316 protein-coding genes, 4 tRNA genes, 1 other RNA gene, 1 pseudogene and 2 riboswitches (1 of these 324 cut by a window edge) are annotated in these 339444 nt (G+C 62.4%); of the genes and pseudogenes, 126 read left to right on the top strand and 196 right to left on the bottom strand.

Annotation, left to right across the window (positions count from 1 at the left end; all coding sequences use genetic code 11):
• The first annotated feature begins 363 nt into the window (after positions 1-363).
• The 4 genes from CLV85_RS12115 to galK all read left to right on the top strand — a co-directional run bounded on the left by CLV85_RS12115 (position 364) and on the right by galK (position 4276).
• Positions 364-849 carry a GNAT family N-acetyltransferase gene (locus tag CLV85_RS12115; RefSeq protein WP_100389861.1) on the top strand — a complete coding sequence of 162 codons (486 nt, stop codon included), beginning with the start codon at positions 364-366 and terminating at the stop codon, positions 847-849.
• A 156-nt stretch (positions 850-1005) separates the two neighbouring features.
• Positions 1006-1983, top strand: a complete 978-nt coding sequence (galE, locus tag CLV85_RS12110) for a UDP-glucose 4-epimerase GalE (RefSeq protein ID WP_100389860.1) — start codon at positions 1006-1008, stop codon at positions 1981-1983.
• Complete coding sequence (gene galT, locus CLV85_RS12105) at positions 1980-3089, top strand: galactose-1-phosphate uridylyltransferase (RefSeq protein WP_100389859.1); 1110 nt, start codon at positions 1980-1982, stop codon at positions 3087-3089. Before galE ends, galT begins: the two co-directional genes overlap by 4 nt.
• On the top strand, positions 3086-4276 hold the full coding sequence (gene galK / locus CLV85_RS12100; RefSeq protein WP_100389858.1) for a galactokinase: 1191 nt from the start codon (positions 3086-3088) through the stop codon (positions 4274-4276). The genes galT and galK overlap by 4 nt, the downstream gene beginning before the upstream one ends.
• Positions 4277-4363: 87 nt before the next feature.
• Here the strand turns inward: galK and ssrA are convergent.
• Positions 4364-4738: a transfer-messenger RNA gene (gene ssrA, locus CLV85_RS12095) on the bottom strand.
• 205 nt (positions 4739-4943) lie between these two features.
• On the opposite strand from ssrA, the gene CLV85_RS12090 reads away from it, so the two are divergent.
• Together CLV85_RS12090 and CLV85_RS12085 are read left to right on the top strand one after the other, a co-directional pair.
• Entirely contained in the window at positions 4944-5216 is a 273-nt protein-coding gene (locus CLV85_RS12090; RefSeq protein ID WP_100389857.1) for a glutaredoxin family protein, read from the top strand.
• Between the two features lie 2 nt (positions 5217-5218).
• Complete coding sequence (locus CLV85_RS12085) at positions 5219-5890, top strand: SIMPL domain-containing protein (protein ID WP_100389856.1); 672 nt, start codon at positions 5219-5221, stop codon at positions 5888-5890.
• Positions 5891-5953: 63 nt separating this feature from the next.
• Here the strand turns inward: CLV85_RS12085 and smpB are convergent, their stop codons facing one another.
• From smpB to prfB, 4 genes are all read right to left on the bottom strand, one after another.
• Positions 5954-6433: an SsrA-binding protein SmpB gene (gene smpB, locus CLV85_RS12080; RefSeq protein ID WP_100389855.1), complete on the bottom strand. Its 480-nt coding sequence runs from the start codon at positions 6431-6433 to the stop codon at positions 5954-5956.
• A gap of 111 nt (positions 6434-6544) precedes the next feature.
• Positions 6545-7462: a permease-like cell division protein FtsX gene (gene ftsX, locus CLV85_RS12075; RefSeq protein WP_100389854.1), complete on the bottom strand. Its 918-nt coding sequence runs from the start codon at positions 7460-7462 to the stop codon at positions 6545-6547.
• Positions 7459-8271, bottom strand: coding sequence for a cell division ATP-binding protein FtsE (ftsE, locus tag CLV85_RS12070; protein WP_229820581.1), 813 nt, complete (start codon positions 8269-8271; stop codon positions 7459-7461). Before ftsE ends, ftsX begins: the two co-directional genes overlap by 4 nt.
• A 105-nt stretch (positions 8272-8376) precedes the next feature.
• Positions 8377-9483 carry a peptide chain release factor 2 gene (gene prfB, locus CLV85_RS12065; protein WP_100389853.1) on the bottom strand — a complete coding sequence of 369 codons (1107 nt, stop codon included), beginning with the start codon at positions 9481-9483 and terminating at the stop codon, positions 8377-8379.
• Between the two features lie 98 nt (positions 9484-9581).
• Between prfB and CLV85_RS12060 the strand changes: the two genes are divergently transcribed.
• Together CLV85_RS12060 and CLV85_RS12055 are read left to right on the top strand one after the other, a co-directional pair.
• Entirely contained in the window at positions 9582-10838 is a 1257-nt protein-coding gene (locus CLV85_RS12060; RefSeq protein ID WP_100389852.1) for an MFS transporter, read from the top strand.
• 5 nt (positions 10839-10843) lie between these two features.
• Entirely contained in the window at positions 10844-11491 is a 648-nt protein-coding gene (locus CLV85_RS12055) for a LysE family translocator (protein WP_229820583.1), read from the top strand.
• Here the strand turns inward: CLV85_RS12055 and CLV85_RS12050 are convergent.
• From CLV85_RS12050 to CLV85_RS12020, 7 genes are all read right to left on the bottom strand, one after another.
• Positions 11481-12134: an SDR family oxidoreductase gene (locus tag CLV85_RS12050; protein WP_100389851.1), complete on the bottom strand. Its 654-nt coding sequence runs from the start codon at positions 12132-12134 to the stop codon at positions 11481-11483. The genes CLV85_RS12055 and CLV85_RS12050 overlap by 11 nt on opposite strands.
• 162 nt (positions 12135-12296) lie before the next feature.
• Complete coding sequence (locus CLV85_RS12045; RefSeq protein WP_100389850.1) at positions 12297-12740, bottom strand: Tad domain-containing protein; 444 nt, start codon at positions 12738-12740, stop codon at positions 12297-12299.
• Complete coding sequence (locus CLV85_RS12040) at positions 12740-13192, bottom strand: hypothetical protein (protein ID WP_100389849.1); 453 nt, start codon at positions 13190-13192, stop codon at positions 12740-12742. Before CLV85_RS12040 ends, CLV85_RS12045 begins: the two co-directional genes overlap by 1 nt.
• Positions 13167-13580 carry a TadE/TadG family type IV pilus assembly protein gene (locus CLV85_RS12035; RefSeq protein ID WP_100389848.1) on the bottom strand — a complete coding sequence of 138 codons (414 nt, stop codon included), beginning with the start codon at positions 13578-13580 and terminating at the stop codon, positions 13167-13169. Before CLV85_RS12035 ends, CLV85_RS12040 begins: the two co-directional genes overlap by 26 nt.
• On the bottom strand, positions 13580-13762 hold the full coding sequence (locus tag CLV85_RS12030; RefSeq protein WP_205030391.1) for a hypothetical protein: 183 nt from the start codon (positions 13760-13762) through the stop codon (positions 13580-13582). The genes CLV85_RS12035 and CLV85_RS12030 overlap by 1 nt, the downstream gene beginning before the upstream one ends.
• Positions 13763-13870: 108 nt before the next feature.
• On the bottom strand, positions 13871-15733 hold the full coding sequence (locus tag CLV85_RS12025; RefSeq protein ID WP_100389846.1) for a BCCT family transporter: 1863 nt from the start codon (positions 15731-15733) through the stop codon (positions 13871-13873).
• 123 nt (positions 15734-15856) lie between these two features.
• Positions 15857-16903, bottom strand: a complete 1047-nt coding sequence (locus CLV85_RS12020) for a Gfo/Idh/MocA family protein (RefSeq protein ID WP_100389845.1) — start codon at positions 16901-16903, stop codon at positions 15857-15859.
• Positions 16904-17122: 219 nt separating this feature from the next.
• On the opposite strand from CLV85_RS12020, the gene CLV85_RS13610 reads away from it, so the two are divergent.
• The gene (locus CLV85_RS13610; RefSeq protein WP_100389844.1) at positions 17123-18646 is read left to right on the top strand and encodes an InlB B-repeat-containing protein; all 1524 of its coding nucleotides are present in this window, start codon (positions 17123-17125) and stop codon (positions 18644-18646) included.
• A gap of 238 nt (positions 18647-18884) precedes the next feature.
• Positions 18885-20213 (top strand): extracellular catalytic domain type 1 short-chain-length polyhydroxyalkanoate depolymerase, encoded by a 1329-nt coding sequence (locus CLV85_RS12010; RefSeq protein WP_229820587.1) that lies wholly within the window; start codon positions 18885-18887, stop codon positions 20211-20213.
• A 171-nt stretch (positions 20214-20384) separates the two neighbouring features.
• On the opposite strand, the gene CLV85_RS12005 is transcribed toward CLV85_RS12010, so the two are convergent.
• The gene (locus CLV85_RS12005) at positions 20385-21122 is read right to left on the bottom strand and encodes an Ltp family lipoprotein (protein ID WP_205030383.1); all 738 of its coding nucleotides are present in this window, start codon (positions 21120-21122) and stop codon (positions 20385-20387) included.
• Between the two features lie 148 nt (positions 21123-21270).
• On the opposite strand from CLV85_RS12005, the gene CLV85_RS12000 reads away from it, so the two are divergent.
• Together CLV85_RS12000 and CLV85_RS11995 are read left to right on the top strand one after the other, a co-directional pair.
• Positions 21271-23031 (top strand): dynamin family protein, encoded by a 1761-nt coding sequence (locus CLV85_RS12000; RefSeq protein ID WP_100389842.1) that lies wholly within the window; start codon positions 21271-21273, stop codon positions 23029-23031.
• Positions 23028-24632: a GTPase gene (locus CLV85_RS11995; protein WP_100389841.1), complete on the top strand. Its 1605-nt coding sequence runs from the start codon at positions 23028-23030 to the stop codon at positions 24630-24632. Before CLV85_RS12000 ends, CLV85_RS11995 begins: the two co-directional genes overlap by 4 nt.
• A gap of 57 nt (positions 24633-24689) precedes the next feature.
• On the opposite strand, the gene CLV85_RS13380 is transcribed toward CLV85_RS11995, so the two are convergent.
• The 6 genes from CLV85_RS13380 to CLV85_RS11965 all read right to left on the bottom strand — a co-directional run bounded on the left by CLV85_RS13380 (position 24690) and on the right by CLV85_RS11965 (position 29099).
• Positions 24690-24833, bottom strand: coding sequence for a hypothetical protein (locus CLV85_RS13380; RefSeq protein ID WP_157847496.1), 144 nt, complete (start codon positions 24831-24833; stop codon positions 24690-24692).
• 208 nt (positions 24834-25041) lie between these two features.
• The gene (locus tag CLV85_RS11985) at positions 25042-25488 is read right to left on the bottom strand and encodes a hypothetical protein (RefSeq protein WP_147433373.1); all 447 of its coding nucleotides are present in this window, start codon (positions 25486-25488) and stop codon (positions 25042-25044) included.
• 53 nt (positions 25489-25541) lie between these two features.
• Entirely contained in the window at positions 25542-26480 is a 939-nt protein-coding gene (locus tag CLV85_RS11980) for a type II secretion system F family protein (RefSeq protein ID WP_100389904.1), read from the bottom strand.
• Complete coding sequence (locus CLV85_RS11975; protein WP_100389838.1) at positions 26477-27343, bottom strand: type II secretion system F family protein; 867 nt, start codon at positions 27341-27343, stop codon at positions 26477-26479. The genes CLV85_RS11980 and CLV85_RS11975 overlap by 4 nt, the downstream gene beginning before the upstream one ends.
• Complete coding sequence (locus tag CLV85_RS11970; RefSeq protein WP_373296764.1) at positions 27340-28572, bottom strand: TadA family conjugal transfer-associated ATPase; 1233 nt, start codon at positions 28570-28572, stop codon at positions 27340-27342. Before CLV85_RS11970 ends, CLV85_RS11975 begins: the two co-directional genes overlap by 4 nt.
• 176 nt (positions 28573-28748) lie before the next feature.
• Positions 28749-29099 (bottom strand): hypothetical protein, encoded by a 351-nt coding sequence (locus tag CLV85_RS11965; RefSeq protein ID WP_100389836.1) that lies wholly within the window; start codon positions 29097-29099, stop codon positions 28749-28751.
• A 221-nt stretch (positions 29100-29320) separates the two neighbouring features.
• Here CLV85_RS11965 and CLV85_RS11960 point away from each other — a divergent pair, with 221 nt between their 5' ends.
• Both CLV85_RS11960 and CLV85_RS11955 read left to right on the top strand, forming a co-directional pair.
• On the top strand, positions 29321-29686 hold the full coding sequence (locus CLV85_RS11960) for an ArsR/SmtB family transcription factor (protein WP_100389835.1): 366 nt from the start codon (positions 29321-29323) through the stop codon (positions 29684-29686).
• A complete protein-coding gene (locus CLV85_RS11955; protein ID WP_100389834.1) occupies positions 29683-31317 on the top strand; it encodes a SulP family inorganic anion transporter in 1635 nt (544 codons plus the stop codon). Before CLV85_RS11960 ends, CLV85_RS11955 begins: the two co-directional genes overlap by 4 nt.
• A gap of 44 nt (positions 31318-31361) precedes the next feature.
• Here the strand turns inward: CLV85_RS11955 and CLV85_RS11950 are convergent, their stop codons facing one another.
• From CLV85_RS11950 to chvE, 5 genes are all read right to left on the bottom strand, one after another.
• Positions 31362-32771, bottom strand: coding sequence for a GH1 family beta-glucosidase (locus tag CLV85_RS11950; protein ID WP_100389833.1), 1410 nt, complete (start codon positions 32769-32771; stop codon positions 31362-31364).
• Between the two features lie 66 nt (positions 32772-32837).
• On the bottom strand, positions 32838-34040 hold the full coding sequence (locus tag CLV85_RS11945; protein ID WP_189621940.1) for an ROK family protein: 1203 nt from the start codon (positions 34038-34040) through the stop codon (positions 32838-32840).
• 42 nt (positions 34041-34082) lie between these two features.
• The gene (mmsB, locus tag CLV85_RS11940) at positions 34083-35282 is read right to left on the bottom strand and encodes a multiple monosaccharide ABC transporter permease (protein ID WP_100389832.1); all 1200 of its coding nucleotides are present in this window, start codon (positions 35280-35282) and stop codon (positions 34083-34085) included.
• Positions 35283-35286: 4 nt separating this feature from the next.
• The gene (gene mmsA, locus CLV85_RS11935; protein WP_100389831.1) at positions 35287-36816 is read right to left on the bottom strand and encodes a multiple monosaccharide ABC transporter ATP-binding protein; all 1530 of its coding nucleotides are present in this window, start codon (positions 36814-36816) and stop codon (positions 35287-35289) included.
• 88 nt (positions 36817-36904) lie between these two features.
• The gene (gene chvE / locus CLV85_RS11930; RefSeq protein ID WP_100389830.1) at positions 36905-38005 is read right to left on the bottom strand and encodes a multiple monosaccharide ABC transporter substrate-binding protein; all 1101 of its coding nucleotides are present in this window, start codon (positions 38003-38005) and stop codon (positions 36905-36907) included.
• Between the two features lie 362 nt (positions 38006-38367).
• Between chvE and xylA the strand changes: the two genes are divergently transcribed.
• Both xylA and xylB read left to right on the top strand, forming a co-directional pair.
• On the top strand, positions 38368-39558 hold the full coding sequence (xylA, locus tag CLV85_RS11925; protein ID WP_100389829.1) for a xylose isomerase: 1191 nt from the start codon (positions 38368-38370) through the stop codon (positions 39556-39558).
• On the top strand, positions 39559-40962 hold the full coding sequence (gene xylB / locus CLV85_RS11920; protein WP_100389828.1) for a xylulokinase: 1404 nt from the start codon (positions 39559-39561) through the stop codon (positions 40960-40962). It begins immediately after the preceding gene.
• On the opposite strand, the gene CLV85_RS11915 is transcribed toward xylB, so the two are convergent.
• Positions 40959-41459 (bottom strand): MarR family winged helix-turn-helix transcriptional regulator, encoded by a 501-nt coding sequence (locus tag CLV85_RS11915; protein ID WP_100389827.1) that lies wholly within the window; start codon positions 41457-41459, stop codon positions 40959-40961. The two genes, xylB and CLV85_RS11915, sit on opposite strands and share 4 nt — an antisense overlap.
• 94 nt (positions 41460-41553) lie before the next feature.
• Here CLV85_RS11915 and CLV85_RS11910 point away from each other — a divergent pair, with 94 nt between their 5' ends.
• The 5 genes from CLV85_RS11910 (at position 41554) to CLV85_RS11890 (ending at position 45725) form a co-directional block, all read left to right on the top strand.
• A complete protein-coding gene (locus CLV85_RS11910) occupies positions 41554-42450 on the top strand; it encodes an EamA family transporter (protein WP_100389826.1) in 897 nt (298 codons plus the stop codon).
• 202 nt (positions 42451-42652) lie between these two features.
• Positions 42653-43222 (top strand): GTP-binding protein, encoded by a 570-nt coding sequence (locus CLV85_RS11905; protein WP_100389825.1) that lies wholly within the window; start codon positions 42653-42655, stop codon positions 43220-43222.
• Positions 43219-43620: a roadblock/LC7 domain-containing protein gene (locus tag CLV85_RS11900; protein WP_100389824.1), complete on the top strand. Its 402-nt coding sequence runs from the start codon at positions 43219-43221 to the stop codon at positions 43618-43620. The genes CLV85_RS11905 and CLV85_RS11900 overlap by 4 nt, the downstream gene beginning before the upstream one ends.
• 200 nt (positions 43621-43820) lie before the next feature.
• Positions 43821-44771 (top strand): DUF2510 domain-containing protein, encoded by a 951-nt coding sequence (locus CLV85_RS11895; protein WP_100389823.1) that lies wholly within the window; start codon positions 43821-43823, stop codon positions 44769-44771.
• A 108-nt stretch (positions 44772-44879) separates the two neighbouring features.
• A complete protein-coding gene (locus tag CLV85_RS11890; protein ID WP_100389822.1) occupies positions 44880-45725 on the top strand; it encodes a hypothetical protein in 846 nt (281 codons plus the stop codon).
• A 19-nt stretch (positions 45726-45744) separates the two neighbouring features.
• On the opposite strand, the gene CLV85_RS11885 is transcribed toward CLV85_RS11890, so the two are convergent.
• On the bottom strand, positions 45745-46761 hold the full coding sequence (locus CLV85_RS11885) for a TauD/TfdA family dioxygenase (RefSeq protein WP_205030382.1): 1017 nt from the start codon (positions 46759-46761) through the stop codon (positions 45745-45747).
• A gap of 193 nt (positions 46762-46954) precedes the next feature.
• Here CLV85_RS11885 and CLV85_RS11880 point away from each other — a divergent pair.
• Positions 46955-47036, top strand: a tRNA-Leu gene (locus CLV85_RS11880).
• 109 nt (positions 47037-47145) lie between these two features.
• Here the strand turns inward: CLV85_RS11880 and CLV85_RS11875 are convergent.
• Complete coding sequence (locus CLV85_RS11875) at positions 47146-48207, bottom strand: zinc-binding alcohol dehydrogenase family protein (protein WP_100389821.1); 1062 nt, start codon at positions 48205-48207, stop codon at positions 47146-47148.
• 95 nt (positions 48208-48302) lie between these two features.
• Complete coding sequence (locus CLV85_RS11870) at positions 48303-48737, bottom strand: winged helix-turn-helix transcriptional regulator (RefSeq protein WP_100389820.1); 435 nt, start codon at positions 48735-48737, stop codon at positions 48303-48305.
• A gap of 166 nt (positions 48738-48903) precedes the next feature.
• Between CLV85_RS11870 and CLV85_RS11865 the strand changes: the two genes are divergently transcribed.
• Positions 48904-49641 (top strand): DedA family protein, encoded by a 738-nt coding sequence (locus tag CLV85_RS11865; RefSeq protein WP_100389819.1) that lies wholly within the window; start codon positions 48904-48906, stop codon positions 49639-49641.
• Between the two features lie 79 nt (positions 49642-49720).
• On the opposite strand, the gene CLV85_RS11860 is transcribed toward CLV85_RS11865, so the two are convergent.
• The 4 genes from CLV85_RS11860 to murI form a co-directional block, all read right to left on the bottom strand.
• Positions 49721-50266 (bottom strand): HEAT repeat domain-containing protein, encoded by a 546-nt coding sequence (locus tag CLV85_RS11860; protein ID WP_100389818.1) that lies wholly within the window; start codon positions 50264-50266, stop codon positions 49721-49723.
• 46 nt (positions 50267-50312) lie between these two features.
• On the bottom strand, positions 50313-50909 hold the full coding sequence (rdgB, locus tag CLV85_RS11855; protein WP_100389817.1) for an RdgB/HAM1 family non-canonical purine NTP pyrophosphatase: 597 nt from the start codon (positions 50907-50909) through the stop codon (positions 50313-50315).
• Positions 50910-50912: 3 nt separating this feature from the next.
• Positions 50913-51668 (bottom strand): ribonuclease PH, encoded by a 756-nt coding sequence (gene rph, locus CLV85_RS11850; protein WP_100389816.1) that lies wholly within the window; start codon positions 51666-51668, stop codon positions 50913-50915.
• Between the two features lie 87 nt (positions 51669-51755).
• Positions 51756-52592: a glutamate racemase gene (gene murI, locus CLV85_RS11845; protein WP_100389815.1), complete on the bottom strand. Its 837-nt coding sequence runs from the start codon at positions 52590-52592 to the stop codon at positions 51756-51758.
• Positions 52593-52703: 111 nt separating this feature from the next.
• Between murI and CLV85_RS11840 the strand changes: the two genes are divergently transcribed.
• On the top strand, positions 52704-53957 hold the full coding sequence (locus CLV85_RS11840; protein WP_100389814.1) for a nicotinate phosphoribosyltransferase: 1254 nt from the start codon (positions 52704-52706) through the stop codon (positions 53955-53957).
• Here CLV85_RS11840 and CLV85_RS11835 read toward each other — a convergent pair.
• From CLV85_RS11835 to CLV85_RS13630, 3 genes are all read right to left on the bottom strand, one after another.
• The gene (locus tag CLV85_RS11835; RefSeq protein ID WP_100389813.1) at positions 53954-54214 is read right to left on the bottom strand and encodes a DUF3039 domain-containing protein; all 261 of its coding nucleotides are present in this window, start codon (positions 54212-54214) and stop codon (positions 53954-53956) included. The two genes, CLV85_RS11840 and CLV85_RS11835, sit on opposite strands and share 4 nt — an antisense overlap.
• 68 nt (positions 54215-54282) lie before the next feature.
• The gene (locus CLV85_RS11830; RefSeq protein ID WP_100389812.1) at positions 54283-55854 is read right to left on the bottom strand and encodes a hypothetical protein; all 1572 of its coding nucleotides are present in this window, start codon (positions 55852-55854) and stop codon (positions 54283-54285) included.
• Positions 55830-58124 (bottom strand): ATP-binding cassette domain-containing protein, encoded by a 2295-nt coding sequence (locus tag CLV85_RS13630; protein WP_308430454.1) that lies wholly within the window; start codon positions 58122-58124, stop codon positions 55830-55832. The genes CLV85_RS11830 and CLV85_RS13630 overlap by 25 nt, the downstream gene beginning before the upstream one ends.
• Before the next feature lie 199 nt (positions 58125-58323).
• On the opposite strand from CLV85_RS13630, the gene CLV85_RS11820 reads away from it, so the two are divergent.
• The 4 genes from CLV85_RS11820 to CLV85_RS11805 all read left to right on the top strand — a co-directional run bounded on the left by CLV85_RS11820 (position 58324) and on the right by CLV85_RS11805 (position 61766).
• Positions 58324-59016 (top strand): phosphocholine cytidylyltransferase family protein, encoded by a 693-nt coding sequence (locus CLV85_RS11820; RefSeq protein WP_100389811.1) that lies wholly within the window; start codon positions 58324-58326, stop codon positions 59014-59016.
• A gap of 145 nt (positions 59017-59161) precedes the next feature.
• Entirely contained in the window at positions 59162-59962 is an 801-nt protein-coding gene (locus CLV85_RS11815) for an ABC transporter permease (protein ID WP_189621942.1), read from the top strand.
• Positions 59962-60705, top strand: coding sequence for an ABC transporter ATP-binding protein (locus CLV85_RS11810; RefSeq protein ID WP_100389810.1), 744 nt, complete (start codon positions 59962-59964; stop codon positions 60703-60705). Before CLV85_RS11815 ends, CLV85_RS11810 begins: the two co-directional genes overlap by 1 nt.
• 68 nt (positions 60706-60773) lie before the next feature.
• Positions 60774-61766, top strand: a complete 993-nt coding sequence (locus CLV85_RS11805; protein WP_205030381.1) for a hypothetical protein — start codon at positions 60774-60776, stop codon at positions 61764-61766.
• A 24-nt stretch (positions 61767-61790) separates the two neighbouring features.
• Here the strand turns inward: CLV85_RS11805 and CLV85_RS11800 are convergent, their stop codons facing one another.
• Positions 61791-63083 (bottom strand): CDP-glycerol glycerophosphotransferase family protein, encoded by a 1293-nt coding sequence (locus CLV85_RS11800; RefSeq protein WP_100389809.1) that lies wholly within the window; start codon positions 63081-63083, stop codon positions 61791-61793.
• 191 nt (positions 63084-63274) lie between these two features.
• On the opposite strand from CLV85_RS11800, the gene CLV85_RS11795 reads away from it, so the two are divergent.
• A complete protein-coding gene (locus CLV85_RS11795; RefSeq protein WP_100389808.1) occupies positions 63275-65194 on the top strand; it encodes a DEAD/DEAH box helicase in 1920 nt (639 codons plus the stop codon).
• A gap of 177 nt (positions 65195-65371) precedes the next feature.
• Here CLV85_RS11795 and CLV85_RS11790 read toward each other — a convergent pair whose 3' ends face one another.
• The 6 genes from CLV85_RS11790 to CLV85_RS11765 all read right to left on the bottom strand — a co-directional run bounded on the left by CLV85_RS11790 (position 65372) and on the right by CLV85_RS11765 (position 71327).
• Positions 65372-66238 carry a glycosyltransferase family 2 protein gene (locus CLV85_RS11790; protein ID WP_100389807.1) on the bottom strand — a complete coding sequence of 289 codons (867 nt, stop codon included), beginning with the start codon at positions 66236-66238 and terminating at the stop codon, positions 65372-65374.
• Entirely contained in the window at positions 66235-67053 is an 819-nt protein-coding gene (locus tag CLV85_RS11785; protein WP_100389806.1) for a CDP-alcohol phosphatidyltransferase family protein, read from the bottom strand. Before CLV85_RS11785 ends, CLV85_RS11790 begins: the two co-directional genes overlap by 4 nt.
• A gap of 4 nt (positions 67054-67057) precedes the next feature.
• Entirely contained in the window at positions 67058-68086 is a 1029-nt protein-coding gene (locus CLV85_RS11780; protein WP_100389805.1) for a glycosyltransferase family 2 protein, read from the bottom strand.
• Between the two features lie 130 nt (positions 68087-68216).
• A complete protein-coding gene (locus tag CLV85_RS11775; protein WP_205030380.1) occupies positions 68217-69839 on the bottom strand; it encodes a S1C family serine protease in 1623 nt (540 codons plus the stop codon).
• A 160-nt stretch (positions 69840-69999) separates the two neighbouring features.
• The gene (locus CLV85_RS13540; RefSeq protein ID WP_229820589.1) at positions 70000-70761 is read right to left on the bottom strand and encodes a PKD domain-containing protein; all 762 of its coding nucleotides are present in this window, start codon (positions 70759-70761) and stop codon (positions 70000-70002) included.
• A gap of 11 nt (positions 70762-70772) precedes the next feature.
• Positions 70773-71327, bottom strand: coding sequence for a hypothetical protein (locus tag CLV85_RS11765; RefSeq protein ID WP_100389804.1), 555 nt, complete (start codon positions 71325-71327; stop codon positions 70773-70775).
• 94 nt (positions 71328-71421) lie between these two features.
• Between CLV85_RS11765 and CLV85_RS11760 the strand changes: the two genes are divergently transcribed.
• On the top strand, positions 71422-72624 hold the full coding sequence (locus tag CLV85_RS11760; protein WP_100389803.1) for an aminotransferase class I/II-fold pyridoxal phosphate-dependent enzyme: 1203 nt from the start codon (positions 71422-71424) through the stop codon (positions 72622-72624).
• Here the strand turns inward: CLV85_RS11760 and map are convergent.
• Positions 72621-73391, bottom strand: a complete 771-nt coding sequence (map, locus tag CLV85_RS11755) for a type I methionyl aminopeptidase (RefSeq protein WP_100389802.1) — start codon at positions 73389-73391, stop codon at positions 72621-72623. The two genes, CLV85_RS11760 and map, sit on opposite strands and share 4 nt — an antisense overlap.
• Positions 73392-73459: 68 nt before the next feature.
• Between map and CLV85_RS11750 the strand changes: the two genes are divergently transcribed.
• Positions 73460-73723, top strand: a complete 264-nt coding sequence (locus tag CLV85_RS11750) for a helix-turn-helix domain-containing protein (protein ID WP_100389801.1) — start codon at positions 73460-73462, stop codon at positions 73721-73723.
• Here the strand turns inward: CLV85_RS11750 and CLV85_RS11745 are convergent.
• The 7 genes from CLV85_RS11745 to CLV85_RS11715 all read right to left on the bottom strand — a co-directional run bounded on the left by CLV85_RS11745 (position 73720) and on the right by CLV85_RS11715 (position 79875).
• Positions 73720-74535, bottom strand: a complete 816-nt coding sequence (locus CLV85_RS11745; protein ID WP_100389800.1) for a carbon-nitrogen hydrolase family protein — start codon at positions 74533-74535, stop codon at positions 73720-73722. The two genes, CLV85_RS11750 and CLV85_RS11745, sit on opposite strands and share 4 nt — an antisense overlap.
• Positions 74536-74591: 56 nt before the next feature.
• Complete coding sequence (locus CLV85_RS11740; RefSeq protein ID WP_100389799.1) at positions 74592-75818, bottom strand: NAD(P)/FAD-dependent oxidoreductase; 1227 nt, start codon at positions 75816-75818, stop codon at positions 74592-74594.
• Positions 75818-76009, bottom strand: coding sequence for a ferredoxin (locus CLV85_RS11735; protein WP_009774276.1), 192 nt, complete (start codon positions 76007-76009; stop codon positions 75818-75820). Before CLV85_RS11735 ends, CLV85_RS11740 begins: the two co-directional genes overlap by 1 nt.
• Positions 76006-76884 (bottom strand): fumarylacetoacetate hydrolase family protein, encoded by an 879-nt coding sequence (locus CLV85_RS11730; protein WP_100389798.1) that lies wholly within the window; start codon positions 76882-76884, stop codon positions 76006-76008. Before CLV85_RS11730 ends, CLV85_RS11735 begins: the two co-directional genes overlap by 4 nt.
• The gene (locus tag CLV85_RS11725) at positions 76877-77788 is read right to left on the bottom strand and encodes a DODA-type extradiol aromatic ring-opening family dioxygenase (protein ID WP_100389797.1); all 912 of its coding nucleotides are present in this window, start codon (positions 77786-77788) and stop codon (positions 76877-76879) included. The genes CLV85_RS11730 and CLV85_RS11725 overlap by 8 nt, the downstream gene beginning before the upstream one ends.
• 2 nt (positions 77789-77790) lie before the next feature.
• Positions 77791-79254, bottom strand: coding sequence for an aldehyde dehydrogenase (locus tag CLV85_RS11720; protein ID WP_100389796.1), 1464 nt, complete (start codon positions 79252-79254; stop codon positions 77791-77793).
• A gap of 120 nt (positions 79255-79374) precedes the next feature.
• Positions 79375-79875: a MarR family winged helix-turn-helix transcriptional regulator gene (locus CLV85_RS11715; protein WP_100389795.1), complete on the bottom strand. Its 501-nt coding sequence runs from the start codon at positions 79873-79875 to the stop codon at positions 79375-79377.
• A gap of 146 nt (positions 79876-80021) precedes the next feature.
• Here CLV85_RS11715 and CLV85_RS11710 point away from each other — a divergent pair, with 146 nt between their 5' ends.
• The 3 genes from CLV85_RS11710 (at position 80022) to CLV85_RS11700 (ending at position 83057) form a co-directional block, all read left to right on the top strand.
• Complete coding sequence (locus CLV85_RS11710; RefSeq protein WP_100389794.1) at positions 80022-81266, top strand: cytochrome P450; 1245 nt, start codon at positions 80022-80024, stop codon at positions 81264-81266.
• Between the two features lie 81 nt (positions 81267-81347).
• On the top strand, positions 81348-82658 hold the full coding sequence (locus tag CLV85_RS11705) for a pyridoxal phosphate-dependent decarboxylase family protein (RefSeq protein ID WP_229820590.1): 1311 nt from the start codon (positions 81348-81350) through the stop codon (positions 82656-82658).
• 63 nt (positions 82659-82721) lie between these two features.
• Positions 82722-83057: a cupin domain-containing protein gene (locus CLV85_RS11700; RefSeq protein WP_100389898.1), complete on the top strand. Its 336-nt coding sequence runs from the start codon at positions 82722-82724 to the stop codon at positions 83055-83057.
• A gap of 44 nt (positions 83058-83101) precedes the next feature.
• Here the strand turns inward: CLV85_RS11700 and CLV85_RS11695 are convergent, their stop codons facing one another.
• Positions 83102-83809, bottom strand: a complete 708-nt coding sequence (locus CLV85_RS11695; protein ID WP_100389793.1) for a type 1 glutamine amidotransferase — start codon at positions 83807-83809, stop codon at positions 83102-83104.
• 110 nt (positions 83810-83919) lie between these two features.
• On the opposite strand from CLV85_RS11695, the gene CLV85_RS11690 reads away from it, so the two are divergent.
• The gene (locus CLV85_RS11690) at positions 83920-85266 is read left to right on the top strand and encodes a glutamine synthetase family protein (RefSeq protein WP_100389792.1); all 1347 of its coding nucleotides are present in this window, start codon (positions 83920-83922) and stop codon (positions 85264-85266) included.
• 121 nt (positions 85267-85387) lie between these two features.
• Here CLV85_RS11690 and CLV85_RS11685 read toward each other — a convergent pair whose 3' ends face one another.
• Positions 85388-86197, bottom strand: coding sequence for an acetoacetate decarboxylase family protein (locus CLV85_RS11685; RefSeq protein WP_100389791.1), 810 nt, complete (start codon positions 86195-86197; stop codon positions 85388-85390).
• Between the two features lie 142 nt (positions 86198-86339).
• On the opposite strand from CLV85_RS11685, the gene CLV85_RS11680 reads away from it, so the two are divergent.
• Positions 86340-87836, top strand: coding sequence for an APC family permease (locus CLV85_RS11680; protein ID WP_100389790.1), 1497 nt, complete (start codon positions 86340-86342; stop codon positions 87834-87836).
• 91 nt (positions 87837-87927) lie between these two features.
• Here the strand turns inward: CLV85_RS11680 and CLV85_RS11675 are convergent, their stop codons facing one another.
• Entirely contained in the window at positions 87928-88788 is an 861-nt protein-coding gene (locus CLV85_RS11675; RefSeq protein WP_100389897.1) for a sulfurtransferase, read from the bottom strand.
• 172 nt (positions 88789-88960) lie between these two features.
• Here CLV85_RS11675 and CLV85_RS13450 point away from each other — a divergent pair, with 172 nt between their 5' ends.
• Together CLV85_RS13450 and CLV85_RS11670 are read left to right on the top strand one after the other, a co-directional pair.
• A complete protein-coding gene (locus CLV85_RS13450) occupies positions 88961-89125 on the top strand; it encodes a hypothetical protein (RefSeq protein WP_158592998.1) in 165 nt (54 codons plus the stop codon).
• A 70-nt stretch (positions 89126-89195) separates the two neighbouring features.
• Entirely contained in the window at positions 89196-91412 is a 2217-nt protein-coding gene (locus tag CLV85_RS11670; RefSeq protein ID WP_100389789.1) for a S9 family peptidase, read from the top strand.
• 30 nt (positions 91413-91442) lie between these two features.
• On the opposite strand, the gene nadE is transcribed toward CLV85_RS11670, so the two are convergent.
• Entirely contained in the window at positions 91443-92267 is an 825-nt protein-coding gene (nadE, locus tag CLV85_RS11665; RefSeq protein ID WP_100389788.1) for an ammonia-dependent NAD(+) synthetase, read from the bottom strand.
• A gap of 112 nt (positions 92268-92379) precedes the next feature.
• Here nadE and CLV85_RS11660 point away from each other — a divergent pair, with 112 nt between their 5' ends.
• Positions 92380-92652 carry a hypothetical protein gene (locus CLV85_RS11660; protein WP_100389787.1) on the top strand — a complete coding sequence of 91 codons (273 nt, stop codon included), beginning with the start codon at positions 92380-92382 and terminating at the stop codon, positions 92650-92652.
• On the opposite strand, the gene CLV85_RS11655 is transcribed toward CLV85_RS11660, so the two are convergent.
• Both CLV85_RS11655 and CLV85_RS11650 read right to left on the bottom strand, forming a co-directional pair.
• Positions 92649-93041 carry a VOC family protein gene (locus CLV85_RS11655; RefSeq protein WP_100389786.1) on the bottom strand — a complete coding sequence of 131 codons (393 nt, stop codon included), beginning with the start codon at positions 93039-93041 and terminating at the stop codon, positions 92649-92651. The genes CLV85_RS11660 and CLV85_RS11655 overlap by 4 nt on opposite strands.
• Positions 93042-93100: 59 nt before the next feature.
• A complete protein-coding gene (locus tag CLV85_RS11650) occupies positions 93101-94069 on the bottom strand; it encodes an SDR family NAD(P)-dependent oxidoreductase (protein WP_100389785.1) in 969 nt (322 codons plus the stop codon).
• Between the two features lie 101 nt (positions 94070-94170).
• Here CLV85_RS11650 and CLV85_RS11645 point away from each other — a divergent pair, with 101 nt between their 5' ends.
• A complete protein-coding gene (locus CLV85_RS11645; RefSeq protein ID WP_100389784.1) occupies positions 94171-94782 on the top strand; it encodes a TetR/AcrR family transcriptional regulator in 612 nt (203 codons plus the stop codon).
• A 72-nt stretch (positions 94783-94854) separates the two neighbouring features.
• On the opposite strand, the gene CLV85_RS11640 is transcribed toward CLV85_RS11645, so the two are convergent.
• The 4 genes from CLV85_RS11640 to CLV85_RS11625 all read right to left on the bottom strand — a co-directional run bounded on the left by CLV85_RS11640 (position 94855) and on the right by CLV85_RS11625 (position 101042).
• Positions 94855-96537 carry a DUF7507 domain-containing protein gene (locus CLV85_RS11640; protein ID WP_121626145.1) on the bottom strand — a complete coding sequence of 561 codons (1683 nt, stop codon included), beginning with the start codon at positions 96535-96537 and terminating at the stop codon, positions 94855-94857.
• A gap of 237 nt (positions 96538-96774) precedes the next feature.
• Positions 96775-96851: transfer RNA gene (locus CLV85_RS11635), tRNA-Met, on the bottom strand.
• A gap of 89 nt (positions 96852-96940) precedes the next feature.
• On the bottom strand, positions 96941-99829 hold the full coding sequence (locus CLV85_RS11630) for a UPF0182 family membrane protein (RefSeq protein WP_189621944.1): 2889 nt from the start codon (positions 99827-99829) through the stop codon (positions 96941-96943).
• Between the two features lie 100 nt (positions 99830-99929).
• Positions 99930-101042 (bottom strand): YlbL family protein, encoded by a 1113-nt coding sequence (locus tag CLV85_RS11625; RefSeq protein WP_100389782.1) that lies wholly within the window; start codon positions 101040-101042, stop codon positions 99930-99932.
• Positions 101043-101151: 109 nt separating this feature from the next.
• Between CLV85_RS11625 and CLV85_RS11620 the strand changes: the two genes are divergently transcribed.
• Both CLV85_RS11620 and CLV85_RS11615 read left to right on the top strand, forming a co-directional pair.
• Positions 101152-102495, top strand: coding sequence for a zinc-dependent metalloprotease (locus CLV85_RS11620; RefSeq protein WP_100389781.1), 1344 nt, complete (start codon positions 101152-101154; stop codon positions 102493-102495).
• A gap of 113 nt (positions 102496-102608) precedes the next feature.
• Positions 102609-103499, top strand: coding sequence for a hypothetical protein (locus tag CLV85_RS11615; RefSeq protein ID WP_100389895.1), 891 nt, complete (start codon positions 102609-102611; stop codon positions 103497-103499).
• Here CLV85_RS11615 and CLV85_RS11610 read toward each other — a convergent pair.
• Positions 103417-105111: an ATP-dependent helicase gene (locus tag CLV85_RS11610; RefSeq protein ID WP_100389780.1), complete on the bottom strand. Its 1695-nt coding sequence runs from the start codon at positions 105109-105111 to the stop codon at positions 103417-103419. The genes CLV85_RS11615 and CLV85_RS11610 overlap by 83 nt on opposite strands.
• Positions 105108-106034, bottom strand: a complete 927-nt coding sequence (nudC, locus tag CLV85_RS11605; RefSeq protein WP_100389779.1) for an NAD(+) diphosphatase — start codon at positions 106032-106034, stop codon at positions 105108-105110. Before nudC ends, CLV85_RS11610 begins: the two co-directional genes overlap by 4 nt.
• Before the next feature lie 67 nt (positions 106035-106101).
• Here nudC and CLV85_RS11600 point away from each other — a divergent pair, with 67 nt between their 5' ends.
• Positions 106102-107103 carry a phosphotransferase gene (locus CLV85_RS11600; RefSeq protein ID WP_100389778.1) on the top strand — a complete coding sequence of 334 codons (1002 nt, stop codon included), beginning with the start codon at positions 106102-106104 and terminating at the stop codon, positions 107101-107103.
• 62 nt (positions 107104-107165) lie between these two features.
• Here CLV85_RS11600 and CLV85_RS11595 read toward each other — a convergent pair whose 3' ends face one another.
• Positions 107166-108629, bottom strand: coding sequence for an MFS transporter (locus tag CLV85_RS11595; protein ID WP_229820607.1), 1464 nt, complete (start codon positions 108627-108629; stop codon positions 107166-107168).
• Positions 108630-108716: 87 nt separating this feature from the next.
• Here CLV85_RS11595 and CLV85_RS11590 point away from each other — a divergent pair, with 87 nt between their 5' ends.
• Positions 108717-109571: a LysR family transcriptional regulator gene (locus CLV85_RS11590; RefSeq protein WP_100389776.1), complete on the top strand. Its 855-nt coding sequence runs from the start codon at positions 108717-108719 to the stop codon at positions 109569-109571.
• On the opposite strand, the gene CLV85_RS11585 is transcribed toward CLV85_RS11590, so the two are convergent.
• Positions 109568-112819 (bottom strand): ATP-dependent helicase, encoded by a 3252-nt coding sequence (locus tag CLV85_RS11585; protein ID WP_100389775.1) that lies wholly within the window; start codon positions 112817-112819, stop codon positions 109568-109570. The two genes, CLV85_RS11590 and CLV85_RS11585, sit on opposite strands and share 4 nt — an antisense overlap.
• On the bottom strand, positions 112816-115917 hold the full coding sequence (locus CLV85_RS11580; protein ID WP_100389774.1) for an ATP-dependent helicase: 3102 nt from the start codon (positions 115915-115917) through the stop codon (positions 112816-112818). Before CLV85_RS11580 ends, CLV85_RS11585 begins: the two co-directional genes overlap by 4 nt.
• A gap of 74 nt (positions 115918-115991) precedes the next feature.
• Between CLV85_RS11580 and CLV85_RS11575 the strand changes: the two genes are divergently transcribed.
• Both CLV85_RS11575 and CLV85_RS11570 read left to right on the top strand, forming a co-directional pair.
• On the top strand, positions 115992-116216 hold the full coding sequence (locus CLV85_RS11575) for a DUF3107 domain-containing protein (protein WP_100389894.1): 225 nt from the start codon (positions 115992-115994) through the stop codon (positions 116214-116216).
• A gap of 2 nt (positions 116217-116218) precedes the next feature.
• Complete coding sequence (locus CLV85_RS11570; protein WP_100389773.1) at positions 116219-116512, top strand: hypothetical protein; 294 nt, start codon at positions 116219-116221, stop codon at positions 116510-116512.
• Between the two features lie 68 nt (positions 116513-116580).
• Here CLV85_RS11570 and CLV85_RS11565 read toward each other — a convergent pair whose 3' ends face one another.
• A complete protein-coding gene (locus tag CLV85_RS11565) occupies positions 116581-117297 on the bottom strand; it encodes a ferritin-like fold-containing protein (RefSeq protein ID WP_100389772.1) in 717 nt (238 codons plus the stop codon).
• Positions 117298-117472: 175 nt separating this feature from the next.
• On the opposite strand from CLV85_RS11565, the gene CLV85_RS11560 reads away from it, so the two are divergent.
• Positions 117473-118972 carry a DEAD/DEAH box helicase gene (locus tag CLV85_RS11560; RefSeq protein WP_100389771.1) on the top strand — a complete coding sequence of 500 codons (1500 nt, stop codon included), beginning with the start codon at positions 117473-117475 and terminating at the stop codon, positions 118970-118972.
• Positions 118973-119140: 168 nt separating this feature from the next.
• Here the strand turns inward: CLV85_RS11560 and CLV85_RS11555 are convergent, their stop codons facing one another.
• Positions 119141-120094, bottom strand: coding sequence for an L-lactate dehydrogenase (locus CLV85_RS11555; protein WP_100389770.1), 954 nt, complete (start codon positions 120092-120094; stop codon positions 119141-119143).
• Positions 120095-120650: 556 nt separating this feature from the next.
• Entirely contained in the window at positions 120651-121388 is a 738-nt protein-coding gene (locus CLV85_RS11545; RefSeq protein WP_100389768.1) for an NAD(P)-dependent oxidoreductase, read from the bottom strand.
• Between the two features lie 84 nt (positions 121389-121472).
• On the opposite strand from CLV85_RS11545, the gene CLV85_RS11540 reads away from it, so the two are divergent.
• Positions 121473-122177, top strand: a complete 705-nt coding sequence (locus tag CLV85_RS11540) for a TetR/AcrR family transcriptional regulator C-terminal domain-containing protein (protein ID WP_100389767.1) — start codon at positions 121473-121475, stop codon at positions 122175-122177.
• Here CLV85_RS11540 and CLV85_RS11535 read toward each other — a convergent pair.
• Both CLV85_RS11535 and CLV85_RS11530 read right to left on the bottom strand, forming a co-directional pair.
• Positions 122174-123346 carry a MalY/PatB family protein gene (locus CLV85_RS11535; protein ID WP_100389766.1) on the bottom strand — a complete coding sequence of 391 codons (1173 nt, stop codon included), beginning with the start codon at positions 123344-123346 and terminating at the stop codon, positions 122174-122176. The two genes, CLV85_RS11540 and CLV85_RS11535, sit on opposite strands and share 4 nt — an antisense overlap.
• On the bottom strand, positions 123343-124227 hold the full coding sequence (locus tag CLV85_RS11530; RefSeq protein WP_100389765.1) for a PHP domain-containing protein: 885 nt from the start codon (positions 124225-124227) through the stop codon (positions 123343-123345). The genes CLV85_RS11535 and CLV85_RS11530 overlap by 4 nt, the downstream gene beginning before the upstream one ends.
• Positions 124228-124260: 33 nt before the next feature.
• On the opposite strand from CLV85_RS11530, the gene CLV85_RS11525 reads away from it, so the two are divergent.
• Both CLV85_RS11525 and CLV85_RS11520 read left to right on the top strand, forming a co-directional pair.
• Positions 124261-125274: an endonuclease/exonuclease/phosphatase family protein gene (locus tag CLV85_RS11525; protein ID WP_100389764.1), complete on the top strand. Its 1014-nt coding sequence runs from the start codon at positions 124261-124263 to the stop codon at positions 125272-125274.
• 96 nt (positions 125275-125370) lie between these two features.
• Positions 125371-126849: an aminopeptidase P family protein gene (locus CLV85_RS11520; RefSeq protein WP_100389763.1), complete on the top strand. Its 1479-nt coding sequence runs from the start codon at positions 125371-125373 to the stop codon at positions 126847-126849.
• Positions 126850-126862: 13 nt separating this feature from the next.
• Here the strand turns inward: CLV85_RS11520 and CLV85_RS11515 are convergent, their stop codons facing one another.
• On the bottom strand, positions 126863-127459 hold the full coding sequence (locus CLV85_RS11515; protein ID WP_100389762.1) for a YflT domain-containing protein: 597 nt from the start codon (positions 127457-127459) through the stop codon (positions 126863-126865).
• A gap of 36 nt (positions 127460-127495) precedes the next feature.
• On the opposite strand from CLV85_RS11515, the gene CLV85_RS11510 reads away from it, so the two are divergent.
• From CLV85_RS11510 to CLV85_RS11500, 3 genes are read left to right on the top strand one after another with little or no spacing between them, the layout of a single operon-like run.
• Positions 127496-128827, top strand: a complete 1332-nt coding sequence (locus CLV85_RS11510) for a magnesium transporter MgtE N-terminal domain-containing protein (protein WP_121626143.1) — start codon at positions 127496-127498, stop codon at positions 128825-128827.
• The gene (locus CLV85_RS11505; RefSeq protein ID WP_100389760.1) at positions 128814-129353 is read left to right on the top strand and encodes a DUF1003 domain-containing protein; all 540 of its coding nucleotides are present in this window, start codon (positions 128814-128816) and stop codon (positions 129351-129353) included. The genes CLV85_RS11510 and CLV85_RS11505 overlap by 14 nt, the downstream gene beginning before the upstream one ends.
• On the top strand, positions 129343-130464 hold the full coding sequence (locus CLV85_RS11500) for a P-loop NTPase (RefSeq protein WP_100389759.1): 1122 nt from the start codon (positions 129343-129345) through the stop codon (positions 130462-130464). Before CLV85_RS11505 ends, CLV85_RS11500 begins: the two co-directional genes overlap by 11 nt.
• Positions 130465-130568: 104 nt before the next feature.
• Here the strand turns inward: CLV85_RS11500 and CLV85_RS13605 are convergent, their stop codons facing one another.
• The gene (locus tag CLV85_RS13605) at positions 130569-130691 is read right to left on the bottom strand and encodes a hypothetical protein (RefSeq protein ID WP_268249141.1); all 123 of its coding nucleotides are present in this window, start codon (positions 130689-130691) and stop codon (positions 130569-130571) included.
• A gap of 72 nt (positions 130692-130763) precedes the next feature.
• Between CLV85_RS13605 and CLV85_RS11495 the strand changes: the two genes are divergently transcribed.
• Positions 130764-131678: a LysR family transcriptional regulator gene (locus tag CLV85_RS11495; protein ID WP_100389758.1), complete on the top strand. Its 915-nt coding sequence runs from the start codon at positions 130764-130766 to the stop codon at positions 131676-131678.
• 44 nt (positions 131679-131722) lie between these two features.
• Complete coding sequence (locus tag CLV85_RS11490; protein WP_100389757.1) at positions 131723-132160, top strand: GNAT family N-acetyltransferase; 438 nt, start codon at positions 131723-131725, stop codon at positions 132158-132160.
• A gap of 66 nt (positions 132161-132226) precedes the next feature.
• Here the strand turns inward: CLV85_RS11490 and CLV85_RS11485 are convergent, their stop codons facing one another.
• Both CLV85_RS11485 and CLV85_RS11480 read right to left on the bottom strand, forming a co-directional pair.
• On the bottom strand, positions 132227-133717 hold the full coding sequence (locus CLV85_RS11485; RefSeq protein WP_100389756.1) for a pyridoxal phosphate-dependent decarboxylase family protein: 1491 nt from the start codon (positions 133715-133717) through the stop codon (positions 132227-132229).
• Positions 133714-135144, bottom strand: coding sequence for an MFS transporter (locus CLV85_RS11480; protein ID WP_100389755.1), 1431 nt, complete (start codon positions 135142-135144; stop codon positions 133714-133716). Before CLV85_RS11480 ends, CLV85_RS11485 begins: the two co-directional genes overlap by 4 nt.
• Positions 135145-135204: 60 nt before the next feature.
• Between CLV85_RS11480 and CLV85_RS11475 the strand changes: the two genes are divergently transcribed.
• Positions 135205-136767: a succinic semialdehyde dehydrogenase gene (locus CLV85_RS11475; protein ID WP_100389754.1), complete on the top strand. Its 1563-nt coding sequence runs from the start codon at positions 135205-135207 to the stop codon at positions 136765-136767.
• Between the two features lie 32 nt (positions 136768-136799).
• Here CLV85_RS11475 and CLV85_RS11470 read toward each other — a convergent pair whose 3' ends face one another.
• Positions 136800-137195 carry a sec-independent translocase gene (locus tag CLV85_RS11470; RefSeq protein ID WP_100389753.1) on the bottom strand — a complete coding sequence of 132 codons (396 nt, stop codon included), beginning with the start codon at positions 137193-137195 and terminating at the stop codon, positions 136800-136802.
• A 62-nt stretch (positions 137196-137257) separates the two neighbouring features.
• On the opposite strand from CLV85_RS11470, the gene CLV85_RS11465 reads away from it, so the two are divergent.
• Together CLV85_RS11465 and uvrA are read left to right on the top strand one after the other, a co-directional pair.
• Positions 137258-137890, top strand: a complete 633-nt coding sequence (locus CLV85_RS11465; RefSeq protein ID WP_100389752.1) for an O-methyltransferase — start codon at positions 137258-137260, stop codon at positions 137888-137890.
• Positions 137891-138025: 135 nt separating this feature from the next.
• A complete protein-coding gene (uvrA, locus tag CLV85_RS11460) occupies positions 138026-140515 on the top strand; it encodes an excinuclease ABC subunit UvrA (RefSeq protein WP_100389751.1) in 2490 nt (829 codons plus the stop codon).
• Positions 140516-140675: 160 nt separating this feature from the next.
• Here the strand turns inward: uvrA and CLV85_RS11455 are convergent, their stop codons facing one another.
• From CLV85_RS11455 to dapE, 3 genes are all read right to left on the bottom strand, one after another.
• Positions 140676-140849, bottom strand: coding sequence for a DUF3117 domain-containing protein (locus tag CLV85_RS11455; RefSeq protein ID WP_100389750.1), 174 nt, complete (start codon positions 140847-140849; stop codon positions 140676-140678).
• Between the two features lie 94 nt (positions 140850-140943).
• Positions 140944-142173, bottom strand: a complete 1230-nt coding sequence (locus CLV85_RS11450) for a hypothetical protein (protein ID WP_100389749.1) — start codon at positions 142171-142173, stop codon at positions 140944-140946.
• Entirely contained in the window at positions 142155-143252 is a 1098-nt protein-coding gene (dapE, locus tag CLV85_RS11445) for a succinyl-diaminopimelate desuccinylase (protein ID WP_100389748.1), read from the bottom strand. Before dapE ends, CLV85_RS11450 begins: the two co-directional genes overlap by 19 nt.
• A gap of 26 nt (positions 143253-143278) precedes the next feature.
• Here dapE and dapD point away from each other — a divergent pair, with 26 nt between their 5' ends.
• On the top strand, positions 143279-144220 hold the full coding sequence (gene dapD / locus CLV85_RS11440) for a 2,3,4,5-tetrahydropyridine-2,6-dicarboxylate N-succinyltransferase (protein ID WP_100389747.1): 942 nt from the start codon (positions 143279-143281) through the stop codon (positions 144218-144220).
• A gap of 112 nt (positions 144221-144332) precedes the next feature.
• On the opposite strand, the gene CLV85_RS11435 is transcribed toward dapD, so the two are convergent.
• The 4 genes from CLV85_RS11435 to CLV85_RS11420 form a co-directional block, all read right to left on the bottom strand.
• Positions 144333-145628, bottom strand: a complete 1296-nt coding sequence (locus tag CLV85_RS11435; RefSeq protein WP_100389746.1) for a citrate synthase — start codon at positions 145626-145628, stop codon at positions 144333-144335.
• Positions 145629-145727: 99 nt separating this feature from the next.
• Positions 145728-146834: a succinyldiaminopimelate transaminase gene (gene dapC, locus CLV85_RS11430; RefSeq protein ID WP_100389745.1), complete on the bottom strand. Its 1107-nt coding sequence runs from the start codon at positions 146832-146834 to the stop codon at positions 145728-145730.
• Positions 146834-147169 (bottom strand): ferredoxin, encoded by a 336-nt coding sequence (gene fdxA, locus CLV85_RS11425; protein ID WP_100389744.1) that lies wholly within the window; start codon positions 147167-147169, stop codon positions 146834-146836. Before fdxA ends, dapC begins: the two co-directional genes overlap by 1 nt.
• Positions 147166-148344, bottom strand: coding sequence for a PIG-L family deacetylase (locus tag CLV85_RS11420; protein ID WP_157847494.1), 1179 nt, complete (start codon positions 148342-148344; stop codon positions 147166-147168). Before CLV85_RS11420 ends, fdxA begins: the two co-directional genes overlap by 4 nt.
• A gap of 115 nt (positions 148345-148459) precedes the next feature.
• Here CLV85_RS11420 and efeU point away from each other — a divergent pair, with 115 nt between their 5' ends.
• From efeU to efeB, 3 genes are read left to right on the top strand one after another with little or no spacing between them, the layout of a single operon-like run.
• Positions 148460-149317 (top strand): iron uptake transporter permease EfeU, encoded by an 858-nt coding sequence (efeU, locus tag CLV85_RS11415; protein WP_100389743.1) that lies wholly within the window; start codon positions 148460-148462, stop codon positions 149315-149317.
• Complete coding sequence (efeO, locus tag CLV85_RS11410; RefSeq protein WP_100389742.1) at positions 149317-150492, top strand: iron uptake system protein EfeO; 1176 nt, start codon at positions 149317-149319, stop codon at positions 150490-150492. The genes efeU and efeO overlap by 1 nt, the downstream gene beginning before the upstream one ends.
• 42 nt (positions 150493-150534) lie before the next feature.
• Positions 150535-151803 carry an iron uptake transporter deferrochelatase/peroxidase subunit gene (gene efeB / locus CLV85_RS11405; protein WP_100389741.1) on the top strand — a complete coding sequence of 423 codons (1269 nt, stop codon included), beginning with the start codon at positions 150535-150537 and terminating at the stop codon, positions 151801-151803.
• A gap of 27 nt (positions 151804-151830) precedes the next feature.
• Here the strand turns inward: efeB and CLV85_RS11400 are convergent, their stop codons facing one another.
• From CLV85_RS11400 to CLV85_RS11370, 7 genes are all read right to left on the bottom strand, one after another.
• The gene (locus tag CLV85_RS11400) at positions 151831-152292 is read right to left on the bottom strand and encodes a hypothetical protein (RefSeq protein WP_100389740.1); all 462 of its coding nucleotides are present in this window, start codon (positions 152290-152292) and stop codon (positions 151831-151833) included.
• Between the two features lie 133 nt (positions 152293-152425).
• A complete protein-coding gene (gene typA, locus CLV85_RS11395) occupies positions 152426-154333 on the bottom strand; it encodes a translational GTPase TypA (RefSeq protein ID WP_100389739.1) in 1908 nt (635 codons plus the stop codon).
• Positions 154334-154553: 220 nt separating this feature from the next.
• Positions 154554-156356: an ABC transporter family substrate-binding protein gene (locus CLV85_RS11390; RefSeq protein WP_229820593.1), complete on the bottom strand. Its 1803-nt coding sequence runs from the start codon at positions 156354-156356 to the stop codon at positions 154554-154556.
• Positions 156357-156461: 105 nt separating this feature from the next.
• Entirely contained in the window at positions 156462-158213 is a 1752-nt protein-coding gene (locus CLV85_RS11385) for a dipeptide ABC transporter ATP-binding protein (RefSeq protein WP_100389737.1), read from the bottom strand.
• The gene (locus CLV85_RS11380; RefSeq protein ID WP_100389736.1) at positions 158210-159169 is read right to left on the bottom strand and encodes an ABC transporter permease; all 960 of its coding nucleotides are present in this window, start codon (positions 159167-159169) and stop codon (positions 158210-158212) included. The genes CLV85_RS11385 and CLV85_RS11380 overlap by 4 nt, the downstream gene beginning before the upstream one ends.
• Positions 159159-160088 (bottom strand): ABC transporter permease, encoded by a 930-nt coding sequence (locus CLV85_RS11375; RefSeq protein WP_100389735.1) that lies wholly within the window; start codon positions 160086-160088, stop codon positions 159159-159161. Before CLV85_RS11375 ends, CLV85_RS11380 begins: the two co-directional genes overlap by 11 nt.
• Before the next feature lie 139 nt (positions 160089-160227).
• A complete protein-coding gene (locus tag CLV85_RS11370; RefSeq protein WP_100389734.1) occupies positions 160228-161838 on the bottom strand; it encodes a peptide ABC transporter substrate-binding protein in 1611 nt (536 codons plus the stop codon).
• A 249-nt stretch (positions 161839-162087) separates the two neighbouring features.
• Here CLV85_RS11370 and CLV85_RS11365 point away from each other — a divergent pair, with 249 nt between their 5' ends.
• The 4 genes from CLV85_RS11365 (at position 162088) to CLV85_RS11350 (ending at position 164299) form a co-directional block, all read left to right on the top strand.
• Complete coding sequence (locus tag CLV85_RS11365) at positions 162088-162489, top strand: thiol-disulfide oxidoreductase DCC family protein (RefSeq protein WP_100389733.1); 402 nt, start codon at positions 162088-162090, stop codon at positions 162487-162489.
• Positions 162465-163277 carry a CPBP family intramembrane glutamic endopeptidase gene (locus CLV85_RS11360; RefSeq protein ID WP_100389732.1) on the top strand — a complete coding sequence of 271 codons (813 nt, stop codon included), beginning with the start codon at positions 162465-162467 and terminating at the stop codon, positions 163275-163277. Before CLV85_RS11365 ends, CLV85_RS11360 begins: the two co-directional genes overlap by 25 nt.
• A 74-nt stretch (positions 163278-163351) precedes the next feature.
• Entirely contained in the window at positions 163352-163843 is a 492-nt protein-coding gene (locus tag CLV85_RS11355; RefSeq protein WP_100389731.1) for a GyrI-like domain-containing protein, read from the top strand.
• Between the two features lie 33 nt (positions 163844-163876).
• The gene (locus tag CLV85_RS11350) at positions 163877-164299 is read left to right on the top strand and encodes a VOC family protein (protein WP_100389730.1); all 423 of its coding nucleotides are present in this window, start codon (positions 163877-163879) and stop codon (positions 164297-164299) included.
• 28 nt (positions 164300-164327) lie between these two features.
• Here the strand turns inward: CLV85_RS11350 and CLV85_RS11345 are convergent, their stop codons facing one another.
• The 5 genes from CLV85_RS11345 to CLV85_RS11325 all read right to left on the bottom strand — a co-directional run bounded on the left by CLV85_RS11345 (position 164328) and on the right by CLV85_RS11325 (position 171560).
• The gene (locus CLV85_RS11345) at positions 164328-166100 is read right to left on the bottom strand and encodes a VWA domain-containing protein (protein ID WP_158592997.1); all 1773 of its coding nucleotides are present in this window, start codon (positions 166098-166100) and stop codon (positions 164328-164330) included.
• A gap of 256 nt (positions 166101-166356) precedes the next feature.
• A complete protein-coding gene (gcvP, locus tag CLV85_RS11340; protein ID WP_100389728.1) occupies positions 166357-169281 on the bottom strand; it encodes an aminomethyl-transferring glycine dehydrogenase in 2925 nt (974 codons plus the stop codon).
• Positions 169281-169652 carry a glycine cleavage system protein GcvH gene (gcvH, locus tag CLV85_RS11335; RefSeq protein WP_100389727.1) on the bottom strand — a complete coding sequence of 124 codons (372 nt, stop codon included), beginning with the start codon at positions 169650-169652 and terminating at the stop codon, positions 169281-169283. Before gcvH ends, gcvP begins: the two co-directional genes overlap by 1 nt.
• A 2-nt stretch (positions 169653-169654) precedes the next feature.
• Positions 169655-170812 carry a glycine cleavage system aminomethyltransferase GcvT gene (gcvT, locus tag CLV85_RS11330; RefSeq protein WP_100389726.1) on the bottom strand — a complete coding sequence of 386 codons (1158 nt, stop codon included), beginning with the start codon at positions 170810-170812 and terminating at the stop codon, positions 169655-169657.
• A gap of 35 nt (positions 170813-170847) precedes the next feature.
• Positions 170848-170951: riboswitch (glycine riboswitch) on the bottom strand.
• Between the two features lies 1 nt (position 170952).
• A riboswitch (glycine riboswitch) is annotated at positions 170953-171074 on the bottom strand.
• A 54-nt stretch (positions 171075-171128) separates the two neighbouring features.
• Positions 171129-171560 carry an Lrp/AsnC family transcriptional regulator gene (locus CLV85_RS11325; RefSeq protein WP_100389725.1) on the bottom strand — a complete coding sequence of 144 codons (432 nt, stop codon included), beginning with the start codon at positions 171558-171560 and terminating at the stop codon, positions 171129-171131.
• A 131-nt stretch (positions 171561-171691) separates the two neighbouring features.
• Here CLV85_RS11325 and CLV85_RS11320 point away from each other — a divergent pair, with 131 nt between their 5' ends.
• Positions 171692-172723, top strand: a complete 1032-nt coding sequence (locus tag CLV85_RS11320) for an ornithine cyclodeaminase (RefSeq protein WP_100389724.1) — start codon at positions 171692-171694, stop codon at positions 172721-172723.
• Positions 172724-172729: 6 nt separating this feature from the next.
• Positions 172730-173722: a citrulline utilization hydrolase CtlX gene (gene ctlX, locus CLV85_RS11315; RefSeq protein ID WP_100389723.1), complete on the top strand. Its 993-nt coding sequence runs from the start codon at positions 172730-172732 to the stop codon at positions 173720-173722.
• Between the two features lie 93 nt (positions 173723-173815).
• Here the strand turns inward: ctlX and CLV85_RS11310 are convergent, their stop codons facing one another.
• From CLV85_RS11310 to CLV85_RS11295, 4 genes are all read right to left on the bottom strand, one after another.
• Positions 173816-175561, bottom strand: coding sequence for a VWA domain-containing protein (locus tag CLV85_RS11310; protein WP_244899828.1), 1746 nt, complete (start codon positions 175559-175561; stop codon positions 173816-173818).
• A 261-nt stretch (positions 175562-175822) separates the two neighbouring features.
• Positions 175823-176212 (bottom strand): PPOX class F420-dependent oxidoreductase, encoded by a 390-nt coding sequence (locus tag CLV85_RS11305; RefSeq protein ID WP_100389721.1) that lies wholly within the window; start codon positions 176210-176212, stop codon positions 175823-175825.
• Between the two features lie 20 nt (positions 176213-176232).
• Positions 176233-176439 (bottom strand): CDGSH iron-sulfur domain-containing protein, encoded by a 207-nt coding sequence (locus CLV85_RS11300; RefSeq protein WP_100389720.1) that lies wholly within the window; start codon positions 176437-176439, stop codon positions 176233-176235.
• On the bottom strand, positions 176436-177659 hold the full coding sequence (locus CLV85_RS11295; RefSeq protein WP_189621946.1) for an iron-containing redox enzyme family protein: 1224 nt from the start codon (positions 177657-177659) through the stop codon (positions 176436-176438). The genes CLV85_RS11300 and CLV85_RS11295 overlap by 4 nt, the downstream gene beginning before the upstream one ends.
• 291 nt (positions 177660-177950) lie before the next feature.
• Here CLV85_RS11295 and CLV85_RS11290 point away from each other — a divergent pair, with 291 nt between their 5' ends.
• Positions 177951-179303, top strand: a complete 1353-nt coding sequence (locus CLV85_RS11290) for an MFS transporter (RefSeq protein WP_100389719.1) — start codon at positions 177951-177953, stop codon at positions 179301-179303.
• Here CLV85_RS11290 and CLV85_RS11285 read toward each other — a convergent pair.
• From CLV85_RS11285 to CLV85_RS11270, 4 genes are all read right to left on the bottom strand, one after another.
• Positions 179288-180556 carry a Fic family protein gene (locus tag CLV85_RS11285; protein WP_100389718.1) on the bottom strand — a complete coding sequence of 423 codons (1269 nt, stop codon included), beginning with the start codon at positions 180554-180556 and terminating at the stop codon, positions 179288-179290. The genes CLV85_RS11290 and CLV85_RS11285 overlap by 16 nt on opposite strands.
• Positions 180557-180667: 111 nt before the next feature.
• Entirely contained in the window at positions 180668-181705 is a 1038-nt protein-coding gene (locus tag CLV85_RS11280; RefSeq protein WP_100389717.1) for an LLM class flavin-dependent oxidoreductase, read from the bottom strand.
• Positions 181702-182706 (bottom strand): Ppx/GppA phosphatase family protein, encoded by a 1005-nt coding sequence (locus tag CLV85_RS11275; RefSeq protein WP_100389716.1) that lies wholly within the window; start codon positions 182704-182706, stop codon positions 181702-181704. The genes CLV85_RS11280 and CLV85_RS11275 overlap by 4 nt, the downstream gene beginning before the upstream one ends.
• A gap of 21 nt (positions 182707-182727) precedes the next feature.
• Positions 182728-183087, bottom strand: coding sequence for a zinc ribbon domain-containing protein YjdM (locus tag CLV85_RS11270; RefSeq protein ID WP_100389715.1), 360 nt, complete (start codon positions 183085-183087; stop codon positions 182728-182730).
• A 182-nt stretch (positions 183088-183269) separates the two neighbouring features.
• On the opposite strand from CLV85_RS11270, the gene CLV85_RS11265 reads away from it, so the two are divergent.
• The gene (locus tag CLV85_RS11265; RefSeq protein ID WP_100389714.1) at positions 183270-183854 is read left to right on the top strand and encodes a nitroreductase family protein; all 585 of its coding nucleotides are present in this window, start codon (positions 183270-183272) and stop codon (positions 183852-183854) included.
• 56 nt (positions 183855-183910) lie between these two features.
• Here the strand turns inward: CLV85_RS11265 and CLV85_RS11260 are convergent, their stop codons facing one another.
• From CLV85_RS11260 to CLV85_RS11250, 3 genes are read right to left on the bottom strand one after another with little or no spacing between them, the layout of a single operon-like run.
• Positions 183911-184255, bottom strand: a complete 345-nt coding sequence (locus CLV85_RS11260) for a hypothetical protein (protein ID WP_169925815.1) — start codon at positions 184253-184255, stop codon at positions 183911-183913.
• Positions 184245-185264, bottom strand: coding sequence for a hypothetical protein (locus tag CLV85_RS11255; protein ID WP_100389712.1), 1020 nt, complete (start codon positions 185262-185264; stop codon positions 184245-184247). Before CLV85_RS11255 ends, CLV85_RS11260 begins: the two co-directional genes overlap by 11 nt.
• Positions 185265-185320: 56 nt before the next feature.
• The gene (locus tag CLV85_RS11250; RefSeq protein ID WP_100389891.1) at positions 185321-185995 is read right to left on the bottom strand and encodes an SDR family NAD(P)-dependent oxidoreductase; all 675 of its coding nucleotides are present in this window, start codon (positions 185993-185995) and stop codon (positions 185321-185323) included.
• 165 nt (positions 185996-186160) lie between these two features.
• On the opposite strand from CLV85_RS11250, the gene CLV85_RS13375 reads away from it, so the two are divergent.
• Complete coding sequence (locus tag CLV85_RS13375) at positions 186161-186544, top strand: hypothetical protein (RefSeq protein WP_147433372.1); 384 nt, start codon at positions 186161-186163, stop codon at positions 186542-186544.
• Positions 186545-186583: 39 nt separating this feature from the next.
• Here CLV85_RS13375 and CLV85_RS11245 read toward each other — a convergent pair whose 3' ends face one another.
• Together CLV85_RS11245 and CLV85_RS11240 are read right to left on the bottom strand one after the other, a co-directional pair.
• Complete coding sequence (locus CLV85_RS11245) at positions 186584-186970, bottom strand: hypothetical protein (RefSeq protein ID WP_100389711.1); 387 nt, start codon at positions 186968-186970, stop codon at positions 186584-186586.
• Positions 186971-186980: 10 nt separating this feature from the next.
• Positions 186981-187238: a DUF4190 domain-containing protein gene (locus CLV85_RS11240; RefSeq protein WP_100389710.1), complete on the bottom strand. Its 258-nt coding sequence runs from the start codon at positions 187236-187238 to the stop codon at positions 186981-186983.
• A 176-nt stretch (positions 187239-187414) separates the two neighbouring features.
• Here CLV85_RS11240 and CLV85_RS11235 point away from each other — a divergent pair, with 176 nt between their 5' ends.
• Complete coding sequence (locus tag CLV85_RS11235; protein WP_100389709.1) at positions 187415-188362, top strand: class II glutamine amidotransferase; 948 nt, start codon at positions 187415-187417, stop codon at positions 188360-188362.
• Positions 188363-188425: 63 nt separating this feature from the next.
• On the opposite strand, the gene ychF is transcribed toward CLV85_RS11235, so the two are convergent.
• The 3 genes from ychF to CLV85_RS11220 all read right to left on the bottom strand — a co-directional run bounded on the left by ychF (position 188426) and on the right by CLV85_RS11220 (position 192124).
• The gene (ychF, locus tag CLV85_RS11230) at positions 188426-189502 is read right to left on the bottom strand and encodes a redox-regulated ATPase YchF (protein WP_100389708.1); all 1077 of its coding nucleotides are present in this window, start codon (positions 189500-189502) and stop codon (positions 188426-188428) included.
• Positions 189503-189575: 73 nt separating this feature from the next.
• Positions 189576-191072, bottom strand: coding sequence for a CoA-acylating methylmalonate-semialdehyde dehydrogenase (locus CLV85_RS11225; RefSeq protein WP_100389707.1), 1497 nt, complete (start codon positions 191070-191072; stop codon positions 189576-189578).
• Between the two features lie 131 nt (positions 191073-191203).
• Positions 191204-192124: a LysR family transcriptional regulator gene (locus CLV85_RS11220; RefSeq protein WP_100389706.1), complete on the bottom strand. Its 921-nt coding sequence runs from the start codon at positions 192122-192124 to the stop codon at positions 191204-191206.
• Positions 192125-192219: 95 nt separating this feature from the next.
• Between CLV85_RS11220 and CLV85_RS11215 the strand changes: the two genes are divergently transcribed.
• Positions 192220-193506, top strand: a complete 1287-nt coding sequence (locus CLV85_RS11215) for a DNA recombination protein RmuC (protein WP_100389705.1) — start codon at positions 192220-192222, stop codon at positions 193504-193506.
• Here CLV85_RS11215 and glpX read toward each other — a convergent pair.
• Positions 193503-194492 carry a class II fructose-bisphosphatase gene (glpX, locus tag CLV85_RS11210; RefSeq protein ID WP_100389704.1) on the bottom strand — a complete coding sequence of 330 codons (990 nt, stop codon included), beginning with the start codon at positions 194490-194492 and terminating at the stop codon, positions 193503-193505. The two genes, CLV85_RS11215 and glpX, sit on opposite strands and share 4 nt — an antisense overlap.
• A 212-nt stretch (positions 194493-194704) precedes the next feature.
• On the opposite strand from glpX, the gene fbaA reads away from it, so the two are divergent.
• Complete coding sequence (fbaA, locus tag CLV85_RS11205) at positions 194705-195730, top strand: class II fructose-bisphosphate aldolase (protein WP_100389703.1); 1026 nt, start codon at positions 194705-194707, stop codon at positions 195728-195730.
• A 100-nt stretch (positions 195731-195830) separates the two neighbouring features.
• On the opposite strand, the gene CLV85_RS11200 is transcribed toward fbaA, so the two are convergent.
• Positions 195831-196376, bottom strand: a complete 546-nt coding sequence (locus CLV85_RS11200; RefSeq protein WP_147433371.1) for a DUF6264 family protein — start codon at positions 196374-196376, stop codon at positions 195831-195833.
• 5 nt (positions 196377-196381) lie between these two features.
• A complete protein-coding gene (locus CLV85_RS11195; protein ID WP_100389701.1) occupies positions 196382-197428 on the bottom strand; it encodes a 4-hydroxy-3-methylbut-2-enyl diphosphate reductase in 1047 nt (348 codons plus the stop codon).
• Between the two features lie 135 nt (positions 197429-197563).
• On the opposite strand from CLV85_RS11195, the gene xseA reads away from it, so the two are divergent.
• Genes xseA through CLV85_RS11170 form a run of 5 tightly spaced genes read left to right on the top strand, consistent with a single transcriptional unit; the run spans position 197564 to position 201786 of the window.
• Positions 197564-198784 carry an exodeoxyribonuclease VII large subunit gene (gene xseA, locus CLV85_RS11190; RefSeq protein WP_100389700.1) on the top strand — a complete coding sequence of 407 codons (1221 nt, stop codon included), beginning with the start codon at positions 197564-197566 and terminating at the stop codon, positions 198782-198784.
• A 19-nt stretch (positions 198785-198803) separates the two neighbouring features.
• Complete coding sequence (locus CLV85_RS11185) at positions 198804-199049, top strand: exodeoxyribonuclease VII small subunit (protein WP_100389699.1); 246 nt, start codon at positions 198804-198806, stop codon at positions 199047-199049.
• Positions 199049-199696 carry a DUF4245 domain-containing protein gene (locus tag CLV85_RS11180; protein ID WP_100389698.1) on the top strand — a complete coding sequence of 216 codons (648 nt, stop codon included), beginning with the start codon at positions 199049-199051 and terminating at the stop codon, positions 199694-199696. Before CLV85_RS11185 ends, CLV85_RS11180 begins: the two co-directional genes overlap by 1 nt.
• Positions 199693-200334, top strand: coding sequence for a carbonic anhydrase (locus tag CLV85_RS11175; protein ID WP_100389697.1), 642 nt, complete (start codon positions 199693-199695; stop codon positions 200332-200334). Before CLV85_RS11180 ends, CLV85_RS11175 begins: the two co-directional genes overlap by 4 nt.
• A gap of 54 nt (positions 200335-200388) precedes the next feature.
• Positions 200389-201786, top strand: coding sequence for a class II fumarate hydratase (locus tag CLV85_RS11170; RefSeq protein ID WP_100389696.1), 1398 nt, complete (start codon positions 200389-200391; stop codon positions 201784-201786).
• On the opposite strand, the gene CLV85_RS11165 is transcribed toward CLV85_RS11170, so the two are convergent.
• The 3 genes from CLV85_RS11165 to CLV85_RS11155 form a co-directional block, all read right to left on the bottom strand.
• Entirely contained in the window at positions 201783-202391 is a 609-nt protein-coding gene (locus CLV85_RS11165) for a hypothetical protein (RefSeq protein ID WP_205030379.1), read from the bottom strand. The genes CLV85_RS11170 and CLV85_RS11165 overlap by 4 nt on opposite strands.
• 233 nt (positions 202392-202624) lie before the next feature.
• On the bottom strand, positions 202625-203986 hold the full coding sequence (gene phoH2 / locus CLV85_RS11160; RefSeq protein WP_100389890.1) for an RNA 5'-3' helicase PhoH2: 1362 nt from the start codon (positions 203984-203986) through the stop codon (positions 202625-202627).
• 217 nt (positions 203987-204203) lie between these two features.
• Complete coding sequence (locus tag CLV85_RS11155; RefSeq protein WP_100389695.1) at positions 204204-204989, bottom strand: isoprenyl transferase; 786 nt, start codon at positions 204987-204989, stop codon at positions 204204-204206.
• 63 nt (positions 204990-205052) lie between these two features.
• Here CLV85_RS11155 and trhA point away from each other — a divergent pair, with 63 nt between their 5' ends.
• Positions 205053-205802, top strand: coding sequence for a PAQR family membrane homeostasis protein TrhA (trhA, locus tag CLV85_RS11150; RefSeq protein WP_100389694.1), 750 nt, complete (start codon positions 205053-205055; stop codon positions 205800-205802).
• Here trhA and CLV85_RS11145 read toward each other — a convergent pair.
• Complete coding sequence (locus CLV85_RS11145) at positions 205783-206151, bottom strand: hypothetical protein (RefSeq protein WP_205030378.1); 369 nt, start codon at positions 206149-206151, stop codon at positions 205783-205785. The genes trhA and CLV85_RS11145 overlap by 20 nt on opposite strands.
• Before the next feature lie 81 nt (positions 206152-206232).
• On the opposite strand from CLV85_RS11145, the gene CLV85_RS11140 reads away from it, so the two are divergent.
• Positions 206233-206703, top strand: coding sequence for a DUF4307 domain-containing protein (locus CLV85_RS11140; RefSeq protein WP_100389693.1), 471 nt, complete (start codon positions 206233-206235; stop codon positions 206701-206703).
• Positions 206704-206770: 67 nt separating this feature from the next.
• Positions 206771-207262 (top strand): transcription elongation factor GreA, encoded by a 492-nt coding sequence (gene greA / locus CLV85_RS11135; RefSeq protein ID WP_100389692.1) that lies wholly within the window; start codon positions 206771-206773, stop codon positions 207260-207262.
• A gap of 13 nt (positions 207263-207275) precedes the next feature.
• On the opposite strand, the gene ilvA is transcribed toward greA, so the two are convergent.
• From ilvA to CLV85_RS11105, 6 genes are all read right to left on the bottom strand, one after another.
• Positions 207276-208514, bottom strand: coding sequence for a threonine ammonia-lyase (gene ilvA, locus CLV85_RS11130; protein WP_100389691.1), 1239 nt, complete (start codon positions 208512-208514; stop codon positions 207276-207278).
• Positions 208504-209670, bottom strand: coding sequence for an AI-2E family transporter (locus tag CLV85_RS11125; RefSeq protein WP_100389690.1), 1167 nt, complete (start codon positions 209668-209670; stop codon positions 208504-208506). Before CLV85_RS11125 ends, ilvA begins: the two co-directional genes overlap by 11 nt.
• Before the next feature lie 64 nt (positions 209671-209734).
• The gene (locus tag CLV85_RS11120; RefSeq protein WP_189621948.1) at positions 209735-210838 is read right to left on the bottom strand and encodes an ABC transporter ATP-binding protein; all 1104 of its coding nucleotides are present in this window, start codon (positions 210836-210838) and stop codon (positions 209735-209737) included.
• Positions 210835-211656: an ABC transporter permease gene (locus tag CLV85_RS11115; RefSeq protein ID WP_229820600.1), complete on the bottom strand. Its 822-nt coding sequence runs from the start codon at positions 211654-211656 to the stop codon at positions 210835-210837. The genes CLV85_RS11120 and CLV85_RS11115 overlap by 4 nt, the downstream gene beginning before the upstream one ends.
• Positions 211653-212597, bottom strand: coding sequence for an ABC transporter permease (locus tag CLV85_RS11110; protein ID WP_100389689.1), 945 nt, complete (start codon positions 212595-212597; stop codon positions 211653-211655). Before CLV85_RS11110 ends, CLV85_RS11115 begins: the two co-directional genes overlap by 4 nt.
• A 35-nt stretch (positions 212598-212632) precedes the next feature.
• Complete coding sequence (locus tag CLV85_RS11105) at positions 212633-213745, bottom strand: ABC transporter substrate-binding protein (RefSeq protein ID WP_100389688.1); 1113 nt, start codon at positions 213743-213745, stop codon at positions 212633-212635.
• A 206-nt stretch (positions 213746-213951) separates the two neighbouring features.
• On the opposite strand from CLV85_RS11105, the gene CLV85_RS11100 reads away from it, so the two are divergent.
• Positions 213952-215184, top strand: a complete 1233-nt coding sequence (locus CLV85_RS11100; RefSeq protein ID WP_100389687.1) for a winged helix-turn-helix domain-containing protein — start codon at positions 213952-213954, stop codon at positions 215182-215184.
• Here the strand turns inward: CLV85_RS11100 and CLV85_RS11095 are convergent, their stop codons facing one another.
• From CLV85_RS11095 to CLV85_RS11075, 5 genes are all read right to left on the bottom strand, one after another.
• Positions 215185-216069: a M48 family metalloprotease gene (locus tag CLV85_RS11095; RefSeq protein WP_100389686.1), complete on the bottom strand. Its 885-nt coding sequence runs from the start codon at positions 216067-216069 to the stop codon at positions 215185-215187.
• Positions 216070-216106: 37 nt separating this feature from the next.
• Entirely contained in the window at positions 216107-216673 is a 567-nt protein-coding gene (locus CLV85_RS11090; protein WP_100389685.1) for a LemA family protein, read from the bottom strand.
• A 114-nt stretch (positions 216674-216787) separates the two neighbouring features.
• A complete protein-coding gene (locus CLV85_RS11085) occupies positions 216788-217933 on the bottom strand; it encodes an FAD-dependent monooxygenase (protein WP_100389684.1) in 1146 nt (381 codons plus the stop codon).
• A 62-nt stretch (positions 217934-217995) separates the two neighbouring features.
• Positions 217996-219345 carry a D-arabinono-1,4-lactone oxidase gene (locus CLV85_RS11080; protein WP_420852725.1) on the bottom strand — a complete coding sequence of 450 codons (1350 nt, stop codon included), beginning with the start codon at positions 219343-219345 and terminating at the stop codon, positions 217996-217998.
• Between the two features lie 14 nt (positions 219346-219359).
• Positions 219360-220586 carry an amino acid deaminase/aldolase gene (locus CLV85_RS11075; protein ID WP_100389682.1) on the bottom strand — a complete coding sequence of 409 codons (1227 nt, stop codon included), beginning with the start codon at positions 220584-220586 and terminating at the stop codon, positions 219360-219362.
• A 157-nt stretch (positions 220587-220743) separates the two neighbouring features.
• Between CLV85_RS11075 and CLV85_RS11070 the strand changes: the two genes are divergently transcribed.
• Complete coding sequence (locus CLV85_RS11070; RefSeq protein ID WP_100389681.1) at positions 220744-221046, top strand: putative quinol monooxygenase; 303 nt, start codon at positions 220744-220746, stop codon at positions 221044-221046.
• A gap of 13 nt (positions 221047-221059) precedes the next feature.
• Here the strand turns inward: CLV85_RS11070 and CLV85_RS11065 are convergent, their stop codons facing one another.
• Both CLV85_RS11065 and CLV85_RS11060 read right to left on the bottom strand, forming a co-directional pair.
• Positions 221060-221269 carry a hypothetical protein gene (locus CLV85_RS11065; RefSeq protein WP_100389680.1) on the bottom strand — a complete coding sequence of 70 codons (210 nt, stop codon included), beginning with the start codon at positions 221267-221269 and terminating at the stop codon, positions 221060-221062.
• Positions 221270-221311: 42 nt separating this feature from the next.
• Entirely contained in the window at positions 221312-221998 is a 687-nt protein-coding gene (locus CLV85_RS11060; protein WP_100389679.1) for an aquaporin, read from the bottom strand.
• Between the two features lie 66 nt (positions 221999-222064).
• Here CLV85_RS11060 and CLV85_RS11055 point away from each other — a divergent pair, with 66 nt between their 5' ends.
• Both CLV85_RS11055 and CLV85_RS11050 read left to right on the top strand, forming a co-directional pair.
• Entirely contained in the window at positions 222065-223009 is a 945-nt protein-coding gene (locus CLV85_RS11055; RefSeq protein WP_100389678.1) for a metalloregulator ArsR/SmtB family transcription factor, read from the top strand.
• A 62-nt stretch (positions 223010-223071) separates the two neighbouring features.
• Positions 223072-223503 carry an arsenate reductase ArsC gene (locus CLV85_RS11050; RefSeq protein ID WP_100389677.1) on the top strand — a complete coding sequence of 144 codons (432 nt, stop codon included), beginning with the start codon at positions 223072-223074 and terminating at the stop codon, positions 223501-223503.
• Between the two features lie 61 nt (positions 223504-223564).
• On the opposite strand, the gene CLV85_RS11045 is transcribed toward CLV85_RS11050, so the two are convergent.
• The 10 genes from CLV85_RS11045 to CLV85_RS11000 form a co-directional block, all read right to left on the bottom strand.
• A tRNA-Leu gene (locus CLV85_RS11045) sits at positions 223565-223638 on the bottom strand.
• 39 nt (positions 223639-223677) lie between these two features.
• Positions 223678-224994, bottom strand: a complete 1317-nt coding sequence (locus CLV85_RS11040) for an NAD(P)/FAD-dependent oxidoreductase (protein ID WP_100389676.1) — start codon at positions 224992-224994, stop codon at positions 223678-223680.
• Positions 224995-225033: 39 nt separating this feature from the next.
• A complete protein-coding gene (locus CLV85_RS11035; protein WP_169925814.1) occupies positions 225034-226284 on the bottom strand; it encodes a S8 family serine peptidase in 1251 nt (416 codons plus the stop codon).
• On the bottom strand, positions 226281-226835 hold the full coding sequence (locus tag CLV85_RS11030) for a DUF501 domain-containing protein (RefSeq protein ID WP_100389675.1): 555 nt from the start codon (positions 226833-226835) through the stop codon (positions 226281-226283). The genes CLV85_RS11035 and CLV85_RS11030 overlap by 4 nt, the downstream gene beginning before the upstream one ends.
• Positions 226832-227338: an FtsB family cell division protein gene (locus tag CLV85_RS11025; RefSeq protein ID WP_100389674.1), complete on the bottom strand. Its 507-nt coding sequence runs from the start codon at positions 227336-227338 to the stop codon at positions 226832-226834. The genes CLV85_RS11030 and CLV85_RS11025 overlap by 4 nt, the downstream gene beginning before the upstream one ends.
• A 30-nt stretch (positions 227339-227368) precedes the next feature.
• Positions 227369-228649 carry a phosphopyruvate hydratase gene (eno, locus tag CLV85_RS11020; protein ID WP_100389673.1) on the bottom strand — a complete coding sequence of 427 codons (1281 nt, stop codon included), beginning with the start codon at positions 228647-228649 and terminating at the stop codon, positions 227369-227371.
• Between the two features lie 60 nt (positions 228650-228709).
• Positions 228710-229666 carry a CPBP family intramembrane glutamic endopeptidase gene (locus tag CLV85_RS11015; RefSeq protein ID WP_100389672.1) on the bottom strand — a complete coding sequence of 319 codons (957 nt, stop codon included), beginning with the start codon at positions 229664-229666 and terminating at the stop codon, positions 228710-228712.
• Positions 229667-229694: 28 nt separating this feature from the next.
• On the bottom strand, positions 229695-230984 hold the full coding sequence (hisS, locus tag CLV85_RS11010; protein WP_100389671.1) for a histidine--tRNA ligase: 1290 nt from the start codon (positions 230982-230984) through the stop codon (positions 229695-229697).
• Positions 230985-231020: 36 nt separating this feature from the next.
• On the bottom strand, positions 231021-231620 hold the full coding sequence (locus CLV85_RS11005; RefSeq protein WP_229820602.1) for a TetR family transcriptional regulator: 600 nt from the start codon (positions 231618-231620) through the stop codon (positions 231021-231023).
• A gap of 299 nt (positions 231621-231919) precedes the next feature.
• Complete coding sequence (locus CLV85_RS11000; RefSeq protein ID WP_100389669.1) at positions 231920-232576, bottom strand: nucleoside triphosphate pyrophosphohydrolase; 657 nt, start codon at positions 232574-232576, stop codon at positions 231920-231922.
• Between the two features lie 99 nt (positions 232577-232675).
• Here CLV85_RS11000 and CLV85_RS10995 point away from each other — a divergent pair, with 99 nt between their 5' ends.
• The 3 genes from CLV85_RS10995 (at position 232676) to CLV85_RS10985 (ending at position 235173) form a co-directional block, all read left to right on the top strand.
• Positions 232676-233476: an SGNH/GDSL hydrolase family protein gene (locus tag CLV85_RS10995; protein WP_229820604.1), complete on the top strand. Its 801-nt coding sequence runs from the start codon at positions 232676-232678 to the stop codon at positions 233474-233476.
• An 81-nt stretch (positions 233477-233557) separates the two neighbouring features.
• A complete protein-coding gene (locus CLV85_RS10990; protein ID WP_205030376.1) occupies positions 233558-234211 on the top strand; it encodes a thermonuclease family protein in 654 nt (217 codons plus the stop codon).
• An 80-nt stretch (positions 234212-234291) separates the two neighbouring features.
• Positions 234292-235173: a CPBP family intramembrane glutamic endopeptidase gene (locus CLV85_RS10985; protein WP_100389667.1), complete on the top strand. Its 882-nt coding sequence runs from the start codon at positions 234292-234294 to the stop codon at positions 235171-235173.
• Positions 235174-235180: 7 nt separating this feature from the next.
• On the opposite strand, the gene mfd is transcribed toward CLV85_RS10985, so the two are convergent.
• The 3 genes from mfd to CLV85_RS10970 form a co-directional block, all read right to left on the bottom strand.
• Positions 235181-238870 carry a transcription-repair coupling factor gene (gene mfd / locus CLV85_RS10980; protein ID WP_100389666.1) on the bottom strand — a complete coding sequence of 1230 codons (3690 nt, stop codon included), beginning with the start codon at positions 238868-238870 and terminating at the stop codon, positions 235181-235183.
• 127 nt (positions 238871-238997) lie between these two features.
• Positions 238998-239579: an aminoacyl-tRNA hydrolase gene (gene pth, locus CLV85_RS10975; RefSeq protein WP_100389665.1), complete on the bottom strand. Its 582-nt coding sequence runs from the start codon at positions 239577-239579 to the stop codon at positions 238998-239000.
• A gap of 26 nt (positions 239580-239605) precedes the next feature.
• Positions 239606-240226: a 50S ribosomal protein L25/general stress protein Ctc gene (locus CLV85_RS10970; RefSeq protein ID WP_100389664.1), complete on the bottom strand. Its 621-nt coding sequence runs from the start codon at positions 240224-240226 to the stop codon at positions 239606-239608.
• A 314-nt stretch (positions 240227-240540) separates the two neighbouring features.
• Between CLV85_RS10970 and CLV85_RS10965 the strand changes: the two genes are divergently transcribed.
• Entirely contained in the window at positions 240541-241257 is a 717-nt protein-coding gene (locus tag CLV85_RS10965; protein WP_100389663.1) for a FadR/GntR family transcriptional regulator, read from the top strand.
• Between the two features lie 56 nt (positions 241258-241313).
• Here the strand turns inward: CLV85_RS10965 and CLV85_RS10960 are convergent, their stop codons facing one another.
• The 4 genes from CLV85_RS10960 to CLV85_RS10945 are packed head-to-tail and all read right to left on the bottom strand — an operon-like array spanning position 241314 to position 245151.
• The gene (locus CLV85_RS10960; RefSeq protein ID WP_100389662.1) at positions 241314-242357 is read right to left on the bottom strand and encodes an L-idonate 5-dehydrogenase; all 1044 of its coding nucleotides are present in this window, start codon (positions 242355-242357) and stop codon (positions 241314-241316) included.
• 56 nt (positions 242358-242413) lie between these two features.
• On the bottom strand, positions 242414-243187 hold the full coding sequence (locus CLV85_RS10955; protein WP_100389661.1) for an SDR family oxidoreductase: 774 nt from the start codon (positions 243185-243187) through the stop codon (positions 242414-242416).
• 9 nt (positions 243188-243196) lie between these two features.
• Positions 243197-244606, bottom strand: a complete 1410-nt coding sequence (locus tag CLV85_RS10950) for a GntP family permease (protein WP_100389660.1) — start codon at positions 244604-244606, stop codon at positions 243197-243199.
• A gap of 23 nt (positions 244607-244629) precedes the next feature.
• Entirely contained in the window at positions 244630-245151 is a 522-nt protein-coding gene (locus tag CLV85_RS10945; protein ID WP_205030375.1) for a gluconokinase, read from the bottom strand.
• Positions 245152-245330: 179 nt separating this feature from the next.
• Between CLV85_RS10945 and CLV85_RS10940 the strand changes: the two genes are divergently transcribed.
• A complete protein-coding gene (locus CLV85_RS10940) occupies positions 245331-245756 on the top strand; it encodes a pyridoxamine 5'-phosphate oxidase family protein (RefSeq protein ID WP_100389658.1) in 426 nt (141 codons plus the stop codon).
• Between the two features lie 49 nt (positions 245757-245805).
• On the opposite strand, the gene CLV85_RS10935 is transcribed toward CLV85_RS10940, so the two are convergent.
• Positions 245806-246123: a putative quinol monooxygenase gene (locus CLV85_RS10935; RefSeq protein WP_100389657.1), complete on the bottom strand. Its 318-nt coding sequence runs from the start codon at positions 246121-246123 to the stop codon at positions 245806-245808.
• Between the two features lie 160 nt (positions 246124-246283).
• On the opposite strand from CLV85_RS10935, the gene gndA reads away from it, so the two are divergent.
• Together gndA and CLV85_RS10925 are read left to right on the top strand one after the other, a co-directional pair.
• The gene (gndA, locus tag CLV85_RS10930) at positions 246284-247741 is read left to right on the top strand and encodes an NADP-dependent phosphogluconate dehydrogenase (protein ID WP_100389656.1); all 1458 of its coding nucleotides are present in this window, start codon (positions 246284-246286) and stop codon (positions 247739-247741) included.
• A 107-nt stretch (positions 247742-247848) separates the two neighbouring features.
• A complete protein-coding gene (locus CLV85_RS10925) occupies positions 247849-248220 on the top strand; it encodes a hypothetical protein (RefSeq protein WP_100389655.1) in 372 nt (123 codons plus the stop codon).
• Here the strand turns inward: CLV85_RS10925 and CLV85_RS10920 are convergent.
• The 5 genes from CLV85_RS10920 to CLV85_RS10900 form a co-directional block, all read right to left on the bottom strand.
• Positions 248217-249920 (bottom strand): long-chain-fatty-acid--CoA ligase, encoded by a 1704-nt coding sequence (locus CLV85_RS10920; RefSeq protein WP_100389654.1) that lies wholly within the window; start codon positions 249918-249920, stop codon positions 248217-248219. The two genes, CLV85_RS10925 and CLV85_RS10920, sit on opposite strands and share 4 nt — an antisense overlap.
• A gap of 64 nt (positions 249921-249984) precedes the next feature.
• Entirely contained in the window at positions 249985-250962 is a 978-nt protein-coding gene (locus CLV85_RS10915; RefSeq protein ID WP_100389653.1) for a ribose-phosphate diphosphokinase, read from the bottom strand.
• 41 nt (positions 250963-251003) lie between these two features.
• Positions 251004-252440, bottom strand: coding sequence for a bifunctional UDP-N-acetylglucosamine diphosphorylase/glucosamine-1-phosphate N-acetyltransferase GlmU (glmU, locus tag CLV85_RS10910; protein WP_100389652.1), 1437 nt, complete (start codon positions 252438-252440; stop codon positions 251004-251006).
• Between the two features lie 94 nt (positions 252441-252534).
• Positions 252535-252870, bottom strand: a complete 336-nt coding sequence (locus tag CLV85_RS10905; protein WP_100389651.1) for a hypothetical protein — start codon at positions 252868-252870, stop codon at positions 252535-252537.
• Positions 252871-253055: 185 nt separating this feature from the next.
• A tRNA-Gln gene (locus tag CLV85_RS10900) sits at positions 253056-253127 on the bottom strand.
• A 149-nt stretch (positions 253128-253276) separates the two neighbouring features.
• On the opposite strand from CLV85_RS10900, the gene CLV85_RS10895 reads away from it, so the two are divergent.
• Both CLV85_RS10895 and CLV85_RS10890 read left to right on the top strand, forming a co-directional pair.
• Complete coding sequence (locus tag CLV85_RS10895; RefSeq protein ID WP_100389650.1) at positions 253277-253768, top strand: MarR family winged helix-turn-helix transcriptional regulator; 492 nt, start codon at positions 253277-253279, stop codon at positions 253766-253768.
• Positions 253761-254837 carry a YeiH family protein gene (locus CLV85_RS10890; protein WP_100389649.1) on the top strand — a complete coding sequence of 359 codons (1077 nt, stop codon included), beginning with the start codon at positions 253761-253763 and terminating at the stop codon, positions 254835-254837. Before CLV85_RS10895 ends, CLV85_RS10890 begins: the two co-directional genes overlap by 8 nt.
• A 51-nt stretch (positions 254838-254888) precedes the next feature.
• On the opposite strand, the gene CLV85_RS10885 is transcribed toward CLV85_RS10890, so the two are convergent.
• Positions 254889-255392, bottom strand: a complete 504-nt coding sequence (locus CLV85_RS10885) for a DoxX family protein (protein WP_100389648.1) — start codon at positions 255390-255392, stop codon at positions 254889-254891.
• A complete protein-coding gene (locus CLV85_RS10880; protein ID WP_100389647.1) occupies positions 255389-255838 on the bottom strand; it encodes a DM13 domain-containing protein in 450 nt (149 codons plus the stop codon). The genes CLV85_RS10885 and CLV85_RS10880 overlap by 4 nt, the downstream gene beginning before the upstream one ends.
• A 162-nt stretch (positions 255839-256000) precedes the next feature.
• Here CLV85_RS10880 and CLV85_RS10875 point away from each other — a divergent pair, with 162 nt between their 5' ends.
• Together CLV85_RS10875 and CLV85_RS10870 are read left to right on the top strand one after the other, a co-directional pair.
• Positions 256001-256699, top strand: coding sequence for a response regulator transcription factor (locus CLV85_RS10875; protein WP_100389646.1), 699 nt, complete (start codon positions 256001-256003; stop codon positions 256697-256699).
• Complete coding sequence (locus CLV85_RS10870) at positions 256696-257838, top strand: sensor histidine kinase (RefSeq protein ID WP_189621919.1); 1143 nt, start codon at positions 256696-256698, stop codon at positions 257836-257838. The genes CLV85_RS10875 and CLV85_RS10870 overlap by 4 nt, the downstream gene beginning before the upstream one ends.
• A gap of 16 nt (positions 257839-257854) precedes the next feature.
• On the opposite strand, the gene CLV85_RS10865 is transcribed toward CLV85_RS10870, so the two are convergent.
• The 6 genes from CLV85_RS10865 to metG form a co-directional block, all read right to left on the bottom strand.
• A complete protein-coding gene (locus tag CLV85_RS10865) occupies positions 257855-259690 on the bottom strand; it encodes an ABC-F family ATP-binding cassette domain-containing protein (protein ID WP_100389645.1) in 1836 nt (611 codons plus the stop codon).
• 19 nt (positions 259691-259709) lie between these two features.
• Positions 259710-260648, bottom strand: a complete 939-nt coding sequence (locus CLV85_RS10860) for a 4-(cytidine 5'-diphospho)-2-C-methyl-D-erythritol kinase (protein WP_100389644.1) — start codon at positions 260646-260648, stop codon at positions 259710-259712.
• Positions 260649-260745: 97 nt separating this feature from the next.
• Positions 260746-260973, bottom strand: a complete 228-nt coding sequence (locus CLV85_RS10855) for a 4-diphosphocytidyl-2C-methyl-D-erythritol kinase (RefSeq protein WP_100389643.1) — start codon at positions 260971-260973, stop codon at positions 260746-260748.
• An 80-nt stretch (positions 260974-261053) separates the two neighbouring features.
• Positions 261054-261884, bottom strand: coding sequence for a 16S rRNA (adenine(1518)-N(6)/adenine(1519)-N(6))-dimethyltransferase RsmA (rsmA, locus tag CLV85_RS10850; RefSeq protein WP_100389642.1), 831 nt, complete (start codon positions 261882-261884; stop codon positions 261054-261056).
• Complete coding sequence (locus CLV85_RS10845) at positions 261881-262864, bottom strand: TatD family hydrolase (protein WP_100389641.1); 984 nt, start codon at positions 262862-262864, stop codon at positions 261881-261883. Before CLV85_RS10845 ends, rsmA begins: the two co-directional genes overlap by 4 nt.
• Positions 262861-264441: a methionine--tRNA ligase gene (metG, locus tag CLV85_RS10840; protein ID WP_100389640.1), complete on the bottom strand. Its 1581-nt coding sequence runs from the start codon at positions 264439-264441 to the stop codon at positions 262861-262863. The genes CLV85_RS10845 and metG overlap by 4 nt, the downstream gene beginning before the upstream one ends.
• A 189-nt stretch (positions 264442-264630) precedes the next feature.
• Here metG and CLV85_RS10835 point away from each other — a divergent pair, with 189 nt between their 5' ends.
• The 4 genes from CLV85_RS10835 (at position 264631) to CLV85_RS10820 (ending at position 269004) form a co-directional block, all read left to right on the top strand.
• Entirely contained in the window at positions 264631-265419 is a 789-nt protein-coding gene (locus CLV85_RS10835; RefSeq protein ID WP_100389639.1) for a DeoR/GlpR family DNA-binding transcription regulator, read from the top strand.
• Positions 265416-266378 (top strand): 1-phosphofructokinase family hexose kinase, encoded by a 963-nt coding sequence (locus CLV85_RS10830; protein WP_100389638.1) that lies wholly within the window; start codon positions 265416-265418, stop codon positions 266376-266378. Before CLV85_RS10835 ends, CLV85_RS10830 begins: the two co-directional genes overlap by 4 nt.
• Before the next feature lie 38 nt (positions 266379-266416).
• Entirely contained in the window at positions 266417-268474 is a 2058-nt protein-coding gene (locus CLV85_RS10825; protein ID WP_100389637.1) for a PTS fructose transporter subunit IIABC, read from the top strand.
• A gap of 80 nt (positions 268475-268554) precedes the next feature.
• Positions 268555-269004: an SRPBCC family protein gene (locus CLV85_RS10820; RefSeq protein ID WP_100389636.1), complete on the top strand. Its 450-nt coding sequence runs from the start codon at positions 268555-268557 to the stop codon at positions 269002-269004.
• 18 nt (positions 269005-269022) lie between these two features.
• Here the strand turns inward: CLV85_RS10820 and rsmI are convergent, their stop codons facing one another.
• Complete coding sequence (rsmI, locus tag CLV85_RS10815) at positions 269023-269838, bottom strand: 16S rRNA (cytidine(1402)-2'-O)-methyltransferase (protein WP_100389635.1); 816 nt, start codon at positions 269836-269838, stop codon at positions 269023-269025.
• 146 nt (positions 269839-269984) lie between these two features.
• Between rsmI and CLV85_RS10810 the strand changes: the two genes are divergently transcribed.
• A complete protein-coding gene (locus tag CLV85_RS10810; RefSeq protein WP_100389634.1) occupies positions 269985-270854 on the top strand; it encodes an EamA family transporter in 870 nt (289 codons plus the stop codon).
• 58 nt (positions 270855-270912) lie between these two features.
• On the opposite strand, the gene CLV85_RS10805 is transcribed toward CLV85_RS10810, so the two are convergent.
• Entirely contained in the window at positions 270913-273450 is a 2538-nt protein-coding gene (locus tag CLV85_RS10805) for an MMPL family transporter (RefSeq protein ID WP_100389633.1), read from the bottom strand.
• Positions 273451-273589: 139 nt separating this feature from the next.
• Between CLV85_RS10805 and CLV85_RS10800 the strand changes: the two genes are divergently transcribed.
• From CLV85_RS10800 to CLV85_RS10780, 5 genes are all read left to right on the top strand, one after another.
• The gene (locus CLV85_RS10800) at positions 273590-274165 is read left to right on the top strand and encodes a TetR/AcrR family transcriptional regulator (RefSeq protein ID WP_100389632.1); all 576 of its coding nucleotides are present in this window, start codon (positions 273590-273592) and stop codon (positions 274163-274165) included.
• 88 nt (positions 274166-274253) lie between these two features.
• Complete coding sequence (locus CLV85_RS10795) at positions 274254-275939, top strand: dolichyl-phosphate-mannose--protein mannosyltransferase (RefSeq protein ID WP_100389631.1); 1686 nt, start codon at positions 274254-274256, stop codon at positions 275937-275939.
• 70 nt (positions 275940-276009) lie between these two features.
• Complete coding sequence (locus CLV85_RS10790) at positions 276010-277329, top strand: O-acetylhomoserine aminocarboxypropyltransferase/cysteine synthase family protein (RefSeq protein WP_100389630.1); 1320 nt, start codon at positions 276010-276012, stop codon at positions 277327-277329.
• Between the two features lie 2 nt (positions 277330-277331).
• Positions 277332-277904: a CoA-binding protein gene (locus CLV85_RS10785; protein ID WP_100389629.1), complete on the top strand. Its 573-nt coding sequence runs from the start codon at positions 277332-277334 to the stop codon at positions 277902-277904.
• Between the two features lie 99 nt (positions 277905-278003).
• Positions 278004-278348 (top strand): HNH endonuclease, encoded by a 345-nt coding sequence (locus CLV85_RS10780; protein WP_100389628.1) that lies wholly within the window; start codon positions 278004-278006, stop codon positions 278346-278348.
• A 25-nt stretch (positions 278349-278373) separates the two neighbouring features.
• On the opposite strand, the gene CLV85_RS10775 is transcribed toward CLV85_RS10780, so the two are convergent.
• A complete protein-coding gene (locus tag CLV85_RS10775; protein WP_100389627.1) occupies positions 278374-280326 on the bottom strand; it encodes a thioredoxin domain-containing protein in 1953 nt (650 codons plus the stop codon).
• 11 nt (positions 280327-280337) lie between these two features.
• On the opposite strand from CLV85_RS10775, the gene CLV85_RS10770 reads away from it, so the two are divergent.
• Positions 280338-281105 carry an MBL fold metallo-hydrolase gene (locus tag CLV85_RS10770; protein ID WP_100389626.1) on the top strand — a complete coding sequence of 256 codons (768 nt, stop codon included), beginning with the start codon at positions 280338-280340 and terminating at the stop codon, positions 281103-281105.
• A gap of 410 nt (positions 281106-281515) precedes the next feature.
• Here CLV85_RS10770 and CLV85_RS10760 read toward each other — a convergent pair whose 3' ends face one another.
• Positions 281516-281800 (bottom strand): hypothetical protein, encoded by a 285-nt coding sequence (locus CLV85_RS10760; RefSeq protein WP_147433370.1) that lies wholly within the window; start codon positions 281798-281800, stop codon positions 281516-281518.
• Positions 281801-281987: 187 nt separating this feature from the next.
• Here CLV85_RS10760 and CLV85_RS10755 point away from each other — a divergent pair, with 187 nt between their 5' ends.
• Entirely contained in the window at positions 281988-282563 is a 576-nt protein-coding gene (locus CLV85_RS10755) for a helix-turn-helix domain-containing protein (protein ID WP_157847493.1), read from the top strand.
• Positions 282564-282565: 2 nt separating this feature from the next.
• On the top strand, positions 282566-283147 hold the full coding sequence (locus tag CLV85_RS10750) for a hypothetical protein (RefSeq protein WP_100389622.1): 582 nt from the start codon (positions 282566-282568) through the stop codon (positions 283145-283147).
• Positions 283148-283231: 84 nt separating this feature from the next.
• Here CLV85_RS10750 and CLV85_RS13495 read toward each other — a convergent pair whose 3' ends face one another.
• The 11 genes from CLV85_RS13495 to CLV85_RS10695 form a co-directional block, all read right to left on the bottom strand.
• On the bottom strand, positions 283232-284023 hold the full coding sequence (locus CLV85_RS13495; protein ID WP_205030374.1) for a DUF6984 family protein: 792 nt from the start codon (positions 284021-284023) through the stop codon (positions 283232-283234).
• A 76-nt stretch (positions 284024-284099) separates the two neighbouring features.
• Positions 284100-284969, bottom strand: coding sequence for a hypothetical protein (locus CLV85_RS10740; RefSeq protein ID WP_100389621.1), 870 nt, complete (start codon positions 284967-284969; stop codon positions 284100-284102).
• A 21-nt stretch (positions 284970-284990) separates the two neighbouring features.
• Complete coding sequence (locus CLV85_RS10735; protein WP_100389620.1) at positions 284991-285434, bottom strand: hypothetical protein; 444 nt, start codon at positions 285432-285434, stop codon at positions 284991-284993.
• Between the two features lie 164 nt (positions 285435-285598).
• Positions 285599-286429, bottom strand: a complete 831-nt coding sequence (locus CLV85_RS10730) for an aldo/keto reductase (protein ID WP_100389619.1) — start codon at positions 286427-286429, stop codon at positions 285599-285601.
• A gap of 71 nt (positions 286430-286500) precedes the next feature.
• Entirely contained in the window at positions 286501-287643 is a 1143-nt protein-coding gene (locus tag CLV85_RS10725) for a bifunctional 2-methylcitrate synthase/citrate synthase (protein WP_100389618.1), read from the bottom strand.
• A gap of 49 nt (positions 287644-287692) precedes the next feature.
• Positions 287693-288598, bottom strand: coding sequence for a methylisocitrate lyase (gene prpB / locus CLV85_RS10720; RefSeq protein WP_100389617.1), 906 nt, complete (start codon positions 288596-288598; stop codon positions 287693-287695).
• Positions 288598-290091, bottom strand: a complete 1494-nt coding sequence (locus CLV85_RS10715; protein ID WP_100389616.1) for an MmgE/PrpD family protein — start codon at positions 290089-290091, stop codon at positions 288598-288600. The genes prpB and CLV85_RS10715 overlap by 1 nt, the downstream gene beginning before the upstream one ends.
• Positions 290092-290102: 11 nt before the next feature.
• Entirely contained in the window at positions 290103-290774 is a 672-nt protein-coding gene (locus CLV85_RS10710; protein WP_100389615.1) for a GntR family transcriptional regulator, read from the bottom strand.
• A gap of 130 nt (positions 290775-290904) precedes the next feature.
• Positions 290905-291861, bottom strand: coding sequence for an NAD-dependent epimerase/dehydratase family protein (locus CLV85_RS10705; protein WP_100389614.1), 957 nt, complete (start codon positions 291859-291861; stop codon positions 290905-290907).
• The gene (locus CLV85_RS10700; protein ID WP_100389613.1) at positions 291858-292817 is read right to left on the bottom strand and encodes a bile acid:sodium symporter family protein; all 960 of its coding nucleotides are present in this window, start codon (positions 292815-292817) and stop codon (positions 291858-291860) included. Before CLV85_RS10700 ends, CLV85_RS10705 begins: the two co-directional genes overlap by 4 nt.
• Positions 292814-294133: a flavin-containing monooxygenase gene (locus CLV85_RS10695; protein WP_100389612.1), complete on the bottom strand. Its 1320-nt coding sequence runs from the start codon at positions 294131-294133 to the stop codon at positions 292814-292816. Before CLV85_RS10695 ends, CLV85_RS10700 begins: the two co-directional genes overlap by 4 nt.
• 196 nt (positions 294134-294329) lie before the next feature.
• Here CLV85_RS10695 and CLV85_RS10690 point away from each other — a divergent pair, with 196 nt between their 5' ends.
• Both CLV85_RS10690 and CLV85_RS10685 read left to right on the top strand, forming a co-directional pair.
• The gene (locus CLV85_RS10690) at positions 294330-296648 is read left to right on the top strand and encodes a glycosyltransferase family 2 protein (protein ID WP_100389611.1); all 2319 of its coding nucleotides are present in this window, start codon (positions 294330-294332) and stop codon (positions 296646-296648) included.
• Positions 296645-298240, top strand: a complete 1596-nt coding sequence (locus CLV85_RS10685) for a chitinase (protein WP_100389610.1) — start codon at positions 296645-296647, stop codon at positions 298238-298240. Before CLV85_RS10690 ends, CLV85_RS10685 begins: the two co-directional genes overlap by 4 nt.
• Before the next feature lie 78 nt (positions 298241-298318).
• On the opposite strand, the gene CLV85_RS10680 is transcribed toward CLV85_RS10685, so the two are convergent.
• On the bottom strand, positions 298319-299992 hold the full coding sequence (locus CLV85_RS10680) for an ABC transporter ATP-binding protein (protein ID WP_100389609.1): 1674 nt from the start codon (positions 299990-299992) through the stop codon (positions 298319-298321).
• Positions 299993-300210: 218 nt separating this feature from the next.
• On the opposite strand from CLV85_RS10680, the pseudogene CLV85_RS13645 reads away from it, so the two are divergent.
• Both CLV85_RS13645 and CLV85_RS13535 read left to right on the top strand, forming a co-directional pair.
• Positions 300211-300270 (top strand): annotated as a pseudogene (locus tag CLV85_RS13645) (hypothetical protein); the annotation flags it as partial.
• A gap of 17 nt (positions 300271-300287) precedes the next feature.
• Complete coding sequence (locus tag CLV85_RS13535) at positions 300288-300656, top strand: hypothetical protein (RefSeq protein WP_229820542.1); 369 nt, start codon at positions 300288-300290, stop codon at positions 300654-300656.
• An 11-nt stretch (positions 300657-300667) separates the two neighbouring features.
• Here the strand turns inward: CLV85_RS13535 and CLV85_RS10670 are convergent, their stop codons facing one another.
• From CLV85_RS10670 to CLV85_RS10660, 3 genes are all read right to left on the bottom strand, one after another.
• The gene (locus tag CLV85_RS10670) at positions 300668-301786 is read right to left on the bottom strand and encodes an ABC transporter permease (RefSeq protein WP_100389607.1); all 1119 of its coding nucleotides are present in this window, start codon (positions 301784-301786) and stop codon (positions 300668-300670) included.
• A gap of 2 nt (positions 301787-301788) precedes the next feature.
• Positions 301789-303306: an ABC transporter permease gene (locus tag CLV85_RS10665; protein ID WP_373296761.1), complete on the bottom strand. Its 1518-nt coding sequence runs from the start codon at positions 303304-303306 to the stop codon at positions 301789-301791.
• Between the two features lie 150 nt (positions 303307-303456).
• Entirely contained in the window at positions 303457-305226 is a 1770-nt protein-coding gene (locus CLV85_RS10660) for an ABC transporter family substrate-binding protein (protein WP_100389605.1), read from the bottom strand.
• A 342-nt stretch (positions 305227-305568) separates the two neighbouring features.
• Between CLV85_RS10660 and CLV85_RS10655 the strand changes: the two genes are divergently transcribed.
• From CLV85_RS10655 to CLV85_RS10635, 5 genes are all read left to right on the top strand, one after another.
• Complete coding sequence (locus CLV85_RS10655; protein ID WP_100389604.1) at positions 305569-306156, top strand: antibiotic biosynthesis monooxygenase; 588 nt, start codon at positions 305569-305571, stop codon at positions 306154-306156.
• A 54-nt stretch (positions 306157-306210) separates the two neighbouring features.
• Positions 306211-310140, top strand: coding sequence for an ATP-dependent RNA helicase HrpA (gene hrpA, locus CLV85_RS10650; RefSeq protein WP_189621921.1), 3930 nt, complete (start codon positions 306211-306213; stop codon positions 310138-310140).
• Between the two features lie 98 nt (positions 310141-310238).
• Complete coding sequence (locus CLV85_RS10645) at positions 310239-311093, top strand: HpcH/HpaI aldolase/citrate lyase family protein (RefSeq protein ID WP_100389603.1); 855 nt, start codon at positions 310239-310241, stop codon at positions 311091-311093.
• 55 nt (positions 311094-311148) lie between these two features.
• Positions 311149-312303: a thiolase family protein gene (locus CLV85_RS10640; protein WP_100389602.1), complete on the top strand. Its 1155-nt coding sequence runs from the start codon at positions 311149-311151 to the stop codon at positions 312301-312303.
• Positions 312303-313058, top strand: a complete 756-nt coding sequence (locus CLV85_RS10635; RefSeq protein WP_100389601.1) for a 3-hydroxyacyl-CoA dehydrogenase — start codon at positions 312303-312305, stop codon at positions 313056-313058. Before CLV85_RS10640 ends, CLV85_RS10635 begins: the two co-directional genes overlap by 1 nt.
• A 69-nt stretch (positions 313059-313127) precedes the next feature.
• On the opposite strand, the gene CLV85_RS10630 is transcribed toward CLV85_RS10635, so the two are convergent.
• From CLV85_RS10630 to CLV85_RS10595, 7 genes are all read right to left on the bottom strand, one after another.
• Positions 313128-313907, bottom strand: a complete 780-nt coding sequence (locus tag CLV85_RS10630) for an amino acid ABC transporter ATP-binding protein (RefSeq protein ID WP_147433374.1) — start codon at positions 313905-313907, stop codon at positions 313128-313130.
• Positions 313907-314944 carry an amino acid ABC transporter permease gene (locus CLV85_RS10625; RefSeq protein ID WP_100389599.1) on the bottom strand — a complete coding sequence of 346 codons (1038 nt, stop codon included), beginning with the start codon at positions 314942-314944 and terminating at the stop codon, positions 313907-313909. Before CLV85_RS10625 ends, CLV85_RS10630 begins: the two co-directional genes overlap by 1 nt.
• Positions 314945-314948: 4 nt before the next feature.
• On the bottom strand, positions 314949-315842 hold the full coding sequence (locus CLV85_RS10620; protein WP_100389598.1) for an ABC transporter substrate-binding protein: 894 nt from the start codon (positions 315840-315842) through the stop codon (positions 314949-314951).
• Between the two features lie 243 nt (positions 315843-316085).
• Positions 316086-316613, bottom strand: coding sequence for a hypothetical protein (locus tag CLV85_RS10615; protein ID WP_229820544.1), 528 nt, complete (start codon positions 316611-316613; stop codon positions 316086-316088).
• A gap of 75 nt (positions 316614-316688) precedes the next feature.
• Entirely contained in the window at positions 316689-317168 is a 480-nt protein-coding gene (locus CLV85_RS10610) for a GNAT family N-acetyltransferase (RefSeq protein ID WP_100389597.1), read from the bottom strand.
• Entirely contained in the window at positions 317165-318163 is a 999-nt protein-coding gene (locus tag CLV85_RS10605) for a ribonucleotide-diphosphate reductase subunit beta (RefSeq protein ID WP_100389596.1), read from the bottom strand. Before CLV85_RS10605 ends, CLV85_RS10610 begins: the two co-directional genes overlap by 4 nt.
• Positions 318164-318347: 184 nt before the next feature.
• On the bottom strand, positions 318348-320786 hold the full coding sequence (locus CLV85_RS10595; RefSeq protein WP_100389594.1) for a ribonucleoside-diphosphate reductase subunit alpha: 2439 nt from the start codon (positions 320784-320786) through the stop codon (positions 318348-318350).
• 248 nt (positions 320787-321034) lie between these two features.
• Between CLV85_RS10595 and CLV85_RS10590 the strand changes: the two genes are divergently transcribed.
• Positions 321035-322243: an MFS transporter gene (locus tag CLV85_RS10590; protein WP_100389593.1), complete on the top strand. Its 1209-nt coding sequence runs from the start codon at positions 321035-321037 to the stop codon at positions 322241-322243.
• 139 nt (positions 322244-322382) lie between these two features.
• Here the strand turns inward: CLV85_RS10590 and CLV85_RS10585 are convergent, their stop codons facing one another.
• The 3 genes from CLV85_RS10585 to CLV85_RS10575 all read right to left on the bottom strand — a co-directional run bounded on the left by CLV85_RS10585 (position 322383) and on the right by CLV85_RS10575 (position 324915).
• Positions 322383-323381, bottom strand: a complete 999-nt coding sequence (locus CLV85_RS10585) for an aldo/keto reductase (protein ID WP_100389592.1) — start codon at positions 323379-323381, stop codon at positions 322383-322385.
• Between the two features lie 98 nt (positions 323382-323479).
• Entirely contained in the window at positions 323480-324256 is a 777-nt protein-coding gene (locus CLV85_RS10580; RefSeq protein ID WP_100389591.1) for a VTC domain-containing protein, read from the bottom strand.
• Complete coding sequence (locus tag CLV85_RS10575) at positions 324253-324915, bottom strand: DUF4956 domain-containing protein (RefSeq protein ID WP_100389590.1); 663 nt, start codon at positions 324913-324915, stop codon at positions 324253-324255. Before CLV85_RS10575 ends, CLV85_RS10580 begins: the two co-directional genes overlap by 4 nt.
• Positions 324916-325070: 155 nt before the next feature.
• Here CLV85_RS10575 and CLV85_RS10570 point away from each other — a divergent pair, with 155 nt between their 5' ends.
• Entirely contained in the window at positions 325071-325778 is a 708-nt protein-coding gene (locus tag CLV85_RS10570; RefSeq protein WP_100389589.1) for a M50 family metallopeptidase, read from the top strand.
• Between the two features lie 66 nt (positions 325779-325844).
• On the opposite strand, the gene CLV85_RS10565 is transcribed toward CLV85_RS10570, so the two are convergent.
• The 3 genes from CLV85_RS10565 to CLV85_RS10555 are packed head-to-tail and all read right to left on the bottom strand — an operon-like array spanning position 325845 to position 328244.
• On the bottom strand, positions 325845-327092 hold the full coding sequence (locus CLV85_RS10565) for an FAD-dependent oxidoreductase (protein WP_100389588.1): 1248 nt from the start codon (positions 327090-327092) through the stop codon (positions 325845-325847).
• A 60-nt stretch (positions 327093-327152) separates the two neighbouring features.
• On the bottom strand, positions 327153-327980 hold the full coding sequence (locus tag CLV85_RS10560) for an alpha/beta fold hydrolase (protein ID WP_100389587.1): 828 nt from the start codon (positions 327978-327980) through the stop codon (positions 327153-327155).
• A gap of 51 nt (positions 327981-328031) precedes the next feature.
• The gene (locus CLV85_RS10555) at positions 328032-328244 is read right to left on the bottom strand and encodes a hypothetical protein (RefSeq protein WP_100389586.1); all 213 of its coding nucleotides are present in this window, start codon (positions 328242-328244) and stop codon (positions 328032-328034) included.
• Between the two features lie 242 nt (positions 328245-328486).
• Here CLV85_RS10555 and CLV85_RS10550 point away from each other — a divergent pair, with 242 nt between their 5' ends.
• The gene (locus CLV85_RS10550) at positions 328487-329482 is read left to right on the top strand and encodes a DUF4349 domain-containing protein (RefSeq protein ID WP_229820546.1); all 996 of its coding nucleotides are present in this window, start codon (positions 328487-328489) and stop codon (positions 329480-329482) included.
• Here the strand turns inward: CLV85_RS10550 and CLV85_RS10545 are convergent.
• Positions 329479-330519, bottom strand: a complete 1041-nt coding sequence (locus CLV85_RS10545) for an LLM class flavin-dependent oxidoreductase (protein ID WP_100389880.1) — start codon at positions 330517-330519, stop codon at positions 329479-329481. The two genes, CLV85_RS10550 and CLV85_RS10545, sit on opposite strands and share 4 nt — an antisense overlap.
• A 132-nt stretch (positions 330520-330651) precedes the next feature.
• The gene (locus CLV85_RS10540) at positions 330652-331653 is read right to left on the bottom strand and encodes a LacI family DNA-binding transcriptional regulator (protein WP_100389585.1); all 1002 of its coding nucleotides are present in this window, start codon (positions 331651-331653) and stop codon (positions 330652-330654) included.
• Between the two features lie 217 nt (positions 331654-331870).
• Here CLV85_RS10540 and CLV85_RS10535 point away from each other — a divergent pair, with 217 nt between their 5' ends.
• From CLV85_RS10535 to CLV85_RS10520, 4 genes are all read left to right on the top strand, one after another.
• Entirely contained in the window at positions 331871-333139 is a 1269-nt protein-coding gene (locus CLV85_RS10535) for an ABC transporter substrate-binding protein (protein WP_100389584.1), read from the top strand.
• Between the two features lie 62 nt (positions 333140-333201).
• Positions 333202-334188 carry a carbohydrate ABC transporter permease gene (locus CLV85_RS10530; RefSeq protein ID WP_100389583.1) on the top strand — a complete coding sequence of 329 codons (987 nt, stop codon included), beginning with the start codon at positions 333202-333204 and terminating at the stop codon, positions 334186-334188.
• Positions 334189-334198: 10 nt separating this feature from the next.
• Positions 334199-335086, top strand: coding sequence for a carbohydrate ABC transporter permease (locus tag CLV85_RS10525; protein ID WP_100389582.1), 888 nt, complete (start codon positions 334199-334201; stop codon positions 335084-335086).
• 47 nt (positions 335087-335133) lie between these two features.
• Positions 335134-337449: a beta-xylosidase/alpha-l-arabinosidase gene (locus CLV85_RS10520; protein WP_100389581.1), complete on the top strand. Its 2316-nt coding sequence runs from the start codon at positions 335134-335136 to the stop codon at positions 337447-337449.
• 166 nt (positions 337450-337615) lie between these two features.
• Here CLV85_RS10520 and CLV85_RS10515 read toward each other — a convergent pair whose 3' ends face one another.
• A protein-coding gene (locus tag CLV85_RS10515; protein ID WP_100389580.1) for an alpha/beta hydrolase family protein crosses the window boundary here: on the bottom strand, positions 337616-339444 show its 3' portion. Its footprint extends 22 nt past the window's final position; 1829 of the gene's 1851 nt are visible here — the last part of the coding sequence; its start codon lies off the right edge, out of view; it ends in the stop codon at positions 337616-337618.

Below are 339444 nucleotides of genomic sequence, written 5' to 3'. Positions count from 1 at the left end.
TTCAGCCTGCTTGTCAAACCAGCAATCCCGGACCGAAACAGCCCGAAACAACCAACCGACACACGCATGAAGCGGATACTCATCCTAAGATCTGATACCGCAACCCACAAGGGGTAAACCAGCATTTGACTCGACCAGAACCATAAAAGAATCTGGAGGATGTTCGCCCCCACTTGAGGCCGGAAACTCAGCAGCAAAAGCTGACTTCGTTTTCCGCACCTTTGGGGTGACTAGAAAGAACAATACGTGCATTTTCAGCACCCCACCAACACGGTGCACATCCCGGGCGTGTCGCTCAAATAGGGGCCGGTATCGGGCTGTGTTTTTGCCGGCGACTCCCCCGCTGTGCACCAAGATAGTTGGGTGCCCAGTTTCACCACCAGAGCCGCGCGACTCGACGACGCCACCGAGCTCGCCGCCGTGCATACACAGTCATGGCAAGAGACCTATGCCGGCTTGTTCCCGGCTCAAGCGTGGAGCGCCGAGTCTCGCGCCCGCCGCGAGGCGATGTGGAATGTATTGCTCACCGACCACGACACCACCTCCGTCGTCGCTGAGGTTGACGGTGTGATCGTGGGCCTGGCGCACGCAGAACACAATCGCGACGAGCCGGATCTCCCTGCCGAAGAACTCAAGATGATTTACGTCTTGGCCAGCGCTCACGGCACTGGTGCCGGCCAAGCCCTCATCGACGCGGCGCTCGGCGGCGCCCCCGCTAGCGTGTGGGTACTCGAGCAAAACCCTCGCGCGCGTGCCTTCTATGCCAAGAACCGCTTCATGCGCGACGGCATGGTGCGGGAGATGGACTTCAATCCGAACATCCGGGAACTTCGACTTATTCGTCGTTAGCAATCCTGGGAGCATGGCAACCCGGCGCCCCGACACCTAACCTGTGGTTCAGGCGCCCAGAGTAGACGCCTGCACTCAATAATCATATTATTGGACAATCACAGGGTGTAGAGCTGCAATCGCCGCTCCACCGCTGCTTCAACACAAGGGACAACGATGACTTGGATGGTGACCGGCGGTGCCGGCTATATCGGCGCACACGTGGTGCGCGCCCTGATCAGCGCGGGATTAGACACCGTAATCGTGGACGACCTTTCAAGCGGATTCGAGAAGTTCGTTCCCGAGGGCGTGCCGCTCGTGCGGGCGAGCATCCTCGACAAGGCCGCCCTCGTGGATGCGATGAAGACGCACCGCGTCACGGGAGTCATCCACGTAGCGGGCTTCAAATACGCCGGCGTCTCCGTGAACCGCCCCCTTCACACCTACGCCCAGAACGTGACCGGAACTCTCGCGCTGCTCGAGGCGATGGCCGAGTGCGACGTCGAACAGATCGTCTTCTCGTCGAGCGCCGCTGTATTCGGAACCCCGGATGTCGACCAGGTCACCGAGGCGACCGCGAAGGCGCCCCTCTCCCCCTACGGAGAATCGAAGCTCATCGGCGAGTGGCTGCTGCGCGACCAGGAAGTCGCCACCGGTCTTCGCCACGCCTCACTTCGCTACTTCAACGTTGTCGGTTCCGGAGATGCCGCGGTCTACGACACGAGCCCCCACAACCTGTTCCCGCTCGTGTTCGAAGCGCTCGTTGCGGGCAAGACGCCACGGATCAACGGCAACGATTACCCCACCCCGGATGGCACCAACGTGCGCGACTACGTTCACGTTGCTGACATCGCTGCAGCCCACGTGGCTGCAGCACAGCGCCTCGAAGCGCACGACAGCATCGAACCGGCCTACAACTTGGGAAGTGGAGACGGACTCTCCGTTGCCGAAATCATGACGGCCGTGGCATCCGTGACCGGCATCCCCTTCACCCCAGAAATCGCCGATCGCCGTGCCGGAGATCCACCGCGGATCGTGGCGAACGGTGACCTTGCCGCCCGCGACCTGGACTGGAAGATGCGTCACACCGCCGAAGAGATGGTCCGCAGCGCCTGGGAAGCCCGCCTGCGCGCAGAAGAAGGAAGTGCAGAATGACCGCAAAGATCGCCAAGCGCCCGACGACCTTGAACGACGGTCGCGAACTCATTTACTTCGATGATGCGGACACGACGCTCGGCGACGAGCGCTCGGTCGACAGCCGCACGCTCGACCCTCGCCCCGCCACAGCCACTATGCGCCAAGACATCCTCACCGGCGAATGGGTATCGATCGCGGCAGCGCGCCAGAACCGTGTGTTCTTGCCGCCCGCCGATCAGGACCCACTCGCGCCACAAACGGCGAGCAACCCCTCCGAGGTTCCGGCTCTCTATGACGTAGCGGTGTTCGAGAACCGTTCGCCCTCATTTGGACCCGCCCTTGCCGGGAGCGAGAACGCTCCCGCCGGGCTTGACGATCTGGCAGAGCTCGGGTTGGGTCGCACACGCAGCTCCATCGGACGCTGCGAGGTCGTATGTTTCAGCCCCGACCACGAAGGATCATTCGGCACACAAACCGAAAGCCGCGCCCGCACGGTGATCGAAGCATGGGCCGACCGCACTGAAGCGCTCTCCGCGCTCGACGGCGTGCAGCAGGTCTTCCCCTTTGAAAACCGAGGTGAAGCGATCGGCGTGACCCTGCATCATCCCCACGGCCAGATCTACTCGTACCCCTACATCACGCCGAAAACTCAGCGGACCCTCGACTCCATCGAGCGCACCTCGCCCACTATGTTTCAGGACATCCTCGACTTCGAACGGGCCGGTGATCGTGTTGTCTCGAGCGGAGAGCACTGGACCGCATTCGTGCCCTTCGCCGCGCGCTGGCCCATCGAGATTCACATGATGCCGCACCGCCACGTGCCCGACTTCGCTTCGACATCCGAAGCGGAACGCGATGAACTCGCGGGTCTTTACTTGAAACTGCTGCGCGGAGTCGATGCCATCTATGACACCCCCACTCCATACATCGCGGCCTGGCATCAAGCCCCCGTCAATCGAGCACGCGATACCTTCCGCCTGCACTTGCAACTGACGTCGCCGCGACGGTCGGCAGACAAGCTGAAGTACCTCGCCGGCTCCGAGTCAGCAATGGGCGCCTGGATTGGCGACGTCACCCCCGAAGCCGCAGCCGCCACCATCCGAGAGGCTATCGAACGAGCATGAGCACCACCGAACACGACCTCATCACGAACTTCACCGAACTGACCGGCCACGCACCGGAAGGCATCTGGTCGGCGCCGGGCCGCGTGAACCTCATCGGAGAACACACCGACTACAACGAAGGCTTCGTGCTGCCGTTCGCGATCGATCGGCGCACCCGCGCCGCTGTCGGACTGCGCGCTGACGGAACTATTCGAGTGACGAGCACCTTCGACGACACCTCGGTTCAATTCGAGCTCGCCGCTCTCGATGCTGCCCGCGCTGCGGGTGAGATCACCGGTTGGAGCGCCTACCCGCTCGGAGTCGCCTGGGCGCTCGGCCAGCACGGCGCCGACCTGAGCCGCGTCAGCGGCGTGGACATTCTTATCGACTCGACCGTTCCAGTGGGGGCAGGGCTGTCGTCATCCGCCGCCATCGAAAGTTCGGTTGCGCTAGCGCTCAACGATCTCTGGAGCCTCGGATTTACACGCGAAAAACTCGCCAAGGTCGGGCAGCTTGCCGAAAATGAGGTTGTTGGTGCCCCCACCGGCATCATGGATCAATCGGCGTCACTCCTCGGCGCCACCGATTCAGCGGTCTTTCTCGACTGCCGCTCGCTCGACGCCGAAGTAGTGCCACTTGGCCTGGCGAAAGCCGAGCTGAGCATCCTTGTCATGGACACGCGCGTATCGCACTCGCATGCCACCGGCGGATACTCCGAACGTCGCGCCGCGTGCGAAGCAGGAGCTGCCGCAATGGGTGCTTCCTCGCTGCGCGACGTGAACGTCACCGACCTCGATCGCGCGAAGGAGCTGCTTGACGACGTCTCCTATCGCCGGGTGCGCCACGTCGTCACCGAAAACCAGCGAGTGCTCGACACCGTTCGGGCTCTGAACGACGAAGGCCCGCTCGCCATCGGGGCGCTGCTCGATGCCTCGCACGTCTCGATGCGCGATGACTTCGAGATCTCGATTCCCGAACTCGACCTCGCCGTGGAAACGGCACGCGACAACGGAGCCATCGGCGCCCGGATGACCGGCGGTGGCTTTGGCGGAGCAGCAATCGCCCTCGTGCCGCACGCTCTCGTTACGACCGTGGAAACTGCGGTTCACGCAGCATTCGCCGCGGCTGGCTTTACGGCACCCGTCACCTTCACGGTGACTCCGTCGCGCGGTGCCGAGCGCACCAGCGGAACAGCCACGAAAAAGTAGCGGCCACAGAACGATTCGTGGGAAAGAACTTTCGCCAGCAGAGTTGCTCTGCTGGCGAAAGAACTCTCACAACGCGACAACGACCGGTGGTGGAGATGGGGGGAATTGAACCCCCGTCCACTGCTGTAATTCCATGCCTTCTACGGGTGTAGCTTGTGCAGACGTTCTACTCGGCTCTGACCTTTGCCACAAGCACCTAGGTCAACGAGCCCAGCCAGAGTGCAAGTCCCACGTAGCCCTCAGGCGTAACTACGCAGCAATCTCTCTAAATTGCGCCAGAATCCGAGTAGAGAGCATTCCCGGTCTGACGGACTTCTTTAGTGCGCTCGCTTAGGCAGCGAGGGCGAAGTCAGTGCGCTTTGAATTGGCACTTATAGTTTGCAGTCATCGTTAACGAGATAAGGCTGCATTCTCGACCCGCTTCTCACAGTTTTGCAGGCAATGTCGAAACCGATCATCCCCCTGTGTGGGTCGTTGTCGCGCTGTGGAGTTATCAATACTGCTCACGAATGGGCAGCCCTCAATGATAGGTCACAATCCTGAGACAAACCAGCCCGTTGAGCAAGCACCCAGCGGAGAGCGCGGGTGGAACGTGCCGCACCGGCTCAGCGCACGCTGCCAGCGAACGCACCACCCACATCCAGTCGACGAGAAGTAAGTTGGGGTTATGAGTGAAACAACTACCGCTAACCCCGCAAAAGTAACCATGTACGGAGCAGACTGGTGCCGCGACTGCCGCCGCTCCGAAGCACTGCTCAACTCGCTCGACATTGAGTGGGAGAAGATCGACGTTGAGAAGGACCCGACGGCTGCCGATCGTGCACACGCCATCAGCGGTCGCCTCAACATCCCCGTTGTTCACTTCACTGACGGAACCTTCCAGGTCGAGCCCAGCGATAACGACCTCAAGACGAAGCTGGCAGAGCTCGGCGCTATCTAGCAATGCCTCTTGTCATCACCGTTCGAGGTGAGCACGAGTCGTGGCACGCTGCCGAACGCGGAATTGTGCACCTATCGGTGGCCATTGATGGCCCCGATCGGAGTGAAGTCTTCGATGCTGCCATGCAGTCGTCGGGCCGGGTTCATGCCCTCCTCACTCAGCTCGCCTCGAACGATGGTGCGATTACGCGCTGGTCATCTGACACCGTTCGTGTGACATCACAACGGCCGTGGAACAACGCCGGGGAGCAACTCCCCTTGGTCTACTCCGCCGCCATCGGGTACATCGCTCGCTTTCGAGATTTTGACGCTCTGGCGCTATTCATTGAATACGTGAGCGCCGTTGACCATACGACCGTGACGCTTGTCGAATGGGAACTCACCGAGGAAGCCACTCGGGCGGCCCTCGCTGACGCTCGGCACCTCGCCGTTATCGATGCCTATACCAAGGCTCGCGAATATGCCGAAAGCGTCGGGCTCTCTGAAGTCACCACAACAGCAATCGCCGATCCGGGAATGCTCGCTGACGTCGGCCCCGGTTCTGACTCTGCCGGCAGCGGAGCACGGGCATCCCTGCGGATGATGGGCGCCCCCGGTGACGGAGGCCAGCTGGCACTCAAGCCAGAGAAGATTTCCGTCGCCGCAAGCGTCGAGGCTCGCTTTCACGCCAGCTAGACGAGAACGCGTTGTCGTGAGACAGCGCGACAGAAAGGCAGCGAGCCAGCGAGAGAGACCCCGCTACTCGCCCATGTTCTTGCGAGCCGCCATGGCACGATCTGACTCGCGCTTATCTTGGCGCTCACGCAGCGTCTGGCGCTTGTCGTACTCTCGCTTGCCCTTCGCAACAGCAAGCTCAACCTTGGCCCGGCCATCCAAGAAGTAGATGGATAGCGGCACGAGCGTGTAACCACCCTGCTTGATCTTGTTGTGGATCTTTAGGATCTGCTCTTTGTGCAGCAACATTTTGCGCTTGCGACGTGGAGGATGGTTGGTCCACGATGCTTGGAAGAATTCCGGAATGTGCACGGCATCCAGCCACGCTTCGGAGTGATCATCGATAAAGCCATAGCCATCGATGAGACTGGCGCGCCCTAGCCGAAGAGACTTGACCTCCGTGCCCGACAGCACAAGACCAGCCTCATAGGTGTCTTCGATGCTGTAATCGTGGCGGGCCTTGCGGTTGCTGGCAACAACCTTCCGCTCACTTTCCTTGGGCATGGTTCACTTCTCTCTCAAATACGGATGCCACGCGACTGCGGCGAGTGCCGACAGTGCAGCAGACCAGTTTAGCGCGAGAGTGCCCCCGCGGCTACACCTAGAGGTAGCGACCTATACCTTCAAGTACCGGCTGATGGCGACGCCCGCCGAGATGGCGGCAAGCCCGGCACCCACCGCGATGAGAATCGGAACAACGAGGAGCGCTTCTTCCATTCCCAACAAGCTCGTATTGACGGGCAATGTCGAGGCCAAGTAGCCGCGAACGAAGAACTGAACGATCGCGACGATCGCACCACCGGCGAGCACTGAACCGATCAACGACGCGAACACTCCCTCGAGAATGAACGGCGTTTGAATGAACCGGTTTGATGCCCCCACCAGCCTCATGATGCCGAGCTCTCGCCTTCGCGAGAAGGCACTGAGTCGAATTGTGGTCGCAATGAGAAGTACCGCAGCGACGAGCATGAGCCCGGCGACACCGATCGCGGTGTAACTGGCCGCGTTCAAAATCGCGAAGATGGGCTCAAGGTAGGCGCGTTGATCTTCCACGCTCTCGACCCCAGCCAAGCCTGACAAGCTCTCGATGAGCACATCCGCCTGTTCCGGATCGACAAGGTTCACCCGGAAGCTCTCGTTCAAAGACTCCGGCGTGATGATGCCCTCGAAGGTCGTATCCGCGAACTGTTCCTTGAAGTTTTCGTACGCTTGCTCGTGCGTCTCGAACTGCACTTCGTTGATGTACGGCGCGAGCGTTGGCGAATCGAGCTGCTGCTGAACCGCCGCAATCTGGTCTTCCGTAGCTTCGGCCAGGGTGCAGTTGCCGGTGGTGTCGATTTCGGTACACATGTACACCGCGACCTGGGCCCGGTCGTACCAGTAGCCCTTCATCTGGCCGATCTGCATCTGCAAAAGAATGGATGCGCCGACAAACGTCAGCGAAATGAAGGTCACCAGAACGACGGAGACCACCATCGAGAGGTTGCGACGGAGCCCGCTGCCGACCTCTCCGAGAATCAGACCGAGCCTCATGCGTCGAGCCCCTCACCCTGCGAAGACGACTGCACGGTAGGACGCTGCGGCGGGGCCTGCGTGGTCGTGGCGGAAGCCGGCTTGCTCGCGGCGGGATGCGGAACTCGCCCCTGAGTAGGAACCGCCTGCGTTTGGTACCCACCCTGCAGCTCGTCACGCACAATCTGGCCGCCGATGAGCTCGATAACGCGGCGCTTCATTTGGTCGACGATGCCAGCATCGTGGGTTGCCATCAAGACGGTAGTGCCGCCGAGGTTGATTCGCTCGAGAAGAGTCATGATGCCCGCAGCAGTAGCCGGGTCAAGGTTTCCTGTCGGCTCATCGGCGAGCATGATGGCGGGCTTGTTTACGACAGCGCGGGCGATCGCGACGCGCTGCTGCTCACCACCCGAAAGTTCGTGAGGGAAGCGGTTTGACTTGCCAGCAAGACCAACCATTTTGAGAGCATCCGGAACAGCCTCTTGGATGAAACCACGGCTCTTACCGATGACCTGCAGCGTGAAGGCAACATTGTCGAAGACCGTCTTGTTCGGCAGCAGACGGAAGTCCTGAAAAACAACTCCCAAATTGCGACGGAAATACGGCACCTTGCGGCTCGACAGAGTGTTCAGGTGCTGACCGAGCACATGGATGGAACCCTTCGAGGGGTTCTCCTCCTTGAGGATCAAACGCAAAAAGCTCGACTTACCCGAGCCGGATGCGCCAACAAGGAACACGAACTCGCCCTTGAGGATTTCAAGGTCAACAGAGTTCAGCGCCGGTCGTGTCGTGCCCGGATACGACTTCGAAACAGAATCAAAACGAATCATTTGGAGCCAGCCTAAGGAGCAGTGCTCCAGAACGCGGCAGCGACGCACCGCAGGCCCGGACTCACAGGGTGGCCCAGTTCAGGGCACAGTCAGCCCACAGAGGTCTTAGTCGATGACGCGTTTGCGCCACTTGATTCCTGCCGAGATGAAGCCGTCGAGATCGCCGTCAAACACGTTCGAAGGATTGTTGACCTCGTACTCGGTGCGGAGGTCTTTCACCATTTGGTACGGCGCCAAAACGTAGCTGCGCATCTGGTCGCCCCAGCTCGCGGTGATGACACCCGCGATTTCCTTTTTCGTGGCGGCCTCTTGCTCACGCTGCAAGAGGAGCAAACGCGACTGCAGCACGCGCATAGCGGCCGCACGGTTCTGAATCTGGCTCTTCTCGTTCTGACAACTCACCACGATGCCGGTCGGCAAGTGAGTGATGCGCACCGCGGAGTCTGTCGTGTTCACCGACTGGCCACCGGGGCCGGAAGAACGGAAGACATCGACGCGGATGTCGTTCTCGGGAACTTCGACAACATCCGTCGTCTCAATAAGTGGAACAACTTCAACCGCAGCAAAGCTGGTCTGGCGCTTGCCCGCCGAGTTGAAGGGGCTCATGCGCACGAGGCGATGCGTGCCAGCTTCGACACTGAGCGTTCCGAACGCGAACGGGGCGTCAACCTCGAAGGTTGCCGACTTGATGCCCGCTTCTTCGGCGTAGCTCGTGTCGAGCACGCGCGTGGGGTACGAGTGCTGCTCGGCGTAGCGCAGGTACATGCGGAACAGCATGTCGGCAAAGTCGGCGGCGTCGACGCCTCCGGCCCCGGCGCGAATAGTGATGACGGCAGGCCGCTGGTCAAACTCGCCGTTCAAGAGAGTTTGCACCTCGAGGTCGCCGAGAGTCTTACGGATGCCAGCGAGCTCGGTACGAGCATCCGCTGCAGCCTGTTCGTCATTTTCTTCATTCGCGAGTTCGACCATGATCTCGAGGTCGTCAAGGCGGTTGGAGATGGAGTTGATCTTGGCGAGCTCGGCCTGACGGTGGCTGAGGTCGCTCGTAACCTTCTGCGCCTTGTCGGTGTCGTCCCACAGATCGGGGGCACCGGCTGCTTCGCTGAGGCGTGCGATCTCCGACTCGAGGCGGTCAGGGTCGACTACCTGGCTAATGTCCGCAAAAGTGGAACGCAGAGCCGCGATGTCGTCAGAAAAGTCCAGTTCATCCATGTCGCTCACCAGACTACCCGCGAAGGCTGACCGGCACGTGGTTCTGCACCAGCGAGCGATGCTCGGAGATGCACGCTCACGCCCTACGATTGAGGGCGATGAGCACAACAGAACAACCCTTTAGCTGGCGTTCGATCGGACTGCCCGTTCTTTTGCCGACGCTGCTGTTTTCTATCGGTGAGGGCGCGATTATCCCGCTGATTCCGATTGCCGCAGACAGCTTGGGAGCGACGCTCGCGATTGCTGGTCTGGTGGCGGCGGTGCTGACCATTGGCGAACTCTTCGGCAACATCCCGAGCGGATGGCTCATCTCCCGCATTGGCGAACGACCGGCCATGATCGGCGCGAGCGCACTCTCGATCATCGGAGTCGTGATTGCGATTCTTGCGCCCAACCCCGTGGCGCTCGGCTTCGGCGTGCTGCTGCTCGGCCTTGCCGCCGCCGTGTTCGCCCTCGCGCGGCATGCCTTCCTGACGAGCTTCGTTCCGGTCTCGTATCGCGCCCGTGCGCTCTCGACGCTGGGCGGAACTTTCCGCCTCGGCGTCTTCATCGGTCCGTTCATTTCGGCCGGCGTCATCCATCTGACCGGCACAGTGTTTGCTGCATTCTGGATTCACGTGGTGGCCGCTATCGCTGCCGCCGCAGTACTGCTCCTCTTGCCCGACCCCGCAACAACCTTTGGCGCCGTGCACACCACGCGCGTCAATAACCGTGTGCTGCGGGATGGCGAGGCGCTCGTTGAGAAGGAATCACACGGTCTCTTCGCAACAGTTCGCCGTAACCGCGCCCTGCTCTCGCGCCTCGGCCTCGGTGCCGCTGTGATCGGCGCGATGCGCGCGAGCCGCCAAGTGATCTTGCCGCTCTGGGCCGTGAGCATCGGCCTCGCCGACACCAACACGGCGATCATCATCGGTATCGCCGGCGCCGTGGACTTCGCACTCTTCTATACCGGTGGCCAAATCATGGACCGCTTCGGCCGCCTCTGGACAGCAGTGCCCTCGCTCGTTGGCCTCGGACTCGGGCACCTCGTGCTCTCGGTCACTCACGATGTGAGCGCGAACACCGCGTGGTTCATTTTCGCCGCGATGTTCCTCTCGCTCGCGAACGGCCTCGGCAGCGGAATTCTCATGACGCTCGGCGCAGACCTCGCTCCCCCGGCCAACCCCGCTCCATTCCTTGGCGCGTGGCGCTTCACGGGTGGCGTTGGGCAGGCAGCATCACCGCTGCTTATTGCGGGGATTACCGCAGTCGCGTCAATCTCAGTCGCGGCCGGAGCGATTGGAATTCTTGGCCTCGTCGGCGCCGGGATCATGCTGCGCTACGTGCCCCGCTACATCCAGAAACCTCAGCGGTAGCCACCGTGACCGCTATCCCCACCAGCAACCTCATCGCGTTCGTGCTGGTGGCACTCCCAATCATTCTGATCCCCGGCCCAAGTGTGCTCTTTCTCATCGGCCGGTCGCTTTCGCTCGGCAAGATGGGCGGCATCATCAGTTCGCTCGGCAACGCCACCGGTGGCGTCGTTCTGGTGTTCGCTGTCGCCTTCGGTGTCGGAACCGTTATTGCTCAGTCGGTGGTCGCCTTCACGATCGTCAAATACCTAGGCGCCGCCTATCTGATCTATTTGGGAGTACAGGCGATTCGACACCGTAACGACCACACCGCGACGGATGCCGCGGCTCCCCGCGTGCGATCACGCTGGCGAATCTTCCGCCAGGGTTTTGTCGTGGGCATCACGAACCCGAAAGCCACCGTGTTCTTCGTGGCGGTGCTGCCGCAGTTCGTGAGCTTCGGAGCCGGCGGGGTGCAAGTTCAACTGCTTGTGCTCGGCCTGCTGTTCATGGCTATTGCTGTCGTGTCGGACACCTCATGGGCAGTTGCCGCGGGGTTTGCGCGCGATTGGTTCGCTCGCTCCCCTCAGCGAATCACCACCCTCAGCGCGATCGGCGGCATAGCCCTGATCGCGCTGGGAGTGGGATCACTGTTCATTCCGCACGCTAGCGAATAGCGGCGATCGCATCCGAAATCTGCGTTGAGCCATCGGTGAACTCGATCGTCTGACCGATGGTGTTGTCGGCGTCAATCACTTCGGCAAGAACGCGAGCAACGTTGTCGCGGCTCGTGTGCTCATCGTTGGCTTCGTCTCCGAGGCCAATCGATCCCGAAGCGGGTTCGCTCGAGAGGGAACCCGGGCCAACGATTGTGTAGTGCAGCGGACCCTTGCGGAGGTGATCGTCGGCCGCCGCCTTAGCCTCGGCATACGCGAAGAAATCGTTGTCTTCAGGAACACCGTGGTCGAAACCAGCGCCCTTGTAGGAAACCATGACGTAACGCATGACACCGGCGTGAGCCGCGGCATCCATGGTTCGGATGGCCGCATCGCGGTCGACAGAATAGGTGCGTTCGGCACTGCCGCCGCCAGCACCCGCAGAGAAGACAACCGCGTCATGGCCGGTGAAAATCTCGGACAACTCTTCGGCACTCAACTGCTCGACGTCGGCAATGACCGGCATTGCACCGGTAGCGCTGATGTCAGCTTCCTGCTCCGGTTTGCGGATGAGCGAGTGCACGTGGTGCCCGCGTGAGGTGAGAAGTTGGGCCAGGCTCAGGGCGATCTTGCCGTGACCTCCGACGATAGCGATACGTTTCATGGCTAACTCCTTTGCTTCGGTGGCGCACCCGCGAGGGGTGCATCTTCAACGCTACGGAGCCAAGCTCACTGTTGGCTGGACAGAACTCGACCGCCACTCTTGCGGTTACCGCACGCCACCCTCACGCAACCCCTACGTTGGCCGAGCGCGCGCTGAGTAGAGCTACGAAAAAATTGAGCGGGCGCTCGCCGTCACTTCAATGCGCACGCCCTCCGGAACGAGCAGCGATACGAAGGGAGGCCGCCAATAGGCCGACAACGACACCGTCGCGCTCGAGGCGTCGAGACTCGTCGCCTGCTCCACACTGAGTCCTTCGAACTCGGCAGTGGGCGCTGCGGCCAAATACTCCCCCACCGCACTCGCTACCTTCGCTGGCTCGAGCTGAGGCCGAAAGCCCTGCGGTGTGCGCACGACATCGTCGAGATCGTAGGATTCTGCGCCCACGAGAGCCGCGCCATCCGCGAGGCTGAACAGCCGTTTGCGTTCGAGATACAGCGACGTTGCCGCGACAACGAGAAAGATGAGAACAAGGGAAAGGAAGCCGTAGAAGATCGTGAGAACGAGCGCCGAGCCGTCGTCGTCGCGTATTCGTGGCGACGTGTTCATTACCGAGACCCCGCGAATTGAGAGACCTGCTGAGTCGCGGCGGCATCCAGCGGAACCTGAAGCGGGAAGTTGCCGGTGAGCACGGGCGGGGCCAGCGGGAGATCAACCGCGATCGCGACCTGCACGGTGACGAAGCCCTTACGCGCGAGGCAGTCGCCGGGGTCGGGTGCGCACGTGATAGTGACCGCAGCATCGGAGGCATCAACACCGTGATTGTCGAGGGCGAACTGCACCGCGCTCGACGCCGCCGCATTCGCTTGCTCGAGAGTCTGCGCCTGCACGAAGACTCGGGCAGCTTGCCGGGCGGCCCCCTCTGCCGCCAGAGCTCCCGCCTGAATCGAAGACATGGTGAGCACGAGATAGACGAGCGGCACCAGCATCACGAGACCCACCGTGATGAACTCGAGCGATGCCGAGCCGCGCTCGCTAGCGAACCTGTTCGATAGCTGCATGAGCTGACACCTCCAACCCATTTTCGATACCGACTAAACCAATGAGCGGCAGTGGAGTGTTGACGGTGATGATGACCGCGGGCTGCCCGAGGTGAGTTGTGGTGGCGGCGCTGACATCCGACGCATAGCCGGGAGACAGCGCCGTAGAGATGAGGTCACGAGTGCGAGTCACGCCATCACCCAACGATGTGTCGGCCAGGGAGGCATAACGCGCACCCTCTGCCGCGGCATCCAGAACTGTATTGCGGATGTGGAGGGCCAGCGCCAGTTGAATAACACTGAGCGTCAACACCGTCAGCAACGCTGAGACGAGAACGAACTCGACGACCGCCGAACCGGACTGATCAGCGTGCAGCCGGCGCACCCTCTGGCGCCACCGCGCTCGCATTAGAAGCCGGTGACGCGATCAATAGCCTGTTGGAAAACCGAGCTGAGCGCTGGGCCCGCGAGGCCCCAAATGATGATGACCAAACCTGCGGTCATCAACGTAATCAGCACCCAGCCCGGCACGTCTCCTCGCTCTGAGGTGAGCGATCGGGTGCCTCGGGTAAGCCCGCTCTTCAGAAGCAATTGAGATGATTTCACTCTGCAATCATTGAGCGAAACACAAATGTGCGTGAAGACTTTCCACAGCGAGAAAGCGAGCGGCCAGGATCGGCTCCGGCCGCTCGCCACCCACTATTCGGAAGAGGTGTCGCGCGGGAGTTTGGACCGCAGCTCCGATTGCAAAGCCTGGAGCCTCGCCACTTCGTCTTCGACAATCGCATCGGCCTGGGCGATGTTGTCGGGCGAGACCAAGCCGGTGTCAGCCAGAATCGCATCTTCTGTGACCTGCGAGATTCCGCCGCCCGACTTCGCGGCCTTCTTGCGAAGACGATCGAGCGCAGCGCGAAGCGGGTGCACAGTGTCTCGTAACAGCGGCTCTTCGACCTCAAGGCCGTAGAACGTTCCGATGTGATCCACGAACTGAGCCCGCTGGGCCCGGTCGTACGCTCGCCGCTCTCGACTGAACGCCGTTACGGTCGCCGCACACATCATTAGCATCACCACACTGAAGGGCAGCGCCGAGAGAATTGCTGCAGTCTGCAGGGTTTGAAGCCCACCCGTGACCAACAGCGCGATAGCCAAGAACGACGCCAATAGTGCGAAGAAAACGCGGATGCGCTTGAGCGGTTCTGCAGAGCCACCGGTGGCGATCATCGACATCACGAGCGCGCCGGAATCGGCTGAGGTGACGAAGAAGATTCCGATCAGCAGGATGGCTCCGAACGTGAGAGCGGTGCCTGCCGGGAGACCGGCGAGCAGATCGAAGAGAGCGGAATCAGCATCCACCGATCCATCGGCAGCAACAAGCCCGCCCTGACCGTAGAGCTCACGGTAGATCGCGTTGCCGCCAAGAACACTGAACCAGAGGAACGTGAGCACGGTGGGAACAAGCATGACGCCGCCCACGAACTCGCGCACAGTGCGGCCCTTGGACACACGCGCAATGAAGACACCGACGAACGGGGCCCACGACATCCACCAACCCCAGTAGAAGGTTGTCCAACCGGCCTGCCACTTCTCGCCGGCTTCGCCCGCATAGGCGCTGACGTTGAAGCTCAGTCCGATGAAGTTCTGTAGGTAGTTACCCATCGACTGCACGAACTCACGGAACAGGAATGCGGTCGGACCCACGATGAGAAGAAACACAAGGAGCACAGCGGCCAACAGAAGGTTGGTGGTCGAGAGCCACTTCATCCCGCGACCGATGCCGGACACCAACGACAGAATCGTGAAGGCAACGATAACGACGATCACGGCAATCTGAGTCGTGAGATTCGACTCGGCAATCCCCGTCTTTTCGAGACCGGCAGAAATCTGAAGAACTCCAAGACCGAGCGAAGTCGCAACACCGAATACCGTACCGACGAGCGCGATGACGTCGATGAGGTTGCCCCAACCACCGCGAACGCGCTTGCCGAGCAGCGGCTCCAGAGTCCAGCGGATCGAGATGGGGCGCCCGCGACGATGGATGGCGTAGGCGAGCGCGAGACCAACAACGACGTAGATAGCCCAAGCGTGCACTCCCCAGTGCAGGAAGGTTTGGCTCATCGCCTGCTGCGCAAGCTGGATCTCGGTGCCGCTCACCCCGGGGCGCGGGTTGGCGAAATGGCTGAGGGGCTCGGCGACGCCGTAGAAGACGAGACCGATTCCCATGCCCGCGGCAAACAGGAAGGAGATCCAGGCGATCATCGAAAATTCGGGCTCATCGTCATCTTTGCCGAGCTTGATGTCGCCGTAACGGCTGAAGCCCAGCCACAGTGCGAACGCAACGAAGAACGCTGCAATGAGCACGTAGTACCAGCTGAATGAGTTGATGACGCTGGACTGCAGCGTGTTAAACACTGAATTCGCGAGGTTCGGAGCAATGATCGAGAACGCGGTAATCGCGATAATGAGCCCCGCTGCGGGCCAGAAGACCCACGGTGCGAGCATGCGTGTAGCGGTCGGACGGTCCGGAACCTCGGGCTCTGCGGGGATGGTCGATTCTGCGGTCATGAGATCTCCGATCGCGTGGGGTCACTGCTCGACGGGCTACAAGCGTAGACATCGAGTTCTAGTAGCGTAATCGCAGTCTGCGATACATGGTTAGCGGGCGCAGCGTCGGCCGCGCCCATCGCTTTACTGTTCGGAGCCGAAGCGGTAACCGAGTTGCCAGCGAGCCGAATCAATCGTGTCGAGGATGGCGACGGTTTCGTCAAGCGAGTGCACCAGCGACTCGGTGAGACCCTGCGCCACAAATCCGGCGAGCGCCGTGGCTTGGTAGCTGAGACCGCGGTGGCCAACCACACCCGTCTCGTCTTTCCAGTGAATTGATTCGCCGTTGAAGCCGGGCTTCGAGAGGGTCAGCGAGGTGGGCGTGAAGAAGCCATTGCCGACCTCCAGCAGGGCGTCGGTGCCCGCGACGGATGCCGTGATGGGTGTACGCGCGAGCAACGTGGTGTTGAGCTGGGCCTGAGCCGCGCTCTTGTAACTGAGAGTAAGAAGGGATTGAGCATCCACCCCGCTCTCGATGAGCGAGCCGACATTGTGCACGGCAGAAGGCGCGCCCAGAATCTGTGACGCGAAGGCGATCGGATAAATGCCGAGGTCGAGCAGGGCTCCTCCCCCGCTGTCAAGCGAGCGAACCCGGTGCCCCTCAGGAATGCGCTGGCCGTGATCGGCGGTGACGAGGTGGATATCGCCCAAGGTTCCATCGGCAACAAGTTGGTTGATGATTGAGGTTTGGGGCAGGTAGCGAGTCCACATCGCTTCCATCGCGAACACCCCGGCGGCCCGGGCAGCGGCCACAATCTCACGCGCTTCGGCACCGGTCATGGCGAACGGCTTCTCCACCAGAATGTGCTTGCCCGCAGCGATCGACTGCAGCGCTAGATCGCGGTGAACGTGCTGCTGCGCGGCGATGTAAATCACGTCGATGTCGGGGTTGGCCAGCAGCTCGGCATAGTCACCGTAGGCCTTCTCGATACCCCAGGTGTTCGCAAAGTCTTGGGCACGGCCGAGGCTGCGGGATGCCACGGCCACGAGCTTCTGCTCAGTGTGCGCTTGCACCGCCTCCGCGAACGTCGCGGCGATTCCACCGGGAGCCATGATGCCCCAGCGCAGTGCTGGAACGGAGTCTGCTGCAGGAATGATCGGGGCCGGGAACGTGGTGGGGAACACAAGCATCCTTCTCGTTGGGGAGGACTGCGGCGGTGCAGGCCTCGACCAGTCTAGGACTCGAACAGATGTAGGCCCAGGTGCGCAGCTTGCCTCCGAAGTGGGCGCCCAGAAGAGCGATCTCCGCCTAAACGGCTCGGGGGTGGGACTGCGCCTGATAGCGTCAGCCTTTCGTGCTTGGGATTACATCTCGTGCAGCTCCTCGACTCAACCAACCGGAGAACTACCGTGATTCCTCGCCCCAAAGTCCTGCCTAGCGTTACCGCTGTCGCCCTTGCGCTTGCCTTGACTGTCGCGGGCGCGCTTCCGGCGACAGCCGCAACGCTCCCCGTCACCAGTTGGAGCGAGTTGTCAAACGCGTTCGCTGTTGTTCTAGACGGCGACACCGTCAACCTCGACGCCGATATCGTTGCTCCGACAGGCGGATCACTAGCGGTCAAAGCGAATGAGTCGATCACGCTTGATCTCAACGGGCATGACCTCACCATCAACAGCGACGTCCCTGACTCTCTGGCGGCGATCGAGGTTCCCAGCACCTCCACCCTCACCATCGTTGCCACCGGCGGCGGAACGCTCACAGTAACCGGAGGCCGGTACAGTGCGGGCATCGGTGGCAATGAAGGCAACGCTGGCGGCTCCGTCATTGTTAACAGTGGCACCATCACCGCAGAAGGCGGCCGCTCCGGCGCGGGCATCGGCGGCGGAGACGGAGGCGACGGCGGCACCACCACCGTCAACGGCGGCACCATCACCGCAACCGGCGGCTACCACGGCGCAGGCATCGGCGGCGGCCAGGAAGGCGACGGCGGCACCACCACCGTCAACAGCGGCACCATCACCGCAACCGGCGGCTACCACGGCGCAGGCATCGGCGGCGGATACGACGGCGGCGGCGGCACCACCACCAACGGCGGCACCATCACCGCGACCGGAGGCAACAGAGGCGCAGGCATCGGCGGCGGCCTTTACGGCAACGGCGGCACCACCTCTCAGAGCGGCGGCACCATCAGCGCGATCGGAGGCTTCGCGGCCGCAGGCATCGGCGGCGGAGACGGAGGCGACGGCGGCACCACGACCGTTAGCGGTGGCACGCTAGACGCAACCGGAGGCGGCAGTGGCGCGGGCATCGGCGGCGGATATCAGGGCAACGGCGGCACCACCATTCTCACCGGAGGCACCACCACCGCTACCGGCGACAACTCAGGCGCAGGCATCGGCGGCGGCCAGGGTAGCTCTTCCTCTGGAGTACTCGACATTCACGGCATCGGCGCACCAGGGGCAGCTACTAATGGTGGAGACCCGAATGGTGCTCTCATCACCAATTCCACGACTCCGGCAGGGATCGGCTATACGGCCGCTACCGCCACTGTTGGCACCGGCGGTCAGATCAGTGTCGAATTCGTGCGCATCGCGACCTTTGACGCGGTCGGCGGAACGGCAACCGACACCGCGTTCGTTGCCATCGGCGACACCCTCACCGCACCCGCCGACCCCACCCGCGCCGGCTACACGTTCGCCGGCTGGACAGTCAGCGGCGCCGCCTACGACTTCACCAATCCGGTGACCGCATCGCTGACGCTGATCGCGACGTGGACAGAGGTGCCCGCGACAGTTGATGCCCCAGCAACTGACGCCACGCTCGCCGCTACGGGTTCTGCGATAACGCCCCACCTCTCAGTGGGCGCAATACTGCTCATGGCCGGCTTCGCTCTCCTCGTGCTTCGCCGACGCGTCACCGCCCGGCAGCGATAGCGGCAACAGCAACAGCAACACGAGTCCCCCGCGAACCCGCGCTGCGTTCCCCATCACGCGACTTGTGGAAAACCTGAGACATGATTCAGGTTTCACTGTACGGTGATTCTGACGGTGCGTCGCTCGACGGCGGCTGCCGTCAGCGTCGCGGTTTTGTCGCGGCGCGCAATGCGGCCGGGACATCCGCGCAATGACGCACGGAGCGAAGACCGCGTTGCGACGTGCGGAGGTATTCCGAATGTCCACTGTTAAACGCCGGCTCACCATCCCGGCAGCACTCGCCTCTCTCGCCCTCGTTAGCGCCACGCTGGCGGGAGCCCCATTCGCGGCCCAAGCGATCACGTGTCCACCCGGTTTCGAGATGCTTCCGGGGTGCAGCAACTCGTCCGACCCCGGCGGCTCCGACACCGTTCCGGGCACGTGGAGCACCGAAACGGTTGCCGGGATGAGCACTCGCATCTACACGCCATCCACTGCCGCTGAACTGCCGGCCGGACGCGCCCTCATGATCAGCCTCCACGGCTGCGCCCAGAAAGCGAGTGACTTCCAAGCGAACGCCAACTGGGTAGCCGCCGCTGAAGACTACGGAATGATCGTCGCCCTCCCCGATGCGCCCAACGGCGGCGTCGTGTTCGGCTGCTGGGATTACTACGACTCCAACCACTCCCGCAGCAACCCTGCACGGCATGACGACAATCTGCTGAACCTCGCCACAACGTTGAGCGCGCGGGCTTCTCTCGGAATCGATGCCGACCAGGTCTATATTTCTGGGTTGTCATCCGGTGGCGGAGAAACCATGGTGATGGGATGCCTCGCCCCCGACGTCTTTGCGGGAATGGGCATCAACGCCGGCCCCACGGTGGGCACCACTTCTGGCCAAATCTCGAGTGTCGCCGTATCGAAGGCGCAGGGTACGAACACGTGCACCAGTTTCGGTAGCGCGAATTCAGCTGCATTCTCGACCCAACTCACCTCGGTGATCTACGGCAGCAACGACTCCACCGTCTCCACTGGCTACAACACCTTGAATGGCCAGATCATGGCCGGCATCTACGGGGCATCCAGCACGTCGACGTTTAGTTTGAGCGGTTTGGCAGGCAACAACACTGCCGGCTTGGGCACCCTCTATTCGGATGCCGCGGGGCCACGGGTTTCGGTGATTCAGAATTCGAATCTCGGCCACAACTGGCCGGCGGGCGCAGGCACGGGAGGAACGTACATCAACGCGAACAGCCTTGACTACCCGGCGTACGTGACCGAGTTCTTCTTCGACAACAACCGTCGCGTTGACCGGACCGGCACGCCGGGGCCGACGCCCACCCCCACGCCGACTCCCACCTCGACGCCAACGCCAACGCCCACGCCGGATCCTGAACCTGTGACGTGCTTCACTGCGACCAATGCCCAACATGCGGCGGCGGGGCGAGCCTTCGCCTACGGGGTCAATCCTTACAACCCGTATTACGCAAAGGGATCGCTGAGCTACCTCGGCCAGGGCGATGCGACGATCACGAGCCTCTCGCAAGTCTCCGCTAATAGCTGGATTAAAACCGGCAGCTGCGGCTAACGAGCTCTCCATTTACACGAGTTTTAGCGGCGGCCGATGCGCACAAGTCGCCGCTAAAACGCGACCTCGAGCGCACCGATCTCCACATCTGGAGGAAAACGAGTGCCGCGTCTGAGCGGAACGCTCACACGATCGATCGTTTCATCGTTCGAGTGTGGCAGACCGACGTGCTCAATAACCGGCTTCGGAGACGCCGTACTCAGCCTGAGCTTGCGAAAACCCTTCGTAGATCAGTTGATCGATAAGCCCTTGACGCGAGAACGATGAGTAATCGAGATATGCCTCTGCTGTGACAGCTGCCTGGTGGTTCCAATCCGGAGCAATGAAGTCAACCGCGAACGTGGCATCTGCAGTGCTATACCCCTCGTATTCCAGCTGATCGATTAAACCTGAGCGGGAGAAACCTGTGTAGTCCAGATACGACTCGCCTGACTGCACCGCGTTAGATTGCGAAGTCGTGAGTGTTGGCTTATCAGGCTCCGCAACGGGCTCTGGCGTCTGCGTCGGCTCGACTTCTGCAGTTGGCGTCGAAGTAGGCGACGCCGAAGGCGAAGCAACGGGCTCCAGCTCAGAATCGAAGCTCTGCGAACTTGGAGTCGAAGCTAACCCTACGATCAACAAAATTGTCGTGATGGACGAGGTCAGAGCGGCGAGGCCTCCAAGCCCCATTCCAATAATCGACAGCGCCTTATTCTGTTGCTTCTTCAATGCGAATATGGAAACTACTATCGCTGCCGCGCCCAAAAGGAAGCCCATAAATGGGACCCAACCTGAGAAAAATGCGACGAGTCCGACTACGAATCCTGTGATCGCTAGCCCAGCGGGCGGTTTCTGCGGTGCCTGTTGCGCCTGCGGCCCCACTGGTGGAGGTGGTGGCGGCGTCGAGTCAGGCATCGAAGTATTCGTCATGAAATCAGTATGGCGCGAACCCCAAGCGCTGTCGCCCCCACGAACGGGGCCGCCAAACGGACCATGCCCGGTGCCGGTCGCCCACGACATGCACCCATCGATGCAACAAAAGTTAGCGAACTGGCCCGGCACCCGGCATGCTTAAGCAGTGACCGACAACAGTGCGCCCGCGATCCTCTCGCTTGAGCGCCTGCGGGCGTCTCTTGCGGATGCTGGATTAACCCTTGATCTCGACGGTGTTGTAACGCAGCGCGAAGCCGCCGCAGCCGCCGTCCGCCAGATTGACGACTACATCCGCCCCCGCTTGGCTGACCTCGATGCACCGCTGCTGGCGGTGGTGGGTGGTTCCACTGGCTCGGGTAAGTCGACAATCGTGAATGCGCTTCTGGGCGTCGCGACAACTCGGGCCGGCGTCATCCGCCCCACAACGCGTCAGCCGATTCTGGTACACGCTCCCGTGGATGCGGGATGGTTCGCGAGCGACCGCATTCTTCCCGGGCTGGCGCGCGTGCGCGGCCACATCAGCGCTCCCGGAACGCCCGCTTCGAGCGCGGGAGATGCGCCCGAAGAGTCACGCATCGGCGAGCTCATGCTGCTCGAACACGAGAGTGTTCCCCGTTCGCTCGCGATCATCGACGCTCCGGATATCGACTCGGTTGCCGACGAAAACCGCGCCCTCGCCACCCAACTTCTCGCGGCTGCCGACCTGTGGTTGTTCGTCACGACCGCCAACCGTTACGCCGACGCCGTGCCGTGGCGCCTTCTCGAAAGCGCCGCCGCCCGGTCAATTACCGTCGGCATCGTGCTCAACCGAGTGCCCCCCGGCGCGCTCGCTGAGATTCTTCCTGACCTGCAGTCGATGCTGACCGACCGCGGCCTCAGCGACGCTCCCATCTTCTCCATCGAAGAACAGCGCCTCGACGAACTGGGCATGCTGCCTGCCAGCGCCGTCGAACGCCCGCGCGAATGGCTGAGTTCCATCGCCGGCGACCGTGCCGAACGGTCCCGCATTGCAGCGCGCACTCTTAGCGGCGCGATTAGCGAGCTCGACCGCCAAGTGGTCGTGATTGCGGATGCCCGTCAGCAGCAACTCGACTGGCTCGACGCTGCGCGCGCTGCCGCCGCTGCGCACTACGAAGCCGCGCTCGAAGCCGTGGATGCCGCAACCCAGAACGGTGCCCTCATGCGCGGCGAAGTGCTCGCCCGCTGGCAAGACTTTGTGGGCACCTCCGACTTCTTCAGAAAAGTTGACTCGTGGTTCTCGGCGGCCCGCGACCGCGCTACTGCCTGGATCACCGGCAAACCCAGCCCCGTGGTGGAAGTCGAAACCCAAATCGAAACCGGGCTGCAGACCGTGATCGTCGACCAAGCGGGGCGCGCTGCTGCGGCAGCGTGGGCCGGACTCGAACGAAGCGCGGCCGGCAAGGCCATCGCTGAACGGCATCCGGAACTCGCCAGCGAAAGCCCAGAACTGCCCGAGGCGACGACCGCGATGATTCGCGAATGGCAGGGTGCGCTCATGCAGCTCATTCACGACAATGCGGGAGATAAGCGCATCCGGGCTCGCGTTCTGTCGCTCGGCCTGAACGTTGTGACGGTCGCCCTCATGATCGTGGTGTTCGCCTCGACCGGTGGTCTCACCGGGGGCGAGATTGCCATTGCGGGCGGTTCGGCGGTGCTCGGCCAGAAGCTGCTCGAAACAATCTTTGGTGAGGATGCCGTGCGCCGGCTCGCGAGCGAGGCCCGCGAGGACCTGCATGCGCGCGTTCGTGTTCTGTTCGATGCGGAGATCGCCCGGTTGACTGTCGCGTTGGAGCCGCTGCGTTTCGGTGCGACTCCCGATTCGCTGCGACGGGAATCGCAAGCCCTGCTCGATGATGTCGCGCGTGCGGCGGGAGACAACTCGTGAGCGCCGCCAAGCCCAGCCTCGACGAGAGGATTGCCGCGCTGCGCACGGTCACTGAGGCGGGCGCCGGTCGCATCCCATCCGAGGTGCTCGACGATGCCCGTGCCCTGCTGACGCAGACCGAAGCGCGCCGTTCCCGCTCCCCCGAACACACCGTGGTTGGCGTCTTTGGCGCTACCGGATCGGGCAAGTCGAGCCTGGTCAACGCTCTTGTGGGCGACGAGGTTGCGGTGGCGCACGTTCGCCGCCCGACTACCTCGCAGGCTCTCGCTGTGACGTGGGAGGCCGCCGGCGCAAGCGAACTACTCGACTGGCTTGAGGTTCGCGAACGGGTTGAGCGATCGACACCCTTTGATTCTCGCGCCAGCAAGCTCGTACTTGTCGATCTGCCCGACGTCGATTCTGTGGAGGCCAGCAATCGTGCTGTCGCCGAACGTCTTGCGGGTCAAGTGGATGCTCTGATCTGGGTTGTGGACCCGCAAAAGTATGCCGACGATGTGTTGCACGCGCAGTTCATCGCGCCTCACGCCAAGCACGCCGCCGTGACTCTGGTCGTGCTCAACCAGGTCGATCTGCTGAGCGCGGATGATCGTGCCGCCGTCGTGACGTCGCTGCAGACCATTGTGGAACGCGACGGTCTTCCGCGCGCCCGCGTGCTGCCCGTGAGCGCCCGCACTGGCGAAGGTGTTGATGCGTTGCGTCAGGCCATTGGCGACCTTGCCGCGTCGAAGGCGGTGCGGGATGCGCGGCTCAGCGCTGACGTGCAGACCATCGCTGCGCGCATCGACGATCCGGGTTCCCCACAGAAGGTCAGCGCGAAGAGCACCGCTCGACTGCGCGATGAGGTCGGCACGGCCGCGGGCGTTGACATCGTGGCATCCGCTGTTGCCCGCTCGTATCGCAAACGTTCCGGGCAAGCCACCGGGTGGCCGCTCGTCTCCTGGATCGGTCGTCTGCGCGCCGACCCCCTCACCCGCTTGGGCCTCGGGCCGAAGCGTCGTGGCGACGACCCCGACGTGCATCGCACGAGCATGCCGCTGCTGAGCGCCGGCGCCCAGGCTCGGATGTCGATGGCCGTTCGCACGTTCACCGACGAAGCCGGCGCGGGAGTTTCTGCACCGTGGCGGGCTGCCGCGCGCACCACCGCGGAGCACGCTCTCGGCACTCTGCCAGCCACGCTCGATCTCGCCATCGCCCGCACGCCTCTGCCCGCGAAGGGTTCGTGGTGGTGGGTGCTCGTGGGCATCGTGCAGTGGATCGCCACGATCGCCGGATTGGGCGGAGCGCTGTGGTTGGTGGGTGCAGCACTGCTGCCGACGTTCGGATTGCCGGCGTTCCCGCTCCCCGCTGTCGATGAAGGTCCGCTCACCGGGTGGGCGATACCGACACTGCTGCTGATTGCGGCCGTGCTCGTCGGCATCGTGCTTGGTCTGCTGTCGGCCGCGCTGAGCGCTGTGGCCGCTGCCGGCCGCCGCCGCCGTGCTCGCCGCCGACTTCTCACCGCGGTGACTGAGGTTGTGCAGCGGGACGTCGTGACTCCCGTCGCGACGGCGCTCGAGCAGGCGCGGGCGGTGTCGGCCGCGCTGCAGATCGCGCAGCGCTAGAACGCTCCTCGGGTCGCTACTTCGCTAACGGCGGCGGGTATGGAGAGACGTCACGCCCTAGTAATCCGGGCAGTGCCAGCCGTAGCCACCGACACCCATCACGACTCCGAACAGCGCGAGGAACGGCGAGGAAATTACTGCAACGATTCCCATAGCAATGCCGTGGCTGTTCTTGGCGATCACAGAGACTACGAGGGCCACTAGCGATCCTCCGATGAGAATCGCGTAGGAGATCAGCGCCGGAAACACGAAGGGATTATCGACGCTTGTCGCGCAGGGATCGACTTCTAACGCCAGCTGAGTAGCTCTCATCCCACCTAACGAGAACAGCAGTCCGAGGCACGCAGCAACAATTGGGATCGCCCACAGGAGACCCCAGTTGATCCGCATTCGGCGGCCCGTGGCGTCCCTAGCGCGCACTGTCTTCGTCGAGTTCACAATGCTCCACATCTACGGTGCCGATGAAGATGGCCGTTTGATTCCACACCCAGTCACCTGACGCGAGCTCGCTTGCGGCGAAGTGACCTGCGATATTTCCCTCGTTGGCAAGACCTTCGCTGCGTACGGAAACGAACTCCCACTCTGCCGTGGGTGTTCGGGCATCGAGGTGAAACACATCGCCGGTCGCAACGTCTCCTACGACAGAGGTGCTCGTGGGGTCTGCGACAGTTTCACCATCGGGGCCAATCCATTCAACGTCGAAGGAATCGGTGTTGCGGTCATCACAGGTGGCGAAATCAAGACGGCCATCGGCATTAAGCCGTGCGGCGACACGATTCACGTAGGAACAACCCGCAAGCAGCACTGCAATCGCCAACACGGAGACAACGGCGGCTGGTCGTTGAAAACGCCTCATGTCTACACCCTAGGGCAACGCTGCTGGCGACCCGATCGCGATCTGGTTACTGCCTAGAACCCCACCTGCAGCACGAAGATGCCGGGGAAGATCGCGAAGGCGATGGTGATGGGCAGGATCAGGAACACGAGCGGGAACAGCATCGCGACCTCTTTCTTGCCCGCTAGTTCAAGCAGTTCGCGCTTGGACTCTTCACGAGCATCCTGAGCTTGGGCTTGCAGCACTTCAGAGAGTGGGGTTCCCCGATCGAGCGCACCGAGGATCTGATCGACGCAGCGGGTGAACGGCGGCAGCTCGAGTTCTCGGGCGAGCACCCCCAGCGTCTCACCAAACGGCAGCCCCGTGTTGACCGAGGAGACGACGCGAGCGAGTTCGCGGGAAAGCTCACCACCACTGACCTGCGAGACGCGGCGCACCGCATCCAAGATTCCTTCGCCCGCGGAGAGACTCAGCGCTAGAAACTCCAACACGACGGGTAGCTCGGCGGTGAGCCGACGGATGCGGGCCTTCGCTGCGCGCTGCAGCAGGTAGTCGCGCGCGGTAATTCCCACCACGCCACCGACGACGACGAGAACGGCCTGGGCGATCAGCGGCACCTGTTGTTGGTTAGCGACCGAGATGTCGAAGACCACGCCGAGCATGGCACCGGCCAGGACTGCCAGCAGTTGTTGTGAACGATAAGCCTCGATGGTGAGCTCGGAGCCCGCCTGCCGAAGTCGGCGCGCGATGAGGTCTCCCCCACCAACCACTGACGCGAGGGTCTCGCGCAACCAGCGCGCAGCAGGGACCAGCAACACTCCCAGCACGGGAAGCGGGCCGACTGAGCGCGGAGCAAGATGCTCCCGAGCACCCGATGAGACATCGATCACATACGGGGCAACGCGAGTCGCCAGGGTGGGGCGGCTGAGACGCGGGATGAGACTGAGAATCGACCAGAGCCCAAGACCACCAGCAATGCCGGCGACAATCGCCAACGCGAGCGCATCACTCATGCGAACCACCTCGGCTGTTCGGGAAGGCGGCCGATGCCCGCCATGATGCGGTACGCGATAACCGAGAGAACGAGCCCAGCAACGATGAGCGCGACGCCACCCGCCGAGTTGTAGGCGAGCGCTGCTTCGGGGCGAGTTGTTAAGAGGAACAGCACGACCCACGGCGCCGCCAATCCGAGCCGGGCGGCATTCATGACCCACCCCTGCCGAGCCTCTATCTCCGAACGGATGGCTGCCTCTTGGCGCAGGTAGACGCTGAGACTGCGAAGCACGTTGGTGAGTTCACTTCCACCGACTTCGCGTGACATCCGCAAGGTTTCAAGGATGCGGTCGGCAACCGGATCGGCGAGCGCGACTTTCAATTCATCGACGGCGATAGCGAAGTTGCCCGTGGCCCGATACCGGGCAGCGAACGCGGCAAAAGCGCTCCTCGTGACGAGCGGGCCGGTGTGCGCGACCGTCATGAGGCTATCGGGAAGGGCGAGCCCGGAGCGTACGGCAGACACGAGCTGGTCAACGACGTCGGGCCAGACAACCTGCGTTGCCTTGCGGCGAGCGCGAGCCCGCCAGCTGATCGCGAGGGCCGGAAGCACGAGTGCAGCGGCAGCAGCACAGATGACCACAGCAATCACCGAGGTGAGGACGAACGTGATGGCGGCGACGGCGATGCTGAAAACCAGAGACACGATCACGACAATGGATGGGCTGGTCGTCGGGAGCCCTGCTTGCACAAGACGCTCCCGCAGGCGGAGTGACCACGCTGAGCGGCCGCGCACGTGACGTTCGCTCTGCATCGGCCACAGGAACGGCGCGCTGATAAGGGTGACGCCCACCGCAAGGATGATGCCCAGGATCAGACTCATGCGACAGCCTTGAGCAAGTGCGACACCGGGTCGATGCCCGCTGCCTGAAACTTGGCGAGCCGCGCAGGCACGGCGCCGGTGTGGAGGAGTGTGCCCTCCGACAGCCGGAAGAGAACACTGCTGTCGATCACCCCGTCCCTAACCCCACCGGTGAGCGACAGGATCTCGACCACGCGCCTCGTGCCGTTCGCTGTCAACTCGCAGTGGACGACGACATCCACAGAACTGGCAACGGTCGGCACGACAAAACTGGAGTCGATGTTGCGACCGGCGAGCAGCGGAAGGGTGCACAGTTTCACGAGCGCTTCGCGGGCGCTATTGGCGTGGATGCTCGACATTCCCGGCAGCCCAGAGTTGAGAGCAATAAGGAGGTCGAGGGATTCGGCATCGCGCACTTCGCCGACCACGAGGCGGTCGGGGCGCATTCGGAGTGCTTCTTTGATGAGGCGGCGGAGGCTGATTTCGCCGGTGCCCTCGAGGCTGGGTTGGCGGCACTGCATACCGACGTGGTCGTGACCAGCAACGCTCAGCTCAAACGTCTCTTCGACGGTGACGACGCGCTCGGTCGGTTTGCCCGCCGCGAGCAGGGCGTTGAGCATCGTTGTCTTGCCACTCTGGGTCGCGCCCGACACCACAATGTTCTGGCCGGAGAGCACACACAATCGCAGATAGTCGGCCGCGTGCTGCGGCAGGCTGCCCAGCTCGACCAGACGATCCAGATCGCGGATGCGCTGGCTGAACTTGCGCACGTTCACCGCCCAGTGGCGCCGCGTGACATCCGGAATCACGACGTGCAGTCGCGAACCGTCCGGCAGGGACGCGTCAACAAACGGGGAACTCAAATCGACGCGGCGACCCGAGGTTTGCAGCATCCGCTCGACCAGATCGCGAACCTGACCATCAGTGAGGCGGATGCCCGTGAACTCGGGCACCCCGTTGCGAGCGACGAACACGTGCTCGGGTCCGTTGATCCAGAGCTCCTCGACGGTGTCGTCATCGAAGAACGGTTGGAGCGGACCGTACCCGGTCAACGCCGCCACCACCTCGCGGGCGGCCTGGGCTTCATCCGTGAGAAGCGGAACCGAACCACCCAGCGCACGTTCGCTATAGCGACGCACCTCGTCGCGCACGTACCGCGACGCAAGTTCACTGTCTCTCGAAAGATCAACCCCGTCGCGGCGAACCCTCTGGCGAACCTGATCGGCAATGGTCGTCACAGCGTTAGGCATGCTCATATTGTGCGGAGTGGGCGCCCAGCGCTGCGGTTGTTGTCCACAGGAATCGCTCACGGCTCCATAAATCCCGCGCCGCGCGAGACGAGTAGGGAATTCTGCGGCTTCAGCGAGCGAGCGAATTCTTGTGGGCTCAGCAGCCCCGATCAGCAACTCAGCCTAAGCAATCAGGATCAGCGGTTCACCGCGAACCAGAGCGCGGACAGCGCGGCGCTGACGCCGAGTGCAAAGTAGAGATTCCTGCGGACCATTTTCATACGCGCGAGCACGACGATGGCGGCAATGATCAGGGCGCTACCGACGGTGGATGTCACCCGCGCGACGACAAGCTTCCAGTGCTGGGCGCTAATCTCCTCGGGGGATGGCAGTTCGCCAAAGAATGCGATCAGCGAGTACTCATTCCAGAGCAGGAATGCGAGCGGCACCATGAGATTGAGTAGCGGAATGACACCCGCCCAAGCGAGAACCGCCCCGATCGTGGCGAGATCAGTGTGGCTGTGTGATGCATTGTTGGTCGCTGCCAAGTGGGCCCACCTTTGTAACCTGTCGATTCGATCAGAGCTTCCACAAACGAAAATTCTGTGAGTAATATTCTGTTCAGAATGGGAGCTTGGGTCGAGTTCCCGATGTGGTCACCCCTGAACTTGATGCACCCCCGTTAGGTGATGGTCACCTTGAAAATTGATATGATGATTCCATCAATTCAGCAAGTATGCAGTATCGGGCAAGGACGGGGAGCACAGCAATGGTCGTTCTCGATGAGCGCAGGCCGCTCTACGAAATCAAGGCGAACCTCTTCAAGGGGCTCGCGCATCCGTACCGCATCCGGGTGCTCGAGATTTTGTCGGCCGCGGACGAAGCATCCGTCGCCGACATGCTCGCCGAGACCGGGCTCGAAGCATCCCACCTCTCCCAACATCTCTCGGTACTGCGCCGCTACGGCCTCGTCGTCTCCGAACGCCGCGCTAGCGTCGTCTACTACCGCCTCGCCCTCCCCCAGATCGCCGAACTGCTGCGGGTAGCCCGGGTGCTGCTCGGCGAGATACTCACCGACGCCGACAGCCAGCGTGAGCTCGTGAACAGCCTTCCCACGATTCCGGATGCTCGATGAAACGCTCCTGGCGCACCCTGCTCCCCAGCCTGAGTGACTACCGCGAACTGCGCACCAGCTGGCGCGGAGACCTGCTCGCCGGCGTCACCGTCGGCATCGTCGCTCTCCCCCTCGCGCTCGCCTTTGGCGTGAGCTCCGGAGTCGGCGCTGAAGCCGGGCTCATCACCGCCATCGTTGCCGGGCTCGTCGCTGCCGTATTCGGCGGCTCAAACATCCAAGTCTCCGGCCCCACCGGTGCCATGGTCGTCGTGCTCGCCCCCATCGTCGTCAGCCAAGGCGTTGAAGCCGTCGCGATTGTCACCCTGCTCGCCGGCATCATCGTCGCGATCGCGGGTGCCCTGCGCCTCGGCCGCACCGTCAGCTACATCCCGTGGCCTGTGATCGAAGGCTTCACCGTCGGCATCGGCATCATCATCTTTCTGCAACAAGTGCCGTCAGCGCTTGGCACCGAAGGCACCGAACACCCCACTAACGCTGTGCTCGCCGCCGGCGCCTTCATCGGCGCTGCCGAGTGGCCCGCCGCCCTGCTCCCCCTCGGCGTTGCCGCCGGCGTGATCGCGATCATGCTGCTGCTCACCCGCATCAGCGGCCGCCTGCCCGCCTCCTTCATCGCCATCGTCGTTGTCACGATTGCCGCTCAAGCCCTCAACTTGCCGCTGGCGACCATTGGCGAACTCCCCGCTTCCTTGCCCGCGCCCGCCGTTCCCTCGTTCGACTTCGACCTCACCGCGCTCATCGGACCGGCGTTCGCCGTTGCCGCCCTCGCCGCCATCGAATCCCTGCTCTCCGCCCGCGTCGCCGCTGGCATGTCAGACACCGGCCCCTACAACGCCGATCGCGAACTTGTGGGCCAGGGATTAGCATCCGTCGCCTCCAGCTTCTTTGGCGGGATGCCGGCCACCGGTGCGATCGCCCGCACCGCCGTGAACGTGCGCTCCGGGGCCCGCACTCGCGCCTCCGCCATCGTGCACGCCCTCGCACTGCTCATCGTCGTTTACCTCGCCGCTCAAGTCGTGGCTGTGATCCCTCTCGCCGCACTCTCGGGCGTGCTCATGGCGACCGCCGCCCGCATGGTCTCCCCCACCCTCATCAAGACCATGCTGCGCACCGGCAAGGCCGAAGCCGCTGTGTTCGTGATCACGGGCATCATCACCGTGAGTTTCGACCTCATCATCGCCGTCGGCATCGGAATCGCGGTCGCCGCCTTCTTCGCCCTGCGCGCGATGAGCAAAGCCAGCGGCGTGCACCGCGAAGAACTCCCCGGCTCCCCCGAGGCGGGCGACGAACGCATCGCACTCTTCCGCATCGACGGGTCCCTGTTCTTCGGAGCAGCCGAACGCCTCATCGACCGCATCAACGAACATCAGGGCATCGAAGTCGTGATCGTGCGCCTCTCGCAACTGCACGTGATCGACGCGACGGGCGCGCACACCCTCACCGAGCTCATCACCGCCCTCGAACGCCGCGGCGTGACGGTGATCATCAAGGGCATCCGCCCCGAACACCGGGATGTGCTGCAGCGGCTCGGCGTGATCCGCTCGCTGCGGCATCCGAACCACCTGTTCGAAGAACTCGGGCCAGCAATCGAGCATGCCCGCTCGCACATCAGGCGCGCAGAGCTGGCGCGCTAACTCGGCCTCTCGCTAGGCCGCTAAGCCGCTAGCCAGTTCGCGCGCTAGTTCAGCGCCGGCGTCGCCTTGTTCTTAGCGACCTCAGAAACCCACAGCCCACTGTCTTTCACGATGCGTTCTTGAGTGTCGTAGTCGACGCGAACAATGCCGAAGCGCTTGGAGTAGCCGTAGCCCCACTCGAAGTTGTCGAGCAGCGACCACACGAGATACCCCTGCAGGTTCACCCCGCGCTGCATCGCTCGGTGCGCGGCCGTGAAATGCCGGTTGAGATAGTCGACCCGGTCGGCATCGTGCACCCGACCATCCGTTACCTCGTCGTCAAACGCGGCACCGTTCTCGGTGATCATCAACGGCAGGTCAGGGAATCGCTCGCTCAGATCAACCAGCAGATCCTCAAGACCGTCGGGCGCGATGTTCCAGTTCATGGCCGTATACGGGCCCGCCTGCGGCAAGAACTCGACATTACGGCTGCCCGGCCACGCGGAACCGCCCATGTCTTTGTGACCGTCGTTCATCGCCCGCTCGCTCACGCCATCCCACATCTTCACCGTGACCGTCGAGTAGTAGTTGACGCCCAAGAAATCGAGGGGCTGATGGATGGTCGCCAGATCGCCCGCGTGAACGAACGACCAATCGGTCACCTCGCTCGTGTCGGCAATGAAGTCATCGTCGTAACGACCGAGCAGCATCGGGCTCGTGAAAGCGCGATTCGCGAGCGCATCAATGCGACGCTTGGCCTCGGCATCCTCACCGCGAATCACGTGAAAGTTGAGCGTCGCCGACACCTGAGGCGAATTCGTGGCGGCCTCACGGATGCGCGGCACGGCCATTCCGTGGGCCAGATTGAGGTGGTGCACCGCGGCCAGCGCGTCGGCATCACTTGTGCGACCGGGCGCGTGCGAGGCCGAACCGTACCCCAAGTAGGCCGAGCACCAGGGCTCGTTGAGGGTCGTCCACGTGTGCACGCGATCGCCCAGGGCAGTGGCGGCGAGCTCGGCATATTCGGCGAACCACATGGCAGTATCGCGCTCAGGCCAGCCGCCCTCATCCTCAAGTTCTTGCGGCAAATCCCAGTGATACAGAGTAGCGATGGGGCGGATGCCGCGGCTCAGCAATCCGTCGACAAGACGCGAGTAGAACGACACTCCCTCCGGGTTGATCGGCCCTTGCCCGCCCGGCTGAAAGCGCGGCCACGAAATGGAGAAACGGTAGGCGTCCAAGCCAAGCTCGGCCATGAGATCGAGGTCGGATTCGAGCCGGTAGTAGTGGTCGTCGGCAACATCGCCGGTGTCGCCGTTCCAGGTCTTGCCCGGGGTGTGGCTGAAGGTATCCCAGATAGATTCGGTGCGCCCGCCATCACGCGCAGCGCCCTCCACTTGATACGCCGCCGTCGCGGAGCCGACGATGAAGTTCGGCGGAAAAACGAGACCAGAATCGCGGTAATCGGAGTTCATCTTGCAACCCTAAGACCGGGAGCTTCGATTTGGCCGAAACTATCCCGAGGTTACGTCAAGAAAAAACTAGAGCGCCGCGGGGTCTTCGAGGAGCGCAGCGAAAGCGAGCTCGGCCGCGCCGATCATGAGCAGGTCTGCACCAAGTTGAGCCGGCACAATCTGCACGCCCTCGAACGATGCTTCGAGCGACTGGCTGCGCACGCGCTCAATCAAAAACTCGGGATCAAACGCGAAGATGGACGCCAAGAAACCGCCGAGCACAATCACTTCAGGATTCAATACATTCACTGCGTTGCGCAGCGACGTGCCGAGCGACAGCAGCTGTCGGTGCACGAGCGCGCTCACCGCAGGATCCGTGGATTCGCGCAGTGCAGCATCCAGAGTTTCGGAATCGACGTTGGTGAGGCCAAGAGCGTGCAGCAGGTCGGCGCGGTTCACTTCGGTCTCGAGGCTGCCCTCTTCGCGCGTGCCTTTCTCGGCAGCCCCGTTCTCGACGCGAACGTGGCCAAACTCTCCCGCATAGCCGGCACGACCGGTGAGGGGCCGCCCGCCGCTGATGATGCCGCCACCGATACCGCTGGCACCACCATTGAGGTAGATGAGGTCATCGATGTTGCGGCCGGCGCCGTAGATGTGCTCGCCGAGCGCACCCACACTCGCGTCGTTGGCCGTGGAGACGGGGTAACCGGTTGCTTCAGCAAGCAGTTCGCTCACGGGTTCATCGCGCCAGTGAAGGTGAGGCGCCCAGCGCACGAGGCCGTCTTCGACGCGCACCAGACCAGGAGCAGCAACGCCGATCCCCACGATGCGCCCCGTCGTTTCGTACTCGCCCCGCAAGCTTTCGATGATCACGCTGGAGATCTTGACGAACTGCGAAACAGTCGGCGGCTCCTCCGTCTCATAGCGGATGCGCTTCAAGAGCGAACCGTCGAGCCCTACGACCCCGACGGTGATGGCGTCGATCTCGGGGTTGACCGCAATGGCCACCGTGCGAGCATCCGCGTTCACCATCGGCGACGGGCGACCGACCTGCCGAGTGGGATCTGGCTCACTTTCGTACGCCAAACCCAACTCGGTAAGTTCGGCCACGAGCGCCGCAATAGTCGAGCGGTTGAGCCCCGTCTGCGAGGTCAACTGTGAGCGGCGCTGCGCCCCACGATGAAGCAGGGTCAGCACGCGCGACAGATTGTGCCGCCGAGTGCGATCGCCGCGCCCTCCCGTGCCGGTCGGCGACGGCAGCGACGACGAGGGCGGGGTGTTCTGGTTCACGGGCGGTTCCACTCGGTTGGCAATAAAACGTTGATGCTAAGACTAGCGACGTCCGGCGCGACGCTTGCTCATGACATCGAATGCCACGGCAAGAAGCAGCACGAGTCCCTTGATCGTTTGCTGCCAGGCGGCATCCACCGACAGGATCGACAAGCCCATGTTGAGCACACCCATAATGAGCGCGCCGATCACAGCACCGATGACCGTACCGACACCGCCGGTGACAGCCGCGCCACCAATGAAGACGGCAGCAATGGCATCCAGCTCGAAGCTCTGACCGGCGGATGCCACAGCACCACCAGCACGCGCCGTCGTGACGACCCCGGCGAGACCCGCGAGCACACCCATGTTGACGAAGACGAAGAAGTTGATCCACGAGGTCTTCACACCACTCATCTGCGCGGCGAAGAGGTTGCCACCGATCGCATAGACGTGACGACCGAAGACGGTCTGGTTCAGCACGAACGTGAAGAGCAGAATCAATACGGCCAAGATAATCAGGATGATCGGGGTTCCGCGGTAGGCGGAGAGCTGGAAGGTGAGCGCCAAGATCACGATCGCCGCAACACCGTTCTTGATCCAGAACGATGCACTGCGCTCTACGGGAAGGTCGAGCTTGCGCTGCTTGGCGCGAGTACGGATCTGCTGAGTGATCAGCATTGCCACCGCTAGAACCCCCAACACGATTGTGAGGATGTCGCGGCTGCCGCGACCTTCACCAATCGTGCCGAACAGCTCGGGCAGCCACCCGCCACCGATCGCGTTGAACTCACCAGGAAGAGCGTTGATCGTGCCGCCCGTGAGGAACACGAGCGTGAGACCGCGGAACAACAGCATGCCCGCGAGCGTGACGATGAAGGCCGGGATGCCGACGAAGGCCACCCAGAACCCCTGCCATGCTCCGACCGCTGCGCCGAGCAGAATCGAGATGATGACGGCGGCCCACCAGGGCAGCCCCCACTGGCTCATCGATATTGCGGCCACCGCGCCCACCATGGCCACGACAGAACCCACCGAGAGGTCGATGTGTCCCGCGATAATCACGATGACCATGCCCACGGCGAGAATCAGCACATAGGCGTTCTGCTGGATGAGGTTGTTGAGGTTTCCGGGCAGCAGGAGCCGACCATCCGTCAACACTTGGAACAGGATGACGATGACGGCGAGCGCAGCGAGGATGCCGTACTGACGCAGGTCAACCTGCATCTTGGGCAGTTTACGAGTGGGGGTTGTGGTGCTCATCGGGTTAGTCCTTTCCCGCGGTCATCAAGTGCATGAGTCGTTCTTGGGTAGCGTCGGCGCGATCGACCTCGCCGGTGATGGTGCCTTCGGAGATCGCATAGATGCGGTCGCAGAGTCCGAGAAGCTCCGGTAGTTCTGAGGAGATCACGACGACCGCTTTACCCTGGCGGGCGAGGTCGTTGATGATTCCGTAGATTTCGTACTTGGCACCGACATCGATGCCGCGCGTGGGTTCGTCGAGAATCAGGATGTCGGGGCCCGAGAACATCCACTTGCTCAAGACAACCTTTTGCTGGTTGCCGCCCGAGAGGTTGCCCGCGAGCACCGATACGTTCGGAGTTTTGATGTTCATTTGGCCGCGGTAGCCCTCGGCGACTTTGTTCTCCGCGAAACGATCGACGATGCCGAAGCGCGAGAGCTTCGAGAGCGCTGCCGCTGAAATGTTGACGGCGATGCTGCCGATCAGGTTGAGGCCGAAGTGTTTACGGTCTTCGGTGGCGTAGGCGATGCCGTGGCCGATCGCCTCGCTGACAGTCTTGACCGAGATTTCTTTGCCCGCTTTGAAGGCGGTGCCGCTGATGTGGCTGCCATAGGAGCGACCGAAGATGCTCATCGCGAGCTCGGTGCGCCCCGCGCCCATCAGCCCGGCGAACCCGACGATCTCGCCTGCCCGCACTGAGAACGACGCGTTCTCAACAACCTTGCGGGTCGTGTCGACCGGATGATGCACCGTCCAGTTCTCTACCCGGAACAGTTCATCGCCAATCTCGGGCGTGTGCGGCGGGAACATGCTGTCGAGGTCGCGGCCGACCATCGCGCGAATGATGCGCGCTTCCGTGGCATCCGCTTCCTTCATCTCGAAGGTTTCGATGGTTTGGCCATCGCGAATGATGGTGACGGTATCCGCAATGCGGCGAATCTCTTTGAGCTTGTGCGAAATGATGATGCACGTGATGCCCTGACCGCGAAGACTGTTGATGAGGTCGAGCAAGTGTGCCGAGTCTTCATCATTGAGGGCCGCGGTGGGCTCATCCAGAATCAGCAGCTTCACTTGCTTAGAGAGAGCCTTGGCGATCTCTACAAGCTGTTGCTTGCCGACACCGAGTTCGAGCACGGGCGTGCTGGGTAGTTCGTCGAGACCGACGCGCGCGAGCAACATCGTTGCTTCGCGATTGGTCTTGGGCCAGTCGACAACACCGCGCGTGGCGATCTCGTTGCCGAGAAAGATGTTCTCTGCAATAGAGAGGTAGGGGCTCAACGCGAGCTCCTGGTGAATGATGACGATACCGTCGGCCTCAGAATCATTGATCGACCGGTAGGCGGTCTCGTGATTCTCAAAGGTGATGCTGCCGCCATAGCTGCCGACGGGATAGACCCCGCTCAGCACCTTCATGAGGGTTGATTTGCCGGCGCCGTTTTCGCCGCAAATGGCGTGCACGTGTCCGCGCTCGACCTCGAGGCTTACGCCGTCGAGGGCACGAACACCGCCGCTGAAGTCTTTTGTGATCTGGTTCATGCTGAGGATGGCAGTCATGAGTGTGCTCCGCTCGCAGTGACTTTCGGGGGACGGCTACTGTGCCGTCCCCCGAAAGTCGAATCGTATTACTGGGATCTAGCCGGGGCTAGAGTCCTACGTCTGAGGCCTTCAGGAATTCGGAGTCGATGAGCTTCGACTGCACGTCATCCTTCACCACAACCTCCGGCGCGATGAGGAACGCGGGAACAACCTTTTCACCGTTGTCGTACGTCTCGGTGTCGTTGATCTCCGGCTCCTCGCCGTTCATGATTGCCTCTATGAAGCCGAAGACGACGTTGCCCAGCTCGCGGGTGTCCTTCCAGACCGTCATCGACTGTTCCCCAGCGAGGATGTTGACGACGCTAGCCTTGTCGGCATCCTGACCGGTCAAGAGAGGCCAGTCGGTGCCTGCGGTGTAACCAGCGCTGCGAAGCGAAGCGGCAATACCCTGAGCGAGGCTGTCGTTGGGAGAAAGAACGACGTCGATCTTCTCGCCGCCGGTGTAGAACGAACCTAGGCGGTTGTCGAGTTCGGACTGAGCCGAGTCAGACTTCCAGCCGAGAATTCCGATGCTTGCCCAGTCATCGTTGCTCGCCGGAGCCTTGCCCGAGGGAACAACCAGCTGGCCGTTCTCTACATAAGGAAGCAAGACATCCCACGCGCCGGAGAAGAAGAACTTGGCGTTGTTGTCGTCGGGGCTACCGGCGAAAGGCTCAAGGTTGAACGGGCCTGCACCATCGGCTAGTCCGAGCTGTTCTTCAATGAACTCACCCTGAAGCTGACCAACCTTGTAGTTGTCGAACGTCGCGTAGTAGTCGACGTCGGGGGTGCCGTTGATCAGGCGGTCGTAAGCAATGACCGTGATGTCCTGTGCTTTCGCGTCGGCGAGCACGGGAGCAAGGAGCTCTCCGTCGATTGCCGCGATGACGATAACGTCGACGCCGGAAGCGATCTGGTTCTGAATCTGGCTGATCTGAGTGTCGGCCTTGTCATCCGCGTACTGCAGGTCGGCCGAGTAACCGGCGTCTTCGAGCTGAGCTTTGAGGCCTTCGCCGTCGTTGATCCAGCGTTCAAGGCTGCGGGTAGGCATCGAGATACCGACGCTACCGAGGCTGTCTCCTCCGCCTGCTGCTCCACTGCTGCAGGCGGCGAGCCCGAGGGTCATCACGGTCGCTGCTGCGGCCGCAATTATCTTCTTCATTGACATCGTGTTGTCCCTTTCAAATGTGATTGCCGGGCAACAAGCCGGCCACACGGGGGTTTGACCGGCCGAGGCTTGGCTGCGGTCCTCACGAGAGAGACGAAGAGCACGGGCCGGATTACCAGCGCCGTGGAGCGCTACTTCGTTGTATCGCGAGGGGCAGCGGTAAGCGCCCCGTTTTGTTGATAGAGCGAACTTATATTGCTTCATACGTTGAATGCAACAACTTTCGGAAAGTTTCGCCAAATTGATGCCTCAAGTCAGTAAATACGTGGATTTTGTTTTGCTCTCGGAGATTGACGTCTCAGCGTTATCGAAGTATGTTGTTCTCAATAACTTATTGCCAATGCTGTCAACGGAGAGCCTCAATGCCTACACAACCCACCCCCGCCGACAAGTTCTCCTTCGGGCTCTGGACTATCGGCTACAACGGAGCCGACCCCTTCGGAGGCCCAACCCGCGCCCCTCTCGATGTCGTTCACGGCGTTGAAAAGCTCGCCGAGCTGGGCGCCTACGGTCTCACCTTCCACGACGACGACCTCTTCGCTTTTGGATCCACGGATGCCGAACGCCAGAAGCAGATCGACCGCCTGAAGCAAGTTCTCAGCGATACCGGGCTCATCGTGCCGATGGTCACCACCAACCTCTTCAGCGCTCCCGTCTTCAAAGACGGCGGCTTCACCTCCAACGACCGCGGCGTACGTCGCTTTGCTATGCGCAAGGCAATGCGTCAGCTCGAACTCGGTGTTGAGCTTGGCGCCAAGACCTTCGTCATGTGGGGCGGCCGCGAGGGCGCGGAGTACGACTCCGCCAAAGACGTGCGTTCCGCCCTGGAGCGCTACCGCGAAGCTCTCAACCTGTTTGGTGACTATGTCACCGAAAAGGGCTACGACATCCGCTTCGCTATTGAGCCCAAGCCCAACGAGCCCCGCGGCGATATCTTGCTGCCGACTGTTGGACACGCCATTGCGTTCATCGAGACCCTTGAACGCCCTGAACTGTTCGGCGTGAACCCCGAAGTTGGCCACGAGCAGATGGCTGGCTTGAACTTCACTTCGGGCATCGCTCAGGCGCTGTACCAAGACAAGCTGTTCCACATTGACCTCAACGGCCAGCGCGGAATCAAGTACGACCAGGACCTCGTCTTCGGTCACGGCGACCTGCACAACGCGTTCTCGCTCGTCGACCTGCTCGAAAATGGCGGGCCCGACGGCGGCCAGAGCTACACGGGCCCGCGTCACTTCGATTACAAGCCGAGCCGCACCGAAGACGAGTCCGGCGTGTGGGATTCGGCTGCCGCCAACATGCGCACCTACCTGCTCCTCAAGGAGCGCGCGGCAGCCTTCCGCGCCGACCCCGATGTGCAAGAAGCCCTCGAAGCAGCGCGCGTCTTCGAACTGGCCGAGAACACTCTCGGCGAGAATGAAAGCTATGACGACCTGCTGGCAGACCGCGCCTCGTACGAAGACTTCGACTACGAGGCCTACTTCAACGGCAAGGGCTTCGGCTTCGTTCGTCTGCAGCAGCTCGCAACCGAGCACCTCATGGGCGCCCGCTAAATGACCCTCGTCGCGGGGATCGACTCCTCAACCCAGTCCTGCAAGATCGTGATCGTGGATGCCGCGACTGGTGCGCTCGTGCGTACCGGCCGCGCCTCCCATCCGGCCGGCACCGAGGTTGATCCGAACGCCTGGTGGGTGGCCCTCAACGAGGCCATCACCGAAGCGGGTGGATTGGATGACGTCTCCGCGATCTCGGTCGGTGGCCAACAACACGGCATGGTCGTGTTGGATGCCGCCGGCCGGGTCATCCGCCCAGCTCTGCTGTGGAACGACACCCGCTCCGCTGCCGCGGCCGATGCCCTCAGCACGGAGTTTCCCGACCTCGCGGAGCGCACCGGCTCGAAGCCGGTTGCCTCGTTCACGTCGACGAAGCTGCGCTGGTTGCGCGATGCCGAACCCGAGAACGCTGCGCTTGTTGCCGCCGTGTGCCTGCCGCACGACTGGCTGACGTGGCGTTTGCGCGGCTTCGGCCCCGAGAATCCTGAACTGACGGAGCTGGTCACCGACCGTTCCGATGCGAGCGGCACCGGCTACTTCAACTCGGTCACCAACGAGTACGATCTCGACGTTCTCGGTGCAGCCCTGGGCCGTGACGCCTCGGCGATCACCCTCCCCCGCATTGTTGCGCCCGGCGAATCTGCGGGAACGGTTGTCGCCCCGCTCGCGGCGACGACCGCCATTTCAGTAGCATGCGGCGCTGGTGATAACGCCGGAGCCGCACTGGGCCTCGGAGCCCGCGCTGGCGACGTCGTGGTGTCGATCGGCACGAGCGGCACCGTTTTCGCTGTCGCAACCACGCAGATCCCCGACTCCAAGGGCACCGTGGCCGGCTTTGCGGACGCCAGCGGCAACTTTCTCCCGCTCGTCGCCACCATGAACGCCGCGCGCGTGCTCGACAGCACTGCCGCTCTCCTCGACGTGGACCACAACGAACTTGGCGCCCTCGCGCTCGAGTCCGAACCCGGCGCCCACGGCCTCGTTCTTCAGCCCTACTTCGAAGGCGAACGAACCCCCAACCTGCCGGATGCCACAGCAACCCTGTTCGGCATGACACTGGCCTCCACGACCCGGCCGTCACTCGCGCGCGCCGCCATCGAGGGACTGCTGTGCGGTCTCGCGGATGGCCTCGACGCTCTCGTGCGCCAGGGAGTCACCGCCGAGCGCATCCTCCTCATCGGTGGAGCGGCGCAGAATCCGGCCGTCTCAACGATCGCGTCGCAGGTCTTCGCCGTGCCGGTTGTGGTCCCCGAGCCCGGAGAGTACGTCGCCCTCGGTGCCGCAGCTCAGGCGGCGTGGGTGCTCGACGGCACGCGCCCCGACTGGACAATCGCCACTGTCGCGGAGCCCGCATCCGACCACCGTCCCGTCATTCGCGAACAGTACGCGCGCTACGCCGACTAGCCAGCGTCGCCTTCGTGCGCACTCAGCAACCCCCTGAGTAGCATCGCGAGTTGGTCGCGCTCATCGCCACCGAGCGACTCCAGTAGCCGTTCTTCGTTCTCGATGTGGGCGGCGAGCGCGCCTTCAATTACCTCGGCGCCGTGAGGCGTGAGAGCAACGCGAACAGTGCGACGGTTCTCCGGGTCAGTTTCGCGCGAGATGAGCCCCTTGGCCACGAGACGGTCGAGTCGATTGGTGATCGCACCCGAGGTGACCATCGCGCTGTCGGTGAGCGCGCCTGCGGTGAGCCCACGTGGTCCGGCATCCGTTCGCAGCAGAGTGGCGAGGATGTCGAACTCCCCCGGTTGCAGACCGTGCGCTTCGAAGACATCGCTTTGCGCCCGCTCGAGCAGCCGCGTGAGGCGCGAGAGCCGACCGAGCACGCCCATGGCGCTCACGTCGAGCCCGGGGCGCACGGTGGCCCACTGGGCAAGGATGCGGTCGACGCTGTCTGTCATGGCTTCTCGATCTTTCAACGTTGAACTATTTGACGGTTCCAGCATAACCCTCTAGATTGTTTAACGTTAAACTATTGAACATTGAGGACTCCAAATGCACTTGCGCGACACCCTCATCACCGCGATCGCACCCATCGCGTGGGGCACGACCTACATCGTCACGACCGAACTACTGCCCGACGGGCATCCACTGTTCGCCTCCCTCGTGCGCGCCCTCCCCGCCGGCCTGATCGCCCTCGCCCTCACGCGACAACTCCCGCAGGGTGCGTGGTGGTGGAAGTCACTCGTCCTTGGCGTGCTCAACATCGGGGCGTTCTTTCCCCTGCTCTTTATCGCCGCGTATCGACTGCCGGGCGGGGTGGCCGCCACCCTCGGCGCCGCCCAACCCCTCATCGTTGCGGTACTGATCGTCGTCATCCTGCACCAAAGCGCGCCCTGGCGGCTAGTCGCGTGGGGCCTCGTCGGAGCCCTCGGCGTAGCCCTCGTGGTGCTGCGCGCGAGTGCCCAGCTCGACACCATCGGCTTGATCGCCGGACTCGGCGGCACCGCATCCATGGCTCTCGGCGTAATCCTCTCTAAGCACTGGGGCAAGCCGCCCGCCGCCTCCGCACTCAGCTACGCAGGCTGGCTTCTCACCGCGGGCGGACTCTTCTTGCTGCCGATCACCCTGCTCGCCGAAGGCACTCCCGGCGGCGTCACCAGCCCCGCGATTGCCGGCTACACCTGGCTCGGAATCGTCGGCGGCATCGTGGCGTACACGCTCTGGTTCCGCGGTATTCGCATCGTGCCGATCACGTCGCTCGCCGTGCTCGGACTGCTCTCACCACTCACCGCCGCGCTGCTCGGTGCCCTGCTTCTCGGTGAACGTTTCAGCCCGCTTCAACTGCTCGGATTTGGGCTCGCTCTTACCGCCATTGTCGGGGCACAAATCCCACCCCGAAAGCCGTCTGTGGCACCTGCTGGCGAACGCCGCGACCGTCGAGACCAGTAAGTAATTGGTCTAGCAAAACGCCCAAAACCCCAGAAAACACCCCACGTCTTGAGGGGACAGACAGAACGTTCTGGTCAGCATTTATGCGGACTATTTCGAACGACACCCAAATGGGGGTCTACTACCCCGCTTCGGGGGCTTGCATGCTTCAGTAAGCAAGAACCGTAGAGAACCGTGGAACGAACTCCTGGGGGAGGATCAGATGTCAGAGCACGTCATACTGTTTGCTGGCCCCATGGGCGCCGGAAAGACAACTGCCATCCGCGCCCTCAGCGAGATCGAAGTCGTGAGTACCGAGGCCACGAATAGCGACCAAGCGGCCGCCGCCAAAGCCACCACGACCGTCGCTCTCGACTACGGAGAGATCAGCGTCAACGAGGCTGAAAAAGTTCGCCTCTACGGCGTTCCCGGCCAGAAGCGTTTCGACTTCATGTGGACGATCCTTGCCGAACGTGCTGAAGGCGTCATCCTGCTCGTCAATGCGGATGCCGAAAACCCGGTCGAGACCGCCATCGAGTACGTCAAAGAGTTCTTCGCTCTCTACGAGCGTGGCGGAATCGTCATCGGGCTCACCCGCGCCGACCTCGTGCCCACCGCCCTCATTGAGGAATACGCGAACGCACTGGCCGACGAAATGCCCGACGTCATGATTCCCGTCTTCACGGTAGATGGCCGCTCCAACGCCGACATGACCGTGCTACTGATGACTCTCGTTGCCAACGTTGAGCTCAAGCAGGCGATCGCGCCAACACTTTCTAGGAGGGCACGATGAGCATCGTCACCCACCTTGACCCCAAGTACATCTCCCGAGGCGAACTCGCTCTCGGTGGACTCCGCAGTCTTGCCCCGTCTCTTCGCTATGCCTCGCTCCTCACGGAGGATGGATTCAGCGTCGTGAACGTGGAGGGAAAAGAATTCGATAGCAATCGTTTCGCGAGCATGGCCAGTTCGACCCAGGCTCTCGCCGATGCTGTCGCTCGAGAATTGCGACTCGGAGACAACGAGTTCGTTATCGTCGCGGCCGAACAGGGCCACGTCGTTCAGGTGCGAGTCGAAGATCACCCGCTGGTACTCGCAGCCCTGTTCACCGACAAAGCCACCATCGGCACGTCACTGACCGCCGCGCGGCGCACCGCGCGAAGGCTCAACACCCTGCTGATGGCAAAGTAAAACCAAACCCGTTACCCGCACCACCCGAATAACCAGAGCACGCACCACCCGAATAACCCGCAGTAGGACCAGGAACTACGAACAGGTGTGATCACCGTCTAACCCGCAGATCATTTCCTGACTCGAGGATTTTTACCCGAAAAAGCTTGACCGCAATGCACCCTCGGCATTGCATCAGAATTCACGCAGGAGGCGTGAAGATGACTACTTACACAACAAATATCCCCGCCGGCTGGTACCCCGACCCGCTTGGCCTCCCTCAGCTGCGCTGGTGGGACAACCACACGTGGACCGACGAGATCTCTGGAGCACGCGCACCGCTCGTGCACCAGCTGGTCGACGTCGAATTTGCCGACCCGACCGAGGTCGAGTTCGACGAAGAACCTCAACGCGTCGCCGCCTCCACGCCGACCGCCCGCGAGACGACACCCGAGCCCAACCTTGCCAGTACGCTCCGCGAGCTTGAGGCACCGTTGGCCGAGACCGCCGTCGATTCCGCGAGCGCTGGAGACCCCACCGTGGGCTACCGCGACAGCGACGACGACTCTGACCTCACCGCCATCACCTCGGAGTGGGCCCAGGTTGCTGAAGCCATCAAGATGGCCGCAAGTAGCGCTCAGCCGACCGTTCTTGCCATCACCTCGCCCAGCTTCCCGATGCTCGTTATCGACGTTTCGGAGCGCGCGTACTGGTGGAAGGCCGAACTGGCTGACTTTCCGATGTTCCCCACCGACATCAGCATCCGCACCCACGTTCGCGAAGAAGTCATCATGCCCACCGGCGCTGGCTTCGACCTGAACCCGTTGCTGTGGATGATCGGCACCACCGGCTACGCTCACGCTGCCGCTCCGTGGCTCACCGACGGCGCTCGTTACCGTCTGCGCCGCTGGCCCAACATGACGAGCCTCCCGCACGATGCAGACCAGCTGCGGATGACATCCATCCTCAGCCACGCTCCGTTGTCGGCAAAGGAACTCTCCGCCATCGCCGAAACCGAGCAAGTCGCAGCGAACTCACTGCTCGCCGCGCTCAGCCTCATGAACATCCTGCGGGTACTCCCGGGCGCTACCAGCGACGAAATGGGCGCTCCGGCACCCGCACCCGCCCCGCGCGGTTTCTTCGCTCGCTTGCGCGGCCGCCACACCAAGTAGTTCGCACCGTCTTTACGATTTCCAGCCGAGCGGGCGGGTGAGTTACCCGACTCGCCCTCTCGGCTGAATAATCCTTGCCTTCGGATGCATCGCGCTTAGGCTGTACGAATGATCGCGTTGCCGTTGACCTCCGCCCAGTTCGCACGCTGGGCCATCGCTGCCTTTCTGAGCTCCGCCCTCCTCGGAGCCAACCAGTACCTATTTGGCAGCTACGGCGCAATCGGCACACCTCCGGCAGAGTTTCCAGTCTTAGTCACCGTCGTTGGTGCCGCTGTCGGAGTTTTTGCGATCGTGCTTCTCGCGTTCGCCGCTGTCATGACAGGGTTCGCGATCTTAGCCGCATGGAGCACTCGTTCACAGCTGGCGCGAGAGGCCACCGCAGAGACGGTCGAGGACCGCCGCTACACGCTCGATCCGTCGGCGACCGCGCCGCTCTCGCGTCGAACGCGATTGCTGATTAGCGCCGGTGCCGTCCTGGCAATGATGGCCGTAGTCACGATCGGAATCCTGAATATTTACATCTGGAACCCGCTTGCCAAGGCACCCGGGCTCACGCTCGACGAAATCTACGCCGCCATGACCGCAGCGGGAGAACTCGGGCCCGACCCATTGCCGTGGATTTGGGCTATCTTCTGGGCCCTCGTCGCACTCGCTTTCGCAGGCCTCACGGCGTTGCCCACTTTCGCGAACATCATCACCATTCGCGGGATGCTCATCATCAATTTTGTAATTCTGAGCGTTGCGATCTTCTTCCACTGGTTTGCCGGCTTCTCCATGGGCATGGGACTCGCCGACACCTTCTTCGTGAGCGGTGCGGATGCGGCAGGCCCCGGCATGCTTCTCAGCATCGCCGGGCAACTCTTTGCGGTCGCCGCGCTCTTCCTTGCTATCGCCCCGAAACGCACAAACGCGGGCCGCCTGCCGGAGCAGACGACCCGCGTCGTAACGAACTAGCTAGCTTTCGCTGAGCCTCTTAGCTGTGAACCGCAGCAAGGGTGCGGCGGTCGTCGAGCAGCTGAGGCCAGAGCTTGCGGCGGTCGCGCACAACGAAGCCACGAGCGATGAAGCGGTCCTTGCCGTCAAAGCGGGGCTCGTACATTGAACGACCGTGCATGGCGCGCAGGTTGTCGAGCATGAGCAGGTCGCCCGGCTGAAGAACGTGAGCGTCGCGGTGCTCGATGTAGGTTTCGACAACCTTGGCGAGCAGTCGCTGAGCTTCTGCCGTGATGCCGTGCATGAGGTCCTGGTCAACCAGAATGTACGGGTCGTCTTCTGGCCCACGCAAGATGGGGAACGGCCCGCGTACGTCATCCGGGTTCGGAATGTACGGCTGGAACGACTCGTCGATCGTGGTGGCCCACAGCGGCTGGCGCAGCTTGGCCACCTCTTCAGGAGTCATGTTTGCCACCAGCTTGCGACCCGAGAAAGCGTAGGTCTTGGCGTTCTCGTCGCCGCGAAGGGCACCGAGGATGACGTAGTCAGGCTTGAAGTCAGAGAAGCACTGCTCGGTGTGAGCTTCGAGCTCCACCTTCGAGCCCTGCGACTGCTGAGTTACAGCAAGCTTGGGGTTGGGGACCATGTCTTGGATGAGGTGGCCGTTGCCCTCTGCCTCGTAAGCAACCATGCTTCCGAGAAGGTGGGCAAGCATTCCCATTTCTTTTGCAAAAACGGTGCCAGCGCCGAGGCCGCTCTTGTTGTTCAGCGGGGTGTCTGTGAGGTCTTCATCGACGTACAGGCCACGCACAACCATGATGCCGGCTTCAGAGCCAACCTCAGCAAAATTCAGAACAGCGGCACGGACCTCTTCAGGCAGGCTGAAAGCCGCAGCGAGAGCCTGGCGACCGAAGTCATCCGGGTTCTCGTTAGGGTGCGCGGTAATGCGCTCAGCAGCGGTACGAATCTCAGCAGCCATGGCGGCGTCGACAGTGAAAAGGCTCGATTGGAGCTCGTGAACGGTAATGTCGCTCTCCTTGCTTCGTGCGCTGCGCAAGCTGTTGCTCTTGGTGGCCCTGGGAAGGCGCAGTCGCGGACGTTGTCTCCATAGGGAAGACACTTCATAAATTACACCCTCCGCCCCCTAAAACACGAGGATTGCGGGGTCGGCGGGGCCGTGCACAGCAAAAATGTAGCTACGTCATAGGTGATTCGCGGTTGCCCAATCTCGCGCTAAGATTGACCGGCCAGCGGGAGTGGTGAAATTGGTATACACGCAGGATTTAGGTTCCTGTGCTTTCGAGCGTGCGGGTTCAAGTCCCGCCTTCCGCACAACACACAACACACAGCACACGGCGTTCAACGCCCGGCAGCGAGCGCACAGAAAAGGCGCACGCCAAGCTTTCGCTCCTCGTGCGCCTCTTCCAGACCTGATTCCCGGCTAGTGAGCTGTTGCCACTTCTGCGGCGACTTCCGACGTCACCACCGTCTTACCGATCGCGCTCCCGGTTTCCACTAGTGCGTGGGCGGCCCGCAGTTGCTCGGCGTTCAGCGGACTAAACGTGCGGGTGAGCGTGGTGCGAATCTCGCCAGCATCCACCAGATCAGCCACTTCGTCCAGCAGCTCGTGCTGAAGCACCATGTCGGCGGTGTGCTGAGCGGAGCGAGTGAACATGAGCTCCCAGTGCCAGCTGAGAGCCTTGCCCTTGAGCGACAGCAGGTCGAGACCAGCCTCGTCGTCAATGGCCACGATCTCACCAAAGGGCTTGATCAGCTCGACGATCGCGGGCAGGTTCTTGCCGGTCTGCGACGTGAATACCCAGTCCACACCCTCGGGAGCGACCGCGGCGACGTTAGCCGCAAGGTCACCCCGGTGAATGACGACGACATCCGCGCCGAGGTCCGTTACCCAAGCACTGGTTTCTTCGCGCGACGCGGTGGCGATTACCCGCACACCCGTGAGCTTCTTGGCGAGCTGAATGAGCACCGAGCCCACTCCCCCAGCGGCCCCCAGAACCAACAAGGTTCCTGTGCTGTCCTTACTGAGCTTCAGCTTGTGAAAGAGCGCTTCGTAGGCCGTGATGGTCGTAAGCGGCATCGCTGCGGCTTCGGCATGGCTCAGGCTCGACGGCTTGCGACCCACAATGCGCTCATCAACGTGGTGCATACGCGAGTAGGTGCCGGGGCGCGTAATGTCTCCGGCGTACCACACCTCGTCGCCCGGCTGAAAAAGAGTGACGTCGGGGCCGACTGCGGCGACAACGCCAGAGGCGTCCCAGCCAAGAACCCGATCAGCGACTTCTCCACCAGCGCGCACCTTCACATCAACGGGGTTTACCGAAACAGCAACGACTTCTACCAGGATGTCGTGGCCGGTCGGGGCGTCAACGGTCAGTTCGGTGTCGACCAGACTTCCTTCGGTCTCAATCGATCCGCCGGTGCGAGTGACGACGGCGGGGGCTTTCGAGCCGATGCTGAAGTGGGAGGGGGCTGACGAGTTCACTGGGGGTCCTTTGCATGGTCGCTAACGTGTAGCCCTCACGCTAAACCCGCCCTAGTGGTGACCCGCAAGGGAGGCAAGTTACCCCGAGGTAAGTGCTAGACGAGCGCTTGCGCTGACTCAGCGTGCGCTTTCTTGGTGCGCGCGTTCTCGGTGCGCGCCGACTCAGTTCGCTGAGCGTGCTCGAGTTGCGATTCGGCCCACACACGCAGCGCTTCGAGGGGCACGCCTGCTTCGCGCCCGAGTGGCGTGAGCGAGTATTCAACGCGCAAGGGAACTTCGGCAAAGACCGTGCGGTCAACGATTCCGTAGTCTTCGAGCTTGCGCAGGGTGCTCGTGAGCACCTTAGGCGAGATGCCATCGAGGTGACGCTGCAGCTCGCCGAAACGCAACTCGCCGCCCAGCAACGCTCCGATTGCGAGCGCGGACCACTTACTGGCGACGACATCCAGCAGATCGCGGCAGGGGCAGGTGGCGGAGAAAACGTTGCCGACATGAACGTGGTCGTGATCGTGACTCTGGTCGAGACTCATGGTGCCCTTTCGATAGTTACTATCTCTAGGATAGCAATGGAGCCCGAGTTCGGCGAGATCCGGGGGTATTCCCCACAGCGAAGCCCCCTCAGCACCCGTTACTCTGTGAGATACATAGCTACTGTCGCCGACTACGCGCACCTAGCCGACGATTCTGGAGAACCTCTTGGTAGGCACAGCCCTCATACCGTGGCTCGATCCCCAAAACCTGATCACCGGGTTCGGGGCATTCGCGCTGCTCGGCGTTGCCCTCATTGTGTTCTCCGAGACCGGGCTTCTCGTGGGATTCTTCCTCCCCGGCGACACCCTCTTACTCATCACAGGTGTTCTCACCTTTGCCGGCGTCATCGAGTTCGACATCTGGTGGGTCTGTTTGGCCATCAGCCTTGCGGCGTTCCTCGGCGGAGAAGTCGGCTACCTCATCGGACATAAACTCGGCCCTAAAGTGTTCGAACGCAAAGAAACCGGGCTCTTCAGCGTGGAAAATGTGCGCCGCACCAACGCCTTCTTCGCCCGCTTCGGCGGCGCAGCGGTCATCCTCGCTCGCTTCGTTCCCATCGTGCGAACCTTCGCCCCCGTCGCCGCTGGCGTCGGCCACATGGACTACCGCAAGTACTCGCTGTACAACGCGATCGGTGCTCTCACGTGGGGCTCCGGGCTCACCTTCGGCGGGTACCTTCTGGGCTACATCCCGTGGCTCAGCGATTTCATCGTTGAGTACATCGACCTCATTCTGCTCGCCGCCGTCACCCTCACGGTGCTGCCGACCGCGTTCCACTACTTCCGCTCGTCACACCAAGCGAAGAAGGCACGCGAAGCCGGCCAGCCGGATACGCTCAACGATGACGAGGCCGAGGCGCTCGCCCTCAAGCCCAAAGACTTCGACCAAAACCTCAACGACTAACTACGCCGCCGGATGCTCGGCACGAGCTAGCACTGAAAAGTTGGTTACTGCTCAGCGCAGGCTGCGAATGAAGCGCAGGTTACGGCTTCGGCGAACGCTTGCGAATAGCGGTAACGGCCTGCTGAGCTGCGCGACGCACCTCAATATCTTCATCCTTGACAAGGGCCGAAATTACTTCGACGTCGTCGAGAGATCCGACCGTGCCGAGGGCGCGAGCCGCGGAGGCGCGAACACGAGCAGTGTCGTCCTCGAGGAGCGCCACGAGTTCGTCGTGAGCATCGACGCGACGAGTAGCAACAACACGCGTGGCCATCTCGCGAACACGCCACGCTTGGTTAGTGAGAGCGGCGCGTACGGCATCCGCAGCACTGTCGTTCCAGGCGTGCAAGAGCGCACGCGTGCCCCACAGCTCGGGCCAGTACAGCACAGGAGCACCATCGAGGATGCCCTGAGCGTGCTCGCCACCGACGACGAGCAAGAACTCTTTACCCTCGTTGTTGCCCTCGATGAGGGAGACGGCGCGCTCGACTACGGTGTCTTCGCCGTGCCGCTCGCTGGCAGCCGTAATGCGGGCTGCAATAGGGAGAGCAAGGTCAACGGCGTGGGGATCATCATGTTCAGACACGCCTCAACCCTACGTTGTTGTGTCGCTCCGCTCGACCGCTGGCCTTTTACTGCTTGTCGCCGAGCAGTTGCGTGCGCACTACCGGCATGATCACCGCGAATGCTTGCGCTCGGTGACTGAGAGCATCCTTCTGGTCAGAAGTGAGATCTGCCGAGGTACCGGGCTGGCCGTCGGGGCAGAAAATCGGGTCGTAACCGAAGCCTTCCGAGCCACTGCGTTCGCGCGCCACGGTTCCCGGCCAGAGCGCGAGTTCCACGAACTCGTGCGGCTCGTCGCCGGGCACCACAAAGGCGGCAGCGCACGCGAACTGGGCGGCGCGGTGTTCCACACCCTCCATGTTCGTCAGCAGCAGTTCGAGGTTGTCGACGTCGTTGCGCGTTCCTGCATACCGAGCCGAGTGGATGCCGGGGGCACCGCCCAGCGCATCAACGCAGATTCCGGAGTCGTCTGCCAGCGCGGGCAACCCGGTGTGGGCAGCCGCGGCCCGCGCTTTGATGAGCGCATTGGCTTGGAAGGTGTCGCCGTCTTCGACAGGCTCGGGGCCGTCGTAGGCAACGAGTTCGAGCCCGTCGAGAGCGGGGCCGAGGATTCGGCGCAGCTCGGCGACCTTGTGAGCGTTGTGGGTGGCGAGAACAATGCGCATTGGCTAGTTGCCTGCTGCAGCGGAGCCGGGAGCGCCCTCGGCGAGTGAGGCAACCTGGAGGGCGGTGAGGTCGGCGGCTCCCCCGACGGCGAGGTCGAGCAGCGAGTCGAGTTCGCGGCGGTCGAAGGGTGCGCCTTCGGCGGTGCCCTGAACCTCCACGAAGAGACCACGGCCCGTGACGACAACATTCATGTCGGTCTCGGCACGAACGTCTTCGACATAGGCGAGGTCGAGCATGGGCTCACCATCGATGATTCCGACGCTCACGGCAGCCAACGAGTCAAAGAGAGCCCTCGAATTCTTTCCGATGAACTTCTTTTCACGGCCCCATTCGATGGCGTCGGCGAGAGCTACGTACGCACCCGTGATCGCTGCCGTGCGGGTTCCGCCGTCGGCCTGCAGTACGTCACAGTCGATCACGATGGTGTTTTCGCCCAGAGCCTTCATGTCGACGACAGCGCGCAGGCTGCGACCGATGAGGCGCGAGATTTCGTGGGTGCGACCGCCGACCTTGCCCTTGACGGCTTCACGGTCCATGCGGCTGTTCGTGCTGCGGGGAAGCATCGAGTACTCGGCGGTAACCCAGCCTTTACCCTTGCCCGCCATCCAGCGCGGAACGCCATTCGTGAAGGATGCCGTGCACAGCACCTTGGTCTTACCGAACGAGATCAGTGCGGAGCCTTCAGCCTGGTCGCTCCATCCGCGCTCGATCGTGACCTTGCGCAGTTCGTTATTTTCGCGGCCGTCGTGACGTGACATCTGTCTTCTCTCTCTCGGTGAAAACTGGGGTGGGGGTGGGCGCGAAAGCGGATTACTCGCCACCGGGGCGGCGGAGCATCCGAATCGCTAATCGAAGGTGGGGAGGCTAATCACGCCAGTGTCAAAAGTTTCGACGCGCACAATGTTGGGCCCCATGAACCGCGAGGCGAGGCGCGTGAAGCCGAGCTTGTCGGGCCCCGTGGCTTCGAAAGTGTGGCGGGCAGGTTCAGTGGAATTGCGCAGCAGGTTGTGGGCCACGAGCGTGCCGTACACGTCGTAGGCGGTCTCTTCGGCGCTCGAGACGAGTGTTACTTCGCGCCCCATGACGTACTGAATCGCCGCAGAAATGTGCGGGTAGTGCGTGCAACCGAGCACCAAAGTGTCGATTTCGGCGGCCTTGAGCGGTGCGAGATATTCCTCCGCCACGGCGAGCACTTCTGGCCCGGTCGTGACTCCCGCTTCAACGAACTCGACAAAGCGGGGGCAGGCCTGGGTGAATAATTCGATGTCGGATGCCGCAGCAAAGGCATCCTCATAGGCACGCGACTTAATCGTTCCCTCGGTGCCGATCACGCCGACGCGACGATTGCGGGTCTGACGTACTGCCGCCCTCGTCGCGGGCTGGATCACTTCGACCACCTCGATGCCGTAGGCCTCGGTGTAGCGCTCCCGGGCATCCCGCAGCATCGCTGCCGAGGCGGTATTGCACGCGATCACGAGCAGCTTCACGCCGTCGTCAACCAAGCGGTCCATGACTTCGAGGGCGTAGCGGCGAACATCCGCTATCGGCTTGGGTCCGTACGGTGAGTGAAGGGTGTCACCGACATAAACGATGGACTCGTGCGGCAACTGGTCGATGATGGCGCGGGCTACGGTGAGGCCGCCGACTCCGGAATCGAAAACGCCAATGGGTGCATCAGTCACGCCTTCAATCGTAGTGGTGGATGCCCGAAGACTCCCCGCCAACCGTGAGGGACTGTCGCGTACGCTGGTCGGGTGAGTACCGCTCTGCTAACAGACCAATACGAGCTGACCATGCTCGACGCCGCAATCGGCAGTGGCCGCCACGAACGCCAGTGCGTGTTCGAAGTGTTCGCCCGCCGCCTACCTGACAGCCGCCGTTATGGCATCGTGGCTGGCACCGGCCGCCTGCTCGAGCTGATCGAAGAGTTCCGCTTCGGTGACGAAGAGCTCGGCTTTCTGGCGCGCAATTCGATCGTGAGCCCCACGACCATCGACTGGCTTGCCAACTACCGCTTCACGGGAGACATCAGCGGGTATCGCGAGGGCGACGCCTACTTCCCCGGCTCCCCCGTGCTCACCGTCGAAGGCACCTTCGCCGAGGCAGTGCTGCTCGAAACTCTCGCGCTCAGCGTGCTGAACTACGACTCGGCCGTGGCATCCGCTGCGGCGCGCATGGTGTCTGCCGCCGGCGCGCGGCCCATCGCGGAGATGGGATCGCGGCGCACGGGCGAACGGTCGGCCGTGGCATCCGCTCGCGCTGCGTATATCGCGGGCTTCAGCGCGACCAGCAATCTCGAAGCAGGACGCAGTTGGGGCGTGCCGACGATGGGTACTGCCGCCCACTCGTTCACGCTGCTGCACGACTCCGAAGAAGAAGCTTTTCAGGCCCAGGTGGATGCGCTCGGTCCCTCGACCACGCTGCTCGTCGACACCTACGATGTCGAGAACGCCGTCGAGCTCGCAGTGAAGGTTGCCGGCACCGGGCTTGGCGCGGTGCGCATCGACTCCGGTGACCTCGCCACTCAGGTTGCGTCGGTTCGCGCTCAGCTCGATTCACTCGGCGCCACAAAAACTCGCATCACCGTCACGAACGATCTCGATGAGCACGCGATTGCTGCGTTGCGCGCCGCGCCCGTTGACTCGTTCGGCGTTGGCACCTCGGTCGTCACCGGTTCGGGATACCCGGCCGCCGGCATGGTCTACAAACTCGTCGCTCACCACAACGAAGCGGGCGAATGGGTGTCGGTTGCCAAGAAGTCCACCGCCAAGGCGACGGTAGGCGGCCACAAGGCGGCGATTCGCACGATGGAGAACGGTGTTGCGTCATCCGAACTGATCTATCAAACCGTGGATGCCCGGCCCGAGGTCGAGGGCCGCGAACTAATCGTGCCGCTCATGACCGCAGGAACGGCGGATGCTCAGTGGCTCGGTGATGGCGGAACGCTTGCTGCGCGTGATCACCGCGAGGATGCCATGGCCGAGCTGCCGCAGACTGCCTTCCGGCTTTCTCGCGGCGAGCCCGTGCTGCCCACGCTGTATCGCTAGGGCTTCATCTTTTCGTAAACGTCTTTGCAGGTTGGGCAGACCGGGAACTTCTCGGGGTCGCGACCGGGCGTCCACAGCTTGCCGCAGAGCGCACGGATCGGCTTGCCCGATAGCGCCGATTCCATGATCTTGTTCTTGGGGGCGTAGTGCGAGAAGCGCTCGTGGTCGCCCTCTTCAACCTGCTCTTGGTTGAGCAGTTCTTCGAGTTCGCGGTCGAGAGTGTCGGTTCCGCCGCCTGTGATATCGGTGTCAGCCATGGGCCAATTCTACTTCCGTCGCGGTGAGCTGGTGTCTGTGATTCTGCTGACACGGCTCAGGGGGTTGGTCAGTTTTGTGAGGAGAGCGCCAGCAGCTCTGGGCCGCGGCGCACCATGATGCGTCCACCCCAGTACACGCCGATGACGAGCACGAGCAGACCGAGCGGTACCCCGACGATGAACGCGGCCCAGTGTGGCTGCAGTTCGGTGAAGGGGTTGAAGAACACTACGGCGAGCACGGGAAGCGCGAACAGGATCGAGAGCGCGAACGTGAAAGACTGCACGGTGGCCGCGTTCGAGACGAGGGCCTGGGGCTGGATAAAGGCACCGTGCCCGGGCAGCGGCGCTGCGTAGGGGAAGGCGGCGGAGCTGACGCTCGAGATGCCAAGCCCGGCGAAGAGCACACAGAGGCTGAGCCCGATCAAACCCGGAAGTGCTTCGTCGTTGCCGACGATCACGACCGTAATGATGCTTCCGACCACGGCGAGCGGGATGCCGACCAGGAGGTTAGGGACGATGCGCCCCCAGCGGTCGTCAGCACCACGCGTGTGGGCCGAGACGTGAGTCCAGAGTGCCGTGTTGTCGTGGGCGACGTCGTTGTGTGCGCTCCAGCCGAGGAACAAACACATGACGGGCACGGGAATCCAGGCGATAACGTCGGCGCCGATACCGCCGACGAGAAGCGCTGCCACCATTCCGATGGGGATGATGGGGATTGCAGCGAGAGCAACGAAGTAGCGTGCATCCCGAGCCCAGTAGCTGAGGCTGCGGGCGGCGATTGCGCCGAGGGGCGTTGCCGGCATGAGACGGAACCAGCCCAAGCCGGAACGGTATGTTTCGACGGCGCTGCGTTCGGGTCGAGCCAGAACGTACCCCATGAGGAAGTACCAGCAGGCCGCGAGAATCGCGAGGAACCCGAGGGCGATCGCGAGCTTGGCGACGACGTCACTGCTGTCGCCGGTTGCTGCCGATGCTGGCGCACTGAAGGCGACGCCGAGGGGCGTCCATTCCAGAACCGCGGCGACTCGTCGAATCACGGGCAGCACTTGCGATTGGTAGTCGGCGAGCGCCAGCATCACGGCGATCGGTAGCGAGGCCACCACGAGGGTGATCGCTACGATGCCGAAGCCTTCGCGCAGGCGGCGGGTGCTCAGGTAGCGGGCGGCGATGAGGCTCGCGAGGCGAGCTCCGACTACCGCCGTGGCGATCACGATGAGCCCTGAAAGCACCGAGACGAGGGCGGATGCCACGGTTCCCGACCAGGCGACGATTTGCGCGATAGTGAGCCCCACCAGCATGACGGTGGGGATGCTGATAGCGCCGACGAGCAGCAGCAGCGCTGCGAGCTTGATGCGCGTCAGCGGCAGGTACGAGAAGCGGCGCGGGTCGAGCGGGTCATCCGCGTTCCAGCCGAGTGGCATCACTAGGAACCCGATGAGTACCGCTGAGCCGAAGACCACGAGGGTCGCTCCTGCTACTTCTACGGTGGTGCTGCGCAGGTTTGCTACGGCAGAAATGGCGATCAGGAAGAGTACGGCGCTGTAGATCAGCACCAATCCCATGGCGGATGCTACGAGCGGCCCCCGGCGAAAAGCGTTCGCAAGGAGGGTGAGTTTCAGTCGGAGAAACTGCTTAACCACTCGAGCCCTCCCCCGCTGGAATTCTTACCGGTCAGCTGTACGAAGCGGTCTTCGAGCGACATTCCGTTGCGCACTTCGTCGATGGTGCCGTCGGCAAGCAGCTTGCCTTCAACAATGACGGCGACGTGGCTGCAGACGCGCTGCACGAGTTCCATGCGGTGGCTCGAGAGCAGTACGGTGCCGCCGGCGTTGACGTATTGCTTGAGGATGCGCGTGACAGTAGCGGCCGACACCGGGTCGACGGATTCGAACGGTTCGTCGAGCACGAGCAGTCGCGGCGAGTGAATCATGGCGGCGGCGAGCGCAACCTTCTTGAGCATTCCCGACGAGTAGTCGCTGACGAGTCGCCCCATGACGTCATCGAGCCCGAAGGCCGTCGCGAGGTCGGCGGACCGTTTGCGCACCTCGGTCGAGTTGAGACCGCGCAGCACTCCCGAGTAGTAGAGCAGTTGCGAGCCCGTAAGGCGGTCGAAGATGCGCAGACGGTCGGGCAGCACGCCGATGGAGCGCTTGGCTACCTCTGGCGATTCCCACACGTCGACGCCGTTGACGGTCGCGTTGCCCGAGTCGGGGCGCAGCAAACCGGTGATCATTGAGAGGGTCGTGGTCTTACCGGCGCCGTTGGGGCCAACGATTCCGTAGAACACTCCCGCGCGCACGCTGAGGCGAATGTCGTCAACAGCAACCGTGTCGCCGAAGTCCTTCGAGAGTCCGTTCACCTGTAAGACGACGTCTTCGGATGTCGCTTCGAGTCCATGAGAAACGGTGGCGTCCACGGCAACCAGAGCTGCGCTCGCGTCATCCGTTTCGGGAGCTGCGACGTCATCGCTCTCGAGCTCGACAACAATCGTCGGAGCGTCCGAACTGAGTTGCTCGTCCTCGGGCGCAGCAGTCTCGGGCTTTGCCTCTACAGGCGCGGCCGTCGTTGACTTCGCGGCGTCCGTTTGGGTGACGTCCTCTTCCGCGGCTGGTACCTCGTCTGCTGGCCGCTCGACTGAGTTGGCCTCGATCGAGCTCGCGTCAGCCTTGATTTCGGTTACATCAGCATCAGCATCAGCATCAGCCGTCTCAGCCGCAAGACGCTCAGCCTCAACGCGCTCTGCTTCTGCTTCGGCTTCTGCCTTTTCAGCTTCGGCTTCGGCTTCTGCCTTTTCGGCTTCAGCTCGTTCCGCTTCAAACTTGTCGGTCTCGGCTTTTTCAGCGGCGGCCTTTTCGTCTGCGAGCTTCTGCGCGGCAGCCTTCTGGGCGGCAGCTTCGGCGGCCGGAGCGGCAAACTGCGAGGCGAGGGCGCGCAAACGCGCCAGGCCGGCAAGTACAGCATCCGGCTTCTCTACGGCAGCAGGCGCCTCGTCGGTGTCTTTCGCGTCTGCGGTGGCATCCGCGGTGTCGTCGGCAGAACTTTCCGTGTCGTCTGCGTTATCGGCATCGATGCCGACCTTTGAGGCATCAGTGTCTGTGTCAGGCGCATCGACGTGCGCGGTCTCGGCCTCAGCCTCGGGCACCCCGTCAGTGGTGATTTCGACGGCGGCGGTTTCGACGACTTCAGCGTCATCAGTGGCGCTGCCGGCGACGGCAGCGTCCACAGCGGGGGCAGTCGGCTTCGGCGACTCAGAGCGGGGGCTCGTGGGCTTCGGGGCGCTCGGCTTGGGAGCCTGCGGCTTCGGGGCTCCGGGCTTGGGCGCGGCAACGCCAGCAACCGCAGCACCGGCAGTAGCGCCAGCCTCACTGGGCGACTCAACTACGACATCCACCGACTCGCTCGTGCTGTTGTCGCTGCTGGTGAGGGTGCGCTCGGCATCCTCGGCTGCGGTAACAACGGTCTCCGGCTTCGCGCCAGCAGCGCGCGAGGCGGGCTTCTTGGCTGCGGCAGGCTTGGAGGTTCTGGAGTTCTTCGTGGCCGACGTCTTTGCGCCAGCGCTGGCAGCAGTCGATGACTTCGACGCGGGGCGCTTTGCCGCAGCACTCGGCTTGGCGGCGCCCGGCTTCGCGGTAGCGCTTTTCGCCGCTACGGATGACGGCTTCGGAACCGTCGACTCTTCGGGAGCGGGCGTCGCGTTGGTCGCGGCGGCGCTCGTCGAGCGGGCAGGCGTCTTACGGGCTGCAGGCTTCTTGGCGGCAGGCTTACGAGTAGCAGAAGCTGAGGGCTTGGCGGCAGACGATTTCGCTTGAGAACCACGGGCCGTTGCCGGCTTTCGGGTGCTGCTCGCGGGCTTCGTTACCGGCGTTTCAACAGTCTTCTTGCCCTCGTCGGGTGTCTGGGCATTTTCCACTGTCCAAACCTACCAAGCAGTTGCCGTGAGAATGAGCGTGTATCACAAATAGGCAACAACCCAGTTAAATCTATGGAGTTCTCGGGCAGCACCGTTAGCCTGACTATCGCACAAAGGTGTGTCGATTTTGCCAATCTCGGGTTAACAGCAGGTTAACCATGCGCTGTTCCCGAGCCCCAGAACTACTGAGGAGACCACCATGACTACACAGGTCGTAATTTTAGCTGCCGGTATGGGCAGCCGTTTGGGCCGCTCGCTTCCGAAGCCCCTGACTGAACTCAGTGATGGCCGCACCATCATGAAGCAGCAGTTCGACAACATCCACCACGCCTTCGGCAACAACGTCAAGGTCACGATCGTTGTCGGCTACAAGCTTGAGCACATCATCGAGGCATTCCCCGAGGCATCGTTCGTTTACAACGAGCAGTACGACCAGACCAACACGTCGAAGAGCCTCATGCGTGCACTTCAGGCATCCGCTCCTGGTGGAGTGCTCTGGATGAACGGCGACGTCGTCTTCGACCCCACCGCTCTCGAGCGTGCCGCAGCCATGGTTGCGCGCGATCAGTCATTCGTCAGCGTCAACACCGCGAAGGTATCTGACGAAGAGGTCAAGTACACGACCGACGCTGAGGGCTTCATCAAGGAACTCTCCAAGACCGTCAAGGGCGGACTGGGCGAGGCCGTGGGAATCAACTACATCTCGCGCGATGCCAAGGCAACCCTGCTGCGCCACCTCAAGAAGGTCGGCGACCAGGACTACTTCGAACGCGGCATCGAGCTCGCTATCGAAGAAGACAACCTCCTCATCGAGCCCATCGACATCTCAGACCTCTACGCCATTGAGGTTGACTTCGCCGAAGACCTCGAGCGCGCCAACCTCTTCGTCTAAGCACGCTTTTCGGCTCTCAGAGCCACACAGTTTCGTCCGTCCGGCACCGAGTGCCGGGCGGACGTTGCTGGTTAAACCCAAGAATCGCTCACTCTGCTGCGAATGAGTGCGGCAGTTTGTCGAATTGCCCGTTTACTATAGGGGCGTGGCGAACACAGCACTGGGCCGATCTGCATGGTCTCCCCTCACCCGATACCGCCGCACCCTCTGGTTGCTCACAATGCGCGACCTCCGCGTGCGGTATTCCACCTCAGCCCTCGGCTATGTGTGGTCCATCCTCGACCCCTTGGTCATGGCCGGCATTTACTGGTTCGTCTTCACTCAAGTTTTTGACCGCACCGTCGGCGAACAGCCCTATATTGTCTTTCTGCTCACGGCCCTGCTGCCCTGGATGTGGTTCAACGGCGCCGTTTCGGATGCCACGCGCGCCTATTTGCGTGAAGCCAAGCTCATCCGGTCCACCAAGATCCCCCGCACCATCTGGGTGGCGCGACTCGTGCTCTCGAAGGGGATCGAGTTCATCGCGAGCCTTCCCGTGCTCGCCATCTTCGCCATCGCCACCGGCGCTGTGTTGCACTGGGAAGCCGTCTACTTCGTGCTCGGCGTGCTGCTGCAGGCGATCCTGACCATCGGAGTGGGCCTCATCGTGGCGCCGCTTGTCGTGTTCTTCCGCGACCTTGAGCGGGCAACGAAGCTTGCGCTTCGCTTTCTGTTCTATGCCTCGCCGATCATTTATGGCATCCCCGACCTTGCGAAGCTCGGCCTTGACGGTCTCGCCGCCTTCAATCCGCTCGCCGGAATCTTCTCGCTCTACCGCGCCGCATTCTTTCCCGAACAACTCGATTGGTACGCGGTACTCATTGGTGGCTTGATGAGCCTGATTCTTGTGGGTGTCGGAGTCCTCGTCTTCACGCGCACCGAGCGTGCCGTGCTGAAGGAGATCTAATGACTGACGACTGTGTCATTCGGGTAGAGGATGCTGGCATCCGTTTCCGCCTCAACCGCCGCTCGCGCCGCAGCTTCAAAGACCTTTTTGCTGGCCGCAAACGCCGCGCGCGTGCCGATGAGTTTTGGGCTCTGCGTAACGTGAGCTTCGATGTGACCGCTGGTGAGGCCATCGGAGTGGTTGGCCGCAACGGTCAAGGCAAGTCCACGCTGCTCAAACTCGTGGCCGAGGTCATGCTCGCCGACGAAGGCACTGTTCACGTGGGCCAGGGCGTTGCCCCGCTCATCGAGATCACGGGTGGATTCGTTGACGACCTGAGCGTGCGCGACAACGTCTATCTCACGGCTGGTCTGCACGGTATGACCAAGAGCGAGATCAACGAGCGCTTTGACGAGATCATCGACTTTGCTGAGATCAAGCGCTTTATCGATACTCCCTACAAGCATCTTTCGAGCGGAATGCGCGTGCGCATCGCCTTCGCCGTGATCTCGCGCCTCGAAGAGCCCATCATTCTGGTGGATGAGGTTCTCGCTGTGGGCGATAAGGCCTTCCGAGAGAAGTGCTACCGCCGCATCGAGGAGCTGCTCAAGGGTGGCCGCACGCTGTTCTTCGTCTCGCACAACGAGCGAGACCTGCGGCGCTTCTGCACGCGCGGTCTCTACCTCGACAAGGGTGAACTCGTACTCGACGGACCGATCAACGATGTGCTCGCGCGCTACAACGAGGACTACGGCTCCCAGTAACGTCACGGTTGGCCAACGGCTGGCTAACTCCCGGGGTGCCGTCAGACACCTCCGCTACGGTTTAACCCATGGCATCCAGCGATATGAGCACTTCACACCCGATGGTGGTGCGCGGCATCGACCGCGTGCTCACGGTGCAGCGTCCCGTTGTGTTGGCGCACATCCGTAGCATCCGTCGCAGCAAACCTCAGGCCACTCCGGATGAGATCATCGCCGTTCTTGAGCGTCGGTATCTGGCTGCGGTCACGACCGGTGGCGCCCTCGTGGGCGCGAGCGCTGCGATCCCCGCCGTAGGCACAGGGGCATCCCTCGCCCTCTCCGGAGTGGAGACGGCAGGCTTTCTCGAGGCGAGTGCGCTCTTTGCTCAGTCCGTCACCGAGGTACACGGCATCGTCGTTGACGACCCCGACCGCGCCCGCGCTCTCGTCATGACAATGGTGCTGGGAGGTGCCGGCAGCGACCTCGTGAAGCAGCTTGCAGCCCAAGCCACGGGTACCGGCGCCGCTCGCTCCGCGTTCTGGGGCGAGACGCTGGCCAAGAACTTGCCCAGCACGCTGGTGGGTCCCATTGCCGACCGCCTCAAGCGCACCTTCCTCAAGCGATACGCTGCCGCGCAGGGCACCAACGTCGTTGGTCGTCTCATGCCGTTCGGCATCGGCGCGGTCATCGGTGGTGGCGGTAACAACATTCTCGGCCGTCAGATCATCCGCACTGCTCGTCAAGGGTTCGGCCCCGCCCCCGCGACGCTGCCGTCGTGGCTCGAGCCGGTCATCGCACTGCCCAAGGCAGCCAAAACGCCTCGGGTACGAGGCGAACGTAAGCGCCTCCCCGCGTTGCCCGCACTGCCGGCGCTACCCCACCGCCGCAAGAGCCGCGGCTGGGTTGAGCTCGAAACCCTCGCCGACCTCGAACAGCATTTGGATGCCGATCAATTGACGGCGATAGAGTCCGGAGGCGCTAGCGCAGCCGAGTCCACGCCCGAGCACGAGCAGGAGCACGAGCACGAGCACGAGCACGAGCCGACTCTGGACTCGGCGCCGGAGACCGAAGCTCCCCGCTAAGCAGGGCGCTTCGTCTTCGACGAACTACTCCGCGTTGGGGGACTCGTCGTCGTCATCCTCGAACGGGTCGACTTCGGTGACTTGACGGTCGCCGATGTGGATCTGCGCGTGACGGTGCCAGAGCGCCACGAGCGACTCCACGGCCTCGTGGAAGCGAGCGGTAGCCGCGCCTGGCGTCGTGTCACCGAAGTGACGCTCTGCCCAATAGCCCAAACGTTCGCGTGCTTCGGTGTCGAACTGCACTCGCTCAGCAATAGCAAGAATGTCTCCGGCCTGATCGGCGCGCAGCCATTCGCATGCACCAAGGTAGCCACCCTCATCGATCTCCGCATGCTCCGAAATCGGGCGCGTAACGATGAGAGGTTTACCGGTGGCGAGACGGTCGTAGACCATTGCCGAAACGTCAGTGATCGCGACATCCGCTGCCACTAACTGCCAGCCCATTTCTTTGCCGTCGTCGTAAATGTGCTGTACCGACGGGTCGGACTCATTTGCCTCGGCGATCGCCGCAATGATGTCGATGTTGGCGCGCTTGTACTCGGCGTTGACCACCCCGCTGCGCGGGTGCGGCCGGTAAATGAGACGGTGCTTGTCGCTGGCGAGAACGGCCTTGGCCAGAGCAACACCGTGACTCTCGACGGAACCGTAGGCAGCCGCATCCCGATCACCCTCCCAGGTGGGCGCATAGAGCACGACCGTGCGGTCATCCGGAGTGTAAGGAAGTTCGCCGGCGAAGTGATCGGCCTGGGGGCGCCCGATGGGGATCGCCTTCTTCTTGAGGTCGAAATCCCAGAGCTTGTAGCTCAGGCGGTCGAGCGCAGCATCCCCGGCCACGAAGCTGTAGTCATAGGCCTTGAACTGGTTGGTCGTCATGTACATCTTGTCGCTCTCACCGTGGTTGATGAAAACGTGCCACATGCGGCCGTAGCGGAACATCTGAAAGTTCTTGGCGTTCTGGTTGACGTAGAAAATGATCTTCAACGGCTGCTCAGCAACGAACTGCTCGAGCTCAGAAACGCGACGCAGGTAGACAGTGGGTACGGGCGCTTCGTCCCAGAGGGCAAGCACCGAGCTGGGCGAGCGCGCAATGATCGCCACCGGAAAGCGCTTCGACAGCTCGGCGAGGGGCGCGTACCACTGACGCATTTGGTACAGATTCACCTTTGTATCGGCGAAATAGACGGCGATACTCACCGAGCCGGGAACGGGCAGTGGATGCTCATCCATCAGCCCGGCAACGCGTCGCCGATTACGGCGGGAGCGCAACATCGTGCGCACCACCTTGCGTGCGGTCTTGATGTCCTTCAGTAGAGCCATGGTCACAATCAAATCACTGGAAGTATGGTGCGCTAGCTCCCCCGCCACACCGTTATCGAGCCGATGCTGATCCTTGAGCAGGAGTCTGAGCAGCGCTTTCGATAGTACTCGCCCCACATTCGCGGCAGATTACTGGGTAAGAGCCCTTAAAACCGCATGTTACTAGGGGTTAAGCAGGTACTGTTGACACAATGACCGATTCTGATTCAACCGCACCGTCTGAACCCACCGAGACCGCGATCACTTTCTCCGACCTCGCTCTCAGCGATGCGGTATTGAAAGCGGTCCGCGACATTGGCTACGAGACGCCTTCGGCTATCCAAGCAGCCACTATTCCTACTCTTCTGGAAGGGCGCGACGTAGTCGGCCTGGCCCAGACCGGCACGGGAAAGACCGCAGCCTTCGCGCTGCCGATTCTCTCGCGCCTCGATGTATCCCAGAGCAAGCCTCAAGCGCTCGTGCTCTCCCCCACCCGCGAACTCGCCCTGCAGGTGTGTGAGGCTTTCGAGAAGTACGCCACCCACATGCGTGGAGTGCACGTGCTCCCCGTCTATGGCGGACAAGCCTATGGCGTTCAGCTGTCGGCACTGCGCCGCGGCGTTCACGTTGTTGTCGGTACCCCCGGCCGCATCATGGACCACCTCGCCAAGGGCACCCTCGACCTCTCTGAGCTCAAGTACCTCGTTCTCGATGAGGCCGACGAAATGCTCAAGATGGGCTTCGCCGAAGACGTTGAAACGATCCTCGCCGACACCCCCGATGACAAGCAGGTTGCTCTCTTCTCCGCGACGATGCCGGCACAGATTCGCCGCATCTCCAAGAAGTACCTGAACAACGCTGAAGAGATCACGGTCAAGGCCAAGACGACTACGTCGGCCAACACCACTCAGCGCTACCTGATCGTTTCCTACCCGCAAAAGGTGGATGCCCTCACGCGCATCCTCGAAGTGGAAAACTTCGAAGGCATGATCATCTTCGTTCGCACGAAGAGCGAAACCGAGAACCTCGCCGAGAAGTTGCGTGCCCGCGGTTACTCCGCAGCCGCCATCAGCGGTGACGTGGCTCAGGCTCAGCGCGAGCGCACCGTCAACCAACTCAAGTCGGGCAAGCTCGACATCCTGGTAGCAACAGACGTTGCTGCTCGTGGACTCGACGTTGACCGCATCAGCCACGTCGTTAACTTCGATATCCCCGTTGACACCGAGTCGTACGTGCACCGCATTGGTCGCACGGGTCGCGCCGGTCGCAGCGGTTCGGCAATCAGCTTCGTCACTCCTCGCGAGCGTCGTCTGCTGACCGCCATCGAGAAGGCCACGCGCCAGCCGCTCACGCAAATGCAGCTTCCCTCGGTTGAAGACGTCAACTCCACGCGCCTCACGCGCTTCGACGACGCCATCACCGAAGCCCTCAACCAGCAGGCGCGCATCACTGCGTTCCGCGAGATCATCGGTCACTACGTCGAACACCACGACGTACCCGAGATGGATGTTGCTGCCGCTCTTGCCGTCGTGGCTCAGGGCGAGACTCCCCTGCTGCTCTCGGCTGAAGAAGAGCGCGCCCAGCGTTTCGCTGAGCGTGACGAGCGCAAGGCACGCACCGATCGCCCTGAGCGTGGTGGCGACCGCGGAGATCGTGGCGACCGCCCCGAGCGCCGCCCGCGTTCCACCAAGCCCATGGCGGCGTACCGTATCGAGGTTGGCAAGCGCCAACGCGTTGAGCCCCGCCAGATCGTTGGCGCACTCGCCAACGAGGGTGGTCTCAGCCGTGACGACTTCGGTCACATTCAGATTCGTCCAGACTTTTCGCTCGTCGAGTTGCCTGCCGACATGTCGAAAGACGTTCTCGAGCGCCTGCGCGACACTCGCATCAGCGGCAAGCTGATTGAGATCGCGCCGGACCGCAAGGCAAACGGCGGCGGCGCACGTTCCGCTGGCGACAAGTACCCGAGCCGTGACCGCTCGTTCGAGGGCGGCGCCCGCGCTAACCGCGAACGTGAAGCCTCACGCGGTTACAACAACCGTGACGGCGACCGCAGTGGCGGCGGTTACGCCGGTGGTCGCGAAGGCGGCGGCAGCTACGACGATCGCCCCAAGCGCAAACCTCGCTCCTAGAGCACGAACTAACGAAAGCGCGGTACTTCACTTCGGTGAGGTGCCGCGCTTTTGCGTGGGCGGTGCGGTGCGGTGGGCGGTGCGTCCTCGTAGGCGGAACCGTGCGTGGGCGGGCGGTGCGACGGACATGCCGATTGACGGATGCCGCGAGCGAAGCCTGTGTGGTGGTGGTGGTGGTTAGATCACGGGAGGGCGACCGGCACGCGCCATCCGCCCCACTGTTGCCCAGCCGATGCTGCGACGACCGCCGGGATTTTCGCGCCAGCCGGCGAACCAGCCGCCCCACCAGGCACGCATGCCCACGGGGTTCCTTGCCGAGCGCAGCACTTGGATGGCCGTCCAGCTGGCCACGTAGATGGGCACCAGTAGCACGGGCAGGTTGCGCTTAGCCAACCAGATGCGATTGCGTGCGTTGAGGCGGTAGTAGTAGCTGTGACGAGCGGGATCGATGGCGGGATGATTCGCCACGAGGTTTCCGGCGTACCAGGCCCTTTTACCGGCGCCCCATACGCGCCAAGCGAGCTCTATGCCCTCGTGAGCATAGAAGTACGGGTCGCCCCAGCCGCCGATGTCGTCGAAAAGCGGGCGCGGCATGAGAACGGCACCCTCCCAGACGGAGAAGACGTCGCTGGGGTGCGCGGAGTCGCCTTTGCGGATGCGTGGGATCCAGCGGCGCGGGTTCTCTTTACCCTCGGCGTCTTCGACGCGCGGCTGCAGGAGTCCGATGCTGGGGTCGGCCTGCATGATCGCGATCGCATCGCTGAGAAATGTCGGTGACGGGATGCTGGCATCGTCGTCGAGAAAGAAGATCCAGTCCCCTTGCACATGCTCCACTCCGCGATTGCGGCCCGCTGGAATGCCCAGGTTGGATTCGAGGTGAAGCCCGCGGACGCCATCCGGAAGCCCACTGGGCTGCCAGCCGTTGCCGACGACAATCACATCGAGTTCTACGCCTTGCTGTGCCTGCAGCGAGGCGAGGCCGCGCGCCAGATCGTCGGGGCGCTTGCCCTGGCTGAGCGAGACAACGCCAACGCGGTGGGTCATGAGCGAACGCGCTTGGAGGCCATGATGGCGACGAAGTGCCCGCCGAGTGCGAGGAGTGCCAGCGGAAGCAGAATGAGCAGCACCGTGCGTTCTGCCGCCATTGCGGGCACAAAGAGCGCAATGATGGCGGTGGCGAAGGCGATCATCGTGAGTTCAACCGAGTGGTACAGGCGGTGGAACGGCACGAAGCGGGCAAAGCGGCGTAGCTTGGCGACGAGGCTGTGGCTCGGCTCGGCCTCGCCCTTGCGGTCGCTGAGTTTCTCGAGGCCAGCGTTAGCGCGCGCGACGTGGACCATGTCGTTGAGCGCTTTGTTGAGCACGATGATGAGCGCGAGCGCGAACCCGGCCGTTGTCCAGGCGAAGTCTGCCGGGAAGTCGAGGGGCCAACCAGCGGCTCGGATGCCCAAGGCGATCGGGATGAGGGCTTCGGTGCTGTAGTGCCCCACTTTGTCGAGGAAGACACCGGCGGGTGAGCGAGTGTTGCGCCAGCGCGCGACTTCGCCATCGCTGCAGTCGACGAGCATCTGCATTTGGCCGAGGATCAGCGCGAGCGCAGCGCCGGTGAAACCGGGGATGAGGAGTGCTGCGGCGGTGAGCCAACCGGTGAGGATCATGAGCCCGGTGACGCCGTTGGCGCTGATGGACGTCTTGAGGAGCATCCAAGTCAGGTACGGAGAGAGGTCGCGCAGGTACAGCGACGCCGTCCAGTGCTCGGCGTTGGCGCGGAGTCGAACCTCGGGAGGTTGCGTTACTTCGCGCAGCTGAGCGATGGAGGTGGGGCGCGCAGCGGGCTGCGAGGGTGTGTGGGGGGACACGGTGTTACCTTCCCGTTTGCGCAGTTATATTTTTCGTGAGCTTCAGGAATCCGAGAATGAACCCACTGCCCCATCCGAAGTGGATGCACGGCAACACGATCAGATACCAAAGACCTGATCGTAACCCCTCCTGTGCAGTAGCAACAGCGGTTGCTGCAACGACGAAGAGGCCATAGACGGCGGGGGCCGCGTAGGCGATAGCTAGCCAGTTGATGCCGGTGACGCTACCGATAATGCCGAGGATGAGCCCGACGGCGGTTCCGAGCACTGCGAGTGGAGGCACGAAGTAGCGCAACGAGTTGGCGGTGCCGAAGCGTCGTGCGAGTTCACCGCGCCAAATTCCCGTAGCGACGAACTGACGGATGAGCTTGCGCAGGTTTGAGCGCGGGCGATAAACAACTTCGAGCTCGGGGGTGAACCACACGGTGCCGCCGGTGGCGCGAAGTCGCCGGTTGAGTTCCCAGTCTTGGCCGCGCTTGATGTCTTCGTCAAAGAGCCCAACCTCAACGAGTCGGTCGCGTTGAAAGACACCGAGGTAGGCGGTGTCGGCGGGGCCTTCGTCGCCTCCGGTGTGGTGTTGCGTGCCACCGAGGCCCTCGGGTGATCCGTAGGCATGGGCGACGGCGCGCTCAAACGGCGTGCGACCTTGCGCCTTCATGACGCCACCGACGTTGTCAGCTCCGGTGCGTTCGAGCGTTTCGACGGCGATGCGCGTGTAGTTGGTGGGCAGCACGGAGTGGGCGTCTACTCGAACCACGATGGGGTGAGTGGAGGCGCGGATGGCGGCATTGAGCCCGCCGGGAGTTGAGCCTAGTTCGTTGGGGATGTGACGGATGCGCGGGTCGAGTCGCGCCATTTCATCGATGATGGCGTTGGTGCCGTCAACGCTTGGCCCGAGCGCGAGCACGATTTCGAAGGGTCCTTCGTAGTCCTGCGCTGTGAGGCTGTCGACGGCTGCCTCGATGTGTTCAACTTCGTTGAGTACGGGCATCACGTACGACACACCAGTGAGGGCTTGAGCCTTCTTTGCCATGGGTTCCAATACGTAGGACTGGGTTGTCCGGTAGAGCTTATCGCGTTGCTTGCGATCAGCGGCGGTTACACACGTATGCGGCGTGCACGAGCTTTGAGGCCCGCGCACGCCGCATGCGTGGTTGGTTCGGTTACTGGAGTGAACCGAGGGTCACGTCGACGGTGTATCCCTTACCGTCTCGGACGTAGGTCAGGGGAACGCTTTCACCGGCCGAGTATGCCCGCACCTGGGCGGTGAGGTCGGTCTTGTTGGTGATGGGTAGTCCGTCGAAGCCGGTGACGATGTCGCCGATCTGGAGTCCGGCATCCGCTGCTGCTCCACCGTCGGAGATGCCGACGATGCTCGCGCCAACTACTTCGGCGTCGCTCTGGGCGGGGTCGTCGGTGACGTCAGCGACGGATGCTCCGAGGAGGCCGTGCGTTGCCGTTCCGGTTTCGAGGATCTCGTTAGCGACGCGGCTGGCCACGTTGGACGGGATTGCGAAGCCAACACCGATGCTGCCTTCGTTACCGCCCGAGGAAGCGATGGCCACGTTGATGCCGATAAGTTCTCCATCGGAGTTCAACAGTGCACCACCGGAGTTGCCGGGGTTGATAGCGGCGTCGGTTTGGATGACCGCGAGAGCAACGCTGGCTTGAGTGGCGGAGCTTTGGCCGTTGCCTTGACCGTTCTCTCCGAAGAGGTCGAAGTTCCACAGGTCGGGCGCTTCGCTGTCGTCGGGTGCGTCGGGGCTAATTTCGGGGTCTTCGGGGAGAGCCGACGATGCGATCGTGATGCTGCGGTTGAGTGCGCTCACGATTCCGCTGGTGACGGTGCCGGAGAGGCCGAGGGGCGCGCCGATTGCGACAGTGCTGTCACCGACGTTGAGCTCGCTGGAGTCCGCGATGTTGATGAACGGCATGTCGCTTGCGTCGTCGATGTTGATGACGGCAATGTCGGAGATCGGGTCGAACCCGACGACGGTTGCGGAGAGCAGTCGTCCGTCGGCGGTGGTGACGGTGACCTTGGGGTCGGCCACTTCACCGTCGAGGGTTACGACGTGGGCGTTGGTGATGACGTTGCCGTCTTCGCTGATGATGACGCCTGAGCCACTGCCGCCGCTGTTCTGGCCGGTCACGTTGATGGTGACGATGGCGGGGGCTGCTTTGGCTACGACGGAGGTGACGAGGGTGGCGTTACCGGGGTCGTTGACGGTGATGGATGCGGGGCTCGCGGTTCCGCTCACTGCTGACGTGGCTTGGTTGCCGACAGCCCAAAGCGCGACGCCGGCGCCGGAGGCTCCGCCGAGGAGAGCGACGATCGCGAAGCCAGCGACGAGACCGAGGGTGAGGCGAGGCTTTTTGGCCGGCGCGGCAGGTTCAGCGGGTGCTGCTGTTGCGGCGGCTCCGAAGGCTGCTCCGGGAGCGCTGGGAGCAGCGGTGGCGTGGTCGTGAGTTACCGCTTCGGCGTGCACCGTGGGGTTGGCGGCGTCGACGGGGGTGACTGCTGCCGCGACGGGCGCTTCGGCCGGTGCTTCAGCCGAGGCTGGCGGAGTTTCTGGGGTGATGGCGGTGTCTGCGGCGGGCGGGGTCTCGACCGGGGCAGCGTCTGTTGCGTCGGTGGAGGAAACGTGTGGGGGCGCGTCGTTGGCGCCGGTGGCAGTTTCTGCCGTGTTTGCTGCGGTGGGTGTGGCAGCGGGGGTTTCGGGGGTGCTGGGTGCGGTGCTGTTGTCGGGTGTGTTGTTGGCGGTGGGTTCTTCGGGGACCTCGGTCATGGTGTGCTCCTTTCAGCGGTGCTAGCCTCCACCGCGAACCTGTGCATTCTATTTAGTTCGCCTGTGGGCTGGCTGCGCGCTTGACCTGAGGATTTGGGGTGTTTGGGGCGGGACTCCCGGCTTTGTGCGGTTTTTGTGTTGGGCGGCGTTCAGGTTGGGTTTAGCAGCCGATGCCGGTGGGGTTTGCGTTGCAGTCTTGGTCGACGAGCACGGTGGTGGCGTGGCCTGCTGTGGCGGTGAGTGGCGGGGCGACGATGGTGAGGGTTCCGACGACGTTTTGCCAACTGCTTCCGGCTACCCGGAACTCGGCGGCGTAGGTGACGGCGAGGGTGATGGTGTATTCGCCGGGCTGATCGTAGATGTGGCTCGTGGGTGTCGCATCGAATTCTGCGATCTTGTATTTAGCCCAGGTGGTGCCAGCGTTGCCGAGGTTTGCGGTGGTGCCGTCGCCATAGTCCCAGTTGTAGCCAACGGGCGTGAATCGCACTTGGGCGGTGCCGCCGAAGAGGGTGCCGTCAACCACATGGGTGGATGCGTTGGCATAGAAGTTGGTGTCGAGGCCGACGATCATCCACTGGTTCGGTTGCATCGCTGCGGTCGGCGGTTGTGGGCGGAATGTGGCGATGTCTGAAATTGAGATGGGCCCCGCGGCGGCCACCTCAGCGGGCTCCGGCATCAAGCACGGAACACGCGGAATGATGCACCAGTTCTCGTCTTCGGTCTGCGCCTCGCCGCCGCTGACAGGGAGCGCTAGGCCGCCGCCGGATCCGCTATTACCTCCGGAAATGTCGCGCGAGCCACTCACCGAGACCGTGTCCGTATGAGGAGTCGCTGTTGTTCCTTCTCCAGTGCTGAGCCCGCCTTCGCCGCCACTCGCCGATACCACGCTAGCCGCCAAGAGGAGCACGAAAGCAGCGTGCATGCTGAGCGCCCCTAGCACTCCCGCTGCTCCCAGGGCTCACGACTCGAAAGCTTGAGCTGGCTATCTGCAGGGTCATAATCGAACGTCACGACCATAAAGATCCGCTCCAGTCTGTCGGCGAGTACAACTGAAGCACCGTTCGCGTCGAGCACATCGACGCCACTAACGTCATGGCAAACGTAGATCGACACAAGCTCGATATAGCCGCCGCCAGATGAATAACGTTGCAATTCAACGCCATCGAACGTTGCTTGGCCGGTACTACGTCGCTCTCCATCACGAAATGCGGCAAAGTCCGCGAGGTTCGTCTCGGTAAATTCACCCGTGACAATTGGCAGAATGCGTTCAGGTTCCCTACCGCCGTCTCGCAGAATTTCCGCAGACAACTGCACATACTCCGCATAGGCCGCTTCGGCCGCGGCGAGCGCCTCTTCGTCGGTCGCGTAGGGGGCAACGAAGGTTGCGGTGGGTTCGGGTGAGGTGATGGCATCGGAGGGCGTGCATCCGCTCAGTACAACTAAGAGGAGCACGCCAACCGAGGCGCGTACGAGGTTCGGTAGCCGCATACAACGACGCTAAACACCCGACACGGTTCAGGCCCTCAACTTTCCACAACCAGACGCGGCATCCGGCACCGCAAGTAGTTAGGCTTGGCGCACGATGACAGTCACCGGATCTTGGGAACGCGCCGCCAATGGCGCCATGCTGCTCGGCGCCGATGGGCAGCTGAGCCAAACAATCTTTGCCGAAATGTCGGCCCTCGCCGTCACCAGCGGCGCTATCAACCTGGGCCAGGGCTTTCCCGATGAAGACGGCCCCATTGAAGTGTTGGATGCCGCCCGCAAGGCCATCAGCGACGGCACCAACCAGTACCCGCCCGGCAACGGGCTCCCCGTGTTGCGCAACGCGATCGCCGAGCACCAGCAGCGGTTCTACGGCATCTACGTTGATCCCGACACCGAAGTGCTCGCGACCGCCGGAGCTACCGAAGCCCTCGCCGCGACGATTCTCGCCCTCACGAGCGAAGGCGACGAGGTCATCACCCTTGAGCCGTTCTACGACGCTTACGGGGCCATGATCAACTACGCGCGCGCCACCCATGTCACGGTGCCGCTGCGCTCCCCCAGCTTCCAGCCCGACCATGACGACATCCGGGCCGCCTTCAGCGGGCGCACTCGCCTCATCATCCTCAACAGTCCGCACAACCCCACCGGCAGTGTGCTCGATCGGGCGACGCTCGAACTAATCGTCGAGCTCGCCCACAAACACGACGCGCTCATCGTGACCGACGAAGTGTACGAACACATCACCTTTGGCCACGAACACATTCCTGTCGCGAGCCTTCCCGGGGCATTCGAGCGAACGATCAGCATCTCCAGCGGCGGCAAGACGTTCAACACCACCGGGTGGAAGATCGGCTGGATCACCGCACCCCAGCCCATCCTGCAGGCCATTATGGCCGTGAAGCAGTACCTCACCTACGTGAATGGTGCACCGCTACAAGTAGGCATTGCGACCGGACTCGGGCTGCCCGATAGCTACTTCACCGACCTTGCCAGCGGCCTCGCCCGCAAACGCGACACCCTCGGCGCCGGGCTGCGCAGTGCAGGTTTCGACGTCACCACGCCTCAGGCCGGCTACTTCATCATTGCGGATGCCGCACCACTGGGAGTCACGGACGCTGCAGATTTCTGCCGCATCCTTCCCGAGATCAGCGGAGTCGTCGGAATCCCCGTAACTGCATTCGTGCATCCGGCAAACCACGGCGACTACAACACGCTCATCCGCTTCGCCTACTGCAAGAAGCCCGACGTACTCGATCGTGCCGCAGCTCAGCTTTCGGGGATGAAGCTGCGCAACTAGCGAGCGACGGTCAAGATTTCTGCACCATCGTCGGTGATCGCGATCGTGTGCTCGCTGTGGGCAGTGCGGCAACCGGTAGCGCTACGCAAAGTCCAACCATCGGCATCCGTCACGAGTTCGTCAGTGTCGGCCATCACCCATGGCTCGAGCGCCAGGAGCATTCCTGCGCGAAGCGGGAAGCCCCGACCTGGTCGCCCATCGTTGGCAACGTGAGGATCCTGATGCATCGTGGAGCCGATGCCGTGACCGCCGAACTCCATGTTGATGGGATACCCGGCCTCGCTCAGTACCGCACCGATAGCGTGTGAAATATCGCCGATGCGATTGCCCGGTCGCGCAACGGCAATGCCCTCAACTAGAGCCCGCTGCGTGACATCGATCAATGCGAAGCTCTCGGCGGCCTGCGACTCCCCGACCACGAAACTGATCGCCGAGTCTGCCGCGACGCCGTCGAGAATGACCGCAAGGTCAAGAGTGAGAAGGTCACCCTCCGCGAGCGCATAGTCGTGGGGCAGCCCATGAAGTACTGCGTCGTTCACGGCCGTGCAGATGTAGTGCCCGAACGGACCGCGCCCAAACGACGGGGCGTAGTCGACGTAGCACGAGGTGGCCCCGACCTCCAGGATCATCGACTGAGCCCAACGGTCAATTTCGAGCAGATTGGTGCCGACCTTCGCTCGACCTTTCAACGTCTGCAAGATCTGGGCGACCAGAGCCCCTGTCTCCCGCGCACGAAGCAATTCTCCGGGGCTAAGAATTTCGATCATTGAAGCCTCCACACCAGAACATTTCGAATAACTATACCGGCCATATTATCCCGGTATAGAATCGGCGCATGGTCCGATTGCCGCTCTCCCCCTCTGAAGTCGACCGCGGAAAACGCCTCGGTATGGCGCTCAGGCGCGGTCGAGGCGCACGATCGATCCTCGACACCGCTCTTGCCGCCGGCATCTCACCGGAAACACTGCGCAAGATCGAGACGGGACGCATCGCGACCCCAGCATTCCCCACCATCGCGGCCGTCGCCGACGCTATTGGGCTTTCTCTGGATGAGGTCTGGGCCGAAGTTCGGGAGCCGGAACAGCGGCGCTCGGCCTAACGCTCCTCGAGCGGGTGCACTCCATAGCGACGTAACGATAGCGCCGGGTTGGTCGCCCGCACCTCGTCAAGGCGAGCGTGCTCGATGTGAGCGACAGCGACATCCGTGCGCTCCCCAATCGTCACGAGCTCCACCCCCATCGGGTCGACGACCATGCTGTTGCCGACACCGATCGGCGGGGCGTGGTCAGCCGCCGCCACAAAGACGGTGTTCTCGATCGCCCGCGCCGTGAGCAGCGTGCGCCAGTGGTACTCCTTGAGCGGACCACGCACCCACTCGGCTGGCACCACAATGAGGTTGGCCCCGGCATCCACCAACCGGCGTGACACCTCCGGAAAACGGATGTCGTAGCAAGTCTGCAAACCGACGGTGAAGCCCTCCCACGCGAAGGTCTGCGGCGCCGCAATCGACCCGGGAATGACCCAGTCGGATTCACGCTGACCGAACGCGTCGTAGAGGTGCTGTTTGCTGTAAGTCGCGACGATCGCACCGGTGGGAGCAATCGCGACGAGGGTGTTCCAGAAGCGGTTATCTTCCTCACTCGACTGCAACATTCCCGCAGCGACATGAATCCGCAAGCGCTGGGCGAGCGAGGTCAACGCCTGCACGAAAGGGCCGTCGAGGGGCTCGGCGGCGGTGACCCAGTCTTCGCCCATCGTGGCGGTGAAGTACGACGAGTACTCCGGAAAGATCACAAAACTCGCGCCACGCTCAACGGCGCGCTCAGCGAGCTCGGTGATCTGCGCGATGTTCTCATCGCGATCATGGCCAGGAACGAACTGGGCAACGGCGATAGTCGAAGCGGGAGTCATAAGGCCAGCCTACGACCCCGCTTCTCCACTGCCCAGAGACAACGGTGTGAATACGGCTACGCGCCGCCCTCCGCAATCTGCTTGCGATACGGCAGCAGCGCGGCCTTCATGCCAATTCCGAGTACGCCTACGAGACGGCCCTCGCGGTAGTAACCCACGGCAGCCTGGTCGCTGAGGTCTCCCTCAAGCACGCGGATGTCGTCATCCGACACCAAGCCCAACAGACCGTAGGCCTGCAGTTTGATCTCGAACTGGTTCGACCAGAACGACGGCATCGGAGCGAAAGGCTTCGCCACCACATCGGCGAAGGATCCGTCGTCGGCGAGGTGCGCTGCGAGCACGGCGCCCGCACGCTTGCCGGTGTCGGTGGGGATGTTCCAGTGCTCGATTCGACGGGCAACGTTATCGAACATGGGGTTCGGGAAGCGAGCGATATCGCCCACAACGTAGACGTCATCGAGAGCACGACCGTCGGTCGTGACAGCGCGCATCGCGTTGTCAGCGAGCACTCCGTCCGCGACGTCGAGGTTCGTTCCCTCAAGCCACTCGATGTTGCAGTGCGAGCCAACAGACTCAATCACGACATCGGCCTCAATAACGCGGCCATCGCTCAGCTCAACAGACTCGACCGCAGCCTCGCCGTTGATCGCCGCAACAGTCACACCGGAGAAAATCTCTACGCCCTCATCGGTGAGTCGACGACGCATTTCCTTCGCGACGAGGTCACCCAACGGACGCATCATGGGCTCGGCACTCGGCGTCACAATGGTGACTTCGCAGCCGAGCTTGCGAGCGGTGGCGCTCAGTTCACAGCCTAAGAAGCCTGAGCCGACGACCACAACGCGCGCACCCTCGGTGAGTTCGGCGCGCAGAGCCATCGCGTCATCCAGCGAACGGACAACGTGACGCCCGGCAATCGGGGCAAAATCCAAGCGGCGAGCGCGCAGGCCCGTCGCGATAACCAGGGCACGCCACTCCTGCACAGACCCATCGTCGGTGGTGAGAGTGTGCGCATCGAGATCGACCGCAGTTGCCCGCACCCCGAGCATCCATTCGACGTCGCCCATTTCGGCACGCGACGGGAACGCCACAGCCTCGTGGGTTACATCGCTGGCCAACACCTCTTTAGAGAGGGGTGGACGGTTATAAGGCGCGTGAAGTTCTTCACCAACCACGCGGATAGCGCCGGTGTAGCCCGAACGGCGAAGAGACTCCGCCGCGCGCAGCCCACCCATCGCCGCACCGACAATAACGACCGGTGCGGCGGGGTTAGCCTCAGACACTATTCGACGATTCGGATGGCCTGCATCGGGCATACATCAACAGCGGCTTCGATGTTGTCGCGCTCCGAGTCGGGCGCTTCGGCCACGTACTCGAGCTTGTCGTCATCGTTGAGCTTGAAGTTGTCGGGTGCCTCAAACACACACTGGCCATAGTGCTGGCACTGGTTCATGTCGACTTCGATTTTGATCATCGCTTTTCCTCAATCTTCGATGGGTAGAGATCCTTCGACGGGGTCCGAATTCCTCGGAACTCCCAGTCGCCACCCATTGCCGTCGACATTACCTCTTCAGACTCTGTGGGCTGTGCCCCCACGTCGGTGCGGATCGCAGTCGGACCCGTAACGATACGGTTCGTCAGCTTGCCCAGACCTTCAACTTCGACCTCAACAACGTCGCCAGGCTGAACCGGACGCGAGAACGCGGGCGTTCCCGAGAACAGCATGTCGCCGGGGCTCAACGTGATCGTGCGAGCAATATCGGCCACGAGGTAGTTCATGTCCCACTCCATGTTGTCGGTGTTGTCGTCTTGCTTGACTTCACCGTTGACGATGGTGCGCAACTGCTTGCCGCGGAAATCCCAATCCGTCACGAGGCCGGGGCCAACAGGAGCGAGCGTGTCGCTGCCCTTGACGCGAAGCATGGAACCGGCATCCGTGTCGCGGAAATCGTGCAGACCGTAGTCGTTACCGATCGAGTAGCCGGCGATGTAGTCGCTGGCCTGGTCGGGCGAAACATTGCGGCACGTGCGGCCGATCACGATGACGATCTCACCCTCGAAGTTCAACCACTTGCAGCCCTCGGGCCGCACAACATCCCCCTTGTGAGTGTTGAGCGCGGTGACCGGCTTCTGAAAGTAAGTCGGCGCAGCGGGCAGCTTTGTCATGAACTCTTCGGTGCGGCTGGCGTAGTTCAAGTGCACGGCGATGATCTTGCTCGGCTCGGTCGGCGGCAGGTGAATTGCCTCGTCGACTCCCACCTCTCGGCCATCACCGGCGACGAGAACGTCACCGTGACGCGTTACCTGCGTCGGGTATCCATCAAGAAGTACTCTGCGGAACTCAGTCACGAGAAAGGACCACATCCTTTGCTGCCGGGAAGCCACCTTCGGGCTTCGGGAACCATACGTGCACCTGACCGGTGCCGATCGAATTTTCGTACTCGCTGTACATCACGCCGGGGGCGGTGCAGGCTTCTTCGCCGATCGCACCCGCGGTCATGAGCCAGTGGCCAAACATGGCCTCGGGGCGCACCTTCTGGAACGCGGGCATGGTCTCCAGCACCTGAGCGTGGTCGCCGGCCTTGAACCAGTCGAGACGTTCGTAGTCTGCCTCGCGGGCAGCATCCGAGAAAATGTGGGCCGGATCAGCCATCTCGTGCTTGCGCAGATCGCGCAGCTTGTAGAACGTGTGCGAGAGCGCACCAGAAGCGAGGAGGATGACGCGGCGATCACTCTTGGCAATCGCTTCGCCAATGGCACGACCCGCCCGAAGGAAGTCCTCATCGGTCGCGGTCTGGCAGATGGAAACGCTGACCCACTTCTTGTCAGGAAGACCCTTGCCGAGGTACTCCCACAGGTTGATCGTGGCGTACATGATCGGCAGGTACTCGTCGTCGATCGGGGTGATCCAGGTACCGTTCTTTTCGGCCTGCTCCCCCATGAGTTTCGCGAGCTCGGGGTCGCCGATGAAGTCGTACGGCACCCCGCTCATTCCGCGGGGCAGTTCTTCTGACGTGAACTTGCCGTGGCGACGCTCGTGCGCCGTGACGACGAATTCAACCGTGGTCGCCCAGTGGCTGTCGAGCACGACAACAGTGTCGTAGTCGTCATTCTCGAAGTAGTCCTTGCGGAGTCGTTCGAGGCCTTCAACGAGCGTTGAGTCCTTGCCCTCATTGAGCTCCATACGGATCTCTTTGGGCAACATGATTGTAGGTACGTGGGCGATCAGCCCAGCGCCAACTACTTCTCCCATGACTATTCCTTCCATCCGTTCGGTGAAACCACCGTGTTCTTTACATCTGCGTAGAAATCAAACGACCACGTGCCACCCTCGCGACCAACACCCGACTTCTTGGAACCGCCGAAAGGTGCCCGCAAGTCACGCACGAAGAAGCAGTTGACCCAGATCGTGCCGGCGACGAGCTGCTTGGCGATAACGTCAGCGTGCTCGCGGTTGCCCGAGACGAGAATGGCGGCGAGGCCAAACTCGGTGCCGTTCGCCATGGCGACGAGTTCGTCATCCGTTGTGAAGGTCTGCATCGTGAGCACCGGCCCGAAGACCTCCTGGGTGACGATTTCGCTGTCGACCTCGGGGTTCTTGACGAGAGTCGGCGAGAAGTAGAGCCCACCAAGCTCTGCGTTCGGCTCGCCACCGAAAACGATGTTGGCTCCGCCGTCTTTCGCGCGATCAACAAATCCCTTGATGCGTTCGAAGTGCACGCGGTGAACCTGCGGCCCGATGTCGGTCTCGATGTCGCGAGGGTCGCCTTGGCGCAGGGTCGCAACCTTGGCTTTGAAGGCTTCGGCAAAGGCATCCGCAATGTTCTCGTGAACGAGGATGCGGGTACCGGAGAGGCAGACCTGGCCAGCGTTGTCGTACTGCTCGACCGCGAGAGTTGCGGCGAGCTCGAGGTCGGCGTCTTCCATGACGATGCACGGGCTCTTGCCCCCGAGTTCGAAGCTGCAGGGGGTGAGGTTGTCGGCGGCGGCACGAGCGATCGACTTGGCCGTCGGCACCGAACCGGTGAACGAGATGCGGCTGAGGTCGGGGTGAGCAACGAGCGAAGCGCCCGCTTCTTTGCCGTAACCCTGCACAACGTTGAAGACACCGGCAGGAAGGCCCGCTTCAGCGGTGATGTCGGCGAAGAGGGATGCCGTGAGCGGCGTCCACTCGGCCGGCTTGAGCACGACCGTGTCGCCCGCGGCGAGCGCCGGAGCGATCTTCCAGGTGGCGAGCATGAGCGGCGCGTTCCACGGCGTGATGAGAGCGGCGACTCCCGAGGGGTCCCACGAGACGTGGTTGTTGTGGCCGCGAGTTTCGAAGTCCGGATGCCCGAGGTCGTTCACGAGATAGTCGGCGAAGAACCGGAAGTTGTGGGCCACTCGCGGCATCACGCCGCGCAGGTGGCTGCGCAGGAGCGCGCCGTTGTCCATCGTCTCAACGTTGGCGAGCTCGGAGACGCGCTCTTCAACGAGGTCGGCGATCTTGTGCATGATGGCTGCACGGTCTTTCGGGCTCGTGGCAGCCCATCCGGGGAATGCTGCACGAGCGGCAGCGACAGCCATGTCGACTTCGCGCTGACCGCCGCGGGAGATTTCTCCGAGGGGGCTGGCGTCGATCGGTGACGTGTTGGTGAACGTCTCGTCTGAGGCGACGCGTTCTCCATTGATGAAGTGCCGCGTATCGACGGTCACTCCGGCTACTTTAACGTTGGTCATAGTTGTCCCGTCTCGAATCGCTCGCCGTTAAGTCATTCGGATGCTAATGACTTACCTTAGCGAGTGATTAGACCCCAAACAAGCATTGAGGACAACAGACCACTAAAAAATGTGAATTACCTAGGGCTTGGGCTCAACGCCGGCCGTGATGAGGCGCAGCATCTCAGCCAGCTCCTCGCGGCGTTCGGGATCAACCGGGCCCGTCACTGCCTGCTCTTGCAGGTTGAAGGCCGGGAACAACTCGGTCATGAGTTCGCGACCACGATCGGTGAGCTTCACAACAACAAGACGACCATCAGTATCGCTGCGCTCGCGCGTCAACCAACCGCGGCGTTCGAGCGTCGTGAGCACTCCCGTGAGAGTGGCTTTAGAGAATCCGCCCTCGAGTGCAATTTGACGAGTTTCGATGGGCTCCCAGATCCACGTAACCCACAACACCACGAATGCCGTCCACGACAGGTTGTGCTCTGAGAGCACGGTGCGCTCGAAATGGTTACGCACGGCGTTAGCGGCACGAAACAGATTCGACGCAACAGCCATCGCGGAGTAGTCGAGCGGCAGGCCGCCGACTCTCGCCTGCACCTGGCGCTCGGTTTCAGTCAGTGTGTGTGGTCCGGCCACGGAGGGTCCCCTCGCTCGCATTTAGCTGCGGTTACTCTATCTAACCCCTGCCACCCAGAAAGATTTGACGCGAATACTCGCGGAAACTTGTTCGGGTACCGTATTGTTTGTATCCAAACAACCCACGGAGGATTGAGTTGACTTCAATGGCGAACGTCACCCTGGCAGACCTAGATCTGTTCGAAAATGGCACACCCTGGAACGTGTTCGACAAGCTTCGGGCAGAGGCTCCGGTGCACTGGTCAGAGGAACCAGCGCCCAACCACGGCTTTTGGTCGCTCACCCGCTACCACGACATCGTGTCCGTACTCCGGGACACCGAAACCTTCTCCAGCGAGCGCGGTACGGTCAACCTCGAAGAGCTCGATGACGAGCAAATTGAAGCCCGCAAGTCGATGCTCGAAACCGACGGTGTTCGTCACCGCGCGCTTCGCCGCCTCATGCAGGGCGAGTTCACTCCCCGCGCAGTCGCCGGCTACGAAACCTTCCTCCGCGGCCTCACCGCCAGCACCCTCGATGCCGCCTTTGCGAACCCTGAGTTCGAGTTCGTCGATCAAGTGGCTGCCGACTTCCCGATCCGTGTTCTCGCCAAGATGCTCGACGTGCCTGACACCGACATTTACAAACTGATCGACTGGGGCAACCGGATGATCGGAAACGACGATCCGGAACACGCTGACGTACTGGCAAGCTCCGCCGAGAGTGAAGAGTTTCGCCTTCTGCCCTTCCGCTCACCTGCTGCGAGAGAGGTTTTCGAGTACGGCAACGACCTCGCCAACCAGCGTCGCGGCAAGGATGGCAACGACCTCGTGTCTCGCCTCGTCAACCAGACGCCGATGGACGGCCAAGAGCTCAGCGAGCGCGACTTCAACAGTTACTTCCTGCTACTCGTCGTTGCCGGCAACGAAACCACGCGCCACACCATTACGCACTCCATGAACTACCTCATGGACAACCCCGACCAGATGGCACTCCTGCAGGAGAAGCCTGAGCTCATCCCGTGGGCTGTTGAAGAGTTCCTACGCATGGCCAGCCCGGTTTACCACTTCCGTCGCACCGCGACGAAGGACACCGAGATCAATGGTCAGGCCATCAAGGAAGGCCAGAAGGTTGTCACGTGGTTCGCCGCCGGAAACCGTGACCCCGAGATCTTCGACAACCCCTACCAGATGGATGTCACCCGCAACCCGAACGAGCACATGGCGTTCGGTCGCGGTGGCCCGCACATGTGTCTTGGAAACTCACTGGCCCGTCTCGAAATCCGTATCATGTTCGAGAACCTGTTGCCCCGAATCTCGGGAATGACGAAGCTCAGTGAACCTGACCGTCTGCGCAGCAATTTCGTCAACGGAATCAAACGACTCCCGGTACGCGTCGAATTAGCAAAGTAGGCACATGAGCGAGGTAGTTGCATGAGCGAAGTGCGGCCACAAGGCAGACCCCACGCAGTCTGGGGCGACGAGACTGAAGTAGTGCAGCTCGCCCTCGACTGGACCTCCAAAAGAATGGTCCGCGAAACCGACCCATTTTCGACAGCACGGCCTGCGGCCGATCTGGCGGCAGCGGTGGGTCACGCGATCCGTCCGGAGGGAATCGGCGGCGCAGAAGCGCTCCGGATTTTCGACGAGATTCTCGAGCCGGCAACGCGGGCTCAAGATGACCCGCTGAACCTCGCTTACATCGCCGCCGCGCCCACACGGGCGGCAGTTGCCTTCGATCTCGTCACCAGTTCTGCCAACATTTTTGGTGGGCTCTGGGAGTCCGGTGCTGGCGCCATCTTTGCCGAGAACCAAGCACTGCAGTGGATCATCGGTCTGCTCGATTGGCCCGAGACCGCTGGCGGAACGTTCGTCTCCGGGGGCACCTCGGGCAACCTCTCGGCGCTCATGACGGCCCGCGAAACCGCCAAGACGCGTCGCGGCGGTCGCCCTGCTGGCGGCTGGCAACTCGCTTATACGTCCAACGCTCACTCTTCGATCAACTCGGCCGCGAAAGCGCTCGACGTTGATCGGGTCGATGTGCCCATCGATGACCGCGGACACATGACCGGGGCAGCCCTGCGGGCCGTTCTCGAACAGTCACCGAACGTGTTTGCCGTGGTGGCATCCGCCGGAACGACCAACGAAGGCCTCGTCGACGACCTTGCCGACATTGCCGACGTCTGCGAAGAGTTCGGTGTCTGGATGCACGTCGATGGCGCCTATGGCGGTGCGGGGCTCGCCGCCCCGAGCATCCGCCCCATCTTCGACGGCATTGAACGGGCCGACAGCTTTATCGTCGACCCGCACAAGTGGCTCTTTGCGCCGTACGACTGCTGTGCGCTGATTTATCGCGAACCCGAGCTTGCCCGGGCCGTGCACTCTCAGCACGCCAGCTATTTGGATGCCATCGACCGCAACGAATGGAACCCCAGCGAGCTCGCCCTGCACCTCTCGCGGCGCGTGCGCGGACTCCCCCTGTGGTTCAGTCTCGCCACGCACGGTACCGACAAGTATCGGGACGCGATCGAAGCCTCGGTATCGACCGCGCGTGCTGTCACCCAGGCTATCGACGAGAGCGACTACCTCGAACTCGTGCGCGAGCCCGAGCTCTCGGTACTGCTGTTTGTGCGAACCGGGTGGACGGCAGAACAGTATTCCGCCTGGTCGAAGCAAGTCGCACACGACGGCGTTATCCTCTGCGTGCCAACGAAATGGCGCGGCCAGACTGTGCTGCGGCTAGCATTCGTGAACCCTGACACCGAGGCATCCAAAGTGATGGCGGCGTTGGAGACTCTGCGCTAGGGCACGCTGCGGTAGCTTTGCTGCACGGCGATGACGCCGACCGTGCACGAAGGGCGTGACGAGATGAACACCACTGTTTCTTTGACCGAGCTTGCCGCAATGGAACTGGCGAGCGCTCTCGCTTCGAACAACGGCCGTAGCGCCGTGACGGTATGTGGTGGGCGCGATGCCCAGCTCAGACAGACAGTGATGGCTTTGCGGGCCGGTGAAGGCCTCTCGGAGCACTCAAGCCCCGGCGAAGCGACCCTTCAAGTTCTTACGGGCAGCATCACCCTGCGCACCAGCGATCAGTCGTGGCATGGAAAGGTCGGCGACCTCATGCCGATTCCCGCTGAAGTTCATGCGGTGGATGCGCTCGAAGACTGCGCATTTCTGTTGACGGTGGTGAAAGCTCAATAGGCTGCACGGCTCGCCTCCTCGCCTGCTCGGCTGCACGTAGCTCGCTAGCCGAGCTTGGCTACGCGGTCGAGGAAGGCATCCACGAGAGCCGCCGTGCGTTCTCCGGCCACGCCCTCTTCTGCCCGGGTCTGCGCGAGCATGATTTCTGGGTCTTGACCGCTCTCGATCACTTCGTTGATGCCACCCTGATCGAGCCAGCCCTCGAGAATCGCGGTGTTGAGCTCAGGATGAAATTGCACGGCGAGACTGCGGCCATACGTGAAGGCTTGCGGTGCCACCGGGTTGCGGGCGATCTCGACGGCGCCTTCGGGCATCGTCCACTGGTCGTAGTGAAACTGGAACCACGGACCGTTGGAGACCAGCGAGGTGTCATCGCTATGAATGGCGGTCCAACCGATCTCCGACTTCGCACCGCGGGCAACCGTGCCGCCGAGCGCTCGTGCGATGAGCTGGCCGCCAAAACAGATGCCCAACACCGGGATGTCCGCCTCGATGGTGGAGCGCACCCACTCCAGCTCTGGAGTCAACCAGTTGCCAATGCAGCCGTCATCCCAGGCGCCCCACGGGGCTCCCATCGGAACGACGAGGTCGTAGCCCGTGACATCCGGGAATTCAAAGTCAACGTTCGGGTTCTCGAAATTCTCTTCGGTTACAACCATGATCTCGTCGATTTCGAAGCCGCGTTCCCGCAGGCGATCCCCCACTGGGCCACTGGCGGTGACGTGATCGTGTTGCACCAAGAGGGCTCTCATCTGTGTACCTTTCAGGTAAATTTCTCGCGATGAGTGGACAGCCACACCGCTATGTGGCTTAGTATCTCACTAATCGTTCAGTGCCGAACGATTTATTTTTCGGAGGAAGAATGACTCTCGACATAGCAGCACTCCAGACAGACCTGCAGGCCAAAGGGATTGATGTTCTGCGCCTGATCTTTCCGGATGTGCTGGGCATTACCCGCTCCAAAGATCTCCTCGTCAGCCAATTGCACCGCGCGAAGTCGCCCCTGTTCTGCCAGGGCGTCTGGGTAACCACCACCGGCGGCGACGTGCTCGACGGAAACGACATCATGTCGTCTGGATTGCCCGACCTTCTCACTCAGATCGACCCGAACACCCTCACGATGATGCCGTGGGAACCCGGAGTTGCCCTCGTCGTCGGCGACGCCTTCAACCCCGACCACAGCGTCAGCGAAATTGCACCCCGTTCAGTACTGCAGAAGGTCATCGCCGAATACGCTGCCCTCGGACTCACCCCGACAGTGGGCCCCGAGCTCGAGTTCTACATCGCCAACTACGACGACGAGAACGGCTGGAGTCGCAGCCTCAGTCGCACGGGTCGCGTCTACACGACGGGCGAAAGCGTCGATCCCGGCGGCGAGTTTCTGAACCTCATGCGCATGCTCGACGGCATGGACATCGGCGTCTTCGCCGGCAACCACGAATTCAGCCCATCGCAGTACGAGATCAATCTCTGGCACAGCGAGGCACTGGATGCCGCTGACCGCACCTTCCTCTTCAAGACCGCAGTGCGCGACATCGTCGCTCGCACCGGCAAGCACGCCCTCTTCGTGGGCAAACCCTGGGACGACGAGGGTGGCAGCGGATTCCACCTGCACTTCTCGGTCGTCGACAAAGACGGCAACAACATCATGTCGGATGGCGGCTCTGGGCTCTCAGAGATGGCCAACCACATGATCGGCGGCATCCTCGAACATGCTGGCTCACTCGCAGCGCTCTCGAACCCCACCGTCAATGCCTACAAGCGCCTCGGCCCCGACACTTTGGCTCCGTACCGCGCCAACTGGGGCCACGATAACCGCAGCGCGATGCTGCGGGTACCGCCCGAGCGCGGCGCGGGCACGCGACTGGAAGTTCGCCTCGGCGACCCGGCGGCGAACCCGTATCTGCTGATCGCATCCACTCTGGCTGCTGGCCTCGATGGCATCAAGCGCAAGCTCACGGCCCCCTCAGCGGTCGAGGGTTGGGCTTACGAAGACGAATCGGCACCGATCTTGCCGATGACCCTCAACGCCGCCCTCGACGCTCTTGACGCCGACACCGTCATGCGCGAGACCATGGGCAGCACCGTCATCGACGTTTTCAGCGTACTGAAGCGTGACGAAGTGATGCGCTACGAAGATACTGTCGCCGACAAGACGACCCGCGACGTGAGCCAGTGGGAGATCGACGAGTACTTCGCCGACTACTAAGCCGGTAACGGTCGACGACACAGAAAAGCCCCGCCGAACGAATAGGCGGGGCTTTTCTGTATGCCGCCATGAGCGGCGGTGTCGGCTGCGGCAGCGAGCGGATGCCGCCGCCGCCGGGCGCTTAGATCGCCTGTGAGCGGTCTTCTACGAGTTCGCCACCGTTGAAGGTGACTCCGATCTCGCGGTAGTAGCCGCCGAGAATCTCTTGCACGGGCAGGATCGAGTGCAACTCATCCCACTGCGAGTCACCGAGGTGAAGCTCAGCATCGCCCTTCCAGGTCTCGCCGATCTCGACGTCGGTGCCGCCCATCGTGATGAGCTGGTCGAGGGACATTCCTGCATCCTTGCTGATGGAGGGCATGAAGCGGCTGTGCAGCATTTTGTGGCCGTTGACGAAACCGTTGCTTTCAGCAGGCTCGCGCAGCGTGACGACTGCCGAAGCGAGGCGGTGGTCGTAAGCCGCGATAGAGGCGCCGAACTGGCCGCCGTTCTCGAGCTTGGGGGTGGCCTTTCCCTTGTTGAAGACTCGCGTAACGGCGATGTTGCCGAGCTTCTTGGGGTAGCCCTGGAACCAACCGCGGCCGATGGCGAAGTCTTTGTTGACCCAGATCGCGACGCAGCGGCTGTAGACGATGCCCTTGTGAGAGCAGCGCACGACCATGAACGCTTCGAGGTACTGCGCGCGTACGGGGTCGAGCAGTTCGAGGCCGCCCGTGCTGCAGGACTGCCAGTCGGCCCAGACAATGGCAACGGCGCCAGGTTGTTCGGGAGCGAGGTCAATATCGTCAGGAAGGATCGCACGTACGTTGGCTGGATCGGTCAAGTACTCGACAGTGAGTAGCGTTCCCGAGTAGTACCAGGGCATCTTCGGCACGAGCGAACTTGACCCTTGCGGAGTGAGTGGAGGAAGGAATCCATTGAGTTCGGTCATGCGCCAGAGTGTAGCCCAAAACGGTTCGTATCCGAATGAATTTCTCAAAACGCTTGACTAAGACACCCTGTCTTCGCCATTGTTGAACGCAACTCGTTCGGATACGGACGAATTGATTCAGAACTCAACGAGGAGTTTCACTATGGCGCTTGACCAAAAATCCCAGGAAAGCCCCGATCGAACCCTGCGCAAAGGGCGACTCGGCGTAATCGGAATCGTCTTCTTTGTTGTGGCTGCCGCCGCACCGCTGGTCGGAATGACTGGCGCGGTGCCCGTGGCCATCGTTCTCGGTAACGGTGCAGCAGCCCCCGGCGCGTACTTGTTCGCCGGCATCGTGCTTCTCCTGTTCAGCGTCGGCTACGCTGCGATGAGCCAACGCGTCACCAATACCGGCGCCTTCTTCGCCTACGTCGGCCGTGGGCTCGGGCGCAACGCCGGCATCGCCTCGTCGTTCGTGTCGATCCTCGCTTACCTCACCATCCAGCTCGCCATCTATGGCTTCTTCGGTGGCGTCATGGCCGGCCAGGTCGGACTTCTCCCGTGGTGGGCTTGGACGCTTCTCGCGTGGCTCGTCGTCACCGGCCTCTCGCTTGCTCGCGTTGACGTCGGCGCCAAGCTGCTCGGTGTACTCATGCTCGCCGAAGTCACCGTGCTTGTCATCGCAGCCGTGGCGATCCTCGCCGATGGTGGCCCCGAGGGCCTCAACTGGGGCGCTTCCTTCTCCCCTGACCTGATTCTCGCTGGTGGCCTCGCAGGCTCCGCCGGTATCGCGTTCGCGTTCGCCTTCGCCTCCTTCATCGGCTTCGAAGCAACCGCCATCTACGGCGAAGAGAGCGTCAACCCGAAGCGTGCCGTACCGCGCGCTACCTACCTTGCTGTTGGCCTCATCACCGTGCTGTTCGCCTTCACCGCTTTCGCCCTCGTCACCGGCATGGGCGCCTCGAACGTGATCGACCAGACGCTCGAACGCTCAGGCGGTCTCGAAGACCCGGCCGCTGTGCTCTTCACCCTGGCCAGCGAATACGTCGGACCGTGGCTCGCCACGCTCATGAGCATCCTCGTGCTCTCGAGCCTGTTCGCCGGACTGCTCGCGTTCCAGAACGCCGCAAGCCGCTACCTCTTCGCCCTCGGCCGCGGTGGCGTGCTGGCGAGCTCGGTGGGAACCGTGAACGGTCGCGGAGCCCCCGGTCGTGCATCCATCATCGTGTCGATCATTAGCGGTGTTGTGATTGTGCTGTTCGCTGCGTTCCAGCTCGACCCCATCGGCAACATGTTCTTCTGGTTCAGTGGCCTCGCCGTGGTGGCAATCGTGCTGATCGAAGCGCTCGTCTGCGTGGCGATCATCCGCTTCTTCCTTCAGAACAAGGGAACCGAGAACATCTTTGTCACCATGATTGCGCCGATCCTGGCCTTCATTGGTCTCGTTCTCGCCGAGTACCTGCTGATGTCACGCTTCGGCCTGCTCGCCGGCGACCTCACGCTCGCCGCTGGAGTCGATCCGACGGTGACCGCCTTCGGCCTCAACGCCTTCGGCTGGTTCCTCGTGCTGTCGCCGTTCATCGCTTTCGTGATCGGCTACGTCGTCTCGCTCGTTCGCAAGAACCTCAACGAAGAACTGCTGCAAGACGTCATCTCCTAAATAACCAAGCGAAGGGCCCCAACACTGTGATGGTGTTGGGGCCCTTCGTGGTTAAGAGGTGTAAAGCCGGTGCTTCGAGTGGATGCCGCGGCTACGGAGTTGCGCCGGTAGCAACTGGGCGCTCCGGCTGGTTCGACCAGGCCGACCACGAACCGGGGAAGAGTGCGGGACGGAAACCGGCGACGGTGAGCGCTAGCGCGTTGTGCGCAGCAGTCACGCCTGAACCGCAGTACACGCCGACGGCACGATCGACACTCACCCCGAGCGCTTCGTAGCGCTCCCGCAGCGTCTCGGCGTCCAAGAACTGGCCATCGCCAGTGAGGTTGCCCGAAGTCGGTGCGCTAATTGCCCCGGGAATGTGACCGGCTCGCGGATCGATCGGTTCAACCTCGCCGCGGTAGCGTTCGCCTGCCCGCGCATCGAGAAGCACGCCGGTTTCGGCTAGAGCGGCAGCGTCATCCGCATCGAGAACGGGCTCGTTACCCGCGCTGAGGGTTGCGGTGCCGGGAACAACTGCGGCCAAGTCGTCGGTGCCGGTGGCGAGTGGATGCCCGGCCGCCACCCACGCGGAAAGCGCGCCATCAAGCACCTGCACGTTCTCAATGCCCATGTAGCGCAGCAGCCACCAGGCGCGGCAGGCGGCGAGGCTGTTCCAGTCGTCATAGACGACGACAGCGTCACCGTCGTTGATTCCCCAGCGGCGCACGGCGGCCTGAAACTCCTCGACCGCGGGCAGTGGATGACGCCCCTCGTGCGGTTCACCGTGACGCGCAAGCTCGGTATCGAGGTCAACGTAGACAGCACCGCGGATGTGTCCGGCTTCGTAGAGCGGCAGGCCGGCGGGCCCGCCAAGGCTCCAGCGCACGTCGAGAACGCGCACGGGGGTTCCGCCCGACTCGGCTGCGGTGAGCAGTGCGTCTAGTTCGTTCGCGGTGACGAGGGGGTGAGGCATCCGAGCTCCGATCGTGGGGAACTTCAATGATGACATTCGCAGCCGCACACGCGGGAGCAGTCTCGACCGGTACCGCCCACAACAAGGGGATGCTTAATTCCGAAATATGCTCAATAATGTGAGAGCACCGTCGCTACTGAGCGACTCCACGACCGGGGATCGAGGCCCAACCATGACGAGCACTACGGACGAATGCCCGCTGTGCACGATCTATGGTGCCCACGCGCGCTCGGGCACCAACTGGTTCCGCTGCGCGCACTGCGCCACCTCCTGGGGCACGCGGCAAGCCAGCGAAGACGATTCGCCTCCGCAGGCGCGTCACCGCTCAGTCGCGTAATCGCCCTCGCCACTCCCGCTCCTTCTCGTTTTCCCTCCTGCTCTGCAGAAATCGGGCATACGCTGAAGGCATGCTCACCCCACCTGAAGCCGCGAAGATTCCCACGGAACGCCTCCAGCATGGCGACCACTACGTCGACAATTACGAGTGGATGCGCGACAAAGAGAGCCCCGAGACCCTCGCGCACCTCCATGCCGAGAATGCCTTCACCGCTGCGCGCACGAGTCACCTCAGCGTGCTGCAAGAGCAGATCTTCGAAGAGATCAAGGGCCGCACGAAGGAGACCGACTTGAGCGTTCCGGTTCGCCGCGGCCAGTGGTGGTACTTCAGCCGCACCGAAGAGGGCAAGCAGTACCCGATCCATTGCCGCGCGCCAATTGCGGGCGACGATGACTGGACTCCCCCGACGATTGCCGAGCCTGTTGCCGGTGACGCTGGTGCTGATGCTGCCGCGGTTCCCACCACCCTTCCCGGCGAGCAGATCCTCCTCGACGACAACGTTGAAGCCGAGGGTCACGACTTCTTCAGCCTGGGCTCGTTCTCGCTGAGCGACGACGGAACGCTGCTGCTCTACGGTGTCGACATCGAGGGCGATGAACGTTACACGTTGCGCGTGCGCCAGCTTGGCGATGCGCCTGTGGCGAGCGCTGGTTCGGCTGATGCTTCCGACGCTGATGCTGTCATCCGCTTCAGCTCCGCCGATGACCTTCCGGACGAGATTCCGGGCACCGCGGGCGGCGCGCTCTTGGATGCCACGGGCAAGTACGTCTTCTATACAACGGTGGATGATGCGTGGCGCCCCGATACCGTCTGGCGCTACGAGTTGGGCACGGCTGCGGCATCCGCGGTTCAGGTGTTTCATGAGCCGGACGAAAGTTTCTGGGTGGGAGTTGGCCGTTCGCGCAGTGGCAAATATCTGGCAATCGAAGCGGGCTCGCGCCTGACGAGTGAGACGCGGCTGCTCGACACGAGCGATCCGACCGGTGAGTTCGAGGTTGTGTGGCCGCGCGAAGTCGGCGTCGAGTACGACGTTGAGCATGTGGTGGTGGGCACGCAAGATCGACTGCTGATTGTGCACAACAAGGATGCGATCAACTTCGAGCTCGTGAGCGTTGCCGCCGCCGATCCCCTCGGCGAGCGCCGCGTGATCCTCCCCCACAATGAAGCCGTGCGCCTCGAGGGTGTCGATGCCTTCAAGGACTTTGTGGCCATCGAGTACCGCCGCGAGGGTCTCACCCGCGTGGCGATTGCGATCGTTCCGAAGCATGGCGGACGCTACGAAGACATCCCGCACGAACTGAAATTCGACGACGAACTCTTCACCGTGGGCCTCAGTTCCAACCCCGAATGGAATCAGCCGAGCATCCGTCTCAGCTATGGCAGTTTCGTCACCCCGACGATCGTGTACGACTACCTCGTGGATGACAACGAACTGGTCGTGCGTAAACAGCAGCCGGTGCTTGGTCACTTCGAACCCGCACTATACACGCAGCGTCGGGAGTGGGCCACCGCGTCCGACGGCACTCGGGTGCCGATCTCGCTCGTCTACCGCAACGACCTCGTGGTGCCTGGAACGCCGGCGCCGACCGTGCTCTACGGCTATGGCTCGTACGAGATCAGCATCGACCCGGGCTTCACAGTCGGCCGCCTGAGCCTGCTCGACCGCGGCATGGTGTTCGCTGTCGCGCACGTGCGCGGTGGTGGTGAGCTGGGTCGCACGTGGTACGAGGGCGGCAAGAAACTCCATAAGCGCAACACGTTCACCGACTTTGTCGCGTGCGCCCGTCACCTCATCGACATCGATGTCACGTCGAGCGATCGTCTCGTTGCGGAGGGCGGTAGCGCGGGTGGCCTGCTCATGGGTGCCGTCGCGAACCTTGCCCCGCAACTCTTCTCGGGCATCCTCGCGGTTGTTCCGTTTGTTGACCCGCTCACGTCGATCCTCGACCCCTCACTGCCACTGACGGTCATCGAGTGGGATGAGTGGGGCGACCCCCTCCACAACGAGGAGGTGTATCACTACATGAAGTCGTACTCCCCCATTGAGAACGTGCACGACACGCACTACCCCCGCATCCTCGCGGTGACCTCGCTCAACGACACCCGCGTGCTCTACGTCGAGCCCGCCAAATGGGTTGCTCGACTGCGTGAGGTGGGCGCGGATGCTCTGCTCAAGACCGAGATGGCGGCGGGCCACGGCGGCGTCTCCGGCCGCTACGACGCCTGGCGCGAGCGTGCCTTCAACTACGCCTGGATGGTGGACGTGACGCGCTCGTCAGCGCACTGATCGGTCGGGCCCAGCTCGTGAACTAGCGAGCTAGGCAGACCACCACTCGTCGTACATCGAAACGGGCACCGTGCGCTTGTGACGAGTGTTGAGGTACTTCTGCTCGATGTCGGCAGCGGCCTCGGCGGGCACGTCGAGGCCCTCGAGGTAGTCGTCGATGTGCTCGTAGGTGACACCGAGGTTGGCTTCGTCGGCTTGGCCTGGTGTGTGGTCGAGTAGGTCTGCGGTCGGCACCTTTTCGTACAGTCGCTCGGGAGCCTCGAGGTGGATGAGGAGCTGCTTGCCTTGACGCTTGGTGAGGCCGGTGAGGGGCAGCACGTCAGCGCCACCATCGCCGAACTTGGTGAAGAAGCCCGTGACTGCTTCGGCCGCGTGGTCGGTGCCGACCACAAGGTAGCCGAGCTGCCCGGCGATGGCGTATTGCGCCACCATGCGCTCGCGTGCCTTCACGTTGCCCTTGTTGAAGTCGGTAATCGGCTCGCCCATCGCATCCGCAAACTCGGCGGCAATGCCGTCGACGGCACGCTGGATGTTGAAGGTCACTTCGCGGTCTGCCTCGATGAAGTCGAGCGCCAGTTGCGCATCGTCTTCGTCGCGCTGCACTCCGTGCGGCAGTCGCACCGCCACGAACTGCGCTTCGACACCGTCCGCGCGCAATTCGGTCACCGCGAGTTGGCAGAGTCGCCCGGCAAGTGATGAGTCTTGACCGCCGCTAATGCCCAGCACGAGCCCCTTGGCGTGGGATGCCTTGAGGTATTCCTTGAGGAACTCGATGCGCCGACGAATTTGCCCAGCGGGGTCAATTGTGGGCTGAGTGTTCAACTCGGAAATGATGCGGGCCTGCAACGATGTCATGCATTAAACCTAACCCCGCCCGGTGTCATTAGGATTGTTCATTTATGCCGCGCCGCAGACTCTCGGCGGGTTAGCCTGAAACTGTTACGCCCACGAAACACAGGAGCCCCGGATGATCGATCAACTACTTCGCCCCAAGATTGCGTTTTGGACCGGAGCGGCCCTCACCCTCGCGAGCTTCATCGTGTTCAACTTCTTTCTTCCCACGCTGTATCTCGTCATCGAGGGAATCAACTTTCCCATGACTCAGCAGTTCGTCGGGATCCTCACTTCAGGGCTCGACACGATTGGCCAGCTTGCCCGCATGTTCGGTCCGCTACTGATCGTGGGCGCACTCGTCATGCTGAAGATCGAGCGCTCGTCAGGAGCATCTCACCCGAGCTAGCTCAGCTCTTGCGCAATCTCCCACGGCAGCCCCGACGGGTCGAGAAACACGGCAGTACGACGACCCCAAGGGCGATCCATGGGGCCATTGACGAGCTCGACGCCGCGTTCGCGGGCAGCAGCGCACGCGGCATCCACGTCGGGCACATTCACGGTGAGCATGACGGATGCCGCAGCGCCCGGCTGCGCCACAGCGGCGGGCCCGATCATGTCGTCGGCCTCGCTGCGCGCCAACAGGTTCACGATGAGCGCCCCGATCTGGAACATGCACGAGCCACCTTCTTCGAAGATGATCGTCGCCGAGAATACGGTCGAGTAGAACTCGCGCCCCGCCGCGACGTCATCCACGAAGACGGTGATTGCTTCGACGTTATCGAGGGCAGATTCCATCGCAGTGCTCCTTCTGCGACCGCTACCCCACCCGCTGTGGAGCGCGGCGGCGCTAGAAGCTAATTCTTACTCGCGTTACTCACCCCGGCAACCCTGTTAATCACATTCCAGAGCGCGCGCTGACCTTCCACATTCGTGAAGTGGCTCATCGTCATGGAGGTGACGGGGCCGGTCATCTTGGTGGCGGGCGATGCGAAGAATTGGCCAGTCACGCCATCCGGCATCTCGATCACGGTGAGGTAGCGGGCGGCGGCCGTGGGCACACTGTGCCACATGCTCGGCATGAGCTTCATGATCGGCAGCATGACGCGGCGCATGATGGCCGGCATCTCGCGCGATGCTTTCGTGTCGGGGGTGTTGCCCGGTGAGACGGCATTGACGGTCATGCCGGCGGGCAGCCGGGTGGCGAGCTCCTTAGCCCACCAGACCGCAAAGGTCTTCGCCGTCGCGTACTGGGTTCCGTTGGCGAACTTCACTGGCTTGTCGACGCGAAGAATGGCCTCAATGGCGCGTTCGAGATCGCCGTCGAAGGATGCCGCAGCCAGCGCCTGAACATCAATATTCGAGAAGGTGGGAACATCTCCTCGCGCGGCTTCCGATCCGGCAATGATGATGCGCGCGCTGGGGCTCAACAGCTCAGCGCGGAGCAAGTGCGAAGTCAGGGCGTGGTGCCCGGTAATGGTTGCCGACATGATCTGCTCGATGCCGCGTGCGGTGCGCCGCAGCGCACTGGTCGCGGCGACTCCCGCGTTAAGGATGAGTGCGTCAATCGGGTTTCCTGCGGCGACGAGTGCCTGCGCGGCGTTATCGATGGAGGTGAAGTCATCGAGGTCGAGCGCGAGTGGCACGAATTGTGCCCCGGGCACGCGAGCCAGAAGGGCGTCACGGGCTTCGTCTGCTTTCGCGAGAGTGCGGGCGGCAACGACGATGCGGCCATAGCCTGCCTCGGCGAGCTGAGCGGAGGCTTCCCAGCCGACTCCGGAGCTCGCACCCGTGACGAGAGCGGTTTTTGCGGCGTTGGCGTTCATCGATCGTCCTTTTGCGTATGTTTGAAACCAAACAGTACCATTGCATCTCCTTTTGGTACCACTGGGTTTCAAATGGGAAGGCTCGCGCGTATAGTGAAGGCATGAGCACCCACACCGGCACCACAGCGGGTCGCCCGCGCGCCTTCGATGCCGACGCCGTGCTCGGCCAACTCACCGACCTGTTCTGGCAGCAAGGGTACCGACACACCTCGCTCAGCGACATCGTCGAAGCCAGCGGCGTGCACAAGCCCAGCCTCTACCGCACCTTTGGCGACAAAGAGCAGCTCTTCGCGACCGTGCTGCGCCGCTACCTCGCCGAGCGCGAGCAACACCTCTCCAGCATGCGCGCGATGGCCGGGCCAGGAATCGCCGGCATCCACACGTTCTTCGATCTCTTCGAAGAGTTCGCGCTCTCCGAAAGCGGCAGTCGAGGCTGCCTCGCTGTCACCGCGAGCGACGAACTGCGGGGCACCGCTCCGGGCTTTGAAGACTTCTCGCTCAAGTACCGCGAGCTCATGACCTCTCAGATGACAGCTCTTGCCGCTCTTGCTCTTCCCGAGAATGCTCCGGATGCTGCGCTCACGAGCCAGCGCGCCGAACTACTCTCGACGCTCATCCTCGGTCTTCAAGTCACGATTCGCTCGCAGGCTGACGCCGCGCAACTGCGCTCTGTGTTTGCCGCCATTCACGCGCTCGTCGACACTTGGAAGTAGCGCGCGCTCACACACGAGCCATGCGCCGCACCCACGGAGCGACGAGGACCGCACCGGCGCTCAGACGCCGCCTTAGCGACGCTGAGCGCTGAGACGAGCCGACCCCAGCAGGAGCGCTCCGGCCGCGAGCAGTAGCCCGCCGACGGAGATGCCAGCCACGGGGCTTGACCCCGTGTTCGCCAAGCTAGCGGTCGTCGAGCCGAGAACAGCCGCGGGCGCGACGTAGCGAACGGTTGCCACGTTCGATTCGACCGTCAGCTGGTCGGTGGCTACGGTAGCGACGTTCGAGATGTCACTCCCGACAGCCGCCACAATCGCGGTAGCTGTGCAGGTTGCTTCAGTTCCGGGCGCAAGTTGCGCCGGCACGGTGCTGCAGTCGATCGAGATCCCCGGAACAGTTCCGGCAACAGCTACTCCGCTGAGCGTGACGTTTCCGTCGTTGAGCAGCCCGATGTCGAACGTCAGAGTCTCCCCCAGTTCTGAGAACGTGGAGGTCGCGGCGGTCTGCGTCGCCGTCAGCACTACGTTCTGGTTCACCGCGGTCGTCGCACTTGCAGGCTCCGAGGTCACGGTCTCGCCCCACGCGATTCCCGAGACTGTGGCCGTGTTCACAAACGAGCCGGCGTTGATATCGAGTTGCGTCACTGCGTGTTCGCCCGTGCACGTCATCGTTGTGGTGAGCGAGGTCGAGGGGCACGACACGTTCTGCGCACCTGCGTCAACAATCGCGACGCTGCTCAGAGGCAGTGAACCGTCATTGGTCAACCCAAATTGATACTGGATGAGGTCGCCCACTTCAGACGGACCCGCCGGCAGCGGCGTCGAGGTCTTTACGACGCTCAGTGCTGCAGTGCCGTCAACAATCGAGGGGCCCACAAAACTGGTGCCCTCATTCGAAGCATCGCCCGTGGCATCTTCGTCGCCCACGATGACAACCATTCGCGTGACCGGAGTGTTGAGGTCAGCGACGAAACCGATCCACCGGGTGCTGCGGTTGCCGCATCCAGTGCTGGAGTTAGAGCACGTCGATTGGTCGCCTGCCGGCTCAATCTCTGCTTCAGAAAGCAGGGAGCCGTCGCCGTCATAGAGTCGCAGCAGCGCTGGAACGCCCAGGCCGTCCGTGCGCGTTTCGAGGTCGCCGAACCAAGCACCAAAGGCGAGCGCCCCAGTGCCACCGAACGTGAACTCGATACCGTCCCGCGTGTTCGCCTCTTGAGAGTTGCCACCCGATTCGCCGTAGGTGAAGCCGTTCGCGTCGTCGCAGTCAGTGTTTCCCAGAATCACATCGGGGCGCGGTGCACTGCTCTGCAGGGTACGGCCGCTGCCGGTGCACTGCGCAATCCCCTGCGACGGGCTGACACCCACGTAGGTCGGCGCGAGGCCGAGCGTGTACATCGAACGTTCGACCGAGATGGTGGTGCCCGCAACACTCGTCGCGATCACTCCGGAAAGTTCTGAATTCTCTACTCCCGCGATAGCCAGTGGTGCAGGCACGGTTGCGCCGCGTGCTGTGATCGCGGCACCCCAGGCGTCACGCAGCAGCGACGCACTCGCGCGGCCCGCAATATTGTTGCCGCTCACTTCATCCGAAATGTGAACATACGTAGCGGCGGATGCCGGGGTTGCGATCAGAGTGACCGCAGCCAGAGAGGCTACCGCCGCCATCATTGCCGCGCGCAAGCCGCGCGAACGAAGCGCTGTGCTGCGCTCGGGAGCGCGACGCGTCGCCACAGAGTTCTGGAATAGGTAAAACACTCGGGTAAGCCTTAAAAACTGGTCTGACGCTGAACGGGATTTCGCGCCATCGGGTGTGCAGAACGGGATTTATTTCTGCGTTTTCAGGCTACTAGTCTGGTGAATCGAGCGCACCACCCCAGTCTGCGTGGGGCTTCGCACGTAGTGACAACTCTCGCTGCCAGCAAGGCACAGGCCTTCACGCGAACACCGTTAACGCAAAAGTCCCGGTCTCTTTCGAGACCGGGACTTTTTACGTGGTTGCGGGGACAGGATTTGAACCTGCGACCTCTGGGTTATGAGCCCAGCGAGCTACCGAACTGCTCCACCCCGCGGCGTGCTTAAAGACTAACACAGGGTGAACGGCTCAAAAACCGAACTCAGCGGGCTCACAGTCTGCTGCGGCCCGCTGAGTCAGAATTTGCTATTCGGTTGCGGCGATTGCCCGCTCGATGGCGTCGACCATTGCCTGGTCAGCCTCGGCTGCAGCAACGAGATCGTTCGCTGCATACGCGGCGTTACGATCAGCGAGCGCTGCCTTGTAGTCAGCAAGGGCGCTGTCGAGCGCAGCGTTGTCGCTAGGCGTTCCGGGGTCAACCGGAGCGTCAGGGTCGACGGGCTCGTCGGGGTCCACGACAGGAGCGTCAGGATCGACTTCTACGTCACCGTCGCCGGCCTCGGCACCTGAGTCACCGCCGAAGAGGGAATCCAGCGCCTCATCGAGAGTGTCCTCGAAAGCGATTTCGTCACCGAACGATACGAGCACCTTGCGCAGCAGCGGGTACTGAGTTCCGCTGGTCGACTGCACATAGACGGGCTGCACGTAGAGCAGTCCTCCACCAACGGGCAGTGTCAGCAGGTTACCGAGTCTGACCTCGGTGTCACCACGCTGCAAGAGCGCCAGCTGGTTGGCCACGATCGTGTCGGTGTTGAAGCTGTTCTGCACCTGACCGGGGCCGGGAACCGTGTCTTGCTTCGGCAGGTTCAACAGCGTGAGCTTGCCGTAGTCAGGGCCGGCATCCGAGTTGGCCGTCAGATAGCCGGTAAGAACGCTTCGACTCGCGTCAGCAGTTCCCTTCGGAATGAAGGTGGAATACAGCGTGAATGCGGGGTCATCCGTTCCCGGAACCTGCATCGTCAGGTAGTACGGCGGCTGAGTCGAACCCGTAGTCGATACCGGGTCTTCTGGGCTTACCCACTGGTCGTCGCTCGAGTAGAACGAGCCAGCATCCGTGACGTGGTACGAACCAAGAATCTCGCGCTGAACCTTGAACAGGTCAGCGGGGTAGCGAACGTGATCCAGCAGCTCGACGCTCATCTCGTCTTGCGCAAGAAGCGTGTTCGGGAAGATCTTGTTCCAGGTCTGCAGAACAGGGTCTTCGTCATCCCACGCATACAGCTTCACCGAACCGTCATAGGCATCAACGGTCGCCTTGACCGAGTTGCGGATGTAGTTGATGTCGTCGAGCGCAAACTGCGGCGCCGGCGTGTAGGTGTCAGCAATCGCGCTGGAGAGCTGCTCAACCTGCGAGTACGGGTAGTTAGCGCCCGTGGTGTAGCCGTCGACGATCCAGACGATACGACCATCCACGATGGCCGGGTACACGTCACTGTCGATCGTGAGGTACGGCGCAACCTTCTGCACACGCTCGCTGGGCTCACGGTCGTACAGAATCTGCGACTCGCTCGTCACGTCAGACGACAAGAAGATCTGCTCCGACTGGAACTTCACGGCGTAAACGAGCTTCTTGAAGATGTTGTCGAGCAACGGTCCACCGTCACCGCTGAAGGTGGTGGTGGCGTTCTGGTTGCTGTCTTCTCCACCTGAGGGGAAGTCGAGCTCGATGTCATCTGCACCCTCTGGGGCGCCCACGATCGAGTAGTCCGGTGAATTCTCACCGAAGTACACGCGAGGCTCGAATTCGCCAAGCTCTCCGGTGCTCGGGATGCCCGACTGCAAGAAGACCGGCTGACCATCAGCAGCACGCTGGTTACCGAATGCTGCAACCACGCCATAGCCGTGGGTGTAGACGACAGCGTTGTTGTACCAGGACTGCGACTCACCAAGACCGGACTGGTTGAGCTCACGAACGGCAATCACCGTGTCTTGAGTTTCGCCATCGATCTCGTAGCGGTCGACGTCCAAGTGGCTACCGAATTGGTAGTACTGCTTGAACTGCTCGAGCTGCGCGAAGGCCTGAGGCGCAATGGCAGGGTCGAGAATACGAATGTTCGCCGTGGTCGTGGCGTCTTCGCGGAGTGCACCCGACTCAGCGTCGGTCGTGGCGCTATAGGGAATTTCTGCGACATCCGCGACGCCATAGGCATCACGCGTCGCTTCAATACTTCGATCAATATACTCGGACTCGTAGGTACGCGCGTTGGGGTCTACCTGGAAGCGCTGAACGATCCACGGGTAGAGGTTTCCGACGACGAGACCGCTGATGAGTAGCAGTGCCGTACCGATCATCGGCAAACGCCAGCGGCCGATGATGGCCGTGACGATGAAGAGGATGGCAACGATGGCGGCAATGCCGGCGAGAATCGCCCGGCCAGGAATCGTTGCGTTCGCTTCGGTGTAGCTCGCACCGGTCTGCAGGAAGCCCTGGCTGGTGGAGTACAGCGTCGTGTACTGGTCAAGCCAAATGCTCAGAGCCTGCAGTGCGAAGAAGAGCCCCGCAGTGATCGCGAGCTGAATACGTGCGGAACGCGAAATACGAACTTCGCGGCCGTGGACGCTCAGAGCGCCGTAGAGGTAACTCGTGGCGAGCGCGCCGAGGAACGAGATGATCAGCACTGCCGAAGCAAAGCCGACAACAGCGTGGTACATCGGCAGCTCATAGAAGTAGAACGAGATGTCCAAGCCGAACTGCGGGTCGGTTGTGCCGAACGAGCTGCGGTTCAACCACTGCAGCGCAACGGGCCAGGCGCTTGCCGACGAAACACCGCCGAACACGCCGAGCAGAACCGGGATGCCAACCATAGCGAGCTTGCGCAGTGGTTCAACGACCTGCTGGTAGCCCTCCAATTGCGCATTGAGTTTCGCGTAGATGGGGCGGGCGCGGAATGCGACCAGAAGGCTGACGCCTACGGGAACCGCCATGGCGACAAAGCCGATGGCGAACATTACGGCGGTTGCAATCCACTGAGTGGTGAGAACCTCCAGATAGCCGGTCTGGCTAAACCAGAGAACATCGGCGTAGAGGCTCGAGAACATGAAGAAGGCGATCACGATAACGGCGAGAATTATCGCCGTAATCGTAAATGCAGACCTCGTCTTGCTCGTCGGGGCTTGTTGGGTTTGGCTCGACACAGTACTTCGCTCCTGAAATTGGGGGCCTAGCGGTATCTTAAAGGTCTTTCATGGGCGTAGGGCTGATGATCGCTCTCAGCGTGACTACCTCAGCGAGCGGTTACTGGTCGGTGCACGACGGCAGCCCGGCGCCACCGAGGCCACCGCGGATGCTCGCGAGCGCAACCAATGCGTCGTTGAGGTCGTCAATTGCGTACACCGTGAGCCCCTTGGGGGTGTTTCCTGCGACTTCGTCGCAGTTCTCAACCGGTGCAAAGAAGAAGTCGGCTCCGGCCGCACTTGCTCCATACATTTTTTGTTGGATGCCACCGATCGGGCCGACATCGCCCGTTGCGGTGATCGTTCCGGTGCCCGCAACTTCGTGGCCACCGTTGATGGCGCCGGGAGTGAGCTTGTCGATGATTCCAAGCGCGAACATCATGCCGGCGCTGGGGCCGCCCACGTTTTCGAGCTGAATCTTGACGTCGACCGGGAAGTTGTATTCGCTACCGACAATCACACCGATGATGGCGATGGGATCTTCGCCCTCGCTCAATTCGGGGGTGATCTCTACCGTGAGTTCTTCGCCCTCGCGTTCGAAAACAACGTCGGCGGGAGTGCTCGTGCCGTTGGCGGCGATAGTGTCGCGCAAGCCCGCAACGTCAGCGAAGGACTCGCCGTTGACGGTGCGGATGATGTCGCCCGCCTGCAGCACGCCATCCGAAGGACCACCATCGGAGGTCTCGGCGACGGTGAGAGTGGCATCAAACTCGTAGTCCAGATTGGCGAGAGCGGCCGCGATCGCTTCTTGCTGCGACGTCTCCATCTGAACTTGACCGGCCTCGGTCGATTCTTCGACCGTGACGCCCACCGGGTACACGGCTTCAACCGGCACGATGGCGCGGCTGCGGTCGAAGTAGGCAGCGCCGATCTCGAACCAGCTCAAGGGAGAATCGGGGTTACCGCGCACATTGACGGTCAACATATCGAGCGCGCCCTCAGTGGGATACGTCGTTTCGACCGGAATCTGGATGAGCGGCACGAGGGCACCCTCGATCTCAACGTCACCCAAGGTGTCGTAGACCGGGCCCGGCTGCTCGATGATGTAGGGCGAAGGAACCAGAGTCGCCAGTAACGTTCCAACGAGTGCGACGCTCAGAATCAGCCATCCCAGCCACCCGCTTCGGGCGCGACGTGATGACGGTTCGGGTCGATTATCAATAAACAGGGCCACCTAGATCCTTACGGGGTGGGGAGCGGTGTTCGCCACAGGCGCACGGTAAGAGTCACTAGCCTAGGTCAAAACTCAGCCGCGCACGGCATCGAGCGGCTAGCGTTAATACATGGCTGACAATGCTGAGAACAATTCCGAAGACGAGTTCCGCGACATGATGCGGGACTTCCTCTCGGGCGATGGCGAAATCGATCCCGCGAAGCTGGCGGGTGCGGCAGGTTTGCCCAATGATCCCGCGATGATCCAACAGCTGCTGAGCCAACTGCAGAACGCCCTCGGCAAATCGGGCGATGGCATCAACTGGGATATTGCCCTTGAGCAGGCCAAGAACTTGGCATCTCAGAGCACCGTCGTCTCTCTCCCCGCCGAACGCAGCAAGCTTGAGCAGGCCATGCACGTCGCTGCCCTCTGGCTCAATGAGGTCACCGACATCTCCGAGCTCACGGTGGAACCCAAGCTGCTCAGCCGCAGCGAATGGGTCACGATCACGATGCCCATCTGGACCCAGCTTGCGGAGCCCGTCGCCAACTCCATCGCAAACTCATTCACCGACGTTCTCAAGCAGAACGCTCCCGAAGAGATGACCGACATGCTCTCCGGAGCGAGCAAGATGATGCGCAATATTGGCGGCACTCTCTTCGCTATGCAACTCGGCCAGGTCGTTGGCCAACTGTCGAGCGAAGTCGTTTCTGGCGGCGACATCGGCATCCCCCTCTTCGACGAGCAGCAAGCCGTGCTCGTTCCGCAAAGTGTCTTCGCTTTCGGCAACGGTCTCGACCTTCCCGACAGCGAGATTCACCTGTACTTGTCGGTGCGCGAGCTCGCGCACGCTCGGTTGTTCCGCCACGCGAAGTGGCTGCGCCTGCAGTTCATGACGTCGGTGACGGCGTATGCCCACGACATCCACATTGATTCGGATGCCATTGCCGAGCTCGCGAGCGACTTTGACCCCAACAACCCTGAAGAGTTGCGCGATGCCATGACGAATGGTTCGCTCATCCCGCCGAAGAGTGAAGAACAGCGTGAGGCTCTTGAGCGTCTCGAAACCGTTCTCGCGCTCGTGGAGGGGTGGGTGGATGTCGTGACCGCGGCCGCCACATCTCGCCTCCCTGCCCGCGAAGCTATCGCCGAGACGGTGCGACGCCGTCGTGCTTCCGGTGGTCCAGCAGAGTCGGCGTTCGCGACCCTCGTTGGTCTCGAACTGCGCCCTCGCCGTCTGCGGGAAGCCGCGGCGATGTGGCAGCACGTTACGGATGAGCTTGGCGCGGAGCAGCGGGATTCGCTGTGGTCACACCCCGACCTCATGCCCACTGCCGCCGACATAGATGACCCCGCTGCTCTCGTAGCGCGCTTGCGTGACGGTGGCAGCACTCCGGATGACATCGACCAGGCCATCAGCGACCTCTTGAACGATGAATCAGGTGACCGCCCGCACGAGGGCGACAACTCCTAGAACGGTTTCTCCCATCGTGGCCCGCGAGCGATCGGGGGTTCTTTGCTGACCGTTCATATTCATGCTGTGGAATCTTCACACTGACCAATCGGACAGTTGTGCACAATGGGCACATGATCCTGCGCGTAGACCCCCGACTACCGCTTGTGTGGCGGTCCCCCACCAGTGCCCAATTTGGCATCGACCCACCCGTTGTCGTGCTGCCCAACGTGACCGAAGCGCAGGAGAAAATTCTCTCGGCGCTGGTAGCCGGCATCAGCCGCAGTGGCCTCGAGATGCTGGCCAGCACTCACCCGCATGAGTGCAATGACCTCATCGATGCTCTGTCGAAAGTTCTCGTGGCGACTCCCCCGCAACCGCCGAGTGCCCAAGTTGCCGTTCTGGGCTCGGGTGCCCTCGTCGATTCGATTGCCGAGATCCTTTCCGTGAGCGGAGTGACCGTCGAAGTCGCCGCCACCCCTCACGGCCTCAGCCAGCCCGACCCTGACCTCGCAATCCTGGTGGGTCACTTTGTGATCCCGCCGTCGGTGCACTCGCACTGGTTGCGCCGCGACATCCCGCACCTGCCGGTTGTGATCTCAGACTCCGCTGCCGAAGTGGGGCCCGTCGTCACTCCCGGGATCACCGGATGCCTGCTCTGCATCGACATGCACCGCCGCGATGCCGACCCGTCGTGGCCCGCCATCGCCACTCAACTAATGGGGCGCACCTCGCTTGCCGAAACCCCAACGCTCGTGGCGGAGGCTGCGGCTGAAACAAGTCGCATGGCCCTGCACCGTCTCGGGCGCATCGGGTACACCGTCTTCGACCAGACCCCGGCCGATGCCACGTCGTCCGTGCGGATCGATCACGCCACGGGCCGCCGTGATGAAAGCTTGCGCTTTCGGCATCCGGACTGCGGCTGCCAGCACGTCTCGAACGTTACGAGCGCTGAGTCCGATCCCGAACGTCGTCGAGGAAGCGACTGGGGGCGCGACGCCCACCCCGGCCTGTTTGTGCACTAGCCGACCACGACATCCCGAGCGAACGACGAGCACGAGTGATGCCGACGTACAGCAGTCGTCGCTCTTCGTCGATCGCTTCCGGCGTGCGCGCGTAGCTGATCGGCAGCAATCCTTCGTTGAGCCCGATGAGGTGAACGCAGTCCCACTCGAGGCCCTTGGCAGAGTGCAGGGTCGCGAGGTTCACGGCTGAACGCAGCGGTTCGTTGTTGCTGCTCTGGCGGTCGACCAGATCGGCCACAAACTCCCGCAGGGTGACTTCGGGCGCAGCATCCTCGGCCAGCCGCATGATCACATTGAGCGATTCCCAGCGTTCGCGAACCGCACCGGCGGTCTCTGGCGGATCCTGCGACCAACCAATCGAACGCAGGATGTCGCTGACCGACTTGAAAAGCGGCTCGGTAGCCGTGCTGATCGACGCTCCGCGCAGCAGCATGATCGCCTCTTTGACTTCGCGCTGATCGAAGAAGCGCGTAGCTCCGCGCACCAAGAATGGAACTCCCGCGGCCGAGAGCGCCGCCTCAATCGGTTGAGATTGGGCGTTGATGCGGTACAGCACGGCGATCTCTTCCGGGCTCGTGCCTGCCGCAATCTGCGCCGAGATAGCGTCGGCGATCGCCGTCGCTTCAGCGTTGTCATCGTCATAGCCGGTTACCTGAGGCGTCGACGAATGTTCCGTCGTAGCGGCCTGCAGGGTGAGCGCGCCCTTCTGATTCGTCATCAGTCGGTTCGCGGTGTGAACGATTTCGGGCGTGGAGCGGTAGTTGCGCTCAAGACGCAGCACCGCCGCATTGTCGTGCTGCGAGGCGAAGCGCAACAAGAACTCCGGGCTTGCTCCAGCGAAGGAATAGATGGTTTGGCTCACATCGCCCACAACGCAGAGGTCGTCGCGGTCACCAACCCACAGTCGCAACAGTTCGTGCTGCAGGGGCGAAACGTCCTGGTACTCGTCGACCACGAAGAAGCGATACTGCTCGCGCACCTGCTGCGCAATGCGCGGCTCGGCTTCGATCATTCCGGCGGCAGCCAACAACACATCTTCGAAGTCGATCTGGCGGCGGGCATCCTTGATCGCCTCGTACGCCGTCTGAAGCTCGACGAGGCGGTCGATAGTGAGAGCGGCGGGAGGCGTACGACCGGCGTTGCCGTATTGCTCTACCGACATCCGCGAGGTCTTTCGCCACTCGATCTCGGCGGCAACATCGCGCAACGTTGCGGTATCCAGCTTGAGCTTGAGCGAGTCGGCAGCGTGGGCGATCATGCGTGCTTTGCCTTCGAGCAAGCGCGGCATGGTTCCGCCGATCGTCTGGGGCCAGAATGCGTTCAGTTGCGACAGCGCCGAGGCGTGGAACGTGCGAGCCGCGACGCCATCGGCACCGAGGGAACGGAGCCGCCCGCGCAGCTCGCCAGCAGCCCGATTGGTGAAGGTGAGGGCCATGACTCGACCGGGAGGGTACACACCCGTCGCGACGCCGTACGCAATGCGATGAGTAATGGCGCGGGTCTTACCCGTGCCGGCACCAGCCAGCAGGCACACGGGACCGAGCAGCGTTTCTGCGGCTTGGCGCTGGCCTTCATCTAGAGCGTCGAGTAATGCGTTGGCGTCAAGCGTCACGGTTGTTCGTCAATCGGTTGGCCGTACCAGTGCTCGATGATTGCACGTGCAATCGACGAGTGCCCTGGCAGACGGATGTCGTTCAAGGAGTGTGCAAGTTCATCCCGGCTGAACCAGCGCAGGTCGAGAATTTCGGTGCCATCCGGAGCGCCGGACCCGGTGAACCCGGGAGCGACCGAGGCGGTGAAACCGAGCATGAGCGACGCCGGAAAAGGCCACGGCTGGCTACCCAGGTAGACCGGGTCGACAACGGGCACACCCGATTCTTCGAAAATTTCGCGCTGCACGGCTGATTCCAAAGACTCCCCTGGCTCCACGAAACCCGCGAGCAGCGAGTAGCGGTTGGATTCCCAGAGCGCGTTGGAACCGAGCAAAAGACGGTCGTCGTTGTCTGTGACACCGACAATGATCGCGGGGTCGGTGCGAGGGTAGATTTCCAGCTTGGAGGCCACATCGCGGCGCACCCAGCCCGCCTTCTCTACGACAGTCGGCTCCCCCGTGCGCGGCGAGAACAAGTGCGAAGAGTGCCAGTTCAAGATCGCCAACGCCTCGGTGAAGAGCCCCGCATCCCGATCGCTCAATTGCGTGGCAATGCTGCGCAGATTGCCCCAGTTTGCCTCGGCAAAGTGCCCGGCATCCTCAAGCTCAACGGTCACGATGGGAGTGCCATGGGGCTCGGGACTTGTCTCAGATGTCGACCGCCCCAAGTAGACACTCGTGTGGCCGCGCTCGATCGCATCCGGGTGCAGCAAGGCGAGAGAACCATCGGCCGCCAGCAGCGCCGACCCATCAAAAATAGGCAGCACGCGCGTCGCCGAGTCACGCCACAAACGATCAAGAAGACGTGGATCTTCTCGAGCTAAGTGGTCACGATCAATCTCATATCGCGACAGCGGCAGCCGCGAAAGAAAAGATTGTGACATGTATCGACCCCGTCCCAAGTGCGTGGCGTACGGCAAATGCACGCCAGAGCGACCTACCCTGAGTGTTATGGCCAGATCACATCTCACTCTAGCCGCGCTGGCGACCTCCGCTGTCGAGGGACTCGAAGTCGCCGCAGCTGCCCCGTTCGGCACCGGTAACGGCAACGACTTTGACTCGGCGCTCATCACCGACCGCGCCGGCAAGCACTGGATTATTCGAGTGCCCCGAAACGCTGCGGCCGAGAATGTGCAATCGGCCGACCTCGTTGCGTTGCGCGCCCTCAGCGCCGGAGTACGCACCCGCCTCCCCTTCGCGGTCACGAGCTACGCCGGCCAGGTTGCCGTCGGTCAGACCCGTGGCATCGTCTACGAATTCGTTTATGGCAACAAAGTTCCCATGCGCTCGTACACGACCGGGCCCAACTCGCTTGCGGCATCGATCGGTACCGCAATCGCCGCGATTCACGCTCTGCCGACGAGCTTTGTAGCGGATGCCGGACTCCCCGTTCAGACGGCGGGCGAAGCATTGCGCTCGTGCATTTCCATCATCGACCGCGCTGCCGCCACCAAGCTCGTGCCGGCCGCGCTGCTCGCACGCTGGCGCGAAGCGACCGAAGACTCCAAGCTGTGGCAGTTTCAGCCGACCGTCGTGAACGGTTCGCTTGTTTCTGATTCCTTCTTGAGCGCCGACAACGCCGTTACCGGTGTACTCGGCTGGCAAGACATCAAGGTGGGCGACCCGGCAACAGACCTGCAGTGGTTGCTCGGACCGCGCAACGACGCGATTATCGACACTGCCTTTGGGGCGTACGCGGATGCTCGGGGAGCTGGTGACCGCCAGCTCAAGCAGCGCGCCACTTTCTACGCCGAGCTCTCGGTCGCGAAGTGGCTGTTGCACGGCACCGAAGTACGCAGCACCGAAATCGTGGACGACGCCGGCGAGATGCTGACGACGCTGCTCGACGACATCCGTGATGACGTGATGAACCCCATCAGCGCCAACACCATGCCGACCATGGCGGTTGACGAAGTTGAAGCCATGCTGCGCAAGGACAACCGCGCGGTCTAAGGCTGTGGCCCTGCTCTGCGGGGCGGCGCTGTCTCGCTGGTGAAACGAGCATCGCACCTTCGCTACTTTTCGGAGCGCCGTTTCGATGCCGACCGGCGAAGCAGTGACGAGCGCAGCGTGCGAAGCCGATTGCGCTTGGGGGCTGGATGCGCGGCAACCGCTGCAGCGTCGGCATCCACGATCGTGATGGGCTCCGTAATCGCCCGCGACTGATGCTGCGGCACAATCGCGACCCAGCGTCCGTTGCGGCGCGGAGCAACCTTCACGGTCAATCGACCGGAGCGAGCAAGTACGATCGCGATACCGATAGCGACCGCGGCGGGAACGCCACCGGCAATCACGAAGGCGAGCTTGGCGCCCCACAGCTCGGCGATTGTTCCCATGAGCGGGCCGCCAACGGCTTGGCCACCCAGGATCACAATGACCCAGAAGGCCATGACACGACCGCGAATCACGAGGTTCGACGAGAGTTGCACCATTGTTTCGGCCGCGGTCATGAGCAGCAGACGGCTCAGCCCGATACCGATGAGCACGCCGAGGAACAGTCCGTAGACGGGCACTATGCCGGCGAGCATCATCATGAGGCCGTAGAGCACTGCACCGAAGATGATCGTGCGCAGGCGGAGGCTGGCGCGGCGAGCCGAGGCGAGTGCTCCGAGAAGCGCGCCGATGGCGGCCAGCGAGTTGTAGAGGCCATAACCACTAGCCCCGGTGTCGTAAACGGTGTTGGCCATCGCGGCGAGAAGCGTCGGCATCGGCATCCCGAACACAGCGACGACGAACACCATGATCATGGTCCAGAAAAGCGTTGGCTTGGCTTTGATGTAGCGGATAGCTTCGCGGATCTGCCCCTTGGCTTCGGGAGCCCGCGGGGCGATCAGTAGCTCGTTCTTGCGCATCGAGGCGAGGATGATGACGCCGATCACCACAGCGACGGCGTTGATGCCGATGGCCCATCCTGAGCCCGCAGCCACAATGAGGACACCGCTGAGGGCGGGGCCTAGGAAGGCACCCGAGTGGAAGATCGACGCGTTGAGGCTGATCGCGTTGCGCAAGTGGCGTGGGCCAACAAGTTCGTTGACGAAGACCGCGCGCGCCGGGTTGTCGAAGACTTGGATGATGCCCATGAGCAGCACGAGAAGGTAGACCAGCCACAGCTGGGCGACTCCCATGATCGTGACGATCGCGAGAGCGAGACTGAGCAGGCCGATGATCGACTGCGCGACCATGAGGGTGGCACGCTTGTCGAAGCGGTCAGCGATCACGCCCGCGTAGGCGCCGAGCACAATCGTGGGCGTGAACTGAATAGCGATCGTCAGCCCCACGAGGGCAACGTTGCCGGTGAGCTCAAGAACAAGCCAGTCCACGGCGATGCGCTGAACCCACGCCGCGGTATAGGCGATGAACTGAGCGATCACGTAGAGGCGGTAATTGTGCAGCCGCAGCGAGCTGAAGGTGTCGCGCCAGAGTGGGCGCTGCATGACCGCCGAGATGGGAACTGTCGCGGGGGACGTCTCAGATGGCATACTCACGCCCTCAACCGTATTGTCTCCCCGCTCATTCCACGGCATAATCGAGCCTATAAATTCAATTACGTTTCGTAATGGAGCATTGTGTTCGACCCCGTACTTCTCAAATCTTTTGTCGCTGTCGCTGAGAACCGCAGCTTCACGGATGCCGCTCGCACGCTAGAGCTCAGCCAGCCGACGATCAGTCAACACATTCGCAAGCTCGAAGCTGCCGCGGGGCGCATCCTCGTGATGCGCGACACCCGCGCCGTCTCGCTCACCGACAACGGCGAGGCAATGCTCGGCTTTGCCCGTGCGATCTTGGCTGCTGAAGATCAGGCAGTAAAGTACTTCACCGGTTCCGCCATGCGCGGTCGACTTCGTTTCGGTTCCGCCGACGACCTGGCACTCACGCAGTTGCCGCGCATCCTGCGAGACTTTCGGCAGTTGTATCCGCACATCAACCTCGAACTCACGGTGAGCCAAAGCGGAAACCTCGTTCGCCGCTTGCAAGCGGGCCAGCTCGACCTCATCTTCGTGAAGCAGGATGCTGGCGCCGAGGGCGGGCGCCTTGTGCGCCGCGACCGGATGGTGTGGCTCGGGCACAAGAGCATGACGCTCGAAGCGGGCTCCCCCGTTCCCCTCATCGCCTACCAAGCCCCCAGCCTCGGTCGCGCCTATGCCATGCGGGCGCTCGAGGCGGATGGCCGCACTTGGCGCATTACGTGCAACGTGAAGGAAGTGAACGGCGCGCTTGCCGCGGTTCGGGCCGGAATTGGCATTGCGGTGTTTCCGCAGTCGCTCATCCCTGCCGACCTAGCGCAAGTGCCGGCGTCGTTCGAACTGCCCGAGCTGGGAGACGTGGACTTCGTGCTGCTCGATAACCCGATGGCCGCTCGCGAACCCGTGGAGGCGCTGAGCACGGCCATCCTGAGCCGCCCGGTTCAGCGCCGGGCCTAGCCGCCGAAGCTTGGCGCGGTGCCGACCGATCCGGCCCACGCCTGCCGCAGTTCGTTCTCGCTCGAGATGTGCGTGGGGCGAATGACGGTGTCGTCGGCCACGAAATAGAACGCGGCATCGATCTTGTCGGGAGCGATGCCCTTCCACTGCGCGTAGGCGAGGCGATACAGCGCGAGCTGCAGTTGCTTCGCTTCGAGATCGGCCGCATCGCGCGGCGCGCGGCCGGTCTTCCAGTCGACGATTTCGTAGCGGTCGCCGTCGGCGTACACGGCGTCAATCTTGCAGATGACGACGCGGTCGCCGAAGGGAACGTGAATCTCGATTTCGACGTCGACCGGTTGCCGCGTGGCCCACGCTGAGCGCTCGAACGTTGCTTGCAACTCGGCGAGCTTCGCAGCATCCGCAGCACTGTCGTCGTCGGTGCCGTCGAGTTCAAGCGCGAAGGCGTCGAGCGTTTCGGTGGATGCCGAAGAACCGAACCGTGATTCGACCCATTCGTGAAATTGGGTTCCGAGTCGCGTTGCCCGGTAGGGCTTCTCGGGCATGGGACGACGAAGCGAGAGCGCGACGGCTTCGGGATCAGCGATGTAGTCCTTGAAGCGCGACGCGGGGATGCGCTGCGGCAGCGGGGTGCGTCGGGCTTCGCTCGCGGCACGGGCGCGCTCGGCGAGTAGCAGGTCGATCTCGTGCGCCCAGAGGCCGTCGGCGCCAGGGTCAGCGGTCGTGACGAGCTGCGCGGCAGCTTCGACGGTGGCTCGACGGTTGCCGAGAGGGTCGAAGGGCCAGAGCGGATCAACGACGTCGTTGAGCGTGGGGTTTTCGTCGTTCACGGGGTCGCTCGGCAGTTCGCCGATCAGTTCATGTTCCTGAAGTTCTTGCAGGAAGGTGCTCGGGGCTTGCGGTTTGCTGCGGCTCGACCAGAACGATCCGGTGAGCAGCAGGTTGTCGCGGGCGCGGGTGATCGCCACATAGCCGAGTCGTCGCTCTTCGGCTTGGTGGCGGTCGGCCAGTGCCGCTTTGAACTCTTTGAGGGAGCCGTCGAAGTCTGACTGGTACTGAGCGTTTTCCCACTCAAGTTCGGGGAGTTCGGCAGCGTCGCCGCGGAAAGCAAACGGCAACTTGCCGAACGAGACCCAGCCCTTGCCCTCTCTCGACGTCGCGGGAACTTCGCCATCAACGAGGCGCGGCACGGCCACGAGATCCCATTCCAAACCCTTAGACGCGTGAATGGTGAGCAGTTGCACGGTGCCGGCTTCGGCATCGTCGCTGCGTGGCCCCATCATGTCTTGCTGGGCAGCACGCCGCAGCCACGACAAGAAGCTGCCGAGGTTCGCTTGGTCGTCGCTCGCGAGAAACCCAGCGAGTTCATCGTGGAAGGCATACAGGTTGGCCATGCCCTGCGCTTGAGGACGGCTTGCGACGACCTCAATGTCGAGCAGCAGCTCTTGTTCGAGCAACCGAACGAGGTCGCCGAGCTCGAGCCCGGCCCGCGAACGGAAGAACGCCAGTTGTTTGGCGGCATCTTTGAGCCGCGAGAGCCCCTCGGGGCTGAATTTCTCGAGCTGCGAGTGGGAGGCGGGGGCTTCGCCGACGAAGTCGAGAGCATCGACAATGGATGCCGAATCATCGACGGCAACGGAGTCCTTCATCCGCTGCTTTACTTCGTCACTCAACTCGTGTTGGGAGACGGAGCGGCTCAGCAGCCAGCGCGACAGGTCGGCCAGAGCTTGCAAGTCGCGCGTGCCGATCGACCAGCGCGCACCCGAGAGCAGGCGTATGAGCTCGGAGCCCGCACTGGGGTCGTGAATGACGGTGAGCGCGCTGACGAGGTCAACGATTTCGGGGGTCGACAGGAGGCCGCCGATTCCGAGCACGTGGTAGGGAACGTCTTGGGCACCGAGCGCCGTGGCAAAGCGATCCATGTCACTGCGGCGCCGGAACAGGATGGCAGCGGTCGGCGGTTCGGGGGCGGCGGCATCCGGGTCGGGGTTGTAGTGGTTCCACGCTTGCGGGGCGAGAGCGCGCGCGAACCACGTGGCGACGCCTGTCGCTTCTTCATCGATGTGTTCGTAGTAATACGCGTCGACAGAGCCAGCGGGTGCGGTGGGGCGAGCACCGAGAGATTCCACCCGCACGGGCGAACGCGCGCTGAGCGGCTCTACGATCACGTTGGCAGCGTCGAGCACCGACGTCGCATTGCGCCAGCTCGTGGAAAGCGCAAAGTACTGGGCATCCGCGTTCTCGGTGAAGTCGCGGCTGAAGCGGGCCAGGTTGGCGGCACTCGCTCCGCGCCAGCCATAGATCGACTGGTGCGGGTCGCCGACGGCCATCACGGAGTGGTTGCCGAAGAGACGTGCGAGCAGCCGGGTTTGCACAACGCTCGTGTCTTGATATTCGTCGAGCAGCACGACGCGGTAGCGGTCTTGGTAGTGGTCAACAACATCCTGTGAACGTTGAGCGACCTCAAGCGCGAGCGCCACCTGGTCGCTGAACTCGAGCAGGCCCTGCGCGCGTTTCTGCTGGGCATACTGCACGGCCAAGTCGAGCAGGGGCGCGAGGGACCCGATCTCAGCGACGGCATCGGTCACCGAGGCATACGGGGTTTTCTTGCGCGCGGTGTCGGCGTACGGAAGTTCTGAGATCTGGGTGAAGCGCTGCGCGTAGGCGGCCACATCATCCGCATTCGCCACGTTGTCGCTGAGGGCATGGCTGAGGTCGAGCACCGCTTCGGTGAGCGCGTTGATCGACTTCTCAAGACCCACGAGTCGCTCATCCGTGCTCGCCACAACGAGCTTGCGAGCAAGCTGCCATGACGAAGGATCATTGAGCAGCGTCGACTCCGGCTCGCGCCCGATGAGCAGTGCGTTCTCGGTGAAGAGTGCACTCGCAAACGAGTTGTAGGTCGAGATCGTCGGCTGGTCGAATTCGATCGATGCGGTCTCGGGCGTTGCTTCAAAACGCTCGGGATGCCGGTTCTGCACCTCGCGCAAGATGGCGATGCGCTCGCTCACACGCTTACTCAGCGAGCCCGCTGCCTTGCGCGTGAAGGTGAGGCCCAGAATCTGGTCGGGGCTCACAAAGTTGTTAGCGACGAGCCACACCACCCGGCTGGCCATGGTGTCGGTCTTGCCGCTGCCGGCACCCGCCACCACGAGCGCGGGCGACAGAGGCGCTTCAATCACTACTTGCTGTTGTGGGGTGGGCGCATGGATGCCCATGAGACCGGCGAGGTCAACGGACGAGATCATCGGGCACTCACCGCCGGCACGACGTGGATGCGGCAATTGCCAAAGCTCCACGGGTCGGTGCAGTGGCTGCTGACTCGAGCCACAAATACGCTGCCGGCCATTCCGCGGGCATCGTCGATCACGCGCTGTCGGAACAGTTCGAGCTCCTCGTCGTTCATGGGTTGCTGCTTGGGGTCGACGTAGTCGCGGGTCTTGGCCGAGGGCGAGAGCACAACGAGCTTGGCGCCGCCGTTCTCAAGCCCCTCGGGTACTCCCTCGATCGCCCCCGACGCGAAGGCCAGTTGGTAGGCCGCGAGCTGCGGATGATCGGCCACAGCCTTATCGGTCGATGGTTCGTTCTTGCCGGTCTTGAGGTCGACGATCACCGCGGTGGTGCCGCCGTACACCTCAACGCGGTCAATCTTTCCGCTCAACAGAGCCTGATCGAGGGGCAGCTTGAATTGCATCTCGTTGCTGATGAGTTCTCCCCCATCGGCCGCGAAGTCGCGCAGGTAGGTGGCGAGATGCTGCGTGAGTTTCTTGGCGCGCAGCTTTTCGGCCTCCGACTGCCAACTGGCTTCGAAGCTCATTTGGCTCCAGCGTTCTTCGACACCCTTGAAAAGAGCGTCGGCGCTAAAGTCTGTAGCCTTCTCCGCAACGTCGTGGATGAGCGTGCCAAGGTTCGAGGCGGTGTTCGACGTCGAGCCGCCCAGCTGGTCGATAGCCCAGTGCAAGGGGCAGGTCTCGAAGGACTCCATGCGCGAGGGCGAGACGCGCACTTCGGCATCCGGTTCGGTGAGGTCAACAAGGGGTTCGGTAGTGCTGGGAGTTCGCAGGCCGTACCAGGAGCGCGGATCGGCCCCGGGAACGCCTTCAGCGGCGAGCCGGGCCAGGGAGGATGCCGCGGCATCCGGATTCGCGCCGCTCGTCAGCTCGCGGCGAAGCACTCCCACGAGGCCACGCAAACTGAGGGGCGGGCGCGAGCGCACGGGTTCGTCCGGTTCGGGAATGAGGGCCAGGAACGGGGACGGCATGTTGTCGTCGCCGGCGACGGCAGTCACGATCACTTCGCTCGTTGCCCGCGACACCGCCTGCGCAAACATGCGCAGCTCGTCGTGCAACACTTCGCGGCGGCGGTCGGTAACGGCGAGCTGCTCCCCCGCGAGTACTCGAGGAAGGTCGTGCGCGCCCAGGAGGGAGCCACGCACGCGAAGGTTGGGCCACACGTTCTCTTGAAGTCCGGCAACGACCACGACATCGAACTCTTGACCGATGACGGATGCCGGGGTTCCGACGGTGACGGAATCCATGATCGAGCGAGCAGCGAGCGTGTCTTCGGCAACATCGGCCGAGAGCCATTCGTTGAGAAAGACGTTGGCGGGAGCATCCGGTCGACGTTCCACAAAACGCTTCGCTGAAGAGAACAGGGCGACGACGGCATCGAGGTGGCGGTTGGCTTCTTCAGCCACGACACCGGCGCCGAGCGCTTGCTCAAACCACCGATCGGCGAGCCCACTGCGCTGCCAGGCACCCCAGAGAAGCTCTTCAATAGTGTCGCCCGCGGCACCGGCCGCTGCGGTTTCTCGCAGATTCTTGGCCACTGCGGCAGCCTGGCGAGCAACGCGATTGTCGATCGTGACGAACCCAGCAGGCGCCGCCATCGCTTGCGCGATCAACTCGTCGGCCGAGTCGAAAATCTCTGCGCCCAATGCCTCGTGCCGCAACGCAGCCTTGAGGCGGCGCAGCGAGACGGCATCGAAACCGCCCACTGCACTGCACAGCAACTCGATGGCCGCCGCGGCATCCAGCGGGCGACGTTCCAAGGCCAGTTCAAGCAGCACGATGAGGCCGTTCACGCTGAACTCGTCGCGCACCGCACTGCGCGCGCTCGACACGCTCGTGACAACTTCGAGCGTGCGCAGCTGACGGGCGAGCGAGGGAATCAAGGACCCCGTGCGCACGATTACCGCCATGCGCGACCACGGCACCGACTCCAGCACATGCTTCTCGCGCAAGTGCCGCGCGATGAACGCCACCTCTTCGGCCGGGGTCGACAGCTGAAAACTGTGGATGCTCGAGGCCGCCGTAGCGACCGCCGGCGACTTGCGCTGCTCAATGAGCCCAGCCACGCCGATGCGTTGAGTGAGCGCCGTGACGGTCTGGCGCAATTCGGCGCTGTGCCGATGTACCGACGACAAGAACAGCGACTCGCAATTCTCCAGCGCCAAACGTGCTGCCCACTGCGAGAGCACTGCAGGCTGAGCGCCGCGGAATGACCCCGTCGTGAGGTCGGGGTCACCCAAGCCAATGATCGTGATGCCGCGAGACGCAAGCGCCCGCACGAGCGAAATCGTGGCTTCGGTGAGCTCGTGGGCGTCATCCACCACCACGAGCCGCAGGCGATCAATCGCGGCATAGTGACCGCCCTCAATGAGAGCCGCGGCTTCGGCAAGCAACTCGCTCGCATCGAAGTGCCGGTCACGATAGCTCGCCTTTACCGCATCGTAGACCGAAATGAAGGCGGATGCCGCCACCCATTCCGGCCGTTCGGTGCGTTCGCCCAGCGCCGCCAACTGTTCGGGAGTGACCCCGAACTCGACACAGCGCATCATCAGATCTCGCAACTCGGTGCGGAACCCGCGAAGGCGGCGAACCTCGGGATCGAGGTGCGCCGGCCAGGGCGCTCCCGCGCCATCGGCAATCTCCCCGGCGAGAAGGTCAGCAATAATCTGGTCTTGCTCGGCGCCGGTCAAGAGCGTGGGTGCGCCGTCACCGGCCACCGCCGCCGCTTCACGAATGACTTCGAATGCCAAGGAATTGGCCGTGCGCGCCAGCGGGCCAAGAGTGGGCGCATCAATGCGTGCGGCGAGACGATCACGCAAAGCCGTTGCGCTCTGACGAGTGGCCGAGAGCACCACGATCTGCTCGGGAGACCAGTCGCGCTCATGAACACGCTCAGCAACGAGCTCCACCAGAGTGGCGGTCTTACCCGACCCTGCCGCACCGACCACCACGGCGCTCACACCGTCAGCGAGATCGACAACTGCACGCTGCGAATCGTCGAGATTCAGCGGTGCGGGAGCCGAGACATCCGCTGGCTCTGGGGGCAAAGTGACCATGAATCAACGTTATCGGGATGCGCTGACAGTGAACGGGACATTCATCGCCCCGCGTTGTGTCGTAATCTGTGTTCGTGGACATAAGCATCGGTATCAACAACAGCCCCCGTGAGATCAACTTCGAGTCGGCACAGTCGGCCAGCGAGGTTGAGACCATCATTGCCGAGGCATTGAACTCGGATGCCAAGTACGTGAGCCTGCGCGACGCCAAGGGCAAGCTGTACATCGTTCCGACCACGGCACTCGCCTACGTCGAACTTGGCGAAGAAGAGTCGCGCCGCATCGGATTCGTGGCCTAACAGTGGAACTGCTGTTCGTCACCGTGATCGGTGCATCACTCGCGACCATCGTGCGCTACCTGCTGCCCTCGCGTGGCATGTACGGCATGGCCCTGTTGCCTGCCGTGGGCGCCGCTGTAACCGCAACGGTGTGGGTTGCTCTCGTGTGGGTCGGTTTGACCTTCGATGGCACCTGGATCTGGGTTGCGAGCCTTCTCGCCGGCGTTGGTGCTGCTGTAGCCACCGCGATCATGCTTCCGCGGTACCGCGAAGCTGCCGACGTGCGCGCCTTCGAAACGCTCTCGCGCGGCAACTAGAGCAGCCAGCTGCTAAGCCGTCGAGACCGAGCGGCTACCAGTAGACGGTCGCCACTAGACGGGCGCAACTAGGCGGTCAGGCCGAGCGCATCCATTCGGCGGGTGTGCGAAGCAACGAGCTCGGTGAAGACCGGCTCAACCTGAGCTTCGGTGTTGCGCGTGTGGTCGGGGAATACCAGCGCGGAACGCGCCAGCAGCATCATGTCGCCCATGAGGCGGCGGCCCCACATTGCCAGTCGCGAGTCGAGACGAGGGTTTTCGTCGATCGCGGCTTGCAGGAACTCGGCCAACACCTCCTCGCCCGATTCCCCGCGAAAGATTTCGACAAGACGAGTGTGGGATTCCGTCGGGAGTCCCGCAGCAAGGCGTGCGTAGAAGTCGTCAAAGAATCCCGCACTCAAGTAGGCCGAGATCAAGGATTCGTACCAGTCGGCGCCGCGAGCGATGCGATCGAACTCGTCGACCTCATCCGTAAAGCTGTCCATGACTTCAGCGGGCGAACCGCCGGCCTTGGTGATCTCGTCAACCAACTTGCGGTGCTTCGCCATCGACAGCTCGGCAGCTTTGCCGATTGCCGTCTTGGCGGCCGTCGTTGGCGCCGTCGAGATCACTCGCGAGAGGTTCTCGAAGATCATGAGTTGCACATACGCTGCACGCCCGAGGAACGCGAGGATGTCGGGAGCGAACTCCGCTAGGGCTATTTTTTCGGTCGCGGAGACGTCAGACCGTGACCGAAGGCGAGGCACTTCGATGCGACCTGGCTTGCGCGAAAACCACTTAACCACGCAGCCAGCTTAGAGCGTCTGGGTGCCCTACGTCTCTGCAACAACCCGCCTCGCCGCCGCAATTCACGGCCTCAGCCCAGCGCAACCCGCTAAACTGCGGGCATCCCCCCGACTCAGGAGGGGGTCCGGCGCCCCAGGTCAAAAAGGGCGCATCGCACCTAGACGGGCTTCATACGTGACTTTCTCAGAACTCAATATCGATCAGGACATGGTCGATGCACTTGCAACCAAGGGCATCCTCGAACCGTTCCCGATCCAAACCCAAACAATCCCTATGGGCCTCGCAGGCCAGGACATCATCGGCCAGGCCAAGACAGGTACCGGTAAGACGCTCGGCTTCGGGCTCCCTGTACTGCAGTCGCTCGGCACCGATCCTGAGCCCGGCGTGAAGGCCCTCATCGTGGTACCGACCCGCGAGCTGTGTGTTCAGGTAGCTGAAGACCTCGTGCTCGCAGCATCCAACCGCTCCACCAAGATCGCCGCTATTTACGGCGGCAAGGCGTACGAGGGTCAGGTCGAACAGATCAAGGCCGGCGCTCAAGTAATCGTCGGTACACCGGGTCGTTTGCTCGACCTCGCCAGCCAGCGCATGCTCTCACTCAAGGACATCAAGGTGATGGTTCTGGATGAGGCTGACAAGATGCTCGACCTCGGCTTCCTTGCCGACATCGAGAAGCTGTTCGCGCAGACGCCTCCCACTCGTCACACGATGTTGTTCTCGGCAACGATGCCCGGCCCGATCGTGGCTCTCGCTCGTCGCTTCATGAACAAGCCGATCCACATCCGCGCCACCGACCCCGACGAGGGCCTGACGCAGAAGAACATCAAGCACGTCGTGTACCGCGCTCACAACCTCGACAAAGACGAGGTCATCGCCCGCATCCTGCAGTCTGAGGGTCGCGGCAAGACCGTCATCTTCACGCGCACCAAGCGTGCTGCCGCCAAGCTCGTTGAAGAACTGAACGACCGTGGCTTCAACGCCGCCGCCGTGCACGGTGACCTCAACCAAGAGCAGCGCGAGCGCGCCATGGCCGCGTTCAAGGCGGGCAAGAAAGACATTCTCATCGCGACGGATGTTGCGGCACGAGGCATCGACGTCAACGACGTCACGCACGTGATCAACCACACCATCCCGGATGACCACGACACCTACCTGCACCGTGCTGGCCGTACCGGCCGCGCCGGCAAGACCGGTGTTGCTGTCACGTTCGTGGACTGGGCAGACATGCTCAAGTGGACGCACATCAACAAAGCGCTCGAAATGGGCATCCCCGAGCCCGTCGAAACTTACTCGTCGAGCCCGCACCTCTTCACCGACCTCGACATTCCTGAGGGAACCAAGGGCCGCCTGCCCGGATCGCACGCTCCGGCAGTGCGCGCTAGTGGTGCCGCTTCGGGTTCCGGAACGGGATCGGGCGGCGGTCGTGGATCGCAACGTGGTGGCGACTCCTCGCGTCCGCCCCGCAACCGCACCCGTTCAGGGTCGGGTTCGGCATCCGGTTCAGGATCACGATCGAGCGATGGCGGATCAGTAGCAAGCGCTCGCGCCGCTGACGACAACACGCGCCCCGAAGGCGGCGGAACGCACGACGGCGGAGCACCCGCTCGTCGCAAGCGCACTCGTCGTCGTCGCGGCGGCAGCGAGGGTGCACCGAGCACGCCTCCCACTGCCTAAGCAGCAGCAGCAGCAGCAGCAGCAGCACACTTCACACGAAAGCCCCGCACACTGTGCGGGGCTTTCGCCGTTAAGGCGGAGGCACGGCTGGAGAATCGGTGGTCCGAACCGGCGCGGCCGGAGAAACGGTTGCCGCTGGCCCCGGGCCGGCGGGCTCGTGCCGTTGGGCTAAGAACGCAGCGAATCGGCCGCGGCGCGCAGCGTGGTCGCAGATTCGGTTAGCTGTCGCAGTTCTTTCTCGCTGAACGTTGTCTCCTTGATGGGAGTTGCCCCCGAAGCGCTCACGATGCACGGCACGGAAAGCGCGACGCCGTCGATCCCGTGAAAGTCGGAGAGCACGGGAGCTACCGGCATGATGGAGCGCTTGTCACCGAGAATCGCTTCCACAATGTGGGCCGTCGAGAGACCGACCGCGTAGTTCGTCGCACCCTTGCCCTCGATCACCTTGTAGGCGGCGTCGCGCACGCTGATGGCGATCTCGTCGAGCTCTGCCTCGGTCATACGCGGATGCCCGTCACGCTGCCATTCGAGAACCGGAACGCCACCGATCGTGGCGCGCGACCACAGCGGAAACTCGGAGTCGCCATGCTCGCCGATGATCGAAGCGTGGACGCTCGAGGGCGAAACTCCGGCGCGCTCGGCCAACTTCCAGCGCAGTCGGGAGGTATCGAGAACGGTGCCCGAGGCGAAGAGGCGCTCGGGCGGCAGACCGGACTGCTCCTGCGCGAGCGCGGTGAGTACATCGCACGGGTTCGTGACGATGATGTAGATGGCGTTCGGCGCGACCTCCATCAGCTGCGGAATGAGCGAGCCGAGCATCCGCGCATTCACATCAGCAAGCTCCAGCCGCGTCTGACCCGGGTTCTGCTTGGCGCCCGCCGTGATCACGACCACGTGCGATCCGGCCGCAACGGAGATGTCGCTGCCGCCGATGATCTGGCTCGACCCCGTGAACTGGGTGCCGTGGGCGAGGTCGAGCACCTCGGCATCCACTTTCTTGGTCGCGATGTCGTACAGCGCGATCTGGCGGGCAGAGCCGCGAATCAGGGCAGCATAGGCGGCACTGGCGCCGACACTGCCGGCACCCACGATGGTCAGTTTGGAGTTCTCGACAACGCTCATGCGATTAGTGTGCCACGAGTGCCGCGAGAGAGTCGCAGGGTCGCCCTCACAACTCTAGGTAATAGCTGACCACACCGAGGAGCGGGACCATACCCGCCGCGAGAGCGTACAAGCCGGCGACGATTCGTAGCTGCCGCACGCGTCTCGTCATGTCCCCCACCGGGTCATAATCCCGGTCAGGCACGGTGCGGATCGCTCCTGTGCTTCCGGCGCTGTCCGAAGAAAGCGGTGATTCCACTCCGGATTCCTCAGCGTACGCCCCACTGCTCTCACTCGTCCGAGACAGTGGCGTGTACAAAGTGAGATTGCTTGCCTCTAGCAGCGCCGACGCCGCTGCGCGGCGCGACAACCTTGCAGCGTTCCAGACCCCTGGTAGCCGCACGAGAGCGAAGACGGGCGCGTATACCTGAAACGCAAAAAAGAATACGACGATCGGAATGATCGCTACTACAACCATGGTGGGCGTCGAAAGCGGAGATTTCCGGGCGGTCCTCATGTACTGATAGTGACAGATAATCACTCCTCCCACATGCAGTTCTTTCGAACGAGAGCTCGGCTAGGCGCGGGCTGTCGAAGCATGCGCGACGGCGGACTCGCTGCGGCATCCGACGATCGCGGGTGCTTGATGAATGAGAGCGTCGTTCGTGATCGCCTCCACCATGAAGAGGGCGAAGTCGGTACGCCGGGTGAGATTGCTCTCGAGAATGGGCGAGCCGACCGCCGAGCTCCAGACGGGCAGCCCTTCGCTTTCGCCCTCTTCGAGGTCGCTGCCGCGAACGAGAGTCCAGCGAGTATCGCTTGCAAAAATGCGCTCGGCAGCGCGGGTTTGGTCGGCAATGTCGACGGCACGTACGGCTTTGGCGAGCCAGGATGCGACTGCCACCGTCGCGAGAAAGCGTCGCGAATAGTGGTCAGCCGCGCTCGCCCGCACGTGCCAGCCGCACGAGAAAATCAGGCGGGCCCCGGTCGGAGCGAAGTCCATCACGGCTTGCGCAGTGCGCGAAGAGTATTCGCGCACACCCCACGGCGCGAGAACCGTCAGCACCGCTGCGCAGCCAGCGACGGCCCGCTCGATGACGGTGCGATCGGAGGTGTCGCCCGGGATAACCGTGATGCGGTCCCCGAAATGTTCGAGCTTCGCCACGCTCTGCGGTCGGCATACTCCCACCACTTCGTAGCCACGCTCGAGGGCGTGGGCTGCTAAATACTGGCCGAGCTTGCCGGAGATGCCGACGATGCAGACGCGCTGGCGGGACGGCTCGACGGCGGAACTACTCGTTTCAGGGGCAATCATGGTTTCCTCTCTCATAGACCTTACGCCGTAAGATTACCTTACGCAGTAAGATAGTCAATACCCCCCACGAGAAGGAGAACCCGAGTGGCAGAGCACAGCCGAGCGCGCAGTACGACAAAGCGCGCGCCGATCACCCGCGAAACCGTACTCGCCGCGGCGCTCGAGCTCGCCGATGCAGAAGGCGCTACCGCGCTCACGATGCGTAAACTCGCCGATCGCCTCGGGGTAGAAGCAATGTCGATTTACTACCACGTGCCCAATAAAGAGGCGATCCTCACGGGCCTTGTCGACCTCGTCTTCGCTGAAATTGAACTCCCGACGGCCGAACACGGCTGGCGACCGGCCATGCGCGATCGCGCTGTCTCCACTCGCACTGTGCTCGTGCGCCACCGCTGGGCGATCGGCCTCATGGACTCACGCCGAGACCCGGGCCTCGCAACGCTCCGACACCACGACGCCGTCATCGGCGCCTTCCGGGCCGGCGGTTTCTCGATCGCCGGCGCCGCCCATGCTTTCTCGGCGCTCGACAGCTACATCTACGGCTTCGTCCTGCAAGAACTCAGCCTGCCCTTCGAATCGTCCGAAGAACTCACCGAAGTCGCCGAGGGAATCGTCACCGAGATGCCGACCGGCGAGTTTCCCCACCTCACCGAAATGGCCGTCGGCCACGCATTACTGCCCGGCTATAGCTATGCCAACGAATTCGAGATCGGTCTCGATCTCATCCTCGACTCTCTCGAACAGCGACTGCCGCTCCCCGGCTGGGGCGAGAAAGCTATCAGCCGCTAGGAGGTCATCGCCGCGGCGAGCTGCGCGATGATGCGTTCGAGAATGGGGCGCGAGGTCGCCAGGTTCACGCGAATGTGGCCGGCACCAACAGCGCCATAGCCCACGCCACCATTGACCCGGATGCCCGCCTTCTCAGCCAACATCTCGGAAAGTTCTGGCTCGTCAGAGTAGGCACGCAAGTCAAGCCACGCCAAGTAGGTGCCCTGCATGGGAGCCATGCGAGCCTTGGGCAGGTGCTCGGCGAGCGCTGCCCGGGCGAACTCGATATTGCCCTCGATGTACTCGCGCACCTCGAGCAGCCACGGCTCACCGCGAAGGTACGCGGCCGTGTTGAGCTTCATGCCGGGTGTGCTGGCTCCGTGCGTGGCAAGCCAGCTCAGCGACTCCCACTGTGCGCGGTCGGCGTCGTTGCTGAGGATGATCTGCGCACACTTGAGCCCGGGCAGGTTGAAAGCCTTTGACGTGCTGGTGGCGGTGATCGCGGCACGCGCACCGGCATCCGAGACACTCGCCAGAGGCACGTGCTTGTTGCCAAAGAGGGCGAGGGGCGAGTGAATCTCGTCGCTAAAAATGCGCGCACCGTGAGCGTCAGCCACGTCGGCGAGCGCCACGAGTTCGTCACGCGAGTAGACCTTGCCGGTGGGGTTGCCGGGGTTGGCGAGAATCAGCAGGTTGGCGCCGTCAGCGAAGTGGCGGGCAATGTCGTCGAGATCGAGCGCGAAGCTGCCGTCATCGCCACGCAGCATCGGCGACTCGATGACTTCACGGCCGAAGTCCTTCGGCACAGCCAAGAAGGGCATGTACGCCGGAGTCGGCACGATGACCGCAGCGCCCGGCTTGCTGAACTTAGTGATCGCCAGTTCGAGACCCTTGAGCACGTCGGGCAGCGGGTGCACGTCGGTGGCGTCCAGCTCCCAGCCGTACTGCTCGCGGTGCCACTTCGCCGTTGCCGCGTTCATTTCGAGCGCGACCGACTCGTCGGGGTAGCCGAAGCCGAAGCGCTCAGCAATCGCAGCCCACTCCTCGAGCACGGCGGGCGCGGTGCCGTAATCCATTTCAGCAACGCCGGCACACAGCAGTTCGCCTTCGGGCGCGGTCCACTTGTTGCTTCCCCGACTGCGAAGCAGTTCGGGAGTCAGGGCGTTCCACTGTTCGGCGTTGGTAGTCATGAGGTCTCCTCCTGGGCGGGGTTAGCGCCGGCAATAAAAGGTTGTGATCCGGTGGCGCGCGCGATGAGCTTCTCGAGCACATCGGGAGCCGTAGTGTTTTCGGCGAGCCGGTTGGGCTTTCCTTCGCCGTGGTAGTCGCTTGAACCAGTGATTTCGAGCCCGAACTTCTTGACGACCGTCATCAGCCAGGCTTTGCCCTCGTCGGTGTTGTCGCGGTGGTGAACCTCAAGCCCGAAAAGGCCGTGGTCCACGAGCTCACGGATCACCGCGTCATCCATCGATCGATACTTTCCGTGAGCGGCCGGATGCGCGAGCACGGGCACTCCCCCGGCAGCGACGATCATCTTCACGCCTTCGAGCGGACTCGGAGCGTAGTACTTCTCGTAGTACCCACCCTGCCAGTGCAGGATGCTCTCGAACGCAGCGCTGCGGTTGGCGACGTGCCCTTTGCGCACAAGCGCGTCAGCGATATGCGGGCGACCGAGAGTCGTGCCGTCTGACGATTCGGCGAGCACGTCATCCCACGTCAGGTCGTAGTCGAGGGCAATCTTCTCAACGATGCGTTCAGCCCGCCGCAGACGGCCATCGCGGATGCGCGCCGTCTCGGTGACGATCGTGCGGTCGAGCGGGTCGAAGAGGTACGCCAGCACGTGAACGCTCGCGGGGCCAAAGTTGGTGCTCAGCTCCATACCCGGAATGACATTGATACCAGCCACGGATGCCGCAGAAATGGCCTCCTGCCAGCCAGCGGTGGAGTCGTGGTCGGTGAGCGCTACCGTCGCGAGCCCCGCCCGAGCAGCGGAACGAATCAGCTGGGTGGGGGTTTCGGTACCGTCAGACACGGCACTGTGAGTGTGCAGGTCGATCGGGGTGTTGAGCATTATGCAAGCCTATTGCTCTAGGCTCAGGTCGCTATGATTCAACGCTTTCTCGCGGCGATCTTTATACTCGCCACCGCTGCCGCCCTTATTGTCGCGGCGTGGCCTCAGCTGTTCTCTCTCGAACAGACGGTGGGTATTGCTCAGGTGGTCTCGCTGCGCGGGTTGAGTGCCGCCGCAGCCTTTGTTGCCGTGTTGGCGTTGACGCTCATTGCTCTCTTGTCGGCACGGATGCACCGCTTTGCGGCATCCCTCGCGGTGATCGGTCTCGCGTTCAGTGCGCTCTCTCTCGTGGTGCTGTCGACGCGTGGTTTCGGTAGCCCCGGTTTCGAGACAAAGGCCGACGGCGATGTGACGGTGCTGTCGTGGAACACTCTCGGTGATGCTCCCGGAGCGTCCGCGATCGCTGATCTCGCACTGGAGAACGACGCCGATATTGTTACGCTGCCCGAAACAACTCGCGAGATGGGCTTCGAGGTGGCGCAGCTAATGGCCGCCGCCGACCACCCCATGTGGGTGCACACGCTTGCCTATGATCAGGTCTCCAAGTCGCGTTCGACGACCGTGTTGATCAGTGTCGACCTCGGCGAATACGACGTCGATGTGCAGACACGCACAACCTCCACTCTGCCCAGCCTCGTCGCGACCCCTCAAGACCCCTCGATGCCCACGATCGTCGCCGTGCACGCGGTTGCACCCGTGCGCGGCGAGATGACGAACTGGCGAACCGACCTCGACTGGCTTGCCGAACAGTGCCGCGGCACCAACGTCATCCTCGCCGGCGACTTCAACTCGACCCTCGATCACTACGCATCGCTTACCGATGGGGCTGACTTTGCTCTCGGCAGTTGCACGGATGCCGCCTCCGTCACCGACAACGCCGCAATCGGTACCTGGCCGACCCAGTTGCCCTCGCTGCTGGGCGCCCCGATCGACCACGTCATGAGCACGAGCGAGTGGACGACCACGGGGATGCGCGTCATCGAGTCTCACGATGGTTTCGGCAGCGACCACCGACCGGTGCTCGCCATGCTCTCCCCTGCACAGTAAGCATCCAGCCTCGCGCCCCGCATCCGCAGCATTATGCGAACAGTGAGGGTCCCTCTCGATAGTGCGTTTTACCGCGCGAAGGGAGACACTAGAGGTATGGCAGATTCTTCGGCACCCAGCCCCCGCGCGACCTCTAACCGTTCCACGACGCCCCAGTCTTCGGGCTTCTCTGATTACATCTCTACGGGATGGGCTGAGCGGGTTGACGCTGAGGTTGTTCCCCGCGAGCAGGCCGCCTTCGCTGCTGCCCGCCGCGAGCGCCTCTCGCAGCTTCACCAGGGCCAGCGACTAATCATTCCGGCCGGTTCAGCCAAGGTGCGCTCGAACGACACCGACTACCCGTTCCGCGCGCACTCCACGTTCGCGCACGTGACCGGGTGGGGTTCGGATGTTGTTGCCGGCAGCGTTCTCGTAATGGAGCCCACGGCTGATGGCCACGACGCCACCCTGTACTTCCGTCCGGCCGCTGGCCGCGACACGAGCGAGTTCTACGCGAACCCGGATGTCGGAGAATTCTGGACCGGCCCGCGCCCGTCGCTCGCCAATGTCGCCACCGATCTCGGCGTTGCGACTCTGCCGCTGGCGGAGTTCGACGCTGTGCTCGACCGCGTTGATGCCACCACGCTGATCGTGCGCGACGCCGACCGCGATGTCACCGACCAGGTCGATGGCCGCCGCCTACTTGCCGCTGACTCCGAAGCTCTCGAGCACGATGGCGACGACGAGCTCAGCCGCGACCTGAGCGAGCTGCGTCTCGTCAAGGACTCCTACGAGGTCACCGAGATGCGTGCCGCCGTTGACGCCACCCAGATGGGCTTCAACGATGTTGTCTCTGATCTGCCCAACATCATCGAGCACAGCCGCGGTGAGCGCCTCGTGGAGGGCACGTTCAACCGTCGTGCTCGCGCCGAGGGAAACACTGTCGGCTACGACACGATCGCTGCCTCCGGCCCTCACGCGTGCGTGCTGCACTGGACTCGCAACGACGGTCCCGTGAAGCCGGGCGACCTCATCCTCATCGATGCTGGCATTGAGCTCGACAGCTACTACACCGCCGACATCACCCGCACCCTGCCCATTAGTGGCACGTTCACCGAGGTGCAGCGTCGCGTCTACGACGCCGTGCTCGAAGCGGCGGATGCTGCCTTTGCCATCGTGCGCCCCGGAATCAAGTTCCGCGACATCCACGCTGAAGCAATGCGCGTCATCGCCGAGAAGACCGCCGAGTGGGGCCTGCTGCCCGTGTCAGCCGAGGAGTCGCTGGAGGCGGACAAGCAGTTCCACCGCCGCTACATGGTGCACGGCACCAGCCACCACCTGGGCATCGACGTTCACGACTGCGCCGCCGCCCGCCGCGACATGTACCTCGACGGAATTCTAGAGCCCGGCATGGTCTTCACGATCGAGCCCGGCCTGTACTTCCAGCCCGACGACATCACCGTGCCCGAGGAATACCGCGGCATCGGCGTGCGCATCGAAGACGACATCCTTGTCACCGAAGACGGCGCTGAGAACCTGTCGGTCAACATCCCGCGCACGGCGGATGCCGTAGAAGCGTGGATCGCCCGCTCCTAGCTGTGTAGGCGCGTTAGGCCTTAGGCGCTTCGCCGCCCTCGACCGGCGCTTCCGGTGCTTCCGGTGCGTCCGGCGTGGGCGTCGGCACGTGCGGGGCAGCGTGTACTCCGGGCATCCCGGCCGCTGATGTTCCGAGAACAGAGTGAGCCTTGGCCGTGAGGTTGGGCGAGATGATCACGTCGTAGCGCTCGGCCAGCAATTGCGAAGTTGCAGCGTAGTCGCGGCGTTTGCGCATGATCGAGTAGTTCACGACACCGAAGATCATGCCGATTCCGGCGCCGGCCACGATCGCCGAGAAGAAGATCGCCACCTGCTGCGTGGTGATCGGAGCAATGATCGTGGAGATCAGACCGAAGAAGAGTCCGAGCCAGGCACCGGTGCTGGCGCCGGCGAGAGCGGCGCGGCCGTAGCTCAACCGCGCGGTCACCATTTCGACTGTTGTGAGGTTGCGACCGACGATCGCGATGCCTTTGACATCGAACTCGGCCTTCGCCAGCTTGTTGATGGCGTCTTGGGCATCGGTGTAGCTCTCGAAGCTTGCGAGCACGTCACCACGCGGCACACTCGACTGCAGAGGGGCACGGCGGGAGAATCCACTGAAATTACTCATCAGTTCATTGTCCCATGCAGGGGTAGGGTTTTAGTTGTGAGCACCTCAAGAGTATTCGTCGCCCGATTGGTGGGCTGCTCTGTCTTCGACCCCAATGGCGACCGCGTGGGTAAAGTGCGCGATGTGCTCGTTGTTGAGCGGGCCGACGCCAGCCCTCGTGTTGTCGGAATGATCGCTGAAGTCCCCGGTAAACGGCATGTTTTCCTGTCGATCGGCCGCGTTACGAGCATCGGCTCCGGGCAGATCATCACGACGGGTGTACTCAACCTGCGCCGCTTCGAGCAGCGCGGTGGAGAGATCCGCGTGATGGCCGAGCTTCTGGGTCGTCGCGTCGATATGCGTGACGGTTCGGGCGAAGCTCAAATCGAAGACGTTTCGATTGAAGAAGTTGACCTCGGAGAGTGGGAGATCAGCCAGCTGTTCGTGCGTCGTCCCAAGGCCTCGGGAGCGCCACTCTTCGCCAAGGGCCCTACCGATTTCGCCAGCTGGGATGAGATCAAGCACAACCAGCACAAGGGTGAAGCGCAATCGGCAACTCAACTTGTCGCCAGCTTCTCCGATCTGCTCCCGGCCGACCTCGCCAACGCGATGCTCGAACTTCCCGAACAGCGCATGATGGAGGTCGCCGGAGAGCTCTCTGACGATCGCCTGGCCGACGTTCTCGAAGAAATGCCGGAGAACGAGCAGGTTGCGCTGCTCAACAAGCTCGACGATGACCGGGCCGCTGACGTGCTTGACGAGATGCAGCCGGATGACGCGGCCGACCTCATCGCCCACCTCTCCGACGAGCGCGGTGAGACACTGCTCGACCTCATGGAGCCCGAAGAAGCCGAAGATGTGCGCTTCTTGCTCAGCTACGCCCCCGATACGGCGGGTGGACTCATGACCACCGAGCCGATCATTGTGTCGGCCGACGCCACCGTTGCTGAGGGTCTCGCCCTCATCCGTCGCCACGACCTCGCGCCCGCACTGGGGGCCGCAATCTGTGTGACGTTGCCGCCGTACGAACCACCGACCGGGCGACTGCTCGGCATGGTTCACTTCCAACGGATGCTGCGCTACCCGCCCAACGAACGTCTCGGCGCCCTGATCGATCAGTCGCTTGAGCCGGTACGCTCGTCCACGACGGCAGCCGAAGTCTCGCGCATTCTGGCGAGCTACGACCTCGTCTCAGTACCGGTTGTTGATGACAACCATCGATTGCTCGGGGTGGTGACCATTGACGACGTGCTCGACCATCTTCTTCCCGACGACTGGCGAAGCACCACAGATGAATCGGCCAGCTTTGACGACACATCCACAAGACCGCTGACTATCGTTCAGCAGCAAGACATTCGCGCAGGGAGGTCAGCACGTGGCATTCGCTAAACGACGCACTCCACGGTCTCAGCGCAATGAGGCGCGCCTCGACAGCCCGAAGGGGCTGCGTACCGGTTTCGGCATGTTCGAGAGCCGCGACCGCATGGGCCGCTACTCCGAAGCGTTCGCCCGCGGCATGGGAACCCCCTGGTTTCTCGTCGGGCTCTCCGCTTTCGTGGGTGTCTGGCTGATTTACAACACGAGCGCTCCCTTCGACGCGCAGTTTGACCCGCGCGCCACCAACTTCACCCTGCTGACGCTCATCCTCTCGCTGCAGGCCTCCTATGCGGCCCCGATGATCCTGCTGGCGCAGAACCGTCAGGATGACCGCGACCGCGTACAGATCGAGCAAGATCGTCAGCGTGCCGAGCGCAACCTCAATGACACCGAGTACTTGGCGCGCGAAGTCGTTGCGCTTCGCCTCGCGATGACAGACCTGGCGAGCAAAGACTTCATTCGTTCCGAACTGCGCTCGCTGCTCGAAGAACTCGAGAAAGACGACGAGACCAAAGACGCGGAGAAGCGTGAACGCTGAGCTCGAAGCCGCGGTTCTCACCTCCCTCGCCTCGGTGATCGACCCCGAGATTCGTCGTCCCGTCACAGAGCTGGACATGATCTCTGGGGTTACCGTCGACGACGCGGGTGCGGCATCCGTGGGCTTGACTTTGACGATTGTCGGATGCCCGGCCGCGACCTCCATCGAACGTGATGTGCGTGAGGCTACCGAGCGTGTGGCCGGCATCACGGCGGTGACCGTTGACGTATCGGTGATGACGCGCGCGCAACGCGAGGCGCTCACCGAGAAGCTGCGCAAGGGCAAGCCGAAGACGATGCAGTTCGGGCCCGATTCACTGACTCAGATTGTGGCCGTGACGAGCGGCAAGGGCGGGGTCGGCAAATCGACCCTCACCGCAAACTTGGCTGTTTCGCTCGCTCAGAGCGGGCTGCGCGTCGGAGTGATTGACGCCGATGTGTTCGGTTTCTCGATCCCCGGGTTGCTGGGGCTGCACGGCGCGAAGCCCACGCAGGTGGGCGAAATGATTCTGCCGCCGGTTGCCTATGACGTGAAGGTCATTTCGATCGGCATGTTCGTCGAAGACAACACGGCGGTCTCCTGGCGCGGGCCCATGCTGCACCGCACGATTCAGCAATTCTTAACCGATGTGTTTTTCGGCGACCTCGATGTGCTGCTGCTTGACCTTCCGCCGGGCACCGGCGATGTCGCAATCTCGCTCGGCCAGTTGCTCCCGCACTCCGATGTGGTGGTCGTCACGACCCCGCAGTCTGCCGCCGCTGACGTTGCTGAACGCAGCGGCCTTGTTGCGCGCCAAACCGGTCAGCGCGTGATCGGCGTCATCGAAAACATGGCGGGTCTCCCCCAGCCTGACGGCAGCGTGCTCGAACTCTTTGGTTCCGGTGGTGGGGCGGATGCCGCAGCCAAGCTCTCCACGCCAGACGAGCCCGTCTCGGTGCTCGCCTCGATTCCGCTCAGCATTGCTCTGCGCGAGGGCGGCGACGCCGGGGTTCCCGTCGTGATCGCGGCCCCCGCGGATCCTGCCGCGCAGGCCATCACGGCTCTTGCCGCAACTCTCCGTTCACACAAGCGCAGCGTTGCCGGCCGCAAGCTCGGCCTCAGCCCGCGCTAGACGCCGACCCACTATGCCCGGAGCGCGCGCTAGTTGCGCACCCGTTAACGCAAAAACACCACAGCAGAAATGCTGTGGTGTTGCGTAAACCGGCTGGCGGTTGGCTACGGCATGGTGTTGTAGCGACGGGTGGGGATGCGACGGTATCCGTCGGTTGCTACGGCGCGCAGGGTAGCGATGATGCCGAATGCGGACAGTGCCCCAATGATGATCAGTTCGAAGTTCATGTCTATATTCTGACCTTCGGCAACCTTTTAGAACAAGATGATCTTTCTTATCTAACCTTGTAGGCTAGCTACATGGAGATACGGCGCCTCGAACTGCTGCGCGAATTGGCTGACCGCGGCAGCATCACGGCTGTCGCCAAGGCCACGATGCGTACACCATCCGCGGTTTCTCAGCAGCTCAAAATCTTGGAACGCGAAGCCGGCATCCCCCTCACTGAGCGGGTCGGCCGTGGCATCGTGTTGACCTCTGCTGGGCGCGCACTCGCCCAGACAGCGGCTGATGTCGCCACGGCAATTGAGAAGGCCGAAGCGCTCTGGAACGATTTTCGCGAGTCGCCGCGCGGTGAGGTCACGATGACGATCTTTCCCACGGGCGGCGAGATGTTGCTGCCCGGTCTTTTCCATTCGATCAATCGTCTCGCGGGCCTCAAGCTGCACTGCAACGACCAAGACTCCGTGCTTGAGGATGTTGCCAACCTCACCGCTGATTTCGACATTGTGGTCTCCGACTCTCCGCACGTGCTGCCCTCCTGGACCGAGCGCGGGCTCGCCGTCGTACCTCTCATGCGCGAGTCTCTCGATGTCGCGCTGCCCGAAGATCATCCCCTTGGCCGCAAAGCCGCCCTCACTCCGGCTGACCTCATCGACGAGACGTGGATCGGCGTGCCGCCCGGGTTGCCGTTCGACCGCATCCTGCGCCGCATCGAAGCCGCCAACGGTGCCCCCGCCAACGTCGCCCAGCGCCTCACGGACAACAGCATCGTCGAAGCGGTGGTGGCGGCTGGCCACGGCATCGCCATCCTGCCGCGCTTCACGGCGCGTGACCGCGAGAACGGCCTCATCACTCGCCCGCTCAAAGGCGTGCCCTCGTCGCGCCTTATCTCGGCGCTGCTGCGCCCCGACCGCGCCGAACGCCCCTCGGTTCGCGCAGTCGTCAAAGCGCTCGTGGATGAAGCCCAGCGCTTCGAACGCGAGCACACCGCGTAAGCGCAGCATCCGCTCGCCGCCTTCGACCGGCTTAGAATTCCGACGTGGACTTCTCCCTACGCCCCAGCACCGACGCCGACCTCGACTGGTTGCTTGAGCTGCGCGCCGTCGTACTGCGTGATGATCTCGAACGTCATGGGCTGTTCGACCCCGTGCGCGTGCGCCAGTGGATGAGTAAGGCGTTTGTCGCGAGCAACACCCAGATCATCCGCGTAGACGGCACGGATGTCGGCTCCATCACCGTGCGCCACGAACCCGATGCGCGCTGGATCGAGCACTTCTATTTACCCGCCCACCTGCACGGTCACGGCATTGGCACGCGCGTGCTCGCCGACGCTCTCAGCCGACCGGATGCGCGCCCGTTCCGCCTCATGGTGCTGCAGGGCAGCCCCGCCATCCGTCTCTACGAACGTCACGGCTTCGTGCCCTACGACAGCGACGACCACGACGTGTGGATGACGCGGCCCGCCGTTCTTGGCTAGTCGCGGGTCGCCGCTAGGTCAGTCGCATTCGACCACCCAGTGCCGCTACTCCGCCATCAGCCTTCTCTACGCCTCCGGCTCGATCAGGCGCGCCAGCAGTTCGATGAGCAAACGTTCCGTAAGCGGGGCCGGCATCGCGGCGATGAGAGCCAGCAGCGGAGCCATGCGCTCGGGGAGCCCCTCGGTGGCGGCACCGAGGCCCAGCGCACCCAGGAGGCCCGCAGCGGTCGCGGAATCGAGCGGAGCGGCATCCGGGTTCCCTAAGGCGGCAAGAGCCTCAGCGGGCAACGTAGCGAGCAGAGCCTCGGCCGAGATGGGAGCGACGCCACGCACCTCGTCGGCTGCCGCCACGAGTGCGGCGCTGAGCTCGTCGATCACGTTGGCGGTCACCGGCGTGATGGTGAGGTGGGTGGTTGCGGGCAGCACGCTGCCATCGCTCTGAACGAGAGACGGTTGTAGCTGCAACAGGAAGCCATGCTCGCGCACCTGGTCGGCCCAGTGATGCGCGTCGACGCGGCGCTCGGGAGCGACTGACTCATCCGTCGCGATTGCGAGCAGAGGGCCAACGGGGTTGCCGACAACGCGTAAGCCCTCGATGCCACCAATGACATCGCGCAGCGACCGCGTGGAGCGGGCGCACGACTGCGAGAGCTCAGCGAGCCCGTTTGTTCCGAGCGCGTGGATGATCGCCCACGCTGCCGCCAAAGGACCCGCCGACTTCGAGCCCAGAATTGTTGGGTTCACAATCGGGTAGCCCGGCCACTGCGTCGTCGCGAAATACTGCGTGCGCTGACGGTCGCGACCGCGTTGCAAAATCACCGACGCGCCCTTGGGTGAGTAGCCGAACTTGTGCAGGTCGGCGCTGATGCTCGTGACGCCCGGCACCTCGAAGTTCCACGGCTCGACGTCCTCCCAGAAGGGAAGCACCCAGCCGCCGATGCAGGCGTCAACGTGACAGGCGATTCCGCGCTCGGCTGCCGCCGCCGCGACCTCCACGACAGGGTCCATCGCGGCGTGCGCATAGCTCGGAGCCGAGACCACCACGAGAGCGACATCGTCGCCCATGCGTGCAATGAGATCGCTCGCGGCGACATCGCCGCCGGGGCCGACCGGCACGAGATCCAGTTCGAGTCCGAAGTAGTGCACAGCCTTCTGGAACGCCGCATGAACAGTCACCGGCGCCAAGAGTCGCGGCGTGCCCGTGCGCGCCGACGAGCCAGAACCGCGCCACACGTCGCGCGCCGTTTTGACGGCCAGCAGGCAGCTTTCGGTGCCGCCGGTCGTGACGGTGCCGACGACATCCTCATCGCCGCCCAGCAGGTCGCGAGCGAAACCGAGAACTTCGCGTTCCATGACAGCAACCGAGGTGAACGTCGTGGGGTCGAGCCCATTCACGGGCTGCACGGCACGGATGGCGCTGGCGGCGAGCTCATCAAGTTCGGCAAGGCCGGAGTCGTAGACATACGAGAGCACGCGCCCACCGTGAGTGGGAGCATCCGCTTCGCGCAGTGCAGAAAGGCGTTCGAGAATATCGGCGGGCTGATGGTCGAACTTCATCGGGTCTCCTGATCGTTCGCAGTGGTGGTGAGGCCACTGGCGGGGTGCGGGTTGGTGGCGGGTGTAGCGGCAGAGTCGGTCTCGTCGCTGTCAGCCTCATCAATGTGGTGGCGACGCAGCGGGTAGCGTCTGAAACTCAGCAACGAGAGACCGATGATCACGGCGGGCACGATGCTGAAGCTGATGATGATTCCGGCGATGGCCGAATCGGGCTGGGTCACCGTCTGGTTGGCCACTGATTCGAGATAGCCGGATGCCGCAAGCACGGTCGTGAGCACCGTGGCACCGAGAGCCATTCCGGTAGTTTCACCCGCGGTCCACACTCCGCCGAAGGTGCCTGCCGAGGCAATCTTGTGGCGGCGCGAGTCGTGGGAGATCACGTCGGGCAGCATCGACATCGGCAGGGCTTGCATACCGGCGTAGCCCGCTCCGGCGAGCGCGACGGGCGCATATATCCAGACACCGGGTGCCCACAGTTGCGGAACGATCAGCAACGCACCCACGCCGTAGCAGGCCGAGGCCCACACGAAGGCGCGCTCTTTACCGATGCGGCGTGAGATCGCAGCCCACACGGGAGCAAAGAGCAGAGCGGGGCCGATGAGCGAGACAAACAGAATCGCGACTCCGGTGCCGAGCACCCACGTCGCGACATACTGTGCGCCCGCGAGCATTACGCCCGTGGCGAGCCCCTGCAGCAGGAAGGTCAACAGCAGCGCCCGGAAGGGTTGGCTGCGCTTGAGCGCCGCGATACCAGCGCGGTAGGTCTGCGCAATCGACACGGCCGGGGCAACCGCGCTGATTCCTCGAGGCGCTGAGAACGAGGAGATCACGAGCGAGATGCCCATAAGCGCTGCCGCGGAGAGTGCCATCACGAGATAGCCGAGCCGTTCATCCGCAAAGGCATCACGAATCTCGGGGGCACCGGCACCGAACAGCAGAATTGCCACTGTGAGCACGACCACGCGAACGGCCAAGAGGCGCGTGCGTTCGTCGTAACTGCGAGTCAGTTCGGCGGGCAGCGCGATGTACGGCACTTGAAACAGGCTGAACGCCGTCGCCGTGGCCACGAATGCGATGAACACCCAGATACCTGACGCGAGCGGACCGATGCCGGCGGGCACCGCAAAGGTCACCACGAACAGAATCGGGAGAAGAATGGCGCCCAGCAACATCACCGGGCGTCGGGTGCCACGGTGGGCCAGGCTGCGGTCGCTGCGAGCGCCGATCACGGGGTCAATGATCACGTCCCACACCTTGGCGGCGGTCACCAAAATTCCGGCCGCGAGGGCGGCAATGCCCAGGGTGTCGGTGAGGTAATAGACGAGCACGAGACCCGGCAGGGCACCAAAGCCTCCCGTGCCAAGAGAACCAATGGCGTAGGTGGCGATCGTGGATCGGGTCAGAGCTCGCGGCGCTGCGGTCGTCATCTTTGTGAGCCTAGTGCTTTGCACAGCCGAAATTGTGGTGCTCAGCCGTAGTGTTGAGACATGTCGCCTCACACAGTTGCCTCACTGATCGGGTCGCGTCGCCGCGACACTCTCGTCGCCCAGTTGCGGTGCACCACCTCCGACACCGCCACCGTGATTGCGCCGTTCAGCGGCCAACCCCTGCACGAGTTGCCGCAGAGTTCGACCCGCGATGTTCGGGATGCCGCGGCATCGGCTCGCACCGCTCAGCGCGCCTGGCGCAACGCCGGCTTCGCCTACCGCCGCCGCGTTCTGCTGCGTGCCCACGACCTGTTGTTGGAGCGCCAAGAAGAGCTACTCGACCTGCTGCAGACGGAGTCGGGTAAGACTCGCGGGCAGGCCTTCGAGGAGATCTTTCAAGCGGCCTCGATCACGCGGTACTACGCCGTCTCGGCCGAGCGCGTGTTGGCGACAAAGCGTCGCCGCGCGGGCATTCCGCTGCTCATGTCGACGCGGGTGAGCTACTCCCCCAAGCAACTCATCGGCGTTGTCACGCCGTGGAACTACCCGATTGCCCTCGGGGCCATGGATATCGTTCCTGCGTTGGCCGCCGGCAGTGCCGTCATCCAAAAGATCGACAATCAGGGCGCGCTCTCGATGCTCGCCACCCGCGAGGCCTACATTGATGCCGGAGTTCCCGCCGCTGTCTGGCCGATTCTGGCAGGCCCCGGCAACCAGGTCGGCAACGCCGTTGTTGATGCCGCCGACTACATCTGCTTCACCGGATCGACGCCCACGGGCACCAAGGTCGGCAAGCGTGCCGCCGGGCGCCTCATCGGTGCATCGCTCGAGCTCGGAGGCAAGAACCCGCTGCTCGTTTTGGGCGATGCCGATCCCATCCAAGCCGCAGAGGATGCCGTCTACGCCTGCTTCGCCTCCATGGGTCAGTTGTGCGTTTCGATCGAGCGCATCTACGTGCACAAGTCGATCGAGGCCGAATTCACTCGCGCCTTCGCAGAGCGTGTGAAAGCTCTTTCGCAGACTTCTGCGCTCGACTACTCGGGTGATGTGGGTTCACTGACGTCGCAGGCTCAACTTGAGCGCGTTCAGGCCCACGTGGAAGATGCCGTCACAAAGGGCGCGACCGTGGTCGCCGGCGGAATCCCCCGGCCCGATCTCGGCCCCTACTTTTACGCGCCCACCGGTCTCACGGGAGTCACCGCTGAAATGGAGTGCTTCGCCAACGAAACGTTCGGCCCCGTGGTGGCAATCACCTCAGTCGACAGCGACACGGATGCCATCAACCGTGCCAACGACACGGAGTTCGGCCTGAACGCCTCGATCTTCAGTGGCTCCATCGCCCACGCTCGCCGTCTCGCCGATCGCTTGGATGCCGGCAGCGTCAACATCAACGAGGGCTACCGCAGCAGCTTCTCGAGCGTCGATGCGCCGATGGGTGGCATGAAGCACTCCGGGCTAGGACGCCGCAACGGGCCCGAAGGCATCCTGCGCTTCGTACAATCGCGCACGGTTTCGCAGTCGAACGGCATTCTGCAGTTGCCACGCTCCGGTGCTGAGTTCGCCGCGATGGCGGGCCTCATGGTCACACTGTTGACCGTGTTGAAGGTCCTGCGCCGCCGCTAGGACGGTGGTGTGCGAGGGCTGGCGCGAGCGCGCTACGTCGCTTCGTTATCGAAGGGGGCGCGTTCGCCCGCCTTCAGTTCTGCTTTGAGCTGCGATTGCCGTTCGGCGAGCGCCGCCTGACGTTCCGCATACGCGGCAGACCGCGGAGGACGCACCTTCACGGGAGGCGTTTCATCTTCGAGCAGAGCGTCGCGGATGATGCGACGCGGGTCGTACTGGCGCGGGTCAAGCTGCTTCCAGTCGATGTCGTCGAAGTCGGGGCCCATCTCTTCGCGCATGCGATCTTTGGCGCCGTTGGCCATGTCGCGCAGCGAGCGGACGAGGCGGGCGAGCTGCGACGCGTAGTAGGGCAAACGGTCGGGGCCCAGCAAAAAGACAGCGATGATCCCAATGATCAGCAGTTTGTCGAATGTGAGACCGAAGGACACCCGTTTAGCTTACCTGCGCTAGCGGCTACGCCGTCTACAGTTGACACAGCGATAGGAGCAATGTGTCAGACAAGCAGTTGAGTTGGAAGTACGCCGAGGAGTTCGTTGTCGAACGCCCAGAGATCGCTGCGGCGCGCGTGCATTCCAGCGAGTTGGGAATCGAAGCGGTCAGCCCCGCTGTCGGCGCTCAGCTGGCCTTGCTCGCTGCGGCCACGGGCGCCAAGAGCATCATCGAGGTCGGCACCGGTGTCGGCATCAGTGGGCTCTGGATGCTCGCCGGCAGCCCCGGCGCACTGCTCACCACGATCGACTCCGAGATTGACCACCAGCAGGTTGCTCGCGCCGTGTTCGCGGATGCCGGCATCCAGTCGAATCGCGTACGTCAGATCGGTGGCAAGGCTGCCGAAGTTCTGCCGCGCATGAACGAGTCGAGCTACGACCTCGTCTTTATCGATGCCGACCCTCAGTCGGTCATCGAGTACGTCGAACACGGCCTTCGCCTCGTTCGCCCCGGCGGTGTCGTAGCGGTTGCTCATGCTCTGTGGCGCGACCGCGTCGCCGACCCCGCTCAGCGCGACTCGACGGTCAGCAATTTCCGCACGCTCTTGAAAGAGATCGCGCAGTCGGAGGCCGTGATCAGCTCGCTGATTCCCGTCGGCGATGGGCTTCTGCAGCTCACCAAGCTCAGCGACTAACGCGCTCAGCGAACGCTCACCGAGCGTTCAGCGTTCTGTCCGTAGGGTGGATGAACCGCCATCCCTCGACGAACACGACTGAGCGCGCGCTGCTGAGGAATCTGGATCTCCGCAGGCCGTGAGAACGGAGCATCCATGACTAGCGACGATCGTGACGGCTGGGTTCGTGTTCGAGGGGCCCGCGAGAATAACCTCGCGAACATCGATCTCGATGTGCCCCGGGATTGCATGGTCGCGTTCACGGGCATCTCCGGTTCGGGAAAGTCGTCGCTCGCTTTCGGCACCCTGTACGCCGAGGCTCAGCGCCGCTACTTCGAGTCGGTTGCACCTTACGCTCGCCGTCTGCTCAACCAGGTTGGCGCTCCGGATGTCACCGACATTACGGGTCTTCCCCCTGCGGTTGCGCTTCAGCAGCGCCGCGGAGCGCCCAGTTCGCGCTCAAGCGTCGGCACGATCACGACGCTCTCGAATCTGCTGCGCATGCTGTATTCCCGTGCCGGCACATATCCCGCCGGTGTTACTCACCTCTCGGCGGAAGCCTTCTCGCCCAACACGGCGACCGGGGCGTGCCCGCGCTGTCACGGCCTCGGCGTTGTTCACGACGTGACCGAAGACCTTCTTGTGCCCGACGCGTCGCTCTCGATTCGCGATGGCGCTATCGCCGCGTGGCCGGGAGCGTGGCAGGGCGCGAACCTCAAGAGCATCGTCAACGGTCTCGGCATCGACACCCGCGCGCCCTGGCACACCCTCAGTCGAAAAGATCGCGACTGGCTTCTGTACACCGAAGAGCAGCCCTCGGTCTTCATTCAGCCCGAAGAGGGCCGCGTCGACCATGGCTACAACGGCAAGTTCTGGAGTGCCCGCAAGCACATCATGAACGTGCTCTCGCAGTCTCAGAGCGAGCGGATGCGCGAGCGCGCGCTGCGCTTCGTGCAGAGCATGACGTGCCCCGAGTGTGGCGGTAGCGGCCTGCAGGCGAATGCCCTCTCGGTCACCTTCGCGGGTCTCAGCATCGCGGAGCTCAACGCGGTTCCACTGACCGATCTCGCAGATCGGCTTCGCGAGGGAATGGAGCGTGCCGACTCCGAAAGTGAAGGCTCAGAAGGCAACGAAGTCGCCCACCGTATCGGCGACGATGTGATTGCGCGCGTTGACGTTTTGCTCGACCTCGGTCTCGGCTATCTCAGCCTCGGCCGCAACTCCACCACGCTCTCCCCCGGCGAAGCGCAGCGCCTGCGCATCGCCACCCAACTGCGCTCCGGCCTCTTCGGGGTCGTCTACGTTCTCGACGAGCCCTCGGCGGGATTGCACCCGGCGGATGCCGCACCACTGTTGAAGGTTCTTGACCGTTTGACGGCATCCGGCAACTCTCTCTTCGTGGTGGAACACGACCTCGACGTTATTCGTCGTGCTGACTGGATCGTCGACATCGGTCCCGGTGCGGGCGAGGGCGGCGGGCAGCTCGTGTACTCGGGCCCCGTCGACGGCCTCAAGGATGTTCCCGAATCGGTCACCGGCCGCTACCTCTTTCCGCAGGAGTCGCGACCGACGCGCGAGGTGCGCTCCCCGGAATCGTGGGTGCGGCTGAAGAAAGCCTCGCTGCACAACATCCGCGATCTCACGGTCGACTTCCCGCTCGGCGTCATGACCGCGGTCACGGGCGTCTCAGGCTCGGGCAAGTCAACCCTCGTCACCCACGTGCTCGCAGAAGCCGTGCGCGCTCAGCTCGGTGCCGCTGCGGATGACGCAGGCGACGCCGCAGACGCGGATGACCCGCGCCACGACCTCACGCTCGAAGACACCGCCGGCCTCGACTCTTTCGACCGGATGGTGCTCGTCGATCAGCGCCCTATCGGACGCACCCCGCGCTCGAACCTTGCCACCTACACGGGCATGTTCGATGTCGTACGCAAGCTCTTTGCCGCCACCGACGAAGCCCACCAACGCGGCTACACGGCCAGCCGGTTCTCGTTCAACGTGGCCGGTGGTCGCTGCGAGACCTGCCAGGGCGAGGGATTCGTTTCGGTCGAGCTTCTGTTCCTGCCGGGAACATATGCGCCCTGCCACACGTGCCACGGTGCGCGCTACAACGACGAAACACTCGAGATCACCTACTTGGGCAAGACCATCGCCGACGTCTTGGGCATGACCGTCGACACCGCCGCCGACTTCTTCGCCGAATCCACCTCGGCGCTGCGCAGCCTCGACACGCTGCGGGATGTCGGCCTTGGCTACTTGCGACTCGGCCAGCCCGCAACAGAACTGAGTGGCGGCGAAGCCCAGCGCATCAAACTCGCGACCGAACTGCAGCGCGCGCGTCGCGGCCATGCACTATATCTGCTCGATGAACCCACGGCGGGGCTGCATCCCTCGGACACCGAGCTGTTGCTCGCCCAATTGCAGCGCCTCGTGGATGCCGGAAACACTGTCGTGCTTGTCGAACACGATTTGGCCACCATTGCCGCCAGCGACTGGGTCATTGACCTCGGTCCGAGCGGCGGCGACCAGGGAGGCACAATCGTAGCCACGGGCACTCCCCGCGAAGTGGCTGCCGGCCCCGGCGCAACGGCGAAGTATCTCAGCGAGTGGCTCGCGACCAGCGCCGCTCGAGACCAGACCCGCTAACTAGTCACGCCAAACGCGCTGCCTCCGAAACGGCGGGTTAAACACAAGCACCGAACACGAGTGATCGTGTTCGGTGCTTTGTTTCGACAAGCTCTGTCCAGTGTTGCGAACTGAGAAGAGTGCGCAGTGGCGTGAGTTGCCGATTAAGGCTGAGAAGGCTCTAGGCGGAAGCGACTACACCCGCGAGAGCGTCGTGCAGTTCTTTTGCTTCCTCATCGTTTACAGATACGACGAGACGACCGCCACCTTCGAGAGGCACGCGGACGACGATGAGTCGACCCTCTTTGACAGCCTCCATTGGTCCGTCACCGGTCCTCGGCTTCATTGCTGCCATCGATAGTCCCCTTTCATCGGTACTGGTTTCTATTATCCAGCAAAAACCGCCGATACTGAAACTCTGTCGAATCATTCACCCCGTGTGCACCTCTTTAGGGCGGAGTCCAGTCGTAGCCGTCAACCCACCATGCCAGATGGATCCATGCCCACTGCCCGGCGATACAAGCCGCGAGCAGGGCAGCGCGGTACCACCGCGACTGCGGTAGCGCGAGCACTCCGGCCAGCGGGAACAACGGCATGAGCAGGCGGAAGGTACTCGATTGGGGAAAGAACACCGCCAAGAGGTAGAGCGCGTAGCTCGCCACCCACAGCCGGAGATCAACGCCAATACGCTGTGCGGGCTTCGTGATCAGAAATCTGAAGAAGGCAAGAACGGCGGCGATGAGCATGACGGTCAGCAGCCACTGCGGCAGCTGCCACCACCCGGCCCAAAAGGCTGCCCCTTGGAACCACGCCGCGAACGGGATCAGCTCGCCGTACCCGACGTAACCGGCCCGCCACGCGAGCTCGGTGTCGGTGTAGGCCGTGAGCGATCCGGTGACGGCGGCCGCGATCAGCAGCCACGCGAAGCCCATGACAAGACTGAAGAGAGTCGCGGTGACGGCCGCCACTCTCTCGTGCATCGGGAACTCCTCGCGCCGGCGAATCCACCAGCGATAGACAACGTGCAGTCCGAGCGCGAGCGCGAAGGCGAGCCCGCTTGGCCGGGTGACAGACATGATCGCGATCACCGGCAAGAGCATCCAATACTGACGCTTCATAAGCCAGAACAGCGCGAGTATCAGCAAGAACAGGTACATGGATTCGGCGTACGAGACCTGCAGGATGGCGGAGAGCGGCGCGAAACAGAAGATGGCCACCGCAAAGAGCGCCGTGCCCGCGGGCAGCACGAGATGCATCACTCGGTAGAGCATGAGGGCAGCGCCGAGCGAGAAGGCGACCGAAACAAACACACTCGCCACCGCGAAGTCGAGAGTCGTCAGCGTCATCACGACGCGCACCAGCGCCGGATACGCCGGCATGAAGGCCCAGGCGTTCTCACCGACGTGGCCGGACTCCGTCACCGGCAGTTCACTCGGATATCCCGCGAGCGAGATGATGAAATACCAGTGGCCATCCCAGATCTTGGCGAACGAGAAGTAGTCGGGGTGCGGGCCCGTCCACGCGTTCTGGCCTTGAATCGAGGCGAACCACAGCAACAGTGACGTCGTTACGACGCGCGACGCCACGAAGATAGCGATGACCGCAAGCCACCAGCGCTCGGGAGCGAGAATGGCCGCAGTCGCGCGGCGCACTCCGAAAACTAGCGAGCTGTCAGCCACGCCCGCAGCCCCTGCTCACAGGCCACAATCTCGCTCGTCGCAACACGCTCATCGTCGGCGTGAGCCCGTAGCGGGTTGCCGGGGCCGTAGTTCACGGCGGGCACTCCGAGCTCGGCGAAGCGAGCAACGTCGGTCCAGCCATATTTGGGGGCCGCGGTGCCGCCCACGGCATCGAGGAAGTTTTTGGCGAGCGGCGCATCGAGGCCGGGGCGTGCACCACCGGCGAGGTCGGTCACCTCAAAGTCGAAGCCAGCGAAGACCTCACGCAGATGCTGGATGGCCTGCTCGGTACTGCGATCCGGAGCGAACCTAAAGTTCACGGTCACGGTCGCGGCATCCGGAATCACGTTGCCGGCAACTCCACCCGTGATGCCCACGGCGTTGAGACCCTCGCGGTAGACGAGGCCATCGACCTCGTGCTGCTCGGGCTCGTACGCTGCCAGAATCGCGAGCACGGGCGCTGCAGCGTGAATCGCGTTCTGCCCCATCCAGGCGCGCGCGGAGTGAGCGCGCAGTCCCGTGAGCGAGATGTCGATGCGAGCGGTGCCATTGCAGCCGCCCTCCACCGTGGCGTTCGACGGTTCGCCAATGATGGCGAAGTCTCCCGCCATCAGGTCGGGACGATTGCGCGCGATGCGGCCAAGGCCATTGAGCTCGGCAGCAACCTCTTCGTGGTCGTAGAAAATCCAGGTCACATCGACGGCGGGGTCAGTGAGTTCTGCGGCGAGCTTGAGAGCGATCGCGACGCCGCTCTTCATGTCAACGGTGCCTCGGCCCACAAGGTGCTCTTCGCCATCGATCATCTCGAGCGTCGTCGGCAAATTGTTGTTCACGGGAACCGTGTCGAGATGCCCCGCGATCACGACGCGCTGCGCCTTGCCGCCGTTCGTGCGGGCAACAACGGCATCCGCATCGCGAATCACCTCAAGGTGGCTGAACGCGCTGAGAGCGGTTTCTACGGCATCCGCGATGCGCTTCTCGTTGCCGGAGACCGACTCGATATCGCAGATCTGGCGGGTGAGATCGGGGCTCGAGGCCGTCAAATCAAGCACAGGAAGAGTGGGATCGGTCGCAGGCATGCACCCAGTGTAAGTAACCTTGATGCATGACTTCGCGCACAGCATGGGGATACGGACTCGCAACAATCGCCAGCGACGGAACAACACTTGACGTGTGGTTCCCCGCTCCGCACCTGGGATCTATCCCAGAGGGCACCGACCCGCACTACACACCCGCCGACCTCGAAGAGCACTTGGGGGCTGACGAACGCCGCCGTGTGCGCACCGAATTCGTGACCGTTGAGATCGATTTGGATGCCGCACCGCAGAACGTCGCCGACGCTTACCTGCGCCTGCACCTGCTCAGCCACTTGCTCGTGAAGCCCAACAGCATCAACCTCGACGGCCTCTTCGGCGCGCTGCCGATCGTCGTCTGGACCAACGCCGGAGCGGTGCACCCCAACGATTACCGTGAGCTGCGCATCTCGCTCAAGCGTCACGGCATCATCGTGACCGGCATCGACAAGTTCCCGCGGATGCTCGACTACGTCGTGCCCGAACGCGTCCGCATCGCCGACGCCTCGCGCGTTCGCCTCGGCGCTTATCTCTCCCCCGGAACCACCGTCATGCACGAGGGCTTCGTCAACTTCAACGCCGGCACGCTCGGCAGCTCGATGGTCGAGGGCCGCATCTCTCAGGGTGTCGTCGTGGGCGACGGCGCCGATATCGGTGGCGGAGCATCCATCATGGGAACGCTCAGCGGTGGTGGCACCGAACGCGTCTCCATCGGTGAGCGCGCGTTGCTCGGAGCCAACTCGGGAATCGGCATCGCGATCGGTGACGACACGGTTGTTGAAGCCGGGCTCTACGTCACGGCAGGCACCAAGGTCACCATCATTGATGGTTCGGCTACCCCGCGCAGCGTCAAGGCTGTGGAGCTCAGTGGCGTGAACGGCCTGCTGTTCCGCCGCAACTCCGTCACGGGCGCTGTCGAGGTTCTGCCTCGCAGCGGCACCGGCGTCGAACTCAACGCGGCGCTGCACGCCTAAGCACACAACTCTCACGGTGCTCGTGGGGTCGACAACAGGCCCCACGAGCGCAAAGCGAAACGGCCGGCTTCCCCGAGGGGATACCGGCCGTTCGTCGTAAGGATGGTGCGGTCTAGCGCTGAGGCCAGTCCCGAGCCGCAGGGCCCGTGTACAGCTGCTGCGGGCGACCGATCTTGGTCTTGGGGTCTTCGTTCATCTCGCGCCAGTTGGCGATCCAGCCCGGCAGTCGACCGATAGCGAAGAGCACCGTGAACATGCGTGGCGGGAAGCCCATTGCCTTGTAGATGACGCCGGTGTAGAAGTCGACGTTGGGGTACAGCTTGCGTTCGATGAAGTAGTCATCGGCCAAAGCGACCTCTTCGAGCTCACGAGCGATATCGAGCAGCGGGTCGCTGATGCCGAGATCGGCGAGCACCTCATCCGCACTCTCTTTCACCAGACGTGCACGCGGGTCGAAGCTCTTGTACACGCGGTGGCCAAAGCCCATCAGGCGCACGCCGTCTTCTTTGCGCTTCACGCGGTCAACAAACTTCTGAACGCCGTCGCCCGATTCCTGGATCTCGCCCAGCATCTTGAGTACGGCTTCGTTCGCGCCACCGTGCAACGGGCCGTAGAGAGCGTTGATTCCGGCAGAAATCGAGGCGAAGATGTTCGCTTCGGTCGAACCAACGAGGCGCACCGTGGAGGTGGAGGCATTCTGCTCGTGGTCTTCGTGCAGGATGAGGAGGCGGTCGAGTGCCTTACTCAGCACAGGGTTGACCTGGTACTCCTCGGCCATGTTGCCGAAGTTGAGCTTCAAGAAGTTGTCGACGAAACTCATCGAGTTGTCGGGGTAAAGCAGGGCCTGCCCGAGCGACTTCTTGTGAGCGTACGCCGCGATAACCGGCAGCTTTGCCAGCAAGCGGATGGTCGAGATCTCGACCTGCTCGGGGTCGCGCACGTCGTGCGAGTCTTCGTAGTAAGTGGAGAGCGCCGATACTGCGCTCGAGAGCACCGACATCGGGTGCGCGCTGTGCGGGAGAGCGTCGAAGAAACGACGGAGGTCTTCGTGCAGCAGAGTGTGGCGACGAATTTTTTCGTCGAACTCTTCCAACTGCGACTTCGACGGCAGCTCACCGTAGATCAGCAACCAGGCAACCTCGAGGTACGTCGAGTTTGCCGCAACGTCTTCGATCGCATAGCCGCGATAGCGCAGGATGCCGCGGTCTCCATCGATATAGGTGATCTCACTGCGCGTGGAGGCAGTGTTCACAAATCCTTGATCAAGCGCCGTGTAGCCGGTCTGCTTCATAAAGGTGGAGATATCGATGCTGTTGTGACCATCGACCCCACGGATAATGGGAAATTCAGCAGCACCGCCCGGAAAGTGGAGGGTGGCCTTCTCTGGGTCTTGAGGGGCTTCATTCACCGCTACAGCCTACAAGGCTTGGATAGCCACTGTCACACCCACTAATCGAATGCCCTCACTTTTGGAGGTCAAACACAAGGCCTCGGCCCGTTAGTGCACTTAAGCGAGTAAATCGAGGCGGGCTACGGCATCCGCAATCGTTGCGTCGCTCGCCGTGAGCGCAATACGCACGTGGCGGGCCGGCGATTCACCGTAAAACGAGCCCGGAACAACGAGGATGCCGGCCTGAGCCAGATCACCAACCGTCTGCCAGGAGTCTTCGTTCTTTGTCGCCCAGAGATAGAGCCCGGCGACGCTGTCGTCTATGCGGAATCCTGCGCGCTCCAAAGCCGGAAGTAGCTTCGCTCGGCGGGCGCGGTACAGCTCGCGCTGTTCGGCGACGTGCGCGTCATCCTGCAGAGCTGTAGCCATTGCTGCCTGCACCGGGCCGGGAACAATGAGCCCGACATGCTTGCGCACAGCGAGAAGCTCGGAGATCAGTTGCGAGCATCCCGCCACAAACGCAGCGCGGTATCCGGCAAGGTTGGATTGCTTGCTGAGGGAGTACACCGCGAGCACCGAAGAGCGATCGTCGCCGATCACCTCGGGGTCGAGAATTGAGGGGGTGGGGTCGACGCCGTTCCAGTTGAGCTCGGCGTAGCACTCGTCTGAAGCGATCACGGCACCCAGTTCGCGGGCGCGAGCCACAGCGGCACGCAACTGGTCAGTGTCGAGCACGCGGCCATCGGGGTTGCCCGGGCTGTTGAGCCACACAAGCGCAGTGTTCTCGGGCCACTCAGCAGGGTTGTCAGAAGCAACAGCCGTTGCGCCCACCAGGGCAGCGCCGATGGCGTAGGTCGGGTAAGCGACCGTGGGAAACACGACCACGTCGCCTTTACCGAGGCCGAGCATCTGCGGCAGCAGCGCCACCAATTCTTTGGAGCCGACAGTCGGCAGAACGTGGTCGACGGTGAGCCCCGAAACGCCTCGACGGCGCTCAAACCACTCGACGATGGCCTCACGCAGCTGAACGGTGCCCGTGACTGTGGGGTAGGCGTGAGCATCCGTCGCCGTCGCCAGACTCTGGCGAATGATGGCAGGAGTCGGATCTACGGGTGACCCCACGGAAAGGTCGACCATCCCATCGGGATGCGTACGCGCAATGGCGCCAAAGGGCACAAGGGAATCCCAGGGAAAGTCAGGGAGAGCCAGCGGCGTGCGCGCCATTAGTCGGAGGACCCGCCACCCTCGGGCAAAGCCGAGATGAGCGCGTGGTCCTTGTGAATCACACCAACCTTCGCGGCGCCACCGGGTGATGTGTCGTCAAGAAGGTCAAAGAATTCGACGTTGGCCTTGTAGTAGTCGGCCCACTTGTCGGGCAGATCGTCTTCGTAGTAGATGGCCTCGACAGGACACACCGGTTCGCACGCACCGCAGTCAACGCACTCATCCGGGTGGATGTAGAGCATGCGGTCGCCCTCATAGATGCAGTCGACTGGGCATTCGTCTACACACGCGCGATCCTTCAGATCGACACAGGGCTGAGCGATGACATACGTCACGAGATATCCGCACCTTTCACGGGAGAGTTCAATTCAATGTTAGCGCGGCTCGCCGACGAAACCTGACGATTCACCCGCGGCCACCCCACAATGATGAGCACCACGAGCACGGGCGCAAAAGTCCATACATACCCCGCCGTATTCGCCGGAATCAGAATCGTTCCTCCGGGCATCACGTTGGCCAGCAGCGCCGACATCAAGAGAACACCGAGCGACGCAAAGCCGGCAGCGACGCGTGTGTCGTAGATGAGCCGCAAGCCGAGGATCAACGCGGTCACGAGAGTGACCGACGCCACGATCCCCCACGGGATTCGTGCGTCGCCAATTGTGAACGACGACTGGTGTACCGCCGTGAGCACAACGCCCACGAGCGCACCGAGCACGAGGGAAAGGAAAGCCAGGGCCACACGCTCGGCGCGGCTACGTTCACCGATCACGAGCTCGCGACGACGCAAACGGCGCAAATACTCCACCGGGGTCGACACGCTCTCGCCCACCGGAATCTCATTGCGATAAATCTCGGTTGCCCGACGCTTGAAGGCAAGCGCTGTGGCAGACGACACCGCAACGCCACGATCAACAGGAACAGCGGATGCCGTATAAAAGGGCACGCCAGCGAGTTCAGTAGCGAGGGCGGTGGCTTCGTGCACGAGCAGCGCCTCGGAGCCGCGCGCCGTGCCGCTGTGCTCTTTGGCGTAGCTGACGACGACATCCGGCTTCAGCGCAGTGATAGCAGCCGCAATGTCAGAGGCGAGATCACGAGCGTTGAGCTTGGTGAACTGGCGCCCGTTGTCTTCGCGAAGAATGTGGTGGGCAGTAATGCCGAGAATTTCGCGCACGACCTCGTCGACGGATTCGGGCGAGGCAGCCGCTGGCAATTCCTCGCTCTCGCTCACCGCGGTGGCGTTGGTCGCGGAGGCGCTTGCCGTGCCAGCCATGCCGGGCGCGCCAGGGGCGCCAGCCGCGGCAGGGGCAAAAGCAGTCTCGGCGGCAACCAGGGGAACATCGCCCGTCGCCGGGCTTGCCCCGATTGCGGCGGTGGCGTTGTTGCTGCAGCTGAGCACGATGAGTTCAGTGCCGCGCTGAACGAGAGTGGCGATGGTGGCCCCGAATACGTAGGCCTCATCTTCTGGGCGCGCGGCGATAACCAGCACGCGCTGTGCGCGATCCTTCACGACGGTACCTCCACCCTTGTTGTGCAGTAGACAGAATAAGCACAGGTAGTCCAATTACGGTTGCTTAGGTTAGGCTTACCAATCCACCGACAAACACGAGTGACAAGAGAGTTCAGTGCTCGCAAACTTCCTAATTGGCCTGCGCGAAGGCCTTGAAGCCGCGCTCGTTGTTGGCATCCTGATTGCGTACGTTCACAAGATCGATCGTCGCGACGTTCTACCCCGCATCTGGCTCGGCGTCGGCATTGCCGTTGCACTCTCCCTCGGCCTCGGCGCGAGTCTGACCTTTGGCGCCTACGGCCTCTCCTTTCAGGCGCAAGAGCTGATCGGCGGCATCCTCTCGATCATCGCAACGGCCTTTGTCACATGGATGATCTTCTGGATGCTGCGCGCCGCCCGCGGCCTTGGTCGCGAACTGCGCAGCGAAGTTGACTCGCATCTCACCGGCGCCGGCTGGGGCCTCGTGCTCGTCGCGTTCCTCGCCGTGGGGCGCGAAGGAATCGAAACCGCTCTCTTTATCTGGGCCGCCGTTCAGGCCAGCGGCTCCACGACTCTCCCCCTTACCGGGGCAGCGCTCGGCATCGCCGCGGCAATTGTTCTTGGCTACCTCATCTATCGCGGTGTGGTCAGCATCAACCTCACTCGCTTCTTCACCTGGACCGGTGCCATCCTGATCATCGTGGCCGCTGGCGTGCTCTCGTATGGAGTTCACGATCTGCAAGAGGCCGGCGTGCTGCCGGGGCTTCACGCCCTCGCCTTCGACGTGAGCGCGGTCATCCCACCCGATAGCTGGTACGGAACGCTGCTCAAGGGCGTCTTCAACTTCTCCCCCGCCACCACGTGGTTCGAGGCGGGTGTCTGGTCGGCTTACGTCGGCATCGTTATGACGATCTTCATCCGCACTGTTCGCGGCAACGCCCGTGCAGATAAGTCCTTCGTTCCCGCTTCACCTCTCAGCACTCAAGGAGCCTAATGACCGCCCTTTCGCCCCGCTTTGGCTACGCCGCAGCCGCTACCGTTGCGGCACTCGCGCTCACCGGTTGCGTGCCCAACAACGTCGGAACCACCGCGGCCAGCAACACAATCACCGTCGACAGCAGTGCGACCGATTGTGCAGTGAGCTCGACCGAAGCACCCAGCGGCAACCTCGTGTTCTCGGTCACCAACTCGGGCGACCAGGTCACCGAGTTCTATTTGCTCGCGGATGACGGCCTGCGCATCGTAGGTGAGGTCGAGAATATCGGCCCCGGCATCACTCGCGACCTCGTCGTTCTCGCGCAGCCCGGCGAATACTTCACGGTCTGCAAGCCCGGGATGGTCGGCGAAGGCATTGGTTCAACGCCGTTCACCGTGACCGACTCCGGCGCCGATCTTTCTTTCAGCGGAGACATCGCCGCTCAGGTCGAGGCGGCCAATGCCAACTACAAGAGCTACGTGAAAGACCAGATCGAGAACCTCGTGGTCGGCACCGAAGACTTCGCTGCCGCCTACATTGCGGGCGACGATGACACTGCTCGTGCGCTTTACGCCCCCACTCGCGTCTTCTGGGAGCGCGTTGAAACTGTCGCCGAGTCGTTCGGTGACCTCGACCCCCGTATGGATCTGCGTGAAGCGGACCTCGAAGACGGCCAGGAGTGGACCGGCTGGCACGCCATCGAAAAGGACCTGTGGCCCGAGGATGCCGAAGCCGGCTTCGAAGCCTACGACCAGTCCAAGCGTGAAGCGCTCGCGTCGCAGCTCGTCGCCGACACCAACACGCTCTACGCCAACGTGCAGGATCTCGAGTTCACTCTCGACCAGCAGACCAACGGCGCTATTGGCCTCCTCGATGAGGTCGCCAGCGGCAAGGTCACCGGCGAAGAAGAATTCTGGTCGCACACCGACCTCTGGGACTTCCAAGCCAACATCGATGGTGCACGCGTGCTCTATGACGGTGTTCGCGACATCCTGGTGGAGAAGGACGCCGACCTCGCCGCCACTCTCGATGAGGAATTCGAGCAGCTGCAGGTCTTGCTCGACGCCCAGCGGGAAGGCGACGGGTTCCGCCTTTACACTGAACTATCCACGAGTGAAATTCGCGCGTTCTCCGATCAAGTGAATGCTCTTGCGGAACCACTCTCGCGACTGACCGCAGTTCTCGTTCTTTAACCGCAGTCGCGACCACGCACTAATCACCCCGAAAGCACCGCCATGCCTCACGATGACACCAAGGGACTCTCCCGCCGCGGCCTGCTCGGCCTCGCCGGAGCGGGAGTCGTGGGTGCCGGTCTCGGCGTCGGCGGTGCTTTCGCGGTCAACGGTGGCGGCTCGACATCCACCAGCAATGATGTGGCGTCGACCTACCCGTTCTTCGGCGAGCACCAGTCGGGCATTATTACGCCGGCGCAAGATCGATTGCACTTCGCCGCGTTCGACGTCAACGACATCAGCCGCGACGAACTCATCGAGTTGCTGCGCGACTGGAGCTACGCTGCAGCACGGATGACGGCAGGCCAGGCCGCCGGCGAATACGGGCCTGCAGGTGGCCCCTACGACGCTCCACCGGACGACACCGGTGAGGCCCTCGACCTTCCGCCGGGCGGACTCACGATCACCTTTGGCTTCGGCCCCAGCCTGTTCGACGACCGTTTCGGCCTCGCCAGCAAGCGACCAACCGCCCTCATCGACCTCCCCAAGTTCCCCAGCGACGCTCTGCTGCCCGAACTCGTCGGCGGCGACATCTGCATCCAAGCGTGCAGCGACGACCCTCAGGTCGCCGTTCACGCCATCCGCAACCTGTCCCGCATCGCCTTCGGGCGGGCAACGCTCCGCTGGTCCCAGCTCGGCTTTGGCCGCACGTCGTCCACCACGCAGGCGCAAACGACACCGCGCAATCTCTTCGGCTTCAAAGACGGCACCGCCAACCTGCGCGCCGAAGACACCGAGGGCGTCAACGAACACGTCTGGGCAGCATCCGGAGACGGAACAGCGTGGATGGCCGGCGGCTCGTACCTCGTAAGCCGCAAGATTCGCATGACGATCGAAACCTGGGACCGCACGTCCCTGCGTGAACAAGAGACAATCTTCGGCCGTACGAAGGGCGAGGGCGCTCCGCTCAGCGGCGGCGGCGAGTTTACCGATCCCGACTTCGAGCAGACCGGTCGCGATGACGCTCCCCTGATCGACGACGCATCGCACGTGAAGCTCGCCCACCCCGACACTCATGGCGGCGCCCAGATTCTGCGTCGCGGGTACAACTTCGTCGACGGCAACGACGAGCTTGGCCGGCTCAATGCCGGGCTGTTCTTCATCAGCTTCCAACGCGATCCTGAGACACAGTTCGTGCCTATTCAGCTCGCGCTCTCTCGCAACGACCTCATGAACGAGTATGTGCGCTACGTCGGTTCAGCGATTTTCGCGGTTCCTCCCGGGGCATCATCGTCGAGCTTCATCGGCGCCGGGATGTTCGACCTCGCCTAAGCGACGGCGCTAGTTCGTGCGACAGCCCTAGTTCGTGGCGCTCACTGGCGCAACGGTGTAGTTGGCGGTGTACCCGTCGTCGGTGCTCGCAACGATAACGGCGACATTCCAAGCGTCGCTCGAGAAAATGACGGTACCTGCGCCGTCTGCCCCGCTCGCTTGCACCTGTGACTCAAAGCCGGCATCCGCAAAGGCTGCCTCAATGGCGTCGAGCGGCGACTGCGCCCCCGTCATGATCGTGACGTTATAGCCACGGCTATCGCCCTCACCTGCCGCGATACCGAACTGCACCTCACCGTCGTGCAGCGGCACGGCGCTAGGAAAGCCTTCGGGAATCTCAGTGCCACCCAAGCTCACATTGCCGCCAGTCGCCTGCTCCACGATGCCGCCAATGGGGTTCTCCCCCGAGCAGCCGGCAAGCGCCGGTGTGGCCGCGAGAGCCAGAACGAGGGCTACGGATGCGCTAACACTGTGGCGTGCGCTCAACATGACAACTCCAGAAGACGAGGGGCTACGGCTGGACGGGTCGTTAACCAACGATGCAGCCACGATCAAATGACCGTGGCTGCATCGTACTCTCTGCAGATTGCTGGCTCATGTGAGCCCGCTGCGAGATTAAGGGTTAGGCGTTCTGCTTCTTCAAGCGCGAGGTGAGACGTGCCCGCGCGTTGCTGTCGAGCTCTACCTTGCGGATACGCACGAACTCAGGAGTAACCTCAACACACTCGTCTTCACGAGCGAATTCGAGGCACTCTTCCAACGTGAGCTTGCGCGACGGAGTCATACGCTCGAACGAGTCCGAGGTCGACTGGCGCATGTTGGTGAGCTGCTTTTCCTTGGTGATGTTGACGTCCATGTCGTCAGCGCGCGAGTTCTCGCCAACAACCATGCCTTCGTACACCTCCTGCGTGGGCTCTACGAAGAACGACATGCGCTCCTGCAATGCAACCATGGCGAACGGAGTAGCAACACCGGAACGGTCGGCAACGATAGAACCGTTGACGCGCGTAACGATCTCGCCAGCCCACGGCTCGTAACCGTGCGACACCGCGTTAGCGATACCGGCACCACGAGTGATGGTCATGAACTCGGTACGGAAACCGATGAGTCCACGCGACGGAACAACGAACTCCATGCGAACCCAGCCGGTGCCGTGGTTGCTCATGCCGTCCATGCGTCCCTTACGAGAAGCGAGAAGCTGAGTGATGGCGCCGAGGTATTCCTCAGGAGCATCGATCGTGAGGTGCTCGTAGGGCTCGTGTACCTTGCCGTCGATCTTCTTGATAACCACCTGCGGCTTGCCGACAGTCAGTTCGAAGCCTTCACGACGCATCTGCTCAACGAGGATGGCAAGAGCGAGCTCTCCACGACCCTGAACTTCCCAGGCATCCGGGCGTCCGATGTCGACGAGCTTGAGCGAAACGTTACCGACGAGCTCACGGTCGAGACGGTCCTTGACCATACGAGCGGTGAGCTTGTGGCCCTTGACCTTGCCGATGATCGGCGAAGTGTTGGTTCCGATGGTCATCGAGATCGCGGGGTCATCAACCGTGATGGTCGGCAACGGGCGAACGTCGTTGGGGTCACAGAGAGTTTCACCGATGAAGATGTCTTCGAATCCAGCAACGGCGACGATGTCACCAGGGCCAGCGCTTTCGGCCGGGTAACGGTCGAGAGCCTTCGTGATCATGAGCTCGGTCACGCGAACGTTAGCCTGCGTGCCATCGTGCTTGACCCAAGCAACGGTCTGGCCCTTCTTGATCGTGCCGTTGAAGACGCGAAGAAGAGCAAGGCGGCCGAGGAACGGCGAGGAGTCAAGGTTGGTGACCCACGCCTGAAGGGGGTGCTCGTCGTCGTACGAGGGAGCAGGAACGTGCTTAAGGATCGCGTCGAACAGCGGCTCGAGGTCGTCGTTATCCGGAAGCGAACCGTTTTCGGGCTTGTTCCAGCTTGCGGCGCCGGCACGGCCCGAAGCGAAGACGACAGGAACGTCAAGAATGGCGTCCAAGTCGAGGTCAGGAACGTCATCCGCCATGTCGCTCGCAAGACCCAAGAGAAGGTCTTGGCTCTCGGCAACAACCTCGTCGATGCGAGCATCGGGGCGGTCGGTCTTGTTGACCAAGAGGATGACGGGCAGCTTGGCCTCGAGTGCCTTACGGAGCACGAAGCGAGTCTGCGGAAGCGGGCCCTCACTGGCGTCAACGAGCAGTACAACGCCGTCAACCATGCTGAGTCCACGCTCAACCTCGCCACCGAAGTCGGCGTGGCCAGGGGTGTCAATCACGTTGATCGTGATGGGACCTTCAGTGGCGTACTTGCCGTTGTAGGAAATCGCGGTGTTCTTCGCGAGAATCGTAATTCCCTTTTCGCGCTCGAGTTCGTTCGAGTCCATTGCGCGCTCTTCGAGGTGCGCGTGCGCTTCGAAGGAGTTCGTCTGGCGAAGCATCGCGTCAACGAGCGTCGTCTTTCCGTGGTCAACGTGGGCAACGATTGCTACGTTGCGCAAGTCGCTGCGAGTGGCCATAGCCATAGCAATATTCCTTAATTCATTGGAGGCTGTGCGGACTTTCACCGCAGTCGCTGCACAGAAAGTCTCGGCAGCAGATCGGCGGCCGAATGCCACCGGGTTAAGATCTTGGGAGGGTGCAGAAGATCATTCAGAGTATCCTGCTCCACCAGTTTACCCTGTTTGACAAGAAATATCGCAGCCGCCCATTCAGGGGCCCGTACTTATGGGGCTGAATGCCGGATTACGGCTTCCACTCCCACACGTTCCACCACACACCGGGGCTCAGCGACGAGAGCGAAACGTTCTCGACTTCGTCTTGATCAAAGGCGATGGTGGTCGGATGCTGAAAGAGCGGCATTCCATACGCCGACGCCCAGAGTGCGGCATCCGCTTCTTTCAACAACTCGATCTGTTCGTCACTCTCGACCGTCACGGAACTCGCGTCAGCCAGCAGCGAATCGACCGTGGCGTTAGAGAAGTAGTTGAGATTGGCGTAGCCGTCGGTGCCGAACACAGCCGGCGCAACCCCCACGCCGGGTCGCGCGCTCTGCCAGCTGAACAGCGCGGCATCATAGGCCTCGGGAGTGCCGAGAGTCTCTTGCCAGTCTTCGCTCGAGCAATCGCTGACAACAAAACCCGCTGATCCAGCGGACTCCGCAATGAGCGCGTATTCGGCCGCGCGCATGGCGTCATCGGCGTCGAACAGGATGCAGACGCTGGGCTTCGAGACGCCAGCCTCGACCAGCAATTCTTTCGCGCCGGCGATGTCAGGATCGGCGTAGTCAGCGGAACCGTTCACCGAACGGGCACCGGTGTAGCCCGGGTCACCAGGGGCAAAGAGGAACGAATCACGCGTACTGGCTCGAGGTTGCACGTCGACAAGAGCGGTTCGCACAATCTCCGCCCGCGGCACGCTCTTCAAAAATGCTTGGCGCACGAGAACATCGTCAAAGACGCCGCTCTTCGACTGAGCGACTTGCAGGTCGAGGTGTTCAAAGCTGTCGGTGAAACCATCCCGGATGGTGGCATCCATTGTGGCAAGCGCGTCACGAACATCGCTATCCATCGAAGGCACCGCGATCTGCACAGCCCCCACGAGAAGGGCTTGAGCCTGAGCGAGCGGATCGCTCATAAAGCGCACGCGAATCTCTTGGAACGTTGCTTCCCGCATGCCGCTGTAGTTTTCGTTGGCGCGCAGCGTGACGTACTGATTCGCCACGAACTCGGAGACCACATAGGGACCGCTCGAGACCAGCAGGCTCTTGTTTGCTGGCATGCCGTCGAAGTTGAAAACGGTGCTCCACGTTCGAGCGATTGCCGCGAGGTCGGCCTCGTTGTCCCCGCTGATGGCGGAGTACACGCGCTCCTTCGCGGTGATCGCATTGTCGCTCGCAAACGCCATCATTCCCACGACGTGGGCGGGCTTGGCGAACGAGCCAAGCCCAAAGAATGCCGTCTGCCAGTCTGGCGTGGGCTCATCGAAAACTAGTGTGAGCGACATCCGGTCGTCGCTCATCTGGGGAATTTCTGTGACCAGTGAGATTCCCGTGTCACCACCGGCAGTCGCATCAAAGACGACGCGCGGGTCGGAACGGTCGAGCGGTGCACCTGTCTCCGGGTCGATCGTGCTCGCGGCATCCGCATCATCAGCGTTGAGAGCACCGGATGTCGCCGCCCACTCGAGCAGCAAGTCCACGGCGTCGACAGCCGAACCATCCGACCAGCGCACACCGTCAGCCACGGTGTAGGTCACGGCTAGCGGGTCGTCAGACACTTTCTCGAAGCGCCCGAAGGACTCGTCGCGCACGAGCTCTGAATCGGAGTTGAAGTACGTAAAGCCGGTGCCCGTGGCGTAGGCGATGCTCGTGTTGGTCTCGCCAGCACCGAACGCCGTCACGGGGTTGCCCGAGGTGTACGGCTCGGTAACGGCAACCGTGAGTTCAGAACCCTCGATCGTCGGCGACGCCTGCGGAATACAACCGGCAAGCGCGATCGCGGTGGCCGCGGCCATAGCCAGGGTCGCCATGATTCTTGTGGCGCTCACTGAACCTCCTGCACACGGACTCGCAGCGCACGGTGGCACGCTAGAAACGAGTCTAAGTCAGAAGGGCCGCTCCCCGAGGGGGAACGGCCCTTCTGACTCAATAAACTAAGCGCCGAGTTGGATGTTGGCGCCGGGAATAGCTTCGAGCAGTTCCCGCGTGTACGGGTTGCTCGAGTTCTCGAACACCTCGTCTGTCGATGCGGCTTCCACGATGCGTCCACCCTGCATTACGCACACATTGTCAGCGACAAGGCGTACAACCGCGAGGTCGTGGGTAATGAACAGGTACGTCAGGTCAAGCTCCGTCTGAAGCTCCGTGAGCAAGTTGAGAACCTGCCCCTGCACGAGCACGTCGAGCGCAGAAACTGCTTCGTCGAGCACGAGAACTTCGGGCTTGAGCGCCAAAGCACGAGCAATTGCTACACGCTGACGCTGACCACCAGAGAGCTCACCGGGGTAACGGTGGCGTGCAGCCTGCGGAAGCGACACCTGATCGAGCAGTTCGCTCACTCGGTTGTAGCGTTCCTTCGTGGTGCCGAGCTTGTGAGCAAGCAGCGGTTCCGCGATCGTGTTGCCCACGCTGTACTGCGGGTCGAGTGAACCGTAAGGGTCCTGGAAGACGGGCTGAACCCGGCGACGGAACTCCAAGAGTTCCTGGCCCTTGATTCCGGCCAGGTTCTTGCCATCGAACTCGATGGTTCCGCTCGTGAGCGACTCCAGCTGCAGGATGAGCTTGGCCACAGTCGACTTGCCCGATCCGGACTCCCCCACCAGAGCGGTAGTGGTGCCCTTCTTGACGCCAAACGAGATGTCGTTGACGGCAAGGAGCTTGTCTTTACGGAAACCCTGCTTGCGAATTTCGTAGACCTTGGTGATGTTGCTCACCTTGATCAGATCTTCGTTGGCTCCAGCTCCCCGACTTTCCGCGCGAGCGATGAGAGCGTCATCGAGTGAGCCCTCACCGAAGATGCGCACGCTGTCATCCGACGGCTTCGACGACTTGATCGACTGAATACGACGCGAGGCAAGGCTCGGTGCCGCGGCGACAAGACGCTGAGTGTACGGGTGCTGCGGGTTTTCGAGGATCGCACGAGACGGTCCCGACTCCACGACCTTGCCCTTGTACATCACAACGAGCTGCTCAGCACGCTCCGCAGCAAGGCCGAGGTCGTGAGTGATGAAGAGCACCGAGGTGCCGTAATCACGCGTGAGTGTCTGCAAGTGATCAAGAATCTGGCGTTGCACCGTGACGTCGAGTGCCGAGGTGGGCTCGTCGGCGATCAGCAGCTTCGGGCGAGCCGAGAGACCGATACCGATGAGCACGCGCTGGCGCATTCCGCCCGAGAACTGGTGAGGGAACTGCTTGAGGCGCTCGCTCGCGTCACTCAGGCCTGCTTCTTGCAGAACCTCAATGGTGCGCTGACGTGCTTCCTTGCCCTGAGCGATTCCGTTCGCCTTGATCGCTTCTTCAACCTGGAAACCAATGCTCCATACCGGGTTGAGGTTCGACATTGGGTCCTGCGGAACGTAACCGATCTGGCTGCCGCGGACCTCAGCGAACTGAGAGTCGGAGAACTTGGTCAGGTCATGACCTTCGAACTCGATCGATCCACCCGAGACCTTGCCGGCACCCGGCAGGAGGCCAATTACTGCCTGGGCAGTAGTGGACTTACCCGATCCGGATTCACCCACGATGGCGAGCGACTGGCCCTGGTACAGAGTCAGATCGACACCACGGACGGCGGGAACGAGACCTCGCTGCGTCTCGAAGCCAACTTCGAGGTTGCGAATCTTGAGTAGCGGCGTTTCCTCATTCGAGGAGTCGGATGCCACGGGAACTGTTTCTGGGTTAGTCATCGGCGTGCTCTCGCTTCCGGGTCAAGGGCATCGCGAACTACGTCGCCGAACATCAAGAAGGCAAGAACCGTGATCGACAGCGCGGCCGAAGGCAGCAGCAGCGTTTGCGGGTTCGTGCGGATCGATACTCGAGCCTGGTTGATGTCATTTCCCCACGACATAACTGTCGGCGGGAGGCCAATTCCGAGGAAGCCCAGCGTGGCCTCAGCCACGATGAAGATTCCGAGCGAAACCGTGGCGATGACGATTACCGGAGCGATCGCGTTGGGGACAACGTGACGCACGAGGGTCTTGAAGCGCGAGACGCCCAGCGCGGCCGAGGCCGTTACGTAGTCAGAGTTGCGCGCCGAGAGCACGGCACCGCGCATGATGCGGGCGATCTGTGGCCAGGCGAACAACGCGAGGATCAGCGATACCGAGAGCGGGTCGCGAACAGGAACAACCGAGATGACGACGATCGCACCGAGAACGGTGGGGATCGCGAAGAAGATGTCACCGATACGCGAAACGAACGCATCGAGGAGTCCACCGTAGAAGCCCGCGAGGGCACCGACGATACCGCCGAACAGGGTGACCATGATCGTAGTCAGGAGGCCGATAGTGACCGAAGCCTGAGTTCCGAAGATGATTCGCGAGTAGACGTCGCAACCCTGGCGAGTGAAGCCGAGCGGATGCCCAGCTTCAGGGCCACCGTCGCTGAACTTGAGGTAGCACTCGGTGGGGCTGTAGGTAGCGAAGAGACTCGGGAACATGGCAACAACCACGATCACGAAAATCAATACCGACGAGATCCAGAACATCGGACGACGACGCATAGCTTCCCACGCGTCAGTCCAGGTGCTGCGGGCCTTACCCGTCTCATCCACCTGGTCGACTTCAGCCACAGGGGTTTCAGCAAGCGAAGCGATGAAGTGTTCTTGGCCGGGCCGTTCACGGCCAGTGTTGTTACTTGGCATAACGAATCCTTGGGTCGAGCGCGGCGTACAGAAGGTCGACAAGCAAGTTGGCGAGCACGAAGATGATGACCATCACCGCGACAAACGAGACGACCGTGGGGCCTTCTCCCAACGTGATTGCTCGGTAGACAGTTCCACCGACACCGTTGATGTTGAAGATTCCCTCGGTCACGATTGCACCGACCATGAGTGAACCGATGTCGACACCGAGGTAGGTAACGACGGGAACGAGTGAGTTGCGCAGCACGTGCACAGTAACGACTCGACGTCGCGAGAGTCCCTTAGCCGTGGCAGTACGCACGAAGTCAGCACCGAGATTGTCTGCGACGCTGGCTCGCGTCAAACGCACAATGTACGCGAACGAGACCGAGGCGAGCACGATGGCCGGCATGATCAGTTCGCCCCACGGCGCGTCTCCGCTGACCGTTGTTCGAGCCCAGCCCAGCTGGATGCCGAAGATGAATTGAAGTACGAAACCGACCACAAAGGTGGGAACCGAGATCAGGAGCAGGCTGATCACGAGAGCAGAAGCGTCGAAGAGCTTTCCCTTGCGAAGACCGGCGATGAGTCCGACGATGATGCCGAAGACAGCTTCAAACGCGAGAGCCAGGATGGCAAGGCGAGCGGTGATGGGGAAGGCCTGAGCCATTACATCGGAAACCGCGCGGCCCGAGAACGTCGTGCCGAAGTCACCCTGGAACAGCCCACCGATGTACAGCAAGTACTGAACGATGAATGGCTTGTCGAGGTTGTACTCGGCCCGGATGAGTTCAATGACTCCGGGAGCTGGGGGTCGATCGCCATACAGAGCAGCGATCGGATCACCGGGTACCGCGAACACCATGAAATAGATCAAGAATGTCGCGCCGAAAAACACGGGGATCATCTGGAGGAAACGCTTGCCTGCGTACCAGAACATCAGATGGTTCCCTCGAAGGAACGGATAAGCATAAGAGTCACAATCACTGAATGAGGGTACTCAGTGTAATGCCCGGGACCTAAAGCAAGCCCCGGGCACTACACGTTGAGAGTGGAAACTGGGTAAAACTAAGAGCTAATTAGCCCTTGGTTACCTCGTTGTACAGCGGGACAGAGTCCCAACCGAATACAACGTTGTCAACGCTGTCTGAGTAGACACCGGTGACGTTCGAGTACCAAAGCGGGATCGAAGGCAGGTCGACCAGGAGTACTTCCTGAGCTTCCTGGTACTTCGCCGTTGCCTCTTCTACCGACGATGCGCTAGCGCCGTCAGCAAGGATCTGCTCGAACTCAGGGCTCGAGTAGCCTTCCTTGTTCGAGCCAGCACCATCAACGTAGAGCGGGCCGAGGAAGTTGTACAGCGACGGGTAGTCAGCCTGCCATCCAGCACGCGTTGCACCGGTGAGCGCGTTAGCGTCACGGTCGTTGAGCGCGTCCTTGAAGGTGGGGTATGCCTTACCAACAGCTTCGATTCCGAGCGTGTTGCTGATGCTGTTTACAACAGCGTCAACCCATGCCTGGTGTCCGCCATCTGCGTTGTACGCGAGGTCGAAGACGGTGTCTCCGTACGGTGCGATTGCGTCAGCTTCTGCCCACAGCTTCTTAGCCTCATCCGGGTTGAAGTCAAGAACTTCAGCACCAGCAAGGTTGTCAGAGTGACCAGCGATTACCGGCGACGTGAAGTCGGTTGCCGGCGTACGAGTTCCCTGGAAAATGATTTCCGTGATCTCAGCGCGGTCGATCGACATCGAGATAGCTGCACGACGCAGCTTGCCCTCTTCGCCCGACCAGTGCTCGAGGTAGTACGGCATGTTGAACGCCTGGAAAATTGCTGCAGGCTGGTTCACCGAACGACCCGGGAAGTCCGACTCGTAGGTTGCGAATGCCGAGTCCGGGACAGCGTCGAGGATGTCGAGGTTGCCACCGAGAGCGTCAGCATATGCTGCGTCCTGGCTGGTGTAGAAGATGATCGAAACGCCGCCGTTGACAGCCTTACGAACACCGTCGTAGTCAGGGTTTGCTACGAGGTCGATCTGTACGTCGTGCGACCAAGCGTCTTCGCCATCGAGCATGTACGGACCGTTACCGATCGGGTTCTCACCGAAAGCGTCCAGGTCTTCCCAAGCAACCTCGGGCAGCGGCATGAATGCCGAGTAGCCGAGACGCAGCGGGAAGTCAGCCTCAGGGTTGATCAGGGCAACGGTGAACTCGGTGTCGCTAATGACCTCGAGGCCGGTGAGCTCTGAGTTCTCGTCGTAGCTGAAGCCCTCGATGTTGTCGAAGAAGTACGAGGAGCTCTGCGCGTTGTCGAGAAGAGCGCCGTACTGCCATGCCTTGACGAACGAGTCCGACGTGACAGCTTCACCGTTGGTGAAGGTCCAGCCATCGTTCAGCGTGACGGTCCAGTTCTGGCCGTCTTCTGATTCGATCGACTGCGCTACTTCATTTACTACATCGCCGTCAGCGGTGTAGGAAACGAGGCCAGCGAAGATGGACGTGATTACCTTGCCGCCACCGGTTTCGGTGGTGTTGGTCGGAATGAGCGACTGCTGTGGCTCGCTACCGTTTGTGGTGATGATCGCGGCGCTGTCACCTTCGGCAGGCGCCTCGCTGGCCGAGCAACCCGCAAGTGCGAGTGCTGAGGCTGACAGCAGTGCGACTGCACTGATGCCTATGCGTGATCTCTTCAATGTTTCCTCCTGTGCAGAATTGCGCTAACGGCACGGAATTTTTGACGCCGCGCCGCGCTTGATAGTTCACACCCTAAAACGGGGGGATACCCCAATCAAAACTGTAAAGCCAAACGTTACACAACGGTAACGCTCGTGAAGATTATGTGCAGACTTTGCAGATTACCCGCGCACATCGAGTGTCTTTCACAGAAATAATGCGCAATCTCGTCGAGACTCGCGCTCAGCATGGTGAGTTAACATCGAGGCATGTCGCAATCGAGCTCGACTTTAAGCCCCCCAGACACTGTTCTCATCTTCGATGGTGATTGTGCTTTTTGCACGCTCTGGGTCAATCGCCTTGAGGCACTGCTCCCCACATTTCCCGCCACAACCCCGTGGCAGTGGATCGATCTTGACGACTACGCACTCACTCAAGACGACGTCGATAAAGCGGCGTGGTTCGTGACTCCCACTCGACAATTTGCGGGCCACCTCGCCTTCTCGTTGCTCTTGAGAAGCCAACCGAACTTCGGATGGCGCTTCCTCGGGCACCTGATTGCGACCGAGCCGTTCAACACCATCGCCGCACTCGGCTACCGCTTCGTTTCGCGATTCCGTCACCGCCTCCCCGGCGGCACTCCGGCATGCGCCATGCGCCCGACCGCGTGAGCTCAGCACCAGCGGTTCTGCCCTCACGAGGCAGAATCTGGGCCGAAATTTCGATCGTTCTTGCGCTCTCGCTCGGAGCATCCGCGATTTATTCGATCGTGTCGATCACCAATCGACTCACTCGCACCGAGTCTCTTTCGCAGCAAACAGCGACGCTGAATTCCTCTCTGAGCACTCGCCCCAACTTTGACCTGATCTACCAGGTGCTCGGAATCACCTTCGACTTGGCCCCGGTCGCTCTCGTGGCATTTCTGCTGTGGAACGCCCAAAAGCCACGGCTATCTCGCTTGGGAATCGACTTCACTCGACCCGGGCGTGACGGGCTGAGCGGTCTCGCGCTCGCCCTGATCATCGGCGTCCCCGGCATCGCCGTCTACCTCGGCGGCCGGGCACTCGGGGTCACTGTGAACGTTGTTCCCGCCGCTCTCGATCAGTACTGGTGGACGGTACCGGTGTTGCTACTTTCCGCGTTGCGTGCGGGCATCACCGAAGAAGTGATCGTGATCGGGTATCTCTATGCCAGACTCGGCGATCTCGGCTGGGGGCGCTGGCAGATCATCGTGTCAACTGCGATCCTTCGCGGCACCTATCACCTGTACCAGGGCATCGGGGCGTTTATCGGCAATGTCGCCATGGGGCTCCTCTTCGGCTGGCTTTACACCCGCTACCGTCGCGTACTGCCCCTCGTGATCGCGCACACGATCATCGATGCCGCGATCTTTGTCGGTTATGGGTGGGCAGTGGGCGCGTTTCCTGCCGTGTTTGGCGTGAGCGGCGAGAGCAACTAGAACGGCGGAAACCGTGAGCGGGGAGTTTCCACACCCCCTACCTTCGGCCGTGCGCCAGGCGTAAAGTGTGTCGCATGGCTCCGGAAATCACAGTCGAAACGGTCGCATCGAAGCTCGTAGCCGGTGTGAACTTCTCCACCACGTTCGCAAGCTTGCCGCAGGACATGAGCGAAGCGATTGGCACCCTCCAGAGCGAGACGGCCAAGGCGGCGATGCAGATTTCGGGGCCCGTGATGGCTGTTTACACCGACGAGATGCATCCTGATCGACCGTGGAACTGCGAAGTGTGCGTTGGTATCGCCGAGGCGTTCACCGAGCATCCTGTTCTACGGTCTCACGAACTGCCAGGCGGCACGGTGGCCACCCTCACCCACCACGGCGCTTACAGCGGGCTCAAGGGCTCGTACGACGCCATGTTTGAGTGGTTCTCAGCGAACGGCCACACCTACGCTGGACCGCCCCGTGAGGTTTACCTCAACAGCCCCGAAGAGGTTGCGCCAGACGAGCTGCTCACCAGACTTGAATTTCCCGTCGTGCTCGCCAGCACGGAACGCCGCGCGGACTGACTCGCCCGCGCTCCCCCATCCTAAGGAAAGACGATGAAGTCCAATCCGTATCTCAGCTTCAGAGACAATGCGCGGGAAGCGCTTGGCTACTACCAATCGGTGTTTGGCGGCACCACCGCAATCAACACCTTTGCGGAGTTCAACGCTAGCGAAGATCCTGACGAACAGGACCTCGTGATGCACGGGCAGCTAGACTCCCCCGCCGGCATTACCCTCATGCTGTCGGACACCCCAAAGTCGATGGAGTACACGCCCGGCGGATCGATGTCGATTTCCATCGGGGGCTATCTCAGCGAGAAAGCCGAGATGGAAGGCTTCTGGCAGAAGCTGTGCGACGGCGGCACCGCCATCATGCCGCTAGAGACCGCCGAGTGGGGCGGCCTTTTCGGCATGGTCGTCGACCGCTATTCCGTGACCTGGATGGTCAGCATCAGCGACGACAACGAAACGCGGTGACGCCGCTCTCCCCCACCAGCCGCCAGCACTAAGTGCAGTTCGGGCGGCAGGAACGCTGACTCAGAGCATCCACGAGCACCTTGCCCAGGTCTTCGGGAACGGTTGCCGAGTAGGCAGCCCCACCTGTCGACTGGGCAATCTCCGTCATTGACTTGAGGTCGGTGTCAGGACCGAACCCGATGAGAATGACAGGAACGGGCTGCGTCGGATCTTCGAGAGCCTTCAGGTTCTTCAAGAGCGCGTTGAGGCTAATACCGTTGTCGTCTTCGTTATAGCCATCGGTGATCAGAAGCACCGAGTTGATCTTCGACGGGTCGTAGTCTTCCTTGACGCGCTTTACCGCGGCCAAAATCGTGTCGTAGAGGCCGGTGTAGCCATAAATCCGATCGGGCAATGACGCCACAACACCGTTGATCTGAGCGACGTGTGCCGGGTCAGAGAGCGGAGCGATGGGCGAAAGGTCTTCCCAGTCTTGGGTCCCCACGCGGTTTTGCGAGAAAGCCCAGACGCCGAGCTCGGCTTCACCCGAGAACTTCGACAACGCCTCGCTCGCAGCGAGCTGGAACACATCGATACGGCGCAAGCCATTGTTGGCGGGCTCGAGCATCGATCCCGACACGTCGATCACGACGAGGAGGCGCGAGCGAAGCGTGAGCACACTCCATGACCGCAGTATCTCGATCTGCACGGCGGCATCCGCCGTAGGCTTCGCTTCTGTTGCGGTCTCGGGAACGCCGGCGACGCGCAAGGCGCCACCGCCATCGGCATCGCGGAAGCCTTCACCGGCGAGCACCTCACCCGACGAACGGGTAGCGGCGGCAAGCGCTGCCAGCACCGAACTCGGGGCATCGGCCGCGGTGTTATCGCTTGCGGTTGCTGCTGCGGCACCGGTGCTGCTGGCGCCCGTTGCGTCAGCATCGGTCTCGCTGTCACTGTCACTGCCACTGTCGCTGCCACCAACTTCGACAAATGGGTAGGTCAGTTCGACCGTTCCATCAGACGGGTAGATGGCAATCACGGGCGAGGACGGCGTTGACGTGTTGTAGGCGGCCACCTCGCGCTCGGTAGTAATCACAACAGTCGGAAGCGTTGCCTCCGAGGCGAGCGTGAAGGCCTCCTCTGTCGACTGCGGAATCGTCTTACCGATCGCGATCATCGCGCCAGCAAATTGACGCGGGTCTTCCGTCGACGACACCGATTGAATTTGAGCCAGACCGGCGAGGCTTGCCGTTGACGCTTCCGGGTCGGGCAGCAGCGTCGACACTGAGCCGGAGAGCAGCGACGACCACGACAGCGGTTCGTCACCGAGCTTGGATACTTGCGACGCAGTGGTAGCAAGAACCACAGGAGTGCTGGCGACGTAGTCAGTGATTTCTAGCTGCGGCGCGGTGCGGCCGAGCGAGGAAGCCATCGATTCCACGCGGTCGAGCCAAGCGGCGGAATCAGGAACCCAGGCATCGACATCTCCTGAGGCACCCGAGGCAAAGAGAGCTGCGGTGTCGGCCGAGAGCAACGAACGTACCTCGGTATTGGTGCAGTTGCCGTCGGCTTCATCGAACTCTGCGGCGACAGCGGTGAGGGTAGGAGCGATCGACGGGTCAGCGGCAATAACGACGGGGCGGATGTCGGAACAGCCCCCAGCGAGCGGCGTGACCGCATTCGTGATCCAACCAATGGCGCCAAATTGAATACCGGCGAGGGCGAGCGATGCGATTGAAACGAGGGCAATGGGCACAAGCCACCACCGCTTCTTCCACCGTTGCCAGAAGGACTTACGGTGTCGATGCCGTCGAGTCGTCACGAAGGTCTCCAGTCGGTGCACTAGCGATTTGGGGTCGTCGGGTCGACCACTCGCCACACACCAAACGCACATTACAACAACTGGCACAACAATATCCAGCGATAGGAGTGAAAAGTTGAGCAATCCAACATAGAACTCAACAGAACACTGGTGTCCCACTTTCGGGGGACAGAGAAATGGCGCGTGCAGAGTCGAACTGGATCGACTCCGCACGCGCCGTTTTCCGCTAAAAAACTAGCGGGCTCGACATCCTGCGTTACTGAGCAAAAGCTTCAATAGGCGGGCACGAGCAGACCAAGTTGCGGTCGCCATACGCGTTGTCTACGCGGCGAACCGGTGGCCAGTACTTGCCTGAAACGAGCGTCGACAACGGGTACACCGCCTGCTCGCGAGAGTAGGCGTGCTCCCACTCGCCCGCGATCACCGAATGCGCCGTGTGCGGAGCATTGATGAGCGGGTTGTCGTCTGCAGGCCACGTTCCGGCGGCCACGGCATCCGCCTCTTGCTTGATAGCAATCATCGCGTCGATGAAGCGATCAAGTTCAGCCAAGTCTTCGCTCTCCGTGGGCTCGACCATGAGTGTGCCCGAGACCGGGAACGACATCGTGGGCGCGTGGAAACCGTAGTCGATAAGGCGCTTGGCGACATCGTTGTTGTCGATGCCGGTCGACTCCTTGAGCGGACGCAGGTCGAGGATGCACTCGTGAGCCACCAGACCGTTGTCTCCGGCGTAAAGCACCGGGAAGTGCTCGCGCAGTCGCACCGCGATGTAGTTAGCCGAGAGCACAGCGGCACCGGTTGCCGCCTTGAGGCCGGCCGATCCCATCATGCGCACGTACGCCCACGTGATGGGCAGAATGCTCGGGCTTCCGTAGGGTGCAGCACTGACCGCTCCCCCAGCGTGAACATACGGACCGGCGGCACCGGTCTGCATGTCGAATGCGGGATGGTGCTGGCTCTGAGCCATGGGATGCCCGGGCAAGAACTTGGCCAAGTGCGCTTTCGCCACAACCGGACCAACACCGGGGCCGCCACCACCGTGAGGGATGCAGAAGGTCTTGTGCAGATTGAGGTGGCTGACGTCGCCGCCGAAGTCACCGAACCGCGCGTAACCGAGCAGGGCGTTGAGGTTGGCACCATCAACGTAAACCTGACCGCCCGCATCGTGCACGGCCTGCGTGATTTCACGCACTTCGTGCTCGTAGACGCCGTGGGTCGAGGGGTAGGTGATCATCAGGGCAGCGATTTCGCTCGCGTGCTCGGCGATTTTGGCGCGCAAGTCATCGAGATCAACGTTGCCGAGATCATCACAGGCGACCACAACAACGCGCATTCCGGCGAGCATGGCGCTGGCGGCGTTCGTGCCGTGCGCGCTCGACGGGATGAGGCAGATAGTGCGTTCCGGGTTGCCATTGGCGCGGTGGTAGCTGCGAATAGCGAGCAGCCCGGCAAGTTCGCCCTGGCTGCCAGCATTCGGCTGCAACGATGCGGTGTCGTATCCGGTGACCTCGGTGAGCCACGATTCGAGGTGCGAAATCATGACGAGGTAACCCGCAACGTCTTCGGCAGGAGCGAACGGGTGGATGCCCGCAAATTCCGGCCAACTCACCGCTTCCATCTCGGTCGCTGCGTTCAACTTCATCGTGCACGAGCCCAGCGGGATCATGCCGCGGTCGAGCGCATAGTCCTTGTCGGCGAGGTACTTGAGGTACCGCATCATGCTCGTCTCCGAGCGGTGCGTGTTGAAGACCGGGTGCGTGAGGTACTCACTCGTGCGGTTGAGCGCCTCCGGAATGCTGGAGTCGCCGAGCGGCGTCGTGTAGTCGCCCTCAAGTCCAAAGGCCTCGGCGAGATCGTTTTCTTGCGCGGCGAGCATTCCGCCATAGGGCTGCGTCGATACTTCGTCGAAGCTCAAACGCACGGTGTCAGCATCCACTACATAGAGCAGGATGTCGCTCTCGAGCGCCTTAGCGGCAATCGCCTGAGCCTGGCCCTTTTTGGTCACCGACAGGGTGTCGAAGAAGGTCTCGTTCTCGACCGTAAAGCCGGCGGCGGTCAAGCGCGCAGCGAACTTAGCGGTGTCGTGGTGGATGCGCTGGGCGATCCGCTTGAGCCCCTGCGGTCCGTGATACACGGCGTACATGGATGCCATGACAGCCAACAGCACCTGAGCGGTACAGATGTTGGAGGTCGCCTTCTCGCGGCGGATGTGCTGCTCACGTGCCTGCAGCGACAGACGATAGGCGGGGTCGCCAGCGGCATCCTGAGATACACCAACGAGACGACCAGGCAACTGGCGTTCGAGCCCCTTGCGCACCGACATGTAGCCGGCGTGCGGTCCGCCGAAGCCCATCGGAACTCCGAAGCGCTGCGTTGTGCCCACCGCAACGTCTGCGCCGAGCTCGCCCGGAGACTTGAGAATCGTTAGGGCAAGCAGGTCGGCGGCGACAACGGCGAGTCCGCCATGTGCCTTCACCGCAGCAATAACCTCGCTGGAATCCCACACGCGACCGGTTGCACCCGGGTACTGGATGAGCGCGCCGAAGCACTCCGGCAATTCAGGGTTCGCCCCCAACGTGGCCAGGTCGAGCTCGACAAGCTCAATCCCGAGAGCCTCCGCGCGGTTCGCCAGCAGAGCCTTGGTCTGCGGAAGAGTGTCGGCATCCACGATGAAGACGGGCGACTCGACGCGAGCTGCGCGGCGAGCAAGGAGCATGCCCTCAACGGCCGCGGTGCCCTCATCGAGCATCGACGCGTTCGTCGTGGTCATACCCGCAAGGTCGGCCACCATCGTCTGGAAGTTAATGAGCGCCTCAAGGCGACCCTGCGAGATCTCCGGCTGGTACGGCGTGTACGCCGTGTACCAGCTCGGGTTCTCGAGCACGTTGCGCTTGATGACCGCGGGAGTGATGGTGTCGTAGTAACCGAGACCGATCATGCTGCGACGAACCTTGTTCGCGCCGGCGAGAGCGCGCAGTTCGGCGAGCGCTTCACGCTCTGAAGCGGGAGCCGGAATCGTGGAATTCTCGACGGGAGTCTGGTGGATAGCCGGCGGGACCGCGGCATCCACGAGCGCTTCGAGGCTGTCGTAGCCGACCGCAGCGAGCATGCTGGCCTGGGCGGCGTCATCCGTACCGATGTGACGGTCGGCGAATGTGCCGCTGATGAAAGGGTTGGGCATTATTCGCCTGTCAGTGCGGTGTACTCGTCGAGGCTGAGCATCGACGGGAGTTCGGAGAATTCGATCTTCACGAGCCAGCCTTCACCGAAGGGGTCGCTGTTGACGAGTTCGGGGCTGTCGGCAACGGCGTCGTTGGACTCGACGACGGTTCCGGCAACGGGAGCGAAGAGTTCGCCCACGGACTTGGTCGACTCGATCTCGCCGACAATCTTGCCCTCGGTGACAGTGTCGCCCACCTTGGGAAGGTCAACGAAGACGATGTCACCGAGCTTGCCTGCGGCGAAATCGGTGATTCCCACGGTCGCGACGTTTCCGTCGACCAGCACCCACTCGTGCTCGGCGGTGTACTGCAGTTCGCTCTTCTCAGCCATGATCAGGCCTCTCTCTTGTAAAAGGGTAGGGAAACAACGGATGCAGCAATGCGACTGCCCCGCACATCAATGTGAAGCTCGGTGCCGACCTGACTCACGTCGGGGTCGACGTAAGCCATAGCGATCGGGTGGCCCAGGGTCGGCGAAAGCGCGCCCGAGGTAATGACGCCGACTTCTTTGTCACCGTGGAAGAGCAGGTAGTCGGCGCGACCGGCGCGACGGCCTTCAGCAGCAAGGCCGACGAGCACGCGGGCACCGGCATCCGGGCCTTCTTCGATTGCAGTGCGGCCAACGAAGTCGCCCTCTTTGCTGAGCGCGACGACGCGGCCAAGACCGGCCTGCACGGGGAAAGTTGTGAGGCTGAGCTCGTGACCGTACAGGGGCATGCCCGCCTCAAGGCGGAGAGTGTCGCGGCAGGCGAGACCGGCGGGGACGAGACCGAGCGGGGAGCCGGCAACCGTGAGCGCTGCCCAGAGGGCGGCGGCGGCATCCACGTGAATGTACAGCTCGAAACCGTCTTCGCCGGTGTAGCCGGTGCGACCGATGATGAGGTCGGTGCCGTTGAAGGTTGCCGCGGTTTCGCGGTAGTACTTGAGTTCGTCGAGCGGCGTTGCGAAGTCGCTGAGCCCGACAGTTGCTTCGAGGATGGCGCGGGAAACGGGGCCCTGAACGGCGATGAGCGCGTAGTCGTCGCTCTCGTCGGTGACGGCAACGTCGAAGCCTTCGGCGCGTTCGGCGAGCGCCGTCGCTGCGGCGAAACGGTTACCGGCATTAGCGACGACCAAGAAATGATCGTCGGCGAGGCGGTAGGTGACGAGGTCATCAATGATGCCACCGGCCTCGTTGAGCAGCAGGCTGTATTTGGCCTGCGCGAGAGCGATGCCCGAGAGCTTTCCGGCCAGAGCGAAGTCGAGGTACGCGCCGGCGTCAGCGCCGCGAACGTGAATCTCGGCCATGTGCGAGATGTCGAAGATCCCAGCAGCGGTGCGCACGGCATGGTGCTCGGCGAGGTCAGAGCTGTACCGTACCGGCATCATCCAACCGGCAAAGTCGGTGAAGGCGGCACCCAGTTGTTCGTGGATGCTGTGCAGCGGCGAGTACTTCACCGGGGCAGGCGAAGAGTCAGCGGGTGACGCTGACGAAGGTGATTCATCGGACACGGAGTTCTCCTGGCGCGTGGGCTAGTGAATAGAACTCCCCCTCTGTGATGAGCCTGAGAGCTTCACACACTAAAGAATCTAGTGAGCTTTCACCGTCGGCGGAACCTCAGGGTGATGCGAGGTTCTCTTTCCAGAGTGGCCAGTGCGGTGCGGTACGTGAACCTGAGAGATTGGCGGGGAGGCTTGCTCCTTCGGTGCCGGTCTCGCGCCTGCCAACTTCTGTTGACGAACGCGGGGTGTCCGGCTCTCCCGCATCGTGTTGCGGCCCGATGTTCAGTTGTTAGCTCAGCATAGCAATGCGAGGCGGATGCGCGCGTTACAAGAGCGCCGAGCTCAGCAGCAAACTCGTCTCGCTGTTCACCACGCCTTCGACATTGCGCATGCGGGCGAGCACGCGGTCAAAGTTGCTGAGGCTGTCAGTACGGATGTCGGCGACGAGATCCCAAGCGCCATTGGTGGTGTGGAGTTCATGGATCTCGGGCAGGCCACGCAACTGGCTGATGACGGCATCCGTGGATCGCCCTTCCACCTCGACAAATGCGATTGCACGGATGAAGGAAGGGTCGCGATCTTCTCGAATTCGTACGGAAAACCCGAGCACAGTGCCGTTGCTCACGAGGCGATCGATACGGCTCGTGACGGTCGCGCGCGTGACGTTGAGGCGACGCGACAGACTCGCTACGGACTCGCGCGCATCGGCACGAAGGGCGGCAAGGAGGCGGCGATCGAGGTCATCGAGATCAGACATAAGCAAAGTGTATATTTTCGCAGAGCATTGTGCGCATTTATTAGCCGAAAATAGCGTTGACTGGGAGTTGTAGCTACATAGTGGGCATTCGTAACGTGGGGACTAGCAATACTGCAACGAAAGGAGTGGACATGGTTCACTACGTAGACGTCCCGAACATGCGCCGCTGGATCGCCGATACCGGCATCGAGCCGATCATTATGGGCATCGTCAGCTATCTCGAGCAGGACTACGCCAAGTGGCCGCAGTTCGACAAGAGCCCGCGCGTTGCCGCCCACTCCACCGAGGGCGTTATCGAGCTCATGCCCACGAGTGACGGCGCAACGTACGCCTTCAAATACGTGAATGGCCACCCGTCGAACCCCGCGCTCGGCTTCCAGACCGTTACCGCGCTCGGCATGCTTGCCCGCGTCGACAACGGCTACCCCACCTTCCTCTCTGAGATGACACTGCTCACGGCGCTGCGCACCTCGGCCACCTCCGTCTTGGCCGCCCGCGCCCTCGCCCGCCCCGACTCCAGCGTTCTCGCCCTCATCGGCACGGGTACACAGTCTGAGTTCCAGGCGCTCGGCTTCCGTGCCGGGCTCGGCATTACGAGCCTGCGCGTGTGGGACACCGACCCCGCCGCGCTCGACAAGTTCATTCGTAACGTTGAGCCGCTCGGCTTTGACATCGTGCGCGCGACGTCTGCGGCGCATGCTGCGGCCGGCGCTGACATCGTCACCACCTGCACCGCAGACAAGAAGAACGCGACGATCCTCACCGCCGACATGATCGAACCCGGCATGCACCTCAATGCCATCGGCGGCGACTGCCCCGGCAAGACCGAACTCGAAGCGGCAATCGTGCGCAACGCGACGGTGTTCGTGGAGTTCCCCGAACAGACTCGCATCGAAGGCGAAATCCAGCAGCTCGAAGCCGACTCCCCCATCACCGAACTGTGGGAAGTTCTCGCGGGCACGGCGGCAGGCCGCACCGCGAATGACGAGGTCACGCTCTTCGACTCGGTCGGTTTCGCGATCGAAGACTTCTCCGCCCTGCGCTACGTTTTCGACGCTGTCCGCGGCACCGAATACGCAACGGACCTCGATCTAATCGCAGACCCGGCTGACCCCAAGGACCTGTTCTCGCTCGTCTCGCGCGCTCCCGCGCTCACCGCGTAACCGTCAATGAGCGTTCAGGCGCCTTCGGCCGCAGTACTGATTCGCCCGCACCTGTTCACCCCGAACAGCCAGACCGCGGGAGACAACGCATTTCAGTCCACGGACCCCACGCGAACACCGGATGAGATTGCTCGCGCTGCGTACGACGAGTCCACCCAGGTGGCCGAGACTCTGCGCAACGCGGGCGTGAACATCCACGTCTTTGAGGACACGGAGAGCGCACGCCCCGACAGCGTGTTCCCGAATAACTGGTTTTCGACTCACAGCGGCGGCCGCGTAGCGGTGTATCCGATGTATGCGCCGAATCGTCGCACGGAGCGTCGCCCCGACGTGATCGAGATGCTGAAGCATGACTTTCGAGTGCAGGATGTCGTCGACTACTCCGGACTGGAGCGCGACGGCATCTACCTCGAGGGCACGGGGGCGATGGTCATTGACCACACCAACCGCGTTGCCTATGCGGCTGAGTCACACCGCGCGAACCCGCTCGCGCTTGAGCGTTTCTGTGCATCGTTCGGCTACGAGCCGATGATGTTCGAAGCGCGCGATAGCCACGGGGTGCCGATTTATCACACCAACGTCATGATGTGCATCGCCACGGATTTCGCCATGATCGGGCTCGACCTCATCGCGTCGGGCGACCGCCGCATGGAGATGGCTGAACGCCTTACAGCCCCGGGACGCACTCTCATCGATCTCACGGCGGATCAGATTGCGAACTTCGCCGGCAACGCGCTCGAACTCAAGGGCGCTAACGGTCGCATTCTCGCTCTGTCGAGCCGTGCGCTGAAGAGCCTGACGCTCGCCCAGCGCTCGGTCATCGAGGCGAGCTGCGAGATTGTGCCGCTCGACATTCCCACGATCGAGTTGGCTGGTGGCTCTGTGCGGTGCATGGTGGCGGGCATCCACTTGGATCGTCGCTCACGCATGGCGGCGGATGTCGCCGCAGGCGTTCCTGCTGCCGATTCTGCCGAAACAGCTCCGACAGCAGGCGCCTGACCGGTCTGCTCTACAGGCGGGTCCCGCCGCCATGAGAGCAGACCGCAGCGCCCTGAGTCGCCACCGGTGACGACTCAGGTGCTGGGCGTTTCGCTAACTGCAGTTCGGGCGGCAGTCGCGCTGGGACAACGCCTCGAGCATCACATTGCTGAGCTCGGTGGGGTTGTTTGCTTGGTAGGCCGTTCCACCGGTCGCTTGGGCGATCTTGCGCATCGCTTCCACGTCGGTGTCGGGGCCGATTCCGACGAGCACCACGGGCACGGGCTCGTCACGGTTGGCCTCGACCATGGCCGTGAGCTCGTCAAGCAGCTTCTCAAGAGAGATACCGTTGTCGTCTTCGTTACGACCATCAGTGATGAGCATCACTGAGTTGACCTTGTCGGGGTTGTAGTCCTCGCGAACGTGAGTCACCGCGGCGAGCACCGAGTCGTTGAGACCCGTGTAGCCGTTGATGCGTGAAGGGAGCGAGTCAATGATCGCCTGCAGGTTCTTGACATGCTCGGGGTCATTCATTGAACGGATGCCGGCGACGTCTTCCCAGTCCTCGGCGCCAACGCGCTCCTTAGAGAACAGCCACATGCCGAGTTCGTCATCCTCAGAGAGAGTGCTGAACGCGTCTTCAGCCGAGTTCTGGAACATCTCGATACGACGCTGACCATCCCAGGCTCGCTCAAGCATCGAGCCAGAAACGTCAACGACGGTGAGGATGCGCGAACGCAGGTTGAGAGCGTTCCAGTTGCGCAGAATGCCCACGAGTTCGTCGGTGTCTCCGACGCTCCGCGTCTCGACCGGAGCCGCGATAACACCGGAGGCAAGGATCTCTCCCCCGCCCGCATTGTCACGGAAGCCCTCGGCGTTAAGCACCTGCGAAGAGCCACGAATGAGGTCTGCAAACTCTTCGAGCAGCGACAGGCGTGCGGTTTCGGTATCCGCCAGTTCGGTGCGCTCTTCTTCCGTCATTCGCGAGGCTTCGAGCTCGGAGACTGTGGAGTTGTCGACGACCACAAACGGGTACGTGAGCGCGACCGTTCCCTCGGCGGGGTAGAGCGCAACGAGCGGCTCATCGGGGTTCGACGCGTTGTGTTCAACAATTTCGCGTTCCGTGGCCAAGGCGACCATGCGGGAATCCGAAATCTGAAGCTCGGTGAACGCCGCTTTAGTGGAGTCGGGAATGGAACGGCCAAGGTTCGTGAGCACCTGGTCGAAATCTGACGGGTCTCCCTCTGCAGAGAGATCGTTGAGGGTCGCTAGCGCGATCATGCTCGACGCAGACGACTCAGGGTCGGGAAGCAATGTGCGGTAGCGGCCAGCAAGGATCGCACCCCAACCGACTTCGGCCGCTTCGAACTCAGCGACCTTGACCGCGGGTGTTGCGAGCACGAGGGGGCTGGACGCGATTGAATCCCACTCTTGCGTCGCCGGAACTTCTCGACCCAACGCGGTTGCCGTACTTTCTACGCGGTTGAGCCAGACGGGCGAATCAGGGATCCACGCATCTGCGCCGGTCGATGTGCCGGAGGCCAGCAAAGCCGCGGTATCGGCAGAGCGCTGGGTAACGATCTTGGCCGAGAGGCACTGGCCGACGTGCTCAGCATTAAAGGCATTAGCGACAGTTTGAACGGTTGACGCGATGGTCGGGTCGGTGACAACGGTGAGCTCCGTTGAGTTGGGACAACCGAAAGTTTGCGCGACAAAGTCGTCGAGTTTGTTTTGAGCTGCGAGCGCCACGAGCGCTCCACCGCCCGCGAGGGACAGCGTTAACAGGGTTGCTAGGACGGGGGTACTTGCGCGGATGAGCCAGGATTTAAGCGTTCTGGAACGGTGGCGAGGTCGGGACACGGGGACTCCATCGATCACGGGTGCTCTCAGTTTCGGGGGAACCAAGAGTTGACCCCCTTTCGGGGGCATACACAATAGTGACACAATTTCGCATCAACGAAACGGTTGTGCACAGGTATTTCTCACTTTTGCGATCGAAATTTGCCGATGTCACCAAAATCGCGCTCACAATCCACCGCGTACGCAATAATCTTCCGTCGCTTTGCGACGCTCATGGTGTGTTTGCGGATGCCGCCGGCAGAGCGTGCGTCGCTTCCGTCGTTAGAGTCGGATCTCCAGCGCCACGGATTGCCCCGCAGTGCCCCGGACCTTTTGCGCGAGCCGAATGGCCGTGTATTTGGCACCGTACTTTTTCTTCAGAGCGGCATCCATCGCATCCAGCGTCGCTTCGTCGTCGCGGATGGCGGCAGTCGCAGGCAGCGCAACGGCACCGTCGGAAATATTGCCGCGCATATCGCACGGCGTTACCTCCACGCGCGGGGTGTGACGCACTCGCTTCACCTTGCCCGACGAGGGCGCAGTGGTGACGAGCAAACGATCGCCCTCGGCCACCACCCACACCGGAGTCGACACCGGCTCCCCTGACTTGCGGAAGGTAGTGACGGAGACATAAGTCTCGGTGGCGAGCGTGGAAAAGTCGGCGGTGGTCATGAGCCCATTATCCCGTGGCGCTAGGCCTTGAAGTTGATGAGCTTGTGGGTGCCATCGCAGAACGGTTTGATCGCCGATACTCCGCACCGACAGAGAGCCACTGTTTTTCGAGACTGCTCGATCGGTTGGCCATCAGCGGAGCGCAGGTCGATCTGACCCCGCACGAGAAGAGGTCCGTTGGTGCACGCCATCACCTCGACGTCATCCTGGTTCTCTGAACTTGTCATCGTCCTGCCCCCACCTCAGCATCAGCCGGGCTCGCCGTGCCCCCGTCGCGGTCGGCCAGAACCGCCTCGAAGGGAAACGGCTTACGCAGGGATGACTTCTCGGCCACCCACGATTCGAGGATGTGGTCGCCCACCCATTCGTCGATCAGCAGGCAGGCACGTGCTCCAAAGAAGATCTCGCTGAGCAGGGCGGGCTCGCTTTCGGCAAGCCCACCGGCGAGGTCGCGGGCGGCGATTTGTTCATGCACGGCATCCGCCTCAACATGCTCGTCAAAGTATTCAGTGACGCTCTCGTCGAAACCGAGGCGGCGGAAACCGCGCGCGTAGAGGCCGTTAGGGATCGATGACGTCATCTCAAACGCAGCTAGGTGCCCCGCGATCGCTCCGCGCAGTCGGCGGTTCATTCCGAAGAGCGAAATCATGTTGAACGAGGCAAGTGTGATGGCCGGCGCAAAGTTGACGTAGGTGCCGTACCGAGAGTCCAGCCCGATGCCGCGCATCGAGCGCGCAAACAGTTCGGAGTGCATCCGCTCCCGCCGACCATTGCCGTACTCGTCAGCTTGGATCTCGACGAGCGCCGCTTTAGCGCGTCCCGTCAGCCGCGGGATCGCCCACGAGTGTGGGTCTGCTTCTTTCAGGGTATAGATGGAACGCTGCACCATGAACTCGATCGCTTGCTCGTGAGTGAGACTCTTTGCGACGTGGCGCGAGAGGCTTGGCCCGGCATCCGGATCAGGAGCAGTAAGAGCGAAGAGCGCTTGTGCGACATCTTCTGCCGCTGCGTTGGGAAGCTCAGTGGTCGGAACCAACTCGCGCAGCTGAGCCTCGAAAGCGCGCTCGAGATCGAGTCGAGCGGCAACGGTGTCAGGGTGCCACTCCCACTGGTCGCCGTTGTCGACGACGCGACCATAAGACAGACCGTAGAGGAGATAGAGCGCGAGTTGTACATCGTCATCACGGACCAGGTCGCGCCCGCTCGCAATAGCGCTGGCCACCTCATCAGCGAGGCCGTCAATCGTGGGCGGCGCGGCTTGATTCGCGAAGGCAGCGAGCAGGAGTTCGCTGATGGGACCGCGGGGTTCGATCTCTTCGTCGTGCCAGTTTTCGCACAGTCGTGAGCCGTCACCGGGCTTCGCGGTAACCGTGGTGGTGTTTGCCTCGGCAACTGAGCCGTTGTGGGGCGTCGTTTCGAGGGCAGGAGAGTTCTCCGTGGGGTTCATTATGACCTCTCCGATCGTGACGAAGACCTCAGACAGGGCACCCGAATTGCCCCGCCAGCTTCGTTAGTGAACTTATGTTGCCAACCGGGTCGAGCGCGGTCAACGCAATTGCCGTGCTCCCAAGTTTTTCTCAGTAAGCTCACTGACAACGCCCAAGAGGGGCAGCTACACGACTCGGGTGCTATGTTGTTGCTCGTCCCCACGGGAGCCCGAAAGCACGGGCTGAGAGGAAGCTGACGCCGCTTCGACCGTTGAACCTACCGGGTAATGCCGGCGAAGGAAGAACGGCCTATGTCTCGATCTCGCTCCCTCACTGCTGCGTCGAACTCCGCCGCCGAATCCAGGCCACCACTCGGCACACGACGCGCTGTACGCGGCGGCATCTTCGGCAACTATGTTGACCAGTTCGACATCTTTTTGCCGGTTATTGCGCTGGCTCCGGCATCCGCTCAGCTATTTGGCTCGGATAACCTCGTCGGCAACGCCGGGCTGATCTTCGTGGCCACCCTGCTGGGGCGCCCGATCGGGGCTGCGATCTTCGGATCGATCTCTGATCGCATTGGGCGAACGGCCACCACAAAAGTCGCGCTGCTGGGCGTTGCCCTCACGACGCTGCTGATCGCGCTCGTTCCCGATCACACAGTGCTGGGCGGTGGAACTCTGGCCGCAATTCTGCTGCTGCGGTTTGTCGGCGGCATTTTCCTGGGCGGCGAATACACCTCCGCCATCCCACTCGCGATGGAATGGTCGCGGCCCGAACGGCGCGGCCTCGTCAGCGGCCTCATCATGTGGATGTCGCCCTGGGCCAACGCTTCGATCGCGGGCATGGTGTTCGTGCTACAGAGCGTGCTCGATGCCGCCGCCTATAACCAGTGGGGGTGGCGAACTCTCTTCGTTCTGGGCTCGCTGCTCGCGTTCACGATGCTGTTCTACTACCGTGCGCGCGTCGAAGAATCGCCGCAGTGGCAACGACCGGGGCAGCGCGCGCACCCGTTGAAAGAGATCCTCGTCGGCCGCCACCGCCGCGCCCTCTGGCAAGTGTTCATCATGATGAGCGGCCTGTGGCTTCTGACCAACATGGCGATTCCGGTGCTCGCCGGGCAGCTGGGTTCCGGAGCCGGGGCGCTGGGTGCGACAGGGACTTTGGATGGTCGAACCCTGTCATGCGCGATGATGATCGGCACCGCGGCATCCGCTCTCACTATGGCAGCCTGCGGCCACCTCTCGACCTTCACCGGACGGCGGCGCTTCTTTATGGGGTTCGGAGTGCTGACGGCGGCTGCCGGGCCACTCGCCTTTCTCGCGGTGTTCACAGCGCCCAACCTCGCGCAGCTCGTGCTCACCGTAGTCGTGCTGCAAGTCGTGACGGTCTCGGCCTATGGACCCGTCGGAGCGTACCTGGTCGAGCGTTTCCCGACCTCCGTGCGCGCGAGCGGGTACGGGGTCGGATACAGCCTGTCGATCGTGATTCCGGCGCTCTACCCGTACTACCTGCCGGCGCTACAGAGTGTGCTCGGGCAGCAGGGTGCGGTGGCTTCGTTGCTCGCGCTCGGCGGGGTGCTGATTGCAGTGGGTGCGTTTCTGGGGCCGGAGGCGGCGCGGGTTGACCTCGACGGTGAGTCGCAGCCTCAGTTGCGCAACTGACCCACCGCATCGATGTCGGGCGCGGCCGGCGCATGGCGGGGCTTACCGTCGGAGGTGTCCCCTCCTCCGATTCGATTGCTGCGTTCGGTGAGCGCAACGAGTCCGAGGTGTCGGTCCGAGGTCCAGCACACCAGCCGCCCTTTGTGATCCTTGGTGCGAGAAAGGATGCCCGCCTCACCGAGTTGGTTGAGCGCGCCCTGTGCCGCGACCGTCGAGACTCCATAGGTTGCTGCGACCCGCTCTGCTGTCAGGACAGGTTCAGATGCGAGATTCTTGAGCACACCCACAATGACGGCTCCCCGCCGTGGTTGCGCTGGCGACAGCCCGCTCTCGGTTCGATAGGCGAGGAGCTGATCGAGCAGTACGCCGTCGAGCTGCGTGATGTCTTGAGCGAGTTCGACAGCGTTAGAAGCAGCCTGCTCGGCCGCGCGGGAGAATCCGACAATCCAGTCATCGACACGATCTGCCCGGAAATCGGTGAGGCCGTCGATGTAGGAGTCTCTGTTGCCGGCGAAAACAGTTGAGATCGGCACGAGAATGTTGCGCAGGGCATCCGACCGCTTCAGCACCGTGTGGATGAGCGCTCGACCCGTACGACCGTTGCCATCGATGAAAGGGTGAATGGTTTCGAACTGAGCATGGGCGAGTGCAGCCCGAACGACGGGATTGCCTTCGGTGGCACTAACAAACTGGGCAAGGTTATCGAGCAGTCGACGTACCTCAGTTTCGGGAGGCGGCACGAAATCTGCCCTCAGCGGCGACCAGCCATTTCCGCCGACCCAGTTTTGCTCGCGACGGATCCCCGCCGGGAGCGACGGCTCGATAACGTGTTGCAGGTGTTCGATGTCAGAGACGCTGACCGGCCTCGTGCGGTCAGCCAGCACATCGATCGATTCTTCCGTTGCTCTGACGTTTGCAATCACGTCGAGGGCAACGCTCTTGCCTTGATGCAACACTTCGGCGATCGCAAGTTTTTTGGGAGTAACCCGGTTTCCTTCGATCCACGATGACGAAATACTTTCGGACCGGATCAGGAGATGGTTGAGGTATCCACTTTTCGTGCCGATGCGCTCGTCTGCCCGCGCGAGAACGGCGAGGGCATCCGTTGCCGCCTGGTTTGCTTCATCGGAAATTCGTGGGAGCGCTAAATCGAGCTCGTCGGGAACGAACGCACGGAAAGTGCCAGCTGCGCGGTCTTTGCGGCTCAACCCAGCGCCATCTTGTGGATTCCACAGCAGATCGACGTAGTACATAGTGGCCACCTAAGGTTCGCGAATGCGGCGATAAAATAAGTTTAGTGCATCTAACCTTATTTTAGGCGCTGTCGCGGCTCATCGGGCCGCACCGTCGAGCAGATCGAGCACTTAGGCGATCGAGGGTGCAACCTCGGCGTCGACTACGGGCATCACGTGCTTCACGAGCGCCTCGAGAATACGAGTATTGAACTCGACCCCGAGCTGGTTGGGCACGGTTACCAGCAGGGTGTCGGCCGCCTGAACCGCTGCGTCGCGCGCGAGCTCGGCGGCGATAACGTCGGGGGCCCCGATGTAGGAGCGACCGAAACGGGAGCGCGAACCGTCGAGCATGCCGACCTGGTCGCGCTGCTCCACTTGCCCTTGGATTCCAAAGTAATATTCGGTCTCGTCATCAATGATGGGCAGGATGCTGCGGCTCACGGATACCCGTGGCGAATGGTCGTGGCCGGCACTCGCCCACGCCTCGCGGAACATCAGAATCTGTTCGGCCTGCAGCTCATCGAAGGGCACTCCGGTGTCCTCAGTGAGGAGTGTTGAGCTCATCAAGTTCATCCCCTGCTCAGCAGTCCAGATGGCCGTGGCACGAGTGCCGGCGCCCCACCAGATACGTTCGCTGAGCCCGGGCGCTTGCGGCTGAATCGGCTGAAGAGCGCTCGTGCCGATCATCTGCGGGTTGCCGGGAGCGAATCCCTCGCCCGCGATCGCACGGCGAAACTTGTCGGTGTGAGCGCGCGCCATGTCGGCATCGCTCTCGCCCGCTGTCGGCTCATGACCGAACGCGCGCCATCCGTCAATCACTGTTTCGGGTGAGCCTCGGCTAATGCCCAGCTGCAAACGCCCCGCGGAAATAAGATCCGTTTGCGCCGCGAGTTCTGCCATCGCGAGAGGGTTCTCGTACCGCATATCGATGACACCAGTACCGAGCTCGATGGTGCTCGTGCGGGCAGCAGCAGCGGCGAGCAACGGCCACGGCGATGCATGCTGGCGCGCGAAATGGTGCACGCGAAAGAAAGCACCATCGACGCCAACTTCTTCAGCCGCTACCGCAAGTTCCACTGCTTGGAGCAACACGTCAGCCCCGGTGCGAGTGCGCGAGCCTTCGACGTCTTGCCAGTGTCCGAAGGAGAGGAACCCAAGTTTTGTCATACTGGCGAAACCGGTAGCTCAGGCGGGCTATTCCCGAGCGAAAGGGCGACGCCGTCGAGGATGTCGTGCTCGCTCGTCGTGACCCACTCGAGCGGATGACCGGCTGCAGCCGTGGCATCCGCCACCCGGTGCAGCACTGTCGCCCAGATGATAGCGCCCGAGGCAATCACGTCGACGCGACCGGGGTGCATGTAGGGCAGCGCTTCGCGTTCGACGCGCGGCATGAGAGTGAGCGCTTCGCACGAACGGAGCACGTCGGCGAGCGGCAGTCGGCTGCCGTTGATCGCGACCGGGTCGTAGCTGGTGAGGCCGAGGGCATGCGCGGTGATGGTGGTGACTGTCCCGGCAACACCGATGACTTCGGTGGCCTGCGAGAGATTCACCATCGCCGTAGCGATATCGAGGGCCGCGCTGACGTCGCTACGGATGGCGTCGAGCTCGGATTCGGAAGGTGGGTCGCTCGTGATGTTGCGCTCCGCCAGACGCACGCAGCCGACATCCATCGAATATGCCGCTTCGGGGATGTTGCCACCGATCACGAGCTCGGTGGAGCCGCCGCCGAGGTCAACGACGAGGTTTTTCGGCGCTGGCGTGCTGTTGACGGCGTCGTTGGGCTCGGCTGCAGGCAACGCCGTGAGCGCTCCGCGGAACGACAGCGCGGCTTCTTCGGTTCCGGGAATCACTTCGACCGGCACGCCAAGAATCGCGACGACAGCGTCGGTGAACTCGGCACGGTTGGCGGCATCCCGAGTCGCAGACGTAGCTACGAAACGGATGCGCTCGGCACCGTGCTCGCGGCACAGATCGGCGTAGCGGCGCACGGCCGCGAGGGTGCGATCGAGGGCGCCCTGACTGAACCGACCGGTGCGGTCGACACCCTCCCCCAGACGCACGACTTCGAGAGTGCGCAGCACATCGGTGAGGCCGCCGTGCCCGTCGAGGTCGGCGATGAGCAGGCGGATCGAGTTGGTTCCGCAATCGATAGCGGCGACGCGAGTCATGGGGTCTCCTTGGTGCTGCCGCTAAACCTTCTTGACGACGCTCGACTTGAGTTGCATCTGGCCGAAACCGTCGACCTTGCAGTCGATGTCGTGGTCACCAACGCCGTCAACGAGGCGGATGTTGCGCACCTTCGTACCGACCTTGATCGACGTGGGGCTGCCCTTTACCTTGAGGTCCTTGACGATGCTCACCGTGTCGCCATCGGCGAGCGGCGTGCCGAACGCATCCTTGATCACTGCGGCGTTCTGCTCGGCTTCGGCAGCGGCATCCGCCTCGCTTGGCGACCACTCGTGCGCGCACATCGGGCACACCAACAGCGAGCCCATTTCGTAGGCGAGATCGCTTGAGCAGTTCGGGCAGAGAGGCAGGGAGTCAGACATAAGGCACTTTCGGCTGGGCGCCGATTGGGCTGGCGCAGCGCTGAACTAGTCGCTAATCGTCAATTTTACCTGATCGTGCGGTTGCAGATTGGTGCACTGATCTGGAATACGACCGGCAACGCACACGTTGCACCCCACGACATCACTGTTCGACTCTGTTCAACCCCTGAAAGGCCCGCTTCATGACCATGCTTCACGACCGTCTAGCCGCGACCGACTCCCCCATCCTTGATGTGCTTGCCGAACGGTGGAGCCCCCGCCACTTCGACGCCACGGCACCTCTTGATGAGAGGGCACTGCAGAACGCTCTCGAAGCTGCCCGTTGGGCACCCTCGGCTTACAACAGCCAGCCCTGGCGAGTCGTTATCGCTCGTCGCGGAACCCCGCAGCACGACGCCATCGTCTCCACTCTCAGTGGCTTCAACCAGTCGTGGGCTCCGTCCGCCTCTGCGCTGATTCTGTTCGTTGCCGAGCATCACAACGAAGAGGGACGGGCGCAGGCCATGGCGACGTATGACCTCGGCCAGGCCGTTGCCTACTTCACCATTCAGGCCCAGAGCCACGGACTGTTCAGCCACCAGATGTCAGGCTTCGATCCGGATGCCGCAGCAGCAGCCCTCGAGATCGACGACCGCTTCACCCCCACCACGGTCATGGCCGTTGGCTCACTGGGCGACCCCGCCGAGATGACCGACGTTATTCGCGAGCGCGAAACTGCACCCCGCGCACGTCGCGCCGCCGCCGAGTCGGTGCTCCTTAACGCGTAACGCTTGATGGCTCGTGGAGTCCGGCTGTTTGTTAAGCGCGACTCCACGCCGCCTGGCTATTTATCGCGGGTTGGCGGGGTTGATCGTCCATCTCGCGGATTCATGACGATATGGATCAGGCTCCCGAACATCCCGATCACCGAGAGCAGCAGAATCGATCCCACGGGAACGAAGAAGTGCCACGCTTGTGCGAAGTCCCAATCAAAAGTGCGGGTGTCGACTTTGAGAGGGCCAGTCCAATCGCCCGAGAACTCAAAAAGCCCACCGATGAACACGCCTAGGGAAAAGTAAGCCCCCATCGCTGCGAAAACAGCCAGCACGATGACCCTGGCTCTACTTCGACTTGGCTTGGAAGCCAGCCAGAAATCTACCGGGCGATGCGGATCGTCTTTATGCCACAACGTCGCCCGCAATCAGTTCGCGCATCGCGGTCAGGATGCCATCCTTCACGTCGGCCGATAGGTGCGAGACGAGAACGTGCGCGACGCCCGGCTCGGCAATGATCGCCTTCGCCTTCTCATCCAGCTTGATGGATGCCGGGTCGATTGCACTGCGGAGAGATACGACTGGTTCTTCCATCAGGTCACACGAGCGAACCGCGACATCGGTGACGACGATGCCGTACACGCCTGCGAAAGTTTTATCGAGGGATGCGAACGCGATCGTCTCGCCGTCGCCCAAGCCAATCTTTGGGCCAAATTTCTTGAGCATCTTCGCGAGGCGCGGGTCGTCGGCCAGCATTACGTCACTACGGATGCCGAGTTCTGCCAGCCGGGGAACTAACTCAGAAGCAGTCGAGTTCTCAGTCTCTTCCTCGCCCGGTTCACCCGCGACGGCGAGACCGAGCGCCTGCGAGAGCTGCACGACGCTGGTCACCGCGTCCACGAGAAGTTGGGTGAGCCGGAACTCTGGAGAGTGGCCTTCAGCCGAATCGGCGCCGATGAGCTTCACCATGTCTGACCAGTCGAACGCACTGCCAACGGAACTGATCAGGGCATGGCTGGAGGCGACCGGATCTACCGAGGTGACGGGCAGCATCCGATAGTTGGGAAGCTCTCGCCCGAATACTCCCGCAAACTTGTCTTGAATAACGATGCGCTGATCGGTCACGAGAAAACCCAGAGTCTGGCGCTTTCGTGTGAAGCGATTCATGGCATGGTAGCCGACGAACAGCAGCGGCACCTCGTTCGGTCGCGGAGCATCCGCAAGCAACAGCTGCTCTGCGGCATCCTCGAAGACTCGTGCAGCATCGTCGAAAACGGGGTGATCCGTTTGACCGGGGAGGAAGACCACAGGCTGCAGTTCAGCGGCAAGGTTCTTGGCCCAGCCCGCGAGCTTCGCCACGATTGTGTCTGTCGCCGCACGATGCGCGGCGGGGATGTCGCGAAGGTAGTCTTCCGCTGCTGTCATGAACTGGTTCCTTTTCGAAGGGCTACGGGGGGTGCGTTTAGCGGAGGAATGGCGCGCTACTCGCGGCCGTCTTCGAGCGGGATGAGCATCGTGCGGAACTCGCCTGCTGCGGCGTGAATGTCCCAGATGCGTGACGCGACATCGTCGATGCCATTGGGCAGTTGAAGCTTGGGAATGCCGCCCGGGATGACGAGCTGACGAATGCGGATCCCCTCCCCTTCGAGCGTCTCGTGCAGCATCTCGCCGTACGCACTCTCGGCGGGGAACGCGAGTGACGTTCCCGCGAAGCCAGCACGCGCCTTCACCGAGGTTCCGCCGTTGATCAGGATGATGCTGCCGTGGCCAGCCTCGCGCATCGCAGGCAGTACCGCACGCACCGTGTGGATGAGCCCAAGGGCAGAAAACTGGAGTGCTTCGAGCGCGAGTTCGGGAGTCAGATCGAGCACCGGCTTCAGGTAATCGCGCGAAGGAAGCGGGCTGTACTGCACCGTCGTGATCGGCCCAAGTTCGGCAGCCGCACGAGCGAGTGCGCCTTCGAGCTGCGCAGGCTCGCGCACGTCCGCAGCAAAACCGCGGGCTGTCACCCCAGCCGTTTCGAGCTCAGCGGCGAGCGCATCGAGCTTCGACTGATCCCGAGAGATGAGGGCAACCGCGAAGCCCTCGCGTCCGAACCGGCGGGCTACTGCAGCGCCGAGTCCGGGGCCTGCTCCGATGATGGCGATAACGGGCATGAGCATCCTTTGATCAAAGCGTTCGGCGGGCCGTGCTGCTCGAAAAAGCTTACCGGCGTTTCGGCAGGGAACGCAGTGGCGGGTCCAGCCGCTATCCTGCGTTTTATGGAAGAGCGATATTCCCTCAGTGACCGGCAGATATATGGAGCAGAGGATGACGCAGACATGGACGCGATCCTGAACGCGATCGATCGACAATTGAACCGCGCTGAAACCGCTCCGGCCACGAAAACGAAGGCAACACGCCCGCTAAATGCCAAGTCGACGCCACCACCATCCCCGGTGGCGAAAGCATCATCCTGCACCAAGAACGCCTTCCGCACTCAGGCGGAAGCTCGCGAGGCACTTAGCCGCTGGCAGAAAGCGGAAAAGGCAGACGTGAATTTGCCACATCGCGTCTATCCCTGTGATCGTTGCGATGCGTGGCACCTCACGCGGAAACAAAGTGGCAAACGAAAGCCAGCCTGGGACAAAAACCCGGATTGGACGCGGTCGCCCGCGCAGCTCGCGAAGCTTGAGAAGAGATTCGCGGAGCCTAATTCACGCTAAGAATAGAGCGTCGACGCAGTCACGTCACACTCAGCGCCACTAAAACTCTTCGTCCGTGATGCCTAGTTTCTCTTTAGTAGCGGCCGCTTCGTCCGCTTCGAGCCAAGCGAATTCGTAGCGACCGTGGTGCGGCGATTTGTGGCCAATGAAATCGAAATATCCCGCTTGCAGCTCCCGCACGGTGATCCACGGTGGATAGTCCTCCTGGGATAGCTCGTGAGTGCCGTCGGCCCAGACGACGATGTACCAGACCCACCATGTCTGCTGGAAGAGGCTCAATGGCGATACGAAGTGCCCTACGACTGACGCGATGTGGCCGGCTACGACGCCATCTTTCGTTAGAACACCAACGCCTCCCCTGAACGGATCCAAGGTTTCGTCCGGGAGCGGAGGCTTGACGTGCTTCTTCCAGAAGGACCGAATCATGGTCGAGGCCCTAGCCCAGAATGCCGCCCTGTGACATGGCCGTAGTCACGAAGAAAAGCCAGACAGCGAAGAAAACGACTTGGAACAACGTGCCTGCGATGCCGATGATGATCGCGGCACGAGCTAGCCCGCGACCCGATTCCCCACTCGACGTGATTTGCTTGCGACCCATTGCGCCCAACACCACTCCCACGATCGGAATCATGAATGCGGCGATGAAGCCGATGAGTGCGAGCGTGTTCGTGCGCGGAACAGGATTTGTTGTCATACGTCATAGTGGCACGCCCGCGGAAAGCCGTCGTGCGACACTGCGAGCCGCGGCTTGTTATTGAAGCGGAACTCCACCGCATTCCGTTGCCGATTAACCTCGGTGTGCTGTTCAGATGGCCAGCACCGGCTCCATGTACCGACGGTAGGATGACAGGAGCCCAACGAAGGAGACTTATGTGCCGCGTGCTCGCCTACCTCGGCCCTGAGACACCACTGGAAAATCTCCTGCTCAAGCCAGAGAACAGCCTGATCAATCAGGCACTCGATCCCGAACGGCACCCCGAGCTCCAGTTGGCCGGATGGGGATTCGGGATCTGGGGCGAGCACCTGCTGAAGCCCGAAGAACCCTTCATCTACCGCCGTCCCATGGCGGCCTTTTACGACGACAACGCCAGCCGGATGATCCCCAGCCTCCAGGCCAGTACCATGTTGGCGCATGTGCGAGCCGCGGCGTACGACTCGAAGGTCGTGATGGTCGACGAGAACTGCCACCCGTTCTCCTTCGAGGAGACCCCGTGGATCGTCGCCCAAAATGGCTACCTGCCCAACTGGCAGCTCCTGCAGCGCGAGCTGCTGGAGCACTGCGAGGATCGGTATCTCAAACAGATGCGCGGAAACACGGACACCGAGTTCATCTACGTGCTACTCCTCTCGCTGCTCGAGGGTGACAGCAACGAGGACGTGCAACGAGCGATCGAGAAGCTCATCGAACTGATCGCCCAGGCGATGAAGGACCTCGACCTTGGCGCTCTGACAAAGCTGAAAATGGCCCTCGTGTCAGCCGACCGCATCATCGGTGTCAACGTCGGCCTCGGTCACCACGGTGAGACCAACCCCGCTGGTGACTGGAAGAAGCTGCGGAAGTCGGCCCCCGACAGCGACGACTTCGCGCTCTCGATGCTCCTCGAACCGATGTACCTACTGATGGGGTGCAACTTCGAGGACGATGCTACGACCTACGATTTCGAGGAGAGCAGCGAGGATGACGCGACCGGTGTGATATTCGCCTCCGAGCCCTTGACCGAGGGTGACGACTGGTCACAGCTCAAGTTCGGCGAGATCGTCTTCCTCGAGAATGACGGCGAGCGCATCACCAAAACAATCAACACGCTGAAGGTCTGAGCGCGCTAGGTGTTCTTCTCACAGACGTGGTGATCAGCGTGGCGTCACGGAAGACGAAAACCCCTAGTTGTTGAAACGGAACTCCACGACGTCGCCATCGCTCATGACGTATTCCTTGCCCTCAACGCGGGCCTTGCCTTTGGCGCGAGCCTCAGCGATGGAGCCGGTCTCGACGAGGTCGTCGAAGCCGATGACCTCAGCCTTGATGAAGCCCTTTTCGAAGTCGGTGTGGATGACGCCGGCAGCCTGAGGCGCCTTGGCGCCCTTCGGGATCGTCCAAGCGCGAGTCTCTTTCGGACCAGCCGTGAGGTACGTCTGAAGGCCGAGAGTGTCGAAGCCGATACGAGCGAGCTGGTCGAGACCGCTCTCTTCTTGGCCGGTGCTCGCGAGAAGTTCTGCGGCATCCTCTTCGTCGAGGTCGATGAGTTCGGCCTCCAACTTGGCGTCGAGGAAGATGGCCTTCGCGGGGGCAACCAGGGCAGCCAATTCGGCGAGCTTGTCTGAGTCACCGAGCACCGCTTCATCCACGTTGAAAACGTAAATGAACGGCTTGGAGGTGAGCAGACCCAGTTCGCGGATCAGCTCAAGTTCAATCTTTGTGGCCTCGGAGAGCGGCTTGCCCTCGTTGAGGAAGGCCTGCGCAGCAAGCGCGGCCTCAAGAACGGCGGGCTCAACACGCTTGGTCTTGAGTTCCTTCTCGTACCGAGCGACAGCCTTTTCGAGCGTCTGCAGGTCAGCGAGAATCAGCTCAGTGTTGATGGTCTCCATGTCGGATGCCGCATCAACCTTGCCGTCGACGTGAACAACATCCGGGTCGCTGAAGCCGCGCACGACCTGAGCGATTGCGTCAGCCTCGCGAATGTTCGCCAAGAACTTGTTGCCCAGACCTTCGCCCTCGCTGGCGCCCTGCACAATGCCGGCGATGTCAACGAAAGAGACGGGAGCGGGCAGGATGCGCTCGCTGCCGAAGATTTCCGCCAGCACCTTGAGGCGCGGGTCGGGCAGGTTAACGATGCCCACGTTTGGTTCGATGGTCGCGAACGGGTAGTTCGCGGCGAGCACCGAGTTCTTGGTCAGAGCGTTAAAGAGGGTGGACTTGCCGACATTCGGGAGTCCAACGATTGCAATAGTGAGAGCCACGAGGGTCAATCCTACCGGCGATAGCGGCCCCGAGGTGCGGGACCGCTATCGCGACGGTAAAGCAGGCTAGTTATTAGCCGTTGTTTTGCGGGAAGCCGAGGTTGATTCCACCGTGGCTGGGGTCGAGCCAGCGGCTGGTGACAGCCTTCTGACGTGTGAAGAAACGGATGGCGTCAGGGCCATAAGCCTTCGTGTCACCAAACGCGGAGTCCTTCCAGCCACCGAAGGAGAAGTACGCCACCGGAACGGGGATCGGAACGTTGATGCCGACCATGCCGACCTCAACTTCGCGCTGGAAGCGACGAGCCGCTCCACCATCGTTCGTGAAGATCGCGGTGCCGTTTCCGTACTGCGAGGAGTTGATCAGTTCGAGACCCTCTTCGTAGGTGGCGACGCGAATGACGCTGAGCACCGGTCCGAAGATCTCGTGCTTGTAGACATCGGAGTCGGTGGAGACGTTGTCGATCAGTGTCGGGCCGAGCCAGAAGCCGTTGGCGTCGCCATCGATCTCAATGCCGCGACCGTCAACAACAACGGAAGCGCCATCGGTCTCAGCGAGCTCGATGTAGCTGGCGACCTTGTCACGGTGCTGCTCGGTGATGAGCGGCCCCATGTCGCACCCGCGGGTTCCATCACCGGTGCGCAGCGTCGCCATGCGCTCGCTGACCTTGGCGATGAGTTCGTCAGCAACGGGCTCAACAGCAACGACGACCGAGACAGCCATGCAGCGTTCGCCCGCGGAACCGAAACCGGCGTTGACGGCAGAGTCGGCAACGAGGTCGAGGTCAGCGTCCGGAAGAACCAGCATGTGGTTCTTGGCACCACCGAGAGCCTGAACGCGCTTGCCGTGGTGGGCAGCGGTTTCGTAGATGTACTTAGCAATCGGGGTGGAGCCAACGAAGGAGACGCTGGCGACATCCGGATGCTCAAGAAGAGTGTCGACGGCGAGCTTGTCTCCGTGAACGACGTTGAATACACCGTCGGGGAGGCCGGCCTCGGTGAAGAGTTCTGCCATCCACACGGCGGACGACGGGTCCTTCTCGCTGGGCTTCAACACAACAGTGTTACCCGCAGCGACAGCCATCGGGAAGAACCACATCGGCACCATGGCCGGGAAGTTGAAGGGGCTGATGATCGAGACAACACCAAGCGGCTGCTGCAACGAGTACACGTCAACACCGGTCGAAACGTTTTCGCTGTACTCACCCTTGCTGAGCTGAGCGATGCCACAGGCGAAGTCGAGAACTTCGAGGCCACGAGCGATCTCGCCAGCAGCATCCGAAAGAACCTTGCCGTGCTCGGCGGTGATGATGGCGGCAAGCTCATCCTTGCGAGCATTGAAAAGCTCACGGAAAGCGAACATCACGGCGGTGCGCTTGGCAAGCGACGTGTTACCCCACTCGGGGAACGCAGCCTTTGCAGCGGCAACACCAGCGTTGACATCAGCGACGGATGCGAGAGGAACGGTGCGTGCGACGGCGCCGGTTGCGGGGTTGAAGACATCGCCACGGTTGGGCGAGTCGCCCTCGGTAGCGGCGCCGTTGATCCAGTGCGGAATCGTGGAGTACATGGGCCTACTTTCGTCGGAAGTAGCCCCAGTCTGCGACCTTTGCGATCTGCGATCAAGACCTATTAGCGCACGGGCAATCTGCAAAAACGCACAGCCAGTGCACGGGCGTCAGCGGCCGACGCCTAGCGGGACTAATTGAGGGGCAAAAGCTCAGAACTGCGACGGGCAACTTCGCGGTGCAAAGCGGCCCGGACCAGCTGAACTGCCTCGACATCCGCGGCCTCTTTTCGCACCGAAAGAGCGAACTCGAGGCGGAAACTGACCTCGTCGGGCAGCACCGCAACGAGCCCTGGTTCGGGCTCGGCCATGAACGCGTGCAGCAGCCCAATGCCGGCTCCCTGACGGGTGGCCTCGAGCTGCGCAAACACACTCGTAGAACCGAAGCCCACGCGCATACCGCCGAGCACCGGGGCGAGGTCGAGCTCGCGAACCGTGAGCAGGGCATCCACGTAGAAGACCAGCGGATGGGCGTCAAGATCGGCCACCGAACGGATCGGCGGATGCGAAGCCACGTAACCGGGCGAGGCGTAGAGGCGCAGCGCGTACGCGGCGAGCGGTTCGGAGGCGAGGCGAGAGGTCGCCGTCGTACCGATTGTGATCGCCAAGTCGAAGCCAGCTCCACGCAAGCTGAGGGGGCGTGTTGAGGTCACCAATTCGACCGTGATGGATGGATGCTCCGCCTGCACCGCCGCGAGCGCTGCGGTCACAAAGGTGGCCCCGAATCCATCGGGCGCCACGATGCGCACGGTGCCGCGCACTTCGTCGGCACTGCCGCTCGTGGCACCGACCACGTTTTCGACGATGTTCTCGAGACCTGCGGCACGCGTGGCGACTTCGCGGCCAATGGTGGTGAGTTCCCAGCCGTCGGCGCCGCGGTCGAGCAGACGCACGCCGAGGGCAGCCTCGAGGCGATCGATGCGGCGACGCACGGTGGTGTGGTCGACGCCGAGCAACGTGGCGGCAGATACCATCCGGCCGGCGCGCGCTACGGCAATGAGGTAGCGCAGATCGTCGGTGCTCACATCGAGCGGATGCACGGAGTCGCTGGCCATGCCCTTAACCCTAGGGGCGCGTCCAGAGGGGCGCGACCGGGCTCCTCCCCCGCATTGCTCCCGGGAATGTCCGTGCGGGCTGGCACACTGACGGCATGGATCCTGTTGTTGCTCTCGTTGTTGGCCTGCTCGTTGGCGCAGTGCTCGGTGTTGTTATTGGCCTGTTGATTGCGCGCGTGCGCTCGACCGCCCCCACCGGCCAGGTTCCGCCCGAGGTTCTCGAGGCACGCCATCAGGCCGCGATCGCCCAGGTCACCGCTCAGGAGCGGGAACAGCAGTCGCGTCTTGCCGCCCAGCTTGCGTCCACCACTGCCCGAGCGGATGCCCTGAACGAGCAAGTGGCGTCGCTGCAGTTGCAGTACCGCGAGACTCTCGATCGCCAGCGCGACGATGCTGCGGCTCTTGCCGAGCGCGAGCGCCGCGAGTCGAAGGTGCTGCAGGCTCTCACCCCGGTGCAGGAGACACTGCGCACGATGCAGAACAAGGTCACCGAACTGGAATCGCAGCGCAGCCAGCAGCACGGCGAACTAAGCCAGCAGCTCAAATCGGCCACGGAATCCGAAGAACGTTTGCGCAGCACCGCCGAGTCGTTGGCGTCAGCGTTGCGCAATAACTCCACCCGTGGCGTCTGGGGTGAAACCCAGTTGCGCAATGTTGTGCAGGCTGCCGGCCTCATCGAGCGGGTCGACTTCGACGTGCAATCGAGCATCACCTCGGATGCCGGTGCCGGCCGCCCTGACATGGTCGTGCACTTGCCCGGCGGCAAGAACATTGCCGTCGATGCCAAGGTGCCGTTCACCGCGTTCTTGGAGGCGAGCCAGATCTCGGTTACGGCAACCGGAGAGGAAGGTGCTCGTCGCGAAGCCCTCATCAAGCAACACGTGAAGGTGATGCGCGGCCACATCGACACCCTTGCGAGCAAGGCCTACTGGGCGGGGCTCGACGCCTCCCCCGAACTCGTGATCGCATTCATCCCCAGCGAGTCGCTCGTGTCGTCAGCGATGGAGGCTGACCCCTCGATCATGGATTACGCCTTCAACAAGCGCGTCGCCCTCGCTTCCCCCGTCACCCTGTGGTCAGTGCTCAAGACAGTCGCGTTCTCCTGGCAACAAGACGTGCTGACCGACCAGGCCAAAACCCTGTTCGACCTCAGCAAAGAGCTCTACCAGCGCCTCGCGACGCTCGCCGAGCACGCCGACAAGCTGCGCCGTTCGATCGACACCACCGTGAACAGTTACAACCAGTTCGCGAACTCACTCGAAAGTCGCGTACTCGTCACGGCCCGCAAACTCAACGCGCTCGACGAATCCAAAGTGATCGGCGACACCCAGCTGGTCGAGGGCACACCGAAACACATCACGGCCGCCGAGCTAGAGCTTTAGTGGTCGAGCCACTTCTCCGCGAGGTGGTCAGCCGAAATGCGTCGGATCGTCCCCGAGTGTGAACGCAAGACGATCGATTCGGTGCGGATGATGGGGCCGTAACGACGCACACCCTTCACGAGTCCACCATCGGTAACGCCAGTCGCGACGAAGAACGTGTTGTCGCTGGCGACCATCTCGTCGGCGGTGTAGACGTGATCAAACTTGAGGCCCGCATCCATACCGCGCTGGCGCTCGTCGTCAGACTGCGGGTACAGGATCGTTTGAATCTCGCCGCCGAGAGCCTTGATGGCACAGGCCGTGGCGACGCCCTCAGGGCTGCCGCCGATACCGACACACATATCGATGCGTGTGCCATAGAGTGCCGCATTGATACCGCCAGCGACATCACCATCGAGCATGAGGCGCGTTCCGGCACCCGTCTCGCGGATGTCTTCAATCAGTTGGGCGTGACGCGGACGGTCGAGCACCGCAACAACAATGTCTTCCGGGGCCTTGCCCTTGGCCTTAGCGAGCGCACGAATGTTCTCGCCAATGGGCTTGTGGATGTCGACGACACCAACACCCTCAGCACCGGTGACGATCTTGTCCATGTAGAACACGGTCGAAGCATCAAGCATCGTGCCACGGTCAGACACGGCAATCATCGAGATCGCGTTCTGGCGACCAGCAGCCGTCAATGACGTGCCATCGATCGGGTCAACAGCGATATCGCAGGCGGGGCCACGGCCCGTGCCGACGTGTTCACCGTTGAAGAGCATGGGGGCGTTGTCTTTCTCGCCCTCACCAATGACAACGAGACCGTCGAAGTCGACAGTGCCCAAGAACTTGCGCATGGCGTCAACCGCAGCGCCATCGGCGGCGAGCTTGTCGCCCTTACCGATGAAGGGAACGGCGCGAATCGCAGCCGCTTCGGTGGCCCGCACAAGCTCGAGAGCGAGGTTGCGATCGGGGTGGAGGAATAGCGTGCCGGTTTCTGTACTCACCTGAGAGCATCCTTCGTTGAGAGTTGGTCGACTGGGGACGCGCCGGTGGTGGTCAGCGCAGCCCCAGTCTATCCGGATCGGTGCACCGCCCCCGGTCGATACCGCAGAGATCGCACTAACGTGCAACAGTTCGCGCCCGTCCAGAGCAGGTGGATAGAATCGACCCGAGCCGGACCAGAGCGGTAGTCGGTACCGCATGAGGAGAGACAACAATGCCCGTCGCAACCCCAGACCAGTACGCAGAAATGCTCGACAAGGCGAAGAAGAACTCCTTCGCCTACCCCGCCATCAACGTTTCGTCGTCGTCCACCATCAACGGCGTGCTCCAGGGCCTCAGCGATGCTGGCTCTGACGGCATCATCCAGGTCACCACGGGTGGCGCAGACTACTTCGCTGGCCAGTCGGTCAAGGCACGCGCATCCGGAGCACTCGCTTTCGCTGCGTTCGTCACCGAAGCTGCCAAGAACTACCCCGTCACGGTTGCTCTGCACACCGACCACTGCCCCAAGAACGCCCTCGATGACTTTGTGTACCCGCTCATCGCGGCATCCGAAGCTGAGGTCAAGGCCGGTCGCAACCCCATCTTCCAGTCGCACATGTGGGATGGCTCGGCTGTTCCCCTCGACGAGAACCTCGCCATCGCGCGCGAGATCCTTCCCCGTATGAAGGCCATCAACTCGATTCTCGAAGTTGAAATCGGCGTCGTCGGCGGAGAAGAAGACGGTGTGAGCCACGACATCAACGACAGCCTGTACACGACGCTGGATGACGTTATCGCTACCGTCGAGGCGCTCGGCCTCGGCGAGCAGGGCCGCTACATCGCAGCCCTCACCTTCGGCAACGTGCACGGTGTGTACAAGCCCGGCAACGTGAAGCTGCGCCCCGAACTGCTCGGCGAAATTCAGGCAGGTATCGCCGCGAAGTACGGCACCGACGCCAACCCCCTCGACCTCGTGTTCCACGGTGGATCGGGATCGACCGATGAAGAAATCGCGACCGCCGTGGCTAACGGCGTCATCAAGATGAACATCGACACCGACACCCAGTACGCCTACAGCCGCTCGATCGCCGACAGCGTTCTGCGCAACTACGACGGCTTCCTCAAGGTTGACGGCGAAGTTGGCAACAAGAAAATTTACGACCCCCGCGCCTGGGGCAAGACAGCAGAGTCGGCTCTCGCCGCTCGCGTTGTTGAAGCCACCAAGCAGCTCGGTTCGGCTGGATTCTCCAGCAAGTAACGCTCCACACGGATGGGGGTTGGCCTTCGGGCCGGCCCCCATTTGTCGTCAAGGTGACGACCCGCTGCTGCCGCCGCTGCGGCGATGCCCGGAGGCTGCGCTACTGCTGCTGGATGCTGTCGACGTAGGTCATGAAGCCAGGGTCGCTCAGCACGGCAACGAAGATCGCGACGAGCATCGCGAGCGTGGCGATCGTGGCGCCCACGAGCGGAATCCAGAACGCGATCCGCTTACGCTGCACTTGAATGAGCGCAAACACGATCGTGAGCACGAGAGCGACAACGCGCACGATGTTGGCGACCGCTCCGGCTTCGGCGGCAGCCTCGTCCGCAGCAAAGCCGTCGAAGCCTTGAGCCGCGAGGCCTTCGCGCAAAATCGGCCCAAGGTTGGCGATCGTTCCGAAGCTGTTGATGACATCCACCACTCCAAAGAGCAGCAGCGTGGCCGTAAGGAAAACATCCCACATGCGCTGTTTGCGCTCGGGCGGAGCCGTCGGCGTAGACGCCGGGATCACATTCGGCACTGCGGTCTGCACCGTGGGGGCTGGGTACTGTGCTCCCGTGGTGGGCTCCGTTACCCCTTCGGGCGCAGCGGGTGGCAGCGGTGCGTATTCGCCATATTTCGGGCGAGGGCGGGGATCAGTCATTAATCCTATTGCCAATCAAGTTTGCGGTTGCGGCCACCGAGGCCGCGCTCGTCGGGGTTGCCGTCAGCGTCGGTGCGCAGTTCTTTTGGCAGCGAGAACATGAGGTCTTCCTCCGCCGTGATCACGGTCGAGACATCGCCGTAGCCTGCCTCGGCGAGGTCGGCGAGAACTTCTTGAACGAGAACTTCGGGAACGGATGCTCCGCTGGTTACGCCAATCGTCGCGACACCCTCAAGCCACTCCTGCTTGATTTCGCTCGCGTAGTCAACGCGGTAGGCGGCCTTGGCGCCGTTCTCGAGCGCGACATCCACGAGGCGCACGGTGTTGGAACTGTTGGCACTGCCGACCACGATCACGAGTTCTGCCTCTTCGGCAACCTTCTTGATGGCGACCTGGCGGTTCTGCGTGGCGTAACAAATGTCGTCACTCGGCGGGTCTTGCAGTGTGGGGAATCGTTCGCGCAGCAGGCGAACCGTCTCCATCGTTTCGTCGACGCTTAGCGTGGTTTGAGAGAGCCACACGAGGTTGTCAGTGTTTTCGACAACGATGTTGGGCACGTCGGCGGGGCTGTTGACGAGGATGGTGCGCTCGGGCGCGTGGCCCATCGTGCCCTCAACCTCTTCGTGGCCATCGTGGCCAATCAGCAAGATTTGGTAGTTATCGCGGGCGAAGCGCGTCGCTTCGCGGTGCACCTTCGTGACGAGCGGGCAAGTGGCGTCGATCGCGTGCAGCTCGCGGTCGGCGGCGCCCTTGACGACAGCGGGCGAGACGCCGTGGGCGGAGAAGACGACGGTTGATCCTTCGGGAACTTCTTCAACCTCATCCACAAAAATGGCACCCTGCGCTTCGAGCGTGGTGACGACGTGGATGTTGTGCACAATTTGCTTGCGCACATAGACGGGAGCACCGTAGTTGGCGAGCGCTTTCTCGACCGCGATGACGGCGCGATCAACGCCCGCGCAGTAGCCGCGCGGGGCTGCCAACACGACGCGCTTGGCTCCCGCAACCGGCAAATTCTTCAATTGCTCTCGGCGGGCGGGCATCGGGGGCATCGCTAGCGCTTGGGCGCTTCCGTTAGAAATGGTGCTCACAGAAAAGATTCTACCGAAGACTGCTGCACGAACGCCGAGCGGAGGGCAGTATCAGCGGCATCCTCTACCCTGTAATCACAAGCTTGAGGAGGCTAGGTGACGATCACAGAGGGCCCGCCCACCGTCGATACTCCGTGGCCGGTATCAGTTCTGTCGCAGAAGATTCGCGGCTGGATCGAACGACTCGGCACCGCGTGGGTCGAAGGCGAGATCACCCAGTGGGGTGGCTCGGGCGGCAACATCTACGGCAAGCTCAAAGACCTTGAAGTGGATGCCACCATCTCGTTCACGATTTGGTCGTCGGTGCGCACCAAGCTGCCCAAAGATCTCAAGCAGGGCGATCGCGTTGTTGCCCTCGTCAAACCCAACTACTGGGTCAAGGGCGGCACGCTCACGATGCAGGTGCTCGAAATGCGCCACGTCGGGCTGGGCGATCTGCTCGAGAAGCTCGAACTGCTGCGCCAAAAACTGCGCGCCGAGGGTCTCTTCGAGCACAAGAAGCCTCTCCCCTTCCTGCCCAACTGCATCGGGCTCGTTACCGCTAAAGACAGCGACGCCGAGAAAGACGTCATTCGCAACGCGCAGTTACGCTGGCCCGCGGTGAAGTTCCGCACCGCGCACGCTGCCGTGCAGGGCGCGCGTGCTGTCTCTGAGGTGTCGCAGGGCATCCGCGAATTGGATGCCGACCCCGAGGTCGATGTCATCATCGTCGCCCGCGGTGGTGGAGATTTTCAGAACCTGCTCGTGTTCAGCGATGAAGCGTTAGTGCGCACGGCCGCGGCCTGCGTTACTCCGCTCGTGTCGGCGATTGGGCATGAGAACGATCGACCGCTGCTCGACGAGGTTGCTGATTTGCGGGCATCCACCCCCACTGATGCGGCAAAACGTGTCGTGCCGGATGTCGCAGAGGAGTTGAGTCGCGTGCAGCAAGCGCGCGCCGGAATGCGGTTACGCATCACCCAGCGCTTGGGCTACGAGGGAGATCGCTTGGAGTCGCTGCGCACGCGGCCCGTGCTGGCGAACCCGCTATCACTCGTCGACGCGCACGCCGATGAACTCTCGCGCTACGTGTCGCGCAGCAACGAGCTCATGGAGCGGGCGATTGAGAAGGCGCACTCCGGCGTTACCGAACTCACCGGCCAGTTGCGAGCCCTCTCACCGCAGCGCACTCTGCAGCGCGGCTACGCGATCGCACAACTGCCCGATGGCACTGCGGTGCGCTCTACCGCGGACGCCCCCGATGGCACCGAGCTGCTGCTCACCGTTGCCGACGGCAAGATTTCCACCACCGTCTCCGGCCAGCCGGCAGACCACTAGAGAACAGTAGAATTACATCGTGGCTACCCCCAACGAAACCCCCGTCAGCGAGCTCAGCTATGAAGAGGCTCGGGATGAGCTCATCTCCGTGGTGAGTGAGCTTGAGCAGGGTTCGGCAACGCTCGAACAGTCGCTCGCGTTCTGGGAACGCGGCGAGGCTCTCGCTCAGCGCTGCGAAGAGTGGCTCGTTGGTGCCCGCGCTCGACTCGACGCCGCCCGCACGGCCGGTCTGGGCGACGACGCCAACTCGGGCGACAACCAGTAATGGCCAAGAGCAACGGGCCGCGCGAAGTCGCCGGTCTGGGCCGCCCCGAAACTCCCGAAGAGACCTTCGCGCGTAAAGCCGAGACCTCTCGTAAGCACCGCGCTAATCAGACGACGCTCAACCTCGTGGGCGCGACCCTTGCCTCCCTCGTCATCGTGTTGTTCTTGGTGCTCGTCGTCGTGCGCCCCAGCACCGAGACTCCCGTCACGGCCGACTATGAACAGATCGCCGCAGACGCCCAAACCAACGCGAGCGAACCGCTGCTCGCGCCTGCGACTCCCGACGACTGGTACGCGAACTCGGCCCGACTCGGCACCACGTCATCCGTTCAGACCTGGTACATCGGCTTCATCACGGGCGCTACTGACTCCGCTTCGGCTCAGTTCATTGCGCTCGAGCAGGGCATCGAGGCGAACCCGACCTGGCTCGGCATCGTGACGGATGGCGCCCTCGCCACCGAAACGACCACTATTGACGGCATCCAGTGGACAATTTACGACCGTCGCTCTTCCGCTGACACCGGAAACTACGCATACTCAATGTCGGCAGAGATTGGCGGCAGCACGGTCGTGCTTCACGGCACCGCCGCCGATGCAGAATTCGAACTACTCGCCGCAGCGATCGCTGCCGACTCGGAGGCGCAATGACGAACCCCACCAGAACACCAGCACAGGTCTGGAATGAAATGGCACGTGGCAACGATCGTTTCGTTGCTGGCGAGCCCGCTCACCCCCGTCAAGACGTAGAACGCCGCACCGAGCTGGCCAACGCTCAAGCGCCGCATGCGGCACTGTTCGGCTGCAGCGACTCGCGTCTCGCCGCCGAGATCATCTTCGACAAGGGCCTCGGTGACCTCTTCGTCGTGCGTAACGCCGGCCAGGTCATCTCAAGCTCCGTTGTCGGGTCGCTTGAATATGCCGTGAGCGTGCTCAACGTGCCGCTGATTCTTGTGCTCGGCCACGACGAGTGCGGCGCGGTTGCAGCGGCCATTGAATCGCAGACCGAAGATGCTCCGGCGCTGCCCCCACACATCCAAGAGCTCATCTCGAAAATCGTGCCCGCCGTTCGCCGGGTAGCCGGTAGCGACACTGGCACCGTAGAGGTGGAAAACATCAATGCTTACGACGTTGGTCGCATCCACTTGCGCGCCACCATCCTTGAGTTGATGAATGCGTCTGAACTCATCAGCGACGCGGTAGCCGCCGGTACGCTTGCAGTAGTAGGCGCCAACTACCGTTTGCTCGAGGGCCGAGCAGTTCCCGACCTCGTAATCGGAACGGTTTAACGCTTCCACCACGTTCACACACCACATCGCTCGCAAACAAAGGATTACAACGCTGTGACGAGTTCCACCGAATACCGCATCGAACACGACACCATGGGCGAGGTACGTGTGCCCAAGGATGCCCTCTACGGCGCTCAGACGCAGCGTGCTGTCGAGAACTTCCCCATCTCGGGCACTGGCCTCGAGCCGGCTCAGATCGTGGCTCTGGCTCGCGTTAAGCGCGCCGCTGCGATCGCCAACAGTGAACTCGGAAAACTCGATTCTGGAATTGCGGATGCCATCGTGGGCGCCGCCGACCAGATCATCGCCGGCCAGCACCACAACCACTTCCCCGTCGACACCTACCAGACCGGTAGCGGCACCTCGTCGAACATGAACATGAACGAAGTTCTTGCTCGACTGGCCACCGACTCGCTCGGAAGTGCCGTTCACCCCAACGACCACGTCAACGCTTCGCAGTCGTCGAACGACGTGTTCCCCACTTCGGTGCACCTCGCCGTCACGGGCGCCCTCATCGGCGACCTCATCCCCTCGCTTGAGCACCTCGCTGCAGCCCTCGACGTGAAGGCTGAACTGTGGAAGGGCGCTGTGAAGGCAGGCCGCACCCACCTCATGGATGCCACGCCCGTCACGCTCGGCCAGGAGTTCGCCGGCTACGCTCGCCAGATTCGTCTCGGCATCGCCCGCATTCAGTCGGCTATCCCCCGCGTTGCCGAGGTGCCTCTCGGCGGCACGGCCGTCGGTACCGGAATTAACACTCCGCTCGGCTTCCCGCAGCGCGTCATCGAGATCCTCGCCGAGAACTCCGGCCTGCCGATCACCGAAGCGGAAGATCACTTCGAAGCTCAGGGCGCTCGCGACTCCCTGGTCGAGGCATCCGGCGCTCTTCGTGTGATCGCCGTCTCTGTCACCAAGATTTGCAACGACCTCCGCTGGATGGGCTCAGGCCCCAACACCGGTCTCGGCGAACTGCAGATTCCCGACCTTCAGCCTGGCTCGTCGATCATGCCCGGCAAGGTCAACCCCGTCATTCCCGAGGCCGTGCTCATGGTCTGTGCTCGCGTTATCGGCAACGACGCGACGATCGCCTGGGGCGGAGCATCCGGAGCCTTCGAACTCAACGTAGCGATTCCCGTCATGGGAACCTCGCTGCTCGAGTCGAGCCGCCTGCTTTCGAACTCGCTGCGCGCCCTCGCCGACAAGACCGTTGACGGTCTCGAGGCAAACCTCGAGCGTGCGCTCGCTCTCGCCGAGTCGTCGCCCTCGATCGTGACACCGCTCAACAAGATCATCGGTTACGAAGCCGCCGCCAAGATTGCCAAGCACTCCGTCGCGCAGTCGATGACCGTGCGCGAAGCCGTGATTGACCTCGGCTTCGTCGAGCGTGGCGAAGTCACCCTCGAACAGCTGGATGCCGCCCTCGACGTTCTGTCGATGACGACGCCTGGCTAACCTTCCGAATCCGCCATCGCGAGTAGCGTTCCGTCGAGAGCTTCGACGGAACGCTCTCCGATCGGATCGTTGAGTCGAACCGGAATCAGAACTGACCCGGTCAGGTCCTCCCCGATGGGGCAGGCAGCGACATTGTCTGGCTTCGAGCCATCGCTCGGGTTGGGCAAACCGTATTGCACCGACAACTGCACGCGCTCGGGCGTCTCAATCGCCACGACACGACGCGGGACACAGAGCAGCGGTCCGCGCACATGGATCACGACATCCGCCCGGCTAATGATCGAATCTGTTTCGGCTGGCTCGCTGCCGATGTAGCCCGGAATGTTTGTTGTTCCGAGCCGCGAGAATGGTTCAAGATCGAGCAGGTAGAGCGGCGCTCGTTCTTCATCGTTGACCGGCAAGTAGCTCTCGATCGGAACATCGACGAGCGTGGCAGCGGGCTCGGTGGCCGCCTGGAACGTGCGATAAACGAGCAGAGGCGTGGGCGCCCCCCCACATGCTTTCGATATCGCCGACGAGCCGCGAATTTTGAGGCTCGCGCGCCGCCGTACCGACCATGGCGAAGACCACCATGACGAGGGCGAGAACGAGCGCGGCGGTGGCAATTATTTGGCGGTACGCATAAGCGGCGCCGCCTGGTTCAGAACTGTGAGCGTTCGCCACCGACCACGAAAAGAGGCTGCGCCACTGATTTCGGGGCGCGAAAATTGCCCACACGGCAGCAACCCCGAGGGGAACCGCAAGAAACCACCAAACCCAGCCCACGAGAAAACCTTACGTTGCCTGAGCGCACCGCGTTGACACTTTCGCGGCGCGCTCAGACTTTGAGAGCTAATTGTTAGGCGAGTTCGTTGCCCTCCAGCAGGTCGGTGACGAGAGCAGCAATGGCCGAACGCTCCGATCTCGTGAGTGTGATGTGTCCAAACAGGGAGTGTCCCTTGAGAGTTTCGATGACGGAGGCAACCCCGTCGTGACGCCCCACCCGAAGGTTGTCGCGTTGGGCCACATCGTGGGTCAAAACGACTCGTGAGTTCTGCCCGATGCGGCTGAGCACCGTCAACAGCACGTTGCGTTCGAGCGATTGGGCCTCATCCACGATCACGAACGCATCGTGCAGCGAACGCCCGCGAATGTGGGTGAGCGGCAAGACTTCGAGCAGGCCTCGCTCGAGCACCTCTTCGAGAACGTTCTCGGAGACGACCGAACCGAGAGTGTCGAACACAGCCTGAGCCCACGGGTTCATCTTCTCTGCGGCATCACCCGGCAGGTAGCCCAACTCTTGGCCGCCCACGGCGTAGAGCGGGCGGAACACCATGATCTTGCGGTGTTGTTGCTTCTCGAGAACAGCCTCGAGGCCGGCACACAGCGCGAGCGCCGATTTGCCGGTGCCCGCGCGCCCGCCGAGAGACACGATGCCCAGCTCCGGGTCGAGCAGCATCTCGATGGCGAGCCGCTGCTCAGCACTGCGGCCGTGCAATCCGAAGATGTCGCGATCTCCACGCACGAGAGCCATCTTGCCCCGCGCGGTTACCCGCGCCAGCGCAGAGCCACGTTCGGAGTGCACCACGAGACCGGTATTGACCGGCAGCTCGGCGATCGCTCGCGTGTGCAACTCCTCTTTGTCGTAGAGCGTCGCGACCTGATCGCCACTGAGTTCGATCTCGGCCTGGCCTGTCCAGCCAGAGTCCACGGCCAGTTCGGCTCGGTACTCCTCGGCGGCGAGACCGATGGATGCCGCCTTCACTCGAAGCGGAAGATCCTTGGAGACGACCGTGACATCCAGCCCCTCATTGGCCAGGTTGAGCGCAACGGCAAGGATTCGCGAGTCGTTATCGCCGAGCTGCAGCCCGGAGGGCAGAACCGACATATTGGAGTGGTTGAGCTCGACGCGCAGCGTGCCGCCAACATCCCCGACAGCAATCGGAAAGTCGAGGCGCTCATGTTTGACGCGCATCTCGTCGAGGCTGCGCAGCGCTTGCCTGGCGAAGTAGCCGATCTCCGGGTCGTTACGTTTAGCTTCGAGTTCGGTGATCACCACCACGGGCAGAACAACATTGTGTTCGGCGAACCGCTTGATCGAACTCGGGTCGGAGAGCAGAACTGACGTATCCAGAACGTAGGTACGTTCGGCTTGCCGCTGAGCCCGACCTCCCGCCTTCGACGTGGTGTTCGTGGTCTTGGGGGTTGCTAGGTCGGCCAACGTGCACTCCATCCCCGAGTGCGAGCACTCGGATCCAGTCTGCGAAGACGGCCAGTACTTTACGAAAACGAACTTACGTGGCCGTCTCGATCAGGCGCCATACCTGATGTCTTGAACGCTAAACCTGCGCTGCGTTCTGAGCGCAACGACACGCCACGAGACACCATTGCGTCACTTTCGCGACACAGTGGCGTGGAGGGTAAGCAGTGAGCGACTCTTAGGCGCCGAAGCGGCGATTACGACGCGAGAAATCGCGCAGGGCGCGCAAGAAGTCGACCTCGCGCAGATCGGGCCCGAGGGCTTCCATGAAATACAGCTCGCTGTGGGCCGACTGCCACAGCATGAAGTCGCTAATTCGCTGTTCACCCGACGTGCGGATAACCAGGTCGGGGTCGGGCTGACCCTTCGTGTAAAGGTGCTCGCCGATCAGTTCCGGCGTGAGAATCTCGGCTAGCGCGTCGAGGCTGTGACCCTCATCGCTGTGGTTGCGCACAATTCGGCGCATGGCCTCGGCAATTTCGTGGCGCCCACCGTAGCCAATCGCGAGATTGACGTGCAAGCCGGTGTTCGTGGCCGTGCGCTCGTGAGCCGCTTTGAGTTGGGCTTTGAGCTGATCCGGGAGTCCGGCATCCGACCCCACATGCTGAACGCGCCAATCTCGAAAGTGCGAGAGATCTTCGGCCAGATCGCCAATGATGGTGAACAGCTCTTTGAGCTCCTCGGGCGAACGCCCCGTGAGGTTGTCAGTCGAGAGTAAGTAGAGGGTCGCTACGGAGATGTCGAGATCGTCGCACCAGACGAGAAACTCGCGGTACTTGGCGGCACCGGCGCGGTGGCCGTGCGCTGCGGTCTCGAGGTCTTTCAGCTTGGCCCAACGCCTGTTGCCATCAATAATCATGGCCACGTGGCGCGGCAATTGCTGGCCCTCTAGCTGGCGACGCAGTTTCTTTTGGTAAAGACCGTAGAGAAAACCGCGACCTAATGGAGACTGTCGCTTACTCACGGGACTACGTTAGACCACTGCGGCGCTCAGCAAGTGAAACTCGCCCCGGCGTAAGCTGAGAGCATGAACCAGAATGCTGCCGATTCCGCTGCTGCAGCAGCCGTCGAACAGGAAGATGCGTCGCGTCTTCCCGAGATCCCGCTCGTCGATGATGTGATGCTTCACGCCCCGGCGGAGCCCAAGCCCACGTGGCGTGGGTGGATTCATGCGGGCACGTTCCCGCTCGCTATTGCGCTGGGCGTCATCCTGATCGTCATGGCCGACGGCACCGCCGCCAAGGTGAGCTCCGCGGTCTTTGTAGCCTCGTCGCTCATGCTGTTCGGCATCTCTGCGCTGTATCACCGCTTCAATTGGAGCGAGAAGACGCGGATGCTGCTGAAGCGCTTCGATCACTCCAACATTTTCTTGCTTATTGCCGGTTCCTATACGCCCATCACGGTGTTGGCGCTGCCGCCCGAGAAGGCAACCCTGTTGCTCTGGCTCGTGTGGAGCGGTGCCGCTCTCGGCATTGGCTTCCGCATTTTCTGGGTGGGTGCCCCGCGGTGGCTCTACGTACCGCTGTACGTACTACTCGGTTGGGCCGCAATGATGTTCGTCGTCGACTTCTTCCAAGCTAACTGGATCATGATGACGCTGATTCTGGCCGGCGGACTCTTCTACACAGTGGGCGCCGTGGTCTACGGCATGAAGCGCCCCAACCCCATCCCCGGTGTCTTTGGCTTCCACGAGATTTTTCACACGCTGACGCTGTTGGCATTCCTCTGCCACTGGGTCGGCATCTTCCTCGTGGCGACTAATCCGCCCGTTGTGTAGGAGCGTCGTCGTCGGGAGCGTCCGAGTTGAGATCAGCGTCGGCGTTAAGGTCGGGGTCGGCATCTACCGCTGCGCCGAGCTCGGCAGCGTTATCAGCCGCCGCAGCATCCTGCTCAGCACGGATCGTGTCTTGAGCAAGCTCGCGGTAGCGCACCCGGCGAACACGGCGGTTCATGTCGACAATGATCAACACGGTGACGATCGCAATGAAGGCGGTGGCCAAGAAGCCAATGACACCCGGCGTGACCAAGTTCGGGTCGCCCTCGTACGCCGGGTACAGCGTCGGTTCCGGGCTCGGAGTAGCCGTCCAGAGAATCGCGCTGGTGGCGAGCGAAGCGAAAGAAATCAACTGTTGTCCTCTGGGGTGTTCACTCGATGATTTCATCACGCGAGTTTGCGAATAGCCTTGTAACAACCAGAATACCGTCGCATGAAGGAGCCCCGCGTGCCCGAAGCATCCAGTAACCCCACTGGCACCGCTGACAGCGCCGCAACCGCCAGCGCCGCATCCACCCATTTGGATGCCCGTTACGGTCGCAGCCCGAAGGCCAAACGCAACAATCGCATCATCGTGATTGGCGCGGCAGTCGGCTTCGTCGTGGTCTTCACCGCGTGGCTCGTGTGGGGCGGGCTGCTTGAAGCCCCCGCCCAGTTCGAAGCAAAAGACACCGGCTACGACATCATCGACGAGACTGCGGTCGAAGTTCGGTGGCAGTTCAACGTGCCCGAGAACACGGATGCCCGCTGCGCCGTTCAAGCTCTCAACTCCACTTTCGCGATTATTGGCTGGAAGGTTGTCGATGTTCCGGCAAGCGATCAGCGCAACCGTGACTTGAGCACCACCGTTCGCACGACAGAACAAGCAGTGTCAGGCTTGATCTACCGGTGCTGGCTCACCTAGGCTGTAGCAAATCATCTCGAAACCGGTCGTCTTCGGCCGGTTTCTCTTTTGTGTAGGGAGAAACACAGTGGCTGCAGAAAACGACGTCACATGGTTGACCCAGGAGGCGTTCGATCGTCGCACCGCCGAACTGGAACAACTCACCGGCGAAGCGCGGTACGAAATTGCCAAGAAGATCGAAGCTGCGCGCGAAGAGGGCGACCTCAAGGAGAACGGTGGCTACCATGCTGCCAAAGAGGAACAGGGCAAAATTGAGGCCCGCATCCGTGTACTCACGCAGCTTCTGCGTCACGCCGTAGTCGGCGACGTTCAAGATGACGATGGTGTCGTTGAGCCGGGAATTTTGGTCACGGCCGAAATCATGGGCGAAGAGAGTGTCTTCTTGCTCGGCAGCCGCGAAATCGTTGATGAAGACAGCGATCTCGATGTGTACAGCGAGAAGAGCCCGCTCGGTCTCGCCATCAATGGCCTCAAGGTAGGTCAGTCGAAGACCTACACTGCCCCTAACGGCAAAGAAATCACCGTCAAGATCCTGAAGATTGCGACGTACTCCGGCTAACTATCTAGCCTGACTAGAAATCGACCTGAGGGTCAAACCCTTCGTCCCTGAGCCGCGCGAGCACTGACTCGGCGTGCTCGGGGCCTCGGGTCTCAATGTGCAGTTCGAGCTGAACCTGGCTGAACTGCACTTTGTTGTTGTGCCTACTGTGCAGCACTTCAACAACGTTCGCACTTGCCTCCGCCACGAGGGCCGAGATGCGGGCGAGCTGGCCGGGACGGTCAGGCAGCGGGATGCGCAGACGCAGGTAACGTTCGGATGCCGAAAGACCGTGACTGATGATGCGTTCCATCATCATGGGGTCGATGTTTCCTCCGCTGAGCAGCACGACGGTGTTGCCGCTCGGGGCAATCGCGCCCGCGAGGATCGCCGCAACGCCTACGGCACCGGCGGGCTCAACGACCTGCTTGGCACGCTCGAGAAGAACGAGCACGGCGTAGGCGATCTGGTCGTCGGAGACGGTGATCACTTCATCCACGAGATCGCGGACCATGCTGAAGTTGAGCACCCCCGGACGACTGACGGCGATACCGTCGGCAATCGTGGGCGAGGTGCGCACCTCGACGATTTCACCCTTGTCGAGCGAAGGGCGGTAGGCGGACGCGTTGGCCGCTTGCACGCCGATGACGCGCACGTTGCGGCCTTCGAGGCGGGCACGCTGCTTGATTGCGCCGGCGACGCCGGAGACGAGACCGCCACCACCGATGGGAACGATGATCGTGTCCACCTGCGGCACTTGGTCAAAGACTTCGAGAGCGAGAGTGCCTTGGCCTGCGACTACATCTTCGTGGTCGAAAGGGTGGATGAGCACGGCGCCGGTTTCTTCGGCGAAGCGGGCGGCCGCGCGCAAAGGCTCGTCCACCGTGTGACCACGCAACACGACTTCGGCGCCGTAGTCACGTGTGGCCTGCAGCTTGGGCAGGGGTACGCCTACGGGCATGAAGATAGTCGACTTGATGCCGAGCTCGCGAGCGGCAAAAGCGACGCCCTGTGCGTGGTTACCCGCCGAAGCGGCCACCACTCCCCGAGCTTTCTCTTCGTCGGTGAGCCCGGCCAGTCGGTTGTACGCACCGCGCAACTTGAACGAGCCCGTGCGCTGAAGGTTTTCGCACTTCAAGAAGACGGGCGAGCCCAAGATCTCGGCGAGAAAACGAGACGTTTGCATCGGGGTGACGTCGGCAACTTCTGCGACCCGAACGCGTGCTGCTTCGTACTCAGCAAGGGTGGGGCCGGGCGTGCGGTTATTTACCATTACCGAGAACATCCGTGATCGTAGGGCGGCCGTGGATTCGCCAATCGCCGCTGGCTATGTATTTGGTCATGACATTCACGACGGCGACGAGCGGCACCGCGAATAGCGCGCCCGGGATGCCAGCGACAAATGATCCCGCAGCTACGGCGAACACGACGGCGAGGGGGTGAACCTTGACTGCTGTGCCCATCACGAGCGGTTGCAGGATGTGGCCCTCGAGTTGCTGCACGAGCAAGACGATCCCGAGCATGATGACCGCGGGAATCGGCCCGAGGAAGACGAGGGCGATGAAGACAGCGAGCGCGCCTGTCACGAGCGCACCGATCACCGGGATGAACGAACCGAGGAACACCGCCACGGCGATCGGAATAACGAGCGGGAAGCCGCCATAGAAGAGCCCGAGGATCCACGCCCCCACACCGATACCAATAGCGTCGACGGCTGCTACGAAGATCTGCACCTTGACGAAGGTCGTGAGCGTAAGCCATCCGGCCACCCCAGCACCGTCGACTGCGTTGCGAGCCCGGCGCGGGAACAGTCGAACCGTCCACGACCAGATGCGCTTACCGTCGATGAGAACGAAGATCGTGGCGAACACGCTCAGGAGCGCGCCGGTGAGTACGTGACCGGCGGTAGACCCGACGGAGAGGATGCCGGAGACGAGTGCTTGAGAGTCACGCTGAATGACGTCAAAGATTTCGTTCAAGTAGCCATCGAGGTCAGCGTCACTGAGTTGTAGTGGCGAGTCCCGCAAGAATTCGCGCAGGTTCTCGTAGGCCGCCGCGGACTGAATTTGCAGCGCCGGCAGCCCCGAACGCACTTGAGTGACGACGACAACGATGAGTCCGCTGACGACAGCGAGAAAGCCCGCGAGCACGACGGTGACGGCCGCCCAACGCGGCCACTTCATCCGCACACAGAAGTTGACGACGGGCACGAGCAACGCCGCGATCAGAATGGCAATCAGGAACGGAATGACAATGTACTTGAGAGTAATCACCAAGTAGATGAGAACTGCGATCAGGCCCAAAACGACGAGCATGCGCCAGGAATAGGCAGCAGCTATCGAAAGCCCGGCGGGAACCTCAGCGGCGTCTGTAGTGCTGGCGCGTGACGGGACCCGACTGTCTGTTTTAGTTCGTCGACCGAATACCACGTGCCTATCTTAGTTGTGCTGGAGTGAGCGCTTGATGCGCTCGGAATGGCACGGCAACTCGCCCCTAATTCTTCGCCTTAGCCGGCAACGCGCTCACCGGCGCACCCTTGAGCCGCACTGTGACGGCTTCACCGGGCAGCGGATGCCGCTCTACTTCATGCTGGATCGCGACAACGGTGCCGTCGTCGAGTCGCACGCGCGTGCGGCGCAGCGACCCCAAGAAGCTCGACGAGATGACCGTGCCGGCGATGCCCTCGGTGGAGAGGGCGATGTCCTCCGGGCGAACGAGCGCGAGTACGGGACCGTCAGGCATCGGGTCGCCGAGGAGGTTGAGGGTGCAGCCGTGAAGGTGCACTTGGCCGTCAATCAGCTCGGCGGGCATCCGGTTGCTGAGGCCAACGAAGTCGGCAACGAAAGCGTTGGTGGGCGTCGCGTAAAGCTCTTCGGGAGTGCCGATCTGTTCGATACGACCGTCGCGCATGACGGCAACCCGGTCGGCGACGGCGAGCGCCTCTTCTTGGTCGTGCGTGACAAAGACGGTCGTGATGCCGAGCTCGGTTTGCAGGCGACGGATCTCTTCGCGCAGTTGCACGCGCACCTTGGCATCCAGGGCACTCAGGGGCTCATCGAGCAGAAGTACGCGAGGTCGCGTGACGAGGGCGCGGGCGAGAGCTACACGCTGCTGCTGGCCACCCGAGAGCTGGTGGGCGAAGCGTTCGCTGTGCTTGGTAAGGCCGACCATGTCCAAGGTTTCGAGAGCGCGTTCGCGACGACGAGCGGCGGCGACCTTGCGCATCTTGAGCCCGAACTCCACGTTCTCGAGCACCGTCATGTGCGGGAACAGCGAGTAGGCCTGAAAGACCATCCCGATGTCGCGCTTGTTCGTGGGAGTGTCGGCGACATCCACACCATCGATCACGATGCGCCCACTGTCGATGCTCTCGAGCCCAGAGATGCTGCGCAGCGCGGTGGTCTTGCCGCAGCCCGAGGGGCCAAGGAGTGCAACGAGTTCTCCCGGCGCCACTTCGAGGTCGATGCTGTTGAGCGCGGTGTGCCCGGCAAAGGCCTTGACTACGGCACTGAGCTGCACCGTGGCGCCCGTGGGCGGAGCGGCGCTGGCGCCGTCCGTGGTCGGGGTGGGGCCCGTCAGGGTGAACGTGGCGGTCATGATTTTCTCCTAGAGGGCGAAGCTGCGCCGAGGCGGCCGATAATCAGCAGCAAGACGAAAGCGAGAGCGAGGGCTGCGAGTGCGAAGATCACAGCGACCCACGGGTCGGACTGAGAGACCTGCAGCAGCGCGGTTTGCAGGTTACGGCGGTTGAGCAGGCTCGCAATGGTGAACTCCCCCAGCACAACCGCAATCGAGATGAAGGATGCCGCGAGCACTCCCCGGCGCAGGTTCGGCAGCAGAATCTTCCACAGCACGGTCATCCAGCCAGCACCGAGCGTGCTCGCTGCTTCGCTGAGGGTCTTGACGGGGATCGCGTCGAGATTGCTCTGAATAGCGCGGTAGGCATACGGCAGCACCGTGATGCCGTAGGCGAAGGCGAGAGTCCAGGTGGAGCCGCCGAGCACTTGCACGACCACCGAGTAGACCGGGGCAAGACCGACGACGAGCACGATGGCCGGCACCGTGATGGGGATGATGCAGATGAATTCGAGGGTGCGCTTGAGCCTTGGGAACTGCATGTGCACGAGCACCATGGTGGGCAGCAGGAGCACGAGCACGATGCCCACGGTCACGGCGGCGAGCACGAGCGAGTTTTCGATCGCTTGATAAAGCCCGCGGTAAGTGCGCGCGCTGTCTTCGCTGAAGAGGCCCGTCCAGTGACTCGTCGTGTAATCGCCCGCAAGACCGTTACGGAAGGTGAACTCGATCATCGCGATCACCGGGATCAGGAAGATCGCGCCAATGATGCCGAGGATGAGGCGGCGGGCCAGGGCGCTCGGTTCGGCCCCAATGCGCACGGCCTGGTTCGCGCTCACTTCTGCCACCGCGAGGTGCGGGACTGCAGTGCGGAGTACGCCCACATGACGACGACCATGACCACGATCATCCCGAGCGCAAGAGCGCCCGCCATGTTCTCGCGGCCGAGCACGGTTTCGCTGACGAGCGCCGCACGGATCTGGAGGGGCACAATTTGCGAGCCCTGGCTGATGAGCGCGGCGGCCGTGGCGAACGACGAGAAGGCGTTGGCAAAGAGCAGCAGTAGCGAGCCGAGGAACGCCGGGGCGAGCACGGGAGCCGCAATGTGGCGCCAGTACGCGAAGCGCGTGCCGCCAAGCGTTGCACTCGCTTCCGCCCATTGGGGCCGCAGCGCAGTGAGGGCGGGCAAGAAGGTAATCACCATGAGGGGAACCTGAAAGTAGACGTAGGGAAGGATGAGGCCCGGCACCTGATAGAGCCACACCCCATCCGCAAAAATGTCGACGCCGAAGGTGTCGCGCAGGATGACCGTGACGAGCCCCTGCACGCCGATCGTCGCAATAAACGCGAAGGCGAGCATCACGCCACCGAACTGGGCGAGCACGCTGGCCGCCGACTCGATGATCGTACGCAGTAGGCCACCGACCTTGGTGCCGAGCATCGCGTAGCAAATGAGGGCGCCCACAACGGCACCGATCACGGCAGTGACGCCCGAGAGCCAGAACGAGCTACCAAAGGTGGCAAGGATGGTCGGGGTAAACAGTCCCGTGATGTTGTCGAACGTCAGCGAACCGTCGTCGGAGAAGAAGCCCGTCACCACGGCAAGGATGGTGGGCAGGGCGAGAAAGATGAGAACGTAGGCCGCAAACGGCGTGAGCCCCGCATAGGCGAGGCGACGACGCCGATTCGACGGCTTCTTGGCCGGAGCCACGCGAGGATGGTGCCGAGCGGTGAGCTCGACACCATCCTGTGCGGGCGCTGGCGCAGTGGCTAGCGACACGATGTATTAGCTAAGAGTGCGTGAGGGAATCAGCGTTAGCCGATTGCCACAGTCCACTTTTCAGCCAAGATTTCTGCGTTCTTCTCGGCCTGCTCCGGGGTGGGCGTGACGAGTTCACCCTCGAGGGCGCCGAGGGCGTCGAGTGCTGCGGTGTCGACGGTTCCGGCATCCTGAAGCGCCTGAATCGTCACGGGGTAGGCGCCACCGACGATGAAGAGGTTTTGCGCTTCGGGGCTGTAGAGGAATTCCTGCCAGAGACGAGCAGCGGCCGGGTGCGGGGCATCCTTGTTGATGGCCTGGTTGTAGAAGCTCGTGTAGACAGCGCCGGGAAGAGTCGTGACCTTCCACCCGTCTACCGTTGCGGCGGCAGCGAGGTTGTTGTAGCTCCAGTCAAAGGCAACCTTGGTCTCACCGGCAGCAATGGTTGCTCCCGTGACGTTGACCGGGATGAAGTTGCCGGCGTCGTTGAGCTCTTCGAAGAACTCGATGCCGGGAGTGAAGTCATCGAGCGTTCCACCCTGGTGAACCGTGGCGAGACCGAGCGCAGCAAACGCGGCGCCAGCCTGCGTGGGGTCACCGTTCAGCGCAACAGCGCCGCGGTACTCAGGCTTGAGCAGGTCGTCAAGGCTCGTGGGCTCGGGAACCGAGTTGGAGTCATACCCAATCGACATGCTGCCGGTGTAGTCGTTGACCCACAGGCCGGTTGCTTCCTTGTTGCCCTCAGGAATTTCATCCCAGTTGGCGACCATGTAGGGAGCGAAGTAGTCGAGGCTGTCGAGCGTTACCGCGGTGCCGAGGTCGAAGACGTCGGGGGCGGTGTCTTGGCCCTTGAGGTTGTCAGCGGCGGCGATTTCTTCGGCGCTGGAAACGTCAGGGTCAGCCGAGTTGACGATGATGTCGTACTTCTCTTCAAAGAGAGCCTTGATCTCGCCGTAGTTTGCCCAGTTGTCGGGCAAGGCGATGACGTTGAGTTCGCCCTCAGCCTGCGCGGCTGCGATAAGAGCGTCCATTCCGCCAAAGTCTTCGGCGGTGGTTGCGGTCGATGCGTCAACATCGCCCGCTGCTGCCTCGGTGGTGCTGCAGCCACTGAGTGAGATCGCCGATGCTGCAACGAGTGCAACTGCGGCGAGGGTGCGCTTAGTGAACAAGACTTCCTCCAACGACCGCCACGGCCGCCCGCGCTGTGAGCGGGCAGAGGGTACCGAAACGATCCGAGGATGACCGTACGCAGCAGGATGCCTCGCTCCCTGTCATCCGGGTAAACGAACGATGAACGACACAAACACAATTGCCCGCTTGCTCTGCGCGCGACGATACAGAGTGGATGTCGCCGCCGCTCGGTAGAGTCAGTTCCGTGGCCGATTCCCTCTCTGCAGCGCAAGCACGCCGAGTGCTGCTCGCTGCCCAAGGCTTTGGGCGCGGGGTCGCGAGTGCGGCGAACCCCGCGGGAACGCGCCAGCTCAACCTGCTGTTCGACCGCATCCGACTGTTGCAACTCGACTCGGTCAACGTCTTCGAACGCAGCCACTACCAGCCGGTGTTTGCTCGGCTCGGCCACTACGACAAAGCGGCGCTCGATGCCCTGACGTTCCGCACGCCGACACCGCGCAGCCCTGGCCGCTACGTCGAATACTGGGCGCACGAAGCCGCCCTCATTCCACTCGAATCCTGGCCGCTGTGGCGCTGGAAGATGGAGTCGCTGCGCGAACGCGATGCCCAGCGCTACGAATGGGTGCGCGACAACCAGCCCATGCTGCAGTGGCTGCGCGAAGAACTTGCGACCACCGGCCCGGTTACCGCCCGCGAGATCGAACACGACGCCAACCGCCGCACCGGGCCGTGGTGGGGATGGTCCGATGTGAAGCAGGGTCTAGAGATGCTGTTCCGCTGGGGGGAAGTCGTCAGCGCCGGCCGCACCCGCTTCGAACGCACCTACGCGCTGACCGAGCACCTGATTCCGGCCGAGCTGCGCGAGCGTGAGGTGACTCGCGCCGACGCGCATCGAGCTCTGGTTGCTGAGTCAGCACGGGCGCTGGGCGTGGGCACGGCATCCGACCTCGCTGACTACTTTCGACTCAAAGGTGCCGATGTGCGCCCGGCCATTGCCGAACTAGCGGATGCCGGCGAGCTCGTTCCCGTGACCGTGCGCGGCTGGGATCAGCCCGCGTGGCTGCACCGGGAGGCGCGCATCCCCCGCCGCATCGAGCACGTTGCCCTACTCTCGCCCTTCGACCCCGTGGTGTGGGATCGCAAACGCGCCGAGCGTATGTTCGGGTTCCACTACCGCATCGAGATTTACACGCCCGAGCCGCAGCGCCAGTTCGGCTACTACTCGCTACCCGTGCTCGTGGATGATGCGCTCGTCGGCCGCATCGACCTCAAGACCGATCGCCAAGCGGGTGTGCTGCGCGTGCAATCCGCCTGGCACGAAGACGGTCTCGACGCCGCACCCGGCGGCACTGGAGCCCTCGCCGAACGCATCGTGCCCACCCTGCGCGAAATTGCGCACTGGCAAGGCATGGGCGAGATCAGCGTGACCGGCCGCGGCACCCTCTCCCCCGCTATCGAGGCAGAGTTGCTGCGCTAGTTAGAAACCGCCGCCGATTTTGCTCAACCGCTCAACGCGATCCGCAATCGGCGGGTGCGTGCTGAACAAGCGATCCATGATGCCCGGCTTCGTCGGGTCAGAGATCCACATGTGCGCCATCGTGGAGTTCTGCTTCACCATCGGGCGACCGTAGTCACCCAGCTTCTGCAAAGCACTGGCCAGAGCGTCCGGGTGACGCGTTGTCATCGCACCGGTTGCATCGGCAAGGTACTCACGCTGACGCGAGATCGACGACTGTACGGCTGCTGCAACCAGCGGCGAAATCAGCAGGGCAGCCAGACCGACGACGATCATGACCGGGTTGCTGTTCTGGTTGTTGCCACGGCCGCCAAAGAGCGTGAAGCGCAGCGCGATGTCCGAGATGAAACCAACCGCAACGACGAGACCGAACACGATCATCGACACGCGGATGTCGTAGTTGCGCACGTGACCCAGCTCGTGGGCCATCACGCCCTCAAGCTCGGCATCGGTCATGAGGTCGAGCAGACCGGTCGTTGCCGCCACAATGGCGTGCTCGGGGTCACGACCCGTTGCGAACGCATTCGGTGCGGGGTCGTGCACGATGTACACCTTCGGCATCGGCATACCCGTCGTGATCGACAGGTTTTCGACGATGCGATACAGGCGCGGGTTATCGGCCTTCTGAATCTCGACCGCACCGCTCAAGGCCACTGCTTGGCCGCTCGCCGCAAAGTACTGAATCAGTGTGTACGCACCGGCACCAATGATCGTGCCAATCGTGATCGTCATCGGATCGCCACCCATCAGGAAGCTCAGCGCAAAGCCGAGAAACCCGATAAGGATGACGAACAGAATGATGATCAGAACAGTGTTGCGCTTGTTTTTCGCTATCGCGCGATACATCTAGACATCCTGGTCACGCCGTTAGAAAGACGAAGAATTAGAACTGAACGCGAGGCGGCTCTGCGATAGACGCAGCATCCGCAACCTCGAAGAAGTCGCGCTCGGTGAAACCAAGGTTGCGCACGAACAGGGTGTTCGGGAAGACCTTGATCTTGGTGTTGAGCTCGCGCACACCGCCGTTGTAGAAGCGGCGGCTGGCCTGAATCTTGTCTTCGGTGTCGACAAGTTCGCCCTGAAGCTGGAGGAAGTTCTGGCTAGCCTGCAGCTGCGGGTATGCCTCAGCAACCGCAAAAATGCTCTTGAGGGCAGACTGCATGTGGTTCTCTGCCTCAGCAGCATCCACGGGGCCCTGCGCGCTCAGCGTCTCAGCGCGAGCCTTCGTAACTGCCTCAAAGACGCCCTTTTCGTGAGCGGCGTAGCCCTTGACGGCCTCGATGAGGTTCGGCAGCAAGTCAGCACGACGCTTGAGCTGCACCGTGATGTCGCTCCACGCTTCGTCAACGCGAACGTTGAGAGTCACTAGAGCGTTGTACGTGGTCCACAGGTAAATACCCACGATCACGACGAGCAGAACAATGACGCCAAGTACGATCAGGAATTCCATGCCTCAACTATAGAGCGCCCTGCTGTGCCTCCACCGAGAAAATGGGCCACTTGCGGCCCCCAATCGCGGGTCGACAACCGCCGCTAAGACAGCGGGCCCCACAGAGCAAACCGCTTACTGATTCAGAGCTTTTGTCCCCGTGACAGCCGAAGTCACGAACTTGCCGATCACGGGCGCTGTGAGCAACGCGAGCCCCACGCGACGCTTCCACAACTGGAACGTGGTGTGCGGCAGAAAGCCGTTCGCGGCACGACGACCAGCGGCCTGCTTGTCGGCGACCACCGGCATCCACTCTTCTTCGTACTCGGCGAAGGCGGCACTCGGCTCGAGATCGCCCGAGAGCTTTTCGGCCAGCAGCAAGCCGCCGGCGATCGCCAAGGATGCCCCTTGCCCGGCCAACAACGACACCGCTTGGCAAGCATCTCCGGCAAAGACCACCCGACCGCGGCTCCACACCGGCAGCTCGATCTGCGCAACCTGGTCGTAGTAAATCTTGGACGGTTCCGGGCACTTCTCCAGCGCTTCGGCCACGTCGTCGCCCATGCCCGCATAAGCGGCCTGAATGGCCTCGCGGGGGTTGGCGGGCAGCACGGTGTCATCGACGCGGTGCGCGGCGAACAGAGCCACCTGACCGTTGTGGAGGCCATACAGGCCGACCATGCGATCCAGTTCGTCGGTCGACACAAGAGTCTCTCCGAGCTTGGCGTGCAGCTTCGGCGAATCGAATGTGTAAGCGCACGTGTGCATACCGAGTTGACGATCGAACGCCGCCGAATCGCCAAAGATGCTGTGACGAACAGCCGAATGGATGCCGTCGGCCGCCACCACAATGTCGCCCGAAATGCGCGTGCCATCGGCCAACACCGCCGTGACGTAGTCCGTGCGATCTTCCACCGCGACGACAGCGCTGCCGAAGCGCACCTCCACGGATTCCGGCAACGCCTCAAAGAGCGTCAATTCAAGATCTTGGCGCATGAGACTCAGGAGCTTGCCGCCCTCATTGGCCGCTACCACGCCGTAGTCGAGCGACTGACTGCGACCATTCGGCCGCACAAACCGCGCCTCGGTAATCGAATAGCTCAGCTCGCGCAAGCGCCCCAGAATGCCCATCTTCTCGGCGGCGTCATAGCCGGGCCCGAAGAAGTCGATCATGTAGCCCTGCGTTCGACGTTCGGGCGCAGCCTCCAGCAGAGTGACCTCCCAGCCGCGCTCGGCCAACTGACCGGCGACCGTTAGCCCCGAAATTCCTGCTCCACACACAATGGCTTTAATAATCGTGCCCTCTCGCTACATGTATTGAGCCTGACTTCGGCCCCAGGCAGCTACTGCCCCAACACTCGGCGCAGATAATCGTTCGCGAACACGCGACCCGGATCGAGCCGGTCACGAATGCTCAAGAACTCATTGAAACCCGAATACGCCGCCGCGAGCGATTCGGCTGGCCGGTTATGCAACTTTCCCCAGTGAGGTCTCCCGTCATGCGCCATCATGATCGCCTCGACTTCACGAAAATACTCGGCCGGGTCTTCGCGCCAATACCGGTGCACCGCGACATATCCGGTGGCCCGCCCTGACGCGGTTGAGAGCAGCAATGAGTCCGCAGCCGCCGAACGCACCTCGATCGGGAACGAAACTCTCCACCCTCGATCGGCGATCAGCTTCTGGATGGCGCGTACGGCATCCGCCACGGCCTCGATGGGGAGGGCATATTCCATTTCGCGAAAACGTACGGTGCGATCGGTCACGAAGACGTTCGTGGAGGTGTCGGTGAACTCGCGATTGCCGGAGAGCTTCACTGCTAGACGATTGACCGGCGGGATGATCACTGGCGCGGCTGTGCCCGCCGCACAGATGGCTCGGTACACACCGTTGGCCATGAACTCGTCATCGAACCAGCGAGAAAACGTGGTGAGTGGATGCCGCGGCGCATCGCCCGGTAAGCGCGTGTTGCTCTTGGTGAGGGCTGTGGTGGTGTGCGGCCACACGTAGAACTCGAAGTGGTCGGTTTCGGCACTGCGCTGTAGCCACTCGTCGAGTACGGCGGCAGCGGGTTCGGGGCGCTCGACAGCGTGCAGCAGAAAGGTCGGTACGCACTCGATCGTCACGTCAACGAGGATGCCGAGGGCACCCAGGCTGAGCGCTGCAGCCGACAACAGGTGCGGGTTTTCGGTCGCGTTCACCCGCAGCAGCTCGCCCGCCGCCGTCACGAGGGTGACGCCGCGTACTTGGGTGGCGATGCCGCCGAAGCGCGCGCCGGTGCCGTGGGTGCCCGTGGAGATTGCGCCCGCGATTGTTTGGCGGTCGATGTCGCCCATGTTCGCGAGCGCGAGCCCGAGCGGTTCGAGCAGGGCGGGGAGTTCGTAGAGGTTCGTGCCTGCGCCGAGCGTGACCAGCGGGCCGTCGACGGCAATGACTCCCGCGAGCGCGCTCACGTCGAGGTGCAGACCGTCGGTTGCCGCGATCGAGGTGAAGCTGTGGCCTGCACCCCAGGCCTTGACCGTGACGCCAGTGTCGCGCGCGAAGTTCACCGCCGCGATAACCTCGTCGACGCTCTCGGGGCGAGCCGTGAATTCGGGATGCGCACTCTCAGAACGGCCCCAGTTGCGCCACAGGGCACCGGGGCGGAGGGATGCCGGGGCTGCGCTCGATGCGCGGTGCTCCGATCGCGGCATCCACTCCGGAGTCGTCATAGGAAGGCTTTGCCCTCGCCGCGATAGGTGGGCACGGTATCGACGATGCGACCGTCGGCCACGACCGCGAACTCGTTGAGGTGCTCGGAGAGCTCACCCGCCTTGGTGTGACGGAACCAGACGCGGTCGCCCACCTCAAGCTGCTCTGCAGCGGGGCCGGTGAGCGGTGACTGCACTTCGCCGGCGCCCTCGCGCGGCACATACTTTAGCCCTTCGGGCCACGTGGGCTGGGGCATCCGGTCGACGCCCGCTTCGCCCGAGGCGATCCAACCGCCACCGTGCACCGTCGCGATATCGAGCGAGTATTTGCGGTCGACGGCGAGCGCGAAGGCCGCCGCCGGGGCCGGGGTGAAGTGGCTGTAGTTGTCGAACAGGTGCGGGCCGAAGAGGCCGCTACCGGCGGCGATCTCGGTGACCGACGTGTCTTCGGCGGTGGATTCGAGCGACCCCGTTCCCCCGCCGTTCACAAATTCGAGTTCGGCGATCTCGCTCACCGAGGTGACAATCTCGCCGCGACGCTCGCGAAGTTCTTTGGCAGAGGCGGTCTGCATGACGTCGAGCAGGCGACCAAATGCGGCCTTGTTCGGCGGGCGGTTGCCTACCCCCGCGATCTGCGCTTCGTACGCCATGATCCCCACCAGAGTGAAGCCGGCGCGGTCCACCACGGTGCTGGCCAGGGTGCGTGCTTGCGCCGCCGAGCGCACGGGCGAGCGATGCGCGCCCACGTGACCGAGCAGCGGGGAGTGGAAGGAGGCATCCACATCGATGCAGACGCGAATAGTTTCGCGGTGCTGAGGCGAGAGCACCGAGTCGACGAAGTCGAGGTGTTCGACAGAGTCGATCATGAGCGTCACCCGTTCGGCGAGCGCCGGGCTCGTGCCGAGCGCTGCGATGGCCGCGCGATCGACGGAGGGGTACCCGACAACGACATCGTCAATAGTTTCGGCTAGCCAGAGCGCCTCGGTGAGGGTGTACGCCAGAACGCCCCGGAACTCATCGAGCTCAAGCACGGCATCCATGACCTCACGAACGCGAATCGACTTGCTCGCCACCCGAATCGGCACCCCGGATGCCCGGCGAATCATATCGGCGGCATTGTGCGACAGCGCCTCCAGCGAGAGCACCCCGTAAGGAGCGTCGAGGGCGTGCGTGGCATCGGCGAGCGCCTGCCAATAATCCTCGGGCGTGCGCCAAGGCGTTGCAGGGGTGCTGAGCAGCTTCACGGGTTCCTTCGGGCCACGGCGGCGAATGATCACGGTACGACGCGACCGGGTGAGGCATCGGCGCCGACGTTGCTCAACTTTCCCAGAACGCGCGCCGCAACACAACGGGCGTCCCCTGCCGCTTGACCGTCGCGCGCCAGTGGCGTTGAGTGGAGCCATGACTTTCGCAAACGTAGGCACCATCGGAGTGCAGCCCGGCCACCGCGATGAGGTTGTCGCTATTCTCACGCGTCGCAGCACAGACCTAGACAGCGCCGGATGCCTCAGCTACGAGGTCGGCGTGAGCGACGAGCATCCCGACACCGTGTTTGTCTCCGAGCTGTGGGAGTCGGCAGAAGCCCACCAGCTCTCGTTGCAACTGGCAAGCGTGCAGGCCGCGATCAAGGAAGCGATGCCCCTGCTGAGCGGCGAGATGGGCGGCAACCGCTTCGAGGTCGTCGGGTCACCGCTGCGCGACTAGGCGAGGGCCGCGCTCACAACCCTTTGCGCGTGTTCCACCAGTAACGCCACAGGGCGAATCCCCCGTACGGGATGACGATCAGCACGAGTGACCACAGCAAGACCGTGCGTACGCTCTGGTTGCCCTCGCGAATCATCGTCAGAATGGCCCATCCGTCGAAGGCTAACGCGATGAAAAGGACCGGCGCGAGCATCGGATACGAGAGGCCATAGGCGCCGAACATTGTTTTCCTGTCGTTGAAACGTGAGTATCTGTTCTCTCCAGATTACGCGACGCGGTGTTCGGCGAAGAGCCATCGCACGAGGCCGAAGCCAATCGCTGCGCCAAGGAGCTGGGCCGCGATGAAACCGGGGGCCGAGCCCGGGGCGATGCCCGCGAACGTGTCGCTGAACATCCGACCGATGGTGATGGCGGGGTTGGCGAAGCTCGTGGAGCTCGTGAAGAAATAGGCGCCACCGATGTAGGCCCCAACGGCGATCGGAGCGAGGTTGGCGCGCCCCGTACGCACGAGAGCGAAGATCACGACGATGAGTCCGGCGGTCGCGACGACCTCGCTGAGAAAGTGTGCCGGGGTCAGGCGCACAGTCGTACTGAAGGTGACAGCAGCCTGCGCGAACATGAGGTTGGCGAGGATCGCGCCGGCGACGCAGCCGACAATCTGGGTTGGGATGTAGAACGCCGTATCGCGCCACGACCGCAGCCCGCTGAGCGAATCCACGATCGAGACGACCGGGTTGAAGTGCGCGCCACTGACCGTCATGAACACGAGGATGAGCACGCCGAGCCCGAAGGCGGTCGCTAGCGCGTTCTCGAGAAGTTGCAGCCCGACATCGCCCGGCGAGAGTTGCTGCGCCGCAATGCCGGAGCCGATGACGACGGCGGACAGCCCCGCACTACCCACGAATTCGGCGGTCAAGCGACGGGTGAGAGCGAAGGTGCGAGGCGTGGTCATTCGGAGATCATACCCAAACATTGATAACTGTCTATGAATCGCGCCTCGTCGTTTAGACTGCTTGCTATGTCAGCGATCGAGTCACCCGCCTCCGAACGCGCCGTGGCTGAACGCATTGCCCAGAGCATGCGCGCGATCGCCGACCCCACGCGAGTGCAGATTCTGCGCTTGTTGATGGATGCCCCCGAAGGCCGCCGCGGAGTCACCGACCTTGCTGCTCGCCTCGGGCTCACCCAGCCCACCGTGAGCCACCACGTGCGCATCATGGCCGACGATGGCATCTTGCAGAGCGTTCAAGAGGGGCGCCAGGTCTGGTACTCCCTCGTTCCGTCACGCCTGGCCGATGTCTTCGGCTTCGTGCAGCACTCCCCCGCGGATGCCGCCACCGCTGTTGACCCCACAGTTCTCGACCGCATCACCGACGACCTCGCCCTCCGCTTTGCCGGCGTCTTCTCGCGCGAAACCGTCGCCGAGTACGTCGCCAGCAGCTACGACCTGTTGCGCGCGGGCGCCCCCAAGGACCGCCACTTGTCGTCTCACACGTCTCGCTTTGCCGCTGATCGATTGGGGGCACTCCCCGAGGCGGATGCCGCAGCCACCACGGCACCGACCGACGTGCTGTTCGTGTGCGTGCAGAATGCGGGCCGCTCGCAACTCGCCGCCGCCATCCTGCGATCCCTCGCGGGAGACCGCGTGCGCGTGCTGACCGCAGGCTCGCAGCCGACCGCGTCGATCAACCCCAAGATCGTGGCCGCCCTCGACGAGATCGGCGTTTCGGTCGATGGCGAGTACCCCAAGCCGCTCACCGACGAAGTCGTGCGCGGTGCGGATGTCGTAATTACGATGGGCTGCGGCGACGCCTGCCCGATTTACCCCGGCCGCCGCTACCTCGACTGGGAACTCCCCGACCCTGCCGACATGGCAATGGATGGCGTACGAGCCGTGCGCGATGACATCGACGCCCGCGTGCGAGAGCTGCTTCGCTCGCTGCCGCCGGTGAACGCTGAGTGATCTAGTCACGCCGCACCCCGCAACCCTCGCGCGACGTATAGACATTCATCTATGCTTTAGGCATGACCACCGAAACTACTGCCACTACCGAGGCCCGCAAGCCTGTCGTTCTTTTCGTCTGCATTCACAATGCTGGCCGCTCCCAGATGGCCGCCGGCTACATGACGGCACTCTCGAACGGCGCTGTCGAAGTGCGTTCGGGCGGCTCGGAGCCGGGCAACGAAATCAACCCCACCGCGATCGCAGCGATGGCCGAAGAGGGTATCGACATCTCGCAGGCAGTCCCCCAGCTGATGACCACCGATCAGGTGCAGGCATCGGATGTCGTCATCACGATGGGCTGCGGCGACGTCTGCCCGATCTTCCCCGGCAAGCGCTACGAAGACTGGGAGCTCGTCGACCCCAAGGGCAAGGGCATCGATGAGGTTCGCCCGATCCGCGACGACATCAAGGCGCGCATCCAGAAGCTACTCGCAGAGATTCTTCCGGCCTAAGCACCCCATTAAACGACTGAAGGCGGCCGCATTGCGACCGCCTTCAGCTAGTTAAACACAGTGCCCCGACAGGGACTCGAACCCTGACTTGGATGATTTTAAGTCATCTGCCTCTGCCAATTGGGCTATCGGGGCACGCATGCTCCACGCTGACGCGTGGAGCATGCAATCACACTACTTGGGGCGTGACGCGAACTCTTCGAATGCGCGGCGCGGTTCTACGCGAGCCTCGATCGAGATGGTGTCGCGACCCCAGAAGAAGTTCGTGATCCAGTTGCTGAAGACGCGAGCCTTGCGCTCGAACATCGGCATCGCCATGCCGTGGTATCCACGGTGCATAAACCAGGCCGGGAAGCCCTTGATCGCGATCTTGCCGGACTGGAAGACACCGTGGTACAGGCCGAGACCGGCAACTGCACCCTGGTTCTTGTGGAAGTAGTCCTTCGTCTCTTCGCCACGAAGCGAAGCCACAATGTTCTTGGCCATGAGCTTGGCCTGGCGAACAGCATGCTGAGCGTTCGGAACGCAGAAGCCGCCAACGCCACCACCGGTGAGGTCAGGAACAGCACACACGTCGCCGGCGCCCCAGGCACCCTCGACGACACCGTCATCGTTGATGACACGGAGGTCGGCCTGCACGCGGATGCGTCCACGCTCTTCGATCGGAAGGTCAGTGCTGCGAACAACAGGGTTCGCCATCACGCCAGCGGTCCACACGATGGTGTCGGACTCGAAGCTTTCACCGGTCGACAGCTCAACCACGCCATCCACAGCAGACTTCAGCTGGGTGTCGAGGTGGATCTGGGCGCCACGGTCAGCGAGGTTCTTGATAACCCACTTGCTCGTCTCGAGCGAAACCTCGGGCATGATGCGGCCCATGGCTTCGATGAGGTGGAAGTGCGTGTCTTCGAACTTGAGGTTCGGGTAGAGCGGCAGCAGCGATGAGGCCAGGCTGCGCATTTCGCCGAAGGCTTCGATACCAGCGAAGCCGCCACCGACAACAACGAACGTCAGGAGACGGTCGCGCTCGGGGCCAGCAGGCAGGTTGGATGCCTTGTCGAAGTTGGTGAGAAGACGGTCACGAACGGCAACAGCCTCTTCGATCGTCTTCATGCCGATAGCTTCATCAGCAACACCGGGGATGGGGAAGGTACGCGAAACGGCACCGGCGGTCACAACAACGAGGTCGTAATCCATCTCCCACGAGTCGCCCACCTCGGGCTGAATCGTCGCGGTCTTTGCCGCGTGGTTGATTCCGGTGACCTTCGCCGTGACGACCTTGGTGGTCTTCAAGTGACGACGGTGAGGAACGACCGCGTGACGAGGCTCAATCGAGCCCGCAGCAACCTCGGGCAGGAAAGGCTGGTACGTCATGTAGGGAAGAGGGTCAACCATGGTGACCTCAGCTTCGCCGCGGCGTAGCCACTTTTCGAGCTTACGAGCAGTGTAAAAACCGGCGTAACCGCCGCCGACAATCAAGATTTTTGGCACGAGTTAGAGTCTCCTAAAAGGGGAAGTTCGCCACCAAACTTACTCTCTCTCGCGCATACTCCTAAACCGACGCCATGCGAGAACGCCGGAACCGGCCAAAATGAGAAGAAAAATCCCGTAAATAGCGAGCGGAACGCCCACATTCCGAAGCATGCTCACTGTTGGCAGCAGCGTTCCGAGGGGGCTTATGGGCCCCGCGATGGTCGAGTTATCGCCCTCAGGCACCGGTTCAGGCGACGGGCTGAACGTCGGAACTGGGGCTGGAGTTGACTCCGCGCGACGGTAGATCGTGATCCACTCCGCGAGACTCCCCATGGGGTTTTCTTCGACCAGGGGCACGTTCGCGTTCACGGCATCCTCGGCGTCGATCAGCCCGAAACCGTAAATGGCGTCGGCGCCGGGAGCGCCCGTGTCATGCGCGGTCGCAACGATGCGGTTGATCACGTTGGCGGCATCCAGCTCTGGATGCGCGGCACGCACAAGCGCGACAATGCCTGCGACGATCGGCGTTGCGCCACTCGTACCGTTCCACAGCACGTGCGATCCGCCGGGAGCAACACCCACGAGGTCTTCGCTGGGAGCAGCGACACCAATCGTGATGCCCTGAGTAGAAGCGTTGAAGCTGGCAACACCGTTGACATCCACTCCGGCAACAGTGAGCACACCGGGCATCGTGGCGGGGGCGCCGACCGACGTCGTGCCACTCCCCCGGTTACCCGCGGCAGCAACGACGACCACGTCGTTATCCATGGCGTAGAGGAAGGCGCTGTCCCAGCTCACCGGCCAGTCGAGCGTTTCGCGAGTGAGCGAAAGGTTGATGACGTCGGCGCCCTGGTCGACGGCATAGCGCACTGCCTGAGCGATCTGGTCATCCGAGCTGATGGGGCCGCCCGTGAAGCCAATGGAGATCGCCAAAATGTTGGCGGCGGGGGCGGCGCCAATTACGCCAGCGCCCGTTCCCGTACCGCGACCGGCCGCGAGAGAAGCCACGAGCGTGCCGTGGGCTGGATTGTCGTCGCCAACAGGCGTCTGCCCGTTCGACGACCCCTGGCCTGAAAAGTCTGTTCCGCCGGTGACCGCACCGACGAGTTCTTTCACCGTGCCATCGACACCGGTATCGATCACAGCAATCGTGACGCCGGCGCCCTTTGTGGTCTTCCACGCCGCCTCGATGCCGTACTCCTGAAGCCAATACTCCTGATCGCGCACCGCGTCGGCGTGCGCCGGCGTTGCCACCAGCACGGAGGCGAGGCTCGCCATCAAGACGAGGCCAGCGGTCCAGCGCTTCACTGGCCGCTCTCCGCCGCCTTGCCTGCTGCGGCATCCTGTTCAGCGGCCTCCGAGTAATCGGGGCACTGGCACACGCTGGGGCTCCACGAGGCGCGCTCGAGAGCAATGTCGCCGATCGGGTTAACGCCGGGACCCGCGGCGAGCGAGTGCCCTACGAGAGCATGCAGGCACTTGACGCGCGTAGGCATGCCGCCGGCCGAAACACCGGCGAGCTCCGGAACAACCTCGATGCCATCGCGGTCGGCAATGTACGCCTCATGAGCGGCCTGATACTGCGCACCAATCTCACCCTCGAGCATTGCGGCGAGTTCGGGCATCTGGCCCTCAGCCTCAAGCGTCGACACGGATGCCGTAGCCGCCGGGTGGCAGAGGTAATAGATAGTGGGGAACGGCGTTCCATCGCTCAGACGCGGCTTGGTCGACACGACAGTCGGAGCCCCGCACACACAGCGCGCGGCGATACCAATCACATCGCGGGCGGGGCGCCCCAGTTGAAGCGACACAATGCGCACATCTTCATCGCTGACGGCGTCAAACGGTGGGGTGGTCATTGCTGAGGTCCTTCAATTACGGGGGCGGTGAGCTCGTCGGGGGCATCTTCCGTGAGACCAGCAGTGTAGATGGACGACACGAGAGTTTGCACCCAATCAATCTGGGTAGTTTGGATGCTCGCGCTGACCGGCACACCATCGTTCGTGGTGACATCGGCAGCATCACCCGTAACCAAGTAGCTCACTTCGCCCGGGTACACGTAGTACAGGCGGTCGCGAGCCTGCGACTCGATGTAAGCACGGTCATCCCAGCGGGCAACGTTCTCGTTGAGTTCGTCGACCGATTCTTGTGCTTCATCCACTTGCTGCTGCAATTGCGCGATCGTCTGTTGTTGATCAATCAGGATGCGCAAGTTGGGAGCAAGAACGATGACGGCGAGTATGAGCAAACCAAGCATGAGCACGGTGAAGCCCGAGAAGCGGATCGTGCGCAGCCAGTGTTCTGGCGCGCTCTCCTCGGGCAGCGTCACCGCTACCTTTTTTGCTCGTACTCGCCTAGCCATGCGTTCGATGCTAGACGACGCTAGTGAGTGCTAGCCGTTGAACCGCGGGAAGGCGGAACGGCCGGCGTAAACTGCGGCATCGCCGAGCTCTTCTTCGATGCGCAGCAGCTGGTTGTACTTAGCTACGCGCTCGGAGCGAGCCGGTGCACCGGTCTTGATCTGGCCGGTGTTGAGCGCTACCGCAAGGTCAGCGATCGTGGTGTCTTCGGTCTCACCGGAACGGTGCGACATGACGGCCGTGTAGCCGCTGCGCTGAGCCAGCGAAACAGCGTCGAGGGTCTCAGTGAGCGAACCGATCTGGTTGACCTTGACGAGGATCGAGTTCGCCGTTGCGAGCTCGATGCCCTTGGCGAGACGCTTGGGGTTGGTGACGAACAGGTCGTCTCCGACGATCTGAGTCTTCGAACCGATTTCGGCGGTGAGCTGAGCCCAGCCCTCCCAGTCGTCTTCGTCCAGCGGGTCTTCGATCGAGACAAGAGGGTACGCAGCAACGAGCTCGGCGTAGTACGCGCTCATGTCGCCAGCCGACTTCGAGGCGCCCTCGAACGTGTACGAACCGTCCTTGTAGAACTCGGTGGCGGCAACGTCAAGGCCAACGGCGATGTCCTTGCCCGGCGTGAAGCCTGCCTTCTCGATGGCTTCCATGAGGAGGTCGAGTGCTGCACGGTTGCTGGAGAGGTCGGGGGCGAAGCCACCCTCGTCGCCGAGGCCAGTGCTGAGGCCCTTGCTCTTGAGCAGTCCCTTGAGCACGTGGTAGGTCTCAACGCCCCAACGGAGGCCTTCGCTGAAGGTCTCTGCGCCGTGCGGGAGGATCATGAACTCTTGGATGTCGACGTTGCTGTCGGCGTGCGATCCACCGTTGATGACGTTCATCATCGGCACGGGAAGCACGTGAGCGTTCGGTCCGCCGAGGTAGCGGAAGAGGGGCAGGTCTGCCGAGTCAGCAGCAGCCTTTGCCACGGCAAGCGAAACACCGAGGATCGAGTTTGCGCCGAGGTTCTTCTTGTTCTCGGAACCGTCAACCGCGATGAGCTCAGCGTCAACGAGGCGCTGGTCGGAGGCGTCGAGGCCTTCGATTGCGGGGCCGAGGTCGTCGATAACCGCGTCAACGGCCTTCTGAACGCCCTTGCCGAGGTAACGGTCTTTGTCGCCATCGCGAAGCTCGTAAGCCTCGAATGCACCGGTGGATGCTCCCGAAGGAACTGCGGCGCGGGAAACTACGCCGTCGTCGAGCAAAACCTCAACCTCGACCGTGGGGTTTCCCCGGGAGTCAAGAATTTCGCGGGCGCCAACTGCTTCGATCAAAGCCACAGGGGGTCTCCTTAAAGAAAGTTTGTTTGGACTGGAAGTGGTGGATGTCCGTGGGAAAGCCTACTCCGAGCCAGCGACGGGCGCTGACTCGTTACGAGTAACCACCGGCTGCGGCGACGCCGGGCGGAACTGCCCGGTGGCCAGCAGCACGATCACGAGAACCAGCGGCACGAGCCATCCGGTCCACCCCAGAATGCTGGCCTGAAGCGGGTCGAAGCTCTCGCCGACCATGATGAAAATCAAGGAGAAACCGGCAGCCGCGTTGAACGAACCGTGCGCGAGAGCGGCTGGCCACACCGACGCTGAACGGATGCGCAGCCACGAGAACACGCCGCCGACCACGATGGTCATGCCCACCATTGCCGTGAGAGCGAGCCAGCCGGGAGCGCCGGGATAGTTGTAGCCGAGCAGGATCAGCGGAGCGTGCCAGAGGCCCCACATCACTCCGGAAATGAGAATGACGGGAACGATGCCGAGGGGCAGCAGTTTGGGCAGCAGCCAACCGCGCCAGCCCAGTTCTTCGCCGAGGGCCGGAATCGTGTTGATGAGCGCACCGATGGCCACGTTGAGGAACTGTGCGGCCACGAGTAGGCCAATCGGAATGGGCAGCGGCGCTTGACCGAGCGCCTCAAGCTGGCTGTCGAGCATCGCCTCGAAGCCCGAGAAATTTACGAAATCGGCCGGATAGACCCCCACGAGCGCTCCGACGACGAGCGCCGCCAGAATGAGGGCGGGCGGAATGACGAGCGCCAAAGCCAGGTAGCGCAGGAACCGGCCAACGGGGCGCACCGAACCGAGCCCGAGCGCCGCACGGCGGGAGCGAGCATCCGGATGCTTCTCAACAAAGAAGACGACGATCAGTGCCGCAATCGCCGGTGTGAACATCATCGCCAAAGCGAACACGGTGAAGAACGGATTCGTGAGCCCGCCTGTAAACCACAGAGGAAGAGCGAACAACCACGCGAGCCCGAAGCTCAGGGCCGTAAAAATAGGAACCGGCTTTGCTACGACGTTCACGCTTTCTCCCTCGAAAAGTGGGCGCTAGCTAACCACCCAGTGGCTTGAACTCAAGGTTATCAATGCTCACGTTTTCTGCACGGACCGTCGCGAAACTGGTGAAACCGGCATCCCGAAGCTGGTCGAGAAGCTGCGGCAGCTTCTTAGGCCGGGCCTCGAGCCGAACCCGCTTGCCGTCTTTGATCAGGGTGGCCTGCAAACGCACCAGAGTTGCCGCCTCAACATCGGCGTCATAGACGAGCGCAACTTGGTCGTCATCCGTTGCCGCACCGAGGTCAACGAGATCAACCAAGCGCTCAAAGCCGAGCGAGAAGCCGACAGCCGGAACATCACTGCCCAAGAAGCGACCGATCATTCCGTCGTAGCGACCGCCACCACCGAGCGAATAGCCGAGCGACGGATGCGCGATCTCAAAGATCGCGCCCGTGTAGTAGCCCATCCCCCGCACCAACCACGGGTCGAACTCGATGAGCGATCCGGAATCGCCGCGGCCCGCTTCGACCGCGTGACCGATCGCCGCGAGTTCAAGGATGACCTCTTCGGTGACGCCAGCGGGCAGAGCGGCACGGATGGCATCCGCACTGAATTCAGGAGTGGTTTCGGGCGCCGGGCGCTGAAGGAATTCAGCGAGCGCCGCCACGGGAGCGTCCGGGAAAGCACGTTCGCGCAACTCAGCGATGACTCCGTCGGCGCCGAGCTTGTCGAGCTTGTCGACAGTGATCAGCACGGCCTCGTGCTCTTTGGCCGGAAAACCAAGGATGCTGAGCGAACTCGTGAGCAAGCGACGGTCGTTCACGCGAATGGTGCAGCCCTGCACCCCGAGAGCATCGAGCGTGGCGGCCGTTGCGGTAATGAGTTCGATCTCAGCGCTCGGGCCAGCCTCACCCATGATGTCGATGTCGCACTGCACGAACTGGCGGTAACGGCCTTTTTGCGGGCGTTCGGCACGCCAGACGGGCGCCATCTGAATCGAACGGAAGACCTTGGGCAGTTCTGCACGGTGGGTTGCATAGAACCGCGCAAGCGGAACCGTGAGGTCGAACCGCATCCCCAGGTCAGCAAGATCGAGAGCATCGGATGCCGCCTGCAGCTTCTCTGGTGTGAGCCCGCGCTTCATCACCGCGAAGGCGAGCTTCTCGTTGTCGCCACCCAAGCCGGCATGGAGGCGTGAACTGTCTTCCATCACCGGAGTTTCGATCTCGTCGAAACCGTGCGCGCGATAGCTGCCCCGGATCACGCCGAGAACGCGCTCGCGCTGAGCTTTTTCTGCCGGAAGGAAATCCCGCATTCCGCGGGGAGGATTAACCGTTGACGCCATGCTTCCTATTCTCTCGCACGCGACAGGGTTTCGTTGTTACCGCGCGACCTCAGCGAGCAGTTGCTCGATCCGCTGGCGGTGGTGGCTCACGGCTGCGTTGAAGACGGCGGCGGAGGCTTCGCGGTTCTGGTTGAGCACGAGATCGAATTGCACGCCGTGGAACATGTTCACGAGCAGCCGCGCCTCGATCTGAGCTTGCTCCTCGGTAAGACCGAACGAGACGAGGGCTGCGGTGCCCATGGTGATCCACTGATTGAACAGCGGGCGAGTCACGCTGAGCTCGTCGCGCTCCACAGCTTCGAGCAGCCCCGCTTCGAGCTCGAGACGTTGGCGGTGCAGATTCTCGGGCAACTGCGTCCACTGCCAAGACAGGTACAAGCTGTCGAAGTAATCGTCGAGGGTAGTAATGGGCAAGTTAGCCGCTTCGTCGGGGCTTGCTCCGCGCGCATTGGCGTGCACGATCTCGCGGATGAGCTCGGCGCGCGTTCCGAAATGGTAGACGAGCGTGAAGGTACTGACGTCGAGCGCTTTCGCAAGCGAACGGAATGTGAGACTAGACAGCGGTTTATCAGCAAGATAGGCAATAGTTTGCTGAATAAGAGCTGGCTTGCGCGTTGGGTCGGGTCTGCGGGCCATAGTTATTAACATAACGGTTGTTTGCTAATGAACGAAGCAGCAGTTATGATTTCTCCTTGTGCCGGAAACTCGTTAACGGCGCCACAACTACTTGAAACCCCCTCACCAGGGGCTTCTCCAACGCTGGATCGGTAGGCCGGGTAATCCCACCGATCCATCAACGCGCGATGCCATTCTGTAAACGATCGACGTGCGATCACATGTCTCGTTTGCCGGCATTGCGCCGGTGCCCTCCTTATTCGGGTTAAGGGGGGCACCACCCACCCGGGTCTTCTGTCACGACCCGCCAGAGTTCGACGCTAGAGCGACGCCTCGTGTTCCTTGATTTCGTCGGTCAACTGCCGAAGTGCCGTGCGCAACGCTCGCTCCGAGTCCAAGCCATTGGCTTTCGCGGATGCCACAATCGCCAGCAAGAGCGGGCCCAGTTCATCCTCTTCCGTGACATTGATCGCACCGGGGGCCTTGGCATCCAGAAGCCCTACCTTGTGGGCGCGACCCAGCAGCTTGTCCGCTAGAGCGAGTGCGGGCATCTTCGCAGGGATGCCATCGGTAACGCTGGTGCGGTGCGGTTTCTCCGCCTTCTTGAGCTCGTCCCAGGCAGCGATCACGTCATCCGCCGTGTCAGCAGTGGTGTCGGCGAAGACGTGCGGGTGGCGACTAACCATTTTTGCCGTCATGTTTGCGGCAACATCTTCGAGCGTGAAGCGCCCGGCCTCGGTCGCGATATCAGCGTGAAAGAGCACTTGATAGAGCACGTCTCCCAGCTCTTCGACCATGTCGGCCGAGTCACCGCTCTCGATCGCATCCACCAACTCATAGGTCTCTTCAACCAGATGCTGCACGAGCGACTCGTGGGTCTGGTCACGATCCCAGGCGCAACCGCCCGGAGCCCGCAACCGTTCGAGGGTGGCGATCAGGGTGTCGAGTTCAGGATGGGGTGCAACAGGCTCGGTCATGAACCAATCCTCCCACTCCTAAAAGTAAGCCGAAGTCACGTCCAACAAAGCGGTATGTCGTGGGAGGCACCACGTCGAGAATCGTCCACTATATGAACCGTGGTCCCGAAGAATACGTCTCCTGAGTGCGCAGACGACGTCTCCTCCCACACTCCATTGACACGACGCCTCGTCGCTGGGCTCATCCACGCTTTTAGGCCGCTACTCAAGGTGAACCTTCTCGCTTTCCGCGTCGATGCAGCGAACACGCTCTTTCCGCCCGACAAGCCCGAGGGCGAAGTTGTCGCCCCCGATCCCGCACGATTGCTGTTCATCGGAGACGCTGCGGCATCCAGCTACGGCCTGCTCCATCATGGGCTTGGAGTCGTCTCGCAAACGTCGCGCTATGTGGCGCGTGAACTGGCATCCGGATGCTCGTGGACCAGCATCGCCGACGTCGAGCTAACCATGGCGCGCGCCGCCAAGGAGCTCGCGAACGTGGACCACGATCTCGATGCGGTCGTCATCGTGCTCGGACCGCCCGACGTGCTCTTCGGAACTACCGCGACCGAATGGACCACCAGCCTCCACCGAATCATCGACACCGTTCGCGGAGGATCCAACCCTCACTGCCCGGTAATTGTTGCAGCAGTGCCGCCGATGTACCGCTTTCGAGCAATGCCGCGCTTCGTTCAGCGCCTCCTCGCGTTGCAAATCACGAGGCTCAATCGGGCATCGCTCGCCGTCGCCGACACCGTTCCTGGCGTGAGCTACGTTGCCTTCCCTTCCTTAGACATGTGCAACACCTTCATCCAAGACAGCATCAACTGGAAGACGATCCACTCACTCTGGGGCAAGCAATTGGGGGCCGTGACGTCACGAACACTCGCCGCCCAGCGCAGTGCCCGCGACAGCATCTGAGGCGACGACAACTCGGTAACGTTACGCGGCTGAGCCTCCGCTACCCGCGATAGTGACGCGCGCGCATGCGAGAATCGTGGCGTGTCTGCTCCCCACAAACGTTCTCGCCTCGTCAGCGTCATCATCGTGCTCGCCCTCGTGGGCGGCGCCGCTATTGCCGCATACTCGAGTGCTACTTCGCCCGAATCACACAGCGATGGTGCGTCCCTGGTGGGCAGCACGGAAGGCTCACGTTCGGCATCCGAATCATCGTCGACAGACCCCGACATTGATGCCGAAAACGAGACCGAAAATGCCACTGGCAACGACATCCCGTCTGGCGCTTTTGCAGCGACCGTCACCTATGTGCATGATGGCGACACCCTCTACCTCGACAACGGGAGCGCCGAGGAACTGAAGGTACGTCTCATCGGACTCGACACCCCCGAACTCGCCAGCCAGCAGCGACCGGATGCTGAAGAATGCTACGGAGTCGAAGCTCGCGAACTGCTCCGCGACTTTCTACCCGAAGGAACCGACGTGTGGGCACTCGAAGATCGTGAACCCGAGGACCGGTACGGCCGCTCGCTGCTGTACGTCTACCTCCAGGATGGCACGCTCGTAAACCTAGCCATGGTCGAGCTGGGCGCCGCCGAGGCCCTCAAAGTGGGGCTCAACGACCGCTTCTGGCCCGAGCTGCGCAACGCCGAAGACGACGCGTACGCGGCGAAACTCGGCATGTGGGGTTCCTGCTAACCTCCGAGCAGTTTTCACCCCGCGAGACGGGGATCACGAACCAACTGGGGCATCCAGCCTGACCATGGCACGATTGGTGCATGCTCGACCCCGCCAACCCGCTCATGCTCGCCCTGCTGTGGGTCGTACTCGTCGGCGTGCTGACAGCACTAGCCCTGAGAACCTTCCGCCGCGACCAGCGCGAGTACCGCCGCTTCAAGCGTTTTCGTACCACTAAGCGACGCCAACTAATGCTGCGCCGCTGGCTGCTGATCTCGTTCTCACTCTTCGGCGGCCTCGCTCTGGCGACTCTCCTAGCCAGCGGAGCTTTCGCCGCTCCCCTGCTCACCGAGGTGCAGGCCTGGCCGTGGGTGGCGTGGCTACTCGGCGTCCTTGCCGCACGTCCCACCGTGACCGCTGGGGTTCTCGCAGGGCTCGCAATCGGATTCATCGCCGTCACTGTTCTCGCCATCATTTCCGTGCGCAAGGAGGGCGAAGAGGTGGTGAGCGTCGGCGACGTTCAAGCCATCCTCCCCCGCAACCGTCAGGAGCTCGTGCTGGGCGGGCTGCTCTCGATCAACGCCGGAGTCGTCGAAGAGCTGCTGTTCAGGCTCGCTTTGCCAGCGCTGCTATTCGCGACAACCGGCAACGCTGTAGTCGCTATCGTCGTCAGTCTTCTGCTGTTCGGCCTCATGCACTCATACCAAGGCCTGACCGGCATCATCGTCACAACAGTGCTCGGTGCCATTTTCATGGCCATCTACGTGCTCACCGGAAGCATTCTTGTGACGATCATCGCCCACGCACTGATCGACCTACGCTCGCTCGTGCTCATTCCCATGGCGATCGGAGGCGTCCACCGCATCGATGGTCGCCGCAACCCGCTCGCGTTCACACCGAAGCCGAAGCCCGTCCCCGTCGCTTCAGAGACGGCTGCTGAGACGGCTGCTGAGACGCCCGCGCCAGAAGCGACGCGGCCCTAAGCGTCAGCTACTTCGTGGCGGTGGATGCCGAGCCAGCGTCCTTGCCCGCTTTCGATCGTTCAGCCGCTTTCGCCGCTGCCTTGTCGACCGCGAGCTTCTCGGCAGCTTCCGCCGCGAGAGCAACTTCCTTGAGTTCGTCGACAGTGTCTTGAGCGCCAAACACCGACACGAGGAGGTCTTTCGTCCACTCGATGAGCGCGCCATCATCGACCCCGGTCGGCAGAGGAATGATCGCCGTGGACGCTGCCGAATGGTACTTCGAACCCGGGTACATGCGTTGCAATCGCACTTGCTTAGAGTCGAGAAGATCGGCGGGTGCGATGCGCAGCTTGTCGCCCATGACGACCACTTCGCTCAGCTTCAAGCGCTGAGACATCCGGCGCAAACGTGACACCGCGATGAGGTGTTTCACTTCCTCGGGCGGCTCGCCGTATCGGTCAGTGAGCTCTTCGAGCACGCGATCGATGCTGTCCGCGGCTGCCGATGGCGAGCTTGCCGTCGAGAGCTTCTGGTACGCCTCGAGCCGCAGGCGCTCGCTCTCGACGTAGTCTTCGGGGATGCTGGCATCCACTGGCAGTTCGAGGCGCAGCTCGGTCTGACCTTCGGCAACATCACCGCGGAAGGTGGAGACGGCCTCGCCGATCATCCGCAAGTACAAGTCGAAACCCACCCCGGCAATGTGGCCAGACTGTTCGCCACCGAGCAGGTTTCCGGCACCACGAATTTCGAGGTCCTTCATGGCGATCTGCATACCGGCGCCGAGCTCATTGTTGGCCGCGATGGTGTCGAGACGCTCGTGGGCAGTTTCGCTCAGCGGCTTCTCTTCGTCGTAGAGGAAATACGCGTAGGCGCGCTCACGACCACGACCCACTCGACCACGCAACTGGTGCAGTTGGCTGAGGCCGTACTTGTCAGCACGGTCGATGATGAGCGTGTTGGCGTTCGGGATGTCGAGCCCGGTTTCCACAATCGTGGTCGAGACGAGCACGTCAAACTTGCGATCCCAAAAGTCGACCATCACTTGCTCGAGTGCGGCTTCGGGCATCTGGCCGTGGGCGATCGCGATACGAGCATCCGGAACCAGCTCGGCAATCTTCGCCGCCACCCGGTTGATCGAGCTCACGCGGTTGTGCACGTAAAACACTTGGCCTTCGCGCAGCAGTTCGCGGCGAATTGCCGCACCAACCTGACGCTCAGAGTATGGACCGACGAAGCTGAGGATCGGATGCCGGTCTTCTGGCGGAGTCGCCAGCGTCGACATTTCGCGGATGCCGGTGACGGCCATCTCCAGCGTGCGCGGAATCGGGGTTGCCGTCATCGCCAGGATGTCGACGTTGGTCTTGAGCTTCTTGAGAGCATCCTTGTGCTCAACGCCGAAGCGCTGCTCTTCGTCGATGATGACGAGCCCGAGGTCTTTGAACGCGACGCTCTTGGAAAGGAGACGGTGGGTGCCGATGACGACATCCACGGTGCCGTCGGCGAGGCCCGCTACCGTTTCGCGGGACTCCTTCTCGGTCTGGAAGCGGCTGAGCGCGCGCAAGTGCACGGGGAAGCCGGCAAAGCGATCGGCGAAGGTCTCCATGTGCTGACGCACGAGCAAAGTGGTCGGCACGATCATGGCGACCTGCTTGCCATCCTGCACAGCCTTGAAGGCGGCGCGAACGGCAACCTCGGTCTTGCCGTAACCGACGTCTCCGCTGAGCAGGCGGTCCATCGGAACCGGGCTCTGCATGTCGGCTTTGACTTCGTCAATCGTCGTCAGCTGGTCGGGGGTTTCGGCGTAGGCGAAGGCTTCCTCAAGCTCGCGCTGCCACGGGGTATCCGGCCCGAAAGCGTGGCCCTTGCTGGCCATGCGCGCGCTGTACAGCTTGACGAGCTCCACAGCGATGTCGCGAACAGCCTTGCGCGCCTTGCTCTTGGCTGCCGACCAATCGGAGCCGCCCATCTTGTTGAGCGAGGGGGCTTCGCCGCCAACATAACGCGACAGCAGATCGAGCTGATCGGTAGGTACATAGAGCTTGTCGCCGGGGTAACCGCGCTTGTTGGGCGCGTACTCCAGCACTAGGAATTCGCGCTGCGTCTTGACCGCATTGCGGCCGCCCGTGCTGACCTGCCGCGTGACGAGTTCGATGAACTTGCCGATGCCGTGGGTCTGGTGCACCACGTGATCGCCACTCTTGAGCTGCAGCGGGTCGACGACATTCTTACGGCGGGTGGCGAGCTTGCGCGCCGGGCGCGAGGCGTAGCCGACAGAACGGCCAAAGAATTCGCCCTCGCTCAGCACCGCCAGCTTCGCTTCGGGCATGGCAAAACCATGATCGACGGATGCCCTCAGCAAGTAAGCAACCCCGGGTTCTGTGGTCTCGGGGAATGCGTCAACCGCGCGCCCGGAGAGTTCGCGCTCCCCCAGCAGATCGGCCGTGCGCTCCACGAGCCCGGCGCCTTCGGCGACGATCGCCACCGTCCAACCGTCGGCGAGTAACGTGCCGACGTGGTCGAGGGCGCCGTCGAGGGTTCCTGCGAACGAGGGCGTGGCGGTGGCATCGATGCGCACGTATTCAGATGCTTCTTCTGCGGCATCAATCAGGTTCGCGGCATCCGCTTCGCCCGAGTCGAAGGTGCTGAGGGTCCACCAGGGGCGATCCCCTGCAGACGCGCGAAGCTTGGTGAGCGTGACAAAGTCACCGGCATCCAAGTCGATGGGCGCTTCGGCGCCAGCAGTCGCGGCATTCCACGCAGCACTCAAGAATTCTTGGTTGGTTTCGGCGAGGTTCACAGCACGCGACGACACCTTCTCGGGCGAGAGAACCGCAATGGCGGCATCCGCGGGAAGGTAATGCGTCAGTGGCACGAGCTTGTCGACGAGAGCGGGCGCGAGCGACTCCATGCCATCGACGGGAATGCCCTCGGCAATCTTGGCCAGCATTGTGGAGAGGCTCGGAAACTCGTGCTGCATTTCGCGGGCACGTTGGCGCACCGAATCGCTGAGCAGAAGCTCACGGCTCGGCACAAGTTCGGCGTACTCGATGTCGCCATCAATTGACCGCTGGTCGGCGACCGAGAACTCGCGCATCTGCTCGAGCTCATCGCCGAAGAATTCAAGACGAAGCGGATGCTCGTGGTTGGGCGCAAAGACGTCGAGGATGCCGCCGCGCACCGCGAATTCACCACGGCGAGTCACCATGTCGACACGGGAATATGCCAGTGCCACGAGGCGCTCCGAGAGCGCGGAGAGGTCGTAGTTGCGACCGCCCTTCGTGAGCATGACCGGCTCGATCGTGATGAGGTTGTCGGCGATGGGCTGCAGCGCTGCCCGCACGGATGCCACCAGCACAAACTGGCCAACCGGGTTAGCTTGCCACTTAGCCAGGTCGCGCAGCGCCTGCATGCGCTTGCCGACCGTTTCGGCACTCGGGCTCAGTCGCTCGTGCGGCAGAGTCTCCCAAGCGGGGAACTCCACGATTTGAGCGTCGGGAAGATAGCTCGCGAGCGAGCGGCGCAGCGATTCAGATTCGCGACCGGTAGCGGTCACCGCGAGCATCGAGCGCGGAGCGTCAGAGGCCGTAAGCAGGCCGCCGATAAGGGGCGCCCGTAACCCTTCGACGAGGGAGAAGTCGGCGCTGCGCTGCGAGTAACGCAGGGCGCTCTCTACAGTTTGGGCGCGCGAAAGCGCTGAGATAATTCCGTCGAGAGTCACCGGATTACTCTACTCGCGGCCACCGACGCCGCGATGAGAGTTCACCCACAGCGCAGCAGGATTGCACGATTTGCGCGGCAACGCTCGAGGTCGGCGCAGCGCAGCGCAGCGCAGCGCAGCCGCAGAACTAGCGCGGGCTGTGGAAACGCTGTTGGGCTGCTTCGAGACCCTCTTTGGCGACCATAGCTACGGCATCCGCAGCGTCACCCAGGAGGTTCGGCAGCACCTTGCGCTCGTCGCCCGAGAAGTCTCGGAGAACGAAATCAGCGGCCGGCTGGCGGCCGGGAGGGCGGCCAATGCCGACGCGAACGCGCGTGAAGTCGGGAGAACCGACTGCAGCGGCAATATCGCGGATGCCGTTGTGGCCTCCGTGGCCGCCACCGGTCTTGAGCTTCACGGTGTCGAAGTCGATGTCGAGTTCATCGTGCACGACGATAAGACGCTCAACTGGAATCTTGTAGAACCGCATGAGTGCGGCGGTGGGCCCGCCCGACAGGTTCATGAAGGAATTGGGCTTAGCCAGAATCAGCTTGGGTCCATCCCCAAAGCTGCGGCCTTCGGCCACGGCAGCGTTCGCTTTGTGGTTCTTGAAAGTGGCCGACAGTTCGTCGGCCAAGTGAGCCAACACCATGTGGCCCACGTTGTGGCGATTACCAGCGTAGCCGGGCCCGGGGTTACCGAGCCCGACTACTAACCATTGGTCATCCACGATTTCTCGCTTGCGGAAGAATCTGATTATTCAGCAGCCTCAGTTGCGGCGTCTGCAGCAACAGCTGCGGCTTCTTCTTCAGCAGCTTCGGCTTCAACCGAGGCACGCGGCATGCTGACAGCGACAACGAGAAGCTCGGGGTCGGAGAGCAGGTTCGAGCCCTCGATGAGCTCGACGTCGGCAGCGTAGATGTGAGCGCCTTCTTCGCGGCCCTCGATGTCAACGGTGAAGTACTCAGGAATGTGAGTTGCTTCAGCTTCGACCGAGATGGTCGGTGCGTCGAGGTTGGCAAGGGTGCCAGGAGCCGATTCGCCGGTGACGTGGATCGGCACGTCAACGATGACCTTTTCACCCTTGCGGATGACAACGAGGTCAATGTGCTCGATGATCTGGCGAACGGGGTCCTTCTGAACGTCCTTCACGAGGGCGAGCTGGCTCTTGCCGTTGATGTCGAGGTCCAAGATCTGGTTCGACTTACGCAGGATCAGAGCGATCTCGTGGCCCGGAAGGGCAACGTGGATGGGGTCGGTGCCGTGACCGTAAATGACGGCAGGAATCTTGCCGAGGGCACGGAGCTTACGAGCAGCACCCTTACCGAAGGATTCACGAGCATCTGTAACAACGTGGTTTACGCCTGGCTTAGCCATAGTTTTCTCCTGTGAGACCGAAGTCTGTTGTGGGCTCCGCGCCTGCGACGAACGGAGTGCTCGTGGCGGGCTCAGTGCCCAGATCATTGTCTGTAGTTCAACTCGAACGCCGGCAGACCATAGATCTGCCGCGTGAGGAAAAGCCCTGTGAGGAAATAGTCCTGAGACTTGCCCGCCGCGTCGATAACGGAACCCAATGGTTCCCTCGCCGAAGTTCAACTGCTGAGTTTACACGGTTAATCGCTGCTGTCAGCCACGAATCCCGGACACTGGGGACCACTCAATGAGCGCTACAGAACCACTACTCTTGATGCATGCCCGGAAGTCTTCACGCACGCGTGCTCAACGATCTCGGGCTCAGCATCGTTTCAGGCGAGATCTCCCCTGAATCCACGATCCTCGCCGAGCAGCTCGAAGAGCGTTACAGCGTCTCGCGTTCGGTCGTTCGTGAAGCCGTGCGTGTGCTGCAATCGCTCGGCATGGTGGCCTCCGTCAAGCGGGTCGGGATGCGCGTGCTGCCGATGTCAGAGTGGAGCCTCTACGACCCACTCGTGATCCGGTGGCGCCTCGAGCAGGCCGAGAACGGACGCCAACTGCGCTCCCTCACCGAGCTGCGCAGCGCCATCGAACCGCAGGCCGCGAAACTCGCAGCCCTGCACGCCTCCGACGAAGCAGCCGGCGAGCTACTGGCGTTGGCCGCGCGAATGCGGGCCGTGGGGCGCTCCGGCGACCTGGAGCTGTTTCTTGAGCTCGACATCCGCTTTCATTCACTGGTTCTTGCCGCGAGCGGCAACGAGATGTTCGCACGTCTCGACCGCGTGATCGCCGAAGTGCTGACGGGCCGCACCCACCGTGGGCTCATGCCGTCGACCCCGCACGAAGAAGCGCTGCAACTCCACGTGGATGTTGCGGATGCCATCCAGGGCAAGCGCCCGGCCGACGCGTTCGCCTCCATGGAACGCATCATGAGCCGCACGATTGAAGAAGTCGAACCCATCTGGGCCGGCGAACCGCGTATCTTCCTCGACTAAACGTCGCGCAAGAAACCCAGCGCGCTATAAACGCAGCACGCCGCAAGCCCAGCGCCCTAGAAGCGCAGCAGAACCTTTCCACTGTTCTCCGAGTCCTTAGCAACGGCAAAGGCTTCATGAGCGTCGGATGCCGCGAACTCGTGCGTCACGATCGGCGCGACAACGAGGCTGCCGTCCGCGAGCGCCGCAATCACTTCGTCGATCTCGTCGCTGAAGCGGAATGACCCGACGAGTTCGAGCTCACGCGTGATGGCAAGAGAGATGAGTGCGGGCTGCTGGCCGGAGGGCAAGAGCCCCACCATGACCACGCGGCCGCCACGAGTTGCTCCGCGCACGGCCGACTCGAGGCCGCGGTAGCTGCCCGATGATTCGAAGACGATGTCGGCGTCGACGGCGGCGATGGCATCCACGTCGGTGGCGTGAAGAGTTTCTGTTGCTCCGACCTGGCGGGCGATGGCGAGGGGGCCAGCGAACATGTCGACGGCCACGATCTCGCTAGCGCCGGCACGCTTGAGCACGGCGACGATGAGGGCACCGATGGGGCCAGCGCCAATGACGAGAGCCCGTTTTCCGCGAACGTCACCGGCACGCGAGACGGCATGCCAGGCCACGCTGGCGGGTTCGACGAGGGCGGCATCGCGCAGGGTCAACGAGCTGGGGAGTGCTCGCAGCATCCGGCTGGGCAAAGTAACGAACTCGGCGAAGGCACCTTCCGTGTGCGGGAAGCGTGCCGCGCTGCCGAGGTAGGTGCAGCCGGGCGAAAGGTTGGGGCGGTCTTCGGGCCAGCGAGGCTCGGTGCCGCCGGGGGTTGCCGGATGCACGGCCACGGCCGTTCCCGCGACAGGGCCGGTGCCATCAGCAGCCTGCTGGATGACGGTGCCGACAACCTCATGGCCGAGGATCATCGGCGCCTTGAGAATCGACTCCCCCGCCGCACCGTGCGACCAGTAGTGCAGGTCAGACCCGCAGACCCCGCCGAACGCAATCTGGATCACGGCTTCGTCGGCGGCCGGAGCGGCCAACGGAATGCTCTCCACGCGCAAGTCATCTTGAGCGTGAATCGTGACCGCGAGAGTTTCGGCGGGGGCTGCACTTGTCATGACAATCTTTTCTGTAGAACGGTGCCGGCAGCGACGCTCGGCGGTAAAGCAGGAAGTTAGACGACGACCGTCATGCCGCCATCGATGAAGATGACTTGGCCGTTGACGTAGTCGGAACCACTTGAGGCGAGCCACACTGCGGGGCCGCCCAGGTCGGCGGGAGTTCCCCAGCGACCGGCAGGCGTGCGCCCGAGAATCCAGCTGTTGAAGGTGTCGTCGTCGACGAGCGCCTGCGTCATCTCGGTGTGGATGTAGCCCGGAGCGATCGCATTGATCTGCAGCCCGCCGTTGGCCCACTCCGCCGTCATGGCACGAGTGAGATTGCGGATGCCGCCCTTCGAGACCGTGTACGGCCCGATAGTCGGTCGCGCAAGCTCGGTCTGCACCGACGCGATGTTGATGATCTTGCCCTCACCGCGGGCCAGCATGTGCCGGGCAACTTCGCGCCCGACGAGGAACGCGCTGGTGAGGTTGGTAGAGATGACTCGGTTCCAGTCCTCCACGTCGAGGTCGAGCATCGGTTCGCGATGCTGAATTCCCGCGTTGTTCACGAGCACCCCGATCGCGCCGATGGATGCCTCGATCTCGGCGATTGCGGTCGCGACAGCCGTGGCATCCGCTACATCAAACGCACGAGCGTAGACGCGTTCGGCCCCAAACTCGGCGCTGAAGTCGGCATGAGTTGCGGCGAGGCGCTCCTCATCGCGACCGTTCAGCACGATCGTTGCACCGGCTTCGGCGAGGGCTTGCGCAATGACGCGCCCGATTCCTCGGCTCGATCCGGTGATGAGGGCGATGCGCCCAGTGAGGTCAAACAGAGTGGATGCCACGGCTATCTCCTAGAACAATCCGGCGATGATGAAAATGACGAACGCGATCGCGAAGCCCATGACACCGATGAGTGCCTGGCCGACTGTCCACGTGCGCAGGGTGGTCTGGGTGTCCATGCCGAAGAAGCGGCTGACCAGCCAGAAGCCCGAGTCGTTGACGTGACCCGCGAACACTGAACCGGCGGCGAGCGCGAGAACGATGGCGGCGAGTTCGACGGGGTTGAGCGAGGCGTCAGCGAGAACGACGGGCTGGATGAGTGCTGCCGCAGTGGTGAGCGCGACAGTAGCCGAACCTTGAGCAACACGGATGATTGCAGCAATCACGAAGCCAGCAACGATGAGCGGCATGCCGATCGACTCGAGCGAGGTTGCGATGCTGGCGCCGATTCCGCTGGCACGCAGTACGCCACCGAACATTCCACCGGCACCGGTGATGAGGATGATCGAGCTAACCGGGCCGAGCGCGCTGTCGACGATGGTCTCGATGAGCGTGCGCTCCTTGTTGCGCTTCCATCCGAGCAGCCACATTCCGAAGACGACGGTGATGAGCAACGCGATGGGGGTCTCGCCGAGAAGGCGTAGAACCTGAACAACGGGGTTCTCGAGGTCAACCACACCGGCAGTAGCGAGGGCGTTGAGTCCCGTGTTCATGAAGATCAGAACGAGGGGCAGCAGGAGCAGGAAGAGAATCGTGCCGAGCTTGGGGTTCGACTTGAACTGAGCGGCCTTCTCGTCATCCTGGCTTCCGAAGAGGATGTTGGGGATAGCAACGTCGAAGCGCTTACCGGTCCAGGTGCCGAACTTGTAGCCGACGACGTACCAGGTGGGCAGTGCCACGATGAGACCGAAGATGAGGACGAGCCCAACGTCAGCACCGAGCAGGCCGGTGGCGGCAACGGGGCCGGGGTGCGGCGGCACGAAGATGTGCATGACCGAGAAGGCCACAGCCGACGGGAAGGCGTAGAAGAGCAGCGATCCACCGAGGCGACGAGCCACCGTGAAGATGATCGGCAACATGACGACAAGACCAGCGTCGAAGAAGATGGGGAAACCCATCATGAGCGAGGCAACAGCGAGAGCGAGCGGTGCGCGCTTCTCACCGAAGCGGCGGATGAGCGAGTCGGCGAGCACCTGTGCTCCACCACTCATTTCGAGCATCCGCCCGAGCATCGCACCCAAACCGACCAGCAGGGCAACGCTGGCAAGCGTGCCACCGAAGCCCGATGTGAGGGTCGGGATTATCTGGTTCGTCGGAATACCTGCAGCCACGGCAGTTACGAGGCTGACGATGATCAGGGAGAGGAACGCGTGAACGCGCCCCACGATGATCAGCAGCAGCAGGAGCGCAATCGCGCCGGCGGCCAGCAGGAGAAGGCCCCACGTGGGCAACTCCCACAGCAGTTGGAGGTCGGTCATCATTGTCCTAACTTCTTTTGTGCAGCTCAGTCGACGAAGGTGTCGGTGAGGTCTTTTTTGATGGACCGGACGATCTCGTCCGGAGTCTGGGTGAGGTCGACGAGCACACCGCGCTCGTCGTCCTGGAGCGGTTCGAGGGTGTCGAACTGGGAATCGAGCAGGCTGTTAGGCATGTACTCGTGGTTGCGGTGCGACTGACGTTCCGCGATGACTTCGCGTTCGCCGCGCAAGTGCACAAACACAGTGGTGGGCGCGTAGGCCGTGAGCATGCGGCGATAAGAACGCTTGAGGGATGAACAGGCGACGATGATGGGGTTGCCGTCAGCGAGTTCGGCGCCGATACGTTCGGCGATGATCTCAAGCCACGGGGCGCGGTCTTCGTCGTTGAGGGCGTGACCGGCTGCCATCTTTTCTTTGTTGGCACGAGGGTGAAGGTCGTCACCGTCGATGAACTGCATGCCCAGTTCGGCGCCGAGGGCTGCGCCAACGGTCGACTTACCTGATCCAGAGACACCCATCACGATGAGGGGTGGAAATTGTGAAGCCACGGTCTTCCTAACATTCGACGCATCGTTACGTCTGATATCAATCTGACCAGTGTGCCTTAAAGCAGACTTAATGCAAACTCATTGAGCAAATATCTCCGAAGCTTGCTTCCTGATGCTCCGCTCACGCCCTAGCGCCGAGACCACTGCGGTGGGAGAATTAGGCAAGGGAAGGAATTGCTATGAGCGAGAACCTGAACGATCCGGTCGAAGAACTGACGCCGGAGACCTGCTGGGAATTGCTGCGAACGGCCACCCTCGGCAGAATCGCGGTCAGCTTTCAAGGAGAGCCTGAGATCACCCCGGTGAACTTCATCGCCGTGAAGAATCGGCTCCTTCTGCGCACAGCGCAGGGCACCAAACTACTCAAGCTCACGATCAATGATCGGGTGGCTTTCGAAACGGACTACGTCGGCCCGCACTCCGCCTGGAGCGTGGTGGCTAAGGGCACCGCCCGCATCATCGAGTCTCAAGACGAGATTTACGAAGCCGACCAACTGCCACTCACGCCGCTGATCCCAACGCTCAAATACGTCTGGGTAGAAATCAAGCCGACAGAAGTGACCGGGCGCCGCTTCACGCTCGGGCCGGAGCCCGAGCGCTACTAGCTGCTAGCTGGTCGTTGCGCGCGGCTAACTGCTAGCGAGTCGCGACTTTTTAGAGCGCGCCCTTGCCTGGCGAGCCCATGGGCAGCGCCGTCATGCGTAGCACCGAGACCTCGGCGGTCAGGTGGTCTTTGATCTCGCCGACGAGAGCGGCCACGGCGGGGCTCGACCCATGAGCGTCGAGCAGTGCTTCTGATTCCCACTTCTCGATCATCACGAAGGAGCCGTCGGCGGCCTCGTGCATCGCGTACAACTCACACCCCGGCTCTTCGTGCACAGCAGTCAACGCGGGCTCGAAGGCGGCAACGACCGCTTCCCGGCTTTCGGGGCGGATGCGAAAAACGGCGGTAACAATCACAGGTTGAGTCATGCGCTTCACGCTACTCCTCGCTTCCTGAGTGCCCTCAACGAAGCGAGACTGAATGGATGCCGCGAGCCGGCTGCGCGGTGTGCCCTAGGCTTGATGATTGGGCCAACCAGCCGCGCTGCATCGGCCCACCACTTTGTCCCAGAGTCAAGGAGTGAACGATATGACCGCTGCTGAGCAAGCATCCGCAAACATTGGCGTAGTAGGGCTCGCAGTTATGGGCTCGAACCTCGCCCGCAACCTCGCGAGCCGTGAGGGCAACACCGTTGCCATCTACAACCGCTCCTACTCGAAGACCGAGACGCTGCTCACCGAGCACCCCGAAGCCAACTTCGTTCCGGCATCCACCTATGAAGAATTTGCGGCGTCGCTGTCGAAGCCACGCACCGCCATCATCATGGTGCAGGCCGGCAAGGGCACGGATGCCGTGATCGACGCTCTGACCGAAGCTTTCGAACCCGGCGACATCATCGTCGACGGCGGCAACGCGCTCTTCACCGACACCATCCGTCGCGAGAAGGCAGTACGCGAGACCGGCATCAACTTCGTTGGCGCTGGCATCTCCGGCGGCGAAGAGGGCGCGCTGCTCGGCCCGTCGATCATGCCCGGCGGTTCCGCTGAAGCGTGGGAGACCCTCGGCCCGATCCTCAAGTCGATCGCCGCTGTTGCCGAAGGCGAGCCCTGCGTGACCCACGTGGGCACCGACGGTGCAGGTCACTTCGTCAAGATGATTCACAACGGCATCGAATACGCCGACATGCAGCTCATTGCTGAGGCCTACGACCTCATTCGTCAGGGCACCGGCGCTACCCCCGCGGAGATCGCCGATATCTTCGCCGAGTGGAACAAGGGCGAGCTCGAGAGCTACCTCATCGAGATCACCGCAGAAGTTCTGCGCCAGGTCGACGCCAAGACTGACAAGCCTCTCGTCGACATCATTCTCGACCAGGCTGGCTCCAAGGGAACCGGCGTGTGGACCGTGCAGACCGCCCTCAACCTCGGAGTACCCGTTTCGGGCATCGCCGAAGCTGTGTTCGCTCGCGCCGTCTCGTCGAAGCCTGCTCAGCGCGCCGCATCCGCAGCGCTGCCCGGCCCGAGCTCGGTGCCTGCTGTCGAAGACAAGGCTGCCTTCATTGAGGATGTTCGCCAGGCTCTCTACGCTTCGAAGATCATCGCGTACAGCCAGGGCTTCGACGCAATCGTCGCCGGCGCTGAAGAGTACAACTGGGACATCAAGAAGGGCGAGATCGCCAAGATCTGGCGCGGTGGTTGCATCATTCGTGCACGCTTCTTGAACCGCATCACCGAGGCCTACGCCGAGAACCCCGGTCTCGTGGCTCTCGTCACCGCGCCGTACTTCACCGACGCGATGGCAGGCACGCAGGATTCTTGGCGCCGCGTTGTCGCTGGCGCTGCCGCCGCTGGCATCCCGACTCCCGCGTTCTCGTCGTCGCTCGCGTACTACGACAGCCTGCGCGCACCGCGACTGCCTGCCGCCCTCGTTCAGGGTCAGCGCGACTTCTTCGGTGCTCACACCTACAAGCGCGTCGACATGGATGGCACCTTCCACACTCTGTGGTCGGGTGACCGTAGCGAGATCGAAGCGACTGACTCGCACTAAGCACGTGCACTGATGGAGATGGCGGCGGACTTCGGTTCGCCGCCATTTCTGTCTTTCGGCGCCCGCGCGGGGATATCCCCAGCGGTGAGTGACAGAATGGCACCACCATGAGCTTGTCTGACGAAAACCCCGAACTCGACGGCTACGTACCGCACGGGGATCGCCCGCTACGCTCACGCGCTTTCAAGTCCGTGATGCGCGTCGTTGTCGTTCTCGGTCTCATCGGCCTCGTAGTGCCCGGCATCGTCTCGGCGGCAGGCACGGCCAACAACACGGCTCATCGCACCTGCGCTATCTACACCGAATACCTCGCGCCTCAGGCCGTCTCGTACGACGTGCGCTTCGAGCTCACGGGCGACGGCGACCCCGGCTGGAAGTGCTACGCCGTTTCATTCAACGGTGGCGAAACCCTCTTGCGCTCGCTGGGGCTCATCCCCGGCCCCGCCGTTCTTCCGACGAGCCCGGCAGACAACACCTAGTCCTTCTCGAGCAGCTGCTCTCGCACCTGGCGACGCAGCACCTTGCCGATGAGCGACCGCGGAAGCTCGTCAACCACCACGACACGCTTGGGCACCTTGTAGGCCGCGAGGTTACGGCGCAACGACTCGCGAATGGCACTTTCGTCGAGGGATGCTCCCGGTGCGAGCACGACGGCGGCAACGACATCCTCACCACTGTGTTCACTCGGCATACCGACTACCGCCGCGTCAGCGATCGTGTGCTGCTGGCGGAGCGCCTCTTCGACCTCACTCGGGGCCACGTTGAAGCCACCGGTGATGATCAATTCTTTGATGCGGTCAACGATCGTGACGAAACCACCCGGGTCTACCGTGACGATGTCGCCCGTGCGGAACCAATTGCCGCCATCATCCGTTGCCTTCACAAAGACCTCGGCGGTTTCTTCGGGCTTGTCCCAGTATCCCGAGAACACCTGAGGGCCGCGAACGATCAGCTCGCCCTCCGCCCCCGCGGCACGATCGACCGTCGGGTTCTCGGGGTCGACAACGCGAATCTCGGTGTTGGGGAGGGGTAGCCCGACGGTACCAGCGCGACGCGAAGGGCCAACCGGGTTCGCGATGAGGATCGGGCTTGTCTCCGACAGACCGTAACCCTCCACGAGGGTTCCGCCCGTGCGCTCCTCCCACGGCTCCACGACTGACGCCGAGAGCGGCATGGCACCCGAAATTGCGATCTCGATGCCCTTGAGGGAGACGCCAGCGGCATCCGCAGCAGCCGTGAGGCGCTCGTAGATCGGCGGCACGGCGGGCAGGAAGGTGGCGGGGCGCTTCTTGATAACGGGCAATACAAGATCAGGGTCGAACTTGGGGAAGAGCACGAGGCGCGCCCCCATGCTCATCGCGAAGGTGAGGCACAGAGTGAGCCCGTACGCGTGGAACATCGGCAGAACCGCGTAGACCACAGCAGTGCCCTTAGGAACGGCGGGCACCCAGGCGCGCGCCTGAGCCGCGTTGACCGAAAGGTTGAGGTGGCTGAGCATCGCCCCTTTGGGGTTGCCCGTCGTGCCACTCGTGTATTGGATGAGCGCCAGATCGTTCGCGTCGGGGCGAACAATGCGCTCGTCGATGCGTTCCGACTTGAGCAGGTCTTCCCACACGATCGTTCCGCGTACTGCGGTCGTGAGAGCGGCACGCGATTCCCGAGCCTTTGCGATGGGCAAGCGCAGCAGCGCACGAGTCTTCAGCGGCATCGCACGCGTGACGTCGACCGAGATGATCGTCTCGGCCGCGGCGTCCGCGGGCATCTCCTGAAGGGTGTCAACGACGTTGTTCCACGCGATAACCACGCGGGCACCATGGTCTTCAAACTGGTGGCGCAGTTCGCGCGGCGTGTAGAGCGGGTTGTGTTCGACCACGATGGCGCCAAGGCGCAGCACGGCATAAAACGCGACGATGTGCTGCGGGCAGTTCGGCAGTACTAGAGCAACGGTGTCGCCCTTTTGCACGCCCAACAAACGCAGCCCTTCGGCGGCACGCTCGATTTGCTCGCCGAGTTCGGCGTACGTGGTTTCACGGCCGAAGAACTCAAGCGCAACCGCGCGCGGGTATTCGGCGATCGTCGCAGCGACGAGATCGTACAGCGACCCCTCGGGCAGCGGAATTTCGTGGGCAACGCCCTCGGCGTAGCTAGAGAACCAAGGTCGGTCGGACAACACAGTCATGGATTAACTGTATGCCGCCTACCGGGCACCCGATTACACCGGGGTCCTAAACACTGCGAGAAATTTAGGCGGCGCCGTCGAACATTGAGGTCACGGATCCGTCGTCGAATACTTCGTGGATGGCGCGCGCCAGCAGCGGAGCGATCGGCAGGATGGTGAGCGTGGGGAACCGCTTGTGTTCCGGCACGGGCAGGGTGTCGGTGACAACTACGGAGTCGATGAAGTCGCTCTGCAGAATCGTGGGAGCCGGGTCGGAGAAGATGGCGTGAGTTGCCGCGACGACAACCTTGAGGGCACCGGCGCGCTTGAGCGCCTCCGCAGCCTTGACGATCGTTCCGCCGGTGTCGATCATGTCGTCGACGAGCAGGCAGACGCGACCGTCAACGTCACCCACGATGTCGTGAACGGTGACCTGGTTGGGAACCAGCGGGTCGCGGCGCTTGTGAATAATGGCCAGCGGAGCACCGAGCTTGTCGCTCCAGATGTCAGCGACGCGTACGCGGCCCATGTCAGGGCTTACAACGGTGAGAGTTTCGGGGTCAAGCTGCTGCTTGAAGTGCTCGAGGAGCACGGGCATGGCGAAGAGGTGGTCAACGGGGCCGTCGAAGAAGCCCTGAATCTGAGCAGCGTGCAGGTCGACGCTCATGATGCGGTCGGCGCCGGCAGCTTTGTACAGGTCAGCGATGAGACGGGCGCTGATCGGCTCGCGGCCACGGCCCTTCTTGTCTTGACGGGCGTAGGGGTAGAAGGGCGAGACAACGGTGATGCGCTTGGCTGAGGCACGCTTGAGGGCATCCACCATGATCAGTTGTTCCATGAGCCACTCGTTGATGGGCTCAGTGTGCGACTGGATGACGAAGGCGTCGCAACCGCGAACGCTTTCGTCGTAGCGGGCGTAGATTTCGCCGTTCGCAAAGGTACGCGCGTCAGTGGGAACGAGGTCGCTGCCCAGCTCCGTCGCGATGTCGATCGCGAGTTGCGGGTGTGCACGCCCGGAAACAAGCACGAGTCGCTTTTGACCGGAGATCTTGATGCTGGCCACGGGGGGGACTCGCTCTCTGCCGCGGTTACGGCGTACTTCGGTCAGGCGTCGTTATCGTCGTTTGCTGCGGCAGCTGCTTGAGCCGCTGCAGTGCCCGCGCGATTGGTTTCAACCCAGCCACTGATATTGCGCTGTGGAGCGACGTTGATGCCCAAAGAGCCTGCCGGTACATCTTTTCGGATGACCGAACCGGCTCCGGTGTACGCTCCGTCACCAATCCTAACCGGAGCGACGAAGACGTTGTGCGATCCGGTGCGAACGTGAGCGCCTACAACCGTTCGGTTTTTGTTCACTCCGTCGTAGTTTGCCGTGATGGTGCCGGCGCCTACGTTGGATTGTTCGCCCACTTCGGTGTCACCGATGTAGCTGAGATGAGGCACCTTGCTGCCCTCTCCAATGCTGGAGTTCTTGGTCTCGACGAAGGTACCGATCTTGCCGTTGACGCCCAGCTTCGTGTTGGGGCGAAGGTAGGCGAAGGGGCCGACGGAGGCGTTGGCGCCGATCACGCTGAGCGTGGCATCCGTGCGCTTGACGACCGCATTCTCGCCAACTTCACAGTCAACGAGGGTCGTATCCGGGCCGATGATGGCGCCGGATTGCACGAGCGTTGCACCCTTGAGCTGCGTACCGGGAAGAATCTCCACGTCGGGATTGAGGGTGACGTCGGCGTCGATCCAGGTGGTGGCGGGGTCTTCAATCGTGACTCCCGCTCGCTGCCACTTCTGCACGATGAGCTCGTTCATGCGGCGAGCGGCTTCGGCCAATTGAACGCGGTCGTTGACTCCAGCGACCATCCAACCGGCCGTCACGGGCATCGCAGCGACCGTGGCACCGACTCCGCGGAGGAGGCCGACGACATCGGTGATGTACTTCTCCGACTGAGCGTTGTCGGTCGTGATGCGCACAAGTTGCTCACGCAGCGGGCCAACCTGGAACACGTAAGTGCCCGAGTTGATTTCGGTGATAGCGATCTCGTCGGCGCTCGCATCCTTTTGCTCAACGATGCGGTCGAGGCCGCCGCTGGCATCGCGAACGACACGGCCGTAGCCGGTGGCGTCGTCGAGGATGGCTGAGAGCACGGTAGCCGCCGCTGACTGCGTGCGGTGCTGCGCGAGCAGCGACGCGAGAGTCGCCGAATCGAGAAGCGGTACATCACCGCTGACGACAACAACGTCGCCGTCGAAGTCGGCGGGCAAAGAGTCGACAGCGACCTCTACCGCGCGGCCGGTGCCGGGGGTGTCATCTTGGTCGACGATAAGAATGTCGGGCATGAGTTCGGTGAGCGTTGCCACCACTTCGTCACGCTGGTGACGCACAACCGCGATTACGTGGTCGGGGTTGAGCTCGCGCGCGGAGGCAACGACGTGCCCAATGAGCTCGCGGCCGGCAAGGCGGTGCAGCACCTTGGGCTTGGCAGACTTCATGCGAGTGCCTTGGCCTGCGGCGAGAACAATGACGGCGAGTTTGTGTTCGGTCATAGTTCTATTCTGCCCTGAATGAGCGGCACTCAGAACGCGCGCCTAGAATCCGGGAAGAGCTGAAAGAAGAGGGAGATTCCGCTGGCTAGTGCGGTTAGCGGTTCAAGCTGTCCTCGTAGGCAGCAGCCGCGGCTTCGATCTCCCACGACTCCACGAACGAATCTTCCGGAATCAGGTATGGACGATCGATGGCTGTGCCATTCGAGCAGACGTAGTCGTCGTGCCAGTCGTCGTTGTAGGTCGGGTCCCAGATGCAGCGCCATCCGCTGCTCACTTCGCTTTCGGCCGGCTGTGGATCTTCGGAGTTTTCGCCTTCGACCTGAGGGTGCTCCTGAGGCGGTTGATTGTCGTCTTGAATGCCCACATAGGACGAACATCCCGCGAGCGACAGCACAGCCACGACGAGCAGAACAACAGAGCGGCGATACATCGGCGGCAAAGCCTCTCGGGTTTAAGCGGTTAGCGAGTCAGGAATCATCCAGAGAGTACAGCGGCAATCAGACGTCAGCTAGCCCCCAACTCAGGGTTCAGCCCAGGTCGCACAACACCCCACATGAGACCCTTCCACAAGGGTCTCGACAATAGGAGCGCTTGGGTTTCCAGAATCTCTTACAGCTCCGCCTCTAGGATTCGAACCTAGACTGGACAGCTCCAAAGGCTGCCGTGCTGCCGTTACACCAAAGCGGACCGCACCCGAAGGCGCGCATCAATTCTGCCAGATCATTGGCCGTCTGTCGTGCACGTAGCCCGATTCGGAGCCTTCACACACGTTTCTTCAGGGTTCTCGGGCGCGTTTGTGGCGCACATCCGGGGATTGAAGCTGAGATAATAACCGGATGCCCCAACGCGACGAAGTCGACCGAATTGTCGAAGCGTGGTCGCGCGAGCGCCCCGATCTCGACTTTGCGCCGTTGCATGTTCTCAGCCGTGTCGGCCGCCTTGCCAAGCACCTCGAACGCGCCCGTAAGGCCGCTTTTGCTGTCGCTGGCGTCGAACCGTGGGAGTTCGATGTGCTTTCTGCCCTGCGCAAGGCCGGCGCTCCATACCAGTTGAGTCCGACTGCTCTCGTGCAGCAGACAATGGTTTCGAGCGGCACGATGACGAACCGCATCGACCGCATGGTGGCCCGCAAACTTGTCGAGCGTCGCACCGACCCCAATGATGGTCGCGGAGTGATTGTGATCATGACAGCCAGTGGGCGCGAACGCGTCGATGAGGCCATCACTTCACTCGTGCACGACGAGACAGCCCTGCTGGCGCGCATGTCTCCCCTGGAACAAGAACGATTGAGCTCCCTGCTCAGAAAGTTGAGCCTCGACGGTGAATAACCTGCAAGTCCCGACCGCTTTTCGCCGCAACTCCCCCGGGCTCGGTCTGGCACTTGCCGCTTTCGCTCTCGCTGTACTCATCAGTTTTCTGGTGCCGGCAATTCCGACGCTGACCGCGTGTGTGGTGCTGGGCATCCTGTTCGCCGCTCTGCCGTGGCGCGGTTCGGTTCGTGCCGAAGTGAAACCGGGGCTCGCGATTGCCGCTCGTCGTTTGCTGCGCATCGGTGTTGTTTTGCTCGGTTTCAAGCTGAGCCTCGTAAACATCGCCGAACTGGGCTGGCTCGTGCTCGGCATGATCGTCGCCATTGTGGTCATTACGTTCTTCTTCACGTGGGGCATCGGGCGGATGCTGCGCCTGCCCGGTCAGCAGTCCGTGTTGATTGCGGCCGGATTTTCGATCTGTGGCGCCTCGGCCATCGGCGCGATGGCGGGTGTCACGCGCGCGAAGGACTCCGACACGGCCACCCCGATCGCGCTGGTCACGCTGTGTGGCACTCTCGCCATCGCCTTACTCCCAGCACTACGCCCGCTCCTCGGTCTCGACACCGCTGAGTTCGGGATGTGGGTGGGGGCGAGCGTGCACGATGTCGGCCAGGTCGTCGCTACCGCGCAAATCGCGGGAGCTACCGCCCTCGCGGTTGCCGTTGTTGTGAAGCTCACCCGGGTCGCGATGCTCGCGCCGATGGTGGCGCTGGCGGGCGTTGTTGCCGCGCGGGCTGACCGAGTGCAGGCTGCTGCCGCGAGCGCCGCTGGCGAGCCCGCTACTGATCGCGGCGAGGTGAAGCGCCCCGCCATCCTGCCCCTGTTTGTTGTTGGTTTTTTGGCGGCGGTTCTCGTGCGTACCTTCGTTCCGCTGTCCGACGGTTTTCTTGAGGCAGCAGCCTACGGCCAAGAGCTTGTACTCGGCATGGCCCTCTTTGGGCTCGGAGCGTCGATCAGCATTGGCAACCTCGTTCGCACCGGTGGGCGCGCTCTCGTGGTCGCACTCATCTCGTGGGCTGTTATCGCCCTGCTCTCCTACGGCGCGGTGGAAATCGCCCGCGCCGCAGGAGTCGCTGCCCTGGGCTAGAGCCACAGCGGTTTGCTGATGCCAGCCCCGCGGCTGACATCAGCAAAGGTGCTAAAGCCAGCGGCGAACCGGAGCCGAGAACCAGCGGGTTTCCGGCTTCTTGCGGTGCACGAGCTTCTCGACGATTGTCGTGACCGACAGTCGTGACGCGCTAACCACGAAGACTGCGGTAACGATCGAGAGCGCCAGCATGATCGGGTACTCGTCAATCAGTTGGTCGGCGGCCCAGTAGGTGAGCAACGTGAAGGCGCTCATCAAGGCTGCCGGAAGGGTGAGCACTCCGACGATAAGGGCGATACCAAGGCCGACCTCAAGAGCGGGAATGGCCCAGCCGAAGAAGCCGGGGGCTCCCCCGAGGAACGTAGTGGTGAATGCCTCGAAGAAGTCGGGCACGCGATTGTTGGAGACGGTGCTGTCTACAACGAGTCCGATGTCGGCCCCGTCGAATCCTGCCTTCAGCTTGAACAGACCTTCGTTAAGCCACAGGATGCCGAGGCCCACCCTCGCCGCTCCCGTGATGACGGAAGCGACGAGGGAAAGCGCACGGTTCATCATGAGAGAAGTGCGGATCCGAAGATTGCCTTGACCTTGTCGCAGTAGATGACGACGGTGTCGTAACCGGAGACATCCATGGCGTCGAAGGTGAAGGTCTGGGTTTCTTCATCGAAGACGACGGAGTCGATCTGCATGCCGGCTGCAATGGCATCCTCATCGTCACCGTTGGTGAGATAGATGTGGAGGTCGGGGCCCTCGTCCGAGGAGTACCCGGAGAGCACGATCTCGGAGTCGCTGACCGTGACGGTACCCGCGACCGACTTGTCGCCTTGGCCGGCGAACTCACCGGTGCGCGTTACTTCGTCAACGGGAGCCACAGTCTCGGACTGCGATGACTCAGGGGCGGTGGATTCGCTGCTCGTGGTGTCGGTCGCTGCACCGCTGCAGGCACTGAGCATGAGCGAGAGAGCGAGGATTGCTGCGCCGGAGATAACTGATTTTCTCATGAGGGAGTTCCTAAGTTCGTATGTTGTTGGAGGAAGCCAACGAGTCGATGACGCGGTGACGGTTACGAACCTAAGCCGGGGGTTCAGCGAAACTGACGGATGTGTCAAGAGCGTAAGAATTGAAACCGGTATTCCCTCGGGCAGCCAATCTAGGCTGGGGTTATGGAAAATCAGCCGAGCGTCACGATCGTCGAAGACGACGCCACCGTGCTCTCGGTGGTCACCGAATATCTGCGCGGCCGGGGATATTCCGTTACGGGTATTAGCGACGGAATTCAGGCGCGCGATGCCCTGCGCGGCCCACTACCCGACGTGCTCATTCTCGATCGGATGCTGCCCGGCGTCGGCGGCGACGAGCTGTGCCGACAGGCGCGAGCGGCATCCCCCCAGCTGCCGATCATCATGCTGACCGCTCTGGATGCCGTGGAAGAACGCATCGATGGTCTCGAACACGGTGCCGATGACTACATCGCCAAGCCATTCTCGTTGCGCGAACTGCAACTGCGTGTCGACGCGATGGTGCGCCGAACGCGCAGCTCGCACGTGTCGTCCGAACCGTTCACGCTTGGTCAGTTTCGCGTTGACCCGGCGCACCGCAAGATCTTGCTCGACGGCAACGAGATGACGTTGACCACCCGCGAATACGAGCTGTTTCTCTTTCTGCTGCAGAACCCCGAACGCGTGCTGAGCCGCGACGACATCTTGCGCGAGGTGTGGGGGTGGAGCTTTGGCGAAGCTTCTACCGTCACCGTGCACGTGCGACGCCTGCGCGAAAAGATTGAACCCGAACCGCGCTACCCCCGCTTTCTCCTCACGGAGTGGGGCAAGGGATACCGCTTCACCGTGAAGGATGCCGCATGATCCTCAACTCGAGCGAGCTGCTGTTCATTCTCGCCACCGCCGCCGCCTGCACGACCGCCGTGATGCTCGTCGCGCTGCTCGTTTTGCGGTGGGGCCGTCGGCGTTCGATCGCGTTCCAGTTCACGGTCGTCGTGATTGCGGCGATCGTCTCGATCGCCGTAACTACGGTCGTCGCGACCGCGCAAATGTATCTCTCGGCCCACGATCTGCAGGTCGTGCTGTGGGTCGTCGGCATCTCCACAGTGATGAGCCTCCTCGCCGCGCTCGTGAGCGGGCGGGCTGTTCGCCGGGCCTTCGCCAAGTTGCGCGAAAGCGTGGCGCAGGTTGGAGCCGGCGATGTTGTCGCCCCCAATTCCGACACGTGGAAAGAGGTCGCCGAAGTTTCGGTGCAGCTCTCCGAAGCCTCCGAACGACTTGCTGCCGCCCGCGACGAGATTGCGCGCCTCGATGCTTCGCGCCGCCAATTCTTCGCCTGGATCTCCCACGACCTGCGCACTCCCCTGACCGGCATCAGCGCCCTCGCCGAAGCCCTTGACGCTGGCGTCGTGGAAGACCCGAGCGACTACCTACGCCAGATTCGCGCCCAGGTCGGCACCATGAATCGACTCGTCGACGACCTCTTCGAGCTGTCGCTCATCCAGAGCGGCACACTCAAGCTGCGGCCCGAGAACGTCGAGCTGCTCGATATTGTGTCGGATGCCGTTGCCGACGTCAGCCAGCTAGCTGCGGCTCGCGGCATCCAGATCAGCCATGCCGGGGTGGAGGGACGGATACTCTGGGCCGACCCGCACGAGCTCACGCGCGTGGTCGTGAATCTGCTGACCAACAGCATCCGCTACGCACCGGCGAACTCGCAGATTCTCGTCAGCGCCGACCAGCGCGACGAGTCGAGTCTGGTGCTCTCGGTGCTCGATCAGGGCAGCGGAGTCGCCAGCGAAGACCTCAGTCACATGTTCGAGATCGGTTGGCGCGCTACCGAAGCGCGCACTCCCGAGCAGGAGTCGAGCGGTTCGGCCGGCGCCGGGCTCGGCCTCGCGATTGTGCGCGGCATCGTCGAAGCCCACGGCGGTGGCGTGAACGCCGAGCAGCTCCCCGAGGGGTTCCGGCTCAACGTCGCACTACCGACCGTCGCGGCCTAGCACGCTAGCTAGCGTTCTAAGAGAGCAGTTCGTCGAGTTCGAGCCAGCGGGTCTCGACAGTGTCGAGCGCCTCTTGCAGAGCCTGCTGTTCACCAACGAGGGCACCCAAACCAGCAAAGTCTGACTGGTCGTGCGTGGCCATGCGCTCGTGAAGTTCAGCGATCTGACCCTGCAACTTGGCGATCTTGCGGCCGGCAGCAGCGTGCTCCTTCTGCGAGTTGCGCAGTTCGGCACCGCCCAGCTTGGGCTTGGCTTTCGCGGCCGTGGCATCCGGAGCACCCGCGGCAGCACCAGAAGCATTGCCCGAGGAGCCCTTGAGCTGCTGATTGCGCAGTTCGAGGTACTGGTCGACGCCACGCGGAAGGTGACGGAAGTTGCCCTCCATCACGGCGTACTGCTGGTCGGTCACGCGCTCGAGCAGGTACCGGTCGTGGCTCACGACGAGCAAGGTGCCGGGGTAGGTGTCGAGAAGGTCTTCGATGGCCGCGAGCATGTCGGTGTCGAGGTCGTTAGTCGGCTCATCGAGAATCAGAACGTTCGGCTCCGAGAGCAAAATGAGCAGCAATTGCAGGCGACGCTTCTGACCACCCGACAGGTCTTTCACCGGGGTGGAGAGCTGCGTGCTCGTAAAGCCAACGCGCTCCAGCATTTGGGTGGGCGTCATCTCCTTGCCACCGGCAACATAAGTGCTCTTGTGGCGACCAATAACGGTGCTCACGCGCTCGTTCCACACGTCTTCGAGCTCAGCGAGCTGCTGCGTGAGTGTGGCGACCTTGATGGTCTTGCCGCGCTTGACGCGACCCTTCGTGGGCAACAGGGTTCCCGAGACGAGCGACAGCAGCGTCGACTTTCCGGCACCATTGACGCCGAGGATGCCGGTGCGCTCGCCGGGAGCGATGCGCCACGTGACGTCCTTGAGTACGGTCTTCTCGCCCGTGGTTCCGGATGCCGGGTCAGTGACCTGGTACGTCACGGTCACGTCTTCGAGGTCAACAACATCCTTACCGAGGCGCTGCATCGCCATCGACGACAGCGAGACGCTGTCGCGAGCGGGAGGCTCGTTTTCGATGAGTTCGTTAGCGGCATCGATGCGGAACTTCGGCTTTGTGGTGCGCGCGGGAGCACCGCGGCGCAACCACGCCAGCTCTTTACGCATGAGGTTCTGGCGCTTCGACTCGGAGGCAGCCGCCATGCGGTCACGCTCCACGCGCTGCAGAATGTAGGCCGCGTAGCCACCCTCGAAGGGCTCGATCAGTCGATCGTGCACCTCCCACGTGGCAGTACAAATCTCATCGAGGAACCACCGGTCGTGAGTGACCACCAGCAGCCCGCCGGCGTTGGTTCCCCAGCGACGCTTGAGGTGGCTCGCAAGCCACGAGATACCTTCGACGTCGAGGTGGTTAGTGGGCTCATCCAAGAAGATGACATCCCAGTCACCAATCAGCAGAGCGGCAAGAGCAACACGACGACGCTGACCACCGGAGAGGTCGCCAACCTTGGCTTCCCACGGGATGTCGGCCGCGAGGCCCGCAATGACGTCGCGAACCTTGGGGTCGCCCGCCCACACGTGCTCATCGATATCGCCGATGACGGTCTCGTGCACGGTCTTGGTGCCATCGAGTTCGTCGGCCTGATCGAGCATGCCAAGGCGCACACCGTTGCGGCGCGTAACGCGACCCTCGTCGGGCTCGAGTCGGCCCGAAAGCATTCGCATAAGGGTGGTTTTGCCGTCACCGTTGCGACCGACGATGCCGATACGGTCGCCCTCGTCGAGGCCGATCGTGACATTGTCAAAGATTACGCGGGTCGGAAATTCAAGATGAAGGGACTCAGCGCCAAGAAGGTGTGCCATTCGGGCAAGCCTAGCCGGGTTAGTCGTTAATAATTCGCGCGCCGTGAACCGGACCGGTCGCCCGCACGACGTTCATTTGCGCTGCGCTCAACGCGATCTGTAATTCGAGGGCGGAATCGAGGTCAGCGGTGAGGAAGGCAACCGTGGGGCCCGAGCCAGAAACGACACCAGCGAGAGCACCGTTTTTCTCACCGAGTTCGATCACGCCAGCAAGCGACGGTGCCATCTTGAGCGCGGGGGCCTGCAGGTCGTTGTGGAGGCACTCGGCAAGCATGTGCGGGTCGCCGGCACGCAGCGCCTGCAGAACATCGGCGTCGACCGACGGGGCAACTTCGGCCGGGAAGATGTCTTGAGAGTACTGCTGGCGGTGCTCATCGAGCGCCGTGTACACCTCGGGAGTCGAGAGGCCCGCATCGGAGAGAGCGAGAACCCATTGAAACTGGCCCTTGGCAAGAGCAGGGCTGAGCTGGTCGCCACGACCTGTTCCGATAGCGGTTCCGCCGGTGAGCGCGAAGGGCACGTCGGCACCCAATTCGCTGGCAAGGCCGAGCATTTCTTCGCGAGAGATGTTGGTGCCCCAGAGCGCATCGCAGGCCAAGAGGGTTGCTGCGGCATCCGCCGAGCCGCCACCCATGCCGCCCGTGACAGGAACGTGCTTATCGATCTCGAGCCGAACGCCGCCGCGGTAGCCCGTGCGTCGCGCGAGCAGCCGAGCTGCCTTGATGGCGATGTTGGAGCCGTCGGTGGGCACACGAGAAAGATCAACGGTGCCGGTAACCGACACCGAGAAGTCGTCGGCGTGAAAAGCGCGCACATCTTCACACAGTGAAACAGCCTGATAAGCGATGGCAACGTCGTGATATCCGTCATCGAGCAGCGCGCCGACTTTGAGGAAGACATTGATCTTGCCGGGGGCACGAGCGTGAACCATTGTGGAGGCTGCCGGGACGGTAGTCATGATCCAAACTTACCTTGTGGAACGTACCGGTCTGTGCGCAGGCTGGGGATAACGGGCCTCGACGAAAAATCGTGAAGGTCTCGTTACCCTGGTGAAACTACTTCGAAATACTGAGCCCGCGAACTGCCGCGTAGCGGGCCGTCACCGACTCTGCCCACTCGGCGCTCACATGAGCAGCGTTGGCCTCAAACCAGCTCAGGAACTCGGCATGCTGCCATTTAAACGCGCCAGCCATATCGAGAAATGCGAACCATTCATCCGGATGCCGCCCCGTTCCTTCCAGAACGTCGCGGTCACTGGGGGTGTTGTTCGTTGCTTCCGACATGAGGCCAACTTACCGTCGTTCGGCACCAAACGGAATGGCTGATTCTGCGCAGCCCGCAGCGGGCGAAGTGATCTTGCTAGTTAGGCAGCGCGCGCAATAGCAAGGAAATCGAGCACCGTGAGTTCCTCGCCACGGGCGGTGGGGGCGATACCCGCCGCCACGAGTCGCTCCGAGGCGGCCGTTGAGCTGCCCAGCACACTGGAGAGCGACTGACGCAGCATCTTGCGACGCTGCTGGAACGCGGCATCCACAAGGGCGAATGTTGCTTTACGTTCTTCGATCGTGCCGGGCTGTTCGCGACGCTCGAAGCGCACGAGCACAGAGTCGACGTTGGGCACGGGCCAGAACACCTGGCGGCTAACCAGACCGGCGGTGGAGAACTCTCCGTACCAGGCAGCCTTAATGCTCGGCGAACCGTAGACCTTGCTGCCAGGGCCCGCAGCGACACGATTGCCGACTTCGGCCTGCACCATCACGAGACCGCGGTCGAGCGAATCGAAGTGCTCCAAGAAATGCAGCAGCACGGGAACCGACACGTTGTACGGCAGGTTGGCGACAAAAACGCGGGGTTCGTTCGGCAGCTCAGTGACGCGCAAAGCGTCTTCGGTGATGACCGTGAGTCGAGCATCCGGCTGCATCTGGCTCACCGTGATGGGCAACTGGGCGGCTAAGCGCTTGTCAATTTCGACAGCGACGACGGATGCCCCGGTCTCCAGAATCCCGAGCGTCAAGGAGCCCAGCCCTGGTCCGACCTCGACCACCGTTTCGCCCGAGACGACGTGCGCCGCCTTGACGATACGGCGCACCGTGTTGGGATCGATCACAAAGTTTTGGCCCAGCTTCTTGGTGGGCTGAATGCCGAGCAGATCAGCGAGATCGCGGATCTCGGCGGGGCCGAGCAGGGTATTCATCGCGTGCCTACATTCTGTGCGCTCGAGACGGATGCAGCGGTCGTCTCGCCGCGTGCCGGTGCCGGTTCGATGCCCGCGGGAAGTTCGGTATCCCACGAACCATAGACGGCCTCGGTGGTGGCAGCGAGTTGCGCCGAGAGTTCGAGTTCGCTGATTTCGAGGTGGGCTGCCATCGCGCGCACCGTGTGCGGCATCAGGTACGGCGCATTCGGACGGCCGCGCAGCGGATGCGGCGTGAGATAGGGAGCATCGGTCTCGACCATGATGCGGTCGAGATCGATCACGGAAAGCGCTTCGCGAAGGTTCGCCGCATTCTTGAACGTGACCGTTCCGGCAAACGACAAGAACCAGCCGTTGTCGGCGGCGATGCGTGCCATTGCAGCATCGCCCGAGAAGCAGTGGAAGACCGTGCGCTCGGGAGCGCCGACGCGCAGCAGTGTCTCGATGACGTCATCGTGGGCGTCGCGATCGTGAATCTGCAGCGCCAGGCCGTGCCGCTTGGCAATCGCAATGTGCTCTTCAAAGGAGCGAAATTGCGCAGGGCGACCCTCGTCATCCGTGCGGAAAAAGTCGAGACCCGTTTCGCCGACCGCGCGCACTCGTGGAAGCGCGGCGAGTTCGTCGATGGCGGCGAGCGCAGCATCCAACTCCCCCGCCGCAGCGAGTTCGGGGGCATCGTTCGGGTGAATTGCTACCGCAGCGAGAACACGCGGGTTGGTGGCGGCGAGTTCAGCCGACCAGCGACTAGTGGCGACATCCGTGCCGACCTGCACAACACCGCGAACGCCGACCGAAGCGGCTCGGGCGAGGTGTTCGGTGAAGTCGAGCGCGCCGTCAGGACCACCGTCAGCGATCTCGAGGTGCGTGTGATTGTCGTAGACAACGCCCTCGAGAGGTTCGGGCAGCGGCGGGTACTGCAGCTTCTCGGAGGCTTTCTCGTCGGCGCTGCGGTGACGCTGCCTGATGAACGGTTCGGTCACGCCGTGCCGCTCTCGGCATCCACTTCAATGCGCGGGAACAGCGACGATTCGAGAGCCGTGACGCGACCGGAGTGTGACCAGTTCTGAGCGTCGTCGATGCGCTGCTCACGCAGTTCGCCGACACCGCCGATGGCGGTCCAGAGCTTCTCGGTTGCCTTGGGCAGTACCGGCGAGAGCAGAATGGCGAGCGTGCCCAGACCGTTGACGGTCGTGGCCAGCACGGTGCCGAGGCGTTCGCGGTTGGCGGGGTCTTTCGACAGCGCCCACGGCTCTTGTTCGGTGATGTATCCGTTGAGTTCATCCACGAGTTGCCACACCGAGGAGAGTGCTTCGTTGATCGCAAAAGTGTCGATGTATGCGTTCGACTTCTCGGTGGCACGCTTCTGCGTCGCGATGATCGCTTCGTCGGATGCCGTGAGCTCACCGAGCGTCGGAATCTCACCATCAAAGTACTTATTCACCATCGCGATAACGCGTGAGGCAAGGTTGCCGAAGCCGTTGGCCAGCTCTGCTTGGTAGCGCGCGCTCAGGTCTTCCCAGCTGAAGGAGCCGTCTTGACCGAAGGTAATGGCGCTCATGAAGTAGTAGCGGAAGGCGTCGGAACCGAAGGTGTCGGTGATCTGGCTCGGAGCAATACCGGTGAGCTTCGACTTGGACATCTTCTCGCCACCGACGAGCAACCAGCCGTGGCCGAAGACAGCACGGGGCACGGGCAGTCCGGCAGCCATGAGCATGGCGGGCCAGATGACCGCGTGGAAGCGGGCGATGTCTTTACCGACGAGTTGTACGGCGGGCCAGCGCTTGGCGAACTGTTCGTCGTCGACGCCGTAGCCGATGGCGCTGACGTAGTTGAGCAGGGCGTCGAACCAGACGTACACGACGTGGGTTTCGTCCCAGGGAACCTTGACACCCCAGTCGAAACTGGAACGCGAGATGGAGAGGTCGTCGAGACCCTGCTTGACGAACTGCACGATTTCGTTGCGCACGCTCGCGGGCTGCACGAAGTCGGGCTGGCTTTCGTAGAGGTCGAGCAGCTTCTGACCGAAATCGCTCATGCGGAAGAAGTAGTTCTTCTCCTTGAGAATCTCAACGGGGCGCGAGTGAATCGCACAGACGAGTTGGCCCTTGTATTCGCCGTCGGGGGCCGTAACGAGGTCATCGAGCTGCTTGTACTCTTCGCAACCGACGCAGTAATAGCCCTCGTATTCACCGGCGTAAATGTGGCCGTCGTCGTAGAGGCGCTGCAAGAACGTGGCAACGGCCTTCTCGTGACGCTCATCGGTCGTACGGATGAAGTCGTCGTTGGCGATGTCGATGGTCTCGAGCAGCGGCTGCCAGGAGTCGGCAACGAGGCGGTCGGCCCACTCTTGCGGCGTGGTGTTGTTGGCGACGGCGGTGCGCAGAATCTTCTGGCCGTGCTCGTCGGTGCCCGTGAGCAGCCAGGCGTCTTCACCCCGCTGACGGTGCCAGCGCGCAAGAACGTCGGCGGCCACCTCCGTATACGCGTGCCCGATGTGGGGAACGTCGTTCACATAGAAGATGGGCGTCGCAATGTAGAAGGAGTCGCCGGCAGACATGCCTTCATTCTATTCGCCTGTGTCGATTGATTACGCCGGGGGTGCTCGCGTTCGCTGGGAGCACCGGATGCCGCACTCCCGAATGTGGGAGTTTGTGGTTTTTTCTGTATTTGTGTTGCATTGCCACACGAAGCCGCGTAGTCTCACAGAAACGCAGTCGGGTGCGTTGACAATCAAAGGAGATTACGGATGTACGCAGAAGAGCGGCAACAGCACATAGAGGGACAACTTGCTGAAGCTGGTCGCGTCGCCGTAATCGACCTCGCTCGCACGTTCGACGTGTCAAGCGAAACGGTCCGTCGAGACCTCGATCAGCTTGAAGCACGAGGCGTATTGCGCCGCGTGCACGGGGGTGCGGTCTCGGCGGCTCGGATTAGTCGTGTTGAAGAAAGCGTCGCCGCCCGCACCGACCGCAACTCCGATGCCAAAGAGCGCATAGCGCTGGCAGCGCTGGCCCTCATTCCGTCCACCTTCACGGGCGCGATCAGCATCGACTCGGGCACCACGACCAGCCGCCTCGCTCAGCACTTGCGCGACTGGCAGCCCGCGGCATCCGCCGGTTCGCTGACGGTCATTACCAACTCGATTTCCATCGCGGCGATCGTGAGCGAGAACCCGCACATCGAGGTTCAGCTCATCGGCGGTCGCCTGCGCGGCATCACGGGGGCTGCGGTTGGTTCCGCCACCCTTGCTCAGCTCTCGGGCATCCGCCCCGACATCGCCTTCCTGGGTGCCAACGGCGTTCATGCCGACTTCGGCTTCAGCACGCCCGACCCCGACGAAGCCGCGGTGAAGAGCGCGCTCACTCGAGGTTCGCGTCGCGCCATCGCTCTCGTCGACGCCTCGAAGCTCGGCATCGAAACCCTCATGAGTTTCGCCTCGCTCTCGGAGGTCGACACGATCATCACCGATCACTCCCCCGACGATGACCTCACCCTTGCCCTCGAGCGCGCGGATGTTGAAACGGTGATCGCATGATCGTCACCGTCACCGCCAACCCCAGCCTCGATCGCACGATCGAGCTCGACTCCGCTCTCGACCGCGGCGAAGTGCAGCGTTCGGTAGCCAGCAGCGAGCAACCCGGCGGCAAAGGCGTCAACGTGTCGCGAGCGCTCATTGCGTCTGGACTCGACACGATTGCGGTGCTTCCCGGTGATGCTTCTGACCCGATGCTCGTTGCCCTGCGCGCCGAGCACACTCCGACCGCTGGGCTGCCGATCGCGGGTCGTGTGCGCTCCAACGTAACGATCACCGAGCCCGATGGCACGACCACCAAGATCAACGAGCCCGGTCCGCAGCTCACTGCCGACGACGATGCGGCGCTGATTGATCTCGTGGTCTCGCACGCCCGCCGGGCCGAGTGGGTTGTTCTTGCCGGCTCGCTTCCTCCCGGACTGAGCAGCGACTTCTACGTTCGCGTGGTTCACGCAATTCGCGCCGCCACCGACGGGCACGGCCCGCGCATCGCCGTCGATTCTTCGGGTGCCCCGATGCGGGCCCTCATCGAATCAGGCATTGGCGTTGACCTCATCAAGCCCAACGCTGAAGAGCTTGCCGAAATGACCGGCCTTCCCGACACCTTTGAAGACGACCCGGATGCCGCCGCTGCCGCCGCTCTCAGCCTCGTCGCTCGCGGCTGCCGTGCCGTACTCGCCACGCTCGGATCACGCGGAGCACTCCTCGTGACCGCCGACGAAACCTGGCGAGCCACCATGCCTCCCGTCGCTGCCAAAAGCACCGTCGGAGCAGGAGACGCCTCCCTGGCCGGCTACCTCTTGGCCGACCAACGCGGCGCTGCCCCCGAACGACGACTGGCACAGGCCGTCGCCCACGGAGCCGCTGCCGCCGCCCTCCCCGGCAGCACGATGCCGAGCCCCGAAAACACCACCCCCAACGCCGCTGACGTGCACCTGCTCAGCCGCCCCACCGCACCATAAACCTCAGCACGCCAACTGCTGCATACAAGGAGAAAGCAATGTCGCAACTCATCACCCCCGACCTCGTGTTGTTGGATGCCGATCTCGGCACCGACCGCGCGGGCGTCATCGGTGCGCTGACGAATCTCGTCGCCGAACAGGGCCGGGCCACCGCTGCAGAATCACTTTTTGACGACGCGTGGGCTCGTGAGCAACTGACCGATACCGGAGTTCCTGGCGGTATCGCGATTCCTCACTGCCGTTCCGAAGCCGTCACCGAAGCAACCCTCGTGATGGCACGCCTCGCGCCGGCCGTTGACTTTGGTGCCGCGGATGCTCCCGCTGACCTCATCTTCTTGATTGCTGCTCCCGCGGGCGCCGACCAAGAACACCTCACGGTGCTTTCCGCTCTCGCGCGGTCACTCGTGAACCCCGAATTCGTGGACAGCCTGCGCGCTGCGGCGACTCGCGAAGAGATCGTCGCTCTCGTGAAGCAGGCGACCGCTCCCGAGGAGAAGGCCGCGCCCGCTGCCGCTGGTGCCGGTGCTGCCGCCGCCGGTGCTGCCGCCGCGACTGCTTCCGAAGCTCCTTCCCAGGATGCGAATGCGGACTCCGCCGCTCGCCCCGTGCTGATTGCCGTCACCGCGTGCCCCACCGGCATCGCCCACACCTACATGGCGGCCGATTCACTCGCCGCCGCCGCTGAGCGTGCTGGCGTAGAACTCCACGTCGAGACTCAGGGCTCGTCGGGTTCGACGCCGCTTGATCCTGCGGTGATTGCTGCGGCATCCGCCGTCATCTTTGCTGTCGATGTGGATGTTCGCGACAAGGCTCGCTTCGCAGGCAAGGCTGTCGTGCAGTCGCCCGTCAAGCGCGGCATCGACGCCCCCGATGCGATGATCGCGGAAGCCCTTGCCGCCGCCAGCGACCCCAACGCCACGCGCGTTGCCGGGGGCGGAGCAGCCAGCGAAGCCACCAGCAGCACGAGCGACGAGCACTTCGGCCAGACCGTCAAGCGTGCTCTGCTCACCGGTGTGAGCTACATGATTCCGTTCGTCGCCGGTGGTGGTCTGTTGATCGCGCTCGGCTTCCTGCTCGGTGGGTACCTCATCACCGAGACTGCGGGCAGCATCATTCTCGAGAACAGTCTGTGGAACCTGCCTGAGGGCGGCATTGCGGCCTACCTTGGCGCCGCGGCCTTCCAGATCGGTGCCGCCTCGATGGGCTTCCTCGTTCCCGCCCTTGCCGGTTACATCGCCTACGCGATCGCTGACCGCCCGGGTATCGCTCCCGGTTTCACCGCCGGTGCAGTTGCTGGCCTCATGGGTGCTGGCTTCCTCGGCGGTATCGTCGGTGGTCTCCTCGCGGGTGTTGCCGCTCACTGGCTCGCTCAGCGCAAGACCGCCGCGTGGTTCCGTGGCCTCATGCCCGTTGTCGTGATCCCGCTGCTCGCGTCGATCTTCGCCTCCGGCCTCATGGTGCTCATTCTTGGCGGACCGATCGCTTCGCTCACCGTGGCCCTCAACGACTTCCTCAACGGCCTGAACGGGGCATCCGCCATCGTTCTCGGTCTCATTCTGGGAGCCATGATGGGCTTCGACCTCGGTGGCCCCGTCAACAAGGTTGCGTACTCGTTCGCGGTTGCCGGCCTCGGTGCGGGTGCGATCGACAATCAGGGACCGTGGATGATCATGGCCGCTGTCATGGCATCCGGAATGGTTGCTCCTCTCGCGATGGCTCTCGCCTCCACCGTTCTTGCTCGCCGCCTCTTCTCGCCCGTCGAGAAGGAAAACGGCAAGGCTGCGTGGCTGCTCGGTGCTTCGTTTATCTCCGAAGGCGCCATCCCGTTCGCTGCTGCTGACCCGCTGCGCGTGATCCCCGCCAGCGCGATCGGCAGTGCGGTAACAGGTGCCATCATCATGGCGTTCGGTGTCACGTCGCAGGCACCCCACGGTGGTGTGTTCGTGTTCTTCGCGATCAACCCGTTCCCGATGTTCCTGGTCGCGATTGTCGCAGGAACCATCGTTACGGCACTGATCGTGGTAGCCCTCAAGCGCTTCGTGCGGAAGAGCGACACCGTCGCTCCCGCTGCGGCGCAGGTGCCGGTCGCCGCGTAACGTCGTAGGCTGGATCCCCGGGCACGCTGCATCTCGTTCGCCGAAAGCATCGTGACTCGACAACGGACAAGGGAGCCCTTATGAAGATCACCGAGAGCGTGCACATTGACGCCCCGGTGGAGCGCGTATTCGAAGTCTTCTGTGACCTCGACAACGCTCCCGCTCATCTCAGCGGCATCAACTCCCTAGAAGTGCTCGAGGGTCCAGCCCAACTCAAGCTCGGTACGAAGTGGCGCGAAACGCGCACGTTCGCTGGCCGGGAGGCCACCGAAGTGATGTGGGTCACCGACTACGAGCAGGATGTGTCGTACACGGTTGACGCGCAATCACACGGTACGCACTACCAAAGCGTCTACCTGTTCATGCCCAGTCACGGCGGAACACGCCTCGAGTATCGCTTCACGATGACGCCGCTCACGTTCGGGGCGCGGCTCATGAGCGTTGTCGGTTTGCTGTTTCTTGGCGTCACCAAGAAAGCGTTAACTCAAGACCACCACGAGTTGAAAACGGTGTGCGAAGCCCAGGCCTAATCGCCTTGGGTGCGCGGGCTACTTCTTCTTAGCCTGCAACGCCGCTTCGTAGAGTTCACGCTTGCTCAACCCGGTCTGCTCGGCCACTTCAGTTGCCGCTTCTTTCAGTCGAGCGCCGTCGGCGACGAGCGAGAGTACGTAGGTGACCGCGGTCGGCAGATCGGATGTCGCGGGGGCCGCACCTTCGATCACGAGACAGATCTCGCCCCGGGCTCCATCTTTGAACTTCTCAGCGAGCTCAGCGGCGGTGCCGCGGGCGACCTCTTCGTACATCTTGGTGAGCTCGCGGCACACGACAGCGCGACGGTCATCGCCCAGCGCGGTGGCGAGGTCGGCGAGCGCCGCTGGTAAACGGTTGGGGCTCTCGAAGAACACCATCGTGCGTTCTTCGCGAGCAAGGCCACGGAAGTACGCGACCCGTCCCTTGCGGGGCAGGAAACCTTCGAAGCTGAAACGGTCGGTGGGCAATCCTGACACCGCGAGGGCGGTGAGCACGGCACTCGGCCCGGGCAGAGCGGTAACGGTGACTCCGGCGGCGGCGGCGGCCGCAACGAGTGGGAATCCCGGATCGCTGATGGCGGGCATCCCAGCGTCGCTGAGTACAAGAACATCGGCATCGCGGGCGAGCTCGACGATCTCGGTCGCCTTTTCCGACTCGTTGTGTTCGTGCAGCGGAATCAGTCGCGGGCGGTTCTCAATACCCAAAGCGCGCATGAGATGGATGGTCGTTCTCGTGTCTTCGCTCGCGATCACCTCGGCGTTCGTGAGTGCCTCAATGAGACGCTGAGAAGCGTCGCCCAGATTGCCGATGGGAGTCGCCGCAAGAATGATCACTCCCCCATTCTCCCACCCGCTCTCGCTGCGCGCGGCGCGGGCCCATTCGGGCACAATCTGAGGTGTGCAAAGCACCCCTGCTGAGGTCGTAGTGTTGCACTATGTCGACTCCCCCGCCCTTGAGAGGAACCCCTCTCGGCGCCGCCATGCTCGTGGTCTTTGGGCTCATCTTCCAAGACGTTGGTGCCTCGGTTGCCGTCTTGCTGTTCCCCGAGGTCGGGCCCGGCGGAATGGTGTCACTGCGACTCGTCTTCTCGGCCGCGATTCTGCTCGCGATCGCGCGCCCCAACCTGCGCGCCATCTCGAAGCGCGCGTGGCTTATGGCCCTCATTTTTGGTATTTCGCTCGGCGGCATGAACCTGTTGTTTTACGAAGCTCTCTCGCGCGTTGACCTGGGCGCTACCGTGACGATCGAGGTGCTGGGCCCTCTCGTTCTTTCCGTCATTGTTGCCCGCCGCGCCAGCGCGTGGCTGTGGGCAGTGCTCGCCTTCGCCGGCGTTGCCCTGCTGAGCCTCGGCAGTGTTGGCGCTCTCGACCCGGTCGGTGTTGCCTTCGCGCTTGCTGCAGCGGTGTCGTGGGCAGGCTACATTTTGGCGTCGCGCAAGACCGGGCAGGTGTTCGCCGGGTTGGATGGCCTTGCCATCGCCATGGCAATCGGCGCGATCATCAGCCTCCCCTTCGGCATCGCGCAAGCGGGTAGCACGCTGCTCGAGCCGTCAATCTTGGTGCGCGGCCTCGCGGTCGCTATCTGCTCCTCGGCGATTCCCTATGCCCTCGAACTCATCGCGCTGCGTCGCATTTCGGCCTCGGCCTTCTCGGTGCTGATGGCACTGGCTCCGGCCATCGCGACAGGCGCGGGATTCTTCGTGCTCGGCCAGAGCATCACGCTCATCCAGGGTGTCGGCATCGTGCTCGTGATCGCAGCCTCCATCGGGGCCGTGCGGGCGGCATCCCGCATCCCCGGCGCGCCTGGGGCGGGGCCAAACGCACTACTGCCCGAAGAGACTCCGCTGTAGAGCGAAGGTTCTCCGGGCAGTAAACGCGGCGAGCGCGGGTGTGAGGTGTAACCGGGCGCTAACGGGCAGTCGGTGCTGCGTCGCTGCTCACGTCATCCGGAGCCACGGGGTGAATCGGGTGGCTGCGCTCGAGCGCGGCTCCCTCTACGTCCACGCTCGGCAGGATGCGGTCGAGCCAGCGAGGCAACCACCACACCGACTTGCCGAACAGGTGCATCAGGGCCGGGACCAACATCATCCGCACGACAAAAGCGTCGAAGAGCACGCCTATGGCGAGGCCGAAGCCGAGCGGGCGAACGATCGCCAAGTGCGAAAAGACGAAGCCTCCGAAGACGGCAATCATGATGATGGCGGCCGCCGTGACAACGGCACGGCCACTGCGCAGCCCACTCATAACGGCGGCCTTGGCGGGCACCCCGTGAATGTACGCTTCGCGCATTCCCGAGACGAGGAAGAGCTGGTAGTCCATCGCGAGGCCGAACAGCACGCCCATGATGATGATCGGGGCAAAGTTCAGCAGCGGACCCGGGTCAGTGACGCCGAAGAGCGCGCCCAACCAACCCCACTGGTACACGGCAACCATCGCGCCGAAGGCCGCCAACAGCGACAGCACGTAGCCCGCGGTGGCGATGACCGGCACGAGAAGAGAGCGGAACACCAGAATCAGGATGATCAGCGACAGGCCAACGACAACCGCAAGGTACAGCGGCAGCACGTTAGCGAGGTTCTCGGAGATGTCGATGTTGCCACTGGCCGAGCCAGCAACGCCGAGCTCGATGTCCCCCGCTAGCGGCGAGCTATCGCGCAGCTCGTGAACGAGCTCGCCCGTCGACACGCTCGTGGGCCCCTCCACAGGAACGAGCTGGAACGCGAAGTAGTCCCGATCGGCAGCGACACCGATCGGAGCGACAGCTTCGACGTTGTCGAAGGCGAGTAGCTGGTCAACGAGGTCGGCTTGAGTTTCGAGCTCGTTTTCTTCGGAGACGCCGGTGGGAAGAGTCGCCGTGACAAGGAGGGTGCCGTTCTGGCCTGCCCCGAACTCTTCGGCGATCGTCGTGTAGGTGCGGTATTGCGTGGAATCTGCGGGTTCTGACGAGCCGTCGGGAAGCCCCAACCGCATCGACAGCGCGGGAATCGCCACGATCAACAGCCCGAGCGTTGCCACAATGAGCATGACTACCGCACGACTGGTGCGCATAGCGCGGGCCGGAGGAAGCACGTGCGACTCGTGGCCAATGTTGGCGCGCGCCTTGCGAGAAAGCACGCGCTTGCCGAGCAGGGCCAACAGGGCCGGAGTGAGGCTCACGGCGATCAGCACCGAGATGAGAACGCAGACAGCGCCGACGGTACCCATCACGCCAAGGAACGGGATGCCGCTCACATTGAGAGCGAGCAGCGCGACGAGAACCGTCGACCCGGCGAACAGCACGGCGTTACCCGAGGTTCCGTTAGCGAGACCGATCGACTCGTGGAGTTCCATGCCCGCCGCGAGTTGGCGACGGTGACGCTGCACGATGAAGAGCGTGTAGTCGATACCGACCGCGAGGCCGAGCATCACACCCAAAATCGGCGTCACGGAGGTCATGTCGACTACCCCCGAGAAGGCGAGCGAGCCTGCGACACCCACGCCGACACCGATGATTGACGACACGATCGGCAGCGTTGCCGGCAAGAACGAGCGGAACAGCACCAGCAGAACGACGCCAGCCAGCAGCACACCGATAATCTCACCCACACCTAGCAGGCCATCAGTGGAGAGCGTGAGCGTCGACGAATAATCGACCGTCACACCCTCGATGTCGACACTGTCCAGCTTTTCGGTGATCTCGCTCTTGGTCTCCGCCGAGAGGTCGAGAAGTTCGCTGTCGAAGGTGATGAGGCCGAGAGCCGTCGCACCATCGTCGGAGACGAAGCTGATGTTGGCGGCTGCATCCATGAGGCGCTCGCCAAAGCCGAGCTCACGCTCTTGCTTGCCGAGCTCGATGACGCCGTCTGCCCACGCTTCGTCTTGCACGCCCAGCTCGTCGAATACCGCGTCGAGCTGCGCCTGCTGAGCATCGAACTCGGCCTGAGAGAGTTCGTAGTAACCGCCAGCCTTCGCTTCGGCGATGGCGGCATCCAGTTGGATCTGCCCGTTCTCGTATTGCTCGAAAGCGGCCTCAAGCTGGTCGCGAGCCTCGACGAGTTGCGCGTTGGCCGCGTCGATCTGCTCGCGGCCGTCCACGAGCTGTTGCGCTTGCTCTTCACGCTGAGCGTCAGTCTCGAAGGGGTCGATGACCGCGCTGACATCGCTCTGCGAGGTGAGGTCGGCGAGAGCATCCGTGATCTCACTCTGTTGGGAGTCGCTCAGCGCGCTGCCATCTTCTGAGCTGAACACGACCGTGGCAGAGATTCCGCCCACGTTGCCGAGTTGTTCGGTTAGCTCATCGGCGACGCGCTCGGTTTCGGTGCCAGGAATGGTCATGGTCGACGAGAGGGTGCCGCCGAAGAGCGCGAAGGCTCCGCCAGCGAGGCCGAGAACGGCGATCCAGCTCACGATAAAGAGCCACGCGCGGCGAGCCGAGAGTCGGCCCAGTCGGTACAGGAGTTCAGCCATGCTGAAGAAAACCTCTCGTTGAGAACACAAAAACGAGCACTTCATCGGGCCTGCGCCAATCGTATTGCTAGTTGGCGAGTTTTCCAACAGTTGTCGGAAAACTCTCAACTTGGCCCTCGACATCTGCGACAATCAGAGAATGGATGCCCGAGTCGAACGCACGCGTCACAGCCTGCAGCAGGCACTCTTCGCCCTCACTCAAGAGCGCCCCTTCGACGAAGTCACCGTCGGTGATATTGCAGAACGGGCGGGAGTGAACCGCAGCAGCTTCTACCAGCACTACACCGATAAAGAGACGCTGCTGGCCTTCGCTATCGAATCCGCGGCAGCGGAAGCTAGCACCCAGTTAGCCGACCTCGACCCCGAGAGCGACGTCGCCCCACCCGCCCTCAGCGACTACCTCAGCCATATTGACGCCAACGCTGCCGTGTACTCCAGCGCTCTCGGCCCCCGAGGTTCGGCGCTCGTGGCCTTTCGCATGCGTGCTCGCCTCAAGCAGATCGTGCGCGACGGCATCGTCAACCACGGCACCGAGCAACTCGAAGGTGTGGCCCTCGAGATCGAAAGCGCCAGCGTCACCGGGGCAACGTTCGGAATTATCGAAGCGTGGCTTGCGATGGAACCGCGCCCGCCCGCCGAGACCGCTGTTAACTGGATCTGGCGAGCCTTCGGAACCCCCAGCGGGCGCGGGGATGGCGCAGGCACTGCTCCCTAGCCGCGCTCTACCGTGGTCCCCGCTGGGCGGCGCGCCGAAGCCTGCGATCCGGTCAGCAGCTCACGACTTCCCTCAGTAGCATTACGGGGTGAGCCAGACGAACCCGCGCGACTTCGACGCCATCCTGGCGAACAACTCTCCCGCGAGTTCGACTACGGATGCTGGAGCGGCTTCGGATGCGAATTCCGCACGTGCCACCGGCCACCACTACGCCACCGCCGTGGGTTCCCGCCTCGATGATTGGTGGGCGGCGAGAAGTCCGCTGACCCGCCGCTGGCTCGGGTGGGCCGGGCCGGTGATCGTGCTAGTGATCGCTGCGTTCACGCGACTGGTGGGCCTCGGGCATCCGTCGTCGCTGGTTTTTGATGAGACCTTCTATGTGAAGGATTCGTGGACGCTCGTGAACCTCGGCTACGAGGCGCAGTGGCCGGCCGAAGCGGATGCGCTCTTCAACAGCGGCAAGGTCAACATCTTTCTGAACGATCCCTCGTTCGTCGTGCATCCCCCGCTCGGCAAGTGGTTGATTGGTTTGGGCATGTTGCCGGGCGGCGGCGATGACCCGTTCGGCTGGCGCATCGCCACGGCCCTCGTCGGCATTCTCGCGGTAGTCGTGCTCATGCTGATCGCCAAGAAACTCTTCGGCTCCACGCTTCTCGCCACGCTGGCCGGGTTGCTGATGGCGATCGATGGCAACGCGATCGTCATGAGCCGCGTCGCCTTGCTCGACAACTTCGTCATGATCTTCGCTCTGCTCGGGGTTGGCGCCATGCTGCTCGATCGTGAGCATTCGGCCACCCGGCTGGCGCTGTGGATCAGTCGCCGTGGGCTTCGCGGTGCGAGCACCGAATGGGGCCCGGCGCTGTGGTGGCGACCGTGGCTTATGCTCGCCGCCGTCGCCTTCGGACTCGCTGCCGCCGTCAAGTGGAACGGTCTCTACTTCTTAGCGGCCTTCGCCGTTTACAGCCTGGTGGTGGATGCCCTCGCTCGCCGCCAGGCCGGCATCAGCTTCTGGGGCTCCGGCACTCTCTTCAAACAAGCCCCCGTGAGCTTCCTGCTGACCGTGCCGATTGCGCTGCTCGTGTACCTCAGCACGTGGACGGCCTGGTTTCTCAGCGACAACAGCTACGACCGATCGTGGGCCGACACTGACGGCAATGCGTGGACGGGTGTTCTCAGCTGGGTGCCCCTCGACATCCAGAGCCTGTGGCACTTTCAGTCGAGCGTGTACAACTATCACGTGGGCGAAACCCGACCACACCCCTACCAAGCGAACCCTCTGACGTGGCTGCTGCTCATCCGCCCCACGAGCATGTTCTACGAGAACCTCTCGCGCGGCGACGACGGCTGTCTCGCGGATGCCTGCGGCGCCTCCATCTCTGGAATCGCCAACCCGATCATCTGGTGGGCCGCCACCGCCGCCATGTTGTACCTCGTGTATCGCTTGGTTCGCTACCGCCAGTGGCAGACCGGCTTCATTCTGATGGGCGTCGCGGCCGGCTACTTACCGTGGCTGTTGTACCTGAACCGCACCGTCTTTCAGTTCTACACAATCGTGTTCGAGCCGTACCTGATTTTGGCGCTCGTGGCGGCGCTCGGGGTGATCCTCGGCAGCCGGGATGACGACCGCTATCGACGAACGAGCGGCCTCGGGGTCGTCGCGGTATTCATGGTCGTCGTGATCGCGGTCAGCGTGTTCTTCTGGCCGCTCTGGACCGGCCAGGTCATCGACTACGACCTGCTGCGCCTGCGCTGGTGGTTGCCGACCTGGATCTAGGCCAGCCGTTTCGTGGCGTTCTGTTACGTCACAAATCTTGAGTCGGCATCCGCTTGGGTAGCCTGTGGCTATGGCTGATCAGAGTGGTTCCGACCGCAACTATGGTTTTCGCACGCGCGCAATTCACGCGGGCAACATCCCCGATGCGACTACGGGCTCTCGCGCCCTGCCGATTTACCAGACGAGCGCGTACGTCTTTGATGACACCGCGGATGCCGCCGCCCGCTTCGCGCTGCAGAAGTACGGCAACATCTATTCCCGGCTTGCCAACCCGACGGTCGCGAGTTTCGAGGAACGAGTTGCGTCGCTCGAAGGCGGACTCGGTGCCGTTGCCACCGGCAGTGGGTTGAGCGCGCAGTTCATCACCTTCGCGTCGCTCGCCGGTGCCGGCGATCACATTGTGTCGAGCGCCAATCTCTATGGCGGTTCCATTACGCAGCTGGATGTCACGCTGCGTCGTTTTGGGGTGGAGACAACGTTCGTGCGCTCTGCCGACCCCGAAGACTATGCGGCGGCCATCACTGACAAGACCAAGCTGATTTTCGCGGAGACCATCGCGAACCCCTCGGGCGAGATTGCCGACATTGAGGGTCTGGCGGAGGTTGCTCATGCCCACAATCTGCCGCTCATCATTGACTCAACTGTCGCGACGCCGTACCTGAACCGCCCGATTGAGTGGGGCGCCGATGTCGTCACGCACTCGGCCACCAAGTTCTTGGGTGGCGCGGGCACAACCCTCGGCGGCGTGGTGGTGGAGAGCGGTCGCTTCGACTGGGCCACCGACCGTTTCCCCCTCTTCGATGAGCCGGTGCCCAGCTATGGCGGTCTCAACTGGAGCGGCAACTTTGGCGAATACGCCTTCCTCACTCGCTTGCGCGCAGAGCAGCTACGCGACGTCGGACCCGCCCTGTCGCCGCACTCGGCCTGGCTACTCGCGACCGGCGTCGAAACTCTTCCCTTTCGGATGCAAGCCCACGTCGACAACGCGCGCACCGTTGCCGAGTGGCTCGAAGCCGATTCGCGGGTCGAGACCGTGTACTGGGCGGGTCTGCCGGGGCATCCACATTTCGAGCGCGCGCAGAAGTACCTGCCGAAGGGCGCTGGCTCGGTGTTCTCGTTTGAGGTGCGTGGATCGGCAACACAGAACAGCCGCGCTGTCGGCCAAAAGTTCATCGAAAGTGTTGAGCTAGCCAGCCACCTCGCCAACATTGGTGATGCGAAAACGCTCGTGATTCATCCCGCGTCAACGACGCACGCGCAGCTCACCGAGCAGCAGCTCACCGATGCCGGCGTACTGCCCGGTGTCGTGCGCATCAGCGTGGGAATTGAAGACCCCGAAGACATCATCGCCGACCTCGATCAGGCGCTAACCGCAGCGACGAAGGGCTAAGGATGTCGACCGAAGAACTGCAGACCACCCAGCTCAGCAACGGGCTCACGTGCGATCTGCCCGCCAGCTCGCCGCTCGCCAAACTGCTCAAGTCGCAGCGAAGCTGGGTGGGGCCGGATGCCAAGAAGCGTGCCGCCATTCTGCGCGGTGCGAAGTCGATCGCGATCGTTGGGGCCTCCCCCAATCCCTCGCGTTCGAGCTATTTCGTGGGCACCTACCTGTTGCAGTCGACCGATTACCGCGTGTACTTCGTGAACCCCAACGCCGATACAATCCTCGGCGAGAAGGCGTATCCCGACCTGGCATCGCTGCCCGAAGTGCCCGACATTGTGGATGTCTTTCGCAAAGCCAGCGACATCCCCAGCGTGATCGACGATGTGCTCGCCATCGGCGCGAAGGCTGTGTGGGTGCAGCTCGGCATCTGGAACGAAGAAGCCGCCGTCTACGGCGAATCGCAGGGGCTCACCATCGTCATGGACCGTTGTCTTAAGGTCGAGCACGCACGCTTCAACGGTGGCCTCAACCTCATGGGCTTCGATACCGGGGTTATCTCGTCGCGTCGCGCGGGGCGCTAGGCGCGGTCGTTGCGTGGCGCTGGGCGCGGTCGTCGCCTTCGTTGCATGGCGCGCGCCAGTCGCTGCCGTAGCGCACCAGCAGTGCACTAACTTAGCCGTATGGCTGTAGCGCACACTCGACGGGCGCGTGCTGCACGACGCCGCAAACGTCGAGTTGACGCCGCCGACAACAACCTCACCGCTGAGCAGTGGGAAGAGCTCAAGCGCGAGTGGGGCGGCTGCGCGTATTGCACCGCCACCGACGCTGCGCTTCAGAAAGATTGCGTGCAGCCCATCTCGCGCGGCGGCAGCTACACCGTCGGCAACGTCGTTCCCGCCTGCGGCTCGTGCAACGCGAGCAAAAGCAACAGCGAAGTGACCTCCTGGATGCGTCGCAAACGCCTCGACGAGCGCGCCTTCCTCACGCAGTACGTGCACGTGCGGCAGGCGCTCGGAATTCTGTAGCTCACCCGCGTGACGTTGTCGACCGTTAGTTCGCGCCCAGCAATGCTCGCAGCGCAGGCGCATCAGTGAGCGGTAAGCGGCACACAAACTCTTCACACAGGTACGCCGTCGGTGCGCCGCCGGTCGCGGTGCGAGCAGCAAACAGCTCAAAACCGGATGCCGCAAAAGCGTCGGCCTGAGCCTGCGAGACCGCAACGCCAATGCCTCCAGCGCGGTGCAGCGTGCGGGCCAGACTCGTGAGCTCGCCGCCCGTTGCGGCGCTTCCGTCGGAGGTGCCGCCAGCCGCACCGGCTGCAGCGTCGGGGACAACAGCGTTCGCCCCATCCGCCGTCACGACGACGAGCTGGCGAAGCGGCGCACCGAGCTCCGACATGAGGGTGAGGGCGGTTCCGAACGAGATCGGTTGCTGGGCTGCGAGTTGGCCGACCAACTTCATGGAAGCCTCGGCGGCATCCCGGTACTGGGCATCGCCGGTGAGAGCGAAAAGGGTGTGAGCGGCGGCGGCCATGGCGCTGAGGCCGCTCGGGTGGGCTCCGTCACTGATGTCAGCTTCGGTCGACAGACCCTGCGCGGCGAGCACGGAGTCGCTGCCGCCGGGGAGGCCGAAGGGTGAGCTTCCTGAGCCTGCCGCGCCCGCGGCGAGCGCTCCGTCGACGAGGTCGCGGGCGGCGAGCGCGTAGCGAACCTCGCCGGTAGCGATCGAGAGTTCGAGCAGCCCTTGGGCGAGCATTCCGCTGTCTTCAAGGGTTGCGGCCGCGTCGGAGAGAATGCCGTCGATCGAGGTGCGCACGAGCCGCCCAACTGCTGCGTCCGAACCTCCACCGCCAACACCCACGTGCTCAGCCAGCAGAAAGTCAGCGGCACCGCGGGCCAGCGCGATCCACTCGGCGTTGCCATAACGAGCGCCTGCCAAGGCGAGCGCTTCGATGGCGAGACCGTTCCAGCCGGTGAGGATCTTGTCGTCGCGGGGCGGGGCTTCGACGCGGGCGCGGCTCGCGGCATCCAACGAATAGTAGAAGCCTTCGACACGTTTGCCGTCCACCGTGCTCTCGGAGTCGAGACCTGATGCGAATGCTCCTGAGGGCAGCAACAATTGGTCGCGTAAGAACTCGGCGACGCCCGTCGCGATCTCAGCCGAGTCGGCGAGCGCATACGCGGCAAGCAGTTGGGCGTTGTCGTAGAGCATGCGTTCGTAGTGCGGGTCGGTCCAGTCGGCCTGGGTGGAGTAACGGAAGAAGCCGCCATCTACCGGGTCGCGCAGGGCGGATGCCGCCATCGCCGTGAGCGTGCGGTCAGCGAGCCCGGCTGCCTCGGGCGAGTGTTCGGCGGAGCGGGCGCCGCGATCGAGAAGGAACCGCAGCACCGGCGTGACCGGAAATTTGGGGGCGTCGCCGAATCCGCCATGGTCAAGATCTTCGGCGGCAGCGAGCGCATCGATTACGGGCGCGAAGTCGGCGACGAGCTCACTCTCGACGGCACGACTCTGGGCAAGCGCTTGGGCAATCGCAGCCCCGCTGGTCTCCACTTGCTCACGCCGCGCCGTCCACGCCTCCGTCACCGATTCGAGCACTTGCCGGAATGCCGGATGCTGCCCCACAGCGGTCGGCGGCCAGTAGGTGCCGGCAAAGAATGCTCGCCCCGCGGGCGTAACGAACACGTTGAGCGGCCAGCCCAGGTTGGGCGTGAAGGCGGATGCCGCCGCCAGATAGGTGGAGTCCACTTCGGCGTGCTCTTCGCGGTCGACTTTAATCGCCACGAAGTTCTCGTTGAGGTAGCCGGCCAGCACGGAGTCACTGAAGGATTCGCGCGCCATCACGTGACACCAGTGGCACGTGGAGTAGCCGATGGAGACGAGCACAGGCACATCGCGGCGTTCCGCTTCGGCAAAAGCTTCGGCAGACCACTCCCACCAGTCCACCGGATTGGTGGCGTGTGATCTCAGGTACGGGCTCGCAGCAGTTTCCAGACGATTGGGCATAGTCTCAGAGTATGTCGAAGTTGACCGTGACCTACATTGGCGGCCCCACCGCGTTGCTCGAATATGCGGGATTACGCATCGTGACTGATCCCACATTCGATGCCCCGCAGCTTTACCCCGACGAGGGCGGTGTGCCGCTCACGAAGACGGCGGGTCCGGCGCTGAGCCGAGCGGATGTTGGCACTGTCGACCTCGTGTTGCTGTCGCATCACGAACACCAAGACAACCTCGACTACGAGGGACTCGAACTTCTCGCCACTGGTGTGCTGACGATCAGCACCATGAAGGCGGGCTCAGACCTCTTCGGCGGCGGCGTTGTCGGTCTCGACTCGTGGGAATCCCGTGAAGTCGGTGCCGTGACCGTCACCGCTGTGCCGGCCCTGCATGGTCCTCCCGGTTCTGAGGCCCGGCTCGGCCCGGTCACCGGATTCGTACTGCAGGCCGAGGGCGAACCCACCATCTACGTCAGCGGCGACAACGCGTCCCTGCCACTCGTGCAGCAAATTGCCGACCGCTTTCCCGACATCAGCATCGCCGTACTCTTCGCTGGTGCTGCCCGCATCTCCGCGGTCAACGGGCCTCTCACGTTAACTTCAGCGGATGCCGCAGAAGCCGCCCGCATTGTGGGCGCCACCCATGTGGTCGGCCTCCACACCGAAGGCTGGGAACACTTCACCGAAACCCGTGCCGACCTCGAAGCTGCGTTCGCGGGGACCGGGTTGCTCGTGGAGACGCCGCCCGGGGTTGCGGTGGAGGTAGGGCCTTCGCCGGTCGAATAACGACGTCCCGTTTAACTCGTCACGGGAGCCCTCGCTACATGCCCAAGAAGACAAACACAACGCCGGCCAGGAGAGACAGCATCCCCAACGCTCCCCAGACCACCGCGAAGACAACTGATATCCGGTGCCACCTACGGTCGGGCATCCGGCGCGCAAACCAAGTCCAACCCAATTTCTCGAAACGCTTGCGACTCTTGCGCGCGTAAGTTTCTCGTTGGGTCCAGGTGTATGTGGCAGCAAACAGCAACAACATGCCGAGAAATAGAAACCCTTGGGCATTAGTTGCCGGGATCGGAGCCCCTGAACCTGACGCTAGTAGTTCCATGACCATCCGATTCCAGGGAAACACCCCCGATGAGAAATATACTCACTATTCGCACGTCGAGACCCCCCCCAGCCGATGAGCGTCTTCAGTGAATGAGCGAGATCACTGCGATCTCGTCGGGCCCACGTCGATAGATTCCGGCGTCGTACTCGTCTGAAGGGTTGATGTGCTTGCCATCCTCGGGCTCCAGCAGCTCTCGGCGCTTCGTCGAGTTCGCGGTGATGTCGCTCACGTCTCGATCGCGCTGGAGAAGCACCCGCTTCACGCCAGGTCGCTCCACAAATTCGGAGAGCGCGCGGCCGTTGCTATAGCCCAACGAGGTATCGAACTCCCAGCGAAGGCCACTCTCGTCGACGAGTGCCATGGCCATCATCCGCACCTTAGGTGGAGATTTCTGCCCGCGTTTGCTCATGTTGCCTCCTGCGCTCGAGTCTAGCGACGAGCGATCTCGGCAGCGATCGTGGACAGCCCAGCGAGCGGGAGCATCCGAAATTACCTGACCTTACCAAAATATGTTTTCCAAGCTATATTTAGAAGCAAGAAGGGCGGTGATCACTATGGCGAATGCATCCACGTTGATCCGGGCAGCCCGAAAAAGTCGTCGCCTAACCCAAAAGCAGCTCGCTTCCCGCTCATCGATCGATCAGGGCAGCGTTTCCCGCTCAGAACGAGGGCGCGATGCAAGCTTCGACACGATTGACCGCCTCCTAGCTGGAGCGGGGCACCGGTTGTATTCCGCCCCCACTCGCCGGGACGACGCAGCAACCGCCGCCACCGAAATCCGTCACCAGCTCGCTGCCGGCGACAAAGACAGGGCGCTTCGGGCCTTGCTGCAGCTCAACGACAACCTTGTGGCCGAGCACGGACTGGTTCGCGGAGTCCTTGGGCTTGCCGAGCCCGAGTCGACTCGCGACCCGGTGTGGGATGCCGCACTAGCAGCGCTTGTAGCGTGGCGACTCGCAGACGAGGGCATTCCTCTGCCGCAGTGGGTTGATCTCCCCAACCGGTTCCTCAGCAAACACCGAGCTCTTGACGTGGATCCCGCAGACCCTGTTGCTCCCCTCGCAGATGTCCCCGCCGAGTTCTCTAAACGCGGCGTTCTTGCGTGGCGTGACACGTTCGAGAGCGTGTAATCGTGGCAACCACTCTCGACAGGGATGACATCATCACCGGATTGCGTGAACTCATTGCGGAGCTACGCGCGGAGGGCGAAGTGGCAGGAATCCGGTTGGTTGGCGGAGCCGCCCTCTCGTTGCGCTATTTCGACCGCGGGACCACCCAAGATCTCGATTCACTGCACGTTCGCCCGGGGAGTGATGCTGCGGTCGCCTCCGCCGCCGCCCGCGTTGCGCAACGCCACGATTGGGACCCCACTTGGCTCAATTTTGAAGTCACCAAAGTGGATGCTCTGCCGACCCTCGGCCGCGCTGTTGAATGGGACACGATCTATGATCGCGACGACATCGTGATTCAGGTCGCATCCAAAGAGGCACTCTTGGCGATGAAACTGCGCGCCAACCGCCCCGGTCGCGACACCCGCGACATCCGACTACTCCTGAGCTTGTGCGAGATCAGCTCCCTCGAGGACGCTGACGAGTTGTACGAGGATTTCTACCCGGGTGACAGCCTCGACCCCCGAGCGATATCAATGGTGACCGCGATACTTGCCGATGGAAAAAGCGATACCCCCGTGCAACCAAAGCCGATCAACTTCTAGAGCTACTCCAGCGTTGTCTCCGTTAATCTGAACGCTCGCTCGACACCTTCGAACCTTGTGACACTAAGTGCCCCGGTTGGCCTCTTACCGAAACGTTTGCGGGATTTCTCGCAGTGTCGAAAAATCACCTTTGAACACGTCGAGCTCAGATAGCTCACCGAACTGATCCACGTTCAATGTGGCGGAAACCCACATACCGTCAACATCAAAGAAGGTTACCTCCGCTACTTGATCCTCGAAACGTCGTTCGAGCGAAGGAGGGCCGATCGCCAAGCTGCCCATACCCCCATCGTTCATTGGTGCAACGATCAGCTCAGAGAGGGTGACAAGCGAACCCGAGAACCGCGGGGCTCGTTCGACCAAAGCACGCAAAAGCCGCAGCTCTGCCTCGGTCGGGGATCGATAGCTTTCCGGCGAAGGACTAACAAACTTTGATTGAGTTGCGGCGGCCTGCGAGGATCGCATCCGCGACCAGAAGCCGAACCACACGACACCAACAACGGCAAAGGTGATCGGCAGCCACGTGGGGAACGTGGTGCCGAGGGACTCGCTCATAAACCAGGTCGAGAGCAGTGCGGCTGCCAGCAGGAAGGTGCTCGAGCCCAATGCCATCGTGGTGCTGTTGAGACGGTCGCCGGTGCTGAGGATGGCACGGAGGCCAAGCCCTACAGCGACCGACACCAGCCCTACGATGCTTCCGCCGATGATCCCGAAGAATAGCGATGCAGGCAGGAACCTCGTGAATGACTCAGTTCCCCAGTACTCGCTGAGGAGGGCAAGCGCAAAAACCGCCCCAGCGACTGCTCCGAACAGCGATCCGTAGAGCGCAACGACCCACGGGCCTACGTTGAGCGTTCGTCGGATTCCGCGGATCATTCACTCAATGTAGCGGCAGCAGGCTCCAGAGCGAAGCATCCGGAGGCGCGAATCACCGCCGTCCTCACTGGCGTACTTATGCAGGCTGCTCGAAACGAGCCCACGGGCCGTCCGCGGCGACGCGTGAGGCAATGTGAGGTTGGTGGCCATCGCTTTCCCACCCCGAGGGATGCTGAATGGGTACATCAATCGCGAGCACGTGGAACAACTCGCGGCGGGCAACATTCTGAAGGTGCGCCGGAGCCCACTCGATGTCGAGGTCGCGAACGGTTGCGACTCCGAAGGCGTCTTGGGCTACAAAAACTTCGTCTTCGCCATCGGGGCCTCCGCCCGCAATGCTGATCTCCCACATGCGCTCAGCTCGGGGAAAGAGCTTGACCAGATTGGAAAAGACGTACTGCCCTCGATACTCACCGGCGCGACAGACGCCCACCGTAGGAAGCAATGGAATAGAAAAATCCACCCGATCTCTATCACTCACGGGAACGAACGTCGACGTGTCAGAGTCGGCCGCCGGAACCGTTCGACGCCGGAACACCCGCCGACATGATTCATCGACCGAGAGCGAGAGAGGGAGCGGTATCGAGCCATCGCCAGTGTCGATGACAACAGACGGCAGCCGGAACAGTCGCGATGTTCGAGCACTCCAGTGGCCAGAAAAGTACGCCAACGCAGCGTTGACATACTTCTCCAGATACTCGCGAGCATCATCATTAGTGGCTAAGTCATCCGCTACAACATGCGCCAGCCTGCCCGGGATCTCCAACTGGAACCAACCGCCCATCCCCACGGAAACGATCGCGTACTCATCGCGGTTCGACAGCGAGGTGAGCTGGAGAAAAGTCTCATCGTGCGGGTGCACTCCCCCAATACCGACCTCGGCGTGGACGCCGTCAGTCGATGCCGCCAGCTCTTTGAGGAACGTGAGGAGAGAAGTCCGGTCCATGCTGCCTCTTTCGTGGGGGCGCTATTGAGCCGGAAGTTCTCGAGCGTCGTGCAATTCGACATCGCCGTTCGCAGACACGACTTCAAGAAGCACGCGCCAGTCGCCGCCGTTGCGTTCTATAACGGCTGGCCGCCCCTGGGTCATGTCAAGCACATCATCTTCAGTGAGGGTGACACCGTATTCGTCAGCAGCCCAGCCCTGCACTGCGGTGGTGTATTCCGCGAACGCCGCTGAATGACGTTCCTCGAAGCTTTCTGCCGCAGCCACGAGGCCAAGCGCGCTTGCCGCTCCCGCAGCAACGGCCAGCACGGTGAGCGCGAAAGCACGAAGTCGAAACTTGCGGCCGGGGCCAGCGAACCAGTACAGCACCGCGATCACAGCGATGCCAAAAGTCGCTATCGCACCCAGAAACGGAACAAACGCCCACCCCTCAGTGGGGCTCTGATAGAGACCGGGGTTTGTCATGACTCTGGTCCTCGCCGCTCGATGTGTTTTGTAGCACCCGGATGAAATAAACCGAGCAACACTCTGTGAGCGTCTAGCGTACCAGCGCCTCAACGACAGAGGCCGGCATCCACACACCGAAGTGAGTAGGGATGCCGGCCCCTGTGCGAAGCGCGAAGCGAGCTTTAGAAAGTAGCCTCGTCGGGATTCGTGCCCACGCGCTGGTCACGGTCGATCGCGTCTATAGAAGCCATCTCATCCGCCGACAGTTCAAACCCGAAGACGTCGAAGTTTTGAGCCATACGCTCGCGCGAGTTCGACTTCGGGAACACGATGATGCCGCTCTGCAGGTGCCAACGGATCGCAACCTGAGCCGGTGAAACACCGTGTGCTTCGGCGGCAGTCTGCAGTGCCGTCTCGCTGAACAGGTCGTACTTACCCTGACCCAGCGGGCCCCACGCCTCAGTGTGGATGCCAAGTTCGGCACCATAGGCGCGCAGCTCGCGCTGAGCGAAAGCGGGGTGAAGTTCGATCTGGTTCACTGCGGGAACCGTTTCACTGCCCGCGAGAATCTTCTCGAGGTGCGGGCGGTGGAAGTTGCTGACACCAATCGAGCGCGTCTTACCTTCAGCCTTGATGTCTTCCATCGTGAGCCACGTCTCGAGGTAGCGGTCGAGGTCGGGGCGAGGCCAGTGGATGAGGTACAGATCCACATAGTCAAGGCCCAGCTTTTCGAGGCTGAGATCCATGGCATCGCGAGCAGAGTCTGTGCCCTGGTCGCTGTTCCACAGCTTCGTCGTGATGAAGATTTCTTCACGCGGGATGCCCGAGGCCTTGATGGCGTTGCCAACGCCCTGCTCGTTGCCGTAGATCATGGCGGTGTCGAGGTGGCGGTAGCCAACCTCGAGCGCGTCGGTGACGATGCGCTCGGTTTCTGCGGGGTCAACCTTGAAGACTCCGAACCCGAGCTGCGGGATGGAATTGCCGTCGTTGAGTTCAATCTGGGGAACAGTCATTTCCCCATCTTGCCACTCACGACTGACGATTCCACCCGCGCGGCTCAAGCTCCTAGCGAACGTGCAAACTTCTAGCCGATGTGGCGCTCGTCCACTCCCGAATACGCAGCGAGGGGGCGGATGAGGGCGTTCGAAGCAGCCTGCTCCATGATGTGAGCGGTCCAGCCGGTGATTCGCGCCGCGACGAACAGCGGCGTGAACATGTCGGTGTCGAAGCCCATGAGGTTGTAGGCCGGGCCACTCGGGTAGTCGAGGTTCGGCTTGATGTTCTTGCGGCTCGTCATGGCCGTTTCGAGGGTTTCGTAGAGTTCCATCATGTCGGGGCGGTCATACTCAGCAATAAGAGTTTCGAGCGCTGCTTTCATGGTGGGCACTCGCGAGTCACCGTTCTTGTAGACGCGGTGACCGAAGCCCATGATCTTGCGCTTCTCGGCGAGTGCTGTCTCGAGCCATGTCTCGGCGTTTGCGGCGGTGCCGATCTCGTCGAAGACGTGCATGACGGCCTCATTCGCGCCACCGTGCAACTGGCCCTTGAGCGCACCAATTGCTGCCGTAACCGCGCTGTAGAGGTCACTCAGCGTGCTCGTGACGACACGGGCGGTGAAGGTCGAGGCGTTGAAGGAGTGCTCGGCGTACAGAATCATCGACACATCGAATGCGTTGACGACAACGAGGTCAGGCACCTCACCGAAGGTCATATGCAAGAAGTTGGCCGAATAGCTGAGGTCGTCACGCGGCTCCACGAGCTCCTGGTCGCGACGGCGGCGCTGGTCGTAGGCAATGATCGCCGGCAGCTTCGCCAAGAGGGTCAGCGAGCGCTGCTGATTGAGTTCTTCGTCGATCATGCTGGCGGGGTCGGTGAGGGTGTCGTCAATGGCACCGATCACGCTGACGGCGCTGCGCACGACATCCATCGGATGCGCGGTGAGCGGCAACTCGTCGATCACACGCTTGGTGTGCGCGTCGAGGTGACGCTGCGCACGCTCGGAGGCTTGGAATGCCTCCAGCTGCTCGCCGTTCGGCAACTCACCGTGCCACAGCAGGTAGGCAACCTCTTCGAAGGTGCACTTCTCGGCCAGCTCTTGCACGGGGTAACCGCGGTAGAGCAGCGAGTTCGTTTCGGGGTTCACCTTAGAAATCGCGGTGGTGTCTGCGATGACCCCGGCTAGGCCCTTGCGGATCTCATTTTCGGGGGTTCCGTTTGAGTCAGTCATGTTGCTCCTCGGTTGTGTCTATCGAGTCAAGAGTGGTGAAAACAGTCAGCTAAAAGTGGTTATCGAGAGTGAAGTTGAACACCGACGAATCGAAAGAGTTGTAGCTCTCGTAGTCGAGGAGTTCGTAGAGGCGGGCCCTCGTCTGCATCTCACCAACAACAGACTGCTGAGTACCGTCGGCGTTGATCGCATCGAGGGTGCGCTCTGCAGCACCCATGGCACTACGCAACAGGGTTACGGGATAAATAACAATGTTTACGCCGATATTGCTCAATTGTGTTGTTGTAAAAAGTTCGCTCTTTCCGAACTCTGTCATATTCGCGAGGATCGGAACATCCACGGCATTGCGCATCGCCTCAAACTCACCAAGGTCTTTCATCGCCTCAGGGAAGATCGCGTCGGCACCCGCATCAACGAGCTGCTTGGCGCGGTCCATCGCAGCATCCAAACCATCAACGGCACGGATGTCGGTGCGAGCCATGATCAACAGGTTCGGATCGCGGCGCGCGTCGACTGCCGCACGGATGCGCTTGAGGGCAGTATCCGTGTCGACAACCGCTTTGCCATCGAGATGTCCACAGCGCTTCGGGTTGACCTGATCCTCGATGTGGAGCCCGGAGACTCCGGCATCTTCGAGGGTCTGCACGGTGCGAGCCACGTTCATGGGCTCGCCGAAACCGGTGTCGGCGTCAACGAGCGACGGGAGGTCGGTCATCCGCGAAATCTGCTGCGAACGACCAGCTACCTCGGTGAGAGTCGTCAGACCGATGTCGGGCAACCCCAGATCGGCGCTGATGACAGCGCCCGAAATGTAGACGCCGTCAAAGCCCTTGTCTTGGATCAGGCGAGCACTCAGCGGGTTGAACGCACCGGGCACGCGCAGCAGTTCGCCGCTCGCGAGTCGCTCGCGAAACTGGGCACGCTTGGTTGCTGGATCGGTGGAGGCGTACAACATTAGAAGATTCCTTTGGCGGTGATGGCGGGAAAGTTGCCGCGCACGGTCAGCTCTCCGAGTTCGGATGCCTTCAGCTCGGGCAAGCGTTCGGCGGCAGCCAAGAAGCGTTCGATTTCGTCACTCGCGAGCACGCCATCCGCGAGGGTGCGGAACTTGGAGACGTACTGAGCGCGAGCGAAGGGGCGAGCACCGAGCGGGTGAGCATCCGCGACGGCGATTTCTTCAACAATGCGGCTACCGTCGGTCAATTCGATCTCGACGCGACCACCAAATGCCTTCTCGGCGGGGTCGATCGAGTGGTAGCGACGTGTCCACTCGGCGTCTTCTTCTGTGGTCACGCGCTTCCACAGCGCCACCGTGTCTGGGCGGTTGGCGCGCTCAGGCGCGTAGCTGCGCACGTGGTGCCATTCCTTATCTTGCAGAGCAACAGTAAAGATGTACGGAATGGAGTGGTCGAGCGTTTCGCGGCTCGCGTTGGGGTCGTACTTTTGCGGGTCGTTGGCTCCGGAACCGATCACGTAATGCGTGTGGTGGCTCGTGTGCAGCACGATGCGGTTGATGTTCTCTTCAACCAGTTCAGGATGCTCGCGCCCGAGCTTGCGGGCGAGGTCGATCCACGCCTGCGCCTGATACTCGGCCGAGTGCTCCTTCGTGTACGAGTCGAGGATCGCGGTGCGCGGCTCCCCCAGCTCAGGCAGCGGAACTTCGTAGTGCGCGTCTGGACCGTCGAGCATCCACGCAATTACGCCGTCTTCACCTTCATAAATCGGGGTGGGGCTGGTCTGGCCGCGCATGGCACGGTCGACGGCTTCGACGGCCATCTTGCCGGCGAAAGCGGGAGCGTGTGCCTTCCACGTTGAGATCTCACCCTTGCGCGACTGGCGCGTGGCGGTGGTCGTGTGGAGCGCCTGGCCGACAGCCTGGAAGATTGTTTCGGTGTCGAGACCGAGGAGGGTTCCGATGCCAGCGGCGGCGCTCGGGCCGAGGTGGGCAACGTGGTCGATCTTGTGCTTGTGCAGGCAGATCGCCTTCACGAGGTCGATCTGAATCTCGTAGCCGGTGACGATGCCGCGCAGTAGATCGGCACCCGTGCGGCCAGCGTGCTGAGCCACGGCCAAGATCGGCGGAATGTTGTCACCGGGGTGCGAGTAGTCGGCGGCCAAGAAAGTGTCGTGGTAGTCGAGCTCGCGCACGGCAACGCCGTTCGCCCAAGCTGCCCACTCCGGGCTGACGCGCTCGTCGGAGCCAAACACGGTAGCTCCTGGCGTGTACGGGTGGCGCTCGGCCTGCGCCCGAGCAGCAACAACCGGCGCCCGGGTGAGGGATGCGGTGGCAACAGCAGCGTTGTCAATCACACGGTTGATGACCATGTCGGTCACGGCATCCGTGGGTTCGAGCTGTTCTGCAGCTATGGCTGCGATCTTGTGGGCGAGTTGGTCTTCGCGAGCGAGGTTCTCGTCGCTGCGGTAAACGCGGAGGGCGTGGTCTTTCACAGTGGAGCCTTTCAATTGGCGGCGCGCAGCGGAGAATCTGCGGCCATGGCTAATGCGCTCGTGAGCGCGTGATGGAGGTGAACATGAGTGGCGTGCGCGGCAAGCTCAGCGTCGCGAGCGACGATGGCTTGCACGATAAGAAGGTGTTCACGAGCGGCTGCGGCAAGTCGCTCGGGGTTGTCTTTGGCGAGGCGACGCACGCGCACGAGATGGGTGCGTAGCGAGTTCAGCGCGCCCGTGAGGTAGTCGTTGGCGACCGCATCGTCCACGGCGCTATCGAAACGGCGCACGAGATCGAAGTATGCACTGCGGTCGCTATCGTCGCGCGCCAACAGCTGGGGCACGGCCTCGAACTCGCGCTCGAGATCGGCAAAAGTGCTGCCGGTGTGGTGCTCGGCAGCCAAGCGCACGGCCTTCACTTCGAGGGCCTTGCGCACGTCAAAGAGTTCGCGGATGTTGTCGACCGACACGTCGGTGACCACAAGTCCCCGACCGGATTGGCTTGCCACCAGCCCATCCGTCATGAGCCGCGACAGCGCCTCGCGCAGCGGGGTGCGGGAGACCCCGAGCCGCGCCGCTTGCTCGACTTCGCCCAGAATCGTGCCGGGAGCGAGCCGCCATTCAACGATGTCGTCGCGCAGCGCTTGGTAGGCGCGATCGCTAGCTCTGAGTGGTGTTGCCATGCGCACCTCCTGAGCCAGCGGACCCAGCGCAAGGGCGAGAGACCCCAAAACGCGAGTTTGTATACAAGAACTTCAGTCTAGGCTCGATCTAGAAGAAATCAAGCCAAATTCTCGGTGAAATGTATACAGATCAGCGCAGTGCACGAGCCTCGAGGTAAGCGGCGAATGCTTCCCGGCTCGTTTTGCTCGGGGTGAAGCCGAAGGTGTTCTTGAGCGCAGTGTTGTCGAGCACGGGCCGATACAGCAGAAAGTTGACCTGAGCAGGCTTGTGGGGCGTGAGCTTGAGGGCGTGGCCAATGCCCAACGCCACAGTGAACAACCACGGCGGAATCACAAACATCTTCTTGCCGAGCGCGCTCGCGATCTCCGCGACCGTCATCTTGCCGTTTCCCGCGACGTTGAAAATCCCGGCCGGGCCACCACTGGCGGCACGCACCATGACCTCGACAACGTCATCCACCCAGACGAACACAAACGGGCTGTCTGAGCCAGCGAGCTTCAGCACACGTCGGGTCTCCCACAATGCCGTGATCTGATTGTCGACCGCCGGGCCCAAGATGGTGCCGATACGAAACACTGTCTGCGTCAGTTGCGGTGCCGTTTCGCGCAACTCGGCCAGCATCTCTTCGACCATGCGCTTGTGACGGCTATATGGAAAGTCATCATTGCCACGAATGGGGTCGCTCTCAACAATCCACTCAGCATTATTCGGGTGGTAACCGTAAGCCGCACCACTCGACGACACGACCACGCGCGAGACTCCAGCCGCAACGCAGGCGTCGAACACGGCGCGCGAACCCTCAACGTCGACCGCAAATTCTTGAGTGACCGTGGTGCTCTTGCCCGGGTTCACGATGGAAGCCAGATGAACGACGGTGTCGATCTCGTGGCGACGCAACAGCTCGGGCAGGTCAGGGGCATCCGTCACGTCAACGCGTTCGTACAGCACCCCCGGCAGTCGCACGCCAGGGCTGGGAGCTCGAATATCGGCGCTGACCACGCATTCAATCGCGTCGGATGCAGCCAACCCTGCCACTACCGAGGTGCCCAAGAATCCGGTGCCACCCGTCACAAGAACTCGACTCACGCGTGTGCCTCCGCTTCGTTTGCTGAGCTACCGGAATTCGGCCCCGAGCTGTCTGTGGCACCCCGTGCCTTGCGGCGACCCCACCAGGTCGCCAGTGCGAGCCCGGCGATGATGTCCCAGATACCCCACCATCCCGCAACAACGGCCATTCCGCCAAGTCCCCCAAAGAAGGTGAACACCAATCCCAACCCCAGCCCCGCATTGCGAATTCCCACTTCAAAGGTCACCGCTTTGGCTTCGTAGAGCGCCAGACCTCCAAGACGCGCACTGGCGTAACCAAGGCCGAGCGCAACGGCGTCGTGCAAGAAGACAGCCAGCAAGACAACGCCAACGTAGGAAATGAAGAATGCGAAGTTACCGGCAAGCGCCGCGATGATGAACCCCAGCAGTGCCAGCAGGCTGATCCATTTCACGGTGGGCTGCACCTTCTTGGCGAATGCCGGCCAGCGGTTCTTGATCGCGAAACCGAGCACGAACGGCAGCCCAATAATCAGAACGATCTCCAGCAGCATCTGCCAACCGTTGAGACTGACATTTTCAAGGATCGCGGATGCTGTGGGGTGCCAGCCTCCCCACAGCGACAGGTTCACCGGCAACATGACGATGTAAATCACGTTGGTGACCGCCGTCATCGAGACCGAGAGAGCAACGTTGCCCCGCGCTCGATAGGTGAGAACCTGGGAAATATTTCCCGGCGGACAACACGCAACCAGAATCATCCCGAGCGCAATAGAGGGCCCGACCTGCAGCAGTAGCGTGAGTCCGAATGTGACGGCGGGCAAGAGCACGAGCTGAGCAACAAGGGAGATCGCGAAGGCGCGGGGAGCTTTCAATACCGCTCGAAAGTCGTCGATGCTCGTATCGAGGGCGATGCCGAACATGATGAGGCCGAGCACAATGCTCAGCGCGATGAGCGAGCCCGGACTGAAGTTGAGCAGCGCATCATCGATGGTCATGACTGTTCCTTAATGTCGCGTGCCTTACGGGTAAGGGCCTCACGAGCGCGCCGCACTGCGCGCCGATAGGCATCCTTATTGACGTAGTACGACATGCGTTCCAGCGCCAAATACTTGTAGCCGCCGGTGAGATCGGGCCACGGTTGTTCAACCTGCGCGCGAAAGTGCGCCGCAGCCCGGGGAGCTTCGTCTTGAGCGGCGAGGTAGGCCGCGAGCAGTTCCGCTTGTTCGTACCGGCCCTGCCACCCAATGCCACTGGCCTCAATCATTCCCATGACATAAAGACCATTGAAGCTGGGCGGGAAAATGTTGAGATAGAGCTCGGGGGCGAGGGAAGACCAATTAAGGTGCTCACGGTCAACAAAGGGGTAGTCCAAGGAGTAACCGGTAGCCAAGACAATGAGGTCGTAATCGGCTTCCGTGCCGTCGGTGAAGTGCACGGTATTGCCCTCGAAGCGCTCCGGCGCGGGCACCACTCGCAGGTCGCCCTGGCCGAGGTGCCCCAGCACTAGCGTGTTCACGATGGGGTGCGACTCATAGATCTTGTAGTCCGCGGGCGGAAAACCGAACTTCACCGGGTCACCCGTAAAGGCCTTCAGCACGCGCGTGTCGATGAACTGCTTAATCTTCGCCGGCAGCGGTCGGCCCTGGTTCAGGGTGTCCGCTGGTTTGCCGAACAGGTAGCGCGGCACGAAGTAGTACCCCCGCCGCACACTCAGGTCAATGCTGTTGGCGTGGTGCACCGCATCCACCGCAATATCGCAGCCGCTGTTGCCTGCGCCCACAACCAGCACCCGCTTGCCCGCAAAGATGCGAGCTTTCTTGTACTCACTCGAATGAATGATCTGACCAGCAAATTCTCCCTCAAACTGCGGGATGCTGGGGTGAGCCAAAGTGCCGTTAGCCAAGATCACGCCGTCGAATCGTTTCGTTCGCGGCACATAGCCGCGCGTCACGCTCGTGACATCCCAGCCGCCATCGTCGGTGGGCTCGAGCCGTTCTACCGTGGTGTTGAAGAGAAAGTTCTCACCCAGATCGAAGCGATCGCTGTACGCCCGAAAGTACTTGCGCAGTTCACGATGGCTTGGGTAGTCGGCAGTCGACTGCATCGGCAGTTCGCGAAACTCGGTCGTCGTGCGCGAGGAAATGAGGTGCGCAGATTCGTACATTGTGCTGCGCGGGTTATCGATGTTCCAGAGGCCTCCGACGTCGGCCGCGGACTCGAATCCGACGTACGCAATGCCTGCCTTATCGAGTGCGCGGGCAGCAGCAAGTCCTGAAGGACCAGCGCCAATGATGGCGATGGTGCGAGGCATCCATTCCTCCCCCGGGTGAACAACGTTATTCAAGGCGTTTCCGCAGCTTACTAGACCGCTTTTGGCGAGTAGACCAATTAGTCGTCCCGTAGCATTTTCTTGCAAAGACTAGGCCCAGTACTAATACTGGGCGTGCAAGATACCCGACGGCGATTACCCGAAAATCGCCGATCTTGCACAAGGGGACCTAACCATCATGCCCAAAAATCCTATGGTTGCGCCTGCCCGGCGTCGCCAATGGGGCGCTGAATCACGCCTCGAACCGCTGCCCACCGTTCATCCCGCGCCGAGCGATCGCACCATCGCGCTCGCTCGCCTAGCGATTGTCGCCACCGTTGTCTTTTGGCTGACGTACGTGATCTATACGATCCTGCGTCAGTTCATCAACAACGGCACCGAGAGCTTCCGCTTCACGGCAGAAGCAGTGTCGTACCTGATCGTGGTGACGTTCTTGACGTTCTCCGCGCTCATGTACTTGATTGCACGCCACGGCGCCTACCAGCGCTTCCGGGCGCACGCTCGAGTGCCGCGTGCCGAACTCGACCGCCACTTTGCTGACAATCAGGGTTCCATCACCGTGCTGGTCCCCAGCTACAGCGAAGAGCCGGATGTCGTTCGCGCCACTCTCTGGTCAGCCTGTCTCCAGGAGTACCCGAGCCTCAGCGTGGTGCTCTTGCTCGACGACCCGCCCTTCCCCAGCGATCCGGATGCCGCAGCACAGCTGTCGAAGTCACGGTTGCTGACAGAACAGATCCAGTCTGAGCTCGCAGTACCGCGTGCACGCTTTATCGGGGCGCTCTCGGCCTTCGAGCAGCGTCTCGAGCAGAAGCGCCCCCTGGGGCTCTCCGAGGTCAACGATCTTGCCGACGAGTATCGCTGGGCCGCCATTTGGCTTCAGACCAAGGCCGAGAACGAACAGCGCATCGATCACGTCGATGAGTTTTTCGTATCGCAGGTTCTGTTGGGGCTTGCGGACGAGTTGCAGCTCACCGCGGATGCTCTGGGCGCAGCCCTCAACGAGCGCATGGTTCCGCCGGCAGCACGACTGCACGAGCTCTACCGCCGTCTCTCGCGCACCTTCGACGCCACGCTCTCGACATTCGAACGCAAGCTTTACGCCTCGGTCTCGCACGAAGCGAATAAGGCGATGAACCTCAACGCGTACATCGGCCTCATGGGCGGCAACTACCGCCCCGAAGAGACTCCCGATGGAACGGTGTTGCGCCCCGTCGCACGCGCCGAAGCTGGCGACCTCTCTATTCCCGATTCGGAATACCTCCTCACGCTCGACGCCGACTCGCTGCTGCTGCGCGATTACTGCCTGCGCCTCGTCTATCTGCTCGAGCAAAAAGACAACGCTCGCGTTGCCGTAACGCAGACGCCGTATTCCTCCTTTCGCGGAGCAAGCACGCGCATCGAGCGTCTTGCCGGAGCCACGACCGACCTGCAGCACATCCTTCATCAGGGCAAGTCCTACTACGGTGCAACCTTCTGGGTGGGCGCCAACGCCGTCATCCGCAAGGCAGCTCTGGATGACATTGTCGAGACCGAAACCGAGGGCGGCTTCACCGTCAAGCGCTTCGTTCAAGACCGCACGGTCATCGAAGACACCGAATCGAGCATCGACCTGGGTGCCCACGGTTGGACGCTCGTGAACTACCCCGAGCGCCTCAGCTACAGCGCGACTCCGCCCGACTTCGGCTCGCTCGTTGTTCAGCGTCGCCGCTGGGCGAACGGTGGATTGCTGATCATGCCGAAGCTGCTGCGCCAAATGCGCGAGCGTCGCGCTCGGGGCGAAACGGTGCAGTGGACCGAGTTCTTCTTACGCGTGAACTACATGACCTCGATCGCGTGGGCCAGCTTCGGCCTCGTGTTCCTGCTCGCATACCCCTACGACAGCCGTCTGCTCAGCCCGGTTGTGCTGCTTGCCGCTGTTCCCTACTTCTTGTCGATGGGAGCCGACCTGCGCTACTGCGGGTACAAGTTCACTGACATCTTCCGAATCTACGGCTTCAACCTGATTCTGTTGCCCGTGAACCTTGCCGGTGTCATCAAGTCCATTGAACAGGCCATTACGAGCAAGAAGATTCCGTTCGCGCGCACGCCCAAGGTGCGCAACCGCACGGCGACCCCGCTGCTCTACGTAATCTCGCCCCTCATCATCATCGGTTTCTCGGCCTTCACGTTCTGGCGTGACCTCAACGCCGAGAACTGGGGCAACGCCGCCTTCGCCGCGTTCAACACGGTTCTCGCCGGCCTCGCGCTCGTCTCCTACATCGGCATTTGGAACACCGTGGTCGACATCTGGCTGGGTGTCACACGCCCGCTTTTCGTCGAGCGTGGCCCCAAGAAATCGAAGAAGAAAGAGAGCACCGCCCCCGAGCCGACAACGCTCGACTGGCGCTCGATCCTGTACTACGGCGACGACAGCGGAGTGCACTCCAAGGTGCGCGACTCCATTGTTTTCGCCGAAATGCTCCCGCCCGTTGACGAAGCAAGAGAGGTGCGATCATGAGTTCCGCAACCCACCGACTCTCCTTCTGGCGACTAGTTATCGCTGCGATCGTAGCGATCGCTGTCGCCTCCGGAGGCATGTTTGCCTACCAAGCCTGGGCATCCACCCAGGCCGCTCCGGCACCCGACCCGTGGTTCGCCGCGTATGTCGATGTCACGGCTACGCCCAGCTACGAGTTCGAATCTGCGACAAGCGAGAGCGGCAAAGAGGTCATGCTGTCCTTCATCGTTGCCGCTACCGATGATGCCTGCACCCCCACGTGGGGCACTGCCTACACAATGGATGAGGCTGCCGTTTCGCTCGACCTTGACCGCCGCATCGCTCGCCTGCAGCAGCAGGGCGGCGACGTCGCTGTCTCCTTCGGCGGGCTCCTCAACGACGAACTAGCGACCGGATGCACCGATCACGACGCTCTCGTCGCCGCCTACAATTCCGTGCTCGACCGCTACGCCTCCACGACGATCGACCTCGATATCGAGGGCGAGAACCTCAGCGACACCGCTGCCGGTGAACGTCGCGCGGCCGCCATCGCGAGCCTGCAGCAGTCGCGTCGTGCCGCTGGCGACGACCTCGCGGTCTGGCTCACGCTCCCCGCTGCCACCTTCGGCCTCACCGAGGATGGCACGACCGCCGTCGCGCAGATGCTCGATGCCGGAGTCGACGTATCAGGCGTCAACATCATGACGATGAACTTCGGCCAGAGTCTTGCCGATGGAGAAACGAGCGGAGAAGCATCCATTCGTTCGCTTCAGGAGACGCACCGCCAGCTCGGTGTGCTCTACGAACAAGCCGGTATTGAGCTCACGGATGCCACGCTCTGGACCAAGCTCGGTGCTACCCCGATGATCGGCCAGAACGATGTCGAGGCTGAGGTCTTCACCATGAAAGACGCCGTTACGCTCAATGAATTCGCGCTTGAGAAGGGCGCAGGGCGCATGTCGATGTGGTCGCTCAACCGCGACACGACGTGTGGCCCCAACTATGCCGACGTCACGCGCGTCTCCGACTCGTGCAGCGGCGTAGCGCAGGGCGACCTGTTCTTCGCCGATGTTCTTGCCGAGGGCTTCGATGGTCACGTCGCGAGTTCAGCCAAGACCATCACGACAGAGGAACCCGCCGACCCGTCGGACTTCGTGGATGACCCGGCAACGAGCCCGTATCCGATCTGGAAAGAAGACGCCAGCTACCTCGCCGGCACCAAGATCGTCTGGCACCGCAGCGTGTATCAGGCCAAGTGGTGGACGCGGGGCGACTTGCCTGACAACCCCGTGCTCAACGCGTGGGAAACCCCGTGGACGCTCGTCGGGCCCGTGCTCGAAGGCGAGTCGCCGGTGGAAGTGCCGACATTGCCCGAGGGCACCTACCCGAACTGGGATGGCACGTCGATTTATGAGGAAGACGACCGTGTGCTCTTCGACGGAGTCCCCTACGAAGCCAAATGGTGGACCCAGGGCGACAGCCCTGCGGCGTTCTCTTCTGACCCCGACGGCTCGCCGTGGGTTCCCCTCACCTCAGACGACATCAAGGCAATCGCCGACACCACCACGAGTGACGAGTCGACGACATTAGCTCCAGCCAGCACGGAACACTAGATTTCCTGTTCCTTGCCCGGTTGGTCACGGGAAGCAGACGGCGGGAATCGGGTTCCCGCCGTCTGCTGAAGTTCCGTATTAGGAGAAGAGCGCTTCCCGCTCACTGCGGCGGCGACGCTGTTCCTCAGGGTCTGGCAGCGGAACGGCTGCGATAAGGCGTTGCGTATATTCCTCTTGGGGATTACGCAGCACTTGATCGCGCGTGCCCTGCTCGACGATCTTTCCGCGGTGCATCACAGCGATGCGGTCGGCAAGAATGTCGATGACGGCCAGGTCGTGGGTCACAAAGAGGCAGGCGAAGCCCAGTTCCTTTTGAAGCTCTTGAAAGAGTTCGAGCACCTTGGCCTGCACCGAGACGTCGAGCGCCGAAGTAGGCTCGTCGGCCACGAGTAGCTTGGGGCTGAGCGCGAGCGCACGGGCGATTCCGACGCGCTGACGCTGACCACCCGAAAGCTCGTGCGGGTAACGGTTACGCATGTGGGCCGAGAGCTGCACGCGGTCGAGCAACAAGCTCACGCGGGCTTCCTCGTCTTTGCGACTGAAGCCGCCACCAAGGCGCATCGGCTCTCCGATGCTCTCGCCGATCGGCATCCGGGGGTTCAAAGAAGAACCCGGGTCTTGAAAGACGATGCCGATGTCACGACGTACGGCGCGCAAGTTGGCCTTGTTGATGCCGACCATATTGGTGCCAACGATGTCGAGCGTGCCTTCCACTGCGGGAAGCAGGCCGACAACCGCGCGACCGATCGTGGTCTTACCCGAGCCGGACTCCCCCACCAAGCCGAGCACTTCACCCTGACGAATCGTGAGGTTGATGTCATCTGCAGCGCGGAATGCGGGAACCCGGCCACGCTTGGGGTATTCGATGGCGACGTTGGTCATCGTCACGACGACCTCACGATCATCCTTCGAGGCGGATGCTTCGCCGGCTTCACCGAGGTGAGGAACCGCTGCGAGCAGTGCCTGAGTGTACGGATGCGTGGCTCCGGCGAACAGCGAGTCTGCTGTTCCCGTCTCCACAACTTCGCCGTCCTTCATGACCATGACGCGGTCGGCGAGGTCGGCAACGACACCCATGTCGTGGGTGATGAGGATGATCGCGCTGTCGAGCTTGGAGCGCAAGTGATGCAGCAGTTCCAAGATCTCAGCCTGCACGGTCACGTCGAGCGCCGTCGTCGGCTCATCAGCGATGAGCACGCGAGGGTCGCACGAGATCGACTGAGCGATCATGGCACGCTGGCGCTGACCTCCCGACAACTGGTGCGGGTACGAGTCGAAAGCCTTTTGCGGGTCGGGAAGCTCCACCATCGCGAGCAGTTCAAGGGCGCGCTTTTTGGCATCCACCCGCAGCATGCCGGCGTTGTGCACTTGAAGCGCCTCCACGATCTGGAACCCGATCGTGTACACGGGGTTCAGCGCCGTCATGGGCTCTTGGAAGATCACGGCGATACCGGCACCGCGCAATTGGCGCAGACGGTGCAGGGATGCTCCGACCAGTTCTTCACCGGCCAGCTTCACGCTGCCCGAGATACGTCCGTTCTCTGGCAGAAGTCCGAGCAGCCCCATTGCGCTCGTGCTCTTACCCGACCCCGATTCGCCCACGATGGCGAGCACTTCGCCACCCTGCAGCGTGTAGCTCACGTTTTTGGCGGCGGTAACCCACTCGCCCTCGACCCAAAAGTCGACACCGAGGTCAGTGACCTCGATCGCGGGAACCTTCGCGGTTGTCTCGGTAGTAGCTGATTCAGTCATCAGGAGTCTCGCCTTTCACCCTGGATGCGTGGCTCTCGTGGGAACATGGTTCCGTGTCGCCAAACTTCACCCTGCACTCGCGATTCGGGCGCGTACTTTCGATTGTTGTCATTGCTGCCTTCGCAGCGGGACTTCTTGTCACAGCTTTTCAAGGCCGGTGGCTGGATGCTCTGCAGGTCGCGCCCGTCTTCGGACTGCTCGGCCTGCTCACGTGGGGCATGTTCTGGCGCCCCAATGTTCGCGTCACGGCGTCGGGTGTCACCCTGCGCAACGTACTGCGCACCATCGAGGTCGCGTGGCCCGCGAGATTCGCCGCATCGATACCAAGTACGCGCTCACTCTGGAGACCGCGCATGGCACGGTCACCGCGTGGGCCGCCCCCGCTCCGGGCCGTCATGCCGTGTTCAGCGCTGTGCGCCAAGACGGCAAGAACCTTCCCGAATCGAGCTACCTTGCGGGCACGGTGCGACCCGGCGACCTCATCACGTCGGATTCCGGACAGGCTGCATACGTCATCCGTAAGCACTGGGAGCAGTTGCGCGATGCTGGACATCTGGATGACGCCACGAGCGAGTTCACGAAGTTGCGAGTCGCGTGGCACTGGCGCACCATCGCGGCTCTCGTGGCACTGACTCTGCTCAGCATGCTCACGACGTTCGGCTAGCTGCGCCCCACTCATTTGTTGGACGTTCCGTCGCCGGGACGTGCGCCGGGAATGTACGCCTTGAAGAAGTTGCCAATCTCGGAACCCAGGCTGCGCTGACGAGGAACACGCTTCTGGCGAGGGTCGAACGCGTCGCGCAGTCCATCACCGATGAAGTTGATGCACAGCGCGATCACCACGATGAACAGACCTGGCCACCAGAACAGCCACGGGCGCGTCTTGAACGCTTCGTTGTATTCACTGATGATCTGACCGAGCGAAATATCCGGAGCCGTAATTCCGAAACCGAGGAAGCTCAGTGAGGTCTCGAGCAGAATCACCGCGCTCATCAGCAGCGTTGCGCTCACGACGATCACGCCGACTGTGTTGGGCAGGATGTGGCGGAAGATGATGCGGAAGTCGCTGGCACCAGCCACCCGGGCTGCGTCCACGAACTCGCGTTCGCGCAGGCTCAGGAACTCGGCGCGCACGAGTCGTGCCATTCCGGTCCACGCAATGAGCCCGATCATGACGGCCAGCAGGAACGCGTCGCCACCGATCGTCTGGCCGAGAACGGCACCGAGGATGAGCAGCGGCACGATGATGATCACGTCGGTAAGACGCATGATGACCTGGTCAACCCACCCGCGGTAGTACCCCGCGAGAGCGCCGAGAACGACACCGATAACGGTCGAGATGATTCCCACGATGAAGACGACGTTGAGCGACTGCTGCATGCCGCGCATCACGCGAGCAAAGACGTCTTTACCGGTGTTGTCTTGACCAAAGGGGTGCTCGCCAAAGCTGAACGGCCACCACGTAAAGGTGGGGGCGCCACCGGGGAGCATGATGTCGTAGCGCTCCCACCAGGTGTAACCCCACCACCCGGGGATGCGGAATCCGTCGACGATGAGGCGGGTGCCGCTGGGGTCCGGCGTGAGCTTTCCGGTGCCGCCGATCACGGTGCCCACCGAGGTGAACGCGAGCAGTACGAGGAAGAGCAACACGAACACGGAGACAACAGCACCGCGGTGCTGCAGGAAGCGGCGGCGCACGATAGCGCCCTGGCTGAGACCTACCGTGGCACGCTGTTCGATGCTGAGTTCTTGGCCCGACGACTGTTCGTCGACTACGGGCTTCTTGTCGGTCATGATCAGCTCACCCGAATTCTGGGGTCAAGGGCCGAGTACAAGAGGTCGGCAATAACGTTGAAGATAACGGCGAGAATGCCCGTAACGAGGAAGAAGCCCATCACGAGGTTCACGTCGATGCGGTGAAGCCCCTCGTTGAAGAGGGAGCCCATCGCCTGCCAGGCGAAGACTCTTTCTGTGATCACGGCACCACCGATCACCGCCCCGAAGTCGAGCGCGATGATGGTCGCAATCGGGATCATGGCGTTGCGGAAGGCGTGACGCATCACGACGGTTCGTTCGCCGAGACCCTTGGCGCGAGCAGTGCGCACGTAGTCCTGGTTCATCACGTCGAGCAGACTGGCGCGAGCGTAGCGCGTGTAGGCCGCCAACGAGATGATCATGAGCGCGATTGTGGGCAGCAGCATGTGGGTCAGTGAGTCGAGCATGTTCAGCCACGTGTCATCCACGCGGCGGATGGCGGGAGTCGAAGCACCGATCGTCGCGATCACACCGTTGCTGAGCGGGATGCGCGCAACATACTCGTCCCAGCGGATGAACATCTGGTCGAGCACGAGCGGAAGCACGCCCAAGCCACCGACGATGGCGGCGGTCCGAGCAACGACGGCCTTGCCGTCACCGCCGACGAAGAACCCGACGAGCAGGCCGAGCCCCACCAAGATGGCGAGCACGAGCAGCACCGTCCACGGGCTGTTGACGTAGTAGAAGAGGAACTGGAACGGCCAGCTCAAGATGACAGTGAGAACGACGATGATGCCCACCGCGAGCAGAGCACGACGGTTGTGGAAACCGGTAGAGGTGAAGAGCACGACGGCAGCCGTCGCCACCGACATCAGGGCGATTCCGACGAAACCAATGGAGGGGCTCTCAAACCAACGAGTGACATCCAGAAGGATGAGCAATGCGGCAATTCCGCCGCCAACGCTCACAAAAGAAATAACCCTGGTTCGCAATTCGCCGCCGACGATCGATGAGGCGATGAAGCCCATCACGACACCGATGATGAGTATCGACCACCACGGTATGACGGGGTTGCCAAGGAACGAGTTGAACTGAATGGCGCCGAACTCTTTGAGGAGCACCGCGACCCAGAAAATGGGCAGCGAGTAAAAGACGAAGGTGAGGAATGTGACGACGTAGTCGTAACCGCTGTACTGACGAAGAGCGGTGGTCATTCCGATGGCGACACCGATCACGATCGCGAGGATCGTTGCGGCGAGCACCAGTTGAAGCGTGGAGCCGAGGGCTCCACCGATGGCTTCGATCACGGGCTGCTGGCCGCGGGCGACGGAGATGCCGAGGTCGCACTGACCGATGAAGCAGGCCCCGACTCCTCCGAGCCAGGAGAAGTAGCGAAGCACGGGAGGCTGATCGAGATTGAGCAGCCCACTCAAGTACGCGATTTGGTCTTGAGCGCTGGGATCTCGACTACCTCGAAGTTCTCGAAGCGGATCACCGGAATTGGCGGTTAGTACATAGACGATGAATGAGGCCACAAGTAGAACTAAAAGAGTGGCCACAAGGCGCCTGGCGACAAAGGTCAGCACCGGAGATCCTCATTTCGGGGGCATGCAAAACAGAACAAAAACAGCGCCGTTGAACGGCATTACGACGTGCACGCAAGTGGGCCGGACTAGGAGCCCGGCCCACTCGTGAGCGCTACCGAGTAATTACTCGGAGTCGGTCGGTGCCCACTCCCAGAAGTTCCAGAAGTAGGTCGGCGACAGCGGACTCGGGTCCACGTTCGTTACTGAGTTGTTCCAGACGGTGATTCCGGGGAACTGGAAGATGGTGACGCCGTAAGCGTCTTCCCACACCAGCTTCTCGACCTCAACCTGGATCTCGGTCTGGACGGCGGGGTCCAGCTCGGTCTCGAGGTCCTTGAGGAGTCCGTCTACCTCGGTGTTGGAGTATCCACCGAAGTTGCTGGGCTGGCCGGTACCGAGGTACTGGTCAGAACCGGTGAGCGCGAGGCTCGTCGACTGCCAAGCGAAGATAACCGCGTCGTGCGGGTTAATCGGCAGTGCTTCCTTGTCGGTAAAGGCCCACGTGGGCTCCGAGTCGTCAACAACCGTGAAGCCGGCGAGTGCAGCCGACTGCTGGATGAACTCGAACTCTGATGCACGACGGACGTTGCCCTCGGGGTACCAGAACTTGACCTCAACTGGAGTGGTCACTCCGGCATCGGCGAGCAGCTGCTTGGCGCCTTCGATGTCAACCTCGGCGTAGTCAGCCGAACCGTTGGTCGAAGCGATCTCGTCATATCCGGGAGCGCCAGGAATCTGAAGGATCGAGTCACGCAGTCCAGCGTTGGGGTTGAGCGGGCTGATCAGCTTCTCGAGGATCTCCTGACGAGGAACAACCTTGAGGAATGCCTGACGAACAGCCTTAGCCGTCTCTTCGTCTCCGCCGTACGTGGCAGCGTCGAAGGGACCACCGTTGTTGAACGTGAGGTCGATGTGCTCGTACGTTGCCTCATCGGCAGTCACGTAGTCGGCGTTGCCCAGTCCCTTGACGAGCTCAAGCACGTCAGGAGTCGGCTGGCCAGCAGCGATTTGAACGTCACCGTTCTCGATGGCCTGAACCTGAGCGGTCGAGTCCTCGATCTGACGAACGATGATGCGTTCGTACTTTGGCGAGGGGCCCCACGTGTAGAGCTCGTTCGCCTTGAGCGCGACGTACTCGTTTTCTACGAGCTCGTCGAGAACGTAGGCACCACTCGAGAGAGCAACGAGGTCGCTTTCGGGAGTGTTCGGCGCCTGGTAGGCGTCGTTCCATGCCTTGGCAACCGGGGTCAGCCAGTCGACGTCGTCGTTCTGAACTGCCTCAACGAAAGCTTCTTTAGCTTCCTCAGGGTCTTCGATCTCGGGGTACGCGAGCGAAACAACACCGTGAGCGGCAACACCGAGGTCGAACTGGATCTCCCAGTCAACGTAGGCCTTGTCGTACACGATCGTGATGCTCTTGTCGTCGATCTCCGGCAGAGCCGAAGCGAGGTCACCACGCGGGTTGGCGTGAGTGAAGAGCGGAGCGCCCTCGGCATCCTCAACACCGGCGAAGATGGTGGTCCACGCGAGCAGCAAGTCAGCGGAGTCGATGGGGGTTCCATCAGACCAGGTGACGTTGTCGTTGATCGTGTACTTGACCGTCAGCGGGTCGTCGCTGGTCTTCTCGAACGTACCGAAATCGGTGTTACGCACGAGAGCAGGTTCGCTGTTGTAGTAGAAGAACCCAGAGTTCATCATGTACAACACAACGGCGTTAGCGGTGTTGTTACCCGCTGCGCTGCTTTGGTTGAAGTTATCGATCAGGTCATTCCACGCCACCGTGATTTCGGTGTCGGCAATAACTTCTGATTCATACGGCGGAGTACACCCTGTTAGGGCGAGTGCTCCAGCCGCGAGCACAGCTATGGCAGCTGAGACGCGCTTCTTCTTCATCTTTCCTCCAGTAGAAAGGTGGTCGAAGGGACGGCGTAGACCAATCCCATGGCCGCCATTACACCGTATTGCTGAACGTCAGGGCAATAGAAACTGACGATTCGCACAATTCGCAACAAGAACGACACATTCCTGCGCGGATAACTGTGTCTACCCCACAGGGAGGGTGGTGCGCGGATGAGCGGAGGGTGAGAGCCCACAGCAATTGTGGGCTGCAGAGGTGTTGCACAGACTTAACACGACGATCAGCCTCCCGGGAGAGCATCCAACTTAGACTTGACGCCAGCGAAGCCCACACCGGCCGTCACTGTTGCCGCTGGACAACAGATAAGGAGTGCGCTCATGTCGCCCGAAAACGCCCCGATCACGATCTCAATCGAACGCACTGTCGACCCAGCGCGCATCGCCGAAGCCACCGCCTGGATGCAAACCGGCATCAACCTTGCCACCAGTTATCCTGGCTTTCTTGGCTCGGGTTGGGTGCGCGCCGGCACCAACAGCACCACGTGGCACATGCTGTACCGATTTGCGGATGACGCAGCACTCTTGCACTGGGAACAATCCCCCGAACGTGCGTGGTGGCTGCAGAGCGGCAGCGGGTTTGTGCACGATCAGCGCACCGAGCGCCGCACCGGAATCGAGGGCTGGTTCGACGAGCCCACCGAAATCACGGTGGAGCACGCCGGCCTCGTTTCGCCCGTGCCCGCCGCTCCCCCACGCTGGAAGCAAGCCGTGACCATCTGGCTGGGGTTCTTCCCCCTCAACCTTCTGTTCACGCTGCTCGTGACGCTGCTCGTTCCCGGCTGGGATGCGCTACCGATCGTCGTGCGCGTGCTGCTCACCACGCTCTGTCTCACGCCAGTCATGACCTACGTACTGCTCCCCGGAGTGACCCGGATGCTGCGGCGCTGGTTGACGCCGACGCCCTAGCTGGAGCGCCGAGATCGCACACCGCAGGGCGCACACCGCGTAAGCTGAAGGGCTATGTCTGCCTCCGAAGTTCACTCCGCCAGCACCGCAGCCGCGCTGCCCGCTGACGTTGTAGTGACGTACCCGCCCGAGCTGCCCGTCAGCCAGCGCAAAGACGACATTCTGGCGGCCATCCGCGACAACCAAGTTGTGATCATCGCGGGCGCGACCGGTAGCGGAAAAACCACCCAGCTACCCAAGATTCTGCTGGAACTGGGTAAGACATCCATTGGGCACACGCAGCCGCGACGGATCGCCGCGCGCACCGTGGCCGAGCGCATCGCCGAAGAGCTCGGCACCGAGATGGGTGACCTCGTCGGTTACCAAGTGCGCTTCACCGACCGCGTCGGCAAGAACACTCGCGTGAAGCTCATGACCGACGGTATTTTGCTGAACGAGATCCACCGCGACCGCGACCTCAAAAAGTACGACGCGATCATCATCGATGAGGCGCACGAACGCAGCCTCACCGTGGACTTTCTCCTCGGCTACCTGAAGCAACTTCGCGCCCGGCGCCCCGATCTCAGCATCATCATCACGAGTGCCACGATCGACCCCGAAAGCTTCTCCAAACACTTCGACAACGCACCGATCATTGAGGTGTCTGGCCGCACCTATCCGGTCGAGATTCGCTACCGTCCCCTGGTTGCTGAAGAACTGGAAGCGGAAGACGCTGAAGAAGAGGCCGCCAACCGCGCCGACCGCGACTACCTGCAGGGCATCAACGACGCTCTCGACGAACTCGCCCGCGAAAGTGACGGCGACGTGCTCGTCTTCCTCTCGGGCGAAACCGAGATTCGGGATGCCGAAGAAGCAATTCGCGGCCGCATCAGCGGTGGCGGGCTGCACGAAGGCACCGAGGTGCTGCCGCTTTACGGTCGCCTGAGCGCTGCCGAACAACACCGTGTATTCGAGTCACGCCGCACTCCCGGCACGCGACGCCGGATCGTGCTGGCCACCAACGTGGCCGAAACCAGTTTGACTGTGCCCGGCATCCGCTACGTCATCGATGCGGGAACCGCGCGCATCAGCCGCTACAGCACGCGCGCCAAAATTCAACGTCTCCCGATCGAAGCGATCAGCCAGGCCAGCGCCAACCAGCGTTCAGGGCGTTCCGGGCGAACGAGCAACGGTATTGCGATTCGCCTCTACTCCGAAGAGGACTTCAATTCGCGGCCCGAGTTCATGGAACCCGAGATTCTGCGCACCAACCTGGCCGCGGTCATCCTGCAGATGGTGTCGCTCGGGCTCGGCAACATCGCCGAGTTCCCCTTCTTGCAGCCACCCGATTCGCGCGGCATCAAAGACGGTCTTGACCTGCTGACCGAGCTCGGCGCCGTAGAGAACACCGCCGGCATCCGCAGCACGAAAACATCGTCGAGCATGAACGGTCCCCGTGCGGGAGCGAGCGCCGCGAAGGATGCCGCCCCGCGCATCACCCGCATCGGCAAGCAGCTCACACAGTTGCCTATCGACCCGCGCCTCGCCCGCATGGTGATCGAATCGAAGCAGCACGGTACAACGCGCGAAGTCATGGCGATCGTCGCCGCGCTCAGCATTCAAGACCCCCGCGAGCGCCCCCTCGATAAGCGCCCGCAAGCCGACCAGCAACACGCCCGCTTCATCGACCCCACAAGCGACTTTCTCACCCTGCTTAACCTTTGGAACTATCTGGAAGAGAAGCAGAAGGAACTCTCGGGCAACCAGTTCCGACGCCTATGCAAGAACGAGTACCTCAACTATTTGCGCGTGCGCGAATGGCACGACGTGTACCGCCAGTTGAGCCGGATGGCCAAGCCGCTTGGGCTGGTTATTGGCGACGCGCACTCGAACCCTGACGGCATCCACCGCTCACTGTTGGCTGGCCTGCTCAGCCACATTGGGCTCAAGGATGTCGCGAAGCGCGACTACATTGGCGCGCGTCAGACCCGCTTTGTCATCTTCCCCGGCTCGGCCCTCGCCAAGAAACAGCCCAACGCCATCATGAGCGCCGAACTGGTGGAGACGAGCAGGCTCTTCGCGCGCACAAACGGCGCGATTGACCCGGTGTGGGCCGAGAAGCTCGCCGGGGACCTCGTGAAGCGAAGCTATTCCGAACCGCACTGGGAGAAGAAACAGGGCGCTGCGGTCGCGTTCGAACGCGTGACGCTCTACGGCGTAACGCTTGCCGCTCGCCGGCGCATCCAGTTCTCGCGCGTTGATTTGCCCGCCGCTCGCGAGCTGTTCATTCGTCACGCTCTCGTGGAGGGCGAAGACGATCTCACCAAGCGCGACAAGCGCGTGTGGGGCTTCGATGCCTCCAACCGCGCGCTGCGCCGAGACCTCGAACAGCTCGAAGAACGCAGCCGCCGTCGCGACATCTTGCACGACGACGAAACGATCTTCGAGTTCTACGACAAACGCATCCCCGCCACCGTCGCCTCGGTTCGCGACTTTGAGGGCTGGTGGAAAAAGGCGCGCCACGACGCCCCCGACCTGCTCACGCTCACCACCAACGATCTGCTCGAGAACGCGGATGACGCTGAAGTCGACGAGACCGCCTTTCCCACCACCTGGGTGCGCGGCGATCAGACGCTGAGCCTGACCTACCGCTTCGAGCCCGGAACCGACGATGACGGTGTCACCATTGCCGTGCCCCTCCCGCTGCTCGCTGGACTGCGCCCCGAAGGCTTCGACTGGCAAGTACCGGGGTTGCGCGAAGAACTTGTCACCGCGCTCATCAAGTCACTGCCGAAACCGATCCGCCGCAACGTCGTGCCCGCCGCCGACTGGGCTCGCCGCCTGCTCGAGGACGCTCCGGCCGATCCAGCCGCTGCCGCCCTCAACGATGGCCCCGGCATCACTGACTATCTCGCCAAAGAAATCGCTCGCCTGACCTATGTGAAGGTGGCGGCATCCGACTTCGATCTCGAGCGAGTACCCGCGCATCTCAAGGTCACCTTCGCGGTGATCAACGAGCGCGGCAAGAAGGTCGGCGCCAACAAGTCGCTGCGCAGCCTTCAGGCAAGCCTGAAGCCCGCCGCCCGCGAGAGTGTGGCGCGTGCCGTTGAAGGCGCCGCTGGGCGATCACCCGAGCGTTCGGTAAACACTCTCGAACGTTCCGGCATCACCGCGTGGGACTTCGGGCAGCTCGACCGCTCTCGCGACACGAAGCACGGCGGCAACACCATTCGGGCCTACCCCGCGCTCGTGGATGACGGCGACTCGGTCTCCCTTCGCCTCATGTCGACCCCGCACGATCAGGCCATCGCCCACCAAGGTGGTGTGCGTCGCCTGCTGCTGTTGGCGATTCCCTCGCCGCTCGGGTACATCAACGAACATCTCACGGGCAACGAAAAACTCGTGCTCGCGCAGAGCCCGTACCGCTCGACCAATGCCCTCTTCGATGACTGCCTGCGCGCCTGCGTCGACTCCGTCATGGGCGACCGCGAGGTGTTCGAGCAGACCGAGTTCGAGGCGCTGCGCAACGAAATTTCGGCAGGGCTCGTCGACTCGCTCTTTGCGACTGTCTCGCTCGTGGCATCCATTGTGTCGGGGGTGCGATTGGCCGATAAGGCGATTCGTGCCGCGACAAGCATGCATCTGATCGCGCCTCTCGGGGATGCGCGCGAACAGCTCGATGCCCTCGTCTATCCCGGGTTCGTTTCGGCGACCGGGCTCACCCAACTGCGGCGCTTGCCCGTCTACCTCAAGGGCATCGAACACCGCGTCACGAAGCTCACTGAGAACCCCGGTCGAGACCGCGGGTGGATGTCCGAAGTCGAGTTGGCAACCCGCCGATACAAGGACGCGGGCGGCACGCTACCGCTGGAGCAGCATCCCGAACCACAGATCGCTCGGGCCCGCTGGATGCTCGAAGAACTGCGCTTGAGCCTCTTCGCCCAGCACTTGGGAACAGCCGAATCGGTGAGCCTTCAGCGCATCGCCAAGGTGCTCGCCTCCTAAAGCCGTATTTTCAGCCGCAGACCGCCCTCACCGGCTACTCTTGAGGCTGCGAGTGGCACGAGAACGTGGCCTCTCTTCTGAAAGAAAGCAGTTCACGCGTGTCCGAAAGCACCACCGACCACCCGACCACCCACGAGGTTTCCGCCGAGATTGCGCGTTCGTGGCTTCTGGTTGCGGCGACCCGCCCCGAAGACTTCGACGCTGCTGAGCGTTCGCGCGCCGACCAGATCATCCTCGACGTTGAAGACGCTGTTGACCCGCGCCTCAAGCCGGGCGCCCGCGACGCTGTTGTCGAGTGGCTGAGCAATGGCGGCAGCGGCTGGGTTCGCATCAACGACCGTGCCTCTGACTTCTGGTCAGACGACGTGGATGCCCTCGCCGGCCTACCCGGTCTGCGTGGCGTCATGCTGGCCAAGGCTGAAGCCGCGGCTCACGTTTCGGAAACCTTCGACCGCCTCAAGGGTGTCACCCCGGTGATCGCTCTCGTGGAGTCGGCTCTCGGAATTGAAGAGGCCGTCTCGATCGCCCGCGCCCGCGGTGCGTACCGCCTCGCTTTCGGCAGTGGCGACTACCGTCGCGACACGGGTGCTAGTGCTGACGACCTCGCTATGGCTTACCCCCGCTCACGCTTGGTCATCGCCAGCCGCGTCGGCAACCTGCCCGGCCCGATCGATGGCCCGACCGTCGGCACGAGCCACCCCGTTCTGCGCGAGCAGGGCGACATGGCCGTCTCGCTCGGAATGACCGGCAAGCTCTGCCTCGACATCGAGCAACTCCCGATCATCAACGAGGTCATCAGCCCCACGCGTTCCGACGTGGCGTGGGCTCGCGACTTCCTAGAAGACTTCGAAGCTCGTGGCCGCGTCATCCGCGACGGCAGCGACCTGCCCCGCCTCGGCCGTGCTCAAAAGATTGACAAGCTGGCTCGCGCGTTTGGTGTCGAACCCGCCTAAAGCTGTCACTGTCGTGGCTCTTCCCCGCACCCGCACCCGCGGTTAGGGTTGAGCCATGACAACGGCAGTCATTGTTGACGCGATTCGAACGCCTTCGGGCCGGGGAAAACCTGGTGGGGCGCTCTCGAGCGAGCATCCGGTCGATCTTCTGGCCGTAGTATTGCGCAGTCTGGTCGATCGTCACGATCTCGACCCGGCCACGATCGACGATGTGATGGGTGGCTGCGTCACGCAATCCGGCCGCCAAGCCGCCAACGTCACCCGCACCGCGGTTCTCGCTGCAGGGTTCCCCGAGTCGGTGCCCGCCACCACGATCGACCGTCAGTGTGGCTCAAGCCAGCAAGCAGCGCACTTTGCCGCGCAGTCGATCATGGCGGGCGTCAACGACATCGTGATCGCCTGCGGTGTCGAACTCATGAGCACGCATCCCCTCGGTCAGGCCACGCTGGGTCAGGGCGGCATGAGTCGCTTGATCCGCAATCGGTACCCCGAAGGGTTTGTCACTCAGGGCATCTCTGCTGAGTTGATTGCCGCACGCTGGGGTCTTGAACGCGACGACCTCGACGTTTATGCGGCTCTCTCGCACGCTCGCGCCGCTGCCGCCGATTTCAGCTCGGAGATTCTGCCCCTCGCCGGTCTCGACCGCGACGAAACCGTGCGCCCCGGCACCACCGCCGAGAAGCTCTCCGGGCTCTCGCCCGTCTTTTACGACGCCAAGATCGCCGGTCGTTTTCCCGAAATTCAGTGGCGCGTGACCGCCGGCAACTCCTCGCCGCTCACCGATGGTGCCTCGGCGGCGCTCATCATGAGCGAAGAGCGGGCGGCCGCCCTCGGTCTGAAGCCTCGCGCGCGTTTCCATTCCTTTGCGGTGGTCGGCTCCGACCCCATCGAGATGCTGACCGGCATCATTCCCGCCACGCATCGCATTCTCGAACGCAGCGGCATCCGTCTCGACCAACTCGACAGCATCGAAGTCAACGAAGCTTTCGCTTCGGTCGCCCTCGCCTGGCTGCAAGAGTTTCCCGTCGATCCCACGATCGTGAACCCCCGCGGCGGCGCCATCGCCCTTGGCCACGCCCTCGGTTCCTCCGGCACTCGCCTGCTCACCACGCTCGTCAACAATCTCGACGCCAGCGGCGGTCGCTTCGGACTCCAAGTCATGTGCGAAGGCGGCGGCATGGCCAACGCAACCCTCATCGAAAGGCTTTAATGAAGATTCAGGATGCCGCAGCTCTTATCACCGGCGGCGCCAGTGGCCTCGGCTTGGCCACCGCTCGCGCCCTCGCCGCGCAGGGTGCTCAGGTCACCATCGCCGACCTGCCCAGCTCTCGTGGAGTCGACATCGCCGCCGAACACGGCTTCCGATTCGCGCCCACCGATGTGCGCTCCGAAGCGGACGTTCAGGCTGCCGTCGATCTCGCCGGCTCGGTGGCTCCGCTGCGCATCGTCGTGAACTGCGCTGGCGTTGCGACGCCGGGCAAGACGCTCGGCCGCAAGGGTGTGCTGCCTTTGGAGACCTTCGAGACCGTGATCGGCATCAACCTCGTGGGCACGTTCAACGTCATCCGGCTCGCTGCGGCCGCGATGGTCGAAACCGAGCCCATCGATGGCGAACGCGGCGTGATCGTGAACACGGCATCCGTCGCCGCCTTCGACGGCCAGATCGGCCAGCCCTCGTACGCCGCCTCCAAAGCGGGCGTCGCCGGCATGACCCTGCCGCTCGCCCGCGAGTTCGCGGCGAGCTTGCTGCGCGTGATGACGATCGCTCCGGGCATCTTCGAGACGCCGATGATGGCGGGCCTGCCGCAAGAGGCGCAAGATTCCCTCGGCGCGCAAGTGCCGCATCCGTCGCGGCTGGGACGACCGGCGGAGTATGCCGCGCTCGTGCAGCACATCGTTGAGAACCCCATGCTCAACGGTGAAGTGATTCGGCTCGACGGTGCGATCCGGATGCAGCCGCGCTAGCAGCAGCACCCGGACCGACCGACGCTCGCGAGCGAGCTAAAGGATCCGAGCGAATGGAGCGAACCGAACTTAGAGAACCTTCGAGAGGAACGCTTTCGTACGTTCGTGCTGGGGATTGCCCAACACCTGGTCGGGGTCACCCGACTCCACGACAACGCCGCCATCCATAAACACGAGCTGGTCGGCGACTTCGCGCGCGAACCCCATCTCGTGAGTGACAACAATCATGGTCATGCCCGATTCGGCGAGACCCTTCATGACATCGAGCACTTCGCCCACGAGCTCCGGGTCGAGCGCCGACGTCGGCTCATCAAACAACATGAGCTTGGGCTCCATGGCGAGAGCGCGCGCGATAGCCACACGCTGCTGTTGACCACCCGACAAGTGAGCCGGGTAGGCATCCGCCTTGCCCGCGAGACCAACCCGAGCGAGCAGCTCTTGAGCGTGCGCGACCGCGGCCTCTTTCTTGACCTTGTTCACCCGGATGGGCGCCTCAATGATGTTTTCGAGGGCCGTCATGTGCGGGAACAGATTGAAGCGCTGAAAGACCATGCCGATATCCCGACGCTGGCGTGCAGCTTCGCGCGGCTTGAGCTCATAGAGCTTGTCGCCACGCTCTTCGTACCCGACCAGAACGCCTTCGACACTGAGTCGACCGGCATCCACTCGTTCAAGGTGGTTGATGCAGCGCAAGAAGGTTGACTTGCCCGAACCACTAGGCCCGACCAAACACATCACTTCGCCCTGCGGCACCGACAGCGAAATGCTCTTGAGTACTTCGTTAGAACCGAAGCTCTTCGAGACACGATCGGCGTGCACCATGGGCACGCCACTAGTAGCCGCGTTCATCATTGGTGCTCCTTTCCGGAAGGGTCGGTACTGGCATCAGAACCGGCGTCGCCGTCGGCAGCGGATGCCGCACCCGGCGTCGAGATAACACCCGTCTTCAGCGTGATTGCTCCTGTCTCGGTGCCTGCCTTATCGGGGCGAGCCTGACCGACACCGCGCGAGAAGCGCTTCTCCAAGAAGTACTGGCCCACCATCAGGATCGAGGTGAACAGCAGGTACCACGCGGAAGCGACGAGCAACAGTGGAATCGGGTCGAAGATCACAACGGAGATGTCGCGCGAGCGACCGTAGAGCTCCAAGCTAAACGGGATGGCCGTGACCAGCGAGGTGGTCTTGAGCATCGAAATAACTTCGTTGCCCGTGGGCGGAATGATGATGCGCATGGCCTGCGGAATCACGACGCGAGTCATGGTCTGCATCCACGACATTCCGAGCGCGGTGGCAGCTTCGTCTTGGCCTTTGTCGACCGAGAGGATGCCGGCACGCACGATCTCTGCCATGTACGCAGATTCGTTGAGCGCAAGGCCGATGACGGCCAACCAGAACACGCTGATTAGGTCGTTCGTCTCGAACGAAAGCCACGGCTCCGTGAACGGAATGCCGATGTCGATCGTGGAGTAGATCGTCGCGAAGAGACCCCAGAACACGAGCTGCACATACACGGGAGTGCCGCGGAAGACCCAGAGGTACAACCAGGCGATACCCTTGACGACCGGGTTTTCCGACAGGCGCATGACCGCCAGGGTGACGCCCAAAATGATCGCAATGACCATCGAGTAGACCGTCAGCAGCAGCGTGTAGCCCGCCGCCTGCGAAATGCGCTGATCGAAGATGTACTTGGCGAAGTTCTCCCAGCCGTACGCCTCGCGCTGGGCAGCATCCAGCACAAAGAGTGCGAGCATCGCCACCAGAACGACGGCGACGATGTTTCGCCAGGGGTGGCGAAGGCGAATGGCCTTGATAGCTTCCGCTTGATCGGCGCCGTTCGGCGACACCACTGCTGGTGTCGCCGAACGGTTAGAGCCTGATGCAGCCATCTACTTAGCTAGCGGTTGCCGCGTTGATGGTGATGGTGTCAACAGCACCGCTGAAAACACCCCAGTCGTCGAGGATCGACTTGTAGGTTCCATCGTCGATCATCGACTGCAGTGCAGCCTGAAGAGCGGCGGGGAGCGTCGAGTCCTTGGCGATCGCGATTCCGTAAGGTGCGGTGTCGAAGGAGTCGCCAGCGAGCTCGATCTTGTCTTCGACCTGGCTCACGGCGTACTGCGTGATGGGTGAGTCGGCGCTCATCGCGTCGGCACGGCCCAGAGCGAGCGCGTTGGTGGCTTCGTCTTGGGTGTCGAACTTGAGGATGTTGATGGGCTCGTTGCCAGCATCCACACACTCTTGCGACTTCGCAGGAAGCTCGTCGGTCTCTTCGTACGTTGCGGTCTGAACAGCAACGGTGAGACCACACGCGTTGGCGGGGTCAACGTCGACACCGATGAGCTGTGCCCACTGGATGCCCGCTTCGTAGTAGTTCACGAAGTCGACGACCTTCTCGCGCTCAGCGTTGTCGGTGAACGAGGAGAAGCCGATGTCGTAGCTTCCGCCAGTAACGCTCGGGATGATTTTGTCGAAGCTCGAGGGCTCGTACTGGGTCTCGAGGCCAAGGGTGGCGGCCATCGCGTTGGCGAGGTCAACCTCCCACCCGATGGGGTTTCCGGCGTCGTCCTTGTACTCGTTAGGAGCGTAGGTCGGGTCGATACCGATCACGAGCACGCCGGCTTCCTTGATGTCATCAGGCAGCAGAGCGGCAGCGGCTTCGTTCACTCCGACGTCAGGAGTGTTGCCCCCGGTGGTGGTTTCGGTGCCAGTGCTGTTGTCGACACAACCCGACAGCATGAGCGCTGCGGCAACAACCAGTGCCGGAGTCACGTACTTGATTCTCATGGTTCAACCTTCTCTATTTCCCGATGAATAGTGGCGTCGGTTACGAGGACCGAATCCGGAACGGATGCGCCTCGCTTCAACGCCGACCAAGGAAGCCTACCCCCGGCTGCTCAGAGTTCATCGTTTGGTGAGAAACGATCCGGTATCCATTGCGGCCTTGTCGCCAGAATCGTGCGGGAGGCAAAGAAGAGGTGCGGCGGAGGCGCACTCGTCGAGCTTTCGAGCGCGACGGTTGTGCGGCCGTTAGTACTCGGGTTCGTTCGCCGCTTGCAGCTCGGCGAAGTTGATGTTGCGCAGCTCTCGCAGCCGGGTTTCGCGGTTCTTTTCATACTGCGGGTCGGCCTCGGGCATGTAGGCATCGCGCAGCTTCGCGATGATCGCCGTGCCGATTTCACTCCAGGCCAGTTCGCGTGCTTCGTCGATGATGTTCGAGATCAACTCGCCATCCATGGACGCCTGCCGAAGTCCCTCGGTGAGGCCCTCTTGAACGGCGCGGTTGCGGTCGGTGCGCGTGACCTTGAGCAGGCGCTCGGCTTGATCGGCCAGGTGGTCGAACTCCACGTGAACGAGGCCCGCAAGCGCACCATCGTCGTAGTCGAGGTGGTCGCGCGCAGCGTCGACAATGATGCGGTTCTTGACCGCCATGCGCACGGCATTGCGCGCGATAAGAACACCCTCTTCGACGACGCGTTCGATGGGTGCTTCTTCTACCGGCTCGGGCGCCGTAAATTTGCCCAAGTTAAGGCGCGGGCGCCGCCGGAAAAGTCTCACAGTGCAATTGTTTCGAGTTAAGTGGACGAAGGGTATCCCCCATCCGGTGAAGCTTAGAGGGCGTAGCTGAATGAACTACAGGGGTTTCTCGTAGCAAATGCCGAACGGGATGTTGGCGTACTCGCCAAAAGCCTCGATGTGGGTGTAGCCGAGGCTCTCGTAGAGGGCCATTGCGGGCAACTGAGCGTGACCCGTTTGAAGAACGAGCGAGTGAGCGGATGCCTCACGCGCGACCGCCTCGAGTTCGTTCATGAGGCGGCGGGCAGCGCCCTTGCCCCGATGACGCGAATCGACGAAGACTTTCTTCACTTCGAGCGATTGCCCGAAGGGACGAAGCGCGGCGTGACCGATGACGGTATCGCCGTCGAGCACCAACAGCGTGTGACTGATGTCCTCGGGCGCGACCGTCAACGCAGCATTCACTGCGTTGCGGCCTGCCTCGTCGAGGGCGGCCTGACGATCGGCATACATCGCCGTCGTTTCGACCGTCATCAGTTCGCGCTGGTTTACCGCTCGTGGGTCGAGCCAGTCGACCCACTCAACGGTCAGGCTCACTCCGCTTTTGCTTTGGTGGTTGCCGACGCGTTGGCTTCGTACGAGGTGTTGGTCGACTCAAAGAAGTTCACGAGCTCGAGAGTGTCGTTGGCTGTTGCCATCCACTTGGCCGGGTTCGAGACCTTGTAGTGCGGCTCGAAGCCGAGCTCTTCAAGGCGACGGTCAGCCAGGTACTTCACGTACTGGTTGATGTAGTTGGCGTTGAGGCCGAGGATGCCGCCGGGGAGCAGGTCGTGGTTGTACGCCTCTTCCATCTCCACAGCATCCAAGATCATCTGGCGAATTTCGTCAGCGAACTCTTCGGTCTGAATCTCGGGGTTCTCTTCGAGCACCGTGAGAATCAGGTTGATACCGAACTTGAGGTGCAGGCTCTCGTCGCGAACAACCCAGTCCATGAGCGAACCGAAGTTGCGCAGCAGGTTGCGCTGGCGGAACGACAGGGCAACCATGAAGCCCGAGTAGAACCAGATGCCTTCGAGCACCACGTTGTAGGCCACGAGGTTGCGGATGAAGTCCTGCTTGCCCTCGATGGTGTTGATGTCGAGGGTTTGCTCCGTCATGCGACGGATGTACTTCATTTCGAACTCTTCCTTGCGCGCCATGGACGGCACATCAACGTGAGAGTTGTAGGCCGCTTCGCGGTCGATGGGGAAGGTTTCGAGAACGTACTCGAAGCTCATGCAGTGGTTGGCTTCTTCCCACATTTGCTTCGCGAGGTACAGCGAGCACTCTGCGGCAGAAACGTAGGGGTATACGCCGAAGGCGAGTGCCTTGTTGACGAGCAGCTCATTCGGGTTGAAGTAGCTCATGAGGAAGGTCACCGCGTGACGCTCTTCATCAGTCATCTTCTTGAAGTCGGCGATGTCTTCGCCCAGCTGGATCTCGTTAGGGAACCAGGTGTTAGCCACGGCCTGGTCGTACAGGTCCATAGCCCATTGGTACTTAATTGGCTTCAGCAGGAGGCCGTCTTGCAGGCCTGTACCTAGAATTCCCATTCCGGTGACTTCTTCTTTCTCGATTGGTGCTCGATGTGTGTGGTGGGGAACACGACGGTGTGGTGTCGTGTTCCCCGGGGGAGGTTAGTGAGTGGCTGCGCTTACTGGCAGCTGTCGCACTGCAGGTCGTCCATCGGGTCGACCGGTACGAAGTAGTCCTCAACGGTGTTTTCGCGGTTCATAATTACTCTGCCTTCTTTGCGAATCCGCCGAAACCTCGGCGTGCGGGAGCTGCGCCCGCTGTTGATGTGGATGTCGAGGCTGTTGCAGCCTTGGTCGACGAAATTTCTTCTGCCTTATTGACCTTCACCGTGGACTGCTCGGCCTGGTGGCGAGGCTTCATGTGCAGGTAGTAGGTGGTCTTTACTCCGCGCGACCATGCGTCGAAGTAGATGTCCATCATGTCGCCGAGGTCACGCGTCTCGAGGTACATGTTGCGGCTGATGGCCTGGTCGATCCACTTCTGAGCACGAGCGGCAACTTCAAGGAACGCGTACGGCGAGAGCTGGAAGCTCGTCTTGAACACGGCCTTGATGTCGTCGGGGATGCCTGCAACGTTCTGCACGTCACCTTGGCTACGCAGGATCGCTTCGCGGTTCTGCTCCCAGAGGCCCTTTTCTTGCAGAGTCGCAACGAGGTTGCGGTTCACTTCGAGGAACTTACCGTTCGAGGTCGAGCGGCTGAAGATCTGCGAGAACTGCGGGTCGAGACCGGGCGTGGTGCCGGCGACAAGACCAATGGATGCGGTGGGAGCGATCGCCATGAGCGTTGCGTTACGCATTCCGCCCTTGACCTTCTCGCGCATAGCATCCCAGTCGAGACGCGTCTTGCGGTTGACCTTAATCTCCATGCCACGGTCGGCTTCGGTGAGCGCGATGGAGTCGAGCGGCACGAGGCCCTCTGACCAGCGACTGCCTTCGAAGTTTGTGTACGAGCCACGTTCTTTGGCTAGCTCGGTGCTGGCGTCGATCGCTGCGTACGAGACGTGCTCCATGATTTCGTCGATGAGGTCGTAGGCCTCTTCGCTCTCGTAGCTGTAGCCGAGCTTCTCGATGATGTCGGTGAATCCCATGACGCCCAGACCGACGGCGCGGTTCTGCTCGTTGGAGAAGTCAGCTTCTTTCACGCTGGAGCGCGTGATGTCGATGAGGTTGTCGAGCTGGCGAACGGCCAGTCGAGCGCTCTCCGCGATCTTCACGAAGTCAACGCCGCCTTCGGGCAGAAGGTGACGCGAGAGGTTGATCGACGCGAGGTTGCAGACGGAGACGTTGTCTTCATCCTGCGGCAGCGTGATTTCGGTGCAAAGGTTGGAGAGGTGGATCGTGCCCGTGTTGTTGTTGAGCGCACGGTTGTTGATCGTGTCTTTCCAGGTCAGCCACGGGTGGCTGGTGGTCTGCAGCGAGATGAGGATCGACTTGAACTGCTCGCGAGCACCGATCTTCTTGAACATGTGCATTTCGCCGGCTTCGGCCATGGCGACATATTCGTTGTAACGCTCGGAAAACGCCTTGCCGTAGAGCTCGTTGAGGTCGGCAACTTCGAGCGGGTCGAAGAGGTACCACGGCTCGTCGTTCTGAACACGCTTCATGAACTCATCGCTGATCCACACGGCCGTGTTGGCGGTGCGGGTGCGGCGGTAGGGGTCACCGGAGTTGCTGCGGAGTTCGAGGAACTCCGGGAAGTCCATGTGCCAGTTCTCCATGTAGAAGCACAGCGCACCGAACTTCTTGCCACCACGGCTCACAGCACGAAGGATCGAGTCGATCGTGTGCATGAACGGGATGGGACCGGTGGACGTGGTGTTGTTGGAGCGGATGGGTGAACCCTGGGCGCGCAGCTTGGTGACCGAAAGGCCAATTCCGCCGGTGCCCTTGGTGAGCCACATGACATCGCGCGTGGTCTTGGCGATGTGCTCCATGTCGTCTTGCATTTCCATGACGAAGCAGTTTGCGAGCTGCGGGTAGATCGTTCCCGCGTTCACGAGAGTGGAGCCGGCAGCCAGGTATTCGAGGCTGGACATCTTCTCGTAGAACTTGAGCGCTGCCTCGTTGGGGTTCGCTTCGTTGAGCGAGAGGCCCATTGCGATGCGCATCCAGAAGTACTGCGGAACCTCGAGGGCATCGCCGTTGCGACCCTTGATGCCGTAGCGGTTGTTGAGGGTGACGACACCGATGTACTTGAGCAGCTCGTCGTGAGCGGGCTCGAGGTGCTCGGCGAGAGCATCCAAGTCGAACATGCTCGTGAGGCGAGGGTCGAGGAGTCCCTCTTCTACGCCGCGGGTGACGTTGGTGGCGAAGTGTTCTTTGTGCAGGCGCTTGAGGTCAGCAGCGTCGGTGTAGTCACCGAGAACGCGCTTGTAAATGGTCTTGAGGAGAAGACGGGCGGCGACAGTGTCGAAGGCCGGGTCATCTTTCACGTTCTGGAGAGCAACCTGGATAACAGCTTCGTCGAGCTGCTGCGTGGTGATGCCGTCAAACAGCGTCAGTTCGAGCTCAGAAGCGATCTGAGTGACCCACGTGATGTTCTCGTCGAGGCCGGCTGCGGCTTCTTCGATTGCGATGTTGATCTTGTTCGCATCGTACGGCTCTCGCTGACCGTTGCGCTTGACGACTGTGATTGCCACAAATACTCCCTAAAATCCCCGTAAAACACTCAAAACCGCGACCCCCGGCCAAGCGGTTCCACCACTATATATCGTGGGTGCCACCTCTCGCCAACCCTAGATGTAGTGGGCGTGTCCTCCACAGGTGTGGATAACTTCGCGGGGTTTTCCACAGCCTATGGATAACCACTGACACCCGGAAAACCCGCAGAAACCCGGCCTCTGAGCGCCGAAAATTGGCCCAATTCGGCAGCTAAGCTGGAGTCCTTGTGAACGCATACATCGACCTGTTGAAAACTCCGGGCATCGCCAGGATTATCGCCGCGCAGCTCACTGCCCGGCTTCCGAGCGGAATGCTCTCGTTGGCGATCCTTCTTCACGTTGAGCAGATCCACGACTCCTACGGCGCCGCTGGCCTTGTGCTCGCTGCCACGAGCGTCGGTCAAGCCGTTGCCGGCCCCTTGACCAGCCGGTGGATGGGCGTGTGGGGAATGCGCAAAGTTCTCATCCTCACCCTCGTGATTTCAGCGGCATCTATTTTTGCGATCGCCCTCGTACCGATGAGCGTCGGAATGTTCATGGTCGTCGGCCTCGTTGCTGGCTTGAGCAACCCTCCGGTCCAGCCCGCGGTTCGCACGATCTATCCCAAGATGGTCAACTCCAAACAGCTGACGCCACTTTTTTCGCTGGATGCGTCGGCTCAAGAAATTATCTGGGTTGCCGGCCCCGTCGCCGCGACCTTCATTGCGGTGCAGATCTCCACAACTCTCGCAATCGTCGTTGCCGGCACCTTCCTCATCTTGGGTGGCATCTGGTTCATCGCTAGCCCCGAAGTTGGCCAGGTGCGCATCCCACGCAGCAAGCGTTCCTTCGGAACCGTGCTGCGCCGCCCGCCCGTATTGCTCGCGACCATCACGGGCTTCCTGCTCGTAGGCGCCGCTTCAGCAGTCGAAGCATCCGTCGTTGCGGTCTTCGGGCACGGCGGCCCGCAGGCCGGTATCGTGCTCGGCATCTGGGCCATCGGTTCACTCTTTGGTGGATTGCTCTTGGGCCACCTCCCCATTGGGCCGTGGGCTCTCGCACGCCGCATGTTCATCGTGTTCGTGGGCATGGCGTTAGCGATGATCTACCTCGACTTCTGGTGGCTGGCCATCATGCTGCTCATCGCCGGTATTGGTATTGCTCCTGCGTTCGCCGTGATCTTCGCCATCGTCTCCGCCAGCGTGAAGTTCAGCGACACCGCTGAGGCCTACGGATGGGTCGGCACCGGCCAGCTCATCGGTGCCGCGCTCGGCTCGGCCGTCGCCGGATTCCTCATCGACGCCTATGGCCCTATCGGTGGCTTCTGGGCAGCGACCGTCATTGCTGCCCTCGGAGTTCTCGTGCCGACGCTGCTGCGCGGCTGGCACCCCGACCTGCGCGGCAAAGATGCGAGTCCCATCCCCGACACTGAACCGATCAGCACCCTGCGCCAGTAGCGTCCACAAACAGCGACCCTGCATCGGCAAGTCCTACACGCCAAGTCATACGCCAACGAGTCGTACGCCAGCAGCCATCGCGAAAGACGCCCGCGTCCCGCCCCTAAAGGCATGACGCGGTCGCTCTACCCGTATGCGATTACCAGCGTGGATGCACGGCAGCGCGGAAGTGGCGATCGTAAATGTCGCGCACCCCGGCCATGAAGCCTTCGCTCAGCACAGGCACTTCGCCGGCACCGGCGTTGGACTGAGCCTGAGCCACGTTGCGTGCTCCCGGAATCACCGAGCTCACGCCGGGCTGCTGAGCAACCCACGCGAGTGCAACCTGTGGCGTCGAGAAGTCGGCGACGGAAGGCTCGGCGGCGAGGAGCGCCGCGAACTCCTGAGCCGCGGCAACGCCGGTCTCGAAGTCGACGCCGGAGAAGGTCTCCCCCACGTCGAACGCTTCGCCGTTGCGGTTGTAGGTGCGGTGGTCGTTTTCCGCGAACGTGGTGTCAACGCGGTACTTTCCACTGAGCAGACCAGAGGCCAGCGGAACGCGAGCGATGATTCCTACACCGGCGTCGAGCGCGGCTGGCAGTACGGCATCCAGCGGCTTGAGGCGGAAGGCGTTGAGGATGATTTGCACGCTCGCGACGTTCGGTCGCGCGATCGCGGCGAGCGCCTCATCCGCGGTCTCCACACTCACGCCGTAGGCAGCGATCGCGCCCTCGGCGACGAGCGTGTCGAGGTCATCGAAGACACGGTCCATGCCGAAAACTGCGGTGGGTGGGCAGTGCAACTGCACGAGGTCGAGAGTGTCAACGCCGAGGTTCTGGCGGGAGCGGTCTGTCCACTCGCGGAACTTGGCGAGGGTGAAGTTGCTGGGATCTTGCGCCTCGCGGCGGCCCATCTTGGTCGCGACAGTGATGTCGAGTTCGGGGCGGTCGGCGAGGTAGCTGCCAATGAATTTTTCGCTGCGACCGTCACCGTAGACGTCGGCGGTATCGAAGAAGGTGACGCCGCCATCCACCGCGGTATCGAGCACGCTGCGGGCATCCGCCTCACTCACGTCACCCCAGTCGGCACCCAACTGCCACGTGCCAAGACCGATTGCGGAAACAGAACGGCCGGTGCGGCCCAGAGTGCGAATGTCCATGACTCAACGCTACGCCTCCGCGGCGACAAAGTTCGACCACGCAACAAACGTCGCCCGTCCGTGAGGGCAGTCACGAACGGGCGACAAGTATGTGGCGCTTAGGCAGCGACGCTCTCGAGCGCCGGAGCGAAGTGTTGACGGAGCACCCGCGACCACCGGTTGTGCGGCAGTTCTGGGCGAAGGGCGGCAAGGCCGGTCGCAAACTTGGAGATGCGATCCGGGCGATGTCCCATCTTCCAGAGAAGGCGGTCGACCTCGCTGGCCTGGCCCGACGACTTGGTTTCGACAATGACGGTGTCGTCGAAACGAAGCGCGTCGTCGTCACACTCCCACGCCAGCGCACTGTCGATCGTGCACCGGCTGCCGCTGCCCGGCAAAAACAGAGTCGTGCGGGTGTAGCGCGTCGTGAGCACCGGCTCCATGGTGTCGGAGTCGATCCCGACGACCGAGGCATCCTGCAGCAATTCGTCGATGTACTCGCGACCCTCGACTGTGAGACGGTCGCGCTCGTCGAAGCTGTACGGCAGGCGCTGCTTGGCGGTCGTGCCGCGCGAGCCCTTCGTCTTCACTTCGAGGTAGCAATCCCCCGTGTCCAGATAGCTGCGAGTGCGGGCCTTGAAGCGACGGCGTCGCGGATGCGCGGCCAACAGGTAGCTCGCCGCCTCCGGAGTATCGAAGTACACCGACTCGTAGTCAAAGTGCTGCTGCCCATTGATCTCGAGCACGCGAGCCTGAGACTCGAGCTCGGCGAGCAGTGCTTCCAGGTCGGATGCCGGCACTAGGTACTTGCGGTCGACCCGCGTCAATAGCGAGGCGCGTTCGGCCAGCTCCTCGAGCGAGATGGATGCGAAGCGGGTGGTGTTTGGCGTGTTCATCGCTGTGCTGCCTCAAGGTTGTCGTGCGCACCGCTAGCGGCTGCGGTCGGCGCAGCGGTTGCGGTGTTGCGGGCCGAGCGAGCACCCTCAACGAGGCGGTAGCGAACATCCACCACCGTCGTGTCGTTGACGAGGTCGAGCTTCGACACCGTGAGCGAGTGAACGCGAGCGCCCAGCAAGTTTTCGAGACGCACACGCAGGGTGGGCTCGTCGGCGATCGCGGCATCCAGCGTCACTGTCTGCTGACGGTAGGCGCGGAACAGTCGCGGGTGGTCGCCGAAGGTCATCACGAGCAAGATCATGGCCATGAGCGCCGGGGCGACGTAGACCGAGACCAGTGAGGTGGATTCGCTGGCGAAGCCTGCAGCTCCGAGACCCGCGATGAGGCCGAGGGCGAGTGAGGCGAAGTAGTACGCCACTTCGTGCTGCGCGATCTCCGAGGAACGGAGGCGGATGATCGAGAGAACTCCGAACAGGCCGAGACCAAGGCCAACACCGACGGCGCTATCGGCCAGCATGACCGTAACGGCCATCACGCCAACATTCACGATGAGGTAGGCGACGAGCAGGTCGCGGCGGCGGTGGCGCGCAAAATACAGAGCGAAAGTGAGAAGACCGACGGCGACAAGGTCGAGGGCGATCATGGTGAGTTGGCTCATTGCGGGGCTCCAAAGTTGTTACGAAGAGTGGTCGTGCTTTCACGCTGGTCCCCATTGAGCCCGAGAACTCTATGGACTTTCTATGAACGATCTCGACGCGGCGTGGGAGTCCTAAAAAGGCCTCACTCGTAGCTTCGAGGTGAGACAATTCCCGAATGGATGCCCTTCTCGACTCCCTCGCCCGCACGACCCCGGTCGACATCTCGCCGACTCTGCTGATCGTGATCGTGGCCGCAGCGGCCGTGCTGAGCATCCCGCAGCCCATCTGGAAATGGTTCGGACTCTTCACGACCCTCGTGCACGAACTCGGCCATGCTGTCGGCGCGATTCTCACCGGTCGCTTCGTACACGGCATGAAGATTCGGATGAACCACTCCGGTGAAGCTGTCAGTAGCGGCCGCGGCAAACTGGGCTCCGTGATCAGCGGATCGCTCGGCTATCCCGCGCCGGCCATCGTCGGAGCCGTGCAACTCTGGTGCGTCACCCAGGGCTACACCGCCATGGCGCTGTTCATCGGCGGCATCATCCTCGTGCTCACGCTGCTCGTGATTCGCAACCTCTTCGGCTTCCTTGTCGTGGCCGTTTCCGCCGCCGCGAGCGCCGCGCTCTGGGCGTGGGCAACGCCCGAACAGCAGAGCTACGTGCTCCTCGTGATCGCGATCGCCCTACTCGTGGGAAGCGTGCGCGGCCTCGCCACCGTGATCGGTGTTCACACTCGCCGCCGCGACCAGCTGAGCACCTCCGACGCCTACCTCCTCTTCAAGCGCACCGGCATTCCCTCGGTATTCTGGCTCCTCGTCTTCGCCGCCCTCATCGGCGCCAGCGTTGTCTGGGCCGTCACGATGGTGCTCGAGACGTACTAAGCCCGCGGGCGCTAGGGCGCTCGGACAGCAGAGGTTGACCCCTGGCTGACGTGGGCCCGGTTCGGCCTACGCGCGCGGTTTCAGGATGCCCGGAGCAATGCGTTCCGGCCGGAAGCCGTAGCCCACGATTCGCGCCAAAATCGGGCGCACGCGCGGCAACACCACCGCGATCACGAAGCGTTCGCGCAGGCGCGGTGGGTTGTGCAGAACGACTCCACTCGTGGCGCGATTGATGAGCCGGTGCGCTACTCGTTGCATGCGCTGCATGAGCACCGTGGGCAAGGTGCGGCGACGCTGCACGGCGGCGCATGCAGCATCGATTGCTGCGGCATCCGTCCCCTTCTTTCGCAGCACGGGAACGAGAGTATTCGCGAGGGCAACGGCGTCTTGAATCGCGTAGTTGATGCCCACGCCGAATGCGGGCGACATCGCGTGGGCGGCATCGCCAATACAAATCGCACCGGGTACCGACCATTCAGGCAGGCGATTGATTTGCACCGACAGCAGTTTCACGTCGTCGAAGCTCGCGATCTCGTGGGTCACGTCGCGTAGGCGTGGTGCGGTCGCCGCAATCTTGTTGCGGAACGCTTCGATGCCCGCCTTCTGAAATTCAGGAAAACTGCCTTTTCGAATGAGAAGCCCGCACTGAAAATAGCCGGGTCGCGGGATCGTGACGAGAGCCGAACCACCCCGGATGTTAGCGAGAGTGTCGCGCATCGGTTTCGTGGGGCGCGGCACCCTAAACCACAGCACATCAATGGGAACGCCATAATCTGCCGGCACTAAGCCGAGGGCATCGCGCACGGCTGAAGCGCGCCCATCGGCGGCCACCGAGAGCGCCGCGTTCACGCGAAGCGGCCCGTCGGGCGTCGTCGCTTCGATTCCGACAACGCGCCCGTTTTCCTGAATTTCCGAATGGGCGGTCGCCTCGAGCACCAAACGAAACGAGGTTTGCCGCTGGGCTTCTTCCACCAGCATGTTCAGCAGATCCCACTGCGGCATGAGCGTCACGTAGCGGTGTGGCGCCGGCAGTATCGTGAAGTCAACGGCACGAAGCCGGATGCCGTCAATCACCGCATCGAGGACGGAAAGCTCGCTGTGGTCAATCTTCGCCGCCGCCTCGCCCAACCCGAGCTGGTCGAGCAGATTCAGCGTGGACGGGTGAACGGTGTCGCCGCGAAAGTCGCGCAGAAAGTCGGCGTGTTTCTCAAGTACCACGACATCGATGCCGGCGCGAGCCAGAATGAGACCGGCCATGATTCCGGCCGGGCCTCCCCCTGCGATGCAGACGGTGGTGTCGAGTTGCTGGGCCATGAGAGTTCCCTCCGTTAGCTCCACGCTACTCCTGCCGCTCGCGGAGGTTACCGCTCGCGGCTAGCGCGCCTTCTGCGCCAGTTCGGCGCCGCTATCGATCACGGAGACCAGTCGCTTGGCCAGGCGTTTGCGCACGAGGTGGTCGTTCGCCTCGACTCGATGCATCGTCACTTGCCGCATCTGTTCGACGATGCGCATCGTTCCCGGTGCGATGAACTGGTCGAGAGAGCCATACACCACGTCAATCGGCACCCGCACGGAGGCGATATCGCTCACGGTTGTTTGAGTTTCGATGCAGTTCTTGAGGCTCAGCACGAAGGCTTGCCAATTGCGCTCGGATACATCGAGGATGTCCTCGAGCTGAAAGAGACGGCCTAACGTTTCAGCGGTCGCCATCGTGAAATCTTTGTTGTCGCGCAAGAACTCGTAGGCCCGCATGTAAGCGCCGACGCGGGCACGCACGAGTGGATCGCCGATCTGGTTCGGCGGCACGTAGATGGGTGGGCTCACCAGAACGAGGCGACTGACCTTGCTGGGGTGCATCGCCGTGTAACGCGCAGCGAGAAGGCTGCCGAGCGAGTGGCCCACGAGAATAAAAGGGGCGTCGAGCTTGAGCGAATTGATCGTGGCACGGATGGAATCCACGTGCTCTTCGATCGTGAAGGTGGCATCCGCGGGGCTGGGTGATTCTCCAAAGCCGAGGAGATCGAACGAGATGCAGCGGTAGTGATCTGAAAGCTGCGGGATGACATGGGTGAATGTCGCCGCGGACGAGGCGATCCCGTGAAGAAAGATAATCACGGGGCCTTCGCCCTCATCCGCAGCAATATTCAGCAGCGGTGCTTTCGACGGGGTAACCCACCGTCGAAACGCCGCCCATAAACCCATGTGCTCAGTATCCCAGTCCCAGACGGGTGGATGCTGAGTTAGCGAACCAATTTAGCGAAGGTTCTCTTTGTACTCGTTCTTCGCTTCGGTGGCTTCGCTCTCGGCTTTCGCGCGCTCGAGGTCGGCTTCTGCCTTCTTCACCTCGGCATCGGCCTCAGCCTGGTCGGCTGCGTCACTGACGCGCTCCTTGGTGTCGTCGACGAACTCTCCGACCTTCTTTGCGGTGGCTTCGCCGGCGTCCTTTGCGTTATCGATGAGACCCATGATTCCTCCTTGTGTAAGTAATCCGTGTCTTTCAGTGCCTCGCTGTGAGGCACTATTTCACGATATCTGCGGCGTGCCAGCGGCATCGAATTTTCCATAGAACCCCAAGTGTGCTTTCAGAAAACGTCAAGCTCATGCCCACTGCGCGCGGAGCTCACGAGCGATAACGATCAGGTGGTGACGCTCGAATCGTGACAAACGTTGGGTAGTTTTTCCGCATCCCGCAGCCCTACATTGAAAACATGAGGCGCACACTAAAGATCACCACAGCACTGGCATTTTCCGCACTCGTTCTCTCGGGCTGTTCTGCCGGGATGAGCAATCTCTCGACGAGCGAGTCGTCGGAGTATCTCGTTGACGAGGCGATCGAGGGGCGGTCCGGCACGTCCGGCGACGTTCAAGAACTTGGCGCCCCCGCCGCCGACGGCGCTCTCGCGAATGAGTCCGACATCAGCCGCGAGGTCATCACTACGGGCTACATGGCCGTGACGGTAGTGAGCCCCGATGAAGCGACCGCCGAGGCCATCCGCATCACCGAATCTGTGGGTGGTCGCGTTGACGGCCGCAACGAGTATGCGCCGTCGGAAGGCAACCGGGGCAGCTCCACCCTCACGCTGCGCATTCCGGCATCCAACCTCACCGCCACGCTCGACAAGTTCAAGGAGCTGGGAGAACTGCAAGAGGTCTCCACCAACGCCCAGGACGTCACGATGCAGTCGCGCGATCTGGAAGCGCGCATCACGGCTCTCGAAGCGTCGGTCGACCGTTTGCTCGCTCTGCTCACGAAGGCAAGCGACACCGAAACGTTGATCCAACTGGAGACCGCAATCTCTAGCCGCCAAGGGGAACTCGAGAGCCTGAAATCACAAAAGCGGTACTTCGATGATCAGGTTGCGATGTCGACGCTCACGCTCAGCCTAGTCTCCGAAGCGGATGCCCCCACCACCGAACCCGACACGTTCCTTGACGGACTCGCGGCCGGCTGGGCCGGGCTCGTTGCCTTCTTCTCCGGCCTTCTCGTACTGCTCGGAGTGCTGCTGCCGTGGCTCGTTCTTCTCGCGATCGTCGGCGGTGTCATCGTAGTGATCGTGCGAACGGCATTGCGTTCAGGCAGACGTTCGACCTCCGCAGCACCGGCCGCGACATCCGCCCCGGTTGAGACAGCGACGGCTGAGACGGAAACGGCACACGCCGACGCAGCCACCACCACTACCCCCGAGGAGCCGAAGGCCGACTAGGCCTTCTCAGCCAGCAACTCTCGAACCCGAGGAATGACCTCGGTGGCGTACAACTCAATACTGCGCATCATGCGTTCGTGAGGCAGGGTTCCTGCGCTGTACTTCATGTCGAATCGCTGGATGCCGAGGGCAGAGATAGTGTTCGCTATCTTTTGCGCCACGGTCTCCGGCGATCCGGCGTACATGGAGCCGTGCTTCACTTCGCCGATGAACTCATCAACGCTCGACTCGGGCCAGCCACGGTCGCGACCGATGCGGTCACGCATCGTCTTGTAGTGCGGCCACATCTCCTCGACGACCTTGTCGTCGGAGTCGGTGATGTAGCCGGGCGAGTGAACGGCGATCGGCAGGTCGGGTTGCCCCAACTCGGCCAAGGCGTTGTGGAACAGCTGCGCGTAGGGCGCGAACCGTTCGGGTTGGCCGCCGATGATCGCCAGCACCATGGGCATCCCGTAGCGGGCGGCGCGCACGACAGATTCGGGGCTTCCGCCGACGCCGATCCAGGTCTTGAGCGAGCCAGATTCGGTGCGCGGGAAGACTTCTTGGTTCTTCAGGCCGGCGCGAAGAGTGCCCGACCACGTAACCGGCTCTTCCTTGATGAGTTCAGAGAACAGGTCGAGCTTCTCAGAGAAGAGCGTTTCGTAGTCGGCGAGGTTGTAGCCGAAGAGCGGAAACGATTCGGTAAATGAGCCGCGACCGAGAATGATCTCCGCGCGGCCGTTCGACAGGGCATCCACGGTGGCAAAGCGTTCGTAGACGCGCACGGGGTCGTCAGAGCTCAAGACCGTGACGGCTGAGCCCAACTGGATGTTGGTGGTCGCGGCGGCAAGAGCGCCCAAGACGGTCTCGGGAGCAGTGATGGCGAAGTCGTCGCGGTGGTGCTCACCCACGCCGAAGTAATCAATGCCGAGCTTGTCGGCCAGCACTCCCTCAGCGACAACGTTGCGGATGACCTGCGCTTGGCTGAGCGGCGCACCGTCTTCATCTACCGTGACGTCGCCAAATGTGCCGAGTCCAAACTGAACCTGCTGATTCACGAGCTCCCTTTCGCTGAGACGCCGATCGCGTCTGTAGGCAAAACCGTAGCCGGGCATCCGCTATTCCACGATCCTGAAGCAGCCACCCGCCAGATGGCGGTGGGCAGATACCGGGCTCGCGGTCGAGGCGAGCTAGACCGAGTCGCGCCGCACCAGAGTGGTGGGCAGAGTGTCCCTAATTGGCGCCGCTGTCGGAGCGGCTATGAGCTCAGCGAGCGCCGTGACCATCCGCGCACCGAGTTCTTCGAGGGGCTGCCGCACCGTGGTGAGCCGCGGTTCAAGAGTTGTCGCGATGACGGTGTCGTCGAACGAGACAAGCGAAATATCTTCGGGCACTCGTCGACCGCGCGTTTTGAGCGTTCCCACTGCACCCGCCGCCATGAGGTCGGACATCACGAAGACCCCATCGAGATCAGGGTGCTGGTCGAGCAGGAGCCCCATGGCCTCCGCGCCGCCGGCTGTTTGAAAGTCTGACTCGGCGACGAGGGAACTATCGAGGCCGTGGGCGTCAAGGGCCTGCTGGAAACCGCGAAGACGGTCTTGAGAAACGCCCATGCCGTGAGGACCGGTGATGACCCCGATGCGGCGGCGACCAGCGGCGATCAGCGCCTCGGCCGCGAGCACACTTCCACCGACGTTGTCGGAGTCGATATACGACAGCGGCGCCTCGGCGGACTCAATGGGTCGCCCCAGGAACACGACGGGAAGATCGGACTGCGCGAGCAGTCGAGGCAGCTCGGTGTTGTGCGCTTCGAGAATCACCATCGCGCCGTCAACGTGGCTGGCTTCGAGAAAGCGAAGGAACTTCTCGTCGCTTTCATCGTTGGCGCGCAGCAGCATGACGAGTTGCTGATCAGTCTTGGCAATCTCGCGGATGGCTCCGTGGAGGGCCATCGCGAAGAACGAGTTCGTCATGCCTTCGATGTTGGTTTCCGAGACGATGAGCGCGACTGAGTCGTGGCGTCCTCGGGCCAGCGAGCGGGCTGCCGGGTTGGGGCGAAAGCCTAGTTTTTCGGCGGCTCGCTGCACCGCGGCACTGCGCTCGGGGTGCACCGTGAGCTTGCCGTTGATCGCTCGGGAGGCTGTAGTGCGCGATACGCCCGCTTCACGAGCGACGTCGTCGAGGGTAACCATCTGCACATCATCCCCTGCCGCGTCGTGATTTGTGGAACTCGCACCGCTGATCGTTGCGAATTTTAGGGAAGCGCAATCTTTTTGTTGTCATTCCCCACATAAGCCTATACGGTGGCATTACTTCATCAAGGAAGCGCTTCCTCGACCACACCTCGAACGCTCTTCCTCAGTGGAGGCCCCCTCAATTCCCCAATCACACCTCAACGTGGAGGACGTAATGTCAGCGAAAAAAATCGCCAGAACAGTGATCGCCGGAGGCGCGGCTCTTGCGCTTCTTGCCGGATGCTCGGGCGGAGGTGACACCGACGGGAAGATCACCCTCGACGTTTGGACCTTCGGTGGCATGGGCCTCGACGAAGCATTCGCGACGTACCAAGAAGAAAACCCCGACATCATTCTCAAAGTCACCAACGCGGGTGGATCTGATGAACAAGCGCAGGCCCTCACCACTGCTCTGGCTGGCGGTAAAGGTCCTGACGTCGCGGCGATCGAGGTCGGCTACATGTCGCAGTTCAAAGCCCAACCACAAAACTTTGTCGACCTGCGCACTCTTGGTGCCGACGACATCGAAGGAACGTATCTTGACTGGCGCTGGTCTCAAGGCGTCGCCGCTGACGGCTCTGTCGTCGGCATCCCCACTGACGTCGGCGGACTCGCCATGGCCTACCGCACCGATCTGTTCGAGGCTGCGGGGCTCCCGACCGACCGCGATGAAGTGAGCGCCCTGTGGCCCACGTGGGACGACTTCATCGACGTCGGCGCCCAGTACCGCGAAGCTACCGGCAAGGGAATGATCGACAACGTCAACAGCGCAATCTTCAACCCCGCCGTTCGTCAGGGTGACGAAATGTATTACGGCTCGAGCGACGACGACCTCGTGTACGACAGCAACCCCGACGTGAAAGAAGCGTTCGAGTATGCGCTCGACGCCATCGACGCTGACATCACGTCGCGCACCCCGTCGTGGAGTGAAGCGTGGAACGCCGGCATGAACAATGGCGACTTCGCCGTGCTCGCCGCTCCTTCCTGGATGATGACCTACATTTCACAGCAGGCACCCGACACTGCAGGAAAGTGGGACATCGCAGCGGTTCCCGAGAACGCCGGCAACTGGGGCGGTAGCCAGCTCACGATCCCGGCCAAATCTGATCACCCCGAAGAAGCCTTCGCCTTCATCGAGTGGCTCATGTCGCCGGAGCGTCAGCTCGAGATTTTCCAGGCTCACGGCAACTTCCCGTCGACGCCGGAACTTTACGAAACCCCCGACATCCAGAACTTCACGAGTGAATTCTTCAGTGATGCTCCGGTTGGGCCGATCTACGCCAACAGCGTGGAATCGATCCAGCCCATCTTCGAAGGCCCACAGCAACGCATCATCGACACCGCGATCTTGAACTCGCTCTCGCAGGTTGAGAACGGTGAAGAACCCGCAGCGGATGCGTGGTCCACGGCAATGAAGAACGTCAAGACTGCCCTCGGCGGCTAGTGCTCTCGGGGCGGGCTCACACTCGTGAGCCCGCCCTCCCATCCCCTGTCAAGGAGTTCGCCATGGTTTTGTCTGCCCCTCCCCGTTCAACCTCTCCCCGCTCGACCTCTGTTCGTCGACTCACGAAGAGCACCGCTCCGAAGCCTCGACGTCGCATCAGGTCGGCGTCGCGCATGGACGCCTTCGCGCCCTACATGTACATCGCGCCGTTCTTCGCCCTGTTCGCTGTGTTCGGCCTGTTCCCTACCGTCTTCACGTTCTACGTCGCTCTCTTTGACTGGAACCCGATCGGCGGCCAAACCTTCATTGGCTTCGAGAACTTCGTCACCCTGTATGGCGACGAACGGTTCTGGAATGCGATGCGCAACACCTTCAGCATCTGGATTCTCTCGACGGTGCCGCAGCTTCTGCTCGCGCTGTTCCTCGCCCAGTTGCTCAACAATGCGCGGTTGAAGTTCGCGAACCTCTTTCGGATGACGATGCTCGTTCCGTACATCACCTCGGTGGTGGCGACCACGATCGTCTTCGCGTCGCTCTTCGGCCGCGACTACGGCCTCATTAACAGCTTCCTCAATCTCTTCGGGATCGAGTCGATTGACTTCGCAGCGAACACCTTCGCGAGCCACATCATGGTCTCCACCATGGTGCTTTGGCGCTGGTTCGGTTACAACACCCTCATCTATCTCGCGGCGCTCCAGGCCATTCCGAAAGACGTCTACGAGGCGGCGGCGATCGACGGTGCCGGTGGCTTCAAGCAGTTCATTTTTGTCACGATCCCCTCGCTTCGCCCAGTCATCATCTTCACGGTGATCGTGTCGACGATTGGTGGCCTGCAAATCTTCACCGAGCCTCTACTGCTTTCCTCCCCGGGCCTCACCGGTGGTGCTGGGCGTCAGTTCCAGACCCTGAGCCTGTTCATGTACGAGCAAGGCTTCGGAGATTTCAAGTTCGGTTACGGCTCGGCCATCGGAGTGACGCTGTTCGCTTTGATCGTCGTGTTCTCCGTCATCAACTACTTGCTCTCTCGTCGCATCACCTCAGACGAATAAGGACGCCATCATGACTACTCACTCTTCAAACGCCGCCCCTGTCATCCGACCCACCGGCCGCCCGCTCAAGCGTGCATTCGTCGGCCGCGTTCGCTGGTGGACCTACGCGTTCCTCATCGCCTCGGTTTTCATGAGCGCCTTCCCGCTCTATTGGATGTTCGTCGTCTCCACCAACGACTCGGCTGCGGTCTCGCAAATGCCTCCAACAGTTCTTCCCGGTGGCAACTTCTTCGCCCTCGCCGAGCAGGTTTTCACGACCGTTCCGTTCGTGCAGAGCCTCGTGAACTCGTTCGTCGTGGCGGGAAGCATCGCTCTTGCCCAAATGGTGCTGTGCACTCTCGCTGGCTTCGCGTTTGCGAAGCTGCAGTTTCGCGGCCGGGATCCCCTCTTTATCGTGGTGCTCATCACGATGATGGTTCCCACTCAACTCGCGGTTATCCCGCTCTACATGATCATGTCGAACCTCGACTGGATCGATTCGCTGCAGGCGCTCATCGTGCCCGGTATGGCGAGTGCGTTCGGTATTTTCTGGATGCGCCAGCACTTGGCGAGCGTTCTCAACAACGAGCTCATGCAGGCGGCACGAATCGACGGGTGCAGCACTTGGCAGATCTATTGGCGCATCGCATTTCCCCTCGTGCGCTCGGCTGCCTTCGTGTTGGGCCTGTTGGCGTTCGTCACAGCGTGGAACGACTTCCTCTGGCCCCTCATCGTGATCCAGTCGCCCGAGAACTACACGGTGCAATTGGCCATCAAGGCGCTGCAACGGCAGTACTTCGTTGACTACGGCCTCGCCATGTCCGGGTCATTCCTCGCGACGATTCCACTGCTGATCCTGTTCATTTTCGTCGGTCGCAAGATGGTTGCCGGTGTCATGGATGGCGCGTTCAAGGGCTAAGCCTTGACCTGCCTCAGCTCCCCTTCGCTTCCACCCAGAAAGAAAAAATGACTCTCTCCACTACTGCACTATCTGATTTTCCCGAAACGAATGATCAGGTCGAGCACCTCATTGCGCAGATGACTCTCGAAGAAAAGCTCGCCCAACTCGTTGGCATTTGGGTCGGGGCCGGCGTCGATGGCCAAAGTGTTGCCCCGATGCAAAGCGCGCAAGATGATGGCGCCGACGACTTTAACGAGTTCTCGAAGAACGGCCTCGGCCACCTCACTCGTGTGTTCGGCACGGTACCCGTCAGCCCGAGTGCTGGCCGGTCGGCACTCGGCCGCACCCAACGTTGGCTGCGCGACAACACCCGCCTCGGCATCCCTGCGATTGCGCACGAAGAGTGCCTGACTGGTCTTGCTGCGTGGCAAGCCACCACGTTCCCTACACCTTTGGCGTGGGGCGCGACTTTCGACCCTGATCTCATCGAGGAGATGGGGCACGCCATAGGCGAAAGCATGGCGAAGCTCGGGGTGCACCAGGGGCTCGCTCCCGTGCTCGATGTGATCCGCGATGTGCGTTGGGGCCGCGTTGAAGAGTGCATCGCCGAAGACCCCTTCGTCGTGGGAGAACTCGGTTCCGCCTACGTCCGCGGGCTGCAATCCACGGGTGTCATCGCCACCCTCAAACACTTTGTCGGGTACTCGAACTCACGGGCGGGGCGCAACCTGGCTCCCGTCTATGCCGGTCCGCGCGAAGTCGCCGACGTGCTGCTTGTTCCTTTTGAGATGGCGGTGCTGGATGCGGGGGTGGGCTCGGTCATGCACTCGTACGCCGAAATTGACGGCGTGCCTGTCGCATCCGACCCCACTCTCTTGACTGACCTTCTGCGCGACCGTTGGGGCTTTGAGGGCACTGTGGTCGCCGACTACTTTGGCGTCGCGTTTCTCGAATCACTGCACCAGGTTGCGAGTGATCTTGGCGACGCGGCCGCCCAAGCTTTGGCCGCCGGTGTCGATATCGAACTGCCTACGGGGAAGGCTTTCTTGGCACCGCTCGCCAAGAAGGTGCGCAGCGGTGAGGTCGACAGCGCGCTCGTCGATCGAGCGCTGCGCCGAGTTCTCATACAGAAGCAGCAGCTCGGCCTGCTTGACCCCGAATCCGCCGCATTCTCGGTAGACGCGGATGACGACGAGATCGACCTTGACCCGCCGCATCACCGTGCGATCGCCGCAACCATCGCGGAGAAGTCGGTCACACTACTGAGCGACGGAGGCATTCTGCCGTTAGCTCCGGATGCTCAGATCGCCGTGCTGGGACCCAACGCGCACCGCACCGCCGCCCTGTTCGGCTGCTACTCCTTCGTCAACCATGTACTCGAGCGTCACCCGGAGGTCGAGATGGGTTTCGAGGCCGCGACGCTGTTCGAGAGCCTCAACCACGACTTCAGTTCGGTGCTCGGTTTCGCGCCGGGTTGTGCCGTGGATGACGATGACACCTCACAGATTGCCGAGGCTGTTGAGCTGGCGAAAACCGCCGGGGTCGCGGTGATTGCTGTCGGTGATCACGCTGGTCTCTTCGGCCGCGGCACCGTGGGTGAGGGCTGTGACCGCGACTCGCTTGAGCTTCCCGGGGTGCAGCGTCAGCTCGTCGAGGCCGTGCTCGACTCCGGAACTCCCGTTGTTCTCGTGGTCATTTCCGGTCGCCCCTATGCCATCGACTGGGCGGCAGCTCGCGGAGCAGCCATCATTCAAGCATTCTTCCCCGGCGAAGAGGGCGCCGCCGCGATCAGCGGTGCGATTGCCGGTCGCCTCAACCCCGCGGGCCGACTCGCGGTGTCGGTGCCGCGCTCAGCAGGGTCGCAACCGTACTCCTACCTTCACCCGCGACTCGGTGAACCGAGCGAAGTCTCGAACCTCACCACGGCCCCCGCCTTCCCCTTCGGCTTCGGGCTCAGCTACACGAGCTTTAGCTATTCGGAGGCGGGCATCGACTCCGAGACGATTGCGGCCGACGGCAGGTTCGACATCCACTTCACAGTGACCAACACGGGCACCCGCGAAGGTGACGACGTCATTCAGGTGTACGCCAACGATGTCGTGGGTTCCGTTACCCGGCCCATGCGTCAGTTGATCGCGTTTACTCGAGTGACGCTTCAGCCGGGAGAGTCACGAACTCTCTCGATGAGCATCCCCACCACCCGCATCGCGTTCAGCGATCGCAGCATGACGCGCATCATTGAGCCCGGCGACGTGCGGTTGTGGCTCGGCAGCGACTGCGAGACCGAAGCCGCGGCTCTCGGAACAGTCACGATCACGGGGCCCGTTCACGCTGTGACCACCGACGACAGCCGCACCGTGGACATCACCGTCGTCGCCTAAACAATCTGGCTTTCGGCGGGCGACAGAGCATCGCCCGCCGAAATAGCGGATGCCGCACCGCCCGTACTTGTCCCACGGGCACGCGGGCTCCGCACACAACAGCGCCCCGGTCGAGATGGAGACCGGGGCGCTGCTGGAGCCGATCAGTTGATCGGAGAGGGTGTACTTACGCTGCGGTGAGCGTGTTCGTTACCGAGATGAGGGTAACGATTGCCGCGTTGATGAAGCCGGCGATGTACGGGTTGTTCGTCTCACGGTAAATCTTGCGCGAGATGACTGCGGTTACGGCCAGGATGAGGATGACCGGGTAGAGCCAGATGCTGAAGATTCCGCCGAAGCCGTCGATCGTGTACCCCGTGGTGAAGAAGTTGGTGTACTGAGCAACGACGAGAACAATGGGTGCCAGAGCGTTGAAGAACGCGAGCAGTGCCGTGTTGATCCACTCCTTGCCGCGGATGGAGAAGCGGTTGAAGGCGTTGACCGCAACCGAGTTCGCAACGAAGTAGATCGCGAAGAGCGGCAGGTACATGAGCGCAATGCCGACCTTGTCAGGCGTGAAGGCCTTGACGGCGACGACCCACCAGCGGAAGTCCGTCTTGAAGAAGTAGTCGAGCACGAAGACGATCGCGTAGGCCGAAACAACGACGACAAACGACAGACCGAGGCCGTGGAAGAACTTCTTCCAGCCAGGCAGTACTCCGGATGCGCGAAGGTCGAGACCGTTCTTGCGTCCGAAGATAAGGTACGAGATCACCATGATGATGATCGCGGCAATCGCGTTGACCGCGGCCCAGAAGGCTACGAAGAACACGGCGCCCTGAGGCATGAAGAACTGAACAGCGTTGAACGCGATCGCGCCCACCCACGGGGTGTTAGCGAGGATCAACCAGCTCCAACCGGAGATGATTGCCGAAACAACCAGTCCGCCCCAGAACCAGGCGAGTCCCTTACGGGTTGCGGGCACTACTGCTGCAGCAGGAGCGCGCAGTCCAGCGAACGCGCGGGTCGAGAGCAGTGCACGCGTGAAGGCGACGAGGAAGATTCCGAAGCCGATCAGTCCGAAGAGCGTGAAGGTCTCCTTGACCTGCCACACCTGCGAACCGGCTGCGATCTCGTTGGGAGCGCCGAATGCTTCTTGGAAGAACTCGATCTGGCTGCCGACTGTCGTCTTGGAGATGGTTCCCCACGGGTGGTTCTCTGCTGGCGTGTAGACGATGCGGAGAGCATCCTCACCGTCGACAGAGTCGGTGTAGAACTCGCTCGCTTCGCGAACGTCAGAGGAAACCTCTTCCGGGTTTGCACCGAAGTGGAGGAACGACTGTGCGTTCGGGGTTCCGATGTACTCGCGCGGCGGCGTGAGAACTTCGCCCTCGGGGCTGTAGCTGCGGAAGAAGAACTCGTCGTACTGGTCAGCAACGATTCCGACATCGCGGGCACCGTAGAGGTTGAAGTACGCGTTCTCAGCTTCGGCATCCGTGTAGACAGCGTCGTTGTCGACGAGCAGGATGGCCGAGATGAGCTGTTCGTCAGCGGCGTTGTCGATCACGGTCGAGAAGTTTGCTGCGCGTGCACCGTTCGAGTGACCGCTCACACCAATCTTGTCGGTGTCAACGTAGGGGAAGTCGGCGACGAGCTTCACAGCGTCGTACATACCGGTTCCGCCGAGCGTGACGTCAGGGGTCAACGGTGAGGAGTTTCCGTGACCGTACATGTCGATTGACACGACGACGTAGCCACGACGTGCAAGCTCAACGTAGTTGGCGTCTTGCATTTCGCGGTTGTTCCACCAGCCGTGGCTCACCACGATGGCCGGAACCTTGTTGTCGACGGTTGCCGTGTCAGGCTTGAAGAGCAGCGCGCTCATCATCTGGCCCGACGAGGTCTCCCAGCGCATGTCCTTCACGCTGATTGAGCCTGCACCGGTTTGAACGATGGACGCACCGATGGATGTGACCAACATCATGACTAGCGAGAGAACGAGCCAGAAGCTGTTCC

This window comes from Salinibacterium amurskyense (genome assembly GCF_002797685.1).
In the GTDB taxonomy this organism is placed as follows: domain Bacteria; phylum Actinomycetota; class Actinomycetes; order Actinomycetales; family Microbacteriaceae; genus Rhodoglobus; species Rhodoglobus amurskyensis.
Note: the sequence above shows the minus strand (reverse complement) of the source record. Positions and strands in the feature narration are given on the sequence as shown.

Bases quoted from the DNA above. Each gene is read 5' to 3' on its own strand.
- galE (WP_100389860.1), top strand. From the start codon at position 1,006: ATGACTTGGATGGTGACCGGCGGTGCCGGCTATATCGGCGCACACGTG.
- galT (WP_100389859.1), top strand. From the start codon at position 1,980: ATGACCGCAAAGATCGCCAAGCGCCCGACGACCTTGAACGACGGTCGC.
- galK (WP_100389858.1), top strand. From the start codon at position 3,086: ATGAGCACCACCGAACACGACCTCATCACGAACTTCACCGAACTGACC.
- CLV85_RS12090 (WP_100389857.1), top strand. From the start codon at position 4,944: ATGAGTGAAACAACTACCGCTAACCCCGCAAAAGTAACCATGTACGGA.
- CLV85_RS12085 (WP_100389856.1), top strand. From the start codon at position 5,219: ATGCCTCTTGTCATCACCGTTCGAGGTGAGCACGAGTCGTGGCACGCT.
- smpB (WP_100389855.1), bottom strand. From the start codon at position 6,433: ATGCCCAAGGAAAGTGAGCGGAAGGTTGTTGCCAGCAACCGCAAGGCC.
- ftsX (WP_100389854.1), bottom strand. From the start codon at position 7,462: ATGAGGCTCGGTCTGATTCTCGGAGAGGTCGGCAGCGGGCTCCGTCGC.
- ftsE (WP_229820581.1), bottom strand. From the start codon at position 8,271: ATGATTCGTTTTGATTCTGTTTCGAAGTCGTATCCGGGCACGACACGA.
- prfB (WP_100389853.1), bottom strand. From the start codon at position 9,483: ATGGATGAACTGGACTTTTCTGACGACATCGCGGCTCTGCGTTCCACT.
- CLV85_RS12060 (WP_100389852.1), top strand. From the start codon at position 9,582: ATGAGCACAACAGAACAACCCTTTAGCTGGCGTTCGATCGGACTGCCC.
- CLV85_RS12050 (WP_100389851.1), bottom strand. From the start codon at position 12,134: ATGAAACGTATCGCTATCGTCGGAGGTCACGGCAAGATCGCCCTGAGC.
- CLV85_RS12045 (WP_100389850.1), bottom strand. From the start codon at position 12,740: ATGAACACGTCGCCACGAATACGCGACGACGACGGCTCGGCGCTCGTT.
- CLV85_RS12040 (WP_100389849.1), bottom strand. From the start codon at position 13,192: ATGCAGCTATCGAACAGGTTCGCTAGCGAGCGCGGCTCGGCATCGCTC.
- CLV85_RS12035 (WP_100389848.1), bottom strand. From the start codon at position 13,580: ATGCGAGCGCGGTGGCGCCAGAGGGTGCGCCGGCTGCACGCTGATCAG.
- CLV85_RS12025 (WP_100389846.1), bottom strand. From the start codon at position 15,733: ATGACCGCAGAATCGACCATCCCCGCAGAGCCCGAGGTTCCGGACCGT.
- CLV85_RS12020 (WP_100389845.1), bottom strand. From the start codon at position 16,903: ATGCTTGTGTTCCCCACCACGTTCCCGGCCCCGATCATTCCTGCAGCA.
- CLV85_RS12010 (WP_229820587.1), top strand. From the start codon at position 18,885: ATGTCCACTGTTAAACGCCGGCTCACCATCCCGGCAGCACTCGCCTCT.
- CLV85_RS12005 (WP_205030383.1), bottom strand. From the start codon at position 21,122: ATGACGAATACTTCGATGCCTGACTCGACGCCGCCACCACCTCCACCA.
- CLV85_RS11985 (WP_147433373.1), bottom strand. From the start codon at position 25,488: ATGAGGCGTTTTCAACGACCAGCCGCCGTTGTCTCCGTGTTGGCGATT.
- CLV85_RS11980 (WP_100389904.1), bottom strand. From the start codon at position 26,480: ATGAGTGATGCGCTCGCGTTGGCGATTGTCGCCGGCATTGCTGGTGGT.
- CLV85_RS11975 (WP_100389838.1), bottom strand. From the start codon at position 27,343: ATGAGTCTGATCCTGGGCATCATCCTTGCGGTGGGCGTCACCCTTATC.
- CLV85_RS11970 (WP_373296764.1), bottom strand. From the start codon at position 28,572: ATGCCTAACGCTGTGACGACCATTGCCGATCAGGTTCGCCAGAGGGTT.
- CLV85_RS11960 (WP_100389835.1), top strand. From the start codon at position 29,321: ATGGTCGTTCTCGATGAGCGCAGGCCGCTCTACGAAATCAAGGCGAAC.
- CLV85_RS11955 (WP_100389834.1), top strand. From the start codon at position 29,683: ATGAAACGCTCCTGGCGCACCCTGCTCCCCAGCCTGAGTGACTACCGC.
- CLV85_RS11950 (WP_100389833.1), bottom strand. From the start codon at position 32,771: ATGAACTCCGATTACCGCGATTCTGGTCTCGTTTTTCCGCCGAACTTC.
- mmsB (WP_100389832.1), bottom strand. From the start codon at position 35,282: ATGAGCACCACAACCCCCACTCGTAAACTGCCCAAGATGCAGGTTGAC.
- mmsA (WP_100389831.1), bottom strand. From the start codon at position 36,816: ATGACTGCCATCCTCAGCATGAACCAGATCACAAAAGACTTCAGCGGC.
- chvE (WP_100389830.1), bottom strand. From the start codon at position 38,005: ATGTCAATGAAGAAGATAATTGCGGCCGCAGCAGCGACCGTGATGACC.
- xylA (WP_100389829.1), top strand. From the start codon at position 38,368: ATGCCTACACAACCCACCCCCGCCGACAAGTTCTCCTTCGGGCTCTGG.
- xylB (WP_100389828.1), top strand. From the start codon at position 39,559: ATGACCCTCGTCGCGGGGATCGACTCCTCAACCCAGTCCTGCAAGATC.
- CLV85_RS11915 (WP_100389827.1), bottom strand. From the start codon at position 41,459: ATGACAGACAGCGTCGACCGCATCCTTGCCCAGTGGGCCACCGTGCGC.
- CLV85_RS11910 (WP_100389826.1), top strand. From the start codon at position 41,554: ATGCACTTGCGCGACACCCTCATCACCGCGATCGCACCCATCGCGTGG.
- CLV85_RS11905 (WP_100389825.1), top strand. From the start codon at position 42,653: ATGTCAGAGCACGTCATACTGTTTGCTGGCCCCATGGGCGCCGGAAAG.
- CLV85_RS11900 (WP_100389824.1), top strand. From the start codon at position 43,219: ATGAGCATCGTCACCCACCTTGACCCCAAGTACATCTCCCGAGGCGAA.
- CLV85_RS11895 (WP_100389823.1), top strand. From the start codon at position 43,821: ATGACTACTTACACAACAAATATCCCCGCCGGCTGGTACCCCGACCCG.
- CLV85_RS11890 (WP_100389822.1), top strand. From the start codon at position 44,880: ATGATCGCGTTGCCGTTGACCTCCGCCCAGTTCGCACGCTGGGCCATC.
- CLV85_RS11870 (WP_100389820.1), bottom strand. From the start codon at position 48,737: ATGAGTCTCGACCAGAGTCACGATCACGACCACGTTCATGTCGGCAAC.
- rdgB (WP_100389817.1), bottom strand. From the start codon at position 50,909: ATGCGCATTGTTCTCGCCACCCACAACGCTCACAAGGTCGCCGAGCTG.
- rph (WP_100389816.1), bottom strand. From the start codon at position 51,668: ATGTCACGTCACGACGGCCGCGAAAATAACGAACTGCGCAAGGTCACG.
- CLV85_RS11840 (WP_100389814.1), top strand. From the start codon at position 52,704: ATGCTCGACGCCGCAATCGGCAGTGGCCGCCACGAACGCCAGTGCGTG.
- CLV85_RS11835 (WP_100389813.1), bottom strand. From the start codon at position 54,214: ATGGCTGACACCGATATCACAGGCGGCGGAACCGACACTCTCGACCGC.
- CLV85_RS11820 (WP_100389811.1), top strand. From the start codon at position 58,324: ATGACTACACAGGTCGTAATTTTAGCTGCCGGTATGGGCAGCCGTTTG.
- CLV85_RS11810 (WP_100389810.1), top strand. From the start codon at position 59,962: ATGACTGACGACTGTGTCATTCGGGTAGAGGATGCTGGCATCCGTTTC.
- CLV85_RS11805 (WP_205030381.1), top strand. From the start codon at position 60,774: ATGGCATCCAGCGATATGAGCACTTCACACCCGATGGTGGTGCGCGGC.
- CLV85_RS11800 (WP_100389809.1), bottom strand. From the start codon at position 63,083: ATGGCTCTACTGAAGGACATCAAGACCGCACGCAAGGTGGTGCGCACG.
- CLV85_RS11795 (WP_100389808.1), top strand. From the start codon at position 63,275: ATGACCGATTCTGATTCAACCGCACCGTCTGAACCCACCGAGACCGCG.
- CLV85_RS11790 (WP_100389807.1), bottom strand. From the start codon at position 66,238: ATGACCCACCGCGTTGGCGTTGTCTCGCTCAGCCAGGGCAAGCGCCCC.
- CLV85_RS11780 (WP_100389805.1), bottom strand. From the start codon at position 68,086: ATGGCAAAGAAGGCTCAAGCCCTCACTGGTGTGTCGTACGTGATGCCC.
- CLV85_RS11775 (WP_205030380.1), bottom strand. From the start codon at position 69,839: ATGACCGAGGTCCCCGAAGAACCCACCGCCAACAACACACCCGACAAC.
- CLV85_RS13540 (WP_229820589.1), bottom strand. From the start codon at position 70,761: ATGCACGCTGCTTTCGTGCTCCTCTTGGCGGCTAGCGTGGTATCGGCG.
- CLV85_RS11765 (WP_100389804.1), bottom strand. From the start codon at position 71,327: ATGCGGCTACCGAACCTCGTACGCGCCTCGGTTGGCGTGCTCCTCTTA.
- CLV85_RS11760 (WP_100389803.1), top strand. From the start codon at position 71,422: ATGACAGTCACCGGATCTTGGGAACGCGCCGCCAATGGCGCCATGCTG.
- map (WP_100389802.1), bottom strand. From the start codon at position 73,391: ATGATCGAAATTCTTAGCCCCGGAGAATTGCTTCGTGCGCGGGAGACA.
- CLV85_RS11750 (WP_100389801.1), top strand. From the start codon at position 73,460: ATGGTCCGATTGCCGCTCTCCCCCTCTGAAGTCGACCGCGGAAAACGC.
- CLV85_RS11745 (WP_100389800.1), bottom strand. From the start codon at position 74,535: ATGACTCCCGCTTCGACTATCGCCGTTGCCCAGTTCGTTCCTGGCCAT.
- CLV85_RS11735 (WP_009774276.1), bottom strand. From the start codon at position 76,009: ATGATCAAAATCGAAGTCGACATGAACCAGTGCCAGCACTATGGCCAG.
- CLV85_RS11725 (WP_100389797.1), bottom strand. From the start codon at position 77,788: ATGGGAGAAGTAGTTGGCGCTGGGCTGATCGCCCACGTACCTACAATC.
- CLV85_RS11720 (WP_100389796.1), bottom strand. From the start codon at position 79,254: ATGACCAACGTTAAAGTAGCCGGAGTGACCGTCGATACGCGGCACTTC.
- CLV85_RS11710 (WP_100389794.1), top strand. From the start codon at position 80,022: ATGGCGAACGTCACCCTGGCAGACCTAGATCTGTTCGAAAATGGCACA.
- CLV85_RS11700 (WP_100389898.1), top strand. From the start codon at position 82,722: ATGAACACCACTGTTTCTTTGACCGAGCTTGCCGCAATGGAACTGGCG.
- CLV85_RS11695 (WP_100389793.1), bottom strand. From the start codon at position 83,809: ATGAGAGCCCTCTTGGTGCAACACGATCACGTCACCGCCAGTGGCCCA.
- CLV85_RS11690 (WP_100389792.1), top strand. From the start codon at position 83,920: ATGACTCTCGACATAGCAGCACTCCAGACAGACCTGCAGGCCAAAGGG.
- CLV85_RS11685 (WP_100389791.1), bottom strand. From the start codon at position 86,197: ATGACCGAACTCAATGGATTCCTTCCTCCACTCACTCCGCAAGGGTCA.
- CLV85_RS11680 (WP_100389790.1), top strand. From the start codon at position 86,340: ATGGCGCTTGACCAAAAATCCCAGGAAAGCCCCGATCGAACCCTGCGC.
- CLV85_RS11675 (WP_100389897.1), bottom strand. From the start codon at position 88,788: ATGCCTCACCCCCTCGTCACCGCGAACGAACTAGACGCACTGCTCACC.
- CLV85_RS13450 (WP_158592998.1), top strand. From the start codon at position 88,961: ATGACGAGCACTACGGACGAATGCCCGCTGTGCACGATCTATGGTGCC.
- CLV85_RS11670 (WP_100389789.1), top strand. From the start codon at position 89,196: ATGCTCACCCCACCTGAAGCCGCGAAGATTCCCACGGAACGCCTCCAG.
- nadE (WP_100389788.1), bottom strand. From the start codon at position 92,267: ATGACATCGTTGCAGGCCCGCATCATTTCCGAGTTGAACACTCAGCCC.
- CLV85_RS11660 (WP_100389787.1), top strand. From the start codon at position 92,380: ATGATCGATCAACTACTTCGCCCCAAGATTGCGTTTTGGACCGGAGCG.
- CLV85_RS11655 (WP_100389786.1), bottom strand. From the start codon at position 93,041: ATGGAATCTGCCCTCGATAACGTCGAAGCAATCACCGTCTTCGTGGAT.
- CLV85_RS11650 (WP_100389785.1), bottom strand. From the start codon at position 94,069: ATGAACGCCAACGCCGCAAAAACCGCTCTCGTCACGGGTGCGAGCTCC.
- CLV85_RS11645 (WP_100389784.1), top strand. From the start codon at position 94,171: ATGAGCACCCACACCGGCACCACAGCGGGTCGCCCGCGCGCCTTCGAT.
- CLV85_RS11620 (WP_100389781.1), top strand. From the start codon at position 101,152: ATGGCTGACAATGCTGAGAACAATTCCGAAGACGAGTTCCGCGACATG.
- CLV85_RS11615 (WP_100389895.1), top strand. From the start codon at position 102,609: ATGATCCTGCGCGTAGACCCCCGACTACCGCTTGTGTGGCGGTCCCCC.
- nudC (WP_100389779.1), bottom strand. From the start codon at position 106,034: ATGTCACAATCTTTTCTTTCGCGGCTGCCGCTGTCGCGATATGAGATT.
- CLV85_RS11600 (WP_100389778.1), top strand. From the start codon at position 106,102: ATGGCCAGATCACATCTCACTCTAGCCGCGCTGGCGACCTCCGCTGTC.
- CLV85_RS11595 (WP_229820607.1), bottom strand. From the start codon at position 108,629: ATGCCATCTGAGACGTCCCCCGCGACAGTTCCCATCTCGGCGGTCATG.
- CLV85_RS11585 (WP_100389775.1), bottom strand. From the start codon at position 112,819: ATGATCTCGTCCGTTGACCTCGCCGGTCTCATGGGCATCCATGCGCCC.
- CLV85_RS11580 (WP_100389774.1), bottom strand. From the start codon at position 115,917: ATGGTCACTTTGCCCCCAGAGCCAGCGGATGTCTCGGCTCCCGCACCG.
- CLV85_RS11555 (WP_100389770.1), bottom strand. From the start codon at position 120,094: ATGAGCGTTGTCGAGAACTCCAAACTGACCATCGTGGGTGCCGGCAGT.
- CLV85_RS11545 (WP_100389768.1), bottom strand. From the start codon at position 121,388: ATGATTGCCCCTGAAACGAGTAGTTCCGCCGTCGAGCCGTCCCGCCAG.
- CLV85_RS11535 (WP_100389766.1), bottom strand. From the start codon at position 123,346: ATGACTACCAACGCCGAACAGTGGAACGCCCTGACTCCCGAACTGCTT.
- CLV85_RS11530 (WP_100389765.1), bottom strand. From the start codon at position 124,227: ATGCTCAACACCCCGATCGACCTGCACACTCACAGTGCCGTGTCTGAC.
- CLV85_RS11525 (WP_100389764.1), top strand. From the start codon at position 124,261: ATGATTCAACGCTTTCTCGCGGCGATCTTTATACTCGCCACCGCTGCC.
- CLV85_RS11520 (WP_100389763.1), top strand. From the start codon at position 125,371: ATGGCAGATTCTTCGGCACCCAGCCCCCGCGCGACCTCTAACCGTTCC.
- CLV85_RS11515 (WP_100389762.1), bottom strand. From the start codon at position 127,459: ATGAGTAATTTCAGTGGATTCTCCCGCCGTGCCCCTCTGCAGTCGAGT.
- CLV85_RS13605 (WP_268249141.1), bottom strand. From the start codon at position 130,691: ATGAACTTCGAACTGATCATCATTGGGGCACTGTCCGCATTCGGCATC.
- CLV85_RS11495 (WP_100389758.1), top strand. From the start codon at position 130,764: ATGGAGATACGGCGCCTCGAACTGCTGCGCGAATTGGCTGACCGCGGC.
- CLV85_RS11485 (WP_100389756.1), bottom strand. From the start codon at position 133,717: ATGAAGTTCGACCATCAGCCCGCCGATATTCTCGAACGCCTTTCTGCA.
- CLV85_RS11480 (WP_100389755.1), bottom strand. From the start codon at position 135,144: ATGACGACCGCAGCGCCGCGAGCTCTGACCCGATCCACGATCGCCACC.
- CLV85_RS11475 (WP_100389754.1), top strand. From the start codon at position 135,205: ATGTCGCCTCACACAGTTGCCTCACTGATCGGGTCGCGTCGCCGCGAC.
- uvrA (WP_100389751.1), top strand. From the start codon at position 138,026: ATGACTAGCGACGATCGTGACGGCTGGGTTCGTGTTCGAGGGGCCCGC.
- CLV85_RS11455 (WP_100389750.1), bottom strand. From the start codon at position 140,849: ATGGCAGCAATGAAGCCGAGGACCGGTGACGGACCAATGGAGGCTGTC.
- dapE (WP_100389748.1), bottom strand. From the start codon at position 143,252: ATGCCTGCGACCGATCCCACTCTTCCTGTGCTTGATTTGACGGCCTCG.
- dapD (WP_100389747.1), top strand. From the start codon at position 143,279: ATGACTTCGCGCACAGCATGGGGATACGGACTCGCAACAATCGCCAGC.
- dapC (WP_100389745.1), bottom strand. From the start codon at position 146,834: ATGGCGCGCACGCCGCTGGCTCTCCCTGACTTTCCCTGGGATTCCCTT.
- efeO (WP_100389742.1), top strand. From the start codon at position 149,317: ATGACCGCCCTTTCGCCCCGCTTTGGCTACGCCGCAGCCGCTACCGTT.
- efeB (WP_100389741.1), top strand. From the start codon at position 150,535: ATGCCTCACGATGACACCAAGGGACTCTCCCGCCGCGGCCTGCTCGGC.
- CLV85_RS11400 (WP_100389740.1), bottom strand. From the start codon at position 152,292: ATGTTGAGCGCACGCCACAGTGTTAGCGCATCCGTAGCCCTCGTTCTG.
- typA (WP_100389739.1), bottom strand. From the start codon at position 154,333: ATGGCTATGGCCACTCGCAGCGACTTGCGCAACGTAGCAATCGTTGCC.
- CLV85_RS11385 (WP_100389737.1), bottom strand. From the start codon at position 158,213: ATGACTAACCCAGAAACAGTTCCCGTGGCATCCGACTCCTCGAATGAG.
- CLV85_RS11380 (WP_100389736.1), bottom strand. From the start codon at position 159,169: ATGCCAAGTAACAACACTGGCCGTGAACGGCCCGGCCAAGAACACTTC.
- CLV85_RS11375 (WP_100389735.1), bottom strand. From the start codon at position 160,088: ATGTTCTGGTACGCAGGCAAGCGTTTCCTCCAGATGATCCCCGTGTTT.
- CLV85_RS11365 (WP_100389733.1), top strand. From the start codon at position 162,088: ATGTCGCAATCGAGCTCGACTTTAAGCCCCCCAGACACTGTTCTCATC.
- CLV85_RS11360 (WP_100389732.1), top strand. From the start codon at position 162,465: ATGCGCCATGCGCCCGACCGCGTGAGCTCAGCACCAGCGGTTCTGCCC.
- CLV85_RS11355 (WP_100389731.1), top strand. From the start codon at position 163,352: ATGGCTCCGGAAATCACAGTCGAAACGGTCGCATCGAAGCTCGTAGCC.
- CLV85_RS11350 (WP_100389730.1), top strand. From the start codon at position 163,877: ATGAAGTCCAATCCGTATCTCAGCTTCAGAGACAATGCGCGGGAAGCG.
- gcvP (WP_100389728.1), bottom strand. From the start codon at position 169,281: ATGCCCAACCCTTTCATCAGCGGCACATTCGCCGACCGTCACATCGGT.
- gcvH (WP_100389727.1), bottom strand. From the start codon at position 169,652: ATGGCTGAGAAGAGCGAACTGCAGTACACCGCCGAGCACGAGTGGGTG.
- CLV85_RS11325 (WP_100389725.1), bottom strand. From the start codon at position 171,560: ATGTCTGATCTCGATGACCTCGATCGCCGCCTCCTTGCCGCCCTTCGT.
- CLV85_RS11320 (WP_100389724.1), top strand. From the start codon at position 171,692: ATGGTTCACTACGTAGACGTCCCGAACATGCGCCGCTGGATCGCCGAT.
- ctlX (WP_100389723.1), top strand. From the start codon at position 172,730: ATGAGCGTTCAGGCGCCTTCGGCCGCAGTACTGATTCGCCCGCACCTG.
- CLV85_RS11305 (WP_100389721.1), bottom strand. From the start codon at position 176,212: ATGACCACCGCCGACTTTTCCACGCTCGCCACCGAGACTTATGTCTCC.
- CLV85_RS11300 (WP_100389720.1), bottom strand. From the start codon at position 176,439: ATGACAAGTTCAGAGAACCAGGATGACGTCGAGGTGATGGCGTGCACC.
- CLV85_RS11295 (WP_189621946.1), bottom strand. From the start codon at position 177,659: ATGAACCCCACGGAGAACTCTCCTGCCCTCGAAACGACGCCCCACAAC.
- CLV85_RS11290 (WP_100389719.1), top strand. From the start codon at position 177,951: ATGTCTCGATCTCGCTCCCTCACTGCTGCGTCGAACTCCGCCGCCGAA.
- CLV85_RS11285 (WP_100389718.1), bottom strand. From the start codon at position 180,556: ATGTACTACGTCGATCTGCTGTGGAATCCACAAGATGGCGCTGGGTTG.
- CLV85_RS11280 (WP_100389717.1), bottom strand. From the start codon at position 181,705: ATGACAAAACTTGGGTTCCTCTCCTTCGGACACTGGCAAGACGTCGAA.
- CLV85_RS11275 (WP_100389716.1), bottom strand. From the start codon at position 182,706: ATGACTCGCGTCGCCGCTATCGATTGCGGAACCAACTCGATCCGCCTG.
- CLV85_RS11270 (WP_100389715.1), bottom strand. From the start codon at position 183,087: ATGTCTGACTCCCTGCCTCTCTGCCCGAACTGCTCAAGCGATCTCGCC.
- CLV85_RS11265 (WP_100389714.1), top strand. From the start codon at position 183,270: ATGACCATGCTTCACGACCGTCTAGCCGCGACCGACTCCCCCATCCTT.
- CLV85_RS11255 (WP_100389712.1), bottom strand. From the start codon at position 185,264: ATGACAGCAGCGGAAGACTACCTTCGCGACATCCCCGCCGCGCATCGT.
- CLV85_RS11250 (WP_100389891.1), bottom strand. From the start codon at position 185,995: ATGCCCGTTATCGCCATCATCGGAGCAGGCCCCGGACTCGGCGCTGCA.
- CLV85_RS13375 (WP_147433372.1), top strand. From the start codon at position 186,161: ATGGACGCGATCCTGAACGCGATCGATCGACAATTGAACCGCGCTGAA.
- CLV85_RS11245 (WP_100389711.1), bottom strand. From the start codon at position 186,970: ATGATTCGGTCCTTCTGGAAGAAGCACGTCAAGCCTCCGCTCCCGGAC.
- CLV85_RS11240 (WP_100389710.1), bottom strand. From the start codon at position 187,238: ATGACAACAAATCCTGTTCCGCGCACGAACACGCTCGCACTCATCGGC.
- CLV85_RS11235 (WP_100389709.1), top strand. From the start codon at position 187,415: ATGTGCCGCGTGCTCGCCTACCTCGGCCCTGAGACACCACTGGAAAAT.
- CLV85_RS11225 (WP_100389707.1), bottom strand. From the start codon at position 191,072: ATGTACTCCACGATTCCGCACTGGATCAACGGCGCCGCTACCGAGGGC.
- CLV85_RS11220 (WP_100389706.1), bottom strand. From the start codon at position 192,124: ATGGCCAGCGACTCCGTGCATCCGCTCGATGTGAGCACCGACGATCTG.
- CLV85_RS11215 (WP_100389705.1), top strand. From the start codon at position 192,220: ATGGATCCTGTTGTTGCTCTCGTTGTTGGCCTGCTCGTTGGCGCAGTG.
- fbaA (WP_100389703.1), top strand. From the start codon at position 194,705: ATGCCCGTCGCAACCCCAGACCAGTACGCAGAAATGCTCGACAAGGCG.
- CLV85_RS11200 (WP_147433371.1), bottom strand. From the start codon at position 196,376: ATGACTGATCCCCGCCCTCGCCCGAAATATGGCGAATACGCACCGCTG.
- CLV85_RS11195 (WP_100389701.1), bottom strand. From the start codon at position 197,428: ATGCCCCCGATGCCCGCCCGCCGAGAGCAATTGAAGAATTTGCCGGTT.
- CLV85_RS11180 (WP_100389698.1), top strand. From the start codon at position 199,049: ATGGCCAAGAGCAACGGGCCGCGCGAAGTCGCCGGTCTGGGCCGCCCC.
- CLV85_RS11175 (WP_100389697.1), top strand. From the start codon at position 199,693: ATGACGAACCCCACCAGAACACCAGCACAGGTCTGGAATGAAATGGCA.
- trhA (WP_100389694.1), top strand. From the start codon at position 205,053: ATGAACCAGAATGCTGCCGATTCCGCTGCTGCAGCAGCCGTCGAACAG.
- CLV85_RS11140 (WP_100389693.1), top strand. From the start codon at position 206,233: ATGAAGGAGCCCCGCGTGCCCGAAGCATCCAGTAACCCCACTGGCACC.
- ilvA (WP_100389691.1), bottom strand. From the start codon at position 208,514: ATGGTAAATAACCGCACGCCCGGCCCCACCCTTGCTGAGTACGAAGCA.
- CLV85_RS11120 (WP_189621948.1), bottom strand. From the start codon at position 210,838: ATGACCGCCACGTTCACCCTGACGGGCCCCACCCCGACCACGGACGGC.
- CLV85_RS11095 (WP_100389686.1), bottom strand. From the start codon at position 216,069: ATGTATCGCGCGATAGCGAAAAACAAGCGCAACACTGTTCTGATCATC.
- CLV85_RS11090 (WP_100389685.1), bottom strand. From the start codon at position 216,673: ATGGAATTCCTGATCGTACTTGGCGTCATTGTTCTGCTCGTCGTGATC.
- CLV85_RS11080 (WP_420852725.1), bottom strand. From the start codon at position 219,345: ATGCCGCGATCGGAGCACCGCGCATCGAGCGCAGCCCCGGCATCCCTC.
- CLV85_RS11070 (WP_100389681.1), top strand. From the start codon at position 220,744: ATGACTTTCGCAAACGTAGGCACCATCGGAGTGCAGCCCGGCCACCGC.
- CLV85_RS11065 (WP_100389680.1), bottom strand. From the start codon at position 221,269: ATGTTCGGCGCCTATGGCCTCTCGTATCCGATGCTCGCGCCGGTCCTT.
- CLV85_RS11060 (WP_100389679.1), bottom strand. From the start codon at position 221,998: ATGACCACGCCTCGCACCTTCGCTCTCACCCGTCGCTTGACCGCCGAA.
- CLV85_RS11055 (WP_100389678.1), top strand. From the start codon at position 222,065: ATGTCAGCGATCGAGTCACCCGCCTCCGAACGCGCCGTGGCTGAACGC.
- CLV85_RS11050 (WP_100389677.1), top strand. From the start codon at position 223,072: ATGACCACCGAAACTACTGCCACTACCGAGGCCCGCAAGCCTGTCGTT.
- CLV85_RS11030 (WP_100389675.1), bottom strand. From the start codon at position 226,835: ATGACCACCCCACCGTTTGACGCCGTCAGCGATGAAGATGTGCGCATT.
- CLV85_RS11025 (WP_100389674.1), bottom strand. From the start codon at position 227,338: ATGGCTAGGCGAGTACGAGCAAAAAAGGTAGCGGTGACGCTGCCCGAG.
- hisS (WP_100389671.1), bottom strand. From the start codon at position 230,984: ATGGCGTCAACGGTTAATCCTCCCCGCGGAATGCGGGATTTCCTTCCG.
- CLV85_RS11005 (WP_229820602.1), bottom strand. From the start codon at position 231,620: ATGGCCCGCAGACCCGACCCAACGCGCAAGCCAGCTCTTATTCAGCAA.
- CLV85_RS11000 (WP_100389669.1), bottom strand. From the start codon at position 232,576: ATGACCGAGCCTGTTGCACCCCATCCTGAACTCGACACCCTGATCGCC.
- CLV85_RS10985 (WP_100389667.1), top strand. From the start codon at position 234,292: ATGCTCGACCCCGCCAACCCGCTCATGCTCGCCCTGCTGTGGGTCGTA.
- CLV85_RS10970 (WP_100389664.1), bottom strand. From the start codon at position 240,226: ATGGCTAAGCCAGGCGTAAACCACGTTGTTACAGATGCTCGTGAATCC.
- CLV85_RS10965 (WP_100389663.1), top strand. From the start codon at position 240,541: ATGCCCGGAAGTCTTCACGCACGCGTGCTCAACGATCTCGGGCTCAGC.
- CLV85_RS10960 (WP_100389662.1), bottom strand. From the start codon at position 242,357: ATGACAAGTGCAGCCCCCGCCGAAACTCTCGCGGTCACGATTCACGCT.
- CLV85_RS10950 (WP_100389660.1), bottom strand. From the start codon at position 244,606: ATGATGACCGACCTCCAACTGCTGTGGGAGTTGCCCACGTGGGGCCTT.
- CLV85_RS10940 (WP_100389658.1), top strand. From the start codon at position 245,331: ATGAGCGAGAACCTGAACGATCCGGTCGAAGAACTGACGCCGGAGACC.
- CLV85_RS10935 (WP_100389657.1), bottom strand. From the start codon at position 246,123: ATGACTCAACCTGTGATTGTTACCGCCGTTTTTCGCATCCGCCCCGAA.
- gndA (WP_100389656.1), top strand. From the start codon at position 246,284: ATGACCGCTGCTGAGCAAGCATCCGCAAACATTGGCGTAGTAGGGCTC.
- CLV85_RS10925 (WP_100389655.1), top strand. From the start codon at position 247,849: ATGAGCTTGTCTGACGAAAACCCCGAACTCGACGGCTACGTACCGCAC.
- CLV85_RS10920 (WP_100389654.1), bottom strand. From the start codon at position 249,920: ATGACTGTGTTGTCCGACCGACCTTGGTTCTCTAGCTACGCCGAGGGC.
- glmU (WP_100389652.1), bottom strand. From the start codon at position 252,440: ATGACCGAACACAAACTCGCCGTCATTGTTCTCGCCGCAGGCCAAGGC.
- CLV85_RS10905 (WP_100389651.1), bottom strand. From the start codon at position 252,870: ATGTATCGCCGCTCTGTTGTTCTGCTCGTCGTGGCTGTGCTGTCGCTC.
- CLV85_RS10895 (WP_100389650.1), top strand. From the start codon at position 253,277: ATGCCCCAACGCGACGAAGTCGACCGAATTGTCGAAGCGTGGTCGCGC.
- CLV85_RS10885 (WP_100389648.1), bottom strand. From the start codon at position 255,392: ATGATGAACCGTGCGCTTTCCCTCGTCGCTTCCGTCATCACGGGAGCG.
- CLV85_RS10880 (WP_100389647.1), bottom strand. From the start codon at position 255,838: ATGAGAAAATCAGTTATCTCCGGCGCAGCAATCCTCGCTCTCTCGCTC.
- CLV85_RS10875 (WP_100389646.1), top strand. From the start codon at position 256,001: ATGGAAAATCAGCCGAGCGTCACGATCGTCGAAGACGACGCCACCGTG.
- CLV85_RS10870 (WP_189621919.1), top strand. From the start codon at position 256,696: ATGATCCTCAACTCGAGCGAGCTGCTGTTCATTCTCGCCACCGCCGCC.
- CLV85_RS10865 (WP_100389645.1), bottom strand. From the start codon at position 259,690: ATGGCACACCTTCTTGGCGCTGAGTCCCTTCATCTTGAATTTCCGACC.
- CLV85_RS10860 (WP_100389644.1), bottom strand. From the start codon at position 260,648: ATGACTACCGTCCCGGCAGCCTCCACAATGGTTCACGCTCGTGCCCCC.
- CLV85_RS10855 (WP_100389643.1), bottom strand. From the start codon at position 260,973: ATGTCGGAAGCAACGAACAACACCCCCAGTGACCGCGACGTTCTGGAA.
- rsmA (WP_100389642.1), bottom strand. From the start codon at position 261,884: ATGAATACCCTGCTCGGCCCCGCCGAGATCCGCGATCTCGCTGATCTG.
- metG (WP_100389640.1), bottom strand. From the start codon at position 264,441: ATGTCTGCCGGCGACTCCTTCTACATTGCGACGCCCATCTTCTATGTG.
- CLV85_RS10835 (WP_100389639.1), top strand. From the start codon at position 264,631: ATGTACGCAGAAGAGCGGCAACAGCACATAGAGGGACAACTTGCTGAA.
- CLV85_RS10830 (WP_100389638.1), top strand. From the start codon at position 265,416: ATGATCGTCACCGTCACCGCCAACCCCAGCCTCGATCGCACGATCGAG.
- CLV85_RS10825 (WP_100389637.1), top strand. From the start codon at position 266,417: ATGTCGCAACTCATCACCCCCGACCTCGTGTTGTTGGATGCCGATCTC.
- CLV85_RS10820 (WP_100389636.1), top strand. From the start codon at position 268,555: ATGAAGATCACCGAGAGCGTGCACATTGACGCCCCGGTGGAGCGCGTA.
- CLV85_RS10810 (WP_100389634.1), top strand. From the start codon at position 269,985: ATGCTCGTGGTCTTTGGGCTCATCTTCCAAGACGTTGGTGCCTCGGTT.
- CLV85_RS10805 (WP_100389633.1), bottom strand. From the start codon at position 273,450: ATGGCTGAACTCCTGTACCGACTGGGCCGACTCTCGGCTCGCCGCGCG.
- CLV85_RS10800 (WP_100389632.1), top strand. From the start codon at position 273,590: ATGGATGCCCGAGTCGAACGCACGCGTCACAGCCTGCAGCAGGCACTC.
- CLV85_RS10790 (WP_100389630.1), top strand. From the start codon at position 276,010: ATGGCTGATCAGAGTGGTTCCGACCGCAACTATGGTTTTCGCACGCGC.
- CLV85_RS10785 (WP_100389629.1), top strand. From the start codon at position 277,332: ATGTCGACCGAAGAACTGCAGACCACCCAGCTCAGCAACGGGCTCACG.
- CLV85_RS10780 (WP_100389628.1), top strand. From the start codon at position 278,004: ATGGCTGTAGCGCACACTCGACGGGCGCGTGCTGCACGACGCCGCAAA.
- CLV85_RS10775 (WP_100389627.1), bottom strand. From the start codon at position 280,326: ATGCCCAATCGTCTGGAAACTGCTGCGAGCCCGTACCTGAGATCACAC.
- CLV85_RS10770 (WP_100389626.1), top strand. From the start codon at position 280,338: ATGTCGAAGTTGACCGTGACCTACATTGGCGGCCCCACCGCGTTGCTC.
- CLV85_RS10760 (WP_147433370.1), bottom strand. From the start codon at position 281,800: ATGGCCATGGCACTCGTCGACGAGAGTGGCCTTCGCTGGGAGTTCGAT.
- CLV85_RS10755 (WP_157847493.1), top strand. From the start codon at position 281,988: ATGGCGAATGCATCCACGTTGATCCGGGCAGCCCGAAAAAGTCGTCGC.
- CLV85_RS13495 (WP_205030374.1), bottom strand. From the start codon at position 284,023: ATGATCCGCGGAATCCGACGAACGCTCAACGTAGGCCCGTGGGTCGTT.
- CLV85_RS10740 (WP_100389621.1), bottom strand. From the start codon at position 284,969: ATGGACCGGACTTCTCTCCTCACGTTCCTCAAAGAGCTGGCGGCATCG.
- CLV85_RS10735 (WP_100389620.1), bottom strand. From the start codon at position 285,434: ATGACAAACCCCGGTCTCTATCAGAGCCCCACTGAGGGGTGGGCGTTT.
- CLV85_RS10730 (WP_100389619.1), bottom strand. From the start codon at position 286,429: ATGACTGTTCCCCAGATTGAACTCAACGACGGCAATTCCATCCCGCAG.
- CLV85_RS10725 (WP_100389618.1), bottom strand. From the start codon at position 287,643: ATGACTGACTCAAACGGAACCCCCGAAAATGAGATCCGCAAGGGCCTA.
- prpB (WP_100389617.1), bottom strand. From the start codon at position 288,598: ATGTTGTACGCCTCCACCGATCCAGCAACCAAGCGTGCCCAGTTTCGC.
- CLV85_RS10710 (WP_100389615.1), bottom strand. From the start codon at position 290,774: ATGGCAACACCACTCAGAGCTAGCGATCGCGCCTACCAAGCGCTGCGC.
- CLV85_RS10700 (WP_100389613.1), bottom strand. From the start codon at position 292,817: ATGACCATCGATGATGCGCTGCTCAACTTCAGTCCGGGCTCGCTCATC.
- CLV85_RS10695 (WP_100389612.1), bottom strand. From the start codon at position 294,133: ATGCCTCGCACCATCGCCATCATTGGCGCTGGTCCTTCAGGACTTGCT.
- CLV85_RS10690 (WP_100389611.1), top strand. From the start codon at position 294,330: ATGCCCAAAAATCCTATGGTTGCGCCTGCCCGGCGTCGCCAATGGGGC.
- CLV85_RS10685 (WP_100389610.1), top strand. From the start codon at position 296,645: ATGAGTTCCGCAACCCACCGACTCTCCTTCTGGCGACTAGTTATCGCT.
- CLV85_RS10680 (WP_100389609.1), bottom strand. From the start codon at position 299,992: ATGACTGAATCAGCTACTACCGAGACAACCGCGAAGGTTCCCGCGATC.
- CLV85_RS10670 (WP_100389607.1), bottom strand. From the start codon at position 301,786: ATGACCGACAAGAAGCCCGTAGTCGACGAACAGTCGTCGGGCCAAGAA.
- CLV85_RS10660 (WP_100389605.1), bottom strand. From the start codon at position 305,226: ATGAAGAAGAAGCGCGTCTCAGCTGCCATAGCTGTGCTCGCGGCTGGA.
- CLV85_RS10655 (WP_100389604.1), top strand. From the start codon at position 305,569: ATGTCGCCCGAAAACGCCCCGATCACGATCTCAATCGAACGCACTGTC.
- hrpA (WP_189621921.1), top strand. From the start codon at position 306,211: ATGTCTGCCTCCGAAGTTCACTCCGCCAGCACCGCAGCCGCGCTGCCC.
- CLV85_RS10640 (WP_100389602.1), top strand. From the start codon at position 311,149: ATGACAACGGCAGTCATTGTTGACGCGATTCGAACGCCTTCGGGCCGG.
- CLV85_RS10635 (WP_100389601.1), top strand. From the start codon at position 312,303: ATGAAGATTCAGGATGCCGCAGCTCTTATCACCGGCGGCGCCAGTGGC.
- CLV85_RS10630 (WP_147433374.1), bottom strand. From the start codon at position 313,907: ATGAACGCGGCTACTAGTGGCGTGCCCATGGTGCACGCCGATCGTGTC.
- CLV85_RS10625 (WP_100389599.1), bottom strand. From the start codon at position 314,944: ATGGCTGCATCAGGCTCTAACCGTTCGGCGACACCAGCAGTGGTGTCG.
- CLV85_RS10620 (WP_100389598.1), bottom strand. From the start codon at position 315,842: ATGAGAATCAAGTACGTGACTCCGGCACTGGTTGTTGCCGCAGCGCTC.
- CLV85_RS10605 (WP_100389596.1), bottom strand. From the start codon at position 318,163: ATGGGAATTCTAGGTACAGGCCTGCAAGACGGCCTCCTGCTGAAGCCA.
- CLV85_RS10585 (WP_100389592.1), bottom strand. From the start codon at position 323,381: ATGGACATTCGCACTCTGGGCCGCACCGGCCGTTCTGTTTCCGCAATC.
- CLV85_RS10580 (WP_100389591.1), bottom strand. From the start codon at position 324,256: ATGAACACGCCAAACACCACCCGCTTCGCATCCATCTCGCTCGAGGAG.
- CLV85_RS10575 (WP_100389590.1), bottom strand. From the start codon at position 324,915: ATGAGCCAACTCACCATGATCGCCCTCGACCTTGTCGCCGTCGGTCTT.
- CLV85_RS10570 (WP_100389589.1), top strand. From the start codon at position 325,071: ATGGATGCCCTTCTCGACTCCCTCGCCCGCACGACCCCGGTCGACATC.
- CLV85_RS10565 (WP_100389588.1), bottom strand. From the start codon at position 327,092: ATGGCCCAGCAACTCGACACCACCGTCTGCATCGCAGGGGGAGGCCCG.
- CLV85_RS10560 (WP_100389587.1), bottom strand. From the start codon at position 327,980: ATGGGTTTATGGGCGGCGTTTCGACGGTGGGTTACCCCGTCGAAAGCA.
- CLV85_RS10555 (WP_100389586.1), bottom strand. From the start codon at position 328,244: ATGGGTCTCATCGATAACGCAAAGGACGCCGGCGAAGCCACCGCAAAG.
- CLV85_RS10550 (WP_229820546.1), top strand. From the start codon at position 328,487: ATGAGGCGCACACTAAAGATCACCACAGCACTGGCATTTTCCGCACTC.
- CLV85_RS10540 (WP_100389585.1), bottom strand. From the start codon at position 331,653: ATGGTTACCCTCGACGACGTCGCTCGTGAAGCGGGCGTATCGCGCACT.
- CLV85_RS10535 (WP_100389584.1), top strand. From the start codon at position 331,871: ATGTCAGCGAAAAAAATCGCCAGAACAGTGATCGCCGGAGGCGCGGCT.
- CLV85_RS10530 (WP_100389583.1), top strand. From the start codon at position 333,202: ATGGTTTTGTCTGCCCCTCCCCGTTCAACCTCTCCCCGCTCGACCTCT.
- CLV85_RS10525 (WP_100389582.1), top strand. From the start codon at position 334,199: ATGACTACTCACTCTTCAAACGCCGCCCCTGTCATCCGACCCACCGGC.
- CLV85_RS10520 (WP_100389581.1), top strand. From the start codon at position 335,134: ATGACTCTCTCCACTACTGCACTATCTGATTTTCCCGAAACGAATGAT.